The 404,242-nt window shown below is 67.4% G+C and carries 383 protein-coding genes, 3 pseudogenes and 2 riboswitches (1 of these 388 running past the window's edge); of the genes and pseudogenes, 215 read left to right on the forward strand and 171 right to left on the reverse strand.

All coding sequences use genetic code 11. The features are described 5' to 3' along the window. Positions 1–806: the 3' portion of an MBL fold metallo-hydrolase gene (locus tag KIH07_RS23340; RefSeq protein ID WP_226494234.1), read on the forward strand. Its footprint begins 7 nt before the window's first position; the window shows 806 of its 813 coding nt (coding positions 8–813); its start codon lies off the left edge, out of view; its stop codon occupies positions 804–806. Positions 807–907: 101 nt separating this feature from the next. Here KIH07_RS23340 and KIH07_RS23345 read toward each other — a convergent pair whose 3' ends face one another. Continuing rightward, positions 908–1,465: a glycine zipper 2TM domain-containing protein gene (locus KIH07_RS23345; RefSeq protein WP_226494235.1), complete on the reverse strand. Its 558-nt coding sequence runs from the start codon at positions 1,463–1,465 to the stop codon at positions 908–910. 111 nt (positions 1,466–1,576) lie between these two features. After that, the gene (tynA, locus tag KIH07_RS23350; protein ID WP_226494236.1) at positions 1,577–3,853 is read right to left on the reverse strand and encodes a primary-amine oxidase; all 2,277 of its coding nucleotides are present in this window, start codon (positions 3,851–3,853) and stop codon (positions 1,577–1,579) included. A 130-nt stretch (positions 3,854–3,983) separates the two neighbouring features. Here tynA and KIH07_RS23355 point away from each other — a divergent pair, with 130 nt between their 5' ends. The 12 genes from KIH07_RS23355 to KIH07_RS23410 all read left to right on the forward strand — a co-directional run bounded on the left by KIH07_RS23355 (position 3,984) and on the right by KIH07_RS23410 (position 17,687). After that, entirely contained in the window at positions 3,984–4,931 is a 948-nt protein-coding gene (locus tag KIH07_RS23355; protein WP_226494237.1) for a helix-turn-helix domain-containing protein, read from the forward strand. A gap of 202 nt (positions 4,932–5,133) precedes the next feature. Continuing rightward, entirely contained in the window at positions 5,134–5,772 is a 639-nt protein-coding gene (locus KIH07_RS23360; protein WP_226494238.1) for a LysE family translocator, read from the forward strand. A gap of 217 nt (positions 5,773–5,989) precedes the next feature. After that, positions 5,990–6,108, forward strand: a riboswitch (guanidine-I (ykkC/yxkD leader). A 59-nt stretch (positions 6,109–6,167) separates the two neighbouring features. Then, positions 6,168–7,088 carry an ABC transporter permease gene (locus KIH07_RS23365; protein WP_226494239.1) on the forward strand — a complete coding sequence of 307 codons (921 nt, stop codon included), beginning with the start codon at positions 6,168–6,170 and terminating at the stop codon, positions 7,086–7,088. Positions 7,089–7,092: 4 nt separating this feature from the next. Next, positions 7,093–7,935, forward strand: coding sequence for an ABC transporter ATP-binding protein (locus KIH07_RS23370; RefSeq protein WP_226494240.1), 843 nt, complete (start codon positions 7,093–7,095; stop codon positions 7,933–7,935). Positions 7,936–8,085: 150 nt separating this feature from the next. After that, positions 8,086–8,784 (forward strand): urea amidolyase associated protein UAAP1, encoded by a 699-nt coding sequence (locus KIH07_RS23375; RefSeq protein ID WP_413465812.1) that lies wholly within the window; start codon positions 8,086–8,088, stop codon positions 8,782–8,784. A gap of 32 nt (positions 8,785–8,816) precedes the next feature. Then, complete coding sequence (locus KIH07_RS23380; protein WP_226494808.1) at positions 8,817–9,461, forward strand: urea amidolyase associated protein UAAP2; 645 nt, start codon at positions 8,817–8,819, stop codon at positions 9,459–9,461. Positions 9,462–9,550: 89 nt separating this feature from the next. Then, positions 9,551–13,171, forward strand: a complete 3,621-nt coding sequence (gene uca / locus KIH07_RS23385; RefSeq protein WP_226494242.1) for an urea carboxylase — start codon at positions 9,551–9,553, stop codon at positions 13,169–13,171. Positions 13,172–13,204: 33 nt separating this feature from the next. After that, the gene (gene atzF, locus KIH07_RS23390) at positions 13,205–15,028 is read left to right on the forward strand and encodes an allophanate hydrolase (protein ID WP_226494243.1); all 1,824 of its coding nucleotides are present in this window, start codon (positions 13,205–13,207) and stop codon (positions 15,026–15,028) included. A 114-nt stretch (positions 15,029–15,142) separates the two neighbouring features. Next, on the forward strand, positions 15,143–15,919 hold the full coding sequence (locus KIH07_RS23395) for a hypothetical protein (RefSeq protein WP_226494244.1): 777 nt from the start codon (positions 15,143–15,145) through the stop codon (positions 15,917–15,919). A gap of 84 nt (positions 15,920–16,003) precedes the next feature. Beyond that, a complete protein-coding gene (locus KIH07_RS23400) occupies positions 16,004–16,516 on the forward strand; it encodes a hypothetical protein (protein ID WP_226494245.1) in 513 nt (170 codons plus the stop codon). A 73-nt stretch (positions 16,517–16,589) separates the two neighbouring features. After that, positions 16,590–17,267, forward strand: coding sequence for a DUF3144 domain-containing protein (locus tag KIH07_RS23405; RefSeq protein ID WP_226494246.1), 678 nt, complete (start codon positions 16,590–16,592; stop codon positions 17,265–17,267). Continuing rightward, on the forward strand, positions 17,268–17,687 hold the full coding sequence (locus KIH07_RS23410; protein ID WP_226494247.1) for a hypothetical protein: 420 nt from the start codon (positions 17,268–17,270) through the stop codon (positions 17,685–17,687). It begins immediately after the preceding gene. A gap of 115 nt (positions 17,688–17,802) precedes the next feature. Here the strand turns inward: KIH07_RS23410 and KIH07_RS23415 are convergent, their stop codons facing one another. After that, positions 17,803–18,768, reverse strand: coding sequence for a helix-turn-helix transcriptional regulator (locus KIH07_RS23415; RefSeq protein ID WP_226494248.1), 966 nt, complete (start codon positions 18,766–18,768; stop codon positions 17,803–17,805). A gap of 113 nt (positions 18,769–18,881) precedes the next feature. On the opposite strand from KIH07_RS23415, the gene KIH07_RS23420 reads away from it, so the two are divergent. Next, a complete protein-coding gene (locus KIH07_RS23420; protein WP_226494249.1) occupies positions 18,882–19,487 on the forward strand; it encodes a glutathione S-transferase family protein in 606 nt (201 codons plus the stop codon). A gap of 55 nt (positions 19,488–19,542) precedes the next feature. On the opposite strand, the gene KIH07_RS23425 is transcribed toward KIH07_RS23420, so the two are convergent. Continuing rightward, a complete protein-coding gene (locus tag KIH07_RS23425) occupies positions 19,543–20,073 on the reverse strand; it encodes a DUF2889 domain-containing protein (protein ID WP_226494250.1) in 531 nt (176 codons plus the stop codon). 238 nt (positions 20,074–20,311) lie between these two features. On the opposite strand from KIH07_RS23425, the gene KIH07_RS23430 reads away from it, so the two are divergent. Next, positions 20,312–21,874 carry a methyl-accepting chemotaxis protein gene (locus KIH07_RS23430; protein ID WP_226494251.1) on the forward strand — a complete coding sequence of 521 codons (1,563 nt, stop codon included), beginning with the start codon at positions 20,312–20,314 and terminating at the stop codon, positions 21,872–21,874. A 78-nt stretch (positions 21,875–21,952) separates the two neighbouring features. After that, positions 21,953–22,465 carry a cupin domain-containing protein gene (locus KIH07_RS23435; RefSeq protein WP_226494252.1) on the forward strand — a complete coding sequence of 171 codons (513 nt, stop codon included), beginning with the start codon at positions 21,953–21,955 and terminating at the stop codon, positions 22,463–22,465. A 10-nt stretch (positions 22,466–22,475) separates the two neighbouring features. Here KIH07_RS23435 and KIH07_RS23440 read toward each other — a convergent pair whose 3' ends face one another. After that, entirely contained in the window at positions 22,476–23,681 is a 1,206-nt protein-coding gene (locus KIH07_RS23440; protein ID WP_226494253.1) for a multidrug effflux MFS transporter, read from the reverse strand. Between the two features lie 108 nt (positions 23,682–23,789). On the opposite strand from KIH07_RS23440, the gene KIH07_RS23445 reads away from it, so the two are divergent. After that, positions 23,790–24,257, forward strand: coding sequence for an EVE domain-containing protein (locus KIH07_RS23445; protein WP_226494254.1), 468 nt, complete (start codon positions 23,790–23,792; stop codon positions 24,255–24,257). A gap of 171 nt (positions 24,258–24,428) precedes the next feature. After that, entirely contained in the window at positions 24,429–25,622 is a 1,194-nt protein-coding gene (locus KIH07_RS23450; protein ID WP_226494255.1) for a Fic family protein, read from the forward strand. Positions 25,623–25,627: 5 nt separating this feature from the next. Here the strand turns inward: KIH07_RS23450 and KIH07_RS23455 are convergent, their stop codons facing one another. Further along, positions 25,628–25,909, reverse strand: a complete 282-nt coding sequence (locus tag KIH07_RS23455) for a DUF2277 domain-containing protein (RefSeq protein WP_226494256.1) — start codon at positions 25,907–25,909, stop codon at positions 25,628–25,630. A gap of 107 nt (positions 25,910–26,016) precedes the next feature. Beyond that, the gene (locus KIH07_RS23460; protein ID WP_226494257.1) at positions 26,017–26,445 is read right to left on the reverse strand and encodes an ankyrin repeat domain-containing protein; all 429 of its coding nucleotides are present in this window, start codon (positions 26,443–26,445) and stop codon (positions 26,017–26,019) included. Between the two features lie 167 nt (positions 26,446–26,612). On the opposite strand from KIH07_RS23460, the gene KIH07_RS23465 reads away from it, so the two are divergent. The 3 genes and pseudogenes from KIH07_RS23465 to KIH07_RS23475 all read left to right on the forward strand — a co-directional run bounded on the left by KIH07_RS23465 (position 26,613) and on the right by KIH07_RS23475 (position 28,874). After that, entirely contained in the window at positions 26,613–27,077 is a 465-nt protein-coding gene (locus tag KIH07_RS23465) for a GNAT family N-acetyltransferase (protein WP_226494258.1), read from the forward strand. Between the two features lie 316 nt (positions 27,078–27,393). Continuing rightward, entirely contained in the window at positions 27,394–28,011 is a 618-nt protein-coding gene (locus KIH07_RS23470; protein ID WP_226494259.1) for a type IV toxin-antitoxin system AbiEi family antitoxin domain-containing protein, read from the forward strand. Next, positions 28,008–28,874: pseudogene (locus KIH07_RS23475) on the forward strand (nucleotidyl transferase AbiEii/AbiGii toxin family protein). The gene KIH07_RS23470 and the pseudogene KIH07_RS23475 overlap by 4 nt, the downstream one beginning before the upstream one ends. Here the strand turns inward: KIH07_RS23475 and KIH07_RS23480 are convergent. The 4 genes from KIH07_RS23480 to KIH07_RS23495 form a co-directional block, all read right to left on the reverse strand. Continuing rightward, on the reverse strand, positions 28,868–32,029 hold the full coding sequence (locus tag KIH07_RS23480) for an error-prone DNA polymerase (protein WP_226494260.1): 3,162 nt from the start codon (positions 32,027–32,029) through the stop codon (positions 28,868–28,870). The pseudogene KIH07_RS23475 and the gene KIH07_RS23480 overlap by 7 nt on opposite strands. A 108-nt stretch (positions 32,030–32,137) precedes the next feature. Beyond that, on the reverse strand, positions 32,138–33,442 hold the full coding sequence (locus KIH07_RS23485) for a Y-family DNA polymerase (protein WP_226494261.1): 1,305 nt from the start codon (positions 33,440–33,442) through the stop codon (positions 32,138–32,140). Beyond that, positions 33,387–34,241 (reverse strand): translesion DNA synthesis-associated protein ImuA, encoded by an 855-nt coding sequence (imuA, locus tag KIH07_RS23490; RefSeq protein WP_226494262.1) that lies wholly within the window; start codon positions 34,239–34,241, stop codon positions 33,387–33,389. The genes KIH07_RS23485 and imuA overlap by 56 nt, the downstream gene beginning before the upstream one ends. A 149-nt stretch (positions 34,242–34,390) precedes the next feature. Continuing rightward, entirely contained in the window at positions 34,391–35,071 is a 681-nt protein-coding gene (locus KIH07_RS23495) for a hypothetical protein (protein ID WP_226494263.1), read from the reverse strand. A gap of 314 nt (positions 35,072–35,385) precedes the next feature. On the opposite strand from KIH07_RS23495, the gene KIH07_RS23500 reads away from it, so the two are divergent. Then, a complete protein-coding gene (locus tag KIH07_RS23500; RefSeq protein WP_226494264.1) occupies positions 35,386–35,826 on the forward strand; it encodes a hypothetical protein in 441 nt (146 codons plus the stop codon). 211 nt (positions 35,827–36,037) lie between these two features. Continuing rightward, the gene (locus tag KIH07_RS23505; protein ID WP_226494265.1) at positions 36,038–37,294 is read left to right on the forward strand and encodes an Hsp70 family protein; all 1,257 of its coding nucleotides are present in this window, start codon (positions 36,038–36,040) and stop codon (positions 37,292–37,294) included. Here the strand turns inward: KIH07_RS23505 and KIH07_RS23510 are convergent, their stop codons facing one another. Together KIH07_RS23510 and KIH07_RS23515 are read right to left on the reverse strand one after the other, a co-directional pair. Then, positions 37,295–38,236, reverse strand: coding sequence for an aldose 1-epimerase (locus KIH07_RS23510; RefSeq protein WP_226494266.1), 942 nt, complete (start codon positions 38,234–38,236; stop codon positions 37,295–37,297). 197 nt (positions 38,237–38,433) lie between these two features. Then, complete coding sequence (locus KIH07_RS23515; RefSeq protein ID WP_226494267.1) at positions 38,434–39,423, reverse strand: SMP-30/gluconolactonase/LRE family protein; 990 nt, start codon at positions 39,421–39,423, stop codon at positions 38,434–38,436. A gap of 122 nt (positions 39,424–39,545) precedes the next feature. Here KIH07_RS23515 and KIH07_RS23520 point away from each other — a divergent pair, with 122 nt between their 5' ends. Beyond that, positions 39,546–40,352 (forward strand): SDR family NAD(P)-dependent oxidoreductase, encoded by an 807-nt coding sequence (locus KIH07_RS23520; protein ID WP_226494268.1) that lies wholly within the window; start codon positions 39,546–39,548, stop codon positions 40,350–40,352. A gap of 202 nt (positions 40,353–40,554) precedes the next feature. Here the strand turns inward: KIH07_RS23520 and KIH07_RS23525 are convergent, their stop codons facing one another. Continuing rightward, the gene (locus KIH07_RS23525; RefSeq protein WP_226494269.1) at positions 40,555–41,970 is read right to left on the reverse strand and encodes a right-handed parallel beta-helix repeat-containing protein; all 1,416 of its coding nucleotides are present in this window, start codon (positions 41,968–41,970) and stop codon (positions 40,555–40,557) included. Positions 41,971–41,996: 26 nt separating this feature from the next. Here KIH07_RS23525 and KIH07_RS23530 point away from each other — a divergent pair, with 26 nt between their 5' ends. Continuing rightward, on the forward strand, positions 41,997–42,326 hold the full coding sequence (locus KIH07_RS23530; RefSeq protein WP_226494270.1) for a hypothetical protein: 330 nt from the start codon (positions 41,997–41,999) through the stop codon (positions 42,324–42,326). Between the two features lie 463 nt (positions 42,327–42,789). Here the strand turns inward: KIH07_RS23530 and KIH07_RS23535 are convergent, their stop codons facing one another. Beyond that, complete coding sequence (locus KIH07_RS23535; RefSeq protein WP_226494271.1) at positions 42,790–43,749, reverse strand: LysR substrate-binding domain-containing protein; 960 nt, start codon at positions 43,747–43,749, stop codon at positions 42,790–42,792. 123 nt (positions 43,750–43,872) lie between these two features. On the opposite strand from KIH07_RS23535, the gene KIH07_RS23540 reads away from it, so the two are divergent. The 13 genes from KIH07_RS23540 (at position 43,873) to dgoD (ending at position 59,788) form a co-directional block, all read left to right on the forward strand. Further along, positions 43,873–45,324: an aldehyde dehydrogenase family protein gene (locus KIH07_RS23540; RefSeq protein ID WP_226494272.1), complete on the forward strand. Its 1,452-nt coding sequence runs from the start codon at positions 43,873–43,875 to the stop codon at positions 45,322–45,324. A 47-nt stretch (positions 45,325–45,371) separates the two neighbouring features. Further along, positions 45,372–46,337, forward strand: coding sequence for an ABC transporter substrate-binding protein (locus tag KIH07_RS23545; protein WP_226494809.1), 966 nt, complete (start codon positions 45,372–45,374; stop codon positions 46,335–46,337). A gap of 75 nt (positions 46,338–46,412) precedes the next feature. Then, positions 46,413–47,483, forward strand: a complete 1,071-nt coding sequence (gene chvE / locus KIH07_RS23550; protein ID WP_226494273.1) for a multiple monosaccharide ABC transporter substrate-binding protein — start codon at positions 46,413–46,415, stop codon at positions 47,481–47,483. Between the two features lie 107 nt (positions 47,484–47,590). Then, entirely contained in the window at positions 47,591–49,108 is a 1,518-nt protein-coding gene (mmsA, locus tag KIH07_RS23555; RefSeq protein ID WP_226494274.1) for a multiple monosaccharide ABC transporter ATP-binding protein, read from the forward strand. Position 49,109: 1 nt separating this feature from the next. Next, complete coding sequence (gene mmsB, locus KIH07_RS23560; RefSeq protein ID WP_226494275.1) at positions 49,110–50,342, forward strand: multiple monosaccharide ABC transporter permease; 1,233 nt, start codon at positions 49,110–49,112, stop codon at positions 50,340–50,342. A 142-nt stretch (positions 50,343–50,484) separates the two neighbouring features. Then, positions 50,485–52,026, forward strand: coding sequence for a sugar ABC transporter ATP-binding protein (locus tag KIH07_RS23565; RefSeq protein WP_226494276.1), 1,542 nt, complete (start codon positions 50,485–50,487; stop codon positions 52,024–52,026). After that, the gene (locus KIH07_RS23570) at positions 52,019–53,062 is read left to right on the forward strand and encodes an ABC transporter permease (RefSeq protein WP_226494277.1); all 1,044 of its coding nucleotides are present in this window, start codon (positions 52,019–52,021) and stop codon (positions 53,060–53,062) included. Before KIH07_RS23565 ends, KIH07_RS23570 begins: the two co-directional genes overlap by 8 nt. Next, positions 53,059–54,099, forward strand: coding sequence for a galactofuranose ABC transporter, permease protein YjfF (gene yjfF / locus KIH07_RS23575; RefSeq protein ID WP_226494278.1), 1,041 nt, complete (start codon positions 53,059–53,061; stop codon positions 54,097–54,099). The genes KIH07_RS23570 and yjfF overlap by 4 nt, the downstream gene beginning before the upstream one ends. Positions 54,100–54,129: 30 nt before the next feature. After that, positions 54,130–55,863 carry an IlvD/Edd family dehydratase gene (locus tag KIH07_RS23580; RefSeq protein WP_226494279.1) on the forward strand — a complete coding sequence of 578 codons (1,734 nt, stop codon included), beginning with the start codon at positions 54,130–54,132 and terminating at the stop codon, positions 55,861–55,863. A gap of 7 nt (positions 55,864–55,870) precedes the next feature. Next, positions 55,871–56,803, forward strand: a complete 933-nt coding sequence (locus KIH07_RS23585; protein ID WP_226494280.1) for a dihydrodipicolinate synthase family protein — start codon at positions 55,871–55,873, stop codon at positions 56,801–56,803. A 140-nt stretch (positions 56,804–56,943) separates the two neighbouring features. Continuing rightward, positions 56,944–57,918, forward strand: coding sequence for a 2-dehydro-3-deoxygalactonokinase (locus KIH07_RS23590; RefSeq protein ID WP_226494281.1), 975 nt, complete (start codon positions 56,944–56,946; stop codon positions 57,916–57,918). 34 nt (positions 57,919–57,952) lie between these two features. Continuing rightward, positions 57,953–58,597 carry a 2-dehydro-3-deoxy-6-phosphogalactonate aldolase gene (locus KIH07_RS23595; RefSeq protein WP_226494282.1) on the forward strand — a complete coding sequence of 215 codons (645 nt, stop codon included), beginning with the start codon at positions 57,953–57,955 and terminating at the stop codon, positions 58,595–58,597. Positions 58,598–58,639: 42 nt separating this feature from the next. Further along, positions 58,640–59,788, forward strand: a complete 1,149-nt coding sequence (gene dgoD, locus KIH07_RS23600; RefSeq protein ID WP_226494283.1) for a galactonate dehydratase — start codon at positions 58,640–58,642, stop codon at positions 59,786–59,788. A gap of 31 nt (positions 59,789–59,819) precedes the next feature. Here dgoD and KIH07_RS23605 read toward each other — a convergent pair whose 3' ends face one another. The 13 genes from KIH07_RS23605 to KIH07_RS25515 form a co-directional block, all read right to left on the reverse strand. Next, positions 59,820–60,329, reverse strand: coding sequence for a hypothetical protein (locus KIH07_RS23605; RefSeq protein ID WP_226494284.1), 510 nt, complete (start codon positions 60,327–60,329; stop codon positions 59,820–59,822). After that, on the reverse strand, positions 60,326–60,889 hold the full coding sequence (locus KIH07_RS23610) for a hypothetical protein (protein WP_226494285.1): 564 nt from the start codon (positions 60,887–60,889) through the stop codon (positions 60,326–60,328). The genes KIH07_RS23605 and KIH07_RS23610 overlap by 4 nt, the downstream gene beginning before the upstream one ends. A 58-nt stretch (positions 60,890–60,947) precedes the next feature. Then, positions 60,948–62,543 carry a GspE/PulE family protein gene (locus tag KIH07_RS23615; RefSeq protein WP_226494286.1) on the reverse strand — a complete coding sequence of 532 codons (1,596 nt, stop codon included), beginning with the start codon at positions 62,541–62,543 and terminating at the stop codon, positions 60,948–60,950. A gap of 6 nt (positions 62,544–62,549) precedes the next feature. Then, a complete protein-coding gene (locus tag KIH07_RS23620; protein WP_226494287.1) occupies positions 62,550–63,749 on the reverse strand; it encodes a type II secretion system F family protein in 1,200 nt (399 codons plus the stop codon). Next, positions 63,746–64,228 (reverse strand): prepilin-type N-terminal cleavage/methylation domain-containing protein, encoded by a 483-nt coding sequence (locus KIH07_RS23625; protein WP_226494288.1) that lies wholly within the window; start codon positions 64,226–64,228, stop codon positions 63,746–63,748. Before KIH07_RS23625 ends, KIH07_RS23620 begins: the two co-directional genes overlap by 4 nt. 11 nt (positions 64,229–64,239) lie before the next feature. After that, on the reverse strand, positions 64,240–64,659 hold the full coding sequence (locus KIH07_RS23630) for a type II secretion system protein (protein ID WP_226494289.1): 420 nt from the start codon (positions 64,657–64,659) through the stop codon (positions 64,240–64,242). Next, complete coding sequence (locus KIH07_RS23635; protein WP_226494290.1) at positions 64,646–65,155, reverse strand: type II secretion system protein; 510 nt, start codon at positions 65,153–65,155, stop codon at positions 64,646–64,648. The genes KIH07_RS23630 and KIH07_RS23635 overlap by 14 nt, the downstream gene beginning before the upstream one ends. Continuing rightward, positions 65,152–67,443 carry a cohesin domain-containing protein gene (locus tag KIH07_RS23640; RefSeq protein ID WP_226494291.1) on the reverse strand — a complete coding sequence of 764 codons (2,292 nt, stop codon included), beginning with the start codon at positions 67,441–67,443 and terminating at the stop codon, positions 65,152–65,154. Before KIH07_RS23640 ends, KIH07_RS23635 begins: the two co-directional genes overlap by 4 nt. Before the next feature lie 72 nt (positions 67,444–67,515). After that, positions 67,516–68,511 carry a hypothetical protein gene (locus KIH07_RS23645; RefSeq protein ID WP_226494292.1) on the reverse strand — a complete coding sequence of 332 codons (996 nt, stop codon included), beginning with the start codon at positions 68,509–68,511 and terminating at the stop codon, positions 67,516–67,518. Between the two features lie 24 nt (positions 68,512–68,535). Beyond that, positions 68,536–68,871 (reverse strand): hypothetical protein, encoded by a 336-nt coding sequence (locus KIH07_RS23650; RefSeq protein ID WP_226494293.1) that lies wholly within the window; start codon positions 68,869–68,871, stop codon positions 68,536–68,538. Between the two features lie 197 nt (positions 68,872–69,068). Continuing rightward, complete coding sequence (locus tag KIH07_RS23655) at positions 69,069–69,479, reverse strand: hypothetical protein (protein WP_226494294.1); 411 nt, start codon at positions 69,477–69,479, stop codon at positions 69,069–69,071. A gap of 132 nt (positions 69,480–69,611) precedes the next feature. Continuing rightward, complete coding sequence (locus tag KIH07_RS23660) at positions 69,612–69,836, reverse strand: hypothetical protein (protein WP_226494295.1); 225 nt, start codon at positions 69,834–69,836, stop codon at positions 69,612–69,614. Between the two features lie 381 nt (positions 69,837–70,217). Beyond that, entirely contained in the window at positions 70,218–71,006 is a 789-nt protein-coding gene (locus tag KIH07_RS25515; RefSeq protein ID WP_226494296.1) for an RHS repeat domain-containing protein, read from the reverse strand. Positions 71,007–71,129: 123 nt separating this feature from the next. Between KIH07_RS25515 and rpoH the strand changes: the two genes are divergently transcribed. Then, positions 71,130–72,104 carry an RNA polymerase sigma factor RpoH gene (gene rpoH, locus KIH07_RS23670; protein WP_413465813.1) on the forward strand — a complete coding sequence of 325 codons (975 nt, stop codon included), beginning with the start codon at positions 71,130–71,132 and terminating at the stop codon, positions 72,102–72,104. 235 nt (positions 72,105–72,339) lie between these two features. Beyond that, entirely contained in the window at positions 72,340–74,064 is a 1,725-nt protein-coding gene (locus tag KIH07_RS23675) for a 7TM diverse intracellular signaling domain-containing protein (RefSeq protein WP_226494298.1), read from the forward strand. A gap of 86 nt (positions 74,065–74,150) precedes the next feature. Here the strand turns inward: KIH07_RS23675 and KIH07_RS23680 are convergent, their stop codons facing one another. The 10 genes from KIH07_RS23680 to KIH07_RS23725 form a co-directional block, all read right to left on the reverse strand. Further along, complete coding sequence (locus tag KIH07_RS23680; RefSeq protein WP_226494299.1) at positions 74,151–75,194, reverse strand: metallophosphoesterase; 1,044 nt, start codon at positions 75,192–75,194, stop codon at positions 74,151–74,153. A gap of 10 nt (positions 75,195–75,204) precedes the next feature. Continuing rightward, entirely contained in the window at positions 75,205–76,752 is a 1,548-nt protein-coding gene (lysS, locus tag KIH07_RS23685; protein ID WP_226494300.1) for a lysine--tRNA ligase, read from the reverse strand. Positions 76,753–76,964: 212 nt separating this feature from the next. Continuing rightward, entirely contained in the window at positions 76,965–77,681 is a 717-nt protein-coding gene (locus KIH07_RS23690; RefSeq protein WP_226494301.1) for an ABC transporter ATP-binding protein, read from the reverse strand. Between the two features lie 12 nt (positions 77,682–77,693). Next, positions 77,694–78,464 carry an ABC transporter ATP-binding protein gene (locus tag KIH07_RS23695; protein ID WP_226494302.1) on the reverse strand — a complete coding sequence of 257 codons (771 nt, stop codon included), beginning with the start codon at positions 78,462–78,464 and terminating at the stop codon, positions 77,694–77,696. A gap of 13 nt (positions 78,465–78,477) precedes the next feature. Beyond that, positions 78,478–79,563 (reverse strand): branched-chain amino acid ABC transporter permease, encoded by a 1,086-nt coding sequence (locus KIH07_RS23700; RefSeq protein WP_226494303.1) that lies wholly within the window; start codon positions 79,561–79,563, stop codon positions 78,478–78,480. A 12-nt stretch (positions 79,564–79,575) separates the two neighbouring features. Beyond that, positions 79,576–80,505 carry a branched-chain amino acid ABC transporter permease gene (locus KIH07_RS23705; protein WP_226494304.1) on the reverse strand — a complete coding sequence of 310 codons (930 nt, stop codon included), beginning with the start codon at positions 80,503–80,505 and terminating at the stop codon, positions 79,576–79,578. A gap of 231 nt (positions 80,506–80,736) precedes the next feature. After that, positions 80,737–82,044 (reverse strand): replication-associated recombination protein A, encoded by a 1,308-nt coding sequence (locus KIH07_RS23710; protein WP_226494305.1) that lies wholly within the window; start codon positions 82,042–82,044, stop codon positions 80,737–80,739. A gap of 17 nt (positions 82,045–82,061) precedes the next feature. Then, positions 82,062–82,700 carry an outer membrane lipoprotein chaperone LolA gene (lolA, locus tag KIH07_RS23715; protein ID WP_226494306.1) on the reverse strand — a complete coding sequence of 213 codons (639 nt, stop codon included), beginning with the start codon at positions 82,698–82,700 and terminating at the stop codon, positions 82,062–82,064. A gap of 43 nt (positions 82,701–82,743) precedes the next feature. Further along, positions 82,744–85,104, reverse strand: coding sequence for a DNA translocase FtsK (locus KIH07_RS23720; protein WP_226494307.1), 2,361 nt, complete (start codon positions 85,102–85,104; stop codon positions 82,744–82,746). Between the two features lie 126 nt (positions 85,105–85,230). Continuing rightward, a complete protein-coding gene (locus tag KIH07_RS23725; RefSeq protein ID WP_226494308.1) occupies positions 85,231–85,905 on the reverse strand; it encodes a Crp/Fnr family transcriptional regulator in 675 nt (224 codons plus the stop codon). Positions 85,906–86,062: 157 nt separating this feature from the next. Between KIH07_RS23725 and trxB the strand changes: the two genes are divergently transcribed. The 3 genes from trxB to rpmG all read left to right on the forward strand — a co-directional run bounded on the left by trxB (position 86,063) and on the right by rpmG (position 87,638). Continuing rightward, a complete protein-coding gene (gene trxB, locus KIH07_RS23730; RefSeq protein ID WP_226494309.1) occupies positions 86,063–87,010 on the forward strand; it encodes a thioredoxin-disulfide reductase in 948 nt (315 codons plus the stop codon). 211 nt (positions 87,011–87,221) lie between these two features. Beyond that, the gene (rpmB, locus tag KIH07_RS23735) at positions 87,222–87,455 is read left to right on the forward strand and encodes a 50S ribosomal protein L28 (RefSeq protein ID WP_056269541.1); all 234 of its coding nucleotides are present in this window, start codon (positions 87,222–87,224) and stop codon (positions 87,453–87,455) included. Positions 87,456–87,467: 12 nt separating this feature from the next. Beyond that, positions 87,468–87,638 carry a 50S ribosomal protein L33 gene (gene rpmG, locus KIH07_RS23740; protein ID WP_068173845.1) on the forward strand — a complete coding sequence of 57 codons (171 nt, stop codon included), beginning with the start codon at positions 87,468–87,470 and terminating at the stop codon, positions 87,636–87,638. Between the two features lie 194 nt (positions 87,639–87,832). Here the strand turns inward: rpmG and KIH07_RS23745 are convergent, their stop codons facing one another. Together KIH07_RS23745 and KIH07_RS23750 are read right to left on the reverse strand one after the other, a co-directional pair. Continuing rightward, positions 87,833–89,059, reverse strand: a complete 1,227-nt coding sequence (locus KIH07_RS23745; protein WP_319004859.1) for a fatty acid desaturase — start codon at positions 89,057–89,059, stop codon at positions 87,833–87,835. 166 nt (positions 89,060–89,225) lie between these two features. Next, positions 89,226–90,494 (reverse strand): RsmB/NOP family class I SAM-dependent RNA methyltransferase, encoded by a 1,269-nt coding sequence (locus tag KIH07_RS23750; RefSeq protein ID WP_226494310.1) that lies wholly within the window; start codon positions 90,492–90,494, stop codon positions 89,226–89,228. A gap of 79 nt (positions 90,495–90,573) precedes the next feature. Here KIH07_RS23750 and KIH07_RS23755 point away from each other — a divergent pair, with 79 nt between their 5' ends. After that, positions 90,574–92,193, forward strand: a complete 1,620-nt coding sequence (locus tag KIH07_RS23755; protein ID WP_226494311.1) for a peptide chain release factor 3 — start codon at positions 90,574–90,576, stop codon at positions 92,191–92,193. Between the two features lie 110 nt (positions 92,194–92,303). Here the strand turns inward: KIH07_RS23755 and KIH07_RS23760 are convergent, their stop codons facing one another. Beyond that, a complete protein-coding gene (locus KIH07_RS23760; RefSeq protein WP_226494312.1) occupies positions 92,304–93,212 on the reverse strand; it encodes a porin in 909 nt (302 codons plus the stop codon). 280 nt (positions 93,213–93,492) lie between these two features. Then, on the reverse strand, positions 93,493–94,389 hold the full coding sequence (locus KIH07_RS23765; protein WP_226494313.1) for a porin: 897 nt from the start codon (positions 94,387–94,389) through the stop codon (positions 93,493–93,495). A gap of 331 nt (positions 94,390–94,720) precedes the next feature. On the opposite strand from KIH07_RS23765, the gene coq7 reads away from it, so the two are divergent. Continuing rightward, complete coding sequence (coq7, locus tag KIH07_RS23770) at positions 94,721–95,386, forward strand: 2-polyprenyl-3-methyl-6-methoxy-1,4-benzoquinone monooxygenase (protein ID WP_226494314.1); 666 nt, start codon at positions 94,721–94,723, stop codon at positions 95,384–95,386. 21 nt (positions 95,387–95,407) lie between these two features. On the opposite strand, the gene KIH07_RS23775 is transcribed toward coq7, so the two are convergent. Continuing rightward, positions 95,408–95,857 carry an OsmC family protein gene (locus KIH07_RS23775; RefSeq protein ID WP_226494315.1) on the reverse strand — a complete coding sequence of 150 codons (450 nt, stop codon included), beginning with the start codon at positions 95,855–95,857 and terminating at the stop codon, positions 95,408–95,410. A gap of 234 nt (positions 95,858–96,091) precedes the next feature. Between KIH07_RS23775 and ilvA the strand changes: the two genes are divergently transcribed. Further along, positions 96,092–97,717, forward strand: coding sequence for a threonine ammonia-lyase, biosynthetic (gene ilvA / locus KIH07_RS23780; RefSeq protein WP_226494316.1), 1,626 nt, complete (start codon positions 96,092–96,094; stop codon positions 97,715–97,717). A gap of 81 nt (positions 97,718–97,798) precedes the next feature. Further along, entirely contained in the window at positions 97,799–98,833 is a 1,035-nt protein-coding gene (gene cobT / locus KIH07_RS23785; protein ID WP_226494317.1) for a nicotinate-nucleotide--dimethylbenzimidazole phosphoribosyltransferase, read from the forward strand. A 21-nt stretch (positions 98,834–98,854) separates the two neighbouring features. On the opposite strand, the gene KIH07_RS23790 is transcribed toward cobT, so the two are convergent. The 3 genes from KIH07_RS23790 to KIH07_RS23800 are packed head-to-tail and all read right to left on the reverse strand — an operon-like array spanning position 98,855 to position 101,944. Then, positions 98,855–99,496 (reverse strand): 3'-5' exonuclease, encoded by a 642-nt coding sequence (locus KIH07_RS23790; protein ID WP_226494318.1) that lies wholly within the window; start codon positions 99,494–99,496, stop codon positions 98,855–98,857. After that, a complete protein-coding gene (locus KIH07_RS23795) occupies positions 99,493–101,457 on the reverse strand; it encodes a DUF294 nucleotidyltransferase-like domain-containing protein (protein WP_226494319.1) in 1,965 nt (654 codons plus the stop codon). Before KIH07_RS23795 ends, KIH07_RS23790 begins: the two co-directional genes overlap by 4 nt. A 13-nt stretch (positions 101,458–101,470) precedes the next feature. Next, positions 101,471–101,944: a type II secretion system protein N gene (locus KIH07_RS23800; protein ID WP_226494320.1), complete on the reverse strand. Its 474-nt coding sequence runs from the start codon at positions 101,942–101,944 to the stop codon at positions 101,471–101,473. A 138-nt stretch (positions 101,945–102,082) separates the two neighbouring features. On the opposite strand from KIH07_RS23800, the gene gspG reads away from it, so the two are divergent. The 13 genes from gspG (at position 102,083) to KIH07_RS23865 (ending at position 116,428) form a co-directional block, all read left to right on the forward strand. Next, positions 102,083–102,553 (forward strand): type II secretion system major pseudopilin GspG, encoded by a 471-nt coding sequence (gene gspG, locus KIH07_RS23805; protein WP_226494321.1) that lies wholly within the window; start codon positions 102,083–102,085, stop codon positions 102,551–102,553. Positions 102,554–102,697: 144 nt separating this feature from the next. Next, positions 102,698–103,165 carry a prepilin-type N-terminal cleavage/methylation domain-containing protein gene (locus KIH07_RS23810; RefSeq protein WP_226494322.1) on the forward strand — a complete coding sequence of 156 codons (468 nt, stop codon included), beginning with the start codon at positions 102,698–102,700 and terminating at the stop codon, positions 103,163–103,165. Beyond that, entirely contained in the window at positions 103,162–103,539 is a 378-nt protein-coding gene (gspI, locus tag KIH07_RS23815; protein WP_226494323.1) for a type II secretion system minor pseudopilin GspI, read from the forward strand. The genes KIH07_RS23810 and gspI overlap by 4 nt, the downstream gene beginning before the upstream one ends. Before the next feature lie 147 nt (positions 103,540–103,686). Beyond that, on the forward strand, positions 103,687–104,424 hold the full coding sequence (locus tag KIH07_RS23820) for a type II secretion system protein J (RefSeq protein ID WP_226494324.1): 738 nt from the start codon (positions 103,687–103,689) through the stop codon (positions 104,422–104,424). A gap of 218 nt (positions 104,425–104,642) precedes the next feature. Further along, positions 104,643–105,674 carry a type II secretion system minor pseudopilin GspK gene (gspK, locus tag KIH07_RS23825; protein ID WP_413465814.1) on the forward strand — a complete coding sequence of 344 codons (1,032 nt, stop codon included), beginning with the start codon at positions 104,643–104,645 and terminating at the stop codon, positions 105,672–105,674. Positions 105,675–105,768: 94 nt separating this feature from the next. Beyond that, positions 105,769–107,079 carry a type II secretion system protein GspL gene (gene gspL / locus KIH07_RS23830; protein ID WP_226494326.1) on the forward strand — a complete coding sequence of 437 codons (1,311 nt, stop codon included), beginning with the start codon at positions 105,769–105,771 and terminating at the stop codon, positions 107,077–107,079. A gap of 5 nt (positions 107,080–107,084) precedes the next feature. Beyond that, a complete protein-coding gene (gspM, locus tag KIH07_RS23835; RefSeq protein ID WP_226494327.1) occupies positions 107,085–107,618 on the forward strand; it encodes a type II secretion system protein GspM in 534 nt (177 codons plus the stop codon). Continuing rightward, positions 107,618–108,412, forward strand: a complete 795-nt coding sequence (gspN, locus tag KIH07_RS23840; RefSeq protein WP_226494328.1) for a type II secretion system protein N — start codon at positions 107,618–107,620, stop codon at positions 108,410–108,412. The genes gspM and gspN overlap by 1 nt, the downstream gene beginning before the upstream one ends. 36 nt (positions 108,413–108,448) lie before the next feature. Then, on the forward strand, positions 108,449–110,620 hold the full coding sequence (gene gspD, locus KIH07_RS23845; RefSeq protein ID WP_226494329.1) for a type II secretion system secretin GspD: 2,172 nt from the start codon (positions 108,449–108,451) through the stop codon (positions 110,618–110,620). Between the two features lie 10 nt (positions 110,621–110,630). Then, complete coding sequence (gene gspE / locus KIH07_RS23850) at positions 110,631–112,073, forward strand: type II secretion system ATPase GspE (RefSeq protein WP_226494330.1); 1,443 nt, start codon at positions 110,631–110,633, stop codon at positions 112,071–112,073. A 166-nt stretch (positions 112,074–112,239) separates the two neighbouring features. Then, the gene (gspF, locus tag KIH07_RS23855; RefSeq protein WP_226494331.1) at positions 112,240–113,469 is read left to right on the forward strand and encodes a type II secretion system inner membrane protein GspF; all 1,230 of its coding nucleotides are present in this window, start codon (positions 112,240–112,242) and stop codon (positions 113,467–113,469) included. A 175-nt stretch (positions 113,470–113,644) separates the two neighbouring features. Continuing rightward, positions 113,645–114,541, forward strand: coding sequence for a 5'-nucleotidase (locus KIH07_RS23860; RefSeq protein WP_226494332.1), 897 nt, complete (start codon positions 113,645–113,647; stop codon positions 114,539–114,541). 111 nt (positions 114,542–114,652) lie between these two features. Continuing rightward, positions 114,653–116,428: an ABC transporter ATP-binding protein/permease gene (locus KIH07_RS23865; protein WP_226494333.1), complete on the forward strand. Its 1,776-nt coding sequence runs from the start codon at positions 114,653–114,655 to the stop codon at positions 116,426–116,428. A gap of 6 nt (positions 116,429–116,434) precedes the next feature. On the opposite strand, the gene KIH07_RS23870 is transcribed toward KIH07_RS23865, so the two are convergent. Both KIH07_RS23870 and KIH07_RS23875 read right to left on the reverse strand, forming a co-directional pair. After that, positions 116,435–117,355, reverse strand: coding sequence for an alpha/beta fold hydrolase (locus KIH07_RS23870; protein WP_226494334.1), 921 nt, complete (start codon positions 117,353–117,355; stop codon positions 116,435–116,437). 39 nt (positions 117,356–117,394) lie between these two features. Then, the gene (locus KIH07_RS23875; RefSeq protein ID WP_226494335.1) at positions 117,395–118,855 is read right to left on the reverse strand and encodes an efflux transporter outer membrane subunit; all 1,461 of its coding nucleotides are present in this window, start codon (positions 118,853–118,855) and stop codon (positions 117,395–117,397) included. A gap of 87 nt (positions 118,856–118,942) precedes the next feature. Here KIH07_RS23875 and KIH07_RS23880 point away from each other — a divergent pair, with 87 nt between their 5' ends. The 7 genes from KIH07_RS23880 (at position 118,943) to KIH07_RS23910 (ending at position 127,594) form a co-directional block, all read left to right on the forward strand. Next, the gene (locus KIH07_RS23880; RefSeq protein WP_226494336.1) at positions 118,943–119,563 is read left to right on the forward strand and encodes a TetR/AcrR family transcriptional regulator; all 621 of its coding nucleotides are present in this window, start codon (positions 118,943–118,945) and stop codon (positions 119,561–119,563) included. Between the two features lie 88 nt (positions 119,564–119,651). Continuing rightward, complete coding sequence (locus KIH07_RS23885) at positions 119,652–120,770, forward strand: efflux RND transporter periplasmic adaptor subunit (protein ID WP_226494811.1); 1,119 nt, start codon at positions 119,652–119,654, stop codon at positions 120,768–120,770. After that, positions 120,767–123,835 (forward strand): efflux RND transporter permease subunit, encoded by a 3,069-nt coding sequence (locus KIH07_RS23890; RefSeq protein ID WP_226494337.1) that lies wholly within the window; start codon positions 120,767–120,769, stop codon positions 123,833–123,835. The genes KIH07_RS23885 and KIH07_RS23890 overlap by 4 nt, the downstream gene beginning before the upstream one ends. Positions 123,836–123,875: 40 nt before the next feature. Further along, positions 123,876–124,682 carry an oxidoreductase gene (locus tag KIH07_RS23895; protein ID WP_226494338.1) on the forward strand — a complete coding sequence of 269 codons (807 nt, stop codon included), beginning with the start codon at positions 123,876–123,878 and terminating at the stop codon, positions 124,680–124,682. 46 nt (positions 124,683–124,728) lie between these two features. Continuing rightward, positions 124,729–125,349, forward strand: a complete 621-nt coding sequence (locus tag KIH07_RS23900; RefSeq protein WP_226494339.1) for a hypothetical protein — start codon at positions 124,729–124,731, stop codon at positions 125,347–125,349. Positions 125,350–125,391: 42 nt separating this feature from the next. Beyond that, entirely contained in the window at positions 125,392–126,576 is a 1,185-nt protein-coding gene (locus KIH07_RS23905; protein ID WP_226494340.1) for a thiolase family protein, read from the forward strand. A 76-nt stretch (positions 126,577–126,652) separates the two neighbouring features. Continuing rightward, positions 126,653–127,594: a LysR family transcriptional regulator gene (locus KIH07_RS23910; RefSeq protein WP_226494341.1), complete on the forward strand. Its 942-nt coding sequence runs from the start codon at positions 126,653–126,655 to the stop codon at positions 127,592–127,594. 49 nt (positions 127,595–127,643) lie between these two features. Here KIH07_RS23910 and KIH07_RS23915 read toward each other — a convergent pair whose 3' ends face one another. The 19 genes from KIH07_RS23915 to flgB form a co-directional block, all read right to left on the reverse strand. Then, positions 127,644–128,921: a glycerophosphodiester phosphodiesterase family protein gene (locus tag KIH07_RS23915; protein ID WP_226494342.1), complete on the reverse strand. Its 1,278-nt coding sequence runs from the start codon at positions 128,919–128,921 to the stop codon at positions 127,644–127,646. Between the two features lie 148 nt (positions 128,922–129,069). Continuing rightward, positions 129,070–130,137, reverse strand: a complete 1,068-nt coding sequence (locus KIH07_RS23920; RefSeq protein WP_226494343.1) for a serine hydrolase domain-containing protein — start codon at positions 130,135–130,137, stop codon at positions 129,070–129,072. Between the two features lie 110 nt (positions 130,138–130,247). After that, positions 130,248–131,453, reverse strand: a complete 1,206-nt coding sequence (locus KIH07_RS23925) for a tetratricopeptide repeat protein (RefSeq protein WP_226494344.1) — start codon at positions 131,451–131,453, stop codon at positions 130,248–130,250. Between the two features lie 5 nt (positions 131,454–131,458). Then, a complete protein-coding gene (locus tag KIH07_RS23930; RefSeq protein WP_226494345.1) occupies positions 131,459–132,565 on the reverse strand; it encodes an AAA family ATPase in 1,107 nt (368 codons plus the stop codon). A gap of 11 nt (positions 132,566–132,576) precedes the next feature. Continuing rightward, the gene (locus tag KIH07_RS23935; RefSeq protein ID WP_226494346.1) at positions 132,577–133,671 is read right to left on the reverse strand and encodes an AAA family ATPase; all 1,095 of its coding nucleotides are present in this window, start codon (positions 133,669–133,671) and stop codon (positions 132,577–132,579) included. Between the two features lie 6 nt (positions 133,672–133,677). After that, the gene (locus KIH07_RS23940) at positions 133,678–134,352 is read right to left on the reverse strand and encodes a hypothetical protein (RefSeq protein ID WP_226494347.1); all 675 of its coding nucleotides are present in this window, start codon (positions 134,350–134,352) and stop codon (positions 133,678–133,680) included. Positions 134,353–134,585: 233 nt separating this feature from the next. Then, positions 134,586–135,326: a 7-cyano-7-deazaguanine synthase QueC gene (gene queC / locus KIH07_RS23945; RefSeq protein ID WP_226494348.1), complete on the reverse strand. Its 741-nt coding sequence runs from the start codon at positions 135,324–135,326 to the stop codon at positions 134,586–134,588. 36 nt (positions 135,327–135,362) lie between these two features. Further along, positions 135,363–136,586 (reverse strand): HDOD domain-containing protein, encoded by a 1,224-nt coding sequence (locus KIH07_RS23950; protein WP_226494349.1) that lies wholly within the window; start codon positions 136,584–136,586, stop codon positions 135,363–135,365. 27 nt (positions 136,587–136,613) lie between these two features. Next, complete coding sequence (gene flgL / locus KIH07_RS23955) at positions 136,614–137,834, reverse strand: flagellar hook-associated protein FlgL (RefSeq protein ID WP_226494350.1); 1,221 nt, start codon at positions 137,832–137,834, stop codon at positions 136,614–136,616. 26 nt (positions 137,835–137,860) lie between these two features. Continuing rightward, on the reverse strand, positions 137,861–139,774 hold the full coding sequence (gene flgK / locus KIH07_RS23960) for a flagellar hook-associated protein FlgK (protein ID WP_226494351.1): 1,914 nt from the start codon (positions 139,772–139,774) through the stop codon (positions 137,861–137,863). A gap of 36 nt (positions 139,775–139,810) precedes the next feature. Continuing rightward, positions 139,811–140,707 carry a flagellar assembly peptidoglycan hydrolase FlgJ gene (gene flgJ / locus KIH07_RS23965; protein ID WP_226494352.1) on the reverse strand — a complete coding sequence of 299 codons (897 nt, stop codon included), beginning with the start codon at positions 140,705–140,707 and terminating at the stop codon, positions 139,811–139,813. Beyond that, positions 140,704–141,879, reverse strand: a complete 1,176-nt coding sequence (locus KIH07_RS23970; protein WP_226494353.1) for a flagellar basal body P-ring protein FlgI — start codon at positions 141,877–141,879, stop codon at positions 140,704–140,706. The genes flgJ and KIH07_RS23970 overlap by 4 nt, the downstream gene beginning before the upstream one ends. A gap of 26 nt (positions 141,880–141,905) precedes the next feature. Continuing rightward, a complete protein-coding gene (locus KIH07_RS23975; protein WP_226494354.1) occupies positions 141,906–142,595 on the reverse strand; it encodes a flagellar basal body L-ring protein FlgH in 690 nt (229 codons plus the stop codon). Positions 142,596–142,721: 126 nt separating this feature from the next. Then, complete coding sequence (gene flgG, locus KIH07_RS23980) at positions 142,722–143,504, reverse strand: flagellar basal-body rod protein FlgG (RefSeq protein WP_226494355.1); 783 nt, start codon at positions 143,502–143,504, stop codon at positions 142,722–142,724. A 28-nt stretch (positions 143,505–143,532) separates the two neighbouring features. Further along, positions 143,533–144,270, reverse strand: a complete 738-nt coding sequence (gene flgF, locus KIH07_RS23985; RefSeq protein ID WP_226494356.1) for a flagellar basal-body rod protein FlgF — start codon at positions 144,268–144,270, stop codon at positions 143,533–143,535. 37 nt (positions 144,271–144,307) lie between these two features. Beyond that, the gene (gene flgE / locus KIH07_RS23990; protein WP_226494357.1) at positions 144,308–145,522 is read right to left on the reverse strand and encodes a flagellar hook protein FlgE; all 1,215 of its coding nucleotides are present in this window, start codon (positions 145,520–145,522) and stop codon (positions 144,308–144,310) included. A gap of 43 nt (positions 145,523–145,565) precedes the next feature. After that, a complete protein-coding gene (locus tag KIH07_RS23995; protein ID WP_226494358.1) occupies positions 145,566–146,228 on the reverse strand; it encodes a flagellar hook assembly protein FlgD in 663 nt (220 codons plus the stop codon). A 14-nt stretch (positions 146,229–146,242) separates the two neighbouring features. Beyond that, positions 146,243–146,647: a flagellar basal body rod protein FlgC gene (flgC, locus tag KIH07_RS24000; RefSeq protein WP_226494359.1), complete on the reverse strand. Its 405-nt coding sequence runs from the start codon at positions 146,645–146,647 to the stop codon at positions 146,243–146,245. A 10-nt stretch (positions 146,648–146,657) separates the two neighbouring features. Further along, entirely contained in the window at positions 146,658–147,059 is a 402-nt protein-coding gene (gene flgB, locus KIH07_RS24005; protein WP_226494360.1) for a flagellar basal body rod protein FlgB, read from the reverse strand. A gap of 240 nt (positions 147,060–147,299) precedes the next feature. Here flgB and flgA point away from each other — a divergent pair, with 240 nt between their 5' ends. From flgA to KIH07_RS24025, 4 genes are all read left to right on the forward strand, one after another. After that, positions 147,300–148,064, forward strand: a complete 765-nt coding sequence (flgA, locus tag KIH07_RS24010) for a flagellar basal body P-ring formation chaperone FlgA (protein WP_226494361.1) — start codon at positions 147,300–147,302, stop codon at positions 148,062–148,064. Positions 148,065–148,190: 126 nt separating this feature from the next. After that, positions 148,191–148,532: a flagellar biosynthesis anti-sigma factor FlgM gene (gene flgM, locus KIH07_RS24015; protein ID WP_226494362.1), complete on the forward strand. Its 342-nt coding sequence runs from the start codon at positions 148,191–148,193 to the stop codon at positions 148,530–148,532. A 31-nt stretch (positions 148,533–148,563) separates the two neighbouring features. Further along, on the forward strand, positions 148,564–148,929 hold the full coding sequence (locus KIH07_RS24020; protein WP_226494363.1) for a hypothetical protein: 366 nt from the start codon (positions 148,564–148,566) through the stop codon (positions 148,927–148,929). A gap of 354 nt (positions 148,930–149,283) precedes the next feature. Beyond that, positions 149,284–151,758 (forward strand): HAD family hydrolase, encoded by a 2,475-nt coding sequence (locus KIH07_RS24025; protein ID WP_226494364.1) that lies wholly within the window; start codon positions 149,284–149,286, stop codon positions 151,756–151,758. 63 nt (positions 151,759–151,821) lie between these two features. Here the strand turns inward: KIH07_RS24025 and KIH07_RS24030 are convergent, their stop codons facing one another. The 14 genes from KIH07_RS24030 to flhD all read right to left on the reverse strand — a co-directional run bounded on the left by KIH07_RS24030 (position 151,822) and on the right by flhD (position 165,527). Further along, on the reverse strand, positions 151,822–152,325 hold the full coding sequence (locus tag KIH07_RS24030) for a class I SAM-dependent methyltransferase (RefSeq protein ID WP_226494365.1): 504 nt from the start codon (positions 152,323–152,325) through the stop codon (positions 151,822–151,824). Next, positions 152,322–153,341 carry a class I SAM-dependent methyltransferase gene (locus KIH07_RS24035; protein ID WP_226494366.1) on the reverse strand — a complete coding sequence of 340 codons (1,020 nt, stop codon included), beginning with the start codon at positions 153,339–153,341 and terminating at the stop codon, positions 152,322–152,324. Before KIH07_RS24035 ends, KIH07_RS24030 begins: the two co-directional genes overlap by 4 nt. Beyond that, positions 153,338–154,471: a hypothetical protein gene (locus KIH07_RS24040; protein ID WP_226494367.1), complete on the reverse strand. Its 1,134-nt coding sequence runs from the start codon at positions 154,469–154,471 to the stop codon at positions 153,338–153,340. Before KIH07_RS24040 ends, KIH07_RS24035 begins: the two co-directional genes overlap by 4 nt. 137 nt (positions 154,472–154,608) lie before the next feature. After that, complete coding sequence (locus tag KIH07_RS24045; protein WP_226494368.1) at positions 154,609–155,325, reverse strand: RNA polymerase sigma factor FliA; 717 nt, start codon at positions 155,323–155,325, stop codon at positions 154,609–154,611. A gap of 2 nt (positions 155,326–155,327) precedes the next feature. Beyond that, positions 155,328–156,140: a hypothetical protein gene (locus tag KIH07_RS24050; RefSeq protein WP_226494369.1), complete on the reverse strand. Its 813-nt coding sequence runs from the start codon at positions 156,138–156,140 to the stop codon at positions 155,328–155,330. Next, positions 156,133–157,623 (reverse strand): flagellar biosynthesis protein FlhF, encoded by a 1,491-nt coding sequence (gene flhF / locus KIH07_RS24055; RefSeq protein ID WP_226494370.1) that lies wholly within the window; start codon positions 157,621–157,623, stop codon positions 156,133–156,135. Before flhF ends, KIH07_RS24050 begins: the two co-directional genes overlap by 8 nt. Continuing rightward, entirely contained in the window at positions 157,620–159,701 is a 2,082-nt protein-coding gene (flhA, locus tag KIH07_RS24060; protein ID WP_226494371.1) for a flagellar biosynthesis protein FlhA, read from the reverse strand. Before flhA ends, flhF begins: the two co-directional genes overlap by 4 nt. After that, positions 159,698–160,855, reverse strand: a complete 1,158-nt coding sequence (locus tag KIH07_RS24065) for a flagellar biosynthesis protein FlhB (protein WP_226494372.1) — start codon at positions 160,853–160,855, stop codon at positions 159,698–159,700. Before KIH07_RS24065 ends, flhA begins: the two co-directional genes overlap by 4 nt. Before the next feature lie 252 nt (positions 160,856–161,107). Next, positions 161,108–161,722 (reverse strand): protein phosphatase CheZ, encoded by a 615-nt coding sequence (locus tag KIH07_RS24070; RefSeq protein WP_226494373.1) that lies wholly within the window; start codon positions 161,720–161,722, stop codon positions 161,108–161,110. A gap of 20 nt (positions 161,723–161,742) precedes the next feature. After that, complete coding sequence (cheY, locus tag KIH07_RS24075) at positions 161,743–162,129, reverse strand: chemotaxis response regulator CheY (RefSeq protein WP_226494374.1); 387 nt, start codon at positions 162,127–162,129, stop codon at positions 161,743–161,745. Positions 162,130–162,178: 49 nt separating this feature from the next. Then, positions 162,179–163,216, reverse strand: coding sequence for a flagellar motor protein MotB (gene motB / locus KIH07_RS24080; protein ID WP_226494375.1), 1,038 nt, complete (start codon positions 163,214–163,216; stop codon positions 162,179–162,181). Positions 163,217–163,276: 60 nt separating this feature from the next. Then, entirely contained in the window at positions 163,277–164,137 is an 861-nt protein-coding gene (gene motA / locus KIH07_RS24085; RefSeq protein ID WP_226494376.1) for a flagellar motor stator protein MotA, read from the reverse strand. Between the two features lie 381 nt (positions 164,138–164,518). Next, complete coding sequence (flhC, locus tag KIH07_RS24090; protein WP_226494377.1) at positions 164,519–165,055, reverse strand: flagellar transcriptional regulator FlhC; 537 nt, start codon at positions 165,053–165,055, stop codon at positions 164,519–164,521. Between the two features lie 133 nt (positions 165,056–165,188). Next, the gene (gene flhD, locus KIH07_RS24095; protein ID WP_226494378.1) at positions 165,189–165,527 is read right to left on the reverse strand and encodes a flagellar transcriptional regulator FlhD; all 339 of its coding nucleotides are present in this window, start codon (positions 165,525–165,527) and stop codon (positions 165,189–165,191) included. Between the two features lie 595 nt (positions 165,528–166,122). Between flhD and KIH07_RS24100 the strand changes: the two genes are divergently transcribed. The 4 genes from KIH07_RS24100 (at position 166,123) to KIH07_RS24115 (ending at position 169,436) form a co-directional block, all read left to right on the forward strand. Further along, a complete protein-coding gene (locus KIH07_RS24100; RefSeq protein WP_226494379.1) occupies positions 166,123–166,947 on the forward strand; it encodes a flagellin in 825 nt (274 codons plus the stop codon). A 142-nt stretch (positions 166,948–167,089) separates the two neighbouring features. Next, positions 167,090–168,505, forward strand: a complete 1,416-nt coding sequence (gene fliD, locus KIH07_RS24105) for a flagellar filament capping protein FliD (RefSeq protein WP_226494380.1) — start codon at positions 167,090–167,092, stop codon at positions 168,503–168,505. 200 nt (positions 168,506–168,705) lie between these two features. Further along, the gene (gene fliS, locus KIH07_RS24110; protein WP_226494381.1) at positions 168,706–169,140 is read left to right on the forward strand and encodes a flagellar export chaperone FliS; all 435 of its coding nucleotides are present in this window, start codon (positions 168,706–168,708) and stop codon (positions 169,138–169,140) included. A gap of 2 nt (positions 169,141–169,142) precedes the next feature. After that, the gene (locus tag KIH07_RS24115) at positions 169,143–169,436 is read left to right on the forward strand and encodes a flagellar protein FliT (protein WP_226494382.1); all 294 of its coding nucleotides are present in this window, start codon (positions 169,143–169,145) and stop codon (positions 169,434–169,436) included. A 288-nt stretch (positions 169,437–169,724) separates the two neighbouring features. On the opposite strand, the gene fliE is transcribed toward KIH07_RS24115, so the two are convergent. Then, positions 169,725–170,039 carry a flagellar hook-basal body complex protein FliE gene (gene fliE / locus KIH07_RS24120; protein ID WP_413465791.1) on the reverse strand — a complete coding sequence of 105 codons (315 nt, stop codon included), beginning with the start codon at positions 170,037–170,039 and terminating at the stop codon, positions 169,725–169,727. 180 nt (positions 170,040–170,219) lie between these two features. Between fliE and fliF the strand changes: the two genes are divergently transcribed. The 15 genes and pseudogenes from fliF (at position 170,220) to KIH07_RS24195 (ending at position 183,518) form a co-directional block, all read left to right on the forward strand. Next, positions 170,220–171,899 carry a flagellar basal-body MS-ring/collar protein FliF gene (gene fliF, locus KIH07_RS24125; RefSeq protein WP_226494383.1) on the forward strand — a complete coding sequence of 560 codons (1,680 nt, stop codon included), beginning with the start codon at positions 170,220–170,222 and terminating at the stop codon, positions 171,897–171,899. A gap of 134 nt (positions 171,900–172,033) precedes the next feature. Next, positions 172,034–173,029 carry a flagellar motor switch protein FliG gene (fliG, locus tag KIH07_RS24130; protein ID WP_226494384.1) on the forward strand — a complete coding sequence of 332 codons (996 nt, stop codon included), beginning with the start codon at positions 172,034–172,036 and terminating at the stop codon, positions 173,027–173,029. Beyond that, on the forward strand, positions 173,013–173,723 hold the full coding sequence (locus KIH07_RS24135; RefSeq protein ID WP_226494385.1) for a flagellar assembly protein FliH: 711 nt from the start codon (positions 173,013–173,015) through the stop codon (positions 173,721–173,723). The genes fliG and KIH07_RS24135 overlap by 17 nt, the downstream gene beginning before the upstream one ends. A 134-nt stretch (positions 173,724–173,857) precedes the next feature. Then, on the forward strand, positions 173,858–175,312 hold the full coding sequence (gene fliI / locus KIH07_RS24140; protein WP_413465792.1) for a flagellar protein export ATPase FliI: 1,455 nt from the start codon (positions 173,858–173,860) through the stop codon (positions 175,310–175,312). A 16-nt stretch (positions 175,313–175,328) separates the two neighbouring features. After that, on the forward strand, positions 175,329–175,802 hold the full coding sequence (fliJ, locus tag KIH07_RS24145; protein WP_226494386.1) for a flagellar export protein FliJ: 474 nt from the start codon (positions 175,329–175,331) through the stop codon (positions 175,800–175,802). Beyond that, positions 175,799–177,205 carry a flagellar hook-length control protein FliK gene (locus KIH07_RS24150; RefSeq protein ID WP_226494387.1) on the forward strand — a complete coding sequence of 469 codons (1,407 nt, stop codon included), beginning with the start codon at positions 175,799–175,801 and terminating at the stop codon, positions 177,203–177,205. The genes fliJ and KIH07_RS24150 overlap by 4 nt, the downstream gene beginning before the upstream one ends. Positions 177,206–177,341: 136 nt before the next feature. After that, positions 177,342–177,908 carry a flagellar basal body-associated protein FliL gene (gene fliL, locus KIH07_RS24155; RefSeq protein ID WP_413465793.1) on the forward strand — a complete coding sequence of 189 codons (567 nt, stop codon included), beginning with the start codon at positions 177,342–177,344 and terminating at the stop codon, positions 177,906–177,908. Positions 177,909–177,927: 19 nt separating this feature from the next. Then, positions 177,928–178,932, forward strand: a complete 1,005-nt coding sequence (gene fliM, locus KIH07_RS24160; protein ID WP_226494389.1) for a flagellar motor switch protein FliM — start codon at positions 177,928–177,930, stop codon at positions 178,930–178,932. Next, positions 178,922–179,338: a flagellar motor switch protein FliN gene (fliN, locus tag KIH07_RS24165; protein WP_226494390.1), complete on the forward strand. Its 417-nt coding sequence runs from the start codon at positions 178,922–178,924 to the stop codon at positions 179,336–179,338. The genes fliM and fliN overlap by 11 nt, the downstream gene beginning before the upstream one ends. Positions 179,339–179,469: 131 nt before the next feature. Next, the gene (locus KIH07_RS24170) at positions 179,470–179,835 is read left to right on the forward strand and encodes a FliO/MopB family protein (RefSeq protein ID WP_226494391.1); all 366 of its coding nucleotides are present in this window, start codon (positions 179,470–179,472) and stop codon (positions 179,833–179,835) included. Then, on the forward strand, positions 179,822–180,598 hold the full coding sequence (gene fliP / locus KIH07_RS24175; protein WP_226494392.1) for a flagellar type III secretion system pore protein FliP: 777 nt from the start codon (positions 179,822–179,824) through the stop codon (positions 180,596–180,598). The genes KIH07_RS24170 and fliP overlap by 14 nt, the downstream gene beginning before the upstream one ends. A gap of 106 nt (positions 180,599–180,704) precedes the next feature. Further along, a complete protein-coding gene (gene fliQ / locus KIH07_RS24180) occupies positions 180,705–180,974 on the forward strand; it encodes a flagellar biosynthesis protein FliQ (RefSeq protein ID WP_226494393.1) in 270 nt (89 codons plus the stop codon). 139 nt (positions 180,975–181,113) lie between these two features. Then, positions 181,114–181,881 carry a flagellar biosynthetic protein FliR gene (gene fliR / locus KIH07_RS24185; RefSeq protein WP_226494394.1) on the forward strand — a complete coding sequence of 256 codons (768 nt, stop codon included), beginning with the start codon at positions 181,114–181,116 and terminating at the stop codon, positions 181,879–181,881. Between the two features lie 41 nt (positions 181,882–181,922). After that, positions 181,923–182,075 (forward strand): annotated as a pseudogene (locus KIH07_RS24190) (IS630 family transposase); the annotation flags it as partial. A 15-nt stretch (positions 182,076–182,090) separates the two neighbouring features. Continuing rightward, on the forward strand, positions 182,091–183,518 hold the full coding sequence (locus KIH07_RS24195) for a PQQ-dependent sugar dehydrogenase (RefSeq protein WP_226494395.1): 1,428 nt from the start codon (positions 182,091–182,093) through the stop codon (positions 183,516–183,518). A 201-nt stretch (positions 183,519–183,719) separates the two neighbouring features. Here KIH07_RS24195 and KIH07_RS24200 read toward each other — a convergent pair whose 3' ends face one another. Continuing rightward, entirely contained in the window at positions 183,720–184,736 is a 1,017-nt protein-coding gene (locus KIH07_RS24200) for a zinc-dependent alcohol dehydrogenase family protein (protein WP_226494396.1), read from the reverse strand. Positions 184,737–184,768: 32 nt separating this feature from the next. Then, positions 184,769–185,149 carry a nuclear transport factor 2 family protein gene (locus KIH07_RS24205; RefSeq protein WP_226494397.1) on the reverse strand — a complete coding sequence of 127 codons (381 nt, stop codon included), beginning with the start codon at positions 185,147–185,149 and terminating at the stop codon, positions 184,769–184,771. Positions 185,150–185,240: 91 nt separating this feature from the next. Here KIH07_RS24205 and KIH07_RS24210 point away from each other — a divergent pair, with 91 nt between their 5' ends. After that, a complete protein-coding gene (locus KIH07_RS24210; RefSeq protein WP_226494398.1) occupies positions 185,241–186,206 on the forward strand; it encodes a LysR family transcriptional regulator in 966 nt (321 codons plus the stop codon). A 154-nt stretch (positions 186,207–186,360) separates the two neighbouring features. Here the strand turns inward: KIH07_RS24210 and KIH07_RS24215 are convergent, their stop codons facing one another. From KIH07_RS24215 to KIH07_RS24235, 5 genes are all read right to left on the reverse strand, one after another. Further along, positions 186,361–186,876, reverse strand: a complete 516-nt coding sequence (locus KIH07_RS24215) for an OsmC family protein (RefSeq protein ID WP_226494399.1) — start codon at positions 186,874–186,876, stop codon at positions 186,361–186,363. A 248-nt stretch (positions 186,877–187,124) separates the two neighbouring features. Next, positions 187,125–187,580, reverse strand: a complete 456-nt coding sequence (locus KIH07_RS24220; protein ID WP_226494400.1) for a hypothetical protein — start codon at positions 187,578–187,580, stop codon at positions 187,125–187,127. Then, positions 187,577–188,020, reverse strand: coding sequence for a VOC family protein (locus KIH07_RS24225; protein ID WP_226494401.1), 444 nt, complete (start codon positions 188,018–188,020; stop codon positions 187,577–187,579). The genes KIH07_RS24220 and KIH07_RS24225 overlap by 4 nt, the downstream gene beginning before the upstream one ends. A gap of 41 nt (positions 188,021–188,061) precedes the next feature. Then, positions 188,062–188,523: a methyltransferase family protein gene (locus tag KIH07_RS24230; RefSeq protein ID WP_226494402.1), complete on the reverse strand. Its 462-nt coding sequence runs from the start codon at positions 188,521–188,523 to the stop codon at positions 188,062–188,064. 39 nt (positions 188,524–188,562) lie between these two features. Beyond that, the gene (locus tag KIH07_RS24235) at positions 188,563–190,143 is read right to left on the reverse strand and encodes an MFS transporter (RefSeq protein WP_226494403.1); all 1,581 of its coding nucleotides are present in this window, start codon (positions 190,141–190,143) and stop codon (positions 188,563–188,565) included. 131 nt (positions 190,144–190,274) lie between these two features. On the opposite strand from KIH07_RS24235, the gene KIH07_RS24240 reads away from it, so the two are divergent. After that, positions 190,275–190,532: a FitA-like ribbon-helix-helix domain-containing protein gene (locus KIH07_RS24240; protein ID WP_226494404.1), complete on the forward strand. Its 258-nt coding sequence runs from the start codon at positions 190,275–190,277 to the stop codon at positions 190,530–190,532. Continuing rightward, complete coding sequence (locus KIH07_RS24245; RefSeq protein WP_226494405.1) at positions 190,529–190,948, forward strand: type II toxin-antitoxin system VapC family toxin; 420 nt, start codon at positions 190,529–190,531, stop codon at positions 190,946–190,948. The genes KIH07_RS24240 and KIH07_RS24245 overlap by 4 nt, the downstream gene beginning before the upstream one ends. A 23-nt stretch (positions 190,949–190,971) precedes the next feature. Here the strand turns inward: KIH07_RS24245 and KIH07_RS24250 are convergent, their stop codons facing one another. Beyond that, positions 190,972–191,601 carry a response regulator transcription factor gene (locus KIH07_RS24250; protein ID WP_068171679.1) on the reverse strand — a complete coding sequence of 210 codons (630 nt, stop codon included), beginning with the start codon at positions 191,599–191,601 and terminating at the stop codon, positions 190,972–190,974. After that, positions 191,579–192,733, reverse strand: coding sequence for an ATP-binding protein (locus KIH07_RS24255; protein ID WP_226494406.1), 1,155 nt, complete (start codon positions 192,731–192,733; stop codon positions 191,579–191,581). The genes KIH07_RS24250 and KIH07_RS24255 overlap by 23 nt, the downstream gene beginning before the upstream one ends. Positions 192,734–192,915: 182 nt before the next feature. Between KIH07_RS24255 and KIH07_RS24260 the strand changes: the two genes are divergently transcribed. The 8 genes from KIH07_RS24260 (at position 192,916) to KIH07_RS24295 (ending at position 201,520) form a co-directional block, all read left to right on the forward strand. Then, entirely contained in the window at positions 192,916–193,344 is a 429-nt protein-coding gene (locus tag KIH07_RS24260; protein WP_226494407.1) for a hypothetical protein, read from the forward strand. 61 nt (positions 193,345–193,405) lie between these two features. After that, positions 193,406–193,768 carry a response regulator gene (locus tag KIH07_RS24265; RefSeq protein WP_226494408.1) on the forward strand — a complete coding sequence of 121 codons (363 nt, stop codon included), beginning with the start codon at positions 193,406–193,408 and terminating at the stop codon, positions 193,766–193,768. A 46-nt stretch (positions 193,769–193,814) separates the two neighbouring features. Beyond that, complete coding sequence (locus KIH07_RS24270; RefSeq protein ID WP_226494409.1) at positions 193,815–195,950, forward strand: chemotaxis protein CheA; 2,136 nt, start codon at positions 193,815–193,817, stop codon at positions 195,948–195,950. A gap of 52 nt (positions 195,951–196,002) precedes the next feature. Further along, entirely contained in the window at positions 196,003–196,881 is an 879-nt protein-coding gene (locus KIH07_RS24275) for a CheR family methyltransferase (RefSeq protein ID WP_226494410.1), read from the forward strand. Beyond that, positions 196,868–197,584 carry a chemoreceptor glutamine deamidase CheD gene (gene cheD, locus KIH07_RS24280; RefSeq protein WP_226494411.1) on the forward strand — a complete coding sequence of 239 codons (717 nt, stop codon included), beginning with the start codon at positions 196,868–196,870 and terminating at the stop codon, positions 197,582–197,584. Before KIH07_RS24275 ends, cheD begins: the two co-directional genes overlap by 14 nt. A gap of 12 nt (positions 197,585–197,596) precedes the next feature. Next, positions 197,597–198,694, forward strand: a complete 1,098-nt coding sequence (locus KIH07_RS24285; protein WP_226494412.1) for a protein-glutamate methylesterase/protein-glutamine glutaminase — start codon at positions 197,597–197,599, stop codon at positions 198,692–198,694. A gap of 34 nt (positions 198,695–198,728) precedes the next feature. Beyond that, positions 198,729–199,241: a hypothetical protein gene (locus tag KIH07_RS24290; protein WP_226494413.1), complete on the forward strand. Its 513-nt coding sequence runs from the start codon at positions 198,729–198,731 to the stop codon at positions 199,239–199,241. Further along, positions 199,238–201,520, forward strand: coding sequence for an ATP-binding protein (locus KIH07_RS24295; protein WP_226494414.1), 2,283 nt, complete (start codon positions 199,238–199,240; stop codon positions 201,518–201,520). The genes KIH07_RS24290 and KIH07_RS24295 overlap by 4 nt, the downstream gene beginning before the upstream one ends. Before the next feature lie 21 nt (positions 201,521–201,541). Here KIH07_RS24295 and KIH07_RS24300 read toward each other — a convergent pair whose 3' ends face one another. The 7 genes from KIH07_RS24300 to KIH07_RS24330 all read right to left on the reverse strand — a co-directional run bounded on the left by KIH07_RS24300 (position 201,542) and on the right by KIH07_RS24330 (position 208,477). Next, positions 201,542–202,153 (reverse strand): hypothetical protein, encoded by a 612-nt coding sequence (locus KIH07_RS24300; protein WP_226494415.1) that lies wholly within the window; start codon positions 202,151–202,153, stop codon positions 201,542–201,544. A gap of 143 nt (positions 202,154–202,296) precedes the next feature. Continuing rightward, the gene (locus KIH07_RS24305; protein ID WP_226494416.1) at positions 202,297–202,839 is read right to left on the reverse strand and encodes a VOC family protein; all 543 of its coding nucleotides are present in this window, start codon (positions 202,837–202,839) and stop codon (positions 202,297–202,299) included. 25 nt (positions 202,840–202,864) lie between these two features. Then, positions 202,865–203,089 (reverse strand): DUF2783 domain-containing protein, encoded by a 225-nt coding sequence (locus KIH07_RS24310; RefSeq protein WP_226494417.1) that lies wholly within the window; start codon positions 203,087–203,089, stop codon positions 202,865–202,867. A 23-nt stretch (positions 203,090–203,112) separates the two neighbouring features. Further along, positions 203,113–204,825, reverse strand: coding sequence for an FAD-dependent oxidoreductase (locus KIH07_RS24315; RefSeq protein ID WP_226494418.1), 1,713 nt, complete (start codon positions 204,823–204,825; stop codon positions 203,113–203,115). 493 nt (positions 204,826–205,318) lie between these two features. Further along, the gene (locus tag KIH07_RS24320) at positions 205,319–205,756 is read right to left on the reverse strand and encodes a universal stress protein (RefSeq protein WP_226494419.1); all 438 of its coding nucleotides are present in this window, start codon (positions 205,754–205,756) and stop codon (positions 205,319–205,321) included. 28 nt (positions 205,757–205,784) lie between these two features. Continuing rightward, positions 205,785–206,216: a response regulator gene (locus tag KIH07_RS24325; protein WP_226494420.1), complete on the reverse strand. Its 432-nt coding sequence runs from the start codon at positions 206,214–206,216 to the stop codon at positions 205,785–205,787. Continuing rightward, positions 206,213–208,477, reverse strand: a complete 2,265-nt coding sequence (locus KIH07_RS24330; RefSeq protein ID WP_226494421.1) for a PAS domain S-box protein — start codon at positions 208,475–208,477, stop codon at positions 206,213–206,215. Before KIH07_RS24330 ends, KIH07_RS24325 begins: the two co-directional genes overlap by 4 nt. A 331-nt stretch (positions 208,478–208,808) precedes the next feature. Between KIH07_RS24330 and KIH07_RS24335 the strand changes: the two genes are divergently transcribed. Beyond that, complete coding sequence (locus KIH07_RS24335) at positions 208,809–210,077, forward strand: nitronate monooxygenase (RefSeq protein ID WP_226494422.1); 1,269 nt, start codon at positions 208,809–208,811, stop codon at positions 210,075–210,077. Between the two features lie 39 nt (positions 210,078–210,116). Here the strand turns inward: KIH07_RS24335 and KIH07_RS24340 are convergent, their stop codons facing one another. Continuing rightward, positions 210,117–210,500: a winged helix-turn-helix transcriptional regulator gene (locus KIH07_RS24340; protein ID WP_226494423.1), complete on the reverse strand. Its 384-nt coding sequence runs from the start codon at positions 210,498–210,500 to the stop codon at positions 210,117–210,119. Between the two features lie 164 nt (positions 210,501–210,664). Between KIH07_RS24340 and KIH07_RS24345 the strand changes: the two genes are divergently transcribed. Then, positions 210,665–211,570 carry an NmrA family NAD(P)-binding protein gene (locus KIH07_RS24345; protein WP_226494424.1) on the forward strand — a complete coding sequence of 302 codons (906 nt, stop codon included), beginning with the start codon at positions 210,665–210,667 and terminating at the stop codon, positions 211,568–211,570. 30 nt (positions 211,571–211,600) lie between these two features. Here KIH07_RS24345 and KIH07_RS24350 read toward each other — a convergent pair whose 3' ends face one another. Both KIH07_RS24350 and KIH07_RS24355 read right to left on the reverse strand, forming a co-directional pair. Next, on the reverse strand, positions 211,601–213,424 hold the full coding sequence (locus tag KIH07_RS24350; protein ID WP_226494425.1) for a sigma-54-dependent Fis family transcriptional regulator: 1,824 nt from the start codon (positions 213,422–213,424) through the stop codon (positions 211,601–211,603). Positions 213,425–213,515: 91 nt separating this feature from the next. Continuing rightward, positions 213,516–213,986, reverse strand: coding sequence for an Lrp/AsnC family transcriptional regulator (locus KIH07_RS24355; protein ID WP_226494426.1), 471 nt, complete (start codon positions 213,984–213,986; stop codon positions 213,516–213,518). A gap of 253 nt (positions 213,987–214,239) precedes the next feature. On the opposite strand from KIH07_RS24355, the gene KIH07_RS24360 reads away from it, so the two are divergent. The 3 genes from KIH07_RS24360 (at position 214,240) to KIH07_RS24370 (ending at position 218,840) form a co-directional block, all read left to right on the forward strand. Then, positions 214,240–215,256, forward strand: coding sequence for a 1-aminocyclopropane-1-carboxylate deaminase (locus KIH07_RS24360; RefSeq protein ID WP_226494814.1), 1,017 nt, complete (start codon positions 214,240–214,242; stop codon positions 215,254–215,256). Between the two features lie 391 nt (positions 215,257–215,647). Further along, entirely contained in the window at positions 215,648–216,694 is a 1,047-nt protein-coding gene (locus KIH07_RS24365) for a Kelch repeat-containing protein (protein WP_226494427.1), read from the forward strand. Positions 216,695–217,073: 379 nt separating this feature from the next. Then, positions 217,074–218,840, forward strand: coding sequence for a hypothetical protein (locus KIH07_RS24370; protein WP_226494428.1), 1,767 nt, complete (start codon positions 217,074–217,076; stop codon positions 218,838–218,840). Positions 218,841–219,115: 275 nt separating this feature from the next. Here KIH07_RS24370 and KIH07_RS24375 read toward each other — a convergent pair whose 3' ends face one another. The 3 genes from KIH07_RS24375 to KIH07_RS24385 all read right to left on the reverse strand — a co-directional run bounded on the left by KIH07_RS24375 (position 219,116) and on the right by KIH07_RS24385 (position 220,760). After that, entirely contained in the window at positions 219,116–219,484 is a 369-nt protein-coding gene (locus tag KIH07_RS24375; RefSeq protein ID WP_226494429.1) for a DUF1428 domain-containing protein, read from the reverse strand. A gap of 131 nt (positions 219,485–219,615) precedes the next feature. Further along, the gene (locus KIH07_RS24380) at positions 219,616–220,233 is read right to left on the reverse strand and encodes a YdeI/OmpD-associated family protein (protein WP_226494430.1); all 618 of its coding nucleotides are present in this window, start codon (positions 220,231–220,233) and stop codon (positions 219,616–219,618) included. Between the two features lie 59 nt (positions 220,234–220,292). Further along, entirely contained in the window at positions 220,293–220,760 is a 468-nt protein-coding gene (locus KIH07_RS24385) for an Lrp/AsnC family transcriptional regulator (RefSeq protein ID WP_226494431.1), read from the reverse strand. Positions 220,761–220,863: 103 nt separating this feature from the next. Between KIH07_RS24385 and mdeB the strand changes: the two genes are divergently transcribed. The 10 genes from mdeB to KIH07_RS24435 all read left to right on the forward strand — a co-directional run bounded on the left by mdeB (position 220,864) and on the right by KIH07_RS24435 (position 235,989). Further along, positions 220,864–223,488, forward strand: coding sequence for an alpha-ketoglutarate dehydrogenase (gene mdeB / locus KIH07_RS24390; protein ID WP_226494432.1), 2,625 nt, complete (start codon positions 220,864–220,866; stop codon positions 223,486–223,488). Between the two features lie 365 nt (positions 223,489–223,853). Next, on the forward strand, positions 223,854–225,329 hold the full coding sequence (locus KIH07_RS24395) for a benzaldehyde dehydrogenase (RefSeq protein WP_226494433.1): 1,476 nt from the start codon (positions 223,854–223,856) through the stop codon (positions 225,327–225,329). 32 nt (positions 225,330–225,361) lie between these two features. Further along, positions 225,362–226,129 (forward strand): coniferyl-alcohol dehydrogenase, encoded by a 768-nt coding sequence (locus KIH07_RS24400; RefSeq protein WP_226494434.1) that lies wholly within the window; start codon positions 225,362–225,364, stop codon positions 226,127–226,129. Between the two features lie 72 nt (positions 226,130–226,201). Beyond that, on the forward strand, positions 226,202–227,890 hold the full coding sequence (locus KIH07_RS24405) for a DUF1302 domain-containing protein (protein WP_226494435.1): 1,689 nt from the start codon (positions 226,202–226,204) through the stop codon (positions 227,888–227,890). 19 nt (positions 227,891–227,909) lie between these two features. Beyond that, the gene (locus KIH07_RS24410; RefSeq protein ID WP_226494436.1) at positions 227,910–229,268 is read left to right on the forward strand and encodes a DUF1329 domain-containing protein; all 1,359 of its coding nucleotides are present in this window, start codon (positions 227,910–227,912) and stop codon (positions 229,266–229,268) included. A gap of 107 nt (positions 229,269–229,375) precedes the next feature. Beyond that, positions 229,376–230,437 (forward strand): WD40/YVTN/BNR-like repeat-containing protein, encoded by a 1,062-nt coding sequence (locus KIH07_RS24415; RefSeq protein WP_226494437.1) that lies wholly within the window; start codon positions 229,376–229,378, stop codon positions 230,435–230,437. Positions 230,438–230,447: 10 nt separating this feature from the next. Then, a complete protein-coding gene (locus KIH07_RS24420; protein WP_226494438.1) occupies positions 230,448–232,895 on the forward strand; it encodes an efflux RND transporter permease subunit in 2,448 nt (815 codons plus the stop codon). 36 nt (positions 232,896–232,931) lie between these two features. Beyond that, the gene (locus tag KIH07_RS24425; RefSeq protein ID WP_226494439.1) at positions 232,932–233,768 is read left to right on the forward strand and encodes an alpha/beta fold hydrolase; all 837 of its coding nucleotides are present in this window, start codon (positions 232,932–232,934) and stop codon (positions 233,766–233,768) included. 88 nt (positions 233,769–233,856) lie between these two features. Next, positions 233,857–234,975, forward strand: a complete 1,119-nt coding sequence (locus KIH07_RS24430; protein WP_226494440.1) for an ABC transporter substrate-binding protein — start codon at positions 233,857–233,859, stop codon at positions 234,973–234,975. Between the two features lie 57 nt (positions 234,976–235,032). Continuing rightward, entirely contained in the window at positions 235,033–235,989 is a 957-nt protein-coding gene (locus KIH07_RS24435) for an alpha/beta hydrolase (protein ID WP_226494441.1), read from the forward strand. Positions 235,990–236,076: 87 nt separating this feature from the next. Here the strand turns inward: KIH07_RS24435 and KIH07_RS24440 are convergent, their stop codons facing one another. Beyond that, on the reverse strand, positions 236,077–237,663 hold the full coding sequence (locus KIH07_RS24440) for a methyl-accepting chemotaxis protein (protein WP_226494442.1): 1,587 nt from the start codon (positions 237,661–237,663) through the stop codon (positions 236,077–236,079). A 303-nt stretch (positions 237,664–237,966) separates the two neighbouring features. Further along, a riboswitch (cobalamin riboswitch) is annotated at positions 237,967–238,198 on the forward strand. Positions 238,199–238,415: 217 nt separating this feature from the next. On the opposite strand from KIH07_RS24440, the gene cobM reads away from it, so the two are divergent. The 13 genes from cobM to cobA all read left to right on the forward strand — a co-directional run bounded on the left by cobM (position 238,416) and on the right by cobA (position 248,633). Then, positions 238,416–239,225, forward strand: coding sequence for a precorrin-4 C(11)-methyltransferase (gene cobM, locus KIH07_RS24445; protein WP_226494443.1), 810 nt, complete (start codon positions 238,416–238,418; stop codon positions 239,223–239,225). Continuing rightward, on the forward strand, positions 239,222–240,199 hold the full coding sequence (locus KIH07_RS24450) for a sirohydrochlorin chelatase (protein ID WP_226494444.1): 978 nt from the start codon (positions 239,222–239,224) through the stop codon (positions 240,197–240,199). Before cobM ends, KIH07_RS24450 begins: the two co-directional genes overlap by 4 nt. Further along, complete coding sequence (locus tag KIH07_RS24455; RefSeq protein WP_319004842.1) at positions 240,156–240,869, forward strand: precorrin-8X methylmutase; 714 nt, start codon at positions 240,156–240,158, stop codon at positions 240,867–240,869. The genes KIH07_RS24450 and KIH07_RS24455 overlap by 44 nt, the downstream gene beginning before the upstream one ends. Continuing rightward, positions 240,866–241,975 carry a cobalt-precorrin-5B (C(1))-methyltransferase gene (locus tag KIH07_RS24460; RefSeq protein ID WP_226494445.1) on the forward strand — a complete coding sequence of 370 codons (1,110 nt, stop codon included), beginning with the start codon at positions 240,866–240,868 and terminating at the stop codon, positions 241,973–241,975. The genes KIH07_RS24455 and KIH07_RS24460 overlap by 4 nt, the downstream gene beginning before the upstream one ends. Further along, complete coding sequence (gene cbiE / locus KIH07_RS24465; protein WP_226494446.1) at positions 241,972–243,273, forward strand: precorrin-6y C5,15-methyltransferase (decarboxylating) subunit CbiE; 1,302 nt, start codon at positions 241,972–241,974, stop codon at positions 243,271–243,273. Before KIH07_RS24460 ends, cbiE begins: the two co-directional genes overlap by 4 nt. After that, complete coding sequence (gene cobI, locus KIH07_RS24470; protein WP_226494447.1) at positions 243,270–244,064, forward strand: precorrin-2 C(20)-methyltransferase; 795 nt, start codon at positions 243,270–243,272, stop codon at positions 244,062–244,064. Before cbiE ends, cobI begins: the two co-directional genes overlap by 4 nt. Beyond that, positions 244,061–244,813 carry a cobalamin biosynthesis central domain-containing protein gene (locus KIH07_RS24475; protein WP_226494448.1) on the forward strand — a complete coding sequence of 251 codons (753 nt, stop codon included), beginning with the start codon at positions 244,061–244,063 and terminating at the stop codon, positions 244,811–244,813. Before cobI ends, KIH07_RS24475 begins: the two co-directional genes overlap by 4 nt. Before the next feature lie 88 nt (positions 244,814–244,901). Further along, the gene (locus KIH07_RS24480) at positions 244,902–245,375 is read left to right on the forward strand and encodes a cobalamin biosynthesis protein (RefSeq protein ID WP_226494449.1); all 474 of its coding nucleotides are present in this window, start codon (positions 244,902–244,904) and stop codon (positions 245,373–245,375) included. A gap of 12 nt (positions 245,376–245,387) precedes the next feature. After that, on the forward strand, positions 245,388–245,573 hold the full coding sequence (locus KIH07_RS24485) for a CbtB domain-containing protein (RefSeq protein ID WP_226494450.1): 186 nt from the start codon (positions 245,388–245,390) through the stop codon (positions 245,571–245,573). A gap of 153 nt (positions 245,574–245,726) precedes the next feature. After that, on the forward strand, positions 245,727–246,551 hold the full coding sequence (locus KIH07_RS24490; RefSeq protein ID WP_226494451.1) for a CbtA family protein: 825 nt from the start codon (positions 245,727–245,729) through the stop codon (positions 246,549–246,551). Between the two features lie 47 nt (positions 246,552–246,598). Beyond that, positions 246,599–247,525 (forward strand): precorrin-3B C(17)-methyltransferase, encoded by a 927-nt coding sequence (gene cobJ / locus KIH07_RS24495; RefSeq protein ID WP_413465815.1) that lies wholly within the window; start codon positions 246,599–246,601, stop codon positions 247,523–247,525. Continuing rightward, positions 247,522–247,875 carry a (2Fe-2S) ferredoxin domain-containing protein gene (locus KIH07_RS24500; protein WP_226494453.1) on the forward strand — a complete coding sequence of 118 codons (354 nt, stop codon included), beginning with the start codon at positions 247,522–247,524 and terminating at the stop codon, positions 247,873–247,875. Before cobJ ends, KIH07_RS24500 begins: the two co-directional genes overlap by 4 nt. Further along, positions 247,872–248,633 (forward strand): uroporphyrinogen-III C-methyltransferase, encoded by a 762-nt coding sequence (cobA, locus tag KIH07_RS24505; protein ID WP_226494454.1) that lies wholly within the window; start codon positions 247,872–247,874, stop codon positions 248,631–248,633. Before KIH07_RS24500 ends, cobA begins: the two co-directional genes overlap by 4 nt. On the opposite strand, the gene KIH07_RS24510 is transcribed toward cobA, so the two are convergent. Then, entirely contained in the window at positions 248,620–249,270 is a 651-nt protein-coding gene (locus tag KIH07_RS24510; RefSeq protein WP_226494455.1) for a hypothetical protein, read from the reverse strand. The genes cobA and KIH07_RS24510 overlap by 14 nt on opposite strands. 146 nt (positions 249,271–249,416) lie before the next feature. Between KIH07_RS24510 and KIH07_RS24515 the strand changes: the two genes are divergently transcribed. Continuing rightward, entirely contained in the window at positions 249,417–250,085 is a 669-nt protein-coding gene (locus KIH07_RS24515) for a Crp/Fnr family transcriptional regulator (RefSeq protein ID WP_226494456.1), read from the forward strand. Between the two features lie 57 nt (positions 250,086–250,142). Here KIH07_RS24515 and KIH07_RS24520 read toward each other — a convergent pair whose 3' ends face one another. The 4 genes from KIH07_RS24520 to KIH07_RS24535 are packed head-to-tail and all read right to left on the reverse strand — an operon-like array spanning position 250,143 to position 254,616. Continuing rightward, positions 250,143–250,799: an NTP transferase domain-containing protein gene (locus tag KIH07_RS24520; protein ID WP_226494457.1), complete on the reverse strand. Its 657-nt coding sequence runs from the start codon at positions 250,797–250,799 to the stop codon at positions 250,143–250,145. A gap of 5 nt (positions 250,800–250,804) precedes the next feature. Next, positions 250,805–251,857 carry an XdhC family protein gene (locus tag KIH07_RS24525; protein ID WP_226494458.1) on the reverse strand — a complete coding sequence of 351 codons (1,053 nt, stop codon included), beginning with the start codon at positions 251,855–251,857 and terminating at the stop codon, positions 250,805–250,807. 31 nt (positions 251,858–251,888) lie between these two features. Further along, positions 251,889–254,132, reverse strand: coding sequence for a xanthine dehydrogenase family protein molybdopterin-binding subunit (locus KIH07_RS24530; protein ID WP_226494459.1), 2,244 nt, complete (start codon positions 254,130–254,132; stop codon positions 251,889–251,891). A 10-nt stretch (positions 254,133–254,142) separates the two neighbouring features. Beyond that, the gene (locus KIH07_RS24535; RefSeq protein ID WP_226494460.1) at positions 254,143–254,616 is read right to left on the reverse strand and encodes a (2Fe-2S)-binding protein; all 474 of its coding nucleotides are present in this window, start codon (positions 254,614–254,616) and stop codon (positions 254,143–254,145) included. 292 nt (positions 254,617–254,908) lie between these two features. Here KIH07_RS24535 and KIH07_RS24540 point away from each other — a divergent pair, with 292 nt between their 5' ends. Continuing rightward, positions 254,909–255,820, forward strand: a complete 912-nt coding sequence (locus KIH07_RS24540; protein ID WP_226494461.1) for an AraC family transcriptional regulator — start codon at positions 254,909–254,911, stop codon at positions 255,818–255,820. 15 nt (positions 255,821–255,835) lie between these two features. On the opposite strand, the gene KIH07_RS24545 is transcribed toward KIH07_RS24540, so the two are convergent. Both KIH07_RS24545 and KIH07_RS24550 read right to left on the reverse strand, forming a co-directional pair. Beyond that, positions 255,836–257,254: a heavy metal sensor histidine kinase gene (locus tag KIH07_RS24545; protein WP_226494462.1), complete on the reverse strand. Its 1,419-nt coding sequence runs from the start codon at positions 257,252–257,254 to the stop codon at positions 255,836–255,838. Beyond that, positions 257,254–257,940 carry a heavy metal response regulator transcription factor gene (locus KIH07_RS24550; RefSeq protein WP_226494463.1) on the reverse strand — a complete coding sequence of 229 codons (687 nt, stop codon included), beginning with the start codon at positions 257,938–257,940 and terminating at the stop codon, positions 257,254–257,256. Before KIH07_RS24550 ends, KIH07_RS24545 begins: the two co-directional genes overlap by 1 nt. Before the next feature lie 145 nt (positions 257,941–258,085). On the opposite strand from KIH07_RS24550, the gene KIH07_RS24555 reads away from it, so the two are divergent. The 18 genes from KIH07_RS24555 (at position 258,086) to KIH07_RS24650 (ending at position 276,103) form a co-directional block, all read left to right on the forward strand. After that, positions 258,086–259,183, forward strand: coding sequence for a TolC family protein (locus KIH07_RS24555; protein WP_226494464.1), 1,098 nt, complete (start codon positions 258,086–258,088; stop codon positions 259,181–259,183). Positions 259,184–259,195: 12 nt separating this feature from the next. After that, positions 259,196–260,584 carry a multicopper oxidase family protein gene (locus KIH07_RS24560; protein WP_226494465.1) on the forward strand — a complete coding sequence of 463 codons (1,389 nt, stop codon included), beginning with the start codon at positions 259,196–259,198 and terminating at the stop codon, positions 260,582–260,584. A gap of 49 nt (positions 260,585–260,633) precedes the next feature. Further along, positions 260,634–261,125: a plastocyanin/azurin family copper-binding protein gene (locus KIH07_RS24565; protein WP_226494466.1), complete on the forward strand. Its 492-nt coding sequence runs from the start codon at positions 260,634–260,636 to the stop codon at positions 261,123–261,125. Between the two features lie 56 nt (positions 261,126–261,181). Continuing rightward, positions 261,182–261,523 (forward strand): copper-binding protein, encoded by a 342-nt coding sequence (locus KIH07_RS24570; RefSeq protein ID WP_226494467.1) that lies wholly within the window; start codon positions 261,182–261,184, stop codon positions 261,521–261,523. Beyond that, positions 261,520–262,011 (forward strand): c-type cytochrome, encoded by a 492-nt coding sequence (locus tag KIH07_RS24575; protein ID WP_226494468.1) that lies wholly within the window; start codon positions 261,520–261,522, stop codon positions 262,009–262,011. The genes KIH07_RS24570 and KIH07_RS24575 overlap by 4 nt, the downstream gene beginning before the upstream one ends. Positions 262,012–262,170: 159 nt before the next feature. Continuing rightward, a complete protein-coding gene (locus tag KIH07_RS24580; protein WP_226494469.1) occupies positions 262,171–263,844 on the forward strand; it encodes a multicopper oxidase family protein in 1,674 nt (557 codons plus the stop codon). Continuing rightward, a complete protein-coding gene (locus KIH07_RS24585; protein ID WP_226494470.1) occupies positions 263,841–264,125 on the forward strand; it encodes a DUF2933 domain-containing protein in 285 nt (94 codons plus the stop codon). The genes KIH07_RS24580 and KIH07_RS24585 overlap by 4 nt, the downstream gene beginning before the upstream one ends. Next, positions 264,122–264,790 (forward strand): methyltransferase family protein, encoded by a 669-nt coding sequence (locus KIH07_RS24590; protein WP_226494471.1) that lies wholly within the window; start codon positions 264,122–264,124, stop codon positions 264,788–264,790. The genes KIH07_RS24585 and KIH07_RS24590 overlap by 4 nt, the downstream gene beginning before the upstream one ends. 86 nt (positions 264,791–264,876) lie before the next feature. Then, positions 264,877–265,134 (forward strand): DUF2933 domain-containing protein, encoded by a 258-nt coding sequence (locus tag KIH07_RS24595; RefSeq protein ID WP_226494472.1) that lies wholly within the window; start codon positions 264,877–264,879, stop codon positions 265,132–265,134. A gap of 4 nt (positions 265,135–265,138) precedes the next feature. Continuing rightward, positions 265,139–267,478 (forward strand): heavy metal translocating P-type ATPase, encoded by a 2,340-nt coding sequence (locus tag KIH07_RS24600; RefSeq protein ID WP_226494473.1) that lies wholly within the window; start codon positions 265,139–265,141, stop codon positions 267,476–267,478. Positions 267,479–267,510: 32 nt separating this feature from the next. Continuing rightward, on the forward strand, positions 267,511–268,332 hold the full coding sequence (locus tag KIH07_RS24605; protein WP_226494474.1) for an outer membrane lipoprotein-sorting protein: 822 nt from the start codon (positions 267,511–267,513) through the stop codon (positions 268,330–268,332). Continuing rightward, positions 268,329–269,111, forward strand: a complete 783-nt coding sequence (locus KIH07_RS24610) for an ABC transporter ATP-binding protein (protein WP_226494475.1) — start codon at positions 268,329–268,331, stop codon at positions 269,109–269,111. Before KIH07_RS24605 ends, KIH07_RS24610 begins: the two co-directional genes overlap by 4 nt. Then, positions 269,108–271,606, forward strand: a complete 2,499-nt coding sequence (locus tag KIH07_RS25430; RefSeq protein ID WP_264181875.1) for an ABC transporter permease — start codon at positions 269,108–269,110, stop codon at positions 271,604–271,606. The genes KIH07_RS24610 and KIH07_RS25430 overlap by 4 nt, the downstream gene beginning before the upstream one ends. Positions 271,607–271,619: 13 nt before the next feature. Beyond that, positions 271,620–272,744: a hypothetical protein gene (locus KIH07_RS24630; RefSeq protein WP_226494476.1), complete on the forward strand. Its 1,125-nt coding sequence runs from the start codon at positions 271,620–271,622 to the stop codon at positions 272,742–272,744. 197 nt (positions 272,745–272,941) lie between these two features. Further along, positions 272,942–273,385 carry a hypothetical protein gene (locus KIH07_RS24635; protein WP_226494477.1) on the forward strand — a complete coding sequence of 148 codons (444 nt, stop codon included), beginning with the start codon at positions 272,942–272,944 and terminating at the stop codon, positions 273,383–273,385. 23 nt (positions 273,386–273,408) lie between these two features. After that, positions 273,409–274,452 carry a cytochrome D1 domain-containing protein gene (locus KIH07_RS24640; RefSeq protein WP_226494478.1) on the forward strand — a complete coding sequence of 348 codons (1,044 nt, stop codon included), beginning with the start codon at positions 273,409–273,411 and terminating at the stop codon, positions 274,450–274,452. A 57-nt stretch (positions 274,453–274,509) separates the two neighbouring features. Next, the gene (locus KIH07_RS24645; protein WP_226494479.1) at positions 274,510–275,790 is read left to right on the forward strand and encodes an MgtC/SapB family protein; all 1,281 of its coding nucleotides are present in this window, start codon (positions 274,510–274,512) and stop codon (positions 275,788–275,790) included. Between the two features lie 67 nt (positions 275,791–275,857). Next, positions 275,858–276,103 carry a DUF2789 domain-containing protein gene (locus KIH07_RS24650; RefSeq protein WP_226494480.1) on the forward strand — a complete coding sequence of 82 codons (246 nt, stop codon included), beginning with the start codon at positions 275,858–275,860 and terminating at the stop codon, positions 276,101–276,103. Between the two features lie 67 nt (positions 276,104–276,170). Here the strand turns inward: KIH07_RS24650 and KIH07_RS24655 are convergent, their stop codons facing one another. Continuing rightward, positions 276,171–276,779, reverse strand: coding sequence for a Crp/Fnr family transcriptional regulator (locus KIH07_RS24655; RefSeq protein WP_226494481.1), 609 nt, complete (start codon positions 276,777–276,779; stop codon positions 276,171–276,173). 52 nt (positions 276,780–276,831) lie between these two features. On the opposite strand from KIH07_RS24655, the gene KIH07_RS24660 reads away from it, so the two are divergent. Then, positions 276,832–277,407, forward strand: a complete 576-nt coding sequence (locus KIH07_RS24660) for a hypothetical protein (protein WP_226494482.1) — start codon at positions 276,832–276,834, stop codon at positions 277,405–277,407. Between the two features lie 15 nt (positions 277,408–277,422). On the opposite strand, the gene ilvB is transcribed toward KIH07_RS24660, so the two are convergent. Next, positions 277,423–279,246 (reverse strand): biosynthetic-type acetolactate synthase large subunit, encoded by a 1,824-nt coding sequence (gene ilvB, locus KIH07_RS24665; RefSeq protein ID WP_226494483.1) that lies wholly within the window; start codon positions 279,244–279,246, stop codon positions 277,423–277,425. Positions 279,247–279,377: 131 nt separating this feature from the next. Between ilvB and KIH07_RS24670 the strand changes: the two genes are divergently transcribed. Further along, positions 279,378–279,812 carry an Lrp/AsnC family transcriptional regulator gene (locus tag KIH07_RS24670; RefSeq protein WP_068171858.1) on the forward strand — a complete coding sequence of 145 codons (435 nt, stop codon included), beginning with the start codon at positions 279,378–279,380 and terminating at the stop codon, positions 279,810–279,812. A gap of 104 nt (positions 279,813–279,916) precedes the next feature. Here the strand turns inward: KIH07_RS24670 and KIH07_RS24675 are convergent, their stop codons facing one another. After that, positions 279,917–280,306, reverse strand: a complete 390-nt coding sequence (locus KIH07_RS24675; protein WP_226494484.1) for a nuclear transport factor 2 family protein — start codon at positions 280,304–280,306, stop codon at positions 279,917–279,919. Between the two features lie 214 nt (positions 280,307–280,520). Between KIH07_RS24675 and KIH07_RS24680 the strand changes: the two genes are divergently transcribed. The 3 genes from KIH07_RS24680 to KIH07_RS24690 all read left to right on the forward strand — a co-directional run bounded on the left by KIH07_RS24680 (position 280,521) and on the right by KIH07_RS24690 (position 282,505). After that, positions 280,521–281,402, forward strand: coding sequence for a helix-turn-helix domain-containing protein (locus tag KIH07_RS24680; RefSeq protein ID WP_226494485.1), 882 nt, complete (start codon positions 280,521–280,523; stop codon positions 281,400–281,402). A 117-nt stretch (positions 281,403–281,519) separates the two neighbouring features. Further along, on the forward strand, positions 281,520–281,717 hold the full coding sequence (locus tag KIH07_RS24685; RefSeq protein ID WP_226494486.1) for a hypothetical protein: 198 nt from the start codon (positions 281,520–281,522) through the stop codon (positions 281,715–281,717). 68 nt (positions 281,718–281,785) lie between these two features. Beyond that, the gene (locus KIH07_RS24690; protein ID WP_226494487.1) at positions 281,786–282,505 is read left to right on the forward strand and encodes a DUF6969 family protein; all 720 of its coding nucleotides are present in this window, start codon (positions 281,786–281,788) and stop codon (positions 282,503–282,505) included. 25 nt (positions 282,506–282,530) lie between these two features. On the opposite strand, the gene KIH07_RS24695 is transcribed toward KIH07_RS24690, so the two are convergent. The 3 genes from KIH07_RS24695 to KIH07_RS25435 are packed head-to-tail and all read right to left on the reverse strand — an operon-like array spanning position 282,531 to position 283,478. Beyond that, on the reverse strand, positions 282,531–282,767 hold the full coding sequence (locus tag KIH07_RS24695) for a zf-HC2 domain-containing protein (protein ID WP_226494488.1): 237 nt from the start codon (positions 282,765–282,767) through the stop codon (positions 282,531–282,533). Then, positions 282,751–283,359 (reverse strand): RNA polymerase factor sigma-70, encoded by a 609-nt coding sequence (locus KIH07_RS24700; RefSeq protein WP_226494489.1) that lies wholly within the window; start codon positions 283,357–283,359, stop codon positions 282,751–282,753. The genes KIH07_RS24695 and KIH07_RS24700 overlap by 17 nt, the downstream gene beginning before the upstream one ends. Continuing rightward, on the reverse strand, positions 283,356–283,478 hold the full coding sequence (locus KIH07_RS25435) for a hypothetical protein (protein WP_264181876.1): 123 nt from the start codon (positions 283,476–283,478) through the stop codon (positions 283,356–283,358). Before KIH07_RS25435 ends, KIH07_RS24700 begins: the two co-directional genes overlap by 4 nt. A gap of 427 nt (positions 283,479–283,905) precedes the next feature. On the opposite strand from KIH07_RS25435, the gene KIH07_RS24705 reads away from it, so the two are divergent. From KIH07_RS24705 to KIH07_RS24735, 7 genes are all read left to right on the forward strand, one after another. Beyond that, positions 283,906–284,166 carry a DUF2282 domain-containing protein gene (locus KIH07_RS24705; protein WP_413465816.1) on the forward strand — a complete coding sequence of 87 codons (261 nt, stop codon included), beginning with the start codon at positions 283,906–283,908 and terminating at the stop codon, positions 284,164–284,166. A 37-nt stretch (positions 284,167–284,203) separates the two neighbouring features. Further along, entirely contained in the window at positions 284,204–285,181 is a 978-nt protein-coding gene (locus KIH07_RS24710) for a DUF692 domain-containing protein (RefSeq protein WP_226494490.1), read from the forward strand. Next, positions 285,178–285,948 carry a DUF2063 domain-containing protein gene (locus KIH07_RS24715; RefSeq protein ID WP_226494491.1) on the forward strand — a complete coding sequence of 257 codons (771 nt, stop codon included), beginning with the start codon at positions 285,178–285,180 and terminating at the stop codon, positions 285,946–285,948. The genes KIH07_RS24710 and KIH07_RS24715 overlap by 4 nt, the downstream gene beginning before the upstream one ends. Positions 285,949–286,082: 134 nt before the next feature. After that, positions 286,083–286,526 carry a DoxX family protein gene (locus KIH07_RS24720; protein WP_226494818.1) on the forward strand — a complete coding sequence of 148 codons (444 nt, stop codon included), beginning with the start codon at positions 286,083–286,085 and terminating at the stop codon, positions 286,524–286,526. Positions 286,527–286,691: 165 nt separating this feature from the next. Then, the gene (locus KIH07_RS24725; RefSeq protein WP_226494492.1) at positions 286,692–287,267 is read left to right on the forward strand and encodes a TetR/AcrR family transcriptional regulator; all 576 of its coding nucleotides are present in this window, start codon (positions 286,692–286,694) and stop codon (positions 287,265–287,267) included. Positions 287,268–287,314: 47 nt separating this feature from the next. Continuing rightward, complete coding sequence (locus KIH07_RS24730) at positions 287,315–287,602, forward strand: YciI family protein (protein ID WP_226494493.1); 288 nt, start codon at positions 287,315–287,317, stop codon at positions 287,600–287,602. Positions 287,603–287,668: 66 nt separating this feature from the next. Continuing rightward, positions 287,669–288,289 (forward strand): DNA-3-methyladenine glycosylase I, encoded by a 621-nt coding sequence (locus tag KIH07_RS24735; RefSeq protein WP_226494494.1) that lies wholly within the window; start codon positions 287,669–287,671, stop codon positions 288,287–288,289. On the opposite strand, the gene KIH07_RS24740 is transcribed toward KIH07_RS24735, so the two are convergent. Genes KIH07_RS24740 through KIH07_RS24755 form a run of 4 tightly spaced genes read right to left on the reverse strand, consistent with a single transcriptional unit; the run spans position 288,261 to position 291,391 of the window. Further along, the gene (locus KIH07_RS24740; RefSeq protein WP_226494495.1) at positions 288,261–288,593 is read right to left on the reverse strand and encodes a non-heme iron oxygenase ferredoxin subunit; all 333 of its coding nucleotides are present in this window, start codon (positions 288,591–288,593) and stop codon (positions 288,261–288,263) included. The two genes, KIH07_RS24735 and KIH07_RS24740, sit on opposite strands and share 29 nt — an antisense overlap. 9 nt (positions 288,594–288,602) lie before the next feature. Continuing rightward, complete coding sequence (locus tag KIH07_RS24745) at positions 288,603–289,094, reverse strand: aromatic-ring-hydroxylating dioxygenase subunit beta (protein ID WP_319004844.1); 492 nt, start codon at positions 289,092–289,094, stop codon at positions 288,603–288,605. Beyond that, on the reverse strand, positions 289,091–290,356 hold the full coding sequence (locus KIH07_RS24750) for an aromatic ring-hydroxylating dioxygenase subunit alpha (RefSeq protein ID WP_226494496.1): 1,266 nt from the start codon (positions 290,354–290,356) through the stop codon (positions 289,091–289,093). Before KIH07_RS24750 ends, KIH07_RS24745 begins: the two co-directional genes overlap by 4 nt. Positions 290,357–290,404: 48 nt before the next feature. Continuing rightward, complete coding sequence (locus tag KIH07_RS24755; protein ID WP_226494497.1) at positions 290,405–291,391, reverse strand: 2Fe-2S iron-sulfur cluster-binding protein; 987 nt, start codon at positions 291,389–291,391, stop codon at positions 290,405–290,407. Between the two features lie 115 nt (positions 291,392–291,506). Here KIH07_RS24755 and KIH07_RS24760 point away from each other — a divergent pair, with 115 nt between their 5' ends. Then, the gene (locus KIH07_RS24760) at positions 291,507–292,412 is read left to right on the forward strand and encodes a LysR family transcriptional regulator (RefSeq protein WP_226494498.1); all 906 of its coding nucleotides are present in this window, start codon (positions 291,507–291,509) and stop codon (positions 292,410–292,412) included. 74 nt (positions 292,413–292,486) lie between these two features. Continuing rightward, positions 292,487–293,323: a plasmid replication/partition related protein gene (locus KIH07_RS24765; protein WP_226494499.1), complete on the forward strand. Its 837-nt coding sequence runs from the start codon at positions 292,487–292,489 to the stop codon at positions 293,321–293,323. Between the two features lie 9 nt (positions 293,324–293,332). Here KIH07_RS24765 and KIH07_RS24770 read toward each other — a convergent pair whose 3' ends face one another. The 3 genes from KIH07_RS24770 to KIH07_RS24780 are packed head-to-tail and all read right to left on the reverse strand — an operon-like array spanning position 293,333 to position 295,080. Beyond that, entirely contained in the window at positions 293,333–294,460 is a 1,128-nt protein-coding gene (locus tag KIH07_RS24770; protein WP_226494500.1) for a hypothetical protein, read from the reverse strand. Then, complete coding sequence (locus KIH07_RS24775) at positions 294,460–294,792, reverse strand: metal-sulfur cluster assembly factor (RefSeq protein ID WP_226494501.1); 333 nt, start codon at positions 294,790–294,792, stop codon at positions 294,460–294,462. The genes KIH07_RS24770 and KIH07_RS24775 overlap by 1 nt, the downstream gene beginning before the upstream one ends. Before the next feature lie 36 nt (positions 294,793–294,828). Further along, positions 294,829–295,080: a DUF2249 domain-containing protein gene (locus KIH07_RS24780; protein WP_226494502.1), complete on the reverse strand. Its 252-nt coding sequence runs from the start codon at positions 295,078–295,080 to the stop codon at positions 294,829–294,831. Positions 295,081–295,402: 322 nt separating this feature from the next. Between KIH07_RS24780 and KIH07_RS24785 the strand changes: the two genes are divergently transcribed. The 6 genes from KIH07_RS24785 to KIH07_RS24810 all read left to right on the forward strand — a co-directional run bounded on the left by KIH07_RS24785 (position 295,403) and on the right by KIH07_RS24810 (position 300,118). Next, positions 295,403–296,074 carry an ArsR/SmtB family transcription factor gene (locus tag KIH07_RS24785; RefSeq protein WP_226494503.1) on the forward strand — a complete coding sequence of 224 codons (672 nt, stop codon included), beginning with the start codon at positions 295,403–295,405 and terminating at the stop codon, positions 296,072–296,074. A gap of 22 nt (positions 296,075–296,096) precedes the next feature. Next, on the forward strand, positions 296,097–296,447 hold the full coding sequence (locus KIH07_RS24790; protein ID WP_226494504.1) for a DsrE/DsrF/TusD sulfur relay family protein: 351 nt from the start codon (positions 296,097–296,099) through the stop codon (positions 296,445–296,447). 18 nt (positions 296,448–296,465) lie between these two features. Beyond that, positions 296,466–297,647, forward strand: a complete 1,182-nt coding sequence (locus KIH07_RS24795) for an MFS transporter (protein WP_226494505.1) — start codon at positions 296,466–296,468, stop codon at positions 297,645–297,647. Beyond that, a complete protein-coding gene (locus KIH07_RS24800) occupies positions 297,644–298,516 on the forward strand; it encodes a sterol desaturase family protein (RefSeq protein WP_226494506.1) in 873 nt (290 codons plus the stop codon). Before KIH07_RS24795 ends, KIH07_RS24800 begins: the two co-directional genes overlap by 4 nt. Positions 298,517–298,632: 116 nt before the next feature. Beyond that, positions 298,633–299,097 carry a rhodanese-like domain-containing protein gene (locus KIH07_RS24805; RefSeq protein WP_226494507.1) on the forward strand — a complete coding sequence of 155 codons (465 nt, stop codon included), beginning with the start codon at positions 298,633–298,635 and terminating at the stop codon, positions 299,095–299,097. A 31-nt stretch (positions 299,098–299,128) separates the two neighbouring features. After that, positions 299,129–300,118, forward strand: a complete 990-nt coding sequence (locus KIH07_RS24810; RefSeq protein ID WP_319004845.1) for an MBL fold metallo-hydrolase — start codon at positions 299,129–299,131, stop codon at positions 300,116–300,118. A gap of 71 nt (positions 300,119–300,189) precedes the next feature. Here the strand turns inward: KIH07_RS24810 and KIH07_RS24815 are convergent, their stop codons facing one another. The 25 genes from KIH07_RS24815 to KIH07_RS24935 all read right to left on the reverse strand — a co-directional run bounded on the left by KIH07_RS24815 (position 300,190) and on the right by KIH07_RS24935 (position 333,579). Beyond that, a complete protein-coding gene (locus tag KIH07_RS24815) occupies positions 300,190–303,312 on the reverse strand; it encodes an efflux RND transporter permease subunit (RefSeq protein WP_226494508.1) in 3,123 nt (1,040 codons plus the stop codon). After that, positions 303,309–304,916: an efflux RND transporter periplasmic adaptor subunit gene (locus KIH07_RS24820; RefSeq protein ID WP_226494509.1), complete on the reverse strand. Its 1,608-nt coding sequence runs from the start codon at positions 304,914–304,916 to the stop codon at positions 303,309–303,311. The genes KIH07_RS24815 and KIH07_RS24820 overlap by 4 nt, the downstream gene beginning before the upstream one ends. Before the next feature lie 4 nt (positions 304,917–304,920). Next, on the reverse strand, positions 304,921–306,270 hold the full coding sequence (locus tag KIH07_RS24825; protein ID WP_226494510.1) for a TolC family protein: 1,350 nt from the start codon (positions 306,268–306,270) through the stop codon (positions 304,921–304,923). Between the two features lie 108 nt (positions 306,271–306,378). Further along, on the reverse strand, positions 306,379–306,735 hold the full coding sequence (locus KIH07_RS24830; RefSeq protein WP_226494511.1) for a hypothetical protein: 357 nt from the start codon (positions 306,733–306,735) through the stop codon (positions 306,379–306,381). A 61-nt stretch (positions 306,736–306,796) separates the two neighbouring features. Further along, positions 306,797–307,951, reverse strand: coding sequence for an aromatic ring-hydroxylating oxygenase subunit alpha (locus tag KIH07_RS24835; RefSeq protein ID WP_226494512.1), 1,155 nt, complete (start codon positions 307,949–307,951; stop codon positions 306,797–306,799). 72 nt (positions 307,952–308,023) lie between these two features. Beyond that, positions 308,024–308,815, reverse strand: coding sequence for a siderophore ferric iron reductase (locus tag KIH07_RS24840; protein WP_226494513.1), 792 nt, complete (start codon positions 308,813–308,815; stop codon positions 308,024–308,026). Beyond that, positions 308,812–310,695: an IucA/IucC family protein gene (locus tag KIH07_RS24845; RefSeq protein ID WP_226494514.1), complete on the reverse strand. Its 1,884-nt coding sequence runs from the start codon at positions 310,693–310,695 to the stop codon at positions 308,812–308,814. Before KIH07_RS24845 ends, KIH07_RS24840 begins: the two co-directional genes overlap by 4 nt. Continuing rightward, positions 310,692–311,297, reverse strand: a complete 606-nt coding sequence (locus KIH07_RS24850) for a GNAT family N-acetyltransferase (protein WP_226494515.1) — start codon at positions 311,295–311,297, stop codon at positions 310,692–310,694. The genes KIH07_RS24845 and KIH07_RS24850 overlap by 4 nt, the downstream gene beginning before the upstream one ends. Continuing rightward, positions 311,287–312,525 carry an MFS transporter gene (locus KIH07_RS24855; protein ID WP_226494516.1) on the reverse strand — a complete coding sequence of 413 codons (1,239 nt, stop codon included), beginning with the start codon at positions 312,523–312,525 and terminating at the stop codon, positions 311,287–311,289. Before KIH07_RS24855 ends, KIH07_RS24850 begins: the two co-directional genes overlap by 11 nt. Before the next feature lie 9 nt (positions 312,526–312,534). Beyond that, entirely contained in the window at positions 312,535–313,848 is a 1,314-nt protein-coding gene (locus KIH07_RS24860) for a lysine N(6)-hydroxylase/L-ornithine N(5)-oxygenase family protein (RefSeq protein ID WP_226494517.1), read from the reverse strand. A gap of 93 nt (positions 313,849–313,941) precedes the next feature. Next, a complete protein-coding gene (locus tag KIH07_RS24865) occupies positions 313,942–316,335 on the reverse strand; it encodes a TonB-dependent siderophore receptor (RefSeq protein WP_226494518.1) in 2,394 nt (797 codons plus the stop codon). 147 nt (positions 316,336–316,482) lie between these two features. Further along, entirely contained in the window at positions 316,483–317,553 is a 1,071-nt protein-coding gene (locus KIH07_RS24870; protein WP_226494519.1) for a FecR family protein, read from the reverse strand. Positions 317,554–317,632: 79 nt separating this feature from the next. Beyond that, positions 317,633–318,190: a sigma-70 family RNA polymerase sigma factor gene (locus KIH07_RS24875; protein ID WP_226494520.1), complete on the reverse strand. Its 558-nt coding sequence runs from the start codon at positions 318,188–318,190 to the stop codon at positions 317,633–317,635. A gap of 448 nt (positions 318,191–318,638) precedes the next feature. After that, positions 318,639–319,517 carry a formyltetrahydrofolate deformylase gene (locus KIH07_RS24880; protein ID WP_226494521.1) on the reverse strand — a complete coding sequence of 293 codons (879 nt, stop codon included), beginning with the start codon at positions 319,515–319,517 and terminating at the stop codon, positions 318,639–318,641. Continuing rightward, on the reverse strand, positions 319,498–319,950 hold the full coding sequence (locus KIH07_RS24885) for a dihydroneopterin aldolase (protein WP_226494522.1): 453 nt from the start codon (positions 319,948–319,950) through the stop codon (positions 319,498–319,500). The genes KIH07_RS24880 and KIH07_RS24885 overlap by 20 nt, the downstream gene beginning before the upstream one ends. Further along, positions 319,947–320,552, reverse strand: a complete 606-nt coding sequence (locus tag KIH07_RS24890) for a sarcosine oxidase subunit gamma (protein ID WP_226494523.1) — start codon at positions 320,550–320,552, stop codon at positions 319,947–319,949. Before KIH07_RS24890 ends, KIH07_RS24885 begins: the two co-directional genes overlap by 4 nt. Then, a complete protein-coding gene (locus tag KIH07_RS24895; protein WP_226494524.1) occupies positions 320,545–323,547 on the reverse strand; it encodes a sarcosine oxidase subunit alpha family protein in 3,003 nt (1,000 codons plus the stop codon). The genes KIH07_RS24890 and KIH07_RS24895 overlap by 8 nt, the downstream gene beginning before the upstream one ends. Beyond that, on the reverse strand, positions 323,544–323,876 hold the full coding sequence (locus KIH07_RS24900; RefSeq protein ID WP_226494525.1) for a sarcosine oxidase subunit delta: 333 nt from the start codon (positions 323,874–323,876) through the stop codon (positions 323,544–323,546). Before KIH07_RS24900 ends, KIH07_RS24895 begins: the two co-directional genes overlap by 4 nt. A gap of 123 nt (positions 323,877–323,999) precedes the next feature. After that, the gene (locus tag KIH07_RS24905) at positions 324,000–325,244 is read right to left on the reverse strand and encodes a sarcosine oxidase subunit beta family protein (protein ID WP_226494526.1); all 1,245 of its coding nucleotides are present in this window, start codon (positions 325,242–325,244) and stop codon (positions 324,000–324,002) included. Between the two features lie 23 nt (positions 325,245–325,267). Beyond that, positions 325,268–326,644, reverse strand: coding sequence for an L-serine ammonia-lyase (locus tag KIH07_RS24910; protein ID WP_226494527.1), 1,377 nt, complete (start codon positions 326,642–326,644; stop codon positions 325,268–325,270). A 16-nt stretch (positions 326,645–326,660) separates the two neighbouring features. After that, the gene (gene glyA / locus KIH07_RS24915) at positions 326,661–327,920 is read right to left on the reverse strand and encodes a serine hydroxymethyltransferase (RefSeq protein ID WP_226494528.1); all 1,260 of its coding nucleotides are present in this window, start codon (positions 327,918–327,920) and stop codon (positions 326,661–326,663) included. A 303-nt stretch (positions 327,921–328,223) separates the two neighbouring features. Beyond that, a complete protein-coding gene (gene betA, locus KIH07_RS24920; protein ID WP_226494529.1) occupies positions 328,224–329,894 on the reverse strand; it encodes a choline dehydrogenase in 1,671 nt (556 codons plus the stop codon). A 50-nt stretch (positions 329,895–329,944) separates the two neighbouring features. Beyond that, a complete protein-coding gene (gene betB, locus KIH07_RS24925; protein WP_226494530.1) occupies positions 329,945–331,402 on the reverse strand; it encodes a betaine-aldehyde dehydrogenase in 1,458 nt (485 codons plus the stop codon). 97 nt (positions 331,403–331,499) lie between these two features. Further along, positions 331,500–332,432, reverse strand: coding sequence for a choline ABC transporter substrate-binding protein (locus tag KIH07_RS24930; RefSeq protein ID WP_226494821.1), 933 nt, complete (start codon positions 332,430–332,432; stop codon positions 331,500–331,502). Positions 332,433–332,652: 220 nt separating this feature from the next. Then, a complete protein-coding gene (locus tag KIH07_RS24935; RefSeq protein ID WP_226494531.1) occupies positions 332,653–333,579 on the reverse strand; it encodes a DMT family transporter in 927 nt (308 codons plus the stop codon). Positions 333,580–333,884: 305 nt separating this feature from the next. Between KIH07_RS24935 and KIH07_RS24940 the strand changes: the two genes are divergently transcribed. The 14 genes from KIH07_RS24940 (at position 333,885) to fdhA (ending at position 350,275) form a co-directional block, all read left to right on the forward strand. After that, positions 333,885–334,856, forward strand: a complete 972-nt coding sequence (locus KIH07_RS24940; protein ID WP_226494532.1) for a dipeptidase — start codon at positions 333,885–333,887, stop codon at positions 334,854–334,856. A 63-nt stretch (positions 334,857–334,919) separates the two neighbouring features. Further along, positions 334,920–335,801 carry a glycine betaine ABC transporter substrate-binding protein gene (locus KIH07_RS24945; protein ID WP_413465794.1) on the forward strand — a complete coding sequence of 294 codons (882 nt, stop codon included), beginning with the start codon at positions 334,920–334,922 and terminating at the stop codon, positions 335,799–335,801. 45 nt (positions 335,802–335,846) lie between these two features. Further along, a complete protein-coding gene (locus KIH07_RS24950; protein ID WP_226494533.1) occupies positions 335,847–336,917 on the forward strand; it encodes a haloacid dehalogenase-like hydrolase in 1,071 nt (356 codons plus the stop codon). Positions 336,918–336,959: 42 nt separating this feature from the next. Then, on the forward strand, positions 336,960–337,493 hold the full coding sequence (locus KIH07_RS24955) for a DUF5943 domain-containing protein (protein ID WP_226494534.1): 534 nt from the start codon (positions 336,960–336,962) through the stop codon (positions 337,491–337,493). A gap of 24 nt (positions 337,494–337,517) precedes the next feature. Further along, positions 337,518–339,578 (forward strand): NADH:flavin oxidoreductase, encoded by a 2,061-nt coding sequence (locus KIH07_RS24960; RefSeq protein WP_226494535.1) that lies wholly within the window; start codon positions 337,518–337,520, stop codon positions 339,576–339,578. 1 nt (position 339,579) lies between these two features. After that, positions 339,580–341,466, forward strand: coding sequence for a (Fe-S)-binding protein (locus KIH07_RS24965; protein WP_226494536.1), 1,887 nt, complete (start codon positions 339,580–339,582; stop codon positions 341,464–341,466). Positions 341,467–341,527: 61 nt separating this feature from the next. Beyond that, positions 341,528–342,631 carry an electron transfer flavoprotein subunit alpha/FixB family protein gene (locus KIH07_RS24970; RefSeq protein WP_226494537.1) on the forward strand — a complete coding sequence of 368 codons (1,104 nt, stop codon included), beginning with the start codon at positions 341,528–341,530 and terminating at the stop codon, positions 342,629–342,631. Next, positions 342,628–343,389, forward strand: a complete 762-nt coding sequence (locus tag KIH07_RS24975) for a hypothetical protein (protein ID WP_226494538.1) — start codon at positions 342,628–342,630, stop codon at positions 343,387–343,389. Before KIH07_RS24970 ends, KIH07_RS24975 begins: the two co-directional genes overlap by 4 nt. A 12-nt stretch (positions 343,390–343,401) precedes the next feature. Beyond that, entirely contained in the window at positions 343,402–344,658 is a 1,257-nt protein-coding gene (locus KIH07_RS24980; RefSeq protein ID WP_226494539.1) for an aromatic ring-hydroxylating oxygenase subunit alpha, read from the forward strand. A gap of 36 nt (positions 344,659–344,694) precedes the next feature. Further along, positions 344,695–345,786 carry a 2Fe-2S iron-sulfur cluster-binding protein gene (locus KIH07_RS24985; RefSeq protein ID WP_226494540.1) on the forward strand — a complete coding sequence of 364 codons (1,092 nt, stop codon included), beginning with the start codon at positions 344,695–344,697 and terminating at the stop codon, positions 345,784–345,786. A 190-nt stretch (positions 345,787–345,976) separates the two neighbouring features. Next, positions 345,977–347,014 (forward strand): quaternary amine ABC transporter ATP-binding protein, encoded by a 1,038-nt coding sequence (locus tag KIH07_RS24990; protein ID WP_226494541.1) that lies wholly within the window; start codon positions 345,977–345,979, stop codon positions 347,012–347,014. Then, a complete protein-coding gene (locus KIH07_RS24995; RefSeq protein WP_226494542.1) occupies positions 347,007–347,879 on the forward strand; it encodes an ABC transporter permease in 873 nt (290 codons plus the stop codon). The genes KIH07_RS24990 and KIH07_RS24995 overlap by 8 nt, the downstream gene beginning before the upstream one ends. A 19-nt stretch (positions 347,880–347,898) precedes the next feature. After that, positions 347,899–348,957: a GlxA family transcriptional regulator gene (locus KIH07_RS25000; protein WP_226494543.1), complete on the forward strand. Its 1,059-nt coding sequence runs from the start codon at positions 347,899–347,901 to the stop codon at positions 348,955–348,957. Positions 348,958–349,072: 115 nt separating this feature from the next. After that, positions 349,073–350,275 (forward strand): formaldehyde dehydrogenase, glutathione-independent, encoded by a 1,203-nt coding sequence (gene fdhA / locus KIH07_RS25005; protein WP_226494544.1) that lies wholly within the window; start codon positions 349,073–349,075, stop codon positions 350,273–350,275. Positions 350,276–350,436: 161 nt separating this feature from the next. Here fdhA and glmS read toward each other — a convergent pair whose 3' ends face one another. After that, positions 350,437–352,299: a glutamine--fructose-6-phosphate transaminase (isomerizing) gene (glmS, locus tag KIH07_RS25010; protein WP_226494545.1), complete on the reverse strand. Its 1,863-nt coding sequence runs from the start codon at positions 352,297–352,299 to the stop codon at positions 350,437–350,439. A 145-nt stretch (positions 352,300–352,444) separates the two neighbouring features. Here glmS and KIH07_RS25015 point away from each other — a divergent pair, with 145 nt between their 5' ends. After that, positions 352,445–352,945: an Lrp/AsnC family transcriptional regulator gene (locus tag KIH07_RS25015; RefSeq protein ID WP_226494546.1), complete on the forward strand. Its 501-nt coding sequence runs from the start codon at positions 352,445–352,447 to the stop codon at positions 352,943–352,945. A gap of 96 nt (positions 352,946–353,041) precedes the next feature. After that, entirely contained in the window at positions 353,042–353,737 is a 696-nt protein-coding gene (locus KIH07_RS25020) for a DUF2726 domain-containing protein (protein ID WP_226494547.1), read from the forward strand. A 21-nt stretch (positions 353,738–353,758) separates the two neighbouring features. On the opposite strand, the gene glmU is transcribed toward KIH07_RS25020, so the two are convergent. Beyond that, complete coding sequence (glmU, locus tag KIH07_RS25025; RefSeq protein WP_226494548.1) at positions 353,759–355,162, reverse strand: bifunctional UDP-N-acetylglucosamine diphosphorylase/glucosamine-1-phosphate N-acetyltransferase GlmU; 1,404 nt, start codon at positions 355,160–355,162, stop codon at positions 353,759–353,761. On the opposite strand from glmU, the gene KIH07_RS25030 reads away from it, so the two are divergent. The 6 genes from KIH07_RS25030 (at position 355,161) to KIH07_RS25055 (ending at position 360,127) form a co-directional block, all read left to right on the forward strand. Next, positions 355,161–356,144 (forward strand): DUF6279 family lipoprotein, encoded by a 984-nt coding sequence (locus tag KIH07_RS25030; protein WP_226494549.1) that lies wholly within the window; start codon positions 355,161–355,163, stop codon positions 356,142–356,144. The genes glmU and KIH07_RS25030 overlap by 2 nt on opposite strands. Before the next feature lie 161 nt (positions 356,145–356,305). Beyond that, on the forward strand, positions 356,306–357,076 hold the full coding sequence (locus tag KIH07_RS25035; protein ID WP_226494550.1) for a GntR family transcriptional regulator: 771 nt from the start codon (positions 356,306–356,308) through the stop codon (positions 357,074–357,076). Continuing rightward, positions 357,073–357,867 carry a transporter substrate-binding domain-containing protein gene (locus KIH07_RS25040; protein ID WP_226494551.1) on the forward strand — a complete coding sequence of 265 codons (795 nt, stop codon included), beginning with the start codon at positions 357,073–357,075 and terminating at the stop codon, positions 357,865–357,867. The genes KIH07_RS25035 and KIH07_RS25040 overlap by 4 nt, the downstream gene beginning before the upstream one ends. 179 nt (positions 357,868–358,046) lie before the next feature. Beyond that, positions 358,047–358,718, forward strand: coding sequence for an amino acid ABC transporter permease (locus KIH07_RS25045; RefSeq protein WP_226494552.1), 672 nt, complete (start codon positions 358,047–358,049; stop codon positions 358,716–358,718). Beyond that, positions 358,711–359,361, forward strand: a complete 651-nt coding sequence (locus KIH07_RS25050) for an amino acid ABC transporter permease (RefSeq protein WP_226494553.1) — start codon at positions 358,711–358,713, stop codon at positions 359,359–359,361. The genes KIH07_RS25045 and KIH07_RS25050 overlap by 8 nt, the downstream gene beginning before the upstream one ends. Further along, a complete protein-coding gene (locus tag KIH07_RS25055; protein ID WP_226494554.1) occupies positions 359,348–360,127 on the forward strand; it encodes an amino acid ABC transporter ATP-binding protein in 780 nt (259 codons plus the stop codon). Before KIH07_RS25050 ends, KIH07_RS25055 begins: the two co-directional genes overlap by 14 nt. On the opposite strand, the gene KIH07_RS25060 is transcribed toward KIH07_RS25055, so the two are convergent. Beyond that, a complete protein-coding gene (locus tag KIH07_RS25060; protein WP_226494555.1) occupies positions 360,117–361,406 on the reverse strand; it encodes an anion transporter in 1,290 nt (429 codons plus the stop codon). The two genes, KIH07_RS25055 and KIH07_RS25060, sit on opposite strands and share 11 nt — an antisense overlap. A gap of 111 nt (positions 361,407–361,517) precedes the next feature. Here KIH07_RS25060 and KIH07_RS25065 point away from each other — a divergent pair, with 111 nt between their 5' ends. After that, a complete protein-coding gene (locus tag KIH07_RS25065) occupies positions 361,518–361,913 on the forward strand; it encodes a PKD domain-containing protein (protein WP_226494556.1) in 396 nt (131 codons plus the stop codon). 84 nt (positions 361,914–361,997) lie between these two features. Here the strand turns inward: KIH07_RS25065 and KIH07_RS25070 are convergent, their stop codons facing one another. After that, complete coding sequence (locus tag KIH07_RS25070; protein WP_226494557.1) at positions 361,998–362,987, reverse strand: MBL fold metallo-hydrolase; 990 nt, start codon at positions 362,985–362,987, stop codon at positions 361,998–362,000. Positions 362,988–363,152: 165 nt separating this feature from the next. Further along, positions 363,153–363,752, reverse strand: a complete 600-nt coding sequence (locus tag KIH07_RS25075) for a TetR/AcrR family transcriptional regulator (protein ID WP_226494558.1) — start codon at positions 363,750–363,752, stop codon at positions 363,153–363,155. A gap of 347 nt (positions 363,753–364,099) precedes the next feature. Between KIH07_RS25075 and KIH07_RS25080 the strand changes: the two genes are divergently transcribed. After that, positions 364,100–364,474, forward strand: coding sequence for a TfoX/Sxy family protein (locus KIH07_RS25080; protein ID WP_226494559.1), 375 nt, complete (start codon positions 364,100–364,102; stop codon positions 364,472–364,474). A 34-nt stretch (positions 364,475–364,508) separates the two neighbouring features. On the opposite strand, the gene KIH07_RS25085 is transcribed toward KIH07_RS25080, so the two are convergent. Next, complete coding sequence (locus KIH07_RS25085) at positions 364,509–364,988, reverse strand: DUF2917 domain-containing protein (RefSeq protein WP_226494560.1); 480 nt, start codon at positions 364,986–364,988, stop codon at positions 364,509–364,511. 116 nt (positions 364,989–365,104) lie between these two features. On the opposite strand from KIH07_RS25085, the gene KIH07_RS25090 reads away from it, so the two are divergent. Together KIH07_RS25090 and KIH07_RS25095 are read left to right on the forward strand one after the other, a co-directional pair. Beyond that, positions 365,105–366,148, forward strand: coding sequence for a LysR substrate-binding domain-containing protein (locus KIH07_RS25090; RefSeq protein WP_226494561.1), 1,044 nt, complete (start codon positions 365,105–365,107; stop codon positions 366,146–366,148). 261 nt (positions 366,149–366,409) lie between these two features. Next, positions 366,410–367,327 (forward strand): DMT family transporter, encoded by a 918-nt coding sequence (locus tag KIH07_RS25095; RefSeq protein ID WP_226494562.1) that lies wholly within the window; start codon positions 366,410–366,412, stop codon positions 367,325–367,327. Positions 367,328–367,480: 153 nt separating this feature from the next. On the opposite strand, the gene KIH07_RS25100 is transcribed toward KIH07_RS25095, so the two are convergent. Next, complete coding sequence (locus KIH07_RS25100) at positions 367,481–368,065, reverse strand: 5-formyltetrahydrofolate cyclo-ligase (RefSeq protein WP_226494563.1); 585 nt, start codon at positions 368,063–368,065, stop codon at positions 367,481–367,483. Positions 368,066–368,164: 99 nt separating this feature from the next. On the opposite strand from KIH07_RS25100, the gene KIH07_RS25105 reads away from it, so the two are divergent. Both KIH07_RS25105 and KIH07_RS25110 read left to right on the forward strand, forming a co-directional pair. After that, the gene (locus KIH07_RS25105; protein ID WP_226494564.1) at positions 368,165–370,138 is read left to right on the forward strand and encodes a lytic transglycosylase domain-containing protein; all 1,974 of its coding nucleotides are present in this window, start codon (positions 368,165–368,167) and stop codon (positions 370,136–370,138) included. Between the two features lie 29 nt (positions 370,139–370,167). Continuing rightward, positions 370,168–371,112: a complex I NDUFA9 subunit family protein gene (locus KIH07_RS25110; protein WP_226494565.1), complete on the forward strand. Its 945-nt coding sequence runs from the start codon at positions 370,168–370,170 to the stop codon at positions 371,110–371,112. A 174-nt stretch (positions 371,113–371,286) separates the two neighbouring features. On the opposite strand, the gene KIH07_RS25115 is transcribed toward KIH07_RS25110, so the two are convergent. Further along, the gene (locus KIH07_RS25115; RefSeq protein ID WP_226494566.1) at positions 371,287–372,537 is read right to left on the reverse strand and encodes an OmpP1/FadL family transporter; all 1,251 of its coding nucleotides are present in this window, start codon (positions 372,535–372,537) and stop codon (positions 371,287–371,289) included. Positions 372,538–372,603: 66 nt separating this feature from the next. Further along, entirely contained in the window at positions 372,604–373,182 is a 579-nt protein-coding gene (locus KIH07_RS25120; RefSeq protein WP_226494567.1) for a DUF302 domain-containing protein, read from the reverse strand. A 222-nt stretch (positions 373,183–373,404) separates the two neighbouring features. Between KIH07_RS25120 and KIH07_RS25125 the strand changes: the two genes are divergently transcribed. The 11 genes from KIH07_RS25125 (at position 373,405) to KIH07_RS25175 (ending at position 384,313) form a co-directional block, all read left to right on the forward strand. Then, the gene (locus tag KIH07_RS25125) at positions 373,405–373,731 is read left to right on the forward strand and encodes a metal-sensitive transcriptional regulator (RefSeq protein WP_068171315.1); all 327 of its coding nucleotides are present in this window, start codon (positions 373,405–373,407) and stop codon (positions 373,729–373,731) included. A 245-nt stretch (positions 373,732–373,976) separates the two neighbouring features. Then, positions 373,977–374,666, forward strand: coding sequence for a glutathione S-transferase family protein (locus tag KIH07_RS25130; protein WP_226494568.1), 690 nt, complete (start codon positions 373,977–373,979; stop codon positions 374,664–374,666). A gap of 27 nt (positions 374,667–374,693) precedes the next feature. Beyond that, the gene (locus tag KIH07_RS25135) at positions 374,694–375,587 is read left to right on the forward strand and encodes a PhzF family phenazine biosynthesis protein (protein WP_226494569.1); all 894 of its coding nucleotides are present in this window, start codon (positions 374,694–374,696) and stop codon (positions 375,585–375,587) included. A gap of 44 nt (positions 375,588–375,631) precedes the next feature. Next, complete coding sequence (locus tag KIH07_RS25140; RefSeq protein ID WP_226494570.1) at positions 375,632–375,937, forward strand: NIPSNAP family protein; 306 nt, start codon at positions 375,632–375,634, stop codon at positions 375,935–375,937. A 37-nt stretch (positions 375,938–375,974) separates the two neighbouring features. Continuing rightward, entirely contained in the window at positions 375,975–377,264 is a 1,290-nt protein-coding gene (locus KIH07_RS25145; protein WP_226494571.1) for a multifunctional CCA addition/repair protein, read from the forward strand. A gap of 68 nt (positions 377,265–377,332) precedes the next feature. Next, positions 377,333–378,100: a trehalose-phosphatase gene (gene otsB / locus KIH07_RS25150; RefSeq protein ID WP_226494572.1), complete on the forward strand. Its 768-nt coding sequence runs from the start codon at positions 377,333–377,335 to the stop codon at positions 378,098–378,100. A 7-nt stretch (positions 378,101–378,107) separates the two neighbouring features. Then, positions 378,108–379,943: a glycoside hydrolase family 15 protein gene (locus KIH07_RS25155; protein ID WP_226494573.1), complete on the forward strand. Its 1,836-nt coding sequence runs from the start codon at positions 378,108–378,110 to the stop codon at positions 379,941–379,943. A 118-nt stretch (positions 379,944–380,061) separates the two neighbouring features. After that, positions 380,062–381,444 carry an alpha,alpha-trehalose-phosphate synthase (UDP-forming) gene (gene otsA / locus KIH07_RS25160; protein ID WP_226494574.1) on the forward strand — a complete coding sequence of 461 codons (1,383 nt, stop codon included), beginning with the start codon at positions 380,062–380,064 and terminating at the stop codon, positions 381,442–381,444. 60 nt (positions 381,445–381,504) lie between these two features. After that, positions 381,505–381,915, forward strand: a complete 411-nt coding sequence (locus KIH07_RS25165; protein WP_226494575.1) for a hypothetical protein — start codon at positions 381,505–381,507, stop codon at positions 381,913–381,915. A gap of 311 nt (positions 381,916–382,226) precedes the next feature. Next, positions 382,227–382,934 carry a response regulator transcription factor gene (locus tag KIH07_RS25170; RefSeq protein WP_226494576.1) on the forward strand — a complete coding sequence of 236 codons (708 nt, stop codon included), beginning with the start codon at positions 382,227–382,229 and terminating at the stop codon, positions 382,932–382,934. 14 nt (positions 382,935–382,948) lie between these two features. After that, on the forward strand, positions 382,949–384,313 hold the full coding sequence (locus KIH07_RS25175; protein ID WP_226494577.1) for a sensor histidine kinase: 1,365 nt from the start codon (positions 382,949–382,951) through the stop codon (positions 384,311–384,313). A gap of 80 nt (positions 384,314–384,393) precedes the next feature. Here the strand turns inward: KIH07_RS25175 and KIH07_RS25180 are convergent, their stop codons facing one another. From KIH07_RS25180 to KIH07_RS25220, 9 genes are all read right to left on the reverse strand, one after another. Next, positions 384,394–385,488 carry an ABC transporter ATP-binding protein gene (locus tag KIH07_RS25180; RefSeq protein WP_226494578.1) on the reverse strand — a complete coding sequence of 365 codons (1,095 nt, stop codon included), beginning with the start codon at positions 385,486–385,488 and terminating at the stop codon, positions 384,394–384,396. 5 nt (positions 385,489–385,493) lie between these two features. Continuing rightward, positions 385,494–386,354 carry a carbohydrate ABC transporter permease gene (locus KIH07_RS25185; RefSeq protein WP_226494579.1) on the reverse strand — a complete coding sequence of 287 codons (861 nt, stop codon included), beginning with the start codon at positions 386,352–386,354 and terminating at the stop codon, positions 385,494–385,496. After that, entirely contained in the window at positions 386,344–387,222 is an 879-nt protein-coding gene (locus KIH07_RS25190; RefSeq protein ID WP_226494580.1) for a carbohydrate ABC transporter permease, read from the reverse strand. The genes KIH07_RS25185 and KIH07_RS25190 overlap by 11 nt, the downstream gene beginning before the upstream one ends. Positions 387,223–387,287: 65 nt before the next feature. Further along, complete coding sequence (locus KIH07_RS25195) at positions 387,288–388,538, reverse strand: ABC transporter substrate-binding protein (protein ID WP_226494823.1); 1,251 nt, start codon at positions 388,536–388,538, stop codon at positions 387,288–387,290. Positions 388,539–388,689: 151 nt separating this feature from the next. Continuing rightward, positions 388,690–389,676, reverse strand: coding sequence for a glucokinase (glk, locus tag KIH07_RS25200; RefSeq protein WP_226494581.1), 987 nt, complete (start codon positions 389,674–389,676; stop codon positions 388,690–388,692). Between the two features lie 144 nt (positions 389,677–389,820). After that, positions 389,821–390,261, reverse strand: a complete 441-nt coding sequence (trxC, locus tag KIH07_RS25205; protein ID WP_226494582.1) for a thioredoxin TrxC — start codon at positions 390,259–390,261, stop codon at positions 389,821–389,823. A 129-nt stretch (positions 390,262–390,390) separates the two neighbouring features. Continuing rightward, positions 390,391–391,830: a serine/threonine protein kinase gene (locus tag KIH07_RS25210; RefSeq protein ID WP_226494583.1), complete on the reverse strand. Its 1,440-nt coding sequence runs from the start codon at positions 391,828–391,830 to the stop codon at positions 390,391–390,393. Positions 391,831–391,985: 155 nt separating this feature from the next. After that, positions 391,986–392,180, reverse strand: coding sequence for a DUF2905 domain-containing protein (locus KIH07_RS25215; protein ID WP_226494584.1), 195 nt, complete (start codon positions 392,178–392,180; stop codon positions 391,986–391,988). A gap of 85 nt (positions 392,181–392,265) precedes the next feature. Beyond that, positions 392,266–393,417 (reverse strand): class I SAM-dependent methyltransferase, encoded by a 1,152-nt coding sequence (locus KIH07_RS25220; protein WP_226494585.1) that lies wholly within the window; start codon positions 393,415–393,417, stop codon positions 392,266–392,268. 26 nt (positions 393,418–393,443) lie between these two features. Here KIH07_RS25220 and KIH07_RS25225 point away from each other — a divergent pair, with 26 nt between their 5' ends. Both KIH07_RS25225 and KIH07_RS25230 read left to right on the forward strand, forming a co-directional pair. Then, positions 393,444–394,244: an SDR family oxidoreductase gene (locus KIH07_RS25225; RefSeq protein WP_226494586.1), complete on the forward strand. Its 801-nt coding sequence runs from the start codon at positions 393,444–393,446 to the stop codon at positions 394,242–394,244. 27 nt (positions 394,245–394,271) lie between these two features. Then, positions 394,272–394,655, forward strand: a complete 384-nt coding sequence (locus KIH07_RS25230; protein WP_226494587.1) for a dihydroneopterin aldolase — start codon at positions 394,272–394,274, stop codon at positions 394,653–394,655. Between the two features lie 17 nt (positions 394,656–394,672). Here the strand turns inward: KIH07_RS25230 and KIH07_RS25235 are convergent, their stop codons facing one another. The 3 genes and pseudogenes from KIH07_RS25235 to KIH07_RS25245 all read right to left on the reverse strand — a co-directional run bounded on the left by KIH07_RS25235 (position 394,673) and on the right by KIH07_RS25245 (position 398,747). Further along, the gene (locus KIH07_RS25235; RefSeq protein ID WP_226494588.1) at positions 394,673–395,428 is read right to left on the reverse strand and encodes a GntR family transcriptional regulator; all 756 of its coding nucleotides are present in this window, start codon (positions 395,426–395,428) and stop codon (positions 394,673–394,675) included. A 1-nt stretch (position 395,429) separates the two neighbouring features. Then, the gene (locus KIH07_RS25240) at positions 395,430–397,211 is read right to left on the reverse strand and encodes a glycerol-3-phosphate dehydrogenase/oxidase (RefSeq protein WP_226494824.1); all 1,782 of its coding nucleotides are present in this window, start codon (positions 397,209–397,211) and stop codon (positions 395,430–395,432) included. After that, positions 397,208–398,747: pseudogene (locus KIH07_RS25245) on the reverse strand (FGGY family carbohydrate kinase). The gene KIH07_RS25240 and the pseudogene KIH07_RS25245 overlap by 4 nt, the downstream one beginning before the upstream one ends. Before the next feature lie 181 nt (positions 398,748–398,928). Here KIH07_RS25245 and KIH07_RS25250 point away from each other — a divergent pair. The 5 genes from KIH07_RS25250 to KIH07_RS25270 form a co-directional block, all read left to right on the forward strand. Next, a complete protein-coding gene (locus tag KIH07_RS25250; protein ID WP_226494589.1) occupies positions 398,929–399,966 on the forward strand; it encodes a substrate-binding domain-containing protein in 1,038 nt (345 codons plus the stop codon). 5 nt (positions 399,967–399,971) lie between these two features. Continuing rightward, on the forward strand, positions 399,972–401,486 hold the full coding sequence (locus KIH07_RS25255; protein ID WP_226494590.1) for a sugar ABC transporter ATP-binding protein: 1,515 nt from the start codon (positions 399,972–399,974) through the stop codon (positions 401,484–401,486). Next, entirely contained in the window at positions 401,483–402,520 is a 1,038-nt protein-coding gene (locus tag KIH07_RS25260; RefSeq protein WP_226494591.1) for an ABC transporter permease, read from the forward strand. Before KIH07_RS25255 ends, KIH07_RS25260 begins: the two co-directional genes overlap by 4 nt. Before the next feature lie 20 nt (positions 402,521–402,540). Further along, complete coding sequence (locus KIH07_RS25265; protein ID WP_226494592.1) at positions 402,541–403,521, forward strand: aldo/keto reductase; 981 nt, start codon at positions 402,541–402,543, stop codon at positions 403,519–403,521. 50 nt (positions 403,522–403,571) lie between these two features. Next, a partial coding sequence (locus tag KIH07_RS25270; RefSeq protein ID WP_226494593.1) for a class I fructose-bisphosphate aldolase occupies positions 403,572–404,242 on the forward strand: 671 nt, incomplete at its 3' end.

Here is a 404,242-nt window from a genome sequence, read left to right on the forward strand (position 1 = left end):
CCACCACCCCACTGCCCACAGCCCCGGGCGACTGGTTCACCTTTCGCAGCCTCGGCGAAGGCATCACCCTCATCACCGAACCGCACGTCATCCCCTTGCTCCGCTGCAACATCTGGCACATCCGCGGACGCGGGCTCGACCTCATGGTCGACACCGGTCTGGGCGTCAGCAGCCTGCACGCCGCCTCGCGCCACCTGTTCGGCCAGCGCGTGGCCGCGCTCGCCACGCACGTGCACCTGGACCACGTGGGCGGCCACCACGAGTTCGAAGAATGCTGGTGCCACCGCCTCGAAGCCGACGCACTTGCCCACGCCGACCCCGACGGCACGCTGGCCGACCTTGACCTCAACGAAGTCAACATCGAAGTGCCCGGCTACACCACCGGCGGCCCCGCGCTCACCGCCCTGCCCACGCCCGACTACGACCTCTCGGCCTGGGAAGTCCGGCAAGCCACCGTCACGCGCCGGCTCGACGAAGGCGACGTCATCGACCTCGGCAACCGCCACTTCGAGGTGCTGCACCTGCCCGGCCACTCGCCCGGCAGCATCGGACTCTGGGAAGCGAAAACCGCCACGCTGTTTTCCGGCGACGCCATCTACGACGGCCCGCTCATCGACGACCTGCACCACTCTGACCGCGTGGCCTACGCGCGCACCATGGAGCGCCTGCTGGCACTGCCCGTGAGCGTGGTGCACGCGGGACACGACCCGAGCTTCGGGCGGGCGCGGCTGCGCGAGCTGGTGCGGGCATATCTGGACCGGAACGACGCGGGCTTAGGCCTGCGAAAGGCTTCTGTCTGGCGCTGAAGTCGTTCAGCAATACGCCTTGCGCTGCAGGTCGGCATCCATCAAAAAGCCGGCATAGATGATTAGTCAATCGTCAAAAAATGACATCTATGCATGTTTTCCTAAACTGCCGAACGCATCTCGGGCGGCGGTGTGACCACCACCTGGCCGTCCTTCACCGGCAGCGTGGCGCCCGGTTGGAAGGAGGTGCGCACCTGGGCGTCCTGGCCGTTGAGCCGGTAGGTCACGTCGTACCCGACCAGCTTCTGCGACTTGAGCTTCACCGTCCTGCAGCGGCGCTCCGTCGTCGTGACCACGTCGTTCTGCTGCATGTTCTTTTGCACTTGGTTACCCGCATAACCGCCGGCCACCGCCCCGGCCACGGTTGCCAGCTTCTTGCCGTTGCCGCCGCCGATGTTGCTGCCCAGCAGCCCACCCGCCACGCCACCGATCAACGTGCCCGCGACGCGGTGCTCGTCCTTCACCGGCGCCTGCCGCCGCGCCTGCACGTTCTCGCAGCGCTCCCGTGGCGTCACCACGGTCTCCGTCACTTCCTTCACCGCGACCACGTCGGCAAACTTCGGCTGGTTCAAGGTCTTGTACCCGGTCACAGCGCTGGCCCCCAGCACCACCATGGCCAACCCGCCCACGGCGATGCCCTTCATCATTGACTTGTCCATATCAACACTCCTTCTTGTGTGGAGGGGAATGTAGGTTGGCTGTGTCAACGCATGATGACCAATGGTTTCCAAATGCTGCAAGGGCCTGTCGGGTGGTTGCGTGGAAGGCGCTTACTTCGCGGGCTTCGCTGGCTGCACCAGCCCCAGCGTGGGCGTCTCGTTGAAGAAGTTCCAGGGCTTGAGCAGCACGTTCACCCACTCCGTCGGCATGATCGGCCATTCCTCGGCCCGCGCCACGTGGGTGGTGCCGGTGGTGAGCCAGACCACGTTGTCGGTGTTCACGATGGGCTGGTCGTCGGCGCTGAACTGGCCCAGGCCGGTGTCCTTGTTCGAACGGTTCGGGAACCTCCCTTCGGGGAAGCGCTCGTCCGTGTGGTAACGCGTGACCCAGATCTGCTTGTCCATGAAGTTCAGGCGGTTGTAGATCCACTCGTCCTTGCCGAAGTTGGCGCCCTTGGCCACCGGGTGCGTGCCACCGGCGTAGGGGATCAGCTGGTACGACACCGGGTTGCCCACCTTGTTGGTCTTGCCGCCGTTGCTCAGCAGGCGGATGGTGGCGGGGTCGAACTTCTGCGCCGCCTGCTTCTCGGTCGCCACCGTGCGCATCGTCGTCTGCATGGTGCTGGTGCGCGGGCCGCCGGCCGTGTTGGGCAGCACCACCGGGTCCATCTCGGTCAGCGAGTTGGCCTCGCCGTCCACGTCCATGTCGAGGCGGAAGTTGTAGATGTGCTGGTGCGTGGTGCCGACGATGTGGTGGTCCAGCAGCGTGCCGTACTTCGTGTCGTCGGCGGCGCTCGCGTCCTGCATGGTGCGCGCCTTCACGCCCTTGACCGCCTCGATGCCGGTGGCGCCCGCGTTGATGCCGATGGTGCCGTTCTCGGCGAACACCCAGTCGAACATGTAGTCGTAGTTGCCCACCGTGCTGATCCAGCGCACCACGAGTTCGCGGCGCTCGGTGCTCACGTTGGGCTTGCCCATTTCCTGGTGCTTGTACTCGGGGCCGGCGTAGCGCTCGAACACCGCGATCGCGTTGGGGATCGTCATCGGCGCGCCGGTGAAGTCGGCGATGGTGGCGTCCAGATACACCGCGTTCTGCGGCGCGTCCTTGCCCGGCTCGATGCTCGAGGTCAGCGTGCCCATGCCGTACTCGCCCGAGTCCAGGTAGGCCTTGAAGTACCAGCCCACGTCCGGGTCGCCGTAGGGCACGATCATGCCGCCCAGCGTGCCCTCGTACATCACCTTGCGTTTGCTGCCCTTGTCGTTGTAGGTCACGGTCGAGAGCGTGAGGCCGGTGCGCGAGTTCAGGCCGATGTGGAAATCCCAGCTGCGCCAGCTCAGCGTGTTGCCGCTGATGGTGTAGTTCTTGCCCTCGGGCTCGGTGATGTGCAGCGGCTTGCGCGGCGCGCTGGTCTGCCCGGCGCTGCCGTCGTAAGGCGTGGGCTTCATGGGCACCGGGACCACACCCGCGTCTTCGATCTGGATGACCTGCTTTTTCTCCAGGTCCACCACCGCCACCAGGTTCTCGATCGGGTGCGCCCAGTAGTTGTTGTCGCCCACGTCCAGGTAGCTCACCACCTTGAGCAAGCGCGCTTCCTGTTTCAGCCCGTCCTTGCCGTCGAAGTAACCCACGGTCAGCGGCGTGGCCACCACCTTTTTCACGTCGTTGATGCCGCGCAGCGCCAGCGCCTTCGCGTACTCCGGGCTGCCCTCGATGGCGGCCTGCACCGCGCCGAAATCGTCGATCAGCACCATGCCGTGCGCGCCGGGCACCGGCTGCCACTGCGTGAGCCGCTTCGTGGCCAGGTCCACCGTGCCCTCGATCAGCTTGCGGCCGTCGAGGATGACGAACGCCGCCTGGCGGGGCGCCTGCACCGGTGTGCCCTCCAGCGCGTGCGCCCACACCTGGTCTTTCGGCGGCGCCTTGAGCACGATCTCGGTGAAGCGGTGGCCGGGCTTGAACTGGCCCGAGGCCTTCAGAACCTCCAGTGTGGCCTGGATCTCGTCCGCGGTCAGCGGGTTCAGCGGGTTGGGCTTGCGCTCGACCACGAAGGTCTTGTCCAGGCCCGACTGGAACACCTGCTGGAAAAAGTCGGCCGCCACATACGCCCTGCCCTTGCGCAGCACCACCGGCACGGCCAGCCGCAGCGGCGCGCCGTTCACCTGCGCCGTCTTCGCGCCCGGCTTCACACGCACCAGCGTGCTGTTGCGCGCGAGCGTGAACACCCGGGCATAGCTGTCCCACTGTACGGTGGCTTTGAAGTCTTTGGCGGCCTTTTTCAGCGGCACCATCTTGGCGGCAGCGCCGTGCGCCAGCGCCAGGGGCGACCACAGCGCGGCGACGGCCAGGGCGACGGCACTCAGTGCCAGGGGGAGGGAGCGGGTGGGCATGGTGGGGTTCCTCGTGAAGCGGGTTCGGACAAGGCCCGCACCTTAGGGTTCGCCGACACCGAGGGGTTATCCGTATTTGGCAAATCTGCGCCGGCCCCAACAATGGCGCACAACTTGCATCGCGGCCGGCATGAACTTCGATCATTCCCACAAACGTGCACGCGACGCCGGCGAGCAGGCCGCCAGCCTGCCCGACTGGGACCAGCGCTACGAGCAGCTGTCGGCCGGACGCTTCGAAGGCGAGGTGGACGAACTGCGCGTGGGCCCGGTGCAGGTGTTTGCCGAGCGCGCCAACCAGACCGTCATGCAGGCGGGCCGCGTCTGCGCCGATCGCGTCTCCGTCGCCCTCGTGCGCGCCGGGCGATCGCCCGGCTGGTTCGGTGGCCACCGCCTGCAGGGCGAACAACTCATCGGCGTGTCGTCCCAAGGCGAGTTCGATCTCGTGGCCAGCGCCGACACGCAGATCCTCGCGCTCTCGGTCGACCAGGCGGCCCTGCGCGAGCTGGTGGCGCAGGTGGACGGCCACGGGGCGGAGCTGCCCCCGGTGCCCCTGTTGCTCAAGCCCACGAGCGCGGCCTGCGTCGAATACGGCCGGCTGCTCAACGCCGCCCTGCGGCTCGCGCAAACCCCGAGCGACCTCAGCGCCCACCCCGCCGCGCGCCGCATGCTCGCACTCTCGCTCTGCGACGCCCTGCTCGCCAACCTGCGCTCGGGCGAGCCGGCGGGCGCGCTGCCCGCTTCGGCCACCAGCCGCCGCCGCATCGTCGCCCGCGCCCGGCAGTACATGCAGGCCCACGCCCACGAAGTGATCGCCGTGCCCGACCTCTGCCAGGCCATCGGCACCTCGCGCCGCGCGCTGCAGTACGCGTTTGAAGAAGTGATGCAGATCAGCCCCGTGACCTACCTGCGCGCCATGCGCCTCAACCAGGTGCGCAGCGAACTGCGCCAGAACCGGGCAGCGCCCGTGGGCGACATCGCGGCGCGCTGGGGCTTCTGGCACCCCTCGCGCTTCGCGAGCGACTACAAGGCCCTGTTCGGCGAACTGCCGTCGGCCACGCGGGGGACGGTGGCGGCCTGAGGCTCAGCGACGGGTGTCCGATCACGCGATGGAGTTCGCACCGGAGATTTGGAAATCGATGCCTGGTGCCGACCCAAGCGGACCTTGCAACCCGTGCCTGCAAGGCGCGGGGCACCGCCTCTCCATGCCGACATCCGGCAAGGGGTTCTTTGCAAGCGGCGATGGAGTCGCGATACTCGCCGCCTCAACATCTGGAGTCCGTATGCTTCCCGACCCTCCTTTGCTCCTGGCTTTTGTTGGTGCCAGCCTTGTGTTGGCCATCACCCCCGGACCCGCCGTCGTCTATATCGTGGCCCGCACTTTGGCGCAGGGCCGCGCATGGGGGCTTGCGTCCGTGCTGGGCGTCGCGCTGGGCAATTTCTCCAATGCCTTGGGTGCGGCGCTCGGACTGGCCGCCTTGTTCGCGGTGTCATCGGCCGCTTTCACCGCGGTGAAATGGGCCGGCGCCGCCTACCTCGTGTACCTCGGCATCCGGATGTGGCGGGCGGCGTCGCCTGTCGCCGATGCCAAGCCGCAGGCGCCGGCGCAGCCCTTGCGGCACGTCTTTCGCGATGGCTTTGTGGTGGCGCTGCTGAACCCCAAAACCACCATGTTCTTCGCCGCCTTTCTGCCGCAGTTCATGGACGCTCACGGCAACCCGCTGATGCAGACCCTGGCGCTCGGCGGAGTTTTCGTGGGTATCGCTTGCTGCACCGACATCATCTACGTGCTCACGGCAAGTCTCGTCGCACCGCGCCTGCGTCGGGCTGCGTCGCACGGCCTCTGGGGCAACCGGCTCGCGGGAACATCATTCATCGGCTTGGGTGTGCTCACGGCCATGGGCACGCGCCCCGAGCGCTGACGCTCACGCTCATCCGCGCCGGACAGCGGCTGCTGGCACCTGAACCGAAGCGCATGCTCGGGCAGCCGCTGTATCCCTTTGGGGCACGAGCCTTCAACCAAGCCACCGCACACACCAACCTGGTGCATCCACACCACCCCGCACCCCATGCCCATCTGGCACCCTACTTGCTAACACCCTGAACCAGAGAGGCGCCGTGCCACCGCACGCCGCTTGCCTTGAAGACCGCTAGGGTTCCGGGCTCAGACCACTTCGCCGATGAAGTCTGAGCCGTCTGGTCCGAGAGCGGTCGGCCACGATCGTGTGGCTCCACGGAGGGACAAAAGCCCGGGAGACGCTTCGCTGCTTGCGCACGAGCCTCTCTCGCCGTTTGTCCCTTTCGCCAGGAGCCCCGCATGTCCCAGCTTCCTCCCTTTGCGCCGTCCCTTGCCGGGTCGGCCGCCGCATTGCCAAAGGCCCCAGCCTCGGCAGCGACAGCGGTGCCGGCGCCCGCGCCCGCCTCTGCACCAGCGCCCAGGCCGCGGCGCAACGGCTTCTGGACGGTGCGCACCGGCATTTCGCGCCGTGCCTACTGGGGGTTGGCGCTCACCGGCCTGATCACCCCGCTGCTGATGTGGGCCGCGCTGGCCGCCTGGGGCGGCATGGACCCGACCTTCATGCCCTCGCCGCTGGCCGTGTTGTCCAAGACCTGGGACTGGGCGCTGGAGAACAACCTGCTCGAAGACATGGGCATCAGCGTCTACCGTGTGGTGGCGGGCTTCGTGCTCTCGGCGGTGATCGCGCTGCCGCTGGGCCTGCTGATCGGCTCGTTCCGCTCGGTGCAGGCGCTGCTGGAGCCGCTGACCGATTTGATCCGCTACATGCCGGCGGTGGCCTTCATTCCGCTGGTGATGCTGTGGGTGGGCATCGACGAGGGCTCGAAGATTTCCATCATCTTCATCGGCACCTTTTTCCAGATGGTGCTGATGGTGGCGGAAGACGTGCGCCGCGTGCCGGCCGCGCAGGTGGAGGCGGCGCAGACCATGGGTGCGAGCCGTTGGGAGCTGGTGGAAAAGGTGATCCTGCCGAGCGCCAAGCCGGCGCTGCTCGACACGCTGCGCATCACCATGGGCTGGGCCTGGACGTATCTGGTTGTCGCCGAACTGGTGGCCGCGAACTCGGGCCTGGGCTACGCCATCCTGCGCGCGCAGCGCTTCCTGCAGACCGACACCATCTTCGCCGGGATCATCGTCATCGGCCTCATCGGGCTGGTGACGGACCAGCTGTTCCGCTGGGCGCACCGCCGCGCCTTCCCCTGGCTGTATCTGAAAGGCTGATGCGATGAACACCCTTCCCAAAGTTTCCATCCGCGGCCTCACCAAACACTTCGACGGCGCGCCCACCCACGCGCTGGAGAACGTGGACCTGGACATCGGCGCCAACGAGTTCGTCACCTTCGTGGGCGCCTCAGGCTGCGGCAAGAGCACGCTGCTGCGCACCATCGGCGGGCTCGAAACACAGACCAGCGGCGAGCTGCTGGTGGACAACCGGCCGGTCACCGGCCCGGGCATCGACCGCGCCATGGTGTTCCAACACTACAGCCTGTACCCGTGGATGACGGTGTGCCAGAACATCAAGTTCTGCCGCCAGCTGCACGCCCACACCAAAGACCGCACCTCGGCCGACGTGGAGGCGGCCGACGGCCGGGCCGACGCGCTGCTGCGCCTGATGGGCCTGGAAGCCTCGGCGGGCGCCTGGCCCAACCAGCTGTCGGGCGGCATGCAGCAGCGAGTGGCGATCGCGCGCGCGCTCATGGGCCGGCCCGACATCGTGCTGATGGACGAGCCCTTCGGCGCGCTGGACGCGCAGACGCGCGAGGTGATGCACGACCTGATCCGCTACGTGCACCGGCTGGAGAAAGCCACCATCGTCTTCGTGACACACGATGTGGAGGAAGCGCTCTACCTCGGCAGCCGCGTGGTGCTGATGGCGCCGCGCCCGGGCCGCATCGACACCATCTACGAGGTGCCCTTTGGCGACCAGCGCACGCAGGACCTCAAGTTCGCGCCGGAGTTCGTGCGCCTCAAACGCGACATCCTGGAACGCATCCGCGAGACCTCGGGCATGAAGACCGATCTGGAACAGCTGCAGCGCCTGAGCGGCGCGGTGACTGAAGCCGCCTGAACCCTGGAGACACCCATGAACCTCAATGACATCCCCGATCCGCTGACCACCGTCTTGCCCAACCCGCCGCAGGCCGCGCCGGTGGACGCACCCGCCTTCTGGCAACGTTTCCCCGCGCCCGCGCTGGCCGGCGTGGACACCAACCAAGTGATGTGGAGCGAGGTGCTGCCCGGCGGCAGCCACTGGAGCTGGCGCATGCCACGCGGCAGCGGAATCCGCTTCGTGGCGCTGGACGCGGGCGCCAACCTGAGCCTGGTGCTGTATTCCGCGCTGGAAAAGCTGGAGCGCTACAACATGCCCGACAGCCTGAAGGCGCAGCACACCGCGCACTACACCCGCGGCCATGTGCTCATGAGCGACATGGGCCGCAGCATGGCCAGCATCACGGCCGACAGCCTGGGCTGGCACGACCCGATGGGCGCCCTGCTCGACAACGAACTGATGGCCACCAAGTACGGCGAGCAGCGCTACGAACAGGCGCGCGACGCGATGTACCGATCGGGCAAGGACGGCCTGCTGATCGAGATCGGCAAACACGGTCTGACGCGGCGCGACCTGATCGCGCCGGTGAACCTGTTCAGCAAGGTGAGCGTGGATGCGCAGGGCCGCTTCGGGTTTGCAGAAAACCACGCGAAGGCGGGCGATTTTGTGGAGCTGCGCTTTGACATGGACGTGATCCTGGCCGTGTCCAGCGCGCCGCACGCGCTGGACCCAGCGCCCGTGTACGCGCCCAAGAAAGTGGGCCTGCTGGCCTGGCGCTGTGGCGCGGCGTCGGCCGACGACTTCTGCCGCGCATTCCGCCCGGAAAACGCGCGTGCCCTGCACAACAGCGACATGTTGTACCTGTGAGGAGAGATCAGATGACCACCACCGCCACCGACATCCGCATCCTCGAAAGCCAGCTGGACCCAGCCCACGCCGTGCTGAACCAGCGCCACCCGGCCGGCGAGCCCATCCTGTTCGCCGTCAACAAAGGCCAGACCCTGCGCATCGTGGACCTCGAAGGCAACCAGGCCGCCGACGTGATCTTCTACAACCGCGACGACCTGGCCGAGCACTACAGCGCGACCGACACCATGGTCCACCAGGGCGGCATCTACCTCACCACCGGCTCCGTGATCCGCAGCAACGACGGCCGGCCCATGCTCACCATCGTGGCCGACACCTGCGGCCGCCACGACACGCTCGGCGGCGCCTGCGCGGCCGAGAGCAACACCGTGCGCTACGCGTTGCAGAAGAAATACATGCACAGCTGCCGCGACAACTATTTGATCGCCCTGCAGCGCGCCGACATGGGCCTCACCAAACGCGACCTGGTGCCCAACATCAACTTATTCATGAACGTGCCGGTAACGGAAGGCGGCGACCTGAAGTTCGACGACGGCGTGTCCGGCCCGGGCAAGTACGTGGAGATGCGCGCCGAGATGGACGTGTGGGTGTTGATCAGCAACTGCCCGCAGCTGAACAACCCCTGCAACGCATACAACCCGACGCCGATTCAGCTCCTTGTATGGAATCCGGCTTGACCCTGATCTGAACCGTTGCTGCGGGACGGCCCGCAGCAACACAACCCCTCCGCAGGACGGCCTGCCCTCTCGAATCCAAGGTTGACCCCATGTTCAGCAAGGTCCTGATTGCCAACCGCGGCGCCATCGCCTGCCGCATCATCCGCACGCTCAAAGCACTGGGTCTGCAGAGCGTGGCCGTGTATTCCGAAGCCGACGCGCAGGCGCGCCATGTGCGCGAGGCACACGAGGCCTACCTGCTCGGCCCGGCGCCCGCGGCCGAGAGCTATCTGCGCGCCGACCGCATCCTGCAGATTGCGAAGGACTGCGGCGCGCAGGCCATCCACCCCGGCTACGGTTTCCTGTCTGAAAACCCGGGCTTCGCCGAAGCCTGCGAGGCCGCGGGCATCGCCTTCATCGGCCCCACGCCAGCGCAGATGCGCGCCTTTGGCCTGAAGCACACGGCGCGTGATCTGGCGCAGCTTCGCGGCGTGCCGCTGCTGCCGGGCTCGGGTCTGCTCAGCGATCTGGCGCAGGCGCAGACCGAGGCACAGCGCATCGGCTTCCCGGTGATGCTCAAGAGCACGGCGGGCGGCGGCGGCATCGGCATGCGGCTGGTGTGGAACGCTGCCGAACTCGCCGACGCGTTCGAGAGCGTGGGCCGCCTCGCGCAGGCCAACTTCAAGGACGCCGGCCTGTTCCTGGAAAAGTACGTGGAGCAGGCGCGCCACATCGAGGTGCAGGTGTTCGGCGACGGCGCGGGCGGCGTGATCGCGCTGGGCGAGCGCGACTGTTCGGTGCAGCGGCGCAACCAGAAGGTGATCGAAGAAACCCCGGCGCCGGGCCTGAGCGACGCGCAGCGCAGCGAGCTGCACGCCACCGCCGTGCGGCTGGCGCAGGCGGTGGACTACCGCTCGGCCGGCACGGTGGAGTTCGTCTACGACGCGGCCACCGGCGCCTTCTATTTTCTGGAGGTGAACACGCGCCTGCAGGTGGAGCACGGCGTGACCGAGCAGGTGAGCGGCGTGGACCTCGTGGCCTGGATGCTGCAGCTCGCCGCGGGCGACCTGCCGCCGCTGGACACGCTGCAACCCGTGCTACGCGGTGCGTCCATCCAGGTGCGGCTCTACGCCGAAGACCCGGCGCGCAACTTCCAGCCCTGCGCGGGGCTGCTCACCGAAGTGGTGTTCCCTTCCGACGCCCGCGTGGACGGCTGGGTCGAACGCGGCACCGAAGTGCCCGCCTGGTACGACCCCATGCTGGCCAAGCTCATCGTCACCGCCGACACCCGCGAGCAGGCGCTCTTGAAGATGGAGGCCGCGCTGGACGCGACGCGCCTGGCCGGCATCGAAACCAACCTGGGCTACCTACGCCAGGTGGTGCGCAGCGCGGTGTTCCGTGAAGGCCGGCAGGTCACGCGCTTCCTCAACAGCTTCGAGTACCGGCCCGCGACCATCGAGGTGCTGGAGCCGGGCGTGCAGACCAGCGTGCAGGACTGGCCGGGCCGAACCGGCTACTGGGACGTGGGCGTGCCGCCCAGCGGCCCGATGGACGCCTACGCGCACCGCCTGGCCAACCAGCTGGTGGGCAATCCGCCCGACGCCGCCGCGCTGGAGATCACGCTCGCCGGCCCCACGCTGCGCTTCAACACCGACGCCGTGGTGGCCGTGACCGGCGCGCCGGTGAAGCTCACGCTCGACGGTCAGCCAGTGGCCATGTGGCAGGCGCTTCAAGTGAAAGCGGGCAGCACGCTGGCCGTGGGCCGCACTGAAGCGGGCGTGCGCCTCGCGCTCGCCGTGGCTGGCGGGCTGGACGTGCCGGCCTACCTGGGCAGCCGCAGCACCTTCACGCTCGGCCAGTTCGGCGGGCATGCGGGGCGGCATCTGCGCGCGGGCGATGTGCTGCACCTCGCGGGCACGGCCACGCCAGTGGCGGCGGCCACACCCGCAGCGCTGATCCCCACCTACAGCCACCACTGGGACGTGGGCGTGCTCTACGGACCGCACGGCGCACCCGACTTCTTCCAGCCCGACGACATCGCCACCTTCTTCGCCACGGACTGGAAGGTGCACCACAACAGCAGCCGCACGGGCGTGCGCCTGATCGGCCCCCGGCCCCAGTGGGCGCGGGCCGACGGCGGCGAGGCCGGGCTGCACCCGTCGAACATCCACGACAACGCCTACGCCATCGGCGCGATCGACTTCACCGGCGACATGCCCGTGATCCTTGGGCCCGATGGCCCCAGCCTCGGCGGCTTCGTCTGCCCCGCCGTGGTGGTGAACGCCGAGCTGTGGAAACTGGGCCAACTGCGCCCGGGCGACACGGTGCGCTTCCACCGGCTCTCGCTGGCGCAGGCGGGTGAACGCGAAGCGGCGGTGGAAGCGGCGTTGTCTTCCCTGGCCGGCGCGCTGCCTGCGACGCCGAGCGACGACGCGATGGCCCACACCACACCGGTGATCTACGAAGACCCGGCGCGCGAAGACGTGCCGGCCATGGTGGTGCGCCAGGCCGGCGACCGCTACGTGCTGCTGGAATTCGGCCCGCTGGTGCTGGACATCGAGCTGCGCCTGCGCGTGCACGTGCTGATGACCGCGCTGAAAGATCGGCAGGCGCAGGGCCAGCTGCCCGGCATCATCGACATGACCCCCGGCATCCGCTCGCTGCAGGTGCACTTTGACCCCGCGCTGATCGCGCGCGACGCGCTGCTCAAGGTGCTGATCGCCACGGAGGCGGCGCTGCCGCCGGTGGACGACATGGTGGTGCCCAGCCGCACGGTGCACCTGCCGCTGTCGTGGGACGACCCGCAGACCAAGCTGGCGATTGAAAAGTACATGCAGTCGGTGCGGCCCGACGCGCCCTGGTGCCCGAGCAACATCGAGTTCATCCGCCGCATCAACGGGCTGGACAGCATTCACGAGGTGTTCAAGATCGTGTTCGAGGCGCCCTACCTCGTGCTCGGCCTGGGCGATGTGTACCTCGGCGCGCCGGTGGCCACGCCGCTGGACCCGCGCCAGCGCCTCGTGACCACCAAGTACAACCCGGCACGCACCTGGACGCCGGAGAACGCGGTGGGCATCGGCGGCGCCTACCTCTGCGTCTACGGCATGGAAGGCCCCGGCGGCTACCAGTTCGTGGGCCGCACGCTGCAGATGTGGAACCGCTGGCGCCACGGCGAGGCCGGCTCCGTGTTCGAGCAGCCCTGGCTGCTGCGCTTCTTCGACCAGATCCGCTTTTATCCCGTGAGCCAGGAAGAACTGCTGCGCATCCGCGCCGACTTCCCGCACGGCGGCTATCCGCTGCGCACCGAAGCCGGCAGCTTCAGCCTGAAAGACCACCGCCATTTCCTCGCCGACAACGCGGCCAGCATCGCCGCCTTCAGGGCCACGCAGCAGGTGGCGTTCGAAGCCGAGCGCGAGCGCTGGGCCGCCGCCGGTCTGGCCGAGGTGGCGAGCGAGGCCGACGTGGAAGCGGCCGGGCCGGACAGCGAGATCGACCTGCCCGAAGGTGGCCGCCTGATCGCCACCAGCGTGCCCGGCAACGTGTGGAAGGTTGCGGTGAGCGAGGGCCAGCAGGTGCAGGCCGGCGACGTGCTGATGGTGATCGAGTCCATGAAGATGGAGTTCAACCTGCTCGCGCCCGCCAGCGCCACCGTGCACAAGCTCATGTGCGCCCAGGGCGGCTCGGTGGCCGCCGGGCAAAACGTGCTGGTGCTGATCGACGAAACGGCCTGACCTTCATTCAAAAAAACATTCAAGGAGCCCTTCATGGACCTGAGCACCCTCTCATTCGACATCGCCAGCCTGCAGGCCGCCTACGCCGGTGGCACCCCCGTGCGCGCCGTGGTCGCCGAGGCCATGCGCCGCTGCGCCAGCGATACCAACAACGCCTTCATCCACCGCCTCACCGACGCCGAGATAGAGCCCTTCGTCGCAAGGCTCGACGGCGTGGACCCAGCGAGCCTGCCGCTCTACGGCGTGCCCTTCGCGCTGAAGGACAACATCGACCTCGCGCACATCCCCACCACCGCGGGCTGCCCACAGTTCGCCTACACCCCCGGCGAGAGCGCCTTCCTGATCCAGCAACTGGTGGCGGCCGGGGCGGTGCCGCTGGGCAAGACCAACCTCGACCAGTTCGCTACCGGCCTGAACGGCACACGTTCGCCCTACGGCGCCTGCCAGAACGCCTTCAACCCCGCGTTCATTTCGGGTGGCTCCAGCTCGGGCTCGGCGGTGAGCGTGGCCAAGGGCTGGGTGAGTTTTTCGCTGGGTACTGACACGGCCGGCTCGGGCCGCGTGCCCGCGAGCTTCAACAACCTCATCGGCCTCAAGCCCAGCATCGGCCTGCTCTCCGGCTCCGGCGTGGTGCCGGCCTGCCGGTCGGTGGACACGGTGTCGATCTTCGCGCTCACCGCCGCCGACGCGCAGGCCGTGCTCGCTGTGGCCGCCGCCTACGACGAAGCCGACGCCTTCAGCCGCGCCGCCAAGCCCTTCGGCGTGGACTTCTCGGCCGGCCCCTTCCGCTTCGGCGTGCCGCGCGCGCAAGACCTCGCCTTCTTCGGCAACGACGCGGCCTTTGCCCTCTTTGCGCAAAGCATCGAACGCCTGCATGCCCTCGGCGGCACCGCCGTCGAGATCGACCTCACCCCCTTCCTCGAAGCCGCGCGCCTGCTCTACGAAGGCCCCTGGGTGGCTGAGCGCTACGTCGCCATCCAGGACTTCATCGACGCCCAGCCCGAAGCCGTGTTCCCGCCCGTGCGCACCATCATCGAAGGCGGGCGCGGCAAGACCGCCGCCGATGCGTTCGCGGCCAGCTACAAGCTCAAAGCGCTCAAGCGCGTGTGCGATGCCGTGTGGAAAGACATTGACTGCCTGCTCACCCCCACCGCCGGCACCATCTACCGCATCGCCGACATGCAGGCCGACCCGATCCGCCTGAATTCGAACCTGGGCTACTACACCAACTTCATGAACCTGCTGGACTACGCCGCCGTCGCGGTGCCCGCAGGCTTCCAGGCCAGCGGTGACGCGCAAGGCCTGCCCTGGGGCGTGACCCTGGCCGCGCCCGCGTTCAAGGACGTGCCGCTGCTGCGCCTGGCGGATCGCTTCCACCGCGCGCAGGCGCTGTCACTCGGCGCCACCCCTGCAACGCTGACCGACACCCCCGCCATCAGCACCACCGAGCTGCCCAAAGGCAGCAACACCGCCGGCACCGTCAAGGTCGCGGTCTGCGGCGCGCACCTCAGCGGCCTGCCGCTCAACTGGCAGCTCACCCAGCGCGGCGCGCGCCTGCTCGGCGCGGTCCAGTCCGCGCCCGAGTACAAGTTCTACGCCCTCGCCGGCGGCCCGGTCCAGCGGCCCGGCATGGTGCGCGTCAACGAAGACGGTGCGGCCATAGCCATGGAAATCTGGGAGATGCCAGCCCAGCACTTTGGCAGCTTCGTGGACGGCATCCCCGCCCCGCTGGGCATTGGCAAGGTGAAGCTGGCGGACGGCAGTTGGGTCAGCGGCTTCGTGTGCGAAGCGCTGGGGGCCGAGGGAGGCTCAGACATCACGGCGCTGGGCAGCTGGCGTGCTTGGTTGGCACGCTGAAACTGACCGAACAACGGCACCGATCTGCTGCGTTCTGGGCGGGTTGACGATCGCCATGTTGATATCCTGTGCTCCACTGTGCCAATGCGATTGGCGTCATAGGAGCAAGGATCAATGTCGATTCCCACACAAGTTCAGGAGTTGATCGACGGAAGTGGCAACAACTTCCATGCCAAGGTGGCTCGTTGGTTCATGACGGAAGGCTGGAAAGTCAGTGTCAGCCCCTACTACATGGATCAGACGCAGCAAAAGGCCAGAGAACTTGATCTCGTTGTAGAGAAGTCGATGCCAGTGCGGGGAGGTTTTGGCGACCCGGTTGGCGACGTTGTCGTCCGTCTGTTCGTTGAATGCAAGTTTGTCCCCGGATATTCGGTCTTCTGGTTCACCAGCAAGAACAGGAAGGCCGTTGAAGGCGTCGTATGCAACAGTGGCCACTTTCGCGAAAACAACCTGTACACCAACCAACACCACTATCTTGTTGGAGACCGGGTCGCAAAGCTGTTCACGTCATCGAACAACCGTGGTCAAGAGGGCGAGCCCTTCTACAAGGCTTTGAATCAAGCTCTGAATGGGCTCGTCTCTCTTCGCACGCAGCCCGCGAAAGGGAGTCGCCCAGAAGGATCTTCATCTCGAGTCTTGGCCGTTTTGGATTTCCCGATTGTTGTTTGCAGCTCGTTTGCCAACCTGTACTCCGCCGACTTTGATGGTCAACGCGATCCAAGCGAGATTAGAGACAACTTTCAGCTTGAAGTCGAGTACGCATACGTCTCACCTTCTGGCCACGCTGCCGAAGAATTGTTTCTGCTGGATTTTGTAGAGTACGACCAGTTGCCCGTCTTTGCTGCAGCATTGCAAGAGGATGCACAGGTCGCTGGTTTCCTCGCCGCGTGAACGGCACTGCTCACAGGACCGGTCACGGTCCATGAACCCATCTTGGATAGCCGTGACACCTTTGCCGTACGGGAGTCTTCTTTTATGCTGAATCTTGAAAGTTCTCGTTGGTCAGAACTTGAGCACGCCTACGGCCAAGCTTCCGACATTCCGCCTTTGCTCCGCCAACTTCATGGCTTGCCACCGTCTGCCGGGGAGTCGGAGCCGTGGTTCACCCTTTGGAGTGCCCTGGCCCATCAGGGTGATGTCTACTCAGCTTCGTTCGCCGCAGTTCCGCATGTCATTGCCACGTTGGCATCTGCGCCAGCAAAGGCCGATGCGTCGTTCTTTCATTTCCCCGCTTGGGTGGAAGTCTGCCGATCCAAGCACGGGACAGCGATTCCGGTCGACCTGGCGGGCGACTACTTCGCCTCCCTGAAGCGCCTTCCAGCGTTGGTGGCAGAGGCCGCATCCGAGCGAAACGACCCGGGCTTTGCTGCTTGTGCATTGGCTGCCGTCGCTGCAACGCTGGGCCAGCATGCAATGGCCGAGGTCATTCTCGAAATGTCGTCTCCCGGACTCGCGCTTGATGTCCTTGGGTGGTTCGACGGCCATTGATGCCCAAGCCACTCTTTCTTCGTTCCCTTCAAGAACCCGCCGAACAACCTTCAGCGCCATACGGGAGAACCCCATGGGTGTCGACCTCAACAAAGACCCAACCTTCTTTGATCGCGCGGATGCTCACATCCGGCTCGCCAACGAACACTGCTCCGACACCGGGCGAGGCAAAGTCAGCGCTTCGCTGATGTACGGTTGCGCAAGGTTTCAGGCATGGAACGCCGCAACCTGGGCCGAAGATGTCGAAGCCTTGAAGGCCAAGCGCAACGAGACCGTCAAGTACTTTGTCGAGCAATACCAGGCCATGCTCGAGGAGAACCTCGATGACTACATCGGCAACTTCGAGCAGTACATGCACCCAGAGGAGCAGCAGAAGCCGCCGAGCACCATCCTTGAACGGTATGTCGCAGGCGAGCGCTCGTTTGCTTCGGAGAGCTTTGGCGACGAGGTCCATGACCTGGCAGGCGCGACGTTGGACGGCGCAGACTTTTCCAGTTGCTTCATCGTTGCAGACTTCCGGGGCGCCAGCTTGCAGCGGGTCAGTTTCAGGAACGCAAACGTCAAGACATGCGATTTCACCGGAGCCAATCTTCTGGATGCGTCATTTGAAGGCGCTGCCATTGATGGTGCGAGGTTTGACGGTGCGTCGCTTTCGGGCACCTCATTCGCAGGTGCATCCGAACAAGGTCACATCTATGGTCCGAACGAACTTCCTCAGCTGAGTGATCCTGAGCACACGCCTGATACCTAAATGCAAAACCTCGACACCCCATCTCGAACCGATCAGCTCGTAGCGCCGGACAAGAAGCTGCCTGGACGTCGAATTCGTATCGTCTTCTACGTTTTCCTCTGCTTGGCAGCCTCGCTGGTTCCGCACGTCTTGGCCCTCGCGCAGTACCCGACTTTGGAGGGTGATGGAGCCGACGTCATCAGAGCACTGGGAGGCTTGCTCGCGCTTGCAGTTCTCACGTTCCCGGTCGGCGTTGTAGCTGTACTGCTTTGGATCCCGCTGGTCACGTCAGGCGTTGCATCCCCTTTTGAAGCGGTCTCTGGACTTTTGCCCTTGTTTGTATTTCTCGGCTACAAGCAATGGTTCGTGTGGATTCCGAAGTTTGTGCTTCGCAACTCGAAAGCGGCCAAACTTGAAAAGCCGGGTTCGGAAGTCTCCTGAGCCAGCTCCTTCCGGTCGTCCCAGGCAGTCGCCCACCGCGAATGCTGTAGCCACTCATCCGTCAACAGGGAGCAGCGGCACCCACCCCTTTGCCACCAAGTGCAGATACAGCCGGTCAGCCAGCCCGCGCCAGGCTGCGCGCCACGCGCTCGCTGGCCCGGCGCAGCCGCTCCTTGAGCACGGGTGGCTCCAGCACATCAAAGTCCACGTCCAGCGCCATGAGCCAGTAGACCAGCGAGTCCAGCTGGCCCGCGCCACAAAGCATGAGGCAATGTGCGTCGTCGATGGCCTCCAGCGTGGCGGCGGATGGGGGGATGGTGCGCAGCATCACCTCGCGCGATTGGTGCAGCACCACGCGCGCTTGGTCGCCCTGCTGGTGCACGCCGGCCATGGCCCCGGTGACGTAGGTGCGCAGGTCGCCCGCGGGCGGCGGGCGTGGCGCGAAGTGCGCGCCGGTGCGGGGCGTGCCCTGCACGCGGTCGATGCGGAAGGTGCGCCAGTCGTCGCGCGCCGGGTCCCAGGCCACGAGGTACCAGTGGTTGCCGGTGTGCACCAGCCCGTGCGGCTGCACCTGGCGCACGCTGGCCTGGCCGCGCAGGTCGCGGTAGCTGAAGCCCACCTGCAGCTGGTCTCGGCAGGCAGTGGCGAGCGTGGCCAGCACGCCGGCATCGATGGTGGGCCCCATGCGCTGCACGGGCACGATGGCCGAGCGCAGCGCGTGCGTGCGGCGGCGCAGGCGGGTGGGCATCACCTGCTCCAGTTTCACCAGCGCACGCAGCGAGCTTTCTTCCACGCCGCTCACGGTGCCGGCCGCGGCGATCTGCAGGGCAATGGCCACCGCCAGCGCCTCTTCGTCGTCCAGCAGCAGCGGCGGCAGCGACTGCCCCGCGCGAAACGCATAGCCGCCCGCCACGCCACTGCTGGCGTGAATGGGGTAGCCGAGCTGACGCAGCCGGTCGATGTCGCGCCGCAGCGTGCGCGGGTGCACCTCCAGCCGCTCGGCCAGCTCAGGGCCAGCCCAGTGGCTGCGGGTCTGCAGCAGCGACAGCACCCGCAGCAGGCGCGAAGACGATGAAAGCATGTTCGCACTCTAACTTTTATTGCGGGCCGAAGCTGTCCGCAGTGGGCGCGACATTGTGGCCACGGGTTCGGCACGGTGTCGAGCCCGCCACTCACACCTCAAAGGAGCCCTTCATGTCCCAAATCGTTCTCTACTGGCACCCCATGTCCAGCGCCACCCCCGTCGCCTGCGCCCTCGCCGAACTCGGCGTGCCGCACGAGCGCGTCAAGGTCGACATCACCACCGGTGAGCAGCGCCAGCCCGACTTCCTGGCCCTGAACCCCAATGGCAAGGTGCCCACCTTGACGGTGGACGGCGCGCCGATGTTCGAGGCGCTGGCGATCGAGATGTGGCTGGGACAGACCTACGGTGTCCAGCGCGGTCTGTGGCCCGCCGAAGGCACGCCCGAACGCCTGCAGGCCATGGCCTGGAGCACCTGGTCCTACGTGACCTACGGTGCGCAGGTGTTTCGACTGCAGGCCTCGAAAAACATGGGCACGCCCGACGACGCCCACGGCACCGCGGCGCGCAAAGGCCTTGACGAACTGCTCACCGTGCTCGATGGGCGCCTGAACCAGAAGCCCTGGTTGCTCGGCGATGCCTACACGCTGGCCGACCTGATCGTGGCGTCGGTGATCGGCTACAGCGTCTACCTCGGCGCACCGGTGGACCAGCACCCGACCACGCTGGCCTGGCTGCAGAAGGTGCAGGCGCGTCCGTCGATGCAGATAGACGCCTGACCAGACGATGTGATTCCCGCCTTGTTCGCGGATGAATCGGCCCACCAGCGCCGGCTCAGGCCACCGGCTTGGCTTTCACCGGCGGCTGCCAGCGGAAGAACATGGGGTAGACCTTTTCCACCACCGGGCCGTTGAAGTCCCAAGCCAGGCACTGGCCCAGGTGCATCGGCGGGCGGCCGTCGGCGGTGGGCGCGAACGACGCCGAGCGGGTCTGGAACGCGGCGGTGGCCAGGTTGAACAGCAGCTCGCGCAGGTGGGTGCAGCCCTGGATGCCGCCCAGGTGGCGCTCGATGGTCTTGCGCCAGCCGCGCCCCAGCGTCTCGCCGATCAGGCGGCGCATCGGCTCCATAGCCTGCGGGCAGGGATCGTGCGGGTGCGCGTCCATGGCCACCGCGATGTCGCGGATCACCATCGCGTCGTCCAGCGTCACGCGGATGTGCATGTGGTGGATCGGCTCGTGGGGCGCCCACTTGCCCTCGCCTTCGATCTCGAAGGCATGGGGTTTGGTGTCGAGCATTTCGCCTTCGATATCCCACAGACCATCGTCGCGCTGGAACCCGCGGTACTCGACCTTGCGGGTGTGCATGGGTTGGCGGGGCTGGGGTGCGGGCAATGGCAAAACGGGACCTCTGGAGAAAGCGGGGCAGGCCGCGATTTTCGCCGATGGCCTTCCCGCGTGCTGGCCGCTGGCATATGCCCCGTCTCCGGGGCCCCACCGTAGTTCCACCGGCACCGCGTCCTAGTTCCATCGGGGTATTCAGATCGCGCAAGGCCTGCCGATACAGGCTCCACAAAGCCGTGGAGTTCACGGCAGGGAGGAATTCATGGGAGTGATTTCAAGCTTGCGCATTGGCGCGCGTCTGGCGCTGGGCTTCGGCCTGATGCTGTTGCTCATTGCCGGACTGATCGTTTCGGCTTACTTTTCGCTGCAGCGCATCGGAGAAGAAAACAGCCAGTTGATCGACCAGGAGCTGGTCAAGGTGTCGGCGGTTTCCGTGATCGACACCACCACGAGGGCCAACGGACTCAACACCACCGAGCTGCTGCTGGTGGAGCCCGCGCAGTTGCCCGTGATCCAGGCCCGCATGCAGAAAAACCGCACGGCGATCGACGAAGCGCTGAAGACACTGGACCGGTTGGTGGTGCTGCCACAGGGCCGGGCCGCGCTGACGGAACTGCAAACAGCGCGTGCAGCCTACGTGGCCTCGTTCGTGAAGATCGCGCCGCTGGTGCAGGCGGGCCAGATCGACGAAGCGCGGCAACTGGTGCGCAACGAAACCCTGCCAGCGCTGGGCCGGCTGCAGCAGCCGATCGACACCCTGCGCCAGCTGCAGGACACGCTGGCGCAGCAGCGCGGCGCCACCGTGACGCATGACATCGTCAGCACCCGCAAGCTCATGCTGGTGCTGGGCGGGATCGCGATGGTGCTGGGCCTGGGCGCTGCGGTCGTGCTGACGCGCAGCATCGTGCGGCCCCTGAGGGAGGGCGTGGCGGTGGCCAACCGCATCGCCGCGGGCGACCTCACGCAGCCGGTGCAGGCCAGCGGCCGCGACGAGGTGGCCGACCTGCTGCGCGCGCTTGGCACCATGCAGGCGGGCCTGTGCCGGCTGGTCTCGCAGGTGCACCGGGGGGTGGAGCATGTGGGCTCGGCGTCTTCGCAGATCGCCAGCGCCAACAAGGACCTGAGCGGCCGCACCGAGGCACAGGCCAGCGCGCTGGAGCAGTCGGCCGCGGCCATGGAACAGCTCACCAGCACCATCGCCCTCAACGCGGACAACGCGCAGGAGGCCCGCACGCTGGCGGTGAACGCCTCGACCGTGGCCGAGGCCGGCGGTGAAACGGTGGGCGCGGTGGTGCGCACCATGCGCAGCATCGACGAGTCGTCGCGGCGCATCGGCGAAATCATCGGCGTGATCGACGGCATCGCGTTCCAGACCAATATCCTCGCGCTCAACGCGGCGGTGGAAGCCGCGCGCGCCGGCGAACAGGGCCGGGGCTTCGCCGTGGTGGCCGCCGAGGTGCGCGCGCTGGCCGGCCGCTCGGCCGAGGCGGCGCGGCAGATCAAGCAACTGATCACGGCGAGCCTGGACCAGGTGAGTTCGGGCACCACGCTGGCCGATCAGGCCGGGCACGCCATGACCGACGTTGTGGGCGCCATCAAGCGCGTGAGCCAGTTGGTGGTGGACATCTCCACGGCCATGCGGGAGCAGAGCACCGGCGTCAGCCAGGTGGGCGAGGCCATCACGCAGCTGGACCAGACCACGCAGCAGAACGCGGCGCTGGTGGAAGAAACGGCGGCGGCCTCGCAAAGCCTGGACGATCAGGCGCGCCACCTGGTGACGTCGGTCGGGGTGTTCCGCATCGGTGCCGTGGCACAACCGGCCTGATGGTGGGGCGATGCCCCGGGGGGCTGCGCCAGCGCGGCCAGGCTGGCACACTGGGACTCCCCCGCCAGGAGACCCGCCATGACACACCCACACGACCCCGACCCCCTGCATTCGCACGGCCATGACCGCGAACCGGCCTGGAAACACGACGGCGTGCGCGTGGTGCCGGGCAACCAGCTCGATGGCAACGTGCCGAGCACACCGGGCATGGACCGCAAGGCCGCGATCAACTTCGCGCGCGTGGGCGCGCAGAAGCTCTGGGCCGGCACCGTGACGATCCACGCCAACGCCAAGACCGGCGCCCACCACCACGGCCCGCTGGAGAGCGTGATCTACGTCGTGAAGGGCCGCGCGCGCATGCGCTGGGGCGAGCATCTGGAGTTCACCGCCGAGGCCGACCCGGGCGATTTCATCTACGTGCCGCCCTACGTGCCGCACCAGGAGATCAACGCCAGCGCCACCGAAACCCTGGAATGCGTGCTCTGCCGCAGCGACGGCCAGGCCGTGGCGGTGAACCTGGACATCGAGCCGGTGGAGAAGCCCGAGCAGGTGCTGTGGGTGGATCCGACGCACCCGCACGGCGGGGTTTGAGCGCGGGTGCTCAGTGCGCGCGCGCCTGGTGCCGGTGCAGCAGCCACTGCGCGAAGGCCCCGCACAGCGCCAGGCCCAGCATCAGCCAGCCGAGGTTGAGCGCGCCCTCGTGCCGGAACAGGCCGACGGCAAAACCGCCGACGGCGCCCATCATCTGCTGCATCAGGCCGGCCACCGCCGCGGCCGAGCCCGCCAGCGCGGGCACCAGGCCCACCGTGCCCGCGAGCGCCGGCGGCACCAGCAAACCGTGGCCGATGCCCACCAGCATCAGTGGCAATGAAAACGCCAGCGGCGTGTTCAGCTCGGCCAGGGCCAGCACCACCACCAGGCCGATGCCCGCCAGCGTGCAGCCCTGACCGAGCCGCATCATCACGCGCTCGCCGGTGCGGTGCGCCATGTGCGACGCGAGGTAATTGCCCACGATGTAGGCGCCCGGCACACACATGATGTAGTAGCCGATGCCGTCGGGCCGCACGCCGTAGCTGCCCAGCACGATGGGGGCGCCGCCCAGGAAGGCGTAGAAGGTGGCCGTGGTCATGGAGAGCAGGGCCACGGACAGGATGAACGCCCGCTCACGGCCCAGCCGCGCGTATGAGGACAGCATGGCGCGCAGCCAGTGCGGCTGCGCGGCGGTGGTCTTCTGGTGGTCGGGCAAGCCGCGCCACGCAGCCACGAACAGCACCATCGCCAGCACCGCCATCACCACGAAGTTGGCCTGCCAGCCCAGGCGCACGTGCAGTTGCCCGCCGATGATGGTGGCCAGCGGCGGGCACAGGCCCATGGCCATGCCCACGAAGGCCATCACGCGCGTGCGCTCGGGGCCCTGAAACAGGTCTTGCACCATGGCGCGGCCCACCACCATGCCCGCCGCGGCGCCCGCGCCCTGCAGCACGCGCGCGGCCACCAGCAGCGGCAGGTTGGGCGCCAGCGCCGCCAGCACCGACCCCACGAACGCGACCGCCAGACCGAACAGCAGAATCTTCTTGCGCCCGATGCGGTCCGACAGCGGGCCGTAGAGCAGTTGCAGCGAACCGTAGGCCACCACAAAGCCGCTGAACGTGAGCTGCACCGCCGCCTGGCCGGTGCCGAAGATGGCGCCCCACTCCTGCATCGAAGGCAGGCAGATCGTCATGGCCAGCAGGCCAAACGCGAGCTGGGCCAGCAGGTTGGCGATCAGCAGGCCGTGGGGGGCGGTGCGCGCTGGAGAGGGTGGCATGTGGTGGCGTTTCGGTCGGGGCGGCGAACCGCGTAGGCTAACCGCAATGCGCGCAGGGTGCTGTCACCGGGTATCGCGTCGGCCGTCCGGTCCCGATAAGATGCCGCGATGACCCAGTACTGGCTGATGAAGTCCGAGCCCGAAGAGTGCTCGATCGACGACGCGCTGGCCGCCCCGCAGGCTACCGTGCCCTGGACCGGCGTGCGCAACTACCAGGCCCGCAACTTCATGCGCGACGCCATGCAGGTGGGCGACGGCGTGCTGTTCTACCACTCCAGCTGCGCCGAGCCGGGCATCGTTGGCCTGGCGCGCGTGGCCTCGGGCACCCGCCCCGATCCGACCCAGTTCGACCCCGATTCGCCCTACTTCGACGCCAAGTCCAAACCGGAAGCGCCACGCTGGCTGCTGCTGGAGGTGCAGGCGCTGAAGAAGACCCGCCCGATCGGCCTGCCCGAGATGCGCGCCACGCCCGCGCTGGCCGACATGGTGGTTCTGCAGCGCGGCAGCCGGCTGTCGATCACCCCGGTGAGCGCCGAGCACTGGCGCTGGATCACGGAGCGCATGCTGGGCGGTTGAGGCACCAGAACGCCTGCCCCTGCCACTTGGCGATGGGGAGTGGCTTGATGCGATACGCGCAGACAAAGTCGCAAATATATCCGCACGGCTTTGAAAAAACCAAGTTAAGTCATAGACTTAACCATGGTTTCAAAGTCGCAAACATTTCCGCTGTATGACCATCCATCCCAGATGGAGCCGCTGCTGCCCGGCGAACACCGCCTGGGGCCGTTGCTGGAGCAAGCCAACGACCTGATCCGCCAGGCCGACCGCCTGTCAGGCCAATGCCAACCCGGTGCACTGGGTGGTCTGCGGCGCCTGCTGCGGGCCATGAACTCGTACTACTCCAACAAGATCGAGGGCCAGCACACCCTGCCGCTGGAGATCGAGCAGGCCCTGCACGACGACTACGCGCAAGACGCCGACAAGGCCCGCCGGCAGCGGCTGGCCCTGGCCCACATCGCCACCGAGCAACAGCTCGAAACCCTCTGGCCGCAGTGGGATACGGCCCGCGTGTGGTCGGCCCAGACGGTGCAAGACATTCACCAGGACCTGTTTGCCCGCCTGCCGCAGGCGGACCTGGCCATCCCCACCGCCGATCTACCGCCCGGTGCGGTGCCCGAACGGCTGCAGCCCGGCGCACTGCGCACACAACAGGTGAGCGTGGGCCGCCACGCCGCGCCCGCCGCCGAACACCTGCCCGCCTTCCTGAACCGCTGGGCGCAGGTGTACGGGCAGGTGCGGCGCGGCGAAATGCAGGTGGTGGCCATGGCCGCAGCCCACCAGCGCCTGGCGTGGATTCACCCGTTTCGCGATGGCAACGGCCGCGTGGCACGGCTGCACAGCCATCTGGTGCTGGGCCATCTGGGTCTGAGCAACGGCCTGTGGTCGCCGCTGCGCGGTTTTGCACGCAGCCAGGAAACCTACTACGCACGGCTCGCCGCCGCCGACGAGCCGCGCGCGGGCGATCTGGATGGGCGCGGCAACCTCAGCGAACGTGGCCTGGAGCAGTGGATCGCCTACGTGCTGGGCGTGTGTCTGGACCAGGTGGGCTTCATGGCCGACACGCTCGCCCTGTCCACCATGAAAGACCGCATGGCCGCCTGCCTCGCGTTTGAAGAACAGGTGGTGAAACAAGGCGTGCGCAGCGAGGCGCTGCGCGCCCTTCACTACCTCTTTGCCACCCAGGGCGAATTGGAGCGCGCCGACTTCAAGGCCCTGCTTGGCCTGGGCGAGCGCCTGGCCACGGCGCAGGTGAGCGCCTTGCTCAAACGCGGCCTGCTGGAAACCGATTCGCCCCACGGCAAGCTGCGCCTGGGCGTGCCGCAGCATGCGCTGCGCTTTTACTTTCCGCGTTTGTGGCCGGAGGCGGAAGCGCAAGGCTGACGCCGCTACCGACGGGCGCCTTCTTCAAACCGGCGCGCCGAGCGCTCGCGCGCCTTGATCGCCTCCACCTCGCGGTTTTTCGGTTCGGCGTTCGTCACCATCGACCGGATGAGCCGCCGCGCCGAGTCCGCCACCTCGGCCACCGCGCGCTCGAACGCGGCTTCGTTCGCCTTCGACGGCACGTTGAAGCCACTGAGCTTGCGCACGAACTGCAGCGAAGCATCGCGAATCTCCAGCTCGCTGGCGGGCGGTTCGAAGTTGAACAGCGTCTTGATGTTGCGGCACATGGGGCGCTCCTGCGTTGGGGGACGACGCCATGGTACGAAGCCGGCGGCGGGGTTTCAAGCCGACGGGAGACGGTGAGCTGAGGCGAAGCTTGAGGCCTGCCTGTCGATCAAGGCTGTCTGGGCGAAGGCGCCGTTTTCGCGAGGCGCTCCCAGTCCCGCAGCGTCTGCTGCAGGCGGTTTCTGGCGTCGGGGTGGCCCGTGCTGAACGCGGCGTTCAGGCGCTTTTTCAGCGCCTCGTCGGGCGGGGGCGCGGCCGTGGCCTTGAGCCGGTCGATCAGCAGCATGACCGTCTGGAAACTCCGCGACTGGAGTGCCAGCTGCAGCATGCCCCGGCCATCGTCGGTGCGGTCGTGCACGTTCGCGCCGTGTTCGATCATGTACTTGAGCAGGCCGGCCTTGCCTTCCCGGCAAGCCCAATGCAGGGGCACCAGCCCACCATCGAGCCGGGCCGTGAAGTCGGCATCGGGGGCCAGCAGCTCGGCGGCCAGCGGCCAGGCCGAGGCCTTGATCATTTGCTGGTGTTTCCAGTCGGACATCGGGTGGGCGGGTTCGGGTGGATGCACTGTGGATTCGGGGGCCAGTGCAGTCTCTCACACCCCGGTGACTATTTCCAAAAATCCAAAACGAACGCCTCACCCACACCGATAAACTGCCCCGTCTACCGGATCGGCATCCGGCTCTTTGGAACAAGGTACGCACCTGAATGAGCGAAATCAAGTCAGCCCACTTTCCTGAAGATCACGAACGCGTCGTCAGCATTTTTCGGGAATACGTCACCAGCCCCACTGCAGACCTGGGTTTCCAGAACTACGAAACGGAATTCGCCAGCTTGCCTGGCAAGTACGCCGAGCCCGACGGGTGCGTGCTTCTGGCCTGGAACGGTGATGCGGTCGTCGGTTGCGCGGCACTGCGCCGCATCGACGAGCACACTGGCGAAATGAAGCGCGTTTATGTGCGCCCAGTGGCAAGAGGCGAAAACCTGGGGCGCCGCCTGGTCGTACAAATCCTGGAGACAGCGCACCAGATGGGCTACGCACGCATTTGCCTGGATGTGCTGCCGGAGTTCACTGCGGCGCAGAGGCTCTATATGTCGCTGGGCTTTCGACCTTCTACCCCCGTGAGCTTCAACCCGGTACCAGGGACCCTGTTTCTTGCACTGGAGCTCTGAGTCCATTGGCACGCAACATTCCTGGCATGGAAACCCCGGCTCTCCGTCGCCAGCCAGCCTAGGAAGTGTTGCAGCCGATGCCTTCTGCCGCGCAGGCTCCTGATGTCCTGTCCCGCAAATAGCTTGCATATGAAACCGCGCCTTTACCCCCATGGCGGCGTGGAAAATCCTCGCGATAGCCAAGCTATCGCCGCGGTTTGCGCCTTGCCCTGGGCGCGAATCCATCGGCTTCATTATCAGTTTGCCGGCTCAACATGTTCCAATAGTTCGTCAACAAAATATAATCGACGCATAAATGGAACATGCATGAGACCCCATGCCACTCGACGCTGAAAATCCTTCCCACACCCAACGCGTCCACGACCTGGTGGCGCACAAGGGATTGCTGCGACCGAGAGACCTCGATGCCATGGGCGTTCCCCGGGTGACCCTGACGCGCATGACCGCCGCCGGTTTGCTGGAAAAGGTGGGGCGTGGCCTCTACCGGCTGCCCGATCATTCGCCGACAGAAAACGAAAGCCTGCTGACCGTGGCCCGGCGTGTACCGCAGGCGGTGTTTTGCCTGCTGACCGCGCTGCAGTTCCACGAGCTCACCACCCAACTGCCGCGCCAGGTGTGGATTGCCATGCCGCGAGGCAGCCATGTGCCCCGGCTCGATTACCCGCCCATCAAGATGGTGCAGTTCACGGGCGAGGCCTATTCGGCCGGCATCGAGGTGGTTGAGCGCGACGGTGTGGCGCTGCGGGTGTACAGCGTCGCCAAGACCGTGGCCGATTGCTTCAAGCACCGCAACAAGATCGGCCTGGATGTGGCGCTGGAGGCCCTGAAGGAAGCGAGGGCTCAGCGCAAAGCCACTGCGGACGATCTGTGGCACTGCGCCAAGGTGTGCCGCGTGGCCCAGGTGATGCGCCCTTATCTGGAGGCCATTGAATGACCCAGGATGTGGCGCAGTCGGTGCGGGCGCGTCTGCTGAATCTGGCCAAGGCCGAGGGCGTGGACTTCAACCAGGTGCTGGTGCGTTTTGCGCTGGAGCGCATGCTCTACCGGTTGAGCCAGTCGGCGCACGCCGACCGTTTTGTGCTCAAGGGCGCACTGCTGTTCACCCTCTAGTACGACATGCCACACCGCGCCACGCGCGACGCGGACTTGCTGGGCTTCGGGGCCAGCGATCTGGCCTCGGTGGGGCAGACCTTCCGCGACGTTTCCAGCATCGTGGTGGGCGATGGCATCCGCTTCGATCCGGCGTCGGTGAGCGCCGAAGACATCCGCAAGGGGGCCGGCTATGCCGGAGCGCGGGTCCTGATCAGCGCGGACATCGCCAAGGCGCGTTGCAAGACGCAGATCGACATCGGCTTTGGCGATGCGGTCACGCCCGCGCCGGTGGAGGCGGTCTACCCGGTGTTGATCGCCGACCTGCCCGCCCCTCGCTTGCGCACCTACCCGGTGTACACGGTGATCGCGGAGAAGCTGCATGCGGTGGCCCTGCTCGGCATGACCAACAGCCGCTTGAAGGACTATCTGGATGTGTCGGTCTTGCTGGAGCGCGAAACGCTGGATGCCGGCACGCTGGCGCAGGCCATTGCCGCCACGTTTGAACGGCGTGGCATGGCGGTGCCCGTGGCACTGCCGGTGGGGTTGACCGACGAGTTCGCGAACGACCCCACCCGCCAGGCGCTCTGGCAGGCGTTTCTGAAAAAGAACGAGCTGAGCTTGCAGCCGCTGCCCGCCACGGTGGCGGCGCTGCGCGCGGTGTTGGGCCCGGCGCTGCTGGCCGCCCACGCCCGCACCGCTCAATGAAAATCCCGACTCTCCGTCGCCAGCCTTCCCAGCAGCGGCGTGAGGTCTTCCAGGTGGCCGGCGATGAGGTTGCAGACTTCGCCTTCGCGCTGCCACACGCCGTGCACGGCCATCAGGCGTGAGCGGACGAGTGCGTTGCGCTGGCGCTCGCGCAGGGCTTTCCAGACGATGACCTGCACCACGCCGGTTTCGTCTTCCAGCGTCACGAACACCACACCTTTGGAGGTTTCGGGTTGCTGGCGGCCGGTGACGATGCCACAGGCGCGCACGAGGCGTCCGTCGGGCACGTCTTTCAGCGCTGCGGCGGTCATGAAGCGGCGCGCCTGCAGGCGCTCGCGCAGCAGGGCCAGCGGGTGGCGGCGCAGGGTGAGGCCGAGTGACGCATAGTCCCAGACGATGGCCTCGCCTTCGGGGGCTTCGGGCAGGGCCAGTGTGTCTTCGTCCACCGGCGCTTCTTTCAGCAGCTCAGGCGGGGTTTTGAGAGCGGCGGCGTCCCAGACCTGCTGTCTTCTGTGGCCACTGAGGGACTGCAGCGCGTCGGCAGCGGCGAGTTGTTGCATGGTTGGTTGATCGAGCGCGGCGCGGCGGGCGAGGTCTTCGGAGTCCGTGAATGCCGCTTCTTTGCGCGCCGACATGAGGCGCTTCGCTTCGTCGTGCGACAGGCCACTGACCAGCCGCAGGCCCAGGCGCACGGACGGCATGGTGGGCTCGGGGGCGGCCCTCACCCCTGCCCTCTCCCAGGGGGAGAGGGGGTCGAAGCCCTGCTCTTCCAGCGTGCAGTCCCAGTCGCTCACCATCACGTCCACCGGCCGCACGTCCACGCCGTGGCGTTTCGCGTCCTGCACGAGCTGGCTCGGGGTGTAGAAGCCCAGCGGCTGGCTGTTGAGCAGGCCGGCCAGGAATTCGGCCGGGTGGTGGCGTTTGATCCAGCTGCTGTCGTAGACCAGCAGGGCGAAGCTGACCGCGTGGCTTTCGGGGAAGCCGTAGCTGGAAAAACCTTTCACCTGCTCGACCACGCGCTGCGCAAACGCCAGCTCGTAACCGCGTTCGGTCATGCCGTCGACCAGGCGGCGCTCGTACTGGCCCAGGCCGCCCGTGCGCCGCCACGCGCCCATGGCGCGGCGCAGGCCGTCGGCTTCGCCAGGGGTGAAGCCGGCCGCGATGATGGCGATCTGCATGCACTGTTCCTGGAACACGGGCACGCCCAGCGTGCGCTCCAGCGCGGCCTCCAGGCCCTTGGGGTAATCCACCGGCTCCTTGCCTTGGCGGCGGTTCAGATAGGGGTGGACCGCGCCGCCCTGGATGGGGCCGGGCCGCACCAGCGCCACTTCAACCACCAGGTCGTAGAACGCGCGCGGCCGCAGGCGCGGCAGCATGCTCATCTGCGCGCGGCTCTCGATCTGGAACACGCCCACGGTGTCGGCGGCGCAGATCATGTCGTAGGTGGCTTCGTCCTTGTCGGGGATGTCCTGCAGGCGGAATGCAAAGCCCTTGCGCTGGCTGATGAAGTCGAGCGACTTGCGGATGGCGGTGAGCATGCCCAGCGCGAGCACGTCCACCTTGAGCAGACCCATGGCGTCGAGGTCGTCCTTGTCCCACTCGATCACGGTGCGGTCGGCCATGGTGGCGTTTTCGATCGGCACCAGGCGCGAGAGCGGGCCGCGCGTGAGCACGAAGCCGCCGGTGTGCTGTGAGAGGTGGCGTGGGAACCCCATGAGCTGGCCGGTGAGTGCGACCAGCTGGCGCACCTTCAGGCTGTCCGGGTCCAGCCCGGCTTCGCGGATGCACTCGGGCGCGAGGCCGTCCACGTCCCACCAGCGGTGGCCGCTGCCCAGCGCGTCGAGCGCGGCTTCGTCGAACCCCAGGGCCTTGCCCACGTCGCGCAGGGCGCTGCGCGGGCGGTAGCTGATGACGGTGGCGGTGAGCGCGGCGCGCTCGCGCCCGTATTTGCGGTACAGGTACTGGATGACTTCTTCGCGCCGCTCGTGTTCGAAGTCCACGTCGATGTCGGGCGGCTCGTTGCGTTCGCGCGAGATGAAGCGCTCGAACAGCACCGAGGCGCGCGCCGGGTCCACCTCGGTGATGCCCAGGCAGTAACAGACCGCGCTGTTGGCCGCCGAGCCGCGGCCCTGGCAGAGGATGTGCTGCGAGCGCGCGAAGGCGACGATGTCGTACACGGTGAGGAAATAGTGTTCGTAGCGCAGCTCGGTGATGAGCGCGAGTTCGTGCTCCACCTGCTGCCGCACTTTGTCGGAGGTGCCTGCGGGCCAGCGCTTGCCCATGCCCTCGTCAGTCAGGCGGCGCAGGTAGCTGGCCGGCGTTTCGCCGGGCGGCACCACTTCGCTGGGGTACTGGTAACACAGCTCGTCGAGTGAAAAAGCGCAGCGCTCGGCGATCTTCAGCGTCTCGGCCAGCAGTGCTTCGGGGTAACACTGCGCCAGCTCCAGGCGCGAGCGCAGGCGCTGCTCGGCGTTGGGCGCGAGGGCATGACCGCATTCGGTCAAGGGCTTGCCGATGCGCGTGGCGGTGAGCACGTCCTGCAGGGCCTTGCGCGAGCGCAGGTGCATGTGCACGTCGCCCACGGCCACCAGCGGCACGGCGGTGAGCTCGCTGCTCTGGCGCAGCCGGTGCAGGCGCATCTCGTCGTCCATCAGGCGCAACTGCTCCACGCCCAGCCAGCAGCGGCCTAGGAAGTGCAGCAGCAACCAGCGCGCCACGCTGTCCGTCTGCGCCTGCGCGCTGCCGCGCTGCGGCACGGCGATCACGAGGCAGTCGGCCAGCGCGTCGGCGCTGATGTGCTTCAGCGTGAGGCGGTACGTGCCCTTGGGCGCCGTGCGGCGCAGCCGGGTGATGAACTCACAGAGGTTGCCGTAGCCGTTGAGGTTGGTGGCGAGCACGACGAGGGTGAAGGGCGCGTCGCTCTGCACCTGGAACTGGCTGCCCACCAGCAGCTTCAGGCCCTGCTTTTTCGCGGCCACATGGGCGCGCACGATGCCGGCGAGCGAACATTCGTCGGTGAGGGCGAGCGCGCTGTAGCCCAGCGCCTGGGCGCGTTCCACCAGTTCCTCGGGCTTGCTGGCGCCGCGCAGGAAGCTGAAGTTGGAGAGGCATCGCAGCTCGGCGTAGTGCGGGATGCCCGGGGGTTGTGGCGTCATGGTGACCCCTCCGAAGCGAAATGCCCGAATCCAGGATGCGGTGGAACCGGCTTTGCCGGGCCACTCGCATCGCCCCCTGGAAGGGGGTCGCGCGCAGCGCGGCGGGGGTCAGGCATAAACACCATGTAAGTACCACGCAGGCGCCTCGTCCAGACGCGTCTGGAACACCCACAACACGCCCGCCTGCTGCGACTGCGCGACCCAGTAGTCGCGCACCACGTGGCGAATCTGCCCGGTGGCCTCATCGCGGTCCCACCAGCCGCCGTCCACCCGCTGCGGGCCGGCGAGCAGTTGCAGCTCGCCCTGGTAATACGGCCGGTTGCCGCGCACCAGCAGCTTGAGCGGCGCGCTCAGGATGAAGCCGGGCTGCGGCAGCTCGCTGGCCATGGCGGGCTTTCGGGGCAAGGGTTCGGCGGCCGACTGCCAGCGGCACATCCACTCGGGCCGGTGGTCTTCGCACAGCACCGGGCGCAGCACACGCTGCGGCCCCAGGCGCGCGGCCAGGCGCTCCAGCACCAGGTGCAGCGTCTCGCCCTGGCGCACGGTGTCGGGCAGCAACGAGGCGCTGGTTTCTTCCAGCGGCATCACGGTGTCGGCCGTCAGCACCAGATCGCCCACCGGGGCCAGCAGCTCCACCCGGGCCAGGTGCTCACCGAGCAGGCGGCACAGGTGCTCGATGTCGCGCGTGGGCTCGGCCGTGCGGATGGTGATCTCGCCGCCCTCGCCCGCGGCCTTCGAGCGCATCGCGTCGTGCGCCCAGCGCAGGGTGAACGCCGTGGTGCCGCTGTGGCGCGCGGCGAGCCAGCCACACAGCGAGAGCAGCAGGCGGCGCGCGCCGAACAGCAGGGCCGGGGCATCGTCCACGCGGAACATCAGCTCCAGCCGCTGCGCGAAGCGCTCGGGCAGCGCGATCCAGCGGTGCGCCTCGGGTGCGCGGCCGTAGGCCTGGTCGATCGCGGCGAGCAGCTGCTTGTCAAAGCGCCGGCCGATGCCGCCACGCGGCAGGCGCCGCACGTCGCCCAGGCTGCGACAGCCGATGTGCGCCAGCGTGAGGCGGTGCGGGCGCACGGCGCTGAGCGTTTCCATCGGCAGGGCGTCGAGCAACACGTCCAGGGGTTGGTGAAAACCGTCTTCCACGCCGGCACGCGCCAGCGCCAGCGCGGCCAGGCTGTTGGGCGCCCAGGCGACCTGGCGCACCCCCAGCTCGGTGCCCTCCGAGACCACGCGATCACACAGCGCGCGCCAGCCGCCAAACAGGCGCACGCTGGCCGCCAGCTCCATGACCACAGCTTCGTCGGCGACAGCAACCCGGGGCGTGAATTGAAGGGCCCAGATCGCCAGCGCCTGCAGCGCCGCGTCAGTGGGCGAGGCGGTGTCGTCGGGCGCCGGCAGCAGGAGCGCTGACCAGAGCATGGCCGGCCTCACGGGAAAAAGGCGACGGGGCGGTCTGCGGCGCCGGGTCGCGCGGCAGCAGGGTGCTGGGCTTCTGCAGCCGCGGCGTCAGGATGGCCTGCAGGCCGCCGGGCACCGAGGGCAGGCGCAGCGTGGTCTCCAGCGGCGGGCCTTTGCGTTTGAACACGTCGACCAGCAACTCCCAGTCCACCCCCACGCGGGCGAGCAGGCGCAGCGGCGCGGCCGACGATTCGTGGGCCGCGGTGGCGGGCCGGCACAGAAACACCGGCCCCTCGCAGCTGGACGCGAGCACCTGCAGGCGGCGCACCTGCTCGGGGCGCGCCTGGGGCAGCCAGGCGATCAGGGCCCCGCAGGCGTTGGCCTTGACCAGTTGTTCGGCCGACCACAGGCGCTCGGACGCGGTGTCGGCCTGCACCCAGACCAGGTGGCGCTCGGTGATGCCCTCGAACCGCAGGCCCGGCAGATGCGGCTGCCGGGGCGGGCCGACCGCCACCACGCTGCGCCCGGCGGCGCAGACCTGGCGCAGCAGCGGGCCGAGCAGGCGCCATTCCAGGGTGCCGCTCTGGGCGCTCAGGATCTCGGTCACCGCGTGGCCGGGCCAGCCGCCGCCGGGCAGTTGGGCGTCCAGCGCGGCAAAGCCGCTGGGCGACACGGCCGACACCGGGCTGCCCAGCTGGTCGCCGCGCCAGAGCGCCGCCGCCACGGCCGCCGGCAGCTCGCCGGGCTGGCGCGCCGGGCGAGAGGGGCTGGGGGTGGCGGCCAACGGGTCGTCGGCCTGCCAGGCGGGGGCGGCTTGCATGGGGTGGGGGCGCTGGGGCGGCTAAAATACTGGTTATGTGTACAGTATATGAAAGCCCGGAGGCTGTCCAGCGGCGGCGCCCCATGCCCGGGCCAGCACCACGGGCGCCGGGCCCGCCCGTCGGAGCGTCTGGGCGACGGCCCCAGCCGCTACTGGATCTCGGGCACCGTGGCCGAATGGGAGAGCGCGTAGAGCGCGTTGATCTGGCCCGGGCGGGCGCCGAGCTTGGTCAGGTTGTCTTCGGAAAACAGCGTCTGCGCCAGCTCGCCCAGCATCGTGGCGTCGTACCCGCAGGCCACCAGCACCCAGTCCGCCGTCTGGTCGGCTCCGCGGATCTTCTGCTCCGTGGTCGTGGCGATGGGCGGTGCCTCGTGCCGCAGCAGATGCACGCCAGCCAGGCCCGGCAGCCCCATCCATTGGGCCATGCGCGGTTTCAGCGCCGCCAGCAGCTCGGCCCCGCGCCCGCTCGCGGGCGACAGCCGCACCGTGAGCGCCTGGCGGGCCACGCCCGCGCCCCGGCTCGCCAGCACGCGGCACTGGCTGCGCACCATGTTGCGGTGGTGCGGCATCATCTTGGCCGACCAGGGCGACGGCGCGTTCAGCGAGGTCAGGTAGGGCGGCGACGACAGGATCTCGTGCGACGCCAGTTCGTACATCACAAAAATGCCCTCGCCCCCGTCCGCGCTGGTCCAGCGGGAGGCGCGGTGAAAGCCGGGAAGGCCCAGGCGCTCGGGAAAGTGTTCGTGCGAGTGCCAGTGCTCGAATTCCGCCCGCATGTCGGCGGCCATGTCCCACCACATCGCGAGGCAGGCTTTTCCGAGAAGAGACATACCGGTCCTCCGGTTGTGAAGTGGCGGTGAAGGAAGCCCTTCGCACACGGCATCCGTCGCGTCCCGCACAAGGTTGAAAGGGGGTTGGATGCCCATCATGCCATCGCCCACCGCGGCGGGCGATCCCGCGCTGGGACCACCGGACCTCCCGATGGGCGGTCGCCCCACCCTCGCGGGCTTGATCTGGCGCAGCACATTGGATAGGCAAAGGTCTATGCTGCATGCACAGACCCCCTTCCCAGGTCTGAGGCGCCCGTTTTAGTGTCGGCTGCGCTCAGGCACAGCCCCCTTTGGTTTTTCAACAGGAGATGTCCATGAACTCGCTCAAGACCCTGCTCGCCGTTTCAACCCTGGTGCTGCTCACCGCCTGCGCGGGCCCCGGCAGGCCCGGCTACGGCCCGAGACACGCCGCCATGGCCACGCCGGGAGCCCCGGCCGCCCCGATGGCGGCGATGCAGGACCGCATGAAAACCATGCAGGCCATGCGCGACAAGATGATGAACGCCAAGACCCCGGAAGAGCGGCAGGCGCTGATGGCCGAACACATGAAGACCATGCACGAAGGCATGGAGACGATGAAGGGCATGCAAGGGATGAAGGGCATGGGGGGCATGGGCATGGGCGGCATGGGCCAGGGCATGCCCGCCGATCCGGCGCAGCGCCAGCAGATGATGGAAATGCGCATGGACATGATGCAGACCATGATGGAAATGATGATGCAGCGCATGCCCGCTGCACCGGCTCCGGCCAAATGAAGCCGTCATGAAGCCGTCATGAAGCCGTGATGGCCTTGGTCATGGGCAAGGCCCTGCGGCGGCGCGGCGCCACCCGCTGCGCCGACTGAGGGGCGGGGCACCCCGCCCCACAAGCTGGCAGAATCCCCCGTCCTCACGGGCTCGCCACCGCGGCGGCCCGTTGGCCCGGCCGCGCGCCGCGCCCGCCCTTCTGCCCCCTTCCCCGCTTCCCATGACCTCTTCGCCCCAAGGCACCCTCGGCATCGATTTCGGCACCTCCAACTCCGCCATGGCCTGGGCCGACGCCCGGGGCACGGCGCGCCTGATACCGCTGGAGGGCGAGGCGGTGTCCATGCCCACGGCGGTGTTCTACAACGCCGAAGACCACCAGACGCACTTCGGGCGCGACGCGGTGGCGCAGTACCTGGCCGGCACCGACGGGCGGCTGATGCGCTCGCTCAAGAGCCTGCTGGGCAGCCCGCTGCTGATGGAGAAAACCGAAGTCAACCACCAGCAGATCAGCTTCCAGGAGATCGTGGCCACCTTCCTCGCGGCGCTGCGCGAGCGCGCCGCGCAGGCGCTGGGCGGCGTGGCACCCACCCGGGTGGTGATGGGGCGGCCGGTGCACTTCGTGGACGACGACCCCGAGCGCGACGCGCTGGCCCAGCGCTCGCTGCTGGAGGCGGCGCAGTCGGTGGGGTTCGAGCAGGTGTCGTTCCAACTGGAGCCGATCGCCGCCGCGCTGGACTACGAACGCCGCCTGGTGCGCGAGAGCCTGGTGCTGGTGGTGGACCTGGGCGGCGGCACCTCGGACTTCACCGTGGTGCGCCTGGGGCCGCAGCGCATGGCGCTGGCCGAGCGCGGTGCCGACGTGCTGGCCACCACGGGCGTGCACATCGGTGGCACCGACTTTGACCACCGGCTCAGCCTGGAGCAGGTGATGCCGCTGCTGGGCTACCGGCACCTGGGGCCGCAGCGGCGCGAGGTGCCCAGCCGCGTGTTCTTCGACCTCTCCACCTGGCACCTGATCCAGTGGCTGTACCTGCCGCGCGCTCTCAGCCAGGCGCAGGCGCTGCGTGTGAACTACAGCGACACGCGCCTGCACGAGCGGCTGATGAAGGTGCTGCGCCACCGCGAGGGCCACCGCATCGCCCACGAGGTGGAGCAGGCCAAGATCCGCTGCTCGCAGCAGGGCGAGCGCACGGTGGTGGACCTGTCGGAGGTGGAGCCGGCCTTGAGCGCCCCCATGGGCCCGGCCGACATGCAGGAACACCTGGCGGCCCTGCTGGCGCGCACCGTGGCCTGCGCGCGCGAATGCGTGCAGCGCGCCGGCCTGAACGACGGCGCGCTCGATGCGATCTACCTCACCGGCGGCTCCTCGGCCCTGCGGCCGTTCCAGCAGGCGCTGCAGGCCGAGTTTCCCGGTGTGGCCCTGGTCGAAGGCGACCTGTTCGGCGGTGTGGCCTCGGGCCTGGCGTACAGCCCGTGATCAGCGCGCGCCTGCCGGCGCCTCGGCCGGCAGGGCGCCCCAGCGCCATTGCACGTTGAGCGCAAACGCCTCGCCCTGCGCCAGCACGCGCAGGCCCGGCTGGCCGGGCAGGTGGAAGGCGTCGATGGGCTGGGTGATGGGCTCGAAGCAGAACGCCGGGCCCTGCGGCGGCCGGTAGATCAGGCAGTAGTGCTGCGCGGCACCGCCGTCGCGCTCGAAGTCGGGCATGGCGGCGGTGAGCTGCAGGCCGCGCTCGGGCCACTCAATGCGGGCGCTGCCGCCCCAGCCGGTGTAGCCGTTGTCGATCAGGCTGCCGTGGGCCGACACGCCCTCGTTCAGGTTCCAGCCGGGCGGGAACTGCGTGGTGTGCGCCACGGGCATCGGGTCGTCGCCACACAGCCAGACGCCTTGCACCGGCGCGCTGATGCGTGTGGCGGGTGTGCGCGGAAACCAGGGGTGCACGCCGATGCCGTAGGGCAGCGGCTGCGCGCCCAGGTGGCGCACCTCCACGTGCTGGTCCAGCCCGCCGTCCAGCAGCCGGAAGGTCTGCACGGCTTCGTAGTCGTAGGGGTTGCCCTGGAAACCCTGCGAGCGCAGCGTCATCACCAGGGTGTCGTCGGCCGGCTGCGTGAGCGCCCAGGGCTGGAGCCAGCCGTCACCGTGGATCGGGTAGGGCTCGCCCGCGCGGTTGTTCCGCATGGGGTGGAACTGCCCGTCGTGCGTGAAGCCACCGCCGCCGATGCGGTTGGACCAGGGCACCATGGGGAACGAAGCCAGCTGGTACAGGTCCGGAGTCACGCCGTCCCAGGGCCGCCAGAGGTCCAGCGGGCCTTCCGGGCGATCCAGCTGCCAGGCGGCCACGCTGCCGCCCAGCGAAGGCACCAGCCCCAGGCGCTGCCCCGCATGGTGCAGCCAGACGATGGGGTGATGGGTCTCGGTCATCGGTGCGCTTTCTTTCAAAGGTTTCAAAGGTGAAGGTCAACAGGTATCGACGTTCCATGGTGCCGGAGCGCTACACCCCAACGCATGAAGCGGTGCCATCCAAGGACACCGAGGAACCGCCCTTCGACAAGCTCAGGACGTGCCTCTGGTGTCGCCCCCTTGAGGGGGTCGCGCGAAGCGCGGCGGGGGGGAGCCATCTACCCACCAAAGAGGTTGGCGGGCAGGCCCGGGGCGTCCACGGAGACGGCGAACAGGCCTCCGGCCAAGGGCTCGGCGGCGAGTTGTTCGGGCGTGAGGCCGGTGCGCGCGGTGGAGATGAACAGCGTGCGCAGGTCCGGCCCGCCAAACGCGCAGTTGGTGACGTGGCTGGTGGGCAGCATCACGCGGCCGAGCTCCTGGGCGGTCACCGGGTCGTGGCAGCTCACACAGGCGCTGCCCCAGTGCGCGATCCAGACCCGGCCCAGCGCGTCGGTGGCCATGCCGTCGGGAAAGCCGTCGTCGGGCTCGAAGCGGTTCCAGAGCTGTTTGTTGGTCAGGGTGCCGGTGGTGGGATCGCAGTCGTAGCGGTAGGTGCTGCCATTGAGCGTGTCGTTGAAATACAGACACAGGCGGCCCTCGTCCAGCGCCCAGGTGGGGCCGTTGGTCACCACGAAGCCCTCGTCGTGGCGCGTGCATTGGCCGTCGGGGTCGTAGCGGTAGAGCGAGCCGGTGGGGGCTTCGCAGGCGAAGTCCATGCTGCCGGCCCAGAAACGGCCTTGTGCGTCGCATTTGCCGTCGTTGAAGCGGTTGCCGGGCAGCTCGGGCTCGGGCTGGCACAGGTAGCGGGGCTCGTGGTCGGTGGCGGGGTCGAACAGGGCAAAGCCCCGGCGCAGGGTCACGATCAGGCCCGGCGCGTTGGCGCGCTCGGCCAGCGCCGAAATCTCCTCGGCAAAGGTCCAGCCGGTGTGGTCGCCGCTGACCGGGTCCAGCCGGTGCAGCTGGCAGGCCAGGATGTCCACCCAGTACAGCGCCTGTTCGCGCACCGACCAGAGCAGGCCTTCACCCAGCTCGGCGCCCGCTGCCTGCAGGCAGCGCAAGGGCCCGACCACGGGCGCAACAAAGGCGCTCGCCGGGTTGTCCACGCCACCACTCACGGAAATACCTTCGCCCTGCTGGCTGGCTTGGGAAAGGTCGGGTGCTGCGCTCATCGTTGTCTCCGGTTGTTGTTTCTGCACATGTCCGATGAATGCCTCTTGACGGGCCGCATCTTATCAACGCAAAGTGATGCTTGGAACCGACATTTTTCTCATTGACTGATACACATATTGCTATGACAGATTTTTCAAGCACGCCCACCCCAAGCCCTGAAGCGGGTGGACTCTCCCGGTTTCCCAGCCTGCAGAACCGCTCGGTCTTCGTCACCGGTGGTGGCAGCGGCATCGGAGCTGCCATTGTGGCGGCGTTTGCCGAACAAGGTGCACGCGTCGCTTTCGTGGACGTGGCGCGCGAAGCCAGCGAAAGCCTGGCGCAGCAACTCGTTGACGCCGGCCACCCGCGCCCCTGGTGGCGCGTGTGCGACGTGCGCGACGTGGCGGCCCTGCAGGCGGCCATCAGCGACGCGGCGGGCGAGCTGGGCGACTTCTCGGTGCTGGTCAACAACGTGGCCAGCGACGACCGCCACACGCTGGAGTCGGTGACGCCAGACTATTACGACCAGCGCATGGCGATCAACGAACGCCCCGCCTTCTTCGCGATCCAGGCCGTGGTGCCGGGCATGCGCCGGCTCGGCGCGGGCTCGGTGATCAACCTGGGCTCCACCGGCTGGCAGACCAAGGGCGCGGCCTACCCCTGCTACGCGATCGCCAAGTCGTCGGTGAACGGCCTCACGCGCGGCCTGGCCAAGACCCTGGGCCGCGACCGCATCCGCATCAACACGGTGTCACCCGGCTGGGTCATGACCGAGCGTCAGATCAAGCTCTGGCTGGACGCCGAAGGCGAGCAGGACATCCAGCGCAATCAGTGCCTGCCCGACAAGCTGCGCCCGCAGGACATCGCGCGCATGGTGCTGTTCCTGGGCTCGGACGACGCGGCCATGTGCACGGCGCAGGAATTCAAGGTGGATGCTGGCTGGGCATAACAGGAAGCCCCCGCCGCGCGCCGCGCACGGACGGCCGCCCTGAGCTTGTCAAAGGGCGTCCCGACGGTGCCCTGGGCTGCTCCGTTTCGTACCACCTCGGGGTGGTGTCCTGCACCATGGAGAGCAGAAATGAAAAAGGGCCTCGCAACATCTGCGAGGCCCGTGCGGGCCGGGAGAGTCGGGTTTACCGACTCACCGCCTCTCAGCGTGCGCAAACCCCGGTTGTGGCGGCCGCACCTGTCACAACGACGTTGTTGGTGACCACGCTGTTCGGTGAATTCACGTTGACCGCGGGCCCGGTAGCACCACCACTCTGGCAAACCGTGTTGTTGCGTACCGTGGCGTTGCCGTCAGGCACGTCGCCGTTCTGGAACTCGTTGTGGCCCACGGCAATGCCGGTTTGGTACCTGTCCTGCGTATTGATGACCACGTTGCCCTCAATCATGATGCCCGGCGCCGACTGGACCGCCATCCCTGTGTTGCCCGCATTGATGAGCTTGTTGTTGCGCACCACGAAGTTGCGGAACCACTCGGCGGTGTCGTAGCCCTGCGTGATCGACATCTCCCAACAGCCATCCGCTGCGGCGTCCTGTTCGACGCGGTTCCCCTCGATCAGAACCCCGTCCATCTGGCCGTGGAAGGTCATGTTGCCCCCGGTACACACCCCATTCACATTGGAATTTCTGTTGTAGTGGTTGTTGCGAATCACAATGTTGTATCCGCTGTACCCCGTCTTGCCTGACAGGTAGGTACCATGATCAAAACCCGATCCTCTGAAATTGTTCGCTTCGAATACGTTGTTTTCGATGACGGAATTCGAGAATTGCCCCAGAATGCCCATGGCCGTGTTTCTGCTGATACTGCTGTTGACAATGCGAAGGTTGTGTACCCCCGGGCTGCGATCTGCCTGCGATTGAATGGCAATTCCATAATTGGACATCTCTACGCCATCCAGCGTCACATGGTGCACGCTTTGCAGGAACATGCCTGTACCTGAGCCAGGCCCAATGAATCGAACGTTCCGGAATGTGTATCCACCATCGAATGACGTATTTTGATAATTTCCGAAAAAGATTGCATCGCCGGCCGTATTGAAAACAGGCTTCTCTCCCGCGCCGTAGTCCCCCACCAAAATAGGCAGCGCTTCAGTGGCATTCAGATTTTCCAGAATTACAAATGGCCACGAATAGCTGCCACCTCTTTCGAATAGAAGCTGCGTACCTGCCGGCAAGGTATTGATGTCAACACCCGCGCGATCTCTCTTGGGCAGCGCTGCTGTTCCTGGGTTTGTATTGACCCCTCCAGGGCTGAAATAAAGAACATTCCCGGCGGGTGCGGGTGCGGGTGCGGGTGCGGGTGCGGGTGCGGGTGCGGGTGCGGGGGCAGGGGCAGGGGCAGGGGCAGGGGCAGGGGCAGGGGCACTGGCATAACACGCCTTTAGCGCCCCCATCAATAAATCACCAAACGTGGCGCTATTGCAACTCACGCCATTGGAGAAGCCACGGGGGAAGCTCCATTCACTGCCCGAACCATAGACCACGTTCGCGGTGCCATTGAAGCTGCATTGCTGTCCTTCAACGGCACACAAGGTGTAGCCCGCTGGAGGCGCTTTCAGCACAACCCTGGGCACCGGTGCTCGCATCCGTGCTGATGCTGATGCTGATGCTGATGCTGATGCTGATGCTGATGCCGATGCCGATGCCGATGCCGATGCCGATGCCGATGCCGATGCTGGGGCTGAGGCTGGGGTTGGAGCTGGAGCTGGAGCTGGAGCTGGAGCTGGGGCTGGGGCTGGGGCTGGGGCTGGGGCTGGGGCTGGGGCTGGGGCTGGGGCTGGGGCTGGGGCTGGGGTTGGGGCTGGGGTTGGAACTTGGGCTCGAGCTGAAGCTGATGTCGGCGCGACGTAACAGGCCTTCAAAACCCCCATCAATGGATCACCAAAAATGGCATTGCTGCAATTCACGCCATTGGTGAAGCGGCGGGGACGGGTCCAGGTACTGTTTGCACCATAGATCACATTCGCAGTGCCATTGAAACTGCATTGCTGCCCCTCTATGGCACAGGACATATAGCCAACCGGGGGCGTATTGACGCTCTGCCCTTGCGCATGACTTGCTACACCGACAAAACAACATCCCAGCGCAACCACCAAAGGCCTGGAACGAAAAGGCCTCGAAGTCGCTTGAACACGTGTTTGTTTCAGCATGGGTCCCCCTGGATGCGTTGATGGTTGGCTCTTGAACCCGGACCAACGAGCAACATCAGACACGGATTGGGGCGCGAGCATATCGACGACGCGCCGTCGCATCCACACCTCGGGCATGGGGACTGGATGGACGGTCGATTCCGTCTGATGGAAAGACCTACTGCTTTACGAAAGTGAGTGCGCAAAGCAACCAGCTCCCGGTTGCACTCGCTTCGAGAGGGTCGACCGGCGCTAATCCTGTTCCAACCGCCGCCCGTACTGCGCCATGCTGGTCTGCTTGAGCGCTTTCATCATCACCTTGGCCGCGGGCGAGAGCAGGCGGTCGGTGCGGGTGATGATGCCGAAGGCGTCCATGTGGCAGGGCATGTCCAGCGGCAGCACGGTGACGAGGCCGTGTGAGGCGTAGTAATGCGCCACGTCGGCCGCCAGCACGGCCACCATGTCGCTCTGCTGCAGCATGCGTGTGATGAACAGCAGGGCCGAGCTCTCGATGGTGTTGATCGGCGGGGCCAGGCCGTCCTGTTGGAACATCAGGTCGAAGCGGTGGCGCAGCACGCTGCCCGCGGGCGGCACGATCCAGCCGGCCGCGAGCACGTCGCGCAGGGTCAGCCCGCTCATGCCCGAGAGCGGGTGGCCGGGGCGGGCGATGGCACAGATCAGTTCCTCGGTCAGTGGTTCGTAGCGCAGGTGGGTCTTGTCGTGCTCGGCGAACAGCCGGCCCACCACGATGTCGAGCGCGCCCTGCTCCAGCCGGTCCAGCAGCACCGGGCTGGTCTCGATGTCCAGCGAGATGCGCAGGCTGGGGTGCTCCTGTTTGACCAGGGCCACCGCCGCCGGCAGCAGGCTCAGGCCCGGCGAGGTGATGGCGCCGATGCCGACCTGCCCGTAGTGGCCGGTCTTGAGCGCGTTGAGCTCGTCGTGCGCCTGGTTCAGGCTGGCCAGCGCCATGCGCGCGTGGCGGATCATGGTCTCGCCGTACCAGGTGGGCCGCATGCCCCGGGGCAGGCGATCGAACAGCGACACCTCCAGCACGTCCTCCAGGTCTTTCAGCAGCTTGGACGCCGCCGGCTGCGTCATGCTGAGCACCTGGGCCGCGCGGTGGATGTTGCCTTCTTCGGCCAGCGCCACCAGCAGCAGCAGCTGGCGGGTCTTGAGGCGGGCGCGGATGAACCAGTGGTTGTAGGTGCTCATGGCGTAAGGGATCGGGGTTTTCCAGAATGTTCGGATAGATATGTATTTTGTCCAAAAAACGATTGGATTGATATACAAACCCAACATAGACTGCAGCCCGAGACAAAAACGGCAAGGGCACCCATGAAACTCGGCGACATGCAGCAGAACCCCCGGCACTTCATCAACGGGCGCTGGGAGATCGGCACCACCACCGGGGTGAGCACCAACCCGTCCGACACCCGGGAAGTGGTGGCCGAATACGCCCGCGCCGACCGCAACCAGACCGAGCTGGCGATCCGCGCCGCGGCCGACGCCCTGCCCCACTGGAGCCACAGCAGCCCCCAGCGCCGCGCCGACGTGCTCGACCAGATCGGCAGCGAGCTGCTGGCGCGCAAGGACGAGCTGGGCGCGCTGCTGGCGCGCGAGGAAGGCAAGACCCTGCCCGAGAGCGTGGGCGAGGTGGCGCGCGCCGGCCAGATCTTCAAGTTTTTCGCCGGCGAGGCGCTGCGGGTGCCGGGCGAGGTCATGGCCTCGGTGCGCCCGGGCGTGCGGGTGGACGTGACGCGCGAACCCGTGGGTGTGGTGGGCATCATCGCGCCCTGGAACTTCCCCTTCGCCATCCCCGCCTGGAAGATCGCGCCGGCCCTGGCCTACGGCAACACCGTGGTGTTCAAGCCGGCCGAGCTGGTGCCGGCCTGCGGCTGGGCGCTGGCCGAGATCATCAGCCGCTGCGGCCTGCCCGCGGGCGTGTTCAACCTGGTCATGGGCAGCGGCCGCGAGGTCGGGCAGACGCTGGTGGACCACCCGCTGGTCAACGCGCTGAGCTTCACCGGCTCGGTCTCCACCGGTGAGCGCATCCTCAAGGCCGCCACGGCGCGGCGCGCCAAGGTGCAGCTGGAGATGGGCGGCAAGAACCCGCTGGTGGTGCTGGCCGACGCCGACCTCGACCAGGCGGTGGACTGCGCGCTGCAGGGCTCCTATTTCTCCACCGGCCAGCGCTGCACGGCGTCGAGCCGCCTGATCGTGCAGGCCCCGGTGCACGACGCCTTCGTGGCCAAGCTGCGCCAGCGCCTGAGCACGCTCAAGGTGGGCCACGCGCTGGAGCGTGGCATTGAAATGGGGCCGGTGGTGGACCGCGCCCAGCTGGAACAGAACCTGGCCTACATCGAGATCGCGCGCAACGAAGGGGCCGAACACGTCTGGGGCGGCGACCTGCTGCAGCGGCCCACGCCGGGGCACTACATGAGCCCGGCGCTGTTCCTGGCCAGGCCCGAACACCGCGTCGCGCGCGAAGAAATCTTTGGCCCGGTGGCCTGCGTGCTGCGCGCCGACGACTACGAACACGCGCTGGCGCTGGCCAACGACACGCCCTTCGGCCTGTGCGCGGGCATCTGCACCACTTCGCTCAAGCACGCGATGCACTTCAAACGCCACGCCGAGGTCGGGATGACCATGGTCAACCTGCCCACGGCGGGCGTCGACTTCCATGTGCCTTTCGGTGGGCGCAAGGAATCGAGCCACGGCTCGCGCGAACAAGGCCGCTACGCGGTCGAGTTCTACACCACCGTCAAGACCGGCTACATGCTGGCCTGAACCCGTTCCCCGCAAGCGCCTTTCCCAATCAACCAGGAGACAACATGATGAAACTGAACCGCAGAACCCTCGCCGTCGCTATCGCCTGCGCCCCGCTCGCCGGGCTGCTCCCCGCCGCCGCCTGGGCCCAGAAGCCCATCGTGCTGGGCTTCAGCCAGGTCGGCGCCGAAAGCGAATGGCGCACCGCCAACACCGAGTCGATCAAGTCGGCCGCCAAGGAAGCCGGCATCGAGCTGAAGTTCTCCGACGCCCAGCAGAAGCAGGAAAACCAGATCAAGGCGATCCGCTCCTTCATCGCACAGAAGGTCGACGTGATCGCGTTCTCACCCGTGGTCGAGTCGGGCTGGGAAACCGTGCTGCGCGAAGCCAAGGCCGCCAAGATCCCGGTGGTGCTGACCGACCGCGCGGTGAACGTGAAAGACACCTCGCTCTATGTCTCGTTCATGGGTTCGGACTTCGTTGAAGAAGGCCGCAAGGCCGGCCGCTGGCTGGTGGAGAAGATGAAAGACCAGAAGGGCGAGGTCAACATCGTCGAGCTGCAGGGCACCGTGGGCTCGGCCCCGGCCATCGACCGCAAGAAGGGCTTCGAGGAAATCATCAAGGCCGACGCCAAGTTCAAGATCATCCGCTCGCAGACCGGTGACTTCACCCGCGCCAAAGGCAAGGAAGTGATGGAAGCCTTCCTGAAGGCCGAGGGCAAGAAGATCAACGTGCTCTACGCGCACAACGACGACATGGCCATCGGCGCGATCCAGGCCATCGAAGAGGCCGGCATGAAGCCCGCCAAGGACATCACCATCATCTCGGTGGACGCCGTCAAGGGCGCCTTCGAGGCCATGATCGCCGGCAAGCTCAACGTGTCGGTGGAATGCAGCCCGCTGCTGGGCCCGCAGCTGATGGCCGCCGTGAAAGACATCAAGGCCGGCAAGGCGGTGCAAAAACGCATCGTGACCGAAGAAGGCATCTTCCCGATGGAAGTCGCCGCCCAGGAGTTCCCCAAGCGCAAGTACTGATCCGGCCCCCGGATCGCCCCCAACCCCGCACGCCGCGCAAGGCGTGCGGTTCCTCGAAAGACTGGAGACACATACATGAAACGTGCAACCCTCAAGGCCGCGCTGGCCGCTCTGGCACTGGGCGCCGTCGGCGTCTCGCCACTGGCGATGGCGCAGGACAAAGGCAGCATCGGCATTTCGATGCCCACCAAGTCCTCGGCGCGCTGGATCGCCGACGGCGACAACATGGTCAAGGTGCTCAAGGAGCGCGGCTACAAGACCGACCTGCAATACGCCGACGACGACATCCCGAACCAACTGGCCCAGATCGAGAACATGATCACCAAGGGCGCCAAGGTGCTGGTGATCGCCTCCATCGACGGCACCACGCTCTCGCGCGTGCTGCAGAGCGCGGCCGACAAGGGCGTCAAGGTCATCGCCTACGACCGCCTGATCAAGGGTTCGAAGAACGTGGACTACTACGCCACCTTCGACAACTTCCAGGTCGGCGTGCTGCAGGCCGGCTCCATCGTGGACAAGCTCGGCCTCAAGCAGGGCAAGGGCCCGTTCAACATCGAACTCTTCGGCGGCTCGCCCGACGACAACAACGCCTTCTTCTTCTACGACGGCGCCATGAGCGTTCTGCAGCCGTACATCGACAGCGGCAAGCTGGTGGTGCGCAGCAAGCAGCTGGGCATGAACAAGGTGGGCACGCTGCGCTGGGACGGCGCGGTGGCACAAGCCCGCATGGACAACCTGCTCTCGGCCTTCTACGGCAAGGACAAGGTGCACGCCGTGCTGTCGCCATACGACGGCCTGTCGATCGGCATCCTGTCCTCGCTCAAAGGCGTGGGCTACTGCACGGCGCAACAGCCCTGCCCGGTGGTCAGCGGCCAGGACGCGGAAATCCCCTCGGTCAAGTCGATCCTGAAAGGCGAGCAGTACTCCACCGTGTTCAAGGACACGCGTGAGCTGGCCAAGGTCGCGGCCAACATGGTGGACGCCACGCTCTCGGGCAAGCAGCCCGAGATCAACGACACCAAGACCTACAACAACGGCGTGAAGGTCGTGCCCTCCTACCTGCTCAAGCCGGTGGCCGTGGACGGCTCCAACTGGAACAAGGTGCTGGTTGGCAGCGGTTACTACAAGGAATCGCAGATCAAGTAAGCCGCCCCGCCGGCCAAGAACCCCCGCCGCTCGCGTGCCCACCCGGCCACGCGGGCGGCGGGCCTTGCCGGGTGTGAATCCCAGGCCTCTACAGACAAGTCCAGACCATGTTGCTCGAAATGCGGGACATCCGCAAAACCTTCCCCGGGGTGGTGGCGCTCAACCAGGTGAACCTGCGCGTGCGTGCGGGCGAGATCCACGCCATCGTGGGTGAAAACGGCGCCGGCAAATCGACCCTGATGAAGGTGCTCTCCGGGGTCTACCCCCACGGCAGCTACAACGGCGAGATCGTCTTCGAAGGGCAGGAACGCCGCTTCGACGACATCCGCGACAGCGAACACCTGGGGGTGATCATCATCCACCAGGAGCTCGCGCTGGTGCCGCTGTTGTCGATCGCGGAGAACATCTTCCTGGGCAACGAAACGGCGCGCCACGGCGTGATCGACTGGATGGCCGCGCACAGCAAGACCCAGGCCCTGCTCAGGAAGGTCGGCCTCAAGGAGTCGCCCGAAACCCTGATCACCCACCTGGGCGTGGGCAAGCAGCAGCTGGTGGAGATCGCCAAGGCGCTGTCGCGCCAGGTCAAGCTGCTGATCCTGGACGAGCCCACCGCCAGCCTGAACGAAAACGACAGCCAGGCGCTGCTCGACCTGTTGCTCGAACTCAAGGGACAGGGCATCACCTGCATCCTGATCTCGCACAAGCTCAACGAGATTTCCCGCGTGGCCGACTCCATCACCATCCTGCGCGACGGCAGCACGGTGGAGACGCTGGACTGCCGCGCCGGGGCCGTCAGCGAAGACCGCGTGATCCAGGCCATGGTGGGCCGCGAGATGGCCGACCGCTACCCCCGGCGCCAACCGAACATCGGCGAGACCGTGTTCGAGGTGCGCAACTGGCGCGCCTACCACCCCCACCACAGCGATCGCGAGTTCATCAAGGGCATCGACCTGCAGGTGCGCCGCGGCGAGATCGTGGGCATCGCCGGCCTCATGGGCGCGGGCCGCACCGAGCTGGCCATGAGCATCTTTGGCCGCTCCTGGGGGCACCGCATCAGCGGCCAGGTGCTGCTGCACGGCCAGCCGATCGACGTGAGCACGGTGGAAAAAGCCGTGCGCCACGGCCTGGCCTACGTCACCGAAGACCGCAAGGGCAACGGCCTGGTGCTGAGCGAAGACATCCAGTTCAACGTGTCGCTGGCCAACCTCGACGGCGTGTCCTCGGCGACCGTGATCGACAACGGCCGCGAGCACCGCGTCGCCGAGGGCTACCGCGAAAAGCTGCGCATCCGCTGCTCGGGCGTGGACCAGAAGACCGTGAACCTTTCGGGCGGCAACCAGCAGAAGGTGGTGCTGAGCAAGTGGCTCTTCACCAACCCCGAGGTGCTCATCCTCGACGAGCCCACGCGCGGCATCGACGTGGGCGCCAAGTACGAGATCTACACCTTGATCGCCCAGATGGCGGCCGAGGGCAAGTGCGTGATCGTGATCTCGTCGGAGATGCCCGAGCTGCTCGGCATCTCGGACCGCATCTACGTGATGAACGAAGGCCGTTTCGTGGCCGAAATGCCCACCGCCGAAGCCTCTCAAGAACGAATCATGCGAGCGATCGTGAAAGCCAGTTGATATGAGCCAGATGACACCCACCCCCACCGCACCCGCCACCGCCGTGACCCCCGCCGACGCCGTTCCCCACCACGGCAAATCGCCGCTGGACCACCTGAAGCACAACTTCCGCGAGTACGGCATGTTGATCACGCTGGTGGCCATCATGGGCTTCTTCCAGTACATGACCGACGGCACGCTGATGCAGCCGCTGAACCTGACCAACCTGGTGCTGCAGAACAGCTACATCGTCATCATGGCGCTGGGCATGCTGCTGGTGATCGTGGCCGGCCACATCGACCTCTCGGTGGGCTCGGTCTGCGGTTTCATCGGCGCGCTGGCCGCGGTGCTGATGGTGGAATACGAATGGCATTTCGTGCCGGCCTCGATCGTGTGCCTGCTGTGTGGCGGCCTGATCGGCGCGGCGCAGGGCTGGTTCGTCGCCTTCTCGCGCATCCCCTCCTTCATCGTCACGCTCGCGGGCATGCTGGTGTTCAAGGGCCTGGCGCTGGCGCTGCTGGCCGGTCAGTCGGTGGGCCCCTTCCCCGACGCCTTCCAGATGCTCAGCTCGGGCTTCATCCCCGACCTGTTCGACGCCGAAGGCCTGCGCGTGACCTCGCTGCTGCTGGGCGTGGCGGTGGCCGCGGCGCTGACCGTGGCCGGCGTGCGCTCGCGCGCCAACCGGCTCAAGCACGGTGTGCACGCCGAACCCACCGCCTTCTTCCTGATCAAGACCGCCGCCTTCGCCGCGCTGCTCATCTACTTCGCCTACCTCATGGCGTCGTACAAGGGCCTGCCCAACGTGTTGATCGTGATGGCGCTGCTGATCGTGCTGTTCGACTTCGTCACCAGCCGCACCACCATCGGCCGGCGCATCTACGCCATGGGCGGCAACGAGAAAGCGGCCAAGCTCTCGGGCATCAAGACCGAGCGCCTGTCGTTCTACGCCTTCGTCAACATGGGCGTGCTCGCCGCGCTGGCCGGCCTGGTGTTCGCCGCGCGGCTGAACACCGCCACGCCGAAAGCCGGCCTGGGCTTCGAGCTCGACGTGATCGCCGCCTGCTTCATCGGCGGGGCCTCGGCCTCGGGTGGTGTCGGCAAGGTGATGGGCGCGGTCATCGGCGCTTTCATCATGGGCGTGATGAACAACGGCATGTCCATCCTGGGCATCGGCATCGACTACCAGCAGGTCATCAAGGGCGTGGTGCTGCTCGCGGCCGTTCTGGTCGATGTCTACAACAAGAACAAGGCATGAATATGGAACACCCCCGCCGCGCTCCGCGCGACCCCCTCAAGGGGGCCGCACTGGCCGTCCGGCAAAGCCGGCCCGGCGGTGCCCTGGCCTGGGCTGCTTCATGCGTTGCGGTTCGCGCTCCGGCACCACATGACGACCTGAGATGAGCACGTCCACCCCCACCCCCGTGCTGGAGCTCACGGGCGTTCACAAGCAGTTCTCGGGCATTCCCGTGCTGCGCGACGTGCAGCTGCGTCTGTACCCGGGCGAAATCCACGCGCTGATGGGGCAGAACGGCGCGGGCAAGTCCACGCTGATCAAGGTGCTCACCGGCGTGCTCGAAGCCAGCGGCGGGCAGATGCGGCTGGGCGGCGGAGCGCAGGGGCAGACCACGGCCTGGCCCGATTCGCCACGGGCCGCGCAGCGCCTGGGCATCAGCACGGTGTACCAGGAGGTCAACCTCTGCCCCAACCTCTCGGTGGCCGAGAACATCTTCGCCGGGCGCTACCCGCGCCTGGGCCTCGCGCAAGGTTTCCGCATCGACTGGGCCACGCTGAACCGGCGCGCACGCGAGCTGGTGGCGCGCATCGGGCTGGACATCGACGTGACGCGGCTGCTGTCGGACTACCCCGTGGCCGTGCAGCAACTGGTGGCGATAGCGCGCGCGCTCAGCATCGAGTCGCGCGTGCTGATCCTGGACGAACCCACCTCCAGCCTGGACGACGACGAGGTGCAGAAGCTGTTCGAGGTGCTGCGCCGCCTGCGCAGCGAGGGCCTGGCCATCGTGTTCGTGACCCACTTCCTGAACCAGGTCTACGCCATCTCCGACCGCATCACCGTGCTGCGCAACGGCAGCTGGGTGGGCGAGTGGCCGGTGGGCGAGCTGCCGGCGCAGGCGCTGATCGCGGCCATGCTGGGGCGCGAGCTGGCCGCGCAGTCCACCGAGGCGCCCGTGTCGCCCGTGTTCGACGACGTGACGCCGGCCCTGCTGCAGGCCGAGGGCCTGGGCCAGAGCGGCCAATTGCAGGCGGTGGACCTGCGGGTGCGCGCGGGCGAGGTGGTGGGCCTGGCCGGCCTGCTGGGCGCGGGCCGCACCGAGCTGGCGCGGCTGCTGTTCGGCCTGGAGTCGCCCGACCGCGGCGTGCTGCGCATCGACGGGAAGACGGTGGCGTTTTCCAACCCCATGGACGCGATCCGCCACGGCCTGGCGCTGTGCCCCGAAGAGCGCAAGACCGACGGCATCGTGGCCGAACTCTCGGTGCGCGAGAACATCGCGCTGGCGCTGCAGGCACGCATGGGCGTGGGCAAATTCCTCTCGCGCACCGAACAGACCGCACTGGCCGAGCGCTACGTGAAGCTGCTGGGCATCAAGACCGAGAGCGTGGACAAGCCTATCGGCCTGCTCTCGGGCGGCAACCAGCAGAAAGCCATCCTGGCGCGCTGGCTCGCCATCGAGCCGCGTCTGCTGATCCTGGACGAGCCCACGCGCGGCATCGACGTGGCCGCCAAGCAGGAAATCATGGAACAGATCCTGCGCCTGGCGCAGGCCGGCATGGCCGTGCTGTTCATCTCCTCCGAAATGAGCGAGGTGGTGCGCGTGGCGCACCGCATCGTGGTGTTGCGCGACCGCCGCAAGGTCGGTGAACTCCCGGCCGGGAGCAGCGAAGACGCCGTCTACGAACTCATCGCCGCCGAACATGTCTGAAACCCATCCCTTGAGCGCCGCGCTGCGCCACCGCCTTGCCTGGCCGCTGATCACACTGGCGCTGCTGCTGATCGTGAACACGGTGTTCAACGACAGCTTCCTGCACATCGAGTGGCGCGACGGCCACCTGTATGGCAGCCTGATCGACATCCTCAACCGCGCCGCGCCGCTGGTGCTGGTGTCGCTGGGCATGACGATGGTGATCGCCACGCGCGGCATCGACATCTCGGTGGGCGCGGTGGTGGCCATCGCAGCGGCGGTGGCGGCCTGGATGATCGGCGGCTCGGTGGCGGGCACCGAGACCCGTTTCCCCATGCCGCTCGCCATCGGGGGCGCCATCGGCGTGGCCGCGCTGTGCGGCCTGTGGAACGGCGTGCTGGTGGCCAAGGTGGGCATGCAGCCCATCATCGCCACGCTGATCCTGATGGTGGCGGGCCGGGGCATCGCCCAGCTCATCACCGACGGGCAGATCATCACCATCTACTACAAGCCCTTCTTCTTCCTCGGTGGGGGCTACCTGGCAGGCCTGCCGTTCTCGCTGTTCATCGTGGCGGCCGTGTTCGCCGCGCTGTACCTGGCCGTCACGCGCACGGCGCTGGGCCTGTTCGTGCAGGCCGTGGGCATCAACCCGACGGCGGCGCGTGTGGCCGGCGTGCAGTCGCGCCGCCTGATCGTGGCCGCTTACACCTTCTGTGGCGTGTGCGCGGGCATCGCCGGCCTGCTCATCAGCTCCAACGTGAAAAGCGCCGATGGCAACAACGCCGGCCAGTTGCTGGAGCTCGACGCCATCCTGGCCGTGACCCTGGGCGGCACGGCGCTGACCGGCGGGCGCTTCAGCCTGGTGGGCAGCGTGATCGGCGCGCTGATCATCCAGACCCTGACCTACGCCATCTACTCGCTGGGCGTGCCACCCGAGATCAACCTGGTGGTCAAGGCGGTGGTGGTGTTCATCGTGATGCTGCTGCAGTCGCCCGAGTTCCGCGCCCAGGTGGGTGTGCTGGTGCGCCGGCCCGGCGTGCAGGGAGCGTCGTCATGAGTGCGGTCCCCACCCCCTCGTTCGACGCCGCAGCGAATCCCGTGGCGCCTATGCCGCAAAAGACCGTGCGCTCGCGCCTGAACCCCAAGTTCCTGCCGCTGATCGCCACCATCTCGCTGTTCGTGGCCATGGCCACCATGGGCTCGGTGCTCTACACCGGCTTCTTCTCGGCCCAGGTGTTCCTCAACCTGCTGATCGACAACGCCTTCCTGATCATCGTCGCGGTGGGCATGACCTTCGTGATCCTCTCAGGCGGCATCGACCTCTCGGTGGGTTCGGTGGTGGCGCTGAGCACCATGGTGCTGGCCGCGCTGGTGGAGCACCGGGGCTGGAGCCCGCTGGTGGCGATTCCGCTGGTGCTGCTCATGGGCACGGCCTTCGGCGCCTTCATGGGTTTCCTGATCGAGCGCTTCCGGCTGCAGCCCTTCATCGTCACGCTGGCGGGCATGTTCCTCGCACGCGGCCTGTGTTACCTCATCAGCATCGACTCGATCAGCATCACCAGCGAGCCCTACTCGGAGCTGGCGCAGTGGCGCCTGCCGCTGTGGGAAGACGCCTCGCTCTCGCTGGGCGCGGTGATCGCCGTCGCCGTGCTGCTGGCCGCGGTGTTCATCGCCCACAACACGCCGTTTGGCCGCGCGGTCTACGCCGTGGGCGGCAACGAGCAGTCGGCCGTGCTGATGGGCCTGCCGGTGCGCCGCACGCTGGTGGGTGTGTACACGCTCTCGGGCTTTTGCTCGGCACTGGCCGGCGTGGTGTTCACCTTCTACATGCTCTCGGGCTACGGCCTGCACGCCGTTGGCATGGAACTCGACGCCATCGCGGCCGTGGTGATCGGCGGCACCCTGCTCACCGGCGGCGTGGGCTACGTGGCCGGCACGTTGTTCGGCGTGCTGATGCTCGGAATCATCCAGACCCTGATCTCGTTTGACGGCACGCTGAGCTCCTGGTGGACCCGCATCGTCGTCGGCATCCTGCTGTTCGTTTTCTGCCTGCTGCAACGCCTGCTGACGCACCGCGCGTCCAAGCGGTCCTGATCCCCTGCTTCCCCCCATTCCCCACACACCATGACCACCCCCAAGCGCAAACTCCGCTCCGCCGAATGGTTCGGCACCGCCGACAAGAACGGCTTCATGTACCGCAGCTGGATGAAGAACCAGGGCATCCCCGACCACGAGTTCGACGGCCGCCCCATCATCGGCATCTGCAACACCTGGAGCGAGCTCACGCCCTGCAACGCGCACTTCCGCAAGATCGCCGAGCACGTCAAACGCGGCATCTACGAGGCGGGTGGTTTCCCGGTCGAGTTCCCGGTGTTCTCCAACGGCGAGTCCAATCTGCGCCCCACCGCCATGCTCACGCGCAACCTGGCCAGCATGGACGTGGAAGAAGCGATTCGCGGCAACCCCATCGACGCCGTGGTGCTGCTGGTTGGCTGCGACAAGACCACGCCCGCGCTGCTGATGGGCGCGGCCAGTTGCGACGTGCCGGCCATCGTCGTCACCGGCGGGCCCATGCTCAACGGCAAGCTGGAGGGCAAGGACATTGGATCGGGCACGGCCGTTTGGCGGCTGCACGAATCGCTGAAGGCGGGCGAGATCAACGAACACCAGTTCTTCGCGGCCGAAGCCGGCATGTCGCGCTCGGCCGGCACCTGCAACACCATGGGCACGGCCAGCACCATGGCCTGCATGGCCGAGGCGCTGGGCACCTCGCTGCCGCACAACGCGGCCATTCCGGCCGTGGACGCGCGCCGCTACGTGCTGGCCCACATGTCGGGCCGGCGCATCGTGGAGATGGCGCACGAAGGGCTCACGCTGTCCAAGATCCTCACGCGCGAAGCGTTCGAGAACGCCATCCGCACCAACGCCGCCATCGGCGGCTCGACCAACGCGGTGATCCACCTGAAAGCGATCGCGGGCCGCATCGGCGTGCAGCTCGACCTGGAAGACTGGACGCGCATTGGCCAGGGCACGCCCACCCTGGTGGACCTGCAGCCCTCGGGCCGCTTCCTGATGGAAGAGTTCTATTACGCCGGCGGCCTGCCCGCCGTGCTGCGCCGCCTGGGCGAAAACAATCTGCTGCCGCACCCCGATGCGCTCACCGTCAACGGCAAGAGCATGTGGGACAACGTGCGCGAGGCCCCGCAGTACAACGACGAGGTGATCCGCACGCTGGACAACCCGCTGATCGCCGACGGCGGCATCTGCATCCTGCGCGGCAACCTGGCGCCGCGCGGCGCGGTGCTCAAGCCCTCGGCGGCCTCGCCTGAGCTGCTCAAGCACCGGGGCCGCGCCGTGGTGTTCGAAAACCTGGAGCACTACAAGGAACGCATCGTCGATGAGTCCCTGGACATCGACGCCAGCTGCGTGATGGTGATGAAGAACTGCGGGCCACGCGGCTACCCCGGCATGGCCGAGGTGGGCAACATGGGCCTGCCGCCCAAGCTGCTGCGCCAGGGCGTGAAGGACATGGTGCGCATCTCCGACGCACGCATGAGCGGCACCGCCTACGGCACCGTGGTGCTGCACGTGGCGCCCGAGGCCGCCGCCGGTGGCCCGCTGGCCGCCGTGCGCGACGGCGACTTCATCGAACTCGACTGCGCAGAAGGCCGCCTGCACCTGGACATCAGCGACGCCGAACTGGCCGAACGCCTGGCCGCACTGGACAACACCGACATGGGCGGGCGCGGCGGCTACCAGCGCCTGTACGTGGACCACGTGCTGCAGGCCGACGAAGGCTGCGACTTTGATTTCCTCGTCGGCTGCCGCGGCTCAGCCGTGCCCCGTCATTCACACTGATCCGATCATGACTTCTTCCGCCAGTTCGCCGCGCTACCGCGGCATCTTCCCCGTCGTGCCCACCACCTTCCACGAGGACGGCACGCTCGACCTGGAAAGCCAGAAGCGCTGCCTCGATTTCATGATCGACGCCGGCGTGGACGGCCTGTGCATCCTGGCCAATTTCTCCGAGCAGTTTTCCCTGTCCGACGACGAGCGCGAGACCCTGACCCGTTTGTCGCTCGAGCATGTGGCCGGGCGCGTACCGGTCATCGTTACCACCACGCACTACGGCACCTCGGTCTGCGCGGCACGCAGCCGCCGCGCGCAGGACATGGGCGCGGCCATGGTGATGGTGATGCCGCCCTACCACGGCGCCACCTTCCGCGTGCCCGAGCCGCAGATCTTCGAGTTCTATGCCCGCGTGTCCGACGCCATCTCCATCCCGATCATGGTGCAGGACGCGCCGGCCAGCGGCACCGTGCTCTCGGCACCGTTCCTCGCGCGCATGGCGCAGGAGATCGAACAGCTGGCCTACTTCAAGATCGAGACGCCGGGCGCCGCGAGCAAGCTGCGCGAGCTGATCCGCCTGGGCGGCGACGCCATCGAAGGCCCGTGGGACGGTGAAGAGGCCATCACCCTGCTGGCCGACCTCGACGCCGGCGCCACTGGCGCCATGACCGGCGGCGCCTTCCCCGACGGCATCCGCCCCATCATCGAAGCGCACCGCCTGGGCAACCACGATCTGGCCTTCGCCCTCTACCAGCGCTGGCTGCCGCTGATCAACCACGAAAACCGCCAGGGCGGCATCCTCACCGCCAAGGCCCTGATGAAGGCCGGAGGCGTGATCGCCTGCGAAGCCGGCCGCCACCCTTTCCCAGCGATGCACCCCGAAGTGCGCCGCGGGTTGTTGGACATCGCGCGGCGACTTGACCCGCTCGTGCTCCGCTGGGGACGCTGAGAGGTATGAGCCCCCCCTGCGCCGCTTCGCGTCTTCCCCCAAAAAAAGGGGGGGGACGCACCTGGTGGCCCGGCGAAGCCGGTTCCACGGGTGCACTGGGCGGAGTCGCTGTGCTCCGGCCAGTTCTTTGAGAAAGTGATATGAACCCATCCGAACTGCTCGAAACACCCGTGCTGATCGCTCTCGACTGGGGCACCAGTTCGCTGCGTGCCTATGCCATGGGGGCGCACGGCGCGGTGCTGGCCGCGCGGCGCAGCGAGCACGGCGTGATGCACCTGCCCGCCGGCCCCGGTGTCGACTCACCGGCCGCCGCCTTCGAGCAGGCGCTGCAGGCGCTGTGCGGCGACTGGCTGGCCGACCACCCGTCCGCCCCGCTGATCGCCTGCGGCATGGTCGGCAGCGCACAGGGCTGGCGCGAAGCACCCTACCAGCCGCTGCCCAGCCGCGAGGCCGATCTGGCGGAAGCGGTGACCCGGATCGAACGCCCCGGTGGCCAGCCGCTGCACGTGGTGCCGGGCCTGCTGCAGGCCGGCGAGCTGCCCAATGTGATGCGCGGCGAAGAGACCCAGATCATGGGCGTGCTGCAAAGCCGGGCGAACGGGCGCCACACGCCGTCGCGGCTGCTGATCGGCCTGCCGGGCACGCACACCAAATGGGCCTGGGTCGAGGACGGCGCCGTCACCCGCTTCGAGACCTTCATGACCGGCGAGGTGTACGCCGCGCTCTCCCAACACACCATCCTGGGCCGCACCATGGAGCTGGGCGGGCCGCAGGACGAACCGGCCTTCGGGCGCGGCCTGCGCGTGGCGTGCTCCAAGCTGGGCGCTTTGGGCGTGCTCTCCACCGTCTTCAGCGTGCGCACCCTGGGGCTCACCCGCCAGCTCCCCGGCAGCGCCCAGCCCGACTACCTGTCCGGGCTGCTGATCGGGCACGAGGTGGCGGCGCTGGCGTCCACCCTGCGGGACGGTCCGGCGGTGGTGCTGTGCGGCGAGCCGGAGCTGTGCCTGCGCTACGCGACCGCGCTGGAAGCGCAGGGCCTGCCGACACCCGAGATCCGTTCCGGCGTGACGCCCCTGGGCCTGTGGCGCATCGCCCAGGCCGCTGAACTGGTATGAAGCGCCCCTCGCGCCGCCGCTCTGGAACACCGACATGAACATCCCCCGCTCCTTTCACCAGGCCCTGTCCGAGTGCGGCCTGATCGCCATCCTGCGTGGCCTGCGGCCCGAAGAGGCCGTCGCCATCGGCCGCGCCTTGTACGACGCGGGCTTTCGCATCATCGAAGTCCCGCTGAACTCACCCGATCCGCTGGCCAGCATCCGCGCCCTGCGCGACGCCTTGCCGGCCGATGCCCTGGTGGGCGCCGGCACGGTCATCTCGGCGCAGGCCTGTGCCGACGTGGCCGCCGCGGGCGGGCAGATCGTGGTCATGCCGCACAGCGACCCGGCGGTGATCCGCGCGGCCAAGGCCGCCGGCATGGCCTGCGCGCCCGGTGTGGCCACCCTGACCGAGGCCTACGCCGCGCTGGCCGCGGGCGCGGACATCCTCAAACTGTTTCCCGCCGAAGCCCTGAGCCCCGCCGTGCTGAAAGCGTGGCGCGCCGTGCTCAGGCCCCCGGTAGCCCTGGTGCCCGTGGGCGGCATCACGCCCGAGAGCATCGCGCCCTATGCCGCCGCCGGCGCCAGCGGTTTCGGCCTGGGCTCGGCCCTGTACCGCCCCGGCGACAGCGCCGCCGACGTGGCCCGCCACGCCGCCGCCTTCATGCAGGCCTGGCGCCTGGCCTGCCCCGCTGCCTGACGCCCCAACACCCCTCACCCCATTCCCGACGAGCACGTTTCCATGAAGATCACCCGACTGACCACGTTCCTGGTGCCACCGCGCTGGTGTTTCCTGAAAATCGAGACCGACGAAGGCATCACCGGCTGGGGTGAGCCCGTGCTGGAAGGCCGCGCCCACACCGTGGCCGCGATGGTCGAAGAACTCGCCGACTACCTGGTCGGCAAGGACCCGCGCCACATCGAAGACCACTGGACCGTGATGTACCGCGCCGGCTTCTACCGCGGCGGCGGTATCCACATGAGCGCGCTCGCCGGCATCGACCAGGCGCTGTGGGACATCAAGGGCAAGGCGCTGGGCGTGCCGGTGTCCGAGCTGCTGGGCGGCAGCGTGCGCGACCGCATCCGCGTCTACAGCTGGATCGGCGGCGACCGCCCCAGCGACACCGCCGCCGCCGCGAAAGCGGCCGTGGCCCGGGGTTTCACCGCCGTCAAGATGAACGGCACCGAGGAGCTGCAGTTCATCGACACCCACGACAAGATCGAGCGCTGCCTGGCCAACGTGGCCGCCGTGCGCGAGGCCGTGGGGCCCAACGTCGGCATCGGCGTGGACTTCCACGGCCGGGTGCACAAGCCCATGGCCAAGGTGCTGGTGCGCGAGCTGGAGCCCTACAAGCTGATGTTCGTGGAAGAGCCGGTGCTGAGCGAGCACCACGAGGCGCTCAAGGAGCTGGCCCACGTGGCGACCATGCCGATCGCGCTGGGCGAGCGGCTGTACTCGCGCTGGGACTTCAAGCGCATCCTGTCCGAAGGCTACGTGGACATCATCCAGCCCGACCCGTCGCACGCCGGCGGCATCACCGAAACCCGCAAGATCGCGGCCATGGCCGAGGCCTACGACGTGGCGCTGGCGCTGCACTGCCCGCTCGGCCCCATCGCGCTGGCGGCCAACCTGCAGATCGACGCCGGCTGCTACAACGCCTTCATCCAGGAGCAGAGCCTGGGCATCCACTACAACGCCGCCAACGACCTGCTGGACTACGTGAGCAACCCCGAGGTGTTCGCCTACCAGGACGGCATGGTCACCATCCCCACCGGCCCGGGCCTGGGCATCGAGGTCAACGAAGCCTACGTGCAGGAACGCGCCACCGAAGGCCACCGCTGGCGCAACCCGGTGTGGCGCCACAAGGACGGCAGCTTCGCCGAGTGGTGAGAGGCCGCCGGGGCATCGCCCCGGCCCTCGCTCAACGCTCCCAGACCGCCCGAATGCCGGAGCCCGACAGGGTCTGGCTGTTCGAGGCGCCCACGGAGATCAAGGACCAGTGTCCCGGTGAAGCCTTCATGTGGTTCAGCGCATAGGACAGCTCCGCCACACGCGTCCAACCGTCCAATTGGTATTCGACCCGAACCTTGTCAGGGTAGGTGCCGGCCTGCACCGACAGCAGTCGTATGCCAGGCATGTCAATGCCTTCGAGCCCCCCCATCAATTTGTTCCAGTCGTGGCGCAGCGTGGCATCGGCCTCTTTGACCCAGGGTGGCTCTGCCTGCGGAGAACCCTCGGGCTTCCGCACCTCCAAGGCCCCCCGGATGTTCGCATGGAGCTCTGCCATCTTCTTCTGCACGTCGGCTCGCGCCGCCCTGGCCTGCCACTCCAGCCACACACCCGCAGACAGCGCCAGCAGCAAGACGACCACCATGGCCGCCGCCAGAAAACGCGGCCGCCGGGTCACAAAGTGAATGTGCAGCGGCTTCATGTCGCCTCCACCTCAAAACAGGACTTCCAGCCACCCATGCTGTTCGCCGGATCACCGCTGCGGGATGTCCAGGCCAGCCGAACGCGCGCGCCATCGACACCCGCCGCCAGCACCACCGGCCCGCCATCCGGCTCCAGCAACTCAAGACCGGAGGCATGGCGCAACAGCTTTCGATGGGCGAGGGTCAAGTGCGACCACATGGGTTCAACGGCGACACATCGCCACCCTTGGCTCCCAACCCACTGACGAATCAGCTCCAGCATGGCGCCAGGCATCGCAGCCGCCAAGCCATGAACCGTGGGCGAAAGCACACAAGCCATCTTGTCGGCCTGCTCGGCAGCCAACCCCCAATGCAATGCCGCCTTGCGCTGTGCGATCCAGGCCCGTTCTTTCCAGTGGATGCCTTTGGGCACCTCGAAGATCACCGGCGGGCACAGCTGCGCGCTCAAGCTGATATGGACGCGACAGCGCGACCCGGGTGCATCCGCCCGAAGCGCCTCGTCCACCTTGCGCAGCAACGCCTGCAAGGGCAGCGTCGTGGGTGCGGTCACCGAGGCCATGGGCCGGCCGGGACGCCGGATCCAGACCTGGCCCCTGCACACGTACAAATCGAGTCGCTCAGCCCAGACCGACCACACGGTGGACCTCCTCGATCGTGGTGCGTCCGTCACCGACCAGCTCCAGTGCCTGGTAAGCCAGCCGATGTCGGCCATCGCCGTAGAGCAGATCCTTGAACGCCGACATGCTCTCCTGGGCCAGCATCATGTCGCGAACCCGATCGTTGAGCACATGCACTTCCGCAAGCACGAAGCGCCCTCGGTAACCCGTCCCACGGCAGGCGGGGCATCCCGCCGCCACAGGCACCCTGGCCGGAACGGGCAGAGCCTCCTGCTTCAACTGCGCTTGCTCCAGCGGCGACAGATCACGCCATTGGATGCAATCCGGGCAACACTGGCGCAGCAAACGCTGCACGACCACCCCATTGAGCGCCGAGGCGAGGGCAAACGCCTCGATCCCGAAATGCCGGAAACGGCCCAGCACATCCGGCAGGCTGTTGGCGTGGACGGTGGTGAACACCAGGTGCCCGGTCAGGGCCGACTGCACCGCAATCTGTGCCGTCTCCGGATCGCGGATTTCCCCGACCAGAATCTTGTCCGGGTCGTGCCGAAGAATCGAGCGCAGCCCCGTCGCAAAGGTCAGGCCCTTTTGCTCGTTCACGGGAATCTGCAAGACGCCCGGCAGCTCGTACTCCACCGGGTCCTCGATGGTGATGATCTTCTCCAACCCATCGTTGACCTCGGACAGGGCGGCGTACACCGTCGTGGTCTTGCCGCTGCCGGTCGGGCCAGTCACCAGCAGCATGCCGTGCGGCTTGGAGGCCAACGCCCGGACCCTGCGGGCCAGCTCCGCTGAAAACCCCAGCAGGTCCAGCGAAATCGTGGCGGTCTCGTGCCGCAGCTGCGCTTTGTCCAGCAACCGCAGCACCGCATCTTCGCCAAAGATGCTGGGCATGATGGACACCCGCAGGTCCACGCCGTCCCCTGCATCGCTTTGCCAGCGGATGCGTCCGTCCTGCGGGCGCCGTCGTTCGGTGATGTCCAACTGCCCCATGACCTTGATGCGGGAAATGACTTCCTCCGCCTTGGCCGGGTCCTCCAAGGCCGGCCCTGCCGACATGACGCCGTCCAGGCGGTACTTGACATGAATGCCTTTGCGGTTCGTCTCAAAGTGGATGTCGCTCGCGCCACCCGCATAGGCACCCGCAATGGCCTCATTCACGAACGACACCACCGAACCCTGAGGCACCGCGGGTGAGGCTTCGGGTTTGGAGGTATCCGCAGCCACACGCGAACGCCCCGCTCCTGATTGCGCTCGCTGCCCGGGCAAGGCGATGGCCAGGCGCAGGTCCTCTCGGCCCGCGCCGTCCAGCCGGCGCATCGACTCGGCCGACCACGGGTCGTCAACCAGCAGATAGCTGGCCTGGTCGATCACAAGCAGCGCCGCAGCCTCATCGGCCGACAAGACCGTCGCCGCGCGCCAGAACGTCGGCGCCATGGGCAGCACCTCCACCCCTTGCCAGTCGGCCAAACTCCGCGCCAACTGCTCGGCCGGCACGCCGCCGGCCGCGAGCAGGCGCTCCCAGAGCCAGCCCTCCAGCTCAGAGGGTTGCCGCCTGGCCTCTTGGATCAAAGATTGAAGTCGTTCTGGTGTCATACAAGGTCAACGCAAACGGGTGGCCATGTCGAAGACAGGCAGATACATCATCACCACGATACCGCCCACCATCAGCGCCACGGCCATCAGCAGCACGGGCTCGACAATGCGCGTCAGTCGCTCGACAAACAGCTCGAAGCGCTCACCATGCATGCGCGAAACCACATCGGCCGCGAGATGAAAGCTGCCGTTGCGCTCGGCCGCCGCCATCAGGCGTCGCCCCACCTCATCACACAAATGCGCGTCGCTCAAGGACTGGGCCACCGGCGCGCCCTGCTCGATCCGGGCCAGCGCATCCCGCAACGACCGGGCCAGGTTTTCGTCCAGCGCGGAGCGGCTGGCCACCGCCAGGGCTTCGGTCATGGGGTAACCGCCCTTGAGCATGAGCGCCAACGCCTGGAACATCATCGCCAGCTGAAAATCTTCCACCCTGCGCCGAACGTACGCTGGTTTCTGAATCCAGACCATGACTTGGCGCCTGGCCATCCCGCTCCAGCCCCAGGCCAATGCGGCCAGGATCAACACAGCCACCGTCGTCAATGCCAGGGCGTGGTGGGCACTGACCCACAGACTCAACTCAATCATCCAGCTCGCGGCACCTTGCGCATCGCCGCGCACCTGCGCGTACATCCGTGCGAAATTCGGCATCACCACCAACAGCAGGAACAAGGAAATACCCACGCCCAAGGTCGTGACCAACGCGGGGTAAATGGCCGCGCTGACAACCTTGCGTTTGAGCGCGGTGATCATCGTGTCAAAACGCAGGTAGTCGTCCAGGGCCTGGGCCAGATCGCTGGTCCGTTCCCCGGCCTTGACCGCCGCTACCAGAACGGACGGCGCACCCGGCGTCTCCACCAATGCGGTGGACAAGGACTTGCCTTGCTCCAGGTGGCGCAACAGCTGGGCCGCCAGGGATCCATCGTTTCCCATGGCCCGTTCCCGCGCCGAAAGGGTGTCCACCGCTTCCACCACCGTCATCCCCGCCTGAATCAAGGTGCGCAGCTCCCGGCAGAACAGCGCGAACGACGGCGCCGCCTTTCGTTTCCATGGCGGGAGAAACTGGCGAACAGGGCGGATACCCAGGGGCACCAGGCCATCGGCCAGCAAGCGGGCCCGCAGCGCGGCCTCGGACGGCGCTTCGCGCACCTCCTCGGTCACGCGCCCCGAAGCCTCCTGCAGCAGACGCACACGGAAGGTCTGGCTCATAGCGGCGCCTCCAAGGCCTTCGAGGGCGGCACATAGACGAAACGCCAGTCGACGTAGCGTGCCGCCGGCACCACCCCATACACGGCCAGATCGACCCCGCTTGTACGGATCGAAGGCGCATGGCTCAAGGAATACACCCCCGCCACCCCGCCATCAGGGGCGCGCACCAGGCCCCATTCGCCGGAGCGTTGGATCGGGTCGGCATACAGGCGGCGCAAATGCCGACGCACCACCACCGAACGGCGATCGTCCAACAGGGCCTCCAGACTGGGCGGCCACTGTTTCACCACCCCCGGTGACGACTCCACATACCGACCAATCGCATCCCGAATCGCCGCGCCCACACGCAACAACTCCAACTCGCGTTCACGCTGTGCCTGGGTGGACACCACCCACATCACGCCCTGCAAAGACAAGGCCAGCAGCACAAGCGCCGCCAGTACCGCCAGCATCGTGAAGCCCCGTTGTCGCGCACGCATGGGCCCGCTCCTCACCACTGGGAAAACGGGGTGCCGTCGCGGGCGCGTTCAGGCGAGCCGCTTCTGACATCGAACACACCATCGCGCTGGCCAGCCACCGGTGGCACGATCACCCAGCTGTCCGTCCCCCCCGTCATCGGGTCTTCGGGAACGGCCCGTATGTAGCGCGCGTCCACCAGTTCCTTGAGGTTTTTAGGATAGCGACCCTTGTCCCGGTAGAACAGATCGACCGCCTCGCGCAGACCCACCAGGTTCTTGCGCAGCACCGTCTCGCGCGCATCGTCGATGCGGTCGAGGTACTGCGGCGCGATCAGGCTGGCCAGGATCGCGACGACCGCCAGCACCACCAGCAGCTCAATCAACGTGAACCCAGCGAACGCTCCACGTCCGCGTGACGGGCGCAGCCCATTGACGGACTTACCACGACGCATGGGGTGTTCCATCCATTCCCAGCGCATCCGACCAGGAGCGCAGATCAAACACATCGGCCCCGGGCTTGGGGTCGTCTGGTGGCGAAGCGTAGCTGCGCAGCCGCCATGTCGCTTCCGGCGGCAACGACGCGGGCGCAAACGGGTCGCGCGGCACCCGGCGCAGAAAGTACAGCTTGCGCCCCGTGCCGCCGGGGCGCATGTCGTCCACCCCCGCCACCAACACACCCAAGCTGGCCGGGTAGCCCGAGCCCGCCGGGCCAGCGGCAATGAAACCCTTGTCCGCCAGGCGTTTGTGCTCGTCGATGGCCGAGCGGATCTCCCACAGAGCCGCCCTCAAATCGCGCTCCTTCTGCGCCTGGACCATGGCTTCACCCAAGGGCATCACCGCCGCCGCCAGAATGCCCAGCACCGCCATCACCACCAACAGCTCGATCAGCGTGAACCCACGGGCCAGTGGCCTGCCCGCACCGCCCCAGCCCAGGAGCCTGGTGTTCATGGCACCTGCACGGACCACTGCGGTTTGACCGGCATGGGCACCACCACATTGACGCCGAGCACATCACCGCTGTGCACGGCAATGCTGGCCGGGCCCGCTGCCAGGGCTTTCACGCGCAGGCTCACCACATCGCCCTCACCGGTCACGCCCTGCGAAACATTGCTCAACAAGCCCAGGCTCAAGCGCCCCTCCTTGGCCCGCACGGCGTGCGTGAAGCTACTCACCGCGTTGCCTTGCTGGAAGTAGTCCCCCTCGTTCACGCCCACGATCTGCAGGGTGTCGGGCGTAAACCGCAGGTTCAATGGCAGGGCGGTCAAAGGCACGTCGGACTTTGCCTGCAACACCACGGTCGCTTCTTCGCCCACCTTGAGCTGGGCCGGCCCCTGAAAGCTCAAGGCAAAACCGGCTGCCTGCGCCTGCGTTTCCGCGGACGTGTTGGGTGTGGCTCCCGCCGTGGCCGGCTCCGCCGCCATGCCTTGGGGCGAGTTGCCCAGGGCGCCCACCAAGGGTTTGACGCCCGAAACGGGGGGCGGGCGCAGTCGCGTGAAGCTCTCCGTGCCCACCCACATCTCGGCCTGCGCCAGGTCTGGGTTGGGCGCACTGCGCAGGATGCGCGGCGTGATGGCCAACACCAGCTCGGTGCGCTGGGTATCGTCCTTCTGGCTGGAGAACAGGCGCCCGGCCAACGGCAGGTCGCCCAGGCCCGGCACGCGGTTGGACGTCATGCGGTCTTCGTTGGTGATCAGGCCGCCCAGCAACTGGGTCTCGCCGTCGCGCAAGCGCAGGGTGGTGTTGGCGTTGCGCGTACCAATCTGGTAAGCCACCGAGCCGGTGGAACTGCGCACCTCGCGTGCCAGCGAGCTGACCTCCAGGGCCAGTTTGATGGCCACCTCGTCGTCGGGTGAGACGGTGGGCTCCACCTCCAGCTTCAGGCCGACATCGAGGTAGTTCACGCTCTCTGAAACGAAGCCACCACTGGAGGCCGCCGTGGTGGTGATCACCGGCACCTTGTCACCCACCATGATGGTGGCTTTTTCCTTGTTGCGCGCCCGGATGCGCGGGTTGGCCAAGGTATTGAAATCCCCCACCTCGCGCTTGAGGTTGACCAGCAGATTGCCCACCGACAACCCCACCTGGGCATAGTTGATGCCATTGAAGCCACCGCGCAGATTCAGGTTGTTGAAGGTGTCGACCGTGATGCCGGTCTGGTTGGGCATCGGCAGCAGCGAGAGCGAGAAATTGTTGGGGAAATTCACCCCCAACTCGGTCAACCGAGAAGACTTGACCTCCAGCACCTCCACTTCGAGCATCACCTCGGCCTCGCCCATGTCGTGCAGGGCCACCAGGCGTTCGGCCACCGCCATGAGCTCGGGCGACTCACGCAACGCCAGCATATTGGCCCGTTCGTCCACATACGGTGGCTGTATCCGCAACATGTACTGCAGCAGTGTGGAGGTGGCTTTGGCGTCGGCGTGTGAGAGGTGAAACACGCGGATCACCTGCTCCCGGTGCTCTTTGTGCTTTTCCGGCGTGTTGGGGTAGACCAGCACCGTCTTGCCGTCCACGATGCGGCGCGAGAGCTGAAACGCGCCGAGCACCAGATCGATGGCGTCTTCGACCCGCGCTTCCCGGATGTACACGCTCGCACTCTGCTCGGTCTGCACTTCCCGGTCAAGCACGAAATCGATGCCCGTGCCGAGACGGATCGCCTCCAGCAGAGACGACAGCGGCGCCTGCCTGAAGCTCAAGCTGATGGGCCGGGTCTCGGCCAGGCTGTGCTGGCGGGCAAACGCACTGTGTTGGCGCAGGTCGGCTTCCAGTTGCCGCTTGTAGGCCAGCAGGTCGGGCTGCCGGGGCGTGCGCACCAGGCCCTGGTCCACCATCTGCAGGGCCTGCACCAACTGCGCTGGCTGCCCGCCCTGCGCGGTTTTTCGGGCCAGCGCCAGCGCCTGCAGGGCCGCCTCTTCGGCGCGCAACTGCGCTTGCAGGTCGCGCACGCGCGGGTGTTCGGGGTGCAGGGTGGCCGCGCGCTGGAGCGTGTCTTGCGCGGCCTGCCACTGCCCGGCTGCGCGCTCGGCCGTCACTTGCGCCAACAGACGCGAGACCACGTCCGTCTGCGCCGTGGCCAAACCCGCCCGCAGGAGCGCGCTTTCGGGGTATTCGGCCACGCCTTCCTTCAGGGTCTGGATGGCCTGCTCGTAGCGCCCATCGCGCATCAGTTTGTGGGATTCGTCGCGAATGCGTTGCTGGGCGCAGCCGGCCAGGCCCACCCCGAGCGACAGCACCATCGCCCATGTCCAACCTCTTGTCCAAGGGCTGCGGCCACCCTCTTCCATTGTTTTGCGTGTGTGCATGCTGGATTATCGACGTTCGAACCGGGGGGCCTGCGGCAGGCTGAACCGCAAACGCTCCTGGGTATCGGGGTGCAGCAGCTCCAGCGTTTGGGCGGTGATGCGGGCCACCCGATGGCCGCGCGGGCTCTCGTCGCCTTCGGCCAGGGTGACCACGGCCGCCGGGTCGCCCCAGTGGCCCGTGATGCGATACCGCCCGTCTGGCCCCCGCAGGCGCCCCAGCGTTTCCCACACCAGGGGCGGTCGCGCCGGCGGCAACTGAACCGCTGGAGCGGGCGGGGCCACGTAGGCCACCACCGGCGCAGGCGGCGGGGGCGCCGTCATGCCAAAAGGGTCACGCCTCGCTTCGGCCAGCAAGGGCCGCAAGGGCGCGGGCGCTCCCGCCAAGGGCAGTGCGGCCAATGCACCACCACCCCCTGGCTTGAGCCACAACCGCCACGTCCAGTCGGCGCTGAGGTGCCCCGAGCCGTCATTCGGTGGAGACTGCCAACGCAGGCGCTCCACCCCCAGGCTGGGCAGCTGCTGCATGCGGGCCTGCCAGGTTTTCAGGGCCGCGTAGCTGCCGCGGGCCGAGACCTGCAGCACTGCATAAGAGACCGGAGCCGGTTCGCCGCCACCCGCCGGTGGCTCGGGGTAAGTGACACTCAGTTGCTGCAGCGACACCCCGGCGGCGTCGGCCGCCGCGTGGGCGGCCACCCGCACCCAACCATCCACCCCCTGCGCGCGGCTGGGCCAGAACGCCGGCTCCATGGGGACCTGTGTGCCGGAAGCCACCCCGGCACCGGATGGGCGCTTTTCAGCCGCATCCCTGGCGGCCCGCGTTTCGGCCCATTGGCTTTGCAACATGCGGAGCTGCGCATGGCTCGCGCCCAGCGCGCGCTGCTGCCACTGCCTCTGCCCCAGCAGCCCCAACCCTGCAACGCAGAGCACCCCGGCCAGCATCGCCCATTGCGCGGCGGGTGGCCAGGCAGACCACGGTCGGAGCGGCAGATCAATCGTCAGCATGCGGGGCCTGCGTATCCCCGCCACTCAGAACGACTGCGACTGGTTGCCGCGGTAGCCAGTAACGATCTTGCGGGTCACCCCGTCTTCGTCATGCAGCGTCACCAGCAGGGTGGTGTGGCGGTAGGTGTTGGCGTCGGTTTCCCAGGTGAGGATGTGGGCTTTATCGCCATCGGCCTGGCGGCGCTGCGGCTCGGCGCCGATCACGGCCTTGACCTGGACTTCGCTCATGCCGCCTTCGATCACGTCGTAAGCGCCGTAGAGATCGGTGGCGCCGGTTTGTTCGTTGCCGCCGCCGCAGGCGGAGAGGAACAACGCCCCCAGCAGAGTGAGGACTGCCGAGCGTTTGGTACTTTTAAGCACTGAGAGCCTCATTCAATCGATCAATTTAATAGATTTCACCCGAAGAAAACGCCATCTTTCTTCGAACAAGGCAAAGGCAAGACTTGACCCCTACATCTTCAAGAGAACTGGCCACTGGCCCTCGCGAATATTGCGTGAGCAGTTATAAACTTAATAACATCAAAGCCACTCAATCCGGCCTACTTTTCAGCCGTATCCTAGAAAAATCCGAACGACAGGCTAGCCCTGAGCCGCAAAACATCTGCAATAACAGTAGTCGACAAATATCCATCTTGCAGTTCATCAGACTCCCTAACTGGCAAATCGAAATTAATCTCGGAAAATTCTGGCTGCACCTGGTCTCTTACCCGGCAAAGATGGTCGACGCCCCCAAGATGTGTAAGAAGTGTGGGGAGCATATCGCACAGTTCAGCGTCGTTTGAGAACTCCATTGCGAACCCGACATGCGACCGGATTAACCGTGTTTTGACACCCGGCTTCACCGGCTCCCCACGATTCCCCAGTCGCGATGTCTCCACGCCAACAAGGATCGCCACTTCCTGCGCAGTGAGATCAAACCCTCTTAACACCAAGGCAACAGACTTCTTCCTAGTGGTCATGGAATTCACAACTGCTCCTTGTCAGAACCCTTTTTACCATTCCATATCCACTTTTGCCCCCGTCGTTTTGTCATTATAAATGTTGACCGTGCTCTCGCCACGATCTTTCTTGGCGTCATGTACACCGTCATAACCGGCCTCTCAAGCGGCAGCGTCAGCATCTTTGTCGCGTTTTATCTTGTCTAGATTGTTTTCATCTGGCTGTGCAGGCGCCTCCGAGGACACAGTTGGTGTGGCTCCACTGCCTGCCCCAGCATCCTCCGCCTCATTGGCACTCAATGCATTTTGCGGCGTCTGAGGAGTATCTCCACGCAAAAAAGGCACATAAAGCACAGGCATCACAAACGCTCGAATTTCCGCAAACACGACAGGAATTGCTGCCACCAAATTGGGCAAAGATGGTAACTGAAGTGTAGGCACGACCGCTACCGTTGCAGAAACTACAGGTTTTCGAGCCGGCAGCTTCTTTATATTTTCCGGCGTCGTCGCCGGGGTATTCCAATTGCATTGATAAGCTGCTGAAGAAGCGAACTTATTCCAGATTGTGTCGACGTCGACGGATCTGACGGTTTCGGCGGCTTTGAGTAGACCCCGCTATTGCCTGCAGTGGGATCTCCACCACCGCTGTTACTCGGTTCGGGCACCTCAAGGGTTGCCACGCCAAGATCTGTATACGTGGTTGTTTCACCTGTATCCAAATTCGTTGCTGTTATCGTTGTCGTTTCAGTTGAAACAAATCCAGAGAGATCAACACCTCCCAACGGTTTTATTCCAGACATAGGCATACCGATTGAAACTCTGCAGATAGAACGGCGCCTGAATGTAAGGCTCGGCCGTCAAGAACCGCCCGATGGCCGGATCATCCACCCGCCCGTTCATGTTGATCACGCCCATCTCGTCCATGTGCTCGTGCATGGTATAGCCACGCTTGGTCACGGTCCAGGTCAAGGTGTCGTTGCTGTCCTTGTTGCCGTCGCTGAAGCGCCGCTTGCCCCAAGGGTCGTAGGCCAGGCGTTCGACCACGGCCCCGGCCTCGTTGGTGATGGCCGCCAGGCTGCCCAGGTGGTCGTGGTGGAAGTAGCTCACCGACTTGGCCGGCTTGCCGTTCAGGGCTCCCTCGCGCTGGGTGTGCAGCGCGAAGCTTTCGCCGCCCGCCGTGAGGTAGTGCTTGTGCTCGATCAGGCCGTTGGCCTTGACTTCCTTCTCATAGCTCAGGCCCAGGCTGTCGGGGCCGTTCATGTACCAGGTGGTGCCCGCTTCCATGTGGCTGGGCGCGTTGCTGGTGAGCGTGATGGTCTGACGCAGCCGCTGGTGTTCGGGGCCATAGACGAAGGCCACCGTGCGGTCGGCCACCGCATCGGTGGGGTTGGCCGGGTTGCTCAGGTTGCCAAAGCGCATCTCCCTGATCTTGTTGAAGCTGGTGTATTCCTCCCAACGCACGGTGTGTGCGCCGCCGGCCTGGTCCTGGCTGACGGTGTACATGAGGTTGCCGTTGCCCATGGCGACGTCGCCCTGGCCCAGGTTGATGTTGCGCACGCTGGGCAGGTAGTCGTCAGTTGAGGTAGGCCATCAAGCATCAAAACCCCTCCCCACCCCGGCCATGGAACTTCTGCCTTAGCACTCGCTCACAGAGAGTGCTAACATGAACAGCAAGTCAACCTGAGGAGGGTTTTCACGATGTCTGCATCCCTTGTCCCCGCCGCCCTGCCGTCCGCCACACTGGCCACGGTCAGCCCCTGGGCGAGCCGTTCGCTGACCCTGCCCGCGCTGGGCAACCTGGACGCGTACATTTCGGCCGTCAACCGCATGCCGCTGCTGACGCTGGAAGAAGAACAAAGCGCCGCGCGCCGCCTGCGCGATGGCAACGATATTGACGCCGCCGGGCAGCTGGTGCTCTCGCACCTGCGGCTGGTGGTGTCCATCGCGCGCCAGTACCTGGGCTACGGTCTGCCACACGGCGACCTGATCCAGGAGGGCAATGTGGGCCTGATGAAGGCCGTCAAGCGCTTCGACCCGGATCAGGGCGTGCGCCTGGTGAGCTACGCCATGCACTGGATCAAGGCCGAGATCCACGAATACATCCTGAAGAACTGGCGCATGGTCAAGGTGGCGACCACCAAGGCCCAGCGCAAGCTGTTTTTCAACCTGCGCTCGATGAAGCAGGGCTTCCGCTCGGAGGCGCTGGACGGCGACACCCACCGCGAGGCGTTTTCCGACGGCGAGGTGGACGTGGTGGCGCGCGACCTGAACGTCAAACCCGCCGAAGTGCGCGAAATGGAAACCCGGCTCTCGGGGGGCGACGTGGTGCTGGACCCGACCCCGGGTGACGATGGCGAAGACAGCTTCGGCCCCATCGCCTACCTGGCCGACGCCACCCACGAGCCGACCGCCGTGCTCGAATCGGCCGAACGCGACGCGCTGGCCACCGAAGGCGTGGCGCGCGCCATGGGCGAGCTCGACGAGCGCTCGCGCCGCATCGTGACGGAGCGCTGGCTCAAGGTGAACGACGACGGCTCGGGCGGCATGACGCTGCACGAGCTGGCGGCCGAGTACGGCGTGAGCGCCGAGCGGGTGCGCCAGATCGAGGTGGCGGCCATGAAGAAGATGCGCAAGGCACTCTCTGCTTTCGCCTGACCCGGCCCGGCTCACCCCTCAGGCCCCAGACGGCAACTTGCCGGCTGGGGCTTTTTCACGTTGGCGGGTGTCGCAAACAGGCCGCAACCCGCAGGCCATGGCACCGGGCGCCAGCGATGACCACGCGGCCCTCGGCCGGTGGCGACACAATCGGGAGATGCTTCACACGAACCTGGCGGCCCGGGCTTCCGCCCCGCCCGCCCGCCCCCTTTTGCAGGCCTCCCTCCGCCGATTCATGGCGCGGCTGCTCGGGTTGGCGCTGTCGCTGTGCGCCAGCGCATTCGCCGCACCGGCCACCACCCCCTCCAGCCTGCCCCCGGTGCTGCTCGACGGTTCCCTGAAAAGCGTGCATCTGGCCCAACGCAGCGCCTGGTGGGTGGACCCCGACGGCCAGCTCACGGTGCAGGACGTGGAGCAACGCCAGGCCGATCTGCCGTTCGGCTTGCGCGCGGGGCAACACCGCCTGCGGCTGGAAGGCAAGGCCGCGCTCTGGATCGGCTTCACCGCCTGGGCCCAGGACAACAACGCGCACTGGGAGCTGGAGCTGGCGCGCTCGGGCACCGACAGCGTGAGCCTGTACCACCGCGGCGCCAACGGCAGCTGGATTGAGCAGCACGCGGGCGACCGCCTGCCCGTGAACGCCTGGGCATCGCCCGACCGCTACCCCGTGTTCAAGCTGGCCCCGCGCAGCGATGCGCCGGTGGCCTACTGGGTGCGCATCCAACACGCGCGCGTCCCGTTCTCGGGCGAGCTGTTCATCCACAGCCACGACCAGTTGCGCGAGCAGCGCATCCACCAGCAGTTCGTGCTGGGCGCCTATTTCGGCATGACCTTGTTGCTCGTGGTGGTGGCGGTGGCCAACGCGCTGGTGTTCCGCGACAGCAGCTTTGCCGCCTACGCGATCTACATCACGCTGCTGGGGCTGTCGCTGGCGGCTTCGCTGGGTGTGGGAGGGCAGTTCCTGTGGCCCGATTCCGCGCGCTGGAACGGCGCCGCCGAGTTCGTGCTGATGCCACTGGCGGCGGTGGCCGGGCTGCTGTTCGTGCGCCACCTGGTGCAACCGCGGCGCACCGGGCGCTGGCTGGACCGCCTCTCGCTCAGCCTGGCCGCGGTGATGCTGGGCCTGGTGGTCTTGGATCAGGTGGCCCCGTCCCAATGGAGTTTCGAGGCCATCACCGCCACAGGCGCGCTGGCCATGCTGCTGGTCTACGCCCTGCTCTGGACCGCCTGGCGCAGCCGGGAGGGCTGGGCGCGCTGGATCGCCCTGGGCATCCTGCCGGTGCTGCTGGCTGGCGCGCTGCCGGTGATGCGCAATTTCGGGCTCATCTCCTCGGGCTTTCTCTCGCAGTACGGCATGGTGATCGCGGCGGCCATCGAAGCGCCCCTGCTGATCTATGGCCTGCTGCAGCGCTCGTCCATGCAGCACGAGTCGCAGACCCGCGCCAAGGCACTGGCGGTCACCGAGCCGCTCACCGGCCTGACCAACCGGCACAATTTCATGCTGCGGCTGCACGACAGCCTGATCCGCGCCCAGCGCTACAACCACCACAACGCCCTGCTCCTGATCGACCTGGACAACCACGAGACGTTCGAGCGCGAGCACGGCCGCGAAACCGCCGACCGGGCCCTGGTGCTCACCGGCTCGCGCCTGCGCTCGGTGGCGCGCGACGTGGACACCGCAGCGCGGGTGGGCGACAACAGTTTTGCACTGCTGATGGAGGGCCCGGTGCGCACGCCCCAGGCCGTGGCCGCGGCCACCAGCATCGTGGCCAGTGGCCTGCGCCCCTCGGATCTGCTGCCGGTGGGCACCTCGCTGCGCTTCAAGGTGGTGGTGGCGCTGCTGCCCGACGGTGGACACGAACTTCAGGCCGACGCCCAGGCCCACCTCGCCTGGCTGCGCATCGCGCTGGACGAGTTGCTCGCCGACAAGCGCAAACACATCCTCACACTGAACTGCTGACGCAGACACCTGAACTGGCTTCGCCAGGCCGCATCGCGTTGCCCCTGGAGGGGGTCGCGCGCTGCGCGGCGGGGGGGTGTTTCGGTCTAGCGCCGCAGCTCCACCACATCGATCGTCGGCACCACCGCCAGACGCGCCGGCGGGCCGATGGTGCCAATGCCGGGCGTGACCAGCAAGGGCCCCGCCGGGGTGGTGTACAGACCGTTCCACCACGGTTGCTCGGTGTTGGTGTGGCGCAGGAACCAGGGCGTGAGCCCCGGAATCCAGATCTGCCCCCCATGGGTGTGCCCGGCCACCGAGAGAAACGCGGCCGAAGGCGGCAACAGCGCCACGGTGTCGGGCTGGTGCGTGACCACCAGGCGGGCGGGCACCGGGGTGGCCGGGGTGGTCCCCGATGGCCACAGCGCGCGGATCTGCGCCTGGGGTTGGCCGCCCCAGAGATCGTCCAGCCCCACCAGTTCCCAGCCGCGCCAGGCCAGGGTCCGGCCGTCGAGCAGGCGCACACCGTGGGCCTGGAGCGCCGCGCGAAGCGGCTCGGTGAGGTCCGGCCCCGGGGCCTGCACATCGTGGTTGCCCATCACCCCGAACAGCGGCGCCCGGACCTGGGCCAGGGGCGCCAGGCCGGCATGCAGGTCGCGCGGCGGCTCATGCACCCAGTCGCCCGCCACCAGCACGGCGTCCACCTCCAGCGCGTTGAGGCGATCGACCAGCCGCTGCAACTGGTGGTCCCGCAGAAACAGGCCCCAGTGGATGTCGGCGATCACCGCCAGGCGCACCGGCTGGGCGCTCGCCGGGATGCCGGTGAGCGTGGTGGTGCGCACCCGGATGAGCTCGGGCTCCACCAGCGAGGCCCACAGACCAACGGAAACAAACAGCGCCCCCAGCAGCGGGCGCCAGCGCCGCGACCAGGGCAACGCAACGGCCTGCGCGATCAGCCCCCACAGCAGGAACGGCCCGGCCAGGCGGGCGCCCCAGAAGAGGCCGAGCATGATGAAGTTGCGCAGCTCCAGCCGCGGGGTGTACCAGCGCCCGGCGTAATCCCACAGACTGATGCCCACGGACAGCAGCGCCGCCAGCGCGAACAGCCGCCACGCCCACCGGCCACTTCGCTGGATCGACGCCCCGATCATGGACCGAGGGTCAAGCCTCGCGGCGCAGGGCCGGGAACAGGATCACATCGCGGATGCTGGGGCTGTCGGTCAGCAGCATCATCAGGCGGTCGATGCCGATGCCGCAGCCGCCCGCCGGGGGCATGCCGTATTCCAGCGCGCGGATGAAATCGGCGTCGTAGTACATGGCCTCTTCGTCGCCACCGTCCTTGGCCGAGACCTGGGCGTGGAAACGCGCGGCCTGGTCTTCGGCGTCGTTCAGCTCGGAGAAGGCGTTGCCGAATTCGCGACCGGTGATGTAGAGCTCGAAGCGCTCGGTCACTTCCGGGCGGTCGTCGTTGGCGCGGGCCAGCGGCGAAATCTCGGTCGGGTGGTCCATGATGAAGGTCGGGTTCCAGAGCTTCTCTTCCACCGTCTCTTCAAAGTACAGCACCTGCAGGCTGGCCAGGCTGCGCGTGCTGAGCTGGTGCTTGGCTTCGGACAGGCCGAGCTTCTTCAGCGCCTCCAGCAGCCAGGCCGCGTCGTCCACGCCGGCACCGGCCTCGGTGTACTTCAGGATCGCTTCGCGGATGGTCAGGCGCTCAAAGGGCGAGACCACGTCCACCGGTTTGCCGTTGTAGGTCAGCGGCGCATCACCGTGCACCTGGCGCACCACGTGGCGGATCAGCTGTTCGTTGAAGTCCATCAGGTCGCGGTAGTTCCAGTACGCCGCGTAGAACTCCATCATGGTGAACTCGGGGTTGTGGCGAACGCTGATGCCTTCGTTGCGGAAGTTGCGGTTGATCTCGAACACGCGGTCGAAACCACCCACCAGCAGGCGCTTGAGGTACAGCTCGGGCGCGATGCGCAGGAACATCTCCTGGTCCAGCGCGTTGTGGTGCGTCTTGAACGGCTTGGCGTTGGCGCCACCGGGAATGGGGTGCAGCATCGGCGTTTCCACTTCGAGGAAGCCGTGGCTCACCATGAAGTCGCGGATGCTGGAGAGCGCCTGGCTGCGGGTGACGAAGCGCTTGCGTGCGCTCTCGTCGGTCATCAGGTCCACATAGCGCTGGCGGTACTTGATCTCCTGGTCGTGGATGCCGTGGAACTTGTCGGGCAGCGGACGCAGGCTCTTGGTGAGCAGGCGCACGCGGTCGGCGTGGATGGTGAGCTCGCCGGTGCGCGTGCGCATCAACACGCCTTCGGCGGCCACGATGTCGCCCAGATCCCAGTGCTTGAAAGCCGCCAGCGCCGCCTCGCCCACGCTGTCGGTGTTCAGGTAGATCTGGATGCGGCCACCCGAGGGACCCAACGACGCGTCCTGCAGCGTGGCAAAACTGGCCTTGCCCATGACGCGCTTGAGCATCATGCGGCCCGACACGCTGGCGCGCACCGGCGTGGCCTCCAGCGCCTCCTTGCTCACCTCGCCATGCGCCGCGAACAAGGCCGCGGCCTTGTCGGCCGGCTTGAAGTCGTTCGGGAAGGCCACACCCTTGCCCTCTTGCTGGGCCACACGCAAGGCCTTGAGCTTCTCGCGGCGCTCCGCAATCAGCTGGTTGTCGTCGGAAGCGGGGGCGGCTTGGGCGTGGTCGGTGGTCATGGTGTTGGGCAATGAAAAACGGGTTGCGCCTCAAGAGGCGCAACCCGTCATTGTAAGTTCCGGTGAAATCTGGAATCCGGTGCTTTGCCCATCGGGCCTTGCACAGACCATATCCGGCGCGCAATGCCTTGAACCCAGAATGCGGCGGAACCGGCTCCGCCGGGCCGCTCGCGTTGCCCCCTGGGGGGGGGCGCGGGGGAGGAGGGGCGGGCTCAATGCCCGAGGTAAGCCTCGCGAACCTTCGGGTCGGTCAACAGGTCCTTGCCGCTGCCCGTCATGGTGATTTCACCTGAGTCCATCACGTAGCCGCGATCGGCGATCTGCAGGGCGCGCTGGGCGTTCTGCTCCACCAGCAGGATGGTCACGCCCTGGGCCGACACGTCGCGCACCACCTCGAAGATCTTGTCGACCATGATGGGCGACAGGCCCATGGACGGCTCGTCGAGCAGCAGCACCTTGGGCCGGCTCATCAGCGCACGCGCCATGGCCAGCATCTGCTGTTCGCCACCCGACATGGTGCCGGCGAGCTGGTCCTTGCGCTCTTTCAGGCGCGGGAAGATGCCGAACATGCGCTCGATGTCGTTGGCGATGCCCGCCTTGTCGGAGCGGATGTAGGCGCCCATCTGCAGGTTTTCGGTGATGGTCATGCGGGTGAACACGCCCCGGCCCTCCGGCACCATGGCCAGGCCCTGCTTGACCAGGTCCCAGGCGCCTTTGCCGGCGATGCTCTGCCCCAGGTATTCGATGTCGCCGCCTTCGAAGGCCAACGAACCGGTGACGGCCTTCATGGTCGTGGTCTTGCCTGCGCCGTTGGAGCCAATCAACGAAATCAGCTCGCCCTCGCGCACTTCCAGATTGATGCCCTTGACGGCCTTGATGCCGCCGTACGCGACCTTCAGGCCGCTGACTTTGAGTAGTGTGTTTGCCATGTTCTTGTGTCCTCAGGCGCCGCCGGTGCCCAGATAGGCTTCGATCACTTTCGGGTCGCTCTGCACTTCGGCCGGCGTACCGGACGAGAGCTGCTTGCCGTAGTCCAGCACCGTGACACGGTCGCACAGACCCATGACCAGCTTCACATCGTGTTCGATCAGCAAGATGGTGCGGTTGTCCTTGCGGATGCGGTCGATCAGCTCGCGCAACAACACCTTTTCCGTGGCGTTCATGCCCGCGGCGGGTTCGTCCAGCGCGATCAGTTGCGGATCGGTGGCCAGCGCACGCGCGATCTCCAGCCGGCGCTGATCGCCGTAGCTCAGGGTGCGCGACTTGAAATCGGCGAATTTGGCAATGCCCACGTACTCCAGGAGCTCGTGCGCCCGTTCCGTGATTTCGGCCTCTTCGCGCTTGAAGCCCGGGGTGCGCAGCACCGCGCCGACCAGGCCGGAGTGGGTGCGCACGTGGCGCCCGACCATCACATTCTCCAGTGCCGTCATTTCGGCGAACAGGCGGATGTTCTGGAAGGTACGGGCAATGCCCGCCTTGGCCACTTCGTGCACCGCGGTGGGCGTGTAGGGTTTGCCCGCCAGCTCAAACGAACCGCTGTCGGGCGTGTACAGGCCCGTCAGCACGTTGAAGAAGGTGGTCTTGCCCGCGCCGTTGGGACCGATCAGGCCATAGACCTGACCGCGCTTGATTTCGATGCCCACATCGCTCAGGGCCTGCAGGCCACCGAAACGCTTGGAGACATTGGCGACTTTGAGAATCGTATCGGTCATCTGGTTGCTCCGCTCACTTGCTCAGGGATTTGCCGTGCTCGGGCGCGGGCCACAAGCCTTTGGGGCGGATCAGCATGACCACCACCATGGCAAGCGCGATCAACAACTGGCGCAGGATTTCCGGAGCGAGACGACCGTCGGTCATGGCGGTCAGCGGGTGCGCCACATGGCGCAGCAGTTCAGGCAAGCCGGCGAGCAACAGGGCCCCCAGGATCACACCCGGGATGTGCCCGATGCCACCCAGCACCACCATGGCCACCACCATCACCGACTCCATCAACGAGAAGGACTCGGGCGACACGAAGCGCTGGAACGAGGCGAACAACACACCCGACACGCCGCCGAAGGTGGCGCCCATGCCGAAGGCCAGCAGCTTGAGGTTGCGTGTGTTCAGGCCCATGGCCTTGGCGGCGATTTCGTCTTCACGGATGGCCATCCAGGCGCGACCGATGCGCGAGTCCTGCAGCCGGTAGGACAGGATCACCGCCCCGACCACGAAGAACAGGAACAGGTAGTAGTACAGCGTGACCGGCTGGAAGGTGTAGTCGCCAATGGTCAGGCGCTGGCCCAGGTCGAGGCCGAACACCGAAATGGTGTCGATCTGGCTGATGCCCTTGGGACCGTTGGTGATGTTCACCGGGCGATCCATGTTGAGCAGGAAGATGCGGATGATCTCACCAAAGCCGAGGGTGATGATGGCCAGGTAGTCGCCACGCAGTTTGAGCGTGGGCGCGCCCAGGATCATGCCGACGACGCCCGCGATCACCGCGGCCACGATCATCACGATCCAGATGCTGTAGTGAAGGCCATTGGGGAACATCGCCTTGATGGCCGGAAAGGTATCGGCCAGGTGCGGCGACCCCAACAGCGCAAAGACATAGGCGCCCACCGCGAAGAACGCGATGTAGCCCAGGTCCAGCAGGCCGGCGTAGCCGACCACGATGTTCAGGCCCAGGGCCAGCAACACGTAGAGCAGGGCGATGTCAAGAATGCGCACCCAGGAGTTGCTGCCGGTGGACTGCAACAGGACGGGCAGGAGCAGCAGGGCTGCGCCTGCGAGCAAGAAAACGATCAGTTTGCCGGATTTGGTGTTCATCATGATGGTCGCTCCTCAGGCACGGTCCGCCACGCGTTCGCCCAGCAGGCCCGAGGGGCGCAGCGTCAGCACGATGGCCAGCACGATGAAGGCAAAGATGTCGGTGTACTGGCTGCCCAGTATTCCCCCCGTGAGCTTGCCGAGATAACCGGCGCCCAGCGATTCGATCAGGCCCAGCGCAATGCCGCCGACCACCGCACCGGCCAGGTTGCCGATGCCGCCCATGACGGCCGCCACGAAGGCCTTCAGGCCGGGCATGAAGCCCATGGCGTGCTGCACCGTGCCGTAGTTGGACGCCCACATGATGCCGGCGATGGCGGCCAGCATGGCGCCGATGATGAAGGTGGCGGAAATCACCACATCGGGCTTGATGCCCATGAGCGCAGCCACGCGCGGGTTTTCGGCCGTGGCCCGCATCGCCCGCCCCAGGTTGGTGCGGTTGACCAGCCACATCAGGAACGCCAGCGTGAGGGCCGTGGTCGCCAGAATGGTGATCTGCGTGACCGAGATCACCGCGCCCCCGAGGTGCACCGGATCGGTGGAGAGCATGTTCGGGTACGACTTGGGGTTGGGCTTCCAGATGATCATGGCAAAGGTCTGCAAGAGCAGCGACATGCCGATGGCCGTGATCAAAGGGGCCAGACGCGAGGAATTGCGCAATGGCCGGTAGGCCAGTTTTTCGATCGTGTAGTTGAGCGCGGCGCAGACCACCATCGCGATCAACGTGGCGAGCAGCAGGATCAGCCACAGCGGCATGCCGGGCGATGCCTCCCGCATGACGCCGATGATGGTCCAGCTGGTGAGCGCGCCCACCATGAGCACGTCACCGTGCGCGAAATTGATCAGTCCGATGATGCCGTACACCATGGTGTAACCCAAGGCGACCAGCGCATACATGCTGCCCAGAACCAGACCGTTGATGATCTGCTGTAGCAAGGTTTCCATGAAAAAGTTCTCCGTGTTTTTATCGGGCCCAGGCGGATTGCCCAATCTGGCCCGATTCAACTTAGCAAAAAACCCGCCAGGCTCGACCTTGAACAGGACAGACTGCGGGTTGGTGGCGGCATTGTATCGAGGCGGTTTGGGTGTTCTTATGCGTGTAAGCCCTTAGATATCGCGGGTTTACCCTGATTTCTGGACATACCCGGTCGCTGCATCAGCGCGTTTGGTGTTGCATTAGTTTTTTTGATTGTTCAGTTTCTTGAGCTCCCGCAGCTTATCGGCGATGCGGATCTCCAGACCCCGCTCGACCGGGCGGTAGAAACCCGGTTCGGCCATGCCCTCGGGCAGGTAGCGCTCCCCCGCGGCGAAGCCATCGGCCTCGTCGTGCGCGTAGCGGTAGCCCTTGCCGTAGTCGAGCTCCTTCATGAGCTTGGTCGGGGCGTTGCGCAGGTGCATGGGCACCGGACGGGTGCCATCCTTCTTCACGAAGGCCTTTGCCTCGTTGAAGGCCTTGTAAACCGCATTCGACTTGGGTGCCACCGCCAGGTACACCACACACTCGGCCAGGGCCAGCTCGCCCTCGGGCGTGCCCAGGCGCTCATAGACCTCGGCCGCGTCCAGCGCCAGGCGCAGCGCGCGGGGGTCGGCCAGCCCGATGTCCTCGCTGGCCATGCGGATGAAACGCCGCGCCATGTAGCGCGGATCCGCACCACCGTCGAGCATGCGCACGAACCAGTACAGGGCCGCGTCCGGGTCGGAGCCGCGCACGCTTTTGTGCAGCGCACTGATGGTGTCGTAGAACTGCTCGCCCCCCTTGTCGTAGCGGCGCATACGCTCGCCCAGCACACGCATCAACCAGTCGTCGCTGACTTCCGGCAGCTTTTCGCGTGCGGCCGCCACCGCCAGGGTCTCCAGGGTGTTGAGCAGGCGGCGCGCATCGCCATCGGCGTAGGCGATGAGGCGGTCGGCCGCGGCAGCCTGCACCGGTGGCACGGCGTCGATGGCCTGTGCCTTGCCGATGATGCTGCGCAGATCGTCTTCGGCCAGCGGCTGCAGCACATAGACGGCCGCGCGCGAGAGCAGTGCCGAGTTGACCTCGAACGAGGGGTTCTCGGTGGTCGCCCCGATGAAGGTGAACAGGCCCGACTCCACATGCGGCAAAAAGGCGTCCTGCTGGCTCTTGTTGAAGCGGTGCACCTCGTCCACGAACACGATGGTGCGCTGCTGGTGCAGGCCATCGCGCGCCGCCTGGGCCTGGTCCACCGCTTCGCGGATGTCTTTCACGCCCCCCAGCACGGCGCTGATGGTGATGAACTGGGCATCGAAGGCGTCGGCCATGAGCCGGGCGATGGTGGTCTTGCCCACGCCCGGAGGCCCCCAGAGGATGCAGCTGTGCGGCTGGCCCGACTCGAAGGCCAGGCGCAGCGCCATGCCTTCGCCCAGCAGGTGCTGCTGGCCGATCACCTCAGCCAGCGTGCGCGGCCGCAGGCGCTCGGCCAGCGGCGTGTGCGGCGATGCGCGGGAAGCGGCGGGCGAACTCACGGCGCGAAAGTGTTCGCTCAGGGGCGGATCACGTCGGCCCCGGCGGGCGGCGTGAAACGGAAACGCTCGGCCTTCAGCGCCACGTTGTCCTGCCACTGGCCAAACGTCAGCACCGATCGCTGGCCCAGGCTGTCCGCGATCTCCAGCGTGGCGAGCTGTCCTTGGCGAAACCCGACGCGCACGCTCTGCAACTGGCCGTCCTTGTTGCGCGGGCGCGCTTCCAGCCATTCCAGCCCGTCCTGCGCGGGCGCCGCCTGCAGCTCGAACACCTCGGACAACGCGCGCATGTCGGTGCCCGCCGCGATCAGGGCGGCCGGCGTGCTGCCCAGCACCTCTTGCTGCTTGCGCGCGGTCACCTGGTTGAGATCGACGTCGTAGAGCCAGAGCGTCTGGCCATCGGCCACGATGGTCTGCTCAAACGGTTTGGTGTATTCGAAACGGAAGCGGTTGGGCCGCAGGAACTCGAAGCGTCCGCTGGAGGTCTTGCTGCGCGCCACGGTTTCGCCCGTGCGTTTGGGCGAGGTCACGACCTGGGTGAAGCTGGCCTGCGCATTGTTGACGTCGCGCAGGAACTGCTCCAAGTCTTTCAGGCCATCGGCGTGGACAGCGAAGGTGGTCAGCGCAAACGCTGCGGTGGTGAGGAGTTTTTTGATCATGTCGGGTCGGACCCGTTTGCGGTCACAAGGTTGCACCGTGGGTTCATTCGCCACGCGATGGCACCAGAATGTCGCGCTGCCCACTCGATGTGAGCGCACTGACCAGGCCCGCGTTCTCCATGTCCTCCAGCAGGCGGGCCGCGCGGTTGTAGCCAATCTTGAGTTTGCGCTGCACGTAGGAAATGCTGGCCTTGCGGTCCTTGAGCACGATTTCCACCGCCTGGTCGTACAGCGCGTCCTTTTCGCCGTTGCCGCCACCGCCGTCCCCGAACATGTCGGCGCCATCGCCATCGCCCGCGGCGCTTTCCAGCACGCCGTCGATGTAGTTGGGTTCACCGCCCTGCTCTTTCAGATAGGCCACCACACGGTGCACCTCGTCGTCGCTGACGAAAGCGCCATGCACGCGGATCGGGAAACCGGTGCCGGACGGCATGTACAGCATGTCGCCCATGCCGAGCAGGCTCTCGGCCCCCATCTGGTCGAGGATGGTGCGGCTGTCGATCTTACTGCTCACCTGGAACGACAGCCGGGTCGGAATGTTGGCCTTGATCAGGCCGGTGATCACGTCCACGCTGGGTCGCTGGGTCGCCAATATCAGGTGGATGCCGGCCGCGCGCGCCTTCTGCGCCAGGCGCGCGATCAGTTCCTCGATCTTCTTGCCCACCACCATCATCAGGTCGGCCAGCTCGTCGATCACCACCACGATGTACGGCAGGCGTTCCAGCGGCTCGGGTTGCTCGGGCGTCAGACTGAAGGGGTTGCCGATGATGTCGCCACGCGCCCTGGCCTCGTCGATCTTCTGGTTGAAACCCGCGAGGTTGCGCACACCCATCTTGCTCATGAGCTTGTAGCGCTTCTCCATCTCGCCCACGCACCAGTTCAGGCCGTTGGCCGCGTGCTTCATGTCGGTCACCACCGGCGCGAGCAGGTGCGGAATGCCCTCGTAGACGCTCATCTCCAGCATCTTCGGGTCGATCAGCAGCAGGCGCACGTCCTTCGCATCGGCCTTGTACAGCAGCGATAGGATCATGGCGTTGATGCCGACCGACTTGCCCGAACCGGTGGTGCCAGCCACCAGGCAGTGCGGCATCTTGGCCAGATCGGCCACGACGGGCTGGCCGCCGATGTCCTTGCCCAGACCCATGGTCAACAGCGACTTGGCGTCGTTGTAGACCTGCGAGCCCAGGATCTCGCTGAGCTTGATCATCTGCCGCTTGGCATTGGGCAGCTCCAGCGCCATCAGGTTCTTGCCGGGAATGGTCTCGATCACCCGGATCGACACCAGCGAGAGCGAGCGCGCCAGATCGCGGCCCAGGTTGACGATCTGCGAACCCTTCACGCCGGTGGCGGGTTCGATCTCATAGCGTGTGATCACCGGGCCTGGCGCGGCCGCCACCACCCGCACTTCCACACCAAAGTCCTTGAGCTTCTTCTCGATCAGGCGGCTGGTCATCTCCAGCGTCTGGCTGTCCACGCCCGCCTGGTGCAGCGGCGCGCCGTCCAGCAGGTCCACCTGCGGCAGCTTGCTGTCGGGCATCTCGGTGAACAGCGGCTTCTGCCGCTCCTTGGCCACACGCTCGCTCTTGGGCACATCGATCAGGGTGGGCTCGATCACCACCGGCATGGGATGGTGCTCTTCAATCTCCACCCGCTCGACCTTGACCACTTCCTCACGCTCACGAGCCGCCTGCTCACCGATGCGCTGGTCTTCCACCGCTTCGCGCTTCTCGCGCCGGGCTTCAAACCAGCCGTCCAGCGTAAAACCCAGACTTTCGGCCCAGTGCCCCCAGGAAAAGCGGAACACGCGCGGCAAGCACAACACCAGCAGAGCGAGCATGGCCAGCGCCGACCCCGTGAACCCCAGCCAGCGCATGGCCAGTGTTCCCACGGCATGGCCCAGCACGCCCCCCGCATGCCCTGGCAACAGCCCCTCCAGGCGGTACAGCCGGCTCCACTCCAACGTGGTGCTGGCCACCAGCAACAAGCCCAGCGCGAGCCAGAAAACGGCGCGCTGACCCCGGATGCGTTGCCACACGGTGACTTTGTCCAGCGAATGCGCCTCGTCGTCCGCATCCAGCCCCTGGTACCCCCGTATCCAGCGTGCCAGCGCCGACAGCCAAGCCCGCACACCGGCGAAAAAGCACCACCAGACCGAAAAACCCAGCAGGAAATAGCTCCAGTCGGCCAGCAGGGCGCCGAACCGGCCACCCCAGTTGCCCGCCTCCGGCCGGGTACCCGTGGTGCTCCAGGCCGGGTCGGCCAGCGAGTGGCTCAGCAAGGCCAGCAACCAGAACGCCAGCGCCGCGGCGCCCAGCACGAGCCCGATCTCCTGGGCAAAACGGGTCACCCCCGCCGGCGCCGGGTTGGCACGGTCGGCGTTGAGCGTGTTGAGTGAATAGGTCATAGTCTTCGCAATATTCCGAGGGCAAGCTTACCCCATGGAGATGCGTGTTCACGCCCGGCGCAAGGGCATCCAAGCGCAGGCGGCTGAGCCGCACGAAGGCAACCCCCGCGAGACGGCCAACGTCGGTCAGCCCAATGAATTGAGGCGTTCCTTGATGACGGTGCTGCCGTCCTCCCCCAGCTCGATGAAACCCCGGTCTTCCAGGTCCTTCATCACCCGGCTGACCATTTCGCGCGAGGCGCCGATCATTTTCGCGACGTCCTGGCGCGAGACCCGGTCGCGGATGACGAGCTGGCCATCCTTGCCGGGTTGCGCGAACTCCAGCAGCGCGCGGGCCACCCGCCCATAGACATCCATCAGGGCGAGCGATTCGATCTTGCGGTCGGCATGGCGCAGGCGCTGCACCAAGCCCTTCATCACGGCATAGGCCATGGAGGTGTTTTCCGGCAGGCAGCGCGCGAACTCCACCCGCCCCAGAATCAACACGTCGGTCTGCACCTCGGCACGCACCGTGGCCGAATGCGGCTGGTTGTCGATCAGACTCATCTCCCCCACGTAGTCACCCGGGTTCATGGTGGCCAGGATCACCTCACGACCACGGGCGTCGGCGGTCACCACGCGGGCCCGCCCCGTCAGCACGATGGCCAGGCAGTTGGACTTCTTCCCCTGCTCGACGATGCATTCGCCGCGCTTGAAGCGCCGCTTGACGACCGCATCGGCCACCGATTCGGCCTGCGCCTGCGTCAGCGTGGAAAACAGCGGTACCCGGCGAATCAAATCCAGATTGGACAGGATGGACATGTGTTTATTCCTATGCTTGGACTGCGGACGCAGCGCTCTTTCATACAATGACTTCGATCACCTGCCCACCCTCCCAGGTTGAGCACAAGGCCGCGGAAGCCGCGAATCAACGTCAACTCTAAACCACTTGCCCCAAAGTTCGATGGGGCCTTGCAACATGAAGCACTCCAAAGTTCTCATTCTGGGATCGGGCCCCGCCGGCTACACGGCCGCGGTCTATGCCGCCCGCGCCAACCTCAACCCCGTGCTCGTCACCGGCATCGCCCAGGGTGGTCAACTCATGACCACCACCGACGTGGACAACTGGCCTGCCGATGTGGACGGTGTGCAGGGCCCCGAACTCATGCAGCGCTTCCTGGCCCATGCCGAGCGCTTCAAGACCGAGATCGTGTTCGATCACATCAATGCGGTGGATTTCTCCAAGCGCCCGTTTGTGCTCAAGGGCGACAGCGGTGAATACAGCTGCGACGCCCTGATCATCGCCACTGGCGCCTCGGCCAAATACCTGGGCCTGCCGTCGGAGGAAGCTTTCATGGGCAAGGGCGTGTCGGGCTGCGCCACCTGCGATGGCTTTTTCTACCGCGAGCAGGACGTGGCCGTGGTGGGCGGCGGCAACACCGCCGTCGAAGAAGCCCTGTATCTGTCCAATATTGCCCGCAAGGTCACCCTGGTGCACCGTCGCGACACCTTCAAAGCCGAACCCATCCTGGTCGACAAGCTGATGGAAAAGGTCGCTGCGGGCAAGATCGAACTCAAGACCCATTTCACGCTCGACGAGGTGCTGGGCGACCAGAGCGGCGTGACCGGCGTGCGACTGAAAAGTGTGAAGACCGGCGAGACCGAAGACCTCACGCTCAAGGGCTGCTTCATCGCCATCGGCCACAGCCCCAACACCGACATCTTCAAAGGCCAGCTCGAGATGAAGGACGGCTACATCGTCACCCAGTCCGGGCTGAAGGGCATGGCCACCATGACCAGCGTGCCGGGCGTGTTTGCGGCCGGCGATGTGCAGGACCACGTGTACCGTCAGGCCATCACCAGCGCCGGCACCGGCTGCATGGCCGCGCTCGACGCCCAACGCTTCCTGGAACAAAACGAGTCCTGACGAGCGGCTGCCGAGTGGCACTGGAGCGCGATTTCCCTTCGCGCTATAATTCAAGGCTTTGCTGCGTTTGACCGACTCCGGTTGTGCGTGACGAATTCGGGTTACCGCCACCCTTTCCTGGCGAGGTGAGGCTGGAACGCCAGATGCAGAACGGGCATATGTCCCACGGCATCCTGGGCCAACAGCTGTATATAAGTATCGGAGTGTCCTCATGGCACGCGTCTGCGACGTCACGGGCAAGAAGCCCATGGTCGGGAACAACGTTTCCCACGCCAACAACAAAACCAAGCGCCGGTTCCTGCCGAACCTGCAATACCGCCGTTTCTGGGTCGAGAGCGAAAACCGCTGGGTTCGCCTTCGCGTGTCGGGCGCTGCCCTGCGCCTGATCGACAAGAACGGCATCGACGCCGTGCTCGCTGACCTGCGCGCACGCGGCCAGGCATAAGGAGCACACACCATGGCAACCAAAGGCGGACGCGAAAAGATCAAGCTGGAATCCACTGCGGGTACCGGCCACTTCTACACCACGACCAAAAACAAGAAGACCACGCCCGAGAAGATGCTGATCAAGAAATTTGATCCCAAGGCTCGCAAGCACGTGGACTACAAGGAAATCAAGCTGAAGTAATTCAGCGGGATACCACCCAACAAAAAAGCCGCTGTGAAAACAGCGGCTTTTTTGTTGCCCGGGAAACAAGTGGATCGGCAGTGTCCGGCGTGAAGTGCCCTACCCCAGAACGCCGCGGAACCGGCTCCGCCGGGCCGCTGGCGTTGCCCCCTCAGAGGGGGTCGCGCGGCAGCGCGGCGGGGGTGGGCCAAGTCCTATGCGTGCGCGGAGCGCAGGCGAATCGAGAAATCCCGCAACGCGGCGATGCCACTTTCTTCGGCCCGACGACACCAGGCCTGCAGGTCGCTGGCGAGCTGTTCGCGCGTGGCGTTCGTGCTGGACCACAGGGCACGCAGCTCTTCGCGCATGGTCACCATCTTGTCGAGCACCGGATGCTCGGCTCGGGCCAGTGCCAACTGGGGTTTGACATCAGCCGGCACCTTGTCGTCATCGCGGTGCAGCCAGCGGCGGGCCGCGTCCAGAACCGATGCATCGGCGCTGCGGGACCTCAAACCTTCGATCTCGCGCTTGCAGGCGGTGCGCAGTTCACGCGCAAATCCGGCCATGACTTCATACCGGTTGGCAATGATGGCCTCCAGCGTCTTTTCATCCGCCACCGGTTTGACATCCCCAAAGGCCATCTTCGGTGGCAGCTTTTTCACGTGGGCCAGGCCCAGCGACTTGAGCACACGGATATAGAGCCAGCCGATATCAAACTCGTAGGGTTTGACCGACAGTTTGGCGGATGTGGGGTAGGTATGGTGGTTGTTGTGCAGCTCCTCGCCGCCAATCAGAATGCCCCATGGCGAGACGTTGGTGCTGGCATCGGTGGCTTCAAAGTTGCGGTATCCCCACCAGTGACCAATGCCGTTGATGATGCCGGCGGCGGTGATCGGAATCCAGATCATCTGGATCGCCCACACCGTCAGGCCCAACACGCCAAACAGGGCGACATTGATGATCAGCATCAGGCTCACACCCAGGCGCGAACGCCCGGTGTACACGTGACGCTCGACCCAGTCGTCCGGGGTGTTGTGCCCGTAGCGTGCCAGAGTCTCCTGGTTCTTGGCCTCGGCCCGGTACAACTCGCTGCCTTCCCAGAACACCTTCTTGATGCCAAACACCACAGGGCTGTGGGGATCACCTTCATGTTCACACTTGGCGTGGTGCTTGCGGTGAATCGCCGTCCATTCCTTGGTAACCATACCGGTGGTCATCCAAAGCCAGAACCGGAAAAAGTGCGAGGCCACCGGGTGCAGATCCAGTGCACGGTGCGCCGAGTGGCGGTGGAGGTAGATGGTGACGCTGGCAATGGTCACATGGGTCAACACCAGTGCCACAACCATGGCTTGCCACCAGGCAGCGCCGGTCAGCCCATGGGCCAGGAACTGGATCAGGCCATCCCACAGAAGGGGAAAAGCCCCCGAATCGGAAGAGAACATTGATTTCCTAAAAGAACGCCTGAAAGCGTTCGGATCAAACAAACCTGGCCCACGAACGAATCGGGCCGAAGGGACGGCTCAATTTTAAAGGCGGGGGTGCAAATCACCTAGCCACAGCAGCCAAACGGAGAAAGTCCAGCCGAAAATCGGGGTTTTTACCGGATTTTCAAGGCTTTTTCCGCCAGACGGCGGCAAAGAAGCCGTCTGTTGCATGCCGATGCGGCCACAGGCGCATCCAGCGACCCTGCTCACCCGAGCACAGAGACGCGGCCTGTGGCACGTGCAGGCTCTCCAGCAAGGAGGACACGGGCACCGCTTCAAACTCGGGATGGGCCAGGGCGAAGGCCTCGCAAACCGCCTCGTTTTCCGCCCGCAGCAGACTGCAGGTGGCGTACACCAGCCGCCCACCGGGTTTGAGCAGGCGCGCAGCGCTGTGCAGGATGGCCAGTTGCAGTTCCGACTGCGCTGCCACGGTCTGCGGTGTCTGCCGCCATTTCAAGTCAGGGCTGCGGCGCAGCGTGCCCAAGCCAGAGCACGGCGCATCCACCAGCACACGGTCGATCTTGCCCGCCAGGCGCTTGATGCGGTCGTCGCGCTCGTGGGCGATGGCCACGGGGTGCACATTGGACAGTCCGCTGCGTGCCAGTCGGGGCTTGAGGGCATCGAGCCTATGACCAGAGGTGTCAAACGCATACAGGCGACCGCTGTTGCGCATGGCCGCACCAATGGCCAGCGTTTTTCCACCAGCGCCCGCGCAAAAGTCCACCACCATTTCACCCCGCTTGGCGTCCAGCAGCAGTGCCAGCAGCTGTGACCCCTCGTCCTGCACTTCCACGTCGCCTTGCGTGAAGGCCGGCAGTTTGGCCAACGAAGGTTTGCCTTGCAATCGAATGCCCAGCGGTGAATACGGCGTGGCTTCGCAGACCAGCCCCGCCTGCTGCAACTCGGCCAAGGCCATTTCGCGCTTCTTCTTCAGCACATTCACGCGCAGATCCAGCGCGGCCGGCTGGTTCAGACTGGCCACAAGCGCATCGAACTCATCACCCACCTGCTCGCGCAATGCGGTCGCCAGCCAATCGGGCAAGTTGTGGCGGTGCTGTGCCATCAAGTCGGCGTCGTTCACGGCCAGGCAGTGGTCCCACCAGGTCTTTTCCGCATCGGTCAGCGCGCTCTTGAGAAAGTCGCGATCGCCCGGAAAACCCAGGATGGCGAGCCGGCGCCACTTGGAACCCGTGCCGGAGCGGGCCAGCCATTCCAACTTCAGCCGCTCACGCAGGATGGCATAGACCGAGTCGGAAAGCGTGGCACGCTCGCGCGGCCCCAACGATCGGTTTTCGCGGAAATGGCGGGCCACCACGGCGTCGGCGGGGTGGTCAAATTTGAAAACCTGTTCGATCAGGATGGCGCATTCGTCGAGGAGGGCTTTGGGGTGCATAGCCCCGTATTGTCCCCTCTGAACGAGCCCCCTGCGCCGCTGCGCGACTTCCCCCAGGGGGGAACGATAATCATGGGCTATGTCCGAAATTGCCAAACAGGTGAAGCGTCGCCGTACCTTCGCCATCATTTCCCACCCCGACGCGGGTAAAACAACCCTGACCGAGAAGCTGCTGCTGTTCTCGGGCGCGATCAACATCGCCGGCTCTGTCAAGGCGCGCAAAGCCGCGCGCCACGCCACCAGCGACTGGATGGAGATCGAGAAACAACGCGGCATTTCGGTGGCTTCATCGGTCATGCAGATGGAATACCGCGACTGCGTGATCAACCTGCTCGACACACCCGGTCACCAGGACTTCAGCGAAGACACCTACCGCGTGCTCACCGCTGTGGACGCCGCGCTGATGGTGATCGACGCCGGCAACGGCGTGGAACCTCAGACCCGGCGCCTGCTGCAGGTCTGCCGCGCGCGCAACACACCCATCCTCACCTTCGTCAACAAGATGGACCGAGAGGTGCAGGCCCCGCTGGACCTGATGGACGAAATCGAGCGTGAGCTGGGCATGACGGTCGTCCCGTTCACCTGGCCCGTGGGCATGGGCAAGACCTTCCGTGGCGTGTACGACCGGCGGACCGACCAGATGCGTGTGTTCGCCGCGGGCGAAGACCGCCGAGGCGGCGAAGAGGAGGTGCTGGCTGGACTGGACAATGCCGAGAGCCTGAAACGCTTTGGCGCCGAGTTCGAACAGGCGCGTGACGAACTCGAACTGGTGGCCGGTGCATCACCGGCCTTCGACGAGGCTCAGTTTCTGGAAGGCAAGCAGACACCCATGCTGTTCGGCTCGGCGGTGAACAACTTCGGCGTTCGCGAAGTCCTGGACGCGTTGGTTGATCTGGCGCCACCTCCCGGCGCGCGTGCCGCGATCCAGCGCATCGTGCAACCAGACGAACCCAAGTTCACCGGCGTGGTGTTCAAGATCCAGGCCAATATGGACCCGTCCCACCGGGACCGGATCGCCTTCGTGCGTCTGGCCAGTGGCCACTTCGAACGTGGCATGAAGCTCAGGGTGGTGCGCTCCGGCAAGGACCTGCGCCCCAACACCGTGGTGAGCTTCCTGTCCCAGCGTCGAGAGCTGCTGGACGAGGCCTTTGCAGGTGACATCATCGGCATCCCGAACCACGGCGTGCTGCAACTCGGCGACACACTCACCGAAGGTGAGAACCTCCAGTTCACCGGCCTGCCCTTCTTCGCACCGGAAATCATCCGCAGCGTGGAAGTGGCCGACCCTCTGCGCAGCAAGCAACTGCGCGCCGGTCTGACCCAGCTCGGTGAAGAGGGTGCGATCCAGGTCTTCCGTCCAGTGGCGGGTTCGGTCCTGTTGCTGGGCGCTGTGGGTCAGCTGCAATTCGAAGTGGTCGCGCACCGACTGGAGCACGAATACGGCGTCAAGGCACGCATCATGGGAAGCCCCTACCAGGTGGCCCGCTGGGTGACCTGTGCGCCGGAGGACGGTGGCGAGGTTGAGTTGAAAAAGTTCATCGACGCCAATAGCCACCGGGTGGCACTGGACGCGGTGGACGCGCCCACCCTGTTGGTGGACCACCAGGCGACGCTGCGCGCCGTGGAGGCCAACTGGCCGAAGATCAAGTTCCACGCGATGCGCGAGCATGCGGGTCTTGTGTTCCACAAAGGCGTGTAGCCGCCGCACCAGCGACCCCTGCAGGGGAAGCAGACAAACAAAAAAAGCCGCTGGGGCAACCCAGCGGCTTTTGTTCAACTGAGAGTCAAGCGGCCTTGCGGCCGCCCACATCAGAAGGTGTGCTTGACGCCAGCGGCGAACAGGCTGGTGTCGCCAGCAGCCGTGTTTTCCTTGCGGAAGCCGGTGTACAGCGTGGTGCGCTTGGACATGGAGTAAGCCACACCCAGACCAACGCTGTTGCGGTTGTCGCCGCCATCAACCTTCGACGAGGCCAGGCCGGTCGACAGGGTCAGAGCGGAACCCAGGGGAACGTCGGCACCGAAAGAGTACTCGGTGGTCTTGGAGCCCACTTCAGGCTTGACTTGACCGTAGCCAGCCAGCAGCTTCACAACGCCGAGGTCGTAGGAACCGTTCACGCGGGTGAACTTGTTGCCGGTACGATCAGCTTCGTCCTGGTAACCAAAACCCACGTAGACTGGGCCGCCTTCGTACTTGACGTTCACAGAAGTCACCTTCTGCTTGGAGCCGTCCAGCGCGTAGCTGACAGCGCCGCTCACGCCACCGAAGGACGGGGAAGCGTAGTAGATGTTGGAGCCGGGGTTGCTGATGTAACCGGTCGAAGCCCACACGACGGTAGGAGACAGCACGGAATCGAACACGGGGTTGGTGGCACCGGAGATGTCGTCGTAGGCGGTGTACACGTTGCCCAGCTTCACTTCGCCGAAGCCGCCGGACAGACCGACGTAGGCCTGACGGGCAAAACCGCTGCCCTTCAGGGCGCCGGTGGTCAGATCGATGCCTTCTTCGAACAGGAAGTTGGCTTTCAGGCCACCGCCGAGGTCTTCGGTGCCCTTGAAGCCGAGGCGGCTGGAGCTCACGCCACCAGAGGTGAGCTGAGCGCTCGTGCCCTTAGCCTTGGTCAAAGCGATATCGGCAATACCGTACAAGCTCACGGAAGATTGGGCAAACGCGGCGCCGGAGGCTGCCAGAACGGCCAAAGCAATCAGAGTTTTCTTCATGACAGGATTCCTTCTTAAGTGATGTCCGGTCTCGCAATCAAGACCAGCTGTGAGGTTGATTCACGAAGTGATGGTAATGGCCCCGCAGTCAGCGCCAAGGGTTTTCCCTGCAAATTTCGGCTTACATACACCAGATGTCGGTTTTTTGAAACACTCGATCCACCCACAACACCAGCACCCTCACATACAGATACTTGTTGCTCCGGAATAAAAAAACCCCACCGCTTACGCGGCAGGGTTTTCCTTTTTGATCACTGGCTGGCGCAAGGCCAGCGCAAGATCAGAAGTTGTGGCGCAGACCCAAACCGAGACCGTTGACGTTCTCTTCGGTCTTGCCCTTGCCGTCACGCACGAAAGCCACGTACGTGAAGGTGCGCTTGCTCAGCGGGTACTTCACTTCCACCAAGGTGTTGGTGTCCTTAGCTTCGGTATCGCGGGCGATGTCGAGCACGATGTTCACAGGACCGGCTTGCACACCGCCACCGATGGAGAAGCCCTTGGAATCACCGGCGGGGTCCATGACCGAACCGGCCAGTTGGAAGGCGCCGAAGTTGTAGTTGGCGCCAATGCCCTTGGCAGCTTCGGAACCGGAAGCCTTGGCGTAGGAGAAGCCCACGGCCAGAGGACCATTCTTGTAGATGGCGTTCAGGCTGTTCTTGGCGACGTCGGCGTTGTTGCCCTTGAGCACGTGACCAAAGCTGACGGAGAAGCCACCGAAGTTGGGGCTGGTGTACATCATCATGGCGTCGTTACGCGAAGAACCCGCGAAGCCAAACTGGTTGGCAACCACGGAGTAGTTGGCGGTACCGGTCAGTTCCCAGGCAGCAACACCGTAGAAGTTGGGCGTCAGACTGCGACCCAGACGCAGGTCACCAAAACCGCCAGCCAGGTTCATCCAGGCAGCACGATCAAAGGTGTTGGCGTTGGTTGCACCGGTATTCAGGTTCACGGCCTGTTCAAAGGTGAAACCGGCTTTCAGACCACCGCCGAGGTCTTCGGTGCCCTTGAAGCCCAGGCGGCTGGTGCCGTTGTTCAGGCCACTGCTGGCGCCGAGGGCCGCGGAGGTGCCGGTCACCTTGGTCAATGCAACGTCGGCCACGCCGTACAGGGTCACGGAAGATTGGGCAAAAGCGCTGGTGGCAGCCAGGGCGGCCAGAGCGATCAAGGTCTTTTTCATTGAAGATTTCTCCAAGGGTTGAATGTGAGGCTGCGGGTCTTGTTCGCCCGAGCCAACCTCCGTTCTGGAAGCTGTGGTCATTGCACCAGAATGCACCGCCAGCCGCCACGCCACGAACCGCTTTCGTGGGTAAACCCTGATCCGTTCGATCCCGTTCCGTTGTTAACGAACGACATTCCAGGCGCGTGCCCGCCCAGGAGAAGGGCACGACCGCCGATCCCGTTGACTTGCGCTTTTGAACGAGATGGCTCTTGTGAGCACACCCGTGACAACGCAACACCCCACGCACCGGCTTCGCCAGCCGGCATACTCGTGTGCACATGATTCAAAGATGAGAGTTCTCGCCATGCCTGTGGATGCCCTGTTGATCGCCGCCGACTCGACCCTGCGCACGCTGTTTGTCGCGCCCAGGGCATCGCGTGCCTGTCCCAACCTGCCGGAACATGGTGAGGGCCATCTGAGCGAGGTTGACCGCGCGCAGTCCGGGGCATTGATGCGGGTGAACCACGTGGGCGAGGTGTGCGCGCAGGCGCTGTACACCGCCCAGGCGCTGGCCGCCCGTAGCACGGGCGCAGGGCGGCAGCCCGATCACGCTTTGGCTGTGCAACTGGAGACCGCGGGGCGGGAGGAAACCGATCATCTGGCCTGGACCCAGACCCGGCTGGACGAACTGGGCGCGCGGCCTTCGCTGCTGAATCCGCTGTGGTACGCAGGGGCCTTTGGCCTGGGCCTGCTGGCGGGTCGTTTCGGACCCGGCGTCAGCCTGGGCTTCGTGGTGGAGACCGAGCGTCAGGTTGAGGCCCACCTGGCCAGCCACATGGAGCGGCTGCCGGCGCAGGACCACGCCTCACGCGCCATCGTGGCGCAGATGAAAGAGGATGAGGCCCGCCACGCCCGGCAGGCCCAACAGGCGGGCGCATCCGAACTGCCCCTGCCGGTCAAGCGCCTGATGAGGCTGGCAGCCCGGGTCATGACCACCGTGGCGCATCGGATCTGACGCACCACGACGCGCCCCCGATCAGGCCTCCAGCACCTCGAAACCCGTGGTGATCTCGGCCGTCTTGCCCAGCATGATGCTGGCCGAGCAGTATTTGTCGTGGCTCATGGTGATGGCACGCTCCACCGCCGCGGGCGGGATGGCCTTGCCGGTCACCGTGAAGTGCATGTGAATCCTGGTGAACACCTTGGGATCGGTTTCAGCGCGCTCCGTGGTGAGTTTGACGCTGCAGCCACGGACATCGTGACGTCCGCGTTTGAGAATCAGCACCACGTCATAGGCGGTGCACCCTCCGGTGCCCGCCAGCACGGTTTCCATCGGGCGCGGCGCCAGGTTGGCGCCACCGTTTTCCGGCTTGGCAGCATCAGGCGCGCCGTCCATGGTCAGCACGTGGCCGCTCCCGGTTTCGGCGACAAAGCCCATGTGGGAGCGGGTGCCGGCTGCGCCGGTCCAGGTGACAGTGCATTCCATAGGGGGGGTCCTGGCGTGACAAAAATGACGAACTTCGGGGAGACTCTCTAAAAAACAGAGCAAAAACCCCCGCTGCCATGTTGCGCCGCAGCATGGCAGCGCTATACTGGCACCATTGTATTTAAGGTTGTCTCCTCTACCCTCCACGGGTGGATTTAAGCCCGGACCGGTTCGCCAGTCCGGGTTTTTTTTGCCCGAATGGCTGCTCGATATGATGGCGACCGAGGAACCACCATGCCCGCCCGCCCACAAAAACCCGCCCCGAGCCCTGTTTTGCCCAGTCCATCCCCCGTCACCACACTCGGGCCCGCCGACTACCTGAAGAAGATCCTGACCGCCCGTGTCTATGACGTGGCCGTGGAATCGGCACTTGAACCGGCAAAAAATCTGAGCCGCCGCCTGCACAACACAGTGCTGCTCAAGAGGGAGGATCAGCAGCCGGTGTTCAGTTTCAAGCTGCGTGGGGCCTACAACAAGATGGCCCACCTGTCGGTGGATCAGCTCCAGAAAGGTGTGATCTGCGCCTCGGCCGGCAACCATGCCCAGGGCGTGGCGCTGGGCGCACACAAGCTCGGTACCCGGGCCGTCATCGTCATGCCCACCACCACGCCACAGGTCAAGGTGGACGCGGTGCGTGCACTGGGTGGTGAGGTCGTGCTGCACGGAGACAGCTACTCCGACGCCTATACCCATGCGGTGGCTCTGCAAAAGAAGCAGGGACTCACTTTCGTGCACCCTTTCGACGATCCGGATGTGATCGCGGGACAGGGCACGATTGCGATGGAAATTCTGCGCCAGCTGCAGAGCCTGGGTTCCGACCACCTGGACGCCGTGTTCGTCGCCATTGGTGGTGGCGGCCTGATCTCCGGCGTGGCCAACTACATCAAGGCGGTGCGCCCGGAGATCAAGGTGATCGGGGTGCAGACCGTCGATTCGGACGCGATGTTGCAGTCGGTGAACGCGGGTGGGCGCGTGACGCTGCAGGATGTGGGCCTGTTCGCCGACGGCACGGCGGTCAAGCTGGTGGGCGAAGAAACCTTCCGGATCGCCAGCGGGCTGGTGGATGAGTTCGTGGTGGTGGACACCGACGCGGTGTGCGCGGCCATCAAGGACATCTTTGTCGACACGCGCAGCATCGTCGAACCCTCGGGGGCGCTGGCGGTGGCCGCCATCAAGCAGTACGTGTCCACGCACAAGAAAAAGGGCGAAACCTACGCCGCCATTCTGTGTGGCGCCAACATGAACTTTGACCGGCTGCGTTTCGTGGCCGAGCGGGCCGAGGTGGGCGAAGAACGCGAGGCGCTGCTGGCGGTCACCATCCCAGAGGAACGCGGCAGCTTCCGGCGCTTCTGCGAGTTGATCGGCGACCTGCCGGCGTTTGGCGGCAGCAAGGGCGCGCGCAACGTGACCGAGTTCAATTACCGCATCCACGACGACCGGCTGGCGCACGTGTTCGTGGGCCTGAGCACCCATGGCAAGGGCGAATCCGGAAAAATCGCCCAGACGCTGGGCAAGCACGGCTTTGAGACGCTGGATCTCACCCACGACGACCTGGCCAAGGAACACATCCGCCACATGGTGGGCGGGCATTCCCCGCTGGCACAGGATGAGCGCTTGTTGCGTTTCGTGTTTCCCGAGCGCCCGGGGGCCCTGCTGAAGTTTTTGAGCCTGATGCGTCCGGGTTGGAACATCAGCCTGTTTCATTACCGCAACCAGGGCGCCGACTACGGCCGCATCCTGGTGGGCCTGCAGGTTCCGGCCAAGGACGACAAGGCCTTTGCCAAGTTCCTGGAGACCCTGGGTTATCCGTATGTGGAAGAAACCCAGAATCCGGTGTACCGTCTGTTCCTCAAGAGCTGATCCCCACCCGTCCAAGAACCCATGAACACCGCGACTCTTCCCGTCCCAGCGGATTTGAGCACCCGGGAAGAGACGCATGGTTTGCGGCTCCCCTTGGTGTCGCCCACCACCGACGCGGGACTGGAGGTCGAACTGCGCGGGCGGCTCTCAAGGAAAGAACTGCCTGAGCATGCCCTGGGTCGCATCGAGACCCTGGCGCTGCAACTGGCACGCATCCAGCATGCCGATCCGACACAGTTCGACCCGCTCACCTTCCTGGCCCCCCAGATCGTCGTGTTCGCGGGCGACCACGGCATCGCCGACGAAGGGGTTTCCGTCTTCCCCCAGGACACGACCCGCCTGCGGGTGCTGCAGATGCTGCAAGGCACTGCGGTGGTGAACAGCCTGGCGCAACTGCATGGTTTCAACCTGACGGTGGTCGACGCCGGCCTGGCATCCCACATCAACCTGCCCGGCGATACCGTGCCCAGCGCCACCCTGCTGCCGCGCAAGATCGGATACGGCACGCGCAACATGGTGCTGAGTCCAGCGATGTCGCTCACCCAGGCCGTGGCCGCCGTGCACGCGGGCATGGATGTGGTGCGCCACCTGCCGGGCAATGTCCTCGCGCTGGGCGACGTCGGTGTCGCGGCCACGTCTTGCGCGGCGCTGATGCTGTCCCGGTTGTGCGGCGTGCCGCTGGCCGACGCCTGCGGACGTGGCAGCGGGTTGAACGAAACCCAGCTCCAGCACAAGCTGCAAAAGCTCTTCGCCGCCGCCAGCCGGCACCGCAAGGCCACCGCGCCGCTGGAGGTGCTGGCGGCCATGGGGGGCTTCGAGATCGCGATGCTGACGGGTGCGATGCTGCAGGCCGCCAGCGAGCGGCGGGTGGTGCTGCTGGACGGTTTCGTGGCCAGTGCAGCGGCCCTGGTGGCCCGCGCGCTGGCGCCGGCCTGCGCGGACTACCTGATTTTTGCCCACCGCTCGGCGGAGCCGGGCCACCGCCTGCTGCTGATCCACCTGCAGGCGCAACCCCTGCTGGACATGGAGCTGCGCATGGGGCAAGGCGTGGGCACCCTGCTCGCGTGGCCGCTGTTGCTGGCGGCGCAGCGCCTGCTGGAACCACACGGCCATTGACCGCCGAGGGGGCAGGGTCGCTCAGTCCCTCAACCAACGCCGATGACCGGCCAGGCGGACCACATCGTCCCAGCCGCGGCATTGCCGGGACAAGGCGGGCCAGATGCGCAGCAGCAACTCGCTCTCGGCCAGAGCGTCGGCGGCGGCCTGGTGGCGTTGCGCACATTCAATGCCGAAATGCTGAAACCAGTCGTCGAGTGATCGGGCCGGCACGCTGCCCTGCGTCAGGACGCACAGGTGTTCCATGTCCAGCCAGGGGTTGTGCAGCCGGCGGCCCAGGTGCTGCTGGCAATGACGCCCGATCAGGCTTTCATCGAACCCGCTGCGAAACGCCAGCAGGGGGGACGACTGCAGGAAGTCGGCGAAGGCCTGGAGCGCCAGCGCGGGCTCCAGCCCGGCACGCTGGCGTTGTCCGGTCATGTCGTGCCGCAATTGCACCTCGAAACTGTCGCCCAGCCTGATGTCCAGGCGCGCCCGCGCCCAGTCCACCCGCAGAGCAACCGCGGCGATCGCCAGCAACTTGTCCTGAGCGGTGTCCAGCCCGCTGGTTTCCACATCGAGCACCACCCAGCGCTCCAGCCCGGGGCGCCCGGCCATGCCCGCACGCGGCCCGGACAGGATCCGCTGCCACCACGCGCGGGCCCGCTGTGGCAGAGCGCTCATCGTTCGTAGTCGAGTTTCACCCGCTGCTGCAGGGTGCGCGCCACACGCAGCGTTTCCTTGAGGATGCGGCGGTCGATGTCGTTGAGCCCGCCCACGGCGATGCGGTTGGCGCTGTCGCCCACCGTGGTGCCATCGAGCTGGGCACGCAGCCGCAGCATCTGCAGGAACTCGAACCCGCCGACCCAGGCCTGGTGTTCGTGTGGCGGCACACCCAGCAAGGGGCCCAATGCCTCGAAACGCTCGCGCGTGCCGGTGGCCGCGACACCGCGGGCCAGCGCATACAAACGCGCCACGTCCACGAAGATCGCCGTGCCCTGCAGCTTGATGTCGAGCGTGGCCACGCCGTCCACCAGGGTGGTGTCGATCTGGCCCAACCAGTTCAGCGGCGCGCCATGCGCCAGGCCATTGACCGCGAGCTGACTCAGGAAACGCGGGTTGGCCGCGGCGCGCCGGGTGACGAATGCGCGCAGGTCGGCGGCCAAGGCCGGTCGGCCCGCGAGGGCGCGGAAGTCGAAATAGATGCTGGCGTTGAGCAGGTCGTTGGGGGAGCCCTGGTCGATCCACTGGGCAAACCGCTGCCGCCATTCGCTCTCGGTGAGGCAGCAGTCCGGGTTGCTGGCCATGATGTTGCCCCGGCACAGCGGGTAGCCGCAGGCGTCCAGCGCTTCGTTGACCTCGCGCGCAAAGGCCAGCAGGCGGGCCTTGTCGTGGGGCGGCCCGTCGGCCGGGTCGGCGAGGATGAGGGCGTTGTCCTGGTCGGTGGCGATGGTCTGTTCGCCGCGCCCTTCGGAACCCAGCGCGACCCAGCAGAACCGCTGCGGATCGAGCCCGTGCTCCACCGTCTTGATCTCCAGCAAGCGTGCGGTCAACACGTCGTTGAGGTGGCTGATGAGCGCGGTGAGCTGCTTGGCCTGTACGCCCTGTCCGAGCAGGCTGCGGGCAAAACGCCGGATGTCGTGCGCCACCAGCTTGAGTGTGGGCACGTCGGCGGCGTTGCGGATGCTGCCGCTGACGTGCTTGAGGCTCAGACGCTGCAGGGCAAACAGGTCGCGCTCGGAGACGATGCCCACGGCGCGCCCTTCGCGGGTGATGGGCACATGGCGGATGCCGTGCTGGGACATCAGCAGGGCCGCGTCCTGCGCGGTGTGCGCGGTGGTGAGGCTGTGCACGGGCTGCACCATGACCTGCGCGATGGGCGTGGCCATGGGCAGCTGCGCCAGCGCCACGCGGCCGAGGATGTCGTACCGGGTCAGGATGCCCACCGGCTCGCCGGTGGGGTTGACCACCAGCATGGAGCCGATGCGCAGGCGGTGCATCTGCGACAGCACGTCCTGCAGCGGTGTGTCGGGCGAGCAGGTCACGGGCGCCTTGTGGCACAGCTGGGCCAGCGGGGTCTCCAGCGACTGTTCGGCCAGCGCCTGCGAGGCATAGACCACCTGCAACGCGGCGCGCGACAGGTCCAGGAACTTCAGGATGCGGCGGTTGAGGAAGTCGCCGAACACGGGGCTGGTTTCGGCCAGCGCCTGCATCTCGTCGGCGGGCAGGCCCAGCACGAACGTGTCTTCGGTGGCGCTGTAGGTGGTGGTGGGTGCGCGCCGGGCCAGCACGGCGCTGATGGGAAACAGGTCGCCGGCCTCGTACTGGAAGGCGCCGCCGGCCACGTCCGACAGACCGCGCTTGCCGGTGATGGCCCCGCGGCGGATGAAGAACAGCTCGCGCACCGCTCCGTCCTCCGGACGGACCACCGCTTCGCCCGGTGCGAAATAGGCCTGGCGCGACGCGGCCACAAAGGCCTTCACGTGGGCCGGTTCCATTTCGTTGAACGGCGGATGCCGCCGCAACTCCAGGCAGAGGTTGTTCAACAGGCTGCCCGAAGGCCTCAGCAGCGGGTTCGCAGCAGCAGCGCCGCCAGGGACCGCCTGCGCGCCATGCGGTTGTTCCGGGGGCGCAGCTGGGTTCAAGCAGCGCGCTCCATCAGTTGGCGACTGGCGCCAGTTCCAGTTCCACGCTGCTCGGCCCGTTGAGGGTCGGGCCCAGCCGCGCCACGCGCCGATTCACCGACTGCAGCACCAGCTCGCCTTCCAGCACCGCACCCACGGTGTAGGGGCGCGGCGGCTGGTCGTTCACCGCGATCAGCGCCGCACCGCTCTGGTTGCGCCTGGACACCACACCGACCAGCCGGTAGCGCGTGGCGGGCGTCTGGGGTGGCGCGGTTTCGGCCGCGGCCTGGGGCAAGGACCCCAGCGCACGGGCCACCAGGGCCACGTCGGTCTGGGGCAGGCTGGCGGCCGCGGCGCTCACCGGGACCATCGGGCCACGCCCCCAGGCCAGCAGGACCCAGTAACCGGCGCTCAGCCCCACCAACAGCCACAGCAGCCCGGCCATCCAGGCCGGCCAGCCCCGCGCGGCGAAGCCCCCGCCCGACGGGCCCGCGAGGGGAAGTCTCAAACGACCAGACAGTGCCGCCTTGTTCATGGCCGCATTATGATCGACCGTTTGTCACGCCCATGGGCGGGCGCCCACGAGACGGGCCCCGTCTCCAGCCCACGCCACCTGCCCGCCTGAGGCCCGATTCGGGAGATCGATTTGAAACGCCTTTGCCCCTCCATACCCGGCATCCACCCCGCTCACGGTGCTGCTCGCCGGGTCCTGCAGCGTGGATTCACGCTGATCGAACTCATGGTGGTGCTGGTCATCATCGGCGTGCTGGCCGCGCTGATCGTGCCCAACGTGCTCGACCGCGCCGATGACGCGCGTGTGACCGCCGCCCGTACCGACGTGAACAACCTGATGCAGGCGCTCAAGCTCTACCGCCTGGACAACCAGCGCTACCCCAGCACCGAACAGGGCCTGAACGCCTTGGTGATCCGGCCCACCACCGCGCCGGTGCCGCCGAACTGGCGCCCTTACCTCGACAAGCTGCCGGCCGACCCCTGGAACCGCCCCTACCAGTACTTGAGCCCCGGCGTGCACGGCGAAGTCGACGTGCTGTCGCTGGGGGCCGACGGTCAGCCGGGCGGCGAAGCCAGGGACGCCGACGTCGGCAGCTGGCAATGAACACGCCCGCCCGGCGCCACGGCGCGGCGTCCCTCAGGGGGACGGTGTCCTTTGACCCGTCCTGAGCCTGTCGAAGGGCGGATCGTCGGCAGCGGCGGAATGCGGACAGCTCGCGCGCAAAGCCTGGGGCATTCGATGATGTGCATGAAGCCCCCACAAGCCGATGGAAGCCGGGGCTTCACCCTGCTGGAGCTGATGGTGGTGGTGTCCATCGTGGCGCTGGCCACGGCCGGTGTGAGCTTCGCCCTGCGCGACAACGACGCCACCCTGCTGGAGCGCGAAGGCCTGCGCCTGTCGGCCCTGCTGGAGTCGGCCCGGGCGCAGTCGCGCACCAGCGGCGTGGCGGTGCTCTGGCGCGGTTCGGACCAGGGTTTCGAGTTCATCGGCAACGCCATCCGGGGAGGCAGCCCCCTGGCCGGCACCCGCAGTTGGCTGCAGCCCGACACCCACCCGCAGATCACACAACCCGTGGGCGCTGAAACGCTGACCCTGGGCCCCGAACCGCTGATCGCGGCCCAGCGCCTGGTGATCCAGCGGGGTGAGCGCCGCCTCACGCTGGCCACCGACGGGCTGGCGCCTTTCACGGTGGTGCCCGAGGAGCCCGTGCCATGACAAGCCACCAGCGCGCGGGCGGCTTCACCCTGATCGAAATCCTGGTGGCGCTGGCGGTGGTGGCCATCACCCTGGCCGCGGGGGTGCAGGCCACCGGTGCGCTCACGCGCGCCGCCACCCGCCAGAGCGACCAGTGGCTGGCCCAACTCTGCGCCGAGAACGAATTCGCGCGGCTGCGCCTGACGCGCCAGCTGCCCAGCGTGGGGGAGAGCACCGTGGCCTGCGAGCAGGCGGGCCAGACGCTGCAGGTGCGGCTGGCGGTCCAGCCCACCCCCAACCCGAACTTCCGGCGCGTGGACGCGGTGGTCGAAGCCCCGGTGGACGGCGTGGTCGCGCGCCTGCTCAGCCTGTCCACGGTGATGGGACGGTATTGAATGAAACACCCCCGCAGCGCTTCGCGCTACCCCCTCAAGGGGGCGACACCAGAGGCCCGGCGAAGCCGGTTCCTCGGTGTCTCTGGGCAGGGACACTGCGCTCCGGAAAGTCCTTGCCGCCTCGGTGCCCCTCGGTTGGAGGGTTGCATGCGTCGCTGGAGTCCTCTAAGACGCAGGTTCCTGGGATTCACCCTGATCGAGTTGCTGGTCGCCATTGCGGTGATGTCCATGCTGGCGCTGCTGAGCTGGCGCTCGATCGACGGCATGACCCGCACGCAGACCCTCACCCAGCAACGCTCCGACGATTTGATGCGCATGCAGGCGGCGTTGGGCCAGTGGGCCGCCGACCTCGACGCGGTGGTGGAAACCGGCGAGGTGAGCATGCTCGATTTCGACGGCCGGGTGCTGCGCCTGACGCGCCGTGACAGCGCCGAAACCGGCCTCGACAGCCCGGGCCTGCGGGTGGTCGCCTGGACCCACACCAGTGGCGTGGCCCAGACCGCCGGCAGCACCGCCGCTATGCTGGGCGCCGGGCAATGGGCGCGCTGGCAATCGCCCCCGCTGCGCCGGCGCGACGAACTGGCCCGCGCCTGGCAACGGGCGGCGGAGTGGGCGCAAAGTGGCGGCACCGTGCCGGAGAACACCAGCGCCGACAGCGCCATTGCGCTGATGGGCATCAACCAATGGCAGCTGTTCTACCACCGGGGCGACACCTGGAGCAACCCGCTCTCGGCGGCCGGTACCGAGGCCGCCGACAGCTCTCCCGCCAACCTGGCCGCCATGCCCAACGGCGTGCGTCTGGTGCTCACCCTCTCGGGTGGACAAAGCCTCTCGGGCACCCTGGTGCGCGACTGGGTGCGCCCGACGCTGGAGGCCGGAAGATGACGCCCCCACGCTCCGCCGCTGCGCGGGTCGCTGCCCCCCAAGGGGGCTGGGCCTGCCTTGGGGCGGCCCGGCGGCTGGTCCTTCAGCCCCCACGCTCCACCGCTGCGCGGGTCGCTGCCCCCCGAGAGGGCCGTTTCACCTTGGGGCGGCCCGGCGGTGAAACCTTGCCCCCACGCTCCACCGCTGCGCGGCAGCGCGGTGCGGCGCTGCTGTTGGCCATGCTGACGGTCGCGCTGGTGGCCACGCTGGCGACGGCGGCGCTGTGGCAGCAGTGGCGTGCCATCGAGGTGGAGACGGCCGAGCGCCAGCGCCTGCAGGCCGGCTGGATACTGACCGGCGCGCTGGACTGGTCGCGTCTGATCCTGCGCGAAGACGCCCGTGGCGGTCGCAGCCGCGGCAATGTGGACCACCTGGGCGAACCCTGGGCCGTGCCCCTGGAGGAAGCCCGCCTCAGCAGTTTTCTGGCGGTCGACAAGAACAACACCGACAACGACGCCCTGCAGGCCTTTCTGTCGGGCGAGGTGATCGACCAGCAGTCGCGCCTGAATTTCATGAACGTCGTGCGGACGACCCGAACCGGCACCGGCACCGGCACCGGCACCGGCACCGGCACCGGCTCGGGCTCGGGCTCGGGCTCGGGCTCGGGCTCGGGCTCGGGAACCGGCCCCGGCACTGGCCCCAGCACCGGGACCACGGTCGAACTTTCAGAGGACGACGTGGCGAGCTTTCTGCGCCTTTACCAGTTGCTGGACCTGCCGGCGGCCGAGCTCAACGCGGCGGTCGCCGCGCTGCTCAACACCTCCCGGCTCGCGGTCAACGACCCCATGCCATCGCGCTCGGCGCTGATCCCCAAGCGGCTGTCGCAGCTCAGCTGGCTCGGCCTGAGCCACGCCAGCCTGGTGGCGCTGGAGCCGCACGTGACGGTGCTGCCCGAGCGCACGCAGCTCAACATCAACACCGCCAGCGCCCAGGCCCTGAGCGCCAGCGTGCCCGGGCTGGACCTGGCCATGGCGCAGCAAATGGTGGCCCAGAGGGAGCGCGACCCGTTCACCAGCGTGCGCGACGCCGGGCGCCTGGTGCCGGGCGTGGCCGCCCGGCTCACGGACGAGACCCACGGCGTGCGAAGCCGCTTCTTCGAAGTGCGGGGCCGCCTGCGGCTGGACGACACCGTGATCGAAGAGCGTTCGCTGGTGGTGCGCAACGCCCTGAACGTGCGGGTGCTCTGGCGCGAGCGCATGGCACGCCCATGAGCACGCGCCCCCCACCGGCCGGGGCGCCGCACCGCTTCTCTAGAATGGAGCGCCTCATGTCCCTGCACCGCTCCGCCTGTCGGCCACTCCTCCCGTGTTGATCCTCACCCCTGCCCACTTTTCGGTGGCGACCGAACCCGGACCGACGGCCCTGCTGGACTGGGTCGGCTCGACCCTGGGCCAGCAGGTGGCGGAACACGGCCAATGCGCGGTCTCGCTGCTGCCGCGCGACGACGACGTGGTGCTGGTGCTGCCGCCACGGGCCGTGTCCTGGCACCAGCTCGCCCTGCCCAAGGTGGCCGCGGGCAAGCTGCGCGCCGTGCTCGACGGCATGCTCGAAGAACGCCTGCTCGGCGACACCGAGCAACTGCACTTTGCCCTGGAACCGGGTGGCCGCCCGGGTCGCACGGTGTGGGTGGCCGCCTGCCACAAGGCCTGGCTGCAAGGCTGGCTGCGGACGCTGGAGGCCGCGGGGCGACCGGTGTCGCGCATCGTCCCGGCCCTGGCGCCCCTGGGCCAGGGGACGCCGCAGGACGCCGGCCCCACCGACGACGCGCCCCCGGACGTGATCCACTGGGCCCATGTGGGCGCCGAACGCTCCTGGCTGGCCAGTGCCAGCGCACGCGGCGTGAGCTGCATCCCCTTGCGCGAGCCCACCACCGGCGGGCTCAACGAACCCGGCCCGGGCGCCGCAGGGCTGGACGCGGCCACCCCGGGGCCAGACGTGCCCGGTCTGCACCCCGAGACCCCACCCGCCCAGGCCCGCTGGATGGCCGACCCCGCCGCGGTGGCCCTGGCCGAACAGGCCCTGGGGCAACGTTTCGAGCTGGTGCCCCTGTCGTCGTGGCTGCTGCGCAGCAGCCAGACCGGCTGGAACCTGGCCCAGTTCGACCTGAGCCTGTCGTCGAGCTCGCGCCGCCAGCAGCGCTGGCTGCAAAGCCTGCGCCAGTGGCGCAGCGCGCCGGCCTGGCGGCCCGCCCGCTGGGGGCTGGCCGCGCTGGTGGCCATGCAACTGGTCGGGCTCAACGCCACGGCCTGGTACGAACGCCGCAGCCTCGACCGCAAGGAGCAGGCGGTTCGCCAGACCCTGCAGCAGGCCTTCCCCAAGGTGACGCTGGTGCTCGACGCGCCCCTGCAGATGCAGCGCGAACTCGCCGCGCTGCTGCAGGCCCACGGCGCGCTCTCGGGTGCCGACCTGGAAGCCCAGCTCGCTGCGCTGGCCCAGTCGTCCACCGGGGCGCCGATCGCCCCCCGCTCCATCGAATTCACCCCCGGCGAAGCCCGTTTCGGCGCGTGGTCGGCCCCCGAAGAACCACTGCGCCAGCTGCAGCAGACGCTGGAGCGCAACGGCTGGCGGGCCACGCTGGAAGGCGACGTGCTCACCCTGCGCGCAGAAACCCGGTGAACCGCATGCCCGAACCCTCCCGCTTTTCCGCGCTGGCCGCCATCGGCCAGCGGCTGCACACCACGCTGGCCCGCCTCTCGCCCCGCGAACGGCGCGCCGTGACCCTGGCCGCCTGGGTGCTGGGCCTGGGCCTGCTCTGGTGGCTGGCCCTGTCGCCCGCGCTGAACACGCTGCGCCAGGCGCCCGAACAACACGCCAGGCTCGACCAGCAGTTGGCCCGCATGCGCGGCCTGGCCGCCACCGCCGAGGCCCTGCGTGGACAGAACACCGGCCAGCCGCCGGGCCGTGCGGCCGTGCTGCGCGCGCTGCAAGAAGCCAATGCCGCGGCGGCGGGCACGGTCGAGTTCTCGGTGATGGGCGACCGCGCCACCGTGACCTTCAAGGGCACGGCCCCCGAGGCGCTGGCCCAGTGGCTGGCCCAGGTGCGGGTCAACGCCCGGCTCCTGCCGGTGCAGGCCCAGCTCAACCGCACGGACAACCCCGCCGGCTGGAGCGGCCAGATGGTGCTGACCAGCCCGGGGCTGGGGTTGGCCAACTGATGCAGCACCGCTCCACCACCCGCATGGCATGGCTGGGCGCCGCGCTCGGCCTGGCCCTGGCGCTGCTGCTGTTCGCGCCGGCGCGCTGGCTGGGGCAAGCGCTGCAGTCGGCCACCCGGGGCCAGTTGCAGCTGGTCAACGCGCGCGGCACCGTCTGGCGCGGTCAGGCCGACCTGCTGTTCACCGGCGGCGAGGGCAGCCGGGGCCAGACTTCCCTGCCCCAGGGCGTGGTCTGGCGCCTGACCCCCACCCTGGCCGGCGCCCGGCCCGCCCTGGCCGTGCAACTGAGCGCGCCGTGCTGCACACCCGAGCCCCTGTCCCTCACCGCCGTGCTCGGCCTCAACGGCGCCGAGCTGCGCGTGGCGGCGTTCAACAGCCAGTGGCCGGCGGACCTGCTCGCGGGCCTGGGAACCCCCTGGAACACCCTGCGCCTGGAAGGCCAGCTGGCGCTGCGCTCGCCCGGCCTGAGCGTGCGGTGGTCCAGCCGCGGCACCCGCTTTCAAGGCACGCTCACGGTGGACGCGCTGGACGTGGCCTCGCGCGTGTCCACGCTGCGCCCGCTGGGCAGCTACCGGCTGGCGCTGCAATCGGCCGACGAAGGGCGCGGCGCCACCCTGGCGCTCAACACCCTGCGTGGCGAGTTGCGGCTCAAGGGCAAGGGCCAGTGGATCGCGGGCCGCCTGCGCTTCCAGGGCGAAGCCCGGGCCGCGCCCGGCCGCGAAGCGGCGCTGACCAACCTGCTCAACATCCTGGGGCGCCGGGACGGCCCGCGCTCGCTCCTCAACATTGGCTAGCCCGCCACGCGCCGGACTTCGCGATAGGATCAAATCATGACTCTGCACTCTCACCACGCCCCCACCGGCACGCCCCGGGCGCCGGTCGCGGGCCGTACGCTGACGGCGCTCGCCCTGCTCGTTGGCCTGGCCTGGAGCCCCCTGCCCTGGCCGGCGGCCCATGCCCAGGGCCGCGCCAGCGAACCGGTGACGCTCAATTTCGTGCAAGCCGAGATCGAAGCGGTGGCGCGCACCATGGCCACCATCACCGGCCGCAACGTGGTGGTCGATCCGCGCGTCAAGGGCACGATCAACCTCTCGACCGACCGGCCCGTGCCGCCCGCCGTCGCGCTCAACCAGTTCGGTGCCGCGCTGCGCCTGCAGGGTTTTTCGCTGGTGGACACGGACGGCCTGTACAAGGTCGTGCCCGAGGCCGACGCCAAGCTGCTGGGCAACCCGGTGAACGCGGGGTCGGTGACCTCGCTCGCGTCGTCCAACCAGATCGTCACCCAGATCTTCCGCCTCAACCACGAGGCGGCGAACAACCTGGTGCCGGTGCTGCGCCCGCTGATCGGGCCGAACAACACGATCAACGTCAACCCCGGCAACAACTCGCTGATCATCACGGACTACGCCGACAACCTGCGGCGCATCGGCCGCATCATCAACGCGCTGGACGTCTCGGGCGCGACCGATGTGGAGATCATCCCGCTGCGCCACGCCATCGCCGCGGACCTGGCGCCGCTGGTGCAGCGCCTGATCGACTCGGGCACGAGCGGCGCGCCCGCCGGCGCCGCGCAGGCCGACCAGTCGTACAAGACCACCCTGGTGGCCGAACCGCGCAGCAACAGCCTGGTGCTGCGCGCGGCCAACCCGGCCCGCCTGGCGCTGGTGCGCTCCCTGGTGGACAAGCTGGACCAGCCCACCGCGGAGAGCGCGGCGGGCAACATCCACGTGGTCTACCTGAAGAACGCCGACGCCACCGCGCTGGCCACCACGCTGCGCGCGGCCATGGCCGCCGGCTCGGGTGGCACAACGGCCAGCGTCGCATCGTCCAGCCCGTCGGCCCCCATCGCGCGCGCCGCCACCACCACGGCCGGCACCGGCGCCAGCGCCGCGACCACCCCCGTGGCCGCCAGCGCGGCCCCGTCCACCGGCGGCCAGATCCAGGCCGACCCGGCCACCAACGCGCTCATCATCACCGCGCCCGAGCCCCAGTACCGGCAGCTGCGCGCCGTGATCGACCAGCTCGACGGACGCCGGGCCCAGGTTTATGTGGAGAGCCTGATCGCCGAGGTCAACGCCGACAAGGCGGCCGAGTTCGGCATCCAGTGGCAAGGCCCGCTGGGCCAGGTCGGTAACAGCCTGATCGGCCTGATGGGCACCAACTTCGGCACCAACGGCAACAACATCCTGACCAATACCCTGGCCATCGCCGAGGGTGACTACAGCAGCGTCAAAGCGCCCGGCGCGGGCCTGAACATCGGCGCGGCCCAGCGCAAGGACGGGGTCTACGTGCTGGGTTTCCTGGCGCGCTTCCTGCAGCAGAACGGCGACGGCAACATCCTCTCCACCCCCAACCTGCTCACGCTGGACAACGAGGAAGCCAAGATCGTGATCGGCCAGAACGTGCCCTTCGTGACCGGCCAGTTCACCAACACCGGCAGCAACGAGGGCTCGGTCAACCCGTTCCAGACCATCGAACGCAAGGACGTGGGCCTGACCCTGCGCGTCAAACCGCAGATCAGCGAGAACGGCACCATCAAGATGACCATCTACCAGGAGGTCAGCAGCGTGCAGGCGTCCTCGATCAACTCCACCACCGGGCTGATCACCAACAAGCGCACCATCGAATCCACGGTGCTGGTCGACGACGGCGCCATCGTGGTGCTCGGCGGCCTGCTGCAGGACGAGTACGCCGGCAACCAGGACAAGGTGCCCGGCCTGGGCGACGTGCCCTTCTTCGGCAACCTGTTCAAGAGCGAGACCCGCAGCCGCAAGAAAACCAACCTGATGGTCTTCCTGCGCCCGGTGGTGCTGCGCGACGCGCGCCAGACCAGCAGCCTCTCGCTGGACCGCTACGAACTCATGCGCTCGGTGCAGAAAGACGTGCAACCCGCGCCCAGCAGCGTGCTCCAGATCAACGAGGCGCCGGTGATGGCGCCGCAGCGGGCTCCCGCGACCACCGCACCCGCCACGCCAGAGCCATCGGGCACGCCCGCGCAGTGAGCGCCGCACCATGAAGTACCCCTTGCCCTACGCCTTCGCGCGCGAGCACCTCTGGCTGCTGGAAGACAGCGGCGAGGGCCTGACCCTGCTGGGCAGCCACAGCGCCGTGAGCGACCCCGCCGTGCAGACGCGGCGCCTGTCGGCGCTGTCCGAGATCCTGCGCTGCCACGACGTGCGCGAACTGCATTGGGAAGCGGGCGACACCCTGGCCCAACGCATCAGCGCGGCCTATGCGCAGGGCGAATCGAGCGCGGCGGCGGTGGTCAGCGAAGTGCAGAGCGACGCCGATCTGAGCCGCATGATGCAGGAGCTGCCCGCCATCGAGGATCTGCTGGAAACCGCCGACGACGCGCCCATCATCCGCATGCTCAACGCCTTGCTCACGCAGGCCGCGCGCGACGGCGCGAGCGACATCCACATCGAGCCCTACGAGCGCCACTCCAGCGTGCGCTTCCGGGTCGACGGCACGCTGCGCGAGGTGGTGCGGCCCAACCGCGCCCTGCACGCCGCGCTGATCTCGCGCCTGAAGATCATGGCCGAGCTCGACATCTCCGAAAAGCGCCTGCCGCAGGACGGCCGCATCTCGCTGCGCATCGGCACGCGCGCGGTGGACGTGCGCGTGTCCACCCTGCCCAGCGCGCACGGCGAGCGCGCGGTGCTGCGCCTGCTCGACAAGAGCGAGAGCAAGCTCAACCTCGAAGCCGTGGGCATGCAGGGCGACGTGCTGACCCGCTTCAAGCACCTGCTGACGCAGCCGCACGGCATCATCCTGGTCACCGGCCCCACCGGCTCGGGCAAGACCACCACGCTCTACGCCGGCCTGCAGCGGCTGGACGCGAGCACGCTCAATATCATGACGGTGGAAGACCCGATCGAATACGAGCTGGCCGGCGTGGGGCAGACCCAGGTCAACCCCAAGATCGACCTCGACTTCGCCAAGGCGCTGCGCGCCATCCTGCGGCAAGACCCCGACGTGATCATGATCGGCGAGATCCGCGACTTCGAGACCGCGCAGATCGCCATCCAGGCCTCGCTCACCGGCCACCTGGTGCTCGCCACCCTGCACACCAACGACGCGGCCAGCGCCGTCACGCGCCTGACCGACATGGGCGTGGAGCCCTTCCTGCTCAGCAGCTCGCTGCTGGGCGTGCTGGCCCAGCGCCTGGTGCGCAAGCTGTGCGTGCACTGCCGCGAGCGGGACGAGCAGGGCCACTGGCGGGCCGTGGGCTGCGAGCGCTGCAACCACGTGGGCTACAAGGGCCGCACCGGCATTTACGAGCTGCTGGTCTGCGACGACCCGATGCGCAGCCTGATCCACAACCGCGCCGCCGAAAGCGAGCTCATCGCCACGGCGCAAGCGGCCGGTCTGCGCTCCATGCGCGAAGACGGCCAGCACCTGGTCGAGGCCGGCATCACCTCGGCGGCCGAGGTGATCAGCGTGACGCGAGACTGATGCTCCCCCCGCGCCGCTTCGCGTCACCCCCCAGGGGGCAACACCTACGGCCCGGCGAAGCCGGTTCCGTGGTGTTTCCGGGCTCAGGCATAGCGCGCCGGTGCGGTGTCTGGTTTTGGGGTGGGTGCTCGGTGCAACACCTCCGATGATCTGCTGAACCTCCTCCATGCCCGCCTATTCCTTCGAAGCTCTGGACGCCCAGGGCGCCACCCAAAAAGGTCTGATCGACGCGGACACAGCGCGGGCGGCGCGGAGCATGCTGCGTGCGCGTGCGCTGGTGCCGATCCTGGTCGAACCCGCCACCGGCTCGGGCAGCCGCGCGCGCGCGGGCGGCCTCAACATCACGCTCTGGGGTGGCCGGGTTTTCAACGCCACCGCGCTGGCGGTCTGGACCCGGCAGATCGCCGGGCTGGTGGCCGCGGGCCTGCCGCTGGAGCGCGCGCTGGCCGCCTTGACCGAAGAGGCCGAGAACGACGCCCAGCGCAACCTCATGGCCTCCCTGCGCTCCGAGGTCAACGCCGGCTCGCCGTTCGCGCGCGCCCTGAGCGCGCACCCGCGCGAGTTCTCCGACATCTACACCGCCGTGATCGCCGCGGGTGAACAAAGCGGCCAGCTCGGCACTGTGCTGGAGCGCCTGGCCGACGATCTGGAGGAGCGCGAGGCGCTCAAGAACAAGCTCATCGCCGCCTCGCTCTACCCGGCCATCGTCACGCTGGTGGCGATCGTCATCGTGGTGTTCCTGGTCAGCTACGTGGTGCCCCAGGTGGCGGGCGTGTTCGCCGGCAGCAAGCGCGCCCTGCCCGTCCTGACCGTGATGATGCTGGCCATCAGCGATTTCGTGCGCAGCTACGGCTGGCTCCTGCTGGGCCTGCTGATCGCCGCCGCGGGCGCGCTGGTGATGGCGCGGCGCCAGCCCGCGCTGCGGCTGCGCATGGACGCCGCCTGGCTGCGCCTGCCCCTGGTGGGCAAGCTCGCGCGGGGTTACAACGCGGCGCGTTTCGCCGCCACACTGGCCATGCTGGCGGCCGCGGGCGTGCCCATCCTGCGCGCGCTGCAGACCGCGGCCGAAACCCTGAGCAACCAGGCCATGCGCGCCGACGCGCTGGACGCGCTGGTGCTGGTGCGCGAAGGCGCGCCGCTGGCCTCGGCCATCGCCAGCAAGAAGCGCTTCCCGCCGCTGGTGGCCATGTTCGCCCGCCTGGGCGAGCAGACCGGCCAGCTGCCCGCCATGCTCGGGCGTGCCGCCAAACAGCTCGGCGCCGAGGTGCAGCGCCGCGCCATGCACCTGGCCACCATCCTGGAGCCACTGCTCATCGTGGGCATGGGCGCGGTGGTGATGCTGATCGTGCTGGCGGTGCTGATGCCGATCATTCAGCTGAATCAACTCGTGAAGTGACCCCCCCGCGCCGCGCCTAAGGGCGCGTCACCCCCCCCGGGGGGCAACGCGAGCGGCCCGGCGGAGCCGGTTCCGCCGCATTCTGGGCGGCACTCCCCCTCTGCTTCCCGTGCTTCCTCGCAATTGGGCTACGCTTCGCTCTTCATATTTGTTCTGTCTGCCCAGACCCTGACCCATGGCTGCAACACTCGATGGTCAATTGGTGGTCGCGATTTCTTCGCGGGCGCTGTTCGACTTTGAAGAAGAAAACCGCCTGTTCGAAACCGGCGACGACCGGGCTTACATGCAGCTGCAGCTGGACCGGCTGGAGCAGCCGGCGCAGCCCGGGGTGGCGTTTTCGCTGGTGCACAAGCTGCTGGCCTTCAACGACGCCACGGCCCAGCGCGTGGAGGTGGTGATCCTCTCGCGCAACGACCCGGTCTCGGGCATGCGCGTGTTCCGTTCGGCCCAGCACTACGGCCTGCCCATTCAGCGCGGCAGCTTCACGCGCGGACAGCCGCCCTGGCGCTACCTGCGCCCGCTGCGCGCCAACCTGTTCCTCTCGACCCACCTGGCCGACGTGCGCGCCGCGCTCGACGCCGGCGTGCCGGCCGCGCAGGTGTACCCGCTGTCGGTGCACGCCAGCGACGCCCACCCGCACGAGGTGCGCATTGCCTTCGACGGCGACGCCGTGCTGTTCTCCGACGAAGCCGAGCGCGTGTTCCAGGCCGAGGGCCTGTCGGCCTTCCAGGCGCACGAGGCCAGCAAGGCCGCCCAGCCGCTGGCGGGCGGCCCGTTCAAACCCCTGCTCGAAGCCCTGCACCGGCTGCAAGCCGAAGGCACAAGCGCCATGCGCATCCGCACCGCGCTGGTCACCGCGCGCAGCGCCCCGGCGCACGAGCGCGCCATCCGCACGCTGATGAACTGGAACATCGAGGTGGACGAGGCCATGTTCCTCGGCGGTCTGCCCAAGGGCGAGTTCCTGCGCGAGTTCGAGCCCGACTTCTTCTTCGACGACCAGACCGGCCACATCGAGTCGGCCGCGCTGCACGTGCCCTCAGGCCATGTTGCGTCGGGTGTGTCGAACTTGTGACCCGACCCCGAACAATGAACACCCCCGCACCGCGCTGCGAGTGGCCCGGCAAAGCCGGTTCCACCGCAGCCTGCGTGAAAGCCCGCGAGCTCCACTGTTGAGAGATCACCCATGACAGAACCGTTGTCCAAGTTCCAGAGCTTCCGCCAGTTCGCTGGCAAGGTGGGCCGCCTGGCCCTGCCCTATTTCAGTTCCGAAGAGAAATGGAAGGCGCGCGCCCTCCTGGTGGCCATCGTGGCGCTCAACCTGGCCGGTGTGTACATGCTGGTGCTGCTCAACGAGTGGAACCGCGGCTTCTACGACGCGCTGCAGAACAAGGACCAGCCGGTGTTCTGGCGCGAGCTGGGGCGCTTCACCTACCTCGCCTTCGCGTTCATCGTCATCGCGGTCTACCGCTTCTACCTGACGCAGTTGCTCCAGCTGCGCTGGCGCAACTGGATGACCGCCCACTACCTGGACCGCTGGTTGTCCAACAAGGCCTTCTACCAGTTGGAGCTGGCGCGCTTTTCCAAAGAGGCCGACGCGCCGCCCGACAACCCGGACCAGCGCATCGCCGAAGACCTGAACCTGTTCACCGGCGACACCGTCGGGTTGACCATGGGCCTGATGAACGCCGTGGTCACCCTGGTGAGTTTTGTCGGCATCCTCTGGGGCCTCTCCGGCAGCTTCGCCTTCGACTTCAACGGTGACTCGTACGTGATCCCCGGCTTCATGGTCTGGATGGCGGTGGCCTACGCGCTGGCCGGCAGCGTACTCACGCACTACATCGGCCGCCCGCAGATCGCGCTGAACTTCAAACAGCAGCGCTTCGAGGCCGACTTCCGCCACCACCTGATTCGGGTGCGCGAATACAGCGAGTCCATCGCGCTGGACCGGGGCGAACCGGTGGAGCGCACACAGCTGGGCGGGCGCTTCACCACCCTGCTCGGCAACTACCTGAGCCTGATCAAGGCGCAGAAGCGGCTGATCTGGTTCAACACCTTCTACGGCCAGGCCGCCGTGGTGTTCCCCTTCATCGTGGCCGCGCCGCGCTTCTTCAGCGGCGCCATCCAGCTCGGCGAGCTGATGCAGATTTCGTCCGCCTTTGGCCGCGTGCAGGACTCGCTCTCGTGGTTCGTCGACAACTACAGCAGCCTGGCCGCCTGGCGTGCCACCACCGACCGGATCATCAGCTTCGAAGAGAGCTTCCAGGCGCTACAACAGGCCGAGCTGGCCCACACCCAAGACGCCACCCAGAGCGACCACCTCAGCGTGGACGATCTGCACATCGCGCTGCCAGGCCAGGTGGCGCTGCTCAGCGGCAGCGGCCTCACGCTGTCGGCGGGCGACACCCTGTTGATCAAAGGCCCCTCGGGCAGCGGCAAGTCCACGCTGTTCCGCGCGCTGGCCGGCATCTGGCCCTGGGCCCGCGGGCGACTGCACCTGCCGACCGACTTCGACGACCGCGTCATGTTCCTGCCGCAAAAACCCTACTTCCCCAACGGCCCGCTGCGCACCGCGCTGGCCTACCCCGCCACGCCTGAGCGCTACACCGACGCCGAACTGCAACAAGCCCTGCGCAACGCGCTGCTGCCGCGGCTGGCCGACGAGCTGGACCGCGAAGACACCTGGGGCCAGAAGCTCTCGGGCGGCGAACAGCAGCGCCTGGCGATCGCCCGCGCCATCCTCAAGAAACCCCGCTGGCTGTTCGTGGACGAGGCCACCAGCGCCCTCGACGAAGCCGCCGAGGCCACGCTGTATCAGCGGCTGCGCGCCCTGGTGGCCGAGCAGGACGGCGCCCTGATCTCGATCGCCCACCGCCCGGCGGTGGGGGCGTTTCATGCGCAGCAGTGGACGCTGGTGGACACGGAAGGCGGCGAGAGCCGCTTCAAGCTCGTGGCGAGCTGATGCTTGTCATGGCGAACGCCCGGACAGGATGATGTCCGCCACCTCGCTGGGGTTTTCCAGCGCCGTGAAGTGCCCCGATTTTTCGATCGTCATCAACTTCGAGTGGGCAATGGCCTGTCGGTTTCGCAATCTTTCTTCCGGGTTTGACCAATCCTCATTGCCATAGATGAAGGTGACGGGAACCGCGACCCTGGAATAGAGTTGCCGGGCTTCCACCCACGTTGTCCAGTTCTTGAATACGGAATATTCGGCACGGCGATAGCCGTCACGTTGGCCGGTCCGAGAAAATTCGGTCAGCATTTTTTCCGGCAACCGGGATGCGTCATGAAAGCCCCCACCCAGCACGGCGGCGGTGACGAATCTCGGTTCGAATGTATAGGGGCCAAATACCTGGAACAGACCGACCATCCAGCCGCTTCTGCTCCGACGTATGCCGCCACCAAAATCCTCTCCGTAATCGTAAGGATTCAGGGAAACAACCCTCTTGACCCTGTCAGGCAACTCTGCGGCGACGGTCAGTGCCAGGACACCGCCAATGGACTCCCCCACCAGGGTGGCATCTTTCAGATCCAGCCTGGTCATGAATTCTTTCACCGTCTGGCGCAGAAATTCTTCCGTGTAGTCAACCGGCGGCAGGCTGGATTGCCCATGCCCCGGCAAATCCAGCGCGTAAACCTGGTACTGCCCACTGAGTTCGGGCACCAGCTTTTCAAAATAATCGAGTTGTGTGCGTATGGTGTGCAAAAGCACCAGCGGTTGGCCGGTGCCAGTGCGCACATACCTCAAGGAAATGCCGTTGCTCAATTGCAAGGTTTCCACCCTGTCCTGGCTCCACCGATACGTGTATTCACCTTCGCTGGTGTTCGCGCAGCCGCTGATGAACAGCACCAGGACAATGCCGGTCAAGATGGAAACGATATAGCTCATGGTGTGGACCTCAAGACATTGGGCAGGTAGGCAGGCTGGTTACAGGGTCGCCACGTTCGCCGAATCACGGTCCCGCCAACCGCCCCCAAGCGCCCTGAACGCCGCCACCGCGGCCCGTGCCGATTCCGTTTGCGCCTGTGCGTGTGCATCCGAGGTGCGCAACAGGTTTTCGTCGGCCTGCAGGACCTCGATCAGGCTGAGCACCCCTTTTTGATATCCCGCCAACGACGCGTCTCGCGCGCGGCCCAGTGAATCCACCCCATTGGCGAGAACAGCCGCCTGCTCTTCCCGGTTGACCAGCGCCGAAAAGGCGTTTTCCACATCCTCCGTGGCCCGCAGCACGGCAAGCCGATAGGCCGCCAGCACTTCGGCCTCCCGGCCCTTGGCCTGTTCAATTTGCGCGTTGATGCGCCCAAAATCGAACAGACGCCAACGCAGGCCCAGCACGCCGGCCGCCTGGCCAGCACCGCTGCTGAACAGATGGCCACCGGACACCGATGTCGCACTGCCGATCAGCCCGCTCAGAGAAAGCTTGGGGTAGTACTCGGCCATGGCACCACCAACGCGCGCATTCGAAGCGGCCAGGCGGCGCTCGGCCACGATCAGATCGGGCCGACGCCTGAGCAACTCACGCGGGGACCCGGCGGCCGTGATCTGGGGGGCGACCGGGACATTCCCGGCTCCGACCAGCTCCGCCCGATGCGTGCCGGGCGGCGAGCCCAGCATCACGTCCAGTGCGTTCATGGCCACGTCCAGACCCGCCCCAAGGACCGGGATGGATGCCCGCACCTGGGCCAGCGCGCCTTCGGCCTGCCTCACCTGAAGCTCGGCCACCAAGCCTTTGCCATACAGACGCTGGATGGTCGAGAGCAGTTCTTGTTGCGTCTGCACCTGCCGCTGCGCAATGGCCAGGCGGGTCTGCAGTCCACGGATGCTGATGTAGAGGTCGGCGGTCTGGGCCGCCACAGCCAGCCGCGTGGCGGTGGCCCCCGCTTCCGACGCCTGGTACTCGGCAAACACCGCTTCCCGTTCACGGCGCAGACCGCCGAACACATCCAGTTCCCAACTCGCCCCCAGATGGGCGTCGTAGGCATTGCCGTAACGGTCGAAACCGGGTGTCGAGCTCAAAACCTGCCCCAAGGGTGTCTCGGCGGACTGATAGGCCCTGGCAGCTTGGCCGGTGATGTTGCCTATTGGCAACAACGCGGCATGGGCCGCACCCCAACCGGCACGCGCTTGAGTGACGCGCGCGGAGGCCTGCGCCATGTCCAGGTTCTGTTCCAGCGCCAGCGTGACGAAGCGTGTCAGCTGCGGGTCCCCAAAGGCCGCCCACCACTCGGCGAGATCGGCAGGGGCCGTCGCCTGTCTGCGGTCCACGGCCGCCTGGCCCTGGAATCGCTCCAGCATGGGCACATCGGGCCGGGCGTAATCGGGGCCGACAGCGCAGCCCGCCGTGAGGCAGGCCACCGCGATCGCGGCAAGGGTATGTTTGTGCAGCATGGATTTCTTCCTTGAAAAAGCAATAGTGACCATAATACCAAACAGTCACTAGTTGTCCAGTCTTTTGAAGTGACGTAAGCTGGCGCCATGACGAAAACCAGCCCCCCCCTTCCCGCTTCGACCCGAGGTCCGGCCGACCACGAGGTGCGAGACCAGATCGTTGCCGCCGCCACGGAACACTTCAGCCGCTACGGCTACGAAAAGACAACCGTCTCCGATCTCGCCAAATCCATCGGCTTCTCCAAGGCCTATATCTACAAGTTCTTTGGATCCAAGCAAGCCATTGGCGAGGTGATCTGTGCGAACTGCCTGCGCGAGATCGAAACCGAGGTCGGCGCAGCCGTCGCGGGGGCAGACGCGCCCCCGGAGAGGCTGCGGCGGATGTTCAAGGCCCTGATAGAGGAGAGCCTTCGCCTGTTTTTTCAGGATCGCAAGCTCTACGAGATCGCCGCTTCGGCCGCCACGGAGCGCTGGCAGGCCGTTCTGGCCTATGAAGAACGCATACAGACGCTGCTTCGAGATGTGTTGCAGGAGGGTCGCCAATCCGGTGACTTCGAGCGCAAGACGCCCCTGGACGAGACCGCCATGGCGATCTACCTGGTCATGCGGCCTTACCTCAATCCGTTGCTTCTGCAACACAGCTTTGAGTACAACAAGGAGGCGCCGACGCTCCTGTCGAGCCTGGTGCTGCGAAGCCTGTCACCCTGATAAAAAAAGAATGTGAGATGTGACCATTGACTATTTTGGTCACCAGTTTCACAATGGAGGTCCTATTCACTTTGTCAGTGGGACTTCCATGCGCCGGCGTTACCTCACTTCATTTACAACCTTTTGCGCACTGCCGTTTGCGTTGATCGCATGCGGCGAAAAGGCGCCAACCACCGATCCGCGTACCGAGGTGCCCCTCGTGCGCGCCGCCACCGTCGAGGGAGCAGCCGCTTCCTCACGTTCGTTCACGGGAACCGTCGCCGCCCGGGTGCAGAGCGACCTGGGTTTTCGGGTCACCGGCAAGGTTCTGGAGCGGCTGGTGGACGCCGGGCAAACCGTCAAACGCGGCCAGCCGCTCATGCGCATCGACCCCGTCGATCTGAAGCTGGCAGCGCATGCACAACAGGAGGCGGTTGCCGCCGCACGGGCACGCGCGCAGCAGACGGCGGAGGATGAAGCCCGCTACCGCGACCTGCGCGGAACCGGTGCGATATCGGCGTCGGCCTACGACCAGATCAAGGCCGCGGCAGACGCAGCCAAAGCCCAGCTCAGCGCAGCCGAGGCCCAGGCTGACGTTGCCCGCAATGCGAGCCGATACGCGGAATTGCTTGCCGACGCCGACGGCGTCGTCATGGAAACGCTGGCCGAACCCGGCCAGGTCGTCAACGCGGGGCAACCGGTGGTGCGCCTGGCCCACGCCGGCCGTCGCGAGGCGGTTCTCCAGTTGCCGGAAACCCTGCGCCCGGCCATCGGATCGGAAGGACAGGCCACGCTGTTCGGCAAAGACGGCGTGGTCGTTCCGGCCCGGCTGCGGCAGCTCTCGAATGCGGCGGATCGGCTCACCCGCACTTTCGAGGCGCGGTACGTGCTGGAAGGCGAACTGTCCGGCGCCCCGCTGGGTGCCACGGTGGTGATCCAGATCCCGGACGGCCATTCCTTTGGCCAGGCAGACGTGCAGGTGCCGATCGGCTCCGTGTTCGACGCGGGCAAGGGGCCGGGGGTGTGGGTCATCCATGGCGAGCCGGCCAAGGTGTCCTGGCGGCCGGTCGCGGTCCAGCACCTCGATGACGATGGCGCACGCGTCGCGGGGCAGATCCAGCGGGGTGACCGGATCGTCGCGCTCGGCGCGCATCTGCTGCGCGAAGGCGAGCAGGTCCGGGTGGCGGGCCTTGCCGCCACCCCCGTGGCCCAGGGAGTGCACCCGTGAGCGAAAGCCGTTTCAACCTGTCGGCGCTCGCGGTACGCGAGCGCGCCATCACCCTGTTCCTGATCATCTTGATCTCGATCGGCGGGGTCATGTCCTTCTTCAAGCTGGGTCGGGCGGAGGACCCTTCATTCACGATCAAGGTGATGACGATCATCACCGCCTGGCCCGGCGCGACCGCGCAGGAGATGCAGGACCAGGTCGCCGAGAAGATCGAAAAGCGCCTGCAGGAGCTGCGCTGGTACGACCGCAGCGAGACCTACACCCGGCCCGGCTTGGCGTTCACCACGTTGACCTTGCTGGACAGCACCCCGCCATCGGAAGTGCAGGACGAGTTCTACCAGGCCCGCAAAAAGGTCGGCGACGAAATCCGCAATCTGCCGCCCGGCGTGATGGGGCCGTTTGTCAACGACGAGTATTCCGATGTGACCTTTGCCTTGTACGCCCTCAAGGCCAAGGGCGTGCCGCAGCGCGAGCTCGTTCGCGACGCGGAAACGCTGCGCCAGCGCCTGCTGCACGTGCCGGGCGTGAAGAAGGTCAACATCGTTGGCGAACAGTCGGAGCGCATCTACGTCGAGTTTTCGCACGAGCGCCTGGCCACCTTGGGCGTCAGCCCGCAGGAGGTGTTCGCCGCCTTGGGCAGCCAGAACGCCCTGACACCGGCCGGCTCCGTCGAGACCCAAGGGCCCGAAGTGTTCATCCGCCTGGACGGCGCCTTTGACGAGCTGCAGAAGATCCGCAACACGCCCGTGATGGCGCAGGGGCGCACGCTGAAACTGTCGGACATCGCCACGGTGAAGCGCGGCTATGAAGATCCGGCGACGTTCATGATCCGCAACGGCGGCGAACCCGCGCTGCTGCTGGGCGTCGTCATGCGCGACGGCTGGAACGGGCTCGACCTGGGCAAGGCGCTGGACAGCGAGGTGACTGCGATCAACACCGAGCAGCCGCTGGGCATGAGCTTGGCCAAAGTCACCGACCAGGCCGTCAACATCAGCTCGGCGGTCGATGAGTTCATGGTCAAGTTCTTCGCTGCCGTGCTGGTGGTCATGCTGGTGAGCTTCGTGAGCATGGGCTGGCGCGTCGGGGTCGTGGTTGCGGCGGCCGTGCCGCTGACGCTGGCCGTCGTCTTCGCGGTGATGCTCGCCACCGGCAAGAATTTCGACCGCATCACGCTGGGGTCCCTGATCCTCGCGCTGGGTTTGCTGGTGGACGACGCCATCATCGCCATCGAAATGATGGTGGTGAAGATGGAAGAAGGCTATGACCGTATCACCGCTTCGGCCTATGCCTGGAGCCATACCGCAGCACCCATGTTGTCGGGCACGCTGGTCACGGCCGTCGGCTTCATGCCCAATGGCTTCGCCCGGTCCACGGCGGGCGAGTACACCAGCAACATGTTCTGGATCGTGGGCATCGCGCTTATCGCCTCGTGGGTGGTGGCTGTGGTCTTCACGCCCTATCTCGGGGTCAAGCTGCTGCCCGACTTCAAGAAGATCGAAGGCGGTCACGAGGCCATCTACAACACGCCACGCTACAACCGCTTCCGCCAGCTGCTGGGGCGCGTCATTGCCCGCAAGTGGATCGTCGCCAGCACGGTGATCGGCCTGTTCGTGGTGTCGGTGCTCGGCATGGCGGTGGTCAAGAAACAGTTCTTCCCGATCTCTGACCGGCCCGAAGTGTTGGTCGAGGTGCAGATGCCTTATGGCACGGCGATCACCCAGACCAGCGCCGCTGCACAGAAGGTGGAAGCCTGGCTGGCCCAGCAAGAGGAAGCCAGGATCGTCACCGCCTACGTGGGCCAGGGCGCGCCGCGCTTCTATTTCTCGATGGGGCCGGAACTGCCCGATCCGTCGTTCGCCAAGATCGTGGTGCGCACGGACAACCAGGACGAGCGCGAGGCCTTGAAACACCGGCTGCGCCAGGCGATCGCCGACGGCCTGGCCCCCGAGGCACGTTTGCGCGTCACCCAACTGGTGTTCGGCCCCTATTCGCCCTACCCCGTGGCCTACCGGGTCTCGGGCCCCGATCCCGACAAGTTGCGCCAAATCGCGGCTGATGTGCAACAGGTCATGGACGCCAGCCCACTGATGCGCACGGTCAACACCGACTGGGGCACGCGCGCACCCACCCTGCATTTCACCTTGCAGCAGGACCGGCTGCAGGCCGTGGGGCTGAGCTCCAGCGCCGTGGCGGAACAGTTGCAATTCCTGCTCAGCGGCATTCCGGTCACCGCCGTGCGCGAGGACATCCGCACGGTGCAGGTGGTCGCGCGCTCGGCGGGCAACAACCGGCTCGACCCGGCCAAGATCGGCGACTTCACGCTGGCGGGCGCCAACGGGCAGCGCATCCCGCTGTCGCAGGTGGGCCAGGTCGAGGTGCGCATGGAAGAACCGGTCATGCGCCGGCGCGACCGTGTGCCGACGATCACCGTGCGCGGCGACATCGCCGAAGGCTTGCAGCCGCCGGACGTGTCGGCGGCCATCACCCAGCAGCTCCAACCCATCGTGGACAAGCTGCCGAGCGGCTACCACCTCGCAGAGGCCGGTTCCATCGAAGAATCGGGCAAGGCGACGCTCGCCATGCTGCCGATCTTCCCCATCATGCTGGCCATCACCCTGCTCATCATCATCCTGCAGGTGCGCTCGATCGCCGGGATGGTGATGGTCTTCCTGACCAGCCCGCTGGGCCTGATCGGTGTGGTGCCGACCCTGCTGCTGTTCCAGCAACCTTTCGGTATCAATGCGCTGGTCGGCCTGATCGCCTTGTCGGGCATCCTGATGCGCAACACGCTGATCCTGATCGGACAGATCCGTGAAAACGAAGAAGCCGGGCTGGATCCCTACCGTGCGCTGGTCGAGGCCACCGTGCAGCGCGCGCGTCCGGTGATCCTGACCGCACTGGCAGCGATCCTGGCCTTCATCCCGCTGACCCATTCGGTGTTCTGGGGAACGCTGGCCTACACACTGATCGGCGGCACCTTCGCCGGGACGATCCTGACGCTCGTGTTCCTGCCGGCCATGTATTCCATCTGGTTCAGGATCAGGCCAGCCCCTTCACAAAGCTGATCCCCCCAACCCCCAATCACTCCCACAAAAAGGAACTGCCATGTCGAATTCCAAAGTTGTCGTCGTCACCGGCGTGTCATCGGGCATCGGGCGCGCCGCCGCCATGAAGTTTGCCAAGCAGGGTTGCCGGGTCTTCGGCACCGTGCGCAACACGGCCAAAGCGCAAGCCATACCGGGCGTTGCGCTCATTGAGATGGACATCCGCGACGACGCGTCCATTGAGCGCGGCATCCAGACCATCATCGCGCAAGCCAAACGCATCGACGTGCTGGTCAACAGCGCGGGCGGAACCCTGCTGGGCGCGGCAGAAGAAACATCGATCGCCGAAGCCCAGACGCTGTTCGACACCAACGTCTTCGGCCTTTTGCGCGTGATCAAGGCGGTGCTGCCACACATGCGCCAGCAGCGTTCCGGCCGCATCGTCAACGTCAGCTCGGTGCTGGGTTTTCTGCCCGCGCCGTACATGGCGCTCTATTCGGCGTCCAAGCACGCCGTCGAAGGACTGTCCGAAACCCTGGACCACGAGGTGCGCCAGTTCGGCATCCGCGTGGCATTGGTCGAACCCTCGTTCACCAAAACCAACCTGGACCTCAACGCACCCCAGACCGTCGCCAGGATCTCCGACTACAGCCAGGAGCTCGGCATCGTCTCCCAGGCCATCCAGAACAATGTCCAAAAAGCGCCCCAACCCGAGGGCGTCGCCGCCACGATGGTCGCAGCCGCTTTGGGACCGTGGAAGATGCGCCACACGCCCAAGGGCGAAGCGTCTCTGCTGGCCAAGCTGCGCAGATTCATGCCCGCTGGCCCGGTTGAGAAAGGTCTGCGCAAGACGTTTGGACTCGCCTGAAAGCACGGCGGCCCCATTTGCGATGCGTCGCCCACATGGCACAAACATGATGCTCGCTGGATCTGTTGCACTGGTTGTGGGTGCCGACAGTGCCATTGGCGCGGCCATCGTGCGCGGCCTGATCGCGCGGGATGCGGCCAAGGTGTACGCGGAAACGTGTGACGACCGCGGCGGGAGTCTGCCATCCGGCACCGCAAACCCAGTCGTGGAGATTGCACGAACAGGGCGCGTCGGTGAGCTTGCCCGGGAACTGACCGACGTGACCCTTCTCGTCAACTGTTTGGTCGCCGGGGAATACAGCCGGCGAACGCCAACCGTCGGCCGCACCGTGAAATTGATCGACGCATTTGCCCCCGTGCTGAGGGCCAACGGCGGAGGCGCAGTGGTCAACGTTCTGTCCGTGTTGCACGCCGAACAAGCTCTGGGAAACACGGCGCCCATATCTTCGCGCCCTTTTGCGGAGTGGATGTTGGCCGATGGTCTGCGAGAGCGACTTGCCGCACAACAGACGCAGCTGCTCTTTTTGAGTGCGCAACTCGTCGTCGGCCGGGAAGAGCAGGCACTCGACGACCAGCGCGCCCTGGCTGGCCATATTGCAATGCGTCTGCTCCATCAACTCGAAGCGGCACCCCCCGGTGAACCCGTGCCTGCATCCGCCCGCATTTGACGCCGTCTCCGATCCCCCAGGTACACATTTCAAGGAGTACACATGACCAAGCCCGACATCGTTCTCTGCACCCCGGTCCGCACGCCGATCAGCGCCTTCGGCGGTGCGCTAAAAGGCACCCCCGCGCCCGACCTGGGCGCGGCCGTGATCCGCGAGGCCCTTCGACGCTCCGACCTCGCCGCCGATGCGGTGGACACGGTCGTGATGGGTCAGGTCATCCAGGCTGGCGCCAGAATGAACCCGGCGCGCCAGGCTTCTGTCGGCGCCGGGCTCCCGGTACAGGTGCCCGCCATGACGGTGAATCGGGTCTGCGGCTCCGGGGCACAGGCGATCGCGACCGCAGCACTCGAAATCGCGGCCGGATGCGCCCAGGTCGCGATCGCTGGCGGCATGGAGAACATGGACCAGGCGCCCTATCTGCTGCCGGGTACGCGCTGGGGCCAACGCATGGGGGACGCGCAGATGCTCGACAGCCTGTTGCGGGACGGTCTTCATGACGCCTTCAGCGGTCAGCACTCAGGGTGGCATACGGAGGACCTTGTCAGCCGATACGGCGTCACGCGGGAGGATCAGGACCGCTGGGCCGAGCGTTCGCAGCAGCGCTTCGGTGCCGCGCAGGCCGCCGGCAAGTTCGACGACGAGATCGTCGCGGTCGAAACAATCGGCCGAAAAGGCCCCGTGAGTTTTTCCAGGGACGAAGCCAACCGCCCCGACACCACGCTGGAAACGCTTGCCAGGCTCAAGCCCGCGTTTCGCAAGGACGGCACCATCACCGCCGGCAATGCGCCCGGACTCAACAGCGGCGCCTCGGCAATGCTCGTGGCCGAGCGCGCGTTCGCGGAACGGCATGGCCTGCAACCCTGGGCGCGCCTGGTCGCTCATGGCGTCGCGGCGGTCGAGCCCGGCATGTTCGGCATTGGCCCGGTGCCGGCCGTCAAGCTGGCGCTGGCGCGCGCCAACTGGAAACACACGGACGTGGAGCGCATCGAGATCAACGAGGCCTTCGCCGCGATCACGTTGGCCTGCCTGCGTGAACTCGACCTGCCGGAGGACATCGTCAATGTCGAGGGTGGTTCGATCGCCCACGGCCACGCCATCGGTGCCACGGGTGCCGTGCTGACCACGCGTCTGCTGCATTCGATGCGACGCGACGGGTTGAAGCGGGGCGTGGTGACCCTGTGCATCGGGGGCGGCCAGGGGATCGCGCTCGCGCTGGAGGCTCTTTGAGCTGCAGCCGTGGCCGCACTCAGTGCGGCCACGGCGCCACAGATCTCCGAGATTTCAAGTTGCCAAGGACATCACCATGGACCACCTTCAATCGATGCGCGTTTTTCAGTGTGTCGTAGACGAAGGCGGCTTTGCCGCTGCCGCACGCAAGATGGACCTCGCACCGGCGGTTGTCACCCGTCAAGTCCAGGACCTCGAGCAATCGCTGGCCGTTCGACTGCTGCATCGCACGACGCGAAAGATGTCGCTCACCCAGGCGGGGGAGGGCTACCTGTCGCGGCTGCGTCTGATCCTGTCGGAAATCGAGGAGGCCGAAGACCAGGTTCGGGCGCATTCGAGTGAGATTTCGGGCAACTTGCGCGTCGCCACAACCTCGCTGGTGGCTGTGAATCTGCTGGCCCCCTGCGTGGCCGATTTTCAGAGGCGGTATCCTGCGGTGCAAGTCGAGATCCACACCTCCGATCGTCCGGTGCAGGAATTGCACCAGTTCGATCTGACCATCGTGAGACAGGACGATCACCTGGATGCCGACGCCGTCGTCCGCCCCGTGCTCGACATGAACTATGTCCTCTGCGGCTCAGTGCAGTACCTCCAGGTCCATGGTGTTCCCGAGGCACCGGAGGATCTGTCCCGGCATCGCATGGTGCGTCTGCACACCCCTGGCACCCGTCTGCACGCGATCGCCCTCGCCAACCCTGCCGGGGGTGATCGCCGCATCGAAGTCGCGCCTGTCTGGTCCGTGATGTCGAATGACGACGAGACGACGTACCAAGCCGTGTTGGCTGGCGCTGGTCTCACCTTTCTGCCCGAGCTTGCATTGACCGCCCGTCCGCATGGCGGACAACTGCGTCGCGTGCTCGCACCATGGGTCAGCGCTGACGGATTGAAGCTCGTTGCCACCATGCCCAGCAGGCGGTTTCTGCCGCTGCGCACACGCACCTTCCTCGAATTCTTCGTCCAGCACGTTCAGAAAGTGGCGGCGACGGCCAGGGCCGTTCAGCCACCGGCAGTCGCGTAAATGCCCATGAAACCATCACCTACTGGCCGAGTCCTCACGAAGCCTCGCCTCAACGCAGGTTCATGCAGTTGGCGTAAAAGGTGGTGGTGGCGGGCCAGTCGGAGAACACGCCCATCACGCCCACGTCCTTGGCCAGCACGTGCAGGGCGGTGAGCATGTCGCCTTCGTCCTTCACGGCGCTGTCGAAGGTCTGGTAGTACCACCCGTTGTTGCCATCGGCCAGCACGCCCGAGCGCTCCAGCGTCCAGGTGATCAGCCCCAGGCCCGCCGCCTTGGCATCCTTCGCCGCCTGTGAGGCCACGATCTTGCCGCCCTCCGCGGTCAGCAGCGCAAACATCGGCGGCGCCCAGATGTGGATGCCCTGCGCCTTGTACCCCTTGAGCGTGGCGAGGTCGGGCAGGTCTTTGGGCGAGTCGGCGTCGTCCAGGTAGACCGCCTGCTGGCCAAACGCCGGCTCGTTCTTCACCCAGTACAGCAGGTCGTCGATGTTGAACGACTGGGCGAACACGTTGCGCGGCGCCACCTGGGCCCGCTTGTACTCGTCCAGCATCTTCTGCGCGTAGGCCTGCTGCGTGAAGCCGTCGAACGGCATGGTCACGCTGGTGCTCTTGAGTTCGGGCGTCATCTTCACGCCCAGCTGCTTGAACAGCTCGATGCTTTCGGCGTGTGTCAGCAGCGTGCCGCTGCTCGGGCCCGAGTACAGGTCGGTGCGCCAGTTGGCCGTGCCGCCCAGGTACTGCTCGGGCGTGCGCGCGGCCGGGTTGGAAGCGTCCATCTTGCCGCGCAGGGTCTTGAACTCGGCCAGCGTGATGTCGCTGGTGCGGCACTCGGCCTTGGCCGGCGTCACCACCTTGCCATCGGCGTCCAGCACGGCGGGCACGAAAGGCTGGGTGCACTTGGCCGCCAGCGGCGTCACCAGGATGTTGGTCGTCGTGTGCAGGTCGTTCTGCGCGTGGCGGCAGACCAGTTCCTTGTCCTTGGTGAAGGTCACGTCGCATTCGAGGATGCCCGCGCCCATGCGCGCGGCCGCCACGTAGGACTCGCGTGTGTGCTCGGGGAACTGCATGGGTGCACCGCGGTGACCGATGGAAAATTCGCGCGGCTTGAAATCACCGCGCCGCGCGCACTGCTGCAGCTCGCGCTTGAGCGGGCCATCGGCCATGCCATCGACCAGAAAGAACGGGCGCGGGCCCAGCTGGACATGGCTCGGACGCTCGACGACGCCATGGGACGAACGGCTTTGGGTGGCGGACGGCGACTGGGCCAGCGCCGACGCGGCGGCCAAGCCGAGCACGGCCAGACCCAGAATGCGGGGCAAGAACGACATGGGGATTCCCCTCCGGTGGGATGAACGAATGGTGTGTGTTGAGATGTGACGTCGGCGGCGTGCGCCCGACCGACGGATCATCCGTCGGGTCCGTGAAGGAGGCATGACAGGCGTGCGGTTCGACCACCCGCGTGGCAGGGTGACTTGCTCAACCCAACGCATCGAAGCGAAACACACCGTGTTCGGCCGGAACGGTGGCGTGCGCCAGCGAAGCGGCCAGAGGCATGCCGCGTTCGCTGTTGGTCAACAAGACAAACCCGTTGCGGGAAGCGACCGAAACCATGGCAAAGGCCCGGAACCCCGGGTTGTTGCCCCACTGCCAGAGGTAGGGGCCGCCGGCCGCGGTCTCGATGCCCCAGCCCTGGCCCCAGGCCAGCCCCAGTGCCGGCTTGGCGGGCATGGGATGGGCCAGCGTCAACGCCAGCAAGGCGGGGTCCGCCAGCCAGGCCGCCAGCAGGCGCGCGTAATCCGCAGCCGTGGTGTAGAGCGACGCCGCCGCGTTGGGCTCGCGGATGTCAAACCGCACGCGCCCGCCCAGCCACGAAGTGCCGTCCAGCACCTGTGCGCGGATGTCGTCCGTCAGCCGCAGGCGGGAATGCCGCATGCCGAGCGGATCAAACACACGCTGTGCCACGACCGACTCGATGTCCTGCCCCGTCACGGCGCTGATGACGGCCTGCAGCAACATATAACCCTCACCGGAATACTGCCAGCGTTCGCCCGGCTCGAACTCGGGAGACAGGGGGCCGCGCGTCCAGTTCGGCAAACCGGAGCTGTGGTTGAGCAAGGTGCCCAGCGGGATGCGCGCCAGCGTGCTCGCGGGCACATGATCGACAGGGTTGTCGTTCGCGCTGTTGAACGGCTTCTGACGGTGGACGTAGCCCTCGGGCAGGTAACGCGAGACCGAGGCCCGCAGATCAAGCTGCCCATCGCGAACCAGCTTCAGGGCCGCGAAAGCGATCACGGGTTTGGTAAGCGACGCCGCCTGGAACACCGGGTCGGAAGGCAACGGACTTGCCGACGTGCAGCCCGACACCAGCACCGGAGCGCCGGGCCGGCCGGCTTTCAGCGTGACATGGCTCGCCGCGCAGACGCCGAGCCGGGTGGCCAGGGCAGGAAGCGGCTCGCCGCTGTAGCGCGTCAGGTCGGTCGCGCAGGCAGCCAGCAATGGGGCGCTGGCGCCCGCGAGGAGGAATTCACGGCGGGAAAGAGGCATCACGTTGAATTGGTGGCTTGATTGGATGTCAGCACGCTCACCTTGTAGCCACCCGAGCACCACGGCTCTGGTGGACCACCCGAATCACTCAGGGCCACATCAACCCACACCTACTCGAACACTCTCTTGCTGTCGAACACCGACTCCAAACTTTGAATCAATTGAGCGCTTCCTTGACCGTTGATGGCCCCATTAAATAAAACCGCTCTTGCCAACCTAGATTGAAGGGCGCGAATGAATTCAATCGGATAGGTATCATTTTTTGCGCCCTCCAAAGCATTTTTGTAACCCAAGGCTATGGCGTTAAGCAAGTGATTTGCCGCCACGTTGTAATTTTTTCGCACCCCCCGTCCATTCAAATAAAAAATGTAGAGGTTGTAATGTCCAATCGAATTACCTGCCTTAGCCGCAAAACTCGCGTACTCGACCGCTTTTTTATAATCGATAGGTGCACCATAGGTGCCTGTGGAATAAACGAACGACAAGTCGGCCGCACTTTTTTCCGAACCCTGTTCATATCCTTTCTGAAAATGATCGATGGCCTTTTTATAATCCTGAGGAACCCCTGATGCCCCATGAAGGTAGATGGAGCCCAATTCATTGTGTGAGTAGCCGAAGTCATCAATATTGCCTGCGACAGCCTTTTCGAAGTTGCTGATGGCTTGCTTGACGTCGGGCGGCGTCTGAATCATGTATGTAATGCCCAGAAGGGCATAGGCGCGGACAGTTCCGGCTGCCCCGGCAGACTCCATCAGCCCAATCCCTTTGGCCTTCTCGGCTGCGACAACTCCATTCTCGGTCGCCATGCAATATCCCGCTTCTGCCATGGCGTCGCCGCGACTGGCATCAGCTTTGAAGGCTTTTTGAAAGTAGCTGCAGGCCTCGTCTGGTTTGTGGCTGCTGCTGAGCATCTTTCCCGCGTTCACCAAGGCGTTGACGCTTCCAAGGGCCGCCGCTTTCTCAAAGTAAGTGAGTGCAACATCAAAATTCGGCGGTACTCCACCAAGACGCGCGGATGTTGGGTCGTACAGCAGCCCCATGTAGTTGAGCGCGCGCAGATCATCATCAGCAGCAGCAGCGCGAAGAGCCTGTAGCGTGACAGGATCATTTGCCTTCAAGCCAGCGTCAATTTTTCCCCCTTCCTCGTCGGTATACGACAAGGGCACTGGCAGGACCCGAAGGTTATTGCTTGGAGTAATCCAGAACCCGGATCCGAAAACGAGTATGGCGACCGCCAAAGGCCCCATCAACCAGGCCAGCCGATAGGTCTTTGAGTCCAGCCAGGCGCTGGAATGTGCTTTGAGGATGGCATTCATCGGTGTTACCTCGAGCGCCCAAGCGCTGCAATCAGGTCTGCTTCGTTGAGTTCGGTGAGGCTTTCACTGAGGGTCGACGCAATGCGAAGAGCATGCTCTTCACGCGCCCGCTCCAGCAAAGTCCGCATCTCGCGTGCATTGGCCCAGGCTCTGTCATTCGCACGAACAGACAACCAGGGACGGACGATGTTCTTGTAGTGACCCGGGAGCGTGAACTGCTGTGCCGCCGCCATGTTGGCGAAGATGTCGAGCAATTCATCTTCCGCATAGTTGGCGAAGTGCAATTGCTTGGTGAACCGGCTGGCCAGTCCAGGATTTGAATTGATGAATGTTGCCATTTCACGGGGGTATCCGGCGGCGATCACAACGATCCGGCTGCGGTTGTCCTCCATGAACTTGAGAAGGGTGTCGATCGACTCCTGACCAAAGCCCTGGCCCCCTTGTGCATCGCCTGCCAATGTGTAGGCTTCATCGATGAAAAGAACACCGTCAAGGGCTTCCTTGCACTTTTCCAGTGTTTTGATGGCGGTCTGTCCGACGTACCCGGCCACGAGCGCGGCGCGATCCACCTCGACCACATGGCCCTTCCGGACCACCTTCAGTGCCTTGAAGATGTCGCCCAGGATCCGGGCCACTTCGGTCTTGCCGACACCGGGCGCACCCGAGAACACCATGTGCTGGCTCATCGCAGTGACACTGAGTCCTGCTTCGGCGCGGCGCTGTTCCACCTGTATGCGCGCGACCAAACCTCGGACCTCATCCTTTACCGCTTGCAACCCGGTCATGCTGTCCAGGCGATTCAGACAGGCTTGTACAGGGTCCAGGCGCTCAGGCTCCGCCTCTTCATCGGAGGTGATGAGGATGGGGCGAACAGTGCTCCCTGCACGCATGGCGCGTCGAGCGTCGATGGTCGCACTGAGCTTCAACGCGATATATGTTCCGATGGCACCAATGATCAGAAGCAAGGACAACCTAAAGAGGTTGCCCGATGCAAGAAGCGTGCTCCATGGGTGACTGGCGGCAAAGTGAAACCCTGCCAGCAACGCCAGCAACGCCAGCACCTGCAGACCGAGATACGCTGCAAAGCTTGTTCGGATGTCCGTGGCGTTCATTTGATGTCGTCCTACAGCTTCGCGATGGCCGACTCAATGTCGTCCAGGGAGATGTGTTGAATGGTGTGGCCGAACTCCGCAGACGTGGCCAGGCGGTTGGCCTGCTCTTCACAGACCCGCTCGAACAGGTTGCGGATGGATCGGGCATTGCCCCATTCGGCTGACTTCATGCGGTCGGCAAACCACGGCTTGAGCAGACGCTCCAGTCCTGCATCGGGAAGCTCATACTGGCGCTCCCGGGCAATGCGCTGGAAGATGGCGAAGAGCTCCGATGGTCGGTATGCCGGAAAGTCGATGGTCTTTGCGAACCGGCTGGCCAAGCCAGGATTGCTGGAGACGAAACGCCTCATTTCATTGGGATAGCCCGCGACGATCACGATGATCCGTGAGCGGTGGTCTTCCATGAACTTGAGCAGAACCTCAATGGCTTCTTTGCCAAATCCGCCGCCATCGGCGCTTCCGTCAGCCAGGGAATAGGCCTCATCGATGAACAGCACACCATCGAGCGCACGTTTGCAGATGGCCAGGGTGCGTTCAGCGGTCTGACCGACATACCCGGCCACCAGGTCTGAACGATCCACTTCCACCAGGTGTCCACTCTCTAGCACGCCCAGCGTTCTGTACACGGCGCCCAACTGGCGTGCGATCTCGGTTTTACCGACACCCGGGGGACCTGTGAACACCATGTGCTGGCTCGTCGCCGTGACGCTCATGTTCTGCAAACGGCGCTGCTGTTCGATCTGAAGGCGTGAGAGGAGTGAATTGATCTCGCGTTTGACCGAGTTGAGCCCGACCATGGACTCGATTTGCTCGATGGGCTTGTTCGGGGACTCAGAAGATTCGAACGCGGGTGGAGCCACAAAACTGCGCCATACGCCGTTCGACTCATAGGTGGTGCCCCGAATCGCCAGACGGGCCGAGGCGTATGTCAGGAGCAGCGCAACGGAGAAAAGGAGCAGTGCAACAGCGATTTTGGTGACGGTCTCGCTGTATGCCATGCCGACCCAAGGGGCCTTTTCCGGGGTGGTGATCCAGACCGTCAGGAAAACGCCGAATACGGTGATCAGAAGTAGAGGAATGTAGAAGCGAATAGAGGATGCATTCATGACCGATCACCTGCAGTTTGGGTTGATATTCCAGACCACCGGGATGTTGACGGTTGTCGTTGACGGGAAATTCAGCTCCATACCCGGCGACAACGACAAAACACCATGCTCTGCATTGCCCTCCACCACCAACACGCCTTTGCCTGTTTCGTAGGGGGCAGGAAACGGGATGATGAATGCCATGGGCCCCTTTGCCAGCGAGTACCAGCGGGACGTGTACGTACCGGACGTGATGCGAACCTGGCCTTGACTCTGAGGGGTCGAAATCAGTGTGAGACGAGCGATCGCCTCTGGGCAACGACTGGATGGTTCCTGATTGGTGCTCGCGAGCCCCGCTGTCAACGTCGGGCGGAACGCCGCATATTCTTCTGGCGACATGGGCACCAGGGTGTAGGTGGCTCCCGACGGATTCTCCGCAATGGACGGCTGCGCGGATGAAGATGTCGCAATGTTGGAAAAGCGCGAGGGGGTCGGCAATGCCGCGCTGAGCATGCCCCATGCACCCAGGGTGGTGACCAGCGAAGCAGATCCGGCGACGATGGCGCCCCGTCGACTCATTGAAGGGGGTGGTGGGTGTGGCGAGCTCGGTGCCTGATGGGACGCCGAAGAATGTGCCGCCATCCCGGCGGCTTTCGGCTGACCAGACGCAATGGCCGCCGCACTCTGCTTCTCAGTTTTCACGTGTTTTCCCTGGCTTATTTATGCTGTCCGACTGACCCAACAGTATATGTTTTCGCATCTGCAAGGCCATTTATTGACCCGAAAGCATTCAACCAATGGCGCGGACTCTGACCGAGACCGTCGATCAGATCGATCGTTGGGGAAACAGTATCTAAAGACCGAGAAGGGCGTACCGCCAGGGCGTTCGAGACAGGGGCTCGAACGAAACCTCGTTGAGGCAGGATGAATCCACCTCAACGGGGGTAGCGATACCCCGCCCACCCCCGCGCCCGCAGCTCACAAGCCGGGCAGCTCCCGCAGCCATAGCCCCAGTCCTGCCGGTGCGCGCGGTCGCCGAGGTAGCAGGTGTGGGTGTGTTCCACGATCAGGTTGACCAGCGCCTGGCCGCCTCCGGGCACGCCCGAGGCCTGGCCCAGTTCTTCGGCCAGGCGCCAGGTGGCGGCTTTGTCGATCCACATGAGCGGGGTGTCGATCAGGAAGCGGTGGTCCATGCCGAGCGAGAGCGCGACCTGCAGGGCTTTCATGGTGTCGTCGCGGCAGTCGGGGTAGCCGCTGAAGTCGGTTTCGCAGACGCCGGTGACGATGACCTGGATGCCGCGGCGGTAGGCGAGCGCGGCGGCGAGCGTCAAGAACAGCAGGTTGCGCCCGGGCACGAAGGTGTTGGGCAGGCCGCTGGCTTCCATGCGGAAGGCCATGTCGCGCGTGAGCGAGGTTTCGCTCACTTTGCCGAGCACGGCGAGGTCGAGCACGTGGTCCTCGCCCAGGCGCTCGCTCCAGGCGGGAAAGCGCTCGCGCAGTTCGCGCAGCACGACGGTGCGGGCCTGCAGCTCGACGCTGTGGCGCTGGCCGTAGTCGAAGCCCAGGGTTTCGACGCGCGGGTAGCGCGAGAGAGCCTGGGCCAGGCAGGTGGTGGAGTCCTGGCCGCCCGAGAACAGGACGAGTGCGCTGGTGTGGTGGGGGGGCTGGTTTTGCATCGCGCGATGGTAGCGCGGCTGCGGCTTGCGCTGGGGCTACGCGCCCTGGTCGCGGCTGGTGGTGAGCATGCGGATGAGCGAGCGGTTGGCGTGCTCCAGGCTCATCTCGTGGCGCTCGCAGACTTCGGGCAGGCGGTGCAGGTGCTCCACGTCGGCCTGGGCGCGCGCCACGTCCAGGAAGACGTGGTACGGGCCTTCCTGGCGCAGCAGGGCGCTCGTCACCCGCCCCGACATGGGAAGCCGGTTGAGCAGATCGGCCATGGGCAGGTGCAGCAGCACGTCGAGCTGCGAGAACAGCGCAGTGGTGTAGACCTCGGCTCGCAGGTTTTCGGTGGAGCCCGATTCCAGCAGGTGCTGGGCCAGGCGCGAGTGCATCACCTGGGCGTAGCGCACCGGGTGCAGCGCGGGGTCGTTGGTGCTGCCGGCCAGCTGGTCGGCGAGCCAGCGGCTGAGCGCGGTGAAGCCCAGCATCATGAGGGCGTGGCGCACCGACTCGATCTCGTGGCGCAGGCCGTAGGCGGCGGAGTTGACGAGCTGCAGCAGGCGGTAGACCAGCACCGGGTCCTGCCGCACCAGGCGCTCGATCAGGTCGAGCGAGCTGTCCAGCCCGATGGCTTGGCGGATCTGCCCGATCACGCTGGCGTCGCAGCCCAGGGGCTGGTGCCGGTAGGCGTGCAGCACGTCGTCGTCGGGCCAGCCCAGGATGCCCCAGGCGCCGGCTTCGTCCAGGCAGTGCTCGGCAAGCGCGCGGTTGCACACGCCTTCGTACAGCTGGCCCGGCAGGATGGGGCTGGGCCGCGCCGGCACGGCGCCGGGTTCGGCGGGCCGCAGGCGCAGGGTTTCAAACACCTCCTGGGCGCTCAGACGCAAGAGGCTGCACACGTCCAGCGGCGCGGCCGCCTCACCGCGCACCGCCGCCAGGTCGGCGTGGCGCAGCAGGCGGTGCCCGCGGCGCACCGCCATGGCCAGATGCGCCATGCCGTCGGTGCTCTCGAACAGCGCGCCAGGCACTTCGACCCAGGTGTTGGGCACGGGCTCGCTGGTCAGCGCCTGCTGCAACAGCACCGGGGACGAGATGGCGAGGATGAGGGTGGGCGCGACCACCGGCCAGCCCCCGCCCAGCAGGCGCAGCAGGTGGGACCCGTCGACAGCTTCGGCGTGCTGCGTGAGTACGCGCAGGCGCACCGCGGCCAGCTGGCGGCGCCGGTTCCACACGGGCTGGTAGCCCAGTGCGATGCTGTCAAGAATGGTCTGGCTCATGGTGTCTCATGACGGCGACCGTCCGCGTCACCCCAGGTACTGGAACAGGGACAAGCGTTGCACCTGGGCGTAGGACTGCAGCGCGGCCTGCAGCCCCACCTGCTGATTCTGGAAGTCCGAAATGCCCTTGATCATGTCCAGGTCTTCGAGGCGCGATTTTTCGCTCTCGTGCGCCACCATGCGGTCGGACAGCTGGCCATCGACCGCTTCGCCGCGGTTGAGCCATTCGCCGGCCTGGGCGCGCGCCAGCAGCACGCGGTCGTGCCCGGCGTCGAGCTCGGTGAGCGAGCGGCCGATCGCCTGCGTGAGCTGGGCGGTCTGGCCGGTGCTGGCGCCGCGCAGGGCGTCCACCGCGTTCTGCATCACCTGGAACAGATCGGTCGGCGCCGTCACCGGGCGCAGCTCCACCGAGTCGCCGCTGTCGGGCTGGCCCTGCATCACGAAGGACATGCCGTCGAACTCGATGGCGCTGCCGGCGGTGTAGGGCACGCCGACCTGGCCGGCCACCGGCGTGGCGGTGGTGGTGTTGGTCACGGTGTACTGCATCACGCCGGCCACCTCGGCAAAGCCGATGCTGTAGTCGTTGCCGGTGAGCGCGCCCGGGTCGGTCACCTGGCCCATGTCGGTGCGCACGCCACCGGTGTTGCCGGCCGGCAGGTCGAGCCGGAAGGTGCCGTTGCCTTCGGGCACGCGCATCCAGATCGCGTTGCCGTCCAGGGTCTGCGGCAGGCTGTTGATGCCGGTGGCTTCCTGGCCGCGCTGGCCGTCGAAGCGCACCACGCCGGAGCCGCTGGGGCCGTAGAGTTCGACAAAGGGCGTGGACGAGCCGCCCAGCCCGCCAAAGAGGGTGCGGCCGAAGCTGTCCTTCTGGTTGACCACACCGAGCAGGCGCTCACGCAGGCCTTCGATCTGCTGCGCCAGGTCCTTGTATTCGTTGCTGCCGTAGCCGCCGTTGCCGGCCGCGACCAGCAGGTCGCGCACGTCCTGGATCAGCTCGCCGGCCTCGCCCAGCGCGCTCTCGGCCTGGGTCAGGCTGCTGCGCGAGGCTTCGAGCGAGCGCTGGTCGGCGCCTGCGCGCGCGAGGCGGTTCTGCGCGCTTTCGGAGAGCACGGCGGCCACCGGGTCGTCGCTGGCGCGCTGCACCCGCTTGCCGGTGGAGATGTGTTCCTGCAGGGTGGACAGCTCGGCCTGGCGCTTGTTCAGGGCGGCGATCGTGTTGTCGTAGCTGTTGGCGGTGGCGACTCTCATGGCGGGCTTCCTTCGGTGGCGTTCGCTCAGCGGCCCACGGTCTGCAGCAGCGTGTCGAAACTGCTCTGCGCGATCTGCAGGAACTTGGCCGAGGCCTGGTAGGCCTGCTGGAACTGCAGCAGCCGCGCCGCCTCTTCATCGAGGTTGACGCCCGAGACCGCGGCGCGCGCGCTCTCGGTGCTGGTGGCCAGCTGGCCGGAAAAACTGGACGAGAACTTCGCCCCCTGCACCTGGGTGCCGAGGTGGGACAAGACGCTGGTGTAGCCGTCGGCCAGCGCCACGCCTTCGAAGGTGGCCTGGTCGCGCAGGGCCAGCACGGCCTTGGCGTTACCGGCGTTCTGCTGGGTGCTGCCGGCCGGGGCGGCGGCGATGTCGAAGCTGTCGCCCGCGCTCGGGCTGCCGCGCAGCGTGAGGCTCCAGCCGTTGAACTGAATCGGCTGGCCCGGTGTGTAGTTGTAGCTCGCGGGCGGGCCGGCGTTGTCGGGCGGCGGGTTGCCCGGGCCCAGGCCGGTGGCGGTGAAGCTGCCGTCGGCCAGGAAGGTGATGTTCACCGGGTCGGTGAGGTTGGCCGAGGCGTCGGTGGCGTACAGGCTCTCGATGCTCAGGCCACCGGCGTTGGCTGTGCCCGGCGTCACGGCCACCGGGCTGGCCGCGGCCAGGCGGTCGGGCGAGCCGATGGCCAAGGTCATGGCGCGCGCCACGTTCACGTAGGGGCGCACCAGGAAGCTGTCGCCCACGGCGCCGGCGCCCGCGTCGAGCTCGAAGCTCAGGCCGTCGAGCTCGGCGGGCAGGCTGGCGAACGAGGTGCTCACGCCGTCGGACAGGCGCAGGATGCTCACCCCGCCGGCCTCGAACTGCACGCGGTAGTCCGACGCCATCAGCGCCGTCGGGTCGCTGACCTCGCTGTGGATCTGCGCCGTGCCGGTGTTGCTGGCGGCGGGCAGGCCCGCGACGTCCGCCGCGGGCACGAAGAAGTCGCCACCGGCGTTGCCCAGCAGGTCCACCCCCAGGCGGTGCTGGGTGTTGATCTCGGTGTTGAGCGCCAGCGCCATGCGCCCGAGCAGGTTCTGCATCTCGGGCAGGTCTTCGTTCAGGAACTCCAGGTCGCCGCCGATCTGGCCGCCGAGCGCGGTCTGGGGCAGCTCGCGCGTGACGCCGCCCTGCACGAAGGAGACGCGCAGCTGCGAGTTGTCGGTGGTGTCGCGCGTGGCGGCCAGGGCGTTGGCCTGGCGCCCGAGCACCAGCGGCTGGCTGCCGGCCACGAACACGCTGACGCTGCCGTCGTCGGCCGCCACGGTGCTGGTCTGCACGTATTTGTTGAGCTCTGTGAGCAGCGCGTCGCGCTGGTCGAGCAGGTCGTTGGGCTCGCCGCGCGCGCCCGCGGTGTCGATGATGCGCTGGTTGATCGAGGCGATGTCCTGCGCCAGGCGGTTGACCGCCGTCACCGAGCTTTCCACCTGCTGCTGCGCGCCATAGGCCAGCGCGTCCATCTGGCCGGCGGTGTCGCGCAGGCGGGCGGCCAGCTCGTCGGCGCGCGCGATCACCACCACCCGGGCCGACGGGTTGGTCGGCGCGGAGGCCACGTCCGCCCAGGCGTTGAGCATGTCGTTCATGGCCGCGCCCAGCCCGTTCGCCCCGGTGGGAAACAGGGATTCGAGCTTGGTGAGCTTGGCCAGGCGCTCGGCGTCGGCCGCGGCCACCGAAGTGGCCAGCTGCGCCTCGCGCGTGAGGTAGGCGTCGTGCGAGCGCGAGACGGTGCCCAGCTCCACGCCCTTGCCGAAGTAGTTGCCGCCGAGCTGCTGGTAGCCCGCGCTCTGGGTGTGCACCGTCTGGCGCGAGTAGCCGGCGGTGTTGGCGTTGGCGATGTTGTGGCCAATGACCTGCAGCGCCGCCAGGTTGGTGGACAGTGCGTTGGCACCGATGTTGAGGGCGGAGGACATGTCAGTGACTCATGAAGTGGGCAAGCAACGGAGTGGTCATGTCTGCGCTCGCTGCAGGCTCAGCGTGGTGTTGATGGCGCGGCTGAGCTTGGCCGCGTACTGCGGGTCGGTGGCGTAGCCGGCCCGCTGCAGGCCGCTGGCGAAACCCTGGACCGAGTGGAGCTGGTCCATCACCTGGTCGTAGCGCGGGCTCTTGCTGATCAGGCGCGCGTAGTCGCGGAAGGAGTCGGCGTAGGAGTCGTAGGCGCGGAACTTCGCCACCGTCTTGCGCGGCGCGCCGTTGACGTATTCGGTGGTCACCACCTCGGCGACCTTGCCCTTCCAGGCGGAGGTGGCCTTGATGCCGAACAGGTTGTGCGAGGGCGAACCGTCGCGGTGGCGGATCTCGCTCTTGCCCCAGCCGGTTTCGTGGCCGGCCTGGCCGATCATGAAGCTCGCCGGGATGCCGGACTCGCGCGCCACGCTGGCCGCGGCCTGGCTGTGCTCGGCCACGAAGCCGGCCTGGCGCTGCCCGGCCGGTGCCCGGCTCACGGTGCTGGCGGCGGGCGCGCGCGGCGCGGCGGGGATGCTGTTGTCCGCCCCAGCGGCGCCTACCTTGGCCGCTGCGGCGGCGTCGGTCTGGCGGCTGAGCTGGCGCTCGATGGCTTCGGACAGCCCACCGGGCATGCCGGTGAGCTTCACAGCGAGTTGCTGGTCCAGCAGCTCGGTGCCCAGATCGCCCTGGCCACCCTGCCCGTCCATCAAGCCGGACTTCATGGTGGCCTCGCGCATGCTCTTGATGAGCTCGCGCATGAACAGCGCCTCGAACTGCTTGGCGGTTTCCTTGAGCGCCGCCTTGCCCTTGTCTCCCGTCTGGCCCGCGCTGAAGCGCAGGGCGTTGAGCGCGCCAGGATCGCTGGCGAGGCTCTGGGTGGACGAAAAGGGGGCGTTCAAATGACTTCCAGCTCGGCGTTCATCGCGCCGGCGGCCTTGATCGCTTGAAGAATGGCCAGCAGATCCTGCGGGGTGGCACCCAGGCCGTTGAGCATGCGCACCAGGTCGGAGAGCTGGGGCGCGGCGTTCATTTCAATCAGGGAGCCGTTGTCCTGGGTGATCTGGATGTCGGTCTTTTCGGTCACCACGGTCTGGCCGCCGGTGGACAGCGGGTTGGGCTGGCTGATCACCGGCGTGGCGCTGATGCTCACCGAGAGGTTGCCGTGGGCCACCGCGCAGGGGCCCAGCGTGACCGCCTGGTTCATGACGATGGAGCCGGTGCGGGTGTTGATGATCACGCGCGCGGCCGGCACCGTGGCTTCGAGCTGCAGCTCTTCCACCTCGGCCAGGAAGCTCACGCGCGCATCGGTGTTGGCCGGTGCGATCAGGCGCACCACGCGGCCGTCCACCGCGCTGGCCGTGCCCGCACCCATGCGGGCGTTGACGGCCTCGGCCACGCGGCGCGCGGTCAGGAAGTCGGCCGAGTTCAGGCCCAGGTCGATGGTGTTGCCCAACGCGAACGGCGTGGGCACGCTGCGCTCGACCTGCGCGCCCGAGGGGATGCGCCCCGCGCTCAGGTGGTTGATCTGCACCTTGCTGCCGCCCGCGGCCGCGCCCGCGCCGCCCACCAGCAGGTTGCCCTGGGCCAGCGCGTAGATCTCGCCGTCGGCGCCCTTGAGCGGGGTGGTGATGAGGGTGCCGCCGCGCAGCGACTTGGCGTTGCCCACGGAGGACACGGTCACGTCGATCATCTGGCCGGGCTGGGCAAACGCGGGCAGCTGCGCCGTGACCAGCACCGCCGCCACGTTCTTGAGCTGCATCTTGCCGTCGGCCGGCAGCGTCAGGCCGAGCTGCTGCAGGTAGTTGTTCAGGCCCTGCGCGGTGTAGGGCATCTGGGTGGTCTGGTCGCCCGTGCCGTCCAGCCCCACCACCAGGCCAAAGCCGGTCAGCTGGTTGCTGCGCACGCCCTGCACGGCGGCGATTTCCTTGATGCGGATCGCCTGCGCCGGCGCCGGCCAGCCCAGCGCCACCACCCCGAGCACCAGCGCGCTCCAGGCCAGCAGGCGGCGCAGGGCCGCCCTGTGGGGGCCGGTGGGGGCGAGCCGTGCGCGGGTGTTGGAGCGGGTGTTCATGGTGGGTGCCTGCATGCTAGGCCGGCTCAGAAGGGGAAAACGTTCAAAAAGAACCGTCCCAACCAGCCAATTGAGAGCGCTTCGTCCACCGGACCGCGCCCCTTGGACTCGATGCGGGCGTTGGCCACCTGCGCCGAGGGCACCACGTTGCCGGGCTGGATGTGGCGCGGGTCCACCGTGCCCGAGAAGCGCAGCACGTCCACGTTGCTGTTCACGCCGATCTGCTTTTCGCCGGCGACCAGCAGGTGGCCATTGGGCAGGACTTCCTGCACCGTGACGGTGATGATGCCGGCGAAGTTGTTGGCGTTTTCGTTGTCTCCCTTGCCCGAGAACTGGTTGCTGGACTCGCCGCCCAGATCGAAATTGCGGTCGCGCAGCAGCTCCTTGGCCTTGATGCCCGGGATGGCCGAGACGCCACCCGAGACGCTGCCGCTGCGGTCGATCGACGAAGACGAGGACTGGCTGGCGCTGACCTTCTCGGTGATCTGGATCGTGAGGCTGTCGCCCGGCATGCGCGCGCGCGGGTCCTCAAACGCCGGGCGGTAACGCGCGGCCTGGAACAGGCTGCCGTTGCTCGGCGCGGCGGGCGCGGCGGCCGCGTAGTTGATGGGGCGCACCGGCACCACGTCGACCGGCTTGGTCATGCAGGCGGTGAGCAGCATGGGCGTGCCGAACGCGATGAGGCGAGCGATGGAAGGAAAACAGATCTTGAACATGAAGCACTTTCGTTTCGGTGATCCGGTGGCCAGAGGTGCCTGATCCAGAGACACCGCGGAACCGGCTTTGCCGGGCCGCTGGTGTCGCCCCCTGGGGGTAACGCCGCAGGCGGCGCGGGGGGTGGGTCAGAGCTGTCCCAGGCGCTGCAGCATCTGGTCGGAGGTTTGAATGGCCTTGGAATTCATCTCGTAGGCGCGCTGGGTCTGGATCATGGTCACCAGCTCCTGCACCACATTGACGTTGGAGGTTTCCACGTAGCCCTGCATCAGGTTGCCCAGGCCGTTGGCGCCGGGCGCGCCGGTCACGGGGTTGCCCGAGGCCGCGCTCTCGGCGTACATGTTCTGGCCCAGTGGCTCCAGGCCGGCGGGGTTGATGAAGCCGGCGAGTTCGATGTTGCCCACCTGCTGCGGCGTGGCATTGCCCGGCATCTTCACGGAGACCACGCCGTCGGCGCCGACGGTGATGCTCTGCGCTTCGGCCGGGATGGTGATGTCGCCCGCGACGGGGAAGCCGCTGGAGGTGACCAGCCGGCCCTGCGAGTCGGTCTGCAGGCTGCCGTCGCGCGTGTAGCCGGTGGTGCCGTCGGGCATGGTGACCTGCAGGAAGCCGCTGCCGTTGACGGCCAGGTCCAGCTGGTTGCCCGACTGCTGCAGGCTGCCCTGGGTGAACGAGCGGCTGGTGGCGACGGTGCGCACGCCCAGGCCGATCTGCAGGCCAGTGGGCAGGTTGTTCTGCTCGGTGGCGGCCGCGCCGACCTGGCGCAGGTTCTGGTACATCAGGTCCTCGAACACCGCGTTGGCCCGCTTGAACCCGTTGGTGGACACGTTGGCCATGTTGTTGGAGATCACGTCCAGCTGCGTCTGCTGGGCCTGCATGCCGGTCTTGGAAATCCACAGGGAATTGATCATGGTGTGCTCCGGGTCGGGGGAAAGGGGGTCATCCGTTCAGGCTCAGCAACTGGCTGGCGGTCTTGTCGTTGGCCTCGCCGTTCTGCAGCATGCGCATCTGAACTTCGAACTGGCGCGCCACGGCGATCATTCCGACCATGGCCTCGATCGGGTTCACGTTGCTGCCTTCGAGCGCGCCGCTCTGCATGCGGGCCTGCGCGTCGGCGGGCAGCGCCGTGCCCTGCGGGCCGCGGAACAGGCCGTCTTCGCCGCGCTGCAGGCGGTTGTCGGCGTCGGGCGTGACCAGCTTGAGCCGGCCCAGCACCTGGGGCGGCTGGTTACCCACGCGGGCGGTCACGCTGCCGTCTTCGCCGATGCCCAGCGTCGCGTTGGGCGGCACCACCAGCGGGCCGCCGTCGCTGAGCATGGGCAGGCCCTGCGCGTTCACCAGCGTGCCTTCGGTGTTGACCTCCAGCGCGCCGGCGCGGGTGTAGGCCTCGGTGCCGTCCAGCCCCTGCACCGCAAAGTAGGCGTTGCCGCGCGCGGCCACGTCGAGGTCGCGCCCGGTCTGGCTGATGGCGCCCGGCGTCTCGGAGTGGCCGGCGGTGGCTTCGAGCGCGAACACCCGCGTGCTGGCGCCATCGCCGCGCACCGGCACCGCGCGAAACGTGGACAGCTCGGCGCGAAAGCCCGGCGTGGACGCATTGGCCAGGTTGTTCGCCAGCACCTGCTGGCGGTGCATCGACGCACTCGCGCCGGTCATGGCGGTGTAGATCATGCGGTCCATGGCGTGCTCCCGGGTTCTTTCGCGTCAGTGAATGGCATCAACGCATGTTCAGCAGCGTGCTCAACACCTGGTCCTGCGTCTTGATGGTCTGCGCATTGGCCTGGTAGGCGCGCTGCGCCGTCATCATGTTGACCAGCTCGGCGGTGAGGTCGATGTTGGAGTCTTCCAGCGCGCCCGCGCGCAGGGCACCGAGCTTGCCTTCGCCCGGCGCGCCGCGCACGGCCTCGCCCGATTCGAAGGTCGTGACCCAGTTGCCGCCGCCGGTGGGCACGAGGCCCTGCACGTTGCGGAAGTTCACCAGCGAGATCTGGCCCGCCGCCTGCGACTGGCCGTTGGAATAACGCGCCATGATCACGCCCGACTCGTCGATGCCCAGGCTGGTGAGCTCGCCCGGGCGGTAGCCGTCCTGCGTGAGGTTGGAGACCGCGAAGTCGGCGCCGAACTGCGTGGCGCCGGTGAAGTCCAGGTCCACGTTGAAGGTCTGGGTCGGGTCGTTGGGCGAGGCCAGCTGCAGCTGCGGGATCACGCTGGCCGGGTCGAGCGAGCCGTCGGCCAGGAAGGAGATGGTGAACGGGGTGGACAGCGCCGGGTCGGAGTTGTTGACGCTGGTGTAGACGTTCCACTGGTTGTTGCCGATCTTGTCGAACACCAGGCCGACCGGGATCTCCAGGCCCTGGGGGTCGAAGGCGTTGAGCGAGGTGGCGTAGGTGCCCAGCGGCGTGGGCGGCACCACCGAGGCGGCGATGGGCGCGCTGGCGTCCAGGTTGAACTCGGCCGTGATCGCCGAGGTCTGCTGGGCCGGGATCGGGCCGCCCGTGGGCAGGGTCAGCGGCACGGAGTCGAAGCCCTGGCGCACGCCCGCGGCGTCGGTGGGGTAGCCCATGAGCTGGCCGCCGGTGTTGGTGATGATGTTGCCGTCGCGGTCCAGCTTGAACATGCCGGCGCGGGAATAGGCCATGGAGCCGTCGGGCATGGCGAGTTCGAAGAATCCGTTGCCGTTGATGGCCACGTCCATGTCGTTGCCGGTCACGCTGATGTTGCCCTGGGTGAACATCTGCGAGACGGTGGCCACCGTCACGCCGATGCCGGAGTTGACACCGCCCGAGGCATTGATGGAGCTGGCGTAGAGCTCGGCGAACTCGGCGCGCGAGGCTTTCATGCCCACGGTGTTGGCGTTGGCGATGTTGTGGCCGATCACGTCCAGGTTGCGGCTGGCGCTGTTCAGACCCGAGAGACCTTGCTGGAATGCCATGGTGATGTCCTTTGGAGGGGGTGGGGGTGGAAACGAGTCGGCCTTACATGAAGGCGCGGACCTGGTCGTAGGTGAGGGTTCGGCCGTTCTGCAGCTGCAGGTTCAGAGCCCCCGAGGAAAAGCCGACGGATGAGATCTCCAACCGCGACAGCGGCTTGGCGGTGACCGCTTCGCTGCCGCTGGTGGCGCGCACTTCGAAGCGGGTGGCCGCGCCCGCGCCGAGGGCGCCGGAGTCCCACTCGAAGGCGTGTTGCCCGGCGCCCAGCGCGCCCATGTCCACGGTGTCGATCACCGCGCCGTTGGCGCCAATGACGTCCACATAGACCTGGCTGGCCTCGCCGTCGAGCGCCACGGCGCCCTTGGCGATGGCGCCGTCGTAGGTGAGCTGGTCGCCGTCGATCAGCGCCTCGCGCCCGATCAGCGAGGTGCCCTGCAGCGACTGCATGGCCGCGCTCTGCTCGGCCATGCCCTTGAGCGTGGCGTTGAGTTCCTGGATGCCACTGACCGTGTTGATCTGCGCCATCTGGGTCGTCATCTGCGCGTTGTCCATCGGGTTGAGCGGATCCTGGTTGTTGATCTGCGCGACCAGCAATTTGAGGAACCGGTCCTGCGAGGCCTGGGGGTCGGTGGCGTTGTTGCTGTTGACCGCCGTGGTGCTGCCCACGGTGGTCCCGAGGTTGCTGAGGTCAAGGGCTGAAGTGAGCATGGTTCAAAGGCCTTTCACTGCCCCATCTGGAGCGTTTTGAGCAGCAGCGATTTCGCCGTGTTCATGACTTCGACGTTGTTCTGGTAGGAGCGCGAGGCCGACATCATGTTGACCATCTCCTCCACCGGGTTCACGTTGGAATGGGTCACGTAGCCCTCGGCGTCGGCGCTGGGGTGGCCCGGGTTGTGCACGCGCCGGCCGGGCTCTTCGCTCTCGCGGATGTCCTGCACCTTCACGCCCGCGGTGCCCGCGCCGCCCATGGGCACGGTCTGGAACATCACCTGCCGCGCTTTGTAGCTCTGCCCATCCGGGCCGGCCACGGCATCGGCGTTGGCCAGGTTGCTGGCCACCACGTTCAGGCGCTGCGACTGCGCGCTGATCGCGCTGCCCGAGACACCGAAGATGGAAAACATCGACATGAGGAACTCCTTATTGCCCGGTGATGGCGCTCAGCATCGTCTTGACGTGCGAGTTGATGAACCGCAGCGTGGACTCGTAGCGGATGCTGTTGTCCACGAAGTTGGCGCGCTCGCGGTCCAGGTCGACCGAGTTGCCGTCCTGGCTGGGCTGGGTCTGCACCGTGTAGGCCATGTCCGGGCTGCGCGGATCGGCCGAACCCAGGCGCATGTGCTGCGCGCTGGTGACGCTCACGCCCGCACCCGACGCACCGCCCGAGGCGTTTTGCAGCGCCTTGGCGAAGTCGAAGTCGCGCGCCACGTAGCCCGGCGTGTCGGCGTTGGCGATGTTGCTGGCGATCACCTGCTGGCGCTGCGAGCGCAGCACCAGCGCGTTGGCATGGAAGTCCAAGCGTGCGGTCATCTGTTCAAGCATGGTGCGGCTCCAGACAGGGTGGGCGGGTCGGCAAAAGCGCAGGCTTTCACCGGGATGAAGGCAAGTATGGGAAAACTTGAGCCTGCGCAATGGCCCGAACAAACGCCGCTTTTGCGGGCATTTCGGTGCTTTGTGCCCGCCCCACCCCGCCTACAGTGCAAACCTGACGGCATGCGCCGCCCCCTCGCTTGCCCCACCCGCGCAAACCCGATCAACCACCCACACCCCAAGAGAACCGCCATGCAAGCCAACGCCTCGACCCACCCGCCGCTGCGGTCGCCCGCGCGCGCCCTGTCCCGCTGGCTGGCCGCGGGCGCGCTGCTCGCCCTGAGCTGCTGGTTCATCAACCCCGCCCGGGCGCAAGACAACGCCGGGCTGGAGCAGATCGCCAGCGACTGGCTGCAGCCCGCGCTGGCCTCGGGCCTGGGCCAGGAAGCCGGCGCCCCGCTGCGGCCCGAGGTGGTCATTGGCCGGCTCGACAGCCGGCTGCGCCTGGCCCCCTGCGCCCGCGTGGAACCCTATCTGCCCACCGGCACACGCCTGTGGGGCCGCAGCCGCATCGGCCTGCGCTGCCTCGAAGGCGCCACCCAGTGGAACGTGTACCTGCCCGTCACCGTGAAAGCCTGGGGCCCGGCCTGGGTGCTCAAGCGCCCCGTGGCCGCCGGGGCCACGCTCACTCAAGAAGACGCCGACGTGGCCGAAATCGACTGGGCCGAACAGTTCGCCAGCGTGCTGGCCACGCCCGCGCTCTGGGTCGGCCAGCAAGCCGTCTACGCGCTGCAACCCGGGCAGGCCCTGCGCAGCAACATGGTGCGGCCCATCCCCGCCTTCGGCCCCGGCGCGCAGGTGCGCGTGAGCAGCGCGGGCGCGGGCTTTCACGTCATCGTCAGCGGCGTGGCACTGGGCGCCGGCGTCACCGGCCAGTCGGTGCGCGTGCGCCTGCAGGGTGGCCGGGTGGTCACCGGCCTGGTGCGCGACGGCCAGACCGTGGAAGTGCAGTTGTGAGCACCTTCCAGGCACCACCCGCGCGGCAGTTTCGTGAAGAAATCAACACAAAAAGGCTAAAGTCCCCCCGCTTTTGCGCCGATAGTCTTTCCACAACGCCCTGACTTCGGGGTTTGGAGAGTGATCATGAAAGTCGAATCGTCACCGGATTCCTACATCGGTTCCGTCGCCGGAGGCCCACAAAAGGCCGCCGAGCGCCCCGCTGCGGGCGCCGAAGCCGCCGCGGCAACGGGTGCAGCGGCGCAGCCCCAGGCCGGCGTGACCGTGACCCTGTCGTCCTCCACCGTCTCGGCCATGCAGGGCTCCGCGGCGGGGGGCAACGACGTGTTCAACGCCGAAAAAGTCGAGGCCATGAAACAGGCCATCGCCAACGGCACGTTCCAGGTCAACGCCGAAGCCATCGCCGACAAGATGCTCTCCAACGCGGCCGAAATGCTCAGCAGCAGCGCCGGCGGCAGCCGCGCCTGACCCCTCCTTCCCCCGAAGAAAGCCCCAGGCCATGACCCCACAGCCCGCCACCCACCCCTGGTTGACCTCGTTGCAAACCGAGCTTGACGGGCTGGAAGCCGCGCTGCTGCAGGGTGATGCCACGGGCGTGGAACGGGCCAGCGCCCGCGTCCAGGGCGTGCTGCAAAAAGCCCCCAAAGCCACCGTTTTCAGCGCCCCGGGCCACGCCGCCCTGCGCGAACAGATGCACAGCGCCGCCGAGCGCTTCGGCCGCCTGCGCCAGGCCGTGCTGCGCGCCAGCGCCCAGAGCCAGCGCGCCGTGCACAGCCTGCTGCCCCAGCAAGCCCAACCCACCTACGGCCACATGGCCGGCCCCTCGTCCACCGGCGGCGCCGGTCGGGCTTACCTCGCGGCCTGAACGGCTGGTCGGCCCTGGGCGGGGCACTTCTCCTTCGTATTGCGTGGCTGGCCTGATCGGCTGGCGCAAAAAAACCGGCAAATGCCGGTTTTTCGCTTTGGTGTTGGATGAACACGCACCGTGCGGCGTTGCCGCACAGATCCGACTTCATTCGGATATTCGGCCTCCAACGATCACACCAGGCGATCAGAGGGCGCCCGGCCCCCAAGGCAATCGTCCGAACAACCGTCTTCAGGGCGATGTGTTCCGGGCTTCAGCCCGAAAGCGCGCTGCTACATTGACTTTCACCCCCGCAAGGCAGGACCACGGCTGGCCCTGCGCTCACGGCTCCAGGCCCTGCAGGAAGTCTCCCCCATGAATCAAGAAATTGGCGCTCACGAACTGGACACCTTGCTGGAGCAGCTTGCGCCCCAGACCAAGGTCCTTTCGCTCGATTGTTTTGACACCATCCTGTGGCGCAAGGTGGCCCGACCGACCGATGTGTTTTTCAGCCTGCAGTCGCTGGAGCCTTTCCGTTCGGCCGGCATCACCGCCGCCCTGCGGGCCAAAGGTGAATCGGAACTGCGCCGCAGGAAGCAGCTGCTCACCGGCATCAGCGAAGTCACCCTGGAAGACATCCACCGGGAACTGCTGCCGCACGCAGACCCCCAAGGCATTGCCCAGGCCGCAGAGGTCGAAATCGCCTGCGAGCTCGCACACGCCTTCATCTTCGAACCGATCGCGCGACTGATCCGGAGCGCGCGCGCCAAGGGGTTGCGCGTGATCGTGGTCAGCGACATCTACTTCACCGGCAAGCAGCTTGGCCACATGCTCGGCACCCTGATGGGAGAGACCGCCGACGCCATTTCACACATCTATTGCTCTTGCGATTTCGGTGCGTCCAAGACATCGGGCATCTGGAAAGAGGTGCTGCGGCGAGAAAAAGTCCAGCCGCAACAGGTGTTTCATCTGGGGGACAACCGCCGCGCCGACCTGCAAGGCCCGGCAGCGCATGGCATCGCCTCGGCCTGGCTCCGGCAGCATCCAGCGTCCGTTACCAGCCAGCTGGAGCAGCGCGCCAGCGCCGCCGTTCAGCTCATGCCCGAGCTGCGCCACACGCACGCGCTGCCCAGCTACTTTCACGGCCTGCTCGCCGCGACCGATACAGAAACGCTGAACGCGGCGCAGCAAATCGGCTACCGCTCGCTGGGCCCCATTCTCTACAGCTTTGGCCGCTTCATCGAGCAGCAACTCCAGGCGCTCAAGGCGGCCGGCAAACACGTCAGGATCGCCTTTCTGCTGCGCGATGGCTACCTGCCCGCCAAGGTGTGCGAGGTCCTGATGGGTTCCGAGGGTTTGCATCAGATCAACCTCTCGCGATTCACCGCCATCGCATCCTCGCTGCAGACCAAGGCCGACGTGGTCCGTCTGTTGACGAGCAGCCTGTCGGACAGCTCCATGTCGGCCATGGCCAAACAGCTGCTGCTTCCACCGGCGAAGGCCCAGGCGCTGCTGGACCAGGCCAACCGGTCGGCCCAGCCGGCCCAGGCATTTGCCCGCCTGGTGTTGCGCGACGACACCTTGAAACTGGTGTTCGAGCAATCGGCCGCCTTTCGCGAGCGCATGTTCACCCATGTCAGGCAGCGCACCGGTCTGGCACCGGGAGAGACCCTGGTCGTGGTGGACCTCGGCTACAGCGGCACGGCACAAACCCGCCTGGCACCGGTGTTCAAGCAGGCCATGGATGTCGATCTCTTCGGCCTCTACCTCATCGCGAGCCGCATCAAGGGCCAGCAGACCGATCGCAAGGGCCTGATCGATGCCAGCTGGGCCGACGAGCGCCTGATCCTGACCATGACGGCGTACATCGGCCTGTTCGAGATGATGTGCACCACGCCAGAGGCCAGCACGGTGGACTACACCGAACAGGGCGAACCCATCCGAAGCCAGTCCAATACCGCGCGTCCGCAGTCGGAGGTGGTGGCCGACATCCAGGCCGCCTGCCTGCGTTTCGTGGCCGACATGGCGCGCACACCCGAACGCCATCAACCGCGCCAGACCCCCCTGGAACTGGCGCAGCAGGCGGCGGCCGACCTCGGCCGACTGCTCTACTTCCCCAGTGCGAAGGAGATCGCCTGCCTCTCCTCGTTCGAGTTCGACTTCAACCTGGGGACCGACCTGCTGCTGCCCACGGCCAACCTGCAAGCCGGTATCAGCGAGTACCGCAGGGAGGGCTTCGCCCTCATGAACCAGGAACTCAAGGCCATGCGCATCAGCTACCCCATGGAGATGCGGCAAATGGACATCTCGCTGGCCACCACGCTGCTGTCGGCGCAGCGGTTTGGCTACAGCCTCGCACCGTCCGAAGCCAGCTTCCGGACCATCACCGTTCCGACGCTGGTCGCGAGTCGCGACCAGCACGCCGTCGTCCAGACGCTGGCCACCGCCACCTTCGACGGCTACCACCGCCTGCACCTGCCCATGAGCGCCGCCTTCGACCAGAGCCTGCTGCTGGGGCAGACCCACGAGTGGTTGCAGCTCGACAGCATCCAGAAGGTGCCACTGGACGACAAGGAACCGGGCGAAGACCTGGCGCTGGGCGAGGCCGTGCTCCTCGACGGCCTGGAACAGGTCGAAGGCACGCTGGTCAAGTTCGGTCCTGGCGGGATGATGTATTTCCCGGCCTGCGGCTCGAAGGAACACGGCAAATTCATGATCCGCGTGGTGTTCCGCCCGGTGCTGGCGCGCGATGGATCGACCCCGGTTGCTTCGTACAGCGCCCACGAAGAAGCAGCGGCTCCCCACCGACCGATCATCCCCGCATCAAGCCCCGTCAAGGAGCCGGCATGAAGGGCGTCGCATGGAGGGTTTCCGCGGCATGGGCTGTCACCGCTCGATCAATGGGCGATGCACCTACTTGAATGCCTCGACGTTGAGGTGCCAGGGCTCGCTGTCCTTGCCTTGCTCGAGTCGTCGGACATTCGTGAATCCGATCTCTTGCAGAAGTGCGGCCAGTGTTTCAAATGAGTATCCCCAGCGATGGCTGTCATGAATGTCGCCACCACGGTCCGGATCACACCAACCATAGAACCCGGCCATCGCATGCTCATGCTGATCAGGAAAGGCGCTGGATTCCAGTCCCAGCAGCTGCCTGGCATGAAAGAGGATGTCGGGAACAACGATGTGCAAGCGTCCCGCTGGTGCCAGCAGGTGAAACCATGAGCGCAGGGTCAGGAACGCCTGGTGTCGGGGCAGGTGCTCGAGCATGTGGCGGGAGTAGACCTCGGCAACCTGTCCTTGTGGAAGATCGATCGCCCATGCATCGCAGACCAGGTCTGTGATCGGCGTTTGCCTCGCATCCACGTGTACGTATCCCTCCAGGCGGTGCACGTTGCCGCAGCCGACGTTGAGTTTCATCCGAGGACTCCTGGTGAGACGAGGTTCGCTGTCTGTCCGCGTGTGTGTTCGCTTTCACGCGAGAACATGAGCATGATGAACTGGCTGTCATCTGTCAGGGGTCGCAAGTGCATCTGGCTCTCGGGCAGCAGCCCCGCCAACCGCTGGTCTTGCACCCGATACACCTGCTGTCCAGCACTGGCCAGCACGCAGGGGAAGCCCAGACGGCTCATGAACTGGCAGATGTCTTCCGATGTGAAGTGACGGCAGTGGAACCCGAATTGGGTCGAGAAACTGGCATGGGGAAGGGCTCGCTCATTCGGAACCGACAAGAACACAGGCCCCTTCGTGGCACGGCAGATCTGTGCCAGCAAAGCTTCGCTGTCGTCAACGTGCTCGACCGATTCGAAGGAGACCGCGTAATCGAAAAGCCCGGGCGTCAGTTCGAAAGGAAATACGGCCTGCCCAAACGCCACCCGATGGTTGCCGTAGTGTCTTTCGGCCAGTTCCACGGCTTCGGTGGAGCCATCGATCCCGATCACGCGCGATCCGGTCAGTTGGCTGATCATCCGGCTGCCGTACCCGTTGCCGCAAAAGGCATCCAGTCCTGTGAGGCGGGAGCTGTCCCGGAAGTGGCTGCGCAGCAGCCGGGCAGCCCATGCATACCGGGCACGGTGATCGGCGCGAATGCCATGGATATGGGGGGCTGTCTGACGCTCGCCGCTTTCCAGAGAGAAGTCGTGTCCGTCGGAGGGGGCCAAACCCACATGTTCGGAAACACAGAACAGCAGTTCCTGCCGGGCAGTTTCATCCTTTGGGGAGAGCACCAGGGCCTTCCAGCTGGCGTTCAACGCCGCCTCCGGGTTTCCACACGCGCGATGAAGAATCGCCTGCATCGTTCGCAGCCGGGCGTCATCGGGAAAGCCGTTGATCGCCGCTTGCGCGTTTTTCAGCAAGTCGGCGGCGGGCACTTCTTGCGCGCACTTGAGCAAGTGGGCAAGTGCCTCATCCGGATCTGAATAAGCCCTTGTGTTCATGCCACCACCTTGCCAATTTGCCCATAGCCCCAGTCCGCGTTCATGCTTCTGCGCAGTCGATCAGGCATCCATTGCGCGACCGTCAACGATGGCACCGTCTCCAGTGACAGCAGCTCCCCCCAGAATGCCGCGTCCAGCCATGCCGGTGTCTGGGAAAGGAGGGCTCCGGGAAGACCACCGCGAGGACCATGGTGGGCATCGAAGTCATAGAGACAGGGTTTGAAACGCACCACCTCTTTGTCGAAATAGCGGGCTTCGAACAGGCAACTGGAGTTCAAGGCGGCGATGGTCCTGATGTTGTCCTGTGCCATCAGGTGGTACGCATTGGCGGATGTGAACGCAACGGAGCCTATGCGGCAAATGGCACGAACGGAGGGACTTGCCTGAATGTCATAGGGGTGCGGCTTGAAGTAGGCATGCGCATGCGAATGGCACAGCTCGACCAGTTCTTGCAGATGGCCCTCCAGGCTGCAGAATCCGCCGCCATCGGTTTCGACCAGCGACCGGTCACCGTGGACCTGTCCGAAGATCACCAAAGAGCCTGGAGCTGCGTCGACGGGTGCAGACATCCAGGCCGTCTTGGCCTTGATGTCGGCGGCTCGGCTCCGGATATCGGCTTCCTGAACGGTGTTGAACGACAGCGACTCGTGCAGATCCGGGTGGTTGGTTCGCATGGCAAAAATCAGGTCCGGCATGAACCGCACAGCATGCAGGACCACATCGATGTAGGGCACCCCCAGGTCCGTCAGTGCGTCCAACATCACGTCGGGCATCTCGTAGCCGATGACCAGCGCGTCTTTGACGGTCGGTGCGAGTTGATCGATCAGAGCCTCTGGTGCCGACTTCAGGGACGCCAGGGTTGTCCAATTGAGCATGCCAAGATCAAGCCCGAGACGGTCGTACAGCGCGGGTGCATCAAAGTAGGTGCTCCTTGTCGGATCGAGTTGCGGATCCCATGTCAAGGATCCGTGATCGACGCCCAACCGCTCGAGATGTGGCGCGACGAGGGCCTGCAGCCATCGGATGTTCTTCCATGTGGCGCTTTCCCATTCGCTTCCGTTGGCAAAGGGCCGAAGCAGATCGCCGGTGAAAACGACCTGCGTGAACTTGGGTTTTCTGGCTGTGTGCATGTCGGTTGCTCGTGCGTTGGGTGCAAAAAACCGGCGCGTTCGTCAAAGCAACGCCTGCTTCGTCGCCCACCCGATCGCCAGAAAGGACTGCATGGAGGCGACGCGACAGGCTACGAATCGATCTCCACTCAGAGCGCTCAGTGCTCCCGCAGCTTGGCCCGCAGGCGCGCGATGGACTGGCTGTGCAGCTGGCAGATGCGCGACTCGGTCACGCCGAGCACGGCGGCGATTTCCTTCAGGTTCATGTCGTGCTCGTAGTACATGCTCATGATGTGCTGCTCGCGCTCGGGCAGCACCTTGATGGCGGCCACCAGGGCGGTGCGCATGCGGTGGTCCTGCAGCACGGCCGAGGGCTCGGCCTCGGTGTCGCCCATGTGGCGGTCCAGGAAGCTGTCTTCGTCGTCGCCGTGGCCGCTGATGTCTTCCAGGTACACGAGCTGGGTGCCGCGCACCTTGGCCAGCAGGTGCTGGTATTCGGCCAGCTCCATGCCCAGCTCCTTGGCGATCTCGGACTCCATGGGCGCGCGGTGCAGCTTCTGCTGCAGGCGGTGCACGGCGCCCTCGATGTCTTTCTGGCTCTTGCGCGAGCCGCGGCTCATCCAGTCGCCTTCGCGCAGCTCGTCGATCATGGCGCCGCGGATGCGCTGGCTGGCGAAGGTCTCGAACTGCACGCCCTGCGCGGGCTCGAAGCGCGCGATGGCTTCGGTCAGGCCGATCATGCCGACCTGGATCAGGTCGTCGAGCTCCACGCTGGGCGGCAGCTTGGCGATCATGTGGTGGGCCAGGCGACGCACCAGCGGGCTGTATTTGCGCAACTGGTCGTCCCGGTTGAGGGTGCCTTTGGCGGTGTACATCGTCAGCTCCAGGAGGTGTGGGCGGTCGCGGCGCGGCCGGCCTGCGGGGCGGAAAATTGGGGCAGCCACAGGTTGCGGTGGGCATCCGCGCGCGGGTCGCAGCGGGTGAGCGCGCTTTCCTGCACGCGCAGGCCCCAGGTGTTCAGGGGCCAGGCGTCCACCGACAGGTCCAGGTAGCGCCGGGCACAGTCGGCCACCGTGTCCACCACCTGCCGCAGCGGTGCCGTCTCGGGCTCCAGGCCCTGCGCCAGCGGCGCGAGCACCGGCGAGATGCCGGCCGCGTGCAGCAGCTTGAGCGCGCCATAGGCGTCGATGCTGGCCTGTGGCTGGGGCAACACGGGCACCAGCGCGCGCGCGGGCAGCCCCGACAGCAGCGTGGCCAGGCCCTGCGGGGGCGCGAACAGCAGCACCAGCGCGCGCGGCCCGAAGGGCGCGAGCAGGCGCGAGAGCGCCACCGCGCCGCCCGAGGCCTGGGCGGTCTGCTGCAGGGCCTGCATGCCGAGCGCGCCGGGCATGACCAGCCAGTCCACCCCGTCGCCCGAGCGGGCCAGGCCGCAGATGGACGGGTCGTGCATGGCGTGCAGCAGGCCCAGGTGGGCGCCGTCGTTGCCGCGGCGCACCGGCGTTTCGCTGGCGGTGGCGTCGATGATCACGACCTCGCGGCCCAGCGCGGTGAGGTGGGCCGCCAGGGTGCACAGCAGTTCATAGGCGCGCGCGGGCTGCGCGGGGCTGGCCACCGGCATCACGCTGGGACCGCTGGCGCGGGCGGGTTCGGCGCGCAGGCCGGCCGCCTGATCGAAACCGAACTCAAACATGCGAGGCTCCCAGGTCGAGGCCGAGGCTCGAAGCCTGGGCGAAATAGAAACCCATGTCGGTGGATTGCGGGTCAAAGGCGGACTTGCCGTCGGTGCCCATGGACACCCGCACCAGCGCGCTGGCCTCGGGGTTCTGCCAGTCTTCGGGCACGCGCTGGCCGTTGGCCACGCCGCGCAGCACCACCTGGTGGCGGATCAGCGCGTCCAGCGCCGGACCGAGCTTGACGGCCTCGTCCACCTTGGAGAGCACCACGCCGTGCAGGGTGTTGGCCTTGAAGGCGGTGAGCACGTCGTCCAGCGTGTCACCGTGCGAGCTGGCGTTGAGCACCAGGGTCTTCTTGACCTTGGGCATGTCCAGCACGTCGAGCATGTCCTGGATGCGCTGGTCGCGCTGGCCCAGGCCGGCGGTGTCCACGATCACCATGCGCTTGTTGGCCAGCAGGCTGAGCAGGTCCTTGAGCGCGGCGCGGTCGTGCGCCAGGTGGGCCACCACGCCGAGCATGCGGCCGTAGGCGCGCAGCTGTTCGTAGCCCGAGACGCGGTAGGTGTCGAGCGTGATCATGCCCACCGAGGCGGGGCCGTACTGCTTGACGCACTGGGCCGCGAGCTTGGCGGCGGTGGTGGTCTTGCCCACGCCGGTGGCGCCGATCAGGGTGACCACGCCGCCCTCGTCGCACAGGCCGGCGCCGGGACCGGCGGTGCGCAGGTTGCGCGAGAGCACGTCCATGACCCAGCGCATGGCCTCGGGTGCGGTGGCGTCGACCGGCATGCGCTCCAGCACCGCGCGCGCCATGGCGGGCGAAAAACCGGAGCGGATGAGTTTGAGCATCAGCCCGGACTGGATCGGGTTCTGCTTGGACGAACCCAGCCAGGCCAGGGTGTTGAAGCGCTCTTCGATCATCTCCTTGAGCGCGGAGAGTTCGACCGCGACGCTGTTGTCGGCGCGTTCGCCCAGGCGCGGTGCGGGCTGCGAGTCTTCCCACGAGGCGTTGACCACCGGGCGGGTGCGGATCGGGGCCGGCATGGGGGTGGGCACCGGGGGCGCGTTGAAGCGCTGCACCGGGATCTGGATCGGCTCGGCGCGCGGCGCGGCGCGGCGCGGTTCGGCGGGCGCGGGTGCCGGCGCGGTGTCGGCCTGGGCCGTCTCGCCGGCCTGCTCGGCGCGGCGCTTGCGCAGCATGCGCTCGCGCACGTATTCCTGGAACGACAGCGTGCTCATGGCCAGGGTCTCGGTGTCGCTCTCCACCGACTCGGGCGTGGTGGCGGGGGCCGACCGGCCGCGGGCCGGCTGCGCCCGCTCGGCGCGCACGGCCTGGGGCGTGGGGCTGGCGACGGGGGCCAGGCTCTCCTCGGCCGCGGCCATCACTTCAAAGCCGCCGTCGGTGGAGCGGGTGGAGAGGATGACGGCGCTGTCGCCGAAGGTGTGGCGGGCCTTGGCCATCGCCTCGCGCGAGGTCGGGGCGGTGAAACGCTGGATGTTCATGCTGCAAGCTCCCCAAGAATCGGGCCAATACGGATGAGGTGGGTGTCAGGAATTTCGCTGTGCGCCAGCACCTGCAGGCGCGGCGCGGCGCGGCGCAGCAGGCGGGCCATGGCGTTGCGGATCGCGTCGGGCACCAGCAGGCAGGCGGGCACGCCTTTTTCTTCCTGCTTGTTGGCCACGTCGGAGGCGGATTTGCTCAGCATCTCGGCCACGCCCGGGTCCAGCGCGCCACTGGCCGCGCCCGAGAGCGCCTGCATCAGCAGCCGCTCCAGGCCGGGCTCGATGGCGATCACTTCGAGCTCTTTCACCGAGCCGTAGATCTGCTGCACGATGGCCGGCGAGAGCGCCATGCGCACGCGGCGGGCCAGCTCGACCGGATCGGCGGTGTGCGGGGCGTGCTCGGCCAGGGCCTCGATGATGGTGCGGATGTCGCGCACGTGCACCGACTCTTCCAGCAGCAGCTGCAGCACTTTCTGGAAGGTGGCGACGGAGACCATTTTGGGCACGACCTCTTCGATCAGTTTGGGGGCCAGGCGGGTCACGTGTTCGACCAGTTCCTGGGTCTCTGTCCGGCTGAGCAACTTGGCCGCCTGGACTTGCATCAAGTGTGAAAGATGCGTGGCCAGCACAGTCTCGGAATCAACCACCGTAAAACCGGCCATCTGCGCGTTTTCACGTTGCTTCTCTTCGATCCAGTGCGCCGGCAGGCCAAAGGCCGGGTCGGTGGTGGGGGTGCCGATCAGCGGGGTGTTGATGCCACCGGGGTCGATGGCGAGGAACATGCCGGGGAACACCTCGCCCTCGCCCACCACCACGCCGCGCAGCGTGATGCGGTAGGCGCTGGGGCGCAGTTCCAGGTTGTCGCGCACGTGCACGGCCGGGGGCAGGAAGCCCACTTCCTGCGCGAATTTCTTGCGCACGCCCTTGATGCGGGTGAGCAGGTCGCCCGCGCGGTTCTTGTCCACCATGGCGATCAGGCGGTAGCCCAGCTCCAGGCCGAGCAGGTCCACCGGCTGCAGGTCGTCCCAGCTGGCTTCGCCGTCGCTGGGCGCTGGCGCCTCGGCGGCCACCGGCGCGGGCTTGTTTTCTTCCTGGTGGCGCCACCAGGCGATGCCGCCGGTGATCATGGCGAAGATCAGGAACACGGTGTGCGGCATGCCCGGCACGATGCCCAGCATGAACAGCACCGCCGCGGTGATGCCCATCACCTTGGAGGACATGAACATCTGGTTCATCACCTGGCCACCCAGGTCCTCGTCCTTGCCCACGCGCGAGACCACCATGGCCGCGGCCACCGAGATCAGCAGCGAGGGGATCTGCGCCACCAGCGCGTCACCCACGGCCAGCAGGATGTAGCTGTCGGCCGCTTCGCCGGCGCTCAGGCCGTGCTGCACCACGCCGATGATCAGGCCGCCGATGATGTTGATGACCAGGATCAGGATGCCGGCGATGGCGTCGCCACGCACGAACTTGGAGGCACCGTCCATGGAGCCGAAGAACTCGGCCTCGTCGCCCACCTCGGCGCGGCGGCGCTTGGCCTCGGCCTCGTCGATCAGGCCGGCGTTCAGGTCGGCGTCGATCGCCATCTGCTTGCCGGGCATGGCGTCCAGGGTGAAGCGGGCCGACACCTCGGCGATGCGCTCCGAGCCCTTGGTGATCACCACGAAGTTGATCACCACCAGGATCGCGAACACGATGAAACCGACCGCGAAGTTGCCGCCGATCAGGAAGTGGCCGAAGGCCTCGATCACCGCGCCGGCCGCGCCCGGGCCGGTGTGGCCTTCGAGCAGCACCACCCGGGTGGAGGCCACGTTGAGCGACAGGCGCAGCAGCGTGGTGAGCAGCAGCACGGTGGGGAAGACCGAGAAATCCAGCGGCCGGCGCATGTAGGCCGAGACCATCATCACCACCAGGGCCAGCGCGATGTTGAGCGAGAAGAAGGTGTCGAGCAGCCAGGGCGGCAGCGGCAACACCATCATGGACAACACGGTGATGACCAGCAGCGGGGCGGCCAGGCCGTTGGCCCAGTCGGCGTGGCGGCCGAACCATCGCCGCAGGATCTGCAGTTGTGCGTTCATGGTGTGGTCTCGGTAGCGGGTTTCTTCCAGTGGGGATCGAGCTCCGGCGGCACCTGCGGCACCGGCATCTCACCGGGCATGACGCCCTGGCCCTTGAGGGCGGCTTTGAGCTGGTACACGTAGGCCAGCACCTGCGCCACCGCGGTGTACAGCGCGGAGGGCACCTCGCCGTCGATCTCGGCGTGGGCGTAGAGCGCGCGCGCCAGCATGGGGGCCTGCAGCACCGGCACCTGGCTGGCGCGGGCCACGTCGCGGATCTTCAGCGCGATCAGGTCGGCACCCTTGGCGATCACGCGCGGCGCGTTCATGGTGGCGTCGTCGTACTGGATGGCCACGGCGTAGTGGGTCGGGTTCATGACCACCAGGTCGGCTCGCGGCACCGCGCCCACGCTGTTGCGCTGGGCCAGCTCGCGCTGGCGCTGGCGGCGCTTGCCCTTCATGTGGGGATCGCCCTCGCTCTCCTTGTGCTCGCGCTTGACCTCTTCGAGCGACATCTTCATGCGGTTGGCGTGCAGGTACTTCTGCAGCGGCAGATCGACCAAGGCAAAGAACAACACCACCAGCAGCAACAGGCCCACGCCGGTGCCCATCCAGCTGCCGAGCTGGCCCAGGGCGCCTTCGAGCGGGCGCATGAGCAAGGTGCTGAAGGGCTGCACATGGGAGGCGATGAAGCGCCAGGCCACCACGCCGACCACGGCGGTGACGCCCGCGAGCTTGGCGGTCTCGACCAGTTGATGCTTGGAGAACAGCCGGCCGATGCCCGACAGCGGATTGAGCCGGGTGATGTCGGGCATGATGGGTTTGGTGCTCAGCGCCCAGCTGCCCGAGGCGATGGCGGTGACGATGGCGATGGCCACCACCAGCAGACCCAGCGGCAGGTAGATCATCAGCCCCTGGCCAAAGCCGGCGGTGAGGCGCTCCAGCACCAGCTGGGGCTGTTGCAGCATGCTGTGGTCAAAGCGCAGCTGCTGCTGCAGGCCGCCACGCAGCATCTCGAAGCCCATGGGCAACAAGGCCATGAGCACCACCGCGCCGCCGCCGAGCACGGCCAGGTTCGAGAGGTCCTTGGAGCGCGCGATCTGACCGTCGGCGCGCGCCTTTCTCAGGCGCTGCGCGGTGGCGGGTAGGTTCTTGTCCTGACTGGAGGATTCCATCGCTCTGACTCATCGGGTTGATGAATCAGATTGTGGAAGTCGGGGTGAAAAACTAAAGCGCGATAAAGCGGCCTCTGACGGCGCTTTTCCGGGAGCAGCAGCGCGGAATCAGATGGCGCCGCGCGTGTCAAAAGCCAGTGTTCCCTTCCCCGGAGCGAAATGCCCGAACCCAGAACACCGCGGAACCGGCTTTGCCGGGCCGCAGGTGTTGCCCCCTGGGGGGTGACGCGCCGCAGGCGCGGCGCGGGGGACTCAGAACCCCAAACTCGCGAGCAGGTCGTCCACCTGTGCCTGGTCGTTCACCACGTCGGTGCGGCCTTCGGCGTTCACCACCGGGCCGGCCAGTTCGTAGGCCTGGTCATGCCCGGGCTGGCCGGACGGCGCGGCCTGCAGCAGCAGGCCCAGCAGCTGTTCTTCGATGGTGCTGGCCAGCTGCACCACGCGACCGATCACCTGGCCGGTGAGGTCGTGGAAATCCTGCGCCATCATGATCTCGGTCAGGCGGGAGTCGCTCTTTTCGCTGGTCTCCACCACGTCCTTGGACCACTGCAGCAGCTCCGGCATGGCCTTGGCCAGGCCGGGCACCGCCGCGATGGTGCCGGAGAGCTGGCGCCCGCGCTCGATGATCAGGGTCTGCTCGATCTTGGCCGCCTCCACGTGGTTGAGCACCTTTTCCGCCGCCTCGCCGGTCAGCCGCGCGATGTAGGACAGGCGGCTCTGCGCGTCGGGCAACTGGTTGACGGTGCCCTTGAGCTTGTCGGTGTAGCCCAGCTCCTTGAGCGCGTCGTGCAGCTGGCGCGTGATGTTGCCGAGCTGCTGGAACATCTCCGGGTTGCCGGACGATTCTTTGGAAACGCTGTGTGTCATGGCATGTCTCCGGCGGCGGCTTACAGGCCGAGTTTCTTGAAGATGTTGGCGAGCTTTTCTTCCAGCGTGGCCTTGGTGAAGGGCTTGACGATGTAGCCGGCCGCGCCACCCTGCGCGGCCATCACGATGTCTTCCTTGCGCGCCTCGGCCGTCACCATGAGCACCGGCAGGTGCTTGAGCTTGTCGTCCTGCTTGATCTTGGTCAGCAGCTCGAAGCCGTTCATGTTGGGCATGTTGATGTCGGAGACGACGAAGTTGAAGTTGCCGTCGCGCAGCTTGTTGAGTGCGATCACGCCATCTTCGGCCTCGTCGGCATCGGCGTGCCCGATCTCCTTGAGCAGATTGCGCACGATGCGGCGCATGGTGGAGAAATCGTCAACGATCAGAAACTTCATCGGGGTGGACATGGATGCCTCCGTGGGAGGAAAAGGGACAAGGGAGCGGACCGGCGGCGTTTCAACCACCGGCCTGTGCAAGGGTTTTCGGCGTATCGGGAGAAATCTGAAGCCCACCTGCGGCCTCCGGCCCGGTCAAGGGCAGGGGCGGCGCCCCGGGCGCCGTGACGGGCAGCGCCCCAGGCGCTGTCTCGGGTACCGGCTCGGGCGTGGGCAGGGGCACGGTGGTGGGCGCGGCCATGGGCAGCAGGCGCTGCTCGGCCTCGCTGGTCAGCACCATGATGCTGATGCGGCGGTTGGCCGCGGCGGTGGGGTTGGCCTCGTCGAACAGGCGGCTCGACGCCAGCCCCTCCACCCGCACCAGCTTGTCGTCGGCCATGCCGCCGGCCACCAGCTCGCGGCGCGAGGCGTTGGCGCGGTCGGCCGAGAGCTCCCAGTTGCTGTAGCCGCGCTCGCCGCTGCCGTAGGGCGTGGCGTCGGTGTGGCCCGAGAGCGCGATGCGGTTGTCCATGTCGCCGATGGCCGCGCCGATCTCGCGCAGGATCTCGCGCATGTGCGGTTTGACCAGCGCGCTGCCCACGTCGAACATGGGCCGGTTCTGGGTGTCCATGATCTGGATCTGCAGACCGTCGCCGGTTTTCTCCAGCCGGATCTGCGAGCCGTACTCGGCGATCGAGGCGTTCTGGGCAATCACCTCGGTGATCTTTTTCTCCAGCGCGTCGATGCGTTGGGCCTCTTTGCGGGCCAGTTCGGCGCGCGCCATCTGCGCGCCCATGAGCCGGGCCGCACGCTCGGCCTCGCCCCCGGCGACCTGGCCGGAGGTCTGGCTCAGATCGCGCCCGCCGCCGGGCAGGATGCTGTCGCTGTTGCCGGTGCCGTTGCCACCCATGAGCGTGACCTTCACCGGGTTGTTGAAGTAGTCGGCGATGCCGTTGAGCTCGCCCCGCGAGGTCGAACCCAGCAGCCACATGAGCAGGAAGAACGCCATCATGGCGGTGACGAAGTCGGCGTAGGCGATCTTCCACGCGCCCCCGTGCGGAGCGTGCGCACTTTTCTTGATGCGCTTGACGATGATGGGCTGCAGCTTTTTACCGTCCATGGCCATCTTGACCTCCCTTCAGGGAGAAAGACGCGAAGCGGCGCAGGGGGAGGCTCGTGTTCACTTTTTGCCTTTCACGTGGGCTTCGAGTTCGATGAAGTTGGGCCGCACGTCGGAGAACAGCACCTTGCGGCCGAACTCGATGGCCGTGGCTGGCGCGTAGCCCTGCATGCTGGCGAGCAGGGTGGTCTTGATGCACTCGAACTCCTTGCCGCTTTCTTCCACCTTCTGGTCCATCAGGCCGCCCAGGGGCTCGAACACGCCATAGGCCAGCAGGATGCCGAGAAAGGTGCCCACCAGGGCCGAGCCGATCATGGCGCCGAGCACCGCCGGGGGCTGGCCCACCGAGCCCATGGTGTTGACCACGCCCAGCACGGCCGCCACGATGCCGAAGGCCGGTAGGCCGCCGGCCAGGCGCGCGATGGCGGCCACGGGCGCGTGGGCTTCCTGGTGGTGGGTCTCGATCTCGGCGTCCATGAGCGACTCGATCTCGTGCGCGTTGAGGTTGCCCGAAACCATCATGCGCAGGTAGTCGGTGATGAACTCGACCACGTGGTGGTCGGCGGAGATGGTGGGGTACTTCTTGAACAGTGCCGATTGCGCGGGGGTCTCCACGTCCTGCTCAATGGCCATCAGGCCTTCCTTGCGGGCCTTCTGCAGGATGTCGAACTGCAACGCCATGAGCTCCATGTAGCGCGCCTTGGTGTAGCGGCTGCCCTTGAAACAGCTGGCCAGGCCCTTGGCCGAGGCCTTGACCACCTTCATCTGGTTGTTGATCAGGAAAGCACCGAACGAGGCGCCCAGGATGGTGGTCAGCTCGAACGGCAACGCCGCGAGCACCACGCCGATGTTGCCCCCATGGCCGATGAACACGCCAAAGATGCAGACCATCGAGATCACGAAACCGATGATGACGAACATGTTCTAGACCTTGAGAAAAAACACCCCTGCGCCGCCTTCGGCGTCACCCCCTCAAGGGGGCGCCAGCAGCGGCCCGGCAAAGCCGGTTCCGCGCTGGCCTGGATCGCGACACCACCGCGATCGGCACACACTGGAGGAAGCCGACAACTGCACTTTCCATCGGGCAACTTTAGGTGCGATCGACCCAGCCCATGAACGCGAAAAGGACCCGGATGGGGGTCCTTTTCAAACTTTGAACAATCGGCAATCTGGAACGCGACAAGCATCTCCGAAGCGCAGTCCCCCGACCCAGAACACCGCGGAACTGGCTTCGCCAGGCCGCAGGTGTTGCCCCCTTGAGGGGGTGACGCGCCCCTAGGCGCGGCGCGGGGGTGGGGCCCCTCAATGCAAACGGAGTCCTCCGTTTGCATTTCCCTTGCCCGCCCGTGCCGGCGGCTGGCACAGGCCGCACACGAAATGGCGGTTCTGGTACGGCTCGGTGACGAAGTGGCCGCCGCAGCAGGAGCATTTGGTCAGCGTGAGCATGCCGTTGTCCACGAACTTCACCAGGCGCCAGGCCCGAGTAATGGACAACAGAGGCTCGATGGCGCTGGCCGTCATCTGCTCGCTGTACAGGCGGAAGGCCTTGATCACGGTGTCGATCTCTTCGAGCTCGCTGGTCTTGGACAGGTACTCGTGGATATTGAGGAACAGCGAGGCGTGAATGTTGGGCTGCCAGGTCAGGAACCAGTCGGTCGAAAACGGCAACTGGCCCTTGGACGGCGACTTGCCCGCCACTTCCTTGTACAGGCGCAGCAGGCGCTCGTATGACAAACCGGTTTCGTACTCCAGCACCTGCAGACGCGCGCCCAGCTGGATCAGGGCCACCGCGCGCTCGATGTCACGCGACTCGTTGAGGATGCTCTTGACAGTGCCCATGATGCGAACTCCAGAGAGAGACAAAGGGGGAAGAAAGAAGTGCCTTCAACCGAGGGCGCCGAGGAACCGGCTCCGCCGGGCCTCCAGCGCCGCCCCCTGGGGGGTGACGCCGCAGGCGGCGCGGGGGGAACATTCAGTGCGCCGCGGCCATGCTCTCGGCGAACTTCCCGGCCATCAGGATGGAAGCGTGCAGCTGGGTGGTGGTGGTGTTGTCCACCTTCTTCACGTTGTGGTTGGTCAGCAGGTTCCACACCAGATCGTCGTCCACCCGGAAGCGGCACAGCAGCATGTTGCTCGACGCGATCTTGAGCAACTGGGCGGTGGAGAGCATGCCCAGCAGATCGGCGGCCTCTTCCGTGATGCCCAGGCGGTACAGCGCTTGGGCGCGATCCTTGCGGATCAGGTTCTGCGCCAGCATCAGGTAGGTCAGATTGGCTTCGCGGATTTCGCTCAAGAGTTGTTCGCTGTCCATGGTGTTCTCCTTGCATGAGAGCAGGTCGTCGGTGTCTGCGGTGTGCTTACATCTGCTGACCTGTTGTTAGCAATTGTGTCGACCGTAAAAAATTCTTGAATCGGCGAATGGCTGTTTGGGCTGTCAGGCACAGCGCCTTGGCGTGTCAGGTTTTTTCCTACACCGTTGTTACACGCGGCGTGGCGTGGCAAGGGGTGCGGCAAAAAGGGGTGGCGAGGCTGGGGGCGCTGCGCCAGCGGGGTGCCATCAAGAGATGGCGCGACGCGCCGATGCCAATCCAAAGGTACCCCGGTTGACGGCGCTGCGCGCACCGCGCGACGGCGATAACGCGAGAAATGGCACACCCATCCCGCGCTTATCCAAGGAAATCTTTGCATCGGGGCGCTAAAGAATAGGCCCGGACCACCGAAATTGAACTCAACGAACTTCTAAAAAGGTTCGTCGTCCGGCAAGCGGAAGCGGCGAGACGGTCGGAGGCCACAGGGCCTGACCGGCTTGGCACGACGGAAGCTCCGGTCATGGCGGCCAGCCACATGGCTGTCGTTGGGACTGGCAGTGATGCCGGATTACTTTTTCATATTTTTAGGAGTTAAACATGAGCACCATCAACACCAACGTGATGTCTCTCAACGCCCAGCGCAACCTGTCCGCCTCGGGCGGTTCGCTGGCCACTTCCATGCAGCGCCTGTCTTCGGGTCTGCGCGTCAACAGCGCCAAGGACGACTCGGCCGGTCTGGCCATCGCCGAGCGCATGAACGCCCAGGTCAAGGGCATGAACGTCGCGATCCGCAACGCCAACGACGGCATCTCGCTGTCGCAGACCGCTGAAGGCGCGCTGGGCAAGATCGGCGACTCGCTGCAGCGCATGCGTGAGCTGGCCGTGCAGTCGGCCAACGGTTCGAACTCCACGGACGACCGCGCCAACCTGGACGCCGAGTACCAGCAACTGGCCCTGGAAGTGACCCGTGTGCTCGATGGCACGAAGTTCAACGGCACCAACCTGCTCAACGCCGCGGCGACCCTGACCTTCCAGGTCGGCGCCAACAACGTGGCCGAAGACCAGATCGACATCGCCACCACCGACCTGTCGGCCGGCGCGGGCGTCACGGCCGTTGTCGCTGGCGACATCACCACCGACGCCAACGCCCTGACCGCCATGGACAACCTGGACGACGCCATCGACGAGATCACGACGGCCCGCGCGACCTTTGGCGCCGTGCAGAACCGCTTCGACTCGGTGATCTCCAACCTGCAGGTGTCGTCCGAGAACCTGGCCGCTTCGCGCGGACGGATCATGGACGCCGACTTCGCGGTGGAAACCTCGAACCTCTCACGCGGCCAGATCCTGCAACAGGCCGGCACCGCGATGGTGGCCCAGGCGAACCAGTTGCCCCAGGGCGTGCTGTCCCTGCTGCGCTGATCGGCACCGAACGCTGCGCACCACCCGAGGGTGGTGCGGGCCAGCGGCGGCGGCAGCCCCCTGCCCCGCCGCGCTCCCATTCATGGGATGCACAGACCGCATGCCTTCGCGTGCGGTGCGTCCATCCTGAGGAAGGCACACCATGGCCACCATCTCTTCGCCCGGCATCGGCAGCGGGCTCGACGTCCAGAGCATCGTCTCGCAACTGGTGGCGCTGGAAAAAGCGCCGCTCAAACAGTTGCAGACGCAGGCCTCCTCGTTCCAGACCCGCCTCTCCACCTACGGCAACATCAAGTCGCAGATCACGGCCCTGGGCGACGCCGCTGGCAAGCTCGCCGGCGCCAGCGGCTGGAACGCCGTGAACGCCACCTCGTCCAACCCCAGCGCCATCGGCGTGACCGTGGCCGCCGGCGCACCCGCCACCTCGCTCACGATGGCGGTGCAGCAGCTCGCCAAGGCGCAGTCCACCGCGTCAACCGCCGTCGCCGCCGACACCGCCATGGGCACGGGCAGCATGACCATCGAACTCGGCAGCTGGAGCGGCAGCAGCTTCACCGCCGGCGCCGGCACCCCGGTGGCGGTGACGATCAACGCCGGTGAGGATTCGCTGGCCGAGATCGCGGCCAAGATCAACGACGCCGATGCGGGCGTGAGCGCCACCGTGCTCAAGGACGCCAGCGGCGAACGCCTGCTGGTGCGCTCGAAAGAGACCGGCCTGGAAAACGGCTTTCGCATCACGGTGGACGACGACGACGGCAACGACACCGACGCCAGCGGCCTCTCGCGCCTGGCCTTCGCCGTGGGCAACGCCAACGGCATGTCCTCATCACAGAGCGCGCAGAACGCCCTGGCCACCATCAACGGCGTGTCCATCAGCTCGGCCAGCAACCGGCTGGGTGACACCCTGCCCGGCATGACGCTGCAGCTCAGCCAGGTCACCACCGAGCCGGTGGAGATCGAGGTGAGTTCCGACACCGAGGCCGTGCGCGCCAATGTGCAGGCCTTCGTGGACGCCTACAACACCATCAACACCACCCTGGCCACCGCCACCCGCTACGACGAGGCCACCAAAGTGGCCGGCGCCCTGCAGGGCGACTCGACCGCCACCGGCCTGCACAACGCGCTGCGCAGCATGATGCGGTCGATCACCGCCAGCAGCCCGTACACCCGCCTGGCGGACGTGGGCATCGAACTCCAGACCGGGGGCAAGCTGAGCATCGACAGCGAGAAGTTCGACGCCGCGCTCGCCGACATGGACGGGCTCAAATCGCTGTTCACCATCGAAACCGGTGCAAGCACCACCGAGGGCTTCGGCCGCAAGATCCAGGCCTTTGCCGAGGGCCTGGTCGATGCCGAGGGCCTGGTGGGCAACAAGACCACGGCCCTGCAGGCCTCGATCAAGCGCAACGGCCTGGAGCAGGACAAGGTCAACGACCGCGCGCTGCGCGCCCAGGCGCGCTACCTGGCGCAGTACAACGCGATGGACGCGGCGGTGGGCAAGCTCAACGGCCTGAGCGCCTTCGTCTCGCAGCAGATCACGCTCTGGAACAAGAGTTGACCCGGGTCGAAAAGGTTGACCGATCCGCACGGCCCGAGCGCGCCCCAGGCGATGCGCCGGGCCGTTTTGTTTGAAGCGCACCGAGCGACGCACAACGTGGGAACACCATGACATTTCCGCCCCAAAAGCCCGCCATGGAAACTACAGTCCCTGCCGCCGGTGCCGATACTAAAAGGCATCAGACACAAGGAAATGACACCATGTTCACCTCTGTCAACTCTCGCGCCGCCGCTGCCTACAAACGCATCGCCGCCGAAACCAGCGTGCAGGCCGCGGACCCGCACCAGCTGGTGGGCCTGCTGTTCGATGCGCTGCTCCAGTCCATCGCCGCGGCGCGCGGCGCCATGTCGCGTGGTGACACCGCGGCCAAGGGCGCCGCGCTGGGCAAGGCGGTGCGCATCATCGAAGAAGGACTCAAGGCGGGGCTGAACCTGCAACAAGGCGGCGATCTCGCCGCCAACCTGCAGCAACTCTACGGCTACAGCGTGCTGCGCCTGACCCAGGCCAACCTGCGCAACGACCCCAAGGCCCTCGAAGAAGTGACCCAGCTCATCGAGCCGCTGGCACAGTCGTGGAAACAGATCAAGGGCCCGGGGCCCGCCTACCTTCAGCCCGTCGTGGGCCGTGGAGCCTGATCATGGAGCACAGCTTGCTGGATTACTACACCGCCATCGAAAACGCCAGCGTGCGGATGCTGGAAGCGGCCAAGGCCGAAGACTGGGACGCCGTGGTGCACCTGGAAAGCACCTGCGCGGTGCTCATCGCCCAGCTGCGCCACAAGTCGCGCCACACCGAACTGGCCCCGGAAGAACGCAAGGAAAAGAGCCGCATCATGCAGCGCATCCTGCGAGCCGACGCCCAGATCCGGGTACTGGCCGAACCGTGGCTCAGCGATCTGGAACAGTTGATGGACGCAAAGCCAGTGCATTGACCCCCCGCGCCGCGCCGCAGGACCAAGACCACCCCCATCGCTGGCTCACTGCGTGTAGCCAGCTCCGCCCCTCAAGGGGCAATGCGAGTGGCCCGGCAAAGCCGGTTCCACCGCATCCTGGGTGAAGGCACTTCGCGCCGGGCGGTGCAGCGACAGAACAAGACAGGAGAGACGAGAACAGAAGAGATTTGGCCGGAGAAAGTGCCCCAACCCAGAATGCGGCGGAACCGGCTTTGCCGGGCCACTCGCATTGCCCCCTGGGGGGTCGCGCGCAGCGCGGCGGGGGGGTCAAACCGACATATTCATGATGTCGGTATAAGCCTGCACCATCCGGTTGCGCACATGCAGCGTGGCCTGGAAGCCGATCTGGGCTTTCTGCATGGCCAGCATGGTTTCTTCCAGGCTGACCTTGGGGTTGCCGAGCTGGACTTCGGTCTGCAGGCGAGTGGCTTCGTTCTGCGCCGCGCTCACGTCTTTCAGCGCGGTCTTGAAGTTGTCGGCAAAGCCGCCGCCCACACCGCCGGTGGCGGCGGGCCGCTTCATGCCGGTCTGCCCCACGCCGGTGAGTGCCTGGCTGGGCATGGGGTTGATTCGCAGGTCCATGGCGGATTCCTTCCACATAAAACGTGACGCTTCGATGCTAGTGAGCCCGCTGCCCAGGCGCGGCGGGAATAGGGGCACAAACCGGGGCCTTTTCACGGCTATGCCGCGGGCGGCGGGGTCGAATAATCGGTCGCAACGGGGGTGATTTCCCCCGACAAACCCGAACCTCCAAAGCCGACCATGAGCAACACCGTCGCAGAACTGGACCTTCAACCCGCGAGCCGCAGCGCTTTCGGCGCGGGGCTGGCGCGCATGGACAACACCCAGAAGATCCGCCTGGGTCTGGGTGCGCTGGCGCTGCTGGCGATCGCGCTGGCCCTGTTCTTCATGGGCCAGCAGCCCGAGTGGCGCGTGCTCTACACCAACCTCGGCGACAAGGACGGTGGCGCCATCGTCGCCCAGCTCACGCAGATGAACGTGCCCTACAAGCACAGCGAGGGCGGCGGCGCCATCATGGTGCCGGCCGACAAGGTGCACGACACGCGCCTGCGCCTGGCCTCGCAGGGCCTGCCCAAGGGCACGGTCAACGGCTTCGAGCTGATGGAGACCAACCGATTTGGCATGACGCAGTTTCAGGAGCGCCTGACCTTCCAGCGCGGGCTCGAAGGCGAGCTCACGCGTTCCATCCAGTCGCTCTCGTCGGTGCAGGCCGCGCGCATCCACCTCGCGCTGCCCAACCAGAACGGCTTCTTCCGCGAACAGCAAAAACCCTCCGCCTCGGTGCTGCTCACCCTGCACCCGGGCCGCACGCTGGACAAGGCGCAGATCGCCGGCATCGTGCACCTGGTGGCCTCCAGCGTGCCCGAGATGAACCCCAAGGCCGTGAGCGTGGTGGACGACGCGGGCTCTCTGCTCTCGGCCTCCAGCGAAGGCGCGGCCCAGGGCGCGGACACGCAGAAGCTGCAGTACACGCAGCAGATCGAGCAGATGTACACGCGCCGCATCCTGGACATGATCGAGCCGCTGGTGGGCCAGGGCAACGTCAAGGCCCAGGTCAACGCCGACATGGACTTCTCGTTGGTGGAGTCCACCAGCGAGCTGCACAAGCCCAACCAGGGTGGCGAGCCCGGCGCGGTGCGCAGCCAGCAACTGGTGGAAGACGGCAGCCCCGCCACGGCCCAGGCCGCGGGCGTGCCCGGCGCGGTGAGCAACCAGCCCCCCGCCACCGGCAGCGCGCCCATCAACGGCCCCGCCGCCGCGCTGGGCGTGGCCGGCAACGGTGGCGACAAGCCCGGCTCTTCGCGGCGCGAGTCGGTCATCAACTACGAGGTGGACAAGACCGTGAAGGTGGTGCGCGAGGCCAGCGGCACCGTGCGCCGCCTGAGCGCGGCCGTGGTGATCAACCACCGCAGCGCCACCGACAAGAACGGCAAGGAAGTCTCCACCCCAATCCCGCCCGAGCAGCTCGAACAGATGACCGCGCTGGTGCGCGAGACCATCGGCTTCAACAAGGACCGCGGCGACTCGGTCAACGTGGTCAACGCGGTCTTCAACGTGGCCAAGCCGGTCGAAGAGGTGCCCATCGCCTGGTGGCAACAGCCCGCCAACCAGGAACTCGCGCGCTCCATGGCCTGGCCGGTGGGCATGGTCGGCATGGGCCTGCTGGTGCTGATGGGCCTGGTGCGCCCGGGCATCAAGCTCATGCGCTCGCCCGCCAACGCCAGCAAGTCCGGCGGTGCCCTGCCCCAGTTCAACGCGATGCTCAACGAAGCCCCCGAGCGGCCCGGCCTGCCGCTGGCCGTCGCCGCGCCGACCACCGAAGCCGCCCGCCTGGCCGACGCCAAACGGCTGGCGCTGGAAAACCCGATCGCCGTGGCCAACATCGTCAAGACCTGGGTCAACGGCGAGGCCACGGCATGACCATGAAACACCCCCGCCTCGCTTCGCTCGACCCCCTCAAAGGGGCGGCACCTGCGGCCCGGCAAAGCCGGTTCCGCGGTGCCCTGGGTTCGACCCCGGCACGCATGCGTTCGCACAGCTAAGGAAACACGATCATGGAAGACCAGGGTACCCAGGACGCCGCGATCTTTCTGATGTCGTTGGGTGAGGAAGAGGCGGCCGAGGTGTTCAAGCACCTCAGTCCCAAGGAAGTGCAGAAGCTGGGCGAGACGATCGCCAACATGCGTTCGGTCACGCGCGAGCGCGTGGACCAGGTGATCGGCAAGTTCACCGACGAGGCCGCCTCGCACAGCCTGCTGGTGTCGGACACCAACAACTACGTCAAGGCCGTTCTCAAGCGCGCCCTGGGCGACGACAAGGCCTCGCTGCTGATCGACCGCATCATGCAGGGCAGCGACGTCTCGGGCATCGAGAGCCTGAAGTGGATGGACCCGGTGTCCATCGCCGAGCTGCTGCGCAACGAACACCCGCAGATCATGGCCGCGATCCTGGTGCACCTGGAGAGCGATCTCACCGCGGGCGTGCTCAAGCAGCTGCCGGACCGCCAGCGCAACGAGGTGATGCTGCGCATCGCCACGCTCGAAGGCATCCAGCCCACCGCGCTCAACGACCTCAACGAGGTGCTCTACAAGGTGCTCGCCGGTGGCGACAAGATCCGCAAGACCTCGCTCGGCGGGGTCCAGACCGCCGCCGACATCATCAACATGATGGGCACCCAGATCGAGACCGCGGTGATCGAGTCGATCCGCACGCTCGACGCCGAGCTGGCCCAGCGGATCATGGACAAGATGTTCACCTTCGAGGACCTGCTCAAGATGGACAACAAGTCGATCCAGATGGCCCTCAAGGAGGTGTCCACCGATTCGCTGGTGATCGCGCTCAAGGGTTCGTCCACCGAGCTGCGCGAGCACATCCTGGCCAACATGTCCGCGCGCGCGGCCGAGGGCCTGCGCGACGACCTCGAATCGCGCGGCCCGGTGCGGCTCTCCGAGGTGGAGAACCAGCAGAAGGAAATCCTCAAGATCGTGCGGCGCCTGTCGGACGAAGGCCTGATCGTGATTGGTGGAGGCGGCGATGACAGCTTCGTCTAAGTCCAGCCCGAGCTCGCGCTTCATCCCGCGCGAGGAGATCGACGAGGTCTCGGCCTGGAAGTTCTGCTCCATGGACGGCAGCGACGAGGCCAGCGCGCCGCAGATCGAGACCGACGGCCACAACGCCGATGGCCTGGGCCAGCAGGCGCTGAACGACGCGCGCGAGCAGGCCTACGCCGAAGGCTTCGCCCACGGCCACGACGCGGGCGGCCAGGAGGTGCGCGACGCGCTGGAGGCCACGGTGCGCAAGACGGCGGAAGAAACCGCCGTGCGCATGGCCCAGCTGCTGCACACCACGAAAGAACACCTGACCCGCAGCGAGGAACAGATCTCGCGCCACATCCTGGAGCTGGCCTGCGATCTGGCGCGCCAGGTGGTGCGCCAGGAGCTGCAGGTCAACACCCAGCACCTGCGCCCGGTGATTCACGAAGCACTGGCCCAGCTGGTGGACGACGGTCTTCCCGCCACCGTGCGCATGAACCCGGGCGACCTCGCGCTCATGAAGGGCGCGCTGCAGGAAACCCTGACCGGCACCCGCCCGGAATTCGTCGCCGACGCCAGCATCAGCGCCGGCGGCTGCCTGATCGAATCGCCCAGCACCTCGGTGGACGCCACGATCGAAAAACGCTGGCTGCGCGCCGTGGGCAACCTCGGCCTGGACACCCCCTGGAACCCGGAGAACGCTGATGTATGACGCTCCCCCCGAAGCGCTTCGCGCTACCCCCCAGGGGGCGGCACTGGCCGTCCGGCAGAGCCGGCCCGGCGGTGCCCTGGGCTGGACCGTTTCATGCGTTGCGCATCGTGCGCCGGCAGGTTGGAGCAACTGATATGAACGACAGTGTGTTCGGTACCGAAAACCGCTGGGGGCACTTCATGGAAGACGTGCGCACAAACGCCAGCGTGCACACGCCGCTGGAGGTGCGCGGCACGCTCACGCGCCTGGCCGGCCTGGTGCTCGAAGCGGTGGGCCTGAAGGTGCCGGTGGGCTCGCAGTGCCTGATCGGCAACGGCAAGAAAGAGCCGGTGCTGGCCGAGGTGGTGGGTTTCTCCAGCGACCGCGCCTACCTGATGCCGGCGGGCGACACGCACGGCCTGTCCAGTGGTGCGAGCGTGACGCCGCTGGCGCCCTACCGGCCCGTGCCGCGTGTGGGCCAGGTCAACAAGCCGCCGTCGCCCGACGACCGCGGCACCCTGCGACTGCCGCTGGGCCGCGGCCTGCTCGGCCGCGTGGTGGACTCGCACGGCAACCCGCTGGACCGCCTGGGCCCGATCCACCATGTGGACATCGAGCCGCTGGACCGCCAGCCGCTGAATTCGATGGACCGCGACCCGGTGCGCACACCGCTGGACACCGGCGTGCGCGCGATCAACGCCCTGCTCACCGTGGGCCGTGGCCAGCGCATCGGCCTGTTCGCCGGCTCCGGCGTGGGCAAATCGGTGCTGCTGGGCATGATGGCGCGCTACACCAAGGCCGACGTGATCGTGGTCGGCCTGATCGGCGAGCGCGGCCGCGAGGTGAAGGAATTCATCGAGGACATCCTGGGCGTGGAAGGGCGCAAGCGCTCGGTGGTGGTGGCCGCGCCGGCCGACGCGCCACCGCTGGTGCGCATGCAGGGCGCCACCTACGCCACCGCGATTGCCGAGCGCTTCCGCGAAGACGGCCTGCACGTGCTGCTGCTGATGGACTCGCTCACCCGCTACGCCATGGCGCAGCGCGAGATCGCGCTGGCCATCGGGGAGCCGCCGGCCACCAAGGGCTACCCGCCCTCGTGTTTCGCCAAGCTGCCGCAGCTGGTGGAGCGCAGCGGCAACGGTCTGAATGGCAAGGGCTCGATCACCGCCTTCTACACCGTGCTCAGCGAGGGCGACGACCAGCAGGACCCGATCGCCGACGCGGCGCGCGCCATCCTGGACGGCCACATCGTGCTCTCGCGCGCGCTGGCCGAGTCGGGCCACTACCCGGCCATCGACGTGGAGGCCTCGGCCTCGCGCGTGATGCACAACGTGGCCAGCACCCAGCACCTGGAACTGGCGCGCAAGTTCCGCGGCCTGTATTCGCGCTACATGAAGAGCCGCGACCTGATCCAGCTCGGCGCCTACGCCGCTGGCAGCGACCCGGAGACCGACCGCGCCATCGTGCTCTACCCCGCGCTGCAGCGCTTCCTGATGCAGGACATGCACGAAGCGGCCAGCCTCGCGGGCAGCCTGCAGCAGCTCGCGGGCGCGCTGCAGGAAGACAAGCCGGCACGCGACCCGAACGCCCGCCAGGCGCGACCCACATAGATGAAGGAGCACCGACATGAGCAACATGAAGACCCTGAACAAGGTGGTGGAGCTGGCCGAGAAGCGCCGCGACGAGGCGCTGGCCGCGCTGGCCCAGCTGCAGCGCGAACTGCAGATGGCGCGCGAGCAGATGGTGCAGCTGGAGTCGTACGCGCAGGAGGCCATGGCGCGCTGGTCGGCGCGCAGCAGCGTGGGCGTGGACGCCAACCTGCTGCACCACCACCGCCAGTTCATGCAGAAGATCGACCACGCCATGAACTTCCAGGCCCGGGTGCTGCAGGACCGTGAGGCGATGATCGAGCGCGGCCAGTCGCAGTTGCACGCGGCCGAACGCGATGTGGCCGGCCTGCGCCGTTTTGCCGAACGCAAGCAGCAGGCCATCGACCACCGCGCGCAGCGCCTGGACCAGAAGAACACCGACGAAATGGCCCTCACCATCCACCTGCGCCAGAGCCTGGCCCAGGCCCAGCTCCAGGGAGTTCGTTCATGAGCGCAGCGCCCTCTGCCACCCAAAGCCACAGCACAAACGCCAGCGCCAACGCAACCGGCGCCACGCGCAGCGGCGCCGGCAAGCCCGCGCGCGAGGCCTCGGGCACGGCCACCGGCGCCGACCTGTTTTCCAACCTGCTCTCGCTGCTGAGCGCCACGTTCGAGCCAGGCGCCGAGGCACTGAGCGACGCAGCCACCGGCACCGACACCACCGCGGCCACCGCGGCCACCGCGAGCGACGCGCAGCCCGACCCCAACGCCAACCCACTGGCCGCCCTGCTGACCTGGCCCGGCCCGGGCAGCGCCCTGGCCCCGACCCCGCCCTCGGGTGCCCTCACGGCCCAGGCCATGGGCGGTGCTGCGGGCAAGCCGCTCCCCAGCGCCGACACCCCCGCCGCCGACCCGGCGCTGCAGGGCATGACCCTGCTGGACACCCCGGCCGAACCCGACGCCCAGACCCTGGCCGCGCTGACCCGTGGCACAGCGGGCGACCCCGGCGCCGAGGCTGCGACCGCGCTGGAGCCGGCAGCCCCCGCCGACCCGGCCCAGGCACCGGGCAAGGCCGCGCCGGCCCTGGGCCAGGTGCCCACCACGCGCAGCCTGCAATGGCGCAGCGCCGGGGCCATGGCACAACACGCCGCGGCCGCGCCCAGCACCACCGTTTCGGCCCACCAGCAGCACAGCGTCGCGGTGTCCGTCGACGGCGGGCCGGGCCAGACCACGGCCTCGCTCACGGCCATGCACAGCACCGTGGCGCTGCACGACCGCATGGGCCGCACCAGCACCACCGAAGCCCCGGCGCTCGCGGCCGCGGGCGCCGGCCCCTTCGCGCTCGGCGCGGCGAGCGGCGCCGGCGCACAAGCCGATGCCGGCGCCAGCGGTGGCGGTGGCGCCCAGCCAGGCGCCCTGGCCGAGAGCGGTGAGGCCGAGCTGGCCACCGACGAGGCCTGGGCGGAGTCGGCCCAGGAAGCCGCGCTGAACGGCGAGACCGACACCGAGGCCGAGGTCGTCGGCCACTGGGGCACGCAGAACCTGCGCCACGCCAGCCTGCGCGTGGGCGAAGGCGGCGAAGACGCGATCGACATCCAGCTTTCGATGTCCGGCCAGGAGGTGCAGGTGGACTTCCGCACCGACAGCGCCGAGGCCCGCGCCAGCCTGGCGCAGAACGCGGGCGAGTCGCTGGCCGAGCTGCTGCAGCGCGGCGGCATCCAGCTCGGCGGGGTGTCGGTGGGCGGCGGCCAGGGCCAGGCATCGGGTGGGCCCGGTGGCCAGCGGCCCGCCGAAGCCGGTGTGCGCCCGGCGCGCGCCGGTGGCGCAGCCGGCGGTGTGGACAGCGCCCCGGCGGCGGCCACGGCACCGCGTCCACGCGCCGACGGCAGCCAACCGCTGGACCTTTTTGTCTGAACCGATCAGACCGGAATAAGGGGCTTTTCCCGCCCTTTTCCGGGGAGCGCCGCAGGGGGGGGCGCTCAATAATTCTTCCGAACACCGCGCCTTTCCTGGCGTGGTCCGCCCCCGGTCCGGGGCGATCTTCTGGAGAATGCCCATGTCCGCTGCCGCCGCGACCGCCGAAGCCCCGGTTCCCGTCAAACCGAAGAAGAGCCGCAAGCTGCTGTTCATCCTGATCGGTCTGGTGGTGTTCGCGATCATCGGCGCGGCCGGTGCCTTTTTCCTGCTCAGGGCCAACACCGCCGACGGCGAGGACGGCGCGGAGGAAGAGACCTCCGCGGTGGACGAGCACCGGGCGCCCCCGACCTTCCTGCCGCTGGACAGCATGGTGGTCAACCTGGCCGATGCGGGCGGCAACCGCTTTGCCCAGCTCGGCATCACGCTGCAGCTGCAGGACGAGAAGACCAGCGAGGACATCAAGGTCTACATGCCCTCCATCCGCAACAGCATCCTGATCCTGGTCTCCCAGCGCACCTCGGACGAGCTGCTGCAGATCGAGGGCAAGGAAAAGCTGGCCACCGACATCATCAACGAGATCTCGCGCGTGATGCACTACACCCCGCCGGCCAAAACCGGCGCCGGCCCCAAGAGCAAACAACCGCCCGCCGAGCCCCACCCGGTGCAGGGCGTGCTGTTCTCCAGCTTCCTCATCCAATAACCCAGCGGGCACACACACCATGGCCGATTCATTTCTCTCCCAGGATGAAGTCGACGCCCTGCTTGAGGGCGTGACCGGTGAAAGCCAGAAACTGGAAAAGGAAGAGCAGTCCACCGAAGGGGTGCGCAGCTACAACCTCTCCAGCCAGGAGCGCATCGTGCGCGGGCGCATGCCCACCATGGAGATCGTCAACGAGCGGTTTTCACGCAACCTGCGGCTGGGCCTGTTCAACCTCATCCGCCGCAGCCCCGAGATCGCGGTGGGCGGGGTGCAGGTGCAGAAGTACAGCGCCTTCCTGCGCGAGCTGGTGGTGCCGACCAACCTGAACATCATGGCCATCCGCCCGCTGCGCGGCAATGGCCTGGTGGTGTGCGAGCCCACGCTGCTGTTCGGCGTGATCGACAGCCTGTTCGGCGGCACCGGCAAGTTCCACACCCGCATCGAAGGGCGCGACTTCTCCCCCACCGAGCACCGCGTGATCACGCGCCTGGTGGAGGTGGTGGCCGAGGAATACAAGAAGGCCTGGACCGGCATCTACCCGCTGGAGCTGGCCTACCAGCGCTCGGAGATGCAGCCCCAGTTCGCCACCGTGGCCACCCCCAGCGAGATCGTGGTCTCCACCAGTTTCTCGGTGGAGATCGGCGACATCACGGGCGGCCTGCACATCTGCATCCCCTACGCCACGCTGGAGCCGATCCGCGACGTGCTGTATTCCTCCGTGCAGGGCAGCGCCATCGAGGTGGACCGGCGCTGGATCCGCCTGCTGAGCCACGAGATCCAGGCCGCCGAACTGACCCTGGTGGCCGAGCTGGCCAAGACCGACGCCACCGTGGAGCAGCTGCTCGCCATGCAGGTGGGCGACTTCATCGAACTGGAGCGCACGCCCAGCATCCAGGCCCGGGTGGAAGGGGTTCCCCTGTTCGAGTGCCAGTACGGCACGCACAAAGGCAAATACGCCCTGCGCATCGACAACAAGCTGCGCGGAACTGAAATCAACTGGCTGGGAGATACCTATGTCAACTGACAACGACGCCATCGCCGACGACTGGGCCCAGGCCCTGGAAGAACAGGCCAGCGCCCACCCCACCGACGGCGCGCCCGCGTTCGACACCGTGAGCGCCCCGGCCACGCCAGGCGGCGGCCATGGCCACGGCAACGCCCAGATGCAGGACATCCAGATGGTGCTGGACATCCCGGTGCAGCTCTCGGTGGAGCTGGGCCGCACCAAGGTGCCCATCAAGTACATCCTGCAGCTGGCCCAGGGCTCCATCGTGGAACTCGACGCACTCGCGGGCGAGCCCATGGACGTGCTGGTCAACGGCTACCTGATCGCGCAGGGCGAGGTGGTGGTGGTGAACGAAAAGTTCGGCATCCGCCTGACCGACATCGTGACGCCCTCCGAGCGCATGCGCCGTATTAGTAAAAGTTAACCCCCTGCGTCGCCTTCGGCGCCGCCCCCCTGGAAGGGGGGCGACACCAGAGGCCCGGCTAAGCCGGTTCCTCGGTGTCCTTGGGTTGAAGGCACTTCGCTCCTACGGACCACTTTCCACTGGACTTCTTCATGTTGCAAAACGCCGCTCCGGCCGTGATCCTGCTCATCGTGATGGTGGGTGTGGCCTGGCTGCTGCAACGCTACCGCCGCCATCTGCCGGGCGTCTCCAGCCAGCGGGGCCCGGCGCTGCACGTACTCAACTCGCTCTCGCTGGGCCCGCAGCAACGCGTGGTCACGGTGCAGGTCGGCCAGGGGGCCGACAGCGTCTGCCTCGTGCTGGGCGTGGCCCCGGGCGGCGTGCACACGCTGCACAGCCTGCCGCTGCCCGCCGAACCCGTGGCCCCGGCCGACGCCAGCCACCCCGCGGCCACCGGCTTCGCGGCGCGCCTGGCCCAGTTCACCTCGTCCCACAAGGCTTCCCATGCGCCGCGCTGACTGGCTGCGCAGCGGCCTGCTGCTGACCTCACTCGCCCTGCTGGCCACCGGTGCGTGGGCACAGGCCGCGCCCGCCGCCCCGGGCGCTGGCGCCTCGCTGCCCTTGGTGATCGGCCAGGGCTCGGGCGGCAACACCTACTCGGTGCCGATCCAGACCCTGCTGTTCTTCACCGCGCTGTCGTTCCTGCCCGCGGTGCTGCTGCTCATGACGGGTTTCACCCGCATCGTGATCGTGCTCTCGCTGCTGCGCCAGGCGCTGGGCACGCAGTCGGCCCCGCCCAACCAGGTGGTGGTGGGCCTCTCGCTCTTCCTCACCCTGTTCGTGATGGGCCCCACGCTGGACAAGGTCTACAGCGACGCCTACGCGCCCTACACCAGCAACCAGATCAGCTTCGAGCAGGCGCTGGAGCGCGGCCAGGAGCCCATGCGCGCCTTCATGCTCAAGCAGACCCGCCAGAGCGACTTCGAGCTGTTCGCCAAACTCGCCAAGCTGCCGGCCGACGTGACCGCGCAGACCGCGCCGTTCCGCGTCATCGTGCCGGCCTTCGTCACCAGCGAGCTCAAGACCGCGTTCCAGATCGGCTTCATGATCTTCATCCCCTTCCTGGTGATCGACATGGTGGTCGCCAGCGTGCTGATGTCGCTGGGCATGATGATGCTGTCGCCCGTGCTGGTGGCGCTGCCGTTCAAGCTCATGCTGTTCGTGCTGGCCGACGGTTGGAACCTCTTGCTCGGCTCTTTAGCCGCCAGCTTCGCCACATGACAGCCCCCACGCTCCACCGCTGCGCGGGTCGCTGCCCCCCAAGGGGGCTGGGCCGCCTTGGGAGCGGCCCGGCGTCGTCCCGTCTTCTCTCCGGAAAGGTTGCCTGATGGACCCACAAGCCGCGCTCACGATGGGGCAGAACGCCCTCTTCCTCATCCTCATGGTGGCCTCGCCCGTCCTGGCCACGGTGCTGGGCGTGGGTCTGCTGGTGAGCCTGTTCCAGGCCATCACCCAGATCCACGAGGCCACGCTGTCGTTCGTTCCCAAGCTGATCGCCGCCATCGCGGTGTTCGCCGTCGCCGGCCCCTGGATGCTCACCACCATGGTGGAGTTCATCCGAAGCACGATCTTGTCGATCCCAGCCCACGCGATCTAGATACCCCCCGCGCCGCTTCGCGTCACCCCCCAGGGGGCGGCACTGGCGGCCCGGCAAAGCCGGTTCCGCGGTGCCCTTGGCTAGCTTCCCCTCTCTCGTCTCCCGCCTCTTCACTCCCGTCACTTCGAAGACCCGCCCCATGCCCACCTTCAGCGAAGCCGACATCATGGCGCTGGTGTCGCCGGTGTTCTGGCCCTTTCTGCGGGTGCTGGCGGTGTTTTCCAGTGCGCCCATTTTTTCGGCGCGCTCGGTGCCCATGCGCAGCCGTGTGGCGCTGGCGTTTCTGATCGCGGTCTGCGCCCAGGCCGGCCTGCCCGAGCAGCCCGTGGTGGCGCTGACCGACCCCAACGCCTTCGCCGTGGTGCTGCAGCAGGTGGTGGTGGGCGTGGCCATCGGGCTGGCGGTGCGCATCGTGTTCGCCTCGGTCGAACTCGCAGGCGAGATCATCGGCCTGCAGATGGGCCTGAACTACGCCGGCTTCTTCGACCCCTCCACCAACCAGCAGACCAGCGCAGTGGGCCGCTTCTTCGGCAACACCACCATGCTGCTGTTCGTGGTGCTCAACGGCCACCTCATGGTGCTGCAGGCCGTGGTCTCCAGCTTCGAGACCTTCCCCGTGGGCGCCAGCGCCTTCGAGTCGATCAACCGCCTGCGCCTGCACGAGCTGGGCGCGGTGGTGTTCCGCTACGGCCTGTGGATCGCCCTGCCCATGATCGGCATGCTGCTGTTCATCAACATCGTGCTCGGCTTCGTCTCGCGCATCGCGCCCCAGATGAACGCCTTCGCCATCGGCTTCCCCATCACCCTCTCAGCCGGCCTGCTCGGCATCGCCTTCACCCTCCCCATGCTGGACGCACCGGTGGTGGCACTGATGAAGCTGGCGACGGACATCTTCACGGGCGGCTGAAGCCCGGAGCCGGCCCGCGAAAGGTCAAGCCGAGCCGCTCTGAGGAGTGGCCCAACCCCGATCTCAAACAGGAAATGGGCCAACGCGTGCCGGTGCGAACCCAGGCCAAGTTACGCGAAGTTGCGAACGGTCACATGGCGATGCTGGAACAAAACCCGCAGCGTGTGATCAGCCACTTCCGTTCCCCTGCCTGAGCCGTCCCCTTGCCCATGCGACGATTCCCGCTGTTTCTCCTCATGGCCGCCTTCGTCGCTGCTCCGGCGCTGCACGCCGCCGAGCCGCCTGCGCGCAAAGCCGCCATGCTGTACGCACAGTTCTGCTCTGGCTGCCACGGTGCCGACCTCCAAGGCGGTCGGGCCACCAGCCTGCTCGACCGGAAGTGGATGGCCTCGGACGACGCCCGCCTGCTGGGCGCCATCCGCGGCGGCGTTCCCCGCTCCGGCATGCCCGCTTTCCGAAAGACCTTCACCGAGCCGGAGATCCGCGCGCTCGCCATCTTCATCCGCGAGTCGGCCCACCGCCGCGCCGACCCCGCCGTGGGCCAAGCTGGGGGGCTTCCGGAGGGCATACAGCGCACCGCCTTGCACGCCTACCGCGTCGAGACGGTCCTCTCCGGCCTGGACGTCCCTTGGACGCTGGCCTTCCTGCCCGACGGCCGCCTGCTCGTCACCCAGCGCAAGGGCATGCTCGTCGAGGGCATCCAGGACGACGGCCGCTGGACCGCCCGCCCCATCAAGGGCCTGCCGCGCGTGTGGGTGCGCGACGAAGGCGGCCTTCTCGACATCACCCCCCATCCCGACTATGCGGCCAACGGCTGGCTCTACCTCACCCTCGCGGACCCCGGGCCTGAGGACAGCGGCAACACCAAGCTCGTGCGCGGCCGCATCCGCGACGGCCGTTGGGTCGACCAAGAGACGATCTTCAAGGCCCCCGTGGCCACCTACACCGACCTCGGCATCAACTTCGGCAGCGCCGTCGTGTTTCACAATGGCTACCTCTTCTTCTCCTTCGGCGAGCGCGGCAACGTCGGCCAGGCGCAGGACCTCTCACTGCCCAACGGCAAGATCCACCGCCTCTTCCCCAACGGCCGCGTTCCGCCCGACAACCCCTTCGTCCATACGCGCGGCGCGCTCCCCTCGATCTGGAGCTACGGCCACCGCAACCCACAGGGCCTGACGATCGACCCGCGCAGCGGGGCGCTCTGGGAGAGCGAGCACGGTCCGCGGGGCGGCGACGAACTCAACCACATCGTGCGCGGCCGCAACTACGGCTGGCCCGTCATCACCCACGGCATGAACTACGACGGTACGCCGGTCTCGGCGCTCACCCGGAAGAAGGACATGGAGCAGCCGGTGCGCCACTGGACACCGTCGATCGCGGTGAGCCCCATCCACTTCTACACCGGTGACGCTTTTCCCGCATGGAAGAACCAGCTCTTTCTCGGCGCGCTCGCGCAGCAGGAACTGCACCGCCTGAAAGTGGAAGGCGACCGCGTGATCGGGCAGGAACTCATCCTCAAGGGTCGGGGCCGCGTGCGCGGCGTGACCACCGGGCCCGACGGCTACCTCTACGTCGCGCTGGAGATTCCCGGGCCGGACACACCCGACCTCGTCGTCCGCCTGGTTCCGGCGGACTGAGCCTTGCTCATATTCCCAAGCGAATCCGGCGCGGGTAGGTTGTTTTTGAATCGGTTCTGATCGCGATCTGCGCCCAGGCCGGCCTGCCCGAGCAGCCCGTGGTGGCGCTGACCGACCCCAAGCAGGTGCCTGTAGCGCGATTGCGGCGATCAGTTCTGTGGGAGGGGTATCGGCCCATTCGGTTGGTCTTGGCGGCCGCGGTCATGCCGCCACTCGAATCACGACTTTGCCGAAGCCACGGCCCTCGGCGTACCAAGCCAGCGCCGCCGGAGCCTCATCGAAACCGAACACGCGGGCGATCACTGGCCGCAACTTGTTCACCACCATCGCGCGCGCCGCGCTGTCAAGTTGCGTGCGGCTGCCCGCAGCCACGGCGCGCAAGGTGGCGCCCGACGCGAACAGCGCATTCGCGTCGATCATCGAACTGCCACCCGCCACGGTGCCCACGAAGCCGATCTCGCCGCTCATCGCCACCGCCTTCAGCGAATGCGCCAGCGTGCTGCCGCCGCCGACCTCCACCACGTGCTGCACGCCGGCGCCGCCGCTCAAGCGCCGCACCTCAGCCGACCAGTCGGGCGTGCTGCGGTAGTTCACCACTTCATCGGCACCCAGCTCACGCAGCCGCGCCGCCTTGTCGTCACTGGAGGTCGTGGCAATCACCCGAGCCCCAAAGGCCTTGGCGAACTGCAGCGCAAACAGCGACACACTGCCCGACCCCAGCGTGAGCACGTCGTCGCCGGCTTTCAGGGGCAGCCCGCCGGTGAGCGCATTCCAGGCCGTCACGCCGGCACAGGGCAGCGTGGCCGCTTCTTCGTACGACAGGTGGGGCGGAACGGCCACCAGCGCATCTTCGTGCACCACGGCGTACTCGGTGAGCATGCCGTCCAGGGAGCCGCCCAGCTGCGCCGCGCGCTCGACCGCGAAGGGCCCGTCCACCCAGCGCGGGAAGATCGACGCGATCACGCGGTCACCGAGTTTCGCCCGGGTGACGCCGGCGCCCACCGCGGCCACTTCGCCGGCGCCATCGCACATGCCCACCACGTCGGGTTTTACCGGCAACGGGTAGCGTCCTTGCTGCAGGATCATCAGTTCCCGGTAGTTCAGCGATACGGCGTGCACGCGCAGCAGCACCTCGTTCGGGCCGGGCTGCGGTACCTCGTGCTGCCTCAGCACCAAGCCGCCGAGGCCGGCACCCATGCTCATGTGATAACTCTTCATCGTGTTGTCTCTTTCTGTAGGTGAGGCTGTGTTCAGGTGGCCTTGGCCTTGACATAGCCGCGGCCTTCGACAATCCGCCCGTCGCGGACGGTCATCACGTTCAATCCGCGCGAAACGTCACCAGGCCTGGGACCGGTGCGGTATTCCCAGAAAATCAGACCGCGCTCACCCATCACCACCACGTCTTCCAGCGTGAACACGCCTTTGCGATTGGCGGCAATGGCCCGCCACGAAGCGAGGCAGGCGGCACCGCCGACAAGGTGCGTGCCGTCGGCCGTAGGCTGCGAACGTTCGACCACGCAGTCGGATGCGATCAGCTCGACTAACAGGGCGGGGTCGTGGCGCAGAAATGCCTGGTTGAAGCGGTGCAGGATGTCGGCCGTGCTGCCCGGTGTGTGCTCGTGTGTGTCCATGTCGATACCCATTGATGAGTTGTTGCACTGGGGTCCAGTGTGCGAATTCAGGGGCTATTCGTCCAACGCATTCGAGTCATACACTCAATGCATGAACAGCATTGAAATACCCCCCACGCCTCGGCTCGACAGCCGCGACCTGCGTCTGGTGCTGGCCCTGGCCACCGCGCGCACCACTGCGGGCGCCGCGACCAGACTCCACCTGACCCAGCCGGCCGTCAGCCGTGCACTGCTCGCCGCCGAAGGCAAGCTGGGCGCGCGCCTCTTTGAGCGCACACCGCGCGGCCTGGAGCCCACACCGGCGGGCAACACCTTGCTCGACAGTGCGCCACGCCTGCTCACCGAACTGCACGAACTCGAGTCGCGCTTGCAAGGCCCAGCCGCACCTGCGCAGCGCTTGCGGCTGGTATGCGAGTGCTACACCGCCTATCACTGGATGCCCAGCGCACTGAAAGGCCTGCGTGCCAGCCTCCCGGGCATGGACTTGAGCATCGCCATTGAGTGCACGCGTGACCCCATCGCCGCGCTGCTGGACGGTGAGATCGAGGTAGCGCTCATCAGCGAGGCTCCGACGCCGCGCAGCCGCCGCCTGGTCGACAAGCCGCTGTTTGCCGACGAGATCGTGTTCGTCATGGCCGCTTCGCATCGCCTGGCCGCACGCACCTCGCTCACCCGCGCCGACCTGTGCAAGGAAACCCTGCTCACCTCGCGCATGCCCACGCGCGACATGGCCTGGTACCACAAGCCGCTGGCCGCAACGCGCGAGGCACCGCTCAACTACCAGGTGCTGCCTCTCACGGAAGCGGTGATCGACTTCGCGCGCGCAGGCATGGGCATCGGTGTGCTGTCCGAGTGGGTGGCCGAGCCGCACCTGCGCCGCGGCGATGTGGTTGCCAAGCGCTTGGCCTCGGGCCCGCTGCGCCGGCCCTGGCGGCTGGTGTGGCGCAAGGAGATCGAGAACGCGGCCATGGAGCTGTGGCGCGTGCTGGAGAAGGCGGCTCCGCGCGTCAACGCCTTGCCGCTGGCTCGGCCACGCCGCGAGCGCTTGCGCGCTTGAGAGGTCGGTTGATTCGTGCTGCCTCGTGAATCAGTGAAGCAGCCTCAACCCTCAACACAAGTTGAAACGTCTGAGGCTTCAAGAGCCGACACCATCTCGTTCCAAGCGGCGGTTTGGAATTGGCGTTGTAAAGAGCTGGACACGCCCCGCTCCATTACCCAACGGTGACTTCGGTGGTGACCGGCACTGCCCGGCGCACGGCGTCACTGACCGGAGAGTGCTTCTCCGCCCACTCAACCAGCTCGTGGAGTTGCTGGGCGGAAGCGTCTTCCGCTGCAATGCGAACGTTGACACGCATGCTCAGCGGGCCGGGTGGAATGGATTCGGCGACCCCGAAAAGGCCCCGATTGTCCGACTCACTACCGACCGTGACCTCAAGCCGGCTGAGGACGATGCCCAGCTGCGCGGCACGCATGGCGATGACTGTCGCGTCGCAGTTCGCGAGCGCTGCGCGAAGGAACCAGCCGGGTGTGGGGGCACTGGCATTTCCACCAACGGGCGCCGGCATGTCGCTGACCAGCGTGGCGCCGTTGGGTCCGTCGGCTCTGCAACGTAAGCCGGACTCGAGGACTGCAACGGCGGGCTTGTCTTGCGACCGTGCATCTTGCGGATGCTCGGCGAAGTACGTGGCGACTTGGCCCAAAGACTCCCTGATGTGCTTGATGCTCATGGTGCCTCCCGCTGCTGCGCGATGAAGTGGGTTTCGAGTGCCCGAACGCAATGTGGATCGTCGTCCAATCTGGAAAACCCAGACCAGGCGACGGGACAAATCGGAGCAAGTGCGCGCCATTCATGAAGCCGGTCGCCATATTGCCCATTCGCCACGTCTGTCTGCCCAGACGCGAGAAATGTTACACGCACTGTCTCGGCCGATCCACCGTGATCGCGCCAAATGCTTTGGCATTCCGCCCCACGCCCTCACTCCCACTTCAAGTCATAGAGCTTCCAGTCGTCCCCATCACGCCGCCACTCCAGCCGCACGGTGTAGGGCGTGACCCGCTCGGGGATCAGGCCCTGTGCGCCGGTGACCAAGAGCTGGGCTTCGGTGTGGCCGGTGAGCGCGGAGCCGGGGTCGATGCGGGTCTGGCGCCCGAGCGAGACCACCTTGACCTGGGCGTAGCGGTGGAACAGCAGCAGCATGGTCTGGCGCGCCCATTGCGCATCAAACTGGTCCTGGGCGCGAAAGCGCTTGTCCAGCTGGTCGAGCACAGCGCCGCTGTCGCGCGCTTCCAGGTTGTCCTGCAGCCGCTGCACCGCCGCTTCCAGCCGGGCCTGCGGGTCGTCCTTGCCGCAGGCGGACAGCAGCAGCATCAGCAACGCGGCCAGCAGAAACACCGGCAACTGCCGGCGCGCCGGCCTCTGGAGTCCGTTCAACCGCACGCCATGCCCCCTTGTGAGGGCCCGGCGGCCACCGCCTGCTGGTCCGGCGGCAGGTGGCAGGCCACGCAGAGTTTGTTGCCGTCGGGGTCGCGGAAGTAGGCGCCGTAGTAGTGCTCGTGGTACTCGGGCCGCAGCCCCGGCGCGCCGTCGCAGACGCCGCCATACGCCAGCGCGGCCGCATGCGCGCCGTCCACCCGCGCCCGGCTGTCGGCCAGGAAGGCCACCATCTGGCCGTTGCCCGGCGCGTGGGGTTGGGCGTCGTAGGGCCGGCCGATCAGGAAGAGCGGCCGAGGGCCCGGGTGGGACTGCCAGCCCGCCCAGGGGCGGCTGGGGTCGCAGAAGCGCGACTCGATGCCGAGCGCGGCCATCAGCGGGTTGTAGAAGGCCAGAGCGCGCTCGAAGTCGCTGACGCCGACAAAGATGTGGGAAAACATAAGGTCCTTTCGCTACCCAGTGCAACGCGGCGCTCAGCCTCTCAGATCCACCGCCGCACCTTGTGCCGGTAAGTGGTGAACACGTCGCCAAACAGCGCCGTGAGCGCCCGCTCTTCCGGGCCGATCTGGAAGCGGTTCATGTACACCACGAAGGCCGGCAGCCCCAGCAGCGCCAGCGCATGGGCCAGCCACAGACCCCACCCGGCCAGCACCAGCAGCAGGCCCAGGTACATGGGGTTTCGGGTGTAACGGTAGATGCCGCTGTCCACCAGCGCGGACGCGGCCCCGGGCGTGGTCGGGTTCACAGTGGTCTTCGCACGCCGGAAAGAGGCCACACCGAGCAGGGCCACGAGTGCGCCGGCCAGCACGAGCAGCAGCGCCACGGCCGGCAGGCGGGGCAGCGGCCCGGCCAGCGCGGGCGCCCACGCCGACACGCCCCACATGGCCGCGCCCACCAGCAGCGCCAGGGCCACGGGCGGTATCTTCAGTTCGAGTGCGTTCATCGGGTGTCCAGGGTTGATGCAGGGAACGGGTTCAGGGGGTCAGCGCTCGGCGATGTAGTGCGACATGCGCGCGGCCTCGCCCGGCGCCAGGAAAGCGCGCACCTCGGCTTCGATCGCGCCGTCGGCCAGGGTGGCGCGGGCGCGCTGGTGCAGGTAGTCGGCCCACGAGGCGACGATGAAACGCTCCACGTAGCGCGAGGGTTCGCCCAGATCTTTGTAGACGCGCCAGAAGGTGGCACCGTCGCGCCGCCGCGGGGCCTTCATGCGGGCGATGGTGTCGAGAAAGGCCTTGTCTTCCCCGGGCCGGATGCGGTAGCCCACCTCCACCGCCACCGGGCCGGCCTCGGGGCTGGGCTCGGCTTCCACGAACAGCTCGTCCCAGGGCGTGCCCTGGGTCACGTCGTGCGCCTCGCCCACGCGCAGCGGAAACGGGCGTGCCAGCAGCAGGCCCGCGGCCATGAGCACGCCGGCCGCGGAGAGCGCGGCGGTCAGGCCGGCGATGTCGGAGACCGCTCCCCAGAACGCCGAGCCGATGGCGAACGCGCCCAGCGCGGAGACGATGTGCAGCGCCACCGCGCGCGAACGCACCCAGGGCGGCGCGCTGGCCTGGGTGGCGGTGTTGAAGGTGGACATGGTCGCCATCCAGGCCGCGCCGCCCACGGCCATGGCGGCGTACACCAGCCACGGCACGCGCACCCAGGCCGCCACCAGCATGACGGCGGCAAACGCCGCGCAACTGGCGGCCACGATGCCGTCGAGCCCGAAGCGGGCCCGCACCCGCCCGATCACCAGGCCCGAGGCCACGGCGCCGGTGCCCAGGCAGCCCATGAGCAGGCCGAAACCTTCGGCGCCGGTGCCGAGCTGGCGCTGCGCGATCACCGGCAGCAGCGCCCACAGCGCCGAGCCGGCGGCGCTGAAGGCCATCACGCGCACCAGCTGCGCCAGGATCATGCGCGAGTGCCAGGCAAAGCGCAGGCCGCTCAGCGTGCCGCCCCAGAGCCGCTCGGCCGGCAGGCTGGAAGGCGGGTGCGCTCGCGGCGGCCAGCGGCGGATCGACTCCCACATCACCGCCGTGGTGAACACCGTGACCACGAACACCCAGCCCGCGCCCAGCCGCGCGAACAGCAGACCGGCCAGCGTGGGGCCGATGGCGCGCGCGGCGTTGTAGGCAATGCCGATGGCGGTGATGGCCTGCGGCCACTCGTCGCGCGGCACCGGGTCGATCACCGAGGAGTTCCAGGCCGGCGTGAGCACGGCCGTGCAGCAGCCGCAGACGAACACCAGAAACAGCACCGAGGCCGGCCCACCCCAACCGCCCAGCACCAGCGCGGCCAGCAGGGCACAGGCGCCCACCTGCGCCATCAGCGCGCCCGAGATCAGGCGGCGCCGGTCGGTGGTGTCGGCCAGCACGCCCGCCGGCAGCGCCAGCAGGAACATGGGCAGGAACACCGCGGTTTGCACCAGCGCGGCCAGAAACGACGAGCCGGTGAGCTCGACCATGAGCCAGGCCGCGGCCATGGTCTGCATGCCCGCGCCAATGAAAAAGACCCCGCCACACACCCAGAGCCCCCGAAAAGCGGGTTGTCGCAAAGGACTCCAGATCGAGTGGGATGTGACCATCGGGTCAGTATGCCGGAGCGGCCTGGGAAGGCGGCTGCACGAGGTTATTGCGGTGGGTTTGCCTCATTTTGCGAGTTGACTTCACTTTGACTATAGTGACATCATTGATGCCAATTGCAGGAGATGAAGTCATGGCAGTCGTTACCGTCAGAAATCTGCCCGACGAGGTGCACCGCGCGCTTCGTGTGCGGGCGGCCCATCATGGCCACAGCACCGAGGCTGAAATCCGCGACATTCTGGAAGCTGCCGCTCGGCCACCGGAGCGTATCAAGCTCGGTTCTTTGCTGGCCTCTATCGCCCGTGAAGCGGGGGGGCTGACCGACACGGAAGCGGAGCAGTTCAACCAACTCCGCGACAAGACCCCGGCCGAGCCGATGAGGTTTGAATGATCCTCATCGACACCAACGTGATTTCCGAATCGTGGAAGCTCGCGCCCGATGCGCGTGTGCTGGCATGGCTCGATGCTCAGACGATAGAAACGCTGTACCTGTCCGCCGTGACCGTGGCGGAACTGCGCTTTGGCTTGGCGGCGATGCCGGCAGGCAAACGGCGCACGGTCTATCTGGATCGCCTGGAGCGAGACGTATTGCCGGCCTTCACGGGGCGCGTTCTTCCCTTCGACCTGGATGCCTCACAGGCCTACGCAGACCTGATGTCGCAGGCGAGGGCGGCAGGAAGGGCAATAGGCATGGCGGACGGCTATATCGCCGCGACGGCGGCAGCACGTGGGCTCATGGTTGCCACACGCGATACGCGTCCTTTCGAGGCTGCAGGGCTGAGCATCATCAACCCTTGGGAGGCGTAGCCGCGCTTTCGCGGTGCGCATCCTCAAACCAGGCTGTTGCGGATCGCGTAGACCGTCAGTTCCGCGTTGTTGCTCATGTGCAGTTTCTCCAGCACCCGCGCGCGGTACACGCTCACGGTCTTGGGGCTGAGCATGAGTTCTTCGGCGATTTCGGAGAGTTTCTTGCCGGTGGCGATCTTCTGCAGGGTCTGCAGTTCGCGCTCGGACAGGCTGGCGTGCAGCTCTTCGCTTTCGGGCGCGCTGAGGTTGTCCACCAGCATCTGCGCCACGTCGGCGGTGACGTATTTGCGGCCCTGCTGCACGGTGCGCACGGCGTTCACCAGCTCGGCGGGCTCGCCCGCCTTGTTCAGGTAGCCGCGCGCGCCGGCGCGCAGGCAGCGGATGGCGTACTGGTCTTCCGGGTACATGGAGACCACCAGGGTCTTGACCGGCGAACCCTCTTCGCGCAGCGCGGCCAGCACTTCCAACCCGCCGCGCCCGGGCATGTTCAGGTCGAGCACCAGCACGTCGCACGGGGTCTTGCGCAGCAGTTCGCGCAGCTCGGGGTAGCTGCCGGCTTCGCCCACCACCTGGATGTCCACCGCCTCGGCGATGGTGTCGCGGATGCCGCGGCGCACCATCGCGTGGTCGTCACACAAAATCACCTTGATCATGGCCGTCCTCCTTGTCAGCATCTGCATTGTCGGGGTTCGTCGATGCACGCAGCGGCACCGACAGGATCACCGAGGTGCCGCGCGGGGAAGAACTCACGTCGAGCCAGCCGCCCACCTTTTCGGCGCGCTCCTTGAGCCCGAGCAGACCAAACGACTTGGCCTTGCGCAGCGCCTCGGGGCCCATGCCCCGCCCGTTGTCTTTCACTTCCAGGGTCAACACCCCTTCGCGGTCGTTCAGGTCGATGTCGACCGCGCTGGCCTGCGCGTGCTTGCTGACGTTGGTCAGGGCTTCCTGCGCGGTGCGGTAGGCCACCAGCTGCACCTCGCGCGGCACATCGATGAATTCGGACGAGCGGCGCACCAGCACACGATGGCCGGTGCGCCGCTCGAAGCTCGACGCCAGCCACTGCACCGCCGCCACCAGCCCCTGGTCGAGGATGGGCGGGCGCAGGTTCATCATGATGCGCTGGCTCGCGCCCAGCGCGTGCTGCAACATCTCCAGCGCGTTGTTCACGTGGGCGCTCATCTCCTCGTCGGCCACGCGGCGCCCGACCCAGGCCAGGTCGAGCTTCACGGCGGCGAGGGCGCCGCCGATGTCGTCGTGGATCTCGCGGGCGATGTCGGCGCGCTCCTGTTCGATGCTGGTCTGCAGGTGTTCGGCGAGCTCGGCCAGCCGGTGGCGCGAGTCGGCCAGCTCGGCGTCGGCGCGGGCCTTGGCGCGGCGGGTCTCGCTCACTTCCAGGGCGCGCTCGATCACGTGCGACAGCCGGTGCATGCTGTCCTTGAGCAGGTAGTCGCTCACGCCGCGGTGCATGGCCTCGACCGCGGCGGCCTCGCCAATGGCGCCTGAGAGGATCACGAACGGAAGCTCGCTGTGGCAGGCCCGGGCCACGTCCCAGGCGTCCAGGCCGGTGAAACCGGGCAGGTGGTAGTCGGCCAGCACGATGTCGTGGCGCCCGTCGGCCAGCTCCCGGCGGAAATCGTCGAGCGAGTCCACCAGGGTGAGCTCGCAGGGCATCTGACTGCGCTGCAGGGCGAACTTGACCAGAGCGTGGTCCACCCGCGAGTCCTCCAGATGCAGGATGCGGACCGGGGACTTGTCCAAGGGATCGGGGGCGGGCGCTGCGTTCATGGTGAGAGGGGTTGGACGCCTTGAATAAAGCACGCCGTGCTGGGACGCGTGGACAACGCCACGAAATGGCGCTGAATTCGGCCCGTTATCTGCCGATACAGAGGATCACAGGTCGGGAAAATTGTAATGCCCGCCCTTCCACCGCCAGGCCACACCTCGCCCACACCATGGACCAACCGACGATGCCACAGCCCCAGCCGTCCGTCTCGCTGCCCGTGAGTCTGGTGGCCGATGTGCAGGACGCCCTGCTCATGGCCATGACCGATCTGCAACGCCTTGAGGGCCTGCTGGACCACGCCACGGGCAATCTGCTGGAGCGTTTCGGCTCCGCCAACCACGCGCTGGCCCACCTCGCGCGCCACGACGACGAGGACCTCCACCGCATCCGCCACAGCCTGCACCAGGCCGTGACCGAACTGCAGTTCCACGACATGGCGACCCAGCTGCTGGTGCACACCGGCAAGATTCTTCAGGGCTGCGCCTGGAAGCTGGCCGACGAAACCATGGAACCGGAAGAAGGCGAGCTGCCGATATGCCTGGACCCGGTGCCCGAGCGCCCCAGCCCGGTGACGCAAAGCGAGATGGACGCGGGTTCCATCGAATTGTTCTGACGATGCGCTGTTCAAGCCCACCCTCTTTCTGTCGATATCTGTTCGAAACACGGAGTACTCCATGCAATCGATTCTTGCCGTAGACGACTCGGCCTCCATGCGAAAAATGGTGTCGTTCACCCTGACTGGCGCGGGTTTTCACGTGGTGGAAGCGGTGGACGGGCAGGACGCGCTGGAGAAGGCCCAGACCCACGCCATCGACCTGGTGCTGACCGACCAGAACATGCCGCGCCTGGACGGCCTGGGGCTCACGCGCCGGTTGCGCGAGCACCCCAAGTTCAAGAACACCCCCATCCTGATCCTGACCACCGAGTCGAGCGATCTGATGAAGCAGGCCGGGCGCAGCGCCGGCGCCACCGGATGGCTGGTCAAGCCGTTCGATCCGGGCCGCCTGATCGAGGTCATCCAGAAAGTCATCCGCTGAACAGTCGCCCCACGAGCGCACACGCCACACAGGCAAGGAGTCCCCCATGGGTGAAATGATGAACGACGGCCAACACCTCGGTGACAACATCGACCTGAGCCAGTTCTACCAGATCTTTTTTGAAGAGGCCGGCGAAAACCTGGACCAGATGGAGCAGATGCTGCTGCAGCTGGACCTGGAGCAGGCCGACGACGAGGAGCTCAACGCGATCTTCCGCTGCGCCCACTCCATCAAGGGCGGCGGCGCCACCTTCGGCTTTGCCGACGTGGCCGAACTCACGCACCAGATGGAGTCGCTGCTGGACAAGCTGCGCCGCCACGAGCTCCAGCCCAACGCGGCGATGGTGGACGTGCTGCTCGAATCGTCCGACGCGCTGCGCCTGCTGCTGGCACGCCACCAGGGCCGCAGCACCGATTCCCCGCCGACCGACGCGCTGGTGGCCCGCATCGCCGTGCTGGCGCAGGGCGAGGTGGAATCGGAGCTGGTGGCCCCGCCCGCCGCGGCGCCCGCGCCCAGCGCCGCCCCCGCCATTGCCATCGCGCCCCCGCCCGCCGCCGCCCCGGCAGCACGCAAGGCCGCCCCGGCCACGCGCGAGCTGGAGATCCACATCGGCCCGCTGGAGAACCCGAGCGAGGCCGACTGCATCGCCGAGCTGTTCCGCGACATCCCGGGCCTGGGCGAGATCAGCCCCCTGCCCTGCGACCAGAAAGACCGCCGCATCTTCCGCGCGCTCACCACGGCCAGCGACACCGACCTGCTCGACCTGTTCACCTTCCATGTGAGCAAGGAGCAGATCCAGATCGTCGATCCGGCCGCGATCCTGGCGGCCCAGTCGGCCGCTCCCGTGGCGGGCGGCGAAGGCACGGCCTTCGGCTTCTTCGAGGGTTCCCCGGGCTCGCCCCCGCCGAGCGCACCCGCCCAGCCGCTCGAAGCGGGTGGCACGCCCTCGGCCAGCGCCGCCCCGGCCAAGGCGGCCCCCAAGGCCGATGCCCGCGCCGCCCCCAGCACGGCCCAGCTCGAATCGAGCACGCTGCGCGTCTCGGTGAGCAAGGTGGACCAGCTCATCAACCTGGTGGGCGAACTCGTCATCACCCAGGCCATGCTGGCGCAAAAGAGCCGCGAGCTCGACAGCACCGCCAACCAGCCCCTGCTGGCCGGCCTGGCCGACCTGGACCGCAACACCCGCGATCTGCAGGAAGCGGTGATGTCGATCCGAATGATCCCGATGTCGGTGGTGTTCAACCGCTTTCCGCGCATGCTGCGCGATCTGGCGGGCAAGCTGGGCCGCAAGGTCGAGCTGATCACCCACGGCGAAGCGACCGAGCTCGACAAGGGCCTGATCGAGAAGATCACCGACCCGCTGACGCACCTGATCCGCAACAGCTGCGACCACGGCATCGAACCGCCCGAGGAGCGGCTGGCCAAGGGCAAGACCGAACACGGCACCATCACGCTCTCGGCGTCCCACCAGGGCGGCTCGATCCTGATCGAGGTGCGCGACGACGGCAAGGGCCTCTCGCGCCAGAAGCTGCTGCAGAAGGCGCGCGAAAAAGGCATGGACGCGCCCGATTCGCTGAGCGACCCCGAGGTCTGGGGCCTGATCCTCGCGCCGGGCTTCTCCACCGCCGAGGTCGTCACCGACGTGTCGGGCCGTGGCGTGGGCATGGACGTGGTCAAGAAGAACATCGCCTCGCTGGGCGGCACGGTGGAGATCGACTCCGCCGAGGGCTACGGCATGAGCGTGAAGGTGCGCCTGCCGCTCACGCTGGCCATCATGGATGGCATGACGGTGCGCGTGAGCGACGAGGTCTACATCCTGCCGCTGTCGTCGGTGATCGAGTCGTTCCAGATCAACCCGAAGGACATCAACACCGTGGCCCAGGGCGCGCAGCTGGTGAAGGTGCGCGACGAGTACATGCCGGTGATCGAGCTGGAGCGGGTGTTCCAGGTGCCGCGTTTCGAATACAACGCGGCCAGCCCGATCATGGTGGTGGTGGAGGCCGATGGCGCGCGAGTGGCGCTCATGGTGGACGAGCTGCTCGGGCAGCAGCAGGTGGTGATCAAGAACCTGGAGTCCAACTACCGCAAGGTGCCCAACATCTCGGGCGCCACCATCCTGGGCGACGGCAAGGTCGCGCTGATCCTCGACACCTCCGGCCTGGTGAGGCGCTCACGCCACTGAACCCCTCTCGCGGGCTCCTGGCCCGCGCCCAACCCACCGGTCAGGACACCCCATGCTGCAGCAGACGACCCTCCCCCGCCGTGCTCCCGTTGTGCTGCCGGCCCCTCAAGAAGAAGGCCCGCTGGCCCAGGGGCGCGAGTTCGTCTGGACCGACGGCGACTTCACGCGCATCAAGGCCCTGATCTACAAACGCGCCGGCATCAGCCTGCACGACGGCAAACACGCCATGGTGTACAGCCGCGTCTCGCGCCGCCTGCGCGACACCGGCCACACCAGCTTCAAGGCCTACCTGGACTGGCTGGAGCAGCACGACGGCCCCGAGTGGCAGGAGTTCATCAACGCGCTGACCACCAACCTCACCGCCTTCTTCCGCGAGCAGCACCACTTCACCATCCTGGACGAGCTGATGCGCGCGCGGCGCGGGCACGACTGGCGCATCTGGTGCTCGGCGGCCTCCACCGGTGAAGAGCCCTACTCCATCGCCATGACCGCCACCGAAGCCCTGGGGTCGGGCGGATCGTTCCACCTGGTCAACAGCGACATCGACACCAAGGTGCTGGCCACCGCCGCGCAGGGGGTCTACAAGAGCGACGGCGTCAAGGGCCTGAGCCCCGAGCGCCTGCAGCGCTTCTTCATGCGCGGCAAGGGCGGCAACGCTGGCCTGATGCGCGTCAAGCCCGAGCTGCAAAAGCACATGGAGTTCCTGAGCGTGAACCTGATCGAGGAACTGCCGTTCAGCGAGCCCTTCGACATCGTGTTCTGCCGCAACGTGATGATCTATTTCGACGCGGAAACGCAGCGCCGCGTGCTCGAACGCATCCACCGCGTGATGAAGCCCGGCGGCATGCTGTTCGTGGGCCACGCCGAGAACTTCAGCGACGCCCGCAAGCACTTCGAACTGCGGGGAAAGACGGTCTATGAGCGCGTCTGAATCCGCCATGCCGCAGGCACTCGGCGCGCGCACCGCCCTGGCCCTGCCCAACGCGGGCCTGGTCAGCCGGGTGGGCAGCGTCACCAAGAGCCCGTCGCTGGACGCGCTCAAGGCCCGGCCGCGCAAACCCGGCGAGGCCGCGTTTTTCTTCCACGACCCGCACTTCGGGCACGACGCGGTCAAGGTGCTGCCGGGCGAGTACTTCGTGACCGCCGACGACATGCTGATCATGACGGTGCTGGGCTCGTGCATCGCCGCCTGCATCTGGGACCCCCAGGCGCGCGTGGGCGGCATGAACCACTTCATGCTGCCCGAGGGCGGCGCCGACACCTCGGGCCGCTACGGCTCCTACGCGATGGAACTGCTGATCAACGAGATGATGAAGCTCGGCGCCCGGCGCGAGAGCATGCAGGCCAAGGTGTTCGGCGGCGGCCAGGTGATGCACAACTTCACCAGCCTGAACGTGGGCGAGCGCAACACCCGGTTCGTGCTGGACTACCTGCAGACCGAGCGCATCGCCATCGTCTCCAAGGACGTGCTGGACATCCATCCGCGCAAGGTCTGCTACTTCCCCGCCAGCGGCAAGGCCATGGTCAAGCGGCTCGCGCATTCGCACCCCGACACCCTCGAAACCCAGGAACGCAAGGGCAGCGCCGCGGTGGTGGCCAAGGCGACTTCTGGTGGCTCAATCGATCTCTTCTGACGAAACACAACCATGGCCCAGATCAAAGTGGTGGTGGTGGACGACTCCGCGCTGGTGCGCAGTCTGCTCACCGAAATCATCAACCGGCAACCCGACATGCGCTGTGTCGGTGCGGCCAGCGACCCGCTGGTGGCGCGCGAGATGATCCGCGAGCTCAACCCCGACGTGATCACGCTCGACGTGGAAATGCCGCGCATGGACGGGCTGGAGTTCCTCTCTCGCCTGATGCGCCTGCGCCCCATGCCCGTGGTGATGGTCTCCACCCTGACCGAACAGGGCGCCGAGACCACCCTGCGCGCGCTCGAAATGGGCGCGGTGGACTTCGTGGCCAAGCCGCGCATCGGCGTGAGCAGCGGCCTGAACGAACTGGCCGGCGACATCGTGGACAAGATCCGCGTGGCCGCCAGCGCGCAGGTGCACCGCCTGGCCAGCCCGACGGCCGCGCCTGACGCCCGCCCGGCCCACAGCGGCGCCGTGGCCGACGCGCCCCGCGCCCCGCTGCCGCGCCTGTCCACCGAAAAAGTGATCTGCATCGGCGCCTCCACCGGCGGCACCGAGGCCATCCGCGAAGTGTTGACCCGCATGCCGGCCGACTCGCCGGCCATCGTCATCACCCAGCACATGCCGCCGGGCTTCACCACCAGCTTCGCCAACCGGCTCAACACCTTGTGCCGCATCCAGGTGCAGGAGGCGAGCGACGGCCAGCGCATCCTGCCCGGCCACGCCTACATCGCCCCCGGCGGCCACCACCTGCGCATCGACCGCAGCGGCTCGAACTACGTGGCCGTGGTCGAGGACACCGAGCCGGTGAACCGGCACCGGCCCTCAGTCGAGGTGCTGTTCAAGTCGGCCGCGCGGGTGTTGGGCCCGAACGCGCTGGGCATCATGCTCACCGGCATGGGCGCCGACGGCGCGCAGGCCATGCGCGAGATGAAGGACGCCGGCAGCTACAACTACGTGCAGGACGAAACCAGCTGCGTGGTGTTCGGCATGCCCCGCATGGCCATCCAGTACGGCGCGGCCCACGAGATCCTGCCGTTGACGCAGATCGCCGATGCGCTGCTGGCCCGCCTGGCGAGCAGCCCGGGCGGCGTGCGCCACCGCATCTGAGAGCCACCGCCCCACCCCCACTGCGTGCATCACCATGCTGAAAATCCGACGCACCATCATCACCGGTGGCCTGTTGCTTGCCGGGTTCGCCTTCTCGGGCGCCGCGCTCGCGCTCGACGCGCCGAAAGAGCGCCCCGTTCTCACCATCTCGGGCAAGATCGCCGCCACGAACGCGGGCAACACGGCCATCTTCGACATGAAGATGATCGAGGCCCTGCCGCAGCACAGTTTCACCACCAGCACACCCTGGTTCGACAAGCCGGTCAAATTCACCGGGCCCTTGCTGTCCGACGTGATGGCGGCCGTGAAAGCCAGCGGCACGGTGCTCGGTGCCCTGGCCATCAACGACTACAGGATCGAGATCCCGTTGAGCGACACGGCCAAGCACGAAGTCATCATGGCCCGGCTGATCAACGACCAGCCCATCCGCGTGCGCGACAAGGGGCCACTGTTCATCATCTATCCGTTTGACCGAAGCATCGAACTGCGCTCATCCACGTACTACGAGCGCTCGATCTGGCAGCTCAAGGCACTGGAAGTCCAATGACTTTCCGGCTGCCGAATCTGGCCCGCTGGCACGGTCGGCAATGGATGATCGCCTTGGTGGGCCTGCTGGGGCTCACGCTCACACCCCTGGTCTGGATCCAGTGGCAGCAATACCGCATGCTCGACGACGTGTCGACCAACCAGGTCGATTCGATCATGTGGCAGGCCTACCAGCTCGAACGCGAGCTCGGGCGGCTGGAGCACGCGCTCATGGAGGGCATGAAGGCCACCTCCCCGGTCGACGGCCACGCGCTGTCCGAGCGCTATGAGGTGTTCCTCAGCCGCATCGATCTGCTGACCAGGATCCCACGCCGGGACCTGCTCGAAAGCTCGTCCGGGTACACCGTGACCATGGCCAAGGTCAACGCGTTCGTGGCCATGGCGGACCCGCTGTTTGCCGATCCGCAGGCGTTGGCCAACAACCCGGCCCGGATGGCTTCCATCGACGCCGCGATCAAGCCGCTCAAGCCCTTGCTGGGTGAGCTCACGCGCGCGGCCAACCGGGCCGTGGCGCGCTTCCTGGACGAACGCAATGCGCAGCTGCGCCAGCAGGGCCTGCTGGTGATTGGCCTGGCGGCGGCGCAGATCGTGGTGATGCTGCTGTTCCTGGGCCTGCTGGTGCGCCACATCCGAAAGCAGCAGCGCCAGTACGCCCGCCTGCAGAAACTCAGCCACGAACTCTCCGACGCACGCGACCAGGCCGAGGCCGCCAACCAAGGCAAGAGCATCTTCCTGGCCAACATGAGCCACGAGATCCGAACCCCATTCCAGGGCCTGCTCGGCATGCTCAACCTGCTCGACGACTCCGCCCTCTCCTGCCAGCAACGCGACTACCTGCAGACCGCGCGCGACTCGGCGCTGCACCTGCTGGGCGTGCTCAACGACATCCTGGACGTCTCCACCATGGAGTCGGGCACGCTCAAGCTCTCGGTCGTGCCCGTCCACCTGCGCAGCGTGGTGCAGGAGGTCGACGGCCTGATGCAGGTGGCCGCCCGCGAGCGGGGTCTGACGCTGGACATGCGCACCAGTGCCGACCTCCCGGAGTGGGTCGCGGCCGATCCGACCCGGCTGCGCCAGATCCTGTTCAACCTGATCAACAACGCCCTCAAGTTCACCCTGCAGGGGGGTGTGACCGTGGAGCTGGCCACCGCGCCCGATGGCCCGCCCAGCGTGGTGCTGACGGTGCGGGACACCGGCGTGGGCATGGACGAAGAGACCGTCAACCGGCTGTTCACCCGCTTCTACCAGGCCGACAATTCGCTGCGCCGACGCATCGGGGGCACCGGTCTGGGCCTGGAGATCTCACTCAATCTGGCCCGCATGATGGGTGGCGACATCGAGGTCGACAGCCAGCCCGGCGTGGGCTCGGTGTTCCGGGTGCGCCTGCAGTTGCCCGAGGCCCAGGCGCCGCTGGATGAGCACCCCACCGCCAACGAGATGGGGCAGACCCGCCATCTGCGCGTGCTGGTGGCCGAGGACCATCCGATCAACCTGAAGTACATGAACATCCTGCTCGACAAAATGGGGCATGAAGCGGTGTTCTGCGAAAACGGCCAGCAAGCCCTGCAGCTGCTGGTCAGCCAACACTTCGACGTGGTGCTGCTGGACTACCACATGCCGGTGCTCGACGGTCTGGCCGCCACCGAGGCGATCCGCGCCCTGGACGGTCCCGCCGCCGACATCAAGATCATTCTGGTGACGGCCGACGTGGTCAACGACACGCGCAAGCGCGCGCTGGAGGTGGGCGTCAACGAGTTCACCAGCAAGCCGCTGCAGGCGGCCGATCTGCAACGCGCACTGGCACGCTGCGGCCTGCTCGACGGCCCGGAAAACTGCGCGCCGATGGACGCGCGCAGCACACAACCACCGTATCCGCCGTCGGCATCGTTCTACGAGTTGTTGCGGTTGCCGGACATGGGCCATTGCGTCTCGGGTCTGGTCGACGCCGAGTCGTACGCCCAGGTCGCGGCAATGATGCCGGAGGACTCGCTCAACGAGTTGCTCAAGACCATGTTCGATCCCCCGGAAGGCACGGTGCACGTGCTGCTGGAGGCCATGGCCCATGGCGACCGGCACGCCGTGGGCTACAACGCCCACAAGCTCAAGGGCACCTGCATGTTGATGGGCTTTCGCGCGCTGGTGAGAACGTCGGCGCAGATCGAACACCTGGCCACGCAGACACAGGACGTGGTGCCACTGGCACTGTGTCAACAGCTGTCGCACGAGATGGAGCTCACGCGAAAGGCCCTGCACCACTTTCCGGTGCACGATCCCGCCTGACCTGATCCGCCACCCGGCCTCTCAAACCCGTTGGTTGACCAGGCTGCCCGACTCCGGCGGTGCCAGGCTGCTGGCGCCGCGCTCGTCGTAGGCCACCACGTCCTGCGTGTCACGCAGATCGCTGACGCTATCGGCCTGGAGCACTTCGCCAGGCAGTGGCTGCGCGGCCGCCACCAACGAGGGATCGGGCGCGGACCGGGCGGGGTCGTCGCCCTGCGCCGGGGCAGGGCCGGCCCCGTCGCGGCCCAGCACCGCGTCCACCACCGCCGCGCTGGCTTTCCAGACATTGGCCAGCACCTCTTGCAGCTTCAGCTTCGCCGCCTTTTCTTCGGCCTTGTCCTGCGCCCGCTCGTGCTGCTCGGCCTTGGCCGCCGCATCCGCCGTTTCGGCCGACGCCTGCTCACGTCCGCCATCGGTCCGTTCGCGCGGCAGCAAGGGCGCCGCTTCGGGCGCATCGGCCGCTGGCGCGCCGCCGTTCTGCGTCTGACCGCGGCGGCCCGAGTCCAGGCCCGCGTTGCCATCGCCCGATGAACGCTGCGCGGGGGCAATGGCGGTGACGGCGCTGACCGGTGCGACCGTCACCGGCGCAGCGGTGGGCCAGGCGACGGCCGGGCCGGAGTTGATGCTCAACATGGCAGATCCCTTCTCCACTGAGTCAGCGATCCGAAAAAACACGGCCGCTGTTCTCAGGGGTTTCGGCCCGTGCCGAGCGAACTTGAGCCCTTTTACCCCCTACTTTCCGATGGACGGCAAGGCGGGAATCGGCTACGCACGGTTCAAACCGCCGTGAACTCTTTTTCGTGCATCCAGGCGGCGTGCTTGGGCGCGCGCTTGGTCTTGTCCCACTCATTGAGCATGTCCCATTTCACGTCGTCGAGCTTCTTCATCATCTCGGGCGTGGCGGTGTTGGCGGCCAGCTCCAGGCGGTGGCCGTTGGGGTCGAAGAAATAGATGCTCTTGAAGATGGTGTGGTCGGTCACGCCCACCACCGGAATGCCGGCGGCTTCCAGGCGCGCCTTGGTGGTCTCCAGCTCTTCGACCGTGTCCACTTCCAGCGCGATGTGCTGCACCCAGTCGGGCGTGTTCGGGTCGCGGCCCATCTCGGGCGCGTTGGGCAGCTCGAAAAAGGCCAGGATGTTGCCGCCACCCGCGTCCATGAACAAATGCATGTAGGGGTCGGGCGCGTGGGTGGACGGCACCTGGTCTTCGGCGATGGCGAGCACGAAGTTCATGCCCAGGTGCTTCTGGTACCACTCGACGGTGGTCTTGGCGTCCTTGCAGCGGTAGGCGACGTGGTGAATCTTGCGGATGTTGGACATGGTGTTCTCCTTCGGGTGAATGGGTTCAGACGCCTTCGCGGGCGATCGCGAGGGCTTGCTTGAGGGCGCTGATGTCGCCCACCTGGTTGGCCAGCAGCAGGATCAGCTTGGCGTTGAGCAGTTGGCTCTGCTCGTCGCTGAGGTCGCGGTGGGTGTCGATGAGGGCTTCGTAGAAATCGTCGCCGGGCGTGAAGTCGCGGAAGTAGCGCTGACCGGGTTCGGCGAGGTTGGGCTGGAGTTGCAGGGGCATGGGGGTCTCCTCGGTGTTCGGGTTCAGGCGGCGACCGCTTGCGTGGCGGGGCGCTGGGCGGCGGTTGAAGCCGTGTCCTGCGCGGTGGCGCGGGCCAGCGCGCTGCGCACCGCGACCACGTCGAAGCGGCGCCAGCGCGCGGCCACGTGCTGGTCGGGGCGCAGCAGGTAGCAGGTGCCGGGGCGGGCGTCGAGCCGCTGGTCGACCATGCCGTCGCGGTCGTGCAGCACGGTCAGGCCGGCCGCCGCGCTTCCCGCGTGGGCCGTGACCAGCACCACCTCCACCGGGATCGCTCCACTCGCCAGCGCCGCGGCCTGCGCGCGCAGCGCCGGGTCCATCTGCTCCACGCTGTCGGCAAAGGCGAGCAGCTGGAAGCGGTTGCCCAGCTGGTCGAGCAGCCAGCCGTCCTGCCCGGCCACGCGCACCGGCGCGTCGTCCAGCGGCGCGCCCGGGACCATGTCGCCTTCGAAGGCGTCCACGTCGGGCGTGTTCAGCGCCGAGTGCACCAGGAAGGCCGGCACCGAGAGGCGGCCGGAGTTCACCAGCTTGCGGGCGAACGGTTGCGTGCGCGCCAGCTCCAGCGCCGCGTTGCGGAACAGGCGGCTGACCGCGCTCTTGGGCGTGATGAAGTCGGTGGAGCGGGTGGAGTTGCGGATGTTCTCGTCGGCCGCATAGGTGCGATCGGCGTCGTAGGTATCGAGCAGGGCCTCGGGCGCCAGGCCTTTCATGACCAACGCGAGTTTCCAGAGCAGGTCGTCGGTGTCCTGGAAGCCGGAGTTGGCGCCGCGCGCGCCGAACGGCGAGACCTGGTGCGCCGCATCGCCCACAAACAGCAGGCGGCCGTGGCGGAAGTTCTTCATGCGCCGGCACTGGAAGGTGTAGATGCTGGCCCACTCCAGGCTGAACTCGCGCTCGTCGCCCAGCATGGCTTTCACACGCGGGAGGATGTTTTCCGGCTTCTTCTCTTCTTCCGGGTCGGCGTCCCAGCCGAGCTGGAAGTCGATGCGCCAGACGTTGTCGCTCTGCTTGTGCAGCAGCACGCTCTGGTTGGGGTGGAACGGCGGGTCGAACCAGAACCAGCGCTCGGCGGGGAAGTCGGCCTTCATGATCACGTCGGCGATCAGGAAGCGGTCCTTGAACACATGGCCCTCGATGTCCAGGCCGAGCTGGCGCCGCACGTTGGAGCGCGCACCGTCCGCCACGATCAGCCAGTCGGTGTCGATCTCGAAAGCGCCATCCGGCGTTTCGATGCTCACGCGGGCACCATCGTCCAAAGGCTGTACGCCGACCACCTTGTATTTCCAGCGCAGGTCCACGCCGAGCGCTTCGGCGCGCCGCACCAGCGCCTCTTCCAGGTGGTACTGCTGCAGGTTGATCATGCCCGGGCGTTTGTGGCCGGCGTCGGGCACGAGGTTGAAGCGGTAGACCTCTTCTTCGCGCAAGAAGGTGCGGCCGACGTTCCAGCTCACGCCTTTGTCGACGATGGGGTCGCCCACGCCGAGGCGGTCGAGGATTTCGAGCGCGCGCTTGGCGTAGCAGACGGCGCGCGAGCCGAAGGAGACGCTGTCTTCTTCGTCGAACAGCAGCACCTCCAACCCCTGCAGGCGGGCGTCGATGGCGGCGGCCAGGCCCACCGGGCCGGCGCCGATGACCACCAGCGGTTTGCGCTGCGGCGCGCCCTGCATGAGGTCGGCCGGGCCGCGGTACGGGAAGGTGGGGTAGGTGTAGGTGGCCATCCGTCGTTTGCTCCTTCGTTGTCGCCGCGCGTGCGAAATGGCGGCGGCGTTGTCAGGGCTGGACTGTAGCCGATAATTTCACATCAGTAAATACGTTTCTCTAAACGTAATTTCCAGCCATCAAAAAAGACGATGCGGGAACCGAGGTACCTCGCGGGCTTGGCGGATCGGGGCGCTCTGCGCCGCTCATGTCCCCCGGGCCGTTCCGGCCCTCCTCCTTCACTTCGCTCTGCAGAACACCCCGCCCCGCCAAGCCACGGACGCACGGGCGCGCCTGCGTCGGGAGTCACCCCGAGAACATGGTGCACACGGGCTCCCCGGGTCGAGCGCCCACCCGCAGGCAAGTCGCGCATGCTGGGTGGCTGACGAAGCGAAGTCAAGGAGGAGGGCCGGAACGGCCCGGGGGACATGAGCGCAGTCGGCCGCCCAGCATGCGCGACCTCCCACAAAGCAGGCCTGCCAGCGGCAGCCCCCCAAGGGGAGCCCAGGGAAATCAGTCGGCCAGCGGTTTGACCACAGTCACCGGCACAGGCGAGAGGTGCACCAGCTCCTGCGACACCGAGCCCAGCACCGCCGCGCTCAGGCCACTGCTGCCGCGCGCGCTCATGATGATCGCGCCGCAGCCGTTGCGCTCCACCATGTCAACCAACACGTGTGCCGGATCGCCAATCGCCACGTCCTGCTCCACCTGCAGACCGGCGGCCTGCAGCAACTGCACCGCCGGGGCGATGAGATCGTGGCCCGCTTCCTCCGCCACCTTCTGCAACACGGCCGGATCGTGCGCCACCACCAGCTCGTAGAGATTGGCCGTGGGCTGCACATTGGCCACCACGAAACGCGCCTTGAGCCCCCAGCCCGTGAGCCGCAGCGCGTAGCGCACGGCCATCAAAGAGAGTTCCGATCCATCCACGGGAATCAGGATTTTCAGCATGGTTCTTGTCCTTGTCGCACTGGAAAATTCAGACGGGCCGCTCGTTGAGCACGCACCAGTAGAGCTCGATCTGGCCGGCCACCTCGATGAACTTGCTGAAGCTCACCGGCTTTTCAATATAGGAGTTCACGCCCAGGTCGTAGGCGGCCTTGAGGTCGCTGTGTTCGCGCGACGAGGTCAGCATCACCACCGGGATGCGGCGGAACTGCTCGTGCGACTTGAGCTGCTTGAGCACGTCCAGGCCATTCACCTTGGGCAGGTTGATGTCCAGCAGGATCACGGCCGGCATGGTCTCGCCGGCCGCCCAGCGCGGCAGGAAGGCCAGCGCCTCTTCGCCATCGCGCGCCACCTGGATGCTGTTGGAGAACTTGCGCTTGGCGAAGGCCCGCAGCGTGAGGTCCAGGTCCATGGGATTGTCCTCGACCAGCAGGATCGGCGGCATGTTGATGGCTTTGCTCATGCAGGAAACTCCAGATAGAACGTGGCCCCGTCACCCGGGGAACTCTCGGCCCAGACGCGACCGCCCATGCGTTGCACCGCCTTGGCCACCAGCGCCAGGCCCACGCCGGTGCCGGGGTAGTCCTCGGCCCGGTGCAGCCGCTGGAAGATGCCAAAGATGCGATCGTGGTACTTCATGTCAAAACCCACTCCGTTGTCGCGCACCCACAGGATACGCCTGCCCGCCTCGCTGCGGGCCCCGATTTCCACGCGGGGAGACGCGCTGGCCCGGCTGAATTTCACGGCATTGCCGATCAGGTTGCGCAACACCACCGCCATGCCGTCCCGGTCCAGCACCAGCGTCATGGGTTCGAGCGCGCGGCTCAGCGCGCAGCCGCTGCCGTCGATGTCGGCGGCGTGGCTTTCGATCACCTCGTCCACCAGTTGCTCCAGCTCCACCGGCTGCAGCTCCATGGCGCGGCGCTCCATGCGCGAGTAGTCGAGCAGATCGGCGATCAGGTCGCTCATCTGCTGCACGCCGCGGCGGATGCGGCCGAGGAACTGGCGGCCATCGTCGTCGAGCCGGTCCGCGTATTCCTCCTGCAGCAGCTGGCTGTAGCCGTCGATGCCACGCAGCGGGGCCTTGAGGTCGTGTGAAACCGAATACGAGAAGGCTTCGAGCTCGCGGTTGGCCTCGCTGAGCTGCTCGGTGCGCTCGGCCACGCGCTGCTCCAGTTCGGCCTTGGACGCCTGCAGGGCCTGCTCGGCCCGCACGCGCTCGCTCACGTCCTGGATGGTGGTGAACAGGTGCTTGAGCGAGCCGTCGGCGTGGCGCACCGCGCGCACATGGATCTCGGTGTGCACGAAGTGCCCGTCCTTGCGCACGAAGCGCTTGCCCAACTGGTAGCTCTCGCACCGGCCCGCGAGCATTTCCTGGAAATGCCCCAGATTGATCTGCAGGTCGGGCTCGGGCGTCATCTCGGCCCAGGTCTTGCTCAACAGTTCGTCCCGCCCGTAGCCCAGGATCTCACACAGCCGGTCGTTCGCCTGCAGCCAGCGCCGGCTGGTGGGCGAAGAGATCGCCATGCCGATGAAGGGCAGTTCGTAAAACAGCCGCAGCAGTTCGGCCTGTTCGATCGCGGCCACCTGGGCCGTCTTCTGGGGCGTGATGTCCACCAGAATGCCGCTGGAGCCCACGACCTGGCCCGCCGCGTCGCGCCGCAGGGTGGTGCGGTCGCCGACCCAGGCCCAGCCCCCATCGGCACGGTGCAGGCGGTATTCCTGCTGGTATTCGTCCGGACCGTGCTCGTGGTGGTGCGCGGCCTGCGTCAGCACGCGGTCCATGTCTTCGGGGTGGATCAGGTCGTCGAAGCGCCAGGGCGCCTGGAGCCAGTCGGCCTTGTCGTAGCCCCACTGGGACACCGCGTCGTTGACGTAGTCCACTGGGCAGCCCGGTGCATCGCGCCATTCGATGACCACCGCGGGCGAGCGGTTCACCACCGTGTTCAGACGCCGGATCTCGGCCTGATCGGTCTGCAGCCGCTGCGCCATCAGGTCGACTTCCTGGCCGATGCGTGCGAGCTCGTCGCCCCCCTGCAAGCCGCTGCGGGCCTCCAGCTGGCCCCGGCCGATCTCGCTCAGGGTGTGCACCAGCCGCTGCGCACGCAGGAACCAGACGTGGTGCAGCACCCAGGCCAGCAACGCCGACAGCACCAGCAGCAACAGCGCCTCGCGCAGCACCTCGTTGCGCAGCTCGGCCTCGCGCGCCGCCAGAGCGGGACCCAGATCCACCACGGACAACAGCTGCCGGTCGGGCTGGATCGGCGCCATCCCCACCACACGCAACGACCCGGGCGGCCGGGCCACCCGGATCTCGCTCGCGCGGCTGTCGCCGGGCGGCACGCTCCAGGCCTCGAACAGCCCAGCCTGGGGCCCCAGCACCTCGGGCAACGGGCGCCCGACATCGGCTGGGCTCAGCGAGGCCAGTACCCGGCCATCGCCCTGGACCAGCCAGGCGCGTTCCATGCCGCTGTACGGGCCCAAGCTGCCCACCAGGCGCCGCGCCAGCACGCCGCTGTCATGGCTGTTCTGCAGCTCCACCAGGGTCTGCTCCAGGCCCAGGCGCTCGCGCAGCCGGGCGGACTCCTGTCCGGTGATCCGTTGATCCATCGAGCGCCACTGCAGGCCAAGGTTCAGCAGCGCGGCCAGCAGAGCAAACGAGGCCAGCAGCAAGGGCGCCAGCCAACGGCCCGGCAGTTGCACGAGCCAGCGGCCCGGCGTCACAGAGCCGGCTCCACGGCGGGCGCCCGATCGGCGCAGGGCGGCGCGACCGGCCGGCGCGCGCCGCCACCCACCCCGAGCGTCCGATGCTGCAACCCCTTGCGGGGCGGCCCAACCTGTCCTGACATGGTGTGCCCCTCTGATTTGCTTGCATTTTGTCACCTCTGTCGCACCGTCAGGCCTGAACTTGAACACCGGGTGCGCCCGTTCAACGGATTCGCCCCATGGGGCCTTGCGCCCCTGCGGGGGTGGCGCGGTTCATAATCCCAGGTTCAACAAACGATCGTTGGGCCGGGTCAAACCGGGCTGAAACCGAGAAATCGAGAAACCGAATATGAAACGTCTGGACGACTTCCGCCTGCAGATGGGCCAACAGGAACTGGTGCCCATCGTGATTGGTGGCATGGGCGTGGATATCTCGTCCTCCGACCTCGCGCTGCAGGCCGCCCGGCTGGGCGGCGTGGGCCACATTTCCGACGCCATGGTCAAGACGGTCACGGACCGCCGCTACAAGACCAAGTTCGTCAAGGCCAAGCAGGCGATGTACCAGTACAACGTCAACTCGGAAGACAAATCCGCCGTCAAGTTCGACCTGGGCGACCTGGCCGAGGCCACGCGCCTGCACGTGGAACACACCATGGCCCGCAAGGAAGGCCCGGGCATGGTGTTCATCAACTGCATGGAAAAGCTGACGATGAACGGCCCCAAGGAAACCCTCCGGGTGCGCATGGCCTCCGCGCTGGACGCGGGCATCGACGGCATCACGCTGGCCGCCGGCCTGCACCTGGGCTCGTTCGCGCTGATCGAAGACCACCCGCGTTTCCGCCACGCCAAGCTCGGCATCATCGTGTCCTCGCTGCGCGCGCTGCAGCTGTTCCTGAAGAAGAACAGCCGCCTGAACCGCCTGCCCGACTACGTGGTGGTCGAAGGCCCGCTGGCCGGTGGCCACCTGGGTTTCGGCATGGACTGGGCGCAGTACGACCTGGCCACCATCGTGGCCGAGATCCTGGCCTGGATGAAGGCCGAGCAGCTGGACATTCCGGTCATTCCGGCCGGCGGCATCTTCACCGGCAGCGACGCCGTGCGTTTCATGGAAATGGGCGCCTCGGGCGTGCAGGTGGCCACGCGCTTCACCGTCACCCAGGAGTGCGGCCTGCCCGACGACATCAAGCAGGAATACTTCAAGGCCAACGAGGAAGACATCGAAGTCAACGAGATCTCGCCCACCGGCTACCCGATGCGCATGATCAAGAGCAGCCCGGGCATTGGCGACGGCATCCGCCCGAACTGCGAGGCCTACGGCTACCTGCTCGACGCCAACGGCAAGTGCGCCTACGTCACCTCGTACAACCGCGAAGTGGCGGCCCACCCGGGCGTGCGCCGCATCTCGGTGATGGACAAGACCTGTCTGTGCACCCACATGCGCAACTTCGACATCTGGACCTGCGGCCAGCTGACCTGGCGCCTGAAGGACACCACGGTGCGCCATGCGGACGGCAGCTACCAGCTGCTCAGCGCGGAACACGTGTTCAAGGACTACCAGTTCAGCACCGACGACCAGGTGCAACTGCCCGAGCCGCAGGCGCTGGCCACCACGCCCTGAGCCCCGCGCTCACCACCACCCTGCGGGGTTGATCCCCGCCTACTTGGCCGCGATGGCCTGGGGCGCCACGTAGGCGCGCCGCGCAGCGTGCACCGCCTCCTGGTTCTGCACCGCCCACTGCAGCATGGACTGGATGCTCTGGAAAAACGACTCGCCCAGCGCGGTCAGGGTGTAGTCCACCCGGGGCGGAACGCTCGCGAACACCTCCCGGCCCACCAGGCCATCCTCTTCCAGCTGGCGCAGGGTCTGCGACAGCATGCGGGGGGAAATGTCTTCGATGCGCTTGCGCAGCTCGCCAAACCGCAAGGTGCCGAGCGCGAGCTCGTGCAGCACCAGCACGGTCCAGCGGTCGCCCAGGCGATCCAGCACATCGCGGATCGGGCACAGCTCCGACAGCGGTGCCTTTGGCTTGTGAAGCCCCATCTTGAAAGCCTTTCGTTACTTTCCAGTAACCAGGTTACGGCGGGCTCCCTACTTGAGGCCCAAACCGGACATAACTACCATTTCGGAACTGACTACCGATTTGGTATCAGAAGCCCGATTTTCACCACTTTCAGGTGGTTTGTCATTTTTTCCGGAGTTCTCCCATGTCCCAGACCTCGTCGTATCCCCTGCTCGTGACCGGCGCCTCCGGCCATTTCGGCCAGCGCGTGCTGGAGCACCTGGTCCACACCCTGAAGGTGCCGGCCAACCAGATCATCGCCACCAGCCGCAAGCCCGAGAGCCTGGCCGCCTGGGCGGCCCTGGGCGTCACGGTGCGCAGTGCCGACTTCGACGACGCGGCCTCGCTGCGCAACGCCTTCGCCGGCGCCAAGCGCCTGCTGCTCATCAGCACGGATGCGCTGGACCGCCCGGGCCGCCGCCTGGAGCAACACCAGAACGCCGTGGCCGCCGCGCAGGCCGCCGGTGTCCAGCACGTGGTCTACACCTCCATGCCCCTGCCCGAAGGCTCCCCGCTGCTGATCGCGCCCGATCACGCGGGCACGGAAAAAGCCCTGGCCGCCAGCACCCTGCCGGGCTGGACGGTGCTGCGCAACCACTGGTACTTTGAAAACCTCTTCATGTCGGTGCCCTCGGCGCTCGCCTCGGGCCAGTGGTACAGCGCCGCCGGCGACGGCCGCGTTGCCTACATCGCGCGCGACGACCTGGCCCGCGCGGCGGCGACCGCCCTGGCCAGCGATGCCAGCGGCAAGCGCACCCTCACCCTGAGCGGCGCACAGGCCTTCACCACCGCGGAGATCGCGTCCCTGGTGAGCGCCGCGGTGGGCAAGCCGATCCAGGTGGTGCCGGTGCCGCTGGAAGGCCTGGTGCAGGGCATGGTCGGCGCCGGTCTGCCCGAGCCCCTGGCCCGCGTGTTCGCCTCTTTCGACACCAACACCGCCGCGGGCCGCGTGGCCGAGCTGAGCGGCGACTTCAAGGCGCTCACCGGCACCGACCCCCAACCCTTCGCGGTCTGGCTGGAAGCCCACAAAGCGGCCCTGGCCGGGGCCTGATCGCCCGAGCGGCGTCATGGCCGGCCGACGTCATGGCCGGGTGGCTTCCAGGCCGTACTTTTTGATCCGGTAGGCCACGGTGGCCCGGCTGATGCCGAGCTGGCGGGCCGCCGCGGCCAGGTTGCCACCGCTGCGCCGGATCGCCTGGCGCAGCAGGGTCACCTCGGCCTGCTCCAGCGGCCGGGCCGCGGGGTCGGCCGCCAGCGGCTGCGCCGCGAGGCCGAACGCGCCCGGCAGCGGTGCCCGGCTCAGGGTGGCGGCGCTGTCGCCGTGCATCTCCAGCGACAGCACCTCCTGCGTCAGCGGCTCGCCGCTGCTGAACAGGTGGTGCACCTCGATGGGCTCGCCATCGGTGACCAGGATCACGCCGCGCTCGACCAGGTTCTGCAGCTCGCGGATGTTGCCCGGGAACGCGTAATTGAACATGGCCTTCACGGCCGCCTGGCTGAAGCCGGGCACGCTGCGCTGGTGCTTCTTCTGGTAGTGCGCCAGGAAGTGGCTCATCAGCAACGGGATGTCGTTGCGCCGGTCGCGCAGGGGCGGCAGGTGGATCGGGAACACGTTGAGGCGGAAGAACAGGTCTTCGCGGAAGCTGCCATCGCGCACCGCCTGGCGCAGGTCCACGTTGGTGGCCGCCACCACCCGCACGTCCACGGGGATCGTGCGCGTGCCGCCCACGCGTTCGATCTCGCCCTCTTGCAAGGCCCGCAGCAGCTTGCCCTGCGCGACGAAGCTCAGGGTGCCGATCTCGTCGAGGAACAGCGTGCCGCCGTTGGCGCGCTCGAAACGCCCGGGGCGCGACTGGCCCGCGCCGGTGTAGGCGCCGCGCTCCACGCCGAACAGCTCGGACTCCATCAACGTCTCGGGAATGGCCGCGCAGTTCAGGGCGACGAAGGGCTTGTCGCAGCGTGGGCCGATGCGGTGCAGCATGCTGGCAAACATTTCCTTGCCCACGCCCGACTCGCCGGTGAAGAGCACGGTGGCCGTGGTGGGCGCCACGCGCTGCAGCATGTGGCAGGCGGCGTTGAAGGCCGAGGAAGCGCCCACCAGCGTCGGGTCCGGCCCCGGCCGCTCGGGGGCGTAGGCGTCGAGATCGGCCACGCGCGCGGCCGGGCTCTCGGGCAATGCGGCGCCCACGAAGGCCTGCGCGTTCAGGTAGCGCAGGTCTTCCTGCGGATCGTCCCAGCGCTCGACCGACTTGCCGATGACCCGGCACAGCGGGTCGCCCGACGAGCGGCAGTTCACCTCGCGGAACACGATCAGGCGCCCGAACAGGGTGCTCACGTAGCCGGTGGCGTAGCCCACCTGCATCCAGCAGGCGGGCGAGCCGCCCACGCCGTAGGCGGTGATGTGTTCGTCGTCCTCGCTGGAGTTGTGCCAGAGGAACTCGCCTTCGTAGTCGCCCGAATCGGCGTCGTAGTGCACGTGCACCACCTCGACCTTGACCACCCCTTCGAGCGCGTGCAGCCGGGTGCCCGCGATGGCGGCGGCCGGCGGGTCGGCGTCGGGCCATTGCTGGCGCACCAGCTGCGCGTCGCGCGCGCCGCTCACGTAGCCGGCGCGCGTGAGCAGGCCACGCGCCTTGTCCAGGCCGATGCTGTCGACCAGCTCGCGGCGCAGCGAGCCCAGGGCCTCCGAGTGCAGCAGGATCATGCGCTGGTCCTGCAGCCAGATGCGGCCGTCTCCGGGCGAGAAAAACAGGCATTCGCTGAGGTCGGCCACGGTCGGGTGCGACTGGCTGTCGACGCTGCGCGTGTCAAAGCCCCCCAGGGCGGCGGACAGCGGCCCCGCCCCATCGCTGGGCACGCCCGAGCTGCGGACGAGGTCGGCCAGGGAGATGCGTTGTTTGGGCATGGGGCTCGGTCAGGAAGTGATCATTTGATGAAGCGCACATCCAATATGTTTATGAATGATAAGTTTTTGGATGTTCTCGCGCCATCGTGGTTCACCCCATGACCGGCAGCACCGTGGTCTCGAAAACCTCCTTCAGGCAGACGAAGGTGCGCACCTGGCGCACCCCGGGCAGGCCGATCAGCTGCGCGCTGTGCATCTCGTTGAACGAGTCGATGCCCTGGATGCGCAGCTTCACGAAATAGTCGAACTCGCCCGTGACCAGCTGCACCTCCAGGCAGCCGGTGAGCTTGGCCGCCGCTTTCTCGAACGCGGCGAACGAATCCGGCGTGGAGCGGTCCAGCACCACGCCAATGATCACCAGCCCCGTGTAGCCCAGCGCACGCGGGTCGGCCAGCGCCACCGTCTTGCGGATCACGCCCGACGCCTTCAGGCGCGCCACCCGCCGCGAACAGGCCGGCGGGCTGAGGTGGGTGCGCTCGGCCAGCTCCAGGTTGGGCAGGGAAGCGTCCTGCTGCAGCAGTTCGAGCAGCTTGCGGTCAATGCGGTCGAGTGGTGTTTCCATGGCTGAAACCTTCAATTGTTGCGTCAAGTGGCAATTTCACACCATCTATTCGACAAACACCATTGAATGAGCATGGATGGTTGATTTCTGGATGCCAGTTCGCAATTCGTAGCAACGGTGTAGTCCTACGATGAACTTCGTTTTCAACACACCGAAGTTCCACCCCATGCCCACGTGTTTTGCCGCCATGACGCTGTACGCACCTGGGTTGCAACCCATCTTCCATGCCATGACCACCACGACCGCCCACACCCTGAACCTGCAGAAATTCCCCCGCCACCCGCTCACCTTCGGCCCCAGCCCCATCCAGCCGCTCAAGCGCCTGAGCGCGCATCTGGGCGGCAAGGTGCAGCTCTACGCCAAGCGCGAGGACTGCAACAGCGGCCTGGCCTTCGGCGGCAACAAGACGCGCAAGCTCGAATACCTGATCCCCGAAGCCATCGCGGGCGGCTACGACACGCTGGTGTCCATCGGCGGCATCCAGTCCAACCAGACGCGCCAGGTGGCCGCCGTGGCCGCGCACCTCGGCATGAAGTGCGTGCTGGTGCAGGAGAACTGGGTCAACTACTCCGACGCGGTGTACGACCGCGTGGGCAACATCGAGATGAGCCGCATCATGGGCGCCGACGTGCGGCTGGACGCGGCCGGCTTTGACATCGGCATCCGCCCCAGCTGGCAGCAGGCCATGGACGACGTGAAAAAGGCCGGCGGCAAGCCCTTCCCCATACCCGCCGGCTGCTCCGAGCACCCCTACGGCGGCCTGGGCTTCGTGGGCTTTGCCGAAGAAGTGCGCCAGCAGGAAGCCGAACTGGGCTTTCAGTTTGACTACATCGTGGTCTGCTCGGTGACGGGCAGCACGCAGGCCGGCATGGTGGTGGGCTTCGCGGCAGACGGCCGTGCCCGGAAGGTGATCGGCATCGACGCCTCGGCCAAGCCCGAAAAAACCCACGCGCAGATCTTGCGCATTGCACAGAACACCGCGCAACTGGTGGAACTGGGCCAGGACATCAGCGCCGACGACGTGGTGCTGGACACGCGCTACGGCGGCCCCGAATACGGCCTGCCCAACGAAGGTACGCTGGAAGCGATCCGCCTGTGCGCGCGGCAGGAAGGCATGCTGACCGACCCGGTGTACGAAGGCAAGTCCATGCACGGCATGATCGACATGGTGCGCCGCGGCGAATTCCCGGAAGGCTCACGCGTGCTCTACGCCCACCTGGGCGGCGTGCCGGCGCTCAACGCGTACAGCTTCTTGTTCAGGAACGGCTGAAAGCCGCCGAGCTTGACGCGACCCCAAAAAGCGGCGCGCCGTGCCTTCACTCCCTCGCCCCTCTGGGGAGAGGGTTGGGGTGAGGGGCCAGGCGCGCCAGTGCTCTTCTTCTGCAAAAGCCTGGACAAGCCCGACCCGTTGCACCGGAAATAGCCCACGGGGCCGAACCAGGAGGACCAGAAGATGCGGCTGTGCCGGCCCGAAGTAGCGACGGTGACCGGGCGTTGTTCAGTGCCAGAATGAGCGTCACAGGTCCGATCAAGAGCTCGATTGGACGGGAGGGAACGAAGCCATGGCCGTCAACATCACCGCAACCGTGTGCCAGCCGGCGGCTGGATTTGGGTTTTTTGCGCAGCCTCGTTAGGCCTCGAAAACACCGAAAGGAAGCATCATGGGTCTTCACGCTGACGTCAACAGTGCACAGTTGAAGCGGCTTGACCGCAAGTTGCTCGACCGCGCGCCTCGCTGGCGCGATGTCATCTACGGCTTCGGCGGCGGTCGCGGCGGTGGCGTCTCCGGCTGGAGTGCCGGGCCGGCGCTGACGCAGCCTCGTTGGCAGACGCAGGGCCTCGCCGTCGGAGGCAAGATCTGGGCGATCGGCGGCTACTACGAGAGCGGCCTCTGTGCTGACATCGAAATCTACGATCCCGCGACCGGGACGTGGACGGTACTGGCGAACCCCTTCAGCGGCTGGGGCCAGACCTTCGCCGTGGCCAGCAACGGCAAGGTCTACGCCATGGGCGGCCTCGCGAGTTGCCTGACGCTCGCCGGCACGGTCGAGGAGTACGATCCCGCCAGTGCCGTGTTGACGCCCATGGCCAACATTCCGGTCTCGACCTACCAACCGGGGATTGCCGCCTCGGCGACCGGCAAGATCTACGTCGTCGGCGGGTGCGTACCGCCGACGGAGCTGAACGGTATGGTCGGTCCACCCTCCTATCTAGACATCCTGCAGGTGTACGACACGCAGAGCGGCGCTTGGACGATCAAACGCTCAATGCCTACCCAGCGCTTTGGTCTTGCCGCCGTGTTCGGCGCCGACGGCAAGCTGTACGCGATGGGCGGGCACGGTCCCGATGGCCACCCAGTTGCCGAGGTGCACGTCTACGATCCGGCGACTGACATGTGGACGTCCTGCGCCCCGCTCCCGAGCCCGCGTTATCACGTCGTCGGAGTTCGTGCCGCCTCGACCGGGCGAATCTTTGCGATTGGTGGCTTGAACGTGCTCGCAGGCCTCACCGGCGTCGACGAGTTCGACCCCGTCACCAACACCTGGAGCGCGCGCAACGGTCTGGTGCAAGGACGCTGGTTCCATGGCGCTGCGGCTCTCGGCGACACCATCTATGTCATGGGCGGGAGCACGCGCATCGGCGACTACGTCCCCGACAACTCAAATATTCAGGTCTTAGCTTCAGTCGAAGTCGCGACCGCTATATGACAGCGATCCCCGTGCCGGTAAGGCTGACAGAAGTAGGCCGCCCACCCCCCAGGATCCACCCGCCGGGCTACACCCGCGAGTGATCCTGCACGGTTGAACGGCAGCTTCACAACATGCGCAGCGACCGCTCCGGCCGGAATTTCCTGCTCGCGGTCAACGCCGACACCGGCCATTCGACCCGACGCGGGCTGAACGGCTGGTCTTCGAGGCGACGAACTCAACATTGCGACCCAATGGAGTCATCAGAAACGCTTGTTCGGTTGCGGTAAGCTGACCATGGCCCGCTATAGTCGTGTTGACAATGCGTTCCGTAGACGGTCTGAGGGTCGGCGATGCGCTACGATCCCTGGAATTCGATTGCTAATTTCAAGGGCGAGAGATGAGATTTCGAAATCTGAAGAAATGGGATAACCCGGCAGGCTGCTCTGCACTCGTCTACTTCGCGCAGCTCTTGGACGAGATGCTTTTTGACTTCTCGCTCGATACCTACAAGGCCTCGGTTATGCATACCGGCCTGCTATGCCGCGAAGCCATCCAGACCATCAAGGATGTTGAACTGGGCAACATCAAGGCGCCAAATGTGTCGCACGTGTCAGCGGAACTTCTTGCGAATTTTGAAAAAGATGAGGTGGCGCTAGCACTGACATCGCTACCTATTGGCGCGTTTCAATCCGTACTCAAAAATCCAAAGACTCCACTCAAGGAGCTGACTACTGTGTTTGAGTTGTTGAGCCTTCAGCTCTCGCCGCATGCGTACAGGCTGAAGACTGAAGAGTTGCTTGCAGGTGAGTTGACTGGTGCAGGCTCTGTCCCACGGCTTCGTCGCTTGGCTCGAAGCTATGTCACCACGCTGATTGCAGCTGGATTTAGTTCTACTCACCTACAAGAAGTGACGAAGGACTTTTTCTACTATGGAGCCAATCGAATTGGCAGCAATGATGCCATTCTTGACTACTTCGCGCTGTTCCCAGCAAAGCCGCGAGCCTTCACCGTAGTGTTTCGACTTCATGATGTCTTTGAACACATGGCAGAGGCATTTGCCCCTCTTAAAATCAAGATTGCAAGGTGCCTTCCTACCGAAGTTGACCTATCGAAATACCCGTCGTTTGCGAGTGGCACTGATGCAAAACTTTATGGGGTGGTTTCGAAGATCGACGTATTTGATGTGCATAGCGCTAGGCGGGCTGCAGAAAATCGTGTCAAGCTGTGTTCAACACTAATCAGCCTGTTTCATCACAAGGAAAATCCTACATGGCTATCGGAATGCGTGGTGAAAGACGATGAAAATCAGGCGTACAAGCTGATTCGGACGCCGATTAATTCGATGCGCAAGTGCTTAGACTTGCATCAGCCAGTAGCCAGCATGCGACTCCGGATTTTGATGAGCGAGTTTTCTCTTGAAAAAAACTCGTTCTCAAAATTTGTTCGCAGTGCACAGCTCCACTCAATGGCGCTTCGAAGCGATGCCGAAGAAAACCAAATTCTGAATTTATGGATTTCGTTGGAGTCACTAGTTCCGTCGGAAACAAAGAGTGATGATGCGTCAAACATTGAGCACATTGTCGGATCAATCGTTCCATTCCTGAATATCGAGTACTTTGAGCGTCTTCTCTACAATTTAGGTAGAGACATGTTGCGCTGGAACCGGGTTGCGACGAAAAAGGCCCTTAGATCCGTCCCGGGTCAGAAGTTAACTGACAAGCTAGTCAAGCTGTTGGTCCTCTCACAATTTGATTCGGAGCGGATCGCACTAGAAGGGGAGTTCAAGGACTTTCACCTACTTCGTGATCGATTTGCGTACTTCCGGGGGGTCTTCTCTTCACCGGCAAAGGCTGTTGAAGCGCTTGATGCGCATCGACTGCGCCTCGAATGGCAGATCCGAAGAATCTACCGGGCGCGCAACATCATTGTTCACAGCGGCCAGACACCTCCCTATACGCGAGCGCTGATCGAGCACGCACATGACTACCTAGACTCTGTCTTGTCAACACTCGTGAAGCTAGCCTCTCACCCAAAGACTGTGAACTCTGTCGCCCAAGGCTTCAAGCATGTAGAACTCAAGTATGGGACCTACTATAAGAGCCTCGCAGTCAAGGATCTGGTATTTGATGCAGGAAACATTGAGACCTTTGTTCTCTGTCGTTAGTGAGTGAGCCGCCCGCGTTCAGAAGACATCTTCAGGCCTCAATTGGGTCCGTACGGTGCAGGTCGCCAGCGCCCGCTCCTGGCCGCGAGTGTGAAGCCCTGCAGGGTCCCGAGAGCCGACCTACGGCGACTGCACCGGAGAGGTGCGCGACGTTTTCGGGCCTCGGAACGGGGGCCAAGCGCGGCGTCCACGGGGCCAACGGCTGCGGGCCGACAGTCTGCGCCAGACGCCCCCGTGACGCGTGGCACGTCCGGGGGCGATGTCGCCCCCGCCGCTCAAGCCTTCACTTCGACCACCGGTTCGAAGCCGCCGAAGATCATGCGTTTGCCGTCGAAGGGCATGGGCGGGTTGCCGGGCGTGGACGGATCCATGCGCGGGTCTTCCATGATCTTCTTCATGCCGGCGTCGCGCGTGGCCTTGTCCGGCCATTCGACCCACGAAAAGGCCACCGTCTCGTCGGCCGTCGCCTGGACTGCGCGGCGGAAGTCGGTGACTTTGCCGTCGGGGACGTCGTCGCCCCAAGCCTCGATCACGCGAATCGCACCCAGCTCGATGAACAGCGAATCGAAATGTCGCGCGTGCTCGATGAACTTTTGCTTGTTGGCGGTGGGGACTGCGATCACGAAACCATCGATGTATGACATGTCTTCACTCCTGTTGGGTTAACCGGTCGGCGCGCACGCTGAAGGGCGCCCCGTATGCCATCGACGAACGACAGGCAACCAAATCGACATGGCCTGCCCGGCTTCGACCTGAAAACGCGTGAACCTCGCGGTCATGCCTTGGCACTGGGCTTGAAGATGTGGATGGTCTCGCCGCGCGCCAGCATCTCCACCAGCTGGGCGATGCGCCGGGCGCGGGTCTCGGCCTTCACGGCCGTCTGTATGCGCCAAAGTACCGCGTACCGATTGGCCGCGTTGATCGTTGCGAAGAATGCCTTGGCCCTCGGCTCGGCTTCCAGCGCCGCCAACAGATCATCCGGCACCTCGGATGTGCGCGCTCCGTCGTAGGCCTTCGCCCAGCGTCCGTCGGCCTTGGCAGCCTCGATCTGCGCGTGGCCCGGCGCCTGCATGCGGCCCGCCTCGATGAGCGCCGCGACCTTGTCGACGTTGATCTTCGACCAGATGCTGCGCGCGCGCCGCGGCGTGAAGCGCTGGAGAAAGTGCTGGTCATCGAGGCCCTTCTTCTGGCCGTCGATCCAGCCCCAACAGAGGGCGATCTCCACCGCCTCGGGGTAGGTGACGCTGGGTTCATCGGCGCCCCGCTTGGCAATCTTCAGCCAGAGGCCGTCGGAGGTGGCGTGATTCTTCTTCAGCCAGGTCTCGAAAGCCTTGGCGCTCTTGAACAAGGTCGGGGCGGAGTCGGGTTGGATGGCGGATTTGGCGGCGGGCATCGCATGGAGTGTGCCGCAGGAGAGGCAGCGCCATGAAGCAGACCTTTGGGGGTTGTGGCTCAGACCGCATGCAGCGGCAGCGCGGTCTTGTAGCGCACCTGCTTGAGTGCGAAGCTGGAGCGGATCTTTTCCAGCCCGGGAATCGGCGAGAGCTGCTCCAGGATGAAGCGCTCCAGCGCCCCGATGTCGGCCACGGCCACGCGCAGCAGGTAGTCGCTGTCGCCCGACATCAGGTAGCACTCCATCACCTCGTCGTGCTCGGCGATGCGGCGCTCGAACTCGGCCAGCGCGGCCTTGGACTGCTCTTTCAGGCTGACCGAGATGAACACGTTGAGCCCCAGCCCCAATGCCTTGGGATCGGCCAAGGCCACATAGCGCTCGATCACGCCTTCGTTTTCCAGCGCCTTCACCCGCACCAGGCAGGGCGATGGCGAAAGGTTCACCCGCCGCGCCAGCTCCACGTTGCTGAGCGATCCGTCTTCCTGCAGCTCGGACAATATGCGGATATCAATTGCATCCAAAGTCATAAACACCTTCAATATGAATTTTTGAAGCAGTTTATGCTGTTTTCCACCAGAATGCGGCACCACTTCAAAAGCACATGTGGTCAACAAACCCTTACAGTAATTCATGACTGACACCCGCCAAGCCCGTTATCTCAACACCCCGGAAAGCGATACCGACCCCTCCGAAACAGCGGAGTGGCGCGAAGCGTTGACCGCGTTGCTGGCCTCACAAGGGCCCGAGCGCGCACGCTTCATGCTCGACGAGATGGCGCGGCTGGCACGGGGCCAGCGCATCGGCTGGCAGCCCGAGCTGAACACGCCCTACATCAACACCATCGCGGTCGAAGACCAGCCGGCCTTCCCCGGCGACCTCGCGGTGGAAGAGCGCCTGGCTTCGCTGATGCGCTGGAACGCGCTGGCCATGGTGGTGCGCGCCAACCAGGCGTATGGCGAACTCGGCGGCCACATCGCCAGCTACGCCAGCGCGGCCGACCTGTTCGAGACCGGCTTCAACCATTTCTTCAAAGCCGGCCGCGAGGGCGACCTGGTGTTCTTCCAGCCGCACAGCGCACCCGGCGTCTACGCGCGCGCCTTCCTCGAAGGCCGCCTGAGCGAAGCCGACCTGTTGCACTACCGCCAGGAGATCACCGCGCCGGCGAGCGGCGCGCGCGGCCTTTCCAGCTACCCGCACCCCTGGTTGATGCCGGACTTCTGGCAGTTCCCCACCGGCTCCATGGGCATCGGCCCCATCAGCTCGATCTACCACGCGCGCTTCATGCGCTACCTCACGCACCGGCAGTTGTTGAACTGCGAAGGCCGCAAAGTGTGGGGCGTGTTCGGCGACGGCGAGATGGACGAGCCCGAGAGCATGAGCGCGCTCACGCTGGCCGCGCGCGAGAAGCTGGACAACCTGGTCTGGGTGGTCAACTGCAACCTGCAGCGGCTGGACGGCCCGGTGCGTGGCAACGGCCGCATCATCGACGAGCTGGAAAAGCTGTTTGCCGGCGCGGGCTGGAACGTGATCAAACTCGTCTGGGGCAGCGACTGGGACGGCCTCTTCGCGCGCGACACCACCGGCGCCCTGGTGCGCGCCTTCGCCAACACGGTGGACGGCCAGATGCAGACCTTCGCCGCCAAGGACGGCCGCTTCAACCGCGACAACTTCTTCGGCCAGAACCCCGAGCTCGCGGCGCTGGCCCAGGGCATGACCGACGAGCAGATCGACCGCCTGAAGCGCGGCGGCCACGACCTGGTGAAGATCCACGCGGCGTACGCGGCCGCAGCGGCCCACACCGGCCAGCCCACCGTGATCCTGGCGCAGACCAAGAAGGGCTACGGCATGGGCGCGGCCGGCCAGGGCAAGATGACCACGCACAGCCAGAAGAAGTTCGACGAAGGCGACCTGATCGAATTCCGCAACCGCTTCAACCTGCCGCTGACCGATGAGCAGGCCAAGGGCCTGGCCTTCTTCAAACCCGCCGACGACAGCGCCGAGATGCGCTACCTGCGCGAGCACCGCGCGGCGCTCGGTGGCGCCATGCCACGGCGCGAGACGGCATGCGACGTGGTGCCGGTGCCCGCCATGGACGCCTACGCCAGCTTTGCGCTGAAGGCCGACGGCAAGGAGATGAGCACCACCATGGCCTTTGTGCGCATGCTGGGCACGCTGCTGAAAGACCCGGCGCTTGGGCCCCGCATCGTGCCCATCGTGGCCGACGAGGCGCGCACCTTTGGCATGGCCAACCTGTTCAAACAAGTGGGCATCTACAGCAGCGTGGGCCAGCGCTACGCGCCGGAAGACATCGGCTCGGTGCTGAGCTACCGCGAAGCGCTGGAAGGGCAGATTCTGGAAGAAGGCATCAGCGAGGCCGGCGCGCTGGCCAGCTGGACGGCGGCGGCCACCAGCTACAGCGTGCACGGCCTGGCCATGTTGCCGTTCTACATCTATTACTCCATGTTCGGCTTCCAGCGCGTGGGCGACGCGATCTGGGCCGCTGCCGACCAGCGCTCACGCGGCTTCCTGCTCGGCGCCACCTCGGGCCGCACCACGCTCGGCGGTGAAGGCCTGCAGCACCAGGACGGCAGCAGCCACCTGGTGGCGGCCACCATCCCCAACTGCAAGGCCTACGACCCGGCGTTCGCCGGCGAGCTGGCCGTGATCGTCGACGCCGGCATGCGCGAGATGCTGGTCGAGCAGAAGGACGTGTTTTATTACGTCACGCTCATGAACGAGAACTACGCCAACCCCGACCTGCCCGAGGGTGCGGCCGAGGGCGTGCTGAAGGGTGGCTACCACTTCGGCAGCTACGGGCCGCAGGGCGGGCAGCGGGTCACCCTGCTGGGCTCGGGCGCCATCCTCACCGAGGTGGTCCAGGCCGCGCAGCAACTGGCCGAACAAGGCGTGGGGGTGGACGTGTTCAGCATCACCAGCTGGAGCGAGCTGGCGCGCGACGGTGTGGCGCAGGAAGCCCCCGACGCCGACCCTGCCACCCATGCCAACCAGACCGATGCCTACGTGACGCGCCTGCTCGCCAACAGCGCCGGCCCCATCGTGGCCGCCACCGACTACGTGCGCGCCGTGCCCGAGAGCGTGCGCGCCTTCGTCCCCGAAGGCCGGCGCTATCTCACCCTGGGCACCGACGGCTTTGGCCGCAGCGACACGCGCGCAGCCCTGCGCTCGTACTTCCGCGTCGATGCCGCCAGCATCGCGGCAGCGGCGCTGGGGGCCTGCCGGTCCGGCGCGGCCTGAGCGTCATCGGGTTCTCGGTCTCGCCCAAGCGCTGCGGCCTGCCCACGCACGCCTTGGCGCGCGAGGTGCCGCGAATGAAACCTGCTGTTCACCTCAGGACTTCATGCAAGAAGAGCTTCATCAAACAATTCACCATTTGATGAACCCCGAACATGAAACATCTGCAGGCTTCATCAGTTTTCCGGGTGCTGGCAGGCCGACCGGCGGCCTCTTTTTCACACTAGGGAAACTCCCGATCTTTGCCTCTGAGGAACGGCCCTCCTGAGGCTTCCAGGCGCCGTGCCGCGGCGCGCGCTGGTACGTCCGTTGCGAAACCTGTTGCAGCCACCGTGTGGTGCGCATGAACGATCAACAGGAGCAAAACAATGGGTGTTTCCGAAAATCCGGTCTGGCTCGACAGCCGCCTCACGTCGGGCAAAGCCTTTGACGGCACATGGTCCACCACGCTCGCCAACGTGCGCGACGTGAAGGAGCCGGCCACCGGCCAGGTGCTCTCACAGGTGGGCATCGCCAGCGCGGCCGACATGCGCGCCGCCATCGGCCGTGCGCAAGCGGCGCAGCCCGCCTGGCCCGCCATGGGCCCGCGCGAACGCTCGGCCGTGTTCCACCGCGCCGCCGCGCTGTTCCAGCAGCATTTCGCCGAGCTGGCCCTGACCGTGGCCCGCGAAACCGGGGGCATCCTGCCCAAGGGCCAGCACGAGGTGAACGAGTCCATCACGCTGTGCCACCTCGCCGCCGGCCTGCCCATGCAGGCGCAGGGCCAGGTGTTGCCCAGCGCGGCCGGTCGCTTGTCCTTCGCGCGGCGTGTGCCGCACGGCGTAGTGGGCGTGATCTCGCCGTTCAACTTCCCGCTGATCCTGAGCCTGCGCGCGGTGGCCCCGGCGCTGGCGCTGGGCAACGCCGTGGTGCTCAAGCCCGACACGCGCACCCCCGTGAGCGGCGGTTTCATCATCGCCCGCGTGTTCGAAGAAGCCGGCCTGCCCCAGGGCCTGCTGCAGGTGTTGCCGGGCGACGCCGAAGCGGGCGAAGCGCTGGTGGTCGACCCGCGCGTGCCCATGATCGCCTTCACCGGCTCGCCCACCGTGGGCCGGCGCATCGGCGCGCTGGCCGGTGAACACCTGAAGAAGGTGTCGCTGGAGCTGGGCGGCGCCAACAACCTGATCGTGCTGGAAGACGCCGACCTGGACGCCGCCGCCAGCGCCGCCGCCTTCGGCGCCTGGTTCCACCAGGGCCAGATCTGCATGGCCTCCAACCGCATCCTGGTGCACGAGTCCATCGCCGAAGGCTTCAAGGCGCGCATGGTCGGCAAGGCCACGCACCTGCCGGTGGGCGACGGCGCCAGCGGCCAGGTGGCCCTGGGCCCGATGATCGACGCCAAGCAGTTGAAGCACTTCGACGACGTGATCAAGGACAGCGTCAAGCAGGGCGCCGTGCTCGAAGCCGGCGGCACCTACGAGGGCCTTTGCTACAAGCCCACCGTGCTCTCGGGCGTGAAGCCCGGCATCCGCTCGTTCGACGAGGAGCCCTTCGGCCCGGTGGTCAACCTGATCACCTTCAGCACCGACGACGAGGCCGTGCAACTGGCCAACACCAGCCAGGGTGGCCTGGCCGCCGCGGTGATCAGCCCCTCGATCAGCCGCGCCATGGCCATCGGCCAGCGCCTGCGTGCGGGCATGGTGCACATCAACGACCAGACCGTCTGCGACGAGTGCACCAACCCGTTTGGCGGCCCCGGCATCGGTGGCAACGGCGGCAGCGTGGGCGGCCCGGCCGACATCGACGAGTACACGCAGTGGCAGTGGATCACCGTCAAGGACGCACCGCCGCCGTTTCCGTTCTGACCCCGCCCCCCCAACAACAGGAGACAAGACCCATGCAACTCGCCAACAAAACCATCGTCGTCACCGGCTGCGGCTCGGGCATCGGTTCGGACTTCGCCAAGCTCGCCCGCCTGCAGGGCGCGCGCGTGATCGGCGTGGACCGCAACGACCCCATGCTCACGCTGGACGGCTTCGTGAAGATCGACCTCGGCGACCCCGCCGCCATCGACGCGGCCATGGCCCAGTTGCCCACGCACATCGACGCGCTGGCCAACATCGCCGGTGTGCCCGGCACGGCGCCCGCCGAACTCGTGGGCAGGGTCAACTACCTGGGCCTGCGCCACTTCACGCAGCGTGTGATGGAGCGCATGGGCGAAGGCGGCTCGGTGGTGAACATCGCCTCCATCCTGGGCGCCGAATGGCCGGCCCGGCTGGAACCGCACCGCGAACTGGGCGCCACCACCAGCTTCGAGGCCGGCGCCGCCTGGCTCGCGAAACACCCGGTGCCGCAAGCCACCTGCTACCAGTACTTCAAGGAAGCGCTGATCGTCTGGACCTACACCCAGTCGCAGAAGCAGTTTCTGGAGCGCGGCATCCGCATGAACTGCGTGGCCCCCGGCCCGGTGTTCACGCCCATCCTGGGCGACTTCGTGCAGATGCTGGGCAACGAGCGCGTGGAGAAAGACGCGCACCGCATGAAGCGCCCCGCCTTCAGCGACGAGGTGGCCCCGGTGATCGCCTTCCTGTGCAGCGACGCCTCGCGCTGGGTCAGCGGCATCAACCTGCCGGTCGATGGCGGCCTGGCCTCCACCTACATCTGATCCCCTAGAAAAACCAGGAGGCGTCCACGCCACGCCCCCGACCCATCCCCCCAACCACAACGAGGAGACAGCATGAAAAGAACCTTCACCCACCACCGGCGCCATGCGCTGGCCCTGGCCTGCAGCCTGGCCTGCGCGCTGCCCGCCTTCGCGATGGAGCTGGCGTCGAACGACCCCGACACCCAGATCCGCCTGGACTTCACGCCCAAATACAGCCTGGCCTACCGGCTCAAGGACCCCTCGGCGCTGCTCACCTCGCCGGCGGCACGCGGCGACGGTGGCGTGACCAACGAGAACGACGGCGACCTCAACTTCGGCAAAGGCGTGGTCTCCAACCGCCTCGATCTGCTGACCGAATTCGACTACAAGCGCGGCAACTGGGGCCTGCGCCTGAGCCACGCGGCCTGGTACGACTCGAAATACCTGAGCGCCAACGACAACGACGGCACGCTGGGCGTGAGCAACCAGCCAGGCCAGGCGGCCAACGCCTTCATCCCGGCCACGCGCAGCCAGCACGGCCGTGGCGGCGAGGTGCTGGACGCCTTCGTCTACGCCAAGGGTTCGGTGGGCGACATGCCCGGCTCGGTCCGCGTCGGCAAACACGCGCTGCAGTACGGCGAGAGCCTGTTCTTCGGCCAGAACGGCATCGCCAATGCCCAGGGCCCGGTGGACGTGGCCAAGGTCGTCTCGGTGCCCAACTGGCAGTTCAAGGAAGTGCTGCTGCCGGTGGAGCAGGTCTCGGGCAGCCTGCAGGTGGCCGAAGGCGTGACGCTGGGCGGCTACTACCAGCTCAAGTGGCGCCCCAGCAAGATCCCGGGCGCGGGCAGCTACTTCTCGAACCAGGACTACATCGGGGGTGGCCAGGTGTTCTTCGGCCCGCCGCTGCCGCCGGTGCTGGTGACCGACAACAGCAAGGACCAGCTCCCCCCCGACAGCGGGCAGTTCGGCGGGCAGCTGCGCTGGTCGCCCTCGGGCAGCGACTACGAGTTTGGTTTCTACGCCGCGCGCTACCACGAAAAGACGCCCGCCGTGCCGGTGTTCGATCTGGTCAACGGCAACGCGCACAAGGTCTATGCCACCGGCATCAAGACCGTGGGCGCCAGCGTCACGTCCTCCATCGGCCAGCTCAACTGGGCGCTCGAAGGCTCGGTGCGCACCGACGCGCCGCTGGCCAACGACCCCGCCGTGCTCGGCGGCGCGCCCTTCATGCCGCCGGTGGACTGCGACGGCTCCGCCGGCAACCCCTGCTACGCCACCGGCAAGACCGCGCACCTGAACCTCTCGGGCATCTACGTGCTGAACAAGTCCAGCCTGTGGGACGGCGGCGCCCTGGTGGCCGAACTGGCCTGGAACCGGCTCATGAGCGTGGACAAGAACCCGAGCGCCGTGGGCTTTGGCGGTCTGGACCCCAACACCACCCGCAGCGCCATGGCGTTTCGCATGATCTTCGAGCCGCAGTACTTCCAGGTGCTGCCGGGTCTGGACCTGTCGATCCCGATCGGCCTGGGCTACAACTTCGGCGGCCGCTCTTCGGCCATCTTCAACTTCGCCGGCGGCGCCAGCAAGGCGGGCGACGTCAGCGTGGGCATCAAGGCCAAGTACCAGAACGCCTGGAACGTCGGCCTGAACTACACGGCCTTCTTCGGCAAGGAAAACACCTTCACCGTGGCCGACCCGCGCACCCCCACGCGGATGCTGTCCTTTGGCCAGACCCTGAAAGACCGCAACTACCTGTCCTTCAACGTCTCCCGCACCTTCTGACCCACACCCGAGAAACACCATGAACCACAACGCAAAACACCCCTGGCTGCTGGCCGCGCTGCTGGCCGCCTCCCTGCCCGCACTGGCCGCCGTGACGGCGGAAGAAGCCGCCAAGCTCAAGTCCACGCTGACGCCGGTGGGCGCTGAGAAAGTCGGCAACAAGGCCGGCACCATCCCCGCCTGGGACGGCGGCCTGAGCAAGGCGCCCGCGGCCTACCGCAACGGCGACGTGCGCCCCGACCCCTTCGCCGCCGACAAGCCCCTGCTGTCGATCAGCGCGAAGAACATGGCCGAACACGCCGACAAGCTCACCGACGGCGTGCAGGCGCTGATGAAGAAGCACCCCGACTTCCGCATCGACGTCTACCCCACTCGGCGCAGCGCCGCCATGCCGCAGTTCGTCTACGACAACACCTTCCAGAACGCGACCCGCGCCAAGACCGTGGACGCGGGCCATGGCGTGGAAGGCGCCTACGGCGGCATTCCGTTCCCGATCCCCAAGGACGGCTACGAAGCGATCTGGAACCACCGCCTGGCCTGGCGCGGCGGCAACTACACCATGCCGGTGCGGGTCTGGGTGGTGACGGCCGACGGCAAACGCAACATGGCCTCGGGCGGTGTGCAGACCATCAACCAGGCCTTCTACGACAAGGCCGGCAGCGTGGACAAGTTCGACGGCTTCTACAGCTTCGGCAAGTTCGTGGCCAATGCCCCGGGCTCCAAGGCGGGTGAAGCGATCCTGGCGCACGAAGGCATCAACGCTTCGGCACCGCGCGGCCTGTGGCAGTACCTGGTGGGCCAGCGCCGCGTGCGCAAGGCCCCCTCGGTGGCCTACGACACGCCCGACTCCGTGACCTCCGGCATCGGCCTGTTCGACGAAGCCTTCAACCTGTTCGGCCCGATCGACAAACACGATCTGAAGCTGGTCGGCAAGAAGGAGATCTACATCCCCTACAACAACAACCGCGCCGCCGCCGCCAAGGTGGACGATCTGGTGACCCCGGGCACGCTCAACCCGGCCCAGGTGCGCTGGGAGCTGCACCGGGTGTGGGAAGTGGAGGCCACGCTGGCCGCGGGCAAACGCCACGTGGTGCCCAAGCGCAAGTACTACATCGACGAAGACTCGTGGCAGATCGTGCTGTTCGACGGCTGGGACGCCAAGGGCCAGCTCTGGCGCACCAACTACTCGCTGATGCTCACCGCGCCGGACATCCCGGCCGTGACCAGCTTCGTGCTCTGGGGCGGCTATGACATGCAGACCGGCGCCTACTACCTGAACATGGCGTCCAACGAACTGCCCAAGCAGTACGAAGTGAAGGAGCCGATCCCGCGCGCCTTCTTCAGCCCCGAGTCGCTGTCCAGCGAGGGTGGACGGTGATGACTCCCCCCCGAAGCGCCTTCGGCGCCTCCCCCCCAGGGGGGCGCCACCAGCGGCCCGGCGAAGCCGGTTCCGCGGTGGCCCTGGTAGCGGGTGCGCGCTCTGGCGTGTCGCGGAGATCGGCGCTGGTGGGGTTGGCCGGTGGCGCGGTGGCCGGGCTGCTGCCGCTGGGTGCGGTCGCCGCGTCGGCCCCCGCGGTGCTCTCGCGCCCGGCCCTGATCACCCCCAAGGCCCTGGGCGCTGCGATGCTCGCGGTCACGCGGGCCGGCGCCCGCCTGGTGGCCGTGGGCGAGCGCGGCACGGTGCTGCTGTCGGACGACCACGGCCAACACTGGCAGCAGGCGGCCGTGCCGGTACAGGTGACGCTGACCTGCGTGGCCTTCGCCGATGAGCGCCACGGCTGGGCCGCCGGCCACCTGGGCACCATCCTGCACAGCGACGACGGCGGCCAGACCTGGCGCAAGCAGCTCGACGGCATCGCCGCCGCCGCCAGCGTGGCCGAGGCCGCGCGCGCCTCGGGCGACGCCGCGGCCCTGGCCGATGCCCAGACCCTGGTGGACGAAGGCCCGGACAAACCCTTCTTCGACCTGAGCTTCATCGACACGCGGCGCGGCTTCGCCGCCGGCGCCTACGGCCTGCTGTTCGCCACGGTGGACGGTGGCCAGCACTGGCTACCGCTCTCGGCGCGGGCGGCCAACCCGCAGGGCCTGCACCTCTACGGCCTGCGCGCCACGGCCGGGCAACTGGTCGTGGCCGGCGAGCAGGGCCTGCTGATGCGCTCGCTCGATGGCGGCGCCAGCTTCTCGGCCCTGCCCTCGCCCTACAAGGGCAGCTTCCTCGGGCTGCTGCAGACCCCGGGGGGCCACCTGGTCGCCCACGGCCTGCGCGGCTCGGTCTACCGCGCCGGCCCCGACGCGGCGCGCTGGGAGCGGTTGGAGAGCCAGACCGGCGCCACGCTGGGCGCCAGCGCCGTGCTGCCCAACGGCGGTTTCGTGCTGGTCAGCCAGATCGGCGAGGTGCTGATCGCACCGCCCGACGCCGCTGCCCTGCGCCGCCTGCCGGTGCGCGAAGCCGTGCCCATCGCCGGTGCCGCCCTGGCCGCCGACGGCGCCCTGGTCCTGGCCAGCCTGCGCGGCATGCGCCGCCTGACCTCTTTGCCCACCGAGTGAACCCGTTCCCATGAACCACGATTCCCCCCTCGACGCCCAGCCCGTCGTCACGCGGCTGGAGGACTTTGACCCGGCATCGGGCACCGTCATCGAACGCGCCTTCTTCAACCACCGGCCCTGGGTGCTGCTGCTGAGCCTGTTGATCACCCTGGTGCTGGGCTGGCAGGCCACGCGGCTGCAGCTCAACGCCAGCTTCGAGAAGACCATTCCCACCGGCCACCCCTACATCGCCAACTACCTGGCGCACAAGGGCGACCTGGCCGGGCAGACCAACGCGCTGCGCCTGGTGGTACAGGCCAAGGAGGGCACGATCTTCGACCGGCAGTACCTGGAGACGCTGCAGAAGCTCAACGACGAGATCTTCCTGTTGCCCGGGGTGGACCGCCCGTTCATGAAGTCGCTCTGGACCTCCAACACGCGCTGGGTGGCCGTGACCGAAGAGGGCCTGGACGGCGGACCGGTGATCCCCGACGCCTTCGACGGCTCGCCGCAAAGCCTGGCCGAGCTGCGCGCCAACGTGGAGCGCTCGGGCGAGATCGGCCAGTTGGTGGCCGGCGACTTCAAGTCCAGCATCGTCTTCGTGCCCCTGCTCGACCGCAACCCCGAGACCGGCCAGGCGCTGGACTACGGCGAGCTCTCGCGCCAGATCGAGGCGCTGCGCGCGCGCTACGACAGCGACACGCTGCAGGTCCGCGTGATCGGCTTTGCCAAGGTGGTGGGCGACCTGATCGAAGGCCTGCAGCAGGTGCTGCTGTTCTTCCTGCTGGCGCTGCTCATCACCACCGCCCTGCTGTACGGCTACACGCGCTGCCGGCGCAGCACGGCGCTGGTGGTGGCGTGTTCGCTGGTGGCGGTGGTGTGGCAGTTCGGTCTGCTCGCCCTGCTGGGCTTCGAGCTCGACCCGTATTCGGTGCTGGTGCCCTTCCTGGTGTTCGCCATCGGCATGAGCCATGGCGCGCAGAAGATGAACGGCATCATGCAGGACATCGGGCGCGGCACGCACCGCGTGGTGGCCGCGCGCTACACCTTCCGGCGCCTGTTCGTGGCCGGGCTGACCGCCCTGCTGTGCGACGCCGTGGGCTTCGCGGTGCTGTTCATCATCCAGATCAAGGTGATCCAGGACCTGGCGCTGATCGCCAGCATCGGCGTGGCGATGCTGATCGTCACCAACCTCTTGCTGCTGCCCATCCTGCTGTCCTATGTGGGCGTGAGCCCCAAGGCGGCCGAGCGCAGCCTGCGCGCGGACTCGGCGCAGGCCCTGCAGAAGTCGCGCCTGTGGTCGGGCCTGACCCGCTTCACCCAGCGGCCCGCCGCCACCCTCGCGGTGGCCACGGGCGCGCTGCTGGCGGTGGCGGGCTTCGCGGTGAGCCTGCACCTGTCCATCGGCGACCTCGACCCGGGCGCGCCCGAGTTGCGCCCGGACTCGCGCTACAACCAGGACAGCGCCTACCTGATCTCGCACTACGCGGCCAGCACCGACATCCTGACCGTGATGGCCACCACGCCACCCGACCGTTGCACCAGCTACCCGGCGCTGTCCACGCTGGACGCGCTGGCCTGGCGGCTGGAGCAACTGCCCGGCGTGGAGTCCACCAACTCCATGGCCACGCTGTCCAAGCTGGCCATGGTGGGCTACAACGAAGGGCACCTGAAGTGGTTCGAGCTGCTGCCCAACGAAAGCGCCCTGGGCGGTGTGCAGACCCGCGCGCCGCGCGAGCTGTTCAACCAGAGCTGCTCGTTCCTGGCGCTCTACGTCTACCTGAAGGACCACAAGGCCGAAACCCTGGAGCGCGTGGTGGCCGAGGTGGAGCGCTTCAAGGCCGAGCACGACTCGCCCGAGCTGACATTCAAGCTCGCCGCCGGCAGCGCCGGCATCGACGCAGCGACCAACATCGTGGTGAAGCAGGCCATGCGCGAGATGCTGCTGTGGGTCTATGCCGCGGTGGTGCTGCTGTGCTGGATCACCTTCCGCTCCTGGCGCGCGGTGATCGTGGCGGTGCTGCCGCTCATGCTCACCTCCATCCTGTGCGAAGCGCTGATGGTGGGCTTGGGCATGGGCGTGAAGGTGGCCACGCTGCCGGTGATCGCGCTGGGCGTGGGCATCGGTGTGGACTACGCGCTCTACGTGCTCAGCGTCACGCTCACCCGCCTGCGCGCGGGCGCCAGCCTGGCCGAGGCCTACACCCACGCGCTGCAGTTCACCGGCCGCGTGGTGATGCTCACCGGCGTCACGCTGGCGCTGGCCGTGGGCACCTGGGCCTTCTCGCCCATCAAGTTCCAGGCCGACATGGGCATCCTGCTGGCCTTCATGTTCGTCTGGAACATGGTGGGCGCGCTGGTGCTGCTGCCCGCGCTGGCGCACTTCCTGTTGCCCGCCGTGCCCCGCAACGACCCCGCCGAAAACCCCGCGAACGCCAGCGCGCCCTCCCTCGTCACGGCGGCCGGCCAAGGCACCTGAACGGCTCCACCCACCCCATCTCTGAAAGTTCACCCCATGAACCTTGAAGCCAGCATCGACGTCCAGGGCGTGTCCATCCGCTACCGCGACAGCGGTGGTCCAGGCATGCCCATCCTCCTGACCCACGGCATCGGGGGCTCGCTGGAGCTGTGGGGTTCGCAATTCAGCGAAGACCTTCAGGCCCACCGCCTGATCGCCTGGGACATGCCGGGTCACGGCCTGTCCGGCATGGGCGAGCAGCCCTACGACCCCGACAAGTTCGCGCGCTTTGCGTGGCAGTTCCTGGACGCCCTGGACATCCAGCGCGTGGTGCTCGCGGGCAACTCGCTCGGCGCGGCCGTCTCGGTGCGCATGGCCGGTCTCGCCCCGGACCGGGTGGCCGGCCTGGCACTGGCCAACGCCGCCACCCTCGGGCGCGACGTGTTCGCGCCCTTCCGGATCATGACGCTGCCGGTGCTCGGCGAGCTGATGAACAAGCCCGGCCCGACGGCGGTGGAGCGCCAGATCCAGGCCATTTTTCACAACCGTGGCGTGGCCACCGCCCCCATCCGTGAAGCCATCACCCGCAACGTCCACAAGCCCGGCGGCGTCAAGGCTTTCCTGGCCACGCTGCGCCGCATGTCCGATCTGGGTGGGCAGAACACACAAGGCGTCTCGCGCACGCTGGGCGTGTTGAGAGCGGTCCAGGTGCCCGTGCTGTTCGTGCACGGAAAACACGACACGGTGGTGCCTCTGCAGCACTCCGTTGCCGCCCACGCCGTCACGCCCGGTTCGACGCTCCTGGTGCTGGAAGACTGCGGACACACCCCCCAGCTGGAGAAGCCGACCGAATTCAATCGTTCGCTGAGCCGCTTGGCGAGCGCCTGCGTTTGACGGCAAACCACGGCCCTCGGGCCCCAGCTGCAAGGCAGCGCCCCACCCCGAACCGGCGCCGGTCCGCGCGCCCCAGCGTCCTTCGCCCATGCCCACGCACCACCTGCTCCGCTTCGTGATCGGTCTCGTGCTGGCCGCCCAGGCCGGTCTGGCCATGCCGGCCGGGGCCATCGTCATCGGCCAGTCGCTGCCGCTCACCGGCAGCGGCTTTCCGGTGGCCAACCGGGTGCTGGCGGGCGCCAAGGCGTACGTGGAACGCTTCAACGCCAGCGGCGGCCTGCAGGGCCGGCCCCTGGAGCTGGTGACGCTGGACGACGGCGGCGACCCGGGCCGCCACGCGGCCAACCTGCGCAGCCTGGCCCGCCAGCACCGCGCGGTGGCCGTGCTCAACTGCCTGGGCGAAAGCGCCTGCCAGGCCGCCGCCGAGGCCACGCGTGAACTGCGCCTGCCGCTGGTCGGCCCGATGTCGGGCGCGCTGGCGCTGCGCTCGCCCACGCTCCCGCAGGTGTTCAGCCTGCGCCCGGACGACGCGCGCGAAACGGGCGCGCTCGCGCAGCAGCTGCAATCCATCGGCATCACACGCGCCCTGCTGCTGAGCGACGGCGCGGAACCGGCGCGCGGCGCGGCGCTGGCCCAGGCCCTGGAGCGCTCGGGCATCCGGCTGCAGCGCACCACGGTCGATGGCACGGCGGACGCCATCGCGGGCGCCTTGCAGCGCATGGTGCCCGGCGCGCAGCAGGCGCTGGTGATCCACCTCGGCCTCAACGGGCAGGACGCGCTGGGCCGGCTGGACGCCAGCCAGTTCACGGGGGTGCCCGGCACCATCGCCACCCTGTCGTCGGCCGGGTTGACCCACATGACGCGGCTGTTTCCCGGCCGGCTGATCGGCTACACCAGCGTGGTGCCCAACCCGGAGACGCCCCAGTTGCCGGTGGTGCGCGAGTTCCTGCGCGACGCCGATGCCTTCATCGGCCCCGAAGCGGTCACCTTCGAAGGGCTGGAGGCTTACCTCAACCTGCGCCTGCTGGCCGAAGCCCTGCGCCGGGCCGGCCCCTCGGCCGACAGCGCCCGGCTCGCGCAGAGCCTGGAGGCCCTGGGCGCGTTCGACATGGGCGGTTTTCGCCTGCGCTTCGGCCCCGACCAGCACCACGGTTCGGAGTTCGTCGAGGTCGGCCTGCGCGCACGCGACGGCCGCCTGCTGCGCTGACCGCCCCTTGCGTCTTCACACCCCGACCTCTTTGTCATACCCACAACAGGAGACCCCATGACCGTCACCACCACGCTCCCGCGCGCGCCCATGGACCCCGGCCTCGCCGGCTTTCTGGCCCAGGCCGCCGCGCAGGGCAACCCGCCGCTGGAGGCGCTGCCGCCCGCGGTCGGGCGCCAGATCTACCGCGACCTCGCCGCGGGCCTGGGGCTGCCGCCGCCGGTGGTCGCCACGGAAGACCGCAGCATCGCAGGCCCCGGCGGGCCGCTCAAGCTGCGCATCTACCACCCCGACGCCCCCGGGCCGCTGCCCGCGCTGTTGTACGTGCACGGCGGCGGCTACGTGATCGGCGACCTGGAAACGCACGACGCGGTGTGCCGCGGCCTGTGCCACCAGGTGGGCGCCGTGGTGGTGGCGGTGGACTACCGGCTCGCGCCCGAGCACCCGTTTCCCGCCGCCGTAGACGACGTGGTCTGCGTGCTGCAGTGGCTGGCAACGCACGTGAAAGAACTGCGTGCCGACCCGTCGCGCATCGCCGTGGCGGGCGACAGCGCGGGGGCCCAGCTGGCCGCCACGGCCTGCCTGCGCACCGCCGGCGCGATCACGCCGCGCGCCCTGGGCCTGATCTACCCGGTGGCGCAGCACCACAGCGAGCCCAGCGCCTCGATGGCGGAAAACGGCGAGGGCAAGTTCCTCACCCACGGTGTGATGCGGTGGTTCATCGGCTGCTACCTGGACGGCCGCAGCGAACTCAGCCGGCACCCGGACTTCGCCCTGCTGAGCGCGCCCACACTGGCCACGCTGCCGCCCAGCTGGGTCGCCACCATGGGCCACGACCCGCTGCGCGACGAAGGCCACGCGCTGGCGCAGCGCATCGAGCAGGCGGGCGTGGCCACCGAGCACCGCCACTACCCCAGCGCCATCCACGCCTGCATCCACTTCACCGCCGTGTCGCCGGTGGGCGCCCAAGTGGTGGCCGATCTCGCGGGCTGGCTGCGCGCGCGGCTGTCGTGACACACCCGGGGCCCTCCCGCACAAGACGGCGGCGCCCACCGACTGGGCACAACGCCAGGCCTGCAGGCGACTCCCGACAGCGCAGCTTTATCCGACTTGCGCAACCAGGCCCTGCTGGGGCGCAAACCGGAAGGCGGCGACCGTCTGCACCAGGTCGTCAGCCTGGCTCTTGAGGCTGCTCGCGGCCGATGCGATCTGTTCCACCATGGCCGCGTTTTGTTGGGTGTTCTGGTCCATCTGGGTGACGGCTTCGCTGACCTGACCCACCGCGCTGCTTTGCTCGGTGCTGGCCGCACTGATCTCGGCCACGATGTCGGTCACGTGGCGGATGCTCTGCACCACGTCCTGCATGGTGCTGCGCGCGCGATCCACCAGGGCCGAACCCTGTTCCACACGGACCACGCTGTCAGAGATCAGGGTCTTGATTTCTTTCGCCGCTTCGGCGCTGCGCCCGGCCAGCAGGCGCACTTCACCCGCCACCACCGCAAAGCCCCGGCCCTGTTCACCAGCGCGCGCGGCTTCCACCGCCGCATTGAGCGCCAGGATGTTGGTCTGAAAAGCGATGCCATCGATCACGGAGATGATGTCGGAGATCTTCTGGCTGGAGGTGTGGATGGCCTTCATGTTGTCCACCACCTGACCGACCACCTCACCCCCCAGGACCGCCACCGACGAAGCGCTTTGTGCCAGCGAGTTGGCCTGGCGCGCGTTGTCGGCGTTCTGGCGCACGGTGGAGCCCAATTCTTCCATGCTGGCCGCCGTCTGCTCCAGCGCGCTGGCCTGGCTTTCGGTGCGGCCGCTGAGGTCGTGGTTGCCCTGTGCAATTTCGGTGCTGGCCATGGCCACCGACTCGCTGCCCTGGCGCACGCGGCTGACGATGCCGGCCATGTTGTCACGCATGGAGCGCAGGCTGTGCATGAGGCTGTGGTGGTCGCCGGCGCGAATCGGCACCTCCACCGCCAGATCGCCCTGGGCAATGCGTTCGGTGATGGCGCTGGCCAATGCCGGCTCACCGCCGAGCTGCCGCACGATGCTGCGCGACATGAGCAGGCCGATGCCCAGCAGAACCAGGGCCATCGCAAGCGCGCTCAGGCCCATCTTCAAGGTGCGGTCCCAGATGGTGGCGGTCACGGTGTCCACATACACGCCCGAACCGATCACCCAGCCCCAGGGCGCAAAGCCCTTCACATACGAGACCTTCTGCACCGGGTTTTCGCTGCCGGGTTTGGGCCACATGTAGGGCACGTAGCCGGCACCGCCCTTTTTCACCGTGTCCACGAACTCGCGGAACAGGAAGGTGCCTTCGGGGTCTTTGTTCTCGCTCAGGTCCTTGCCTTCGAGTTCGGGGCGGATCGGGTGCATGACCATCACGGGCGTCATGTCGTTGATCCAGAAATACTCCACTTCGCTGTAGCGCAGTGCACGGATGGCAGCCAGCGCCTGGGCCTTGGCATCGGCTTCACTCAGGCCGCCCTTGGCTGAGAGGCTGTGGTAGTGCGTGATCAGGCCATGGGCGGTCTCCACGGTCTGGCGCACGCCGCTTTGGCGCTCTTCCATGATCAGCGCCCGCTCCGACGTGAGGAACAGGGCCAGCAGGATGACCAGGCCCATGACGGCGCTGGCGACCAGAATGAAAAGGCGTCGCGAGACGCTCAGGGTTGTCAGCTGGAACATGGTGGGTCCTGACGAAGAGAGGCGCCAAATGCGCAGGTAATGGGATCCATATGGGGCGATGCGATCCGCAACGCATCCTGAAAAATGGCGAAGCGAGCTCTAACTATCGGCCGATCGGGCGCAATCTGTACGCTCAAAGCGAGCCGGATTTCGCCGCCAATTCGCGGCTTCGGCCGGGGGCCACCACTGGCGGTGCCGGCCCTTGCCTGTCGGCACCGAGCCGGGTATGGCGGCCCATCGAGCCTCAAGAAGGGCCCACCTCTGAGACCTCGCCCCCAGCGCGATCACCGATGCGTTCTGATAGCATCGCCCCACGTTAGAGGTGTTCCGAGACTGTTCAGTCGATGGAATTAAACGGGAAGTCGGTGCGCTGGTCCAGAAACCTGGACCCCCTATTCCGACGCTGCCCCCGCAACGGTAAGCAAGACAAACCTGGCAAGACAGCCACTGTGCTCACGCATGGGAAGGCGCCAGGCAGAAGAAGCCCTTTCTTCACTTGCGAGCCCGGAGACCGGCCTGTGACGACATGTGCGGCATTGCGGTGGGCGATGTGAGCCGGTGGCAGGCCCATGTGCGCCTGCGCTGCCTCTCCTTCATTTCCCCCCGCGTCCGCGTTGTGCTTCTTGCGCGCGGGTGTGCGACTGGAGAGTTGGAATGGTTTCATGCACGGAGCAGGCCCAGGCCTGCCGGCGGCGCGCCGTCGTCGCTTTCGTTTTCGTTTTCGACATGGCCGCCCACCGGCCCACACGGCCATGACGGGCACCGTCTGGTTCGTGGGTGCCGGCCCGGGCGACCCGGAACTGATCACCGTCAAGGGCCGCGCCCTGGTGGAAAGGGCCGGCGCGATCCTCTTCGCGGGCTCGCTGGTCAACGAGGCCGCGACCCGCTGGGCGCCCGCGGGCTGCGCGATCGCCGACAGCAAGGACATGACGCTGGACCAGATGGCCGCCTGGCTGCTGGCGCAGGCGCAGCGCCACGAGACGGTGGTGCGCCTGCAGACCGGCGACCCCGCCCTGTACGGCACGCTGATCGAGATGGTGCAGCCGCTCGATGCGGCGGGCGTGCCGGTGCGCGTGGTGCCGGGGGTGTCCTCGGCCATGGCCTCGGCGGCGGCCGGCGTGGAGAGCTTCACCCTGCCCGAGGTGACGCAGAGCGTGATCTTCACCCGCGTCGAGGGCCGCACGCCCATGCCACCGGGCGAGGACCTGGCCGCCCTGGCCGCCCACCACTGCACCCTGTGCATCTTTCTCTCGATCACACTGCTGCACAAGGTGGAAGCGGGCCTGCGCGCCGCCGGCTGGGCCGAGGACGCGCCCATCCTGGTGGTCCACAAGGCCAGCTGGCCGGGCGAGGAGCTGATCGTTCGCGGCACCCTGGCCGACATCCGGCAGCGCTGCCGCGAGGCCAAGGTGGTGAGCCAGTCCATGGTGATCGCCAGCCCCACGTTGGGCGCGCGCCACTGGCCCACCCTGGCCAAGTCCCGGCTGTACGACCCCAGCTTCACCCACCGCTTCCGCCGCGCCAGCGCGCCCGCCACCCCCACCGCCCCGGAGTTCCCATGACGTCTGAAACCATTCTGCTGGTGGGCCACGGCTCGCGCGAGCCCTCGGGCAACGACGAGATCCAGGTCTTCGCCGAACGGCTGCGCCTGCGCCAGCCCGACTGGCGCATCGAGGTCTGCTTCATCGAGTTCTCCGAGATCACGCTGAGCGAAGGCCTCAAGCGCGCGGCCGCCGGCTCGCAGCGCGTGTGGGTGCTGCCGCTGATCCTGAACGCGGCCGGTCACGTGAAGATGGACATCCCCCAGGCCATCGCCCATGCCCGCCTCCAGTTCCCGCTGGTGCAGTTCCAGTACGCGCCCCACCTGGGCGCGGGCGAACCGATGCTGGCCATCCTGCGGCGGCGCCTCAAGGGCGCGATGCAGGCGCTGGACATGCCCGACCCGCGCACCACCGGTGTGGTGATCCTGGGGCGCGGGTCGTCCGACCGGCAGGCCAACGGCGACATGGCCCGCATGGCGCGCTGGCTGATGGAGGAGACCGAGCACGAGCTGGTGGACCTCGCGTTCACCGGCATCACCCACCCGCGGCTGGAAACGGTGGTGCAGCGCCAGAGCCTGCTGGGCATGAAGCAGGTGGTGGTGCTGCCGTATTACCTGTTCAACGGCACCCTGGTGGAACGCATCACGCGCCAGGTGGAGCACCTGAAAGCCCAGTACCCGACGCTGCGTTTCGTCTCCACGAAGTACTTCGGTTTCGAGCCCGAGATCTTCGAGCTGCTGGAGCAGCGCGTGGGCGACATGCGGCGCCACGCGCCGGCCGCGCTCATGCCCTGCGACGGCTGCAAGTACCGCCACTTTGCAGAGGAACACGGCCTGGGTGGGCACCACCACGACGACGCGCTGCCGCACAGCCACGACCACGATCACGGCCCTGCGCATCCGCACGAACACCCCCATGTGCATGAACACGAGCATGCCCACGCAGATGCCCATGGACACGACCACGAACACCCCCATGACCATGCCCGCGCCTGACACCGCCAACGTCGTCACCGAGCAGCTCACCGCCGCGGGCCGCGCCATCGAGCACGACTCGTTCGCGGTGATCGACCGCGAGGTGCTCTCGCACCCGTACACCCCCGATCAGTGGCCCATCGTGCGCCGCATGATCCACGCCAACGCCGATTTCGACTTCAACGGCCTGACCGATTTCCACCCCGGCGCGGTGGACGCGGGCCTGGCCGCCATCCTCTCGCGCGGCACCCGCGTGGTGGCCGACGTGGAGATGATCTGTGTTGGCCTCTCGGCGCTGCGCCTGGGCCACTTCGGCATGGGCACGCACCAGTTCATCTCCGACCCGGACGTGATCGAGCAAGCCAAAACCGAAGGCACGACCCGCGCCGTGCAGGCCATGCGAAAGGCCCACCGGCTGGGCCTGATCGACGGCGCCATCGTGGGCATCGGCAACGCGCCCACGGCGCTGATCGAGGTGGTGCGCCTGATCCATGAAGAAGCCGCATGCCCCGCGCTGGTGGTGGGCATGCCGGTGGGCTTTGTGTCGGCGGCCGAGTCCAAGGACCTGATGGCGCTGCAGACCGGCGTGCCCTGGATCGTGATCCGGGGCCGCAAGGGCGGCTCCACCCTGGTGGTGGCCGCGATCCACGCGTTGCTGGGCCTGGCCGAGGCGCGGGAGCTCGCCGCGTGATGCAGAAGGACGCGCCCCGCGGCACCCGCACCGGTTTCACGACCGGTGCGTGTTCGGCCGCGGCGGCGCGTGCGGCGGCCATCGGTCTGGTCACGGGTGCGGTGCCCGATGAGGTCGAGTGCCTGCTGCCCAACGGCGACCGGGTGACGTTCGCCGTGCACGACGGCCGGGTGGAAGGCAGCGGTGCACAAAGGGCCGCCCACGCCATGGTGATCAAGGACGCGGGCGACGACCCGGACTGCACCGACAAGGCCCACCTCACCGCCGACCTGCGCCTGCTGCCCGAGCAACCGGGCCAGGTGGTGCTGGCCGGCGGCGTGGGCGTAGGCACGGTCACCATGCCCGGTCTGGGTCTGGCGGTGGGCGGCCCGGCCATCAACCCGGTGCCGCGCCGCAACATCGAGGCCAATGTGCGGGCCGTCGGCCAGTGCCTGCTCGACGAGGTGGGCCTGCGGGTCACGCTCTCGGTGCCGCAGGGCGAAGCGATGGCGAAGAAGACGCTGAACGCGCGTCTGGGCATCCTGGGTGGCATCTCCATCCTGGGCACCACCGGCATCGTCAAACCGTATTCCACCGCCGCCTACCGCGCCAGCGTGGTGCAGGGCGTGCAGGTGGCGGGCACGCTGGGCCACGGCGTGGTGGTGCTCACCACCGGCGGGCGCACCGAAAAATTCGTGATGGAAGAAATGCCCGAACTGCCCGAACCGGCCTTCGTGCAGATGGGCGATTTCCTGCGCTACGCCATGGGCGCGGCGGTGAAGGCCGGGCTGAAGAAGGTGGTCATCGGCGGCATGGTGGGCAAGCTCACCAAGATCGCCCAGGGCGAAACCATCACCCACGCGGGCCGCGCCGAGGTGGACACCGGCCTGCTGGCCGATCTGGCCGCCGGCGTGGGCGCGCCGCCCGAGGTCTGCGAGGCCATCCGCGGCAACGAGACCGCGCGCTACGCCGGTGAACGCATGGACGCGCTGGGCCTGGGCCAGGCCTTTCATACGGCGCTGGCGCGCAAGGTCATCGAGACCCTGCGCACGCGTTACCCCGATCAATTTGAATTGCAGGTGCTGGTCTGCGATTTCGACGGCAAAAAAATAGCGGAGGCTTCTTGACGCTCAATCCCGTGATCGAAAAATGCCGCATCCTCGGTGTGCTGGACGACGGTGTCGCCAGCCTGAACGCGACCGCGCTGCGGCATCTGCGGCAGGCCGATCTGGTCGTTGGCGCGGCCCGCACGCTGCGGCTGCTGGCCGAGCAGATGGCGCCGCAGGCCGAACAGCGCGACCTGGGCGGCGCGCTGTCGCAGGTGCCCGAGTGGATACGCGCCGCGCAGGCCGAACACCGGCGGGTGGTGGTGCTGGCCACCGGCGACCCGCTGTGCCACGGCATCGCGGCCTACCTGGCCTCGCGCCTGTGCATCGAGGCCATCGAGGTGATCCCCAACGTGTCCACGCTGCAACTGGCCTGCGCGCGCCTGGGCCTGCCCTGGCAGGACATGAAGTTCTCTTCCGTGCACGCCAAGGACGCGGGCGACTGGGTGCCGGGCTCGCCGCCCGGGCATGGCCTGTACGCCCTGCTGCGCGACATCCGCCAGCACGACCGCCTGGCCGTGCTGACCAGCCCGGACAACACGCCCGACCGCATCGCCCGCATGCTGCTCGCCGAGGGTCTGGCAGAAGACTTCGAGATGGCGGTGGCCGAGCGCCTGTGCCAGCCCGAAGAACGCATCGTCAGCGGCATGTCGGTCACTGCCGCCGCGCAGATGCCCTTCGCCGACCCCAACGTGGTGCTGCTCTGGCGCACCCGCCTGCGCGCGCCGCAGGTGCTGCTGGGCCTGCCAGACGCCAGCTTCGAACAGCGCCACCCCGAGAAGGGCCTGATCACCAAGCACGAGGTGCGCGCGGTCTCGCTGGCGCGTCTGCAGCTGCGCGCCGACAGCGTGGTCTGGGACATCGGCGCCGGGTCGGGCTCGGTCGGGCTGGAGGCCGCGCGCCTGTGCCGCAACGGCCATGTCTACGCGATCGAGAAGAACGTGGACGACGCCGCCATCGTGCAGCGCAACCGCCTGGCGATGGGCATCAGCAACCACACGCTGCTGCACGGCAAGGCGCCCGAAGGCCTGCAGGACTGGGCCGACCCGGACGCGGTGTTCGTCGGCGGCTCGGGCGGTGAGCTGGCCGAGCTGATCGCGCTGATCCTGCAGCGCCTGAAACCACAGGGCTGGCTGGTGATGAACTTCGTGACGATCGAAAACCTGGGGGCGGCCGTGGACACCTTGAAGCGCCTGGGCGCGAACTGGGACGTGCTGCAACTGCAGGCCTCGCGCAGCAAACCCATCCTGCACATGCACCGCATGGCGGCGGAAAACCCGGTGTGGATCGTCTGCGCCCAGGCGAGGGGTGTGGCATGACACAAGCTGGCACGCTTTACGGTGTCTCCCTTGGCCCGGGCGACCCGGGCCTGATCACCCGCCGCGCCTGGGCCTTGCTGGAGCGGCGCGACGCGGTGTGGACCTACCCGGTGCGCAGCCTGCGCAAAGACAGCTACGCGCTGGACATCGCGCTGCGCGCCGGCCTGTCGCCGCCCGAGCGCCACCAGTCGTTGCTGTTTCCCATGACGCACGACGCGGAGAAGCTGGCGCGCCACTGGCTGAAAGCGGCTGAGACGGTGCGCGAGCTGCTGGCCAGCGGGCAGGACGTGCTGTTCCTGGTCGAAGGCGACGCGTCCACCTACGCCAGCTTCTGTTACCTGGCCCGCGTGCTGCGCGAGCTCGACCCCGAGGCGCGCATCGAGATCGTGCCCGGGGTGACCTCGTTCAACGCCGCCTGCGCCCGGCTGCAGCTGCCGCTCTCGGAGCAGGACGACACCATCGCCATCGTGCCCGCGGCCTACGGCATCGCGGCGGTGGAGAAGATGCTGGACGACTTCGACACCCTGGTGCTGATGAAGGTGAAACCGCTGCTCGACGACCTGATCGACCTGCTGGCGCGGCGCGGCCTGCTGGCGCACAGCCGCTTCATCGAAAAATCCGGCTCGCCGCTGGAACGCATCGTCACCGACGTGGCCGCGCTCAAGGGCACGCCGGTCAACTACCTGTCGCTGCTGCTGGTGAAAAACCCCGGGCGCGAACGCGGCGAACTGCAACGCGGCTGCCGCAAGAAAACCAGCACTGAGATCGAAGAAGAGGAAACCCTGTCATGAACATTCCCGACCCCACCGTGCGCGTCGTCCTGGTGGCGATCACCAAACACGGCGCCCAGCAGACCGCCGATCTGGCGCGCCAGATGCCCGGGGCCAGCGTCTGCGTGGCGGACAAGTTCGCGCCGCTGATGGCGGGCCTGCCCAACCCGGTGCGGGCCTACGGCGGGGCCTTTCGCGACGAGATCCCGACCCTGTTCGCCGACTTCGACCAGATCATCTTTTTCGTCTCGCTGGGCGCGGTGGTGCGCCTGATCGCGCCGCACCTGAAGAACAAGGACGAAGACCCCGGCGTGCTGGTGGTGGACGACGCAGGGCAGTTCGTGATTCCGGTGCTGTCGGGCCACGTGGGCGGTGCCAACGCCATGGCCGAAACGGTGGCGGCCCTGCTCGGCGCTACGCCGGTGCTGACGACCGCGTCGGACGTGGGCAAGACCATTCCGGTGGACATCCTGGGCCGCGAGCTGGGCTGGAAGGTGGAGGCGCCCAAGATCAACATCACCCGGGTGTCGGCCCACGTGGTCAACGGCGAACCGGTGGCCGTGGTGCAGGAGGCGGGCAGCCCGCACTGGTGGACCCGCCCGACCCCGCTGCCGGCCAGCATCCAGCGCTTCGAGCGCCTGGCCGACGTGGACCTGGCGCGCTTCAAGGCCGTGCTGTGGATCACCCACGCCGAGGTGCCGCCGGCCCGCTGGGACGAACTGCACGAACGCCTGGTGGTGTACCGCCCGCCGCTGGAGTCTGCGACGTGAGCGCCGCGCCGGGCCGCTCCCAAGCAAGCTCGCACCGCAGCCCGCAGGGCGAAGGTACGCCAGTGAGCGCCGCACGGAGGGTCGCCCAGTGAACCTTGCAGCGTTTCCGGCCCCCGAAGACACGGCGGTGGCGGTCGGCCTGGGCTGCGACCGCGGCACGCCGCTGGCCACGCTGCAGCACGCACTGCACGAGGCCCTGGCCATCGCCGGGGTGCCGCTGGCCCGCGTGGTGGCCGCGGCCAGCATCAGCCTCAAAGCCGACGAGCCCGGCCTGCTGGCGCTGGCCCGGAGCCTGGGCTGGCCGCCGCTGGTGTTTTACACGCCCGAGGCGCTGGCCGGCGTGCCCGTGCCCAACCCTTCCGAGACCGTGCGCCGCCACACCGGCACGCCCTCGGTCAGCGAGGCCGCCGCCCTGCTCGCCGGCGCGGCGGTGCTGGGCCGGGCCACACCCCTGCCGGGGCAGGCCCTGCTGGTCGAAAAATTCAAACACCGTGGCGCCGATGGGCGCAACGCCACGGTTTCCATCGCCCGCTGTGACCGTTTTCTTTTCCCCCAACCCTGACAGGAGCACCGCATGCATCCCTCGACCCTCCCTCTGACCCAACCCACCACCCACGCCCTGCGCGGCGTGCTGCTGCAACTGACCGCCTGCTGTGCGCTGAGCCTGGTGGTGCTGTACGGCGTGGCCTTCGCCGAAAGTCCCATCGCCCACAACGCCGCGCACGACGTGCGCCACGTCACCGTCAAACCCTGTCACTGAGAGGACCACCCCCGCCGCGCTGCGCGCGACCCCCTCAAGGGGGCTTTGCTCCTGGCCCGGCGAAGCCGGTTCCACCGCGTTCTCGGCTGGGGCACTTCGGGCGTTGTGGTTCGCACGGTCCGATGCGTGACCTATCTGTATATGGAGAGTTTCATGATTTTTCGACGATTGATCTGGGCGGCGCTGGCCGTGGCCCTGCTCGTGGGCAGCTTGCAGTCGGGTCTGCAGCAGTTGCAGGCCGTGCCCATCATCCTGGCGGCCGAGGTGTTTGAGGGCCAGAAGGCCGAGGCGCCCGAGCCGGCTGCACCGGCGCTGGCGGCCACGGACGCCCACGCGGACGGCGTGGCGCACGACCATGGCGACGCGGCCGAGGCATGGGCGCCGGCCGATGGTGCCGAGCGCCTGTTCTGGACCTGGGTGGCCAATGGGCTGCACGCGTTCAGCATGGCGCTGCTGGTGCTGGCCGTGATGGGGCTGTGTCTGTGGCGGGGTGCCCGCCAGCGCTCCCTGCCGCTGGCGCTGTGGACGGCGGCCGCGGGCTGGCTGGTGTTCCACCTCTGGCCATCGCTGGGTCTGCCGGCCGAGATCCCCGGCATGGACGCCGCCCGACTGGGCTCGCGCCAGGGCTGGTGGCTGCTGGCCGCGGGCAGTGCCGCGCTGGCCTGTGCCTCGGTGGCCGCCCTGCGCAGCCCCCTGCGCTGGGTCGCGGCGCTGGCCTGGCTGGCGTTGCCGTTCGTGGTGGGGGCGCCGCACATCGCGGCCGACCCGCTGGCCGGGTTCACCGGTGAAGCGCACGCCAGCCTGCGCCAGTTGGGCGAGGCGTTTGTCTGGGCCACCACCTGGCTGTCCGTGTCGTTCTGGCTGGGCCTGGGTCTGGTGGCCGGCCCAGCCTTTGAGCGCTGGTTGCGGCCGGCGCTGGCGCGCGCCCTGAGCCCCGCCGGCACCACGGCCGGCACGCCCACGGAAGCTGCCCCGTGAGCGGCAGCATCGCACTGGTGGGGATCGGCCCCGGCAGCCACGACCACATGACCCACCGCGCCCGCGCGGCGATCGCCGAGGCCGACGTGGTGGTGGGCTACGTCACCTACATCAAGCTGGTGGCCGACCTGCTCGAAGGCAAGGAGGTCATCCGCAAAGGCATGACCGAGGAGCTGGACCGCGCCGTGCACGCGCTGGAGCGCGCGCGCGAGGGCAAGAAGGTGGCCCTGATCTCCAGCGGCGACGCTGGCGTGTACGGCATGGCGGGGCCCACCTACGAGGTGCTGTTCCAGGCCGGCTGGACACCCGAATCGGACGTGAGCGTGGAAGTGGTGCCGGGCGCCTCGGCCATCAACGCCTGCGCCGCGCTGGTCGGGGCGCCGCTCACGCACGACTTCTGCTCCATCTCGCTGAGCGACCTGCTCACGCCCTGGCCGGTGATCGCGCGCCGGCTGGACGCGGTCGCCGCGTCGGACTTCGTGGTGGCGCTCTACAACCCCAAGAGCGGGCGGCGCACCCAACAGATCGTGCAGGCGCAGGCGCTGTTCCTGCGCCACCGCCGGCCCGACACGCCGGTGGCGGTGGTCAAGTCGGCCTACCGGCGGCGCGAGCGCATCGAGTTCACCACGCTGGCGCACATGAGCGAGTGCGAGATCGGCATGCTCACCACCGTGCTGATCGGCAACAGCCACACATTTATCCAGCACGGCCTGATGGTCACGCCGCGCGGCTACGCCAACAAGTACGACCTGGACGAGGGCGGCAGCACGCGCGAAGGCGAGAAGGCGGGCCGCTCGCTGTCCAGCGGCCTGCTGGGCTGGATGGCGCAGCTGCGCGCCGACCACGCCGAGGGCATCGACGTGGCCGCGCTGGCGCAGCAGCACCGGCTGCCGGTGGACTACATCGAAGCGGTGCTGAACACGCCGGAGGACGCGCCAGAGACCACGACCCTCACCGAGGAGGCCGAGGGATGAGCCCGGACGCCGTGGAAAAACCCCGCATCGGTGCCTACAAGCGCCACCTGCTGGTCTGCACTGGCCCGCGCTGCACGCAGGACGGTGCGTCGCAGGCCCTGTTCGACAGCCTGGGCGAGAAGTTCAAGGCGGCCGGACTGCACGACGGCGAACTGCGCGTCAAGCGCAGCCGCGTGAGCTGCTTTGCCGCCTGCAAGGGCGGGCCGGTGATGTGCGTGCAGCCCGACGGCACCTGGTACTACAACGTGACCGACGCCAACATGGACCGCATCATCGAGCAGCACCTGTGCCAGGGCCGCGTGGTCGAAGACCTGGTGTTCCACCAGGGGCCCCAGGGGTCGGACGCTTGACGCCGGGCCACGCTCCGCAGGCGCAGGCGCAGGCGCCGGGCACGGTGTGCCTGGTGGGCGCCGGCCCCGGAGACCCCGAGCTGCTGACCCTGCGCGCCTGGCGGCGCCTGCAGACCGCCGAGGTGCTGGTCTACGACAACCTGGTCGGCCCGGGCATCGTGGACTTCGCCCCGCCGCAGGCCGAGCGCATCTACGTGGGCAAGGCCGCGGGCCACCACACGCTGTCGCAGGAGGCGATCTGCCAGTTGCTGGTGGACCAGGCGCAGAGCGGCAAACGGGTCGTGCGCCTCAAGGGTGGCGACCCCTTCGTGTTCGGGCGCGGCGGCGAAGAGATGGAGGCGCTGGCCCGGCACGCGATTCCGGTGGAGATCGTTCCGGGCATCACGGCGGCGCTGGGCGCTGGCGCGAGCTTCGGCTTTCCGCTCACGCACCGGGAACATGCCCAGAGCTGCGTCTTCGTCACGGGCCATCTCAAGGACGGCGGCGTCGATCTGAACTGGCAGGCGCTGGCCCAGCCGCACCAGACCGTGGTGATCTACATGGGGGTCACGGGCCTGGACCGCATCGCCGAGAACCTACAGGCCGCCGGGCTGCCCGGCGAGACGCCGGCGGCCCTGATCTACAAAGCCACCTGGCCAGAACAGCGCATCCACACCACGCCGCTGCGCGACCTGGCGCGGACGGCGCGGCGGCACCGCATCCAGCCCCCCACCCTGCTGGTGATCGGCACCGTGGTGGGCTTGATCAACGCCGCCTGAGCCGGCGCACCGCGAGCCACAGCAGGCTGAGCGCCACGCACACCGCGAGCGACCAGCCCAGGGCGCGCGACCACAGCAGCTCGCCTTCGCGCGCCGCGCCCATGAAGAACAGCACGAAGGCCAGCAGGTGCACGCCCCAGCGCTGCGCGCGGACCCAGCCAGCTTCGGAGCGAAGCGTCCAGGCCAGCAGCACGTCCACGCACCACCAGACCGCGAACACCGTGTCCAGGCGCGGCGCGCTGACCCGGGGGGTGTGCAGGATGCGCTGCCAGTCGTTGCCGAAGAGCACCACCACGGCCCAGTAGAAGTGCACCAGAAAGACCAGCAGGGCCGCGGTCCAGAAAGCGAGCCAGTAGCGCGCGGCGCGCTCGGAGCGGTGCCGGAAACCGAACAGGCTCAGGGCGGGTACCACCAGCACCAGCGCCGCCCAGATGGTGAAGAAGGTGCGGTGCAGGTCCAGCCGCTGCGTGGGCAGCATGTCGGGCGCACCGCCGCCCGGCGGCTGCAGCGAGAACAGCGCCGTGTCGCTGGTCAGACCCGCGCCGATGAAGGCCAGCGCCAGCAGCAGGCCGGCGCCGAGCAGGGCGATCAGCATCGTGCGCCGGTCGGGCAAGGGGGTTCGGGTGGGTGCGTTCATGGTGGGGGATATATGGTTGTCGGGCGGGTACGGGGCGCCCAAGGATGCCGCGGCGCCGCGGCCGCTGTCTGTCAAAATTTCGACAATCCCGGTTGCCCGCCCCCGCGACCGGCTCTCCACACCACGCCGCAGCCCACGGCCCCCCGATGCCCCGCCCAGACAACCTCCCACCCGGTTTGCGCGCCGCGCTGGCCAGCGACGACTGGTTCGGTGCCTGCCCGGCCGAGCTGCAGGACGCGCTGCTGGCGCGCTCGCGCCTGCACCGCCTCGCGCACGGCGAGTCCCTGTTCGCGCGCGGTGGGTCGGCCAGCGGCCTGTGCTGCGTGACCGCGGGCGCCCTGCGCATCGGCGCGGTGAACGTCGAAGGGCAGCCCGCCGTGCTGGCCTACCTGGAGCCCTACCAGTGGTTCGGCGAGATCTCCATGATCGACGAGCTGCCGCGCACCCACGACGCGGTGGCCGACGGCGACACCCAGGTGCTGGAGGTGCCGCGCGCCGGGCTGCTGGCCTGGCTGGAGGCGCACCCGACCATGTGGCGCGAGCTGGGCCGCCTGGCCTGCCGCAAGCTGCGCGTGGCCTTCGCGGTGCTGGAGGAGCTCGCGCAACTGCCGCTGGAAGAGCGCATCCGCCAGCGGCTGTGGCTGCTGGCCCAGGGCTACGGCAGCCGCGACGCCCCGCGCCGGCGCATCCGCCTGGGGCAGGAGGTGCTGGCGCACATGCTGGGCGTGAGCCGGCAAAGCGTCAACAAGGCCCTGAAAGCGCTGGAGGCGCGTGGGGTCGTGCGCCTGCACTACGGGGAAATCGAACTGCTCTGAGCCGCGGCGCCGTGCGATGCTTCGGGACGCCCGGGGCCGGCCCCGGCAACACCGGGCTCAGCGGGTGGGCCAGGCCACCACCATCGGGTGCACCAGGGCCTGCAGCGCGCTCAGGTCGTCCGGCGTGTCCACGTCGGTGACGCAGGCCCGCCGCGCGCTGGGGACAGGCTGCACGGCCTCGGGGTGGCGCTGCAGCCAGTCGCGAATGCCCAGCTGCGGCGCGGTGGCGGCCACCTGCGCCACGGCGTGGCTGGAGAGCAGGAGCGGGTGCCCGCGCACGCCGTCCACCACCGGCATCAAGGCATGCACCCCGGGCGCGCGCTGCCGCCAGGCGCTCAGCAGGGGCGAGACGTCGTCGGCCCCCAGCAGCGGCAGATCGGCCAGCACCAGCAGCAGGTCGTGGCCGGGGAAACCATCGCCATGCGCCTGCAGCGCGAGCCGCTGCGAATCGATCAGGCTGGGGTTGGGCAGCCGGTGCTCCACGGCGTGGGCACCGCAGCGGGCCGCCAGGGGCAGGAGCTGGTCGCGGTACGGGCCCATGACCACGCTCACCGCCGGAATGCCCGCGCCGCGCAGGGCCGCGACCACGCGCTCCAGCACGCTGCGGCCATCGATCTGCAAGGTCGCCTTGGGCCGGCCGCCCAGGCGCTGGCCCAGGCCGGCCGCCAGGATGGTGGCGGCCAGTGGCGGGTGGGGCGCGGCGGTGTTGTTCATTCGCGCTAGACCGCGCAGACCGGGGCGGTGAAGGCCTGGGACCCGGTCTCGGCCGCTTCGAGCCGGGACTTGCCCACCGAAACCGGCACCGGCGCGCCCTGCCGCACGCCGTTCTTCACCGCCACCACCTCGGCCATGATGGACAGCGCGATCTCGGCCGGGGTCTTGCTGCCGATGTACAGCCCGGCCGGCCCGTGCAGCCTGCGCAGGTCGTCTTCCGACAGGTCGAAGTGGGTGTGCAGGCGTTCCCGGCGCAGCGCGCTGTGGCGGCGCGAACCGATGGCGCCCACGTAGAAGGCTTCGGACTGCAGCGCGTCGATCAGCGCCAGGTCGTCCAGCTTGGGGTCGTGCGTCAGCGCCACCACGGCGGTGCGCGCGTCGGGCTTGAGGCGCAGGATCAGGTCGTCCGGCATCTCGTGGCTGAGCACCACGCCGTCCATCCGCCAGCTGGCGCGGTGTTCCTCGCGCGGGTCGCAGACGATGACCTCGAAGCCCAGGCTCAGCGCCATCTGGCCCATGAAGCGCGAGAGGTCGCCCGCACCGATCAGGATGAGCCGGGCCTGCGGCCCGAGGTAGGTGGTGAGGTGGTGCTCATCCAGTCGGGGCACGCCGTCCCGGCGGCCTTCGCTCAGCACCACCGCACCGGTGCGCAGGTCCAGCCGCCGCTCGGTGCTGCGCCGCCGCTGGCAGGCCTGCAGCAGCTCGTCGAGCCGGCTGCGCCCGGACACCGGCTCCAGCACCAGCTCCACCGTGCCGCCGCAAGGCAGGCCGAAGCGGTGCGCCTCGTCGGCCGAGATGCCGTAGCGCAGCACGGCGGGCGTGTCGGTGGCGCAGGCCGCCCGCACGCCGCCTTCGCGGATGCGCTGGATCATGTCGTCTTCGATGCAGCCGCCCGACACCGAACCGACCGTCTCGCCCTGCCCGTTGATGGCCATGAGCGAGCCGGGCGGCCGGGGCGAAGAGCCCCAGGTGCGCGCGACGGTGACGAGCACCACCGGCAGGCCGGCGGCGCGCCAGCCCACGGCGGTGCGCAGCACCAGGGTGTCGAGGTCTTCCATGGTTGGCTTCCTCTCAGGGTGGTGGCTCGGGTCAGGCCAGCTTGAAGGGCAGCTCGCGCATCGGCTTGCCGGTCAGGCGCGTCACCGCGTTGGCGAAAGCCGGCGCCAGCGGCGGCAGGCCGGGCTCGCCCATGCCGGTGGGCGGTTCGGCGCTGGGCACGATGTGCACGGCGATCTGCGGCATGTCGGTGATGCGCGGGACCACGAAGTCCCCGAAGTTGCTCTGCTCGACCACGCCGTCCTTGAAGGTGATGGCCGCGCCCGGCAGGCACATCGACAGGCCCATCAGCGCGGCGCCCTGCACCTGCGCCTCCAGGGTGCGCGGGTTCACCGCCAGGTTGCAGTGCACGCCGGCGGTGGCGCGGTGCAACACCGGCTGGCCGTCCTTCAGCGAGGCCTCCACCACATAGGCCACGACCGACTGGAACGACTCGTGCACGGCCACGCCCCAGGCCCGGCCCGCGGGCAGCTTCTTCTTGCCGTAGCCGCTCTTGTCGACCGCCATCTGCAGCGCCGCGCGGTGCCGCGGGTGTTTCTCGCCGAACATCTGCATGCGGTAGGCCACCGGGTCCTGCCGGTTGGTCCGCGCGATCTCGTCGATCAGCGTCTCCATCACGAAGGCGGTGTGGGTGGAGCCGACGCTGCGCCACCAGAGCACGGGCACGTTGACCTTGGGGTGGTGCACCGTGAGGCGCATCGGCAAGTCGTAGGGCTCGCGCATGCCTTCCACGGCGGTCATGTCGATGCCGTTCTTCACCATGAAACCCTCGAAGGGGGAGCCGCTGAGGATCGACTGCCCGACGATCGTGTGGTCCCAGGCGAGCACCCGCCCCTGCGCATCGAGGCCGATGACCGCGCGGTGCAGGTGCATCGGGCGGTAGTAACCGCCCCGGATGTCGTCCTCGCGGCTCCACAGCGTGCGCACCGGCGCGTCCAGGCCGGCCGCGCGGGCCGCCTTGGCCACCACGCAGGCCTCATACACGTAGTCGCTGGTGGGGATGGCGCGCCGCCCGAAGCCGCCGCCCGCCATCTGCACATGGACCTGGACCTGCTCGGGTTTGAGGCCCAGCACACCCGCGGCCATCATGCCGTCGAGGCCCGGCATCTGGCTGCCGAGCCAGAGCTCGGCGCCATCGGCGCCGATGCGCACCGTGCAGTTCAGCGGCTCCATCGGCGCGTGGGCCAGGTAGGGGAAGGCAAACTCCGCCACGATCTTTTGGGCGGCACCGGCCAGCGGCGCCATGTCGGCGTCGAAGTGGCGCGGGCCGGGTTGGCCGGCCTGCTCGCGGTACTGCGCGAGCTGGCGCGCGCTGTCGACCTTTTCGACGCCCGCGGTGTCCCATTGCACCTTCAGCGCGTCCCGGCCCTGCTTGGCGGGCCAGTAGCCCTCGGCCACGACGGCGACGCCCTCGGCGCCCCGGTCCAGCGGCACGCGCAGCACCGCCTTCACGCCCTTGATGGCGCGCGCCGCGCTGTCGTCCAGCGAGGCCACCTTGGCGCCGAACACCGGCGGGCGCATCACCACCGCCGTGAGCTGCCCGGGCAGGCGCATGTCGATGCCGTAGTCCTGCCGGCCGCTGCTCTTGGCTTTCGCGTCCAGCCGCGTGGTGGGCCGCCCGATGATGCGGAAGTCCTTCGGGTCCTTGAGCACCACCTTCTGCGGCACCGGTTGCGCCATGGCGGCCTCGGCCAGCTCGCCGTAGCCCAGTTTGCGACCGTCGGCCGCGATGACCTCGCCGGCCGCGGTGCGCAGCGTGGCCGCGTCCACCTTCCAGCGCGCGGCCGCGGCGTTGATCAGCATCCACCGGGCGCGCGCGCCGAGCTCGCGGTATTGGGTGAAGCTGTTCTTGATGGAATTGGAGCCACCGGTCAGGTGCATGCCCATCATGGGGTCGACATAGGCGCCGGCGTTGCTGCCATGGCGGCTGCGCACCTTGGCCCAGTCGGCATCCAGTTCGTCGGCCAGGATCATCGGCAGCGCCGTCTGGACGCCCTGGCCGAAGTCGAGCCGGTTGATCGTCACGGTGACCTCGCCGTTGGGCGCGATCTCGACGAAGGCGGACGGCTGATGCGTCGGGCCCAATGGCTTGTCGGCCGGGGCATCGGTCTGCGCCAGGGCCATGCCCGGAAAAGCGCCCAGGGCAAAGCCGCCGACCCCGGCCAGCTTCAGGAAACTGCGGCGCGGCAGCGCGGCGGGCTCGTCGGCCGGGTCGCGGCTCAGCAGGTGCTGCAGGGCGCGGGGCATTTCAGCGCGGTCAAAGTGGTTGAACAGCATGGGGAATCCTTCAGGCAAGGTTTTTCGCGGCATCGGCCACGGCGGTGCGGATGCGGGCGTAGGTGCCACAGCGGCAGATGTTGCCGGCCATGGCCGAGTCGATCTCGGCGGCGCTGGGCTGCTTGCCGCGCGGCAGCGACTTCAGGAACGCGGTGGCGCTCATGATCTGGCCGCTCTGGCAGTAGCCGCACTGCGCCACGTCGTGTTTGACCCAGGCCGCGTGCACGGCCGCGCCCACGCGGTCGGCACCGCCGGTGACGGCTTCGACCGTGGTGAGCCGCTTGCCTTCGGCGGCCGAGATGGGTGTCACGCAGGAGCGGATGGCGGCGCCGTCCAGGTGCACGGTGCAGGCGCCGCACAGCGCCGCGCCACAGCCGAACTTGGTGCCGGTCAGGCCCAGCGTGTCGCGCAGTGCCCAGAGGATGGGGGTGCCGGGGTCGGCATCGACCGTGTGGTTTCGGCCATTGACGTTCAAGGTGCTCATGGGGGGGTTCTCCGGGTCAGAAGTTGCCGTCGGTCGGCGTCGGGACGGGAAAGCGGGAAACGGCTCGCCCGACGGTTTCAAACGTCGAACGATGTCGGGAAGTGTCTGCGGCGGCCCCGCCTCGGGTTTGCCGGTTTTGACGCTTTTTTTGCCTTTTTCAACGCCATGCCCATGAAAAAGGAAATCGCCGGCGGCGCCGGAGGTACAGTGCCCCTGGGTGCTCCGCCCCCGGTGCGCCACCCTGCCTGGCGCTGTGCACCGAGACGAATCCCTCCGTTGAACCCCACCAACCATGCCCATTGAAACCCTGGCCCAGGCCATTGGAAAGTTTGCCCAAACCGATGGCGGCCACGCCACCGGGATTGAGCGGCTCTCGCTTCTGCGGTGCAGCGTCAGGACCGAGCCCCTGCATTGCATCTACGGGCTCGGGCTGGCCGTGGTCGCGCAAGGGGGCAAGCAGGTCATCCACGGCGAATATGTGACCCAGTACGGCCCGGGCCAGTCCCTGGTGACGACGGTGGACATGCCCGTGGTGTCCCATGTCACGCACGCCGACGCGGCCAGGCCCCTGCTGGCCATGATGCTCACGCTGGACGCACGCGCGCTGGTGCAGCTGGCGGCCGAGATGGGGTTGCCGGCCCCGCCGCGCGACCCGCCCCCGCGCGCGATCTCGCTCAGTCCGCTGGACGAGCCCTTGCTGGACGCGGTGACCCGCCTGGTGCGGCTGCTGGAGGAGCCGCTGCTCATCGCCAGCGTGGCGCCCTTGATCCAGCAGGAGATCATGGTGCGGGTCCTGCTCGGCCCGCATGGGCCGTTTCTGCGGCACCTGGTGGCCTCGGGATCGCCCGGCCATCAGGTCGCCCAGGCCATGGCCTGGCTCAAACAGAACTTCACGCGCGACGTGCTGATCGACGAGCTGGCCGCCCGCGCGCACATGAGCCCATCGAGCTTCCGGCTGCACTTCCGCGACCTCGCGGGCATGAGCCCCCTGCAATACCAGAAGCAGCTGCGCCTGCAGGAGGCCCGGCAACTGATGTTGAACCAGGCCCTGGACGCGGGCAGCACCGCGGCGCGCGTGGGCTACGAAAGCGCCTCGCAGTTCAGCCGGGACTACAGCCGCTTGTTTGGCGCGCCGCCCCAGCGCGACATCAAGCGCATGCAGCGCCTGCCCAACGGCGGCGTGGTGGGCGAGCCGGTGCCCTAGAAGCCGGCCCGGGCTTCACGGGTGGGCGCCGCGCCGACCCCCGCCGCCCGGCGCTCCCGCGGGAAAGTGCAGGGAAAAGACGGTGTGCCGCTCGTCCGAGTCAACGGACACCCGGCCACCGTGGGCCTCCATGATCGCGCGGGTGATCGACAGCCCGAGCCCCGTGCCATCCGAGTCCGGGTGGGCGCGCGACTTGTCGACCCGGTAGAAACGATCGAACAGCCGCAGCGGGTGCTCGGTGTGAATGGTTCCGGCGTTGGAAACGCTCAAGGCGGTCCCCTGATCGCTGCGCCGGATGGCCACCAGGACCTCGCCCGCCTCGGGGGAATGCCTCAGCGCGTTCGACAGCAGATTGCTGATGGCGCGCCGCACCATCAGCCCGTCCCCGACGATCTCGGCGTCACCGTCCAGCGTCAAGCGGATCCGCTTCTCATCGGCCACAGCGTCGTAGAAGTCGAACAGCGCCCGCACCTCGCGGTCCAGCGATATGGCTTCGCGGTGGGGAAGCTCGATGCCGTGTTCGGTCTTGGCCAGGAACAGCATGTCGGACACCATGCGCGCCAGGCGCTGGAACTCCTCGGCGTTGGAGGCCAGGATGTCGCGGTAGGCGTCGGCGTCGCGCTTTTGCGCCAGCGACACCTGGGTCTGGGTCAGCAGGTTGTTGATGGGGGTGCGCAGCTCGTGGGCCAGGTCGCTGGAGAACTCCTGCAGGCGCGCGAAATCCGCCTGCAGCCGCCCGAGCATGGTGTTGAGGCTTTCGGCGAGATCGGCGAACTCCACCGGCACGGCCTCGACGGGCATGCGCTGGTCCAGCTTCTGCGCGGTGACCGTCATGGCGCGCTCTTTCATGACGCGCAGCGGCGCCAGGCCGCGCCGCGCCGCGCACCAGCCCAGCACGCCGCTGACCAGAATGGCGCCCAGCGAGTAGAGCGCCAGCGTCTGGCTCAGCGCGCGCATGAAATGCGCGTGGTGCCCCGTGTCCAGGGCGATCCGCAGTTGCAGGGGCTGGCCTGCGCTGTCCGGGCCGCCCGAAGCGGCCGGGGGCTCGACGCGCGCGCTCAGGCCGCGCAGCGTCTGGCCGTCGGTGGTCCAGTCGGTGGGGCCGGTGCCGGCGTCGACCGAAGCGAGCTTGGGGGGAAAGACCATGCCCTCGGTCCCGTGCACCAGGCGCTCGCCCTGGCGCAGGTCGATGAAGAGCCCATGGTGGCTGCCCAGCAGTTCATCCAGCCGGCTGGAGAGCTGCTCCGGCGACGGCGACTCGGCGACGATCTTCTGAACCAGGCCGATCTTGTCCCGCAGATAGTCCCGGTCCAGTTCGACGAAGTGGCGGCTGGTCGCCAGCGCCACCAGCACGGCGAGCCCCACCAGCACGGTGGCCGACACCAGCGCGTAGAAGGCGGTCAGGCGCGCGGTCAACGAGAGTCGGCCGGGCATCAGTCGGAGGCCTCCGGCACTTCCAGCACATAGCCCATGCCGCGCACGGTCTGGATCAGGCGGGGCTCGAAGCCATCGTCCACCTTGCCCCGCAGGCGCCGCATGGCCACCTCGATCACGTTGGTGTCGCTGTCGAAGTTCACGTCCCACACCTGCGAGGCGATCAGGGAGCGCGGCAACACCTCGCCGTGGCGGCGCATCAGCAGCTCCAGCAAGCCGAATTCCTTGGCGGTGAGGTCGATGCGTTTGCCCGACCGCGTCACGCGTCGGCGCAGCAGGTCCAGCTCCAGGTCGGCCACCTGCAGCGTGGTGGCTTCCAGCCCCGTGCGACCCCGGCGCAGGATGGTGCGCACCCGGGCCAGCAGCTCGGCAAACGAAAACGGCTTGACCAGGTAGTCGTCGGCCCCGAGCTCCAGGCCCTTGACGCGGTCTTCCACCTGATCGCGCGCGGTGAGAAACAGCACCGGCATCTCCCGCCCCTGGCCGCGCAGGCTGCGCAGGACCTGCCAGCCGTCCATGCCCGGCAGCATGACGTCCAGGATCAACAGGTCGTGGTCGCCTTCGAGCCCGTGGTGCAGGCCATCGATGCCGTTGGTGACGAGATCCACCACATAGCCCGCCTCGCGCAGGCCTTGCCGCAAATAGTCGCCCGCCTTGGGCTCGTCTTCAACAATCAGAATCTTCACGGTCGCGCTCCTGGTCGCTAGTTTGCCTGCGCATACAGCCGCGCGGACGAAAATGACAGCTTTGTCATCAAGCCGACAGGATGATGACGGAGAGCCCCCCGCAGAATCCGTCCCGTTTGATCCAAATCAAAAAGGAGCGATTGCCGTGAATTCCCCTTTCCATGTTCGGGCGACCCGCCGGCTGCTGGTGGCGGCCGCGCTCGCCGGGCCTTTGGCCTTGTCGGCCCAGACCGCGCCCCCGGAGCTTGACTGGCGACAGGCCAACGAGGCCGTCGGGACGCTCAAGCGCGGCCACGCCGATGTGCTCAAGTGGGAACAGGCCAACCCGTCGGCCGAGCCGGCGCAACCCGCCGCCACCGGCTGGGCCCTGCCCACGCCCGAGCACGCCGTTCGCCAGGCCTGGCGGCTGCACCGCGACCTGGCCAGCCCGCTGGCCCGCCTCGGCAACCAGAACGGGCAGTGGATCGCGAGCGGTCGCTGGACCGAGCTGGACCCGGGCCTGCAGCGCCGCATCGACGACATGGACGAACTGCTGGAGGTGGCGGCCGAGGCCCGCAAGGCCTGGTTCCAGGCCGTGGCCGCGCAGCAGATCCTGAAGCACCAGCGCGACCTGCTGGACGCCGCCCAGGCGGCCAGCGAACTGGGCCAGCGCATGGTGAGTGTGGGCAACTGGAGCCGGCTGCAGCAGTCCCGGGTGCAACTGGCCACATCGGCGGCGCGCATGGACCACCGGCGCGCCCAGTACGCGGCCGTTCAGGCACAGGCCAAGCTGCTGACGCTGCTGGGCCTGTCCGGTGAACACGACGCGGTGGCGCTGCCCGACCGCCTGCCCGACCCGCCGGCGCAGGCGCTGGAGGCGTCCGATCTGCGGCAACGCGCGGCCGCCGTGCAGGCCCAACTGCCCGCGGCCGAGCGCATGCGCAACCGGGCCCTCACCAGCGTGGCCCTGGGCGCCTACCAGGCCAGCCATGCGCTGGCGCAGGCCAGCCGGGACGACGTATTGAAAGAGCGGACCTTCATCACCGAAGAAACCGTGCTGCACTACAACGGCATGCTCAAGAGCGTGTGGGATCTGCTGGACGAAGTCCGCAACCAGGCGCAGGCCACCATCGACGCCATCGGCGCCCAGCGCGATTTCTGGATCGCCGACACCGACCTGCAGTGGGTACTGCAAGGCGGCAGCCCCGACAGCTTTGTATCGCTGGGCGGTGGCGCTGAAGCCCCCGCAGCCGCAGCGCATTGACAGGACCCCTTCATGACCATCAACAACCCAAGACGACAGTTTTTCGCCGGCGCCGCGGCCTCCGTGGCCGGTCTCGCGGTGGCGCGCTCCGCGCTGGCGGGCCTGCCCGAGCCCGTCATCCAGACCTCGGTGGAAACCGCGCCGCCGCTGGTACCCACCACCGGCCGGCCCTACAACCCGGTGGTGACCCTCAACGGCTGGACGCTGCCCTGGCGCATGAACAACGGTGTGAAGGAATTCCACCTGGTGGCCGAGCCGGTGGTGCGCGAGGTGTCGCCCGGCTTCAAGGTCAACATGTGGGGCTACAACGGCCAGAGCCCGGGCCCGACGATCGAGGTGGTCGAGGGCGACCGCGTTCGCATCTTCGTGACCAACAAGCTGCCCGAGCACACCACCATCCACTGGCACGGCCAGCGCCTGCCCAGCGGCATGGACGGCGTGGGCGGGCTGACCCAGCGCGCCATTCCCGTGGGCAAGACCTACGTCTATGAGTTCGAGGCGCGCCGCCCCGGCAGCTTCATGTACCACCCGCACGCCGACGAGATGGTGCAGATGGCCATGGGCATGATGGGCATGTGGGTGACGCACCCCAAGGCCCAACACCCCCACATCAGCGCCGTGGACCGGGACTTCTGCTTCCTGCTCAACGCCTTCGACGTGGAGCCCGGCAGCAAGACGCCGAAAATCAACACCATGACGGACTTCAACATCTGGTGCTGGAACAGCCGCGTGTTCCCGGCCATCGACAGCCTGAACGTGCGCCTGAACGACCGCGTGCGCATCCGCATCGGCAACCTCACCATGACCAACCACCCGATCCACCTGCACGGGCACGAGTTCCTGGTCACGGGCACCGACGGCGGCCCGACGCCGCCCAGCACGCGCTGGCCCGAGGTGACCACCGATGTGGCCGTGGGCCAGATGCGCCAGATCGAGCTGATCGCCGACGAAGAGGGCGACTGGGCGATGCACTGCCACAAGAGCCACCACACCATGAACGCCATGGGGCACGACGTGCCGACCATGATCGGCGTGGACCACCGCGGCCTGGTCGGCAAGATCCAGAAGGTCGCGCCCGACTACATGCTGATGGGCGAGCGCGGCATGGCCGACATGGGCGAGATGCAGATGCCCATCCCCGACAACACGGCGCCCATGATGACCGGCACCGGCCAGTTCGGCCCGCTGGAGATGGGCGGCATGTTCACGGTGTTCAAGGTGCGCAAGGACCAGAAGCCCGGCGACTACAAAGACCCCGGGCCTTACAAGTTTCCCGAAGGCACCGTGGCTTACGAGTGGAACGGCACACTCCCTCCAGCACCGCGCCCCGCCGCCAGCCGCGACACCACGCCGGCCGCCGCCAAGGCGATCAAGCCCACGAGCAAAAGCATGCAGCATTGAGATCTCAGTTTTCCGTTCCCCTTCCTACCCCTCCCCTGAAAGAACCCACATGAGCTTTGCACGATCCTTCCTGCCCTCCCGCTCCGCGCTGTTTTTCTCCGGCGTCTTGTTGGCCACGACGGCCGCCCTGGCGGGCGGCAACCACGCCGGTGGGCACCACGACTCCCCGATCGGGAAACCCGGCGTGGCTTCCCAGGTCAATCGCACGATCCAGGTGGACATGGCTTCCGGGATGCGCTTCAAGCCGGCGGACATTCCGGTCAAAAAGGGCGAGACGATCCGCTTCGTTTTGAAGAACACCGACGTCGTCAAGCACGAGTTCAGCCTGGGCACCCAACAGGAGCTGCTGGAGCACTACGAGGTGATGAAGAAATTCCCCGACATGGAACACGACGAACCCAACAAGATTTCGCTGGCACCCGGTCAACAGGGCGAAGTGATCTGGACATTCACCAAGGCCGGCGCCGTGGACTTCGCCTGCCTGCACGTCGGGCACTTCGACGCCGGCATGAAGGGCCAGGTCAAGGTGGCGGCGAAATGACACGGGTCAGCGTCGGCTCGCCCCTTCCCCGCGTTCATTCACAAAAGGAACTCCCCATGAAGACCCTCCCTGCCGCATTGGCCACCCTGGCCGTCGCCCTCTCGTTCTGGGCGGTGGGCCCGGCGTTCGCCCAAACGACCTCGGACCCCGGCAAAGCGGGCGTGGCCGCCATGCCCGCCTTGACCGACGGCGAAGTCAAGAAAATCGACAAGGACGCCGGCAAGATCACCATCAAGCACGGTGAGATCAAGCACATGGAAATGCCCGGCATGACCATGGTCTTCGTGGTCAAGGACAAGGCCTTGCTGGACACGGTGTCGGTCGGCGCCAAGATCCGGTTCATGGCCGCCAACGAGAACGGTCGGATGGTGGTGACCGACATACAGCCCGCGAAGTGACCACCCGACCCCGGTGGGTTTTCCTGGTCGCCACCGGCCTGGCGTTGGCGGGTCTGGTGGCGGCCTGGGCGCTGTGGTGGGGCCCAGCGGCGCCACCGCCCGCCCTGTTGCGCACGGACGATGCGCAGTTGCTGGAACGGGGGCGCCAGGTCTATGTGGCCCAGTGCGCCAGTTGCCACGGCGTCAACCGGGAGGGGCAGGCCCACTGGCGCGAGCGCGGCGCCGACGGGCGCCTGCCCGCACCGCCCCACGACGAGACCGGGCACACCTGGCACCACCCGGACGAACTGCTGTTCCGGATCACCAAGGAAGGCGTGGCCCAGGCTGCGGGTTTGACGGACTACGAATCCAACATGCCGACCTACGGCGGGACGCTCAGCGACGCCGACATCGTGGCCGTGCTGTCGTGGATCAAGTCGCAATGGCCCGCGCAAACGCAGGCCCAACACGACGCCATCAACCGGCAGGCCTGGGAAGCCCGGCGCTGAATCTGACTTTTTTGTCATCCCGGCGTCATCTCGCCAACCCGATCCCCTTTCTACAGTGTCCCCATGGCTTGGCGGTTCCGGCAGCCCACCAAGGGTCCGATACCCGCCAGACCGGCTCCAGGCGCTTTTGCCTGGGTTCTGTCATGAAAGGAAATCGGTATGTTCCAGTGGATGCCCACGGTCACGCGACGCCACTTCCTCGGCAGCCTGGGCGCGCTGGGCGCGGCCGGGTCCGTGCCGGGGGTTCTGGCCGCCACCCCCGGTGTCTCCGATACCACGGCCGCAGCCATCACCGGCATTGAAAAAGAAGCGGCGGGCTTCGCCAACCCGCTGCGGCTGCCCGGCGGCAGCGGCCTCTATGGCGTGCTGCCCGCGTCCGAATTCCGGGAGGTGCATGTGGTGCGCAGCGCCATCGAGGTGCTGCCCGGCCGGCGCACCCCCATCCTGGCCTATGCGGTGGAGTCGGGCGGCAAGACCTTCCTGAACCCCGCTCTGTTGGCCCGCCGGGGTGACGAGATGCGGGTGCGGCTGATCAACGACATCGATCAGCCCACCGTCATCCACTGGCACGGCCTGAGCGTGGATTCGCGCAACGACGGCAACGGTCTCAACGTGGTGCCCCCTGGGGGCCGCATGGACTACGCCTTTGCCCTGCGCGACCGCGCGTCCATGTACTGGTACCACCCGCATGCGCACGGTTACATCCCGCAGCAGGCCTACCACGGGCTGGCCAGCCTGCTGTTCGTCGAAGACGACGAAGAGGCCGCGCTGCGCAAGGAGCTGGACCTGGCCCTGGGCGACAGCGAAATCCCCCTGGTGCTGCAGGACCGCGAGTTCGACGCACAGGGCCGGCTGCGCTATGCGCCGACCGCGGCCCAGTCCTTCGGGGGCTGGGTGGGCGACCGTCTGCTGGTCAACCTGACCGAGCGACCGTTCATCCAGGCCGGGCGCCGCATCGTGCGCTTTCGCATCCTCAACGGCTGCAACGCGCGCAGCTACCGGCTCGCGTTCGTGCAGGGCGGGCGCCGCCTGGGCTTCTTCCTGGCGGGCACCGACGGTGGCCTGCTGGCCCGGCCACTGCGCATCGACCAGACCTTCATCTCCCCCGGCCAGCGGCTGGACGTGCTGGTGGACCTGCGCGAAGCCGACCCCGGCCGGCCGGTGACGCTGGCCTCGCTCGCCTTCGACCCCATGCACGCCGAGGGCGGCCATGACATGGGCCAAGCAGCAGGCCCTGCCATGGCCGGCATGGACCACAGCCAGCACGGCGCGGCGCCCACGGCGGAGCCGTCCACCCCGATGGCGATGGAGGGCGACGCGCGTGCGCTGATGCGCATCGACCTGAAACCTTCGGCCACATACGAGCGCCGCATGCCCACGGTGCTGTCCAGCCTGCCCGCTGCGATCACGTCCCCGAACCCGCCGCGCCGCCTGCGGCTCGGCCACAACGGCCAGGGCAACTGGACGATCAACGGCGGGCTCTTCGACCCGAAGGTGGCGGCGCTGAGCGTACAGCGCGGTGCCCGCGAGACCTGGCTGATCGAAAACGCCGAACGCAGCATGCCCCACCCCATGCACATCCATGGCTTTTCGTTTCGCGTGATCGAGCGCCTGGGCAGCCCCGCGCTGGTGCGCGAACTGGCCGGCGCCCGGGGCCTGCTGCCGCAGGACCAGGGCGTGGTGGACACCGTGCACGTGTGGCCCGGCGAATCGGTGCGCATCGCCATCGACTTCACCCACCCGCACGCAGGTGACCAGGACTACGTTTTTCACTGCCACTCGCTGGAACACGCCGAAGCGGGGATGATGCTGCGGTATACGGTAAAGATATGAAACACGCTGCATCGCCCCAGACGCACGGACCCAGAAGCCTGTGGCGAACGCGTTTTGGCGTCGGTTGGCTGGTGCTGGGCGCGGTGGCGGCGTTCTTTCTGCTGACCGAGCACCGGGCCCACCTCTTCGGCGCCCTGCCGTATCTGCTGGTCCTGGCCTGTCCGTTGATGCATCTGTTCATGCACCGCGGCCATGGCACCCATGGTCATCACGGAAGTCCTGAGCAACCGCGGACCGGGGCCGATGAGATAGACCAGACGAACCCGGGAGATCGATCATGAATCCCAGCGAAACGGCCTATGGCCTGTGGTCCCTGGTGGTCCTCAACTCGGCCGTTTTCATCCTGTTCGCCTTCAGCTTCTTCAAACCGGCCACCGCGCGCGACTGGCGCAGCTTTGGCGCCTTTTCCGCTTTCATCGTGGCCCTGTTTGTCGAGATGTACGGCTTCCCGCTGACCATCTACCTGATGTCGGGATGGCTGGCAACCCGGTTCCCGGGCCTTGACCTGTTGACCCATGACAGCGGCCACCTGTGGTCCACCTTGCTGGGCGAAACAGGCGATCCCCATTTCGGTGTACTGCATATCGCCAGCTATGTCTTTCTGGGATACGGCTTCTACTTGCTGTCGAGCGCGTGGCATGTGCTGTACCACGCACAGCGCCAGCACTCGCTGGCGACCACCGGGCCATACGCCCGCGTCCGGCATCCGCAGTACCTGGCCTTCGTGCTGATCCTGCTGGGTTTCTTGCTGCAGTGGCCCACGTTGCTGACCCTGCTCATGTTCCCTGTCTTGCTTGTGATGTACAGGCGCCTCGCCATCACCGAAGAGCAGGAAATGCACAAGCAGTTCGGGGAGACGTACGATGCATACGCCCAGTCCATACCTCGGTTCATCCCTCGCTTGGGCAAGGCACGGTCGACGGCCGACGCTGAGCCAAAGAAGTGACCTGGGCTCTTGCAGGCAGCAAGCGTTTCGTTCGTTCAGGGGTTGGATCCAGGAGAAATGGTCTTTTGCTTCTGAAAGGGGGTTCCATGAATCAGCCTGACAACGGCGCCCAGACGCCATCGTTCTGGCGCCGCCCGGCCGGCATGGCGCTGGCAACGGTGGCCTTGATCGCCGGCTTTTTCCTGCTGCGTGAGCACTGGGGCCATGTCCTGGGTTACTGGCCCTACCTGCTGTTGCTCGCCTGTCCGCTGATGCACCTGATGCACGGCCATGGCCATGGAGGCCATGGAGGCCATGGCGGGCACCGGCGGCCGCCGGAGCGCACCGACAACAACAGGGAATAGGCTCATGAACATGAACGAACACCACCACCACGGCAGCGGTGCACCGTCCCCTTCGGCCGCTCCAACGGATCTGAAGGACCCCGTGTGCGGCATGACCGTCACGGCGCAGTCCGCTCACACGCTGACGCACGAAGGTCGGCCCTATTACTTCTGCAGCGCCAAGTGCCAGGGCAAGTTCGCGGCGAACCCGCGGCAATATCTCGCGCCCGAGCCCCCGGTAGAGACGGCTCCAGCGGCGGCCGGCACGGTCTACACCTGCCCCATGCATCCGGAGATTCGCCAGGACCATCCCGGCAACTGCCCCAAGTGCGGCATGACGCTGGAGCCCCTGCTGCCCGAACTCGACGACGATGACAACCCCGAGTTGCGCGATTTCCAGCACCGCTTCTGGTGGACCTTGCCGCTCACCGTGGTCGTCACCGTGCTGGCCATGTTCGGCCACCAGTTGCAGTGGTTCGAGTCCACGACCCAGACCTGGATCGAACTGCTGCTGTCGATCCCCATCGTGCTGTGGGCCGGCTGGCCGTTCTTCTCGCGCGGCTGGCAGTCCGTGGTGAACCGCAGCCCCAACATGTGGACCTTGATCGGTCTGGGCACGGGGGCGGCTTTCGTCTACAGCGTGGTCGCCACGGTCGCGCCCCAGGTGTTCCCGGACTCGTTCGTCTCCATGGGCCGCGTCGCCGTGTACTTCGAGGCTGCTGCGGTCATCATCTCGCTCACGCTGCTGGGGCAGGTGCTCGAACTCAAGGCCCGCTCGCAGACCTCGGCGGCCATCAAGTCGTTGCTGGGCCTGGCGCCCAAGACCGCCCGGCGCATCCGGTCGGACGGCACCGAAGAGGACGTGCCGCTGACCCATGTGCATGTGGGCGACCTGCTGCGCGTGCGCCCCGGCGAAAAAGTCCCGGTGGACGGCGAGGTCACGGAAGGCGGCAGTTCGGTCGACGAATCCATGCTCACGGGCGAGCCGATGCCGGTGGCCAAACGCGTGGGCGACAAGGTGATCGGCGCCACGCTCAACACCAGCGGCGCGCTGGTGATGCGTTCGGAGCGCGTCGGCGCGTCCACCGTGCTGTCGCAGATCGTGCAGATGGTGGCGCAGGCACAGCGCTCCCGCGCGCCCATGCAGCGCATGGCCGACGTGGTGGCGGGCTACTTCGTCGTCACGGTGGTGGGCATTGCGCTTCTGACCTTTTTCGGCTGGGGCCTGTTCGGCCCCGAACCGCGCTGGGTGTTCGGCCTGATCAACGCGGTGGCGGTGCTGATCATTGCCTGCCCCTGCGCGCTGGGCCTGGCCACCCCCATGTCCATCATGGTCGCCACCGGCCGCGGCGCCACGCAAGGTGTGCTGTTCCGGGACGCTGCGGCCATCGAGAACATGCGCAAGATCGACACCCTCATCATCGACAAGACCGGCACGCTCACCGAAGGCCGCCCGACCTTCGAGCGCGCCGTTCCCGCGCCCGGTTTTGACGCCGACGAGGTGCTGCGCCTGGCCGCCAGCCTGGACCAGGGCAGCGAACACCCGCTGGCCGAGACCATCGTGCGCGCCGCGCGGGAGCGCGGCATGGCGCTGGACAAGCCCGAGAACTTCGAATCCGGCTCGGGCATCGGCGTGCGGGGGCAGGTGGCCGGGCGCCAGCTGGCGCTGGGCAACACCACGCTGATGGAACAGGCCGGTGTCTCGGTGGCCGCCCTGGTGCCGCAGGCCGAGGCCCTGCGCGCCGAAGGGGCCAGCGTGATGCACCTGGCGGTCGATGGCCAGCTGGCGGGCCTGCTGGCGGTGTCCGATCCGGTCAAGGCCAGCACGCCGGAAGCGTTGGCCACGCTCAAGGCCTCCGGGCTGCGCATCGTGATGGCCACCGGCGACGGCCTGACCACGGCCCGGGCGGTGGCGGCCCGCCTGGGCATCGACGAGGTGCATGGCGAGGTCAAGCCGGCCGACAAGCTGCTGCTGGTGGAACGGTTGCAGAAGGAAGGGCGCGTGGTGGCCATGGCCGGCGACGGCATCAACGACGCGCCAGCGCTGGCCAAGGCCGACGTCGGCGTGGCCATGGGCACCGGGACCGATGTGGCGATGAACAGCGCGCAGGTCACGCTGGTCAAAGGCGATCTGCGCGGGATCGCGATTGCGCGGGCGCTGTCGGAAGCGACCGTGGGCAACATGAAGCAGAACCTGGTGTTTGCCTTCTTCTACAACGCGCTGGGCATCCCGGTTGCGGCCGGCGTGCTGTATCCGCTCACCGGCTGGCTGCTGTCGCCATTGATCGCCGCGCTGGCCATGAGCCTGAGCTCGGTGTCGGTGATCGGCAATGCGCTGCGTCTGCGGGGAACGGCGCTCAAATAGCCTCTGGATGCTGCGCACGAAAGGTCGTCACCATGCCGATTGATTGCGCCGCGTCACCCAACACCGGCAAGGCGGTGCAAGCCGGCAAACGCCGCGCCTGCGGGGTCCTGCTGCAGGCGACCCTCGCCGCCCTGGCCTGGGACGCCATGCCGGCTGCGCACGCGCAGGAGCCGGATGGGCGCGACATCATCGAGCGGGTCGAGCACCTGCTGTGGGGCAGCACCGTGCAGGGCCAGTACCAGATGACCATCACCACGCCACGCTGGCAGCGCACGCTCGCGTTGCGGGTCTGGATCGAGCGGCCCCGGCGCTCCTTTGTGCGCATCTTGTCGCCGGCCAAGGAGGCCGGCATCGGTTCGTTGCGCATCGGCACCGACATGTGGAACTACCTGCCCAACGTGGAACGGGTGGTCAAGATTCCACCGTCGATGATGTTGCAGCCCTGGATGGGCTCGGACTTCACCAACGACGATCTGGTCAAGGAGAGCAGCGTTCTGGAGGACTACACCCACAAGGTACTCGGCACCTCGACCGTGGACGGCCAGGACGCTTACCAGGTCGAAGCCACGCCCAAGCCCGAAGCGGCCGTGGTCTGGGGTCGGGTGCTGTACTCGGTGCGCAAGGGCGACTTCATGCCCTTGAAGCAGGCGTACTTCAGCGAGCGCGGGGAATTGGTGCGGGTACTGAGCTTTTCCGAAGTGCGCCAGCTGGGCGGGCGCACCCTGCCTACGCGCTGGGAGATGCGACCGCTGGCCAAACCCGGCAACGTCACCACCGTGCTGCTGAAGGAAGCGGTTTTCGACCGCCCCGTGGACGAGGCGGTTTTCACCCAAAGCCATTTGCAGAATCCATGAGCGCGCGCCTGAGCCCGACCTTCCCTCCGCCGCTCAGCGTGGCGGCGGATCGTGCCGGGGCTCCTTCAGCCGAGCTGGTGGTGCGACTGGAACGGGTCACGCGTGTGTACCAGCAAGACGGTATGGCGGTGCGTGCGCTCGATGGTGTCGATCTGGCGATTTCTCGTGGCGACTTTGCCGTGCTGGTGGGCCCTTCGGGCTCGGGCAAGACCACCTTGCTGAACGTGATGGGCGGACTGGATTCGCCCACGACGGGGCGCATCTGGATCGCAGGCGTCGAAACCGGCCGCATGAGCAAGGCCGAACTGTCGCAGATGCGCCTGCGCCAGATTGGCTTCGTGTTTCAGGAGTTCAACCTGATTCCGGTGTTGTCGGCGCTGGAGAACGTCGAGTTCGTGATGTTGCTGCAGGGCGTTCCCGAGGCGCAGCGCCGTGCCCGCGCCATGGACATGCTGCAGGAACTGGGCCTGCGGGGTCTGGAGCATCGGCGCCCGGCCGAGCTCTCGGGTGGGCAGCAGCAGCGCGTCGCGGTGGCGCGGGCGATTGCCGCCGAACCCGTGATCGTGCTGCCCGATGAGCCCACCGCCAACCTGGACTCCAAAGCCGGCGCCGCGCTGATGGACCTGATGCTGCGCTTGAATGAAGAGAAGGGCGTGACCTTTGTCTTCTCCACCCACGACCCGATGGTGGTGGAGCGTGCACGGCGGGTGATCCGGATGCGCGACGGGCGGGTTGAGTCGGATGAGCGCAAGCCCACGGCGCAGGCAGGCCGGCCATGATGCTCGGCAAACTCGCCTGGTGCAACGTGCTGCGCAACCGGCGGCGTTCGGCGATCACGGTGTTGTCGATCGCCACCGGGCTAGCGGCGCTCACCTTCATCTGGGCCTTCATCGATGGCATGAACCAGCAGATGATTCAAAACAGCACGCGCTTCCTGACGGGCGACATGCAGGTGCACCAGCGCGGCTACCACGCCGACCCCACGCTCGACCTGACCATGGAGCAAGTCGCGCCTGTGCTGGCGGCGGTGCGCGCCGACCCCAACGTGGAAGCCGCTGCCATTCGCCTGGAGGGAAAAGCCCTGGCCAGCCGCGGGGACAAGTCGCGCGGCATCGTGTTGGTGGGGGTGCAGCCGCGCGAGGAGGCGCTTGTGAGCGTGTTGTTCAGCGCGGTTGTCAGTGGTCGGGCCTTGCAGGACGACCAGCGCGGCGTCTTGATCGGCGAGCAGTTCGCGCAGGCCCTGGGCCTGGCGGTGGGCGACGATTTGCTGCTGATCGGGCAGGCCTATGACGGCTCGGTGGCCAGCGGACGCTTTCCGGTGCGCGGCGTGTTTCGCACCCGCATCGACGAGCTGGATGACCGGGTGGCGGTGATGCCCCTGGAGGCGGTGCGCGAGTTCTTCGCCGCGCCAACCGGTGCCAGCGCCATCGCGCTGCGGCTGCGCGAGCGAGGGCGGATCGACGCAACCCAGGCGCGTCTGTCCCAGCGTCTGGGTGTGGGCTACGAGGCACTGGCCTGGCCGCAACTGCTGCCCCTGGTGGCGGTCAGCGCGCGCTTCCACGAGGTCATGGCCTGGGTGGTGCTGGTGGTGTTTTTCGGCATCGTGGCGGCGGCCGTGGCCAACCCGATTCTGATGGCGGTGCTGGAACGCACGCGTGAGTTCGGCATCATGTTGGCGCTGGGCACCAGCCGCGCCCGCTTGCTCGGGCTGGTGTTGCTCGAAGCCCTGTTGCTGGGCGCGCTCGGTCTGCTGGTGGGCAACCTGCTGGGTTTGTCCGTCACGGCGCTGTTTGCCCGCGTGGGTATCAACCTGGGTGCCTTTGGCGCGGCCCTGCGCACCATGCCGGGGCTGGAGGATGTGATCTTCCCGGTGATCCGCTGGGAACGCAGCGCCATGGTCTCGCTGCTGGTGTTCGCCACGGCGTGTATCGCCGCGCTGTATCCGGCGGCAAAGGCGGCGCGGCTGGAGCCAGTGGCCGCCATCCGGGGGCTCACGGGGTCACGCTCTGCGAGGGCACCGCGTGGCGGCGCACCGGGGCGGGGCTGGCCGGTGTTTCTGTTGATCGCCGCGCGCAACATCCTGCGCAACCGCCGGCGCACCGCCATCACCGCCGGCGGCACGGCGTTTGGCATCGTCGCCTTCGTTTTTCTGTTCAGCTACTTCGACGGGTTTGGCGAGGAGTTGATCGAGAACTCCACCCGCTATGTCACCGGCCACGTGCAGATGGAGCCCCGTGGTTTTCGGCAGGACTACGCGCCCGAGTTGGCGTTTGACGGCGCGCAGGCGCTGCTGCAACAGCTGCGCGCGGCGCCCGAGGTGGCGGCGGCGGCACCGAGGGTGCAGGCGCAGGCACTGGCCAGCAGCGCGGCCAAGTCCGAAGGCATCCTGCTGGTGGGCATCGTGCCCGAGGTCGAGCGCGAGGTCACCTTCATCCACCGCACACTGGTCGAAGGCAAGCCGCTCAGCAGTGGCGCGGACCGCGATATCCTGATCGGCCGCAAGCTGGCCGAGCGCCTGGGTGTTCGCCTGGGGGAAAAGGTGGTGGTGATGGCGCAAGCCGCCAATGGCGAACTCGGCACCAGCGCTTTGCGTGTTGCCGGAATCTTCGCCACCGAGAGCGGTTCCTTCGACAGCGCGATGGCTTTTGTCACGCTGCCGGCGGCGCAGTCGCTGCTGGCCCTGGACTCCAGGGTGTCCACCATCAATCTGCGATTGCGTGACCGCGCCATGCTGGACGCCAGTCTGCCGGCTTTGCGCCAACGGCTCGCCAACCCCTCGCTGACCTTGGAGCCCTGGCAAACGCTGTTGCCACAGGTGCAGGAGATGGTGCGCATGAACCGCGTCATCGGCAACATCGTGCTGGCGATTGCCTTCCTGGTGATCGCGATCGCCATCATGAACACGGTTTTCATGGCGGTGGCCGAGCGCACGCGTGAGTTTGGCGTGATGATGGCGCTGGGCGCACCGCCCGCCGCGATTCAACGCATGGTGGTGTACGAGACCCTGGCGCTGATGCTGCTCGCTTCCTTCATCGGTTACGGCGTGGGCGTGTTGCTGGTGGCCTACTTTGGGCGCCAGGGCATTGACCTGTCGGGCTTCTTTCGCGGCTACTCGGCCATCCCGGGGCTCACCGGCATCGTCCACCCCAAGCTGGTGCTCAGCCACATCGGTCCGCCGGGCCTGGTGTTGTTTGTGGCCAGCGTCCTGGTGTCGCTGTACCCCGCCGCCCGTGCGGCCCGGCTGGACCCGGTGCGGGCGATTCGCCATGTGTAGCGGAGCGTGCCGGGTGATCGGGCTGCTGAGCCTTTTGGCGGGGGTGGCGGCGCCGGTGGCGGCCCAGGACGCGCCGGTCGTGCGCGTCTCGGGCCACTACAAGAATGCGCTGCTGCGTTCAAAGACCTGGGCCGCCGAGCCCTATACCCTGGATGTCAACCGCTTGCGGCTGGAACTCAAGGGCCAGCTCAATACCGCGCTGGGTTTCGATCTGCAATACGACAACGAAGTCCTGCTGGGCAGCTACCTGCGCACCGCGCAGTTCAGCCAGCAGAAGGAGGGGCCGGTGCCGCAATACTGGCAGGCCCAGGCCAGCTACGTGGACCGGGCTTCGTTCCATGGTGTGCACCGCTTGTACCGGGCCCAGCTGCGCGGCGAGTGGGGCGACACCACCTTGCGTATCGGCAGACAACGCATCGCCTGGGGCACCGGTCGTTTCTGGAGCCCGATCGATTTGCTCAACCCGATCAGTCCGCTGGCGCTGGAGCGTGAGGAGCGTCCGGGTGTGGACGCCGTGTTGGTGGAGCAGCGCTTTGGCCCGGTCGCGCGTTGGTCGGGCGTCTATGCGCCCAGCCGGCAAAGCGGCCAGGACAGCCGCGCCCTGCAATGGCACAACAACACCCATGGCATCGATTATTCGGTGACGGCCGGCCGGTTTCGAGGTGACGAGGTGATCGGGCTGGACCTCGCGAGCCAGGTTGGCACGACCGGCGTGCGCGCCGAGTTCAGCCACACGCGCCCACCCCATGGTCCAGCCTTTCGTCGCACCCTGCTCGGTATCGACCACGCTTTTGCCAACACCCTGACACTCAGCGCCGAGCTGTACCACGACAGCAGCGGCGCCACCAGCCCGATGGCCTACGACTTCAGCGCCTTGGCAACAGGCCGCCGCCAGACGCTGGCACGGCGCTATGTGGGCCTGCGCGCCAGCTATGCCCTGACCCCCTGGCTCAAGCTCCACGCCGATCTCGTGCAGAACCTGGCCGATCGCAGCCATTACCTGGCCCCTTCCGTCACCTACTCGCTGCAAGACGACCTGGACCTGACGTTGGGATGGCAATACTTCGGCGGCGCCCCAGGCAGCGAACTGGCACGCCCGCCGGATGTGGTCCACGCCAGTGTGCAGTGGTTCTTTTGAGGCAGGACATCGACCCGCCATGAACCTGACTTTTTTGTCATTCCGGCGTCATCTCGCCAACCCGATCCCCTTTCTACAGTGCCCTCATGGCTTGGCGGTTTCGACAAGCCACCGGGGGTCGGATACCCACGGCAGGTGTTTCATTTTTTTTTGGAGGTTGATGCATGCGAAACGATCTTTTATTCAGGGAGCGCACCATGGCTTTTGAAAACGACGGCGCGACGGGCCGGCGCCGTTGGTGGATGGCTTCCATGGCCCTGGCCGGCCTGCTGATGGTCGCGGCGCCCTGGGTCGGTTGGGCCCAGACAAGCCCCGCCGCCGAGCAGTCGTCCAGCGAACGGGGCGTGACGGTCAAGGTGACCGCGAAGTCGATCGGGGTGCCGGGCAGCCCGTGGGAATTCGCGGTCGTTCTGGACACGCACAGCGCCGACCTGAGCGACGACCTCGTTCAAAGCGCCACCTTGACGACCGACGACGGGCGCACGTTCAAGCCCACGGGCTGGCTGGGCGCGCCACCGGGCGGCCACCACCGCGAAGGCGTGCTGGCTTTCGATGTGCCGGCGCCGCGCCCGGCCGCGGTCGAACTGCGGATTCACCGGCCGGGCGAAGCCGCTCCCCGCAGCTTTCGCTGGCAACTCTGATGTTTCAACAAGGACGGTCCGTGATGACAAGCAAGAACAACTGGCTTTTGACGGCGGTGCAGATGGGCCTGCTGGCCTGGTCGGGTGCCACCTGGGCCGCCGACCAGGTCTATGTGGCCAATGAAGGCGCCGACACGGTGAGCGTGCTCGATGCCGCCTCGTTCAAGACGCTGGCGAGCGTGCGCGTGGGCAAGATGCCGCACAACGTGCAGGTATCGCCCGACGGCCAGTTCGCCTGGGTGACCAACAACGGCGAGCCCGGCCCGATGAGCGACGCCTCCGCGCACAAGGGCATGGCCCCAGGCGCCCACGGGGCGATGGCGCAACCCGGGGCGGTCTGGGTCATCGACACCGGCACCCAGGCCGTCGTCGCCCGGGTGCCGGTGGGCATGCACCCGGCCCATGTGGTGGTGTCGCCCGATGGCCGTCTGGCCTACGTCACCAACGGTGGCGACAACACGGTCAGCGTGGTCGACACGTCGACGCGCAGCCCCGTGGCGAGCATTCCGGTCGGCCAGTTTCCCCATGGCCTTCGGATCAGCCCGGACGGCAAAGAGGTCTACGTCGCCAACCTCAAGGGAGGCACGGTGTCGGTCATCGACACCGCCAGCCAGAAGGAGGTGGCGCAGGTGCCGGTTGGCCAGGGCCCGGCCCAGACCGGCTTCACGCCAGACGGCCGCCTGGCCTTTGTCTCGCTGTCGCAGGAAAACGCCGTCGCCGTGATCGACCCGGCCACGCGCCAGGTGATTCGCAAGGTCGCCGTCGGAGCGGTCCCCATCCAGCTGTACGCCACGCCGGACTCGCGCACGCTGCTGGTGGCCAACCAAGGCGCGCGCCAGAAACCCGGCAACACCGTCAGCCTGATCGATCTGGAGAGCTTCAAGGTCACCAACACCGTCGTGACCGGCGCCGGCGCCCATGGCGTGGTCGTTGACCGGGAAGGCCGGTACGCCTATGTGACCAACACCTACGCCAACACCGTCTCCGTGATTGATGTGAAAGACCGCAGGGTCGTGAAGACGGTTCCCGTGGGCAAGGCGCCCAACGGCATCAGCATCGCGCCTTGATGGCTGTGTGCGTAAGATGCGGCAGGGGGCCGCGCGGGCGGCCATGGGAAAGGTCCGATGAACGGCTACGAACTGCTACCTGGCGCCCAGGGTCTTGTCGCCGCACTGGCCGTCGGCCTGGTGATCGGTCTGGAACGTGGCTGGCACAACCGCGAGCTGCCGGAAGGGGGGCGTGTTGCGGGCCTGCGCACCTTCGCGCTGACCGGTCTGCTCGGTGGTGTGCTCGGGCATCTGCAGCCTGATTTCGGTGCCTGGCCTTTGCTCGGTGCGCTGCTCGGGCTCTCCCTGCTGCTGACGGTGTCCTACACCCGCCGCGCCAAACTGTCGGGCGATCTCAGCGCCACCACCCCCGTGGCAATGCTGTTGACGCTGGCGCTGGGCGCCTTTGCGGCCCACGGCAACATCACCCTGGCCTTGTCGGCCGCCGTGATTGGCGCCGTGCTGCTGGACCTCAAGCCGACCTTGCACGGCTGGCTGCGCGTGATCGATCACCGCGAATTGACGGCTTCGCTGCAGCTGCTGGTGTTGTCCATGGTGATCCTGCCCTACCTGCCCAACACCGGTCTGGGGCCCTACGCCGCGCTCAATCCCTACCAGCTGTGGTGGGCGGTCATCCTGATCGCGGGCCTGTCGCTGACGGGCCACTTCGCGATGCGCATCACCGGCGCACAAAGAGGCGTCCTGTGGACCGGAATTCTGGGTGGGCTGGCCTCTTCCACGGCCGCCACACTGGCTTTGGCCCGGTACGCACGCCAGCAGCCGCGCCTGGCGGATGCGGCAGCGGCTGGCTCGCTGGCCGCGTGTGGCGTCATGTTCTTTCGCATGCTCGTCCTGCTGGCCGCGGTGCAGCCGTCGCTGCTGTCCACCCTGGGCAACAGCCTGGTGGTCTCGGGCGTGGTGTTGCTGGGGGTGGCGCTCTGGCGGTGGCGCAAGCAGGCCAACACCCCGGTGGGGGAAGGTGCCGTCGACACGATGGCGCCGTTTGACCTCGGCACCGCGCTCGGCTTTGGCGCGCTGCTCGCCGTCATGAGCGTCCTGGTGCCTGCGGCGAAACAGTGGCTGGACACCAGCGGCCTCTACGTGCTGTCGGCGGTGTCTGGCCTGGTGGACGTGGACGCGATCCTGATCTCGCTCGCCCGGCTGCACGGAACGGGTGGCCTGTCCACGGTCGCCAGTGTCACGGCGCTCGGTCTCGCGACCTTGGCGAACATGGTGACCAAAATCGGCATCGCCTGGACGACGGGTGGCCCGCAGGTCGGCAAGCCCGTGCTCCTGGGCTACCTGGCCGCGATGGCGTGCGGAGCGATCGTGTTGGCGCTGAGCGTGGCGCTTGTGTGAGGCTTGCGTGAAGCTTCTCCGGCCACGTCTTCGGATGTTGTGTGTTTGAACCACAAGGACCCCCACCATGGAAAAGTCATTCCACCGTTTCTCTGAACTCTTTTCCCAGCTGGGCCTGCCCATGGACGAGGCCGGTATTCGGGCCTTCCTGAAAACGCACTCGCCCCTGCCAGACGATGTGCTGCTGGCCGATGCGCCCTTCTGGACACCGGCTCAGGCGGCTCTGTTGCGCGAAGAGCTGCTGGAGGACGCGGACTGGGCCGAGGTGGTGGATCAGCTGAACACCGCTCTGCGCGCGCCCGTCCGCGGTTGAGACACCGACCGGGGCCGTGAGCGCCCGCGGGTCGCGGGGTTCTGCCTCCGTTCACCGGCTGGCAGGCTTACCGTGGTGGCTTCCACAACAAATGGCCGTCCACCCGCTGCAACTTGCCCTCGCGCTCCAGCGCCGCAACGGCGCGGTAGAGCGCTTCATGGGTCACCGCCAAGTCCCCTGCGAGGCTCTTCAACCCGGAGGCCATGGGCAAGCTGCCTTGGACGCCTTCGGTGCGAATCAGATGCACCAGCCGTTCACCCACCCCTTTCAGGGACAGCCGCTCGCACTGAAGGCGTGCTTGCCGGAGTTCAGCGCTCAGCATGGTGATCCACTTCTGCGAGAAGCGGGCGTCTGAGGCCAGCGCCATCCGGAGGTCTGCCAACGGAAGGCGAACCAGTTGGGACGGTGTCGCCGCGATCGCATCGCAGTGGTAGGCGACCGCCTGGAGGCTGGCTTCGGCGACAAAGCCATGCCGCACCCGCTGCAGCACCAATGCGGAACCTTGTTCGTCCATGCGCTGCAGCAGCACTTCGCCCATGACGACGAAGTGCATGAACCTGGGTTTTTGCCGCTGCCTGAACAGAGGGGTGCCCCGGTCCACCTTCACAGGTTCCGCGGCCTCCATCAGCGCTGGGGTGAGGAGTGTTTCCAGCTCCAGAGGGAATTCGATCTGCATATGATCAAAATCATACGGTGCACGCCGCTTGAACTGGGATCATCGGTGCCCCATGCAACGACCCAACGGAGTTCTGCAGATGCACCCCTCGATTCTTTTCACCGCGCTGCTGTCGGGACCGCTCCTGGCCGCAGCGCCATCGGCGGCGCTCGCCCAGCACACCGCCCATCAGCCAGCGGCGCCGGAATGGGCCTCGCCCTACGCAGGCATGCAGGGCCGCGACATCAAGGCGCTCTCGCCCCAGCAGATCGCCGATCTTCGTGAGGGCAAGGGCATGGCCCTTGCCTTGGCGGGCGAGCTCAATGGCTTTCCAGGCCCATCGCACGTGCTGGAAATGGCGGACGCCCTGGGCCTGAGCGCCGAACAGCGCGCGACGACCCAGCAACTGTTGGAGCAGATGAAGACACAGGCGCGGACGTTGGGCGCCGAGGTCATCGCCGCCGAAGGCAGACTGGACGCCCTTTTCAAGGAGCGCAGGGTCACGCGGGACAACCTGATGACCGCGACCTTGCAAGTGGCCAACGCACAGGGGCGGCTTCGTGCCGCCCACCTCGGGTATCACTTGACGATGGCGGAGCTGCTGACCGCTGGGCAGATCGAGATCTACAACCAGCTCAGAGGCTATTGATCCCCCAGCCAAGCGTCATCCGGCGGTGGCCCGCTCCGACGCGTACCAGCGCTGGTCGCCCAGCATCATTTCCTGGTGCCCGCGTCCCGCCGGAATCATGGGGTAGCAGTTCTCCTGCGGCACCACGCGCACGTCGAGGAAGAACGGGCCGTCGTGGGTCAGGCATTCGGCCAGCGCATCCGCGAGTTCACCGGGCGCGTCCACGCGGCGCGCGCCCCAGCCAAAGGCCCGTGCCAGCGCCACGAAGTCCGGCAACGCGGCGTTCCAGCTGTGGCTGATGCGGTTGCCATGCACCAGCTCCTGCCACTGGCGGACCATGCCCATGTAGCCGTTGTTGCACAGCACCACCTTCACCGGCGTGCCGTGTTGCACGGCGGTCGACAGCTCCTGGATGTTCATGAGGATGGAGGCGTCGCCGCTCACGCAGACCACGGTCCGGTCGGGGTGCGCGATCTGCGCGCCGATGGCCGCGGGCAGGCCGTAGCCCATGGTGCCCGCGCCGCCCGAGGTCAGCCAGCGCCTGGGCTGCTCGAAACGCAGGTGCTGCGCCGCCCACATCTGGTGTTGGCCCACGTCGGTGGCCACGATGGCGTCGCGGGGCGCCAGTTGCCGCTGCAGTTCGTGCATCAGCTGCTGCGGCAGGATGGCGTCGCTGCGCGGCGTGAAGCCCAGGCTGTCGAAGCCGCGCCAGCCGGCGATGCGCTGCCACCAGGCGTCCAGCCGCTGCGCCGGCGGCGGCTCGGCGGGCAGGCTGGCGAGCAGGGCCTGCAGCACGGCGCCGCAGTCGCCATGCAGGGCCACATCCACCGGCACCACCTTGTTGATGTTCTTCGCGTCGATGTCGATATGGATCTTGCGGGCGCGCGGCGCGAAATCGGCGAGCTTGCTGGTCACGCGGTCGTCGAAGCGCGCGCCCACGCAGAGGATCAGGTCGGCGTGGTGCATGGCCTGGTTGGCTTCGAGCGTGCCGTGCATGCCCAGCATGCCGAGAAAGCGCGGGTCCGACGCGGGGAAGGCGCCCAGGCCCATGAGGGTCAGCGTGGTCGGCAGGTGCAGCCGGCGCGCCAGACGGGTGAAGGTCTCGCAGGCCTCGGGCCCCGCGCTGATCAGGCCACCGCCCCCGTACAGCACCGGCTGGCGCGCGGCGCCGATCAGCTCAACCGCGCGCTGCAGGGCCGCCGCGGCCGGCAGCGGGGGCAACACCGTGAGCAGATCGCCACCGTCTTCAGGGGCCGACGCCGTGGCGCACTGGAGCTGGACGTCCTTGGGCACGTCCAACAGCACCGGCCCCGGCTTGCCCGAGGCGGCGATGCACAAGGCCTTGCGCACGGCGGCCACCACCTCGCTGGCGTCGCGCAGCTGGTGGTTCCACTTGGTCACGGGGCGCGACATGCCGATCGCGTCGCATTCCTGGAAAGCCTGCGTGCCGATCACGCCGGTGGCCACCTGGCCGCTGATGCACAACACCGGGATCGCGTCGCTGTGGGCGTCCAGCAAACCGGTGAGGGTGTTGCTGACCCCAGGCCCCGAGGTGACGAGCACCACCCCCACACGGCCGGTGCAACGCGCGTAGCCCTCGGCCGCGTGCACGGCGGCCTGTTCGTGGCGCACCAGCACATGGCGCAGGGCCGGCCGCTGGTACAGCGCGTCGTAGAGCGGCAGCGCGGCGCCGCCGGGGTAACCAAAGACCGTGTCGATGCCACAGGCCAGCAGGGTGTCGAGCAGCAGCTCGGCCCCGTTGCGGGCGGCCAGCGGCCCGGTAGCGGCGATCGGATCTTGCGAAGGCGAAGCCTCTGAAAGCGGCGTTTCCGAAAAGTGTTCGGCGGTGGTGGTGTTCATTGGCATATTTTTCTGCAAACATGCCAGAATGTTTTCGATTTATTGGAGACGTTCTGGTGGCAAAGCCGAAAATCCATCTTCCAAAGCAGCCCATCGACGAAGATTCGCCGGCCAGCTTCGACCGCCACGACATGGCCATCTTGCGCGAGCTGCTGGCCGATTCGCGCAAGACCCTGCAAGAGATCGGTGCGGCGGTGCACCTCTCGCCCACCACCTGCTGGAGCCGGATCAAGCGCCTGGAGGCGGAGGGCGTGATCAAGCGCTACACGGCGGACCTGAACCGCGCCAAGCTGGGCTGGCAGGACACGGTCATCGTGCAGCTCACGCTGGACAGCCACACCGACGAGGCGCTCTACGAGTTCGGCAAAACGCTGGCCACCATTCCCGAGGTGATGGAGGCCTACCTGATCTCGGGCGACTACGACTACTACATCCGCATCGCGGTGAAGAACACCCGCGACTACGAGCGGCTGCTGCGCGAGAAGCTCTACAAGATTCCCGGCATCCGCCACAGCAAATCGAGCTTCGTGCTGCGCGTGCTCAAGGACGAGCGCATGCCGCTGTGAAAGCGGCATGGGTCTTTGCGCGTCAGCGTGTTCGGGATTTGTGCGTAACGCTGTTTCACGGAAAGGCTTCGAGCGCCATGGGCCGGTCACGCATGCCGCAGGCGTCACTGCCCCCAGAAGGCATCCTCTTGCGTCTGGTCGCTGGAGAACAGCCGCACTTCAACGATCTTGCCGCCCTCGATGCGGATGAGGTCCACGCCCGGCTGCTTGAGCTGGATGCCGTCGCGCTCACCGGCAAATTCAATGGTGATGGCCACCCAGTCACCATTGGCCATGTAGTGGTCGGCACGGGTGATGGCGAACGTGCCTTTGGACACTTCCATCATCTTGCCCAGCATCGGGCCCACAGCGGCCATGCCGCGATGTGTGCCGGAAAACCGGTTGTTGCCGGGCTGGTGCCAGATCACGTCGGGCGAAATGGTGCTGCCCAGCGTGGCCTGGTCGCCGGTTTGCACGGCTTTGATGTAGGTCTTGGCGATGTCGATGTTGTTCATGGTGCGCTCCTGTGTTGACGCGGTTGTGGAAGATGGCTGTGCCAGCGCCGGGGTTGGCTGTCCTTCTCGGACGATTTCAATATGGTTATTTTTGGACAAATAAGATCGATTGAAACGGTATATAAGCGACAATGACGGATACTTTCAGGACATTTTCAGAAAACAGCCATCCAAGGCCTCGGAAGCGATTCAGTCCGCATCAGGAAGCACGCAGGTGAACACGGAGATTCAGCGCCTGGGCTATCAACCGCAGGCGCCCTACCAGCTCGACCTCGAAGTCTTTTCTGTGGCCGACCTCAGACACCGGGGCAAGGAACAGGTGCGCGTGACCCACAGGTACGAGTTCCACACCTTGGTGTGCGTCACGCAGGGAAGATGTACCCAGATGGTCGACTTCAAGTCGATCTCTTGTGAGCCGGGGTCGCTGCTGGTGTTGCGGGCAGGACAGGCCCACAACTACGGAGAAGATGAAGACTGGGACGGCTGGAACCTGTTGTTCCGCCCGGAGTTTGTCTTGCCCGTTTCCACGACGTCTCACGACCTCAAGCTCGCGCTCAATCTGGAGAGGTTGCCTGAACACATGGTCCTCAGCAGCCAGGAGCTGCGCAAGGCCACGGACCTGTTTCAGCAGATGCGTGAGGACACACTGATCGACGCGCCGCAGGAAGATGTGCATGCCTTGCTGCGTCATCAGCTCCACACGCTCTTGACGCGGCTGAGCATCCTCCAAGGTCGGCAACAGGTACAAGGGCTTCCGGTCTCCGCGGCCTTGCAACGCTTCAACCGGTTCCAGCAACTGGTGGACGAGCGCTTCGCGCAATGGCACCAGGTGGCCGACTACGCCAGCCACCTCGGCTATACCGAGAAGACGCTGGCGCGCGCCGTGGCGGCGTCCATGGGCACGACGGCCAAGGCCTTCATCGCGGCGCGCATCCATCTGGAAGCCAAGCGCCTGCTGGTGCACACGGACTTGCCTGTCGCCACCATCGCCGAGAAGCTGGGCTTCGACGAGGCGACCAACTTCAGCAAGTTCTTCCGGCGCGAGGGGGACTGCACCCCGGCAGAATTTCGAAGGCAGCAAAGAATGTCTCTTTGACGCCCTGAGCGGTGTAACGATTCGGCGACCTGCGGCGACTGAACCCCACCAAGGCTTGTACACGCCCGTCTGGCGCTGCACGAGACCCTGGCATGTCCATCACATCAGGAGCTTTCCATGTCCACGTTCTCTTCCCGCCTGTCCATGAGCCTGGCCGCCGCCGTTGTCACCACCGCCGCCCTCGGGGGCTGCGCCATGGCCTGCCGCGCCTGCGGTGGCGCCAAATGCGGCCCGGCCAAATCCATGTCCAAATGCGGCGCCGCCGCCAAGTGCGGTGCCTGCAAGGCCAAGTGCGGCGCCTGCAAAGCGCAATAAGCCCCGGGTCTTGCGCCCGATCCCCCGGGGCCCGTCGGCGGTCCCGGGGATTCCTTCACCGAGGCCCCATGTCCGCATCCCCTGTTTTGCGCCGCCACTGGCGCTCGACCTCGCTGGCCGAACTCAACACCGCCCTCCGCCACGGCCTGTCCAGCGTGGACGCGTTCGAGCGGGCGACCACCGCGTCGGGCTCGCTGCTGCAGAGCTGGGTGCGGGGCGCCCAGGTGGTGGCGTACGAACACTACCCGCCGGCGGACGTGATCGATCTGCGCAGCGGCGCCCAGTTCTATTACCACGCCCACCGCAACCACGGCGACGAGCACGGCCACCTGCATGTGTTCTGGCATGCCACCGCGTCGGGCCGCCGCCGTCGGCCCACGCTGGACCGCACGGTGTGGAAACGCACCGCCCCCACCCACCTGCTGGCCATCGCGCTCGACGCCCAGGGCCTGCCCGTGAACCTCTTCACCACCAACCAATGGGTCACCGACGGTCATTGGTTCGACGCGGCGCGCACGCTGGCCTGCCTGGACCGCTGCAGCCCCGGCCCGGTGACCGGGCATGAACACGCATGCGCCTGGCTGACCCATTTCCTGGCCTTCTACCGGCCATTGATCGCCGACCTGCTGGTGCGGCGCGACGCCCGCCTGCACGCCCATGGCCCGTTGGCCGACGCGCTGAACAACCGGCGGCTGGACGTGCTCAGCCACCGCCGCATCGACTGGGCCGCCGATCTGGATGCGCTGCAGGCCGAAGCGAGCCGGCGCGGGCTGCCCGCCCCTCGATGAGCCGGCACCCGGCCGGACAAGGCGCTCAGGGCTCGCCGTCCCCTTGGGGCCGGGCCGGCGCATCGGCTGCGCCGTCCACCACATCATCCACCCGCTCGGCGTAGGCCCGCATGGCCCGGCGCAGGAAGGGCACCTGCAGGCTGAAGTTCTTGCAGCCGTCGCACATCATCAGGTGCAGGTTGAGCGACAGCCGCTCCGCGACCGACAGCTTGCGCTCCTGGGATTCGGACACCAGGCGGGTCACCTCACGACAGTTCAGCATGTTGCCCTCCTTGCGCAAACCAGCGGTTCTCCAGGCACTCGCGCAGCCGCAGCCTCGAGCGGTGGAGCATCACATTCAGATTGGTCGAGGTGATGCCCACCTCGGTGCAGATCTCGCGCGCGTCCAGCCCGATGTACTCGCGCATCATGAACACGCGCGCCTGCTGCCCGGGCAGCCCCTCCAGGCACAGCTCGAACACCTTCCAGAACTGCTTGTCGTGCAGCGACTCCGTGGGGTTGCCCCAGGTGGCCGGCCGCTCATCGGACTCCCACATGCCACGGGCATCGAACAGCTCGTTCAGGTCCGCTTCTTCGTCGGCGTCGCCCACCACCTGCTGCGACGACACGTGGCGCTGCTTGTGGCGCAGGATGTCGGTGATCTTGTTCTTGAGGATGGCGAACACCCAGGTCTTCAGGCTGGCCTTGCCGGCGAACGTGGCCGTGTTCTTGAAGGCGCCGAGCAGGGCTTCCTGCACGGCGTCTTCGGCCAGCTGGGCGTCGCCCAGCTGCAGCGCCGCGAACTTGAGCATCTTGCCCCGTAGGGCGCTGAGTTCAGCCGGATCGACCCCCGGCGGCAGGCCCGTCGCGCTCACGGTGCGGCCCGGTTCGTCAACGGGTTGCGGGCCGCGCTGTCGCTGGACACCACGAACGACACGCGCAGCGCGCCGATCACGATCGGTCGGGAAAACACCGTGCTGAAAAAACCCTGCATGGACCACTCCGATGAAACGATGCGATGCGCGGCACCACGCTCCCGTGGCACCGCAGGGGCGGATTCTCGCGCATGCGTCCGCGCGCCTGGCGTCGGCGTCCAGGCGCGCCCCGCGAAGCAGCAGCCAACCCATGGGGACCTCCGGTGTGAAACGGTGTGTGATGAGCTGCTTGGTCGTTCGGCCACGGCCCATCGTTACAGCCCTCCCTTGCGGTCATCGACGAAGGCCTACGCCGGCCTGGGCCTCACCGGCCGCCAGACGGAATTTTCAGGTCCGCTGTAAGAACCGCCGCATGGCCGCGACTACACCTTGCAAGCCCATCTTGTTGGCGAGCAACCCACCCCCCAACCGTTTCAGGAGATCACCATGAACCACACCCTCACCCGCCGCCACGCCGCCCGCATCGCTTCGGGCACCGCCCTCGCCATGGCCATGGGCGCCGCCCTGACGCTGGCCGCCAGCCCGGCCGCCGCCCAGAGCGCCGACAAGGAAAAATGTTTTGGCGTGGCCCTCAAAGGCAAGAACGACTGCGCCGCCGGCCCCGGCACCACCTGCGCCGGCACCTCCAAGGTGGACCACCAGGGCAACGCCTGGTCGCTGGTGCCCAAGGGCAGCTGCGAGAAGACCGCATCGCCCACGTCGCCCACCGGATTTGGCCAGCTCAAGGCCTTCCAGGAAAAGGCCTGACCCAGGCCACGCGGCCGCCGCACACCGGAGAACCCCCATGAGCCTTCACCCCGCTTCTGCCTCCGGTCCCGTCGCGCCGGCCGCGCTCAGCCAGCCCCGCGCACCCGTTCCCGGGCCGCTGCCGCAGCGCGCCGGGCTGGGCCTCAAACCTGAACACTTTGCCCACATCCACGCGCACCGGCCCGACGTGGGTTTCTTTGAAGTGCATGCGGAAAACTACCTGGTGGCCGGTGGCCCCATGCACCACCACCTCACCCGCATCCGCGAAAGCTACCCGCTGAGCATCCACGGCGTGGGCCTGTCCATTGGCGGCGAGGACCCGCTCGACGCCGAACACCTGGACGCGATGGCCCGGCTGGTGAAACGCTACCAGCCCGCGCTGTTTTCCGAACACCTGGCCTGGTCAAGCCATGGCGGCGTGTTCTTCAACGACCTGCTGCCCCTACCCTACAACCTGCCCACGCTGCGGCGCGTGTGCGACCACATCGACCAGGTGCAGACCCGGCTGGGCCGCCCCATGCTGCTGGAGAACCCGTCCACCTATGTGGCGTTCGCCAGCTCCACCTGGAGCGAAGGCGACTTCCTGCGCGAGGTGATCCAGCGCACCGGCTGCGGCCTGCTGCTGGACGTGAACAACGTCTACGTCTCCAGCATCAACCACGGCCGCGATCCCCAGCGCAGCCTGTGCGAACTGCCCTGCCACGCCACCGGCGAAATCCACCTCGCGGGTTTTGCCGAGGACGTCGATGGCGCGGGCGACCGCCTGCTGATCGACGCCCACGGCTCGCCGGTGGCCGAGGCGGTCTGGGCGCTGTACGACACCGCGCTGGCCCTCGCCGGCGCGCAGCCCACGCTGATCGAGCGCGACAACGACCTGCCCGGCTTCGAGGTGCTGCTCCACGAGGCCCGGCTGGCGGAACAGCACCTTGCGGGTGCAGCTCTGGCGACGCCCCCAGCGCGGCCCTGCCCACGCACGCGCACCCGCTACGCCCCGTCGCTGGAGGCCTCCCCATGAGCACGCAACACAGCTGGGCCCAGGCCCTGCTCGACCCGGCGCAGGCCGCCCCCAGCGGCCTCGTCACCTGGAACCACAGCGACCCACAGCGCCGCCTGGCCGTGCACCGCAACAACGTGATGGTGTCGCTGGTGGACGCGCTGGCCCACACCTTCCCGGTCACGCAAGAGCTGGTGGGCGAAACCTTCTTCCGCGCCATGGCCCAGGTCTTCGTGCGCGCCCACCCGCCCCGCACCCGGGTGCTCAGCCACTACGGCGCCGAGCTGCCCGGGTTCATCGCCCGCTTCGCTCCCGCGGCCAGCCTGCCCTACCTGGCCGACGTGGCGCAACTCGAAATGCTGCGCCTGCAGGCCCTGCACGCCGCCGACGCCCGCGCCATGGACGCCCAGGCCATCGCGGCGGTCATGCACGACGCGCGGGCGCTGCCCACGCTGCGCTGGCGGCTGGCCCCCAGCCTGCACCTCCTGCGCTCCGCGCACGCGGCCGTCTCGCTTTGGGCGGCCCACCAGGAGGGCAGCGGCCTCGCGCTGGAAGACATCGACCCCGCGCAGGCCGAGTCGGCCCTGGTGTTTCGCAGCGGCCTGGACGTGATGGTCTGGCAGACCCCGCCCGGCATGGCCGAGCTGGTGGTGGGCCTGCTGCTGGACGACCCCTTTGGCCAGGCCCTGGAGCGGGCCCTGGCCGCTGAGCCCGACTTCGACCTCACCCAGGCCCTGGCCACCCTGATCCGCCACGAACTGTTGATCGGGGTGGAGCACGCCCACTGAGCCACTGGCCACCTTTCAACCACAACACCCAGGAGACCGCCATGAACACCCTCACCACCCCCTCCCCCGCCAACGCCGCCACCGGCGGCACCATGGCGCGCCTGAGCGCGCTGCTGCAGAGCGTGCACCGCCTGATGGGCCATCTGCCCAACACCCTGCTGGCCTTCATCGCGCGCTTCTCCATCGCCGCGGTGTTCTGGAAATCGGGTCAGACCAAGATCGAAGGCCTGGCCATCGACATCGTCGGCGGCCAGTTCACGCTGGACATGCCCCGGCTGTCGGACAACGCGGTGTTCCTGTTCAAGGAGGAATACAAGCTGCCCCTGCTGTCGCCCGAACTGGGCGCGACCCTGGCCGCCCTGGGCGAGCACATCCTGCCCATTTTCATCCTGCTCGGCCTGGCCACGCGCCTGTCGGCCCTGGGCCTGCTGGGCATGACGCTGGTGATCCAGCTCTTCGTCTACCCCGACGCCTACCCCACCCACGGCACCTGGGCCGCCGTGCTGCTCTACCTGATGGCGCACGGCCCGGGCAAGCTGTCCATCGACACCTGGATCGCGCGCCGCTGCGCGGCCTGACACCGCCCCATTGACGACGTAGGACAACTGTCCTATATTCGTGATCCATAGGACAACCGTCCTAAATAGGATCCAAGAACCTGTGCAGTTCCGTGACGGCCGACCATGGACCACGAGCGGCCGCGGTTCTCGGTGAGTGCCAAATTTCCTCAGGAACGCCTCTTCATGGGTGACAAGCAGACACGTGACCACATCGTTGAAGCCGCCGACCGGCTGTTCTACGAAAACGGCTACGGGCACACCTCGTTCGCCCACATCGCCGACTCGGTGCAGATCTCGCGCGGCAACTTCTACTACCACTTCAAGAGCAAGGACGAGATCCTGGACGCGGTGATCGCGCTGCGTCTGGCCAACACCCAGCGGATGCTGGACCGCTGGGAGCAGGACGCCGCCTCCCCCCTGGAACGCCTGCGTCGGTTCATCGACATGCTGATCGTCAACCAGGCGCCGATCCTGCGGTACGGCTGCCCGGTCGGCACGCTGTGCACCGAGCTCGCCAAGCTCAACCACGCCGGAAAGGAACAGGCCAATGCGCTGTTCACGCTGTTTCGCACCTGGTTGAAGCGGCAGTTCGTGGCGCTGGGGCGCAAGTCCGACGCCGATGCGCTGGCGATGCACCTGCTGGGCCGCAGCCAGGGCATCGCCACCCTCGCGAATGCCCTGGGCGACAAGCGCTTCCTGCACCGCGAAGTCCGGCAGTTGCACGCGTGGCTGGAGCAAGACATGGCGTCCCCGGGTTGACCCCTCGGGCAAGCGCGAGATCAACCATTCAACAGGAGTCGAATCCCATGTTTGTCGTATTGCTCAGGTTCTCGAACAACCGATCACAGGCCAGTCGTTTCCTGGAGGGGCACAAGCGCTGGCTCGACCGCGGCTTCGATGACGGCGTCTTCCTGCTGGCGGGAAGCATCCAGCCCCATCAGGGAGGGGGCCTGCTCGCACGCCACACGACGAGACAGGAGCTTCTGGACCGGGTGAACGAAGACCCGTTTGTTGCCGAAGATGTCGTGACAGCCGAGATCGTTGAAATCGCCCCGTCGAGAATGGATCAACAGCTGCAGTCCCTGCTCAGTTGAACCTCCGTCCAATGACAGCATCAGACAAGGCCATCGAAACATGAGTGCAGCACGGAGGGTCGTCCAATGAGCACAACCATCATCGGCCCCGACGGGGCAGCACGGTGCCGCTGGTGCGCGGCGGCGCCCGAGTTCCTCGCGTACCACGACCACGAGTGGGGCTTCCCGGTCGACGACGACCGGCGCCTCTTCGAGAAGATCAGCCTGGAGGCTTTCCAGTCGGGGCTGAGCTGGCGCACCATCCTCGCCAAACGCGACCACTTCCGGGCCGCCTTCGACGGCTTCGACTTCCACCGGGTCGCGCGCTACACCCAGAGCGACGTCGAGCGGCTGCTGCAGGACAAGGGCATCGTGCGCCACCGAGGCAAGATCGAGGCGGTGATCCACAACGCCGCACACGCGGTGGAGCTCGTCCAGCAAGAAGGCTCGCTGGCCGCGTTCATCTGGCGCTACGAGCCCGAGGCGGCGCAACTGGCGACGCCCCAGACGGTCTCGACCTCGGCGCAGTCGGAGCGGCTGTCGCGCGACCTGAAAAAGCTCGGCTGGAAATTCGTGGGACCCACCACCGTGTACGCCTTCATGCAGGCCATGGGGCTGATCAACGACCACGCCGAACCATGCGCGATCCGCCCGAAGGCCGAGCGCGCACGCCAGGCCTTCAAGCGGCCGGGCATCCGCCCAGTTTGAGCCACACGCGCCGGTTCTCGACCTTCACCGGGTAGGTCCGGATGTTCTCGGTCAGCGGCGCGCACAGGGCCTGGCCGGTGCAGACGTCGAACTTGCCCTGGTGCAGCGGGCATTCGATTTCGCGCCCTTCCAGAAAGCCGTCGCTCATGCGCGCCGCGCCGTGGGTGCACAGGTTGGAGGTGGCGTACACCTGCCCGTCCACCTCGTAGAGCGCGACCTCCTGGCCGGCCACCACAATGCCCATCACATCGCCCTCGGGCACGTCTTCGAACGCCACCGCGTCGGTCCAGTTGTCTTCTGCCATGGGCTTGCCTCAGATCGGGTAGATGATGGAATTGGCGATCATTTCGCTGTCGTACACGCACAGGCGCGACAGCAGCTTCAGGCCCTCGGGCCGGCGCACGATCACGTCGCGGTAGAAACCGGCGCTCAGCACGATGGACTCGGCGTCGATCTTGGTGCGGATGACGGCGTAGTTGGCCTCGGACTCGATGCGTTCGCCGTCGGCCGTCTGCTCGATCCGGATCACGCGCGGCGTGCCCACGATGTGGCGCTGGTAGTACGGGTCGTGGTACATGGTTTCCTTCACGCCGTACACCCGGTCGCGGATCATGGCCTGGCTCTCCAGCGCCAGCAGGCACAGGGGCAGGCCTTGCTCGTGGTTCTCGCGGGGCTGCAGCCGGTAGCTGCCCTCCTCGACGAAGAATTCGGGCCACTGCTCCCAGTCGGCCGAGTCGCACACCATGGCGTAGTCGCTGTAGAGATTGAGCAGTTCGAAGTAGGTCTTGAAGTCGATCATGTTCATTCCCCCATCACCTTGCGCCAGTAGCCGTACATGCCGCGAATCAGGGTCTCGGTCACCATGTGATCGGTGTCACCGATGTCGTGCCCGCCCATTTCGAGCACGGTGCGGTGCGCGGGCTTCTGCTCGAAGCCCTCTTGCGACCACTCGATCACCTCGCCGTCGTCGGCCGAGACGAAGCCGGCCGGGCCGAACAGATTGGCCTGGATCAGGCGGCGCTGCTCCATCTCGGGCGTGTCGTCCTCGAAGCCGAAGTGGGTCCAGACGAAGTCGAACGAGCCATGCCCGTTGGGCTGGATGTGGCGCGTGGACACGCTGTTGACCTGCTGCTGGATGATCACGCTGGGGAAGATGGTGGTCATCACCGCGGTCGGGCCGGCCCACCAGGGCTCGGGCACGATGTCGAGCAGGCGCGGGTCGTTGAGCTTCATGGACTCCTTGAAGCTGTCCACACCGGCCACCACCTCCTCGTTCCTGCCGCCCTGCCCCCGCGTGGAGATCATGGCGGCGTGGCGGAAGTGCGCGTCCATCTTGAGCTCGGACTTGTTGTCGGCGCGCCAGAGGCCGAAGGTGGAAAACCAGGTGTGCAGCAGACCGGGGTGGTAGGGGTCCTTGATGTTCTCCTGCATCAGCTTCCAGTTGCCCGGAATGCGCTGGCGCCGGTAGCCCAGCACCTTGAGCGCGCGGCCATCGAAGACGCGGTCGAAGTAGCGCAGGATGGTCGGGCCGAGGAAGGCCTCCAGCGGCTCCACGTCGTGGTCGAACGACGCGAAGACCACGCCGCCGCGGATGGCCACCTTGAGCTTGGTCAGCCCGTGGTCTTCGAGCTTGAAGTCCTTGGGCATGCCGCCGTTGACCTTGCCGTCCTGCTTGACGCCGCGGCGGAACGGCACGCCCTGCAGGTCGCCCTTGAGGCTGTAATTCCACTGGTGGTAGGGGCAGAAGAAGTCTTTCGCCGCCTTGCCGCTGCGCTCGCGGCAGAAGCGCATGCCGCGGTGGGCGCACACGTTCTCCACCACGTTGATGCCGCCGTCGGGGTCGCGCACCATGATGACCGAGCGCTCGCCGATCACCGAGCGCCTGAAGTCACCCGGGTTGGGGATCTCGGCCTCCAGGCCCACGTAGCACCAGTGGCCGGCATAGAAGAAGCGGTCCAGCTCGCGCCGGTAGAGGTCGTCGCGGGTATAGGCCCAGAACGGGACGCGGCTGGTGCCTTCGCCCGGCCATGCCGGGTCCTGGGGAAACACGGTGGGGGTTTCGCTCATCGTGGGGTCTCCTGTGGTTGGGTTCTGCGTGGGGCTGGGCGGCGCGGATCAGACGCCGCCGGGGTAGAAAGCGTCGGCGTGCACATGCTCGGGGGCCATGCCCATCTGGCGCACCAGCAGGCCGAGCGCCTCCACCATCGCGGGCGCGCCGCACAGGTAGGCGCGCCAGCCGGCGAGCGAGGCGATGTCCTGCGCGATGGCGTCGGTCACCAGGCCGCGGCGCTGGCCGGCCTCCACCGGACCGGTGGCCACCACGATGTGGACGCGCAGGTTGGGGTGGCGCTGCGCCATCGCGCTCAGGCGGTCGGCGTCGTACAGGTCGTGCTGGCTGCGCACCCCGAAGTACAGGTGGATCGGGTTCTCCATGCCCCCTTCGAGCGCACCGCGCACGATCGAGAGCACGGGCGCCAGCCCGGTGCCGCCGCCCACGCACAGCATGGGCCCCGTGTGTCTGCGGCGCAGGTAGGCCGTGCCCAGCGGGCCGCTGAGGCGGATGGTCGAACCGGGCTTGAGCTCGTCGAACACGTACGCCGAGACCTGGCCCCCAGGCACGCGGCGGATCTGGAACTCCATGTCGGTGTCGTCGGGCAGGCCCGCCATGGAATAGGGCCGGATGTGTTCGGGCGTGAACTGCAGCGTGGCGTACTGCCCCGGGCTGAAGGCCAGCGGCTTGGCCAGCCGCACCCGCAGGCGCTGGACGTCGTGCGTGGCGTCTTCGATGGCGGTGACCGTGCCTTTGATGATGCGCGCCGGGTGCACCACGACCTCGTCCACCTCGGGCACTTCGATGGTGCAGTTGTCGGTCAGCACCGCCTGGCAGGCCAGCACGTAGCGGCCCGCGCCGATCTGCGGGCGGCCGGCTTCGGGGCCGGCGTCCATCAGGTCACCGTCCACCACGCGGCAGCGGCAGGTGCCGCAGCGCCCCGACATGCAGCTGTAGGAGATGGGAACCTCGTTGGCCCGCAGCACGTCCAGCAGGTTCTTTCCACTGTCCACGTTCAGGCGCAGCTTGAGCGGTTCTACGACGAGTTCCATGGCGGTTTGTGTCTCGATGTCTCCGATGTGGGGCGATTCTGGAGCGCCGAGTCTTATCAGTCGATAAAGCAAACCGCATAGATAGAATCACCATCATGAATATGACGGCCACCCCATGGACCTGCGCGACATCGACCTGAACCTGCTGGTGGTGTTCAACCAGCTGCTGCTCGACCGCAGCGTGTCCACGGCCGCCGACAAGCTCGGGCTCTCGCAGCCGGCGGTGAGCAACGCGCTCAAGCGCCTGCGCGCGGTGCTGAAGGACGAACTGTTCCTGCGCACCTCGCGCGGCATGGAGCCCACACCCTATGCCCTGCACCTGGCCGAGCCGGTGGTGTACGCGCTCAACGCGCTGCAGACCGCCCTGTCGCGGCGCGATTCGTTCGACCCGCTGACCAGCCAGCGCACCTTCAACCTGGCCATGACCGACATCGGCGAGATGTACTTCATGCCGCCGCTGATGGACGCCCTGTCGCGCCTGGCGCCGCAGGTGCGGGTCCATACCCACCGGCCGAACGCCGACCAGCTGCGGGAAGACATGGCCTCGGGGTCGGTGGACCTCGCACTGGGCCTGATGCCCCATCTGCAGGCCGGTTTTTTCCAGCGCCGGCTGTTCCGGCAACGCTATGTGTGCATGTTCCGCCAGGGCCACCCCACGGCCCGCTCGCCCATGAGCCTGGCGCAGTTCTGCAAGCTGGAGCACGTGGGCGTGGTGGCGCCGAACACCGGCCACGGCGAGGTGGACGGCCTGCTGGCGCGCGCCGGCATCGAGCGGCGCATGCGCCTGGTGGTGCCGCACTTCATCGCCGTGGGCCACATCCTGCAGAGCACCGACCTGATCGCGACGCTGCCTGAGCGCTTCGCGCAGCGCTGCCAGGAGCCGTTCAAGCTGGTGATCTCCCCACACCCGGTGAAACTGCCCGAGATCGCCATCAACCTGTTCTGGCACGCCAAGTACAACCGCGACCCGGACAGCGTGTGGCTGCGCCAGCTGATCGTCGAACTGTTCGCCGACCCCTGACGCCGGCGCGGGGCCCTGCGTTGGCCGCCCATCTACAATTCGCGCCCCCAAGCCACGCCCCGAACCCCGACCCCATGAACATCACCGTCAACCCGGACCTCAAAGCCTATATCGACCCCCTGACCCCGGAGGAACACGAGGCGCTGGAGCGCAGCCTGCTGGCCGAGGGCTGCCGCGATGCGCTGGTGCTCTGGGGCGACGTGCTGGTGGACGGGCACAACCGCTACGGCATCTGCCAGAAACACGGCCTGCCCTTCCAGACGGTGCAGAACCCGCGCTTCCAGTCCATGGAGGATGTGCACCTGTGGATGATCGACCAGCACCTGGGCCGGCGCAGCGTGTCGGACTTCCAGCGCGGCGTGCTGGCGCTGCGCAAGCGCGAGATCATCGCCGAGCGGCGCTCGCGGGCGCTGGCCGCGCCGGCGGCGGACGCGCTGCCGGATCAACCCGAGCCGGCCACGCCGTCGGGCAGCCCGGCCGCCACCGCGCCCGCGCTGGAGCCCAAGCCGCTGCACAGCCGCGAAGACATCGCCAAGGCGGCGCGGCTCAGCAGCAGCCAGGTGGTGATGATCGAAAAGATCCAGAAGCAGGCCGAGCCCGAGCTGGTCGCGGCCCTGAAGTCCGGCACCATCTCGCTCAACGCGGCGGCGGCTGTGGCGAGCCTGCCGGCCGAAGAACAGAAGGCCGCCGCGCTGGCCGGCAAGGACGAACTCAAGCTGGCGGCCAAGCGGGTGCGCGAATCGCGGCGCAAGCCGCAGGACGCGGACGCCGACACCCCACTGCAAGAGGCACAGCCCACCGACGAACTGACGGCCTTGCGCCAACAGGTGGCGCAGCTGCAGGCCGAGAACACCGCCCTGCGCCAGCAGGTGCAGGCCCTGCGCGGCCAGCTGGAAGAAGCGTCGGCGTAGGCCCCGCGCCTACGGCGCCAGCCCGTGTTTCAGGCGCCAGACCAGCACCGCGCCCGCCACCGTGGCGGCAAACAGGCCCATGGCCACGGCGTTGAACAAAGCGCCGCTGGCGCGCAGGCCCAGGTCCGCGAGCCCCGGCCCGAGGCGCACCAGCAGCGACAGGTGCAGGGCCGCCAGCGGCAGGTAGAACAGCCCGCCGAACTGCAGCTTGACCCGCGCGATGGCCGGCAGGATCACCGGCGCGTGCCCCATCATCATGCTGACGATGAAGCCCAGTCCCAGGGCGTGCAGCGCGGCGTCGCGCAGCGGCAGGCCCAGCGCGGCCCCAGCCCAGGCGAGGCCCGCGATGGCGAGCCAGGCATAACCGCCCAACAGGCACACGGCCATGTAGCGCGTCAGGCCGTCGGCGTGGATGGTGCGGCGGGCGATGTCGAACACCCCCAGCCAGACGGCCAGCAGGAACAGCGCCACGCCGTAGAGCACGCCCCCGGCCATGGGCGCGAACATCGACCAGCCGGCGCCCCCGACCACGGCGGCCAGCACCAGGAGCAGCGAGAACCGGGCGCCGGGGCGCGCCCGCATCAGCCGGGTCATTTCCAGCCGCTCGGCGGCGATCGTCATCACCAGAAAACCGAACCACCAGGGCAGGCTGGCCACGTCACCCGGCCGGAACAGGAACACCAGGCCGCCCGCGAGCCAGGCCAGCGCGGCGGCCAGCAGCAGCACCGTGTGGGCCGCGCGCTGGCGGCGGACGATCACCAGGTTGACGGCCACGAAGACGGCCGCGGCCACCACGATCAGGACCGCGGCCACACCACCGAACCCGAGCAGCAGGCACAGCCCGCCCAGGCCCGAGGCCAGCGGCGCCAGCCAGGCCCCCGCGGCCTTGACGGCCACGGCCCGCTCGATGCCGATGACCGTGCCCAGGAAGCCGCAGATCATCAGGGCCGCGTGCGACAGCGCGGCGCGCCCCAGCCATGCGTGGGACTGCAACAGCTCGGGCAGCTGCACGCCGGCCCGCAACAGCCCCCCGGCGATGCCGCCCAGCAGGGCCATGGCCACGAGGGCCAGCAGCAGCGGCGCCAGCCGGCCACGGCGCGGTCGCGGGCGGGCGATGCGTGAGGCGCGTTCGGCCATCAACGGTCCATGAAGCGCCGGGCGCGCTCGCTCAGGCGCTCCTCGCTCCAGGGCGGCTCCCAGACCAGCTCCACCTGGATCAGCATCTCGGGCGGCAGGTCCCGGTCCAGCTCGTTTTCGATCTCTTCGATGATCAGGTCGGTCACCGGGCAGGCGGCCGAGGTCATGGTCACCCGGGCATGCACCTTGTTGTCGGCCACGCTCACCCGGTAGATCAGGCCCAGATCCACCACGTTGATGGACACCTCCGGGTCCACGACCCGTCGCAGCGCCTTGGCGATCGGTTCGAGCAGGGCGTCCGGGCCGTCGTAGGGAAAGGGGGTGGGTGTCATGGAAGGCTCCTGCGCGCCGGGCGGCACGCCCGGTATTCAACCAACGACGCAGAAGTCGAGCACCACTTCGCCCGGTTCCCGACGCAGGTATTCCAGGGACACGGCGTCCCCGAAGGTCTGGCGGATCTGCGCCAGCAGGGGGATGGGATCGTGGTCGTTGACGAAGCGCATGGTTTCCCCCGGCTGCAGGCTTTTCAGCGCGCCGAAGATGGCGGCGTGGCGAAAGCGCTTGGCCACCCCGCGGGCGTCGAAGAGGTGAACGTTCTGGAGAGTCTGGGTGTTGCTCATGGGAACCTCGTGAAGAAGAAAGGGACGGAGTGGGACGGAAAGCACCGGTTGGCATCCCGCCGCCAGGCGCTGCGGTGATCGGCATGGGTGCCAGACAAAGCCGATCACACGCTTAAAGATGCATTTTTTATGAATCTATTTTAGACGCCACCAGAAAAAGGTTCATTTGATATGCATCAAATTCAGACCAACGGCATGTCCCGGATGTCCGCCCACCGCAGGACCACGCAGGCCCCCTGCCCGGCGCAGGCCGAGAGCGACGGCGTGACCGTTGGTCGGGTGCCTTTCGCTCAACATTCAAATAATCAATAGAATGTTTCCCATGAACCAACGCAAACTCAAAGACCTGCTGTACGAGCAGGTGGCCCGCATCGGCAAGGCCCTGGGCAGCCCCAAGCGGCTGGAGCTGCTGGAGATGCTGGCGCAGGGCGAAAAGTCGGTGGACGTGCTCGCGGCCGAGCTGTCGATCGACATCAAGCTCGCCAGCGCCCACCTGAAGGCGCTGCGCGATGCGCGCCTGGTCACCAGCCGGCGCGAGGGCAAGTTCATCCACTACCGCCTGAGCGGGCCGGACGTGGCGGGCCTGGGCGTGAAACTGCGCGAGGTGGCCGAAGAACACCTGCTGGAGCTGCGCATGGCGCTGAACCAGATGGTGGCGCAACCGGACCAGCTCGCCTCGGTGGACCGCCAGGCGCTGATGGCGCAGGCGCAGCGCGGCGAGGTGGTGGTGATCGACGTGCGGCCGCAGGACGAGTTCGATGCGGCCCACCTGCCGTATGCGCGCTCCATGCCGCTGGCCGAGATCGAAAAGCGGCTGGCCGCGCTGCCGCGCGACAAGGAGATCGTCGCCTACTGCCGCGGGCCGTTCTGCCTGCTGTCGGACGAAGCCGTGGCGCTGCTGCTCTCGCGCGGCTACCGCGCGCGCAAGGTGTCCGACGGCGTGAGCGAGTGGCAGGCCGCGGGTCTGCCACTGGTGCTGCCATCGGCCGGGTGACCCCTTTCTTCAGGAACCCTCCATGCGTTCGGTGCTTTTCATCCTCAACGACGCGCCCTATGGCAACGAGCGCGCCTACAACGGCCTGCGACTGGCCGGTGCCCTGACCGCCAAGGAAGGCGTGCAGGTGCGGGTGTTCCTCATGGCCGATGCCGTGGGCTGCGCCAAGGCGGGCCAGAAGGTGCCCGAGGGCTACTACAACCTGCAGCTCATGCTGGGCAAGGTCTTGCGCAAGGGCGAGGTGGCGCTGTGCGGCACCTGCATGGACGCGCGGGGCCTGGGCGCGGCGGAGCTGATGGAGGGCGCGCAGCGCTCCACCCTCGCGCAGCTCGCCGACTGGACCACCGAGGCCGACCAGGTCCTGGTCTTCTGAATCCCACGAAAGCCCACCATGTTTGCAGGTCGCCGCAACGTGCTTCTGCTGGCCAGCAGCCAGGCCCTGATGCTCTCGGCCATCGTGCTGTCGATGAGCCTGGCCGCCATCCTGGGCGCCCTGCTGGCGCCCGACAAAAGCCTCGCCACGCTGCCGGTGGCGGCGATGGTGGTCGGCACGGCCATCGCGTCGTTGCCCGCGGCCCTGCTGATGCGCCGCTGGGGCCGCCGCTCGGGTTTCCTGATCGGCGCCAGCCTGGGGGTGGCGGGCAGCGCATTGGCCGGGCTGGGCCTGTGGCAGGGCTCGTTTGGGCTGTTCACCCTGGGGCACCTGCTGCTGGGCAGTTACCAGGGTTTTGCCAACTACTACCGCTTCGCCTCCGCGGAGGCGGTGGACGCGGCGCACACCACCCGCGCGATTTCCTGGGTGGTGGCCGGCGGGGTGGTGGCCGCGTTTGTAGGACCGCAACTGGGGCAGTGGGGGCGCGACTGGTTCATCGCCGGGCCGTTCGTGGGCTCGTACCTGGCGCAGGCCGTGCTCAGCGTGGTGGCGCTGGGCCTGCTGACGCAGGTGCGGCTCAAACCGGTGGCGACGGCCGCCACGGGCACGGCCCGTTCCGTGCGGGAGCTCCTGTCCCAGCCTTTGCTGCTCACGTCGATCCTGGGCGCGGCGGTGGGCTACTCCGTGATGATCATGGTGATGACGGCCACGCCGCTGGCCATGCTGGGCTGCGGCCTGCCGGGGCAGAGCGTCACGCCGGTGATCCAGTGGCACGTGGTGGGCATGTTCGCGCCATCGTTCTTCACCGGCCACTTCGTCAAGCGCTTTGGCGCGCCACGCATCATGCAGACCGGCTTCGTGCTGCTGCTGGTGCATGTGGCCGTGGCGCTCTCGGGGCTGGAGTTCCTGCATTTCGTCTCGGCGCTGGTCCTGCTCGGCGTGGGCTGGAATTTCGCCTTCGTGGGCGGCACCGCCCTGCTCACGCAGACCTACCGACCGGCCGAACAGCTCAAGGTGCAGGCGATCAACGAGTTCCTGGTGTTCGGGCTCGTGGCCACCGCCAGCCTGTCCGCGGGCTGGCTGTACGACCGCGCCGGCTGGGCCGCGCTGAACCTGGCCGTGGTGCCGTTTCTGCTGCTGGCCTTGCTGGCGTCCGTCGGCACCGAGCTGAAAACCGCCCGGCTGCGGGAGGCACTGTGAGCTTTGAGCAGTTCGTCATCGGCAACGAGCCCCTCATCCGGGTGGGCTTCTTCGTCGGCGTGTTCGCCCTGGTGGCCCTGTGGGAGCTGGCGTCGCCACGCCGGGTGCTCCAGTTGCCGCGCGCGCAACGCTGGGCCAGCAACCTCGGCATCGTGCTGCTCAACACCGTGATCGTGCGCCTGCTGTTCCCCACGGCGGCGGTGGGCATGGCGGCCCTGGGCGTCGAGAGGGGCTGGGGGCTGCTGAACCATTTCGCCGTGCCGTTCTGGCTCGCGGTGCCGCTGGCCGTGGTGGCGATGGATTTCGTGATCTGGATGCAGCACGTGATGGTGCACGCCGTGCCCGCGCTGTGGCGGCTGCACCGCGTGCACCACGCCGACCTGGACTACGACCTCACCACCGGAGCGCGCTTTCACCCGCTGGAGATCGTGCTCTCCATGGGCATCAAGTTCGCCACCATCGCGCTGCTGGGTGCGCCGGTGCTGGCGGTGGTGGTCTTTGAGGTGCTGCTGAGCGCCTGCGCGCTGTTCAACCACGGCAACATCCGCCTGCCCGACGGCGTGGACCGCGCCTTGCGCTGGTTCCTCGTCACGCCCGACATGCACCGCGTGCACCACTCGGTGGAAGACGACGAGAGCAATTCCAACTTCGGTTTCAACCTGACCTGGTGGGACCGCCTGTTCGGCACCTACCGCGAGCAACCGCGCGGGGGCCAGCTCGGCATGGTCATCGGCATCCACGGCCACGCCGACCCGCACGAAGTGGCGCGCCTGCCGGGCATGCTGATGCTGCCTTTCAAGAGTCGGGGCACCGACGGTGCGATCAAGCGCCGCCCCTTCACCGAACACGACGCCGGAGCGAACCACTGAGCGTTTTTCCTGCGCGGGTGAGGGGAAACACCGGTCCGTACCACCCCGCCACTCTGAGAAAATATCAGTTAATGCTGATAAACCACTTGATTCAAAACACTTCCACTGGAAACCCCATGAAACCACAACACCTGGCGCTCGCCGCCCTCACCGCCGCCAGCCTGTGGCTGGCCCCCGCCGCCCACGCCGACAACCAGGCCATCGCCGTGGACGAGATGGCGGCGTATCTCGAATTCGTGGACTACGGCGGCGGCGTGATCTTTGCCGAGCAGATCCCCAAGGACGAATGGCCGAAGATGGTCGTCATCGACGCGCGCGACGCCGGCCAGTTCGCCAAAGGCCACATCCCCGGCGCCATCAACATGGACTGGCGCCAGGTGCTGGCCCAGCGCAACACCATCCCCAAAGACAAACCCGTGCTGATCTACTGCAACAGCGGTTCGCTCTCGGCCCAGGCCGGTTTCGCCCTGCGCGTGGCGGGCTGGGACAACCTGCGCATCCTGCAGGGCGGCATGGAAGAATGGAAGGCCAAGGGCGGCTTCGACGCCGCGGCCCGGGCCACCGCGCCGGCCAGACACTGACACCCCGGGCCACGCGCCTCAGGAGGCTCACATGACGACATCCACCCGCTCGCATCTGCGCCGGCTTGCGCGGCCATGGCTCGGGGGCCTGCTCGGCCTGTGTGCCGCCTGCGCCAGCACCTGGGCGCTGGCGCAGGCCGTACCCGAGATGGCGCTGAAGCAGGTCGGCGCCCACACCTACTACGTGGAAGGCCTCGCGGCACTGGGCTCGCCGGCCAACCAGAACTTCATCAGCAACGCCGGCTTCGTGGTGGCGCGCGACGGCGTGGTGGTGATCGACACGCTGGGCTCGCCCGCGCTGGCCCGGCGGCTCGTGGAGAAGATCGCCGCGGTCACACCCAAGCCCGTCACGCATGTGATCCTGACGCACTACCACGCCGACCACATCTACGGCCTGCAGGTGTTCAAGCAGCTGGGCGCCCAGATCATCGCCCATCAAAACGGGCGGGAGTACCTGCATTCCGAAACCGCCGAGCAGCGGCTGGTGGCCTCGCGCACCGACCTGGCACCCTGGGTGGACGGGAGCGTCCAGCTGGTGCCGGCCGACCGCTGGCTGGACGGATCGACCACGCTCGAACTGGCCGGCACCCGCTTCGTGGTGGAACAGGTGGGCCCTTCGCACACGCCCGAAGACCTGGCCATCTACGTGCCCAGCGAGCGCGTGCTGTTCGCGGGCGACCTCATCTTCAGCGGTCGACTGCCTTTCGTGGGCAAGGCCAACAGCGACCAGTGGATCACCGCACTGAACCGCCTGCTGGGCTTTGATGCCCAGGTCGTGGTGCCCGGGCACGGTGGCGCGTCCACCGACCCGCGCAAGGACATCGGCTTCATCCGCGACTACCTGGGCCACCTGCGCAGGACCATGGGCCAGGCCAGCAGCGACATGCAGCCCTTCGACGAGGCCTACGCCCAGACCGACTGGAGCGCCTACGAGCACATGCCGATGTTCCCGTTCGCCAACCGCATGAACGCCTACAACACCTACTTGCTGATGGAGCAAGAAGGCATGCGGGGCAAGTAGCCCGCGCACCGCGGTGTCGGTGGCGAAAGAGAAGCCACCGGCATGACCGGCCAGCGCTTCATCCGACACCATCACGCCGGGCGCCGCCGCATCAGCCGGTACACCGCCGGGATCACCAGCATCGACAGCAGCGGCGCGCTGAGCATGCCGCCCACCATGGGCGCGGCGATGCGCTGCATCACCTCGCTGCCAGCGCCATCGCCCCAGAACAGGGGCAGCAAGCCGGCCACGATCACGGCCACCGTCATGGCCTTGGGCCGCACCCGCAACACCGCGCCCTCGCGGATCGCCTCCAGCAGGTCGGCATCGGTTGCCTGCCCGGCGTCCAGCCGCGTGACCCAGGCCTGCTTCAGGTACAGCAGCATGATCACGCCGAACTCGGCCGCCACACCAGCCAGCGCGATGAAGCCCACCGCGCTGGCCACCGAGAGGTTGTGCCCCAGCGCCCACAGCAGCCAGACGCCCCCCACCAGCGCGAACGGCAGCGTGCTCATGATCAGCAGTGCCTCGTCAAAGCGGCGGAAGGTCAGGTACAGCAGCACGAAGATGATCAGCAGCGTGAACGGCACCACCAGCTTGAGCTGGGCGCTGGCCCGTTCCAGAAACTCGAACTGACCGGACCACGACACCGAGTAGCCCGCCGGCAGCACCACCCGCTCGGCCACCACGCGCTGCATCTCCAGCACCGCGCCACGCAGGTCGCGCCCGCGGATGTCCACGTAGACGAAGCCCGCCAGGCGCGCGTTTTCGCTGCGCAGCATGGGCGGACCGTCGGCGACCGCGATGCGCGCCACGTCCGACAACACCAGGCGCTGGCCGCTCGGGCTGACGATGGGCAGCGCGCGCAGCGCCGCCAGCGAGTCCCGCAGCTCGCGCGGGTAGCGCAGGTTGATGGGGTAGCGCTGCAGGCCTTCGACGGTCTGTCCGATCTCCATGCCGCCCACCGCGCCGGCGATGACGTCCTGCACATCGGCGATGTTCAGGCCATAGCGCGCCGCGTCGTCACGCCGGATGTCCACGTCGATGTAGCGCCCGCCGGTCAGGCGCTCGGCCAGCGCGCTGCTCACGCCGGGCACGGTCTTGACCGCGGCCTCGATCTGGCCCGTGAGACGGTCGATGGTGGCCAGGTCGGCCCCGGCCACCTTCACGCCCACCGGGCTTTTGATGCCGGTGGCCAGCATGTCGATGCGGTTGCGGATCGGTGGCACCCAGATGTTGGACAGGCCGGGCACGCGCACGGTGCGGTCCAGCTCTTCCACCAGCTTGTCCGGCGTCATGCCCGCACGCCACGCGCTGCGTGGCTTGAACTGGATCGTGGTCTCGAACATCTCCAGCGGGGCGGGGTCGGTGGCGCTGTCCGAACGACCGGCCTTGCCGTAGACACGGTGCACCTCGGGCACGGTCTTGATCAGGCGGTCGGTCTGCTGCAGCAGCTCGGCGGCCTTGCCGGCCGACAACCCGGGCAGCGCGGTCGGCATGTACAGCAGATCGCCCTCGTCCAGCCGCGGCATGAACTCGGCGCCAATGTGCCGCAGGGGCCACAGGCTCGCCAGCAGCAGCAGGGCCGCCACCACGAGCGTCAGCCTGGGCGCCCGCAGCACGGCGTCGAGGCAGGGGCGGTACCCTGCGATCAGCAGCCGGTTCAGAGGGTTGGCGGTCTCCTCGGGAATGCGCCCGCGGATCAGGTAACCCATCAGCACCGGAATCAGCGTCACGGCCAGTCCGGCCGCGGCCGCCATGGCATAGGTCTTGGTGTAGGCCAGGGGCGCGAACAGCCGGCCCTCCTGCGCCTGCAACGTGAACACCGGGATGAAGCTCAGCGTGATGATGAGCAGCGAAAAGAATAGCGCGGGCCCCACCTCGGCGGCGGCCTCGCCGACGACGCGCCAGCGCGGCTCGCCGTCCAGAATCTGACCGGGGTGTTCATGGGCCCAGCGTTCCAGGTGCTTGTGCGCGTTCTCGATCATCACCACCGCGGCGTCGACCATCGCACCGATGGCGATCGCGATCCCGCCCAGCGACATGATGTTGGCGTTCACGCCCTGCTGCTGCATCACGATGAACGCCGCCAGGATGCCCAGCGGCAGCGAGACGATGGCCACCAGGGCGCTGCGCAGGTGAAACAGAAACAGCGCGCACACCAGCGCCACCACCAGGAACTCCTCCAGCAGCTTGAAGCCGAGGTTGTCCACCGCGCGCTCGATCAGCCCCGAGCGGTCGTACACCGGCACGATCTCCACGCCTTCGGGCAGCCCCCGCTGCAACTCGGCGAGCCTGGCCTTGACGGCGCGGATGGTCTGCAGCGCGTTCTTGCCCGAGCGCATCACGATCAGGCCGCCCGCGGCTTCGCCCTCGCCATCGAGTTCACCGATGCCCCGGCGCATCTCGGGACCGAGCTGGACCCGGGCCACGTCGCCCAGACGCACCGAAATGCCCGCGTCGGTGGTCGTCAGCGGGATGGCACGGAAATCGTCGAGTGTCTTCAGGTAACCGTTGGCGCGCACCGCGTATTCGGCCTCGCCGAGTTCGAGCACCGAACCGCCCGCCTCCTGGTTAGCGCGTCCCACCGCCTGGCTCACCATCGCCTGCGTGATGCGGTAGGCGGCCAGCTTGTCGGGGTCGAGCACGATCTGGTATTGGCGCACCATGCCACCGAGGCTGGCGACCTCGGCCACGTCGGGCACGGTCTTGAGCTCGAAGCGCAGGAACCAGTCCTGCAGCGCGCGGAGCTGGTCCAGGCTCTGCCGGCCGCTGCGGTCCACCAGCGCGTACTGGTAGATCCAGCCCACGCCGGTGGCGTCGGGCCCCAGCGACGACCTGGCCGCGGACGGCAGCCGCGACTGCACCTGGTTCAGGTACTCCAGCACCCGCGAGCGCGCCCAGTAGAGGTCCACGCCGTCGTCGAACAGCACATAGACGAAGCTGTCGCCGAACATCGAATAGCCACGCACCGCCCTGGCGCCGGGCACCGACAGCATGGTGGTGGTCAGCGGGTAGGTGACCTGGTTCTCGACGATCTGCGGCGCCTGGCCGGGCCAGCTGGTGCGGATGATGACCTGGGTGTCCGACAGGTCGGGCAGCGCGTCCAGCGGCGTGCGCAGCATGGACACCACACCCCAGGCGGTGATCAACACGGCGGCCAGCAGCACCAGGAAGCGGTTGGCGATGCTCCAGTGGATGAGGCGCGCGATCATCGGGCCGCTCCCGTGGCCGCCGGCGCCACACGCTCGATCGCCGTGATCTGCGGTTCGGCGCCCTCCTGCACGCGAAATTCGATCCGCACCTTGTCGCCGCTGGCCAGCGCGCGTGGCCGCTGCCCGGGCGGCGGCAGGCGGAACGCCATCGTCATCCCGGGCCATTTCAACGCCGGGATCGCGGGGTGGGTGAGCCTGGCGGTGTCGCCCTCGATGGCATCGATCACCGCGTCGGTGCGGTGCAGGTCGGCCGCCGGCATCGGCGTCTGGTTCAGCCGCGCCTCCAGCCCGCGCAGGCTGGCCTCGGAGTCGATCAGGAACTGGCCCGACAGCACCACCCGCTGGCCGGCCTGCAGGCCCTGCACGATCTCGGTCTGCGCTCCCGCTTCGCGGCCCACGCCGACCTCCACGGGCCGGAAGTGCCCGCCCTCCTCGGCCAGCATCACCACGCTGCGGCGCCCGGTGTGGATCACGGCGTCGCTCGGAACCAGCAGGACGGGCCGGCCCACCGGATCGGCAAAACGCATTTGCACGAACATGCCCGGCACCAGTCGGCCACCCGGGTTGGCCAGCTCCAGCCGCGCCTTGAGCGTGCGCGTGGCGGGGTCCACTTGCGGCAGCACGGCCTGCACGCGCCCGTCAAAGCGCTGCCCCGGCACCGCCGGGCTGGTGGCGCTGACCCGGGCGCCGGGCTGGAGCTGCGCCACCTGGCTCTCGGGCACCTGGCCCTCGGCCCAGACCGTGTCCGTGCCCTGCAGGCGCAGCAGCGCCATGCCGGGCATCACGGTCGCGCCCTCGCGCACCATCAACTCAGTCATGGTCCCGCTGATCGGCGCCCGCAGGGTGAAGCGTGGCTGCAGCGTGCCGGTGCGCACCACGCGGTCGATCTGTGCCGCGTCCATGCCGGCCTGGCGCATGCGCTGGGACGCGGCTTCGCGCAACGGCCCCAGGTCGGAACCGGCCATGCGGGCCACCGCCAGGTACTCCTCTTGCGCGGCCACCCAGTCGGGCACGTAGATCTCGGCCAGGGGCGCGCCGGCCACCACCCGGTCGAGCGTGGCGCGCACATGCAGCCGCTCCACAAAACCCATGGACCGGGCGCTGACCACCACCTGGTCGCGTTCGTTCCAGGCCACGTTGCCCGCCACCGTGACGGCACCATCGAGCGGGCCTTCCACCACGGCCACGCTGCGCAGCCCCAGGTTTTGCTGGATGCGCGAGCTCACCGACACACCGCCGGCGTCCGCGCTGTCGCCACCGGCGTAGCGCGGCACCAGCATCATGTCCATGAAGGGCGATTTGCCCGGTGCGTCGAAGTTCTTGCCCGGCACCATGGGGTCGTGGTAGTTCAGGATCGCGCGGCCGGTGACCGGATCCACGTCGCCCGCGCGCAGTCCGTCGCGGATATGGCGGGCGGTGGCGTCCCCACCTTGCGCCACGGTCCAGGTGCCCGGGTCCTGGGGCGTGCCGGGCGCGCTCTGCACGGCCGCGCCACCGCCCATGTCCATGCCTGCGCGCATGCCGGCGGTCCATGCGCCATAACCCACGGCGCCCAGGGCCGCCGCGGCCACGATGCCGATCCCGATCGTTGTCTGGTATTTCATGGTGTCATTCCTGTTCCGGCCGCACCGTGGCGGCCACTGTGTTTTCGGTCGGGATGAGATACGCCAGCCGGGCCCACAGACGGGCGGTGGACAACCGCAGGTCGATGCGCTCCATCCGCAGGTCCAGCGCCATGCGCCGCGCGGCCAGCACCTCCCGCAGCGGGGCCCGGCCACCCCGGTAGGCGGCCAGGGTGGCCTGTATGCGCTGCTCGGCCAGCGGCAGCCGGCCGGTGTCGATCAGGGCCAGCTGGGCGAGGCCGGCACGCCAGGCCACCAGCCAGCGCTCGGTCTCGGCCTGGTGTTCGCGCGCGCGCTCCTCGCGCTCGTCGCGCAACTCGTCGACCCGCGCCAGCCGGGCCGCGAGTTCCCGGTCCTGCCGCTGGGGACGGTCCCACTGCCAGGGCACCGAGACGGCCAGAGAGACCATGTTCGCGTAGCCCGGGCCGCGCAGACCGAACATCAGCTCGGTGCTCCAGTCGGGATCGCGCTCGCGGCGCGCCACCTCGGCTTCGGCCGCCGCCGCGGCCTCCCGCGCGGCGAGCTGCACGAGTTCGGGGTGGTGCGCCAGACGCCCGCTCACGCCCGTCGCCGCGGGCGGGAGCTCGGCGAGTTCGGGTGGTGCGGCCAGTGGTTGCTCGGGAGGCCCCCCGGTCCAGCGGGCCAGGGCATGGCGGGCGTTGGTGCGCTCGGCCTCGACGGCCAACAGGGTCTGCTGCAACTGCGCCACCGCGTCGCGCGCCGCGATCCAGTCGGCCAGCGCCCCTCCACCACCGCGGGCCGCGGCTTCGGAGGCCTGCACCAGCAGGCGAGCCTCGTCGAGCTGCACCTGCAGCAGTGCCACCCTCTGCTCCAGCGCGTGGCGCTCCAGCCAGGCCATGGCGGTCTCGCGCTGGATGGCGGCGGACCGCACGCCACGCTCGGCCCGGGCCGCGTCGGCCTCGCGCTCGAAACGGGCCGTTCGCGCCCGTCGCTTGTCTTCGCTGGGGAACGTCTGCATCAGCGAGACCGCCTTCGAGGTCATGAAATCGCGTGTGGTGCTGAAACGCTCCGGCCCTTCGACGGGCAGGTTCTCCAGCGACAGACGCAGCACGGGGTCGGGGCGCTGGCCGGCGGCCACGGCCATCTCGCGCGCCGAGCGGGCGGCGGCATCCTGGGCGCTCAGGGCCGGCGAACGCGCCAGTGCCGCCTCAACGGCCTGGGGCAATGTCAGCGGTTCGGCGGCGCGCGCCAGTGGCGCTGCCGCCAGGCCGATCAGGAGCGCGAGGCGCGCGGGGACGATCAAGGCGTGCCAGCGGCTGACGGCATGGCCACGGGGGCGAAGGCGCCCGCCGGACGCCGGGGAAAGGGGTTCCATATTTCTGCTCCGAAGGAATGCACACGGGCTGAGCGCGCACGGGACGCGCGACAGCCGCTGCTGACCCAGGGCCGGCCTCAAAGGCCGTGCGCGGTCAGGGTGAAAGCTTCAGAGCAGGGAGGGGGGTCGCCAGATGCTGGCGGGAGCGCCGCGCGGCGGCACCAGCGGCACGGGCGCGAGCAGATCGCTCAAGGGCAGCGCCTGCGCCATGGCAATGGCCGGAGGCGCCACCCAGCCGGTGGGGGCCGGGCATTCCTGACCGGCCTTGCACAGCTGGCCGGTCCGCCGGGCGGTGTCCACATCGTTGCAGCAATCGCCCTGGGGCATGTCGCTGTCGATGCCGGTCAGGCCGTCCGGCAAGGCCATGGCGGCCTCCATGGGACAAGGCGTCTGCACGCTCGCGCCGGCGGCCCATCCCTGCAGGGGGATCGCCAGGCACAGCAGCAGGGCAAGGAACAGACGCATGCATGGATTCTAGGACAGGGTGGCCAGGTTCCGCGCTGGAATCCGCATCCCGCCTCGCCACTCAGGGCAGGAACGCAGCGCCCATGGTGCGGCGGTACCACGCGTGGAAATGCTGCATGCCATCCTCCAGCGGCGACTGGTAGGGCCCGGCGTCGGACGCGCCCCGCGCCAGCAGCGCGCGTCGGCCCGCGTCCATGCGCTCGCCGATCTCGTCGTCTTCCCTGGCCGTCTCCATGTAGGCGGCGCGGTGTGCCTCGATGAAGTCCCGCTCGAAGGCCACGATCTCCTCGGGGTAATAGAACTCCACCACGTTGACGGTGTCCTGCGGCCCCTTGGGGTAGAGCGTGGACAGGACCAGCACATGCGGGTACAGCTCGATCATGTGGGTGGGGAAATAGGTGACCCACACCGCGCCGAAGTCGGGCGGGGTGCCGGTGCGGTAGCTCAGCAGCCGATCGTGCCAGGTGCTGTAGACATCCGACCCCGGCGAGTTCAACGACGCATGCACGCCGACACGCTGCATGCTGTACCAGTCGGCGAGTTCCCAGCTCAGGTCGTCGCAGGTGACAAAGCTGCCCAGGCCGGGATGAAATGGGGCGACGTGGTAGTCCTCCAGATAGACCTCGATGAAGGTCTTCCAGTTGTAGTTGCACTGGTGGATCTCCACGTGGTCGAGCACGTAGTCCGAGAAATCGAACTCCGGCCGTCTGAACAGCGGCGCCATGTCCTGCGCCGGGTCGCGCGCGCCTTCGAACAGTTGGCCATGGCAGTTGCGCAGCGCAAACCGCTGCAGGTTCCTGCAAGGTTTGGATTCGAACTGCGGCGCGCCCAGCAACTCGCCGGCGCTGTTGTACGTCCACCGATGCAGCGGGCAGACGATGTGCCCGCCCGCCGCCGACAGGTTGCCCCGGGTGTTGGTCGACCCGGCCACGTCGCCGGCCTCTCCGCCCAGCATCAGTGCCTGGCGATGCCGGCAGACATTGGAGATCAGCTCCACGCCCTGCGGGTTGCGCACCAGGACGCGGCCGCCGTCCTCCTGCACGAGCCGGTGCCAGTCCCCCACCTGCGGGACGGCCTTTTCATGGCCCACATACCGGGCGGACCGGTTGAAGATCAACGCCTGCTCGCGGGCAAACAGGGCTTCGTCAAAGTAGGCGCCGACAGGCAACTGCGGGAACGCCGGCAGGACATGCACCAGGCGGGCAATATCGTTCATGGAAATCTCCAGGGCGTGGCGAAGCACACCGGCCTGGACGGCACGGCGGCATCGCGGAATCAAAGGCCCCGACTACGCAGCGTCGGCCAGCAGGCGGGCGATGCGCTTGTCGAGCGGGAGCTTGGGGCAGGTGCTGCATGGCTCACCGTCGTGGCGGCGATAGTGGTGACAGCACACCTTGCGGTCCAGGGCGAGCGCGGGCGTCCCGTCGCGGGCCCGGTAGGCAAAAAACCCGCAACCGCCGGCAATGCCGAGCTGCGCCAGCCAGAGCTCCCCCCACGCGGCAACGTCGTCCGCGTCGCCCAGGTCAGGCCTGCTGCGCCGCACCAGCAGCAGCGCGCCCAACACACACTCCGCCTGCAATCGGTCGGCGGCGCGGGCGTGCAGGGTCACCAGCGGCATCAGCGCCGCGCGCATGGACTGGCACAGGGCCCGCAGCTCGTCCGCCGCCAGGCGGATGCGCGACGACAGCGCGGCGGCCTGCGCGGGGGCATGCACCGGCAACTGGAAGCCATTGGGAAACCCGTTCTCCACGGGCTGCGCCAGGCCGGCCAGCCTGGGCACATGCGTGTCGAGATGCGCGGCAATCACGCTGAGATAGACCGGTTGCCAGATCGCCAGCCCCCAGCAGCGCAGCGCCACATAGTGCGCGCCGGCTTCCGGGTACGACCGGGCCCAGTGGCGGCACAGCGCCGCCAGCGCGCCCGGCCCGGGCGACGCCTCATCGCCATGGCGCAACGCACCGGGCAGCGGTGCACCGCCCTGTTCGCCGCGCAGCGCGGGTGCGATGCGCCGGGCCAGCTGCAACACGCGGGCGAGGTCGGCGTCGTGCAACGAACCCCCGGCCCGCGCGCCCAGGTTCACTCGACGCTTTCCGCGACCGCTGGCGCCGCGGCCCGGGCCGTGGCATGGCGGCGCAAGCCGGCGATCGGATTCACGAGGTGGCCGGCCATCTTCAGGCTGGAGGCCGGATCGGCCAGGTTGACCATCTGCACGTTGTTGCCGAGCTGCAGGCGGTTCAGACAGGAGTGCAGGAACTCGGGCACGAACATGTCGTGGTGCGCGAACTTTGCGGCCAGCTCGGGGTGGGCGTCCTGGTAGTCGCACACGCAGTCGGCCACCGCGCGCCAGAAGTCGTCCTCGCGGCAGCAGCCGTTTTCCACCAGCACCTGGTTGATGTGGCGCAGCACGCCGTCGAACACATCGATGAAGATGCCCAGCAGCTTGAAGTGGTCGGGCACGTCCACCGCCAGGCGCTGGACGCGTTCCGGCAGCCACGCCTTGGCCCCGATGTCGAGGATGGCGCATTCCTCGGCGATGTCTTTCATGATGGCGCGCACCGGCACGTGTTGGTCCAGCACCAGGATCAGGTTCTCGCCGTGCGGCATGAAGGTCAGGTCGTGCTTGTAGAAGCAATGCAGCAGCGGCGTCAGGTAAGACGCCAGATAGCGCTGCAGCCACGCCACCGTTCCCAGCCCGGACCGGCGGATCAGTTCGGGCAGCAGGGCGTGGCCGTCCTTGTCCACATGCAGCAGCGCGGCCATGGTCATCAGGCGCTCGCCCGGCTGGAGCAGCGGCAGCGGGCTTTCGCGCCACAGCGCGGAAAACATCTTCTTGTACGGTGTGTCGACCGGTATCGCAGCCTCGTAATAGTGGTTGCGAAACCCGATGGAGGCCACCTCCTGGAGGATGGTGAAACCGTTGGCGCGCAGGAAGGCGTCGCCGCTCACCAGTTCCTTGATGAACTCGTTGATGGCCGGCGTGCCCGACATGTAGTACGGCGACAGGCCACGCATGAAGCCCATGTTCAGGATGGACAGCGAGGTCTTGACGTAGCGCTTGCTGCGGTCGCTGGTGTTGAAGAAGGTGCGGATCGACTGCTGGGCGATGTAGTGGTCGCGACCGTAGGCCAGGCAGATGATCTTGCGCTGGGCCACATAACCGGCGAACGCAATCGACAGCTTGTTGAACCACTGCCAGGGGTGGGCCGGCATGAAGTGGTAGTCGGTCGGGTCCAGGCCGAGCGCGGCCACCTCGCGGGTGAAGCCGTCCACCGTGTCCTGCCCGAGCTCTTCGGCCAGCAACTGCTCGTAGCTCAGCGTGGAGATGCTGGAGAAAGCGGCGTGGTCCTTGTGCACGGCCAGCCAGATCACGCGGATGGCCGAGCCGGCTTCCGGCGCATAGGCGCGGTAGTCGGCCGCGGTGAAACCCAGCCGCCCGTTGTTGGCGACGAAACCCGGGTGGCCTTCGGTCATGGCGACTTCAATGGTCTGGAAGTCGGTGGCCTCGGCCAGCTGGGCGCTGCTGGGCGCGTCGGCCTTCATGCGCTTGTAGGCGCTGCCGAACAAGGTGCTGCTGATCTCGTCGAGGTAGATGGGCAGCAGGTCTTCGCGAATCCCCAGGCGCTGGCGGCACTCGATGATGAACTGCAGCGCGTCCAGCGGCTGCTCGGCGCCGTTGACCCGCTTGCGGATGGACTCGGGCTTGATGTGCCAATGGCGCAGCGCCAGGCATTGCGCCTCGAACCGGTAGCAGGCGGCGCCGTCGTCCGAGAACAGCTGGTACTGCGCAAAGCCGCCCTGCCCCGGGCCCAGCAACTCGGGCTCGACGATGAGTTCGTGGGCGTATTCGGCGATGGCCTTGCGCAGCAGCAGGCGGTTGGCCTGGGCCCAGACCTCCGGCGTCAGGTGGTCGGCGAAATGGGCCGGGTCGTGCGCGATCTGGTGGGCGATGGTGACGTTCATGAATGGGCTTCCTCTGGTGTGGTGGCCGTGGCCTGTTGAAAATCCCGCCCGGTGCAAAAGGCGAGGCTGGCGATCTTCTCGGGGAAGACCACATCACGGTCGTAGACAAAACCCGCCGAGCGGTTCAGGGCATGGACCTTGTGATTGGTGGCGTCGGGCTCCACGACGATGCGCCGCGCACCCAGGTGCGTGAACATGAAGCGCATCAAGGCATGGAACGCGGCGCGCGAGAAACCGGCGATGCGCCGTTCGGGCGGCCCGATGAAGATGTGCATGCCCAGGTCGCCGGGCTGCACCGGGTAGAAGGCCCGGATGCGGTCCTGCGCGGGGTCGTAGCACTCGGCCAAGAAGGCCGGCCGGCTCCCCTGCCACCCGATGTAGGCCGTGGCGGTGCCGGAGTCCATCATGCGCTGGTAGGCCTCGCGCACCTGCGCCTCGGTCTTGTCCTGCATCAGCCAGAAGGCGGCACGCGGCTGGGTGAACCAGTGGTGCAGCGTCGGGATGTCGTTCGGGACCCGCAGCGGGCGGAAAACGAAGCCGGTCTCATCGCGGTAGGGCCGGTGGTCGGCGTCGGCGCGGCGGTGCAGGGTGTCAGTTGGCATGGGCGGGCACCTCCAGGGGCGTGGGGTTGGCGGCGCCGTCGGCCCCGGCGACGTGGCCGGCGCTGGGCACTCTGAGGATCAGGCGGTCCAGCAGCGCGGTGAGCACAAAACCGCCGGCCGCCAGCAGAAAGGGCACATGCAGCCCGTGGTGCTTGACGATGGCGCCCGCGGCGAACGAGGACAGCAGCACCCCCATGTTCTGGAAGAAGTTGGTGATGCTGTAGTCCTGCGCGTAGCGCTGGGGCGTGGACAGGCGAAACAGGTTGACTTCGAGCTTGACGATGATCTGGAAGAAGGCCCAGCCATACAGCACGCGCCCCAGCACGACCAGCATCGGATCGGGCGCGGCATGCAGCAGCAGGCCGGCCGCGCCCAGCAGCAGGTTGCCCACCGTGTGGTCGGGCAGGTGGCCGCCACGCGCCCGTATCCAGGCATGCAAGCGCAGTGCGACGATGGCCACCACCCCCGGAATGGCGAAGGCCATGCCGGACACCAGCTCGCTGTCGTTGCCGGTCAAGGTCTGCCAGTACAGGGCGAAGAAGGGGCGGATCAGGTAGGCGCTGAAGTCGAACATCAGCATCACCAGCGCCAGCTTCAGGACCGGCAGTCGGGCCAGCAGCCCGAGGCGGCGCGCCTCGGCGGCCTCGGCCCGGGCCTGCTCGCCGGTGTTGACGCGCACGATCTTTCCACTGCGGATCAGATAGGCGCAGACCACCATCTGGAAGTAGTCACCCGCGGCCATGGCCAGGATGCTGGCGCGCGGCCCCCAGGTCTCCAGCACGAAGCCGCCCACCACCGCCCCGAAGATGGCGCCGAAGTGCACCACCACCGACAGAATCCCGATGGTGGCGGCATGCTGCTCCTTGGGCGTCAGGCGCATCAGGTACGGGTACATCAGCAGGTAGCTGCTTTTGCACATGAACATCAGCATCGACAGCACCCAGTAGCTCTGCACGGTGGGCGCCCAGTCGCTCAGCAGGCTGAAGGTGCCGGCGGCAAACTGCGTGTAGACCAGCAGGTGCAGCGGCTCCACGCGGCGCGCCACGCGCGCCCAGAGCGGCAGCGTGCACATCACGGCGATGGAGATGGCCGCCACGTAGGCGCCCACGTGCACGGGGCTGTCCATCCCGTATCGCGCGCTGAAGAACTGCGGGTAGAAGGGAATCAGGATGGCGTCGCTGATGACGGCCAGCACCGTCATCGTGATGATGTGGAATCGCAGGTTCATGCGTGCGCCTCAGAGCAGGACGAAGTCCGCGGTGGCCGGGATGGAGAAGTCCTGGATCGCCACGCGCCGCTCGATCTTGTAGTGCTCGACCCCGGTGAGCTCGCGCAGGATGTAGGAGTTGCGGTAGCAGCTCATGCCCAGGTCCTGGTTGGTCATGCCGTGGGTGTGCTGGCCGGCGTTCTGCACGAAGATTTCGTTGCCGTTGAAGTCGGCGGCGTAGTTGCGTGCCAGCCGGTAGCGCCCCTGCTCGTCCCAGCGCAGGCGGTGGCGGATGCCGTTGACGAAAGGCGGGATGTTCTCGCGGTAGCCGGTGGCGAAGACCAGCCCCTCACTGCGGTGCGCGTAGCGCGCCTCGCAATCGAGCTGGCGGAACTCGATCTCGTAGCGGCCCTGTTCCGCGTCGTAGCGGCAGCCCTGCAGTTCGCAGTTGGTGATGAGGTGGGTGCGCAGCGACCCCTGCTTTCGCCGGTCGTCCAGCAGGTCGTAGATCTGGTTGATGAGGCTGGCGTTGACGCCCTTGTACAGGCTGTCCTGCGCGCGGATGACGCGCTCCTTCTTGCCATCGTCCAGCTTGTAGAAGTAGTCGATGTAGTCCGGGGAAAACATCTCCAGCGTGAGCTTGGTGGTCTCCATCTGGAAGAAGCGCGAGGAGCGGGTGATCCAGGTGAGGCTGTAGCCGTGCACGTCGGCTTCCTTGAGCAGGTCGTGGTAGACCTCGGCCGCGCTCTGGCCGCTGCCGACGATGGTGATGGAACGCTTTTGCTGCAGCTGCTCCTTGCTCGTGATGTAGTCGGCGGTGTGCAGGTAGCGGTGGCCGTCGGACGCGCAGCACTGGGGGAACAACGGCCTGGACCCCACGCCCAGCACGAGCTTTCGGCCGCGCATGATGAAGGGCTCGCGCCGCGGCCCCTGCACCCCGGTCACCACATAGCAGCCGCTCTCGGCGTCGTGGACGATCTCCTGCACCTCGTGCTCGAAGCGGGCGTTGGACAGCCGCGCCGCCGCCCAGCGGCAATAGGCGTTGTATTCGGCGCGCGTGAGGTAGAAGCTCTCGCGGAAGTAGTACGAATAGATCTTGCCCTCTTCCTTGCAGTAGTTGAGGAAGCTGAAGCCGCTCTTGGGGTCCGCCAGGCTGACCAGGTCGGCCAGGAAGGGGTTCTGCAGCGTGGTGTTGTCGATCAGCATCCCGGGGTGCCAGTTGAACTCGGCAGCGCGCTCCAGGAAGACCGCGTTCACCCCGGTGATCGGCTCGGTCAGACAGGCCAGGCTCAGATTGAAAGGCCCAAGCCCGATCCCGACGAAGTCATAGATGTTCGTGTTCATTGCACTCAACTCCCTGATGGACTGGCACGCCGGACGGCGGCACATGGTGATCAAAAGAACGCGCGCGGCGGGCCGCCGCGCCGGGACGCGCCGTTACCAGCGATACGCCACGGTCGCGGTCACGCTGCGCGCGTCGCCCCAGTAGCAGTACTGCTGGCTCAGGCACGAGGCCACATAGGTCTTGTCGAACAGGTTGTTGACGCTCAGACGGAGGTTGGCACCCCTGAGCGACGGGCTCAGCTGGGCCAGGTCGATGCGCAGCATCAGGTCCACCAGCGTGTAGGGGGCCACCTTGAGGCTGTTGGCGTTGTCGACCCAGCTGGAGCCCACGTAGCGCGCGCCCGCGCCCATGGTGTAACCCGGCATGAAGTTCCAGTCGCCCCAGATCGAGGCCATGTGGCGCGGCGCCTGGTACGGCGTGTTGCCGGTGAAGCCGTCGGAGGACTCGACGAACTTCATGTCGGTGAAGGTGTAGCTCGTCAGCACCGACACCTTGCTGCTGAGCTGCGAACGGGCCTCCAGCTCCAGACCGCGCGAGCGCACCTTGCCGGTCGGTTCAAAGTACGAGGCCCCCACCGGGCGCGTGGCGACATTCTTTTGCGACAGGTCGTACACCGCCGCCGACAGCAAGGTGTTCGAGCCCTTGGGCTGGTAGCGGATGCCGGCCTCGACCTGATCGGTCTCGGCGGGTTGCAGGTTGTTGCCCTGCTGGTCGTTGCGCAGGCTCGGGTTGAAGCCGTCCGAATAGCCCACATAGGGAGCCACCCCGTTGTCAAACAGATAGACAACGCCGGCCCGCTTGGTGAACCTGGAGCCACTCCACCGCGCCGGGTCGCCGGCGCCCATCCGGTTGGAGGCCTTGGCCCAGTCCATGCGCCCGCCCAGCGTGAGGCGCCAGCGGTCCAGCGCCGTCTGGTTCTGCAGGTACAGACCGGTCTGCTCCAGCTGGCGATCGATGGGGTCGCTGGTCACGCCGCTCAGGCCCGGAGCACCGTAGCTCGGGGCCAGCACGTTGATCGGCAGCGCGCTGCCCGATTGCCAGCTCCCTGTCACGTGGCGCTTCTGGTGGTCCAGCCCGGTCAGCAGGGTGTGTTTGAGCGCGCCCGTCTGGAACCGACCTTCCAGCTGGTTGTCGACCGTGTTGCCGCTGGTCGACTCATCGGCGCCCGCGTAGTAGCGCGTCAGCTCATCGGCGCTGGCCCAGCCGTAGCCATAGATCTGCCTCAGCGTGGTGTCCGCCGAGACATGGCGGAAGTTCTGCCGGAATTTCCACGCGTCGTTGAACGCGTGTTCGAACTGGTAGCCCAGGAAGCGCTGCTTGCGCTGGTATTTCTCGACGCTGGGGTCTCCGTCGAAGAAATGGCGCGAGATCAGGCGGCCGTTGTGGTCCGCATGGAGGCTGGCGTCCGCCGGCACGCCGCTGTGGTAGCTGCCCTCGGGGTCGTCCTGCAGGTAGGCCTGCAGCAGCAGGCGCGTGTCGCTGGACGGGTGGATGGCCAGCGAGGACGCGATGGCCTGGCGCTCTTCCTTGACCGTGTTGAACTGCGAGTCCAGCGAGCGCGCCAGCGCCGTCAGGCGAAAGGCCGCCACCCCGTTGTTGTCGATGGGCCCCGACAGATCGACGGCCGCCTCCCGGCGGTCGCGGTTGCCGGCGGTGAGCTGCACTTCCCGGTAGGGCTGGAACTGCGGCGTCATGCTGGTCAGCGCCACCAGGCCGCCGGGCGATGCGCGACCGTACAACACGGACGCCGGCCCTCGCACCACGTCGATGCGCTCCAGGAAATACGGATCGACCTGCATCGAGGTGTAGCTGCCCTGGTCGCTGAGCATGCGCAGGCCATCGAGCAGGGTGCTGTCCACGCTGCTGTCCTTGAAGCCGCGCAGGGCCACGTAGTCGTAGCGGTTGGAGGAACCCACGAGGCCGGTGAAGACACCGGGCGCGTAGTTGAGCGCCTCCGGGATGCTGCGCGGCTTCTGGTCTTCGAGCTGCTGCTTGGTCACCACCGAGATGGACTGCGGCGTCTCGATGATGGGGGTATCGGTTTTGGAGCCCGAGGCGCTGCGCCTGGCGACGTAGCCGTTCCCTCCGCTGGTGGCCGTTTCCTGGTCCGCGACGGCCCTCACGGTCACCGTGGGCAGGCTCACCGTCTCCGATGCCGCCGGAGCCGCGGTGACGACAAAGACGTTGCCGTCAATGGTCGCCGCCAGGCCGCTGCCGGCCAGCAACCGGTCCAGCGCCTGCCGTGGCGTCAGCCGGCCGGAGACGGCCGGCGCCGTCTTGCCCGCCACCAGCGCGGGCTGGACCATGAGCTCAAGCCGGGCCTGCCGCGCCAGGTCATTGAGCGCCTGCGCCAGGGGCTGCTCCCCGATGCGGATCTGCACCGGGGTGGAGCCCCCCGCGCTGGCGGAACCCTGGGCATGGGCCAACGGGCTTCCGAGGGCCAAGGCCAGTGCCAGCGGGGGCAGGTTGAAGCGGGAACGGGGCATGCGAGCGATCTCCGGAAAGATATTGAATAAGAATCCTTCTCATGTAGACGCATCAGCCTGGCGAAACCCTAGGTCGGGCGAAAAGTTTTTTTTGGCGCGGAAAGATGGACCGGCCCGGATCGCCGGCAGCGGCCGGCTAGTGGCCAGCTAATGGCCAGCGGAGACGATCTCGACCTCACCGCCACGCTCGCGCAAGCGCACGGGCAAGACCTGCGGCAGGAGGCGGGAGAAGTTGTCGAGCCGGCGCGGGTCGAAGGTGCCGGTCACGCGCAACGCGGCGACGGCCGGCTCCCGCACCGTCAGAGGCACCGGACCGTAGCGCCCGAACTCGGCCAGCGCCTGGTCCAGCGGTGTGTCGTCGAAACTGACTCGGCTTTCGCGCCAGGGTGCGATGCCCGCGGCGGGGACGGCCGACACGGTGCCGAGCAGGCCCGCCATGTCGCTGGTGATCTGTTGGCCGGCGACCAGTTCGACGGCCGCATCGCCCGCGGCCGACCGCTCGGCGCGCGCCACGCGCACGTGCCCTTCTTCCACGGCGACGTGAACACCCGCGCGGCCCGGCACGCCGGGCGTGTAGCGCACCGCGAAACGGGTGCCGACGACCGTGATGCGCAAAGGACCGGCCAGCACATCAAAGGGACGCGCCGGATCACCCTGGACCTGGAACGCCGCCTGTCCCTGCGGCAGGCGAACCTCGCGGCGGTCCAGGTACATCGTCACGTCGGCCTGGCTGAAGGTGTCCAGCCTCAGGCGGCTGCCTTCCGGCAACACCACGTCCAGCTGCTGCCCGCGCTCGGTGGCGAAACGCTGCGTGTACACCGGTTGCTGCTGCCCATGTTCCCAGGCCAGGTAGCCCCCTCCGCAGGACACCATGAGCGCCACAGCGGCCAGCGCTCCCTGTGGCACCCAGGAAGACCCGTCACGCCACCAGGCACGCTGGCGCGGCGCGGCCCGGGCTGCCGCCGCCTTGTCGTCAGCGAGGTTCTGCTTCAGCATGCGCACACCCTCCGCCGGCAAGGCATCGAGCAGGCACCAGTTGTCCCGATGGCGCGCGAAAGCCGCGGCATGGGCCGCGTCCGCGGCCAGCCAGGACTGGAACGCGGCTTCGTCCGCCGACCCGAGCAGCCCGCCGGCACACCGCACGAACCAGTCCAGCGCCGCGTCGTCGGGCTCGGTGGACCGTGCGGCTGGCGTTCGGGCTGGCTGCGGGGTACTCATGGCGTGGTTATCGGCTCTTGGATGTAGACGCACCAGCCAGCCCAAACCCTATGCCAGGCCAGGCGGCGTGCGGGCAAATTCATTCGCGGGCAGGTTTTCTGCGCCTCAATGGCGGAACCGGCGCCGCGGCAGGCGCCCCGTCAAGGGTGTCTTTGCAGCGCCGGCAAGCGTCCATGGCCAGCTTCACGTGTTGCTCGACCATCTTGCGCGAGATGCCCATGCGCTGAGCCACCTCCGAATGCGGCAGGCCGTCGAACTTGTGCAGGATGAAGGCCTCGCGGCAACGCAACGGCAGGGCATCGATGGTGGCCAGAAGGGCGTTCACCCCCTGGGCGGAAGACGTGGCCACTTCGGGCTCGCAGGCCCTGGGCGCCGCGAGGTTGTCAAGCTCGGCGGCCGAGGCCTCGGCATCGGGGAGCAAGGCATCACCACGCACTTCGCTGCGGCGGTGCTGGTCGATCTGCAGGTTGCGCGCGGTCCGGTAGAGCAGCGCGCGCGGCTCGGGCACCGGCTGGCCGGAATGCTGCACCGCCAGAACGCGGGCATAGCTCTCCTGCACGACATCGGCCGCGGCATCGCGGTTGCGCACCGTACGGGAACAGAAGTTCAGCAGTTCTTGGTAATAGTGCTCAAGCACAGGTCGATCCATGCCAGGGAGGTGACGAATCCCGTCAACAGGCTGACGTCGAGATGTGGCGGCGCCGGGTCAGGCACACAAATTTTAAATGAGAATTATTCTCATAATAACCCACCCAAGCCGCTGGGTCATCACCACACTGGCGATGCTGCGCTGAGACGGGCAACGTTCGCGCCAGGCGTAGAACCCGTTGGCGCAAACACCGAGGACGTGGCACAGGTTTGCCGTCGTCGATGCGGCCTGGCCGACCCAGTGGGTGATGGACTGCGCGGTGACGCCGAACTCACACGAGAGCTGCGCAGGTGAGCGCCCCCGCTCGAACGAGCTCGACCATTTGCTGGCGAAATTCCGCCGGGTACGGCGATCGCACTTTGGACACTTTCGACGCCTTGGACACAAAGATTGATGTGTCCAGGGAACCGGGTCAACGCCAGCTGCTCCTTTCGAGTCAGCGCAGCACCACCGTGCGCAAGCCGTTGATGAACACCCGGTGCTCCAGCACGTAGCGCAAGGCGCGTCCCAGGGCCAGGCACTCGACGTTGCGCCCGGTGCTGAGCAACTGCTCGGGGCTGTAGGCGTGGTCCACCCGTTCCAGGGCCTGTTCGATGATGGGGCCCTCGTCCAGGTCGCTGGTGGCGAAGTGGGCCGTGGCACCGATCAGCTTGACGCCGCGCGCGTGCGCCTGTTCGTATGGGCGCGCGCCCTTGAAGCCGGGCAGGAAGGAATGGTGGATGTTGATGACGCGGCCGGCCAGCTTCTCGCACATGTCTTCCGACAGCACCTGCATGTAGCGCGCCAGCACCACCAGCTCGGCCTCGTGTTGCGCGATGCACTGGAGCAACTGCGCCTCCTGCTGCGGCTTGGTGTCGGCCGTGATGGGCAGGTGATGGAACGGAATGCCTTCGGCCACGGCCAACGGCCCCAGGTCGGCGTGGTTGGACACCACCGCCACGATGTCCATGTTCAGTTCCTTGCGGCGCCACTGCGCCAGCAGGTCGCGCAGGCAGTGGTCGGCCTTGGACACCATGATCAGCACCCGTGTCGGGCGGCTGAGGTCATGGATGGCGCCTTCCGCGCCGTCAAAGCCATCCATCAGTTGGGCATAGTCCTCGCGAAGCACGCCGATCCCGAAAACCTTCTGGCCCTCCAGCCGGAACACGATGCGCACATAGAAACGCGACACCAACGCGTCGTCAAACACCGCGAATTCTTCGATGTAGGCACCGTGCCGCTCCAGCAGGGCCACCATGGCCGCCACCTGGCCCCGCGCGCTGGCCACCGCCAGGGTCAGCACGTAGCGGGACGATTCATTGGGCGTGGCTTGCATAGGTTTCAAGGCCTTGTGTGAGGGATTGAAGAAGGGCACTCGTTTCGGCCGCCTGCAAGTGCAGGGTCTCGAACTCGGTCCGGGTCGATGCGCGCTCCATGCCGACCGCCAGCGCGCCCAGGCTCACGCGCTGCTTGTACAGGCCGACCCAGACCTCGTCGATGCGCGGATCGAGCCCGAACACGAAGCCGATCACCTGGTTGACGCGGGTCTCCAGCAGCGGGGTGTGAGGCGTGTTGGGCCACACCTGCGTCAACCAGCGCCACAGGGGTTCGTAGTCCAGGCAGCCGTCCAGCGCGTCCGGCGCGGCAGGCGCCAGCCCGCTGGCCGTGAGGCTGATCCAGATCGGCTGCTGGTCCCGTTCTTCGGCATAGATCCCCACCGGCAGGCGGGTCTCCAGCCGTTCGATCCGGACCGTCCAACGCGTGTTCATGTGAAGCGGCGCGTCACCAGGCCACACTCCTGTGTGCAGCGTTCCAGCATCAGCCAGACGTAGCCCCGGAAGCTGCTGCGCACCAGCACCTCGTAGACCGGTGCGTCGTCAGCCTGCCACAGCCAGACCGAAGCCTTGAAGAACACCGAGCCGGCGCTGGCCCCAGGGCCGAACACGCGCGGGTGCAGGTCCAGCGGGCAGCCCTGCGCGAGCACGTCGCGCACCGGGGTGCCGCTCAGGTGCAGCACGGTGTAGCCGCCACTGACGTCGGTGACCGCCACGTGCTGGCCCGCCAGGGCTTCGCGCAGCGCCGCTTCGATGGCGCCCGCCTGGCCCTTTGGCCCGATGACGAACCAGTCGTCCGGCCCGACCCAGACCAGGCGATGGGTATCGTTGGCGACTGTGGTGCAGGCCTGTGTGGGCAGGTCCAGACCGAGGGCCTGCGACACGCCCTCGCGGAAGGCCGTGTCGTCCGGGTTGCCGCGAAGATTGAGCACGGACTGTCCATGGCGCCAGCCGGCCAGCAGGGACTGCCCGGTCGAGGCACGGGTGGTGGGCACACGGTCCATGGGCGCCACAGGGCGCTGTGAGGTATCAAGCATTTTGGCGCTCCGCTTTGGGATCGAAGAAGACCGGGCTGGCGATGGCGGCGGTGTGGACGACGGGGCCGTTGGGGCCCACCTGGGAGATGTGGACGCGCTCGCCCATGCGTCCCAGTCCACCCTTGACCAAGGCCATGGCGATGGACCGCCCCAGCGTCGGGCTCATGTAGCTGGAGGTGACGTGACCGACCATGGGCGCGGTGGGGCCGGTGGGCGCCTGGTTGAGGATCTGCGCGCCCTCGGTCAGCACGAACTGCGGGTCGTCCGGCAGCAAGCCGACCAGTTGCTTGCGGTTGCTGCGCACCGTGTCTTCGCGGGTGAGCGAACGCTTGCCCAGGCAGTCCTTGGTCTTGGTGACCAGGCCGCCCATGCCGAGGTCCATCGGCGTGACGGAACCGTCGGTGTCCTGGCCGATGATGATGTAGCCCTTCTCGGCGCGCAGCACGTGCATGGTCTCGGTGCCGTAGGGCGTGATGCCGTGCTCGGCACCGGCCGCGTGGATGGCTTCCCACACGCGCAGGCCGTCTTCGGCCGCGGCGTTGACCTCGTAGCAGCGCTCGCCCGAGAAGCTGATGCGCATGATGCGGGCCTTGACGCCGGCCACCGTGCCTTCGCGGTACGACATGAAGGGAAAGGCCGCGTCGTCGAAGTCCACATCGCTGCAGATCTTCTGCAACACCGCGCGGCTCTTGGGACCGGCCACGATGGAAGTGGACCAGTGGTCGGTGGCGCTGGTCAGGTAGACCTTGAGGTGCGGCCACTCGGTCTGCAGCCAGCGCTCCATCCAGGCCAGCACGCGCGCCGCGCCACCGGAGGTGGTGTGCATCAGGTAGTGGTTTTCGGCCAGGCGCACGGTCACGCCGTCGTCGAACACCATGCCGTTTTCGTCGAGCATCAGGCCGTAGCGGCACTTGCCGATCTCGAGCTTGGACCACGCGTTGCTGTAGATCCAGTTGAGCAGCACGCTCGCGTCCGGGCCCTGGATGTCGATCTTGCCGAGCGTGGAGCCGTCCAGCGTGCCCACACCGTTGCGCACGGCCAGGGTTTCGCGGGCCACGGCGGCGTGCAGGTCTTCGCCGGGCTTCGGGTAGTACCAGGGGCGCTTCCACTGCCCCACGTCTTCAAACAACGCGCCCTGCTTCACGTGCCAGTCGTGCATGGCGGTGGTGCGGATCGGATCGAAGGCATCGCCCAGTTCCAGCCCGGCCAGCGCACCAAAAGTCACCGGCGTGTAGTTCGGGCGGAAGGTGGTGGTGCCGACCTGGGGAATGGACTTGCCCAGCGCCTGGGCCACGATGCCCATGCCGTTGATGTTGCCGGTCTTGCCCTGGTCGGTGCCGAAGCCCATGGCCGTGTAGCGCTTGACGTGCTCGATCGACTCGAAACCCTCGCGCACCGCGAGGTGGATGTCGGAGGCCGCGACGTCGTTCTGCAGGTCGACGAACTGTTTGGGCGCGCGGCTCACGCCACGCGCATGCGGCACCAGCCACAGCGGGCGAAGCTCGCCCGGCTCGACGGCCGCCACCGCGGTGGCCCCGGCGTCGGCCACCTGAAGGCCCAGCGCGCGCACCGCCGCCTCGCCAGCCGCGGCGCCGCCCAGCGCGCCGTCGCGCAGCGACAGCGCACCGGCGCAGGCACCGGCGGAGCTTTCGGACTGCGCCGACGGGCCCGGCAGGAAGGCCGCCCGGGCGTCGTTCCAGACCGCCTTGCTGCCGGCCTGGCAGTGCAGGTGGATGACCGGGCTGAAGCCGCCCGACAAGGCCACCAGATCGCAGGCAATGCCTCGCGCGGCACCGGCGAGTCGGTCCTGCGCGTCGATGGCCTGCACCTGCACGCTGCTGACGCGCTTGCCGCCGCGCGCTTCGGTGACCACGTGGCCGGCCAGGATGGGGATGCCGGCGGCTTTGGCGCGCTGGCTCAGGGTGCCGCTGGGATGGATACGCGCATCGACCACCTGCACGCTGGCGCCCGCGGCCTTCAAGGCCAGGGCAGCGTCGTAGCCCGTGTCGTTGTTGGTGAAGACCACGGCGTTGCGCCCGGGCAGCACGGCGTAGCGCCGCACATAGGTGGACACCGCGCCGGCCAGCATGATGCCGGGCAGGTCGTTGTTGCCGAACACCAGCGGGCGTTCGTGCGCGCCGGTGGCCAGCACCACCTGTTGTGCCCTCACGCGCCACAGGCGTTCGCGGAACACCGGCGCCTGCTCGGCACTCAGGTGGTCGCCGCGGCGCTCGACCAGGGTCACGAGGTCGTGGTCCTGGTAACCAAAGGCCGTGGTGCGCGGCAGCACCATCACCTCGGGCAGGGTCGCGAGTTCGGCCAGCGCCTGTGCCACCCACTGTGCTGCGGGCATGCCGTCGATGGCCTCGTCGCTGGAGAGCAGCCAGCCGCCCGGCTCGGACTGTTCGTCACACAGCACCACGCGGGCACCGGCACGGGCCGCGGTCAGCGCAGCCGTCAGGCCGGCAATGCCGGCGCCGACCACCAGCACGTCGCAGTGCGCGAAGCGCTTCTCGTAGCGGTCGGGGTCGGCTTCGCTGGGAGAGTGGCCCAGGCCGCTGGCCGCGCGGATGTGCTTCTCGAAGAAGTGCCACGCGGCCTGCGAGGCCATGAAGGTCTTGTAATAAAAGCCGGCCGGGATCAGGCGCGAGAACCAGCCGTTGACCGCGCCGGTGTCGAACTCGATGCTGGGCTTGGCGTGGATCGAGCGGGCGCTCAGGCCCTCGACCAGCGACACCTCGGTCATGCGCGCGTTGGGCACGGTGCGGGCGCCGTCGAACAGCTGCACCAGCGCGTTGGGCTCTTCGACCCCGGCCGACAGGATGCCGCGCGGGCGGTGGTACTTCCAGCTGCGCGCCACCATGGACACGCCGTTGGCGAGCAAGGCCGAGGCCAGCGTGTCGCCTTCCAGGCCCTGGTAGACGCGGCCGTTGAAGCTGAAGTTGAGGCTGCGGCGGCGATCGATGCGACCGCCGGTGGACAGACGGGTGGTCATACCGCGGCTCCTTCGTTGACGACAGCCGCGGACTCGGCCGCGAACTCGGCAGCGAATTGAGCAGGGATGGGCTCACCGATCTTCCAGGTCGCTTCGAACCGGTAGCTCACCGTGTGGCGCAGCGCGTTGAACCAGCGACCGCAGCCGCTGGAATGGCGCCACTGCTCGTGCTGCAGCCCTTTGGGGTTCTTGCGCATGAACACGTAGTCGCCCCACTCGGCGTCGCTCATGGCCTCGGAGTTCAGCGGGCGAACGATGCCGCCCTCGCCTCCGCAGGTGAATTCGATCTCGGCGCGCGTGCCGCAGAAGGGACAGTTGATTTGCAACATGGTTTTCTTTCTCAAAGAACGGAGGCTGCGGTGTTTTGCCAAGGGCACCGCCGGGCCGGCTTTGCCGGACGGCCAGTGCCGCCCCCCTGGGGGGGTGACGCGAAGCGGCGCGGGGGGGTCATCTCAATGCGCGACGCCAGCAGCGCCGTGTTCGTCGATCAGGTGGCCGTTGGAGAAGCGGTCCAGCGACAGCGCTTCGTTGAGCGCGTGCGGTCGGTCTTGCGCCACCGTGTGGGCCATGGCCCAGCCCGAACCGGGCGTGGCCTTGAAGCCACCGGTGCCCCAGCCGCAGTTGATGTAGAGCCCCTTGACCGGGGTCAGGCCGATGATCGGGCAGGCGTCGGGCGAGACATCGACGATGCCGCCCCACTGGCGGTTCATGCGCACGCGCGAGAACAGCGGGAACATCTCCACGATGGCCTGCAGCGTGTGCTCGATGGTGTGGAAGCTGCCGCGCTGGCCGTAGCCGTTGTACTGGTCCACGCCCGCGCCGATCACCAGGTCGCCCTTGTCGGACTGGCTGATGTAGGCGTGGATGGCGTTGCTCATCAGCACGCAGGGAAAGATGGGTTTCAGCGGTTCAGACACCAGGGCCTGCAGCGGCTTGCTCTCGATGGGCAGGCGGATGTCGGCCATGCTGGCCATCACGCTGGAATGCCCGGCCGCGACGATGGCGACCTTCTTGGCCTTGATGAAACCCTTCACTGTGTCCACGCCGACCACGGCACCACCGTCGCGGCGAATGCCGGTGACCTCGCAGTTCTGGATCAGGTCCACGCCGTGTGCGTCGGCCGCGCGGGCAAAGCCCCAGGCCACCGCATCGTGGCGCGCCACGCCGCCGCGGCGCTGCAGCGAAGCGCCCAGGACGGGATAGCGCGTGTTCAGGTTGATGTACGGGATCATTTCCTTGATCTGCGCCGGCGTGACCACCTCGCCGTCCACCCCGTTCAAGCGGTTCGCGTTGACGCGGCGCTCGATGTCGCGCATCTCCTGCAGCGTGTGGCCGAGGTTGAGCACGCCGCGCTGGCTGAACATGACGTTGTAGTTCAGGTCCTGCGACAGGCCTTCCCACAGCTGCATGGATTTTTCATACAGCGCCGTGGACTCGTCCCACAGGTAGTTGGAGCGCACGATGGTGGTGTTGCGCGCCGTGTTGCCGCCGCCCAGGTAACCCTTCTCGATCACCGCGATGTTGCGCAGGCCGTGTTCCTTGGCCAGGTAGTAGGCGGTGGCCAGGCCGTGGCCACCCCCACCCACCACCACCACGTCGTATTCGCGCTGGGGTTCGGGTGAGCGCCACTGCTTCTGCCAGCCCTCGTGGTAAGACATGCTGTTGCGCAGCAGGGACCAGATGGAAAAATGTTGCATGGGGGTTCTTTCTCTCGTTCTTTTCAGCATTCAACGATGTTCACGGCCAGGCCTCCGCGCGAGGTCTCTTTGTATTTCGTCATCATGTCGGCGCCGGTTTGGCGCATGGTGCGGATGACCTTGTCCAGGCTCACGAAATGCGTGCCGTCACCGCGCAGCGCCATGCGCGCGGCGTTGATGGCCTTGACCGAGGCGATCGCGTTGCGCTCGATGCACGGGATCTGCACCAGGCCGCCGATGGGATCGCATGTCAGGCCCAGGTGGTGTTCCATGCCGATCTCGGCCGCGTTCTCCACCTGCTCGGGTGTGCCGCCCATGACCTGTGCCAGCGCGCCAGCGGCCATCGAGCAGGCCACACCGACCTCGCCCTGGCAGCCGACCTCGGCGCCCGAGATCGAGGCGTTTTCCTTGTAGAGGATGCCGATGGCGGCGGCGGTGAGCAGGAAGTCGATCACGCCCTGTTCGCTGGCACCGGGCACGAAACGGCTGTAGTAGTGCAGCACCGCGGGCACGATGCCGGCCGCGCCGTTCGTGGGCGCCGTGACCACACGGCCACCGGCCGCGTTCTCTTCGTTGACCGCCAGCGCGTACAGGTTGATCCAGTCCATCACCTGCAGCGGGTCTTTCAGCGCGGCCTCGGGGTGGGCGGTGAGCGAGCGGTACAGCTCTGCCGCGCGCCGCTTGACCTGGAAGCCACCGGGCAGCACGCCCTCGGTGGCCACGCCGCGCCGCACGCAGGCCTGCATCACGGCCCAGATGCGCAGCAGATCGGCGCGCACCGTGTCGGCATCGCGCCAGGCCAGCTCGTTGTGCCACATCACCTGAGCGATGTTCAGGCCGCTGTCCTTGCAGCGCTGCAGCAGCTCGTCCCCGGTGGTGAAGGGATGGGGCAACACCTTGCGGTCGGGCACCAGCGCCGGTTGTCCTTCGGCATCCTGGTTGATGACGAAACCGCCGCCGATGGAGTAGTACGTCTTGTCGAGCAAGGGCTCGCCATCCGCCGCGAAGGCGAACAGGCGCATGCCATTGGGGTGGAAAGGCAAGGCCTTGCGCAGGAACTTCAGGCCCTCGCGCTCGTTGAACGCGATGCGGTGCGTGCCCAGCAGGTTCAGCGTCTGCGACGCGCGCAGGGCCAGCAGGCGCGGCGAGATCACGTCGGGATCGATCCGGTCGGGCGCTTCGCCTTCCAGACCCAGCAGCACGGCCTTGTCGCTGCCGTGGCCTTTGCCCGTGGCGCCGAGCGAGCCGTACAGCTCGCAACGCACCGATTGCACGGCAGGCAGCAGGCCGCCGTCGCGCAGGGCCTGCGCAAACAGCAGCGCCGCGCGCATGGGCCCGACCGTGTGCGAGCTGCTCGGCCCGATGCCGATCTTGAACAGGTCGAAGGTGCTGAGGGACATGTGGTGCTGCCCAGGTTCAGCCGTAGACCGGGAAGGCCGCGGTCAGCGCGGCCACGTCGGCACGCACGCGGGCGACCACGGTTTCGTCTTCCGGGTGGTCGAGCAGATCGGCGATCAGGTGGCCCACTTGGATGACCTCGGCTTCCTTGAAGCCGCGGGTCGTCATGGCCGGCGAGCCCAGGCGCACACCGCTGGTCACCATCGGCTTCTCGGGGTCGTTGGGGATGGCGTTCTTGTTGACCGTGATGTGGGCCTGGCCCAGCAGCGCTTCGGCGGCCTTGCCGGTCATGCCCTTGGCGCGCAGGTCCACCAGCATCACGTGGCTCTCGGTGCGGCCGGAAACGATGCGCAGGCCACGCGCCACCAGCGTGTCGGCCAGGGCGGCGGCGTTCTTCACCACCTGCTGCTGGTAGGCCTTGAACCCGGGCGACAGCGCCTCGTTGAAGGCCACCGCCTTGGCCGCGATCACATGCATCAGCGGCCCGCCCTGCAGGCCGGGGAAGATGGCGCTGTTGATCGCCTTCTCGTGCTCGGGGCGCATCAGGATGATGCCGCCGCGCGGCCCGCGCAGGCTCTTGTGGGTGGTGCTGGTGACGATGTCGGCGTGGGGAATCGGGTTCGGGTACTCGCCGGCGGCGATCAGGCCGGCGTAGTGGGCCATGTCCACCATCAGCAGGGCGCCCACGTCTTTGGCGACCTTGGCGAAGCGCTCGAAGTCGATGCGCAGCGCATAGGCCGATGCCCCGGCGATGATGATCTTGGGCTTGCTCTCGTGGGCCTTGCGCTCCATCGCGTCGTAGTCGATCTCTTCCTTCTCGTTCAGGCCGTAGCTGACCACGTTGAACCACTTGCCACTCATGTTCAGCGCCATGCCGTGCGAAAGGTGGCCGCCTTCGGCCAGGTTCATGCCCATGAAGGTGTCGCCGGGTTTCATGAAGGCCATGAACACGGCCTCGTTGGCCTGCGCGCCCGAGTGCGCCTGCACGTTGGCGGCCCAGCCGTGTTGATCGGCGCCGAACAGCTGCTTGACGCGGTCGATGGCCAGTTGCTCGGCCTGGTCGACGTACTCGCAGCCGCCGTAGTAGCGCTTGCCGGGGTAGCCCTCGGCGTACTTGTTGGTGAGCTGGCTGCCTTGCGCCTGCATCACGGCTGGCGAGGTGTAGTTCTCGCTGGCGATCAGCTCGATGTGCTGTTCCTGGCGCTGGTGCTCCTGCTGGACGATGGACCACAGGGCCGGATCGGAGGCCTGCAAGGACTGTTTCTGGTAGCTGAACATGGGGTGTTTCCTCGGGTCTTGTGGGTGTGGCGAACTGGAGTGAATCTTCGGTTTCAACCCTTGTCGGTGCTGCGCTGATCACGCCAATTTCTGTCTTGATTCCGACATGTGCAGGCGTCGGATTCCGACACGGCCGCGGGCAGTGACACAGGGAGAACACACAGAATCCAGCCGGAGCGCGTGTCCGAGCCCAGGGCACCCGTGGAACCGGCTCTGCCGGGTCACAGGGTGCGTCCCCCTCGAAGCGCCGCAGGCGCGCAACAGAGGGGGAAGCCGCGTCAGCGGCGCAGGGGGTGCTTCACTTCAACGCTGTTGCGTCTGCCAGTGCGGGTGCACCCAGGCGGGCGCGTCCGACGGCGGCAGCGCCCGGCCCTTGATCGCGTCAGCGATCTTCTCGGCCATCATGATGGTCGGCACATTCAGGTTGCCGCTCACGATGAGCGGCATGATGGACGCGTCCACCACGCGCAGGCCCTGCACACCGTGCACCCGGCCCTGGCCGTCCACCACCGCCAGGTCGTCGTGCCCCATGCGGCAGGAGCAGCTGGGGTGATAGGCCGTCTCGGCCTGGTTGCGGATGTGTTCGTCGATCTGTGCGTCGCTCTGCACCTGCGCGGTGGGCGAGAGCTCTTCGGCGCGGTAGCGGTTGAAGGCCTTCTGCTCGAACACCTCGCGCGTGAGGCGGATGGCGGCGCGGAACTCCTTGCGGTCCTGCTCGGTGCTCATGTAGTTGAAGCGGATCTCGGGCGCGTCGCGGTGGCTGGCGCTGCGGATGCGCACATGCCCGCGGCTGGTCGACCGCATGGGCCCCACGTGGGCCTGGAAGCCGTGGCCATCCACCGTCGCGCTGCCGTCGTAGCGCACCGCCATCGGCAGGAAGTGGTACTGCAGGTCGGGGTGCTTGACACCCGCGTCGCTGCGGATGAAGCCGCCCGACTCGAAGTGGTTGGTGGCGCCCAGGCCGCTGCGCGTGAGCAGCCACTGAGCGCCGATGGCCCCCATGGCCAGCGGCTTGGTGGCCGAGTACAGCGTGATCGGTTGCTTGCAGGCGTACTGCACATAGGTTTCCAGGTGGTCCTGCAGGTTTTCACCCACACCCGGCCGGTCGGCCACCACCGGGATGCCCAGCGGCCGCAGCAGCTCCGGGTTGCCCACGCCGGAGAGTTGCAGCAGCTGCGGCGACTGGATCGCCCCGGCGCTGAGGATGACCTCGCGCCGCGTCCGGTACACCACCTGCTGCCCGCCCTGCTCCACCGCCACCCCCACCGCGCGCGGCGGGTCTCGGCCCTCGAACAGGATGCGCGAGGCGCTGGTGCCGGTGTGCAGCGTGACGTTGCCGCGTTTGAGCGCCGGCCGCAGGTAGGCCATGGCCGTGCTCCAGCGGCGGCCCTTGTGCACCGTCATGTCCATGGGGCCGAAGCCTTCCTGGCGGTGGCCGTTCATGTCGGCGGTGTAGCCGTACCCGGCCTCTTGGCCGGCCTCGATGAAGGCCCTGTACAGCGGGTTGCGGCAGGCCCCGGTGCTGACCTTGAGCGGTCCGTCCGAGCCCCGGTAGTCATCACCGCCCTGCTCGCGCGTCTCGGACTTGCGGAAGTACGGCAGACAGTGCGCGTAGCGCCATTCGGGCAGGTGAAACTGCTCGGCCCAGCCGTTGTAGTCCTCGGCGTTGCCGCGGATGTAGACCATGCCGTTGATGCTGCTCGAGCCGCCGATGGTCTTGCCGCGCGGGCAGTGGATGCGGCGGTTGTTCATGCCGGGGTCGGCCTCGGCCACGAACTGCCAGCTGTAGCGCGGGTTGGCCATGGGGTAGGCGAACGCGCTGGGCATGTGGATGAACAGGTTGTGGTCCATGGGACCGGCCTCGATCACCAAGATCTTCACGTCCAGGTCTTCGCCCAGGCGGTAGGCCAGGGTGCTGCCGGCCGAACCGGCGCCGATGATGATGTAGTCGAACTCTGCGGCGGGCTGGGTCATGCGAAGCGGCTCGTGCGGCGGTGGGAAGAAGTGACTCGAAGCCTGGGGGTTCAGCGGTAGCTGGTCGCCACCTCGCCCAGCTCGACGTACACCGTCTTGAGCTGCGTGTAGTGGTCCAGCGCGGCCATGCTGTTCTCGGAGCCGATGCCGGATTCGCCGACACCGCCGAACGGCATCTCGATGGGCGTGATGTTGTAGTTGTTGATCCAGCAGATGCCGGCCCTCAGCTGTGCGGCGACGCGGTGGCCGCGCTGCAGGTCGGTGGTGAACACACCCGCGGCCAGCCCGAAGCGCGAGTGGTTGGCCCGTGCCACCGCCTCGGCCTCGGTGTCAAAGCTCAGCATGGACAGCACCGGCCCGAAGATTTCCTCGCGCACGATGCGCATGTGATCGTGGCAGTCCGCAAAGATGGTGGGTGCCACGAAGTTGCGGCCCAGGCCTTCGACGATGACCCTCTCTCCCCCGCACACCAGGGTGGCGCCCTCTTCCTGCCCGCTGGCGATGTGGTCCATCACCTTGTTGGCATGGGCTTCGGAAATAAGCGCCCCGATCTCGGTCTGCGGGTCCATCGGATCGCCCACGCGCAGCAGCAAGGTGCGCTCCTTCAGCCGCGCCAGGAAACGCGGCGCGATGCCGCGCTGCACAAACACGCGGGTGCAGTTGGTGCAGACCTCGCCCTGGGTGTAGAAATTGCCCATCATCGCGGCCGACACCGCCTGCTCCAGGTCGGCGTCGTCGAACACCAGCAGTGGCGACTTGCCGCCCAGTTCCATGGTCACCCGCTTGAGCGTGCCGGCGGCCGTTTCCATGACCCGTTTGCCCGTGGGCACCGAGCCGGTGACGGAGACCTTGGCCACGTCCGGGTGGGCCGCCAGCATCGCCCCCACCGCCCCGCGCCCCTGCACCACGCTGAACACGCCTGGCGGCACGCCGGCTTCCAGGTACACCTCGGCCAGCTTCACCGCCGTGGCCGGTGTCAGCTCCGAGGGCTTGAAGATCATGGCGTTGCCCGCCGCCAGCGCGGGGGCGGATTTCCAGCAGGCGATCTGGATCGGGTAGTTCCAGGCACCGATGCCCACGCACACGCCCAGCGGCTCCTTGCGGCTGTAGGCGAAGGCGTTCTTCAGCGGGTACTGCTGGCCGGTCAGCGTGGCGGCCGCGCCCGCGAAGTACTCGATGCAGTCCGCGCCACTCATCACGTCCACCACCAGGGCTTCCTGAATGGGCTTGCCGCAGTCCTGCACCTCCAGCGCGGCCAGCTCGTCGTTGCGCTGGCGCAGGATGTCGGCCGCCCGGCGCAGGACGCGTCCGCGCTCGGTGCCGCTCATGGCCGACCACAGCGCAAAGCCTGCCTGCGCAGCCTGCACCGCCCGGTTCACGTCGTCCTGCGTGGCTTCGTGCACGACGGCCCAGGCCTGCCCTGTTGCGGGGTTGACCGACTCAAAGGCCGCCCCTCCGCCGTGGACGTGTTGTCCGTTGATGAAGCTGAACAGGGTTGTGGGATTCATGACCATCCTTGCGGGGGCCTGGCCCATGCAGGCCGGGCGCCCATGGCCGCACGCCGGCCGCCCTCACACCGGTGAAGGCTCGGCTGTGCGGTCGGGTTTATTTCGCCAGTGCGGCCTTGACCGCGTCCAGGCCGGGCTTGCCGTCGAACGTGGTCACACCGGCCAGCCATTTGTCCACGGTGCCCGGGTTCTTCTTGAGGAAGGCGCGCGCCGCCGTGTTGGGTTTGACCTTGTTGAGGATCGGCTCCATCACCTGGTTTTCGATGGTGGTGCTGAACTGCAGGTTCTTGAGGAAGGCGTAGACGTTGGGGCAGCGCTTCTCATACGACGGCGGAACCGCGGTATAGACCTTGGCTTCCCCCAGGTTCGGCCCGAACACATCGTCGCCGCCCGCGAGGTAGCTCATCTTGATCTGCACGTTCATCGGGTGCGGCTCCCAGCCCAGGAACACGATGGCTTTCTGCGCCTTGCCCGCACGCTGGGCCTCGACCAGCATGCCCGCCTCGCTGGACTCCACCAGCTTGAACGCCTTCAGCCCAAATTTGTTGTCCTTGATCATTCCGGCGATCAGGGCGTTGCCGTCGTTGCCGGGCTCGATCCCATGGATCTTTCCCCCCAGTTCCTTCTCGAATTTCGAGATGTCGCCGAAGGTCTTGAGGCCCTTGTCGTACAGATAGGTCGGCACCGCCAGCGTGTACTTGGCGCCCACCAGATTCGGCGTCTCCAGCACCTTGATGTCGCCCGCCTTCACGAAAGGCTCGATGACCGGTGTCATGGACGGATTCCAGTAGCCCAGGAAGGCGTCGATCTGTTTTTTCTTCATGCCGGCGAAGACGATGGGCACGGACGCGATGGTGACCCTGGGCTGGTAGCCGAGGCCTTCGAGCACCACCGAAGCCAGTCCGGTGGTGGCCGCGATGTCGCTCCAGCCCACGTCGGCAAAGTTGACGGTCTTGCAACTGGCGTCTTCGGCGAAAGCCTGCTGCCCCGTCAACAAGCCCGCCACGGCGAGTATTCCTGCTACCTTCATCTGCATGTTTGCTCCAGCTGAATAAGACGACACAGGCCCGAGCAACCGTTGACCAGGAAGTGGCCGCGCCTGTTGGGAAACACCCCCGTCAAGGGGTGCGCGGGTAGCGCCCGCCACCACCATGAACGGCTTTGGAACGCCAGTGCATGGTGCGGCGCATCGGGGCCTGGCGATTCGCTGAACACGCCAGTTTCTGGCCTGATTCCGACACGCAACCGGCTCACAGCGGCGCGCTGGCCGCCGCGCGCGATGGCGCCACCGGGCGTGAGGCCAGGAAGACGCCGGGCAAGAGCAGCGCCGCGCCCCAGAAGTGGTACCAACCCAGGGATTCCCCAAGCAGCCACCAGGCTGCCAGGGCGCCGTAGAGCGGCCCCAGGTACAGGGTGGCGGCCACCTTGCTGGCGCCCAGGATCTGCTGCGACCATCCGTACAGACCAAAGGCCATCAGACCGGGAACCAGGGCCGCGACCAGCCCCATCAGGAGCGCATCGGCGCCTATCGCCGGGGTCGATGGCTGAGACATCTCCCAGGCCGCGCCTGCGGCAAGCATAGGCAGGGCGCCCCAGGCAGCGGCCGCCAGCCGGGCGGCGGCGCCCAACGGACTGCGCCAAGCCTCCAGCAGGAGCGCGTAGAGCGCCCAGCAGACCACGCTGGTCAGAATCCAGAGATCACCTTCGACAAACCGGAAGTCGGCGAGGCCCAACCAGTGGCCCTGCACGATGACATGCAACACGCCGGCCAATGCCAGTGCCAGACCCGCCCACTGCAGGCCACCCATGCGTTCGCGCAGCCACGCGGCCGAACTCACGGCGATGAGCGCCGGTGCGGCGGAGTAGATCAGGGCAATGTTGGTGGCGCTGGTCGTCCGACCGCCGATGTACACCCAAGCCCCGCAGGCCACCATGCCCAGAAAGCCCAGCACCAGGTACCGGTACCAGTGCCGGACCAGGTGGCGCCATTCCCGTCGCAGCTCGTCGCGCACCAGCCAGCTCAGCAACATGCCTGCCAATCCCCAGCGCATGAAACCCAGCGTGTAGGGTCCGACAACCCCCGGCGCCACGCGGGCCAGCAGGTTGTTGACCGTCCACAGGAGCGGGATCAGCCAGATGGACCACATGGCGAGCCGGATGTTTGCGTTTGACCGCATGGAACGTGCTTTCAGGAAGGGGGAAGAGGTGAAGGGCAGACAAAGGCAACCCGAATTGTCTCAGCAGCGTCCAGCGCCCCTGCGCCGATGCCACGGCCCCCGGGCCTGTCGGCCTCCACCTCGGCAGAGAGAAGCGCTTGAAACCTGCGGCCGGTACCCGTCGGCAGCCATGTCGTTTATGAGCAAGTGCGCGTCTGTCATGCACAAGCTGGCCGGGGACCGCGCCACAACAATGAACGCACTCGACAGCACCCCTAACAGAAAACCAAGTCCCCTTCGCGTAAACCCTTACCCACACCCAAGCCATGAGCAACTTGCACCAGGACGCCATCGTCATCGACGGTCTGATCATCTCGAAGTGGAGCCGCTCGGTCTTCGAGGACATGAAAAAGGGCGGCCTCACCGCCGCCAACTGCACCGTCTCGGTGTGGGACGACTTCAAGAGCACGGTGCACAACATCGCCGAGATGAAGAAGTCCATCCGCGAGAACAGCGACCTGCTGTCCCTGGTGCGCAGCACGGCCGACATCGAACAGGCCAAGAAGGACGGCAAGACCGGAATCATCCTCGGGTTCCAGAACGCGCACGCCTTCGAAGACCATCTGGGTTACGTCGAAGCCTTCGCGGACATGGGCGTTCGCGTGGTCCAGCTTTGCTACAACACGCAGAACCTGATCGGCACCGGCTGCTACGAGCGCGACGGCGGCCTGTCGGGCTACGGGCGCGAGGTGATCGGCGAGATGAACCGCGTCGGGATCATGGTGGACCTGTCCCACGTGGGCGCCAAGACCTCGGAAGAAGCCATCCTCGAATCGAAGAAGCCGGTCACCTACAGCCACTGCCTGCCAGCCGGCCTGAAGGAACACCCGCGCAACAAGAGCGACGAACAGCTCAGGTTCATCGCCGACCGTGGCGGCTTCATCGGCGTGACCATGTTCCCACCCTTCCTCCGGCGCGGGATCGAGTCCACCGTGGACGACTACGTCGAGGCACTCGACTACGTGATCAACCTCGTGGGCGAAGACTGCGTGGGCGTCGGTACCGACCACACGCAAGGCTACGGACAGGATTTCTTCGACCACATCACCCACGACAAAGGACGGGGTCGCCGCCTGACGAATTTCGGCACCGTCCAGAACCCACTGGGCATTCGCACCATCGGTGAAATGCCCAACCTGACGGCCGCGATGGAGCGCGCCGGCTGGCCGGCCAGCAAGATCACAAAGGTCATGGGGCGCAACTGGCTCCGTGTTTTTGGTGAAGTGTGGAGTGTGTAGTTCAAGTCGCCCCGCCCCCGAGCAGTTCTCGCTTTCTTCTAACCAACGCAGGAGTTCCCCATCATGATCAAGTCGCAGCCCTTCTCCCCTCGTCCCCGCCGCACGTTTCTGGCCCAGTCGCTGGGCCTGACCGCGCTGGCCGCCACCGGCATGGGCGCCCTGGCGCAATCCAAGCCCGTGCTCAAGATCGGTTTCGTGGACGGCTGGTCCGACAGCGTGGCGACCACGCACCTGGCCGCAGCCATCATCCGCAGCAAGCTGGGTCACCAGGTGGACCTGGTGCCGCTGGCCGCCGGCATCATGTGGCAAGGCGTGGCGCGTGGTGACCTGGACATGACCTTGTCCGCCTGGTTGCCCGTGACCCACGAGGCCTACCTGGCCAACTTCAAGGACAAGGTGCAGATCATCGGCGCCAACTACCCGGGCGCCAAGATCGGCCTGATCGTGCCGGAGTACGTCAAGGCCACCAGCCTGGCGGACCTGAACAACTTCCGCGCCGACTTCGACAACCGCATCGTCGGCATTGACGCCGGCGCCGGCGTGATGAAGAAGACCGAAGAGGCCATCAAGGCCTACGGCCTGGAGATGCGCCTGCTGCCGAGCTCGGGCCCCGCCATGGCCGCCGAGCTGGACCGCGCCTACCGCGCCAACAAGGCCATCGCCGTGACCGGCTGGATCCCGCACTGGATGTTCGCGAAGTACAAGCTGCGCTTCCTGGCCGACCCCAAGAACATCTACGGCGCCGAAGAGCATGTGGACAGCGTGATCAACCCCGGCCTGAACGCCAAGGCCCCATCGGTCGTGGCCTTCCTCAAGAAGTTCTCCTGGAAGCCAGAGGAAATCGGCGCGGTGATGCTGGCCGTCGAAGGGGGCAGCAAGCCCGCCGCCGCCGCCGACAAATGGATGGCCGACAACGCGGCGCGCGTCGCCGAGTGGACCTCCTGAGCGTCCGACTGAATCCAACCTTTAAATCGCAAAGGCTGTGTCGCCATGTTGAAGCAAACCATTTCTTTTCAATGGCTGGCGCCTTGGGCGCTCAGTCTGGGCCTGGTGTTTTCCGCTCAGGCCCAGACAGCGTTGAAACATTGGCCACCTGAGGCTGCGACACAGCTGGAGAGCCTGATCCAGGCCAACGCCAACAAGGGTGCGTTTGCGGTGTTTGACGCCGACAACACCACCTACAACAACGACCTTGAAGAATCCTTGCTGCCCTATCTGGAAATGAAGGGCATTCTGAGCCGCGACAAGCTCGACCCGGCGTTGAAGCTGATTCCGTTCAAGGACATCGACGGCCACAAGGAAAGCCTGAACAGCTATTACTACCGCCTGTGCGAGATCGACGACCAGGTCTGCTACCCCTGGGTGGCCCAGGTGTTTTCGGGCTACACCTTGCGTGAGCTCAAGGGCTGGGTCGATGACATGCTGGCCGCAGGCACCAGCATCCCCGCGACCTACTACGAAGGCACGGCGCTCAAGACGATCGCGGTCAAGCCGCCGAAGTTCTACACCGGCATGCAGGAGCTTTACAACAAGCTCATGGAAAACGGCATTGAGGTCTACGTGGTGAGCGCTGCCAGCGAAGAGCTGGTGCGCATGGTGTTGGCCGACCCGAAAAATGGCTACAACATCAAACCGCAGAACGTCATCGGCGTCGGCATGCAGCTGAAAAACCGCAAGACCGGCGAGCTCACCAATGCGCGCAAATTGATTGCCGCCAAGACCTACGACCCCGCAGCCTTGCTGGACCACGAACTGACACCCGCGCTGTGGGCTCCCATGACCTGGTTCGAAGGCAAGCAGGCCGCCATCTACACCTATATCGACGAATGGAAGAAGCCCATTCTGGTGGCCGGTGACACCCCGGTGAGCGACGGCCCCATGCTGTTTCGCGGCACCGACGTGGAGCACGGCGGCTTGCGCGTGTGGGTGAACCGCAAAGACAAATACCTGGTGCAGATCCAGGCCATGCAGAAAAAACATGCTGAAGCCCAAAAGGCCCTGGGCCTGCCTGTCACGGCGGACCGCAACTGGGTGGTGGTCAAGTCGGCGCAGATCCAGTAAGGCCGCGCCTGCGCAATTCCTCATTCATCAAAAAAAGTCCCCATGAACCCCCAACTCCCCATTGAAGTCAACGCCAGCACAGGCGTCTGGACCACCGACGGCCTACCGATGATTTATGTGCCGCGGCATTTCTTCGTCAACAACCACGTGGAAACCGAAGCGGTGGTGGGTCGGGAGGTGTATGCCCCCGCGCTCTACAAGGCAGGCCACCGCTCGGCCTACTTCTGGTGCCAGAAAGAAGCCGCCACCCATGGCCTGACCGGCATGGCCGTGTACGAGCACTACCTCAAGCGCCTGTCGCAACGCGGCTGGGGCCTGTTCTCCTTCATCGAGTCCGATGCCACCACGGGCCACGCCCGCGTTCGGCTGGAGCACTCGGTGTTCGTGCTGGCGCAGGGCATCGCCGGTGTGCCGGTGGACCACAGCAAGGTCTGCTACCTGTTCGCCGGCTGGTTCTCGGGCGCGATGGACTGGGTGCTGGAAACCAGCGGCTCGGCGCTGCGCACCACCAGCGTGGAAACGCAATGTGCGGCAGAAGGCCACGGTCACTGCGAGTTCACCGTCAGCCCCCTCTGACACCTTCCGAGAAAAGCCTCCCCCATGCGTTACCCGCACCTGTTTGAACCTCTGCGCCTGAACCAGGTGCTGCTGCGCAACCGCATCGTGAGCACGGCGCACGCCGAGGTGTACGCCGAAGGCGGCCACCCGACCGAGCGCTACATCCGCTACTACGAAGAGAAGGCCAAGGGCGGCGTGGGCCTGGCCATCTGCGGCGGCTCCAGCCCGGTCTCGCGCGACAGCCCCTGGTCGTGGTGGAGCTCGGTCAACCTGGCCACCAACACGGTGATCGAGCCCCTGGCCAACCTGGCCGAGACCATGCACAAACACGGCGCCAAGCTGATGATCCAGGCGACCCACATGGGCCGGCGCAACGCCTGGCACGGCTTCGACTGGCCGCACCTGGTCAGCCCCTCGGGCATCCGCGAGCCGGTGCACCGTGGCAACGCCAAGATGATCGAGATTGAGGAAATCCGCCGCATCGTGGCCGACTACGGCCGCGCCGCCAAGCGCGTCAAGGACGCGGGCCTGGACGGCATCGAGATCTCGGCCGCGCACCAGCAACTGATCGACCAGTTCTGGAGCCCGCGCGTCAACCACCGCACCGACGAGTACGGCGGCAGCCTGGAGAACCGCCTGCGCTTCGGCATGGAGGTGCTGCAGGCCGTGCGCGAACAGGTGGGGGCCGATTTCTGCGTGGGCCTGCGCATGTGCGGCGACGAATTCCATGAAGACGGCATCAGCCACGAGATGGCCAAGGAGATCGCCCAGGCGATGTCCGAGAGCGGTCTGATCGACTTCCTGAGCGTGGTGGGCTCGGGTGCCGACACCCACAACACCCTCGCCAACTGCATGCCGCCCATGGCGCTGCCGCCGGAGCCCTTCGTGCACCTGGCCGCCGGCATCAAGTCGGTGTCCAAGGTCCCGGTCATGCACGCGCAGAGCATCCGCGATGCCTCGCAGGCCGAGCGCATCCTGGCCACCGGCATGGTGGACCTGGTGGGCATGACCCGCGCGCAGATCGCCGACCCGCACATGGTCATCAAGATCCGCGACGGCCGCGAAGACCAGATCAAGCAGTGCGTCGGTGCCAACTACTGCATCGACCGCCAATACAACGGCCTGGACGTGCTGTGCGTGCAGAACGCCGCCACCAGCCGCGAGCAGACCATGCCCCACGTGATCCAGAAGACCACGGGCGCGCGCCGCAAGGTGGTCGTGGTGGGCGCTGGCCCGGCTGGCCTGGAAGCCGCCCGCGTGGCGCGCGAGCGTGGCCACGACGTGGTGCTGTTCGAGAAGAACAGCGCGGTCGGCGGACAGGTGAACCTGGCCGCCAAGCCGCCCAAGCGCGAACAGATGGCCGGCATCATCCGCTGGTTCGACATGGAAACGGTGCGCCTGGGGGTGGACCGCCGCCTCGGCGTGGCGGCCACGGCCGAGATGATCCGCGCCGAAAAACCGGACATCGTGGTGCTGGCCACGGGCGGCACGCCACACACCGGCCAGGTGCCCGCCTGGGGCGCGGCCGACGGCCTGTGCGTCAGCGGCTGGGACATCCTCTCGGGCGCGGTGGCACCGGCCGAGAACGTGCTGGTCTACGACAGCATCAGCACGCACGCCGGCACCGGCGTGGCCGACTTCATCGCGTCCCGCGGCAAGCTGGTGGAGATCGTGACCCCCGACGTGAAGGTGGCCGACGACACGGGGGGCACCACCTTCCCGGTTTTCTACCGCCAGCTGTACGCCAACGGCGTGATCCAGACCCCCAACTTCTGGCTGGAGCGCGTGTACCGCGAGGGCGACAAGCTGATCGCGGTGCTGAAGAACGAGTACACCGAGGCGCTGGAAGAGCGCGCGGTCGATCAGGTGGTGATCGAGAACGGCATCCTGCCCAACGAGGGTCTCTACCACCAGCTCAAGCCCCTGTCGCTGAACAAAGGGCAGACCGACATCGACGCCCTGTACGACGCCCTGCCGCAGCCCGACCTGAGCCTCCAGACCGAGGGCGACGATTTCCTGCTCTACCGCGTTGGCGACTGCGTGTCGATGCACAACATCCACGCCGCGATCTACGACTCGCTGCGCCTCTGTAAGGACTTTTGAGATGTCGCTTGCGCACCTTGTGAGCGCTGTGTTCTGGCTCGCCGTTCTGGGCCTGCTCATCGGCCTGGCCCGGCGCACCGCGATCTGGCGCACCGGGCGGTCGGCGGCCTTCGATCTCGGCGGCCTGCTGCAGATTCCCAAACGCTACTTCGTGGACCTGCACGATGTCGTGGCGCGCGAGCCCTTCGTGGCGCGTGCCCACGTCGGCGTCGCCGGGGGCACGCTGCTGGCGCTTTTCATCGTGGCGCTGAACTACGGCCTCGGCCTGTACTGGCGCAGCCTGGACGTGGTGCTGCTCATCGCCGGCCTGCTGGCCATCGTCGGCGCCGGTGCGATGGCCTGGCGCCGGCGTGCGGCACCGCCGCGCCTGTCGCAAGGGGCCTGGAAACGACTGCCCTATTCCCTGCTGGCCTTCGCCGCCGCCGCGACCCTGGTCGGTGTGGTGGCCCTGACCGGCACCGCCCTCGCCCCCTGGCTGGCGGGCCTGATCAGCCTGGCCTTCGCCGCGGGCGTGGCCGAGCTGGCGCTGGGCATCGGGCTGGGCGGCCCCATGAAGCACGCCGTCGCCGGCCTGCTGCACCTGGGCCTGCACCCCCGCCCCGAGCGGTTCGGCGACAAACGCTTCGCCACGGCCCTGAAACCGCTGAAGCTGACCGCCGAGGACATGGGCGTGGGCAAACCGGCGGACTTCACCTGGAACAAGCTGCTGTCCTTCGACGCCTGCGTGCAGTGCGGCAAGTGCGAAGCGGCCTGCCCCGCGTTCGCCGCCGGCCAGCCCCTGAACCCCAAGAAGCTGATCCAGGACCTGGTGGTCGGCATGAGCGGCCGCACGGACGCCGCCTACGCCGGCAGCCCCTACCCCGGCCAGCCCGTGGGCCAGCACGGCGGCGCGCCCCATCTGCCCATCGTCAACGGCCTGATCAACGCCGACACGCTGTGGTCCTGCACCACCTGCCGGGCCTGTGTGCAGGAATGCCCGATGCTGATCGAGCACGTGGACGCCATCGTGGACATGCGCCGCCACATCACCCTGGTGCGGGGCGAGGTGCCGAACAAGGGCATGGAAGCGCTGGAGCAGCTGCGCGAGACCGACACCGTGGGCGGCTTCCCGCTCAGCGCGCGCCACCACTGGGCGGCCGACCTGAATGTGCCGGTGCTGAACCCCGGCGAACAGATCGACTGGCTGGTGCTGGTGGGCGAAGGCGGCTTCGACATGCGCTACCAGCGCACCTTGCGGGCCTTCATCAAGACACTGCAAAAGGCCGGCCTGAAGTTCGCGCTGCTCGGTGCGGTGGAGACCGACTGCGGCGACCTGGCACGCCGGCTGGGCGACGAAGCGGGCTTCCAGCGGCTCTCCCTGCAGCTGATCGACACCCTGAAGACGCGCAGCTTCCAGCACATCGTCACACCCGACCCGCACATCTTCCATTCGCTGAAGAACGAGTACCCCGCCATGGGGGGCCGCTACGACGTCTGGCACCACACCCAACTGCTGGCCGACCTGCTGGCCAAGGGCACCATCACGCCCACCAAGGTGGCCGGCCAGGACGTGGTGACCTACCACGACCCGTGTTACCTCGGCCGCTACGGCCGCGAAGTGGAAGCCCCGCGCCAGCTGCTCAAGGGCATCGGCATCCGGGTCGTCGAGATGGAGCGCCACGCCGAGCGCGGCCGCTGTTGCGGCGGCGGCGGTGGTGCGCCATTCACCGACATCCCCGGCGAGACGCGCATCCCCGACATCCGCATCGCCGACGCCCGGCGGACCGGCGCCGCCGTGGTGGCCGTCGCCTGCCCCAACTGCACCGCCATGCTCGAAGGCGTGGTCGGCCCGCGCCCCGAGGTGCTGGACATCGCCGAGCTGGTGGCTCGTGCACTGGAGGTGGCATGAGCGCAGCGCCGGGCCGTTCCCAAGCCAGCTCCCACCGCAGTGCGAAGCACGAAGGTTTCCAGTGAGCACAACCACATCCCCATTGCGCCGCGTCGATCCGCGCCGCCCCGCCATCATCACCCCGCAAGGCCTGCGCCGCATCGTCCTGGGCAGCAGCGAAGGCGAAGGCCTGGCCACGAGCGCCTCGCATGCGCCGCTGGCCAAGCCGGTTCGCAGCGCCGGCCCCTTCAGCGAGATCACCCTGGTGGTGACCCACCCGGACCGGGGTGCGCTGAGCGACCTGGCCCGTCAGGTGATCGCGGCGGCGGCCATCCTCGCGGCCCCCCACACCGAAGTGGTGCTGGCGGTGCTGGGCCCTTGCCACGACGACGTCGCGGCCCTGGGCGTGGACCGGGTCCTGGTGGCCGACGGTGCGGATGGCAACGCCTACCTGAGCGCAGCCAGCGTGCAATGGCTGCAAGACCTGCGGCGACAGCTCTCGCCCACGCGCTGGCTGATGGCCGACAACGGGGCCGATGGCCAGCTCGGTCGCCGTTTCGCCACCCGCGCCGGCCTGCCGCTGGCCGCTGGCGTGGCCGAGCTCACGGCCGACAACCTGCGCATTCCCGCCGGTGGGGGCCAGGACTGGCAACAGCCCCATGCACAGGTGATGCTGCTGGCCAAGGGCGTGGCCAGCCCCCAGCTGCCCTTCTTGGGGCTGGGCGTGCATGGCGAGTCCCCGCGCTGGCCGGCGGTGGTCGAAGCGGGCGTGGAAGACCTGGGTGTGCAGACCGGCGACCCGGCCACGATGGCGCTGGAAGAAGCGGACTTCATCCTGGCCGCGGGCAACGGGGTCACCGACCTGCCGCTGTTCCACGCGCTGGCCCAGGCGCTGGGTGCGGCCGTGGGCGCGTCCCGTGTCGCGGTGGACGACGGGCGCTTTGCCCGGGCGCAGCAAGTCGGTGCCACGGGCAAGACGGTGACCGCTTCCGGCTACCTGGCCGTGGGCATCTCGGGTGCCGTGCAGCACCTGCAGGGCATCAAGGACTGCCGCCATGTGATCGCGGTCAACCTGGACACATCCGCCCCCATCACGCGGCGCGCGGACCTGACCGTGGTCGAGGACAGCCGCGCCCTGATGCAGGCCCTGCTCGATCTGGTGCGGCAACACAAGGAGGCCCCATGAACGACATCACGGTCCTGGTCGCAGGCCGCCAACACCCCGTCAGTGGCCGGCCGGTGCGCAGCCGCGCGGACGCCGTGGCGGCCGCACTGGCCCTGAGCGTTTCGGACCAGGTCCGCCTGCTCTCGGCCGGGAACATGTCCGATGCCGTGGCGCGCGACTACCTCGCCCTCGGGGCATCGCACATCGAACTGCTGGAATGCGCTGCCGGCACCGACCTCACCGCCACCCTGGCCGCACAGCTGCAGGACGTGGCCTGGGTGCTCACCGGCACCCGGCAGGGCTCGGAACCCGGCGAAGACGTGTTGCCCTATGCGCTGGCCGCCGCACTGCGCCGCCCCGTGATCAGCGACGTGCTGTCCATCCGGCCCGAAGGCAAGGCCTGGATCGTGACCCAGGCCTTGCCCAAAGGCGCGCGACGCCAACTGCGCGTGCACCCGCCGGCGGTGCTGGCCGTGAGCGCGGCGGCCCAGCTGACGCTGCGCCATTCGATGGCCTGTGCGGTCGCCGGTCAGGTGCTGCGCAAGCCCGTCACCACCGCCAACGGCCCGGACGGTGCACCCGCACCGCGCCAGCTCGTTCAGACCCACAAACGCCGCCAGCCGCTGGAAGCCCGCCGCCAGCAAAGTGGCCACGCCCGCATGCTGGGTGCCATCGAGTCGCCATCGACCAGCGGCACGGTGCTGAAAACCGGCGATGCCCGAAACAAGGCGCAGGCGGTGCTCGACTACCTGCGTGCCCATTCTCTCGTTCACTTCTGAAGGGATCTCTCCATGACCAAAACCATCTCTGCTCAGACGCTGCTCACCCGCGAGTTGCTGGAGCGCCGCCGCCCCGGCCACAGCCTGGAAGCGCCTTTCTACCTGAGCGAAACGGTCCTGCAGGCCGACATGGAACACATCTTCGGCAAGCACTGGATTTTTGTGGCCGTCGAGCCGCAGATCCCGGAGCCGGGCGACTACATCGCCGTGGAGTTCAGCAACAAGTCCATCCTGATCGTGCGCGACGACGACATGGGTGTGCGCGCCTTCCACAACGTCTGCCGTCACCGTGGTTCCCGGCTGTGCGAAAGCCACCAGGGCCAGCTGGGCAACATCGTCTGCCCCTACCACCAGTGGACCTACGACCTGAGCGGCAAGCTGATCCACGCCAAGCACATGGGCGCAGACTTCGACCCGTCGGAGATGAGCCTCAAGACGGTGCACGTGCGCACGCTGTGCGGCCTGATCTTCATCTGCCTGGCCGACGAGCCGCCGACGGACTTCGATCAGATGGCCGCCGAGATGACGCCCTACCTGGCACCCCACCGCCTGGACCAGTGCAAGGTGGCCGCGCAGGTGGACATCATCGAAAGCTGCAACTGGAAGCTCACCATGGAGAACAACCGGGAGTGCTACCACTGCGTGGCCAACCACCCCGAACTGACCATCTCCCTCTACGAGTTCGGCTTCGGCTACAAGCCGGACGAACAGAATGCCGCCGAGCAGCAGCGTTTCATCGACATCACCAACGCCGCCCGCGAACGCTGGGAAGGCATGGGCCTGCCGTCCGCCGAGATCGAACGGCTGGACGACCGGATCACCGGTTACCGCACACAGCGCTTGCCGCTGGACCGCACGGGCCACTCCCAGACCCTGAACACCGAGGTGGCGTCCAGGAAGCTGCTCGCCGACTTCACCGACCCGGCCTTGGGCGGTCTGTCCTTCTGGACCCAGCCCAACTCCTGGCACCACTTCATGAGCGACCACATCGTCAGTTTCACCGTGCTGCCCATCTCGGCCGGCAAGACCCTGGTGCGCACCACCTGGTGCGTGCACAAGGACGCGGTGGAGGGCGTGGACTACACGGTCGAGAACCTCACCGCGGTCTGGAACGCCACCAACGCCCAGGACCGCCGCCTGGTCGAGGAGTCACAGATCGGCATCGCCACCGGCGCCTACGAACCCGGCCCCTACTCGCCCTACACCGAAGGCCTGGTCGAGAAGTTCTGCAACTGGTACGTCAACCGCCTGAACGCACACACCCGGTAACGCCCCCACGACACATCCAGCGCCGGACACACGACCATGGCCACCTCTTTGCACACACCCGACCTCGCCGCGCCGCCCTCGGCGGTGTGGAACGCCGACCGGGATGAGTTCCTGCAATGCGTACAGGTTCGCCAGGAAACCCACGACGTCAGGACCTTCGTCCTCGCAGCGGAAGGGCCCCGGAGCTTTCGCTACCTGCCTGGGCAGTTCATCACGCTGGAACTGGACATCGACGGACACAAGATCAACCGCTGCTACACGCTGTCGAGCACACCCACCCGCCCCGACCTGGTGAGCATCACCGTCAAGCGCGTGCCCGGTGGCCCGGTGTCCAACTGGCTGCACGACCACCTGCGCGCCGGCATGCGCCTGAGCGCCATCGGACCGGCGGGCGATTTCAGCTGTTTCCACCACGCGCCAACGCAACGCTACCTGTTCCTCTCAGGGGGCAGCGGCATCACACCGCTGATGTCGATGACACGTGCGCTGCACGACCTGGGCAGCAGCGCCGACATCGTGTTCACCCATTGCGCCCGCTCGCCGGCCGACCTGCTCTTTCCCGAAGAGCTCACGCTGATGGCGCGCAACATGCCGCAGCTGCGGCTGGCCATGGTGTGCGAGCAGCACACACCGGGCAGCGCGTACGCCGGGCACCTGGGGCGCCTGGACGCGGCACGCCTGGCGCACATCGCGCCCGACTTCCTGCAGCGCGACATCTACACCTGCGGACCGGCGCCTTTCATGGCCGCCATCCGACAGTTGCTGTCGAACGCCGGGTACGACATGGCGCGCTACCGGGAAGAGAGCTTCTCGTTTGCTGCGCCAGCGTTGCCCGAACCGGCGGCGCCAGCCGATGGCGCTTCGGCCGGGCACAGCATCGTGCTGCAGACCAGTGGCCAGACCTTCTCGTGCCGCAGCGACCAGACGATTCTGCAGGCGGCGCAGGCGGCCGGCCTGCGCCTGCCCTCCTCCTGCAGCAACGGTGTGTGCGGCACCTGCAAGACGCGCAAGAAGTCCGGCGAGGTCGACATGAAACACAACGGCGGCATCCGACCGAGGGAGGTCGATCAAGGCTGGATCCTGCCCTGCTGCAGCAAGCCGCTCAGCGATGTCGCACTGGAACGGTGAGTGCGGAACAGGCGCGCACCGCTTCAGCCACCTCGAACCGCCATGAAACCGCCAAGTCCGTGCATCGATGCATCACTGGGGCTTGCCCCATGGCAAAAACCGCCGTCTTGACAGACGATCAGTGGTGATGTCGATGGCATGCAGCTTGCTCATAAAAACAGTTACGACGGAAGACCACCAGAGGCCCACGATGCAGAAACCCAAAGTCAGTGTTCGAAGTCTGTACAAGATATTCGGCAACAACATTTCAGAAGCGCAGAAGCTGTTGGCCCAGGGGCTCAGCAAAGACGAGGTTTTTTCCCGAACCGGCCATGTGGTCGGGGTGAACAACGTCAGCTTTGATGTGGCGCCTGGCGACATCTATGTGCTGATGGGACTGTCGGGCTCTGGCAAGTCCACCCTGATCCGGCTGATCAACCGCCTGGTTGAACCCTCGTCCGGTTCGATCAACATCGACGGCGAAGACATCGCCGCCTTGCCGCAACACGAACTGGTCAAATGGCGGCGCCGGCGCGTTGCCATGGTCTTTCAATCCTTCGCCCTCATGCCGCACCGCAGCGTGCTGGACAACGCGGCCTTCGGTCTTGAAATGGCGGGGGTGGACCGCAAGACGCGCGAATCGCGGGCCATGGAGGTGCTGGAACAGGTGGGCCTGAAAACCTACGCCGCCAAGTACCCGGCGCAACTCTCCGGTGGCATGCAGCAGCGCGTGGGGCTGGCCCGGGCGCTGGCCGTCGATCCGCAGATCCTGCTGATGGACGAGGCCTTCTCCGCGCTCGATCCGCTCAAGCGTGTGGAAATGCAGTCGCTCATGCTGGACCTGCAACTCGAGCACCGGCGCACCGTCATCTTCGTCTCGCACGACCTCGAAGAGGCGCTGCGCATCGGCAGCCGCATCGGCATCATGGAAGGCGGCAACCTGGTGCAGGAGGGCACGGCCCACGAAATCATCACCCGGCCGGCCAACGACTACGTGCGCCGGTTCTTCAAGGGCGTGGACACCTCGCGCTACCTGACGGCCGGGGACCTGCTGGACGCCTCGTTGCAGGGCCAGATATTCAACGGCGGCCACCGCATCTCCGCCCAGACCCCCCTGCCGGAAGCCATGAAGATCGTGCTGGGCATCGAGCAACCGGTGGGCGTCTTCGACGGGGCCAATCGCTTGCTGGGGTCCATCTCCGCCCGCAGTCTGCTGCAGAAAATCGAACAAGAGGCCCGCCATGTCTGATCTGCTTTCACAGGTAACCCAGGCCTCCGAAAACATGTTGCCCCTCGGGCGCTGGGTCAACGCCGGGGTGCAGCTGTTGCTGGAACATGGCGCCGCCGTGTTCAACGGCATCGGCCTGGTGGTCGAACAGTTCGCCCAGTGGGTCGAAACCGCGATGCTGTCCATCCCGTTCTGGCTGGTGATTCTGGTGGCGGTGGGGGTGAGCGTTCGCAGGGTGAGCTGGCGGTTCGGCACGTTCGTGGCGCTGGCGCTGGCGCTGATCGTCGTGACCGGGTTCTGGCTGCAGACCATGGTCACCCTGGCGCTGACGCTCTCGGCGACGTTCATCAGCCTGTTCTACGGCATCCCGCTGGGCATCTGGTGTTCGCGCGCGCGCCGCGTGAATGCGGTCATCCGGCCGATGCTCGACTTCATGCAGACCATGCCGGCCTTCGTCTACCTGATCCCGGCGGCGATGCTGTTCGGTCTCGGTCGTGTGCCAGGCATCCTGGCCACGGTGATCTTCGCCATGCCGCCGGTGGTGCGCCTGACCAGCCTGGGCATCCGGCAGGTGAGTGCCGAGCAGGTGGAGGCCGGCAATGCCTTTGGATGCACGTCGACCCAGTTGCTGTTCAAGGTGCAGTTGCCCATCGCCCTGCCCACCATCATGGCCGGCGTCAACCAGACCATCATGATGGCGCTCTCGATGGTGATCATTGCGTCGATGGTCGGCGCCGGCGGACTGGGCAACGACGTGCTCGCCAGCATCCAGCGGCTGGACATCGGCCTGGGATTCGAGAGTGGGCTGGCCGTGGTGCTGCTCGCCATCATCCTGGACCGCATCACCGAGAGCTTCGGCGCGGCCCGAGAGAACAAGCAGAGCTGAGCAGCCAAGCGAGCGAACGATGACACACCTCCCTGTCGACTCCTCCCTCCCCCGCGAGACGCCTGTCCAGGAAGGCTTCCATGTGGGCTTCGTTCTGCTCCACGACTTCTCGATGATCGCCTTTGCCAACGCGGTCGAGACGCTTCGCATGGCGAACTACATCAGCCGCCGCACGCTGTACCGGTGGACGGTCGTCCAGGCCGAGCCGTCGCAACCGGTCGCCAGCAATGGCTTGACCGTCTCGTCGAACGGCAGCGCCGAGGACCTGGCGTCCTGCAACCTCGTGCTGGTCTGTGGTGGCCTCAACATCCGCCAGGCCACCACCGATCCGGTGCGCCGGCTGCTGCGCCAGTGCGCCGCCCGGGGCGCCGCCATGGGCGCTCTGTGCACCGGGTCGTTTGCCCTGGCCAGCGCGGGATTGCTGGACAACCACCGCTGCGCCATCCACTGGGAAAACCTGGCGGCCATCAGCGAAGAGTTTCCCAAGGTGCGGTTCACGCCCGAGGTCTTCATCTTCGACCGCGACCGCATCACCTGTTCGGGTGGCACGGCACCTCTTCACATGGTGCTGCACCTGATCCGCGGACACCATGGGCCCAAGCTGGTGATGGCCGTGTCCGAACAGTTCATCGTGGAGCGGCTGCGCGCCAGCAGCGACCGCCAGCGCATCCCGCAGCCCGAATGCATCGGCCCCGGCTACCAGCATCTGACCGAGGCTGCCGAGATCATGGCCGCCAACATCGAAGAGCCTCTGTCGCTGATCGAGCTGGCGGGTCTGGTCGGGTTGTCGCTGCGCCAGCTCGAACGCCTGTTCAACCGCTATTTCAGCATGAACCCGGCCCAGTACTACATGAACCTGCGGCTGCGCCGCGCCCAGGAATTGCTGACGCACAGCAGCCAGCCCATCATGCAGGTCACCGTGGCCTGCGGCTTCCAGTCGTCGTCACACTTCTGCAAGGCCTACCGCAGCCTGTTCGGCCACGCCCCCAGCGACGAACGTCGCCAGCAGGCCGACAAGGCGAGTGCCGGCCGCACATCTGCGACGAAGAGCCCGCCCAAGCTGGTCCGCGTGGCCTGACCCGCAGGGAGTCCTGCCGCCGCCACACAACTCGGCGTCGCATCGAGGCAAGTCGCTTCTCCTCAATCTGCAAGAGTGGCAGGGGGAATCCCCCCATCCAACAGAGGAGACAACTATGTCAACCAACCGCGGTGTCGTGTACCTGGGCCAGGGCCACGTCGAGGTCCAGTCCATCCCTTTTCCCGAACTCCTGAACCCGATGGGACGCACCGCCCAGCACGGGGTGATCCTGAAGGTGCTCACCACCAACATCTGCGGCTCTGACCAGCACATGGTGCGCGGCCGGACCACCGCCCCGGCCGGTCTGGTGCTGGGCCACGAAATCACGGGCGAGGTGCTCGAAGTCGGGCGCGATGTCGAGACGCTGCAGCGCGGCGACATCGTGTCGGTGCCTTTCAACGTGGCCTGCGGGCGCTGCCGCACCTGCAAGGAACAGCACACCGGCGTCTGCCTGAGCGTCAACCCGTCGCGCGCGGGCGGCGCCTATGGCTATGTCGACATGGGTGGCTGGATCGGCGGCCAGGCCGAATACGTGATGGTGCCCTACGCGGACTTCAACCTGCTGAAGTTCCCCGATCGCGGACAGGCGGTCGAGAAGATCCGCGACCTGACCTGCCTGTCCGACATCCTGCCCACGGGCTACCACGGCGCCGTGACGGCCGGTGTCGGGACCGGCAGCACCGTGTACGTGGCCGGTGCCGGCCCCGTGGGCCTGGCGGCGGCGGCGTCGGCGCGGCTGCTGGGTGCGGCTGTCGTGATCATCGGGGACGTCAATCCCGCGCGCCTGGTCCATGCGCGCAAGGTCGGGTTCGAGACGGTGGACCTGTCCCTGGATGCCAGCCTGGGGGAACAGATCGCCCAGATCCTGGGCACACCCGAGGTGGACTGCGCGATCGATGCCGTGGGCTTCGAGGCGCGTGGCCACGGTCATGCCGGGTCGCAGGAAGAGGCCCCTGCCACCGTGCTCAACGCACTGATGGAGGTCACGCGAGCCGCGGGCAAGATCGGCATTCCGGGCCTGTACGTCACGGAGGACCCGGGCGCCACCGATAAGGCGGCGAAACAAGGTTCACTGAGCATCCGCCTGGGCCTGGGCTGGGCCAAGTCGCACAGCTTCTTCACCGGCCAGACACCGGTCATGAAGTACAACCGCGCGCTGATGCAGGCGATTCTGTGGGACCGGATCCACATCGCCGACGTGGTGGGCGTCGAGGTGATTGCCCTCAAGGACGCACCCAGAGGCTATGCGGCCTTCGACGCCGGTGCGCCGAAGAAGTTCGTCATCGACCCCCACGACCAACTGAAGCTGGCCGCCTGACCCACGAACTGACGTGGTCCGCGTCAGGCCGCCCATCGCCGTTGTCCGACGGCGGTGGGCAGCGCTGCCCTGGCGACGGATGGGACGGGGACAGCTCCGCGGTGCCCTGACCCGGCACGCCGGACCGGTTGCGCAGGCGCGAGGGCGAGATGCCGAACCCGTCACTCCACCGTCACGCTCTTGGCCAGGTTCCTGGGCTTGTCCACGTCCGTGCCCTTGGCCAGTGCCGTGTGATACGCCAGCAATTGCAGCGGCACCACATGCAGGATGGGGGACAGCGCGCCGTAGTGCTCGGGCATGCGGATGACGTGGATGCCTTCGCTGCTGCCGATGCGGGTATCGGCGTCGGCCAGCACGTAGAGCACGCCACCGCGCGCGCGCACTTCCTGCATGTTGCTCTTGAGTTTTTCGAGCAGGGTGTCGTTGGGCGCCACGGTGACCACCGGCATGGCGCTGGTGACCAGGGCCAGCGGGCCGTGTTTGAGTTCACCGGCGGGGTAGGCCTCGGCGTGGATGTAGCTGATTTCCTTGAGCTTCAAGGCGCCTTCGAGCGCGATCGGGTAGTGCAGCCCACGGCCGAGGAACAGCGCGTTGTCCATGCGCGCGAAATCTTCGGCCCAGCTGATCACCTGCGGCTCCAGTGCCAGCACGGCCTGCAGCGCCACGGGCAGGTGGCGCATGGCCTTGAGGTGCTGGGCCTCCTGCTCGTCGCTCAGATGGCCGCGCACCTGGGCCAGCGCCAGCGTCAGCAGGAACAGGCCGGCGAGCTGCGTCGTGAACGCCTTGGTGGAGGCCACGCCGATTTCAACCCCGGCGCGCGTGATGTAGGCCAGCTCACATTCGCGCACCATGGCGCTGGTGGCCACGTTGCAGATGGTCAGCGTGTGGCGCATGCCCAGGCCCTGGGCGTGGCGCAGCGCGGCCAGGGTGTCGGCGGTTTCGCCGCTCTGCGTGATGGTGACCACGAGCGTGCGCGGGTTGGGCACGCTCGTGCGGTAGCGGTATTCGCTGGCCACCTCCACCTGGGTGGGGATGCGCGCGATGTCTTCCAGCCAGTATTTGGCCGCACAGCCGCTGTAGTAGCTGGTGCCGCAGGCGAGGATGAGCACGTTGTCGATGTCCTTGAACACGCGGTAGGCGCCATCACCGAACAGCTCGGGCGTGATGCCCTCGACGCCTTCGAGCGTGTCGCCGATGGCGCGCGGCTGCTCGAAGATCTCCTTTTGCATGTAGTGGCGGTAGGGGCCGAGCTCGGCCGCGCCGCTGTGCGCGTGCACGGTCTTCACCGGGCGCTGGGCCACGTCGAAACTGCGGCCCTGGGCATCGGTCACCCAGTAGCGGCCGAGCTGCAGGTCCACCAGATCGCCCTCTTCGAGGTAGACGATCTGGTCGGTCACGCCGGCCAGCGCCATGGCGTCGCTGGCCAGGAAATGCTCCTGGCCACCGTCGCCCACACCCAGCACCAGCGGCGAGCCGGCGCGCGCGCCCACCACGCGGTGCGGTTCGTCCTTGTGGAACACCGCCAGCGCATAGGCGCCGTGCAGTTGCACCACCGCCGCCTGCAACGCGGCAAACACGTCACCCTCGTAGAGCGAGTCGATCAGGTGGGCAATGACTTCGGTGTCGGTCTGGCTCTCGAACACATAGCCTTTGGCCTGCAGGGCGGCGCGCAGTTCGTCGTGGTTTTCGATGATGCCGTTGTGCACCAGGGCGACGTGGCCGGCCGTGCCGTTGGCGGAGGTGTTGGCCGGCCCGTGGCTGAAGTGCGGGTGGGCGTTGTGCACGACGGGCGCGCCGTGGGTGGCCCAGCGCGTGTGGGCGATGCCGGTGCCGCTGGCGATGCCCTCGGCCTTTACCTGCTCCGCGAGCTCCGCCACACGCGCCGTGCTGCGCGCGCGCCGCAGACCATCGGAATAGACCGCCACACCGCAGGAGTCGTAGCCGCGGTACTCCAGCCGCTGCAAACCCTGAACCAACACGGGCACGATGTCACGCCCGGAAACCCCTGCCACGATGCCGCACATACCGCGCTCCTTGAGAAATCGATGCTGTGCATGCTATACAGCCAAAGAAGAAATTTCAGGCTATTTTTTTAATTTCAATGACCGATAATTTCATACAAAGACGACTATGGTTTTTTATTCCATAAAGTTACTTAAATCAAAATAAATGAACATAGACGACGCCGATCTTCGCCTGCTCGATCTGCTGCAAACCGACGCCTCCCGCAGCAACCAGGCCCTGGCCGAGCTGGCCCACCTCTCACCGCCCACCAGCCTGCGGCGCATCAAGCGCCTGCGCGACCTGGGCCTGATCGAGCGCCAGGTGGCCCTGCTCAGCGCCGACCGGCTCGCTCCGCTGGTGGGCCATGGTCTGACGGCCCTGCTTGAGATCACACTGGAACGCCAGGGCGCCGAACAGCTGGACGCCTTCGAGGCGCGCGCCGTGGCCGAAGCGGCGGTGCAGCAGTGTTACCGCGTCAGCCCCGGCCCCGACTTCATGCTGGTGGTGCACGTGCCGGACATGCCGGCCTACCTTGCGCTGGCGCAACGCCTGTTCACCAGCGATGCCAACGTGCGCAACGTCAAGAGCTTTTTCAGCATCAAGCGGGCCAAATTCGAGCCGCGCCTGGCGCTGCAGCCCGTCGGCGAGGCCGTCATCGCGCGGTAACAAAGCGTTAGAACGGCCAAAAACCGGTTACAGGCTCCTAGAATCCGACCACAAAAATCAGCAACTGGCTGGAATCAGCAACAAACTGGAGGTTGAATGTTTGCCCTGTGGATCGCTCTCATGGTGGTGCTGGCTCTGGCCGCGCTGGGTGGCTGGCTCTACTACCGCCGCAATACCGAGAAAGGCTCGGGACGCGATGACCGCTACACCCCCGAGCGCGTGCTCACGCCCGAGCAGGTGCAGATGCTGGACTATTTGCACGACACCTTCCCCGGCCACGTGGTGCTGCCCAACCTGCCGCTCAAGGACATGCTCTCGGTCCGGCGTGCCGCCGACCACAAGAACGCCCAGGAGCGACTGAGGACCCAGAAGGTGGATTTCGTGGTGTGCGGCGAAGACGGTCGCCCCCAGTTTGCGTTCGACATCGAGCAGTTCCACCTGAGCAACGCCAAGGCCAAGGAGCATCAGGTGAAGATCAAGAACCGCATCCTCAAGACCGCCGGCGTGCGTTTTCTGTTGCTCAAGAACAGCATCCACCGCATGCCCTCACCGGCCGATTTCCGCACCCAGCTCAACCTGGCGGCGCTGCCCCAGCCCAAACCCAAGGAAGAAGTCGAAACTCCCCAGCAACAGCTGGAATCCCGGATCTCGGAGTTCGACCAGCTGCACCCGGTCACCAGCTTCCGGGACTCCGAGGTGATGGGGCTGAGCGGGCTGATGAACCTGGGCGAAGACGAGATCGAACGCCAGAACCGGCAGCGCCCGCCTGCGCAGCGCTCCCGGCCGCACTGACCCGGATCGCAGGGCCGGTTCTCAGCCCTTGTTCTTGCTGGGCCGCTGCCAGTTCGGCAGGCTGACCTGCTTGCCACGCGCCACCGACAGCGCGCCCGGCGGCGTGCTCTTGGTGATGGTGGAGCCTCCACCCACCGTGCCACCGGCGCCCAGGGTGACCGGCGCCACCAGCACGCAGTTGCTGCCCACGTGCACGTCGGCCTCGATCACGGTGCGGTGCTTGTTGGCGCCGTCGTAGTTGGCCGTGATGCTGCCCGCGCCGTAGTTCACCCGCTCGCCCACCGTGGCGTCGCCCAGGTAGGCCAGGTGGTTGGCCTTGGCGCCGTCGGCGAGGGTGGAGTTCTTCACCTCCACGAAGTTGCCGATGTGCACCTCGGACCCGAGCACCGCGCCCGGACGCAGGCGCGCGAACGGCCCCACCAACGATCCGCGGCCGACCGTGACGCCGAGTTTTTCGCCGTCGATGTGGGTGAACGGGTGGATCACCGCGCCCGCCTCGATGACCGCGTTGGCGATCACGCAGTTCGCACCGATGCGCACCCCCGCGCCCAGCGCCACGCGGCCTTCAAACACGCAGTTGACGTCGATCTCCACGTCCTGGCCGCACAGCAGTTCGCCGCGCACGTCCAGCCGCGCCGGGTCGGCCAGGCGGGTGCCCTGCTCCATCAGCGCCTCGGCCACGCGCCGCTGGTAGGCCCGCTCCAGCTGCGCGAGCTGCTGCGGGCTGTTGACGCCGGCCACCTCGACCGCGTCCCGCGTGGTGATGGCTCGCACCGACATGCCCTGCGCCACCGCGTGTTTGACCACGTCGGTCAGGTAGTACTCGCGCTGGCTGTTGTCGTTGGACAGGCAGGCCAGCAGCGGCTTGAGCAGCTCGGCCGGCGCAGCCATGACACCGCTGTACCACTCGGTGATGCTCCGCTGCGCCGCATCGGCATCCTTGGCTTCGACGATGGCCACCACCGAACGGTCCGCGTCGGTATCGCGCACGATCCGCCCGTAACCACCCGCGTCTTCGCCCGTGTCCACGCTGAGCAGGGCCAGGTGCTGGCCGGCGCAGGCTTTCAGCAGGGCCGCCAGCGTGGCGCGCCCGATCAGGGGCACGTCGCCGTTGAGGATCAGCACGACCCCGTCGTCCGCCAGCACCGGCACAGCCTGCTGCACCGCGTGGCCGGTGCCCAGCTGCGGCTCCTGGCGCACGAAACGCAGCGCCATGGCCTCGGGCGCGCGCAAAGCGGCCTCCACCGCATCGGCCCCATGCCCGGTGATCACCACCACCGAACGCGCCGACATCCGGGCCGCCGTGTCAATCACATGCTGGGCCAGTGCACGCCCGCCCAATCGGTGCAACACTTTGGGCCGCAGGCTCTTCATGCGCGTGCCCTTGCCCGCCGCCATCACCACCACATCCACTGGGAAAGTCATGAACACCTTTGCTGGGGCCGCGCCGGGCCACGGAATGAATCTGGGACAAAACCTGCCGCGGATTATCTCCCGCCGCTCGTTGCGCCATGGTGTGCTGGCCCTCGCGCTGGCCCTGCTCACGCTCCTGCTGGGCGCCTGCAGCGCGACCCGTCTGGCCTACAACCAGGCGCCCAATCTGGTGTACTGGTGGATCGATGGCTACACCGACCTGAACGACCCGCAGTCGGTCCAGCTGCGCCGCGACATCGACGATTTTTTCGCCTGGCACCGCAGCACCGAGCTGCCCATCTACACCGGCATGCTGCTGCAGTGGCAACAGCTGGCGGCGAAAGACAGCACCGCCCAGATCACCTGCATCCAGTTCGAGCGCTTGCGCAGCAGCTACCTGCGGCTGATCGACCGCAGCCTGGAACCCCTGGCCCGGCTGGCCCTGCAGCTCACGCCCGATCAGCTGCAACACATGGAGCGGCACTACGCCAAGAGCAACCAGGTCTTTGAAAAGGACTATCTGCGCGGCAGCCCCGAGCAGCGCCTGGACCGGCTGCTGGACAAGGCGATCAGCCGCTACGAGACGCTGTACGGCACGCTCAACGACGCGCAGATCACCCTGCTCACCAACCGGTTGCGCCAGTCGGCATTCGATCCCCAGCGCGTCCACGCCGAACGCCTGCGGCGCCAGAGCGATCTGCTGCAGACGCTGCGCGGCCTGCTTGGCCACACGGGCGGCAACAACGGCAGCAGCAGCGCCACGACGCCCCCGGCGACCCATGCCGCCGCCGTGGTGGCCCTGCGCGCCTGGCACGACCGCGTGATGCGCGCGCCCGTGCCCGGCTTTCACGCCTACAGCGAAAGCCTGGTGCGCGAGGGCTGCGAGCAGTTCGCCGCCCTGCACAACAGCACCAGCCCGGAGCAGCGCACCCACGCCGTCGACGTGCTCAAGGGCTACGAGCAAGACCTGCGCGCGCTGATGGCCGCGCACTGAGCACCCGCCCACGCACCCGGCCGGGGCACCACAACCGGGCTGCCGCACACGCATCGCTGGTGCATGTGGCGCCGCCGCTTCGGTCTTTTGCACAAGACTGGTGCACATATCTTGCATACAAGACTTGTATGACATGGCACGGAATTCGCATATAAAGCGGCATGGTGAATTCCACAGTCATTGCCCAGCGCATCGTCGAAGCCATCCTCGCGCAGCGGCTCGCGCCGGGTGCGCGCCTGGGTGAACAGAACCTGTCCATCCTGTTCGACTGCAGCCGCACCCTGGTGCGCGAGGCCCTCATGCGGCTGGCCGCGCGCGGCATCGTCACCGTGAGTTCGCGCCGCGGCTGGTACGTGGTGCAGCCCTCGCACGACGAAGCGCGCGAAGCCTTCGAGGCGCGCCGCGTGATCGAGATGGGCCTGATCCGCCAGGCCGGCCCGATGGACAAGGCCGCGCTGCAGCGCCTGCGCCAGCACCTCAAGCAGGAAAAGGCCGCCCTCAAGGGCAGCGATGTGGGCCAGCGCAGCTACCTGCTGGGCGACTTCCATGTCTGCCTGGCCGAATGCCTGGGCAACCAGTTGCTGGCCGACACGCTGCGCGACTTCACCGCCCGCACCACGCTCATCGCCATGCTCTACCAGTCCACGCACGACGCGGTGCAGTCCTGCCAGGACCACGTGGACATCGTCGAGGCGCTGGAGCGCGGCGACACCGAACACGCCGAGCGCCTGATGCAGGCGCACATCGGCCAGGTGCAGGCCGCCCTGCGGCTGAACGCGCCCAACGACCCCCTGGCCAACCTGCGCGAAGCCCTGGCGCCGCTGCACGAGGCCACCCCCGGCAACCCGCCCGGTGCCGCCAAAAAGACCGGCCGCCGCTCCCGCAAACCCACCCCTCCCGCCCCCGAAACCTACCTAGGAGCCTTGCTGTGAAATTCACCAAACGCCTGTTTCTCGCCACCGCCGTCGCGCTCGCCGCCTTCGCCAGCCTGGGCGCCGCCCAGGCCCAGACCGCGCTCGATGACGTGATGAAGGCCAAGACGATCAAAATCGCCATCCCCACCGACTTCCCGCCCTACGGTTTCGTCGGCACCGACCTGCAGCCCCAAGGCCTGGACATCGACACCGCCAAGCTGATCGCCACCAAGCTCGGCGTGAAGCTGGAGCTGGTGCCCGTGACCAGCGCCAACCGCATCCCCTACCTGCAGACCAAGAAGGCCGACCTGGTCATCTCCACCCTGGGCAAGAACCCCGAGCGCTCGGCCGTGATCGACTTCACCGTCGCCTACTCGCCCTTCTTCCAGGCCGTGTTCGCGTCGAAGTCGCTCACGGTCGCCAGCTTTGCCGACCTCGCCGGCAAGTCCATCGGCGTGACCCGCGGCGCCATCGAAGACCAGGAACTCACCAAACTCGCGCCCGCCGGGACCGACGTGAAGCGCTTCGAAGACAACAACGCCACCGTCTCGGCCTTCGTCTCGGGCCAGACCCAGTTGATCGCCACCGGCGCTTCGGTGGCCGGCAACATGATGGCGCGCAACCCGCAGTTGGGCGCCGAATACAAGCTGCTGCTGAAAGACAGCCCCAACTTCATCGGCGTGGCCAAGGGCGAGGATGCGCTGCGCCTGAAGGTGAACGACATCATCATCGCGGCCAAGAAGTCGGGCGAGATCGACGCCCTGGCCAAGAAGTGGCTGGGCCGCCCGGCGGGCACCCTCCCTGAGTGAAACAAGCCCCCTTGCGTTCCCACCCCTTTGGGGTGGCCCCGGGGCTCCACCGCTGCGCGGGTCGCTGCCCCAGGAACGGGAAGGGCCCCGGTCCTTGCCGGGTCCGGGGGCTGATTCGCCTTGGGGCGGCCCGGCGGCGCATCGATCTTCGCACCCCCTGACGCATTGAGGGAACCCGCATGCGCATCGAACTCGACTTCATCGCCGTGTTGCTGCAGTGGCCACTGCTCGCCAAAGGCGTGCTCTGGACGCTGGGCCTGACCGCCATCTCGGCCGTGATCGGTCTGGTGGTGGGCACGCTCTGCGCCTGGGCGCGCAGCAGCGGCCCGCTGTGGCTGCGCTGGGTGGTGGGCTGCTATGTGGAACTCATCCGCAACACGCCCTTCATCGTGCAGCTGTTCTTCGTGTTCTTCGGCCTGCCGGCCGCGGGCGTGAAGCTCACGCCCGAGATCGCGTCGGTGATCGCGATGGTGATCAACCTCGGCGCCTACGCGGCGGAGATCGTCCGCGCCGGCATCGATGCCACGCCCAAGGGCCAGTTCGAAGCCGCGGCCAGCCTGGCGCTCTCGCGCGTGCAGACCTTCCTGCACGTGGTGCTGCCACCCGCGCTGCAGAAGGTGTGGCCCGCGCTCACCAGCCAGATCATCATCGTGATGCTGGGTTCGGCCGTGTGTGGCCAGATCTCCACCGAAGAGCTGAGCTACGCGGCCAACCTGATCCAGAGCCGCAACTTCCGCGCCTTCGAGGCCTTCATCGTCGCCACCGGCATCTACCTGCTGCTGTCGGTGGGTGTGCGTGCGCTGCTCAACTGGGCTGGCCCGCGTTATCTCTTTGGAGGCCGCCGTGGTTGATTTTTCTTTGTGGGACATCTTCCGCAACCTGCTGCTGGCCGCGCGCTGGACGGTGGGCCTTTCGCTGATCGCCTTCGTCGGCGGTGGCCTGGTGGGCATCGCCCTGCTGGTGGCGCGCACCGCGCGCTGGCCCGGCGCCGAGCGCTTCGTCGCCGGCTACGTGCAGCTGTTCCAGGGCACACCGCTGCTGATGCAGCTGTTCCTGGCCTACTTCGGTCTGGCGCTGTTTGGCGTCGACACCTCGGCCTGGATGGCCGCGGCGGTGGCGCTCACGCTCTACACCAGCGCCTTTCTGGTCGAGATCTGGCGCGGCTGCGTGGCCGCCGTGCCCAAGGGCCAGTGGGAAGCGGCGCAGAGCCTGGCGCTGAGCTTTGGCGAACAGCTGCGCCACGTGATCCTGCCGCAGGCCACGCGCATCGCCATCGCGCCCACGGTGGGCTTCCTGGTGCAGGTCGTCAAAGGCACGGCGCTGGCCTCGGTGATCGGCTTCGTCGAACTCACCAAAGCCGGCACCATGATCACCAACGCCACCTTCCAGCCCTTCCTGGTCTACAGCTGCGTGGCCCTTCTGTACTTTGCGCTGTGCTTCCCTGTGAGCCTGTATGCGCGTTCCCTCGAGAGGAAACTCAATGCAAGTCGCTGAACCCACCGTGATCGGTACGCCGCTGGCCAAGACCGGTCCCATCGTCGACATCCACCAGCTGCGCAAGTCCTACGGCAGCAACGAGGTGCTCAAGGGCATCGACCTGCAGGTCAGGCCCGGCGAGGTGATCGCCATCATCGGCAAGAGTGGCTCGGGCAAGAGCACGCTGCTGCGCTGCATCAACGGGCTGGAGGTGTTCCAGAGCGGCAGCCTGAGCGTGGACGGCCAGCCGCTGCTGCACGGCAACGCCGCAGCCATGCGCGAGCTGCGCCAGCACGTGGGCATGATCTTCCAGAACTTCAACCTGTTCCCGCACCTGAGCGTGGGCAAGAACGTGATGCTCGCGCCCGGTCTGGTAAAGAAGATCGACAGCGCCGCCAGCGAGGCCAAGGCGCGCCAGCTGCTGGACCGTGTGGGCCTGGGCGAGAAGTTCGACGCCTTCCCCGACCAGCTCTCGGGTGGCCAGCAGCAGCGCGTGGCGATCGCGCGCGCACTGGCCATGGAGCCCAGCGTGCTGCTCTGCGACGAGATCACCTCGGCCCTCGACCCCGAACTCGTGGGCGAGGTGCTGCGCGTGGTGGAATCGCTGGCCGACGAGGGCATGACCCTGCTGATGGTCACGCACGAGATGGGCTTCGCGCGCAAGGTGAGCGACCGCGTGATCTTCATGCACCAGGGACGGGTGCACGAGATGGGTCCGCCGGCGGAACTCTTTGGCAGCCCGCAAACGCCGGAACTGCAGCAGTTCCTGTCGTCTATCCACTGATCCAGCGCATCCAGCCCCACACCACCACCAGCGTGGCCAGCGTCACCGGGATGCCGGTGAGCGCATGCCGCTTCCAGTCGATGCCGATGCCCTGCTTCGCGGCCAGGTCGGCCACGATCAGGTTGGCGATCGAGCCCACCAGCAGCAGGTTGCCGGCGAAGGTGCTCACCAGCGCGAGCATCGTGCCCGCCTCGCTGGCGTTGGCGCCCAGGTGCGGCAACAGCAGCATGACCGCCGGCACGTTGGAGACCAGGTTGGACAGCGCCACACCCAGCACCAGCAGCGGCCCGGGGTCGGCCAGGTGCACGCCCTGGCTGGACATCCATGCCACCGCCTGCGCCGCCAGACCGGTGGTTTCGAACGCGTGGTTGACCACGAACAGGCCGATGAACAGCAACAGGAGCGGCCAGTCCACAAAACCTATCACGTGCGAGGAATGCAGGCGCCGGCTCAGCAGCAGCACGCCCGCACCGACCAGCGCCGCCACGTCGCGCGGCCAGTCGGTGAACAGGAAGATGCCCATCAGGGCCGTGGCCACCGCCAGTCCCTTCGTGGTCTGCCAGCGGTCGAATGCGGGCTCCTCTTCCGGGCTCGCGGCCGGCAGCAGCGCCATGTCCGCCGGGCGGCGCGGTTCGCCCGCCCCCGTGCGTGCCCCCGGCCCGTAGGCCAGCCACAACCACAGCAGGCCCAGGCTCAACACCACCGGTGGCAGCGCCTGGTGCACATAGCCGCCGAACGGCAGTTGCAGCACGGAGCCGATCAGCATGTTCTGCGGGTTGCCGATCAGCGTCGCGGCCGAGCCGATGTTGGCGGCGCAGGCCAGGCCGATCAGGAACGGCAGCGGATTCAGCCCGCGCTGCAGGCACAGGCGCGCGACCACCGGCGTCATGGCCAGGCAGATGATGTCGTTGGAAAAGACCGCCGACAGCGCGCCGGCCACAGCGATCAGCGCCGCCAGCAGCCCAGGGCGTGAGAGCGGCATGGCACCGACACGGCGCGTGACTTCGGCGTAGAAACCGCCCAGCCGCATCTGGGCCGACACCACCATGAAGGCGAACAGCAGCACGATGGTGGGCAGGTCCACCGCACGCGCGGCGTCTTCCACCGGCAGGCCGGCCAGCGCGATCACCGCGATGGCGCCGAGCAGGGCCACGCCCGAACGGTCGAGCTTCAGGCGCGGCAGGCCGCCGAGGAACATGCCGAGGTACACCACCGCGAACACGGCAACAATGCCCCAGTCGGTGGCAGAATGCCCGAACAGGGCGGTCGATGGCGTCATGAAGGCAGGCTTTTTGTGGTGCGGCATGGTAGCAAAGGCCTGGAGACCGACCACCGCGTTCGCCCTTGGAACCCACACCACCCGTCCCACCAACCACCTGTTTTCCAGACCATGATCTCCCGCCAACAACTTCTTTCCTGGTGCAAACCGCTGCTGGTCAGCGCGGTGGTGCTGCTCGCCGCCTGCAACCCGATCGCCATCATCAGCGCCGACCCCTCGCCGGCCACGGTGGGTGAATCGGTGACCTTCGACGGCTCCGGGACCGTGATCTCGAAAACGCCGGCCGATACCGTCGCGACGTCTTACGAGTGGGATTTCGGCGATGGCAGCAGCGCCAAGGGCGAGGCGGTCAGCCACACCTACACCGCCGCGGGCACCTACACCGTCACCCTCACGGTCACGGACAGCGCGGGCCGGGAGGGCAGCACGACCGAAGAGATCACGGTGGAGCCGGCCAGCCAGACAAGCACATCCACCCAGTCAACGACGACGTCCGGGACCGAATGACCCCTTGCGGGGACCCACCGGGCGCTGCCCCAAAACAAAGACCCGCCGAGGCGGGTCTTTTGCTGTGAGCTTGAGGGAACCACCTCAGCCCTGCAGCGACTTCCACATCTCCATGTCGCGCTCGGCGGTCCAGATGCGCGGGTTCTTGATGCCGCTGGCTTCGTCGTAGGCACGGCTCACGTCAAACGGCAGGCAGTGTTCGTAGATGAACACATGGCCGAACACCGGGTCCATGCTCTTGCGGGTGTGGGCCATGGCGGCCTTGAGGTCCATGCCGGCGGCGGCGGCCTCCTTGCCGGCCTGGAACAGGGTGGTGACCCAGCGCTTCGTGTAGTCCAGCGCCTTGTTCACGTCGGCGTTGCCCTTCATGGCCTCGCCGCGGCCGGGCACGATGAATTCGGGCTTCAAGGCACGCAGGGCTTCGAGCGTGGCGGGCCACTCTTCGAGCTGGGCGTCGCCGGTGTAGACACCCGCTTCGTACTCCACCAGGTCGCCGCTGAACAGCACTTTTTCGTCCGCCACCCAGGCGATGGTGTCGCCACGGGTGTGGCCGTGGCCAGGGCTCCAGATCTGCACCGTCACGCCGCCCAGGTCGATGCTGAGCTTGCCGGGCACCTCGCCCTGGGTCGCGTCGCCGCCACCGATCACCATGGTGGGCCAGGTCAGGCCGGGCACGCTGTCGGCGCCACGGAACAGGCGCGGGAAGCGCTCCATCTCGCTCTGCATGTCCTGCGCGCCGCGCTCGACGATCAGTTCGTAGGTGCCCTGGCTGGCGATGACTTCGGTGGCGCCCTCGGCCAGGTAGGCGCTGGCGCCCAGCACGCGCACCGCGTGGTAGTGGGTCAGCAGCACGTACTTGATCGGCTTGTCCGAGACCTTGCGGATCTGCTGGATCAGGTCGCGCGCCATGGCCGGCGTGGCGGTGGCGTCGCTGACCATGATGTATTTGTCGCCGATGATGACGCCCGAGTTCGGATCGCCCTCGGCGGTGTAGGCCCAGCAGTGCGGGCTGAGCTGTTCGAAGGTGATCTTTTTGTCTTCCAGGTCGGCCTGGGAAGCGAAGGCTTTGCTCATGGGGGTCTCCTGTGGGGCGCGGACGCGCGAATCGACAACCGGTGAGATTTTACCTAAACGAAATCAATTTCACATTGGTGAACGAATAACCCCGCACCACACCCAGGAAACGCCCGGTAGCCGGTGGGCCGGCGCGCGGGGTGAGCGGGCATGCCTCAAAGGCCCTCAGCCTCCCAGGCCTTTTTCGAGCACGGCCACCACCTCGTCGGCAAAAGCGGCGTAGCTCATGGGGCCGCCCGGGCGCAGCCAGGTGAAGGTCCAGTTGATCATGCCGAACAGCATCATGGTCAGCGCGGTCTGGTTGGCCGGCGTCACGCGCTCGGGGTAGGCGCGTTTGAGGAAGCGGGTGAAGGCGGCCACCACGTCGCGCTGGCGGTTCAGGATGAGCTCGCGCTGCGCCTCGCCCAGGAACTTGGTGTCGGACACCAGCGCCACGTGGCGCGTGGCCGAGCTTTCGTATTCGGCCAGGAACGCGCGCACCAGTTCGTTGAGCGCATCGCGCTCGCTCAGGTTCTTGCGCTGGGCCCGCGCCTCGGCCTCGCCGATCAGCGCCAGCAGCCGCTGGGTGTAGCGGTCGAGCAGGTCGAAGAGGATCGCTTCCTTGCTCTCGTAATAGTGGTAGAGCCGTGCCTTGCTGGTGCCGCAGGCGGTGGCGATGGTGTTCATGCTCGCGGCCGGGAAGCTCTGGCGGGCAAAACACTGCGCCGCGACGTCGAGGATTTCGTCGCGCTTGAGGTCGTGGGTGGCGGATCTGGGGCGGGCCATGGGTGGACATTGTCCACCCATGGCCAGGATGGGCTCCCCCCGCGCCGGCCTGACGGCCGTCACCCCCCAAGGGGGCGGCGCGAGTGGCCCGGCGAAGCCGGTTCCACCGCGCCCTGAAAACCGGACCACCCCCATCGCTTGCTCGCTGCGCGTAGCCGCTCAGCCCCTCAAGGGGCAACGCCTGCGGCCTGGCGAAGCCAGTTCCGCGGCGTTCTGGGCCAAGACACTTCACGCCGGACAGGCCACGCTCACTCGCGCGGGGTCTGTTGGCACTTTGCGCGGGCATGAGTTCCCTTGATCGCGCTTGGTGGGTTGGCACGTCGATTGCCGTTGACTACCATGCGCGCATGGCCACCAAACCCATCATCGATCCTTTTGTGCTGCACGCCTGCGAGCTGCTGTCCTGTCTCGGCTCGTGCAAGGCCGTGCGCATGTTCGGGGGCTATGGCCTGTCGGTGGACGGCATGAACGTGGGGCTCATTGCCTGGGACACCTTGTTCCTCAAGACCAACGCCGAGACCGAACCCCAGTGGCTGGCCGCGGGCGGGCGGCCTTTTCAGTACGAGGCCAAGGGCAAGACCATGCGCTTGCACTACCACACGCCGCCCGAGGACGCGCTGGAATCGCCCGCGCTGATGGCGCCCTGGGCCCGGCTGGCGCTGGGCGCCGCGGTGGCGGCACGAAAGCCGGCACCGCAGCGCAAAAAGTCCTCGGCACGCTAGCGGCCTTCTCGGGCAGGCGCTGGCCGCGCCCGGCTCACCAGTGCCCGGCCTCGTACGGGCCCAGCACCCGCCCCCGGCCGGCCGCCAGGAACTCGCTGTAGCCCAGCAGGCCGCGCAGCACCCGCACCGTTGCCACGCCCGCCCGACCCAGCGCTTCGCCGAGGTCGCGCGCGGGCGACGCCACTTCTCGGGCGAAGCGGCTGGGGGCCGCCGACGCCGTGGCGTCGGACCAGTCGAAATGCACCGGCCCGGCGTCGTCGGGGCGGGCAACGGGCTCCATGACCAGCCGGGCGCCGGGTGGCACGGCCAGCACATCGCCCGGGCCCAGGAAACGATCACCCAGTTCGTTGGGCGCGCCCTGGTAAGGGCCGCCCAGCGTCACCCACACCCGACCGCAGAAGATGCGCAGCACAGCGGTCTTCTTCGGGCTCAGGCTCATGGCGTGGCCGGGGTGCAGTCGCCAGGCGCCGATGGGTGCACGGCGGGCGGACAAAGAAGCAGCGGGATGTGACATACGGTTCTCCAGTGACAAAAACACGGATGCCATCTTCCCGCGCCCTTGTCCATGGGTCCAATGAAATGGCGGTAAGCTATTGATTCGGATACCGCATCAATTGATTGGACCTGCCCATGTCGCTTCCGGCCAGCCATCCCCGCACCCGCCCGATCTCCGCCGGGCATCTGCGCGCCTTTGACGCCGTCGCCCGGCACCTGAACTTCCGCGCCGCCGCCGAAGAGCTTTCCCTCACGCAGAGCGCGGTGAGCCGGCAGATCCAGGCCCTGGAAGACGAGGTGGGCGCCGCCCTCTTCCTGCGCCACACGCGCGCGGTGGAGCTCACCAGCGCGGGCTCGCAGCTGCTGCGCGCCAGCGGGGTGGCGCTGGAGCGCATTGATGCGGCCGTGCGGCAGATCCGCCAGAACGTGGGGCGCAAGAGCGTGGCCATCACCACCTGGGCTTCGTTCGCCTCGATGTGGCTGATTCCGCGCCTTGAAGCCTTCCAGCGCGAGCACCCGGACATCGACATCCGCATCGACGCCTCCGACGCCGCGATCGATCTGGCCACCGCCGACGTGGATCTGGCCCTGCGCTACGCCGTGCCCCAGGCCATGCCGGCCCATGCGATCCGGCTGTTTGGCGAACAACTCACCCCGGTGGCCAGCCCCTGGCTGCTCAAGACGCACCGCCTGTGCAAGGTGGAAGACCTGTCGAAGATCACCCTCATCGAAGCCGGCGACGCGCACCGCACGCGCCACCTGGAGTGGCTGACCTGGCAGCGCTGGTTCGACCACTTCGCCACCCCCGCCCCAGCCACCGGCGGCGCGCGCGCCAAGGCCGGGCCGGGCGCGGCCAGACCCAAGGCGCGGCTCACGCCGCAGCGCTGGCTGTATTTCAACTACGCCAACCAGATCGTGCAGGCCGCGCTCACCGGCCAGGGTGTGGCGCTGGCCCGCATGCCGCTCGTGGCCGAGAGCCTGGCCAGCGGCGACCTGGTCGAGCCGCTGCCCGGCATGCGGCTGGACTCGCCCCTGGTGTACTGGCTGGTGCAGGCACCGCGCAGCGTGGTGCGCCCGGAGGTCAAGGCCTTCTGCGACTGGCTGCTGAAAGAGGCCGAGCGCACCCGCCAGGCGATTGGCGAGGTGCCTGATCCGGATACCGTTGACTATATTGACTAACCCCCCTGCGCCGCTGCGCGACTTCCCCCCAGGGGGACCACGCCCTTGGACCGGCGGAGCCGGATCTTCGGCGTGTGCTGGGTGGAATACGTCCCCCCCCCTGCGCCGCTTTGCGGCTTCCCCCCAAGGGAACCACGCCCTTGGACCGGCGAAGCCGGATCTTCGGCGTGTGCCGGGCAGCGGCCCCCTCTGTGGTGCCGCGTGTGGAGCCTTGGTCAGCGCCTTCTTTCAGGCACACTGCGCAGCTTTTCTTCCGCGCCCATGACCTCCTCCGCCCACCACGCCCAAGGCAATCTGCGCAGCATCACCTTCATGCTGATGGCGGTGGGGGCCTTTGCGCTCATGGACGCGGTGCTCAAGACCCTGTCTGCGCGCTACCCGGTGCTGCAGATCGCCACGCTGCGCGGGCTCACGGCGCTGCCGCTGGTGCTGGCCTACATCAGCTGGCGCGGCGCCTGGCCGTCGGTGCTGCGCATCCGCTGGAAACTGCACCTGCTGCGCGGCGTGTTGGGCGTCATCATGCTGGCGCTGTTCACCCGCGGTGTGCGCGAGCTGCCGCTCTCGGCCACCTACACGCTGTTTTTCATCGCCCCCCTGCTGATCACCGCGCTGTCGGTGCCGGTGCTCAAGGAGCGGGTGCCGCGCGCCCACTGGTGGGCGATTGGCGTGGGCTTTGTCGGTGTGCTGATCGCCCTGCGCCCCAGCGGCGAAGACCTGCAGGCGGGATTCGTCACCCTGGGCGGCCTGGCGGTGCTGACCGCGGCGCTGTGTTACGCCGTGGCGGCGGTGGCCGGGCGGCTGGTGAGCCGCACCGACAGCAGCGAAAGCATGATCCTGTCCATGATGGTGTTCATGTCCGTCGGCGGTGGCATCCTGGCAGCGCCGCAATGGGTGCCGATGGCATCTGCCGATGCGCTGCTCTTGCTGGCCCTCGCGCTCACCGGCTTCGTCGGCCAGCTCGCCATCACCGAAGCCTTCCGCCACGGCCAGGCCTCGGCCGTGGCCCCGTTCGAATACACCGCCCTGGCCTGGGGCGTGGCGCTGGACTGGCTGGTCTGGCAGACCCTGCCCGCCGCCCACACCTGGCTGGGCGCCGCCATCATCGTGGGCAGCGGCCTGTACCTGGTGCGGCGCGAGAAACGCATCACCGAGGTCCACGCCAACGCGGAGCACCCGTAGCGCCTATCGAGCGAAGGGACTGAATCAGTGCACCGGAGAAGGCCACAGCTTGTCCGGGGTGAGGTGCCTTGCCCAGAACGCGGCGGAACTGGCTTCGCCAGGCCGCATCGCGTTGCCCCCTTGAGGGGGTCGCGCGCAGCGCGGCGGGGGTGTTCACCGTTCAGGCCACATCACCCCGGTGTCCGACAGGATGGTGTCCAGCGGCACGTCGTGGATCTCGGCCTTCAGGTCGGGCACGTAGGCGAAGTCGTAACCCAGGCCGACGGTAAAGGGCTTGGGTTGCAGGCTGGCCAGGGTGCGGTCGTAGAAGCCGCCGCCGTAGCCCAGCCGGAAGCCCCCCGGCCCGTAGCCCACGCAAGGCACGAAGATCAGCGTAGGTTCGATGATCTCGGTGTCCTTGGGCTTGGGAATGCCGTAGGCGTCTTCCTCCATCGGGCAACCCGGATACCAGGTGTAGAAGGTGAGCGTCTTGTCCACCTTGTTGACCACCGGCAGGCCGATGCGCCGGTGCTTCTGGGCGCCCTGGGCGTCTTCCTCCAGCCCCGCTTCCTGCCAGCGGAACAGCGCCGGCAGCGGATCGAACTCGCCCTTGATGGGCCAGTAGGCGCCAATGATGGCGTCGGGCCGCTCGATCAGCCACACGCGCATGACGCGCTGGAGCAGGTCGTTGCGCAGGGCCCGGTCGGCCAGCGAAAGACGCTTGTCGATCAGGTCCTTGCGCCAGGCGGTCTTCTGCACCGCCGCCGTTGATCCACCCGCCCCGCCGGAAGCGGAACTCTGAGCGTTTTTGTTGTCCATAATCAACCAATGAAACGGGTAAGCCTGCAACAGGAAAGAATGAAACGAGGGCTCGTGGCCATTATGGCCGCGCTCGTGCTCCCGGGCGCTGCCTGGGCGCAAGCCAGTGCCGACGCCGCGCTGCTGGAGATGCGCGAAGCGTTCCGCCGCAACAACAGCGCGCAGCTCAGCGCCTTGCTGCCGCGGGTGCGCGGCCACGTGCTCGAACCCCTGGCCAGCTACTGGGAAATGAAGGCCCGGCTGGAGACCGCCAGCGCCCAGGAGGTGCGCGCCGCCCTGGAGCGCCACCCCGGCACCTACTGGGAAGACCGCCTGCGCAACGACTGGCTGCTGCAACTGGGCCAGCGGCGCGACTGGGCCACCCTGGCCAGTGAGCTGCCCCACTACCGCATGAACGACGACCGCGAGCTGCGTTGTTACGCCCTGATGCTCGACGCCGTGGACCGGCGCACGCCCGCCGACGTGGTGGCCGCCCAGGTGCAGCGCCTCTGGCTGGGCCAGCGCGACGCCGACACCGGTTGCGCCACCGCCGCGCAGGCCCTGCTCAACAGCGGCCACCTTGCGCCCGAGGTGGCCTGGCAACGTGCCCGGCTGGCGATGGAGGCCAACCGCCCACGCGCGGCCGAACAAGCGGTGGCGATGCTCGACCCCGACTGGGTGGCCACCGTCAGCGCCATCGCCAGCGACCCCGCGAAGTACCTGGACGAAAAGATCACCGCGATCCGCCCGCGCACCAAGGAGCTGGTGACGCTGGCCATCATCCGCCTGGCCGACAAGGAACCCGCGCTCGCGGCGCTGGAGATGGAGCGCACGCGCTGGAAGGCCCAGCTCACGCAGGAAGAGCGCGGCTGGCTCTGGGGCGTGATCGGCAAGCGCGCGGCGCAAAAACTGCACGACAACGCGCTGACGCACTTCGCCAACGGGCAGACGCGCTTCATGCACGGCGATCACCTGGCCTGGATGGCGCGCGCCGCCTTGCGCGCCGGGGCCTGGGGCCACGTGCGCGACGCCATCGCCGCGATGGACGAGACGCAGCAGCGCGAACCGGTGTGGGTGTACTGGCGCGCCCGCGCCACGCAGGCGCTCAAGGAACCCGACGCGCTGGCCGCCACGGCGCGCTCGCGCGAGCTGTACAGCGCCATCGCCTCGTCGCGCGGCTTTTACGAGCAACTGGCGCTGGAGGAACTGGGCCGCCTGGTGACGGTGCCGCCCGCGCCCGAGCCCCCGCAGCCGCAGGAGCTGCGGGCCGCCGAGCGCAACCCCGGCCTGCAGCGCGCGCTCGCCGCGATCCGCCTGGGGCTGCGCGCCGAAGGCGTGCGCGAGTGGAACTACACCGTGAGCCTGCACACGCCAGGCGGCATGAACGAACGCGAACTGCTCGCCGCCGCCCAGCTGGCCTGCCAGAACGACTTGTGGGACCGCTGCATCAACACCAGCGAGCGCACACCCTTGGCCCAGGACCATGCGCAGCGTTTTCCCATGCCGTACCGCGGCACCGTGGTCAAGCGCGCCAACGAGATCGGCCTGGACCCGGCCTATGTCTACGGTCTGATCCGGCAGGAAAGCCGCTTCGTGATGGACGCGCGCTCCGGCGTGGGCGCTGCGGGCCTGATGCAGGTGATGCCGGCCACGGCGCGCTGGACCGCGCGCAAGATCGGCCTGACCGATTTCCGGCCGCACCAGATCGGCGAGCGCGACACCAACATCGCCATCGGAACGGCCTACCTGAAGTTCGCGCTGGACGACTTCGAGGGCTCGCTGCCCATGGCCGCCGCCGCCTACAACGCCGGCCCCGGGCGCCCCCGCGCCTGGCGCAACGGGCCGGTGCTGCCCGGCGACATCTGGGCCGAGAACATCCCGTTCGACGAAACGCGCGACTACGTCAAGCGCGTGCTGGCCAACACCACCAACTACGCCGCCATCCTGAGTGGCCAGCCGCAGTCGCTGCGCGCTCGGCTGGGCACGGTGGGGCCGCGCGCCGACCCCACCGCGGTCAACCGCGAACTGCCCTGACCACCCCCGACCCCATCCATGGCCCTTCCATGAAAAACATCCTCGTCCTGGGCGGTACCGGCTTCGTGGGGCGCCACGTGTGCGAGAAGCTGCAACGCGAGGACGGCTGCGTCACGGTGCCCACGCGGCGCGCCGTCAACGCCAGCGCCGTGCAGCACCTGCCGCGGCTGACCGTGATCGAAGCCGACGTGCACGACGAGGCACAACTGGCCCGGCTGCTGCCCGGGCACGATGCGGTGATCAATCTGGTGGCCATCCTGCACGGCAGCGAGGCGGCGTTTGAGCGCATCCACGTGGCGTTGCCGGCCAAACTGGCGCGCGCCTGCGCGGCCACCGGTGTGCGCCGTGTGGTGCACGTGAGCGCGTTGGGCGTGGGCCTGGACGCGCCGTCGCGCTACCAGCGCAGCAAGGCGCGCGGCGAGCAGGTGCTGCGAGAGGCCGGGCTGGACCTGACCGTGTTGCGCCCCAGCGTGATCTTTGGCGAGGGCGACCGCTTCCTCAACCTGTTCGCCCGGCTGCAGGCGGTGTTTCCGGTGATGCCGCTGGCCGGCGCGGGCGCGCGCTTCCAGCCGGTGTGGGTGGAAGACGTGGCCAGCGCCGTGGTGGCCTGCGCCCTGGGCACCGGCCCGGGCCGGGGCAGCGTGGGCCAGACCTACGAGTGCGCGGGGCCCGAGGTGCTCACGCTGGCCGAGCTGGTGCGCCTGGCCGGGCGCCTCAGCGGCCACCGGCGGCCCATCGTCCCGCTGCCCATGGCGCTGGGGCGGCTGCAGGCGCTGATGATGGAACTGGCGCCGGGCGAGCCGCTGATGAGCCGCGACAACCTGGACGCCATGCGGGTCGACAACGTGGCCACGGGTCGGCTGCCCGGCCTGGCCGATCTGGGCATCCGGCCCACGTCCGTGGCGGCGGTGGCGCCCACCTACCTGAGCGCGGACAGCGGCCGCAGGCGCCTGCTCAAGCTGCGGCGCGGGTAGGATGGAACACCCCCGCCGCGCTTCGCGCGACCCCCTCAAGGGGGCGGCACTGGCCGTCCGGCAAAGCCGGCCCGGCGGTGCCCTAGGCGCAGGCATTTCGCACCGGAGAGACCGCGTCTGGCGGTGCCCCTCCGATTGATCCGTTTCCGGTCTATCACCCCGCCGGAGGGGTGCTCAAAATCGGGAGCCCCACTGGATGGCGATGGCGTTCTGGCGCATGCTCACCGTCTCGGTGCCGGCCAGCAGCGAGGGCCCGCTCACCGACACGCGCGGCGCGTGCATGAACGACCAGGTCAGCTCCGAATGGGGTGACAGCGCATGGGTGGCGCCCAGCGTGAAGTGCGACTTCATCACCCCCGGGGCCAGCACGTTGGGCGTGATGTTGGCCGAGGTGACCGGGTTCTCGCTGCGGTTGTAGCCCGCGCGCAGCGTGACGCGGGGACTCATCTGCCACTGCACGCCCAGCTTCACGACGCCGATGTTCTTCCAGCCGAAACCACCCCCCGGGGTACCGCCCAGCGGGCCGGCGGTGGCGGCGTTGCCGATCGCTGGCACGCCGCCGTAGCCGATGTGCTGGTAATCGGCCGCCAGCAGGACCTCGGGCGTGGCCCGCACGGCGATGCCGACGCTGGCGTTTTCCGGAATGTCGAAGTCGCCGCCGTCGGCGAACAGGCCCGCGTATGCCTTGAAACGGCTCATGTGGACCTTGGGCGCGTAGGACGCGCCGATGCTCACCCGGTCGGAGAGCTGGCCCAGGTAGCCCAGCCGCAGCCCCAGGCCGGTGCTGTTGGAATAGCCGCTGCCCGTGAGGCGGGCCGCGTCCACCGACATGCCGCCAAACCCTTCGAGGCCATAGGCCTTGAACATCTGGAACACCAGCAGCGGTGACACGCCCACGCTGTGGCGCTCGTTGAGCTGGTAGGCCACCGTGGGCGCCACCACCAGCTGGATCAGGTCCACGCCCAGCTGACCCGAACCACACAGCGCGTTGGCCGGCCCCTGGCCACAGTTGAGCTGACCGCCGGGGTAGGTGGTGTTCATGCCCCCGTTGCCGTACACCGAGACCCCCGCGGCCAGGTTGCGCGACAGGCTCTGGTTGTAGCCCAGCTCGGGAATCAGGAAGGCGCGCTTGTCGCTGCGCACCCGGGTGTCGAGCATGCCGCCGGTGCCGCTGCGCGACATCTCACGGTCGGGCATGAACAGGTCCACGCCGGCCTCGAAGCGGTTGCCCGCGAAGGCCGCGGCGGCCGGGTTGTTGGCGCCGGCGAAGCCGTCCTGCGCCAGGGCGGTGGCCGCGCCACCCATGCCCTTGGCCTTGATGCCGTAGCCGTGCGAGAAATAGCCGTCGGTGGCGTGGGCTGACAGCGCGGTCGAGCCCAGCGCGATCAGGGTGGCGGCGCGCAGGGCGCTGATCTGGAATGTCATTGTTGTGTCTCCTCGGGTGGGGGTTGTGATCGCTGGCGGTTGTTTTTGTGTTTGGGGTTGCCAGGGTCAGAACTCTCCCTTGGAGGCGCGCTCCATCATCTGCCAGATGGTCTCGCGCACCGCCCAGGCTTCTTCCTTCAGCGGCGAGGGCAGCTTGCGGCCCATCTTGACCATCATGTCCATGTTCAGGGTGTAGAGCCACAGGCTGCCGTCGTCGTGCTCCACCACGCTGATGCGGCAGGGCAGGTAGGCGGCCATGTGCGGGCTGAAGTCCACCATCCTGCGGGCGGTGCCCGGGCTGCAGTAGGAATAGACCGTGAGCAGCTTTTCCTTCTTGCCCGAGCGGGCTTCGAGTTCCTTGGACAGCGGCAGCACACCCACCTCGCGCATGTTGCGCTCCACGGCCACGAGCTTGAAGATTTCCTCCACATCCTTGGCGCTCACACCGTCCTTGACCTTGCGCTCCCAGGTGGTGGCCACGGCGATGTCGCCCTGGCCGTCCACCCAGCGGTCCCACATGCGCGAGGCTTCCCCACCCGCGCCGTCTTCGAGTTTGCCAAGGGTGGAGAGAGTGCCGCAGCCGGTGGTGGCCAACAGGGTGGCCGCCAGGGCCAGGCCAATGGAGAAACGCTTGCAGATGTGCATGGTGCTGTCCTCGTGTCGCGATGGGGTGGAAGAAATGCGTGACTTGATATTTCTCAAATCACTGCGCATCGGACGATATCGAAGGCCCTTGCTGACGCCATCGGTGACTACCCTAGGGGGTAGGGTAAATATCAAGACCCTTCGCATCAGGGAACACCAGCGGACGCGCACGCCCGTTTTTTGGCAAACTCGGGGCCAGTCTCCATTCACAGGATCACCACCATGGCAGCCACTCCAGCGAAATCCCCGTCCAGCCCCACCCCACCGGCGCCCACGGCCGCTGCCTACCGCTCGGAGCACGAACGCGACGTGATCAACCGCCTCAAACGCATCGAGGGCCAGGTGCGGGGGCTGATCGACATGGTGGAAAAAGGCCGCTCCTGCGAAGACGTGGCCCAGCAGATGTCGGCCGCGCGCAAGGCCATGGACAAGGCCTTCTACCGCATGATGGCCTGCTCGGTGATGGAGGCGGTCTCGACGTCGAACTCCGAGGTGGACACCTTCCGCGAGGTGGAGCGCTCGACGCGGATTCTTGAAAAGTACGCATGAGGGGGGCTCCCCCCGCAGCGCTTCGCGCTACCCCCCAGGGGGCAACGCTGGCGGCCCGGCAAAGCCGGTTCCGCGGCGTTCTGGGATAGGGCACTTCGCGCCGGGGGTCGCCCATATCCCTGCGCCTCTGGTTGCTGCATCTCTGGTCAGTGACCGTTTCGCTCGAATCAATTCCGCGGTTTTTTGGCATCAATGCGGTGCCGGCCAGGGCTTAGCATGGGCGTCCTCACAAGGAGATTTTCCCCATGGCATTGCAGCTCTACATCGGCAACAAAAACTATTCGTCCTGGTCCATGCGCCCCTGGGTGCTGATGACCCAGGCCGGCATTCCGTTCGAAGAAGTCATGGTGCGCTTCGACTCGTTCGCGGCGGACTCGGCGTTCAAGAAGGGCCTGCGCGGCGTCAACCCGGTGGGCAAGGTGCCGGTGCTGGTGGACGAGGGCTTCGCGGTGTGGGACACGCTGGCGATTGCCGAGTACCTGGCCGAGCGGTTTCCCGACCAGCGGCTCTGGCCGACGGACCCGAAAGCGCGCGCCCGGGCGCGCAGCGTCTGCGCCGAAATGCACAGCGGCTTTGGCTCGCTGCGCAGCCACTGCCCGATGAACATCGAAGCCTCGCTGCCCGACACCGGCCGGCTGATCTGGCGCGACCAGGCCGGCGTGCGCGCCGACGTGGCGCGGCTGTGCGGCCTGTGGGGCGAGCTGCTGGCGGCGCAACCCGAAGGTGCCCTGCTGTTCGGTGATTTCAGCATCGCCGACGCTTACTTCGCGCCGGTGTGCATGCGCATCAAGACCTATGGCCTGCCCCTGCCCGCCGACCTGCAGGCCTATGTGGACCGTGTGTCCGCGCTGCCGGGGGTGAAGGCCTGGATCGACGGCGCGCTGGCCGAACACGACTTCCTGGATTTCGAAGAGCCCTACCGCCTGGGGCGCTGAGCGGTCATCGGGCCAAAAGGAATGACCATGGACATCACGGTTCACACCGTCAACGCCTTCGCCGACGACCAGGCCGGGTCGGCCATCGGGGGCAACCCCGCCGGGGTCGTGCTGGCCGCCAACGGGCTCGGTGCCGCCCAGCGCCAGGCGCTCGCCGCGCGCCTGGGGTTGTCCGAGACCGTTTTCGTCAGCGCATCGGCGAGCGCTTCGCGTCGGCTGGAATTCTTCACCCCGACCCGACAGATCCCCCACTGCGGCCACGCCACCATCGCCGCCTTCTGGCTGATGCAGCACCTGGGGCAGTTGCGCGACGGGGTGCACAGCAAGGAAACCATCGACGGCCAGCGCGCCATCCTCATCGAGGGCGCGCGCGTGGCCATGGAACAAAGCGCGCCCACGTACACCGAGCTGGCCACGGACGCCCAGTTGCAGCAGGTACTGGACGCCCTGCAACTGCAGGCCGACGACCTGATCGCCGGGCCGCCGCCCGCGGTGGTGCACACGGGCAACGCCTTCCTGGTGGTGGGCGTGCGCAGCCGTGAGCGCCTGGCCGCCATCCAGCCCCAACTGGAGCGGATTCACCACCTCAGCGATGCCCATGACCTGATCGGGTTGTATGTGTTCTGCCTGCAGCCCGACCTGCCGGGTCGCCACGCGGCGGCGCGCATGTTCGCGCCGCGCTATGGCATCGACGAAGAAGCGGCCACCGGCATGGCCGCCGGGCCGCTGGCCTGCTGGCTGCACGACCGGCTGGGCATGGCCCAAACCCGCTTCGTGCTGGAACAGGGCCGCCTCATGCCCCACCCGTCCCCCAGCCTGATCGACGTGTCGCTGGAAATCGGCTCCGCGGGCATTCAACGCCTGTGGGCCGGCGGCACGGCACGCCTGACCCGGACGCAGCAACTTTCCCTCAACGCCTGAAGAACCTCACCCCCGGCCACCGAAGGCCCGGGCGGACACCCACCATGATCACCTGCTACCTGCGCTACATCATCGACCCCACCAAGCTCAAGGAATTCGAGCACTACGGCAAGCTCTGGATTCCGCTCGTCGAAAAATTCGGCGGGCAGCACCATGGCTATTTCCTGCCCTCGGAGGGCGCGAACAACGTGGCGCTGGCCCTGTTCAGCTTCCCCAGCCTGGCCCTCTACGAAAGCTACCGCGCCCGCTCCTTCGAAGACCCGGACTGCCAGGCCGCGTTCCGCTACGCCGAGGAAACACGCTGCATCCTCAGCTACGAACGCAGCTTCTTCAGACCCGTGTTCGCCTGAGCATCACCGCGCCCGTCGGCGCCCTACACTTGGCGCCATGGAGATCTACCTTGTTGGCGGCGCGGTGCGCGACGCCCTGATGAGCCCCGAAAACGCCGCATCCGGGCCGTCCCACGTGGACCGCGACTGGGTCGTGGTCGGCGCCACGCCCGAGGCCATGGTGCAACAGGGCTTCCTGCCCGTGGGGCGCGACTTCCCGGTGTTCCTGCACCCGCAGACGCGCGAGGAATACGCGCTCGCCCGCACCGAGCGCAAGACCGCGCCGGGCTACCGCGGCTTCGCCTTCCACACCGAACCGGGCGTCACGCTCGAGGACGACCTGGCGCGGCGCGACCTCACCATCAACGCCATGGCGGTGACCCAGGCCGAAGCCGACGACCCGACCGGCGCCCGGCTGATCGACCCCTACGGTGGCCAGAGCGACCTGCGCGATCGGGTGCTGCGCCACGTGACCCATTCCTTCGCCGAGGACCCGGTGCGCATCCTGCGGCTGGCGCGTTTCGCGGCCCGCTTCCCCGACTTTTCCGTGGCGCCCGAAACCCTGGCCCTGATGCGGCAGATGGTGGAGCACGGCGAGGTGGACCACCTGGTGGCCGAACGCGTCTGGCAGGAGCTCGCGCGCGGCCTCATGGAGCAGCGGCCCAGCCGCATGTTCGAGGTGCTGCGCGCATGCGGTGCGCTGCAGCGCCTGCTACCCGAGGTGGAACGGCTCTGGGGCGTGCCGCAGCGCGCCGACTACCACCCCGAGATCGACACCGGCGTGCACCTGATGATGGTGCTGGACATGAGCGCGCGCCTGGGCGCTTCGCTGCCCGTGCGCTTTGCCTGCCTGTGCCACGACCTGGGCAAGGGCACGACGCCGGCCGACGTGTTGCCGCGCCACATCGACCACGAGTCGCGCAGCGCGGAGCTGCTCAAGGGTGTGTGCGAGCGCCTGCGCGTGCCGGTGGAATGCCGGGAACTGGCCGACGTGGTGGCCCGCGAACACGGCCATCTGCACCGCAGCCTGGACCTGGGCGCCGCGGCCCGGGTGCGCCTGCTGGAGCGCTGCGACGCGTTCCGCAAACCGGCGCGCTTCGAGGACATCGTGCTGGCCTGCGAATGCGATGCACGCGGGCGCCTGGGCCACTTCGACGACGCCTACCCGCAGCGGGAATGGCTGCTCACGGCCCTGGCCGCGGCCCGCGCGGTGAGCACCCCGGCCATCGCCGCCCACGCCCAGTCGCTGGGGCTTTCGGGTCCGCAGGTCGGTGCCCTGATCCACCAGGCGCGGGTGGCGGCGGTGGCCGCCGCGAACGACCACACGGACGGCGCCGCCCCGACCTGAACAGCGGATCACCGCAACGTCAAGTCCGGCGCCAGTCCCGCACACCGACGGGGGGAAATGCGCGACATTTGTCACACCCCACCCGGGTCTGTTACGGTCGGCGGGTGATCAACACCTTGCCCATGCTGCTGACCACCCGGTCGGCCCTGTTTCTCGATTTCGACGGCACGCTCGCCGAACTGGCCCCCCGCCCCGACGCGGTGGTGGTCACCCGCGAGCTGCTGAGCCTGCTGGAGCGGCTGCGCGAGCGGCTCGATGGCGCGCTGGCGCTGGTGACCGGGCGCGCCCAGGCCGACATCGAACCCCTGATCGCCCCGCTGCACCTGCCCGCGGCTTTCGAGCACGGCGCGGTGCGCCGTTCCGCCTCGGGCGCCACCACGCGGGCACGCAGCCCCGAGCTCGGCCCCGCGCTGGCCGTGGCGCAGGCCCTGGCGGCGCGCCACTCGGGCCTGCTGGTGGAACACAAGCTCACCGCCCTGGCCCTGCACTTTCGCGCCGCACCGCAGCTGGAGGCCGAATGCACCGCCGCCATGAGCGCGGCGATCCGACACGACCCGGGCCTGCAGCTGCTGCGCGGCAAGGCCGTGGTGGAGGTCAAGTCCGCCAGCGTCGGCAAGGGCCTGGCCATCGCCGCGTTCATGGCCGAGCCGCCGTTTGCCGGCCGACTGCCCCTGTTCGCGGGCGACGACGTGACCGACGAACCCGGTTTCGACGCGGTCCAGCGGCTGGGCGGCGCGGGCATCAAGGTGGGCAGCGGTGATACTTGCGCCCGGCACCGCATCGCCCACCCGCAGGCCCTGCAGCGCTGGTTGTCCGACACCGCCGAAACCCTCTAGCCACCCCATGAGCACCAACACCCCAACGCCCCCACTCAATGGCGACGGCTTCGCAGCCCCCGCCCCGTCCTCCCTCTCACTGGGCGTGGTGGGCAACTGCGCCTTCAGCGCCCTGATCGACCCCCACGGGCGCGTGGTCTGGAGCTGCCTGCCGCGTTTCGACGGCGACCCCGTGTTCCACGCGCTGCTCGGCGGCGAAGCGCCCGCCGGGGCGTTCGCCATCGAACTGGAGCACCTGGCCGAGGCGCGCCAGCGCTACGAGCCCAACACCGCGGTGCTGGTCACCGAGCTCTGGGACCGCGACGGCCAGGGCATCGCCATCACCGACTTCGCACCCCGCTTCCTCTCGCGCGGGCGCTATTTCCGGCCCACCATGCTGGTGCGCCGCGTGCGCCCGCTCAAGGGCGCGCCCCGCATCCGGGTGAGCCTGGCGCCGCGCTTCAATTGGGGCGCCCAGGAGCCCGTCATCACCTCGGGCAGCAACCACATCCGCTACGTGGGCGAGGAGCAGACGCTGCGGCTGCACACCGACGCCTCCATCTCCCACGTGCTGAGTCGCCAGCCGTTCCTGCTCACGCGCGAACTCAACTTCCTGCTCGGCCCCGACGAGACCCTGGAAGGCGGCGTCGGCGACACCGCGCGGCATTTCGAGCAGGAAACCGTGTCCTACTGGCTCGGCTGGAGCCAGCGCCTGGCGCTGCCGCTGGAATGGCAGGACGCGGTGATCCGCGCCGCCATCACGCTCAAGCTCTCGATGTTCGAGGACACCGGCGCCATCGTCGCGGCCATGACCACCAGCATCCCGGAGGCCCCGGGCACGCAACGCAACTGGGACTACCGCTACTGCTGGCTGCGCGACGCGTTCTTCGTGGTGCGCGCGCTCAACAGCCTGTCCGAGGTCGGCACCATGGAAGACTACCTGCGCTGGCTGTCCAACGTGGTGGTGGGCGCCAACGGCGGCCACGTGCAGCCGCTGTTCGGCATCGGGATGGAGCGCGAGCTGACCGAGCGCATCAGCGAACGGCTCCCGGGCTACCGCGGCATGGGCCCGGTGCGCGTGGGCAACCAGGCGTTCGAGCACTTCCAGCACGACGTGTACGGAAACATCGTGCTCGGTGCGGCCCAGGCGTTTCACGACCGGCGCCTGCTCAACCCGGCGGGCCTGGCCGAGTTCGAGCGGCTGGAAACGGTCGGCGAAAAGGCGGTGCGCATCTTCGACCAGCCCGACGCCGGCATGTGGGAGCTGCGCACGCGGGCCCGTGTGCACACCTCCTCGGCGTTGATGTGCTGGGCCGCCTGCGACCGGCTGTCCAAGATCGCGCACACCCTGCAGCAGGCAGAGCGCGCCGCCTACTGGCAGAAACACGCCGAAGGCATGCGCGCGCGCATCCTGCGCGAATCGTGGAGCGAGGAGCGCCAGGCCTTTGCCGAGAGCTTCGGCGGACGCGACCTCGACGCCAGCGTGCTGCTGATGGCCGAAGTCGGCTTCATCGACCCGATGGACCCACGCTTCGTCGCCACCCTCGACGCGCTGGAGAAACACCTGTGCGACGGCCCCTACATGCGGCGCTACGAGGCGGCCGACGATTTCGGCAAGCCCGAGACCGCGTTCAACATCTGCACCTTCTGGCGCATCGACGCGCTTGCGCGCATCGGCCGCGTGGAAGAAGCGCGCGCTATTTTTGAGACCATGCTCAAGGCGCGCAACCCGCTGGGCATCCTCTCCGAAGACACCCACGCCACCACCGGCGAGATGTGGGGCAACTACCCGCAGACCTATTCGATGGTGGGCATCATCAACGCGGCCGTGCGCCTCTCGGCGGCCTGGGACACCGTGATATGAGGCCCCCCCCGCAGCGCCTGCGGCGCTTACCCCCCGAGGGGCAACACCTGCGGCCCGGCAAAGCCGGTTCCGCGGTGTTCTGGGCTGGCGCTGCTGCCATCGTTGCGGGTCATCACTCATGAGCCGTCTCGTCGTCGTCTCCAACCGCATCGCCGATCCGCGCAAGACCGCGTCGGGCGGGCTGGCGGTGGCGCTGGGGCAGGCGCTGGAAGTCTCGGGCGGGCTGTGGTTCGGCTGGAGCGGCAAGGTGGTGGAGAACGGCACTCCGGGCGAAGGCGACCTACACCGCCAGACCGCCGGCAACGTGCAGCTGGTCACGGTGGACCTGAGTCGCGAGGACCACGACAGCTACTACCTGGGCTACAGCAACGGCGTGCTCTGGCCGGTGTTCCACTACCGGCTCGACCTGGCCGACTTCGACGCCGGCTTCATCGGCGGCTACCGGCGCGTCAACCAGATGTTCGCGCACAAGCTCGCGGCCCTGCTGCGGCCGGATGACGTGATCTGGGTGCACGATTACCACCTGATCCCGCTGGCGGCCGAGCTGCGCAACATGGGCTGCCAGCAGCGCATGGGCTTCTTCCTGCACATTCCCCTGCCGCCACCGCTGATCCTGGCCGCGGTGCCCGAACACGACTGGCTGATGCGCTCGCTCTTCGCCTACGACCTGGTCGGCTTCCAGAGCGACGCGGACGTGTCCCACTTCTCGCGCTACGTCGGCACCGAAACCTCGGCCGACATCCTGGGCGAACACGAGTTCCGCGCCTTCGGCAAGACCCTGCAGGTGCAGTCCTTCCCGATCGGCATCGACGTGGACGAGTTCATCGCGCTGGGCCAGGCCCGCGAAGCGCAGGACATGTACGCCCAGATCCGCGACGAGTATTCGCGCCGCCGCCTGCTGCTCGGCGTGGAGCGCATGGACTATTCCAAGGGCCTACCGCAGCGGCTCAAGGCGTTTCGCCAGCTGCTGCAGAACTACCCGGAAAACCTGGGCAGCGCCACGCTGATCCAGATCGCCGCGCCCAGCCGCGAGTCGGTCGACGCCTACGCCGCGCTGCGCCAGGAGCTCGAGAGCCTGTGTGGTGCCATCAACGGCAACTTCGGCGAACTCGACTGGATGCCGGTGCGCTACATCCACCGCAGTGTGGCGCGCAAGCGCCTGCCCGGCCTGTACCGCGCGGCCAGCGTGGCCCTGGTCACGCCGCTGCGCGACGGCATGAACCTGGTGGCCAAGGAGTTCATCGCCGCGCAGGACCCGGACGACCCCGGCGTGCTGGTGCTCTCGCGCTTCGCCGGCGCTGCCGAGCAGATGCGCGATGCCCTGCTGGTCAACCCCTACGACACCACGCGCACCGCGGAGACCATCCAGCGCGCGCTGCAGATGCCGCTGGATGAACGCCAGCGCCGCCACCAGGCGCTGCTGCAGAACATCCGCGAGCACGACGTGCACTGGTGGCGCCAACGCTTCCTGAGCGCGCTGGCCGCCATCCCCGGGGCCTGAAACCCCCTGGCGGATCGGGGCCGGCTGTGCCACGATGTGGCGCTCAGACCGCCCGTCGCCATGGCCGCCCGCAACCCGCTCAACCGAACGCTCGCCGAGGGCATCGCGCGCGTGGGTTTTCGCAAGTGGTACGCCCGCGAACTGCTCAGCAGCCACGCCCACATGGCGCTGGCCCTGTTCGCCGCGGTGGCGCTGATCGCCAGCTTCGAGGCTTTCCACGGCGCCAGCGCGGGCGAAAAGCTGCTCAACACCGCCTTCGTGCTGGTGAGCGCCGGCATCACCCTGTGGGCGCTGCGGCGTTACCTGTACCTGCTGATGCACGCCGAAGAAATGGCCAACCAGGCCAACTGCCCGCAGTGCAAGGCCTATGGCCTGCTGCGCCTGCAGGACAGCACGCCGGACCGCCATGCCCGCCTGGTGCCGGTGTGCTGCAAGCGCTGCGAGTTCCGCTGGAACATCGAAGAGGAGTGAAAAGGAGCCCCCACGCTCCGCCGCTGCGCGGGTCGCTGCCCCCCGAGGGGGCTGTTTCACCTTGGGGCGGCCCGGCGGTGAAACCTCGCCCCCACGCTCCGCCGCTGCGCGGGTCGCTGCCCCCCCGAGGGGGCTGTTTCACCTTGGGGCGGCCCGGCGGTGAAACCTCGCCCCCACGCCCCGCCGCTGCGCGGGTCGCTGCCCCCCGAGGGGGCTGGGCCTGCCTTGGGGCGGCCCGGCGGCTGGCCCTTCGCCCCACGCTCCACCGCCGCGCGGGTCGCTGCCCCCGCCAGCCCGGATAAACTGGCCACATGGCTCACCTGCTGATTGTTGAAGATGACGAACTCCTGCGCGACGGGCTCAGTGCCCAGCTGATGCAGGCCGGACACCGCGTTGCCACCGCGCAAGACGGCAATGCTGCGCTGCAGATGCTGCAGTCAACCGCGTTTGAAGGCGTGGTGCTCGATCTGGGTCTGCCCCACATCGACGGCCTGACGGTGCTGCGCCGCCTGCGCGAGCGCCTGCCCGCGCTGCCGGTGCTGATCCTCACCGCGCGCGACGGCATTGAAGACCGGGTCGAAGGCCTCAACGCCGGCGCCGACGACTACCTGACCAAACCCTTCAACCGCGACGAACTGCTGGCCCGCCTGCAGTCCATGCTGCGCCGCGCCAGCCTGCCCGCGTTCGGCCCGCCCAGCCCCGCCCCGGCGCCCGGATCGGGCGTCGGCAATCTGCGGCTGGACCCCCTGCTGCCGCGCGCCTGGCTGGGCAACGAGGCGATCGATCTGACCCAGCGCGAATGGGTGCTGCTCGACCTGCTGGTGCGCCACAGCGGCCGGGTGGTCAGCCGTGAAGACGTGCTGGCGGCCTGGCAGTCCGAGCCGAGCGAGGCGGGTGGCGTGGCCTCGAACGCGCTGGAGGTGTATGTGCACCGGCTGCGCCGCAAGCTCGCGGGCTCGACCCTGAACATCCGCAACATCCGCGGTCTGGGCTACATGCTGGAGGCGGCCAACGCCTGAGCGCGGCGCCAGCCATGGGTGAACCCTCCCGCCTCTCGCTGCGCCGCCAGCTGCTGCTGTGGTTGCTGCTGCCCCAACTGGTGCTCTGGGCCGGCGGGGGCCTGCTGGCGTACCGTTTTGCGCTGACCTACGCCGAAAAAGGCATCGACCAGTCGCTCACGCAGTCGGTGCGGGCGCTGGCGCGCCAGGTCAAGCCCATCGGCTCAGGGCTGCTGATCGACTTCCCCCGGGCCGCACAGGACGTGCTGGAGCAGGACCCGAACGACCGCATCAGTTACATGGTGTCGTCGCCGCCGGGCCAGTTCCTGCTGGGTAACCAGCACCTGCCGCCGCCGCCCACGGCGCCCAGCGGCGAGAACGAACCGCTGTTCTACGGCGGCCTGCTCGACGGCAAGCCCCTGCGCATCGTCGCGCTGGACGTGAGCTACGGCGCGGAGGACGCCCGCCAGACCCTGCGCGTGCAGGTGGCCAAGGGCACGGCGCTGCAGCAGCGCATCGCCCGCGAGCTGGTGGCCGACATGCTCGCCCCGCTGCTGGCACTGGGCGTGCTGCTGAGCCTGCTGGTGTACGGGGGCATCCAGCGCGGCCTGACGCCGCTGACCAAACTCACCGCCCAGCTGGAAAACCGATCGGTCAACGCGCTCTCGCCCATCGGCATGACCCAGGCCCCGAGCGAGGTGCACGCGCTGGTACAGGCCATCAATGGGCTGCTCGACGAGGTGGCGCGCAGCGTGCACCAGGAAAAGCGCTTCATCAACGACGCCGCCCACCAGCTGCGCACGCCGCTGGCCGGGCTGATCAGCCAGGTGGAGCTGGCCCAGCGCGACACCAGCGAACCCGTGCTCCTGGAGCGGTTGCGCAAGGTGCACACCGGTGCCGAACGCAGCGCACGCCTGGTGCACCAGCTGCTGACGCTGGCGCGCACCGAAACCCAGGCCCGCCGCGAGCCGCTGGACCTGGCCGCGCTGGCGCGCGAGGTGGCGCGCGAGTGGACGCCACGCGCGCTGGCCGCGGGCATGGACCTGGGCTACGAGGGGGAAGAGCATCTGCGCATCGAAGGCGATGATCTGCAGTTGCGCGAGGCCCTGAGCAACCTGATCGACAACGCGCTGCGCTACACGCCGCGCGGCAGCACGATCACGCTGCGCGTGGACCACGGGCCCGAGGGCGCGCGGCTGGCGGTGGAAGACGACGGCCCGGGACTGAACCCCGAGGACATGGCCCATGTGTTCCAGCGCTTCTGGCGCGGCAGCCAGCTGCCCGGCGGCTGCGGCCTGGGCCTGGCCATCGTGCAGGAAATCGCCCACCGCCACGGCGGCGAGGCCCGGGTGGAGCAGCTCAAGCCGCAGGGGTTGCGGATCGAGCTGCGGCTGGGTTGAAGCGGGGTGCCGGGAGGAGAGAGAGCCCGCACCCCTGACCTCTCCCAGGGGGAGAGGGTAGAGAGCATGAGCCTGGCGGATCAGGGCGCGTGGTGCCCGTCCATCTCCTTCAAGCGCAGGCCGGACGCCTGATCAAACCAGTTGTTGTGGCGGCCGCTCACCGTCATGCCGGCGGTCTCGCCGAGCTGGATCTTGGTGTTGGCTGGCGCGCGAACCGTCATCAGACCCACCGCGGTTTTCACCACCACGTAGGTGTCGGCCCCGGTGGGCTCCACCAGCACCACCTCGCCGCGCCAGGGCGCGTCGTCGCTCAGGTGGATGTGCTCGGGCCGCTGGCCCAGCGTCACCTGCTGCACGTCGGGACACGGCAGGTCCAGCGAGCCGCCTTCGAACACGAACTTGCCGTTGTCGCCCGAGCGCTCCACATGGCCCGGGATGAAGTTCATGGTGGGTGAGCCGATGAAGCCCGCCACGTAGGTGTTGGCCGGGCGGCGGTAGATCTCGTCGGGCGTGTCGATCTGCTGCAGGATGCCGTCTTTCATCACCGCGATGCGGCTGCCCAGGGTCATGGCCTCGATCTGGTCGTGCGTCACGTACACGGTGGTGATGCCGCTCACGTGGTGCAGGCGCTTGATCTCGGCGCGCATCTCCACGCGCAGCTTGGCGTCCAGGTTGGACAGTGGCTCGTCAAACAAAAACAGCTGCGGGTCGCGCGCCAGGGCCCGGCCCATGGCCACGCGCTGGCGCTGGCCGCCCGAAAGCTGGCTGGGCCGGCGGTCCAGCAGGTGCTCGATCTGCAGCAGCACGGCCACTTCCTGGATGCGCTTCTTGCGCACGTCCAGCGGCACCTTGCGCATCTCCAGCGCGAAGCCGATGTTGTCGGCCACCGTCATGGTGGGGTAGAGCGCGTAGCTCTGGAACACCATGGCGATGTCGCGCTGGGCCGGCGCCATGCCGATCACATTCTTGCCGGCGATCAGCAGCTCGCCTTCGGACGGCTCTTCCAGACCGGCAATGATGTTGAGCAGGGTGGACTTGCCGCAGCCCGAGGGGCCGACGAGGATGAGGAACTCGCCCGGTGCGACGTCGATATCGATGCGCTTGAGCACCTCGACCGCCTTGTCGCCCTTGCCGAAAACCTTGCGGATGCCCGCGATGTGCAATGAAGAAGCCATGGGTTTTATCCTTTCACAGCGCCGGCTGTGAGCCCTTTCAGAAAGTACTGTCCCGCGAGCACGTACACCAGCATGGTGGGCAGGCCGGCGATGATGGCGGCGGCCATGTCCACGTTGTAGCTTTTCACGCTGCTGGTGGTGTTGGCCATGTTGTTCAGGCCCACGGTGATGGGTTTGCTGTCGGCGCCGCTGAAGGCCACGCCAAACAGGAAGTCGTTCCAGATGTTGGTGAACTGCCAGATCAGCGTGACCATCATGATCGGCGTGGACATGGGCACCACGATGCGCCAGAAGATGCGCCAGAAGCCCGCACCGTCGATGCGCGCGGCGTTCACCAGCTCGCGTGGAATGGCGGTGTAGTAGTTGCGGAAGAACAGCGTGGTGCCGGCCACACCGGCCAGGCAGTGCACCAGCACCAGTCCGCCGATGGAACTGGACAGGCCCAGGTACCCCAGCACCTGGCTCATGGGCAGCAGCACCACCTGGAACGGCATGAAGACGCCGAACAGCATGAAGCCGAACAGCACGTCGCTGCCCTTGAACTTCCACATGCTCAGCACGTAGCCGTTGATGGCGCCCCAGGCGGTGGAGATCAGCACCGCCGGCACGGCCATGGCGACCGAATTCCAGAAGTAGGGCTGCAGACCGCGGCAGTCCACCCCGGTGCAGGCGGTGGACCAGGCGAGCTGCCACGACTCGAAATTCAGGCCGGTGGGCAGGCTCAGCAGGTTGCCCGAGCGGATCTGGTCGGCGTCCTTGAAGGACGTGACGATCATCACGTAGAGCGGCGCCAGGAAGAACAGCGCGGCCACCAGCAGCACGCCATAGACGATGACGCGCCCGAAATTGAATGGTTTAGCGGTCATGGGGTTTGGCCCTCAGTTCGCTGTACAAATATGGAACCACGATGGCCGCCACGGTGGCCAGCATCATGGTGGCGCTGGCCGCGCCCAGGCCGATCTGGCCGCGCGTGAAGCTCATCGTGTACATGAAGGTGGCCGGCACGTCGGTGGCGTAGCCGGGGCCGCCGCCGGTGAGCGCCATCACGAGGTCGAAGCTCTTGATGGACAGGTGCGAGAGCACCAGGATGGTGGAGAACACCACCGGCCGCATGATGGGCAGGATGATGCGCCAGTAGATCCGGGGCAGCGCGGCGCCGTCGATCTGGGCGGCCTTGATGATGCTGTCGTCGATGCCGCGCAAGCCGGCCAGGAACAGGGCCATGGCAAAACCGGCCGACTGCCAGATGCCCGCGATCACCACGCAGTAGATGGCGTAGTCGGACTGCACCAACCAGTCGAACGTGAAGCTGGTCCAGCCCAGGTCGTGCATGAGTTTTTCCAACCCGAGGCTGGGGTTCAGAATCCATTTCCAGGCCGTGCCGGTCACGATGAACGACAGCGCCATGGGGTACAGGAACACGGTGCGCAACACGCCTTCGGCGCGCACTTTCTGGTCCAGGAAGATGGCCAGCACCATGCCCAGGGCCATCGAGCCGCCCACGTAGAGCACGCTGAAGATGCCCAGGTTCATCAGCGCCACGTACCAGCGGTCCATGTCCCAGAGCTGGACGTATTGCTCCAGCCCGACGAAGTTGTCGTAGTTGGGCAGCATGCGCGATCCGGTCAGCGAGAGCACGCCGTTCCAGATCATGAAGCCGTAGATGAACGCGAAGCCGAGCACGAAGCCCGGCGCGATCACCAGCTTGGGCAGCAGGTTTTCAACAGTTTTCATGGGGGGTTCATCCAAAAATAACCCCATCCACCAGGGATGGGGTTATTGGTTCAGCCAGCGGATGCTTACTTGGTCGCGGCGGCTTTGGCGATGGTCTTCACGCCATCGGCCACCGAGATCTTGTCGTCGTTCCAGAACTGGCTCACGGCGTCCTTCATGGCGCCTTCGGCCGCCGGGCTGACGGCCATGCCGTGGGCGATGGACGGCACCAGGCCGCCACCGGCGGCGGTGGCCACGAAGTCCTTGCTGGAGAGCTTGGCGCAGTCATCGAACTTGTCCATCTTCATGTTCAGACGAACCGGGATCGAGCCCTTGTTCAGGTTGAACACCTCCTGGAACTCCGGCCCCATGATGGCGGCGGCCAGGTCGCCCTGGGCCTTCTGCGCGCTGGCGTCCTTCAGCTTGAACATGGCGAAGGAGTCGACGTTGAAGGTGTAGGCGTTGGCGGTGCCGGGAGCGGCGGCGCAGATGTAGTCCTTGCCCGGCACCTTGCCAGCGGCGGTGAACTCGCCCTTGGCCCAGTCGCCCATGAACTGGAACGCGGCCTTTTCCTGGATCACCATGGCAGTGGCCAGGTTCCAGTCGCGGCCCGGGGCGGCGGCGTCGGTGTAGCCCTTGATCTTGCGGAAGGTTTCGAGCGACTTGGCCATGGTCGGGCTGGTCAGCGCCTTCTGGTCGAGCTTGACCAGCGCGTCCTGGTAGAACTTGGCGCCACCGACGCCCAGCACCACCGATTCAAAGGTGGTGAAGTCCTGCCAGTTCTGACCACCGTGCGCCACGGCGATCAGGCCGGCCTTCTTGACCTTGTCGGCGGCGGCGAAGAACTCGTCCCAGGTCTTGGGCGCGCCGGCAACGCCGGCCTTCTTCAGCACGGCGGCGTTGGCCCACATCCAGTTCACGCGGTGCACGTTCACCGGCGCGGCCACGTAGTTGCCCTTGTACTTCATGACGTCGGCCACGACCTTGGGCAGCAGGCTGTCCCACTTCTCGGCCTGGGCCACCGAGTCCAGGTTGGCCAGCACGCCTTCGTTGGCCCATTCCTGAATGCCGGGGCCCTTGATCTGGGCGGCGGCCGGCGGGTTGCCCGCCACCACGCGGCTCTTGAGCACGGTCATGGCCGCGTCGCCGCCGCCACCGGCCACGGCGAAGTCCTTCCAGGTGTGGCCCTTGCTCTGCATGATCTTCTTCAGCTCGCCCACCGACTTGGCCTCACCGCCCGAAGTCCACCAGTGCAGGACTTCCACTTCACCAGCGCTGGCGGCCGAGCCCAGCATGACCAAAGCAACGGCGGTGGCGAGTTTCGAGAGTTTCAACATCATGACTCCATCAAAAAAAGGTCGCCGCGGCCACAGGGGACCGCAAGCGATATTCAATCCAGAGCGACACCATGCCGCCCCAGACATGTTAATTTTTCATTAATTAATGTATCTGCTCATCGGGGGAAACCCGATAAGGTGCGAAAAAAAATCAGCCGAGCGCATCCAGCGCCCGCGCCGCGCCCATCAGCGCCGGCGACCGGGCGGACGTGATGACCCACACGGGGAGTTCGGCCAGGTAGCTCTTGAACCGGCCCTTGGTTTCAAACCGCTCGCGAAACGGCGAAGCGTCGAACCAGGTGCCCAGCCGCGGCACGATGCCGCCGCCCACGTAGACACCCCCGCGGGCGCCCAGCGTGAGGGCCAGGTTGCCCGCCACCGAACCCAGCATGGCGCAGAAGATGTTGAGCGCCTCCAGCGCCTGGGGCTGGCCGTTCTTCAGGGCGGCGTCGCTCACGTCGGCGGCCCCCACCACGCTGCCGATGTCCACCCCATCGGCCTCGCACAGCAGCAGGTAGGTGTCGAGCAGACCCTGGCCGCTGGTGACCCGCTCGGCCGAGGCATGGCCGTAGCGGTGGATCAGGCCGTCCATCACCAGCCGCTCGCGCGCCGTGGTGGCCGGCAGGGTCACGTGGCCGCCCTCGCCTTCCAGCGGCACCCAGCCTGTGCGCCCCACGGGCAGCAGACCCGAAACCCCCAGGCCGGTGCCCGCGCCCACCAGCCCAATGGCCGCCCGCGGCTGGGCCTGGCCGCCGCCCACCTGGCGCAGCTCGGCCGCGGGCAGATCGGGCAGCGCCAATGCGAGCGCGGTGAAGTCGTTGAGCAGGCGCAGGGTGTGAAAGCCGAACTCGGCCTGCACCGCCGATTGGGAAAACGACCAATGGTGGTTGGTCATGCGGATGTGATCGCCGGTGATCGGGTTGGCGATGGCGATCGCCGCCGCGTACGGCGTGCCGCGACCCAGGTCGTTCAGGTAGACGCGGATCGCGTCCTGCAGGCGGGCGTGTTCGGCGCAGGGCAACACGCGCACATCGGTGATGGGCTCGCCCGGCCCGGCCTGCCAGGCGAAACGGGCGTTGGTACCGCCCACGTCGGCGAGCAGTCGGGCGTGGTGAAGTCCGGTGGTCTGGTTTGGCATCTGATCTGACCCACAAAGTCTGTCCCGAACAGTACCCCATGACCGCCCGGCAAAGGAAGCGGATTATGCCGGACATGTAACTCAGTTACATGGATGCCAGAACAGGAAGAACGGCCCGGCCCGCCGCCGCCGTCGCGCGAACACTCAGATCCGCTGCGAACGCGCCCAGCGCACGATGTCGGCCGCGCCCATGGCGCCGGGCTGGCGCGCCACCTCGCGGCCGTTCATGAACAGCGCCAGCGTGGGGATGCTGCGGATGTTGAAGCGGGCGGCCAGGGCCTGCGCCTCTTCGGTGTTCACTTTCGCCAGCCGCATGCCGGGCTCCAGCTGCTGCGCGGCCTGCTCGAAGGCCGGAGCCATCGTGCGGCAGGGGCCACACCAGGGCGCCCAGAAGTCCACCAACACCGGCACCTGCGAGCGCGCGATGTGTTTTTCGAACGCCGCCTCGTCCAGCGCCACCGGATGGCCGGTGAACAGCGGCCGGTGGCATTTGCCGCAATCCGGCGCGGCCGAGAGATCGGCACTGGCGACGCGGTTGGTGGTGTGGCAATGGGGGCAGACGATGTGCAGGGAATCGGTGGACATGGATGGACCTCAGTGGCGATTGGCGCCAGATGCGGGTCTGATCCTTCGATTTCAAGACACTCTATGGGGTATCGGAATTCCTGCGGCCCACAGCCGCGGCCACCAACGCCGACGCGGCATCTGCACGCCTCAGCGGAACCGGGCACAGACCGCATGGCGGCGGTAACGGTCGGTTTTGCATTGCTTCCAAAGACAGCGTTCGCGCTGGAAAAGGCCCAGATGGGTGCAAGGCTCGCTGGGCGGCGCCTGCGTGATCAGCGGCTTCTTCTCCAACAGGGACGGCAAGGGCTCTGCGGCGGCGGGAGGTGGCTCGACCCTGGTCACGGCTACCGCCTTCGGTGCCGACCCGGCGGACCCGTCGCTCGGTCCGACCGGAAGCCCGGGCAGCCAGACCACCCCGATCAACAGCGCCAGCAGCAAGCCGGCACGGCGTGAACGCCACCCAACGGGGATCCGTTCCCACAGCCACAGGGATCTGCCACGCAGCGGCTGCGTGCGCTCGAACCCCGACGGCGCGTTGGCCGGGTCAGAGACCAAAGCCTGCGTGGTCTGCGTCAGATGGACATCGATCGGCACCGGGAAGGAACGGAGCGGCGAGCCGGTGGCCACCCTGCCGGCGAGCTCGGCCGGCTTCACCGCCGCCAGCAAATCCGCCAGACTGGACTGGCTGTCCGCAGCGACCCAGTCGCGCAGTTCCGAGGGGTCACCGGGCAGGGGTCCGTCCGCGCCCTGCGTCGCATCGGCACCGGCAGCGGCCAATGCCTGGCGCAATTGGGACACCGTTGGGAAACGCAGCGACCGGTCTTTTTGCAAAGCCTGCTGCAAGACACGGTCCAGCCCGGCGGTCACCCCTGGCGACAGGTCCGCGGCGTTGGGCGTCGCCTGGTTCAGGATGTTCTGGGTGATCTCGACAAACTGCCGCCCGCCAAACGGTGGACGACCGGTCAACAGCTCAAACAGCAAGACGCCGCAGGCGAAGACATCACACCGCCCGTCCAGCGGCTCTCCCCTGAGCTGTTCGGGCGCCATGTAGCGGGGCGTGCCGATCAGTTGCCCTTCGACCACGGTGGCCTGTGTGCCATCCAGGTCGAGCATCTTGGCGATGCCGAAGTCGGTGAGTTTCACGTTTCCCCGGTGGTCCACCAGGATGTTCTCCGGCTTGATGTCCCGGTGCAGCACGTGGTGCTCGTGCGCATGTTCCAGCGCCGCCAGGACGCCGTCGACCAGGTGCAACACCCCCGGGACCGAGAAGCGCACACCGTGGTTCAGGCACTGGCGCAGGTTCAGCCCGTGGACGCATTCCATCACCATGTAGGCGCCCTGGTCGCTTCGCCCCACGTCGTAGACGGCCACGATCCCGGGATGGCGCAAGCGGGCCGCCGAGCGCGACTCGACCACGAAGCGCCGTTCCTGCGCCAGCACGGCCTCGCTGGACATGCCTGAAGAGCGCAGGGTCTTGATGGCGACCACCCGCCCGAGGTCCGGGTCATAGGCCCGCACCACCACACCCATGGCACCTTCGCCCAGGAGGTCAAGAACGATGTACCGGCCAATCTGTTCGGACGACATAGGTGAAAGAACGCCTCAAAGTGCTTGTTTGAATTACACCGCAACCCGGCCGGGCCCAAAGACGGAACCGGGTGCCTGGGGCCGGATCGAGCGCTCAATTGCCACAAAAATCACGCGCCGCCGCCGGCCATGAAGGGGGGCCTGGTCTCAGCCGCTCAGAGGATCTGGCCGATCAGGCTGGCCACAAAGCTCAGCAGAATCGTGGTGGTCAGGGGGATGAACCACTCGCGCCCGAAAGCCTTGAACCGCAAATCGCCTGGGAGCTTGCCGAAACCCAGTTTCTGCAGCAACGGTGTGAACCAGCTGATCAGCAACAGGGCCAGGAAGATGACGATCATCCAGCGGATCAAGCGCCAACTCCTTCAGACGCGGAGGGGATGGCTCCGGGGGTGCCGCCCCCCTGGAGGGGGCCGTGCGAAGCGCGGCAGGGGTGTTTCATAGCCTGTGTGTCCGGTCGCCAGCGGAAAAACCCACGGGCGACCAGCCCTCGGCGCTGGCCGCCGGCGCCAGCGCGATCACCTTGAACAGCTCGCCCATCTCGTGTTCGTTCACCAGCTTGCCGAGCATGGCGTTTTCGCGCGGGCCGGCGTCTTTCGCCACCTCCAACAACCCGGCGTTGATCAGGAAACGGCCCTGGCTGGTGTAGCCCAGCACGCTCATGCCGGCGTCCTGCGCGGCCAGCGCGATGCCGGTGAAGTTCACGTGCGCGGTGATGTCTTTTTCGCCCACGTCGGCCAGCGGATCGTCGTCGCTCTGGTGCGCGCGGTGGCAGATCAGCGTGCCCATGTGGCGCTGCGGGTGGTAGTACTCGGCTTCGGGGAAACCGTAGTCGATGAAAAACGCCGCGCCGCGTTGCAGCCGGTCGGCCAGCGTGCGGATGAAGGCCTCGGCCTGCGGGTGGATTTCGGTCAGGTAGTCGTGCGGGCCTTCGATGTCCAGCGGCGGACGCAAGGGCGTGGAGCGCTCGGCCCAGACCAGCGCGCCGCCGTCGTCGAGCGCCACGCCGCGCTCGTGCCAGACTCCGCCGGCCTGCCCGCCCACGCGGTGCAGCAACTGCACCGGCATGGCGTCCAGAACCTCGTTGCCCAGCACCACGCCTTCGAAGGTGTCGGGCAGCGCATCGGCCCACCGCACCACGGCGCCGTGCGCGGCCAGGGTCTCGCGCTGGCGCTCACGCAGGCTGCCCGAGAGATCGACGATGGTGTAGCACCGCGGGGGCTGGCCCATGGCGGCGAGCGCGTCCAGCACCTGCAGCGCGAGCGCGCCGGTGCCGGCGCCGAACTCCCACAGCTCGTCGGTACCGGTGGCCACCAGCGCCTGCGCCACCTGACGCGCCAGCGTGTGGCCGAACAGCGGCGACAGCTCGGGCGCGGTCACGAAGTCGCTGCCCTGCCCCGCCACACCCGCCGGCATCTGGCCAAACTTGGGGCTCTGGTTGGCGTAATAGCCCAGCCCCGGTTCGTACAGCGCCATGGCCATGAAGCGGTCAAACGGCAGCCAGCCGCCCGACGCGCGGATGGCCTCGCGCAGGCGCTCCCGCAGGGTGCTCGTTAAACTTGTCGGCTCGTTCACAGATTCGGTGTTCACCCGCCCATTATCCGAGACGGTCCGACATGCCCAGCCCCGCCCCCACCGAACAACCCACCGCTCCCCGCACCGTGCTGATCACCGGCGCGGGCCGACGCCTGGGCCGCGAGATCGCGCTCACGCTGGCGCGCGGTGGCTGGAACGTGGCGGTGCACCACCGGCTGTCGGTGGACGAAGCGCGGCAGACCGCCGCCGACTGCGACGCGCTCAGCGGCCGCGCCGGCAGCGCCCAGCCCGTGCATGCCGACCTCGGCGACGAGGCCAGCGTGCGTGCTCTGCTGCCGGCCGTGGTGGCGCGTTTCGGCCGGGTGGACGCGGTGGTGAACAACGCCTCGCTGTTCGAACACGACAGCGCGCAGACCTTCGGTTTCGCCGCCATGGACCAACACCTGCGCACCAACACCGGCGCGGCCGTGCTGCTGGCGCAGGCGCTGCATGCGCACCTGCTGGCCACGGGCGACACACGCGAGGGCGCGGTGGTCAACCTGCTGGACCAGAAGCTCTGGAACCAGAACCCCGACTTCTTCAGCTACACGCTCTCCAAGGCCGCGCTCGAAGCCGCCACCACCATGCTGGCCCTGGCGCTGGCGCCGCGCGTGCGGGTGGTCGGCGTGGCGCCAGGGCTCACGCTCACCAGCCACCTGCTGAGCGAGGAGAAGTTCGCCGAACTGCACCGCCAGTCACCGCTGGGCCGTTCGTCCACCCCGCAGGACGTGGCCACCACCGTGGCCTTTGCCCTCGACAACCGGTCCATCACCGGCACCACGCTGCTGGTCGACGGAGGCCAGCACCTGATGCGCTTCGAGCGCGATTTTTCGCTGATGTGACGTGACCGGCCACAGGCCCCATCCAAGATGAACACACCCCTTTCGACCCAAGCCGGCACCCAGATCCTCGCCCTCACCGGCCTGCGTTTCGATGCCAATCTGGGCATCCTGGACCACGAGAAGACGGCGCCGCAGCCGATCCAGGTGGACGCCGAGCTCAACCAGGGCAACCAGCCGCTGCTGCCGCACGACGACGACATCGGCCATGTGCTCGACTACCGCAAGGTGCGTCAGATCATCATCGACGAGTGCACCGCCGAACACGTGAACCTGCTGGAGAGCCTGATCGGCAAACTCACGCGCCGGCTCATGCTGCTGCCGGGCGTGATCGGCGTGCGCGTGAAGATCGCGAAGCTGGAAATCTTTGACGACTGCGAGGTCGCGATCCGCATGGAGAGCGGGCAGTGGTGAACGGGTAGCCGACCCGGCTACGTGGTCGTCTGCACGTGCAGCCGGCTGGATTTGCAGCGGTGCAAGGCGTTGTAGTACTCCAGACGCCGGCCGTTGGCACCGTAGGCGATCGACTCGATGCGCAGCAGCGGCTCGGGCTGCCGCAGTTGCAGCAGTTCGCAGGTCTCGGCGTCCGGCAGCACCGCATCGATCCAGCGCTCGGCGCGCACCAGGCGCACGCCGTACTGGCGGCGCAACACGTCGTAGAGCGAGCGGTCGTCCAGGCGCATGCGGTGCAACCCGGGAGCCAGGTCGGCCGGCACCACGGTGTCCACCAGCAGGCGCAGCTCGCCATCCACGCTGCGCAGCCGCTTCAAGGCCACCACCTGGGTGTCGTCGGTCAGCCCCAGGGCCTGGATCTCCTGCGGGGTCGGCGCGCGCAGTTGCTGGGCCAGCACCTGGGTGCGCACGGAGCGCCCCTTGCGCTCCATCTCGTCGGAGAAACCGAGCACGGTCGAGACAAAGTCCTCATCGCGCTCGCGCGCCGCGACAAAGGCGCCACGGCCCTTGATCTTGTAGATCAGGTTGTTGCGCACCAGATCGGCCAGGGCCTCGCGCACCACGATGCGCGAGATGCCGAACTGCTCGCCCAGCTCCGCTTCAGAGGGCAGCTTGGCGCCAATGGGCAACACGCCTTGCAGGATCTGCAGGCGCAGCGCATCGCGGAACTGTGCCCACAGGGGCGATTCCGAGTTGCGGTCGAGCAGGTGGGGGGTGTCGTTCGGAGCGTTCACGTCAGGACGGGCTCAGGGCCGGTTGGATGGTCAAGGGGGCAAGGACAGCCGGCGCGGCATCGGCCTCGGGTGTTGCGGGGGCCAGGCGCACGCCGTGGCGCTCGCGCAGGGCGGTGGCGCAATTGTGCAGTTCCCGGTGTTCGCGCCCGGCATCCCAGCCCAGCGCCTGGGCCGCAACGCCGGCCACCTCGGCCAGCGCGGCGTCCGTGACCCGCCCGCGAATGGCCAGCAGCGTGCGGCGGATGATGAGGTCGTCCAGGTGGATCACGCCGGTTTCGTTGCACAGGTAGGCCAGCTCCGACGCCGAATAATCGGGCGCATGCGCCAGCGGCACGTCGCCCGCCAACTTGAAGCCCTGCGCCATGCGCAAGGCGTGGGAGCCGTAGCGGCCCAGCAGCGCCTGGGCCCGCGCGGGCGAAAGGCCCGAATCCCGGGTGATGCGGTCGATGAACCGCTGCGTCGCCTGCGCGCCCTGCGGCATGTCCGCCCCGCCGCCAATGGGCAACTGCCGGGTCGAGGCCCTGCGCTCCCGGCCCAGCAGGCGCAGCACCTCGTCGGTGGCCTCTTCGGCCAAAGCCCGAAAGGTGGTCCATTTGCCGCCCACCAGCCCCACAACCGGGATGTCGCGCGTGGCGGTAGGCTGGTCAACAACGACCGAATGGTCGCGCGAGATCTGGCCCGGCTTGTCGGCGTCCGAGCGCGCCAGCGGCCGCACGCCCACATAGGTGTAGACCACGTCGCGGTGGTCGAAGGCCAGGTTGGGGAAGACCTCGCCCAGAACCTCCAGCAGGTAGTCCACCTCGGCCGGCTCGGTGGCGATCTGGTCGGGGTCGTCCACCGGGATGTCGGTGGAGCCCACCAGCACCCGGTCCAGAAACGGGTAGACGATGCACACACGCCCGTCCACCGCCTCGAAATACGCCATGCGCCCTTCCAGCGCGTCGCGCAGCGCGGGGTGGTTGAGCACCAGGTGCGAGCCCTTGGTGCCCATCACACGCGGCACCACGCCACCGAGCAGGGCCGTGCTGCGGTCCAGCCAGGCGCCGCTGGCGTTGACCACGGCATCGGCCGTCACGCTGACCACCTCGCCGGTGATCTCGTCGCGCAGCGTGAGGGTCTTGCCCACGCAACCCATCACGCGGCAATGGTTGGTGGCCACCGAGCGGGGCTCGTCGCGGCAGGCGTCGCGGATCAGCTCCAGCACCAGCCATTCGGGGTGGCTGATCCAGGCGTCGAAGAAGGTCGCGGTCCAGCGCACCGCCGGGCGGAACAGCTGGCGGTCGGCCGGCTGCACGCGGCCGATGCGGTGGTTGGGCATCACGCGCTGGCGCCGGCCCAGCAGGTCGTACAGGCGCAGCCCCGCCGCCACGGCCAGCAGGCCCCGCGTGCGCTGGGGCGGCGTGCGGCCGAAGAACTTGAGGGCACTGCTCATCAGGCCGCCGAAGAAGCTGGAGAGCGGCACCACGGTCTTCAAAGGCTGCACCAGGTGCGATGCGTTGCGCAGCAACAGGTTGCGCTCGCGCGTGGCCTCGGCCACCAGCGAGAAGCTGCCGCTTTCCAGGTAGCGCAGGCCGCCGTGGATCATGCGCGAGGGCGCGCTGCTGGCACCGGCGCTGAAATCGCCCTTGTCGACGATGAGGCAGTCCACCCCCTGCAGCGAGAGGTCGCGGAACACGCCCACGCCGTTGATGCCGGCGCCCACGATCACGGTGGAGAAATGGCGGCCGGCCACGGCGGCCGGGCGCACGAAAGGCGATGGCGTCGATGGTGAAGGGCTGCTCATGGCGACACCTCCGCGCTTTGCGCAGGCGCGCACAGGGCCTGGGGCGGCCGGGGGGTGGTGCTCTGCGGGCTGCCCGCCAGATGGCCAAACACAGGGGGACATGGTGGCGATCAATTCGTTGAAGGTGGCGTTGAAGTCCGCGTGGGCCCGCGCCTGGGCGGCATCGGGTTCGACCGTGTCGCACGGTGCGCGCAAAGGGTGGGTATCAATGCCCTGCGACATCGCGGCGTAGATCGCCGCGCCGCGCGCACCGGTCTCGTCGTCGGCGCAGCGCTCGACCGGTCGGCCCAGCAGGCCGGCCAGCAGGCGCACCAGGCGCGCGTCGCTGGCGCCGCCGCCGAGCACGGTGTTTGCCGAAACCGGCAAGCCCGCCGTGGCGAGGCGGGCCGTGTGCCGCGCGTGCAATGCCGCCACCGCATCGACCACGGCACGCGCCATGTCGCCGCGTGTGTGGTGGCTTTTGAGGCCGACGAAACCCGCCGTCACGCCCGCGCCACCGTTCACGAAGGGCAGGAAGCGCAAGCCCCCGGCCCCGAACGGCACCGACATCGCCAGGTCCACCACCGCGCGCGCATCGGGCAGGCCGAGCACGCCCGCCAGCCAGGCGATGTTGGCCATCGACGAGGGGCTGTTCTCCATGTACAGGCGCTGGTCGCGCGGGCCGAAATGGACCACGGCCGCCACGTCGGGCCGGGGCGCCATCACCGGGCCGATGACGGCGTTCACACACCAGGTGCCCAGCACCGACACCGCGCGGCCGCGCTCCTGGGCGCGCAGGGCGGTCATGGAGGCCAGCAGGTCGATGGCGCCCATGGCCACGGGAATGCCCGCTGGCAGACCGTGCGCCTCGGCGGCCGAGGGTTGCAGGGTGCCGAAGGCCTGACCACTGGGCACCAGCGGCCCGAAGGCCTGCGGCGAGAGGTCCGCGATGCCCGAGGCGGCAAAGGCCAAGGGCGACCAGGTGCCGGTGGCCACAGAGATCAGGCCCGCCGTGCTGGCGTCGCTGGCGTCGGTGGCGATCTCGCCGGTGAGCAGGAAGCCCACGTAGTCCTTGGCGAACATCAGGCGATGCAGGGCGCCGCTGCGCACCGCGTCAGCGCCGAGCAGTTCGGCCGCGATCACGGTGGGCTGGCCCGGCCAGGGCTGACAGCCGACCTCGGCCTGCAGCTGCGGGCCGCATTGGCGCGCCAGGGCCAGCGCCCGCGCATCGGCGCGCTGGTCGGTCGATGCCACGGCCCGCCCGCCCACGAGTTCATGGCGCGCGTCGAGCGCATAGAGCCCGGCGCCGTGCCCGGTGCAGCCGATGGCGCGCACCTCGCCCACGCGCGGGCCGAGCTGGTGCGCCACGTCGCGCAGCACCTGCGACAGGGCCGCGCGGATGGCCGGCGCCCCCAACTCACAGCCGCCACCGGGCAGCCGGTCGTGGGGCAGGGGCATGCGCGACAGGGCGAGGGTGCGGCCGCTCGTGGCCTCCAGGGCCAGGGCCTTCAGGCTGCTGGAGCCCAGGTCGATTCCGATGAGTATGTTGGTCTTCATGTCATAACAGCTTCCGCTCATCCAGCGGGTTCATCCAGTAGTGTTTCCCCTAACTATCTGGCAGATTCGGCCTGAATTATAGTCCACCTGTCATAACAACTGTCGTGACACCAAGAACCCCACCGCCGGCATCGAAAGAACGGCATCGCAAGCTCTGCCACTCAACAACGAGGAGACCCACATGAGGCGTAATTTCCTGAAGTCCGCAGCCGCCGCCGGTATCGGCCTGGCCGGCACCAGCGCGTTCGCGCAACAACCAGCCGCGGCGGGCGCCGGCCTGCGCGGCAACCCCAACGACGTCTACGTGATGAACGTGATGGTCTCGGGCGTGGAGTACTGGTTTCCGGTCTATGAGATGATGAAGCAGCTCGGCCGCACGCTGGGCGTGAAGACGCGCTACTCCGGCACGCCCGAGTACGACGTGAACAAACAGCTGGCCTCGTTCGAGCAGGAGCTGGCGCGCAAGCCCGCCGGCATCCTGCTGCACCCCATGAACCCCGACCCGTTCATCGAGCCCATCAACCGCGCCGCGGCGATGGGCATCCCGGTGGTCACCTTCGCGGCCGATTCGCCCAACTCCAAGCGCACCTCGTTCATCACCTCGGACAACGACCGCGAAGGCGCGCAGGCGGCCGACGCCATCGCCGCATCGCTGGGTGGCAAGGGCGAATACGCCGTGCTGGAAAACCCCGGCCAGGACAACCACGACCGTAGGATCGCCGCCTTCATCAACCGCATGAAGGCCAAGCACCCCGGCATGAAGCTGGTGGGCCGCGCCGCCAGCAACCAGGACCCGAACAAGGCCTACCAGGCGGTGCAGAGCCTGGCCCAGGCCAACCCCAACCTTGGCGCCCTGTTCATGCCCGAGGCCAACTCGGCGCTGGGCGCGGCGCAGGCCAAGGTGGAGACCAAGAAGAACATCAAGGTGATGTGCTGCGACGTGAACGCCAAGATCCTGGACATGATCAAGTCCGGTGACGTGTTCGGCGCCATCAACCCCAACCAGGGCATGCAGGGCTACATGGGCATGATGATGCTGTTCCTGGCGAAGAACCCCGGCCTCATCGACCCGATGAACGACGCCAAGCGCAACGGCACCAACCCCATGGCCGTGCCCTTCCTGGACAACGGTCTGGCCGTGGTCAGCAAGGCCAACGCCGACGACTTCTACTGGGACAAGTACCTCACCCGCCGCGGCACCAAGGGCATCAACGAGTGAGCGCCATGGGCACTTCCTTGCTCGAGTTGCGTGGCATCGGCAAGCGCTTCGGCGCCGCGCAGGCACTCTCGGGCGTGGACTTCTCGCTGCAAGCGGGCGAGATCCACGCCCTGTGCGGCGAGAACGGCGCGGGCAAGTCCACGCTGATGAACATCATCGATGGCATCCACCAGCCGGACGCGGGCGAGATCGTGCTCAACGGCGAAGTGGTGGCCATCGATGGTCCGGCCCAGGCCATGCGCCTGGGTATCGGCCTGGTGCACCAGGAGATCGCCCTGTGCGGCGACGCCACCGTGGCCGAGAACATCTTCATGCCGGAGATCAACGCCGGCAAGCAGGCGTGGATGGACTACGCCAGCCTCAACGCACGTGCCGCGAAGGTGCTGGCGCGGCTGGGGCAGGACATCGACCCCGCCGCGCGCGTGTGCGAGCTGGGCATCTCCAGCCAGCAGCTGATCGAGATCGCCAAGGCGCTCACGCTGGACTGCAAGGTGCTGATCCTGGACGAGCCGACGGCCGCGCTCACCGACAACGAGTCGGCCGCGCTGTTCCGGGTGCTGCACGACCTGAAAGACCAGGGCATCGGCATCATCTACATCAGCCACCGCATGGCCGAGATCTTCACGCACTGCACCCGCGTGACCGTGCTGCGCGACGGGCGCAACGTGCACTCGGGCCCGCTGGCCGAACTGAACGCCGACGACCTGGTGCGCCGCATGGTCGGGCGCGATCTGGGCAACTACTACCCGCCCAAGCAGCAGGACGCGGACCGCGGCGAACACGTTCTGGAGGTGAGCGACCTGGCCGACGGCGAACGCGTGCACGGGGTGTCCTTCACGCTGCGGCGCGGCGAGATCCTGGGCATTGCCGGGCTCATGGGTGCCGGGCGCAGCGAGCTCGCGCAGACCCTGTGCGGCCTGCGCCCCGCCACCAGCGGCAGCGTGCGACTGCGCGGCCGGGAACTCGCCATCCGCAACTACAGCGACGCGCTGCGCGAAGGCATCGCCTACCTGAGCGAAGACCGCAAGGCCGCGGGCGTGTACCTGGACCTGCCGATCGCGCAGAACATCGCCGCCATGGCGCTGCAGCGCGTGAGCTCGCGCTTCGGCCTGCTGCAGCGCGCGGCCGAGCACCGGCTGGCGCAGGAGCTGGGCACTCGGCTGCGGCTCAAGTCCGACGGCGTGCAGATCGAGGTGGCCAGCCTGTCGGGCGGCAACCAGCAGAAGGTGGCGATTGCCAAGCTGCTGGCCACGAACCCGTCGGTGCTGCTGATGGACGAGCCCACGCGCGGCGTGGACGTGGGCGCCAAGTCGGAGATCCACCACATCCTGCGCGACCTGGCCTGCCAGGGCGTGGGCGTGGTGGTGATCTCCTCGGAGCTGCCCGAGATCATCGGGCTGTGCGACCGGGCCCTCGTGATCCGCGACGGCCGCGTCGCGGGCGAGATGCAAGGCGAAGACATGACGGAAGAGGCCCTGCTGCGGCTGGCCTCGGGACTGGAACAAGAGGAAATGGCATGAATCACCCCGCACAACTGAACGCCGGCCCCGTGGCCGGTCTGCCGCCGGCGCGCCAGGCGCAGCACGGAGGCCCCGGCAAACCGGGCGGCAACCGGCTCACCAGCATGCGCGAGATGGGCCTGCTGGCCATCATCGCGGTGCTGTGCGTGGGCATGAGCTTCGCCTCGCCCTATTTCCTCACCTGGGACAACATCCGGGCCATGCTGCTCTCGTTCTCCATCGAGGGCATCGTGGTGGTGGGCATGACGATCCTGCTGATCGTGGGCGGCATCGACCTCTCGGTGGGCTCGGTGGTGTGTTTTGCCATGGTGGTCACGGGCAAGCTGTTCCTCATGGGGCTGGACCCGTGGAGCGCCGGGCTCATCGCCATCGCGGCCAGCGCACTGATCGGGGCCATGATCGGCGGCTGCGTCACGCGCATCGGTCTCAACCACTTCATCGCCTCGCTGGCCTTCATGGTCATCGTGCGCGGCCTGAGCCTGGCGCTCACCCAGGGCACACCGCAGTCGCTGTTCTCGCTGCCGGCCTCGTTCAAGTTCATCGGCCAGGGCACGGTGTTCGGCATGCCGGCCGTGATCCTCATCTTCCTGTTCATCGTGGTGGTGAGCGACTTCGTGCTGCGCCGCGCCACCGTGATGCGCCGCGTGTTCTACACCGGCAGCAACGAGAAGGCGGCGCTGTACTCGGGCATCCGCGTGGGCCGCGTGAAGTTCTGGGTCACGGTGCTGTGCGCGGCGTCGGCCGGCCTGGCCGGCGTGATCTACACCGCGCGCTTTGGCGCGGCCACGCCCACCTTCGGCATCGGCATGGAGCTCAACGTGATCGCCGCGGCCGTGATCGGCGGCGCCAGCCTCAAAGGCGGCTCGGGCACGGTGCTGGGCGCCGTGCTGGGGCTGGCGCTGCTCTCGGTGGTGACCAGCTCGCTGATCCTGCTGGACGTATCGCCGTATTGGCAGGACGTGATCAAGGGCCTGATCCTGCTCGCGGCCGTGACCATCGACCACCTCATGAACACCCGAAAGACCAAACGATGAATGCCGTGTTGAGCGCAGAGATGAAGACCACCACCCTGGGCCCCTCGGGCATCACCTGCTCGGCCATCGGCCTGGGCACCTGGGCCATGGGCGGCTGGATGTGGGGCGGCCAGGACAGCGCCGGGGCCACCGAGGCCATCCACGCCTCGCTGGATGCCGGCGTGACGCTGATCGACACCGCACCGGCCTACGGCCTGGGCGCCTCCGAGCGCATCGTGGGTGCAGCGCTCAAGGGCCGCCGCCACGAGGCTGTGATCGCCACCAAGTGCGGCTTGGTGTGGCACACGCAAAAGGGCACGCACTTCTTCGACGAAGACGGCCACCCCGTGTACCGCCACCTGGGCCGCGAGTCGATCTTCCACGAGGCGGAGGAGAGCCTGAAACGGCTGCAGACCGATTACATCGACCTCTACATCACGCACTGGCAGGACAGCACGACACCGGTCGAAGAGACCATGGACGCCCTGCTCGCGCTCAAGCGGCAGGGCAAGATCCGCGCCATCGGCGTGAGTAATGTGGACCCCGAGACGCTGGCCGAGTACCTGCGTCATGGCCCGGTGGACGCGGCCCAGGAGCGCTACAGCCTGATCGACCGAGAGATCGAGCAGACGCTGCTGCCCCTGTGCCAACGGCACAACGTGGCCGTGCTCGGCTATTCCTCGCTGGCGCTGGGCCTGCTCGCGGGCCCCATCGACCCCGCTCGCGAGTTCACGGGCGACGACCAGCGGGCCAGCAACCCGCGCTTCAGCGCGGCCAACCGCGCCAGGCTCAAGGCCTTCTTCGACGAACTGGAACCGGTGCGCCAGCCACTCGGCTGCTCCTTCGGCCAGCTGATGATCGCCTGGACGCTGGCGCGCGGCAGCGTGTCGGTGGCGTTGTGCGGCGCACGCGTTCGCCAGCAGGCCATCGAGAACGCGGCGGCCGGCGCGCTGGACCTGCCCGAGGAAACCGTGCAGCGCATCGACGAGGCCGCGGCCCGGCACCTGCAGGCCCTGGCCTGAGGACCCTCCCCTTTTTCATTCCCTTTTTCAAAGTCAAAGGACCTCTTCGTATGTCGAAGGACAAGACCGCGCGTCTGAACCGCTTGCTGAGCAACGGGCGCTGCCTCGATATCGCGCTGGACCATGGCGTGTGCAACGAGCCCTCGTTCCTCAACGGGCTGGAAGACATGCCCCAGGTGATGGACAAGCTGGTGGCCGCCGGCCCCGACGCGATCCAGCTGAACTATGGCCAATCGGACCTGCTGCAGGACCGCCCGGGCCGCAACAAGCCGGCGCTGGTGATGCGCATCGACATGGGCAACCCCTACAACGCCACCGCGCACCGCGTGATGTGGGCCGTGCTGCAGAACGAGCACGACCCGGTGCTGCCGGCCGTGCAGCGCGATGCCGCCTGCGTGGTGGTCAACCTGTTCATGCTGCCCGATGAACCCGACCTGTTCCGCCAGTGCGTGCAGAACATCGCGCGCGTGCGCGCCGACTGCGACCGCTACGGCATGCCGCTGATGATCGAGCCGCTGGTGATGCGCCCGCACAGCGCTCAGGGCGGCTACATGGTCGACGGCGACGCCGAAAAGATCGTCACCCTGGTGCGCCTGGCGCGCGAGATGGGCGCCAACATCGTGAAAGCCGACCCCACCACCGACCCCACCGACTTCCACCGCGTGGTGCAGGCCGCGCGCTGCCCGGTGCTGGTGCGCGGCGGTGGCCGCGAAGACCTGCG

It is taken from the genome of Hydrogenophaga taeniospiralis (assembly GCF_020510445.1).
Lineage (GTDB): Bacteria > Pseudomonadota > Gammaproteobacteria > Burkholderiales > Burkholderiaceae_C > Hydrogenophaga.

Excerpts from the sequence above, each read along its gene's own strand:
- KIH07_RS23345 (WP_226494235.1), bottom strand. The coding sequence starts at position 1,465 with ATGGACAAGTCAATGATGAAGGGCATCGCCGTGGGCGGGTTGGCCATG.
- tynA (WP_226494236.1), bottom strand. The coding sequence starts at position 3,853 with ATGCCCACCCGCTCCCTCCCCCTGGCACTGAGTGCCGTCGCCCTGGCC.
- KIH07_RS23355 (WP_226494237.1), top strand. The coding sequence starts at position 3,984 with ATGAACTTCGATCATTCCCACAAACGTGCACGCGACGCCGGCGAGCAG.
- KIH07_RS23360 (WP_226494238.1), top strand. The coding sequence starts at position 5,134 with ATGCTTCCCGACCCTCCTTTGCTCCTGGCTTTTGTTGGTGCCAGCCTT.
- KIH07_RS23365 (WP_226494239.1), top strand. The coding sequence starts at position 6,168 with ATGTCCCAGCTTCCTCCCTTTGCGCCGTCCCTTGCCGGGTCGGCCGCC.
- KIH07_RS23370 (WP_226494240.1), top strand. The coding sequence starts at position 7,093 with ATGAACACCCTTCCCAAAGTTTCCATCCGCGGCCTCACCAAACACTTC.
- KIH07_RS23375 (WP_413465812.1), top strand. The coding sequence starts at position 8,086 with ATGTGGAGCGAGGTGCTGCCCGGCGGCAGCCACTGGAGCTGGCGCATG.
- uca (WP_226494242.1), top strand. The coding sequence starts at position 9,551 with ATGTTCAGCAAGGTCCTGATTGCCAACCGCGGCGCCATCGCCTGCCGC.
- atzF (WP_226494243.1), top strand. The coding sequence starts at position 13,205 with ATGGACCTGAGCACCCTCTCATTCGACATCGCCAGCCTGCAGGCCGCC.
- KIH07_RS23395 (WP_226494244.1), top strand. The coding sequence starts at position 15,143 with ATGTCGATTCCCACACAAGTTCAGGAGTTGATCGACGGAAGTGGCAAC.
- KIH07_RS23400 (WP_226494245.1), top strand. The coding sequence starts at position 16,004 with ATGCTGAATCTTGAAAGTTCTCGTTGGTCAGAACTTGAGCACGCCTAC.
- KIH07_RS23405 (WP_226494246.1), top strand. The coding sequence starts at position 16,590 with ATGGGTGTCGACCTCAACAAAGACCCAACCTTCTTTGATCGCGCGGAT.
- KIH07_RS23410 (WP_226494247.1), top strand. The coding sequence starts at position 17,268 with ATGCAAAACCTCGACACCCCATCTCGAACCGATCAGCTCGTAGCGCCG.
- KIH07_RS23415 (WP_226494248.1), bottom strand. The coding sequence starts at position 18,768 with ATGCTTTCATCGTCTTCGCGCCTGCTGCGGGTGCTGTCGCTGCTGCAG.
- KIH07_RS23420 (WP_226494249.1), top strand. The coding sequence starts at position 18,882 with ATGTCCCAAATCGTTCTCTACTGGCACCCCATGTCCAGCGCCACCCCC.
- KIH07_RS23425 (WP_226494250.1), bottom strand. The coding sequence starts at position 20,073 with ATGCACACCCGCAAGGTCGAGTACCGCGGGTTCCAGCGCGACGATGGT.
- KIH07_RS23430 (WP_226494251.1), top strand. The coding sequence starts at position 20,312 with ATGGGAGTGATTTCAAGCTTGCGCATTGGCGCGCGTCTGGCGCTGGGC.
- KIH07_RS23435 (WP_226494252.1), top strand. The coding sequence starts at position 21,953 with ATGACACACCCACACGACCCCGACCCCCTGCATTCGCACGGCCATGAC.
- KIH07_RS23440 (WP_226494253.1), bottom strand. The coding sequence starts at position 23,681 with ATGCCACCCTCTCCAGCGCGCACCGCCCCCCACGGCCTGCTGATCGCC.
- KIH07_RS23445 (WP_226494254.1), top strand. The coding sequence starts at position 23,790 with ATGACCCAGTACTGGCTGATGAAGTCCGAGCCCGAAGAGTGCTCGATC.
- KIH07_RS23450 (WP_226494255.1), top strand. The coding sequence starts at position 24,429 with ATGGAGCCGCTGCTGCCCGGCGAACACCGCCTGGGGCCGTTGCTGGAG.
- KIH07_RS23455 (WP_226494256.1), bottom strand. The coding sequence starts at position 25,909 with ATGTGCCGCAACATCAAGACGCTGTTCAACTTCGAACCGCCCGCCAGC.
- KIH07_RS23460 (WP_226494257.1), bottom strand. The coding sequence starts at position 26,445 with ATGTCCGACTGGAAACACCAGCAAATGATCAAGGCCTCGGCCTGGCCG.
- KIH07_RS23465 (WP_226494258.1), top strand. The coding sequence starts at position 26,613 with ATGAGCGAAATCAAGTCAGCCCACTTTCCTGAAGATCACGAACGCGTC.
- KIH07_RS23470 (WP_226494259.1), top strand. The coding sequence starts at position 27,394 with ATGCCACTCGACGCTGAAAATCCTTCCCACACCCAACGCGTCCACGAC.
- KIH07_RS23480 (WP_226494260.1), bottom strand. The coding sequence starts at position 32,029 with ATGACGCCACAACCCCCGGGCATCCCGCACTACGCCGAGCTGCGATGC.
- KIH07_RS23485 (WP_226494261.1), bottom strand. The coding sequence starts at position 33,442 with ATGCTCTGGTCAGCGCTCCTGCTGCCGGCGCCCGACGACACCGCCTCG.
- imuA (WP_226494262.1), bottom strand. The coding sequence starts at position 34,241 with ATGCAAGCCGCCCCCGCCTGGCAGGCCGACGACCCGTTGGCCGCCACC.
- KIH07_RS23495 (WP_226494263.1), bottom strand. The coding sequence starts at position 35,071 with ATGTCTCTTCTCGGAAAAGCCTGCCTCGCGATGTGGTGGGACATGGCC.
- KIH07_RS23500 (WP_226494264.1), top strand. The coding sequence starts at position 35,386 with ATGAACTCGCTCAAGACCCTGCTCGCCGTTTCAACCCTGGTGCTGCTC.
- KIH07_RS23505 (WP_226494265.1), top strand. The coding sequence starts at position 36,038 with ATGACCTCTTCGCCCCAAGGCACCCTCGGCATCGATTTCGGCACCTCC.
- KIH07_RS23510 (WP_226494266.1), bottom strand. The coding sequence starts at position 38,236 with ATGACCGAGACCCATCACCCCATCGTCTGGCTGCACCATGCGGGGCAG.
- KIH07_RS23515 (WP_226494267.1), bottom strand. The coding sequence starts at position 39,423 with ATGAGCGCAGCACCCGACCTTTCCCAAGCCAGCCAGCAGGGCGAAGGT.
- KIH07_RS23520 (WP_226494268.1), top strand. The coding sequence starts at position 39,546 with ATGACAGATTTTTCAAGCACGCCCACCCCAAGCCCTGAAGCGGGTGGA.
- KIH07_RS23535 (WP_226494271.1), bottom strand. The coding sequence starts at position 43,749 with ATGAGCACCTACAACCACTGGTTCATCCGCGCCCGCCTCAAGACCCGC.
- KIH07_RS23540 (WP_226494272.1), top strand. The coding sequence starts at position 43,873 with ATGAAACTCGGCGACATGCAGCAGAACCCCCGGCACTTCATCAACGGG.
- KIH07_RS23545 (WP_226494809.1), top strand. The coding sequence starts at position 45,372 with ATGAAACTGAACCGCAGAACCCTCGCCGTCGCTATCGCCTGCGCCCCG.
- chvE (WP_226494273.1), top strand. The coding sequence starts at position 46,413 with ATGAAACGTGCAACCCTCAAGGCCGCGCTGGCCGCTCTGGCACTGGGC.
- mmsA (WP_226494274.1), top strand. The coding sequence starts at position 47,591 with ATGTTGCTCGAAATGCGGGACATCCGCAAAACCTTCCCCGGGGTGGTG.
- mmsB (WP_226494275.1), top strand. The coding sequence starts at position 49,110 with ATGAGCCAGATGACACCCACCCCCACCGCACCCGCCACCGCCGTGACC.
- KIH07_RS23565 (WP_226494276.1), top strand. The coding sequence starts at position 50,485 with ATGAGCACGTCCACCCCCACCCCCGTGCTGGAGCTCACGGGCGTTCAC.
- KIH07_RS23570 (WP_226494277.1), top strand. The coding sequence starts at position 52,019 with ATGTCTGAAACCCATCCCTTGAGCGCCGCGCTGCGCCACCGCCTTGCC.
- yjfF (WP_226494278.1), top strand. The coding sequence starts at position 53,059 with ATGAGTGCGGTCCCCACCCCCTCGTTCGACGCCGCAGCGAATCCCGTG.
- KIH07_RS23580 (WP_226494279.1), top strand. The coding sequence starts at position 54,130 with ATGACCACCCCCAAGCGCAAACTCCGCTCCGCCGAATGGTTCGGCACC.
- KIH07_RS23585 (WP_226494280.1), top strand. The coding sequence starts at position 55,871 with ATGACTTCTTCCGCCAGTTCGCCGCGCTACCGCGGCATCTTCCCCGTC.
- KIH07_RS23590 (WP_226494281.1), top strand. The coding sequence starts at position 56,944 with ATGAACCCATCCGAACTGCTCGAAACACCCGTGCTGATCGCTCTCGAC.
- KIH07_RS23595 (WP_226494282.1), top strand. The coding sequence starts at position 57,953 with ATGAACATCCCCCGCTCCTTTCACCAGGCCCTGTCCGAGTGCGGCCTG.
- dgoD (WP_226494283.1), top strand. The coding sequence starts at position 58,640 with ATGAAGATCACCCGACTGACCACGTTCCTGGTGCCACCGCGCTGGTGT.
- KIH07_RS23605 (WP_226494284.1), bottom strand. The coding sequence starts at position 60,329 with ATGAAGCCGCTGCACATTCACTTTGTGACCCGGCGGCCGCGTTTTCTG.
- KIH07_RS23610 (WP_226494285.1), bottom strand. The coding sequence starts at position 60,889 with ATGGCCTCGGTGACCGCACCCACGACGCTGCCCTTGCAGGCGTTGCTG.
- KIH07_RS23615 (WP_226494286.1), bottom strand. The coding sequence starts at position 62,543 with ATGACACCAGAACGACTTCAATCTTTGATCCAAGAGGCCAGGCGGCAA.
- KIH07_RS23620 (WP_226494287.1), bottom strand. The coding sequence starts at position 63,749 with ATGAGCCAGACCTTCCGTGTGCGTCTGCTGCAGGAGGCTTCGGGGCGC.
- KIH07_RS23625 (WP_226494288.1), bottom strand. The coding sequence starts at position 64,228 with ATGCGTGCGCGACAACGGGGCTTCACGATGCTGGCGGTACTGGCGGCG.
- KIH07_RS23630 (WP_226494289.1), bottom strand. The coding sequence starts at position 64,659 with ATGCGTCGTGGTAAGTCCGTCAATGGGCTGCGCCCGTCACGCGGACGT.
- KIH07_RS23635 (WP_226494290.1), bottom strand. The coding sequence starts at position 65,155 with ATGAACACCAGGCTCCTGGGCTGGGGCGGTGCGGGCAGGCCACTGGCC.
- KIH07_RS23640 (WP_226494291.1), bottom strand. The coding sequence starts at position 67,443 with ATGGTGCTGTCGCTCGGGGTGGGCCTGGCCGGCTGCGCCCAGCAACGC.
- KIH07_RS23645 (WP_226494292.1), bottom strand. The coding sequence starts at position 68,511 with ATGCTGACGATTGATCTGCCGCTCCGACCGTGGTCTGCCTGGCCACCC.
- KIH07_RS23675 (WP_226494298.1), top strand. The coding sequence starts at position 72,340 with ATGGCGCGGCTGCTCGGGTTGGCGCTGTCGCTGTGCGCCAGCGCATTC.
- KIH07_RS23680 (WP_226494299.1), bottom strand. The coding sequence starts at position 75,194 with ATGATCGGGGCGTCGATCCAGCGAAGTGGCCGGTGGGCGTGGCGGCTG.
- lysS (WP_226494300.1), bottom strand. The coding sequence starts at position 76,752 with ATGACCACCGACCACGCCCAAGCCGCCCCCGCTTCCGACGACAACCAG.
- KIH07_RS23690 (WP_226494301.1), bottom strand. The coding sequence starts at position 77,681 with ATGGCAAACACACTACTCAAAGTCAGCGGCCTGAAGGTCGCGTACGGC.
- KIH07_RS23695 (WP_226494302.1), bottom strand. The coding sequence starts at position 78,464 with ATGACCGATACGATTCTCAAAGTCGCCAATGTCTCCAAGCGTTTCGGT.
- KIH07_RS23700 (WP_226494303.1), bottom strand. The coding sequence starts at position 79,563 with ATGATGAACACCAAATCCGGCAAACTGATCGTTTTCTTGCTCGCAGGC.
- KIH07_RS23705 (WP_226494304.1), bottom strand. The coding sequence starts at position 80,505 with ATGGAAACCTTGCTACAGCAGATCATCAACGGTCTGGTTCTGGGCAGC.
- lolA (WP_226494306.1), bottom strand. The coding sequence starts at position 82,700 with ATGATCAAAAAACTCCTCACCACCGCAGCGTTTGCGCTGACCACCTTC.
- KIH07_RS23720 (WP_226494307.1), bottom strand. The coding sequence starts at position 85,104 with ATGACCTATTCACTCAACACGCTCAACGCCGACCGTGCCAACCCGGCG.
- KIH07_RS23725 (WP_226494308.1), bottom strand. The coding sequence starts at position 85,905 with ATGTCCATCCTGTCCAATCTGGATTTGATTCGCCGGGTACCGCTGTTT.
- trxB (WP_226494309.1), top strand. The coding sequence starts at position 86,063 with ATGAAGCACTCCAAAGTTCTCATTCTGGGATCGGGCCCCGCCGGCTAC.
- rpmB (WP_056269541.1), top strand. The coding sequence starts at position 87,222 with ATGGCACGCGTCTGCGACGTCACGGGCAAGAAGCCCATGGTCGGGAAC.
- rpmG (WP_068173845.1), top strand. The coding sequence starts at position 87,468 with ATGGCAACCAAAGGCGGACGCGAAAAGATCAAGCTGGAATCCACTGCG.
- KIH07_RS23745 (WP_319004859.1), bottom strand. The coding sequence starts at position 89,059 with ATGTTCTCTTCCGATTCGGGGGCTTTTCCCCTTCTGTGGGATGGCCTG.
- KIH07_RS23750 (WP_226494310.1), bottom strand. The coding sequence starts at position 90,494 with ATGCACCCCAAAGCCCTCCTCGACGAATGCGCCATCCTGATCGAACAG.
- KIH07_RS23755 (WP_226494311.1), top strand. The coding sequence starts at position 90,574 with ATGTCCGAAATTGCCAAACAGGTGAAGCGTCGCCGTACCTTCGCCATC.
- KIH07_RS23760 (WP_226494312.1), bottom strand. The coding sequence starts at position 93,212 with ATGAAGAAAACTCTGATTGCTTTGGCCGTTCTGGCAGCCTCCGGCGCC.
- KIH07_RS23765 (WP_226494313.1), bottom strand. The coding sequence starts at position 94,389 with ATGAAAAAGACCTTGATCGCTCTGGCCGCCCTGGCTGCCACCAGCGCT.
- coq7 (WP_226494314.1), top strand. The coding sequence starts at position 94,721 with ATGAGAGTTCTCGCCATGCCTGTGGATGCCCTGTTGATCGCCGCCGAC.
- KIH07_RS23775 (WP_226494315.1), bottom strand. The coding sequence starts at position 95,857 with ATGGAATGCACTGTCACCTGGACCGGCGCAGCCGGCACCCGCTCCCAC.
- ilvA (WP_226494316.1), top strand. The coding sequence starts at position 96,092 with ATGCCCGCCCGCCCACAAAAACCCGCCCCGAGCCCTGTTTTGCCCAGT.
- KIH07_RS23790 (WP_226494318.1), bottom strand. The coding sequence starts at position 99,496 with ATGAGCGCTCTGCCACAGCGGGCCCGCGCGTGGTGGCAGCGGATCCTG.
- KIH07_RS23810 (WP_226494322.1), top strand. The coding sequence starts at position 102,698 with ATGAAGCCCCCACAAGCCGATGGAAGCCGGGGCTTCACCCTGCTGGAG.
- gspI (WP_226494323.1), top strand. The coding sequence starts at position 103,162 with ATGACAAGCCACCAGCGCGCGGGCGGCTTCACCCTGATCGAAATCCTG.
- KIH07_RS23820 (WP_226494324.1), top strand. The coding sequence starts at position 103,687 with ATGCGTCGCTGGAGTCCTCTAAGACGCAGGTTCCTGGGATTCACCCTG.
- gspK (WP_413465814.1), top strand. The coding sequence starts at position 104,643 with ATGCTGACGGTCGCGCTGGTGGCCACGCTGGCGACGGCGGCGCTGTGG.
- gspM (WP_226494327.1), top strand. The coding sequence starts at position 107,085 with ATGCCCGAACCCTCCCGCTTTTCCGCGCTGGCCGCCATCGGCCAGCGG.
- gspN (WP_226494328.1), top strand. The coding sequence starts at position 107,618 with ATGCAGCACCGCTCCACCACCCGCATGGCATGGCTGGGCGCCGCGCTC.
- gspD (WP_226494329.1), top strand. The coding sequence starts at position 108,449 with ATGACTCTGCACTCTCACCACGCCCCCACCGGCACGCCCCGGGCGCCG.
- gspE (WP_226494330.1), top strand. The coding sequence starts at position 110,631 with ATGAAGTACCCCTTGCCCTACGCCTTCGCGCGCGAGCACCTCTGGCTG.
- gspF (WP_226494331.1), top strand. The coding sequence starts at position 112,240 with ATGCCCGCCTATTCCTTCGAAGCTCTGGACGCCCAGGGCGCCACCCAA.
- KIH07_RS23860 (WP_226494332.1), top strand. The coding sequence starts at position 113,645 with ATGGCTGCAACACTCGATGGTCAATTGGTGGTCGCGATTTCTTCGCGG.
- KIH07_RS23865 (WP_226494333.1), top strand. The coding sequence starts at position 114,653 with ATGACAGAACCGTTGTCCAAGTTCCAGAGCTTCCGCCAGTTCGCTGGC.
- KIH07_RS23870 (WP_226494334.1), bottom strand. The coding sequence starts at position 117,355 with ATGAGCTATATCGTTTCCATCTTGACCGGCATTGTCCTGGTGCTGTTC.
- KIH07_RS23875 (WP_226494335.1), bottom strand. The coding sequence starts at position 118,855 with ATGCTGCACAAACATACCCTTGCCGCGATCGCGGTGGCCTGCCTCACG.
- KIH07_RS23880 (WP_226494336.1), top strand. The coding sequence starts at position 118,943 with ATGACGAAAACCAGCCCCCCCCTTCCCGCTTCGACCCGAGGTCCGGCC.
- KIH07_RS23885 (WP_226494811.1), top strand. The coding sequence starts at position 119,652 with ATGCGCCGGCGTTACCTCACTTCATTTACAACCTTTTGCGCACTGCCG.
- KIH07_RS23895 (WP_226494338.1), top strand. The coding sequence starts at position 123,876 with ATGTCGAATTCCAAAGTTGTCGTCGTCACCGGCGTGTCATCGGGCATC.
- KIH07_RS23900 (WP_226494339.1), top strand. The coding sequence starts at position 124,729 with ATGATGCTCGCTGGATCTGTTGCACTGGTTGTGGGTGCCGACAGTGCC.
- KIH07_RS23905 (WP_226494340.1), top strand. The coding sequence starts at position 125,392 with ATGACCAAGCCCGACATCGTTCTCTGCACCCCGGTCCGCACGCCGATC.
- KIH07_RS23910 (WP_226494341.1), top strand. The coding sequence starts at position 126,653 with ATGGACCACCTTCAATCGATGCGCGTTTTTCAGTGTGTCGTAGACGAA.
- KIH07_RS23915 (WP_226494342.1), bottom strand. The coding sequence starts at position 128,921 with ATGTCGTTCTTGCCCCGCATTCTGGGTCTGGCCGTGCTCGGCTTGGCC.
- KIH07_RS23920 (WP_226494343.1), bottom strand. The coding sequence starts at position 130,137 with ATGCCTCTTTCCCGCCGTGAATTCCTCCTCGCGGGCGCCAGCGCCCCA.
- KIH07_RS23925 (WP_226494344.1), bottom strand. The coding sequence starts at position 131,453 with ATGAATGCCATCCTCAAAGCACATTCCAGCGCCTGGCTGGACTCAAAG.
- KIH07_RS23930 (WP_226494345.1), bottom strand. The coding sequence starts at position 132,565 with ATGAACGCCACGGACATCCGAACAAGCTTTGCAGCGTATCTCGGTCTG.
- KIH07_RS23935 (WP_226494346.1), bottom strand. The coding sequence starts at position 133,671 with ATGAATGCATCCTCTATTCGCTTCTACATTCCTCTACTTCTGATCACC.
- queC (WP_226494348.1), bottom strand. The coding sequence starts at position 135,326 with ATGCAAAACCAGCCCCCCCACCACACCAGCGCACTCGTCCTGTTCTCG.
- KIH07_RS23950 (WP_226494349.1), bottom strand. The coding sequence starts at position 136,586 with ATGAGCCAGACCATTCTTGACAGCATCGCACTGGGCTACCAGCCCGTG.
- flgL (WP_226494350.1), bottom strand. The coding sequence starts at position 137,834 with ATGAGAGTCGCCACCGCCAACAGCTACGACAACACGATCGCCGCCCTG.
- flgK (WP_226494351.1), bottom strand. The coding sequence starts at position 139,774 with ATGTCCTCCGCCCTCAACATCGGTGCCAACGCACTGTCCACCAACCTG.
- KIH07_RS23970 (WP_226494353.1), bottom strand. The coding sequence starts at position 141,879 with ATGAACACCCGCTCCAACACCCGCGCACGGCTCGCCCCCACCGGCCCC.
- KIH07_RS23975 (WP_226494354.1), bottom strand. The coding sequence starts at position 142,595 with ATGTTCAAGATCTGTTTTCCTTCCATCGCTCGCCTCATCGCGTTCGGC.
- flgG (WP_226494355.1), bottom strand. The coding sequence starts at position 143,504 with ATGATCAATTCCCTGTGGATTTCCAAGACCGGCATGCAGGCCCAGCAG.
- flgF (WP_226494356.1), bottom strand. The coding sequence starts at position 144,270 with ATGGACCGCATGATCTACACCGCCATGACCGGCGCGAGTGCGTCGATG.
- flgE (WP_226494357.1), bottom strand. The coding sequence starts at position 145,522 with ATGGCATTCCAGCAAGGTCTCTCGGGTCTGAACAGCGCCAGCCGCAAC.
- KIH07_RS23995 (WP_226494358.1), bottom strand. The coding sequence starts at position 146,228 with ATGCTCACTTCAGCCCTTGACCTCAGCAACCTCGGGACCACCGTGGGC.
- flgC (WP_226494359.1), bottom strand. The coding sequence starts at position 146,647 with ATGTCGATGTTTTCCATCTTCGGTGTCTCGGGCAGCGCGATCAGCGCG.
- flgB (WP_226494360.1), bottom strand. The coding sequence starts at position 147,059 with ATGCTTGAACAGATGACCGCACGCTTGGACTTCCATGCCAACGCGCTG.
- flgA (WP_226494361.1), top strand. The coding sequence starts at position 147,300 with ATGCAAGCCAACGCCTCGACCCACCCGCCGCTGCGGTCGCCCGCGCGC.
- flgM (WP_226494362.1), top strand. The coding sequence starts at position 148,191 with ATGAAAGTCGAATCGTCACCGGATTCCTACATCGGTTCCGTCGCCGGA.
- KIH07_RS24020 (WP_226494363.1), top strand. The coding sequence starts at position 148,564 with ATGACCCCACAGCCCGCCACCCACCCCTGGTTGACCTCGTTGCAAACC.
- KIH07_RS24025 (WP_226494364.1), top strand. The coding sequence starts at position 149,284 with ATGAATCAAGAAATTGGCGCTCACGAACTGGACACCTTGCTGGAGCAG.
- KIH07_RS24030 (WP_226494365.1), bottom strand. The coding sequence starts at position 152,325 with ATGAAACTCAACGTCGGCTGCGGCAACGTGCACCGCCTGGAGGGATAC.
- KIH07_RS24035 (WP_226494366.1), bottom strand. The coding sequence starts at position 153,341 with ATGAACACAAGGGCTTATTCAGATCCGGATGAGGCACTTGCCCACTTG.
- KIH07_RS24040 (WP_226494367.1), bottom strand. The coding sequence starts at position 154,471 with ATGCACACAGCCAGAAAACCCAAGTTCACGCAGGTCGTTTTCACCGGC.
- KIH07_RS24045 (WP_226494368.1), bottom strand. The coding sequence starts at position 155,325 with ATGTACACCGCCAAAGGCACCCTCAACCGGGACGACCAGTTGCGCAAA.
- KIH07_RS24050 (WP_226494369.1), bottom strand. The coding sequence starts at position 156,140 with ATGTTTGAGTTCGGTTTCGATCAGGCGGCCGGCCTGCGCGCCGAACCC.
- flhF (WP_226494370.1), bottom strand. The coding sequence starts at position 157,623 with ATGAACATCCAGCGTTTCACCGCCCCGACCTCGCGCGAGGCGATGGCC.
- flhA (WP_226494371.1), bottom strand. The coding sequence starts at position 159,701 with ATGAACGCACAACTGCAGATCCTGCGGCGATGGTTCGGCCGCCACGCC.
- KIH07_RS24065 (WP_226494372.1), bottom strand. The coding sequence starts at position 160,855 with ATGGAATCCTCCAGTCAGGACAAGAACCTACCCGCCACCGCGCAGCGC.
- KIH07_RS24070 (WP_226494373.1), bottom strand. The coding sequence starts at position 161,722 with ATGACACACAGCGTTTCCAAAGAATCGTCCGGCAACCCGGAGATGTTC.
- cheY (WP_226494374.1), bottom strand. The coding sequence starts at position 162,129 with ATGTCCACCCCGATGAAGTTTCTGATCGTTGACGATTTCTCCACCATG.
- motB (WP_226494375.1), bottom strand. The coding sequence starts at position 163,216 with ATGGACGGTAAAAAGCTGCAGCCCATCATCGTCAAGCGCATCAAGAAA.
- motA (WP_226494376.1), bottom strand. The coding sequence starts at position 164,137 with ATGTTCGTCATCATCGGTTTCGTGATCTCGATGGTCTGCATCTTTGGC.
- flhC (WP_226494377.1), bottom strand. The coding sequence starts at position 165,055 with ATGGGCACTGTCAAGAGCATCCTCAACGAGTCGCGTGACATCGAGCGC.
- flhD (WP_226494378.1), bottom strand. The coding sequence starts at position 165,527 with ATGGACAGCGAACAACTCTTGAGCGAAATCCGCGAAGCCAATCTGACC.
- KIH07_RS24100 (WP_226494379.1), top strand. The coding sequence starts at position 166,123 with ATGAGCACCATCAACACCAACGTGATGTCTCTCAACGCCCAGCGCAAC.
- fliD (WP_226494380.1), top strand. The coding sequence starts at position 167,090 with ATGGCCACCATCTCTTCGCCCGGCATCGGCAGCGGGCTCGACGTCCAG.
- fliS (WP_226494381.1), top strand. The coding sequence starts at position 168,706 with ATGTTCACCTCTGTCAACTCTCGCGCCGCCGCTGCCTACAAACGCATC.
- KIH07_RS24115 (WP_226494382.1), top strand. The coding sequence starts at position 169,143 with ATGGAGCACAGCTTGCTGGATTACTACACCGCCATCGAAAACGCCAGC.
- fliE (WP_413465791.1), bottom strand. The coding sequence starts at position 170,039 with ATGGACCTGCGAATCAACCCCATGCCCAGCCAGGCACTCACCGGCGTG.
- fliF (WP_226494383.1), top strand. The coding sequence starts at position 170,220 with ATGAGCAACACCGTCGCAGAACTGGACCTTCAACCCGCGAGCCGCAGC.
- fliG (WP_226494384.1), top strand. The coding sequence starts at position 172,034 with ATGGAAGACCAGGGTACCCAGGACGCCGCGATCTTTCTGATGTCGTTG.
- KIH07_RS24135 (WP_226494385.1), top strand. The coding sequence starts at position 173,013 with ATGACAGCTTCGTCTAAGTCCAGCCCGAGCTCGCGCTTCATCCCGCGC.
- fliI (WP_413465792.1), top strand. The coding sequence starts at position 173,858 with ATGAACGACAGTGTGTTCGGTACCGAAAACCGCTGGGGGCACTTCATG.
- fliJ (WP_226494386.1), top strand. The coding sequence starts at position 175,329 with ATGAGCAACATGAAGACCCTGAACAAGGTGGTGGAGCTGGCCGAGAAG.
- KIH07_RS24150 (WP_226494387.1), top strand. The coding sequence starts at position 175,799 with ATGAGCGCAGCGCCCTCTGCCACCCAAAGCCACAGCACAAACGCCAGC.
- fliL (WP_413465793.1), top strand. The coding sequence starts at position 177,342 with ATGCCCATGTCCGCTGCCGCCGCGACCGCCGAAGCCCCGGTTCCCGTC.
- fliM (WP_226494389.1), top strand. The coding sequence starts at position 177,928 with ATGGCCGATTCATTTCTCTCCCAGGATGAAGTCGACGCCCTGCTTGAG.
- fliN (WP_226494390.1), top strand. The coding sequence starts at position 178,922 with ATGTCAACTGACAACGACGCCATCGCCGACGACTGGGCCCAGGCCCTG.
- KIH07_RS24170 (WP_226494391.1), top strand. The coding sequence starts at position 179,470 with ATGTTGCAAAACGCCGCTCCGGCCGTGATCCTGCTCATCGTGATGGTG.
- fliP (WP_226494392.1), top strand. The coding sequence starts at position 179,822 with ATGCGCCGCGCTGACTGGCTGCGCAGCGGCCTGCTGCTGACCTCACTC.
- fliQ (WP_226494393.1), top strand. The coding sequence starts at position 180,705 with ATGGACCCACAAGCCGCGCTCACGATGGGGCAGAACGCCCTCTTCCTC.
- fliR (WP_226494394.1), top strand. The coding sequence starts at position 181,114 with ATGCCCACCTTCAGCGAAGCCGACATCATGGCGCTGGTGTCGCCGGTG.
- KIH07_RS24195 (WP_226494395.1), top strand. The coding sequence starts at position 182,091 with ATGCGACGATTCCCGCTGTTTCTCCTCATGGCCGCCTTCGTCGCTGCT.
- KIH07_RS24200 (WP_226494396.1), bottom strand. The coding sequence starts at position 184,736 with ATGAAGAGTTATCACATGAGCATGGGTGCCGGCCTCGGCGGCTTGGTG.
- KIH07_RS24205 (WP_226494397.1), bottom strand. The coding sequence starts at position 185,149 with ATGGACACACACGAGCACACACCGGGCAGCACGGCCGACATCCTGCAC.
- KIH07_RS24210 (WP_226494398.1), top strand. The coding sequence starts at position 185,241 with ATGAACAGCATTGAAATACCCCCCACGCCTCGGCTCGACAGCCGCGAC.
- KIH07_RS24215 (WP_226494399.1), bottom strand. The coding sequence starts at position 186,876 with ATGAGCATCAAGCACATCAGGGAGTCTTTGGGCCAAGTCGCCACGTAC.
- KIH07_RS24225 (WP_226494401.1), bottom strand. The coding sequence starts at position 188,020 with ATGTTTTCCCACATCTTTGTCGGCGTCAGCGACTTCGAGCGCGCTCTG.
- KIH07_RS24230 (WP_226494402.1), bottom strand. The coding sequence starts at position 188,523 with ATGAACGCACTCGAACTGAAGATACCGCCCGTGGCCCTGGCGCTGCTG.
- KIH07_RS24235 (WP_226494403.1), bottom strand. The coding sequence starts at position 190,143 with ATGGTCACATCCCACTCGATCTGGAGTCCTTTGCGACAACCCGCTTTT.
- KIH07_RS24240 (WP_226494404.1), top strand. The coding sequence starts at position 190,275 with ATGGCAGTCGTTACCGTCAGAAATCTGCCCGACGAGGTGCACCGCGCG.
- KIH07_RS24245 (WP_226494405.1), top strand. The coding sequence starts at position 190,529 with ATGATCCTCATCGACACCAACGTGATTTCCGAATCGTGGAAGCTCGCG.
- KIH07_RS24250 (WP_068171679.1), bottom strand. The coding sequence starts at position 191,601 with ATGATCAAGGTGATTTTGTGTGACGACCACGCGATGGTGCGCCGCGGC.
- KIH07_RS24255 (WP_226494406.1), bottom strand. The coding sequence starts at position 192,733 with ATGAACGCAGCGCCCGCCCCCGATCCCTTGGACAAGTCCCCGGTCCGC.
- KIH07_RS24260 (WP_226494407.1), top strand. The coding sequence starts at position 192,916 with ATGCCACAGCCCCAGCCGTCCGTCTCGCTGCCCGTGAGTCTGGTGGCC.
- KIH07_RS24265 (WP_226494408.1), top strand. The coding sequence starts at position 193,406 with ATGCAATCGATTCTTGCCGTAGACGACTCGGCCTCCATGCGAAAAATG.
- KIH07_RS24270 (WP_226494409.1), top strand. The coding sequence starts at position 193,815 with ATGGGTGAAATGATGAACGACGGCCAACACCTCGGTGACAACATCGAC.
- KIH07_RS24275 (WP_226494410.1), top strand. The coding sequence starts at position 196,003 with ATGCTGCAGCAGACGACCCTCCCCCGCCGTGCTCCCGTTGTGCTGCCG.
- cheD (WP_226494411.1), top strand. The coding sequence starts at position 196,868 with ATGAGCGCGTCTGAATCCGCCATGCCGCAGGCACTCGGCGCGCGCACC.
- KIH07_RS24285 (WP_226494412.1), top strand. The coding sequence starts at position 197,597 with ATGGCCCAGATCAAAGTGGTGGTGGTGGACGACTCCGCGCTGGTGCGC.
- KIH07_RS24290 (WP_226494413.1), top strand. The coding sequence starts at position 198,729 with ATGCTGAAAATCCGACGCACCATCATCACCGGTGGCCTGTTGCTTGCC.
- KIH07_RS24295 (WP_226494414.1), top strand. The coding sequence starts at position 199,238 with ATGACTTTCCGGCTGCCGAATCTGGCCCGCTGGCACGGTCGGCAATGG.
- KIH07_RS24300 (WP_226494415.1), bottom strand. The coding sequence starts at position 202,153 with ATGTTGAGCATCAACTCCGGCCCGGCCGTCGCCTGGCCCACCGCTGCG.
- KIH07_RS24305 (WP_226494416.1), bottom strand. The coding sequence starts at position 202,839 with ATGTCCAACATCCGCAAGATTCACCACGTCGCCTACCGCTGCAAGGAC.
- KIH07_RS24310 (WP_226494417.1), bottom strand. The coding sequence starts at position 203,089 with ATGCCCCTGCAACTCCAGCCCAACCTCGCCGAACCCGGTCAGCGCTAC.
- KIH07_RS24315 (WP_226494418.1), bottom strand. The coding sequence starts at position 204,825 with ATGGCCACCTACACCTACCCCACCTTCCCGTACCGCGGCCCGGCCGAC.
- KIH07_RS24320 (WP_226494419.1), bottom strand. The coding sequence starts at position 205,756 with ATGCTGAAAATCCTGATTCCCGTGGATGGATCGGAACTCTCTTTGATG.
- KIH07_RS24325 (WP_226494420.1), bottom strand. The coding sequence starts at position 206,216 with ATGAGCAAAGCCATCAACATGCCGCCGATCCTGCTGGTCGAGGACAAT.
- KIH07_RS24335 (WP_226494422.1), top strand. The coding sequence starts at position 208,809 with ATGAAACGTCTGGACGACTTCCGCCTGCAGATGGGCCAACAGGAACTG.
- KIH07_RS24340 (WP_226494423.1), bottom strand. The coding sequence starts at position 210,500 with ATGGGGCTTCACAAGCCAAAGGCACCGCTGTCGGAGCTGTGCCCGATC.
- KIH07_RS24345 (WP_226494424.1), top strand. The coding sequence starts at position 210,665 with ATGTCCCAGACCTCGTCGTATCCCCTGCTCGTGACCGGCGCCTCCGGC.
- KIH07_RS24350 (WP_226494425.1), bottom strand. The coding sequence starts at position 213,424 with ATGCCCAAACAACGCATCTCCCTGGCCGACCTCGTCCGCAGCTCGGGC.
- KIH07_RS24355 (WP_226494426.1), bottom strand. The coding sequence starts at position 213,986 with ATGGAAACACCACTCGACCGCATTGACCGCAAGCTGCTCGAACTGCTG.
- KIH07_RS24365 (WP_226494427.1), top strand. The coding sequence starts at position 215,648 with ATGGGTCTTCACGCTGACGTCAACAGTGCACAGTTGAAGCGGCTTGAC.
- KIH07_RS24370 (WP_226494428.1), top strand. The coding sequence starts at position 217,074 with ATGAGATTTCGAAATCTGAAGAAATGGGATAACCCGGCAGGCTGCTCT.
- KIH07_RS24375 (WP_226494429.1), bottom strand. The coding sequence starts at position 219,484 with ATGTCATACATCGATGGTTTCGTGATCGCAGTCCCCACCGCCAACAAG.
- KIH07_RS24380 (WP_226494430.1), bottom strand. The coding sequence starts at position 220,233 with ATGCCCGCCGCCAAATCCGCCATCCAACCCGACTCCGCCCCGACCTTG.
- KIH07_RS24385 (WP_226494431.1), bottom strand. The coding sequence starts at position 220,760 with ATGACTTTGGATGCAATTGATATCCGCATATTGTCCGAGCTGCAGGAA.
- mdeB (WP_226494432.1), top strand. The coding sequence starts at position 220,864 with ATGACTGACACCCGCCAAGCCCGTTATCTCAACACCCCGGAAAGCGAT.
- KIH07_RS24395 (WP_226494433.1), top strand. The coding sequence starts at position 223,854 with ATGGGTGTTTCCGAAAATCCGGTCTGGCTCGACAGCCGCCTCACGTCG.
- KIH07_RS24400 (WP_226494434.1), top strand. The coding sequence starts at position 225,362 with ATGCAACTCGCCAACAAAACCATCGTCGTCACCGGCTGCGGCTCGGGC.
- KIH07_RS24405 (WP_226494435.1), top strand. The coding sequence starts at position 226,202 with ATGAAAAGAACCTTCACCCACCACCGGCGCCATGCGCTGGCCCTGGCC.
- KIH07_RS24410 (WP_226494436.1), top strand. The coding sequence starts at position 227,910 with ATGAACCACAACGCAAAACACCCCTGGCTGCTGGCCGCGCTGCTGGCC.
- KIH07_RS24420 (WP_226494438.1), top strand. The coding sequence starts at position 230,448 with ATGAACCACGATTCCCCCCTCGACGCCCAGCCCGTCGTCACGCGGCTG.
- KIH07_RS24425 (WP_226494439.1), top strand. The coding sequence starts at position 232,932 with ATGAACCTTGAAGCCAGCATCGACGTCCAGGGCGTGTCCATCCGCTAC.
- KIH07_RS24430 (WP_226494440.1), top strand. The coding sequence starts at position 233,857 with ATGCCCACGCACCACCTGCTCCGCTTCGTGATCGGTCTCGTGCTGGCC.
- KIH07_RS24435 (WP_226494441.1), top strand. The coding sequence starts at position 235,033 with ATGACCGTCACCACCACGCTCCCGCGCGCGCCCATGGACCCCGGCCTC.
- KIH07_RS24440 (WP_226494442.1), bottom strand. The coding sequence starts at position 237,663 with ATGTTCCAGCTGACAACCCTGAGCGTCTCGCGACGCCTTTTCATTCTG.
- cobM (WP_226494443.1), top strand. The coding sequence starts at position 238,416 with ATGACGGGCACCGTCTGGTTCGTGGGTGCCGGCCCGGGCGACCCGGAA.
- KIH07_RS24450 (WP_226494444.1), top strand. The coding sequence starts at position 239,222 with ATGACGTCTGAAACCATTCTGCTGGTGGGCCACGGCTCGCGCGAGCCC.
- KIH07_RS24455 (WP_319004842.1), top strand. The coding sequence starts at position 240,156 with ATGGACACGACCACGAACACCCCCATGACCATGCCCGCGCCTGACACC.
- cobI (WP_226494447.1), top strand. The coding sequence starts at position 243,270 with ATGACACAAGCTGGCACGCTTTACGGTGTCTCCCTTGGCCCGGGCGAC.
- KIH07_RS24475 (WP_226494448.1), top strand. The coding sequence starts at position 244,061 with ATGAACATTCCCGACCCCACCGTGCGCGTCGTCCTGGTGGCGATCACC.
- KIH07_RS24485 (WP_226494450.1), top strand. The coding sequence starts at position 245,388 with ATGCATCCCTCGACCCTCCCTCTGACCCAACCCACCACCCACGCCCTG.
- KIH07_RS24490 (WP_226494451.1), top strand. The coding sequence starts at position 245,727 with ATGATTTTTCGACGATTGATCTGGGCGGCGCTGGCCGTGGCCCTGCTC.
- cobJ (WP_413465815.1), top strand. The coding sequence starts at position 246,599 with ATGACCCACCGCGCCCGCGCGGCGATCGCCGAGGCCGACGTGGTGGTG.
- KIH07_RS24500 (WP_226494453.1), top strand. The coding sequence starts at position 247,522 with ATGAGCCCGGACGCCGTGGAAAAACCCCGCATCGGTGCCTACAAGCGC.
- KIH07_RS24510 (WP_226494455.1), bottom strand. The coding sequence starts at position 249,270 with ATGAACGCACCCACCCGAACCCCCTTGCCCGACCGGCGCACGATGCTG.
- KIH07_RS24515 (WP_226494456.1), top strand. The coding sequence starts at position 249,417 with ATGCCCCGCCCAGACAACCTCCCACCCGGTTTGCGCGCCGCGCTGGCC.
- KIH07_RS24520 (WP_226494457.1), bottom strand. The coding sequence starts at position 250,799 with ATGAACAACACCGCCGCGCCCCACCCGCCACTGGCCGCCACCATCCTG.
- KIH07_RS24525 (WP_226494458.1), bottom strand. The coding sequence starts at position 251,857 with ATGGAAGACCTCGACACCCTGGTGCTGCGCACCGCCGTGGGCTGGCGC.
- KIH07_RS24530 (WP_226494459.1), bottom strand. The coding sequence starts at position 254,132 with ATGCTGTTCAACCACTTTGACCGCGCTGAAATGCCCCGCGCCCTGCAG.
- KIH07_RS24535 (WP_226494460.1), bottom strand. The coding sequence starts at position 254,616 with ATGAGCACCTTGAACGTCAATGGCCGAAACCACACGGTCGATGCCGAC.
- KIH07_RS24540 (WP_226494461.1), top strand. The coding sequence starts at position 254,909 with ATGCCCATTGAAACCCTGGCCCAGGCCATTGGAAAGTTTGCCCAAACC.
- KIH07_RS24545 (WP_226494462.1), bottom strand. The coding sequence starts at position 257,254 with ATGCCCGGCCGACTCTCGTTGACCGCGCGCCTGACCGCCTTCTACGCG.
- KIH07_RS24560 (WP_226494465.1), top strand. The coding sequence starts at position 259,196 with ATGACCATCAACAACCCAAGACGACAGTTTTTCGCCGGCGCCGCGGCC.
- KIH07_RS24565 (WP_226494466.1), top strand. The coding sequence starts at position 260,634 with ATGAGCTTTGCACGATCCTTCCTGCCCTCCCGCTCCGCGCTGTTTTTC.
- KIH07_RS24570 (WP_226494467.1), top strand. The coding sequence starts at position 261,182 with ATGAAGACCCTCCCTGCCGCATTGGCCACCCTGGCCGTCGCCCTCTCG.
- KIH07_RS24580 (WP_226494469.1), top strand. The coding sequence starts at position 262,171 with ATGTTCCAGTGGATGCCCACGGTCACGCGACGCCACTTCCTCGGCAGC.
- KIH07_RS24585 (WP_226494470.1), top strand. The coding sequence starts at position 263,841 with ATGAAACACGCTGCATCGCCCCAGACGCACGGACCCAGAAGCCTGTGG.
- KIH07_RS24590 (WP_226494471.1), top strand. The coding sequence starts at position 264,122 with ATGAATCCCAGCGAAACGGCCTATGGCCTGTGGTCCCTGGTGGTCCTC.
- KIH07_RS24595 (WP_226494472.1), top strand. The coding sequence starts at position 264,877 with ATGAATCAGCCTGACAACGGCGCCCAGACGCCATCGTTCTGGCGCCGC.
- KIH07_RS24600 (WP_226494473.1), top strand. The coding sequence starts at position 265,139 with ATGAACATGAACGAACACCACCACCACGGCAGCGGTGCACCGTCCCCT.
- KIH07_RS24605 (WP_226494474.1), top strand. The coding sequence starts at position 267,511 with ATGCCGATTGATTGCGCCGCGTCACCCAACACCGGCAAGGCGGTGCAA.
- KIH07_RS24610 (WP_226494475.1), top strand. The coding sequence starts at position 268,329 with ATGAGCGCGCGCCTGAGCCCGACCTTCCCTCCGCCGCTCAGCGTGGCG.
- KIH07_RS25430 (WP_264181875.1), top strand. The coding sequence starts at position 269,108 with ATGATGCTCGGCAAACTCGCCTGGTGCAACGTGCTGCGCAACCGGCGG.
- KIH07_RS24635 (WP_226494477.1), top strand. The coding sequence starts at position 272,942 with ATGGCTTTTGAAAACGACGGCGCGACGGGCCGGCGCCGTTGGTGGATG.
- KIH07_RS24640 (WP_226494478.1), top strand. The coding sequence starts at position 273,409 with ATGACAAGCAAGAACAACTGGCTTTTGACGGCGGTGCAGATGGGCCTG.
- KIH07_RS24645 (WP_226494479.1), top strand. The coding sequence starts at position 274,510 with ATGAACGGCTACGAACTGCTACCTGGCGCCCAGGGTCTTGTCGCCGCA.
- KIH07_RS24650 (WP_226494480.1), top strand. The coding sequence starts at position 275,858 with ATGGAAAAGTCATTCCACCGTTTCTCTGAACTCTTTTCCCAGCTGGGC.
- KIH07_RS24655 (WP_226494481.1), bottom strand. The coding sequence starts at position 276,779 with ATGCAGATCGAATTCCCTCTGGAGCTGGAAACACTCCTCACCCCAGCG.
- KIH07_RS24660 (WP_226494482.1), top strand. The coding sequence starts at position 276,832 with ATGCAACGACCCAACGGAGTTCTGCAGATGCACCCCTCGATTCTTTTC.
- ilvB (WP_226494483.1), bottom strand. The coding sequence starts at position 279,246 with ATGAACACCACCACCGCCGAACACTTTTCGGAAACGCCGCTTTCAGAG.
- KIH07_RS24670 (WP_068171858.1), top strand. The coding sequence starts at position 279,378 with ATGGCCATCTTGCGCGAGCTGCTGGCCGATTCGCGCAAGACCCTGCAA.
- KIH07_RS24675 (WP_226494484.1), bottom strand. The coding sequence starts at position 280,306 with ATGAACAACATCGACATCGCCAAGACCTACATCAAAGCCGTGCAAACC.
- KIH07_RS24685 (WP_226494486.1), top strand. The coding sequence starts at position 281,520 with ATGTCCACGTTCTCTTCCCGCCTGTCCATGAGCCTGGCCGCCGCCGTT.
- KIH07_RS24690 (WP_226494487.1), top strand. The coding sequence starts at position 281,786 with ATGTCCGCATCCCCTGTTTTGCGCCGCCACTGGCGCTCGACCTCGCTG.
- KIH07_RS24695 (WP_226494488.1), bottom strand. The coding sequence starts at position 282,767 with ATGCTGAACTGTCGTGAGGTGACCCGCCTGGTGTCCGAATCCCAGGAG.
- KIH07_RS25435 (WP_264181876.1), bottom strand. The coding sequence starts at position 283,478 with ATGCAGGGTTTTTTCAGCACGGTGTTTTCCCGACCGATCGTGATCGGC.
- KIH07_RS24705 (WP_413465816.1), top strand. The coding sequence starts at position 283,906 with ATGGCCATGGGCGCCGCCCTGACGCTGGCCGCCAGCCCGGCCGCCGCC.
- KIH07_RS24710 (WP_226494490.1), top strand. The coding sequence starts at position 284,204 with ATGAGCCTTCACCCCGCTTCTGCCTCCGGTCCCGTCGCGCCGGCCGCG.
- KIH07_RS24715 (WP_226494491.1), top strand. The coding sequence starts at position 285,178 with ATGAGCACGCAACACAGCTGGGCCCAGGCCCTGCTCGACCCGGCGCAG.
- KIH07_RS24720 (WP_226494818.1), top strand. The coding sequence starts at position 286,083 with ATGGGCCATCTGCCCAACACCCTGCTGGCCTTCATCGCGCGCTTCTCC.
- KIH07_RS24725 (WP_226494492.1), top strand. The coding sequence starts at position 286,692 with ATGGGTGACAAGCAGACACGTGACCACATCGTTGAAGCCGCCGACCGG.
- KIH07_RS24730 (WP_226494493.1), top strand. The coding sequence starts at position 287,315 with ATGTTTGTCGTATTGCTCAGGTTCTCGAACAACCGATCACAGGCCAGT.
- KIH07_RS24735 (WP_226494494.1), top strand. The coding sequence starts at position 287,669 with ATGAGCACAACCATCATCGGCCCCGACGGGGCAGCACGGTGCCGCTGG.
- KIH07_RS24740 (WP_226494495.1), bottom strand. The coding sequence starts at position 288,593 with ATGGCAGAAGACAACTGGACCGACGCGGTGGCGTTCGAAGACGTGCCC.
- KIH07_RS24745 (WP_319004844.1), bottom strand. The coding sequence starts at position 289,094 with ATGAACATGATCGACTTCAAGACCTACTTCGAACTGCTCAATCTCTAC.
- KIH07_RS24750 (WP_226494496.1), bottom strand. The coding sequence starts at position 290,356 with ATGAGCGAAACCCCCACCGTGTTTCCCCAGGACCCGGCATGGCCGGGC.
- KIH07_RS24755 (WP_226494497.1), bottom strand. The coding sequence starts at position 291,391 with ATGGAACTCGTCGTAGAACCGCTCAAGCTGCGCCTGAACGTGGACAGT.
- KIH07_RS24760 (WP_226494498.1), top strand. The coding sequence starts at position 291,507 with ATGGACCTGCGCGACATCGACCTGAACCTGCTGGTGGTGTTCAACCAG.
- KIH07_RS24765 (WP_226494499.1), top strand. The coding sequence starts at position 292,487 with ATGAACATCACCGTCAACCCGGACCTCAAAGCCTATATCGACCCCCTG.
- KIH07_RS24770 (WP_226494500.1), bottom strand. The coding sequence starts at position 294,460 with ATGGCCGAACGCGCCTCACGCATCGCCCGCCCGCGACCGCGCCGTGGC.
- KIH07_RS24775 (WP_226494501.1), bottom strand. The coding sequence starts at position 294,792 with ATGACACCCACCCCCTTTCCCTACGACGGCCCGGACGCCCTGCTCGAA.
- KIH07_RS24780 (WP_226494502.1), bottom strand. The coding sequence starts at position 295,080 with ATGAGCAACACCCAGACTCTCCAGAACGTTCACCTCTTCGACGCCCGC.
- KIH07_RS24785 (WP_226494503.1), top strand. The coding sequence starts at position 295,403 with ATGAACCAACGCAAACTCAAAGACCTGCTGTACGAGCAGGTGGCCCGC.
- KIH07_RS24790 (WP_226494504.1), top strand. The coding sequence starts at position 296,097 with ATGCGTTCGGTGCTTTTCATCCTCAACGACGCGCCCTATGGCAACGAG.
- KIH07_RS24795 (WP_226494505.1), top strand. The coding sequence starts at position 296,466 with ATGTTTGCAGGTCGCCGCAACGTGCTTCTGCTGGCCAGCAGCCAGGCC.
- KIH07_RS24805 (WP_226494507.1), top strand. The coding sequence starts at position 298,633 with ATGAAACCACAACACCTGGCGCTCGCCGCCCTCACCGCCGCCAGCCTG.
- KIH07_RS24810 (WP_319004845.1), top strand. The coding sequence starts at position 299,129 with ATGACGACATCCACCCGCTCGCATCTGCGCCGGCTTGCGCGGCCATGG.
- KIH07_RS24815 (WP_226494508.1), bottom strand. The coding sequence starts at position 303,312 with ATGATCGCGCGCCTCATCCACTGGAGCATCGCCAACCGCTTCCTGGTG.
- KIH07_RS24820 (WP_226494509.1), bottom strand. The coding sequence starts at position 304,916 with ATGAAATACCAGACAACGATCGGGATCGGCATCGTGGCCGCGGCGGCC.
- KIH07_RS24825 (WP_226494510.1), bottom strand. The coding sequence starts at position 306,270 with ATGGAACCCCTTTCCCCGGCGTCCGGCGGGCGCCTTCGCCCCCGTGGC.
- KIH07_RS24830 (WP_226494511.1), bottom strand. The coding sequence starts at position 306,735 with ATGCGTCTGTTCCTTGCCCTGCTGCTGTGCCTGGCGATCCCCCTGCAG.
- KIH07_RS24835 (WP_226494512.1), bottom strand. The coding sequence starts at position 307,951 with ATGAACGATATTGCCCGCCTGGTGCATGTCCTGCCGGCGTTCCCGCAG.
- KIH07_RS24845 (WP_226494514.1), bottom strand. The coding sequence starts at position 310,695 with ATGAACGTCACCATCGCCCACCAGATCGCGCACGACCCGGCCCATTTC.
- KIH07_RS24850 (WP_226494515.1), bottom strand. The coding sequence starts at position 311,297 with ATGCCAACTGACACCCTGCACCGCCGCGCCGACGCCGACCACCGGCCC.
- KIH07_RS24855 (WP_226494516.1), bottom strand. The coding sequence starts at position 312,525 with ATGAACCTGCGATTCCACATCATCACGATGACGGTGCTGGCCGTCATC.
- KIH07_RS24860 (WP_226494517.1), bottom strand. The coding sequence starts at position 313,848 with ATGAACACGAACATCTATGACTTCGTCGGGATCGGGCTTGGGCCTTTC.
- KIH07_RS24865 (WP_226494518.1), bottom strand. The coding sequence starts at position 316,335 with ATGCCCCGTTCCCGCTTCAACCTGCCCCCGCTGGCACTGGCCTTGGCC.
- KIH07_RS24870 (WP_226494519.1), bottom strand. The coding sequence starts at position 317,553 with ATGAGTACCCCGCAGCCAGCCCGAACGCCAGCCGCACGGTCCACCGAG.
- KIH07_RS24880 (WP_226494521.1), bottom strand. The coding sequence starts at position 319,517 with ATGCAAGCCACGCCCAATGAATCGTCCCGCTACGTGCTGACCCTGGCG.
- KIH07_RS24885 (WP_226494522.1), bottom strand. The coding sequence starts at position 319,950 with ATGAACACGCGTTGGACGGTCCGGATCGAACGGCTGGAGACCCGCCTG.
- KIH07_RS24890 (WP_226494523.1), bottom strand. The coding sequence starts at position 320,552 with ATGCTTGATACCTCACAGCGCCCTGTGGCGCCCATGGACCGTGTGCCC.
- KIH07_RS24895 (WP_226494524.1), bottom strand. The coding sequence starts at position 323,547 with ATGACCACCCGTCTGTCCACCGGCGGTCGCATCGATCGCCGCCGCAGC.
- KIH07_RS24900 (WP_226494525.1), bottom strand. The coding sequence starts at position 323,876 with ATGTTGCAAATCAACTGTCCCTTCTGCGGCACGCGCGCCGAGATCGAA.
- KIH07_RS24905 (WP_226494526.1), bottom strand. The coding sequence starts at position 325,244 with ATGCAACATTTTTCCATCTGGTCCCTGCTGCGCAACAGCATGTCTTAC.
- KIH07_RS24910 (WP_226494527.1), bottom strand. The coding sequence starts at position 326,644 with ATGTCCCTCAGCACCTTCGACCTGTTCAAGATCGGCATCGGGCCGAGC.
- glyA (WP_226494528.1), bottom strand. The coding sequence starts at position 327,920 with ATGTTCAGCTACCAGAAACAGTCCTTGCAGGCCTCCGATCCGGCCCTG.
- betA (WP_226494529.1), bottom strand. The coding sequence starts at position 329,894 with ATGACCCAGCCCGCCGCAGAGTTCGACTACATCATCATCGGCGCCGGT.
- betB (WP_226494530.1), bottom strand. The coding sequence starts at position 331,402 with ATGAATCCCACAACCCTGTTCAGCTTCATCAACGGACAACACGTCCAC.
- KIH07_RS24930 (WP_226494821.1), bottom strand. The coding sequence starts at position 332,432 with ATGAAGGTAGCAGGAATACTCGCCGTGGCGGGCTTGTTGACGGGGCAG.
- KIH07_RS24935 (WP_226494531.1), bottom strand. The coding sequence starts at position 333,579 with ATGCGGTCAAACGCAAACATCCGGCTCGCCATGTGGTCCATCTGGCTG.
- KIH07_RS24940 (WP_226494532.1), top strand. The coding sequence starts at position 333,885 with ATGAGCAACTTGCACCAGGACGCCATCGTCATCGACGGTCTGATCATC.
- KIH07_RS24945 (WP_413465794.1), top strand. The coding sequence starts at position 334,920 with ATGATCAAGTCGCAGCCCTTCTCCCCTCGTCCCCGCCGCACGTTTCTG.
- KIH07_RS24950 (WP_226494533.1), top strand. The coding sequence starts at position 335,847 with ATGTTGAAGCAAACCATTTCTTTTCAATGGCTGGCGCCTTGGGCGCTC.
- KIH07_RS24955 (WP_226494534.1), top strand. The coding sequence starts at position 336,960 with ATGAACCCCCAACTCCCCATTGAAGTCAACGCCAGCACAGGCGTCTGG.
- KIH07_RS24960 (WP_226494535.1), top strand. The coding sequence starts at position 337,518 with ATGCGTTACCCGCACCTGTTTGAACCTCTGCGCCTGAACCAGGTGCTG.
- KIH07_RS24965 (WP_226494536.1), top strand. The coding sequence starts at position 339,580 with ATGTCGCTTGCGCACCTTGTGAGCGCTGTGTTCTGGCTCGCCGTTCTG.
- KIH07_RS24975 (WP_226494538.1), top strand. The coding sequence starts at position 342,628 with ATGAACGACATCACGGTCCTGGTCGCAGGCCGCCAACACCCCGTCAGT.
- KIH07_RS24980 (WP_226494539.1), top strand. The coding sequence starts at position 343,402 with ATGACCAAAACCATCTCTGCTCAGACGCTGCTCACCCGCGAGTTGCTG.
- KIH07_RS24985 (WP_226494540.1), top strand. The coding sequence starts at position 344,695 with ATGGCCACCTCTTTGCACACACCCGACCTCGCCGCGCCGCCCTCGGCG.
- KIH07_RS24990 (WP_226494541.1), top strand. The coding sequence starts at position 345,977 with ATGCAGAAACCCAAAGTCAGTGTTCGAAGTCTGTACAAGATATTCGGC.
- KIH07_RS24995 (WP_226494542.1), top strand. The coding sequence starts at position 347,007 with ATGTCTGATCTGCTTTCACAGGTAACCCAGGCCTCCGAAAACATGTTG.
- KIH07_RS25000 (WP_226494543.1), top strand. The coding sequence starts at position 347,899 with ATGACACACCTCCCTGTCGACTCCTCCCTCCCCCGCGAGACGCCTGTC.
- fdhA (WP_226494544.1), top strand. The coding sequence starts at position 349,073 with ATGTCAACCAACCGCGGTGTCGTGTACCTGGGCCAGGGCCACGTCGAG.
- glmS (WP_226494545.1), bottom strand. The coding sequence starts at position 352,299 with ATGTGCGGCATCGTGGCAGGGGTTTCCGGGCGTGACATCGTGCCCGTG.
- KIH07_RS25015 (WP_226494546.1), top strand. The coding sequence starts at position 352,445 with ATGAACATAGACGACGCCGATCTTCGCCTGCTCGATCTGCTGCAAACC.
- KIH07_RS25020 (WP_226494547.1), top strand. The coding sequence starts at position 353,042 with ATGTTTGCCCTGTGGATCGCTCTCATGGTGGTGCTGGCTCTGGCCGCG.
- KIH07_RS25030 (WP_226494549.1), top strand. The coding sequence starts at position 355,161 with ATGAACACCTTTGCTGGGGCCGCGCCGGGCCACGGAATGAATCTGGGA.
- glmU (WP_226494548.1), bottom strand. The coding sequence starts at position 355,162 with ATGACTTTCCCAGTGGATGTGGTGGTGATGGCGGCGGGCAAGGGCACG.
- KIH07_RS25035 (WP_226494550.1), top strand. The coding sequence starts at position 356,306 with ATGGTGAATTCCACAGTCATTGCCCAGCGCATCGTCGAAGCCATCCTC.
- KIH07_RS25045 (WP_226494552.1), top strand. The coding sequence starts at position 358,047 with ATGCGCATCGAACTCGACTTCATCGCCGTGTTGCTGCAGTGGCCACTG.
- KIH07_RS25055 (WP_226494554.1), top strand. The coding sequence starts at position 359,348 with ATGCAAGTCGCTGAACCCACCGTGATCGGTACGCCGCTGGCCAAGACC.
- KIH07_RS25060 (WP_226494555.1), bottom strand. The coding sequence starts at position 361,406 with ATGACGCCATCGACCGCCCTGTTCGGGCATTCTGCCACCGACTGGGGC.
- KIH07_RS25065 (WP_226494556.1), top strand. The coding sequence starts at position 361,518 with ATGATCTCCCGCCAACAACTTCTTTCCTGGTGCAAACCGCTGCTGGTC.
- KIH07_RS25070 (WP_226494557.1), bottom strand. The coding sequence starts at position 362,987 with ATGAGCAAAGCCTTCGCTTCCCAGGCCGACCTGGAAGACAAAAAGATC.
- KIH07_RS25075 (WP_226494558.1), bottom strand. The coding sequence starts at position 363,752 with ATGGCCCGCCCCAGATCCGCCACCCACGACCTCAAGCGCGACGAAATC.
- KIH07_RS25080 (WP_226494559.1), top strand. The coding sequence starts at position 364,100 with ATGGCCACCAAACCCATCATCGATCCTTTTGTGCTGCACGCCTGCGAG.
- KIH07_RS25085 (WP_226494560.1), bottom strand. The coding sequence starts at position 364,988 with ATGTCACATCCCGCTGCTTCTTTGTCCGCCCGCCGTGCACCCATCGGC.
- KIH07_RS25090 (WP_226494561.1), top strand. The coding sequence starts at position 365,105 with ATGTCGCTTCCGGCCAGCCATCCCCGCACCCGCCCGATCTCCGCCGGG.
- KIH07_RS25095 (WP_226494562.1), top strand. The coding sequence starts at position 366,410 with ATGACCTCCTCCGCCCACCACGCCCAAGGCAATCTGCGCAGCATCACC.
- KIH07_RS25105 (WP_226494564.1), top strand. The coding sequence starts at position 368,165 with ATGAAACGAGGGCTCGTGGCCATTATGGCCGCGCTCGTGCTCCCGGGC.
- KIH07_RS25110 (WP_226494565.1), top strand. The coding sequence starts at position 370,168 with ATGAAAAACATCCTCGTCCTGGGCGGTACCGGCTTCGTGGGGCGCCAC.
- KIH07_RS25115 (WP_226494566.1), bottom strand. The coding sequence starts at position 372,537 with ATGACATTCCAGATCAGCGCCCTGCGCGCCGCCACCCTGATCGCGCTG.
- KIH07_RS25120 (WP_226494567.1), bottom strand. The coding sequence starts at position 373,182 with ATGCACATCTGCAAGCGTTTCTCCATTGGCCTGGCCCTGGCGGCCACC.
- KIH07_RS25125 (WP_068171315.1), top strand. The coding sequence starts at position 373,405 with ATGGCAGCCACTCCAGCGAAATCCCCGTCCAGCCCCACCCCACCGGCG.
- KIH07_RS25130 (WP_226494568.1), top strand. The coding sequence starts at position 373,977 with ATGGCATTGCAGCTCTACATCGGCAACAAAAACTATTCGTCCTGGTCC.
- KIH07_RS25135 (WP_226494569.1), top strand. The coding sequence starts at position 374,694 with ATGGACATCACGGTTCACACCGTCAACGCCTTCGCCGACGACCAGGCC.
- KIH07_RS25140 (WP_226494570.1), top strand. The coding sequence starts at position 375,632 with ATGATCACCTGCTACCTGCGCTACATCATCGACCCCACCAAGCTCAAG.
- KIH07_RS25145 (WP_226494571.1), top strand. The coding sequence starts at position 375,975 with ATGGAGATCTACCTTGTTGGCGGCGCGGTGCGCGACGCCCTGATGAGC.
- KIH07_RS25155 (WP_226494573.1), top strand. The coding sequence starts at position 378,108 with ATGAGCACCAACACCCCAACGCCCCCACTCAATGGCGACGGCTTCGCA.
- otsA (WP_226494574.1), top strand. The coding sequence starts at position 380,062 with ATGAGCCGTCTCGTCGTCGTCTCCAACCGCATCGCCGATCCGCGCAAG.
- KIH07_RS25165 (WP_226494575.1), top strand. The coding sequence starts at position 381,505 with ATGGCCGCCCGCAACCCGCTCAACCGAACGCTCGCCGAGGGCATCGCG.
- KIH07_RS25170 (WP_226494576.1), top strand. The coding sequence starts at position 382,227 with ATGGCTCACCTGCTGATTGTTGAAGATGACGAACTCCTGCGCGACGGG.
- KIH07_RS25175 (WP_226494577.1), top strand. The coding sequence starts at position 382,949 with ATGGGTGAACCCTCCCGCCTCTCGCTGCGCCGCCAGCTGCTGCTGTGG.
- KIH07_RS25180 (WP_226494578.1), bottom strand. The coding sequence starts at position 385,488 with ATGGCTTCTTCATTGCACATCGCGGGCATCCGCAAGGTTTTCGGCAAG.
- KIH07_RS25185 (WP_226494579.1), bottom strand. The coding sequence starts at position 386,354 with ATGACCGCTAAACCATTCAATTTCGGGCGCGTCATCGTCTATGGCGTG.
- KIH07_RS25190 (WP_226494580.1), bottom strand. The coding sequence starts at position 387,222 with ATGAAAACTGTTGAAAACCTGCTGCCCAAGCTGGTGATCGCGCCGGGC.
- KIH07_RS25195 (WP_226494823.1), bottom strand. The coding sequence starts at position 388,538 with ATGTTGAAACTCTCGAAACTCGCCACCGCCGTTGCTTTGGTCATGCTG.
- glk (WP_226494581.1), bottom strand. The coding sequence starts at position 389,676 with ATGCCAAACCAGACCACCGGACTTCACCACGCCCGACTGCTCGCCGAC.
- trxC (WP_226494582.1), bottom strand. The coding sequence starts at position 390,261 with ATGTCCACCGATTCCCTGCACATCGTCTGCCCCCATTGCCACACCACC.
- KIH07_RS25210 (WP_226494583.1), bottom strand. The coding sequence starts at position 391,830 with ATGTCGTCCGAACAGATTGGCCGGTACATCGTTCTTGACCTCCTGGGC.
- KIH07_RS25225 (WP_226494586.1), top strand. The coding sequence starts at position 393,444 with ATGCCCAGCCCCGCCCCCACCGAACAACCCACCGCTCCCCGCACCGTG.
- KIH07_RS25230 (WP_226494587.1), top strand. The coding sequence starts at position 394,272 with ATGAACACACCCCTTTCGACCCAAGCCGGCACCCAGATCCTCGCCCTC.
- KIH07_RS25240 (WP_226494824.1), bottom strand. The coding sequence starts at position 397,211 with ATGAGCAGCCCTTCACCATCGACGCCATCGCCTTTCGTGCGCCCGGCC.
- KIH07_RS25250 (WP_226494589.1), top strand. The coding sequence starts at position 398,929 with ATGAGGCGTAATTTCCTGAAGTCCGCAGCCGCCGCCGGTATCGGCCTG.
- KIH07_RS25255 (WP_226494590.1), top strand. The coding sequence starts at position 399,972 with ATGGGCACTTCCTTGCTCGAGTTGCGTGGCATCGGCAAGCGCTTCGGC.
- KIH07_RS25260 (WP_226494591.1), top strand. The coding sequence starts at position 401,483 with ATGAATCACCCCGCACAACTGAACGCCGGCCCCGTGGCCGGTCTGCCG.
- KIH07_RS25265 (WP_226494592.1), top strand. The coding sequence starts at position 402,541 with ATGAAGACCACCACCCTGGGCCCCTCGGGCATCACCTGCTCGGCCATC.